Source organism: Micromonospora sp. WMMD735 (genome assembly GCF_049178995.1).
GTDB lineage: Bacteria > Actinomycetota > Actinomycetes > Mycobacteriales > Micromonosporaceae > Micromonospora > Micromonospora wenchangensis.
In genome coordinates this window covers 2425266-2886638 of record NZ_JBMHMJ010000002.1, presented here as the reverse complement: position 1 = coordinate 2886638, position 461373 = coordinate 2425266, and the positions used below count along the sequence as shown (strand labels likewise).

At 70.1% G+C, this 461373-nt stretch carries 332 protein-coding genes, 1 tRNA gene, 11 pseudogenes, 4 CRISPR repeat arrays and 2 riboswitches (2 of these 350 running past the window's edge); of the genes and pseudogenes, 164 read left to right on the top strand and 180 right to left on the bottom strand.

The window, feature by feature from the left end; all coding sequences use genetic code 11:
• Positions 1-588, top strand: the 3' portion of a protein-coding gene (locus ACN268_RS12040; RefSeq protein WP_421483286.1) for a ferrochelatase. The gene continues 444 nt to the left of window position 1, outside the view; only the last 588 of its 1032 coding nucleotides appear in the window; its start codon lies beyond the left edge, outside the window; its stop codon occupies positions 586-588.
• Between the two features lie 42 nt (positions 589-630).
• A complete protein-coding gene (locus ACN268_RS12035) occupies positions 631-1410 on the top strand; it encodes an HAD-IIA family hydrolase (RefSeq protein WP_421483285.1) in 780 nt (259 codons plus the stop codon).
• Between the two features lie 40 nt (positions 1411-1450).
• Here the strand turns inward: ACN268_RS12035 and ACN268_RS12030 are convergent, their stop codons facing one another.
• Positions 1451-2245 (bottom strand): hypothetical protein, encoded by a 795-nt coding sequence (locus ACN268_RS12030; protein WP_421483283.1) that lies wholly within the window; start codon positions 2243-2245, stop codon positions 1451-1453.
• A 233-nt stretch (positions 2246-2478) separates the two neighbouring features.
• Between ACN268_RS12030 and ACN268_RS12025 the strand changes: the two genes are divergently transcribed.
• On the top strand, positions 2479-3291 hold the full coding sequence (locus tag ACN268_RS12025; RefSeq protein WP_421483282.1) for a DUF3097 domain-containing protein: 813 nt from the start codon (positions 2479-2481) through the stop codon (positions 3289-3291).
• A 23-nt stretch (positions 3292-3314) separates the two neighbouring features.
• Here ACN268_RS12025 and ACN268_RS12020 read toward each other — a convergent pair whose 3' ends face one another.
• Positions 3315-4628, bottom strand: coding sequence for a serine hydrolase domain-containing protein (locus tag ACN268_RS12020; protein WP_421483281.1), 1314 nt, complete (start codon positions 4626-4628; stop codon positions 3315-3317).
• Between the two features lie 94 nt (positions 4629-4722).
• Between ACN268_RS12020 and ACN268_RS12015 the strand changes: the two genes are divergently transcribed.
• The 4 genes from ACN268_RS12015 (at position 4723) to ACN268_RS12000 (ending at position 9672) form a co-directional block, all read left to right on the top strand.
• Positions 4723-5196 carry an NfeD family protein gene (locus ACN268_RS12015; RefSeq protein ID WP_421483280.1) on the top strand — a complete coding sequence of 158 codons (474 nt, stop codon included), beginning with the start codon at positions 4723-4725 and terminating at the stop codon, positions 5194-5196.
• A gap of 4 nt (positions 5197-5200) precedes the next feature.
• Entirely contained in the window at positions 5201-6307 is a 1107-nt protein-coding gene (locus ACN268_RS12010) for an SPFH domain-containing protein (RefSeq protein WP_421483279.1), read from the top strand.
• 206 nt (positions 6308-6513) lie between these two features.
• Entirely contained in the window at positions 6514-7275 is a 762-nt protein-coding gene (locus tag ACN268_RS12005) for a hypothetical protein (protein WP_421483278.1), read from the top strand.
• Between the two features lie 165 nt (positions 7276-7440).
• Positions 7441-9672 (top strand): transglycosylase domain-containing protein, encoded by a 2232-nt coding sequence (locus ACN268_RS12000; RefSeq protein ID WP_421483277.1) that lies wholly within the window; start codon positions 7441-7443, stop codon positions 9670-9672.
• 180 nt (positions 9673-9852) lie between these two features.
• Here ACN268_RS12000 and ACN268_RS11995 read toward each other — a convergent pair whose 3' ends face one another.
• Both ACN268_RS11995 and ACN268_RS11990 read right to left on the bottom strand, forming a co-directional pair.
• Entirely contained in the window at positions 9853-10458 is a 606-nt protein-coding gene (locus ACN268_RS11995; RefSeq protein WP_421483276.1) for a dTMP kinase, read from the bottom strand.
• Between the two features lie 243 nt (positions 10459-10701).
• The gene (locus ACN268_RS11990; protein ID WP_421483275.1) at positions 10702-12534 is read right to left on the bottom strand and encodes a thiamine pyrophosphate-requiring protein; all 1833 of its coding nucleotides are present in this window, start codon (positions 12532-12534) and stop codon (positions 10702-10704) included.
• A gap of 237 nt (positions 12535-12771) precedes the next feature.
• Here ACN268_RS11990 and ACN268_RS11985 point away from each other — a divergent pair, with 237 nt between their 5' ends.
• From ACN268_RS11985 to ACN268_RS11975, 3 genes are all read left to right on the top strand, one after another.
• Positions 12772-13587, top strand: a complete 816-nt coding sequence (locus ACN268_RS11985) for a TrmH family RNA methyltransferase (RefSeq protein ID WP_421483274.1) — start codon at positions 12772-12774, stop codon at positions 13585-13587.
• Positions 13588-13643: 56 nt separating this feature from the next.
• Positions 13644-15095, top strand: coding sequence for an argininosuccinate synthase (gene argG, locus ACN268_RS11980; RefSeq protein ID WP_421483273.1), 1452 nt, complete (start codon positions 13644-13646; stop codon positions 15093-15095).
• Positions 15096-15175: 80 nt separating this feature from the next.
• Positions 15176-16900 (top strand): PucR family transcriptional regulator, encoded by a 1725-nt coding sequence (locus tag ACN268_RS11975; protein WP_421483272.1) that lies wholly within the window; start codon positions 15176-15178, stop codon positions 16898-16900.
• A gap of 422 nt (positions 16901-17322) precedes the next feature.
• Here the strand turns inward: ACN268_RS11975 and ACN268_RS11970 are convergent, their stop codons facing one another.
• Positions 17323-18672 carry a hypothetical protein gene (locus tag ACN268_RS11970; RefSeq protein WP_421483271.1) on the bottom strand — a complete coding sequence of 450 codons (1350 nt, stop codon included), beginning with the start codon at positions 18670-18672 and terminating at the stop codon, positions 17323-17325.
• Between the two features lie 87 nt (positions 18673-18759).
• On the opposite strand from ACN268_RS11970, the gene murD reads away from it, so the two are divergent.
• The 3 genes from murD (at position 18760) to ACN268_RS11955 (ending at position 23232) form a co-directional block, all read left to right on the top strand.
• The gene (gene murD / locus ACN268_RS11965; protein ID WP_421483270.1) at positions 18760-20109 is read left to right on the top strand and encodes a UDP-N-acetylmuramoyl-L-alanine--D-glutamate ligase; all 1350 of its coding nucleotides are present in this window, start codon (positions 18760-18762) and stop codon (positions 20107-20109) included.
• Between the two features lie 271 nt (positions 20110-20380).
• Positions 20381-21688, top strand: coding sequence for an aspartate aminotransferase family protein (locus tag ACN268_RS11960; protein WP_421483269.1), 1308 nt, complete (start codon positions 20381-20383; stop codon positions 21686-21688).
• A 62-nt stretch (positions 21689-21750) separates the two neighbouring features.
• Positions 21751-23232 (top strand): CoA-acylating methylmalonate-semialdehyde dehydrogenase, encoded by a 1482-nt coding sequence (locus ACN268_RS11955; RefSeq protein ID WP_421486866.1) that lies wholly within the window; start codon positions 21751-21753, stop codon positions 23230-23232.
• Positions 23233-23272: 40 nt separating this feature from the next.
• Here ACN268_RS11955 and ACN268_RS11950 read toward each other — a convergent pair whose 3' ends face one another.
• A complete protein-coding gene (locus ACN268_RS11950; RefSeq protein ID WP_421483267.1) occupies positions 23273-24262 on the bottom strand; it encodes an N-acetylglucosamine kinase in 990 nt (329 codons plus the stop codon).
• Between the two features lie 201 nt (positions 24263-24463).
• Between ACN268_RS11950 and ACN268_RS11945 the strand changes: the two genes are divergently transcribed.
• From ACN268_RS11945 to ACN268_RS11915, 7 genes are all read left to right on the top strand, one after another.
• Positions 24464-25411 carry a MurR/RpiR family transcriptional regulator gene (locus tag ACN268_RS11945; RefSeq protein ID WP_145920787.1) on the top strand — a complete coding sequence of 316 codons (948 nt, stop codon included), beginning with the start codon at positions 24464-24466 and terminating at the stop codon, positions 25409-25411.
• Positions 25408-26157, top strand: coding sequence for a sugar isomerase domain-containing protein (locus ACN268_RS11940; protein WP_088645680.1), 750 nt, complete (start codon positions 25408-25410; stop codon positions 26155-26157). The genes ACN268_RS11945 and ACN268_RS11940 overlap by 4 nt, the downstream gene beginning before the upstream one ends.
• A gap of 25 nt (positions 26158-26182) precedes the next feature.
• Positions 26183-27619 (top strand): N-acetylglucosamine/diacetylchitobiose ABC transporter substrate-binding protein, encoded by a 1437-nt coding sequence (ngcE, locus tag ACN268_RS11935; RefSeq protein WP_088645681.1) that lies wholly within the window; start codon positions 26183-26185, stop codon positions 27617-27619.
• Positions 27620-27639: 20 nt separating this feature from the next.
• Complete coding sequence (locus ACN268_RS11930) at positions 27640-28548, top strand: carbohydrate ABC transporter permease (protein WP_204926174.1); 909 nt, start codon at positions 27640-27642, stop codon at positions 28546-28548.
• Between the two features lies 1 nt (position 28549).
• Complete coding sequence (locus tag ACN268_RS11925; protein WP_204959072.1) at positions 28550-29470, top strand: carbohydrate ABC transporter permease; 921 nt, start codon at positions 28550-28552, stop codon at positions 29468-29470.
• Positions 29471-29578: 108 nt separating this feature from the next.
• The gene (locus ACN268_RS11920; protein WP_421483266.1) at positions 29579-31258 is read left to right on the top strand and encodes a bifunctional 3'-5' exonuclease/DNA polymerase; all 1680 of its coding nucleotides are present in this window, start codon (positions 29579-29581) and stop codon (positions 31256-31258) included.
• Between the two features lie 253 nt (positions 31259-31511).
• Positions 31512-32105, top strand: a complete 594-nt coding sequence (locus ACN268_RS11915; RefSeq protein WP_421486865.1) for a nucleotidyltransferase family protein — start codon at positions 31512-31514, stop codon at positions 32103-32105.
• 6 nt (positions 32106-32111) lie between these two features.
• Here the strand turns inward: ACN268_RS11915 and ACN268_RS11910 are convergent, their stop codons facing one another.
• From ACN268_RS11910 to ACN268_RS11885, 6 genes are all read right to left on the bottom strand, one after another.
• On the bottom strand, positions 32112-32762 hold the full coding sequence (locus tag ACN268_RS11910; protein ID WP_421483265.1) for a hypothetical protein: 651 nt from the start codon (positions 32760-32762) through the stop codon (positions 32112-32114).
• A 75-nt stretch (positions 32763-32837) separates the two neighbouring features.
• The gene (locus tag ACN268_RS11905) at positions 32838-33647 is read right to left on the bottom strand and encodes a metal-dependent hydrolase (RefSeq protein ID WP_421483264.1); all 810 of its coding nucleotides are present in this window, start codon (positions 33645-33647) and stop codon (positions 32838-32840) included.
• A 102-nt stretch (positions 33648-33749) separates the two neighbouring features.
• Complete coding sequence (locus ACN268_RS11900; protein ID WP_421483263.1) at positions 33750-35354, bottom strand: protein kinase domain-containing protein; 1605 nt, start codon at positions 35352-35354, stop codon at positions 33750-33752.
• 137 nt (positions 35355-35491) lie between these two features.
• Positions 35492-37573, bottom strand: a complete 2082-nt coding sequence (locus tag ACN268_RS11895; protein WP_421486864.1) for a protein kinase domain-containing protein — start codon at positions 37571-37573, stop codon at positions 35492-35494.
• A gap of 121 nt (positions 37574-37694) precedes the next feature.
• A complete protein-coding gene (locus ACN268_RS11890) occupies positions 37695-39026 on the bottom strand; it encodes a glycosyltransferase family 4 protein (protein WP_421483262.1) in 1332 nt (443 codons plus the stop codon).
• Positions 39027-39168: 142 nt separating this feature from the next.
• Positions 39169-41109 (bottom strand): amylo-alpha-1,6-glucosidase, encoded by a 1941-nt coding sequence (locus ACN268_RS11885; RefSeq protein ID WP_421483261.1) that lies wholly within the window; start codon positions 41107-41109, stop codon positions 39169-39171.
• 45 nt (positions 41110-41154) lie between these two features.
• Here ACN268_RS11885 and ACN268_RS11880 point away from each other — a divergent pair, with 45 nt between their 5' ends.
• The 3 genes from ACN268_RS11880 (at position 41155) to ACN268_RS11870 (ending at position 45796) form a co-directional block, all read left to right on the top strand.
• On the top strand, positions 41155-43893 hold the full coding sequence (locus ACN268_RS11880; protein WP_421483260.1) for an MGH1-like glycoside hydrolase domain-containing protein: 2739 nt from the start codon (positions 41155-41157) through the stop codon (positions 43891-43893).
• A gap of 54 nt (positions 43894-43947) precedes the next feature.
• Positions 43948-44667, top strand: a complete 720-nt coding sequence (locus tag ACN268_RS11875) for an HAD family hydrolase (protein WP_421483258.1) — start codon at positions 43948-43950, stop codon at positions 44665-44667.
• A 424-nt stretch (positions 44668-45091) separates the two neighbouring features.
• A complete protein-coding gene (locus ACN268_RS11870; protein ID WP_421483257.1) occupies positions 45092-45796 on the top strand; it encodes a L,D-transpeptidase family protein in 705 nt (234 codons plus the stop codon).
• A 79-nt stretch (positions 45797-45875) separates the two neighbouring features.
• Here ACN268_RS11870 and ACN268_RS11865 read toward each other — a convergent pair whose 3' ends face one another.
• The 4 genes from ACN268_RS11865 to ACN268_RS11850 form a co-directional block, all read right to left on the bottom strand.
• On the bottom strand, positions 45876-46151 hold the full coding sequence (locus ACN268_RS11865; RefSeq protein WP_421483256.1) for a hypothetical protein: 276 nt from the start codon (positions 46149-46151) through the stop codon (positions 45876-45878).
• Positions 46152-46198: 47 nt separating this feature from the next.
• Entirely contained in the window at positions 46199-46630 is a 432-nt protein-coding gene (locus ACN268_RS11860; protein ID WP_421486863.1) for a hypothetical protein, read from the bottom strand.
• 385 nt (positions 46631-47015) lie between these two features.
• Positions 47016-47198 (bottom strand): DUF397 domain-containing protein, encoded by a 183-nt coding sequence (locus ACN268_RS11855; protein WP_208569833.1) that lies wholly within the window; start codon positions 47196-47198, stop codon positions 47016-47018.
• A complete protein-coding gene (locus ACN268_RS11850) occupies positions 47195-47992 on the bottom strand; it encodes a helix-turn-helix domain-containing protein (RefSeq protein ID WP_421483254.1) in 798 nt (265 codons plus the stop codon). The genes ACN268_RS11855 and ACN268_RS11850 overlap by 4 nt, the downstream gene beginning before the upstream one ends.
• Before the next feature lie 293 nt (positions 47993-48285).
• Between ACN268_RS11850 and ACN268_RS11845 the strand changes: the two genes are divergently transcribed.
• From ACN268_RS11845 to ACN268_RS11825, 5 genes are all read left to right on the top strand, one after another.
• Positions 48286-48540 (top strand): flavin reductase, encoded by a 255-nt coding sequence (locus ACN268_RS11845; protein ID WP_421483253.1) that lies wholly within the window; start codon positions 48286-48288, stop codon positions 48538-48540.
• Positions 48541-48757: 217 nt separating this feature from the next.
• The gene (locus tag ACN268_RS11840; protein ID WP_421483252.1) at positions 48758-50047 is read left to right on the top strand and encodes an ABC transporter substrate-binding protein; all 1290 of its coding nucleotides are present in this window, start codon (positions 48758-48760) and stop codon (positions 50045-50047) included.
• Positions 50044-50943: a carbohydrate ABC transporter permease gene (locus ACN268_RS11835; protein WP_088647563.1), complete on the top strand. Its 900-nt coding sequence runs from the start codon at positions 50044-50046 to the stop codon at positions 50941-50943. Before ACN268_RS11840 ends, ACN268_RS11835 begins: the two co-directional genes overlap by 4 nt.
• Position 50944: 1 nt before the next feature.
• Entirely contained in the window at positions 50945-51778 is an 834-nt protein-coding gene (locus tag ACN268_RS11830) for a carbohydrate ABC transporter permease (RefSeq protein WP_421483251.1), read from the top strand.
• A 9-nt stretch (positions 51779-51787) separates the two neighbouring features.
• Positions 51788-52993, top strand: coding sequence for an ABC transporter ATP-binding protein (locus tag ACN268_RS11825; protein WP_421483249.1), 1206 nt, complete (start codon positions 51788-51790; stop codon positions 52991-52993).
• 162 nt (positions 52994-53155) lie between these two features.
• Here ACN268_RS11825 and ACN268_RS11820 read toward each other — a convergent pair whose 3' ends face one another.
• The 3 genes from ACN268_RS11820 to ACN268_RS11810 all read right to left on the bottom strand — a co-directional run bounded on the left by ACN268_RS11820 (position 53156) and on the right by ACN268_RS11810 (position 56665).
• A complete protein-coding gene (locus tag ACN268_RS11820) occupies positions 53156-54520 on the bottom strand; it encodes a ricin-type beta-trefoil lectin domain protein (RefSeq protein WP_421483247.1) in 1365 nt (454 codons plus the stop codon).
• Between the two features lie 263 nt (positions 54521-54783).
• Positions 54784-55902, bottom strand: coding sequence for a winged helix DNA-binding domain-containing protein (locus ACN268_RS11815; protein ID WP_421483246.1), 1119 nt, complete (start codon positions 55900-55902; stop codon positions 54784-54786).
• Positions 55903-56173: 271 nt separating this feature from the next.
• Positions 56174-56665 carry a GNAT family N-acetyltransferase gene (locus ACN268_RS11810; protein WP_421483245.1) on the bottom strand — a complete coding sequence of 164 codons (492 nt, stop codon included), beginning with the start codon at positions 56663-56665 and terminating at the stop codon, positions 56174-56176.
• 86 nt (positions 56666-56751) lie between these two features.
• On the opposite strand from ACN268_RS11810, the gene wrbA reads away from it, so the two are divergent.
• Positions 56752-57369: an NAD(P)H:quinone oxidoreductase gene (gene wrbA / locus ACN268_RS11805; RefSeq protein WP_421483244.1), complete on the top strand. Its 618-nt coding sequence runs from the start codon at positions 56752-56754 to the stop codon at positions 57367-57369.
• A 45-nt stretch (positions 57370-57414) separates the two neighbouring features.
• On the opposite strand, the gene ACN268_RS11800 is transcribed toward wrbA, so the two are convergent.
• Positions 57415-59334: an anthranilate synthase family protein gene (locus ACN268_RS11800; protein WP_421483243.1), complete on the bottom strand. Its 1920-nt coding sequence runs from the start codon at positions 59332-59334 to the stop codon at positions 57415-57417.
• A gap of 230 nt (positions 59335-59564) precedes the next feature.
• Between ACN268_RS11800 and ACN268_RS11795 the strand changes: the two genes are divergently transcribed.
• The 3 genes from ACN268_RS11795 to ACN268_RS11785 all read left to right on the top strand — a co-directional run bounded on the left by ACN268_RS11795 (position 59565) and on the right by ACN268_RS11785 (position 64060).
• Positions 59565-60992: an FGGY family carbohydrate kinase gene (locus ACN268_RS11795; protein WP_421483242.1), complete on the top strand. Its 1428-nt coding sequence runs from the start codon at positions 59565-59567 to the stop codon at positions 60990-60992.
• 69 nt (positions 60993-61061) lie between these two features.
• Positions 61062-63641 (top strand): nitrate- and nitrite sensing domain-containing protein, encoded by a 2580-nt coding sequence (locus tag ACN268_RS11790; protein WP_421483241.1) that lies wholly within the window; start codon positions 61062-61064, stop codon positions 63639-63641.
• 5 nt (positions 63642-63646) lie between these two features.
• Positions 63647-64060, top strand: coding sequence for a roadblock/LC7 domain-containing protein (locus tag ACN268_RS11785; protein WP_204926246.1), 414 nt, complete (start codon positions 63647-63649; stop codon positions 64058-64060).
• Positions 64061-64158: 98 nt separating this feature from the next.
• Here ACN268_RS11785 and ACN268_RS11780 read toward each other — a convergent pair whose 3' ends face one another.
• Positions 64159-65652 (bottom strand): GH1 family beta-glucosidase, encoded by a 1494-nt coding sequence (locus ACN268_RS11780; RefSeq protein ID WP_421483240.1) that lies wholly within the window; start codon positions 65650-65652, stop codon positions 64159-64161.
• An 887-nt stretch (positions 65653-66539) separates the two neighbouring features.
• Between ACN268_RS11780 and ACN268_RS11775 the strand changes: the two genes are divergently transcribed.
• Positions 66540-69446, top strand: coding sequence for a glycoside hydrolase family 48 protein (locus ACN268_RS11775; protein ID WP_421483239.1), 2907 nt, complete (start codon positions 66540-66542; stop codon positions 69444-69446).
• Between the two features lie 338 nt (positions 69447-69784).
• Here ACN268_RS11775 and ACN268_RS11770 read toward each other — a convergent pair whose 3' ends face one another.
• Entirely contained in the window at positions 69785-70408 is a 624-nt protein-coding gene (locus tag ACN268_RS11770; RefSeq protein ID WP_421486862.1) for a DUF3159 domain-containing protein, read from the bottom strand.
• 209 nt (positions 70409-70617) lie between these two features.
• Here ACN268_RS11770 and ACN268_RS11765 point away from each other — a divergent pair, with 209 nt between their 5' ends.
• Entirely contained in the window at positions 70618-71505 is an 888-nt protein-coding gene (locus ACN268_RS11765) for a phosphatase PAP2 family protein (RefSeq protein WP_421483238.1), read from the top strand.
• Positions 71506-71533: 28 nt separating this feature from the next.
• Positions 71534-72256, top strand: a complete 723-nt coding sequence (locus ACN268_RS11760) for a maleylpyruvate isomerase N-terminal domain-containing protein (RefSeq protein ID WP_421483237.1) — start codon at positions 71534-71536, stop codon at positions 72254-72256.
• A gap of 154 nt (positions 72257-72410) precedes the next feature.
• On the opposite strand, the gene ACN268_RS11755 is transcribed toward ACN268_RS11760, so the two are convergent.
• On the bottom strand, positions 72411-72602 hold the full coding sequence (locus ACN268_RS11755; RefSeq protein WP_421483236.1) for a hypothetical protein: 192 nt from the start codon (positions 72600-72602) through the stop codon (positions 72411-72413).
• Between the two features lie 51 nt (positions 72603-72653).
• On the opposite strand from ACN268_RS11755, the gene ACN268_RS11750 reads away from it, so the two are divergent.
• Entirely contained in the window at positions 72654-73673 is a 1020-nt protein-coding gene (locus tag ACN268_RS11750) for an LLM class F420-dependent oxidoreductase (RefSeq protein WP_421483235.1), read from the top strand.
• Between the two features lies 1 nt (position 73674).
• Positions 73675-74484: an SDR family oxidoreductase gene (locus tag ACN268_RS11745; protein WP_421483234.1), complete on the top strand. Its 810-nt coding sequence runs from the start codon at positions 73675-73677 to the stop codon at positions 74482-74484.
• A gap of 185 nt (positions 74485-74669) precedes the next feature.
• Here ACN268_RS11745 and ACN268_RS11740 read toward each other — a convergent pair whose 3' ends face one another.
• From ACN268_RS11740 to ACN268_RS11715, 6 genes and pseudogenes are all read right to left on the bottom strand, one after another.
• Entirely contained in the window at positions 74670-77000 is a 2331-nt protein-coding gene (locus ACN268_RS11740; RefSeq protein WP_421483233.1) for a DUF3488 and transglutaminase-like domain-containing protein, read from the bottom strand.
• A complete protein-coding gene (locus ACN268_RS11735) occupies positions 76976-78163 on the bottom strand; it encodes a DUF58 domain-containing protein (RefSeq protein WP_421483232.1) in 1188 nt (395 codons plus the stop codon). Before ACN268_RS11735 ends, ACN268_RS11740 begins: the two co-directional genes overlap by 25 nt.
• Before the next feature lie 10 nt (positions 78164-78173).
• Positions 78174-79172, bottom strand: a complete 999-nt coding sequence (locus ACN268_RS11730) for an AAA family ATPase (RefSeq protein ID WP_204926201.1) — start codon at positions 79170-79172, stop codon at positions 78174-78176.
• A 35-nt stretch (positions 79173-79207) separates the two neighbouring features.
• A complete protein-coding gene (locus tag ACN268_RS11725) occupies positions 79208-81838 on the bottom strand; it encodes a fibronectin type III domain-containing protein (RefSeq protein ID WP_421483231.1) in 2631 nt (876 codons plus the stop codon).
• Between the two features lie 222 nt (positions 81839-82060).
• Positions 82061-82549: a fibronectin type III domain-containing protein gene (locus ACN268_RS11720; RefSeq protein WP_421487064.1), complete on the bottom strand. Its 489-nt coding sequence runs from the start codon at positions 82547-82549 to the stop codon at positions 82061-82063.
• 2319 nt (positions 82550-84868) lie between these two features.
• Positions 84869-85042, bottom strand: a pseudogene (locus ACN268_RS11715) (hypothetical protein); the annotation flags it as partial.
• Between the two features lie 209 nt (positions 85043-85251).
• Here ACN268_RS11715 and ACN268_RS11710 point away from each other — a divergent pair.
• The 5 genes from ACN268_RS11710 to ACN268_RS11690 all read left to right on the top strand — a co-directional run bounded on the left by ACN268_RS11710 (position 85252) and on the right by ACN268_RS11690 (position 89168).
• Positions 85252-85335, top strand: a tRNA-Leu gene (locus ACN268_RS11710).
• 407 nt (positions 85336-85742) lie between these two features.
• Positions 85743-85928, top strand: coding sequence for a hypothetical protein (locus tag ACN268_RS11705; protein WP_421483230.1), 186 nt, complete (start codon positions 85743-85745; stop codon positions 85926-85928).
• On the top strand, positions 85925-86944 hold the full coding sequence (locus ACN268_RS11700) for a tyrosine-type recombinase/integrase (RefSeq protein ID WP_421483229.1): 1020 nt from the start codon (positions 85925-85927) through the stop codon (positions 86942-86944). Before ACN268_RS11705 ends, ACN268_RS11700 begins: the two co-directional genes overlap by 4 nt.
• A 509-nt stretch (positions 86945-87453) precedes the next feature.
• Positions 87454-88755, top strand: a complete 1302-nt coding sequence (locus ACN268_RS11695) for an RHS repeat-associated core domain-containing protein (RefSeq protein WP_421483228.1) — start codon at positions 87454-87456, stop codon at positions 88753-88755.
• A 20-nt stretch (positions 88756-88775) separates the two neighbouring features.
• The gene (locus tag ACN268_RS11690) at positions 88776-89168 is read left to right on the top strand and encodes a hypothetical protein (protein ID WP_421483226.1); all 393 of its coding nucleotides are present in this window, start codon (positions 88776-88778) and stop codon (positions 89166-89168) included.
• Positions 89169-89235: 67 nt separating this feature from the next.
• On the opposite strand, the gene ACN268_RS11685 is transcribed toward ACN268_RS11690, so the two are convergent.
• The 3 genes from ACN268_RS11685 to ACN268_RS11675 all read right to left on the bottom strand — a co-directional run bounded on the left by ACN268_RS11685 (position 89236) and on the right by ACN268_RS11675 (position 91529).
• Complete coding sequence (locus tag ACN268_RS11685; RefSeq protein WP_421483200.1) at positions 89236-90426, bottom strand: ISAs1 family transposase; 1191 nt, start codon at positions 90424-90426, stop codon at positions 89236-89238.
• 166 nt (positions 90427-90592) lie between these two features.
• Positions 90593-91171: an endonuclease/exonuclease/phosphatase family protein gene (locus ACN268_RS11680; RefSeq protein ID WP_421483224.1), complete on the bottom strand. Its 579-nt coding sequence runs from the start codon at positions 91169-91171 to the stop codon at positions 90593-90595.
• A 46-nt stretch (positions 91172-91217) separates the two neighbouring features.
• Positions 91218-91529 (bottom strand): endonuclease/exonuclease/phosphatase family protein, encoded by a 312-nt coding sequence (locus ACN268_RS11675; protein WP_421483222.1) that lies wholly within the window; start codon positions 91527-91529, stop codon positions 91218-91220.
• A 274-nt stretch (positions 91530-91803) separates the two neighbouring features.
• Here ACN268_RS11675 and ACN268_RS11670 point away from each other — a divergent pair, with 274 nt between their 5' ends.
• Complete coding sequence (locus tag ACN268_RS11670; RefSeq protein ID WP_421483221.1) at positions 91804-92466, top strand: HNH endonuclease family protein; 663 nt, start codon at positions 91804-91806, stop codon at positions 92464-92466.
• A 210-nt stretch (positions 92467-92676) separates the two neighbouring features.
• Here ACN268_RS11670 and ACN268_RS11665 read toward each other — a convergent pair.
• A pseudogene (locus tag ACN268_RS11665) lies at positions 92677-92850 on the bottom strand (DUF6745 domain-containing protein); the annotation flags it as partial.
• 252 nt (positions 92851-93102) lie between these two features.
• Here ACN268_RS11665 and ACN268_RS11660 point away from each other — a divergent pair.
• A complete protein-coding gene (locus ACN268_RS11660) occupies positions 93103-94221 on the top strand; it encodes an IS701 family transposase (protein WP_421486861.1) in 1119 nt (372 codons plus the stop codon).
• Positions 94222-94522: 301 nt separating this feature from the next.
• Here the strand turns inward: ACN268_RS11660 and istB are convergent, their stop codons facing one another.
• The 6 genes from istB to ACN268_RS11630 all read right to left on the bottom strand — a co-directional run bounded on the left by istB (position 94523) and on the right by ACN268_RS11630 (position 100679).
• Positions 94523-95311, bottom strand: coding sequence for an IS21-like element helper ATPase IstB (istB, locus tag ACN268_RS11655; RefSeq protein WP_178062895.1), 789 nt, complete (start codon positions 95309-95311; stop codon positions 94523-94525).
• Positions 95311-96540, bottom strand: a complete 1230-nt coding sequence (istA, locus tag ACN268_RS11650) for an IS21 family transposase (RefSeq protein ID WP_421483219.1) — start codon at positions 96538-96540, stop codon at positions 95311-95313. The genes istB and istA overlap by 1 nt, the downstream gene beginning before the upstream one ends.
• Before the next feature lie 229 nt (positions 96541-96769).
• Complete coding sequence (locus ACN268_RS11645; RefSeq protein WP_421483218.1) at positions 96770-97810, bottom strand: methyltransferase; 1041 nt, start codon at positions 97808-97810, stop codon at positions 96770-96772.
• A 28-nt stretch (positions 97811-97838) separates the two neighbouring features.
• Entirely contained in the window at positions 97839-99104 is a 1266-nt protein-coding gene (gene kynU / locus ACN268_RS11640; RefSeq protein WP_421483217.1) for a kynureninase, read from the bottom strand.
• Between the two features lie 31 nt (positions 99105-99135).
• Entirely contained in the window at positions 99136-99996 is an 861-nt protein-coding gene (locus ACN268_RS11635; RefSeq protein WP_421483216.1) for a tryptophan 2,3-dioxygenase, read from the bottom strand.
• Positions 99993-100679 (bottom strand): DUF6875 domain-containing protein, encoded by a 687-nt coding sequence (locus ACN268_RS11630; protein WP_421483215.1) that lies wholly within the window; start codon positions 100677-100679, stop codon positions 99993-99995. Before ACN268_RS11630 ends, ACN268_RS11635 begins: the two co-directional genes overlap by 4 nt.
• Positions 100680-101057: 378 nt before the next feature.
• On the opposite strand from ACN268_RS11630, the gene ACN268_RS11625 reads away from it, so the two are divergent.
• Positions 101058-101945: a thioesterase II family protein gene (locus ACN268_RS11625; protein WP_421483214.1), complete on the top strand. Its 888-nt coding sequence runs from the start codon at positions 101058-101060 to the stop codon at positions 101943-101945.
• 307 nt (positions 101946-102252) lie between these two features.
• On the opposite strand, the gene ACN268_RS11620 is transcribed toward ACN268_RS11625, so the two are convergent.
• The 6 genes from ACN268_RS11620 to ACN268_RS11595 form a co-directional block, all read right to left on the bottom strand.
• Entirely contained in the window at positions 102253-103371 is a 1119-nt protein-coding gene (locus ACN268_RS11620) for an IS701 family transposase (RefSeq protein WP_421486861.1), read from the bottom strand.
• Positions 103372-103632: 261 nt separating this feature from the next.
• Positions 103633-104310 (bottom strand): LmbU family transcriptional regulator, encoded by a 678-nt coding sequence (locus ACN268_RS11615; RefSeq protein WP_421483213.1) that lies wholly within the window; start codon positions 104308-104310, stop codon positions 103633-103635.
• Positions 104311-104875: 565 nt separating this feature from the next.
• Positions 104876-105424 (bottom strand): IS630 family transposase, encoded by a 549-nt coding sequence (locus ACN268_RS11610; RefSeq protein ID WP_421483212.1) that lies wholly within the window; start codon positions 105422-105424, stop codon positions 104876-104878.
• Positions 105425-105473: 49 nt separating this feature from the next.
• Positions 105474-106598, bottom strand: a complete 1125-nt coding sequence (locus tag ACN268_RS11605; RefSeq protein WP_421483211.1) for an IS630 family transposase — start codon at positions 106596-106598, stop codon at positions 105474-105476.
• A 552-nt stretch (positions 106599-107150) separates the two neighbouring features.
• Positions 107151-107300, bottom strand: a complete 150-nt coding sequence (locus ACN268_RS11600) for a hypothetical protein (RefSeq protein ID WP_421483210.1) — start codon at positions 107298-107300, stop codon at positions 107151-107153.
• A 35-nt stretch (positions 107301-107335) separates the two neighbouring features.
• Positions 107336-107479, bottom strand: a complete 144-nt coding sequence (locus ACN268_RS11595; RefSeq protein WP_421483209.1) for a hypothetical protein — start codon at positions 107477-107479, stop codon at positions 107336-107338.
• A 347-nt stretch (positions 107480-107826) separates the two neighbouring features.
• On the opposite strand from ACN268_RS11595, the gene ACN268_RS11590 reads away from it, so the two are divergent.
• Complete coding sequence (locus tag ACN268_RS11590; RefSeq protein ID WP_421483200.1) at positions 107827-109017, top strand: ISAs1 family transposase; 1191 nt, start codon at positions 107827-107829, stop codon at positions 109015-109017.
• 60 nt (positions 109018-109077) lie between these two features.
• Here the strand turns inward: ACN268_RS11590 and ACN268_RS11585 are convergent, their stop codons facing one another.
• The 6 genes from ACN268_RS11585 to ACN268_RS11560 form a co-directional block, all read right to left on the bottom strand.
• Positions 109078-109920 (bottom strand): ABC transporter permease, encoded by an 843-nt coding sequence (locus ACN268_RS11585; protein WP_421486860.1) that lies wholly within the window; start codon positions 109918-109920, stop codon positions 109078-109080.
• A complete protein-coding gene (locus ACN268_RS11580) occupies positions 109920-110813 on the bottom strand; it encodes an ABC transporter ATP-binding protein (RefSeq protein WP_421486859.1) in 894 nt (297 codons plus the stop codon). Before ACN268_RS11580 ends, ACN268_RS11585 begins: the two co-directional genes overlap by 1 nt.
• Before the next feature lie 146 nt (positions 110814-110959).
• Complete coding sequence (locus ACN268_RS11575; RefSeq protein WP_421483208.1) at positions 110960-111841, bottom strand: siderophore-interacting protein; 882 nt, start codon at positions 111839-111841, stop codon at positions 110960-110962.
• A 180-nt stretch (positions 111842-112021) separates the two neighbouring features.
• The gene (locus ACN268_RS11570) at positions 112022-112888 is read right to left on the bottom strand and encodes an alpha/beta hydrolase (RefSeq protein WP_421483207.1); all 867 of its coding nucleotides are present in this window, start codon (positions 112886-112888) and stop codon (positions 112022-112024) included.
• A 10-nt stretch (positions 112889-112898) separates the two neighbouring features.
• The gene (locus tag ACN268_RS11565; RefSeq protein WP_421483206.1) at positions 112899-125654 is read right to left on the bottom strand and encodes an amino acid adenylation domain-containing protein; all 12756 of its coding nucleotides are present in this window, start codon (positions 125652-125654) and stop codon (positions 112899-112901) included.
• Positions 125636-133468, bottom strand: a complete 7833-nt coding sequence (locus ACN268_RS11560; RefSeq protein WP_421483204.1) for an amino acid adenylation domain-containing protein — start codon at positions 133466-133468, stop codon at positions 125636-125638. The genes ACN268_RS11565 and ACN268_RS11560 overlap by 19 nt, the downstream gene beginning before the upstream one ends.
• A gap of 304 nt (positions 133469-133772) precedes the next feature.
• Between ACN268_RS11560 and ACN268_RS11555 the strand changes: the two genes are divergently transcribed.
• From ACN268_RS11555 to ACN268_RS11545, 3 genes are all read left to right on the top strand, one after another.
• Positions 133773-135170 (top strand): class I adenylate-forming enzyme family protein, encoded by a 1398-nt coding sequence (locus tag ACN268_RS11555; protein WP_421483203.1) that lies wholly within the window; start codon positions 133773-133775, stop codon positions 135168-135170.
• Entirely contained in the window at positions 135163-135408 is a 246-nt protein-coding gene (locus ACN268_RS11550; protein ID WP_421483202.1) for an acyl carrier protein, read from the top strand. Before ACN268_RS11555 ends, ACN268_RS11550 begins: the two co-directional genes overlap by 8 nt.
• 240 nt (positions 135409-135648) lie before the next feature.
• Positions 135649-136839, top strand: coding sequence for an ISAs1 family transposase (locus ACN268_RS11545; RefSeq protein WP_421483200.1), 1191 nt, complete (start codon positions 135649-135651; stop codon positions 136837-136839).
• Between the two features lie 127 nt (positions 136840-136966).
• Here ACN268_RS11545 and ACN268_RS11540 read toward each other — a convergent pair whose 3' ends face one another.
• The 4 genes from ACN268_RS11540 to ACN268_RS11525 all read right to left on the bottom strand — a co-directional run bounded on the left by ACN268_RS11540 (position 136967) and on the right by ACN268_RS11525 (position 141444).
• Positions 136967-138082, bottom strand: a complete 1116-nt coding sequence (locus ACN268_RS11540; RefSeq protein WP_421483198.1) for an SIS domain-containing protein — start codon at positions 138080-138082, stop codon at positions 136967-136969.
• A gap of 36 nt (positions 138083-138118) precedes the next feature.
• Positions 138119-138862 (bottom strand): SDR family NAD(P)-dependent oxidoreductase, encoded by a 744-nt coding sequence (locus ACN268_RS11535; protein WP_421483197.1) that lies wholly within the window; start codon positions 138860-138862, stop codon positions 138119-138121.
• 85 nt (positions 138863-138947) lie between these two features.
• Positions 138948-140192, bottom strand: coding sequence for a cytochrome P450 family protein (locus tag ACN268_RS11530; RefSeq protein ID WP_421483196.1), 1245 nt, complete (start codon positions 140190-140192; stop codon positions 138948-138950).
• Between the two features lie 298 nt (positions 140193-140490).
• A complete protein-coding gene (locus ACN268_RS11525; protein ID WP_421483194.1) occupies positions 140491-141444 on the bottom strand; it encodes a chlorinating enzyme in 954 nt (317 codons plus the stop codon).
• 363 nt (positions 141445-141807) lie between these two features.
• Here ACN268_RS11525 and ACN268_RS11520 point away from each other — a divergent pair, with 363 nt between their 5' ends.
• From ACN268_RS11520 to ACN268_RS11495, 6 genes are all read left to right on the top strand, one after another.
• Positions 141808-149628, top strand: a complete 7821-nt coding sequence (locus ACN268_RS11520; RefSeq protein ID WP_421483193.1) for an amino acid adenylation domain-containing protein — start codon at positions 141808-141810, stop codon at positions 149626-149628.
• Positions 149629-149632: 4 nt separating this feature from the next.
• Complete coding sequence (locus tag ACN268_RS11515) at positions 149633-162433, top strand: amino acid adenylation domain-containing protein (RefSeq protein WP_421483192.1); 12801 nt, start codon at positions 149633-149635, stop codon at positions 162431-162433.
• Between the two features lie 460 nt (positions 162434-162893).
• Positions 162894-163169 (top strand): MbtH family protein, encoded by a 276-nt coding sequence (locus ACN268_RS11510; RefSeq protein ID WP_421483190.1) that lies wholly within the window; start codon positions 162894-162896, stop codon positions 163167-163169.
• Complete coding sequence (locus ACN268_RS11505) at positions 163166-163717, top strand: hypothetical protein (protein ID WP_421483189.1); 552 nt, start codon at positions 163166-163168, stop codon at positions 163715-163717. Before ACN268_RS11510 ends, ACN268_RS11505 begins: the two co-directional genes overlap by 4 nt.
• A gap of 965 nt (positions 163718-164682) precedes the next feature.
• Positions 164683-166038: a cation:proton antiporter gene (locus ACN268_RS11500; protein ID WP_421483188.1), complete on the top strand. Its 1356-nt coding sequence runs from the start codon at positions 164683-164685 to the stop codon at positions 166036-166038.
• 74 nt (positions 166039-166112) lie between these two features.
• Positions 166113-166547: a type II 3-dehydroquinate dehydratase gene (locus tag ACN268_RS11495; RefSeq protein ID WP_421486858.1), complete on the top strand. Its 435-nt coding sequence runs from the start codon at positions 166113-166115 to the stop codon at positions 166545-166547.
• A 16-nt stretch (positions 166548-166563) separates the two neighbouring features.
• On the opposite strand, the gene ACN268_RS11490 is transcribed toward ACN268_RS11495, so the two are convergent.
• The gene (locus ACN268_RS11490; RefSeq protein WP_421483187.1) at positions 166564-167625 is read right to left on the bottom strand and encodes an IS110 family transposase; all 1062 of its coding nucleotides are present in this window, start codon (positions 167623-167625) and stop codon (positions 166564-166566) included.
• 289 nt (positions 167626-167914) lie between these two features.
• Positions 167915-168697 (bottom strand): transposase family protein, encoded by a 783-nt coding sequence (locus ACN268_RS11485; protein ID WP_421483186.1) that lies wholly within the window; start codon positions 168695-168697, stop codon positions 167915-167917.
• A 355-nt stretch (positions 168698-169052) separates the two neighbouring features.
• On the opposite strand from ACN268_RS11485, the pseudogene ACN268_RS11480 reads away from it, so the two are divergent.
• A pseudogene (locus tag ACN268_RS11480) lies at positions 169053-169257 on the top strand (aminotransferase); the annotation flags it as partial.
• A gap of 186 nt (positions 169258-169443) precedes the next feature.
• Here the strand turns inward: ACN268_RS11480 and ACN268_RS11475 are convergent.
• On the bottom strand, positions 169444-170274 hold the full coding sequence (locus ACN268_RS11475; RefSeq protein ID WP_421483185.1) for a TetR/AcrR family transcriptional regulator: 831 nt from the start codon (positions 170272-170274) through the stop codon (positions 169444-169446).
• A 237-nt stretch (positions 170275-170511) separates the two neighbouring features.
• Here ACN268_RS11475 and ACN268_RS11470 point away from each other — a divergent pair, with 237 nt between their 5' ends.
• Together ACN268_RS11470 and ACN268_RS11465 are read left to right on the top strand one after the other, a co-directional pair.
• Entirely contained in the window at positions 170512-170856 is a 345-nt protein-coding gene (locus ACN268_RS11470; protein WP_421483184.1) for a transposase family protein, read from the top strand.
• Positions 170857-170898: 42 nt separating this feature from the next.
• On the top strand, positions 170899-171681 hold the full coding sequence (locus tag ACN268_RS11465) for an ISAs1 family transposase (protein WP_421483183.1): 783 nt from the start codon (positions 170899-170901) through the stop codon (positions 171679-171681).
• On the opposite strand, the gene ACN268_RS11460 is transcribed toward ACN268_RS11465, so the two are convergent.
• The gene (locus ACN268_RS11460) at positions 171664-172320 is read right to left on the bottom strand and encodes a DUF6875 domain-containing protein (protein ID WP_421483182.1); all 657 of its coding nucleotides are present in this window, start codon (positions 172318-172320) and stop codon (positions 171664-171666) included. The genes ACN268_RS11465 and ACN268_RS11460 overlap by 18 nt on opposite strands.
• 146 nt (positions 172321-172466) lie before the next feature.
• Between ACN268_RS11460 and ACN268_RS11455 the strand changes: the two genes are divergently transcribed.
• Both ACN268_RS11455 and ACN268_RS11450 read left to right on the top strand, forming a co-directional pair.
• Complete coding sequence (locus ACN268_RS11455) at positions 172467-172661, top strand: ferredoxin (protein WP_421483181.1); 195 nt, start codon at positions 172467-172469, stop codon at positions 172659-172661.
• Positions 172662-172754: 93 nt separating this feature from the next.
• Positions 172755-173966, top strand: a complete 1212-nt coding sequence (locus ACN268_RS11450; RefSeq protein ID WP_421483180.1) for a cytochrome P450 family protein — start codon at positions 172755-172757, stop codon at positions 173964-173966.
• A gap of 509 nt (positions 173967-174475) precedes the next feature.
• On the opposite strand, the gene ACN268_RS11445 is transcribed toward ACN268_RS11450, so the two are convergent.
• The 10 genes from ACN268_RS11445 to ACN268_RS11400 form a co-directional block, all read right to left on the bottom strand.
• Entirely contained in the window at positions 174476-174769 is a 294-nt protein-coding gene (locus ACN268_RS11445) for a hypothetical protein (protein ID WP_421483179.1), read from the bottom strand.
• 99 nt (positions 174770-174868) lie between these two features.
• Positions 174869-175000 (bottom strand): hypothetical protein, encoded by a 132-nt coding sequence (locus ACN268_RS11440; RefSeq protein ID WP_421483177.1) that lies wholly within the window; start codon positions 174998-175000, stop codon positions 174869-174871.
• Positions 175000-175422, bottom strand: coding sequence for a hypothetical protein (locus ACN268_RS11435; RefSeq protein ID WP_421483175.1), 423 nt, complete (start codon positions 175420-175422; stop codon positions 175000-175002). Before ACN268_RS11435 ends, ACN268_RS11440 begins: the two co-directional genes overlap by 1 nt.
• Positions 175423-175548: 126 nt before the next feature.
• On the bottom strand, positions 175549-176214 hold the full coding sequence (gene cas6e, locus ACN268_RS11430; RefSeq protein ID WP_421483173.1) for a type I-E CRISPR-associated protein Cas6/Cse3/CasE: 666 nt from the start codon (positions 176212-176214) through the stop codon (positions 175549-175551).
• A 2-nt stretch (positions 176215-176216) separates the two neighbouring features.
• Positions 176217-176918 carry a type I-E CRISPR-associated protein Cas5/CasD gene (gene cas5e, locus ACN268_RS11425; RefSeq protein WP_421483171.1) on the bottom strand — a complete coding sequence of 234 codons (702 nt, stop codon included), beginning with the start codon at positions 176916-176918 and terminating at the stop codon, positions 176217-176219.
• Positions 176915-178039: a type I-E CRISPR-associated protein Cas7/Cse4/CasC gene (cas7e, locus tag ACN268_RS11420; RefSeq protein WP_421483170.1), complete on the bottom strand. Its 1125-nt coding sequence runs from the start codon at positions 178037-178039 to the stop codon at positions 176915-176917. The genes cas5e and cas7e overlap by 4 nt, the downstream gene beginning before the upstream one ends.
• Positions 178036-178713 carry a type I-E CRISPR-associated protein Cse2/CasB gene (gene casB / locus ACN268_RS11415; RefSeq protein WP_421483168.1) on the bottom strand — a complete coding sequence of 226 codons (678 nt, stop codon included), beginning with the start codon at positions 178711-178713 and terminating at the stop codon, positions 178036-178038. Before casB ends, cas7e begins: the two co-directional genes overlap by 4 nt.
• A complete protein-coding gene (casA, locus tag ACN268_RS11410) occupies positions 178710-180371 on the bottom strand; it encodes a type I-E CRISPR-associated protein Cse1/CasA (RefSeq protein WP_421483167.1) in 1662 nt (553 codons plus the stop codon). Before casA ends, casB begins: the two co-directional genes overlap by 4 nt.
• Positions 180372-180402: 31 nt before the next feature.
• Positions 180403-183234: a CRISPR-associated helicase Cas3' gene (cas3, locus tag ACN268_RS11405; RefSeq protein WP_421483166.1), complete on the bottom strand. Its 2832-nt coding sequence runs from the start codon at positions 183232-183234 to the stop codon at positions 180403-180405.
• Positions 183231-185339 carry a UvrD-helicase domain-containing protein gene (locus ACN268_RS11400; protein WP_421483165.1) on the bottom strand — a complete coding sequence of 703 codons (2109 nt, stop codon included), beginning with the start codon at positions 185337-185339 and terminating at the stop codon, positions 183231-183233. Before ACN268_RS11400 ends, cas3 begins: the two co-directional genes overlap by 4 nt.
• 278 nt (positions 185340-185617) lie before the next feature.
• Here ACN268_RS11400 and ACN268_RS11395 point away from each other — a divergent pair, with 278 nt between their 5' ends.
• Positions 185618-186877, top strand: coding sequence for a protein kinase domain-containing protein (locus tag ACN268_RS11395; RefSeq protein WP_421483164.1), 1260 nt, complete (start codon positions 185618-185620; stop codon positions 186875-186877).
• A 683-nt stretch (positions 186878-187560) separates the two neighbouring features.
• On the opposite strand, the gene ACN268_RS11390 is transcribed toward ACN268_RS11395, so the two are convergent.
• A complete protein-coding gene (locus ACN268_RS11390) occupies positions 187561-187731 on the bottom strand; it encodes a hypothetical protein (protein ID WP_421483163.1) in 171 nt (56 codons plus the stop codon).
• A 95-nt stretch (positions 187732-187826) separates the two neighbouring features.
• On the opposite strand from ACN268_RS11390, the gene ACN268_RS11385 reads away from it, so the two are divergent.
• Positions 187827-189926 (top strand): N-6 DNA methylase, encoded by a 2100-nt coding sequence (locus ACN268_RS11385; RefSeq protein WP_421483162.1) that lies wholly within the window; start codon positions 187827-187829, stop codon positions 189924-189926.
• A 201-nt stretch (positions 189927-190127) separates the two neighbouring features.
• Positions 190128-190568: a hypothetical protein gene (locus ACN268_RS11380; protein WP_421483160.1), complete on the top strand. Its 441-nt coding sequence runs from the start codon at positions 190128-190130 to the stop codon at positions 190566-190568.
• Between the two features lie 129 nt (positions 190569-190697).
• On the opposite strand, the gene ACN268_RS11375 is transcribed toward ACN268_RS11380, so the two are convergent.
• The gene (locus ACN268_RS11375; protein ID WP_421483159.1) at positions 190698-195065 is read right to left on the bottom strand and encodes a LamG-like jellyroll fold domain-containing protein; all 4368 of its coding nucleotides are present in this window, start codon (positions 195063-195065) and stop codon (positions 190698-190700) included.
• A 119-nt stretch (positions 195066-195184) separates the two neighbouring features.
• Here ACN268_RS11375 and ACN268_RS11370 point away from each other — a divergent pair, with 119 nt between their 5' ends.
• A complete protein-coding gene (locus tag ACN268_RS11370; protein WP_421483158.1) occupies positions 195185-202363 on the top strand; it encodes an RHS repeat-associated core domain-containing protein in 7179 nt (2392 codons plus the stop codon).
• Between the two features lie 864 nt (positions 202364-203227).
• Here the strand turns inward: ACN268_RS11370 and ACN268_RS11365 are convergent.
• A complete protein-coding gene (locus tag ACN268_RS11365; RefSeq protein WP_421483157.1) occupies positions 203228-203653 on the bottom strand; it encodes a hypothetical protein in 426 nt (141 codons plus the stop codon).
• A 481-nt stretch (positions 203654-204134) separates the two neighbouring features.
• Here ACN268_RS11365 and ACN268_RS11360 point away from each other — a divergent pair, with 481 nt between their 5' ends.
• The 15 genes from ACN268_RS11360 to ACN268_RS11290 all read left to right on the top strand — a co-directional run bounded on the left by ACN268_RS11360 (position 204135) and on the right by ACN268_RS11290 (position 219020).
• Complete coding sequence (locus ACN268_RS11360; protein ID WP_421483155.1) at positions 204135-204989, top strand: MinD/ParA family ATP-binding protein; 855 nt, start codon at positions 204135-204137, stop codon at positions 204987-204989.
• 29 nt (positions 204990-205018) lie between these two features.
• The gene (locus ACN268_RS11355; RefSeq protein ID WP_421483154.1) at positions 205019-205390 is read left to right on the top strand and encodes a hypothetical protein; all 372 of its coding nucleotides are present in this window, start codon (positions 205019-205021) and stop codon (positions 205388-205390) included.
• 10 nt (positions 205391-205400) lie between these two features.
• Positions 205401-207434: a hypothetical protein gene (locus tag ACN268_RS11350; RefSeq protein ID WP_421483153.1), complete on the top strand. Its 2034-nt coding sequence runs from the start codon at positions 205401-205403 to the stop codon at positions 207432-207434.
• A gap of 16 nt (positions 207435-207450) precedes the next feature.
• The gene (locus tag ACN268_RS11345) at positions 207451-208920 is read left to right on the top strand and encodes an SCO6880 family protein (RefSeq protein ID WP_421483152.1); all 1470 of its coding nucleotides are present in this window, start codon (positions 207451-207453) and stop codon (positions 208918-208920) included.
• A 185-nt stretch (positions 208921-209105) separates the two neighbouring features.
• Positions 209106-210455: a hypothetical protein gene (locus ACN268_RS11340; protein ID WP_421483151.1), complete on the top strand. Its 1350-nt coding sequence runs from the start codon at positions 209106-209108 to the stop codon at positions 210453-210455.
• Positions 210455-212305, top strand: a complete 1851-nt coding sequence (locus tag ACN268_RS11335; protein ID WP_421483150.1) for a type IV secretory system conjugative DNA transfer family protein — start codon at positions 210455-210457, stop codon at positions 212303-212305. Before ACN268_RS11340 ends, ACN268_RS11335 begins: the two co-directional genes overlap by 1 nt.
• The gene (locus ACN268_RS11330; protein ID WP_421483149.1) at positions 212305-212901 is read left to right on the top strand and encodes a hypothetical protein; all 597 of its coding nucleotides are present in this window, start codon (positions 212305-212307) and stop codon (positions 212899-212901) included. Before ACN268_RS11335 ends, ACN268_RS11330 begins: the two co-directional genes overlap by 1 nt.
• Positions 212898-213158 (top strand): hypothetical protein, encoded by a 261-nt coding sequence (locus ACN268_RS11325; RefSeq protein WP_421483148.1) that lies wholly within the window; start codon positions 212898-212900, stop codon positions 213156-213158. The genes ACN268_RS11330 and ACN268_RS11325 overlap by 4 nt, the downstream gene beginning before the upstream one ends.
• Positions 213155-213379, top strand: coding sequence for a hypothetical protein (locus tag ACN268_RS11320; RefSeq protein ID WP_421483147.1), 225 nt, complete (start codon positions 213155-213157; stop codon positions 213377-213379). Before ACN268_RS11325 ends, ACN268_RS11320 begins: the two co-directional genes overlap by 4 nt.
• Positions 213376-213858, top strand: coding sequence for a hypothetical protein (locus ACN268_RS11315; protein WP_421483145.1), 483 nt, complete (start codon positions 213376-213378; stop codon positions 213856-213858). The genes ACN268_RS11320 and ACN268_RS11315 overlap by 4 nt, the downstream gene beginning before the upstream one ends.
• The gene (locus tag ACN268_RS11310) at positions 213855-214940 is read left to right on the top strand and encodes a M23 family metallopeptidase (protein WP_421483144.1); all 1086 of its coding nucleotides are present in this window, start codon (positions 213855-213857) and stop codon (positions 214938-214940) included. Before ACN268_RS11315 ends, ACN268_RS11310 begins: the two co-directional genes overlap by 4 nt.
• A gap of 148 nt (positions 214941-215088) precedes the next feature.
• Positions 215089-215619, top strand: a complete 531-nt coding sequence (locus ACN268_RS11305; RefSeq protein WP_421483143.1) for a MarR family winged helix-turn-helix transcriptional regulator — start codon at positions 215089-215091, stop codon at positions 215617-215619.
• A 200-nt stretch (positions 215620-215819) separates the two neighbouring features.
• Entirely contained in the window at positions 215820-217145 is a 1326-nt protein-coding gene (locus ACN268_RS11300) for an MFS transporter (RefSeq protein WP_421483142.1), read from the top strand.
• Between the two features lie 585 nt (positions 217146-217730).
• Positions 217731-218318: a hypothetical protein gene (locus ACN268_RS11295; RefSeq protein ID WP_421483141.1), complete on the top strand. Its 588-nt coding sequence runs from the start codon at positions 217731-217733 to the stop codon at positions 218316-218318.
• A 66-nt stretch (positions 218319-218384) separates the two neighbouring features.
• Positions 218385-219020: a hypothetical protein gene (locus ACN268_RS11290; RefSeq protein ID WP_421483140.1), complete on the top strand. Its 636-nt coding sequence runs from the start codon at positions 218385-218387 to the stop codon at positions 219018-219020.
• 313 nt (positions 219021-219333) lie between these two features.
• On the opposite strand, the gene mobF is transcribed toward ACN268_RS11290, so the two are convergent.
• The gene (mobF, locus tag ACN268_RS11285) at positions 219334-223617 is read right to left on the bottom strand and encodes a MobF family relaxase (RefSeq protein WP_421483139.1); all 4284 of its coding nucleotides are present in this window, start codon (positions 223615-223617) and stop codon (positions 219334-219336) included.
• A 207-nt stretch (positions 223618-223824) separates the two neighbouring features.
• Here mobF and ACN268_RS11280 point away from each other — a divergent pair, with 207 nt between their 5' ends.
• Positions 223825-224253: a hypothetical protein gene (locus ACN268_RS11280; protein WP_421483138.1), complete on the top strand. Its 429-nt coding sequence runs from the start codon at positions 223825-223827 to the stop codon at positions 224251-224253.
• 11 nt (positions 224254-224264) lie between these two features.
• Here ACN268_RS11280 and ACN268_RS11275 read toward each other — a convergent pair whose 3' ends face one another.
• The 21 genes from ACN268_RS11275 to ACN268_RS11175 all read right to left on the bottom strand — a co-directional run bounded on the left by ACN268_RS11275 (position 224265) and on the right by ACN268_RS11175 (position 248601).
• The gene (locus tag ACN268_RS11275) at positions 224265-224942 is read right to left on the bottom strand and encodes a hypothetical protein (protein ID WP_421483137.1); all 678 of its coding nucleotides are present in this window, start codon (positions 224940-224942) and stop codon (positions 224265-224267) included.
• Positions 224943-225052: 110 nt separating this feature from the next.
• Positions 225053-225694 (bottom strand): GGDEF domain-containing protein, encoded by a 642-nt coding sequence (locus ACN268_RS11270; protein WP_421483135.1) that lies wholly within the window; start codon positions 225692-225694, stop codon positions 225053-225055.
• Between the two features lie 278 nt (positions 225695-225972).
• On the bottom strand, positions 225973-226875 hold the full coding sequence (locus ACN268_RS11265; RefSeq protein ID WP_421483134.1) for a hypothetical protein: 903 nt from the start codon (positions 226873-226875) through the stop codon (positions 225973-225975).
• A gap of 483 nt (positions 226876-227358) precedes the next feature.
• A complete protein-coding gene (locus ACN268_RS11260; protein WP_421483133.1) occupies positions 227359-228033 on the bottom strand; it encodes a hypothetical protein in 675 nt (224 codons plus the stop codon).
• 942 nt (positions 228034-228975) lie between these two features.
• Positions 228976-229437 carry an IS1096 element passenger TnpR family protein gene (locus ACN268_RS11255; RefSeq protein ID WP_421483132.1) on the bottom strand — a complete coding sequence of 154 codons (462 nt, stop codon included), beginning with the start codon at positions 229435-229437 and terminating at the stop codon, positions 228976-228978.
• Positions 229438-229702: 265 nt separating this feature from the next.
• Positions 229703-230580 (bottom strand): IS5 family transposase gene (locus ACN268_RS11250; RefSeq protein ID WP_421486857.1). Its coding sequence is split into 2 segments (ribosomal slippage): positions 229703-230188 and positions 230191-230580, totalling 876 coding nucleotides; the frame shifts between segments, so codons are not numbered across the junction.
• 297 nt (positions 230581-230877) lie between these two features.
• Positions 230878-231760: a CRISPR direct-repeat array (repeat unit 29 nt; unit sequence GGGATCACCCCCGCATGCGCGGGGAGCAG).
• 504 nt (positions 231761-232264) lie between these two features.
• Entirely contained in the window at positions 232265-233899 is a 1635-nt protein-coding gene (locus ACN268_RS11245) for a ParB/RepB/Spo0J family partition protein (protein WP_421483131.1), read from the bottom strand.
• 152 nt (positions 233900-234051) lie between these two features.
• Positions 234052-234588 (bottom strand): hypothetical protein, encoded by a 537-nt coding sequence (locus ACN268_RS11240; protein ID WP_421483130.1) that lies wholly within the window; start codon positions 234586-234588, stop codon positions 234052-234054.
• A gap of 126 nt (positions 234589-234714) precedes the next feature.
• A complete protein-coding gene (locus ACN268_RS11235; RefSeq protein WP_421483129.1) occupies positions 234715-235854 on the bottom strand; it encodes a DUF932 domain-containing protein in 1140 nt (379 codons plus the stop codon).
• 469 nt (positions 235855-236323) lie between these two features.
• A complete protein-coding gene (locus ACN268_RS11230) occupies positions 236324-236962 on the bottom strand; it encodes a hypothetical protein (RefSeq protein WP_421483128.1) in 639 nt (212 codons plus the stop codon).
• 261 nt (positions 236963-237223) lie between these two features.
• Positions 237224-238336: a hypothetical protein gene (locus ACN268_RS11225; protein ID WP_421483127.1), complete on the bottom strand. Its 1113-nt coding sequence runs from the start codon at positions 238334-238336 to the stop codon at positions 237224-237226.
• Positions 238337-238540: 204 nt separating this feature from the next.
• A complete protein-coding gene (locus tag ACN268_RS11220) occupies positions 238541-239335 on the bottom strand; it encodes a hypothetical protein (RefSeq protein ID WP_421483126.1) in 795 nt (264 codons plus the stop codon).
• A 429-nt stretch (positions 239336-239764) separates the two neighbouring features.
• On the bottom strand, positions 239765-240568 hold the full coding sequence (locus ACN268_RS11215; RefSeq protein ID WP_421483125.1) for a class I SAM-dependent methyltransferase: 804 nt from the start codon (positions 240566-240568) through the stop codon (positions 239765-239767).
• Positions 240569-240722: 154 nt separating this feature from the next.
• Positions 240723-241424, bottom strand: coding sequence for an ABC transporter ATP-binding protein (locus tag ACN268_RS11210; RefSeq protein ID WP_421483124.1), 702 nt, complete (start codon positions 241422-241424; stop codon positions 240723-240725).
• Entirely contained in the window at positions 241408-242208 is an 801-nt protein-coding gene (locus ACN268_RS11205) for an ABC transporter ATP-binding protein (RefSeq protein ID WP_421483123.1), read from the bottom strand. The genes ACN268_RS11210 and ACN268_RS11205 overlap by 17 nt, the downstream gene beginning before the upstream one ends.
• Complete coding sequence (locus tag ACN268_RS11200; protein WP_421483122.1) at positions 242205-243233, bottom strand: branched-chain amino acid ABC transporter permease; 1029 nt, start codon at positions 243231-243233, stop codon at positions 242205-242207. Before ACN268_RS11200 ends, ACN268_RS11205 begins: the two co-directional genes overlap by 4 nt.
• Positions 243230-244090 (bottom strand): branched-chain amino acid ABC transporter permease, encoded by an 861-nt coding sequence (locus ACN268_RS11195; protein ID WP_421483121.1) that lies wholly within the window; start codon positions 244088-244090, stop codon positions 243230-243232. Before ACN268_RS11195 ends, ACN268_RS11200 begins: the two co-directional genes overlap by 4 nt.
• Positions 244091-244104: 14 nt before the next feature.
• Positions 244105-245319 (bottom strand): ABC transporter substrate-binding protein, encoded by a 1215-nt coding sequence (locus tag ACN268_RS11190; protein WP_421483120.1) that lies wholly within the window; start codon positions 245317-245319, stop codon positions 244105-244107.
• Positions 245316-245924: a GTP-binding protein gene (locus tag ACN268_RS11185; RefSeq protein ID WP_421483119.1), complete on the bottom strand. Its 609-nt coding sequence runs from the start codon at positions 245922-245924 to the stop codon at positions 245316-245318. The genes ACN268_RS11190 and ACN268_RS11185 overlap by 4 nt, the downstream gene beginning before the upstream one ends.
• A complete protein-coding gene (locus ACN268_RS11180) occupies positions 245921-246322 on the bottom strand; it encodes a roadblock/LC7 domain-containing protein (RefSeq protein WP_421483118.1) in 402 nt (133 codons plus the stop codon). The genes ACN268_RS11185 and ACN268_RS11180 overlap by 4 nt, the downstream gene beginning before the upstream one ends.
• Positions 246322-248601: a nitrate- and nitrite sensing domain-containing protein gene (locus tag ACN268_RS11175; RefSeq protein WP_421483117.1), complete on the bottom strand. Its 2280-nt coding sequence runs from the start codon at positions 248599-248601 to the stop codon at positions 246322-246324. The genes ACN268_RS11180 and ACN268_RS11175 overlap by 1 nt, the downstream gene beginning before the upstream one ends.
• Before the next feature lie 795 nt (positions 248602-249396).
• Here ACN268_RS11175 and ACN268_RS11170 point away from each other — a divergent pair.
• From ACN268_RS11170 to ACN268_RS11160, 3 genes and pseudogenes are all read left to right on the top strand, one after another.
• Positions 249397-250257: a hypothetical protein gene (locus ACN268_RS11170; protein WP_421483116.1), complete on the top strand. Its 861-nt coding sequence runs from the start codon at positions 249397-249399 to the stop codon at positions 250255-250257.
• 33 nt (positions 250258-250290) lie between these two features.
• Positions 250291-251169 (top strand): DMT family transporter, encoded by an 879-nt coding sequence (locus tag ACN268_RS11165; protein ID WP_421483115.1) that lies wholly within the window; start codon positions 250291-250293, stop codon positions 251167-251169.
• A gap of 77 nt (positions 251170-251246) precedes the next feature.
• A pseudogene (locus tag ACN268_RS11160) lies at positions 251247-251590 on the top strand (transposase family protein); the annotation flags it as partial.
• 29 nt (positions 251591-251619) lie between these two features.
• Here ACN268_RS11160 and ACN268_RS11155 read toward each other — a convergent pair.
• The gene (locus ACN268_RS11155; protein WP_421483114.1) at positions 251620-253737 is read right to left on the bottom strand and encodes a hypothetical protein; all 2118 of its coding nucleotides are present in this window, start codon (positions 253735-253737) and stop codon (positions 251620-251622) included.
• Between the two features lie 67 nt (positions 253738-253804).
• A pseudogene (locus ACN268_RS11150) lies at positions 253805-253909 on the bottom strand (IS5/IS1182 family transposase); the annotation flags it as partial.
• Positions 253910-254258: 349 nt separating this feature from the next.
• Positions 254259-254592: direct repeats of the CRISPR family, unit length 28 nt; unit sequence GGATCACCCCCGCGTGCGCGGGGAGCAG.
• A gap of 377 nt (positions 254593-254969) precedes the next feature.
• Here ACN268_RS11150 and ACN268_RS11145 point away from each other — a divergent pair.
• Positions 254970-255362, top strand: a complete 393-nt coding sequence (locus ACN268_RS11145) for an Imm1 family immunity protein (RefSeq protein WP_421486856.1) — start codon at positions 254970-254972, stop codon at positions 255360-255362.
• Between the two features lie 1109 nt (positions 255363-256471).
• On the opposite strand, the gene ACN268_RS11140 is transcribed toward ACN268_RS11145, so the two are convergent.
• The 5 genes and pseudogenes from ACN268_RS11140 to ACN268_RS11120 form a co-directional block, all read right to left on the bottom strand.
• Entirely contained in the window at positions 256472-256882 is a 411-nt protein-coding gene (locus ACN268_RS11140) for an Imm1 family immunity protein (protein ID WP_421483113.1), read from the bottom strand.
• Complete coding sequence (locus tag ACN268_RS11135) at positions 256879-257259, bottom strand: DddA-like double-stranded DNA deaminase toxin (RefSeq protein WP_421486855.1); 381 nt, start codon at positions 257257-257259, stop codon at positions 256879-256881. The genes ACN268_RS11140 and ACN268_RS11135 overlap by 4 nt, the downstream gene beginning before the upstream one ends.
• Positions 257260-257408: 149 nt before the next feature.
• A pseudogene (locus ACN268_RS11130) lies at positions 257409-257714 on the bottom strand (DUF6244 family protein); the annotation flags it as partial.
• 649 nt (positions 257715-258363) lie between these two features.
• A CRISPR array of direct repeats spans positions 258364-259430; the repeat unit is 29 nt; unit sequence GGGATCACCCCCGCATGCGCGGGGAGCAG.
• 171 nt (positions 259431-259601) lie between these two features.
• Positions 259602-260558 carry a hypothetical protein gene (locus ACN268_RS11125; RefSeq protein WP_421483112.1) on the bottom strand — a complete coding sequence of 319 codons (957 nt, stop codon included), beginning with the start codon at positions 260556-260558 and terminating at the stop codon, positions 259602-259604.
• Entirely contained in the window at positions 260555-261151 is a 597-nt protein-coding gene (locus tag ACN268_RS11120; RefSeq protein WP_421483111.1) for a metal-dependent phosphohydrolase, read from the bottom strand. Before ACN268_RS11120 ends, ACN268_RS11125 begins: the two co-directional genes overlap by 4 nt.
• 33 nt (positions 261152-261184) lie before the next feature.
• Between ACN268_RS11120 and ACN268_RS11115 the strand changes: the two genes are divergently transcribed.
• Complete coding sequence (locus ACN268_RS11115; protein WP_421483110.1) at positions 261185-261634, top strand: hypothetical protein; 450 nt, start codon at positions 261185-261187, stop codon at positions 261632-261634.
• Between the two features lie 7 nt (positions 261635-261641).
• On the opposite strand, the gene ACN268_RS11110 is transcribed toward ACN268_RS11115, so the two are convergent.
• A complete protein-coding gene (locus ACN268_RS11110; protein ID WP_421483109.1) occupies positions 261642-262244 on the bottom strand; it encodes a hypothetical protein in 603 nt (200 codons plus the stop codon).
• A gap of 209 nt (positions 262245-262453) precedes the next feature.
• Between ACN268_RS11110 and ACN268_RS11105 the strand changes: the two genes are divergently transcribed.
• From ACN268_RS11105 to ACN268_RS11095, 3 genes are all read left to right on the top strand, one after another.
• Positions 262454-263785, top strand: coding sequence for a hypothetical protein (locus tag ACN268_RS11105; RefSeq protein ID WP_421483108.1), 1332 nt, complete (start codon positions 262454-262456; stop codon positions 263783-263785).
• Positions 263785-264324 carry an NUDIX hydrolase gene (locus ACN268_RS11100; RefSeq protein ID WP_421483106.1) on the top strand — a complete coding sequence of 180 codons (540 nt, stop codon included), beginning with the start codon at positions 263785-263787 and terminating at the stop codon, positions 264322-264324. The genes ACN268_RS11105 and ACN268_RS11100 overlap by 1 nt, the downstream gene beginning before the upstream one ends.
• 166 nt (positions 264325-264490) lie before the next feature.
• A CRISPR array of direct repeats spans positions 264491-265251; the repeat unit is 29 nt; unit sequence GGGATCACCCCCGCATGCGCGGGGAGCAG.
• Between the two features lie 298 nt (positions 265252-265549).
• Positions 265550-266224 carry an HNH endonuclease family protein gene (locus ACN268_RS11095; protein WP_421483105.1) on the top strand — a complete coding sequence of 225 codons (675 nt, stop codon included), beginning with the start codon at positions 265550-265552 and terminating at the stop codon, positions 266222-266224.
• A 124-nt stretch (positions 266225-266348) separates the two neighbouring features.
• Here ACN268_RS11095 and ACN268_RS11090 read toward each other — a convergent pair whose 3' ends face one another.
• The 3 genes from ACN268_RS11090 to ACN268_RS11080 form a co-directional block, all read right to left on the bottom strand.
• Positions 266349-267326 (bottom strand): hypothetical protein, encoded by a 978-nt coding sequence (locus ACN268_RS11090; RefSeq protein ID WP_421483103.1) that lies wholly within the window; start codon positions 267324-267326, stop codon positions 266349-266351.
• Positions 267323-267850 (bottom strand): RNA polymerase sigma factor, encoded by a 528-nt coding sequence (locus ACN268_RS11085; protein WP_421483102.1) that lies wholly within the window; start codon positions 267848-267850, stop codon positions 267323-267325. The genes ACN268_RS11090 and ACN268_RS11085 overlap by 4 nt, the downstream gene beginning before the upstream one ends.
• 328 nt (positions 267851-268178) lie before the next feature.
• Positions 268179-268712: a hypothetical protein gene (locus ACN268_RS11080; RefSeq protein WP_421483101.1), complete on the bottom strand. Its 534-nt coding sequence runs from the start codon at positions 268710-268712 to the stop codon at positions 268179-268181.
• A 14-nt stretch (positions 268713-268726) separates the two neighbouring features.
• Here ACN268_RS11080 and ACN268_RS11075 point away from each other — a divergent pair, with 14 nt between their 5' ends.
• The gene (locus ACN268_RS11075) at positions 268727-269257 is read left to right on the top strand and encodes a hypothetical protein (protein WP_421483100.1); all 531 of its coding nucleotides are present in this window, start codon (positions 268727-268729) and stop codon (positions 269255-269257) included.
• A gap of 13 nt (positions 269258-269270) precedes the next feature.
• Here ACN268_RS11075 and ACN268_RS11070 read toward each other — a convergent pair whose 3' ends face one another.
• On the bottom strand, positions 269271-270935 hold the full coding sequence (locus ACN268_RS11070) for an AIPR family protein (protein WP_421483098.1): 1665 nt from the start codon (positions 270933-270935) through the stop codon (positions 269271-269273).
• A gap of 123 nt (positions 270936-271058) precedes the next feature.
• The gene (locus tag ACN268_RS11065; RefSeq protein ID WP_421483096.1) at positions 271059-271640 is read right to left on the bottom strand and encodes a TnsA-like heteromeric transposase endonuclease subunit; all 582 of its coding nucleotides are present in this window, start codon (positions 271638-271640) and stop codon (positions 271059-271061) included.
• A gap of 120 nt (positions 271641-271760) precedes the next feature.
• Between ACN268_RS11065 and ACN268_RS11060 the strand changes: the two genes are divergently transcribed.
• Both ACN268_RS11060 and ACN268_RS11055 read left to right on the top strand, forming a co-directional pair.
• Positions 271761-272339, top strand: coding sequence for a class I SAM-dependent methyltransferase (locus tag ACN268_RS11060; protein WP_421486854.1), 579 nt, complete (start codon positions 271761-271763; stop codon positions 272337-272339).
• Positions 272340-272694: 355 nt separating this feature from the next.
• Positions 272695-272892, top strand: a complete 198-nt coding sequence (locus ACN268_RS11055; protein ID WP_421483095.1) for a hypothetical protein — start codon at positions 272695-272697, stop codon at positions 272890-272892.
• Positions 272893-273279: 387 nt separating this feature from the next.
• Here ACN268_RS11055 and ACN268_RS11050 read toward each other — a convergent pair whose 3' ends face one another.
• Together ACN268_RS11050 and ACN268_RS11045 are read right to left on the bottom strand one after the other, a co-directional pair.
• The gene (locus tag ACN268_RS11050) at positions 273280-274206 is read right to left on the bottom strand and encodes an IS3 family transposase (RefSeq protein WP_421483094.1); all 927 of its coding nucleotides are present in this window, start codon (positions 274204-274206) and stop codon (positions 273280-273282) included.
• Positions 274203-274514, bottom strand: coding sequence for a transposase (locus tag ACN268_RS11045; protein WP_204924187.1), 312 nt, complete (start codon positions 274512-274514; stop codon positions 274203-274205). Before ACN268_RS11045 ends, ACN268_RS11050 begins: the two co-directional genes overlap by 4 nt.
• Positions 274515-274894: 380 nt before the next feature.
• Here ACN268_RS11045 and ACN268_RS11040 point away from each other — a divergent pair, with 380 nt between their 5' ends.
• Entirely contained in the window at positions 274895-275602 is a 708-nt protein-coding gene (locus ACN268_RS11040) for an SDR family oxidoreductase (protein WP_421483093.1), read from the top strand.
• A 290-nt stretch (positions 275603-275892) separates the two neighbouring features.
• Here the strand turns inward: ACN268_RS11040 and ACN268_RS11035 are convergent, their stop codons facing one another.
• Positions 275893-279018, bottom strand: a complete 3126-nt coding sequence (locus ACN268_RS11035) for a type ISP restriction/modification enzyme (protein ID WP_421486853.1) — start codon at positions 279016-279018, stop codon at positions 275893-275895.
• Positions 279019-279693: 675 nt separating this feature from the next.
• Here ACN268_RS11035 and ACN268_RS11030 point away from each other — a divergent pair.
• On the top strand, positions 279694-280470 hold the full coding sequence (locus ACN268_RS11030) for a hypothetical protein (protein ID WP_421483092.1): 777 nt from the start codon (positions 279694-279696) through the stop codon (positions 280468-280470).
• A gap of 83 nt (positions 280471-280553) precedes the next feature.
• Here the strand turns inward: ACN268_RS11030 and ACN268_RS11025 are convergent, their stop codons facing one another.
• The 4 genes from ACN268_RS11025 to ACN268_RS11010 form a co-directional block, all read right to left on the bottom strand.
• A complete protein-coding gene (locus ACN268_RS11025) occupies positions 280554-281534 on the bottom strand; it encodes a hypothetical protein (protein ID WP_421483091.1) in 981 nt (326 codons plus the stop codon).
• Positions 281531-282181, bottom strand: a complete 651-nt coding sequence (locus ACN268_RS11020) for a hypothetical protein (RefSeq protein ID WP_421483090.1) — start codon at positions 282179-282181, stop codon at positions 281531-281533. The genes ACN268_RS11025 and ACN268_RS11020 overlap by 4 nt, the downstream gene beginning before the upstream one ends.
• Entirely contained in the window at positions 282178-282768 is a 591-nt protein-coding gene (locus tag ACN268_RS11015; protein ID WP_421483089.1) for a hypothetical protein, read from the bottom strand. The genes ACN268_RS11020 and ACN268_RS11015 overlap by 4 nt, the downstream gene beginning before the upstream one ends.
• A gap of 566 nt (positions 282769-283334) precedes the next feature.
• Positions 283335-283988: a hypothetical protein gene (locus tag ACN268_RS11010; protein ID WP_421483088.1), complete on the bottom strand. Its 654-nt coding sequence runs from the start codon at positions 283986-283988 to the stop codon at positions 283335-283337.
• Positions 283989-284086: 98 nt separating this feature from the next.
• On the opposite strand from ACN268_RS11010, the gene ACN268_RS11005 reads away from it, so the two are divergent.
• Together ACN268_RS11005 and ACN268_RS11000 are read left to right on the top strand one after the other, a co-directional pair.
• Positions 284087-284287 carry a hypothetical protein gene (locus tag ACN268_RS11005; protein WP_421483086.1) on the top strand — a complete coding sequence of 67 codons (201 nt, stop codon included), beginning with the start codon at positions 284087-284089 and terminating at the stop codon, positions 284285-284287.
• Positions 284281-284694, top strand: a complete 414-nt coding sequence (locus ACN268_RS11000; RefSeq protein ID WP_421483085.1) for a DUF3761 domain-containing protein — start codon at positions 284281-284283, stop codon at positions 284692-284694. The genes ACN268_RS11005 and ACN268_RS11000 overlap by 7 nt, the downstream gene beginning before the upstream one ends.
• Positions 284695-285356: 662 nt before the next feature.
• Here ACN268_RS11000 and ACN268_RS10995 read toward each other — a convergent pair.
• The 3 genes and pseudogenes from ACN268_RS10995 to ACN268_RS10985 all read right to left on the bottom strand — a co-directional run.
• On the bottom strand, positions 285357-286220 hold the full coding sequence (locus tag ACN268_RS10995; protein ID WP_421483084.1) for a hypothetical protein: 864 nt from the start codon (positions 286218-286220) through the stop codon (positions 285357-285359).
• A 382-nt stretch (positions 286221-286602) separates the two neighbouring features.
• Positions 286603-286701 (bottom strand): annotated as a pseudogene (locus ACN268_RS10990) (IS5/IS1182 family transposase); the annotation flags it as partial.
• 104 nt (positions 286702-286805) lie between these two features.
• Positions 286806-286918 (bottom strand): annotated as a pseudogene (locus tag ACN268_RS10985) (transposase); the annotation flags it as partial.
• 5 nt (positions 286919-286923) lie between these two features.
• Here ACN268_RS10985 and ACN268_RS10980 point away from each other — a divergent pair.
• A pseudogene (locus ACN268_RS10980) lies at positions 286924-287178 on the top strand (transposase); the annotation flags it as partial.
• Positions 287179-287272: 94 nt separating this feature from the next.
• On the opposite strand, the gene ACN268_RS10975 reads toward ACN268_RS10980, so the two are convergent.
• The 9 genes from ACN268_RS10975 to ACN268_RS10935 all read right to left on the bottom strand — a co-directional run bounded on the left by ACN268_RS10975 (position 287273) and on the right by ACN268_RS10935 (position 298576).
• The gene (locus ACN268_RS10975) at positions 287273-287518 is read right to left on the bottom strand and encodes a hypothetical protein (RefSeq protein WP_421483082.1); all 246 of its coding nucleotides are present in this window, start codon (positions 287516-287518) and stop codon (positions 287273-287275) included.
• A 1078-nt stretch (positions 287519-288596) separates the two neighbouring features.
• Positions 288597-289796 (bottom strand): McrC family protein, encoded by a 1200-nt coding sequence (locus tag ACN268_RS10970; protein WP_421483081.1) that lies wholly within the window; start codon positions 289794-289796, stop codon positions 288597-288599.
• On the bottom strand, positions 289793-292048 hold the full coding sequence (locus tag ACN268_RS10965; protein ID WP_421483080.1) for an McrB family protein: 2256 nt from the start codon (positions 292046-292048) through the stop codon (positions 289793-289795). Before ACN268_RS10965 ends, ACN268_RS10970 begins: the two co-directional genes overlap by 4 nt.
• Positions 292049-292250: 202 nt before the next feature.
• Positions 292251-295001: a caspase, EACC1-associated type gene (locus ACN268_RS10960; RefSeq protein ID WP_421483078.1), complete on the bottom strand. Its 2751-nt coding sequence runs from the start codon at positions 294999-295001 to the stop codon at positions 292251-292253.
• A gap of 11 nt (positions 295002-295012) precedes the next feature.
• A complete protein-coding gene (locus ACN268_RS10955) occupies positions 295013-295399 on the bottom strand; it encodes an effector-associated constant component EACC1 (RefSeq protein ID WP_421483076.1) in 387 nt (128 codons plus the stop codon).
• A gap of 414 nt (positions 295400-295813) precedes the next feature.
• The gene (locus ACN268_RS10950) at positions 295814-296179 is read right to left on the bottom strand and encodes a hypothetical protein (protein WP_421483075.1); all 366 of its coding nucleotides are present in this window, start codon (positions 296177-296179) and stop codon (positions 295814-295816) included.
• A 73-nt stretch (positions 296180-296252) separates the two neighbouring features.
• On the bottom strand, positions 296253-297722 hold the full coding sequence (locus tag ACN268_RS10945; protein WP_421483073.1) for a hypothetical protein: 1470 nt from the start codon (positions 297720-297722) through the stop codon (positions 296253-296255).
• Between the two features lie 164 nt (positions 297723-297886).
• Positions 297887-298315: a hypothetical protein gene (locus ACN268_RS10940; protein WP_421483071.1), complete on the bottom strand. Its 429-nt coding sequence runs from the start codon at positions 298313-298315 to the stop codon at positions 297887-297889.
• A gap of 30 nt (positions 298316-298345) precedes the next feature.
• The gene (locus ACN268_RS10935; protein ID WP_421483070.1) at positions 298346-298576 is read right to left on the bottom strand and encodes a hypothetical protein; all 231 of its coding nucleotides are present in this window, start codon (positions 298574-298576) and stop codon (positions 298346-298348) included.
• Between the two features lie 418 nt (positions 298577-298994).
• Here ACN268_RS10935 and ACN268_RS10930 point away from each other — a divergent pair, with 418 nt between their 5' ends.
• Positions 298995-299822, top strand: a complete 828-nt coding sequence (locus ACN268_RS10930) for a phosphotransferase family protein (RefSeq protein WP_421483068.1) — start codon at positions 298995-298997, stop codon at positions 299820-299822.
• A 73-nt stretch (positions 299823-299895) separates the two neighbouring features.
• Here ACN268_RS10930 and ACN268_RS10925 read toward each other — a convergent pair whose 3' ends face one another.
• Positions 299896-300765 (bottom strand): HNH endonuclease, encoded by an 870-nt coding sequence (locus ACN268_RS10925; RefSeq protein ID WP_421483066.1) that lies wholly within the window; start codon positions 300763-300765, stop codon positions 299896-299898.
• Positions 300766-301076: 311 nt separating this feature from the next.
• On the opposite strand from ACN268_RS10925, the gene ACN268_RS10920 reads away from it, so the two are divergent.
• From ACN268_RS10920 to ACN268_RS10905, 4 genes are all read left to right on the top strand, one after another.
• Positions 301077-301796 (top strand): VOC family protein, encoded by a 720-nt coding sequence (locus ACN268_RS10920; protein ID WP_421483064.1) that lies wholly within the window; start codon positions 301077-301079, stop codon positions 301794-301796.
• Between the two features lie 143 nt (positions 301797-301939).
• Complete coding sequence (locus ACN268_RS10915; protein WP_421483062.1) at positions 301940-302458, top strand: hypothetical protein; 519 nt, start codon at positions 301940-301942, stop codon at positions 302456-302458.
• A 170-nt stretch (positions 302459-302628) separates the two neighbouring features.
• Complete coding sequence (locus ACN268_RS10910; RefSeq protein ID WP_421483060.1) at positions 302629-303000, top strand: hypothetical protein; 372 nt, start codon at positions 302629-302631, stop codon at positions 302998-303000.
• The gene (locus tag ACN268_RS10905; protein WP_421483058.1) at positions 302997-303287 is read left to right on the top strand and encodes a hypothetical protein; all 291 of its coding nucleotides are present in this window, start codon (positions 302997-302999) and stop codon (positions 303285-303287) included. Before ACN268_RS10910 ends, ACN268_RS10905 begins: the two co-directional genes overlap by 4 nt.
• 199 nt (positions 303288-303486) lie before the next feature.
• Here ACN268_RS10905 and ACN268_RS10900 read toward each other — a convergent pair whose 3' ends face one another.
• The 3 genes from ACN268_RS10900 to ACN268_RS10890 are packed head-to-tail and all read right to left on the bottom strand — an operon-like array spanning position 303487 to position 306686.
• Positions 303487-304560: an alcohol dehydrogenase catalytic domain-containing protein gene (locus ACN268_RS10900; RefSeq protein WP_421483057.1), complete on the bottom strand. Its 1074-nt coding sequence runs from the start codon at positions 304558-304560 to the stop codon at positions 303487-303489.
• A complete protein-coding gene (locus tag ACN268_RS10895; RefSeq protein ID WP_421483056.1) occupies positions 304557-305975 on the bottom strand; it encodes an aldehyde dehydrogenase family protein in 1419 nt (472 codons plus the stop codon). Before ACN268_RS10895 ends, ACN268_RS10900 begins: the two co-directional genes overlap by 4 nt.
• A gap of 45 nt (positions 305976-306020) precedes the next feature.
• On the bottom strand, positions 306021-306686 hold the full coding sequence (locus tag ACN268_RS10890; protein ID WP_421483055.1) for a TetR/AcrR family transcriptional regulator: 666 nt from the start codon (positions 306684-306686) through the stop codon (positions 306021-306023).
• Positions 306687-306777: 91 nt separating this feature from the next.
• On the opposite strand from ACN268_RS10890, the gene ACN268_RS10885 reads away from it, so the two are divergent.
• The 4 genes from ACN268_RS10885 (at position 306778) to ACN268_RS10870 (ending at position 309596) form a co-directional block, all read left to right on the top strand.
• The gene (locus ACN268_RS10885) at positions 306778-307926 is read left to right on the top strand and encodes an acyl-CoA dehydrogenase family protein (protein WP_421483054.1); all 1149 of its coding nucleotides are present in this window, start codon (positions 306778-306780) and stop codon (positions 307924-307926) included.
• Positions 307927-308005: 79 nt separating this feature from the next.
• The gene (locus ACN268_RS10880; protein ID WP_421483053.1) at positions 308006-308140 is read left to right on the top strand and encodes an SDR family oxidoreductase; all 135 of its coding nucleotides are present in this window, start codon (positions 308006-308008) and stop codon (positions 308138-308140) included.
• Between the two features lie 32 nt (positions 308141-308172).
• Positions 308173-309345 carry an acyl-CoA dehydrogenase family protein gene (locus ACN268_RS10875; RefSeq protein WP_363656060.1) on the top strand — a complete coding sequence of 391 codons (1173 nt, stop codon included), beginning with the start codon at positions 308173-308175 and terminating at the stop codon, positions 309343-309345.
• Positions 309342-309596: a hypothetical protein gene (locus ACN268_RS10870; protein WP_421483052.1), complete on the top strand. Its 255-nt coding sequence runs from the start codon at positions 309342-309344 to the stop codon at positions 309594-309596. The genes ACN268_RS10875 and ACN268_RS10870 overlap by 4 nt, the downstream gene beginning before the upstream one ends.
• Positions 309597-309840: 244 nt before the next feature.
• On the opposite strand, the gene ACN268_RS10865 is transcribed toward ACN268_RS10870, so the two are convergent.
• The gene (locus ACN268_RS10865) at positions 309841-311196 is read right to left on the bottom strand and encodes a glycoside hydrolase family 6 protein (protein WP_421483051.1); all 1356 of its coding nucleotides are present in this window, start codon (positions 311194-311196) and stop codon (positions 309841-309843) included.
• Between the two features lie 328 nt (positions 311197-311524).
• Between ACN268_RS10865 and ACN268_RS10860 the strand changes: the two genes are divergently transcribed.
• The 6 genes from ACN268_RS10860 to ACN268_RS10835 all read left to right on the top strand — a co-directional run bounded on the left by ACN268_RS10860 (position 311525) and on the right by ACN268_RS10835 (position 324629).
• Positions 311525-311680, top strand: coding sequence for a hypothetical protein (locus ACN268_RS10860; protein WP_421483050.1), 156 nt, complete (start codon positions 311525-311527; stop codon positions 311678-311680).
• A gap of 157 nt (positions 311681-311837) precedes the next feature.
• On the top strand, positions 311838-313511 hold the full coding sequence (locus ACN268_RS10855; protein ID WP_421483049.1) for a hypothetical protein: 1674 nt from the start codon (positions 311838-311840) through the stop codon (positions 313509-313511).
• 43 nt (positions 313512-313554) lie between these two features.
• The gene (locus ACN268_RS10850; RefSeq protein ID WP_421483047.1) at positions 313555-318162 is read left to right on the top strand and encodes a DUF6603 domain-containing protein; all 4608 of its coding nucleotides are present in this window, start codon (positions 313555-313557) and stop codon (positions 318160-318162) included.
• Positions 318163-318202: 40 nt separating this feature from the next.
• Positions 318203-320050 carry a hypothetical protein gene (locus ACN268_RS10845; RefSeq protein WP_421483046.1) on the top strand — a complete coding sequence of 616 codons (1848 nt, stop codon included), beginning with the start codon at positions 318203-318205 and terminating at the stop codon, positions 320048-320050.
• A gap of 14 nt (positions 320051-320064) precedes the next feature.
• Positions 320065-320952, top strand: a complete 888-nt coding sequence (locus ACN268_RS10840) for a hypothetical protein (RefSeq protein ID WP_421483045.1) — start codon at positions 320065-320067, stop codon at positions 320950-320952.
• A 5-nt stretch (positions 320953-320957) separates the two neighbouring features.
• Positions 320958-324629: a hypothetical protein gene (locus ACN268_RS10835; RefSeq protein WP_421483044.1), complete on the top strand. Its 3672-nt coding sequence runs from the start codon at positions 320958-320960 to the stop codon at positions 324627-324629.
• Between the two features lie 594 nt (positions 324630-325223).
• On the opposite strand, the gene ACN268_RS10830 is transcribed toward ACN268_RS10835, so the two are convergent.
• Positions 325224-325892: a TetR/AcrR family transcriptional regulator gene (locus tag ACN268_RS10830; RefSeq protein WP_363656068.1), complete on the bottom strand. Its 669-nt coding sequence runs from the start codon at positions 325890-325892 to the stop codon at positions 325224-325226.
• A 102-nt stretch (positions 325893-325994) separates the two neighbouring features.
• Here ACN268_RS10830 and ACN268_RS10825 point away from each other — a divergent pair, with 102 nt between their 5' ends.
• The 19 genes from ACN268_RS10825 to ACN268_RS10735 all read left to right on the top strand — a co-directional run bounded on the left by ACN268_RS10825 (position 325995) and on the right by ACN268_RS10735 (position 368358).
• The gene (locus ACN268_RS10825; RefSeq protein WP_421483043.1) at positions 325995-327527 is read left to right on the top strand and encodes an MFS transporter; all 1533 of its coding nucleotides are present in this window, start codon (positions 325995-325997) and stop codon (positions 327525-327527) included.
• Between the two features lie 8 nt (positions 327528-327535).
• Positions 327536-329314 carry an ABC transporter ATP-binding protein gene (locus ACN268_RS10820; protein ID WP_363656072.1) on the top strand — a complete coding sequence of 593 codons (1779 nt, stop codon included), beginning with the start codon at positions 327536-327538 and terminating at the stop codon, positions 329312-329314.
• Entirely contained in the window at positions 329311-331017 is a 1707-nt protein-coding gene (locus ACN268_RS10815) for an ABC transporter ATP-binding protein (protein WP_363656074.1), read from the top strand. Before ACN268_RS10820 ends, ACN268_RS10815 begins: the two co-directional genes overlap by 4 nt.
• Positions 331018-331115: 98 nt before the next feature.
• Positions 331116-335558 (top strand): amino acid adenylation domain-containing protein, encoded by a 4443-nt coding sequence (locus ACN268_RS10810; protein WP_421483042.1) that lies wholly within the window; start codon positions 331116-331118, stop codon positions 335556-335558.
• Between the two features lie 38 nt (positions 335559-335596).
• Positions 335597-336412 carry a thioesterase II family protein gene (locus tag ACN268_RS10805; RefSeq protein WP_363656078.1) on the top strand — a complete coding sequence of 272 codons (816 nt, stop codon included), beginning with the start codon at positions 335597-335599 and terminating at the stop codon, positions 336410-336412.
• Positions 336413-336471: 59 nt separating this feature from the next.
• Positions 336472-338094, top strand: a complete 1623-nt coding sequence (locus tag ACN268_RS10800) for a (2,3-dihydroxybenzoyl)adenylate synthase (protein WP_421483040.1) — start codon at positions 336472-336474, stop codon at positions 338092-338094.
• Positions 338091-339401, top strand: a complete 1311-nt coding sequence (locus ACN268_RS10795; RefSeq protein WP_421483038.1) for a salicylate synthase — start codon at positions 338091-338093, stop codon at positions 339399-339401. The genes ACN268_RS10800 and ACN268_RS10795 overlap by 4 nt, the downstream gene beginning before the upstream one ends.
• A 42-nt stretch (positions 339402-339443) precedes the next feature.
• Positions 339444-341300 carry an AfsR/SARP family transcriptional regulator gene (locus tag ACN268_RS10790; protein ID WP_363656084.1) on the top strand — a complete coding sequence of 619 codons (1857 nt, stop codon included), beginning with the start codon at positions 339444-339446 and terminating at the stop codon, positions 341298-341300.
• 99 nt (positions 341301-341399) lie between these two features.
• Entirely contained in the window at positions 341400-343004 is a 1605-nt protein-coding gene (locus ACN268_RS10785; protein WP_421483037.1) for a radical SAM protein, read from the top strand.
• Between the two features lie 206 nt (positions 343005-343210).
• The gene (locus ACN268_RS10780; protein WP_363656088.1) at positions 343211-344455 is read left to right on the top strand and encodes an NAD(P)/FAD-dependent oxidoreductase; all 1245 of its coding nucleotides are present in this window, start codon (positions 343211-343213) and stop codon (positions 344453-344455) included.
• Positions 344452-345735, top strand: a complete 1284-nt coding sequence (locus ACN268_RS10775; protein ID WP_421483036.1) for a cation:proton antiporter — start codon at positions 344452-344454, stop codon at positions 345733-345735. The genes ACN268_RS10780 and ACN268_RS10775 overlap by 4 nt, the downstream gene beginning before the upstream one ends.
• A gap of 33 nt (positions 345736-345768) precedes the next feature.
• Positions 345769-347427, top strand: coding sequence for an NAD(P)/FAD-dependent oxidoreductase (locus ACN268_RS10770; protein ID WP_421483035.1), 1659 nt, complete (start codon positions 345769-345771; stop codon positions 347425-347427).
• Between the two features lie 42 nt (positions 347428-347469).
• Positions 347470-353688 carry a type I polyketide synthase gene (locus tag ACN268_RS10765; protein WP_421483034.1) on the top strand — a complete coding sequence of 2073 codons (6219 nt, stop codon included), beginning with the start codon at positions 347470-347472 and terminating at the stop codon, positions 353686-353688.
• Positions 353689-353721: 33 nt separating this feature from the next.
• Positions 353722-362427 carry an SDR family NAD(P)-dependent oxidoreductase gene (locus ACN268_RS10760; RefSeq protein WP_421483033.1) on the top strand — a complete coding sequence of 2902 codons (8706 nt, stop codon included), beginning with the start codon at positions 353722-353724 and terminating at the stop codon, positions 362425-362427.
• A gap of 4 nt (positions 362428-362431) precedes the next feature.
• The gene (locus tag ACN268_RS10755) at positions 362432-364705 is read left to right on the top strand and encodes a beta-ketoacyl synthase N-terminal-like domain-containing protein (RefSeq protein WP_421483032.1); all 2274 of its coding nucleotides are present in this window, start codon (positions 362432-362434) and stop codon (positions 364703-364705) included.
• Positions 364702-365463, top strand: a complete 762-nt coding sequence (locus ACN268_RS10750) for a thioesterase II family protein (RefSeq protein ID WP_421483031.1) — start codon at positions 364702-364704, stop codon at positions 365461-365463. Before ACN268_RS10755 ends, ACN268_RS10750 begins: the two co-directional genes overlap by 4 nt.
• Positions 365460-366020, top strand: a complete 561-nt coding sequence (locus ACN268_RS10745) for a flavin reductase family protein (protein WP_363656102.1) — start codon at positions 365460-365462, stop codon at positions 366018-366020. The genes ACN268_RS10750 and ACN268_RS10745 overlap by 4 nt, the downstream gene beginning before the upstream one ends.
• Before the next feature lie 23 nt (positions 366021-366043).
• Positions 366044-367399 (top strand): NAD(P)/FAD-dependent oxidoreductase, encoded by a 1356-nt coding sequence (locus tag ACN268_RS10740; RefSeq protein WP_421483030.1) that lies wholly within the window; start codon positions 366044-366046, stop codon positions 367397-367399.
• Positions 367396-368358 carry an alpha/beta fold hydrolase gene (locus ACN268_RS10735; RefSeq protein ID WP_421483029.1) on the top strand — a complete coding sequence of 321 codons (963 nt, stop codon included), beginning with the start codon at positions 367396-367398 and terminating at the stop codon, positions 368356-368358. The genes ACN268_RS10740 and ACN268_RS10735 overlap by 4 nt, the downstream gene beginning before the upstream one ends.
• 54 nt (positions 368359-368412) lie before the next feature.
• Here the strand turns inward: ACN268_RS10735 and ACN268_RS10730 are convergent, their stop codons facing one another.
• The 4 genes from ACN268_RS10730 to ACN268_RS10715 all read right to left on the bottom strand — a co-directional run bounded on the left by ACN268_RS10730 (position 368413) and on the right by ACN268_RS10715 (position 376978).
• Positions 368413-369612 (bottom strand): cytochrome P450 family protein, encoded by a 1200-nt coding sequence (locus ACN268_RS10730; protein WP_363656108.1) that lies wholly within the window; start codon positions 369610-369612, stop codon positions 368413-368415.
• A gap of 117 nt (positions 369613-369729) precedes the next feature.
• Positions 369730-370371, bottom strand: coding sequence for a TetR/AcrR family transcriptional regulator (locus tag ACN268_RS10725; protein ID WP_363656110.1), 642 nt, complete (start codon positions 370369-370371; stop codon positions 369730-369732).
• Positions 370372-370422: 51 nt separating this feature from the next.
• Positions 370423-371508, bottom strand: a complete 1086-nt coding sequence (locus ACN268_RS10720; protein ID WP_421483028.1) for a saccharopine dehydrogenase — start codon at positions 371506-371508, stop codon at positions 370423-370425.
• Positions 371501-376978, bottom strand: a complete 5478-nt coding sequence (locus tag ACN268_RS10715) for an amino acid adenylation domain-containing protein (RefSeq protein ID WP_421483027.1) — start codon at positions 376976-376978, stop codon at positions 371501-371503. Before ACN268_RS10715 ends, ACN268_RS10720 begins: the two co-directional genes overlap by 8 nt.
• 621 nt (positions 376979-377599) lie before the next feature.
• On the opposite strand from ACN268_RS10715, the gene ACN268_RS10710 reads away from it, so the two are divergent.
• From ACN268_RS10710 to ACN268_RS10685, 6 genes and pseudogenes are all read left to right on the top strand, one after another.
• Complete coding sequence (locus tag ACN268_RS10710) at positions 377600-378061, top strand: hypothetical protein (protein WP_363656116.1); 462 nt, start codon at positions 377600-377602, stop codon at positions 378059-378061.
• Between the two features lie 212 nt (positions 378062-378273).
• Positions 378274-382188, top strand: coding sequence for a helix-turn-helix domain-containing protein (locus ACN268_RS10705; RefSeq protein WP_421483026.1), 3915 nt, complete (start codon positions 378274-378276; stop codon positions 382186-382188).
• A 259-nt stretch (positions 382189-382447) separates the two neighbouring features.
• Positions 382448-382930, top strand: a pseudogene (locus tag ACN268_RS10700) (transposase); the annotation flags it as partial.
• Positions 382931-382999: 69 nt separating this feature from the next.
• Positions 383000-383476, top strand: coding sequence for a Mur ligase family protein (locus ACN268_RS10695; protein ID WP_363656120.1), 477 nt, complete (start codon positions 383000-383002; stop codon positions 383474-383476).
• A gap of 325 nt (positions 383477-383801) precedes the next feature.
• Positions 383802-383954, top strand: coding sequence for a hypothetical protein (locus tag ACN268_RS10690; RefSeq protein WP_421483024.1), 153 nt, complete (start codon positions 383802-383804; stop codon positions 383952-383954).
• A 416-nt stretch (positions 383955-384370) separates the two neighbouring features.
• Complete coding sequence (locus ACN268_RS10685) at positions 384371-385549, top strand: PKD domain-containing protein (RefSeq protein ID WP_421483023.1); 1179 nt, start codon at positions 384371-384373, stop codon at positions 385547-385549.
• Positions 385550-385750: 201 nt separating this feature from the next.
• Here ACN268_RS10685 and ACN268_RS10680 read toward each other — a convergent pair whose 3' ends face one another.
• Together ACN268_RS10680 and metE are read right to left on the bottom strand one after the other, a co-directional pair.
• On the bottom strand, positions 385751-386644 hold the full coding sequence (locus ACN268_RS10680; protein ID WP_421483022.1) for an IS5 family transposase: 894 nt from the start codon (positions 386642-386644) through the stop codon (positions 385751-385753).
• 314 nt (positions 386645-386958) lie between these two features.
• A complete protein-coding gene (gene metE, locus ACN268_RS10675; protein WP_421483021.1) occupies positions 386959-389196 on the bottom strand; it encodes a 5-methyltetrahydropteroyltriglutamate--homocysteine S-methyltransferase in 2238 nt (745 codons plus the stop codon).
• 114 nt (positions 389197-389310) lie between these two features.
• A riboswitch (cobalamin riboswitch) is annotated at positions 389311-389523 on the bottom strand.
• 222 nt (positions 389524-389745) lie between these two features.
• Positions 389746-389964: riboswitch (cobalamin riboswitch) on the top strand.
• Between the two features lie 267 nt (positions 389965-390231).
• On the opposite strand from metE, the gene ACN268_RS10670 reads away from it, so the two are divergent.
• Positions 390232-390837: a hypothetical protein gene (locus ACN268_RS10670; RefSeq protein WP_088643328.1), complete on the top strand. Its 606-nt coding sequence runs from the start codon at positions 390232-390234 to the stop codon at positions 390835-390837.
• Here ACN268_RS10670 and meaB read toward each other — a convergent pair.
• From meaB to ACN268_RS10630, 8 genes and pseudogenes are all read right to left on the bottom strand, one after another.
• Positions 390764-391834, bottom strand: coding sequence for a methylmalonyl Co-A mutase-associated GTPase MeaB (meaB, locus tag ACN268_RS10665; RefSeq protein ID WP_245854364.1), 1071 nt, complete (start codon positions 391832-391834; stop codon positions 390764-390766). The genes ACN268_RS10670 and meaB overlap by 74 nt on opposite strands.
• Positions 391831-394056, bottom strand: coding sequence for a methylmalonyl-CoA mutase (gene scpA / locus ACN268_RS10660; protein WP_421483020.1), 2226 nt, complete (start codon positions 394054-394056; stop codon positions 391831-391833). The genes meaB and scpA overlap by 4 nt, the downstream gene beginning before the upstream one ends.
• Complete coding sequence (locus ACN268_RS10655; RefSeq protein WP_421483019.1) at positions 394056-395909, bottom strand: methylmalonyl-CoA mutase family protein; 1854 nt, start codon at positions 395907-395909, stop codon at positions 394056-394058. Before ACN268_RS10655 ends, scpA begins: the two co-directional genes overlap by 1 nt.
• A 488-nt stretch (positions 395910-396397) precedes the next feature.
• Positions 396398-397075 (bottom strand): hypothetical protein, encoded by a 678-nt coding sequence (locus ACN268_RS10650; RefSeq protein ID WP_421483017.1) that lies wholly within the window; start codon positions 397073-397075, stop codon positions 396398-396400.
• A 60-nt stretch (positions 397076-397135) separates the two neighbouring features.
• Positions 397136-397390 carry a superoxide dismutase gene (locus tag ACN268_RS10645; RefSeq protein WP_421483016.1) on the bottom strand — a complete coding sequence of 85 codons (255 nt, stop codon included), beginning with the start codon at positions 397388-397390 and terminating at the stop codon, positions 397136-397138.
• Positions 397387-400031 (bottom strand): annotated as a pseudogene (gene alaS / locus ACN268_RS10640) (alanine--tRNA ligase). Before alaS ends, ACN268_RS10645 begins: the two are co-directional and overlap by 4 nt.
• Positions 400032-400244: 213 nt before the next feature.
• A complete protein-coding gene (locus ACN268_RS10635) occupies positions 400245-400505 on the bottom strand; it encodes a superoxide dismutase (RefSeq protein WP_402903985.1) in 261 nt (86 codons plus the stop codon).
• Between the two features lie 5 nt (positions 400506-400510).
• Positions 400511-401125, bottom strand: coding sequence for a superoxide dismutase (locus ACN268_RS10630; RefSeq protein WP_088643334.1), 615 nt, complete (start codon positions 401123-401125; stop codon positions 400511-400513).
• 84 nt (positions 401126-401209) lie between these two features.
• On the opposite strand from ACN268_RS10630, the gene ACN268_RS10625 reads away from it, so the two are divergent.
• From ACN268_RS10625 to ACN268_RS10605, 5 genes are all read left to right on the top strand, one after another.
• Positions 401210-401668 carry a Fur family transcriptional regulator gene (locus tag ACN268_RS10625; protein ID WP_421483014.1) on the top strand — a complete coding sequence of 153 codons (459 nt, stop codon included), beginning with the start codon at positions 401210-401212 and terminating at the stop codon, positions 401666-401668.
• Between the two features lie 77 nt (positions 401669-401745).
• Positions 401746-402288 (top strand): CGNR zinc finger domain-containing protein, encoded by a 543-nt coding sequence (locus ACN268_RS10620; protein WP_245854366.1) that lies wholly within the window; start codon positions 401746-401748, stop codon positions 402286-402288.
• A gap of 101 nt (positions 402289-402389) precedes the next feature.
• Complete coding sequence (gene def / locus ACN268_RS10615; RefSeq protein WP_421483012.1) at positions 402390-402938, top strand: peptide deformylase; 549 nt, start codon at positions 402390-402392, stop codon at positions 402936-402938.
• A gap of 3 nt (positions 402939-402941) precedes the next feature.
• The gene (gene tsaD, locus ACN268_RS10610) at positions 402942-403988 is read left to right on the top strand and encodes a tRNA (adenosine(37)-N6)-threonylcarbamoyltransferase complex transferase subunit TsaD (protein ID WP_421483011.1); all 1047 of its coding nucleotides are present in this window, start codon (positions 402942-402944) and stop codon (positions 403986-403988) included.
• A gap of 158 nt (positions 403989-404146) precedes the next feature.
• On the top strand, positions 404147-404584 hold the full coding sequence (locus ACN268_RS10605; RefSeq protein WP_402903973.1) for a hypothetical protein: 438 nt from the start codon (positions 404147-404149) through the stop codon (positions 404582-404584).
• 380 nt (positions 404585-404964) lie between these two features.
• Here the strand turns inward: ACN268_RS10605 and ACN268_RS10600 are convergent, their stop codons facing one another.
• Positions 404965-405297 carry a hypothetical protein gene (locus tag ACN268_RS10600; RefSeq protein ID WP_421483010.1) on the bottom strand — a complete coding sequence of 111 codons (333 nt, stop codon included), beginning with the start codon at positions 405295-405297 and terminating at the stop codon, positions 404965-404967.
• Between the two features lie 141 nt (positions 405298-405438).
• Positions 405439-407373, bottom strand: coding sequence for an Hsp70 family protein (locus ACN268_RS10595; RefSeq protein ID WP_421483009.1), 1935 nt, complete (start codon positions 407371-407373; stop codon positions 405439-405441).
• Between the two features lie 291 nt (positions 407374-407664).
• On the opposite strand from ACN268_RS10595, the gene ACN268_RS10590 reads away from it, so the two are divergent.
• Together ACN268_RS10590 and ACN268_RS10585 are read left to right on the top strand one after the other, a co-directional pair.
• The gene (locus ACN268_RS10590) at positions 407665-410301 is read left to right on the top strand and encodes a transcriptional regulator (RefSeq protein ID WP_421483008.1); all 2637 of its coding nucleotides are present in this window, start codon (positions 407665-407667) and stop codon (positions 410299-410301) included.
• 997 nt (positions 410302-411298) lie between these two features.
• The gene (locus tag ACN268_RS10585) at positions 411299-411964 is read left to right on the top strand and encodes a hypothetical protein (RefSeq protein ID WP_421483007.1); all 666 of its coding nucleotides are present in this window, start codon (positions 411299-411301) and stop codon (positions 411962-411964) included.
• On the opposite strand, the gene ACN268_RS10580 is transcribed toward ACN268_RS10585, so the two are convergent.
• On the bottom strand, positions 411961-412191 hold the full coding sequence (locus tag ACN268_RS10580; RefSeq protein ID WP_421483006.1) for a hypothetical protein: 231 nt from the start codon (positions 412189-412191) through the stop codon (positions 411961-411963). The genes ACN268_RS10585 and ACN268_RS10580 overlap by 4 nt on opposite strands.
• Before the next feature lie 644 nt (positions 412192-412835).
• On the opposite strand from ACN268_RS10580, the gene ACN268_RS10575 reads away from it, so the two are divergent.
• Positions 412836-414068, top strand: a complete 1233-nt coding sequence (locus ACN268_RS10575) for an IS701 family transposase (RefSeq protein WP_421486852.1) — start codon at positions 412836-412838, stop codon at positions 414066-414068.
• A 22-nt stretch (positions 414069-414090) separates the two neighbouring features.
• Here the strand turns inward: ACN268_RS10575 and ACN268_RS10570 are convergent, their stop codons facing one another.
• The 9 genes from ACN268_RS10570 to ACN268_RS10530 form a co-directional block, all read right to left on the bottom strand.
• Positions 414091-415578: an NF041680 family putative transposase gene (locus ACN268_RS10570; RefSeq protein WP_421483005.1), complete on the bottom strand. Its 1488-nt coding sequence runs from the start codon at positions 415576-415578 to the stop codon at positions 414091-414093.
• A 167-nt stretch (positions 415579-415745) separates the two neighbouring features.
• Positions 415746-416762 carry a CU044_5270 family protein gene (locus ACN268_RS10565; protein WP_421483004.1) on the bottom strand — a complete coding sequence of 339 codons (1017 nt, stop codon included), beginning with the start codon at positions 416760-416762 and terminating at the stop codon, positions 415746-415748.
• Entirely contained in the window at positions 416759-417304 is a 546-nt protein-coding gene (locus ACN268_RS10560) for an RNA polymerase sigma factor (RefSeq protein ID WP_421483003.1), read from the bottom strand. Before ACN268_RS10560 ends, ACN268_RS10565 begins: the two co-directional genes overlap by 4 nt.
• Before the next feature lie 588 nt (positions 417305-417892).
• Entirely contained in the window at positions 417893-418243 is a 351-nt protein-coding gene (locus tag ACN268_RS10555) for a hypothetical protein (RefSeq protein ID WP_421483002.1), read from the bottom strand.
• Positions 418244-418331: 88 nt separating this feature from the next.
• Positions 418332-418661 carry a hypothetical protein gene (locus ACN268_RS10550; RefSeq protein WP_364308975.1) on the bottom strand — a complete coding sequence of 110 codons (330 nt, stop codon included), beginning with the start codon at positions 418659-418661 and terminating at the stop codon, positions 418332-418334.
• Positions 418662-418789: 128 nt separating this feature from the next.
• Entirely contained in the window at positions 418790-419233 is a 444-nt protein-coding gene (locus tag ACN268_RS10545; protein WP_421483001.1) for a hypothetical protein, read from the bottom strand.
• A gap of 2 nt (positions 419234-419235) precedes the next feature.
• Positions 419236-420128 (bottom strand): IS5 family transposase gene (locus ACN268_RS10540; protein WP_377683343.1). Its coding sequence is split into 2 segments (ribosomal slippage): positions 419236-419781 and positions 419784-420128, totalling 891 coding nucleotides; the frame shifts between segments, so codons are not numbered across the junction.
• Positions 420129-420135: 7 nt separating this feature from the next.
• The gene (locus ACN268_RS10535) at positions 420136-420702 is read right to left on the bottom strand and encodes a hypothetical protein (RefSeq protein ID WP_421483000.1); all 567 of its coding nucleotides are present in this window, start codon (positions 420700-420702) and stop codon (positions 420136-420138) included.
• Positions 420703-420804: 102 nt separating this feature from the next.
• Positions 420805-421227, bottom strand: coding sequence for a C40 family peptidase (locus ACN268_RS10530; RefSeq protein ID WP_421482998.1), 423 nt, complete (start codon positions 421225-421227; stop codon positions 420805-420807).
• 213 nt (positions 421228-421440) lie between these two features.
• Between ACN268_RS10530 and ACN268_RS10525 the strand changes: the two genes are divergently transcribed.
• A complete protein-coding gene (locus tag ACN268_RS10525; RefSeq protein ID WP_204924187.1) occupies positions 421441-421752 on the top strand; it encodes a transposase in 312 nt (103 codons plus the stop codon).
• The gene (locus tag ACN268_RS10520) at positions 421749-422675 is read left to right on the top strand and encodes an IS3 family transposase (protein WP_421482997.1); all 927 of its coding nucleotides are present in this window, start codon (positions 421749-421751) and stop codon (positions 422673-422675) included. Before ACN268_RS10525 ends, ACN268_RS10520 begins: the two co-directional genes overlap by 4 nt.
• On the opposite strand, the gene ACN268_RS10515 is transcribed toward ACN268_RS10520, so the two are convergent.
• From ACN268_RS10515 to ACN268_RS10485, 7 genes are all read right to left on the bottom strand, one after another.
• Positions 422641-423150, bottom strand: coding sequence for a hypothetical protein (locus tag ACN268_RS10515; protein WP_421482995.1), 510 nt, complete (start codon positions 423148-423150; stop codon positions 422641-422643). The two genes, ACN268_RS10520 and ACN268_RS10515, sit on opposite strands and share 35 nt — an antisense overlap.
• Before the next feature lie 721 nt (positions 423151-423871).
• Complete coding sequence (locus ACN268_RS10510; protein WP_421482994.1) at positions 423872-424270, bottom strand: hypothetical protein; 399 nt, start codon at positions 424268-424270, stop codon at positions 423872-423874.
• Positions 424271-424389: 119 nt separating this feature from the next.
• Positions 424390-425379 (bottom strand): DUF932 domain-containing protein, encoded by a 990-nt coding sequence (locus ACN268_RS10505; RefSeq protein WP_421482992.1) that lies wholly within the window; start codon positions 425377-425379, stop codon positions 424390-424392.
• Between the two features lie 70 nt (positions 425380-425449).
• Positions 425450-426712 (bottom strand): helix-turn-helix domain-containing protein, encoded by a 1263-nt coding sequence (locus ACN268_RS10500; RefSeq protein WP_421482991.1) that lies wholly within the window; start codon positions 426710-426712, stop codon positions 425450-425452.
• A 144-nt stretch (positions 426713-426856) separates the two neighbouring features.
• Complete coding sequence (locus ACN268_RS10495) at positions 426857-427432, bottom strand: hypothetical protein (protein WP_421482990.1); 576 nt, start codon at positions 427430-427432, stop codon at positions 426857-426859.
• A 14-nt stretch (positions 427433-427446) separates the two neighbouring features.
• Complete coding sequence (locus tag ACN268_RS10490; RefSeq protein WP_421482989.1) at positions 427447-428172, bottom strand: hypothetical protein; 726 nt, start codon at positions 428170-428172, stop codon at positions 427447-427449.
• 81 nt (positions 428173-428253) lie between these two features.
• Entirely contained in the window at positions 428254-428943 is a 690-nt protein-coding gene (locus ACN268_RS10485) for a hypothetical protein (protein ID WP_421482988.1), read from the bottom strand.
• A gap of 389 nt (positions 428944-429332) precedes the next feature.
• On the opposite strand from ACN268_RS10485, the gene ACN268_RS10480 reads away from it, so the two are divergent.
• Positions 429333-429647, top strand: a complete 315-nt coding sequence (locus tag ACN268_RS10480) for a hypothetical protein (RefSeq protein ID WP_363790349.1) — start codon at positions 429333-429335, stop codon at positions 429645-429647.
• Entirely contained in the window at positions 429644-431902 is a 2259-nt protein-coding gene (locus tag ACN268_RS10475; RefSeq protein ID WP_421482986.1) for an NACHT domain-containing protein, read from the top strand. Before ACN268_RS10480 ends, ACN268_RS10475 begins: the two co-directional genes overlap by 4 nt.
• A gap of 91 nt (positions 431903-431993) precedes the next feature.
• Here ACN268_RS10475 and ACN268_RS10470 read toward each other — a convergent pair whose 3' ends face one another.
• The 10 genes from ACN268_RS10470 to ACN268_RS10425 all read right to left on the bottom strand — a co-directional run bounded on the left by ACN268_RS10470 (position 431994) and on the right by ACN268_RS10425 (position 443913).
• Positions 431994-433367, bottom strand: a complete 1374-nt coding sequence (locus tag ACN268_RS10470; protein ID WP_421482985.1) for an ArnT family glycosyltransferase — start codon at positions 433365-433367, stop codon at positions 431994-431996.
• A 120-nt stretch (positions 433368-433487) separates the two neighbouring features.
• Positions 433488-434342, bottom strand: coding sequence for a replication-relaxation family protein (locus tag ACN268_RS10465; RefSeq protein ID WP_421482984.1), 855 nt, complete (start codon positions 434340-434342; stop codon positions 433488-433490).
• A gap of 213 nt (positions 434343-434555) precedes the next feature.
• Positions 434556-437009 carry a type IV secretory system conjugative DNA transfer family protein gene (locus tag ACN268_RS10460; protein WP_421482982.1) on the bottom strand — a complete coding sequence of 818 codons (2454 nt, stop codon included), beginning with the start codon at positions 437007-437009 and terminating at the stop codon, positions 434556-434558.
• Positions 437006-438757, bottom strand: coding sequence for a VirB4 family type IV secretion system protein (locus ACN268_RS10455; RefSeq protein ID WP_421482980.1), 1752 nt, complete (start codon positions 438755-438757; stop codon positions 437006-437008). The genes ACN268_RS10460 and ACN268_RS10455 overlap by 4 nt, the downstream gene beginning before the upstream one ends.
• Positions 438754-439647, bottom strand: coding sequence for a PrgI family protein (locus ACN268_RS10450; protein WP_421482978.1), 894 nt, complete (start codon positions 439645-439647; stop codon positions 438754-438756). Before ACN268_RS10450 ends, ACN268_RS10455 begins: the two co-directional genes overlap by 4 nt.
• A gap of 47 nt (positions 439648-439694) precedes the next feature.
• Positions 439695-440603 (bottom strand): conjugal transfer protein TrbL family protein, encoded by a 909-nt coding sequence (locus tag ACN268_RS10445; RefSeq protein ID WP_357762222.1) that lies wholly within the window; start codon positions 440601-440603, stop codon positions 439695-439697.
• An 11-nt stretch (positions 440604-440614) separates the two neighbouring features.
• Entirely contained in the window at positions 440615-440902 is a 288-nt protein-coding gene (locus tag ACN268_RS10440; protein ID WP_357762219.1) for a pilin, read from the bottom strand.
• A 403-nt stretch (positions 440903-441305) separates the two neighbouring features.
• Complete coding sequence (locus tag ACN268_RS10435) at positions 441306-441758, bottom strand: SitI3 family protein (protein ID WP_421482976.1); 453 nt, start codon at positions 441756-441758, stop codon at positions 441306-441308.
• A 94-nt stretch (positions 441759-441852) separates the two neighbouring features.
• Positions 441853-442596: a hypothetical protein gene (locus ACN268_RS10430; protein WP_421482974.1), complete on the bottom strand. Its 744-nt coding sequence runs from the start codon at positions 442594-442596 to the stop codon at positions 441853-441855.
• A gap of 372 nt (positions 442597-442968) precedes the next feature.
• Positions 442969-443913, bottom strand: a complete 945-nt coding sequence (locus ACN268_RS10425) for an NAD-dependent epimerase/dehydratase family protein (protein ID WP_421482972.1) — start codon at positions 443911-443913, stop codon at positions 442969-442971.
• Positions 443914-443998: 85 nt separating this feature from the next.
• On the opposite strand from ACN268_RS10425, the gene ACN268_RS10420 reads away from it, so the two are divergent.
• From ACN268_RS10420 to ACN268_RS10355, 14 genes are all read left to right on the top strand, one after another.
• Entirely contained in the window at positions 443999-444436 is a 438-nt protein-coding gene (locus ACN268_RS10420; RefSeq protein WP_421482971.1) for a MarR family winged helix-turn-helix transcriptional regulator, read from the top strand.
• A 242-nt stretch (positions 444437-444678) separates the two neighbouring features.
• Complete coding sequence (locus ACN268_RS10415) at positions 444679-445185, top strand: hypothetical protein (protein WP_421482970.1); 507 nt, start codon at positions 444679-444681, stop codon at positions 445183-445185.
• Entirely contained in the window at positions 445178-446020 is an 843-nt protein-coding gene (locus tag ACN268_RS10410) for a TRM11 family SAM-dependent methyltransferase (protein WP_421482969.1), read from the top strand. The genes ACN268_RS10415 and ACN268_RS10410 overlap by 8 nt, the downstream gene beginning before the upstream one ends.
• Positions 446021-446458: 438 nt before the next feature.
• Complete coding sequence (locus ACN268_RS10405; RefSeq protein ID WP_363790310.1) at positions 446459-446920, top strand: hypothetical protein; 462 nt, start codon at positions 446459-446461, stop codon at positions 446918-446920.
• A 281-nt stretch (positions 446921-447201) separates the two neighbouring features.
• Positions 447202-447726, top strand: a complete 525-nt coding sequence (locus ACN268_RS10400) for a hypothetical protein (protein WP_421482968.1) — start codon at positions 447202-447204, stop codon at positions 447724-447726.
• 67 nt (positions 447727-447793) lie between these two features.
• Positions 447794-448213, top strand: a complete 420-nt coding sequence (locus ACN268_RS10395; RefSeq protein ID WP_421482966.1) for a hypothetical protein — start codon at positions 447794-447796, stop codon at positions 448211-448213.
• On the top strand, positions 448206-448589 hold the full coding sequence (locus ACN268_RS10390; RefSeq protein ID WP_421482965.1) for a hypothetical protein: 384 nt from the start codon (positions 448206-448208) through the stop codon (positions 448587-448589). Before ACN268_RS10395 ends, ACN268_RS10390 begins: the two co-directional genes overlap by 8 nt.
• A gap of 146 nt (positions 448590-448735) precedes the next feature.
• Positions 448736-449437, top strand: a complete 702-nt coding sequence (locus tag ACN268_RS10385; protein ID WP_421482963.1) for a diguanylate cyclase domain-containing protein — start codon at positions 448736-448738, stop codon at positions 449435-449437.
• Positions 449434-450723: a hypothetical protein gene (locus ACN268_RS10380; RefSeq protein WP_421482962.1), complete on the top strand. Its 1290-nt coding sequence runs from the start codon at positions 449434-449436 to the stop codon at positions 450721-450723. Before ACN268_RS10385 ends, ACN268_RS10380 begins: the two co-directional genes overlap by 4 nt.
• 262 nt (positions 450724-450985) lie before the next feature.
• Positions 450986-451963, top strand: a complete 978-nt coding sequence (locus tag ACN268_RS10375; protein WP_421482961.1) for a DUF4192 domain-containing protein — start codon at positions 450986-450988, stop codon at positions 451961-451963.
• Positions 451964-452005: 42 nt separating this feature from the next.
• Positions 452006-452458: a hypothetical protein gene (locus ACN268_RS10370; protein WP_421482960.1), complete on the top strand. Its 453-nt coding sequence runs from the start codon at positions 452006-452008 to the stop codon at positions 452456-452458.
• Between the two features lie 417 nt (positions 452459-452875).
• A complete protein-coding gene (locus ACN268_RS10365; protein ID WP_421482959.1) occupies positions 452876-454105 on the top strand; it encodes a hypothetical protein in 1230 nt (409 codons plus the stop codon).
• 215 nt (positions 454106-454320) lie between these two features.
• Entirely contained in the window at positions 454321-454551 is a 231-nt protein-coding gene (locus ACN268_RS10360) for a hypothetical protein (RefSeq protein WP_145920673.1), read from the top strand.
• Between the two features lie 69 nt (positions 454552-454620).
• Positions 454621-454791, top strand: a complete 171-nt coding sequence (locus tag ACN268_RS10355) for a hypothetical protein (RefSeq protein ID WP_421482958.1) — start codon at positions 454621-454623, stop codon at positions 454789-454791.
• Positions 454792-455004: 213 nt separating this feature from the next.
• Here ACN268_RS10355 and ACN268_RS10350 read toward each other — a convergent pair whose 3' ends face one another.
• The 4 genes from ACN268_RS10350 to ACN268_RS10335 all read right to left on the bottom strand — a co-directional run bounded on the left by ACN268_RS10350 (position 455005) and on the right by ACN268_RS10335 (position 460145).
• Positions 455005-455724: a PaeR7I family type II restriction endonuclease gene (locus ACN268_RS10350; protein ID WP_145920672.1), complete on the bottom strand. Its 720-nt coding sequence runs from the start codon at positions 455722-455724 to the stop codon at positions 455005-455007.
• A 3-nt stretch (positions 455725-455727) separates the two neighbouring features.
• Positions 455728-457404, bottom strand: a complete 1677-nt coding sequence (locus ACN268_RS10345) for an HsdM family class I SAM-dependent methyltransferase (protein WP_421482957.1) — start codon at positions 457402-457404, stop codon at positions 455728-455730.
• A gap of 208 nt (positions 457405-457612) precedes the next feature.
• On the bottom strand, positions 457613-458329 hold the full coding sequence (locus ACN268_RS10340; protein WP_421482956.1) for a hypothetical protein: 717 nt from the start codon (positions 458327-458329) through the stop codon (positions 457613-457615).
• Positions 458330-459602: 1273 nt separating this feature from the next.
• Positions 459603-460145 carry an excalibur calcium-binding domain-containing protein gene (locus ACN268_RS10335; RefSeq protein WP_421482954.1) on the bottom strand — a complete coding sequence of 181 codons (543 nt, stop codon included), beginning with the start codon at positions 460143-460145 and terminating at the stop codon, positions 459603-459605.
• A 349-nt stretch (positions 460146-460494) separates the two neighbouring features.
• On the opposite strand from ACN268_RS10335, the gene ACN268_RS10330 reads away from it, so the two are divergent.
• Positions 460495-461055, top strand: a complete 561-nt coding sequence (locus ACN268_RS10330; RefSeq protein ID WP_421482952.1) for a hypothetical protein — start codon at positions 460495-460497, stop codon at positions 461053-461055.
• Positions 461056-461110: 55 nt separating this feature from the next.
• Here the strand turns inward: ACN268_RS10330 and ACN268_RS10325 are convergent, their stop codons facing one another.
• Positions 461111-461373 carry the 3' portion of an Imm1 family immunity protein gene (locus ACN268_RS10325; protein ID WP_421482951.1) on the bottom strand. Its footprint extends 148 nt past the window's final position, so only the last 263 of its 411 coding nucleotides appear in the window; its start codon lies off the right edge, out of view; its stop codon occupies positions 461111-461113.

The following is a 461373-nucleotide window of genomic DNA, read 5'->3' as shown; positions in this document are numbered from 1 at the left end:
CCGGGCTTCGTCGAGCCGCACGCCGACGCGGTGCGCTCGGCGCTGGCCCAGCTCGACCCGGCCCGGCGCGACACCACCCGGCTGGTCTTCACCGCGCACTCCATCCCCACCTCGGCGGCGGCCACCGCCGGCCCGCACGGCGGCCGGTACACCGCGCAGCTTGCCGAGACCGCCCGCCTGGTGCACGCCGCCGCCGCCCCCGACCTGGCCTACGACCTGGTCTGGCAGAGCCGCTCCGGCCCGCCGCAGGTGCCGTGGCTGGAGCCGGACGTCAACGACCACCTGACCGCCCTCGCCGGGCAGGGGGTGACCGGGGTGGTGGTCAGCCCGATCGGGTTCGTCTCGGACCACCTGGAGGTGGTCTGGGACCTCGACACCGAGGCGTCCGAGACGGCCAAGCAGCTCGGCCTGGACTTCGTCCGGGCGGGCACCCCCGGCACCGACCCGAGGTTCGTGGCGATGGTGCGTGAACTGGTGGCCGAACGCACCACGCCCGACGGGCCGGCGTCCCGCCGCCGCCTCGGTGAGCTGCCGATGTGGGACACCTGCCCCACCCCGTGCTGCGTGCCCGCCGCGCGCCGCCCCTGATGCCGACGACCCGCCCTCCCCGACACCCCCTTGGGACGACAGATGCTTGACCGCAAGCCGGTGCAGAGCTGGCTCACCGACATGGACGGCGTGCTGGTGCACGAGGGCCAGCCGGTGCCCGGCGCGCCGGAGTTCGTCAACCGGCTCCGGTCCTCCGGCAAGCCCTTCCTGGTGCTCACCAACAACTCCATCTACACCCCGCGCGACCTGCGGGCCCGGCTGACCCGGATGGGGTTCGAGGTGCCCGAGGAGGCGATCTGGACGGCGGCGCTGGCCACCGCCCAGTTCCTCGCCGACCAGCGGCCGGGCGGCACCGCGTACGTGATCGGGGAGGCGGGGCTGACCACGGCGCTGCACGCCGTCGGTTACGTGTTGACCGACTTCGCCCCGGACTACGTGGTGCTGGGGGAGACCCGCACCTACAGCTTCGAGGCGATCACCAAGGCGGTCCGGCTGATCAACGACGGGGCGCGGTTCATCTGCACCAACCCGGACGTCACCGGCCCGTCGGTGGAGGGCGCGCTGCCCGCCGCCGGGTCGGTCGCCGCGATGATCTCGAAGGCGACCGGGGTGGAGCCGTACTTCGTCGGCAAGCCGAACCCGATGATGATGCGCTCGGCGCTGAACACCATCAACGCCCACTCGGAGAGCACCGCGATGATCGGCGACCGGATGGACACCGACATCCTGTGCGGCCTGGAGGCGGGGCTGGAGACGATCCTGGTGCTCACCGGGATCAGCACCCGGGCCGAGACGGAACGCTACCCGTACCGGCCGTCGCGCATCGTGGACTCGGTGCTGGACCTGATCGACGAGATCTGACCCCGTACCGGCCCGGCCAACCGGGTGCGGGTGGGCTCGGTCAGGGGCGCAGCGGGGCGTTGCAGGCGGCGACCAGCGCCTGCCGGCAGGCGGTGGTGAGCGGACGCAGCGCCGCGTCGCGCTGCTGCGCCTCGTGGTTGTTGATCGCCCCGCCGGGCGCGCTCTCCCCGGCCAGCGCGAGCACCCGGTCGAGCACGGCGGCGCGGGCGAACAGCCGCCGGGAACGCGGGTCGAACCCGGGCGGCAGGTCGGTCGCGCCGTCCGGGCGACGCAGCGCGGCGAGCGCCCCGGCCAGCTCGGGCCGCCACTGGGCCACGTCGAGCCGGGTCAGCGCGGCGGTGGACTCGGCCAGCGCGGTGGCGAGTTCCGCCTCCGCCTCGGCGGCCCCCGGCGCGGTCAGCGACGCCCTAGCCGCGTCGGCCGGCAGCGGGTAGACCCGCCACAGCACCGTCTCCCAGGTCATCCCGGAGCCGGAGGTGTGGGTGCGCACCTCGGGGATCAGGCCGAGCGCACCGGCCACCACGGCCTCCCCGGCCAGCAGCGCCGCCCCGGCGAAGTCACCCGGGCCGGGCAGCCCCCGGGGGTCGCCCGGCGCGGGCAGCACCAGGCGGATCTCGTCGGGGGAGAGCTTGGCCAGCGCCGGCAGGGCCTCGCGCAGCGGCACGTCCCGCCAGGTGCCCGGGGCGTCGGCGACCAGGTGCTCCTCGTCGCCGGCGACCGACTCGGCGACCTCGTCGAAGGGCACGAGGCCGGCCCGCCAGGCGCGGACCCAGGCCACGAAACGGCTCGACCGGCGCGCGGCCAGGGTGGCCGCGCCCGTTGCGGGGGAGGACATGCCGAAAAGGGTACGTGCTCCCCGCCGCCCCTGTCTCGACTGCCGGATCGTCGGCTGTCCGGTCCGCCCACCGCCGCAGGTGGCGGACCATGCGGTCACGTGGTCGCGCCCCGGTGCGACGCGGTCACCCGCCCGCCGCGCCGCCGCGCCGGCCGGAAGCGGGCGGCCGGCGTGTCGGGTCGGACGGGCGCGTCGGGAGGTGCCGGGGCGCGACGGAGGCTAGCGTGATCGACATGGCGGGGCGATACGGCGAGGACGTGCTGGCGGGCGACTGGCGGCGACGGAAGGTCACCCCCGAGGTCGACGCCGAACCGGATCTCGTGGTGGAGGACGCCGACTCCGGGTTCTGCGGCGCGGTGGTCGGGTTCGAGGCGTCGGCGGTGGTGCTGGAGGACCGGCACGGCCAGCGGCGGGTCTTTCCGCTGCTGCCCGCCGCGTTCCTGCTCGACGGGGAACCGGTGACCCTGCGCCGGCCGGCCCGCGCCCCGGTGCCCGCCGCCCGTCGCCGGACCGCCTCCGGGTCGATCGCCGTGGCCGACGTGCGGGCACAGGTGGCCAAGGCGAGCCGGATCTGGGTGGAGGGCGTGCACGACGCCGCCCTGGTGGAGCGGATCTGGGGCGACGACCTGCGGATCGAGGGCGTGGTGGTGGAGCCGCTGGACGGCATCGACGCCCTCGACGCCGAGGTACGCGGGTTCGCTCCCGGCCCCGGCCGCCGGCTCGGGGTGCTCGTCGACCATCTGGTGCCCGGCTCCAAGGAGAGCCGGATCGTGGCCCGGGTGGACTCCCCGTACGTGCTGGTCACCGGCCACCCTTACGTGGACGTGTGGCAGGCGGTCAAGCCGGCCGCGGTGGGCATCCGGGCCTGGCCGGTGGTGCCGCCGGGCCGACCGTGGAAGGAGGGCGTCTGCGCGGCCCTCGGGGTGGCCGAGCCGGCCGAGATGTGGCGGCGCATCCTGTCCCGGGTGGACAGCTTCGCCGACGTGGAGACCCCGCTGATCAACGCGATGGAACGCCTGATCGACTTCGTCACCGAACCCGACTGACACCCACCGCCGGCCCGGCCCGGTCAGGGCTCCTGGTCGGGGGTGCGGGTGAAGACGAAGGTGCCGATGTCCAGGCCCACCGCCCGCCCGTCCGGGTCGCGCAGCACGGCGAGGACCTCGCTGTCCTCCTCGCCGCAGCGCCCCCGCCAGCGGTCCGGTCCGGTCCGGGTGAACCGCAGCGTCGGCTCGCCGGGCCGGCCGGCCCACAGGTCGCCGGCCGGGTCGGCCCGGACCTCGTACTCGATGCCCATCCACCACCAGCGGCCGGTCAGCTCGGCCAGTTCCGCAGGGGGCGGGGCGGCGGCCGGCCGCCAGGGCACGACCGGGGTCGGCTCGGCGTCCAGGACCAGGGTGAGCAGTTGCCGGGACAGCCCGCCGATGTGCCCGGTGCGGAAACCGTACGAGTTGGCGAAGCCGACCACGGCGGTCCGGCTGGGCCGGTGCACGGTGAGGGCGGCCACGTAGCCGGGCATCGAGCCGCCGTGGCCCACGTACACCCGGTCGCCCTCGCGGTACAGCTCCAGCCCCAGCCCGTGCCCGCCGCGCCAGGAGTCCAGGTCGTTGATCATCAGCGGGGTGCACATCTCGGTGAGGGTGTCGGCGGCCAGCACCTCGTCGGTGGGGTCGGCGAGGAACGCCGCCCAGCGGGCGAGGTCGGTGACGGTCGACCAGAGCTGCCCGGCGGGGGCCATCGCCCCGGTGTCGGTACGCGGCTCCTCCCGCAGCGTGTCGTGCCACGGGTGCACCACGTAACCCCGGGCGTACGGCTCGGTGGCCCGGTAGGTGGTGCGGCGCAGCCCCAGCGGGTCGAGGACGCGCTCGGTGAGCAGCCGCGCCCAGGGCGTCCCGGTGACCCGTTCCAGCACCCCGCCGAGCAGCCCGTACGCCAGGTTGGAGTAGTGGTAGCCGCGCCAGGCGGGGTAGCCGACCTTGTCCGTGGTCACGCCGGCGACCAGGGTGGCCAGGTCGGTGCCCTCGGTGCGTTCCCACCACGGGCCGTCGGGCTCGCGCTGCAGGCCGCTGGCGTGGCTGAGGAGCTGGCGCAGGGTGAGCCCGCCGACGGCGGTGCCCGGCAGGTGCCGCTCCAGCGGGTCGTCCAGGGTGAGCCGGCCGGCGTCGCGTTCCCGCATGACCAGCGTGGCGGTCATGGTCTTGGTGATCGAGCCGAGCCGGTACTGGAGGTCGGCGTCGGGGCGCGGGTGGTCGCCGGCGGTGGACAGGTGGACCAGCGCGCCGTCCCGGACGATCCCGAGCGCCAGCGAGGGGGCGCGTCCGGCGGCCTGGGTCTGCGCCACGAGGGTGTCGATCCGGCGGGCGGTCTCGGCGAGCAGGGTCACCAGCAGCTCCTTCGCGGGGGTCGGTTCGGGCCTGAACCGAGCTTACTGATCATCAGAAGTGGGTGGATTCGCGTGGACGTGTCACGATCGAGGGGTGGACGCCGTGGTGTGGATCGTGCTGGGTGTGCTGTTGGCCGTCGCCGAGATCTTCACGACGACGCTGTTTCTGATCATGTTCGCGGTCGGTGCGTTCGCCGCCGCCGGGGCCGCCGCGCTGGGTGCGCCCGTCGCCGTGCAGGCGGTGGTCTTCGCCGTGGTGTCGGCGCTGACGGTGGCGCTCGCTCGGCCGACCATCCGCCGGCACATGCGGCCGTCGATGGACAGCGGGGAGCAGCCGTTCGGCGTGCAGGCGCTGGAGGGCGCCACCGCCCTGGTGATCGAGCAGGTCGATGCCGGGCAGGGCATGGTGAAGATCGACGGCGAGTTGTGGACGGCACGTCCGTACGACGCGACGCAGACCTTCGCACCCGGTGCGCGGGTGCAGGTGATAAAGGTCCAGGGCGCCACCGCCCTGGTGTGGCAGGACGACATTTCCTCCCCCGGCGAGCTGCCGGAAGCGAAAAGGTGACGGTATGGAATTCATCGCGGTCCTGTTGGTGGCCGTAGCGTTGATCATAGTGGTGACGCTGGCGAAGGCGGTGCGGATCGTGCCGCAGCAGCGTCAGGACGTGGTGGAGCGGCTCGGCAAGTACAAGAGCACCCTGAACCCGGGCCTGAACCTGCTGGTCCCGTTCGTCGACGCGGTGCGTACCAAGGTCGACATGCGGGAGCAGGTGGTCAGTTTCCCGCCGCAGCCGGTGATCACCTCCGACAACCTGGTGGTGTCGATCGACACCGTCCTCTACTACAAGGTGGTCGACTCGGTCCGGGCGACCTACGAGATCGCCAACTTCATCCAGGCGATCGAGCAGTTGACCGTCACGACGCTGCGTAACGTGATCGGTTCGCTCGACCTGGAGCGCGCGCTGACCAGCCGGGAGGAGATCAACCGGCACCTCTCCGGTGTGCTCGACGAGACCACCGGCCGGTGGGGCATCAAGGTCACCCGGGTGGAGATCAAGGCGATCGAGCCGCCGCCGAGCATCCGCGACTCGATGGAGAAGCAGATGCGCGCCGAGCGGGACCGCCGGGCGGCCATCCTCAACGCCGAGGGGCACAAGCAGTCGCAGATCCTCACCGCCGAGGGTGAGAAGCAGGCGGCGGTGCTGCGCGCCGACGGTGACCGGCAGGCCCGCATCCTGCAGGCCGAGGGTCAGGCGAAGGCGATCCGGACGGTCTTCGACGCGATCCACACCGCCAACCCGAGCCAGAAGGTGCTGGCCTACCAGTACCTCCAGGCGCTGCCGCAGATCGCCAACGGCACGGCCAACAAGGTCTGGATCGTCCCGGCCGAGCTGACCAAGGCGCTGGAGGGCATGGGCGGCGCGCTGGGCGGGCTGAGCAGGATGGTCGGCGACGAGCCGGCTCCCGAGGCGAAGCGCACCGCCAGCGAGGTCGAGCGGGAGGCCGCCGAGGCCGCCGAGGCGGCGGCGAGCGCCGCCCAGCAGATCCACGACGAGGTCCGCGTCGCCGAGGCGCAGGCCACCGGCGGCAACGTGCCGAAGGGGCTGCCGGCGCCCGAGCCGGTCTCCCCGGCCAGCCTGGTCAACGACCCGGCCGACCAGCGCGAACGGGCCTGACCCCGCCGCCGCCCACCCCGGGCGGCAAATGTGAGAAACGCTCATCAGGCGCCCCGGCGCCTGCCACGATCGGTCCTGAGGGACGGGTGGTGGTCAGGCCCGGGGCGTCGACGCGTTCCGGGTCACCCGTCGCCGCAGACGGGTCGGCCCGGTGGCCCGCCCGTGCAGGCAGCCGGCGTCGCCCGGCGGAGCGGACGAGGTGAGGCATGAAGGACCCGGCGCAGCGGCTGTTCTCCCGTACCCCCGTTCCGGGCGCACACGACCCCGCCGGCCCGCTGGGAACCCGGCGCACCGGTGGCGGCTTCGGGGTGCTGCCCTTCGTCGGCGACCCCGGACCGGCAGCACCCGCCACCGACGCCAGTTGGGCCTGGTCGCTGCGCCGGCTGGCCCGCGCCGCGGTCTGGCTGCTGCCCGCCTACGCGGTGCTCACCGGCACGGTGGCGATGGCCAGCGACGGCGGGGTCGGCAACGACCCCTATCCGGCCGACGGTCAGCCGCTCTACCTGCTCGGCTGGGTGGCGGCGATCTGGCTGGGCCTGCTCGCCCTGCTCGCGCTCACCGGCCTGCTCGCGGCCACCCGCAGCCGGCGGGGCGCGGTGGCCGGGCTGCTGACCAGCATCGGCGGTACGGTGCTGATGCTGCCCTTCGCCGGCCTGGCCGCGTCGACCCCCGTCTTCGGCACCACCGCCCGGACGCTGGTGCTGCTCGGCGCCACCTGCTACACCGCCGGCTGGCTGCTCATCGGCTGGGCGGTGGCCCGGTCCGGGGCGTTCGCGATCGGCGACGGGGCGATGCTGATGATCGCCGCCCCGCTGCTCGGCCTCGGCGGCGCGCTGTTCGGCCCGCTGCAGACCTTCGGGGCGATCTTCGTGCTGGTCGCCGGCATCGGCATCGGCTACCGCTCCGGCCGGCTCGTCCCGGCCACCGTCGCCCGCGACGCCGCCACCGCCAGCGTCACCACCCCCTGACCCTCCCCACCCTGCTTCCCACCCCGGTGATCAAGAGCTTCGAGTCGGAAATCCGGACGGGACGCACCCAAACCTCTTGATCACCGAGCCGTGGGGAGAGACGGGATGGACCGGACGGACGGGGACGACAGGGCACCCGATCGGGGAAGTCGCTGGCAGGTCACGGTGAGTTACCTGACAATCGGGTGCCGGAGTGGGCTGCTGGCCCGTGCGGTGGCAATGCTTACCCGCATGTCCTCACCCCGGACGCCGCTGACGCGGCTGCTCACCGTGCTGCTCGCCGGCCTGCTGGCCGGCCTGGTCCTCGCGGTCGCCGCGCTGCCGGGCAACCTGCTCGCGGGACTCGCCACCAGGGCGGTGCTCGGGGCGTTCGACGACCTGCCGGCGGCGCTGCGCACCCCCGCCACCCCGCAGCGCTCCTACCTCTACGCCAACGACGGTAAGACGCTGCTCACCACGTTCTACGACGTCAACCGCACCGACGTGCCGCTGGCCGAGATCGCCCCGACGCTGCGGCAGGCCATCGTCGCCGCCGAGGACCGCCGCTTCTACTCCCACGGCGGGGCCGACCTGCGCGGCATGGCGCGGGCCCTGGTCGCCAACGTCACCGGCGGCGGCACCGCCCAGGGCGGCTCCACGCTGACCATGCAGTACGTGCGCAACGTGCTCAAGAGCGACCCCAGCCGGACCGCCGAGGAGCGGGAGGCGGCCACCGAGCAGACCGTCGGGCGCAAGCTCCAGGAGATCCGGTACGCCACCGAGCTGGAGAAGACGCTCAGCAAGGACGAGATCCTCAACCGCTACCTCAACATCGCCTACTTCGGCTCCGGCGCGTACGGGGTCGCCGCCGCCAGCCAGCGCTACTTCGGCAAGGCGCCGGCCGACCTGACGCTCGCCGAGTCCGCGCTGCTCGCCGGCCTGGTCCAGTCGCCCGACGAGTACAGCCCGATCGACGGGGACCGGGACGCGGCCCTGCAGCGGCGCGGGTACGTGCTCGACTCGATGGTCGCCACCGGCGCGGTCACCGCCGCCGAGGCCGACGCGGCCCGCGCCGAGAAGCTGACCCTGCACCCCACCGCCCAGCCCAACGGCTGCACCGCCACGGTCACCGCCGACGCCGGTTTCTTCTGCGACTACCTGCGCCGCTGGTGGCTGGAGCAGCCCGCCTTCGGGGCGACCGCGCAGGAACGGGAGCAGGCGCTGCGCCGGGGCGGCTACCGGGTGGTCACCTCCCTCGACCCGGACGTCCAGGCCACCGCCGCCGCCGAGGCCCGCAAGGTCTACCCCGCCGACGACGCCCGCGCGCTGCCGATCGCCGCCGTCGAGCCCGGCACCGGCCGGGTGCTCGCCCTGGCCGTGAACCGGGAGTACGGGGTGGGCGACGGGCAGACCGTCAACCCGCTGGTCTCCGGCGGTGGCAGCATCACCGGCTACCAGGCCGGCTCGACGTTCAAGCTGTTCACCATGCTGGCCGCGCTGGAGAACGGCCGCACCCTGTCCACCGGCTTCGACTCGCCGAGCCGGCTGACCACCCGGTTCCCCGCCGAGGGGGAGGCCTCCTGCGGCGGCAGGTGGTGCCCGGCGAACGCCAACCCGGCGCGGATGGACGGCTACCGGATGATGTGGGACGGCTTCGGCCGCTCGGTGAACACCTACTTCGTCTGGCTGGAGGAGCAGGTCGGCCCGGCCAAGGTGGTGGAGATGGCGCAGCGTCTCGGGATCACCTTCCGGGCCCGGACCGACGCCGACCTCGCCGCGCACGACGCCGACAACTGGGGGGCGTTCACCCTCGGGGTGTCCGCCACCACCCCGCTCGACCTGGCCAACGCCTACGCGACGGTGGCCGCCGAGGGGACGTACTGCGCACCGACGCCTGTGGTGTCGGTGACCGGCCCGGACGGCGCGACCGTGCCGGTCGGCCAGCCGGCCTGCCGGCAGGTGCTGTCGGCGGACGTGGCGCGGGCGGCCACCGACGCGGCCCGCTGCCCGGTCGGCCAGCAGTCGGCGTACGGGCAGTGCAACGGCAGCACCGCCGGTGGGGTCGACGGGATCGTGGGCCGCCCGGTGGCCGGCAAGACCGGCAGCTCGGAGAAGAACGCCACCGAGACCTTCGTCGGGTTCACCCCGCAGGTCGCGGTCGCCGGCATCGCCGCCAACCCCGACGACCCGAGCGACGTGGTCGGCGCGGCCGTGCAGGGTGAGGTGATCACGGCGGTCGCCCGGACCATCCGTACCGCGGTCGACGGCCTGCCGGTGCGGGATTTCACCGCCCCCAGCCGGGAACTCGCCGGCAACCCGCAGCGCCCCACGCCCCGCCCGACCCCCCGGACCCCGCAGCGGGAGGACCAGAACCTCCCCCTGGACCTGCTCCGCTGGCTGCAGAACCGCCGGGGCTGACCCGCTGTCACCCGGCTCCGGCCCGACCCGGGCTGCATGATCGAGCCTGCGCCGCTCCCGCTCGGAGAGCCCACCTGCGATGTCGCCGGAACAGCGGTGTCCCTCCCGCCGGATACCGCTGTTCCGCGCCCACCGCCGGGCGGGCCTGGGCTGTTCCGCGCCACCGCCGGGCGGGCCTGTCTACCGCCGGGTGGTGACGGTGGCGACCGCCCGGTCCAGGGCGGCGGCCACCGTCGTCGGGTCGGTGTCGCCGTCGATCACGGTGAAGTCGGCGAACCCGGCCAGCTCCCGGTAGCCGGCGTCCAGCGCGGTCAGGTGCGCCAACTCCTCGGTGTCGATGCCCCGGGCCAGCACCCGCTGCCGGGCCAGCTCCGGGGTGACCGCCAGGAAGCAGATCAGGTCGGGCTTCGGGAAGACGACGTACGCGGCGCGGACCAGGCGGACGCCCCGGTCACCCCGGGCCCGCATGATCACGTACTGGCACCAGGTCCAGCGGTCCATCACCCCGACCCGCCCGGTCAGCCGGGTGACCGCCACCGCGCGGGCCAGCGCCAGCCAGCGCACCGTCGCCTCCAGCAGCGGATAGCAGCGCCTGCCGAACAGGTGCACGCCGTCGCGGCGGCCCACCGCCTGCGCCAGCCGGTTCCACAGCGGCCGGCCGCCGGCGTTCTCCAGGTAGACCGCCGGCACGCCCGCCGAGGTCAGCCGCCGGGCCAGCGCCCTGGCCTGGGTCGACTTCCCGGACCCGTCCACGCCCACCAGCGCCACCATCGTCGATCGTCGCACCCCGGGCACGTTAGCCCTCCCGGGCAACAGCTCAGGCCCACCGGCGGGGCGGGCGAGTCATGATCGACACCGCATCCCATGATCGCCGTACCCGCCGGGTGCGGCCCGATCGACAGGGCGGCGCGCCCCGTCCATGATCGACCCATCATCGCCACAACAGCGGGGTCGGTACCGCGCCGACCCCGCTGTTGTGGCGACATGGCGAGCGGCCCCGGCCCCGGTGGCGGGTCAGCGGCGGGTGGGTCAGCGGCGGCGGGGACGGTAGGTGGCCAGCGTGGCGGGGATGCCCCGGCGGACGATGCCGGCCCGGTCGGTGTCGCCGCGCAGCAGGGCCGCCGCCGTCTTGCGGGCCTGGTCGAGGGTGAAGTGCGGGGGCAGCATCAGCTCCGCCGGGTCGACCACCGCGTTCACCACCACCGGGCGGTCGGCGGTCAGCACCCGTCGCCACAGGCCGTCGACCTGGTCGGGGTGCTCGACCAGCACACCGTCGAGGCCCAGCACCTCGGCCCACCTGTCGTACGCGACGTCCGGCAGGTCCTGGCTGGCCGGATAACGCGGGGTGCCCTCGGTGGAGCGCTGTTCCCAGCTGACGAACGCCAGATCCCGGTTGTTGAGCACCAGCACCACGAAACGCGGGTCGGCCCAGTGCCGCCAGTTCTTCGCCACGGTGATCAACTCGTTGACCCCGTTCATCTGCATCGCCCCGTCACCGATCAACGCCACCACCGGACGGTCCGGGTGGGCGAACTTCGCCGCCAGGGCGTACGGCATGGCCCCGCCCATCGACAGCAGGGTGCCGGAGAGGCTGGCCAGCATGCCGGGGCGGACCTGGAGGTGGCGGGCGTACCAGGCGGTGGCGGTGCCGCAGTCCACCGCGATCATCGCGTCGTCGGGCAGCGCGTCGTTGAGGGTGTGGAACAGCAGTTGCGGGTTCACCGGGTGCGCGGGCTGCCCGGCCAGTTCCGCCTGGGCCTGCCGCCAGCCCGAGGTGGCGTCCGCGATGGTCGCCCGCCAGGCCGTCGGCGCGGGCCCGTCGCCCAGCTCCCGCAGCAGCGCCCGCAGGGTCGGTCCGGCGTCGCCGGTCAGGTTGACCTCCGTCGGGTACCGCAGCCCCATCCGGGTGCCGTCCAGGTCGATCTGCACCGCACGGGCCTGCCCCTGCGGCGGATAGAACTCCGAGTACGGCATGTTGCTACCGACGATCAGCAGCCTGTCGCACTCCTGCATGAGCTGCCAGCTCGGCCGGGTGCCGAGCAACCCGATCGCCCCGGTCACCCACGGCTCGCGGTGGTCGACGGCGGTGAAGCCGAGCAGGGCGGTGGCCACCCCGGCACCCAGCCGGTCGGCGATCAGGCGTACCTCCGCCTCGGCGCCGAGCGCGCCCTGCCCGACCAGCATCGCCACCTTCTCGCCGCCGCGCAGCACCTCCGCCGCGCGGCGCAGCTCTGCCTCCGGCGGCACGGTCGGCATGCTGCTGGGGGCCGCGCTGGTGTGGTAGTAGCCGTGCGCGTGCGGCGGGTCCGGCACCGCCGGCTCGTCCTGCACGTCCAGCGGGAGCACCAGCGCGGTCACCGTCCGGCGGGACAGCGCCGTCCGGCAGGCCCGGTCCACCAGGTGCCGCACCTGGGACGGATCGTCGAGCTGGGCCAGGAAGTCCCCGGCCACGTCCTTGTAGAGGGCGAGCAGGTCCACCTCCTGGTAGTAGCCGCCGCCCTCGGCGGTGAGCGCGGTGTTGCCGACCAGGGCCACCACCGGCTGGTGGTCGAGCTTGGCGTCGTAGAGGCCGTTGAGCAGGTGGATCGCGCCGGGGCCGCTGGTCGCCAGGGCGCAGCCGAGCGGGCCGCCGCCGTACTTGACGTGCGCGCCGGCGGCGAAGCCGGCGGTCTCCTCGTGGCGTACCTGGACGAACTCCACCCGGTCGCCGGCCCGTTGCAGGGCGGAGGTCATCCCGTTGATGCCGTCACCCGGGTAGCCGAAGTAGCGGTGCACCCCCCACTCGGCGAGCCGGGCCACGATGTGGTCGGCGACCGTGGCGTTCCTCGGCAACCGGCCGTCGGTGGTGCCCGCTGCGCTCATCGTGGTGGTCCCTCCGGTCGCGTCCGCTTCCCGCCCCCCTTCCCGCGCCACGCCCCGGGAAACCCGGTCACCCCGGGGAACGCGGTCACCCGGGGAACGCGGTCGCCCCGGGGAACCCGGTCGCCCCGGGCAACCCGACCGGCTCCGGGGAGCCCGACCGGCGGGCCGGTCCGGGCCGGCGGGCGGTGGGCGGGTACCGCCCCGCAGGCACACGCCGGGGGCCGGCAGAATCGGGCGGTGCCCGTACACGAGATCACCGACCCCGACGACGCCCGGATCGCCGACTACCGGGCGTTGACCGACGTCGAGCTGCGTACCCGTTGGGAGCCCCCGCACGGGTTGTTCATCGCGGAGGGGGAGCTGGTGCTGCGCCGGGCGTTGCGGGCCGGCTATCCGGCCCGGTCGTACCTGGTCGACGCCAAGCGGGTCGACCAGCTCGTCGACCTGGACACTGGGGACGCCCCGGTCTACGCGGCCACGCCCGACGTGCTGGAGAAGGCGACCGGCTTCCACGTCCACCGGGGTGTGCTCGCCTCGTTCCACCGCAAACCCCTGCCCACCGCCGCCGAGGTGCTGGCCGCCGCCCGTCGGGTGGTGATCCTGGAGGACATCAACAACCACACCAACCTCGGGGCGATCTTCCGGGGGGCCGCCGCGCTCGGCATCGACGCGGTGCTGCTCTCGCCGTCCTGCGCCGATCCGCTCTACCGGCGCAGCGTGCGGGTCAGCATGGGCGAGGTGTTCGCGGTGCCGTACGCGAAGCTGGACCGTTGGCCGGTCGGCCTGGACGAGGTACGCGCGGCGGGGTTCACGGTGCTCGCGATGACGCCGGCGGCGGACGCCGTACCGGTGCAGCGGTTGACCCCGGCGCAGCGGGCGCGGGCGGCGTTGCTGCTGGGGGCGGAGGGCCCCGGCCTGACCGGGGCGGCGCAGGCGGCCAGCGACGTGCGGGTGGTGATCCCGATGCGGCGCGGCGTGGACTCGTTGAACGTGGCCGCGGCGGCGGCGGTGGCGTTCTGGGAGTTGGGCCGGGACGACCCGGTCGACGGGTAGCCGCCACGACCCCCGGCTATTTGCATGAGAATGCGGGGGCGTGCATAATCTTCCTTGTGTCCAAGGTTCTCACCTCCCTGCCCATCGGCGAACGTGTCGGCATCGCCTTCTCCGGCGGCCTCGACACCTCGGTCGCGGTCGCGTGGATGCGCGACAAGGGCGCCGTCCCGTGCGCCTACACCGCCGACATCGGCCAGTACGACGAGCCCGACATCGAGTCGGTGCCCGGTCGTGCGCTCAGCTACGGCGCCGAGGTCGCCCGCCTGGTCGACTGCCGTGCCGCCCTGGTCGAGGAGGGGCTGGCCGCGCTGACCTGCGGCGCCTTCCACATCCGCTCCGGCGGCCGGGCCTACTTCAACACCACCCCGCTGGGCCGGGCGGTGACCGGGACCCTGCTGGTCCGGGCGATGATCTCCGACGACGTGCAGATCTGGGGCGACGGCTCGACCTTCAAGGGCAACGACATCGAGCGGTTCTACCGCTACGGCCTGCTGGCCAACCCGCAGCTGCGGATCTACAAGCCGTGGCTGGACACCGACTTCGTCACCGAGCTGGGTGGCCGCAAGGAGATGTCGGAGTGGCTGCTGGAACGCGGCCTACCCTACCGGGACAGCACCGAGAAGGCGTACTCCACCGACGCCAACATCTGGGGCGCCACCCACGAGGCCAAGACCCTGGAGCACCTCGACACCGGCATCGAGACGGTCAGCCCGATCATGGGGGTCCGGTTCTGGGACCCGTCCGTGGAGATCCCCACCGAGGACGTCACCATCGGCTTCGACCAGGGCCGCCCGGTGACGATCAACGGCAAGGAGTTCGGCAGCCCCGTCGACCTGGTGCTGGAGGCCAACGCCATCGGCGGCCGGCACGGCCTGGGCATGTCCGACCAGATCGAGAACCGGATCATCGAGGCCAAGAGCCGGGGCATCTACGAGGCCCCCGGCATGGCGCTGCTGCACGCCGCCTACGAGCGGCTGGTCAACGCCATCCACAACGAGGACACCCTGGCCAACTACCACCACGAGGGCCGCCGCCTCGGCCGGCTGATGTACGAGGGCCGCTGGCTCGACCCGCAGGCGCTGATGCTGCGCGAGTCGCTGCAGCGCTGGGTGGGCACCGCCGTCACCGGCGAGGTGACCCTGCGGCTGCGCCGGGGCGAGGACTACTCGATCCTGGACACCACCGGCCCCGCGTTCAGCTACCACCCGGACAAGCTGTCGATGGAGCGTACCGAGGACTCGGCCTTCGGCCCGTCCGACCGGATCGGCCAGCTCACCATGCGTAACCTCGACATTGCCGACTCGCGGGCCAAGCTGGAGCAGTACGCCACCCTCGGCCTGGTCGGCGGGGCGGCCCCGCAGCGTGCGGTCGGCGCCGCGCAGGCCGCCTCCACCGGGCTGATCGGGGCGATGCCGCAGGGCGGCGCGGAGGCCATCGCCTCGCGGGGCGTCGCCACCGCCGACGACGAGGCCCTCGACCGGGCCGCGATGGAGTTCGGCGTCGACTGACCGTCGCCCCACCGGCCGGGACGGGTCACCGTCCCGGCCGGTGGGGCCGCCCCCGTCGTCGGGGCGGCGACGCACGGTGGATGGCCGGGCTCGGGGTCACGGAGGGTAGCGTGTCGCCCGTGTTCCCTACCGTCCGTGAGGTGCTCGCGCTGGACCCGGTCCGCCGCGGCGCGCCCCGGCTGGTCGCCGGGGAGGCCGGCCTGGACCGGCCGGTGCGCTGGGTGCACGTGGCGGAGGTGCCCGACATCGCCACCCTTCTCGGCGGGGGTGAACTCGTGCTCACCACCGGCATCGGACTGCCCGCCGACGACACCGGACTGCGTGCCTTCATCGGCGACCTCGTCGCGGTGGGCGTCTCCGGGCTCGTGGTCGAGCTGGGCCGCCGCTACCCGACCGAGGTGCCCCGGGTGATGGCCGTGGCCGCCGCCCGGCGCGGGCTGCCCCTGGTCGAGCTGCGGAGGGCCACCCCGTTCGTGCGGATCACCGAGGCGGTGCACGCCCTGATCGTCGACGCCCAACTGCACGAGCTGCGGGCCGCCGAGGAGATCCACCAACGCTTCACCGAACTGTCCGTCGAGGGCGCCGGGGCCGCCGAGGTGGTCCGGCAGGCCGCCGCGCTGGCCGGCTGCCCGGTGGTGCTGGAGAACCTGTCCCGGCAGGTGCTCGCCTACGACCCGGCCGGGGAGAACGCCGAACTGCTGCTGGACGGCTGGGAGCAGCACTCCCGACGGCTGCGCCCCGCCGGCCGCACGGCGTACGACAGTGACAGCGGCTGGCTGGTCACGACCGTCGGCGCGCGCGGGCAGGACTGGGGTCGGCTGCTGCTGCGTTGGCCGGCACGGGCGGGCCTCGGCGACGGCCGTCCCGTCGGCACGCCGCCCACCCGGCTGACCATCCTGGTGGAGCGGGCCGCCTCGACCCTGGCGCTGGGCCGGCTGATCCGCCGCGACGCCGAGGGACTGGAACGGCAACTGCACCACACCCTGCTCACCGGCCTGCTCGACCACTCCCGGCCGGTGGACGAGATCGCGTTGCGGGCGCGGGCGCTGGGGGTGCCCCTGGAGCGTCGGCACCTGATCGGGGTCATGGTCCGGCTCCGCCGCGACACCCCGGCCGAACCCGCCGGACCGGGCGAGGGCGGCCCGGCCGACGCCGCCGAGGCGGGCCCGGCCCGGCTACGTGACCTCGCCGAGGCGGTCGGCCAGGCGCTACGGGAGGCGAAGCTGACCGGGCTGACCAGCCCCGTCGACGACCAGGCGGTGGGGGTCCTGCTCGCCCTGCCGGACGCCGCCGCCGAGGACCGCGCGCTGGCCGCGTTCGCCACCGCGCTGCGCCGCCGCCACCCCGACCAGCCGGCGCGCGTGCTCGTCGCCGCCGGATCCGGGGTGGCGAGCCTGCGCGAGGTACGCCGCTCGCTGGTCGAGGCCCGTCAGGTCGCCGAGGCCGCCCGCCGGGACAGCCGTGACCTGCCGGTCTTCCGGCTGCCGCACGTCGGGCTGGCCGGCCTGCTGCACCTGTTACGCGACGAGCCCCGGTTGCAGACCTTCGTCGAACGGGAACTCGGCGCGCTGCTGGCCCACGACGCCCAGCACCCCCGGGAGCAACTGCTCGGCACCCTGCGCGCCTATCTGGAGCAGGGCCGCAACAAGTCGGCCGGCGCGGTCGCCGCGCACCTGTCCCGACCGGCCTTCTACGAACGGCTGGCCCGGATCGGCCGGATCCTCGGCGTCGACCTCGACTCGGTCGAAGCCTGCCTCTCCCTGCACGTCGCCCTGCTGGCCCTCGACGCCATCCGCACCCCCTGACCCACCTCCCCGCCCCACCACCCTCCCGCCCCGTCCCCGGCCCGGCCCGCGCCTGCCCGGCCTGTACCCGCCCGGCCCGTGCCCGCCCGGCCCGTGCCCGGTGATCAAGAGAAATGCGTCAGATTTCCTAGCCCGGGTGACGCGAACCTCTTGATCGCCACTCGCGCGGCCCGCCCGTCGACCGTGATCAAGAGATTGGCGTCAGATTTCGCCGCCCCGGTGACGCATTCCTCTTGATCACCGCCCGTCCGGCCGGCTGGTTCACCGTGATCAAGAGGAATGCGTCAGATGTCGCCGTCGCGGTGACGCGAACCTCTTGATCACCGAGGCGATGAGGGCGGGGCGATGAGGCTGGGGCGATGAGGGCCGGGGTGACGAGGCTGGGGCGGTGGGGGTCGGGTGAGGTGGGCGGGGGAGCGGGATCAGGTCAGGGTGTCCAGGGTCTTGGCGTAGGCGGCGGGGACGTGGTGGGGCCCGGCGGGGGTGAAGACGTCGGAGGTGGCCGCCGTCGACCAGGCGGCGGCGGGGACCGCGTCGACCAGGGCGCGGACCACCGGGGCGTCACGCCACTGGTCCTGGGCGGCCAGCAGGCTCAACGCCACCACCGACTCCTCCACCTCGCCGACGCACTCGAACGGCTTGTGCCCGTCCACGCCGAGCAGTTCCCGGTAGCCGGGGATCTGCGTCTCGTCGGCCAGCAGGTCGCCGCCGAAGATGCCGACCACCCGATCCCGGGTCATGAACGGGGCCATGGCGAGGAAGACGAACCGGCACTTCGGGCAGTCGCGGCACCAGCGGGCGCTGGCGTCACGCAGCTTGAACGCGGCGTTGCAACTGGTCACCACCGCGTCGTACCGGTCGATGGTGGCGAACAGCCGGGCGATGTGCAGCTCCGACAGCGGGCGCAGCAGTGAGAAGTACGGCTCGGTCAGCCCCGCGTGCCCGGCCAGCGCCGCCCGCAGCAGCCCCTCGGCCTCGACCCCCTTGGACCACTGGTGGTTGATCTCGTGACCGTTCCAGATCAGGTTCGGGTCGGACGCGGACCGCTCGTTGGACATCACCACCGGCCCGAGCCCGTGCAGCACGGCGGTGGCGACCGCGATCAGCGAGTTGATCGCGGTGACCGGGATGTGCCCGTTGCGCGCCCCGGCGGCGTTCAGGTCGAACAGCACCGGGTCGAGCCGTCGCCGGGCGGCCAGCGCCGGCAATCCGGACGCCTCGTTCACCGCGACGATCACGTGGTTGGGGTTGACCGAGAACGGCACCGGGTCGAAGCCGCCCCGACGCAGCGCCTCCAGGCTGACGATGGAGTCCTTGCCGCCGCCGACGGCCGACAGCGGACGACGGTCGGAGTCGTCGTACACCCGGGGGGGCGGGACCTCGCCGGCCGGCACCTCGGGACGCAGCTCCAGCACGTGCGGGAGCTGGTTGCGGTAGGCGTACTCGGCGAGACCCTTGGTGTAGACGGCGGTGACCAGCGCGGCGGCGGCCCCACCCAGCGGCGTCGGCAGCACCAGGCGCGGCGGGGCGGCGGCCTTGTAGTAGCTGACCCCGGCCACCACGTGCAGCAGTTCCAGGACCCGGCCCAGGGTGGCCAGCGTCTGCGCCGACGGCGGCCCGGCCGGCACCGGCAGCGTGATCACCTCGGTGAACCGCTGCTCGCCGTCGGGGCCGGTCAGGAGGTAGTCGAACGACGCCACGCCGGTGGCGGGGTCGAACGAGTACGACGGGAAGGTGAAGGCGTCCATCCGCCGGAGCTGCTCGTTGGGCACACGCCATACTAGGCCCTGGTTCGTCCGGTCGGGTCCGCTGTGCCGGGAGCGGACCCGACCCCACCGTCGACACCTCAGGGAGAGTTCGTGCGCCTGTCCGATCTGCGCGGCCGTACCGTCGCCGTCTGGGGGGCCGGCCGGGAGGGCCGCGCCGCCGTGACCGCCATCGCCGCGCACGGCCCGGCCGACCTGGTCGCCGTCGACGACAGCGCGAACTTCCTCACCGTGGCCTGGGAGGGCCCGCTCGCCGAGGCCGCGCCGCTGGTCACCGGGGAGGAGGGGTTCGCCCGGCTGGCCGCCGCCGAGATCGTCGTCCGGTCGCCGGGGGTGCCCAACACCCACCCGTGGCTGGTCGAGCTGCGGGCGCGGGGGGCGACCGTCACCCAGGGCACCGCCCTGTGGATGGCCGACCACGCCGACCGGACGATCGGGGTCACCGGCAGCAAGGGCAAGTCGACCACCGCCAGCCTGATCAGCCACCTGCTCGCGGCGGTGGACCGGCCCAACGTGCTGGGCGGCAACATCGGCGTGCCCACCCTCGACCTGCCCGAGGCCGAGCTGTACGTGCTGGAGCTGTCCAGCTACCAGTGCAGCGACCTGGCCGACTCGCCCCGGGTGGCGGTGGTCACCGCGCTGTTCCCCGAACACCTGGACGCGCACGGCGGTGAGGCCGAGTACTACCGCGACAAGCTGAACCTGATCGCGTACGGTCCCCGCACGGTGGTGGTCAACGGCAACGACCCGCGCCTCGCCCTGGAACTGGGCGACCGGGCGGCGGTGCGCGCCGGGCTGCCCGACACCGTGCACGTCGCCACCGGCCCGGACGGCACCGACTGGTTCCACCTCGGCGACCAGCCGCTGTTCGCCAGGGCGGTGCTGCCGCTGGTCGGCCGGCACAACGCGGGCAACCTCTGCGTGGCGCTCTGCGTCCTCGACGCGGTCGGCGTGGACGTCGTCGCCCACAGGGACACCCTGGCGGTGGCGGTCGCCGGGTTCCACGGGCTGGCCCACCGGCTCACCGAGATCGTCGACCCGTCCGGGCTGACCTTCGTCGACGACACCCTCGCCACCAGCCCGTACGCGGCGATGCACGCGATCGACGCGTACGACGGGCGGCCGTTGACGGTGATCGTCGGGGGCACCGACCGGGGGTTGGACTACACCCCGCTGGCCACCCACCTGGCCGAGCGGGAGCTGACCGTGATCGGCATCCCGGACAGCGGTCCCCGGATCGTGGCGGCGCTGGCCGGGCTGCCGAAGGTGCGTACCGAGGTGGTGGACGACCTGGCGGACGCGGTCCGGTTGTCGCGGGCGGTGACCCCGTCCGACGGGGTGGTGCTGTTGTCCCCGGCGGCGCCCAGCTACGGCCGGTTCCGCAACTTCGAGCACCGTTCCGAGGTGTTCGCCGAGGCGATCCGGGCCACCGCCGCCGGCTGAGCCCGCACCCGGCCGTGCCGACCGGCCGTGCCGCGCCGACCGCCAGACCGTGCCGGGCCGACCGGCCACGCCGCGCCGCGCCGTGCCGACCGGCCGCGCCGCGCCGACCGCCAGACCGTGCCGCGCCGACCGCCAGACCGTGCCGTCCGTGCCGGTCGGGTGACGTCGTGTCAGGCGGGGCGGCGGTCGGGCGACACAGTGGCAGTTGTCGGCGGCCGGCCGGGGTGGCAGCGTGCGGGGCACGCGAACCCCGCCGCGGAAGGGTGTGCCGATGACCGCCGACGACCTGCTGGCCCGACACCGGGCCGTGCTCCCGTCCTGGATGCCGCTCTACTACGCCGAGCCGATCGAGCTGGTCGCCGGGTCCGGCCGCCGGGTCACCGACGCCCAGGGGCGCAGCTACCTGGACTTCTTCGGCGGCGTGCTGACCAACATGATCGGCTACGACATCCCGGAGATCCGCGAGGCGGTGCAGCGTCAACTGCGCACCGGCCTGGTGCACACCTCCACCCTCTACCTGATCCGGCAGCAGGTGGAGCTGGCCGAGAAGATCGTCCAGGTCGCCGGCATCCCGGACGCCCGGGTCTTCTTCACCAACTCCGGCACCGAGGCGAACGAGGCGGCGCTGCTGGCCGCCACCAGCTACCGCCGCTCGCACCAGATCCTCGCCGTCCGCAACAGCTACCACGGCCGGTCGTACGCGACGATGGGGATCACCGGCAACCGGGCCTGGACGGCCAGCGCGCACAACCCGCTCCAGGTGGCCTGGCTGCACTCCGGGGAACGGCTGCGCGGGCTGCTCGCCCGGCTGCCCGCCGACGACCGGATCGACGCCGCCGTGGAGGATCTGCGCGAGGTGCTCGCCACCCAGACCAGCGGCGACGTGGCCTGCCTGATCGCCGAGCCGGTCCAGGGGGTCGGCGGTTTCGTCACCCCGCCCGACGGGCTGTTCGCCGGCTGGCGCAAGGTGCTCGACGAGCACGGCATCCTGCTCATCTCCGACGAGGTGCAGACCGGCTGGGGGCGTACCGGCGCGCACTTCTGGGGCTACCAGGCGCACGGGGTCACCCCGGACCTGCTCACCTTCGCCAAGGGCATCGGCAACGGGTTCGCGCTGGCCGGTGTCGTCGGCCGGGCCGAGATCATGGAGTCGGTGCCGGCGATCAGCTTCTCCACCTTCGGCGGCAACCCGCTCTGCACCGCCGCCGGCAACGCCGTCCTGGACTACCTGCGTGACCACGACCTGCAGGCCAACGCCGCCCGGGTGGGCGCGATCCTCGTCGACGGCCTACGGGCCGCGGTCGCCGACCTCGACGGGGTGGCCGAGATCCGGGGCCGCGGGCTGATGCTCGCCGTGGAGTTCGTCCAGCCGGGTGGCACGGAACCCGATCCGGCGCTGACCGGCCGGGTCGTCGAGGCGTGCCGGGCCGGCGGCCTGCTGGTCGGCAAGGGCGGCCTGCACGGCAACGTGGTGCGGATGGGTCCACCGTTGACGCTCACCGAGGCCGAGGCCCGGGAGGGGCTGGCCATCCTGGTCGAGGCGATCCGGTCGACGGTGGCGGCGGAGGCGGCGCGGTGACCGGGGCGACCCGGTCGACGTCACCCGGCCCGCAGGCCGCGCCCACGGTGGACGCTGCCCGGATCGGGCACTTCGTCGACGGTGCGCGGATCGACGGGACCTCCGGCCGGCACGGGGACGTGTTCGACCCGGCGACCGGTCGGCGCACCGGCCTCGTGGCGCTGGCCGACGCGGCGGACGTCGCGGTGGCGGTCGGGGCCGCCGGGCGGGCCGCCCGGAGCTGGCGGGACGCCTCGCTGGCCCGGCGCACGGCGGTGCTGTTCGCCTTCCGGGAGTTGGTCCACGCCCGCCGGGACCGGCTCGCCGAGGTGATCACCGCCGAGCACGGCAAGGTGCTCGCCGACGCCGCCGGCGAGGTGCAGCGTGGCCTGGAGGTGATCGAGTACGCCTGCGGCATCGCCTCGGCGCTGCGCGGACGGTTCAGCGAGAACGTCTCCACCGGGGTCGACTCGTACAGCCTGCGGCAGCCGCTGGGGGTGGTGGCGGTGATCTCGCCGTTCAACTTCCCGGTGATGGTGCCGCTGTGGTTCGTGCCGGTGGCGGTGGCCTGCGGCAACGCGGTGGTGCTCAAGCCGAGCGAGAAGGACCCGGGTGCGGCGCTGCTGCTGGCCGAGTGGTTCGTCGAGGCGGGTCTGCCGGCCGGGGTGCTCAACGTGGTCAACGGCGACGCCGAGGCGGTCGACGCCCTGCTGGACCATCCCGACGTGCGGGCCGTGTCGTTCGTCGGTTCCACCCCGGTCGCCCGGCACGTGCACCGGCGCGCGACGCTCACCGGCAAGCGGGTGCAGGCCCTCGGCGGGGCGAAGAACCACCTGGTGGTGCTCCCGGACGCCGATCTGGACCTGGCCGCCGACGCGGCGGTCAACGCCGGGTTCGGCTCGGCGGGCGAGCGGTGCATGGCGATCTCCGCGCTGGTGGCCGTGGAGCCGGTCGCCGACGCCCTGGTGGCACGGATCGCGGCGCGGATGGCCGGGCTGCGTACCGGCGACGGGCGGCGGGGCTGCGACATGGGGCCGCTGGTGACCGCCGCGCACGCCGCCCGGGTACGCGGGTACGTCGAGGCCGGGGTGGCGGCGGGTGCGGTGCCGGTGGTGGACGGTCGGGACGTGGTGCCGGACGGGGACCCGGGCGGGTTCTGGCTGGGTCCGACGCTCTTCGACCGGGTCACCCCGGACATGTCGATCTACACCGACGAGATCTTCGGCCCGGTGCTCGGTGTCGTCCGGGTCGACTCGTACGACGCGGCGGTGGCCCTGGTCAACGCCAACCCGTACGGCAACGGCACGGCGGTCTTCACCAACGACGGCGGGGCGGCCCGGCGCTTCCAGCACGAGGTGGAGGTGGGCATGGTGGGGATCAACGTGCCGATCCCGGTGCCGATGGCGTACTACTCGTTCGGCGGGTGGAAGGCGTCCCTCTTCGGTGACCTGCACGCCCACGGCGAGGACGGGGTGCGGTTCTTCACCCGGGGCAAGGTGGTCACCAGCCGGTGGCCCGACCCGCGCCACGGCGGGGTGAACCTCGGTTTCCCCACCCAGACCTGACCCGGCCGGGGCACGCTGCCTGACCGACAACGATCAGGGGTCAGCCGGTCGACGGGACCAGCAACGCGTGCAGGGCCACCGGGTCGGTGACCCCGGGCAGGGTGCGGGCGGCCAGCCAGGCGGCGGCGGCCGCGCCGTCCCCGGCCGGGTGGACCGGGGCGTGCGGCCAGCGGCGGCCGGCCTCGGCGCGGACCGCCGCGCCGAGCGGGGTGTGGCCGGTGAGCAGCCCGCCGCCGAGCACCAGCGGGGTCGCCGCGTCGGTCGGACGGACCCGGGCGGCGCTGTCGACCAGGTGCGTGGCGGCCCGGCGGAGCAGCCCGGCCGCCACCGGGTCACCGGCGACGGCGGCGTCGACGACCAGCGGGGCGAACCGGGCGAGTTCCACGGGCGGTCGACGGGTGACCGCCTGGACCACCGCGTCGACGGTGTCCCGGGGGCGGGCGGCCACCCCGGTCGTGCCGGTCAGTTCGCCGAGCAGCCGCCGGCCGAACGGGCCGGGCGCGGTGCCGGTGTCCAGGTCGGCCAGGAGCGCCCGGACCGCCTCGCGGCCCAGCCAGAAGCCGGAGCCGGCGTCGCCGAGCAGCCAGCCGTGCCCGTCGGCGATCCGGTCCAGTCGCAGGTCGCACACCTGGGCGGCGATCGCCCCGGTGCCGGCGATCAGGATCGTGCCGTCGGGGGCGGCGGTGCCGGAGGCGTAGCCGACGAGGGCGTCGCTGTGCACCGCGTACGGGCAGCGCAGGCCGGCGTCCGACCAGGCCCGGTCGAAGGCGGCCCGGCCGGCCGGGTCGGCGCGCAACCGGCCGGCCCCGGCCAGTCCGACGGCCCCGGCGCGGACCCGGGTCGGGTCGACCGCGCGCAGCGCCTCGCGTAGTGCGGTCGACAGTTCGACGGCGGCCCGTTCCGCGCCGTGGCTGGTGGGGTTGCCGCCGCCGGCCCGGCCGGTGCCGAGGCGTTCGCCGGTGAGGGTCAGGGCGGTGGCCCGGGTGGACGTACCCCCGACGTCGAGGCCGACCACGACGGTGCCGGACATCCTCGCGGGCCTCCCGGGGGTGCGCTGGTTCGGGGGTGTCCATGCTGGTCGGTGCGGTGCTCCAGGGCAAGACCGGGGGTCGGGAGCGGGCCGCGCGCCAGGTAACAGTTTGAAAACTTCGCCCATGGTCTTGACAGGAAGGGGCCTTCAGTAAGAACTTTTACCACTAACAGTTAACACTCTTTTCCGAAAGGCGTGTCGATGGCCGAGCTCGAGACGGACACCACCGCGGCGACCGCGGTGGTCGATGCCGAGCCCGTCGACCGGCGCGGCGCGGACGGGGTGCTGGCCAGGGTCCGGGCCGGCGCGGGCGAGCTGACGGGAGCGTTGCGCCGGGTCGCCGAGCAGGTGCTCGCCGACCCGGAGGCAGCGGCCCGCGCCACCATCGTCGAGCTGGCCGAGCGCAGCGGCACCTCACCGGCGACCATCACCCGGTTCTGCCGGGCGATGGGCTTCGACGGCTACGCCGACCTGCGCCTGGGCATCGCCTCCGAGACCGGCCGGGCCCGCTCGGCCGGCTGGACCGTCGACATCGGGCGGGAGATCCAGCCCGGCGACCCGCTGGAACGGGTGCTCGACCAGATCATGGCCGCCGACACCCGGGCCATGCACGACACCGCCACCCTGCTCGACCTCGCCGAGGTCGAACGGGCCGCCGTCGCCATCGCCGGCGCCGCCCGGGTCAACATCTTCGGGGCCAGCGGCAGCGCGCTGGTCGGCGAGGAGATGCAGTTCAGCCTGCACCGCATCGGGGTCGCCGCGTGGGCCTGGAGCGACGTGCACGAGGGGCTGGCCAGCGCCGCGCTGCTCGGCCCCGGCGACGTGGCGCTGGGCATCTCGCACACCGGGCAGACCCGGGAGACCATCGAGATGCTCGCCGAGGCGGGCAGTCGGGGGGCCACCACCGTGGCGCTGACCGGTTTCCCGCGCTCGCCGCTCGCCGAACTGGCCGACATCGTCCTGCTCACCGCCAGCCAGGCCACCACCTTCCGGCCGGACGCGCTGTCCGCCCGGCACCCCCAACTCGTCGTGCTCGACCTGCTCTACATCGCCGTGGCGCAGCGCACCCACGACCGCGCCCACGCGGCCTTCCGGCGTACCGCCCAGGCCGTGCAGGGGCACAAGGCCGCGAAGGGGACCACCTCATGATCAGTGCCCAGGGGTACGCGCGGGCCGTCCGGCCCGTCCTCGACCGGCTGCTCGACACCCAGGCCGAGGCGATCGGCCGGGCCGCCGACCTGATCGCGGCCAGCCTGCGGGCCGGCGGGGTGCTCCAGGCGTTCGGGGCCGGCCACTCCGAGGCGTTCGCCGCCGAGCTGGTGGCCCGCGCCGGCGGCCTGGTCCCCACCAACCGGATCGGCCTGCACGACCTGGTGCTGCACGGCGACGCCCCGCGCGACGTGCTCACCGACCCCAAGCTGGAACGCGACCCGGCCGTGGCCCACCAGCTCTACCCGCTGGCCCGGCCGCAGCCGGCCGACGTCTTCCTGATCGCCTCGCAGTCCGGCATCAACGGCTCGGTGGTCGAGCTGGCGACGCTGGTCACCGGGCACGGCCATCCGCTCATCGCGGTCACCTCGGTCGCGCACACCGCACGGGTCGCACCCCGCCACCCGTCCGGGCGTCGACTCGCCGAACTCGCCGACGTCGTGCTGGACAACGGCGCGCCGTACGGCGACGCACTGCTGCCGCTGGAGGGCGGCGGCGCGGTCTGTGCGGTCTCCTCGGTCACCTCCGCGCTGCTGGCGCAACTGGTGACCGCGGAGGTCGTCCGACGGTTCCACCAGGCCGGAGAGGTACCCCCTATCTACCTCTCCGCCAACGTCCCCGGTGGGGACGCGCACAACCTCGCCCTCGAGTCGCGGTACGCCGGGCGTCTCCGGCGCACCGCCTGACCCGGACACCCAAGGAGAGACGACGATGTCGAATACCCCCGAGACCCCCGCCGCGCTGAGCCGGCGCACCCTGCTGGGCCGGACCGCCGCGGCGGGCCTGCTCGCCACGCCGGTGGTCAGCCTGCTGGGCGCCTGCGCCACCAGCGGCTCCGACGAGACCACCACCAAGGCCGAGGAGGGCACCAAGAGCGCCGCCAACCCGCTGGGTGTCGCCGAGGACGCCCCGCTGGAGGTGGTCATCTTCAACGGCGGCTACGGCGAGAAGTACGCCACCGACGTGCACGAGCCGCTGTACAAGAAGGCGTTCCCCAAGGCGGAGATCAAGCACCAGTCCACCCAGGCGGTCTCCACCGTGCTCCAGCCCCGGTTCGCCTCGGGCAACCCGCCGGAGTTCGTGAACAACTCGGGCGAGAAGCTGATCGACTTCGGCTCGCTGGTCGCCGACGGGCAGCTGATGGACCTCACCGAGCTGTGGGACGCCCCGTCGGTCGACGACCCGAACAAGAAGGTCCGCGACACCGTCGTGCCCGGCACGGTCGAGGCGGGTTCGTTCAACGGCAAGCCGTACGTGCTGTACTACGTCTCCACCGTCTTCGGCATCTGGTACTCGGGCAAGCTGTTCAAGGAGAACGGCTGGGCGCCCGCGAAGACCTGGTCGGAGTTCACCGCCCTGCTCGACGGCATCAAGTCCAAGGGCATCACCCCGTACGGCTACGCCGGGGCGAACGCGGCCTACTACCAGTGGAACGTGATCCTGACCCACGCCGCGAAGATCGGCGGCACCGACGTGCTCAAGAACATCGACAACCTGGAGGACGGCGCCTGGCAGCAGGACGCCGTCAAGCAGGCGGCGCAGGCGTGGGAGGAGATCGGCGCGAAGTACGTCGACAAGAGCTTCGAGGGGCTCAAGCACACCGACGTACAGCTGCGGCAGAACCAGTACAAGCTGGCCCTCTACCCCAGCGGCGACTGGCTGGAGGGCGAGCAGAAGAAGGACACCCCGGCCGGCTTCGAGTACCAGCTCATGCCGGTGCCGAGCCTCACCGGCTCGGACAAGCTGCCGGCGACCGCCGTGCGGGCCACCGCCGGTGAGGGCTACTTCGTCTCGGCCAAGAGCAAGAACCCGCGCGGTGGTCTGGAGTACATGCGCCAGATGCTCTCGGTCGCCGGTGCGAAGGGCTTCACCGAGGTGGTCAAGGCCCCGACCGTGGTCACCGCCGGCAGCGCCGGCTTCGCCTTCCCGCCCGGCGTGGCCAGCTCCCAGGCCGCCCTCGCCGCCGCCGGCAAGGACGTGTTCAACCTGTACTTCGACGGCTGGTACAAGGAGCTGGACACCGAGGCGCGCACCGCCACCAACGAGCTGATGTTCGGCCGGATCAAGGCCGACGCCTTCGTGGAGCGGATCCAGAAGCGGGCCGACGCCATCAAGAAGGACAGCTCCGTCGCCAAGTTCACGCGCTGACCGAGCGGAGAAGCGGGATCATGCGGCACGGCAAGTATCCGTTCGTGATCGGGTTCCTGTTCGCCCCGGTCACGCTGTACGTGGTCTTCGTCATCGCACCGTACGCGCAGGCGTTCCAGATCTCGATGACCAACTGGCGGGGGCTGTCCGCCCCGCAGTGGGTGGGCTTCGACAACTACCGGCGGCTGCTCGACGACGGGCGCTTCTGGCAGGCGGTCCAGCACCACGGCGTACTGCTGCTTGCCCTGCCGCTGATCACGATCGCCATCGCGTTGTTCTTCGCCTTCCTGCTCAACGTGGGCGGACGCAGCGTGGGCGGTCAGCGGCAGGGGGTCCGGGGGTCGAAGTTCTACCGGGTGGTGTTCTTCTTCCCCCAGGTCCTGGCGGTGGCCATCATCGCGGTGCTGTTCCAGATGGTCTACCGGCCCAACGAGTCCGGCCTGATCAACGGCGTGCTGATGAAGTTCGGGCTGGACCCGGTGCTGTTCCTGGTCCGGCCGAACCTGGCCCTGTGGTCGATCATCGCGGTGCTGGTCTGGCAGGCCGTCGGCTTCTACGTGGTGCTCTTCTCGGCCGGGATGGCCTCGATCCCGGGTGAGATCTACGAGGCGGCCGAGATGGACGGGGCGAGCAAGGTGATGCTGTTCTTCCGGGTCACCCTGCCGCTGCTCTGGGACACCCTCCAGGTGGCCTGGGTCTACCTCGGTATCGCCGCGTTCGACGCGTTCGCCATCGTCGCGGTGCTCTCGGTGGACAGCGGCGGCCCGGACGGCGCGACGACGGTGCTGGCGGTGGAGATCTACCGCAACGCCTTCGTCTACTCGAAGTACGGCTACGCCTCGGCGATGGGTGTGGCGCTGTTCTTCCTCACCCTCACGTTCGCGGCGCTGACGCTGCGGTTGACCAAGCGGGAAAGCGTGGAGTACTGAGATGGCCGCACAGACGACGCTGCCGCCGGCCGCGGCGGACACCCCGCCCGGCCGGCCCGCCGCCCGCACCCGCAGGGGCCGGGGCGAGCACCACGAGGTACGACTGTTCAGCGGGCTCGGTCAGCTGGCGCTCGCCGTCTGGGCGGTGATCGTCATCGTGCCGATCCTCTGGACGTTCCTGGCCGCGTTCAAGAACACCGGCGAGATCTTCAGCAGCCCGTGGACGCTGCCGGCGGAGCTGCGCTGGGAGAACTTCGGCCGGGCCTGGACCAAGGCGCACGTCGGCCGCTACTTCCTCAACAGCGTCTTCGTGGTGTCGTGCAGCACCTTCGGCACCATGCTGTTCGGTTCGATGGCCGCGTACGTGCTGGCCCGGTACAAGTTCCGGGGCAACCGGGCGATCTACTACCTGTTCGTCTCCGGGTTGGCCTTCCCGGTCTTCCTGGCGCTGGTGCCGCTGTTCTTCGTGGTCCGCAACCTGGGCCTGCTGGACACCCACACCGGCGTGATCCTGGTCTACATCGCCTACTCGCTGCCGTTCACCATCTTCTTCCTGGCCGCGTTCTTCCGGACGCTGCCGAACTCGGTGGCCGAGGCCGGCATGATCGACGGCTGCTCGCACACCCGGCTGTTCTTCCAGGTGATGCTGCCGATGGCGAAGCCGGGCCTGATCAGCGTGGCGATCTTCAACATCATCGGGCAGTGGGCGCAGTACCAGTTGCCCCTGGTGCTGCTCTCCAACGCCAAGGACAAGTGGGTGCTCACCCAGGGCATCGCCGACATCTCGGTCAACGCCGGTTACGAGGCCGACTGGTCGGGCCTGTTCGCCGCGCTGACCATCGCCATCCTTCCGATGATCATCGTGTACGCGATCTTCCAGCGGCAGATCCAGTCCGGTCTGACCTCCGGCGCGGTCAAGTGACCGGTCGGGGTGGCGGGGCCGCCTCACCCCGCCACCCCGCCGGTGACCCGCAGCGCCCCGACGGGTGATCCGGGTCGGGGTGTCACAGGGGCGGGGCACAATCGGGTCGTGGCGGTGCTGGCGGTGGCGGCGGGGGAGCGGGGCGGTGGCGTCCTCCAACCGCTGGACGCCGCCGGTCACCCGGCCGGGCCCGTCGAGCCGGTCGACGACCTGCCCGCCGCCGTGGCCGCCCGCGAGGCGGCCGAGCACCCCCGCTGGGTCTGGGCGTCCGGTGCGACGCTCTACCCGACCCTGCTGCGCGCCGGGGTGCGGGTCGAGCGCTGCCACGACATCGAGCTGACCGAGGGGCTGCTGCTGGGCCATGCCGGGCGCTGGGGTGAGCCCCGCTCGCTGGCCGCCGCGTACGCCCGGCTCACCGGGGCCGCCGTCCCACCCGACCCGCCGCCCCGGCCGGCCGCGCCGCCGGGGCACGGGCAGGCCGCGCTCTTCGAGGCCGTCGTCGGCCCGCCGGCCCCCGGCATCGACGCCCTGACCCGGGTGTACGCCGACCAGCGCGGCCGGGTCGCCGCCACCGCCCATCCCGGCCGGTTCCGGCTGCTGGTGGCCGCCGAGTCGGCCGGTGCCCTGATCGCGGTGGAGATGGCCGCCGTCGGGCTGCCCTGGCGTGCCGACGTGCACGACGAGATCCTCGCCGAGCTGCTGGGCGAGGCGTCGCCGGTGGGTGGGCCGCCCCGGCGGCTGGCCGAGCTGGCCGCCCGGGTCGCCGAGGCGTTCGGCGTCCGTCAGCTGCACATCGACTCCTCGGCGGAGCTGCTGCGCGCCTTCGCCCGGGTCGGTGTGCAGCTGCCCAACACCCGGGCCTGGGTGCTGCGCGGCGTCGACCATCCGGCCGTCCCGCTGGTGCTCGAATACAAGGAGCTGTACCGGATCTGGACGGCGCACGGCTGGGCCTGGCGGGACGCGTGGGTCTCCGACGGCCGGTTCCGCCCGGAGTACGTCCCGGCCGGGGTGGTCTCCGGCCGGTGGGCGACCCGGGGTGGCGGCGCGTTGCAGATCCCGAAGGTGATCCGGCGGGCGGTGGTGGCCGATCCGGGGTGGCGGCTGGTGGTGGCCGACGCCGGTCAGTTGGAGCCCCGGGTGCTCGCCGCGGTCTCCGGTGACGCCCGGCTGGCCACCGCCGGGGCGGCCGGCGACCTCTACGCGGCGCTGGCCCAGGACTCCTTCGGCGGTGACCGGGCCCGCGCCAAGCTCGCCCTGCTCGGCGCGATGTACGGGCAGACCGGGGGTGGGGCGCTGCCGGCCCTGGCGGTGCTCAAGCGCAGCTATCCGACCGCCTTCGGCTACCTGGAGGCGGCGGCGCGTACCGGGGAGGCGGGTGGCCTGGTCCGGTCCTGGCTGGGCCGGACCTGCCCGCCGGGGACGGTCGGGTCCGGCGACGCCGACGACGCCCCGGTGGACCCGGACGTCGGGGCGGACCCGCGTTCGCCCCGGGCGCGGGCGGCCCGCTCCCGGGGCCGGTTCACCCGTAACTTCGTCATCCAGGCCACCGCCGCCGAGTGGGCCTCGACGCTGCTCGCCTCGCTGCGGGCGGAGCTGGCCGTGGTGGGCGGGGAGTTGGTCTTCTTCCAGCACGACGAGGTGATCGTGCACTGCCCGGCCGAGCTGGCCGAGCCGGTGGCCGACGCGGTCCGCCGCGCCGGAGCGCGCGCCTCGGCGCTGCTGTTCGGCCCGACCCCCGTGCGTTTCCCCCTCGACCTCTCCACCGTCACCACCTACGCCCAAGCCTGACTCCCCGCACCCCCTCACCCCTCACCCGGCCCCGTTGCGGTGTCGGCGCCCGGTGATCAAGAGGTTCGCGTCAGATTCGCCGCTCGCGATGACGCAAACCTCTTGATCACCGGGGCGGGCGGGGGTGGGGCGGGGCGGGTGGGCGGAGTGGGTGGGGTGGGTGGTTGGGTTCAGGGTATACGCGTGAAATATCCGTTTCGTGCCGACACTCATCTCCCGGGGGCTCGTTGCACCCGGTGTGCGTATCGCAGGAATGATCATCGCGGCGGGTGGGGGGCGGCGGCTCGGCAGCCCCGAGGCGTTGCTGTGTCGGGGGGACCGGCTGCTGGTCAGCTGCATGATCGACACGATGGTCGCGGCCGGCTGTGAGCAACTGGTGGTGGTGCTGGGGGCGGCGGCCGACGAGGTCCGGGCGGCGGCCGACCTGAGCCCCGCCACGGTGGTGGTCAACCGTTCCTCGGGAGCCGGGGTCGGCTCGTCCATCCGGGCCGGCCTGGCCGCGTTGGCCGACGAACGGGTCGAGGCGGTGGTGGTGGTACCCGTCGACATGCCCGGTCTCACCCCGGAGGCGATCCGGCGGGTGGCCGCGCTGCCGTACCCGGACGTGCTGGCCTGCGCCACCTACGACGGGCTGCGCGGGTACCCGATGCTGTTCGGCCGTCGGCACTGGGCCGGCATCGCGACCCTGGCCGGCGCCGACATCGGCGCCCGACCGTATCTGCTGGCGCACAAGGACCAGATCGTCGACATCGCCTGCGACTCGGTGGCCGACGGCAACCGGGTGGACACCCCGGAGCTGATGGCGCTCTACGGCCTCACCGTGCCACCCCAGCGGGTCGGCGTCTGAGCGCGCTCAGCTGTCGGGCGGGCGGCAGATGTCGACGGTGTGCCGGGGGCGTAGCCGTCGGTCGAACGCGACGGTGACCGCCGGCCGGTCGACCAGCGAGACCCGGACCGTCCGCTCGCCGACGAACTCGGCGTCGATCCGCTCCCGGGGACGCGCGTGGCGGCAGGTGACCAGTTCCCGGTCGGCGTCGTGGCTGAGCAGCCCGGCGCGGGTGCGTACCCGCAGCTCGGTGTGCGGCAGGTCCTTCCAGTCGCGGGTGTCCAGCCGGACCACCGCGTACCGGCCGTCGGGGGAGACGGCCAGCGTGGAGTCCCGCTCGACGGTCGAGGCGAAACCGGTGCGGTACATGCCCCACGCACCGGTGCCCACGCCGAGCAGCACCGCACAGCCGAGCGCGGCCGACCGTAGCGCCGTCGTCGCGGGCGGTCGCCGGGCGGCCAGCCAGCCGGCGAGCACCAGCGCCAGCGCGGCCAGCGTGGCGAGCCCGAGCAGGGGCAGCGGCCGGTGCAGGAAGCGTGCCGCCGGATAGAGTCGGGCGTACCCGGCGTCCCAGAGCACGCCCGCGAAGAGGACCAACGACAGCAGTGTCAGCAGGCCGGCGAGGAGCCGCCCGCGACCGGAGCCGGCGAGGGGGCGGGTCCCGGGGCCGGCCGACATGCTACGCATCGTAGGCGTGCGGAGCGCTCCCGGGCCGTCCCACGTTCGGCTGGTTCGGCGTTTCGCGCGCCCCGGTCAGACCTCGATGTTGAACCGTTGCAGCACCGACGGGGCGACCAGGCCGACGGCCGCGAGCACGGAGAGCACCGTCAACGCGGTCCGCAGCACCACCACCTCGGCCTTGCTGCCGGTACGTAACGCGATGCTGTTCGGTAGCCCGATCATCGTCCACATCCGGCGTTTGATCGGGATCGGCCAGAGGATGGGCACCCCCGCCTTGGTGATCATGTCGCCGAGGATGTGCACGAAACAGCCCACCCCGACGGCCAGCCCGATCATCGGATAGCCCCGGTCACCGGGCAGGGTGGCGAAGGTGAACCAGGCGGCGGCGGCCGAGACGAGGGTGACGATCACCCAGCCGGCCCGCTCTGCCCACTCGTCGAACAGCCCGCGCAGCGCCAGCCCGATCATGAAGAACAGGATGCTCACCACCGCCCACTTGCCGTACGCGGTGCACAGCGCGGTGGTGCCCCAACCGACCAGCACGGTGAACGGGATGGTGTGGGTCAGGGTGCGGTGACCGTTGTTGCGGCGCGGGTCACGGCTGAGCTTGGTGGCGTAGTAGACGCCGAGCGAGATCTTCTCCATCACCTCGGCGACGAACAGCGAGAACACCCCGAAGGTGCGGGCCACCGTCGCGCCGCCCTGGTTGCGGGTGACCTTGCCGGAGAGGTCGAGGTCGGGAAAGAGCGCCCCACCTGCGCAGACGGCGGTGCCGACGGCCAGGGCGAGCGGCGACTGGTGGTAGTCGGCGAAGTGGTCCAGTGCCCACGACCCGGTCAGCCACACCGCAGCGCCCGACAGCGCGTGGGACGGTCCCATCATGTCGCCTCGCCCCTCCCCGTTTTCTTGATCGACAACGCTACGCCACTGTGTCAGAACCGCCGTCGCCAGGGCAACAACCCGGCCGGTCCACAGGGGAGGGTGTCAGGCGGCGGGACGGAAGCTCTGCCGGATCATCAGGAAGTATGTCGCGTTGACCTGCCAGTCGAACTGGTCTGTCAGCCATGAGACGGTGTAGGCCCGCTGCGGGGCGACCCGGACCAGCAGCCGGGCGGTGTGCAGCCGGGCTCCGGTCGGGCCGGTCCACTCGCACTCCCACAGCGCGCCGCCACGGAACATGTCCAGCGCGGAGATGTCCACCCGCCGGTAGCCGGTGAGCCGACCGTCGTCGGTGAGCCGGCGTTCCTCGGCCCGCCAGTGGGCGACCGGGTCGGCCGGGGCGACGCCGGGGGCGACGCTGAGCACCCGGGGGCCACCGGGCTCGCGCAGGCAGGTCACCGGGCCGTCGGTGTAGCGCAGCCACCCGGCCGGGGCGGCGATCCGGAAGCCGTCCGGGTCGGTGTACCAGGTCCAGCCCGCGACCAGTCCGAAGCGCTCACCCGGCGGCGGCGGAGCGGAGCGGACCGGGACGGCGTCGGTCGGCGCGGGCGCGGCGCACGGGAAGGCCCCCGGCCGGGCCGCCCCGGTGCCGGCCCCACCACCCGGCGTCGACGACGGACCGGGGCCGTCGCGCAGCGCGACCGACGCCCCGAACCCGGCCAGCAGCGCGCCCGCGACGGCCACCGCGACCAGGACGGTCCGCTGCCGCCGCCGACGCGGCGTTCCGGCCGGCAGCGGCGGGGTGTCCCCGCCGGCCGGCACCACCGTGGGGCGTGATGGGGGCGGGGTGGACGCCTGCGACACGGGCGGGGTGGACGCCTCCGGCGTGGCGGGCGTCGCCGCGAGCGCCGCGCTCAGCCGGGTCTGCGTCTCGTCGGCGGTGAGCCGTCGTTCCGGTTCGCGGCGCAGCAGACCCTCCAGCACCGGGCGCAGCGCCCCGGCGCGGCGCGTCGGGTCGGGCGGCTCGGTGGCCAGCGCGCTCAGCGTCGCCATCGCGCTGCCCCGGGCGTACGGCGCCCGTCCCTCCACCGCCGCGTAGAGGGTGGCCCCCAGCGACCACAGGTCGGTACGCGGGCTGGACACTCCGTCGCGGGCGCGTTCGGGGGCGACGAACTGCGGGGAGCCCAGCACCATCCCCGGCCCGGTCATCGCCCCGTCACCGCCGTCGAAGGTGGCCAGTCCGAAGTCGGTGAGCACCACCCGCCCGTCGTCGGCGACCAGGACGTTGTGCGGCTTGACGTCGCGGTGCAGCACTCCGGCGGTGTGGGCGGCGCGCAGGGCGGCCAGCACCGCCAACCCGATCCGGGCGACCCGGCGCGGGGGCAGCGGCCCCTCCTCGGTGAGCAGTTGTTGCAGCGAGCGGGACGGGACGTACTCCATCACGATCCAGGGGTTGTCACCGTCGTGCACCACGTCGTAGATCCGGACCACGTTGGGGTGGTTGAGCCGGGCCGCGGTGCGGGCCTCGCGCAACGTGCGCAGCCGTAGCTCCTCGCGTTCGTGCGCGGCGAGCCAGTGCGGCGGGACGACCTCCTTGACCGCGACGTCCCGGTGCAGCATCTCGTCGCGGGCCAACCAGACGCGGCCCATCCCGCCGGTGCCGACCAGAACGAGTAGCCGGTACCGCCCGGCGACCCGCTGCTCGTGCACGACGTTTCCCCCTCGCTGCCCCGCCACCAGGATATCCACGGTGACCGCGGTGTTCGCGGCGACGGATCCGCAGGGCGCAGCGCCCGCCGGCCGGCCCGCAAAAAGCCGGCCGGCGGCCGACGGCGGGCCGGGGCGGGTCAGGTGGGCGAGGTGACCTCCGTCGACCGGCCCCGGAAGCTCTGCCGGACCACCGTCAGCTCGTCGGTCGCGTCGTCCCAGTCCTCGTCCGCCGACGACCAGCTCAGCATGAATCCGGACAGGTCCCGGCCGGGGATCAGCCGGACCCCGTGCTCCCGGCCGCCGAACGGGGTGTCCCAGCGGCACTCCCACTGGGCGCCGTCGCCGTCGAACGCCGCCAGCTTGATCTTGTCGTACCCGGGCAGGGCGCCGAAGCCGAGCTGGGTGCGTTCCTCGGCCTGGAGTCGTTCCAGCGCCCCGCCGCCACCACCGGGCAGTGGTTCCACGCTCAGCGTCCGTCGGCTGCCCGGGTCCCGGAAGCAGGCCACCTGCCCTTCCTGGGTACGCAGCCAGCCGATCGGGACGGCGAGCCGGTAGCCTGCGCCGTCGTACCAGGTCCAGCCGGACGGGGGACGGAAACCGTCGTCCACGGTCGCCGGTCGGCCGGTGACCTGCGTGCCGACCGGGTCGGGACGCAGGCACGGCAGCGGTGGCGGGGCGAGGTCCTGGGCGCCGGGCGGGGGACCCGGCCGGCCCGGCCCACCGGCCGGCGGGGCGTACGGGCGGGTCGAGGGGGTGCTGCTGGCCGGCGCGTCGGTGTGCCCCGGTGCGGCCCGGTGCTCGTCGTCGTTGATCGCCATGGTGGTGCCGATGCCGGCCGTCGCCCCCACCGCGATGGTCACCCCGGCGAGGATCCAGCCCCGGGCACTGCGGGGCAGCCGGGCGAGCATCCCGACCGGCCCGCCCGTGCCGGTCGCCCGCCGTGACCCCGCGCCCGCGCCGGTGCGTCCCGGCCCGCGCCCGCCGGGCCCGCCCGGGGTGGTTGCGCCCGGTCCGGGGCCGGTCATTCGACCTGCGGCCGGCTTCGCGTCGGAGATGGTCGGGCCGGCCGGTGCGCCGCCGCGACCGTCGGTGTCGCCAGGGCCCGGCGGGTAGCCTGCCGGATCACCCGACCCGACCACGATCCGACCGGGCGGGGTCGCCTCGGCCGGCTCCCGGCCGGGCCCGGCGGCCGGGGGAGCGCCCGCCACCTGCGGGTGGCCGGTCGGCTCGGGGCCGGGGGAACCGGAGGCCGTGGGGGAGACGGGCCGTTCGGCCGCGTCGGCGGCGACCCGGCGGCCCGGTGGTCCCCAGTCCCGCTCGGCGTCGAGGTCCGCGCGGGTACGCGGGGGTGCCGGCGGGTCGTCTGTGCCGGGCGGCGGGGTCGGTCGGGCCACACCCATCGGACGGGGGACGGGCAGCACCACCGTGGGCGGCTCGGGCCGGGGCGTCACCCGGGTCACCTCCTCCAGGCGACGGGCGGCCTCGTCGTGGCGGATCCGGTGCCGGGGGTCGCGGACCAGCAGCCCGTCGAGCACCGGACGCAGCGGCCCGGCGTGCGGGGCCGGGTCCGGCGGGGAGGTGGCCAGAGCGGCCAGGGTGGCCATCGCGGTGCTGCGGGCGTACGGGGAGCGGCCCTCGACGGCGGCGTGCAGGGTGGCGCCGAGCGACCACAGGTCGGCCTCCACGCTGGACACCCCGTCGGCGGCGCGTTCGGGGGCGACGAACTGCGGGGAACCGAGCACCATCCCGGGGCGGGTCATCAGCCCGTCACCGCCGTCGAAGGTGGCCAGCCCGAAGTCGGTGAGCATCACCCGCCCGTCGTCGGCGACCAGGACGTTCTGCGGTTTCACGTCGCGGTGCAGCACCCCGGCGGAGTGTGCGGCGCGCAACGCGGACAGCAGCGCCAGCCCGATCTCGGCGGCGCGGACCGGGTCGACCGGGCCGGTGGTGTCCAGCACCGTCTGCAACGACCGGGACAGGACGTACTCCATCACGATCCACGGCCGTTCCTCGACCTGCACCACGTCGTAGACCCGGACCACGTTGGGGTGGTTGAGCCGGGCCGCGGTGCGGGCCTCGCGCAGCGTCCGTAGCCGCACCTCGTCGCGTTCGTCGTCGGCCAGCCAGGCGGGAGGGACGACCTCCTTGATCGCCACCTCGCGGTGCAACACCTCGTCGCGGGCCAACCAGACCCGGCCCATGCCACCCCGGCCCACCATCTTCAACAGGCGGTACCGGCCGGCGATCACTACCTGCTGCACCGTTCTCCTCACCATCGGCCGAGGTACACCGTAGCCAATGGATCGGGGCGGACCTATCGGTTGTCAGGTCTCGATCCGGTCAGCAGGCCGCGCCGTCCCATTGCAGCAGGTTGCCCTCGGGGATGGCGATCCGTTGCCGACCGCCGGCCAACAGGCCCGCCGCCCGCCGGGCCTGGAAACCGTCGTGGTCGCGGCGGGCGGTGGCGTAGCTGCCCGCGGTACGCGCGGCGATGGCGGCCCAGCCGTACCGCTCGCCGACCATGGTGCGGGCCCGCCGGGCCACCCGCCGGGCGAAGACCTCGTCGCCGACGAGCCGGTCGACCGCCCCGGCCAGCGCGCCCGGGTCGCTGTGCGGGAAGGTCACCCCGGTGACCCCGGGTTCGACGATCTCGGCCAGCCCGCCGGTGCTCGCCACGGCCAGCGGCGCGCCGGCCGCCGCCGCCTCCAGGGCGATCATGCCGAACGGCTCGTAGAGGCTCGGTACGACCGTCGCGTCGGTGGCGGCGAGCAACGCCGGGAGCTGCCCGGCGTCGAGGAAGCCGGTGAACCGGACGCTGTCGCCGACGTGCAGCCGGCGTACCTGGTCGACCAGCTCGTCCTTGTACGGGCCGTCCCCGGCGATCACCACCCGCAGCCCCGGGTGCCGGTCGCGCAGGTGGGGCACGGCGTCGACGAGGTGCTGCACGCCCTTCTCGTAGACCAGCCGACCGGCGTAGCCGACCAGCGGGCCGTCCCCGGCGAACCGGGCGCGGGCCGAGGCGACCGCCCGGGGCCGGGCCCGGAACGCCCGGTCGTCGACCCCGTTGGGCACCACGTCGACCCGCCCGGCCGGCACGTCGAACAACCGGCTGACCTGGGCTCGCATGTAGCCGGAGCAGGCGATCACCCGGGCCGAGGCGTTGCTGAGCCAGTGTTCGACGCCGTGGATGGTGCGGTTCAGCTCCCCGGGCAGCCAGCCCTGGTGCCGGCCGGCCTCGGTGGCGTGGATGGTGGTGACCAGCGGCAGGTCGAGGTGCTCGGCCAGGGTGACGGCGGTGTGCCCGACCAGCCAGTCGTGGGCGTGCACGACGTCGTAGCCGGCGCTGTCGGCGGCCCGCAGGGCGGTCCGGGTCAGGGTGTGGTTGAACGCCATCGTCCAGGCCAGCAGGGAGCCGGTGGCCAGCGGGAAGGTCACCGGGTCCTCGGGGGCGCGCAGGACGCGTACGCCGTCGGCGTACTCCTCAAGCGGCGCCCCCTCGGCGTGCCGGGTGACCACGGTGACCTCGTGCCCGGCGGCGGCCAGGGCGGTGGCCAGCGCGTGCACGTGCCGGCCGAGGCCGCCCACCAGCACCGGCGGGTACTCCCAGGACAGCATGAGCACCCGCTGGTGCCGGGCGGGGTGGATGTCGATCACGTTGGCGTCCGGTGACATGCGGCCCCCTTCGGGTGGTGTCCTGGGCGCGCGCCGGTAGGACACCATGAGGGTGTCCGTACGCGGCCCGGGGTCGGGGCCCATCCTGCCGACTGCTGGATAACCAGCGGAGACGCCACCGTTGCCGGTGTGTAACGGGTGCCTATCGGGCCCGTCGGACGCGCAGCAGCTCGGCCACCGACCACGCCTGGAACGGGCATCCGGTGGCGGCGTGCGGCGCGGTGGCGTCCGCCGTCTCGCTCACCGAGCCCAGGCCGAACTCCCCCAGATGTCCGACCAGACCGACCAGCAGGTCGTCGGTGGGCAGTCCGGCCTTCCGGTACGCCTCGACGAACGGCCCGACCAGCCACGGCCAGACCGTGCCCTGGTGGTAGGCGCCGTCCCGCTCCGCCGGGCCACCCCGGTGCCGGGGCGCGAACTCCGGCGCGTCGGGGGCGAGGCTGCGCGGCCCCAGCGGGGTGAACAGCCCGGCCGCCACCCGCCGCAGTGCCACCGGGTCCGGCTCCAACGGCGCGTACGGCAGCGACCAGGCGAGCAGCTGGTTGGGGCGCAGCAGGTCGTCGTCGTGGTGCGCCGCCCCACCCAGCGGGTACGCCGGGGCCGGCGCGTCCACGACGTCGTGCAGCCAGCCCGCCGGGGTGGGGAACCGCTTGCCGAACGCCTCCCGCGCCCGGTCGTGCAGCCGCCACAGCTCGTCCGGGTCCTGCCCGGCCAGCTCGGTCAGCTCCGCCAACCCGGCCAACCCGCTGACCCACAACGCGTTCACCTCGACCGGCTTGCCGACCCGGGGGGTCACCGGCACCCCGTACACCCGGGCGTCCATCCAGGTCAGCGCGGTGCCCGGGGTGCCGCCCTGGGTGATCAGCCCGTCGGCCGGGTCGACGGCGATGCCGTACCGGGTGCCGGCCAGGTGCGCCCGCACCACCCCGTGCAGCGCCGGCAGCAGCTCGTCGCCCAGGTCGGTGTCGCCGGTGACGGTGACGTGCCGGCCCACCGCGTGCAGGAACCACAGTGTCGCGTCGACCGTGTTGTATTCCACCCGACCGGTGTCGGCGGTGTTCGCCAGCATCCCCTCCGACAGCGTCGCCGCGTACGCCCGCAGCAGCTCCCGCCCCTCGTCGGCCCGCCCGGTGCACAGGAACAACCCCTCGTAGGAGGTCATGGTGTCCCGCGACCAGGCACCGAACCAGGGGTACCCGGCCACCACGTCCGGCCCGGCGGGGGTACGCACCACGAACGCGTCGGCGGCCAGCGCCAGGGTCGCGTCCACCGCGTCGGCCGGTTTCGCCGCCGCCACCACCGCCCGGTGCCGCCGCCGGGCCGCCGCCACCACCTGCGTCGCCGGGGGCGGCTCCTCGGCCAGGTCACCGGCCCAGGCCAGCACCGACACGGTGTCCCCGGGGTGCTCCAGCGCGCCGGAGAACCGCCCGGCGCACCACAGGTCCTCGTCGGGGTGCAGCCCCCGGGCGGCCTCCTCGCGGTGGTGCACGCCCAGCCACCACTGCCCCTCGGGCGTCCAGTCCGGGCCGGCGAGGCGGAACGCGCCCTCGACCACCGCACCGCCGTCGGCCGGCTCCACCCGGGGCGTGGGGCCGTCGGCCCGCCGTTCGCCGTGCGCGTCGCGCCAGGTGCAGGCGGCCGAGAGGTCCAGCCGGACCGGGCCGCCGGCCACCAGCCGGTGCACCACCGCCACGGCGGACCGGCCGTGGGTCATGGCCAGCTCCCGCTCGATCACCACGTCGCCGATCCGCCACCGCCAGCGCGGCAACCCGTCGACCAGGTCGAACCGTTCGAGGTATTCGTAGCCGCGCGGGTCGACCACCCCGGAGTTCCACTCGTGTGCGCCGAGCCGGACCCGGGCCCCGGACGGCAGGACCACCGCCGGGTCCAGGCTGACCAGACCCACCCGACGGGCCGCCGGGGTCTCCCCGGCGACCACCAGCAGAGCGTGGTAGCGGCGGGTCCGCAGCCCGCTCACGGTGCCCATGGCGTACCCGCCGAGACCGTCGGTGACCAGCCATTCCCGGGTCGCCCCGGCGGCCGGTTCACCGCAGACCCCCGGCCCGAAACCGAACTCGATCAACTTCTTTCCTCCTGTGGCGGCGAGGTGTAACACGCCACGACGACAATGGTCGCTGTGGTCAAGTACTCCGTCGGCGTCGAAAATGTGCAGGTGTTCACCGACAGATCGCCCTCCGACGCCCCGTCCCCCGACGCCGAGCGGCTCCGGCTCGCCCAGGCCGATGCCGGAGAGCAGGACTGGCGCGCATGGGGTCCCTATCTGTCCGAGCGGGCGTGGGGGACGGTACGGGAGGACTACAGCGAGCACGGCACGGCGTGGGACTACTTCCCCCACGACCACGCGCGGTCCAGAGCCTACCGGTGGAACGAGGACGGCATGGCGGGCGTCTGCGACGACCGGCAGACGTTCTGCTTCGCGCTGGCGCTGTGGAACGGGGTGGACCCGATCCTCAAGGAGCGGATGTTCGGCCTCGGCGGCGACGGCGGCAACCACGGCGAGGACGCGAAGGAATACTGGTGGTACCTCGACAGCACCCCCACCCACTCGTGGATGCGCTGGCGCTACCACTACCCGCAGGCCGCCTTCCCGTACGACGAGCTGGTCGCCGTCAACGCCCTGCGCGGCCGGGACGAGAACGAGTACGAGCTGGTCGACACCGGCATCTTCGACGACGACAGGTACTGGGCGGTCACCGTCGACTACGCCAAGGCGTCCCCGACCGACCTGTGCATCCTGGTCACCGTCGCCAACCGGGCCGACGAGGCGGCCAGCCTGCACGTGCTGCCCACGCTGTGGTTCCGCAACACCTGGGCCTGGGGCCCGCCCGGCGCCGACCGGGTGCCCCGGCTGACCGGTGACGGTGCCCGGCTGGTCGGCGAGCACTGGGTGCTGGGGCAGCTCCTGCTGGAGGGCGACGGCGAGCCGGTCCCGCTGCTCTGCGACAACGACACCAACGCCGAGCGGCTGTGGGGGCTGGCCGGCCGCTCGCCGTACCCGAAGGACGGGATCAACGACCACGTGGTGGCCGGCGCGGCCACCGTCAACCCGGACCGGGAGGGGACCAAGGGCGCCCTGCACTACGTGCTCGACGTGCCGGCCGGCGGGCAGCGGCAGATCCGGCTGCGGCTGACCCGCACCGCCCCGCCGCCCGGAACCGCCGCGCCGCCCCCGGCCGACCTGGGGGCCGGCTTCGACGCGGTGGTGTGGGCCCGGCGGGCCGAGGCGAACCGCTTCTTCGCCGGGGTGATCCCGGCGGCGGCCAGCGCCGACGAGGCGCTGGTGGCCCGGCAGGCGATCGCCGGGCTGATGTGGGGCAAGCAGTTCTACCACTTCGACGTCAAGCGGTGGCTGGAGGGCGACCCGGGCTCGACGCCGCCGGCCGGCCGCCGGCACGGGCGCAACAGCGCCTGGTGGCACATGACCAGCTTCGACGTGATCTCCATGCCGGACCCGTGGGAGTACCCCTGGTACGCCGCCTGGGACCTGGCCTTCCACTGCGTCACCATCGCCCGGGTCGACCCGGGCTTCGCCAAGGCGCAGGTGCTGCTCCTGCTCCGCGAGTGGTACCTGCATCCCAACGGCCAGATCCCGGCGTACGAGTGGGCGTTCGGTGACGTGAACCCGCCGGTGCACGCCTGGGCGGCGTTGAAGGTGTTCGAGATCGACGGCGGGCGCGACCACGAGTTCCTCGCCCGGGTGATGCACAAGCTGCTGCTGAACTTCACCTGGTGGGTCAACCGCAAGGACACCGGCGGCAACAACCTGTTCGAGGGCGGTTTCCTCGGGCTGGACAACGTCGGCCCGTTCGACCGTTCGGCGGCGCTGCCGGTGGCCGGGGTGCTGGAGCAGTCCGACGGCACCGGCTGGATGGCGATGTACGCCCTCAACCTGCTGGACATGGCGATCGTGCTGGCCGAGCACGACCGGGCGTACGTGGACACCGCGACGAAGTTCTTCGAGCACTTCGCCTACATCGCCGCCGCCGGCTACTCGCAGGGCCTGTGGGACGCCGAGGACGCGTTCTTCTACGACGTGCTGCGCCTCGCCGACGGCACCCAGGTGCCGTTGAAGGTCCGTTCGGTGGTGGGGCTGCTGCCGCTGGCGGCCACCACCCGGCTGTCCGCGCGGACCCTGCAACGCCTGCCCGAGCTGGGGGCCCGGTTACGCTGGTTCCTCAGCCAACGGCCCGAGTACGCCGACGTGATCGGGGCCCGCCGGCTCGGCCCGGACGGCCGCCAGCAGCGGCTGCTGTCCATGGTCGGCCCGGAGCAGGTGGTCCGGCTGCTGGCCCGGATGCTCGACCCCGACGAGTTCCTCTCCGACTACGGCCTGCGCACGCTGAGCCGGGCCCACCTGGACAAGCCGTTCGCGGTCGACCTGGGCGGGCAGGAGTTCTGCGTCGGCTACGAGCCGGCCGAGTCGACGAGCGGGTTGTTCGGCGGCAACTCCAACTGGCGCGGCCCGATCTGGATGCCGACGAACTTCCTGCTGATCAGCGCGTTGCGCGACTACGCCGCGTTCTTCGGCGACGACCTCCAGGTGGAGTACCCGACCCGGTCGGGACGCAAGTGCACCCTGGACGAGATCGCCGACGACCTGTCCGCCCGGTTGATCTCCCTGTTCACCCGGGACGGCTGGGGCCGCCGGCCGATCTACGGCGCGTGTCAGCTCTTCCAGACCCATCCCGACTGGCGGGACCTGATCGCGTTCCCCGAGTACTTCCACGGCGACAACGGCGCGGGCCTCGGGGCCTGGCACCAGACCGGGTGGACGGCGCTGGTGGCCGACCTGATCCTGACCCTGCGGCGGGACAACCCGGATGTGCCGGGCGGGCCGGAGCGCTAGCGTGTCCGTCGGCCGCCGCCGTCGGGCGGGGCGATCCTGTCGGGAGGGGACCGGATGAGTACGGGTGGGAACGGAACGGCCCCGGGGGCGGGCGCGACGACGTTGATCTTCGACGCCGACGACACGCTCTGGGAGAACAACGTCGTGTTCGAGCGGGTGATCGACGACTTCCTGGACTGGCTCGACCACCCGACGCTCGACCGGGCCCAGATCCGTACCGTGCTCGACGACATCGAGCGGGCCAACGCGGTGGCCCACGGCTACGGCAGCAAGGTGTTCCTGCGCAGCCTCGGCGAGTGCCTGGAGCGGCTGCGGGAGCGACCGGCCACCGACCGGGAACGCGCGGACATCGACCGGCTGGCCACCGCGTTGGTCAACCACGAGGTCGAGCTGATGCCCGGGGTCGCCGACACCCTCGACGCCCTGGCCAGCCGCTACGACCTGCTGCTGCTGACCAAGGGTGACCGGGCCGAGCAGCAGCGCAAGCTGGACGCCTGCGGCCTGCTGCACCACTTCGCCGCGGCGCACATCGTGCCCGAGAAGGACACCGGCACCTACCGGTGGCTGGCCCGGGAGCACGGCTTCGCCCCGGCCGACGCCTGGATGATCGGCAACTCCCCGAAGTCGGACATCCTGCCGGCGCGGGCGGCCGGGATGCGGGCGGTGTTCATCCCCAACGAGAACACCTGGGTGCTGGAGGACGACGACCTCGACCCGGCCGACACCGGGGTGATCCGGCTGGCCGCCTTCCCCGATCTGCTCGCCCACTTCTGAGAGCCAACAGCGTCCGGCCGGCTGACCGTGTCACGTCGGGATGCCGCAATTGCGCCCCGGCGGCAATCACCTCCGTGACCCCGTCGGCCTGCTTGCCCGGCCATCGGGCGGCTGCCTAACCTGGGCCGGCGTTCACGACCGATCGGGGTGGTCGGGAACGCGCCGAAGTCCGGCACCGGGGCACCGGGGAGCTGAGTGCTGGCGGGCCTGGTCCGCGTGCCGGGCCCGACGGTACCGGCCTGACCCGCCCGTCGCGCCCGCACCGGCGCGAACCGCCGCCGGGCCGGACGGCTGGCGGTCAGGGTCGGGGAGTTGCGGACCCGACCCTGACCCACCGATCCGCGTCACCCGCCCCAGCGGGCTGAACACCGGCCCCGGTGCGGCGGGGCACCGCCGCACCGGCGACGGTGCGATCATCGGCGGAATGCAGACCACACCCCGGACGGACGGGCGCGACACGGACCCGGCGACGGGCCGGGGCCGGCCGGTCCCGCCACCGAACCGGGCCTCCGGGTTGACCACCCTGCCCGCCGCGACCCGGCAGGTCGTCATCGTCACCGGCAGCGGCTATTCGACCACCCACGCCACCCTGGAGACGTTCCACCGGGCGGGCGGCCACTGGGTGCCCGTCTCCGCCCCGCTGCCCGCCCGGGTGGGCGCGAAGGGCTTCAGCGACCACCACACCGAGGGCGTGGCGACCACCCCGACCGGGGTGTATTCGTTCGGCCCCACCATGTACGGCATCGCCGCCGACCCGGGCGTCCGGTTCCCCTACCACCGGGTGGTCACGAACGACTGGTGGAACGAGAACCCCGACTCGCCGGCCTACAACACCTTCCAGCACAGCACCACGAACCCGGGCGGCTACAGCGAGGCGCTGTGGCGGGAGGTGCCGGCGTACACCCACTTCGCGGTGATCACCTACAACATGCCGCCGAACGTGTCGAAGCCGGTGCCGGACGCGGGCAGCGGCATCTTCCTGCACGAGTTCAGCACCCCTGCCGGCGGCCCGACCGCCGGCTGCGTCAGCCTGTCCCACACCGACCTGGTGTCGGTGCTGCGCTGGCTGGACCCGCGGCACGCGCCGCGCATCGTGATCTGCCCGGCGGCCAACCTCGGCCGCTACTGACCCGCCGGGGTTCAGCCTGCGGCCAGGGCGGATGTCTCCGGTGGCGGCGGGGCCGGCGGACGCCGACCCCGTCGGGGGTTCAGGAGATCTCGTTGCGGACGATCGCCACCGCGACCCGGCAGAACTCGTCCATGTCGGGGCGGAAGCCGGCGGCGATGTCCGGGTGCAGCCCGGAACGGGTCTCGTCGAGCAGTTGTTGGCAGACCTGCTCGACCGGTTCGCCCGCGTAGTTGGCCCGGACCCGGTCGGTGGCGGCCTGCAGCGCCGAGGTCAGCTGATCCTCCAGCGGGCCGCGCAGCTTCTGCTGCACCGGGTCGAGCCCGCGCGGGTCGAGCGTGACATGTGGCTCCGACATCGGTGCTCCCTTCGTCGGCGTCCGCGGTACCCCACCGCGGGCGTCGGTCAAACCACGGCTGGCGCGGCGGCCACCCGGACCTGGTACGAGAGGTTTTCCGCCGGCTCCTCCCGGAACGACAACCGGCGGATCTGCCGGTCGTCGGCGTAGAGCGCGACGTCGACCAGGACCCCGAGGTGGGCCAACCCGATGTTGGCCACCCGCTTCTTGTCCTGGAGCACCGCGCACACCCCGCCCAGCAGGGTGCTGGCGTCGGAGGTGCGGTGCCCGGGTGGGCACCGCAGGATCAGGTCGACCTCGACCGGCCCGGCCAACGGCGTCCAGCCGGTCTGCTGGGCCGCGGCGCAGGCCGCCTCGAGCAGGGCGCGTACCCTCGTCGCCTGCCGATGGCCGGCGGTGAAGAGGGACAGCGCCTCGGTTTTCACCGGTGGCAGGCCGCTCACCTCGAACGTCAGGGCGAGAGCGCGGGTGTCCTGCACCACGGGGCACCTCCTCGTTGAGGACGATCCTGCCCGGACCGGGGGCGCGCAGGGGGAGTTCGCGGGAGAACCCACCGAACGGGCAGGCTGATGTCGGCCGGAGGCGTATCGACTACGACGGCGACGCGCCGGCCTGGTGGAGTGAGTGCGTCAACGCTAGTGCACCCGGCATGCCCGGGGACAGCCCGTCACACCCGCCATCCGGACAGTCGTGGTCGGCCGAGGGGACGCGGGCGGGGCGCGGGTTGATCGACTCCACGGGGTCGATGTTGCGGTGTCCGCCGGACCGGGACACCGCTGCTGCGCCCCACGTGGGTCGATCCTGCGGGGCGACCGGGACCGACCAGGCTCCCGACGGTGCGTGGAGCCCGGTCGGTCGCCCGGATCAGTGCCGCTTGGCGTAGCCGACGAACGCCGTCCAGGCCGTACGGTCGAAGTGAAGGGTGCCGCCCTCGCGGTCCTTGGTGTCGCGCACCAGCACCCGGCCGGGCAGGTTGTCGGCGACCTCGACGCACGACCCGCCGTTGCCGCCGGACCTGGTCGACTTCCGCCACTGCGGGGTCATCATGTCCATGACTTCGCCACTTCCTCGATCAGCTCGACTGACTGCCGGCGGGGGAGCGCCTCGTTCCGCACGATCTCCCACGTTCTGGCCAGCGTAGCGACATCGGTCGGCGTATCGACGATCTGCGCGGTGAGCTGGTTGTCCGCGTGGGCCACCCGCTCGCCGTCGGGCATCTCGGCGATGATGAACTGCCCGGCCAACCCCAGGTACATGCCGGCGTCCGTCGGCACGATGTGCACCTGGATGTGCTCCTCGGCGGTCAGCCGGGCCAGGTGCTCGCACTGCTCGATCATCAGCCCCGGCTGGTCGAGCACCGGCCGGCGCAGCACCGTCTCGTCGATGACGCAGATGAGCTGCGGTGGGCGTTCCCGCCGCAGGATCGCCTGCCGTTCGAGCCGGGACGCCACGATCCGGTCGACGTCCTCCGGGGCGAACCGGCCGCCGGCCAGCGTCGCGCGGGCGTACCGCTCGGTCTGCAACAGGCCCGGCACGTACGCCAGCTCGAACCAGCGCAGCGTGGTCGCCCCCCGCTCGAACTCGATCCACTCCCGCAACCAGGCGGGCTCGGCGTCGAGCCGGCCCAACCGGTCCAGCATCCGCAGGAAACGCCCGCCGGTGTCGTGGTGGCCGTCGACGGCCTTCATGAACTCCTTCGTGGGCGCCCGGCCGCCGGTCTCCACCGAGCTGACGTGCGACCCCGAGTAGCCGATGCCCTTACCGAAATCCTCCTGGCTGAGCGCGAGCGACGCCCGGAACAGGCGTAACTCCTCCAACACGTAGTCGGTGGCCGTCCCCATCACACCCCCGGTTTCCGCCCACCGTGGACCGGCGGGTCGCTCGTGGTTGCTCACCCATCCCGCTGAGCTGCGCAGATGGCGTGAGCGTGTATCGACAGTAGTGGTCCGGTCAGCAGACTGTCACCCGTGGCGGGCCCGCTGGCAGCCGGGGAGGGCGGCAGCGGGCCCTGCCCGGGGCCGCTCCCGACCCCCCCCGTGCGGGAGCGGCCCCCTCCAGTCCCATGCCGACGCGCTCGGCCCCGGGCCGCGACGGCCGGTGCCGACCGCGCCCACGATTCGAGGAGGTGGCGGTGATGGTGGTCCGACCGCCGGTCCCGCACGTCGCGATGCGCCCGCTGTGGCGGTGCCGCAACTGTGGCCGGGAGTGGCCCTGCCAACCGGCCAAGCTCGCCCTGCTCACCGAGTACCGCAGGGACCGCACCGGGCTGCTGGTCTACCTCGGCACCCTGATGCACGAGGCGACCAACCAGCTCACCCAGCTGCACCCGGGACACCCCCCGGCCCGGATGACCGAACGTTTCCTGTCCTGGGCCAGACCCCGGCGCTGAAACCGCCCGGACGGGCACGACCCGGACGCCGGTGACGCCCCCGCAGCGGGCCTGCCCCGTCCGTCCCGACTTCGGTTACCGACAGGTTTCACGACTTCGCAGGTCGGGCAGTGTAGGCCCACGGAACACCCCGGGGCGGCGCGTTTCCGCACTTCACCAGCCTGATGACGGGGCACCGGTGACCTCCCCGGTTTTCGCCGAAGAGAGGGGAGGGGCGATGACGGACCCCGGAACGGCCCGACACCGGCGTCGGCCGGCGCTCCGGGCCGGGGCGGCCGCCGCCGCGCTGGCGCTGGTCGCGCCGCTGGCCGCGTGCGGCGCCGACGACGGTGGCGGTGGTACGCCCACGATCAACCTGTACTACCCACCCGAGCAGAACCTGCAGAAGGTCGTCGACGACTGCAACACCCGCGCCGAGGGGCGCTACCGGATCGCCTACCGGGTGCTGCCCCGGCAGGCCGACGACCAGCGGGTGCAGCTCGTGCGCCGGCTGGCCGCCGAGGACACCGGGATGGACGTGCTCGGCCTCGACGTCACCTGGACCCAGGAGTTCGCCAGCGCCAAGTGGATCCGCGAGTGGACCGGCCAGGACAAGGCCGAGGTCGAACAGGGCACCCTCGCCGGCCCACTGGACACCGCCCGCTACGAGGACAAGCTCTACGGGGCGCCGAAGAACACCAACGTGCAGCTGCTCTGGTACCGCAGCGACCTGGTCCCGGAGGCCCCGAAGAGCTGGGACGACATGATCAGCGTCGCCAAGGACCTCAAGGGGCAGGGCAAGCCGTACCAGGTGCTCACCATGGGCGCGCAGTACGAGGGCCTGGTGGTGCTCTACAACACCCTGGCCGAGAGCGCCGGGGGCAAGATCCTCAGTGACGACGGCAAGAAGGCCGTGATGGACGACGGCACCGTCAAGGCCCTCGACCAGCTCCAGCGGTTCGCCACGTCGGGCGTGACGTCGCCGTCGTTCAGCAACTCCACCGAGGATCCCGTCCGGCTCGACTTCCAGTCCGGCAAGGGCGCGTTCCAGGTCAACTGGCCGTTCGTCTACCCGGCGTTGCAGGAGGCCGACCCGGAACTGGCCAAGAAGGTCACGTGGGCCCGGGTGCCAGGCATCGATGCGAACACCCCCAGCAAGGTCACCATCGGCGGGGTCAACATGGCGGTCAGCGCCTACTCCAAGCACCCGACGGAGTCCTTCGAGGCGGCCAGGTGCATCAGGGACGCCAAGAACCAGAAGTTCTCCGCGGTCAACGACGGGGTGCCCCCGACCATCGAGTCGGTCTACGACGACCCGGAGATGGACGAGGCGTACCCGATGAAGGAGACCATCCTGGAGGAGCTGAAGGAGCCGGCGGTCCGCCCGCTGACCCCCGCGTACCAGAGCATCTCCACGGTGATGTCGGCGATCCTGTCGCCGCCGTCGGCGATCCGGCCGGAGCAGACCGCCAAGGAGCTGCGCGAGGCGATCTCCGACGCGCTCCAGTCCAAGGGGGTCCTGCCGTGAGCCGGCGAGCCCCGCTGAGCGAGAACAAGAAGGCCGAACGGAAACTGGGCTGGCTGCTGTGCGCCCCGGCCGCGCTGGTCATGGTGCTGGTCACCGCGTACCCGATCATCTATTCGGTCTGGCTGTCGTTGCAGCGCTTCGACCTGCGCTTCCCCGACCAGCGCGAGTTCATCGGGCTGGAGAACTACGTCACCGTGCTCACCAACGAGTTCTGGTGGACCGCGTTCGGGGTGACCATGCTGATCACGGTGGTCACCGTCGCGGTGGAACTGGTGCTCGGCATGGGGCTGGCCCTGGTCATGCACCGCACCCTGGTCGGCCGGGGCATCGTGCGGACCGCCGCGCTCATCCCCTACGGCATCGTCACGGTCGTCGCCGCGTTCTCCTGGCGGTACGCCTGGACGCCCGGCACCGGCTACCTGGCCAACCTGTTCGACGGCAGCGCCCCGCTGACCGAGCGGGCCAGCTCGCTGGCGATCATCATGCTGGCCGAGATCTGGAAGACCACCCCGTTCATGGCCCTGCTGCTGATGGCCGGGCTGGCGCTGGTGCCCGAAGACCTGCTCAAGGCGGCCTCCACCGACGGGGCGACGGCCTGGCAGCGGTTCACCAAGGTGATGCTGCCGGTGATGAAGCCGGCCATCCTCGTCGCGCTGCTGTTCCGCACCCTGGACGCGTTCCGGGTCTTCGACAACATCTTCGTGCTCACCAACGGCGGCAACGAGACCTCGTCGGTGTCGATGCTCGCCTACAACAACCTGATCCGGGGGCTCAACCTCGGCATCGGCTCCACGATGTCCGTGCTGATCTTCATCACGGTGGCGATCATCGCGTTCGTCTTCGTGAAGCTGTTCGGCACCGCTGCCCCGGGCAGCGACGACGGGGAGAGGCGCTGACATGGCCGACACCACCACCCGGGCGAAGCTGCGCTGGGGCCTGATCGACGTCATCGTCGTCGTCTTTGCCCTGGTCCCCGTGCTCTGGATCGCCTCCCTGTCGTTCAAGACCCCGGCCACCCTCACCGACGGCAGGTTCTGGCCCCGGGAGTGGACGCTGGACAACTACAAGAGCATCTTCGACACCGACCAGTTCGTCCGCGCCCTGGTCAACTCGATCGGCATCGCCCTGATCGCCACGCTCATCGCGGTGGTCCTCGGCGCGATGGCCGCGTACGCGATCAGCCGCCTGGACTTCCCCGGCAAGCGGCTGCTGGTCGGGGTGTCCCTGCTGATCGCGATGTTCCCGCAGGTGTCGCTGGTGTCGCCGCTGTTCGAGATCGAACGGCAGCTCGGCCTCTTCGACACCTGGCCGGGGCTGATCCTGCCGTACATCACCTTCGCCCTGCCGCTGGCGATCTACACGCTGTCGGCGTTCTTCAAGCAGATCCCGTGGGACCTGGAGAAGGCGGCGAAGATGGACGGCGCGACCCAGGGGCAGGCGTTCCGCCGGGTGATCGCCCCGCTGGCCGCCCCGGGGCTGTTCACCACGGCGATCCTGGTCTTCATCTTCTGCTGGAACGACTTCCTGTTCGCCATCACGCTCACCTCCACCGAGCGGGCCCGGACGGTGCCGGTGGCGCTGTCGTTCTTCACCGGCGAGTCGCAGTTCGAGGACCCCACCGGGGCGATCTGCGCCGCCGCCGTGGTGATCACCATTCCGATCATCCTGTTCGTGCTCTTCTTCCAGCGCCGCATCGTCTCCGGTCTGACCTCCGGCGCCGTCAAGGGATAGGTGACAACAATGGCTGACATCGTGCTGGACAAGGTGAGCAAGAGCTTCCCCGACGGCACCGTCGCGGTGCAGGACGTCGACCTGGAGATCGCCGACGGCGAGTTCGTCATCCTGGTCGGCCCGTCCGGCTGCGGGAAGTCCACCACCCTCAACATGATCGCCGGGCTGGAGGACATCAGCTCCGGGGAGCTGCGCATCGGCGGGGAACGGGTCAACGACAAGGCGCCCCGCGACCGGGACATCGCGATGGTGTTCCAGTCGTACGCGCTCTACCCGAACATGACCGTCCGGGAGAACATGGCCTTCCCGCTGCGGCTGGCCAAGCTCGACAAGGAGACCATCACCGCCAAGGTCGAGGAGGCGGCGAAGGTGCTGGAGCTGACCCCGCTGCTGGACCGCAAGCCGGCCAACCTCTCCGGCGGGCAGCGGCAGCGGGTGGCGATGGGCCGGGCCATCGTGCGGCAACCCAAGGCGTTCCTGATGGACGAGCCGTTGTCCAACCTGGACGCCAAGCTCCGGGTGCAGATGCGCACGGTGGTGTCCCGGCTGCAGAAGAAGCTCGGCACCACCACCGTCTACGTGACCCACGACCAGACCGAGGCGATGACCCTCGGCGACCGCGTGGTCATCATGCGGGGTGGCGCGATCCAGCAGGTCGGCCCGCCCCAGGAGCTGTACGACCACCCCCGCAACCTGTTTGTCGCCGGGTTCATCGGCTCCCCGTCGATGAACTTCCTGCACGCCGCCGTGGAGGAGGGGAAGCTGCGGACCGCCCTGGGTGACGTGCCGATCGGCGACCGGATCCGCCGCGAGCTGGAGGGGGCCGACGCGCCCCGGGAGCTGATCCTCGGCATCCGCCCCGAGCACTTCGAGGACGCCGAGCTGATCGACGACGAGGCGCGGGCCCGGGGGATGGAGTTCACCGCCCCCGCCGAGATCGTCGAGTCGATGGGCTCCGACAAGTACGTCTACTTCACCGTCGAGGGGCAGCGGGCCAGCGCCGCCGAGCTGGAGGAGTTGGCCGCCGACGCCGGGGCCGACTTCAGCGGCGGTGGCGGCAACCTGGTGACCCGGCTGTCGGCCGAGTCGCCGGTGCAGGAGGGCGAGGACCGGCGGGTCTGGTTCAACCTGGAGAAGATCCACCTGTTCGACCCGTCGACCGGACGGAACCTGACCCTGCACGAGGGTCGGTCGGCCGGCGCGCTCGGCGACTGATCCCACCGGGTGCGCGGTCGACCGCAGCGGTGACGACCCGGTCCGGGGTCGCGCGATCCGGTCCGGGGCCGTGCGACCCGTCCGACGCGCGGTGGCGGCCAAAGGAGGCGACCGCCACCGCGCGTCGGCGTCGTGCCACGGTGGTGCGGGGGTGTCGGACCGTCAGTTACGGAGGGCCCACTGCTGGTTTCCGCCTCCGTGGCACGTCCACAGGTTGAGTTGCGTCCCGTTGGCGGTGCCGTTGCCGACGGCGTCCAGGCAGAGTCCCGACTGGGCGGAGGTGATGGTCCCGTTGCTGTTCAGGTTCCACTGCTGGTTCGCGCCACCGTTGCAGTCCCAGATCTGGACGACGGTGCCGTTGCTGGTGCCTGACCCGTTGGCGTCCAGGCACTTGTTGCCGTAGACGGTCAGGGTGCGGTTGGCGGTACGGGTCCACCGCTGGTTGCTGTTGCCGTGGCAGTCCCACAGCTGCACCCGGGCGCCGTTGCTCGTGCTGGAGTTGGCGACGTCGACGCAACGGCTCGACGGGCCGCCCGCGATCAGCACGTTCGCCTGGCCGGCCGGCGGCGTGGTCGGCGCGGTGGTCGGCGGCGTACTGGTCGGGGGCGGGCTGGTCGGCGGCGGGGTCGAACCGAACTGGGTGAAGAACCGCCACACCTCGGGCTTGACCCAGCTTCGCGCGCCGCTTTCGCAGCCGGCGCATCCGTCCACCGGACCCTGCTGGTGGCCGCCGTCGAACGGGGCCCAGACCACCGGGTAGCCGGCCCGGCACGAGTAGGTGGTGATGATGTGGGTCAGGCTGCCCCGGGCGGGCTCGGGGGCGTTCTGGGCGGCGCAACCGTTGTTCCTGAGCCACCTGTCGCGCAGTGACCGGCCGCTCTGGATGTTGTCGCTGATTCCGTGGATTCCCAGGTACGCCACGGGCTGGGTGCCGCCGCTGCAACCACTGATCTCTCCCGGGGCGGCGATGGCGGCGACCGCACGGAACACCGTCGGCCGGGAACAGGCCAACGAGTAGCTCATCGCGCCGCCGTAGCTGAACCCGACCGAGAAGCGTTGCGTCGTGTCCACGCAGAGCGCGTTCTCGATCACGCGGATCATGTCGTCGGTGAAGGTGACGTCCTCACCGTTGGCGTTGGCCCAGCCGTTGTTGATGCCCTGCGGGGCGACGAAGATCGTGCTGTTGTTCGACTGCGACAGCATGCCGTAGTAGGCCCAGGCGGCGCCGTCGGTCCCGCCCGAGGCCACGGCGCTGGCGGTGCCACCCAGCCAGTGGAAACCGAAGGCCAGCCGGTGCGGGTAGGTGTTGTCGTAGCTGTCGGGGAGCCGAAGGATGAAGCTACGGGTCTTGCCGCCGCTGGAGATGGTGTGGGTGCCGCTGTTCAGCCCCGGGGCCTTGCCGCAGCCGGCGGTGGTGGCCGCCGCGGCCGGCGGCGCGTTCGTGACGACGTATGCGCCGACGGTGGCCAGGACGAGGGCGGCCAGGATCGTGCCCAGCCAGGGGACCGGGCGTTTGCGAGGTGGCACGGGGTCGTCTCCTTACCGGAAGGCCGCCGTCCGGTTCGGGGTGTCACACCGCAGCTCATCACCTGAGCCGTCCGACCGGACGTGAAGGCGCCACCGCAGCGTCGACGTTGGCACGGGACGGGCAGTCGAGGCGGCGGTCACGCACGTCGACCGGTTCGGTGTCATCTCGATGTGCCGGACGGGACACGGAATCAATTCATATCGATGCCAGTATTGGTATGACGTACGACGTCTGTCAAGGCTCTGCCGCTCCGGAAGGCGAGCTACCAGGAGAGATGCAGCGGCAGGCCGAGGAAGCGGGCGTAACCCTCCAGCGCCGCCCCGACCCGCTGCCGGGTCGGCCCGTCCAGCGGGACCAGCGGCTGCACCGTCACGGTGACCCTGGTCCGGGCGAGGCGGCGCTTCCAGGTGCCCACCACCCGGCCGCCGCGCACCACGGTGCACTGGAAGACGCCGTTGCCGCCGGGGATCACCGCCTTCAGGTGCGCCGGCTCGACCATCAGGGCGCGGTCCTTGAAGCCGAGCAGGTACTCGTCGAAGCCGGGCAGCACGTGCACGTCATCCACCGGCAGCCGGGGTGCGTCCAGCAGCGCCGGGTCGAGGTACGACTCCACCCCGTCGACCCGGACGGCGGTCAACGCCCCGGCGTCGGTGGCGACCGCGACGGCCCGTTTCGTGTCGGCGGCGGTCAGGCCCGTCCACCCGGTGAAGTCGCGCCGGGTCGTCGGCCCGTGGCTGCGGAAGTACCGCCGGGCCAGGATGCCCAGCGCCTCGTCCCGTTCGGGCCGGTGCGGGTCGGGGACCCACTCGTCGAGCAGCGCGAAGGTCTGCTCGGTGCCCACGTGCGGGGCGATGCAGGTGACGCCCCGCTGGCTGGCATACCAGAGCAGGTGGTAGCCGCGTTGACCGGAGACGTCGACGCCGGCGGCGGCGAGGGTGTCCAGGCACTGCGCGCGGGTCAGCCGGCCGCCGCCGGCCAGCGCCGCGCCGAGCACGTCGGCGGCCCGGTCGGCCTCGGCCTCCGTCAGCCCGAGCGTGGCCCGCCGGGCCGGCGCCCCGGCCAGCGCCCGTACGCCGGTGAGGTCGAGCATCCAGCGGGCGTCGCGGCCGGGCACCAGGTGCACGGTGCCGCGCATCGGCCAGGTGCGCAGCGCCTCGCGGCGTTCCAGGGCGGCCCGCACGTCGGCCTCGGTGTGGCCGGGCAGCCGAAGCCCCAGCGACCACAGGCCGCTCGCCGCGTCCTGGGCCTGCATCGCCCCGAACCACTCCACCACCTCGGCGACCCCCGACGGGCGGCCGGCCGGATGCTCCCGCAGGGCCAGCGCGGTCATCCGCAACGTCAACGCCTCGTCGCCGGTCAGCTCCACCACGCCGGTCAGCATAGGAGCAGGTACCGACACCGGGCGGACACCCCTGACCGCGCTACGCCGGTCGTCGAACCGGCGGAGCGCGATCCCCCGTGCAGGTCCCCCCGGGTCACCGGTGGTGACCCCTACCCCCCGGCATCCGTGCCCACCAGCATCCGCCTCCCGACCCCCGTGGGAGCCTTCCCGGCTGGAACTTGCGCAAATCTTGAGCCGCCCGGATCGCCAGCCGCCCGGATCGCCCGCCGGAGCGACCGGCCGGGGCGGCGACGCCCCGCACCGCCACGGATCAGTCGAGGCGGCGGTGCATCACCAGCAGGTCGACCGGGCCGAGACCGGGGTGGCGGAAACTCTCGGGCACCCGGCCGACCACCGCGAACCCCAACGATCGCCACAGCGCCACCGCCCGGGTGTTGCTGGCGACCACCGCGTTGAACTGCATCGCCCGGTAGCCGTCCCGCCGGGCCAGCTCCAGCACGTACGCCCCGAGCGCCCGACCGACGCCGCGACCCGCCGCGGCCGGCGCGACCATGAAACTCGCGTTCGCCACGTGGTCGCCCGGACCCTCCTGGTTGGCGACCAGCTTCGCCGTCCCCAGCACCGTCGCGTCGTCGTCCACCGCGACCACGGTGCGGCCGGGCGGGGCGACCATCCAGCGTCGGCGGGCGTCGTCCTCACCCACGTCGCGCGGCCAGGTGTACGTCTCGCCGGCCGCGACGATCTCGCGCAGGAACGGCCAGATCGCCGGCCAGTCCCCGGGGGTGGCGGCACGTAGCTGCATGTCCGGATCATGCCACGGGCGGACGTTTGATCCGGCAAGCACCGGGTAGTCGCCGGAGCTGATCCGAATCGAGGAGGACACAGACGATGGACGCCCAGGTCAAGGTTGCGGTCATCTACTACAGCGCGACCGGGATCACCTACCAGATGGCGCAGGCGGCCTGCGAGGCCGCCGGCGAGGCGGGGGCCGAGGTGCGCCTGCGCAAGGTCCGGGAGTTGGCGCCCGACGAGGCGATCCGTTCCAACGCGGGCTGGCAGGCGCACCGGCTGGAGACCCAGGACGTGATGGAGGCCGAGATCGACGACCTGGCCTGGGCCGACGTGGTCATCTTCGGTTCCCCCACCCGGTACGGCATGATCGCCGCCCAGCTCAAGCAGTTCATCGACACCACCGGCCCGCTGTGGGCCAACGGCGCGCTGGCCGACAAGGTCTACAGCGGTTTCACCTCCACCGCCACCTCGCACGGCGGCCAGGAGGCGACCCTGCTGTCGCTGTTCACGGTCTTCTACCACTGGGGTGGCGTGGTGGTGACCCCCGGCTACACCGACCCGAGCCAGTTCGTCGCCGGCAACCCGTACGGCGCCTCGCACACCAGCAACAACGGCGAGGTCGCCCCGGACCACGTGGCGCTCGCGGCCACCGCGCTGACCGCCAAGCGGGCGGTCCGCATCGGCACCGCAATCAAGCGCGGCCTCACCGGCTGAGTCGCCCGGCGGGCCGGGTGGGCCGGGAGCCCACCCGGCCCTCCGCTACCCGCCCACCGGCCCGCCACCCGCCGTCAGCGCCGGTCGGGCCAACACCTGCCCCAGCAGCTCGGCCAGCACCGCCAGGCCGTCCCGGCTGAGCACCGACTCCGGGTGGAACTGCACCCCGGCGAAGGTCGCCCCGCGCAGCGCGTGCACCGACCCGTCGGCCGGGTCCCGGGCCAGCTCCACCGGCCCGTACGGCGACCCGATCCGATCGGTGTCCGCCCGCGCCGTGAACGTCGAGTAGAAACCCACCCGGCGCGGCACCCCGAACAGCGACACCTCCCGTTGCAGGCCCTGGTAGGGCGCGGCGCGGCGGTGCAGCGGCAACCCCAGCAGCCCGCTGAGCAGCTGGTGCCCCAGGCACACCGCCAGGGTGGGCGCCCCGGCGTCGAGCCGCGCGGTCAGCAGCGTGCGCAGGGCGGCCATCTTCGGGTCGTCGACCGCGCCGGGGTCGCCCGGTCCGGGGCCGACCACCACCAGGTCGTACCCGGCGTCGGAGCCGGGGGCGTGCCAGGGCCGCACGTCCACCGTCAGGCCCAGGGCACGCAGTTGGTGGGCGAGCATCCCGGTGAAGGTGTCCTCGCCGTCGACCACCAGCGCCCGCCGGCCGGCCGCCCCGGGCAGCACCGTCGTGCCGGGGGCACGCTGGTCGAGCCAGAACCGGGCCAGCGGGGTGTTGCGGGCGGCGAGCACCGCCCGTACCTCGGGATCGTCGGCCCACCGCACCGGCGGGTACGGTCCCTCGGTCGACGCCTGCGGGCCGAGCCCCAGCGCGGCGAGCACCCCGGCGGCCTTGGCGTACGTCTCGGCGACCTCACCGGCGGCGGTGGAGTGCCGCACCAGGGTCGCCCCGACGGGCACCCGCAGCCGCCCGGTGGGGGAGATCTCGGCGGTCCGGATCAGGATGGGTGCGTCCAACGTCTGTCGGCCCTCGGCGTCGCGGCCCAGCAGCGCCAGTACCCCGGAGTAGTAGCGCCGGCCGGTCCGTTCGTGCCGGGCGATCACCCGGCAGGCGTTCTGCATCGGGCTGCCGGTCACCGTGGGGGCGAACATGGTCTCCCGCAGCACCTCCCGGACGTCGCGGGTGCCCCGGCCGGCCAGCAGGTACTCGGTGTGCGCCAGGTGCGCCATCTCCTTGAGGTACGGCCCGACGACCTGCCCGCCGTGCTCGGCGACGCCGGCCATCATCTTCAGCTCCTCGTCGAGGACCATGTACAGCTCCTCGACCTCCTTCGGGTCGTGCAGGAACCGCAGCAGCGCGTCCCGCCCGGCGGCGGCCCCGGTGTGCCGGAAGGTGCCGCTGATCGGGTTCATCATGACCAGCCCGTCGTCGACGCTAACGTGCCGTTCCGGGCTCGCGCCGACCAGCGTCCGGGTGCCGGTGTGCACCAGGAACGTCCAGTACGCGCCCCGCTCGTCGCGCAGCAACCGGCCCAGCGCCGCCAGCGCGGCACCCAACGGGCTGCCCTGCACGGTGGCGTGCAGGGTGCGGTGGATGACGAAGTTCGCCCCCGCCCCCCGACCGATCTCCTCGGCCAGCACCCGGTCGACGATCCGGGCGTACTCGTCGTCGTCGACGTCGAAGGCGGCGTCGGCGCAGACCACCGGCCCGGTCGGCAGGGCGGCGAGCAGCTCGGCCAGGGGCAGCGTGGCGTGCCCGGTGACGGTCAGGTACTCCATCGGGACGCCGTCGTCCACGCAGGCGAAGCCCCGTTCGGCGATCTGCCGGTAGGGCACCAGCGCCAGCGTGCGGGGCCCCGCAGCGCCGTCGGGCAGCGGCAGGTCGGCGAGCCGGTCGGCGACGTCGACCGGGCCGGTGAACAGGTCGACGTGGTCGACGCCGTCGCGGCGCAGCAGCGCGAACGGGCCCGGATCGACGCCGTCGGCGACGGCGGCGAGCAGGTCGTAGAGGTGGGTCATCGGGTTCTCCTCCGGGTCGGGCCGCCTCGTCGTCGGGCGGCCCCGGGGTGCCGGGGGAGGACCGGCGGCCGCCTCGTGGGGCGGCCGCGTGGATAGCTACGCGCGGGGGACGGCCGCCGGGTCGGCGGGCCACCAGCAGGTCAGGTGCGCGGGCATACCGACACCCTAGGCGGTACGCCCGCGCCGGGGAAGGGCGTTCCCACCCGCGCCGCCGGGTACCGTGACCCGCGATGAACATTCTCGCTCTCGACCTGGGCACCTCCTCGGTCCGTGGCCTGGTGCTCGATGCCGACGCCGACCCGCTGCCGGGAGCGTTGGCCCGCCGCCGGGTGCACCTGACCGTGGCCGGGGACGGCACCGGCACCCTGGACCCCGCCGGCTACCTCGCCGGCCTCACCGGGTGCCTCGACGAGCTGGCCGCCGCCGGTCACCTGCGCCACGTCGGGCTGGTCGCGGTCTGCGCGCAGTGGCACTCGGTGCTGCCCCTGGACCGCTCCGGTGACCCGCTCGGCCCGGTGCTGACCTGGTTGGACACCCGGGCCGCACCGCCGTCGGGGGCGTCCGGCCCGGCCGACCCGCAGGAGTTCCACGCGCGGACCGGGGCATGGTGGCACCGCTGCTACTGGTCGGTGCGGCTGCCCTGGCTGCGGGACCGCACGGCCGGGGTGACCCGGTTCGCCGGCCTGGTCGAGTACGTCCTCGGTCGACTGCTCGACGACGCGCCCATGTCGGTGTCCATGGCCTCCGGCACCGGCCTGCTCGACCTGAGCCGGCTGGCCTGGGACGACGAGGCCGTCGCGGTGGCCGGGGTCCGGCCGGGTGAGCTGCCGGAGCTGGCCCCGATGAACTGGCAGGGCCGGCTGCGGGCCGAGCACGCCCGCCGGTGGCCGCAGCTCGCCGGGGCGCGCTGGGCCGCCCCGGTCGGCGACGGTGCCGCCTCCAACGTCGGCTCGGGCTGCGTCGACCCCCGCCGGGCGGCGGTCACGGTCGGCACCTCGGCCGCCGTACGCCTGGTCCAGCGGGTTCCGGCCGGGTCGCCGCTGCCAGCCCTGCCGGCCTCCCTGTGGCGTTACCGGGTGGACCACGAGCACGTGGTGACCGGGGCGGCCTACTCCAGCGGCGGGAACCTGTTCGCCTGGGCCGACCGGGAGCTGCGGCTGCCGCAGGGGCCCGATCTCGACGCCGCGCTGGCCCGGATCGCACCGGACGGCGTGCTGCCGGCCAATCCCCGCCTCGGCGGGGACCGGCCCCCCGGCCTGGCCCCGGCCGGTTCGGGTGAGCTGCGCGGGCTCAGCTTCTCCAGCACCGGCGTGGACATCCTCGCCGGGCTGATGACCGGGCTGTGCCGGATGGTCGCCGACGACCTCGCCGTGCTGGAGTCCGGTGTCGACGCACCAGTCGAGGTGGTGCTCGGCGGGGGAGCGGTGACCGCTTCCGCGTGGTGGCGTACGGCGTTCGCCGCCGCGCTCGCGCCGCGTCCGGTCCGGCACCGCGCCGAGCGGGAGATCGGGGCCACCGGGGCCGCGCTGGTCGCGCTGGGTCGGGTGCCCGACGCGGACCGGCTCGCCGGAACCGGCCGTACGGAGGAGGACCCCTTACCGACCTCGGCCGCCGCAGCAGGCGCCTCCGCCCTGTCGGATGCGCCGTCGAGGCGTTGACATGGGCGTCTGGCCTGGTTGGATGGACCCGGCCCCCCGTCGTGGGGACGGGGACCGAGGAGGCGAGACGTGGACGCAGGTCCCGACCCGACACCGAGCGCGGAGTCGCCGGGTCGGAACCGGTTCGACGAGCGGGTCGTGCCGCACCGGCGACGTTCGCCGTTGCGGCTGCGGGACTGGCGGATGCGCACCAAGCTCGCCACCGTCCTGGTCATCCCGTCGGTGGCGTTCCTGGTGCTGGCCGGGGTGCAGACCGCGGGGCTGGTGGGACGCACCACGGCGCTCAACGACTTCGCCCGGCAGGTCGGCATCGGGCAGCAGATCACCACGGCGGTGGACCGGCTCCAGCAGGAACGCGACCGTACCGCCGGTGAGCTGGCCGCGCTGAGACGGGCGGGCAGCGCCGCCGACCGGGACGCGGCGCTGGTCGCGCTCCGGCCGCTGCACGCCGCCACCGACACGGCCTTCGGGGCGTTGCGCGAGGCGGCCGGGCCGCTGGCCGACTCCGACGCCGCCTGGCAGGTCGCCTACGCCGAGGCGGTGGAGGCGTACGACCAGGTGGTCTACATCCGCTCGGCGGTGCCGCCGGCGGTGCTGAGCAGCGACACCATCCTGGGCAACTACCACCGGGCGGTGGAGGCGCTGCTCGGCCTGCTCGCCGAGCCGAGCCCGGGGCCGGACCGTCCGGAGTTGACCGACGCGGTGCTGCGCTACGTGCAGCTGGCCCGGGTCAAGGAGCTGTCCTCACGGATCAGGGGCCAGTTGTACGCCGCCTCCCGGGCCGGCCGGTACGGCCTGGAGGACCAGGTCAACCTCGCCGACCTGCGGGCGCAGCAGCTCGCCGCGCTGGGCGCGTTCCGGGTGGCCGCGACGACCGCCCAGATCCAGGCGTACGACCGGACCTCGCGGACGGGGGCGTTCGTGGACGCCACCCGGCTGGAGGAGAGGAGTATCAGCACCGGCGGCACGGCCCTGCCCGCGGTGCTGCCCGCCAACCAGTGGTGGACGGCCAGCGAGCAGCGGCAGGAACAGCTGCGACAGCTGGAGGGCCGGGTGCTCGACGACGCGGTGGCCCGGGCCGACGAGGTCAGCGGCGCCCAGTTGCGCACCACCCTGCTGGTGCTGGGCGGCATCGTGGTGGTGCTGGCCCTGGCGGTGCTGCTGGCCGTCCTGGTCGGCCGGTCGATCGCGAACTCGATGCAGCGGCTACGGGACCAGGCGTTGCGGATCGCCCAGGTGGAGCTGCCGCACGCCCTGAAGCGGCTGCGCACGGTCGACGGCGGGGTGCCGGCGATCGACGTGCCGCCGGCCGTGGTCCGCTCGCTGGACGAGATCGGCGAGTTGGCCGAGGCGTTCGTGGCGGTGCACCGCAGCGCGGTCAGCGTCGCGGTGGAGCAGGCGGAGACCCGCCGGACGGTCAACGCGATGTTCGTCAACCTGGCCCGGCGCAGCCAGGTGCTGGTGGAGCGGCAACTGGAGCTGCTGGACGAGCTGGAACGGGAGGAGGCCGACCCGGACCAGTTGGAGAACCTGTTCAAGCTGGACCACCTGGCCGCCCGGATGCGCCGTAACGACGAGAGCCTGCTGGTGCTCGCCGGCACCGAGTCGACCCGCCGGTGGAACCGACCGGTGCGGCTGGGTGCGGTGCTGCTCGCGGCCAGTGCCGAGATCGAGCAGTACCAGCGGGTCCGCCACGAGTCGGTGGCCGACCTGTACGTGGTGGGGCACGCCGTCGGGGAGCTGGTGCACCTGGTGGCGGAGCTGCTGGAGAACGCGACGGCCTTCTCCCGGCCGGACACCCTGGTCCGGGTGACCGCGTGGGCCGAGGGCGGCGGGGCGGTGGTGGACATCGCCGACGCCGGCCTCGGCATGAGTCCGACGGCGTTGACGCAGGCCAACGCGGTGTTGGCGGAGCCACCGGTGGCCGACGTGGCGGCGGTCGAGCGGATGGGGCACTTCGTGGTCAGCCACCTGGCCGCCCGGCACGGCGTCGGGGTGCGGCTGATCGCGCAGGGGCAGGGGCTGGTGGCCCGGTTGACCCTGCCGGCGGCCCTGCTCGCCCCGGCGCCGGAGCTGGACGGGTCACCGCCGACCGCGTCCGCCGGGTCGAGGGCGTTGGCTGCGGTCGCCCCCGTCGGCCTGCCGGCCCGCCCGGCCGGGGGGGCGCCGTCCGGTCCGGTCGGGCCACCCTCGCGTCCGGCGCAGTGGCCCGGCCCCGGCGGGGTGGCCCCGGCGGAGCTGCCGGTGGCGGGCCGTCGCCCGGTTTCGTCGCCGCCGAACCAGCTCCCGGCCCGGGTCGCGGACGTGCGGACACCGGCTCCCCCGGCCGACGGCGGCTGGTGGTCCCGGCAGGGCCCGGCCCCGTCGTCGCCGGCGACCCTGGGCGGGGGCACCCCGGCGCCACCGCTGGTCCCGGTCACCGGTGGCACCAACGACCGGGGGCTGCCGGTGCGGGTGCCGATGGCCCAGCTGACCGCGGTGACCGAGCCGGCCCGGCCGCCGTCGTCCCGGGTCCGTGAGGACCTGGACCCGGAGGCGGTGGGCGGGATGCTGTCCCGGCTCTACAGCGGCGTGCGCCGTGCCGAGGCCGAGGAGACCACCGAGTTAATCTTGCCGCCGGGTGTGCGCAGCGAAGGGGGACGACAGTGATGACACTGAGCCAGGAGGCGCGTGACCTGAACTGGTTGGTCAACGCGTTCGCCGAGCGGGTGCCCGGGGTGGCGCACGCGGTGGTGGTCTCCTCGGACGGTCTGCTGGTGGCGATCTCGGCGCAGTTGCCCCGCGACCACGCGGACAAGCTGGCCGCCGTGACGTCGGGGCTGATGAGCATCACCGCGGGCGCGGCCCAGATGTTCGACGGGGACGTGGTCAAGCAGACCGTCGTCGAGATGGGCCGGGGCTACTTCCTGGTGATGCAGATCCGGGACGGGTCGATCCTGGCCACCCTGGCCGGCGCGGACGCGGACATCGGCGTGGTGGGCTACGAGATGGCCCGGCTGGCCAAGCAGGCCGGCGAGATGCTGACCCCGGCGTTGCGCGCGGAACTCCAGCAGGCGTTGCCCCGCTGACGGGCCCAGGCCGGCTGCCCGGCCCCTGGTCGGCTGCCGGGCCGGACCGCCCCCACGCGGTCCGGCCGTGCCGGTGCTGCTCCGGTCCCTGCGCCGACCTACAGGCCGTTGTCCCGGATGACCTGGCGGTACCAGTGGGCGCTGCGCTTGAGGACACGCCGCTGGGTCGGATAGTCCACGTAGACCAGTCCCCAGCGCTGGTTGTAGCCCTCGGCCCACTCGAAGTTGTCGAGCAGCGACCAGACGTGGTAACTCTCCAGCGGCACGCCGTCGGCGATGGCCCGGTGGGCGGCGGTGAAGTGGTCACGCAGGAAGGCGATCCGGCCGGCGTCGTCGACGGTGCCGTCCGGGCCGAGCGTGTCCGGGCAGGGCAGACCGTTCTCGGTGACGGTGATCGGGACCGGCCCGTAGTCGCGGGTGACCCGGGTCAGGATGTCGTACATGCCCTGCGGGTAGATCTGCTGCCAGTCCGCCTCGCTGGTGGGCCAGCGGGTGACGGTGTTGCCGTTGCCGGTCAGGTAGAGCGGGGTGTAGTACTGCACGGCGAGCAGGTCGATGGGGCTGGCGATGGTCGCCAGGTCGCCGTCGCGGATGCCCTTGGCCATCCGGCTGTCCGGGCCGAGGTCGGCCAGCACGTCGGCCGGGTAGGCGCCGGTCAGGATGGAGTCCAGGTAGAGCCGGTTCTCGTACCCGTCGTGCAGCTTCGCGGCCGCGGCGGCGGCCGGGCTGTCGTCGGCCGGGTAGCACGGGTGCAGGTTCAGCGCCGGGCCGATCCGGGTGTCGAAGCCGGTGGCCCGCAGCGCGCGGACGGCGAGGCCGTGGGCGAGCTGGAGGTGGTGGGCGACGAGGTAGGCGGCGTCGGCGTCCTGCCGGCCGGGGGCGTGGTGGCCCCAGAGGTAGCCGTTCTGCACCACGGTCTTCGGCTCGTTGATGGTCAACCACACCGGCACCTGGTCGCCGATGCCCCGGAAGACCGCGTCGGCGTAGTCGGCGAACCGGTGGGCGGTGTCCCGGTTCTCCCAGCCGCCGTCGTCCTGCAACGCCTGCGGCAGGTCCCAGTGGAACAGGGTGACCATCGGGGCGATGCCGCGTTCGTGCAGGCCGCCGATGATCCGCTTGTAGAAGTCGAGCCCGCGCTGGTTGGGCTTGCCGGTGCCGTCGGCCTGGATCCGGGGCCAGGAGATGGAGAACCGGTAGCTGCGCAGCCCGAGGTCGCGCATCAGGTCCAGGTCGTCGGCCCAGCGGTGGTAGTGGTCGGCGGCCACGTCCCCGGTGTCGCCGTTGCGGGTGCGGCCGGGGGTGTGGCTGAAGGTGTCCCAGACCGATGCGCCCCGGCCGTCCTCCTTGGCGGCGCCCTCGATCTGGTACGCCGAGGTGGCGGCACCCCAGCCGAAGTCGTGGGGGAAACGCACCCGTTCCGCGCCGGGGTCGGCGGTCGGGTCGCCACCCTTCGGCGCGTCGCAGCCGGCGGCCAGCACGCCGGTGGCCGCGGTCAGGCCGGCGCCCGCGGCGGCGGAGAGCCCGGCGCCGGCGGTGGCGGTGGCGGAGAGCGCGGCGCGGCGCAGCAGGCGTCGCCGGGTGAGTATCGACATGGATGTTTCTCCTCAGGGTGCGGGCCACCCCGACGGCCGGGAGCGCTCCCAGCGCGGGCGTGCGACGGCCCGGCCGCCTCGGGGCGGACCGCCAGCCTAGAGGGCCGCGCGTGGGCGGCCGGGATGGGGAATGGCGAGTGTGACGGGCGCCGTCGAGGGACGGTCGGCCGATCTGTCGAGGGGCAGATAGCGATCGAGGCCGGCCGGGCGGCGCGCACGCCTGACCCGTCGGCCTCTTTTCCCGTCGAGTACGGGGGTTTAGTGTGGGGACGGGGGAGGGCAACCCCCGTCCCCACCTGTGTTGCACACACGCACGCTCGAATTGGCGTCCGGCCGTGCGTGTCGCGCGGGAGCCGGGCCACGCGAGTGGCTCTGGTTCCACCTCCCTCCGTGATGGTGGGGTGTTGGCTGGCGACGGTGTCCGGGCTGGCCCGTCGTCAGCCGTTCGGGCTGAACCCCGTGGTCGGGCGACCACGGTGGTGACCTTCACTTGTTGCATCTCCGTCGATGGAAGCGCTCCCATCGGCGATGCTGCGACTGTAACGCCCGTCACGGCTTTGTGAAAGCCCCTAAACGAGATCGAAACATCGACCTGTGTTTCGACAGAGGTAGTTGTCGTGGGAGCGCTTCCATGGCACACTGTCGAATCAACGCAGCGGAGCCAGACACGCGCGAGTGATGGGTCGCCGAGGGCATCCGGGTCTCCCGGACGGCACCCGAAGGAACGGCACGACGGCCTGAGCCGTACCCCGTCCCTGCCCCGGCCCACCGGCCGGACCGACCACCATTCCGGCACCTCCGTCCCCCCGCGCACCCCTGTAACAGCGCGTGGAGGTGCCCCCGCCGGGGCCCGCAGCCCCGGCCCGGTCCGAGGAGACACCGCGCACATGAGACTCATGGCAAGACGTCGCCGCACGGCGATGCTCGCCGCCACCGCACTCGCCATCGGCGGGGTGGGCCTGCCGGCCAGCGCGGCCCAGGCCGCGCCGGCCTGCGACGTGGTCTACGCCACCAACGACTGGGGCAGCGGCTTCACCGCGAACGTCACCATCAAGAACCTGGGCGACGCGCTCAGCAGCTGGTCGCTCAAGTGGACCTTCCCGAACAGCAGCCAGCGGGTCACCCAGGGCTGGTCGGCGAAGTGGAGCCAGAGCGGCAGCGAGGTCACCGCGACCAACGAGTCCTACAACGGCAACATCGCGACCGGGGGCTCCACCACCATCGGGTTCAACGGCTCCTACTCGGGCAGCAACCCGAAGCCGACGTCGTTCACCCTCAACGGCACCCCGTGCAACGGCACCCCGGCCAACCAGCCGCCGACGGTCACCCTCGGCGTGCCCACCGGCCCGTTCACCGCCCCGGCCGACGTGCCGCTGACCGCCACCGCCAGCGACCCGGACGGGACGATCAGCAAGGTCGAGTTCTACCGCAACGGCCTGCTGGTCAACACCGACACCTCCGCGCCGTACGCGTACACGCTGACCTCGCTGCCGGCCGGCAGCTACACGGTCCAGGCCAAGGCGTACGACAACGCCAACGGCATCGGCGTGTCGGAGAAGTCGTTCACCGTCGGCGCCGCCACCGGCCCGGTGCTGGTCGCCACGCCGTCCACGGTGAGCGTCAACGAGGGTGGCAGCACCACCTTCAACCTCAAGCTCAGCGCCGCCCCCTCGGGCAACGTACCGGTCACCCTCACCCGCGCCGGTGACACCGACATCACGGTCTCGCCCGCCACCGTCACGCTGACCCCGAGCAACTGGAACACCGGGGTCGCGGTCACGGTCGCCGCGGCGGAGGACACCGACACCGCCGGTGGCGCCGCCACCATCACCGCGGCCGGTACCGGGGTCGCCTCGGTGGTGGTCACCGCCACCGAGATCGACAACGACACCCCCGGTGGGGACAACGCCTACGTCGCGAAGTTCCTCGACCAGTACGGCAAGATCAAGAACTCGGGCTACTTCAGCCCCGAGGGCGTGCCGTACCACTCGATCGAGACGCTGATCGTCGAGGCCCCCGACCACGGCCACGAGACCACCTCCGAGGCGTTCAGCTACTGGCTGTGGCTGGAGGCCTACTACGGCCGGGTGACCCAGAACTGGGCGCCGTTCAACAACGCCTGGACGGTGATGGAGAAGTACATCATCCCGTCGCACGCCGACCAGCCCACCGCGGGCGTCGCCGGCACCCCGCAGTACGCCGCCGAGTACAACCTGCCCAGCCAGTACCCGTCGGCGCTGAACGCCAGCGTCCCGGTCGGCCAGGACCCGCTGCGCTCGGAGCTGCAGTCCACCTACGGCACCGGCGACATCTACGGCATGCACTGGCTGATGGACGTCGACAACACCTACGGCTTCGGCCGCTGCGGTGACGGCACCACCAAGCCGGCGTACATCAACACCTTCCAGCGTGGCACGCAGGAGTCGGTGTGGGAGACCATCCCGCAGCCGTCCTGCGACACCTTCAAGCACGGCGGCCAGTACGGCTACCTCGACCTGTTCGTCAAGGACTCGGGTGCCCCGGCCAAGCAGTGGAAGTACACCAACGCCCCGGACGCCGACGCCCGCGCCATCCAGGCGGCGTACTGGGCGCTGACCTGGGCCAAGGCGCAGGGCAAGCAGGCCGACGTCGCCGCCACCGTGGCCAAGGCCGCCAAGATGGGCGACTACCTGCGGTACGCGATGTACGACAAGTACTTCAAGAAGATCGGCAACTGCGTCGGGGCCAGCACCTGCCCCGCCGGCACCGGCAAGGACTCGGCGCACTACCTGCTGTCCTGGTACTACGCCTGGGGTGGCGCGTACGACGCCAGCGCGGGCTGGTCCTGGCGGATCGGCTCCAGCCACAGCCACTTCGGTTACCAGAACCCGTTCGCGGCCTGGGCGATGACCAACGTGAACGAGCTGAAGCCGAAGTCCCCGACCGCGGTCGGCGACTGGCAGAAGAGCCTCGACCGGCAGCTGGAGTTCTACACCTGGCTCCAGTCCGCCGAGGGCGGCATCGCCGGTGGCGCCACCAACAGCTGGGACGGTAGCTACGCCCAGCCGCCGGCCGGCACCGCCACCTTCTACGGCATGTACTACGACGTCGACCCGGTCTACAACGACCCGCCGTCGAACCAGTGGTTCGGCATGCAGGTCTGGTCGATGCAGCGCATCGCCGAGCTGTACCTGGAGACCGGCAACACCAAGGCCAAGGCGCTGCTCGACAAGTGGGTGCCGTGGGCGATCGCCAACACCAAGCTGGGCACCAACTGGTCGGTCCCGTCGGAGCTCAAGTGGACGGGCCAGCCCGCCAACTGGAACCCGAGCAGCCCGGCGTCCAACACCGGCCTGCACGTCGAGGTCATGTCCACGGGCCAGGACGTCGGCGTCACCGGCTCCCTCGCCCGGACCCTGATCGCCTACGCGGCCAAGTCCGGCAACACCCAGGCGAAGACCACCGGCAAGGGCCTGCTGGACGCGCTCTCGGCGGCCAGCGACAGCAAGGGCGTGTCGACGACCGAGACCCGCGGCGACTACAAGCGGTTCGACGACGTCTACAACGCCGCCGACGGCCAGGGCCTCTACGTGCCGCCGGGCTGGACCGGGAAGATGCCCAACGGTGACACCATCGCCGCCGGCAAGAGCTTCCTGGACATCCGGTCGTTCTACAAGAACGACCCGGACTGGCCGAAGGTCGACGCGTACCTCAAGGGTGGCCCCGAGCCGACCTTCAACTACCACCGGTTCTGGGCCCAGTCCGACATCGCCATGGCGTACGCGGACTACGGGATGCTCTTCCCGAACGGGTGAGTTGACCCTGCCGGGTGGGTGGCGCGGCGCCACCCACCCGGAGGCCGACCGGGCCCGGGGGAGCGGACAGCCCGGTCGGCGGGCGGCCTGATTCCCACGGTCAGGCCGGGGGTGGGTCGACCGTCCGGCCGACGCAGCGGAGCGGCCGGCCCACCCCACCATCCGCTTTCCCGCCCCGGCGGGAAAGCGGTGAAAAAAGAGGCGCGCGCGGGATAACGCGACGCCCCATGACGGAGTACCGTGTTGATCGGAGAGGCCGCTCCCCCCGTGGCGGCCTCTCCTTCAACGTCTGTGCCCCCTCCACCCCGCGCCCCACGTCGGCAACGGGCGGTCCCGGCTCACCCGGGTTGCACCGGGTGCCGCAGCCCCGGATGACCGGCCGGCAGCGACCGGCGGATCACCACCCAGCTCACCGTCAGCGCCGCCGCCACCAGCGGCCAGGTCAACGCCACCCGGGCCACGGTCAACGCGAGCACCTGCCCGCCCAGCCACAGCGGCAGGAACACCGCCACCCGCAGCACGTAGGTGGCCGCCCACACCCAACTGCCCCGCCCGTACGCCCGCAACAGCGCCGGGTCGCGCCGCCACCGCCCCCGTTGCCGCAGCGCCGCCCCGACGACCACGCCGAGCAGCGGCCGGCGTACCACGATGCTCACCACCCAGACCAGCGCGCTGGCGAGGTTCGAGAAGACCTGCACCGCGAAGAAGTCGGCCGCCCGGCCGGTGCGCAGCGCCACCACGGCGGCCAGGCACACGGCCAGCAGGCCGATCAGCACCGCCCGGGGGCGGTCCCCGCGCCGCCACCGCCACAGCGCCACCGCCGTGCCGGCCAGCACCGCCACCGCCACCCCGCCGACGACCGACCGTCCGGTCGCCAGCCAGCCGACGGTGAACGCCACCGGCGGCAGCGTCGCGTCGATCGCGCCACCGCGCCCGCCGAGCAGACCGGCCAACGACTCCACCGGGTCCGGTGGCCTGGCGTCCGCGGGCGGTCCGGGTGCTGGCTGCGGGGCCGACCCCTGCGGTGTCGGCGGGTCCCCGGCCGGCGGTTGCCGGGTCGGTCGTCCCTGTTGTGGTGTGCCGGTCACCGTCACCTCCCGTGGTCCCGTGTCAAGGTATCCGGACCGTCCCGGTGGGCCCACGCGCGACGTGCCGCGCGTGCCGCTACGGTGTGCGGGTGCGTGCGACGGCAAGGGGTTGGACCGCGGTCTGGTTGGTCGTGCTGGCGTTGGCCCAGACGGCGGCCTTCCTGCTGGTGTGGCGGTTCGCCGTGCACACCGGGACCGGGCAGTGGCTCGACACCGTCGCGTTGACCGGCAACCGGATCGGCCAGGACCGCATCGACGGTCTGGTCAACCGGATCCTCAACGCCATGTCGGTGGTCTCCCTGCTGGCGGCCATGGTGGTGATCTTCTTCATCGCCCTGATCCGGGGCCGCAAGGCGCTCGCCATCTCGGCCACCCTGCTGATCGCCGGGGCGAACGTCACCACCCAGGTGCTCAAGTACGTCATCGACCGGCCCGCGCTCGGCATCGACCCGCAACGCGACGCCGTCGGCAACAGCCTGCCCAGCGGACACACCACCATCGCCGCCTCGGTGGCGCTGGCGCTGATCCTGGTGCTGCCGGCCAAGGTACGCGTGCTGGGGGCGTTCCTCGGCACCGCGTACGCCGCCATCGCCGGGGTGGCCACCCTCTCCGCCGGCTGGCACCGGCCCAGCGACGCGGTCGCCGCCTTCCTGGTGGTCGGGGTCTGGGCGGCGCTGGCCGGCCTGCTGCTGCTGGTGTTCCAGCACGAGCAGGCGCAGGTCGCTCCCGACGACGCCCACAAGGTGGCCGCCAGTGTGCTCGGCATCGGTGGCCTGCTCGCCGTCCTCGGCTGCGGCATCGCCCTGTCCGGCCTGCTCGACCAGCAGCAGACGCCGGTGGACGAGCTGACCCGCCGCACCCTGTTCATCGGGTACGCCGGCAGCGCCGCCGGGATCGCCGGCACCATGGGGGTGGTGGCGGCGCTGGTGCTGCTGTCCGTACACCGCCTGGTGCCCCGCTGGAAGGGCTGACGGCGCCCCGCGCTGCCAGGCTGCCACCATGGACACGGCCTACCCGGACGGCGAGACAGCGGCGGTACGCGCGGCCTTCCGCGCCGAGTGCGCCACGCTGGACACGCTCCTCGCCACCCTGACCGAGTCGGACCTGGCCCGACCCACCCCCTGCCCACCCTGGGTGGTGCGGGACCTGATCGCGCACGTCCGCACGGGTGCCGGACGCCTGGCCGACATGATCGACGGGGTCGCGCCGCCCCGCGCCGAGGTGGACGCCGCCGGATACTTCGGCCCGGCGAAGTTCACCCCGCAGGTCGACGCCGACCGGGTCGAGAGCGCCCGGCGGGCGGCCCGCGATCCCGCCGCCCCGGCCGGGTCCGCCGAAGCGGTGGCCGTTGCGGCGGCCTTCGCCGCCGCCTGGCGGGCGACCGACGCGGCGGTGCGGACGCAGCCGGCTGACCGGGTCGTCCGCACCCGCCACGGCGACCCGATGACGGTGCACGAGTTCCTGGTGACCCGCGTGGTGGAGGTCGGCGTGCACGGGCTGGACCTGGCGGTGGCGCTGCGCCGCGACCCGTGGCTCACCCCGGCCGCCGCGCGGGTGATCGCCGACCTGTTCACCGGGGGACGACCGGTTCCGGACGGGCTCGGCTGGGACCGCCCCACCCTGGTCCGCAAGATCACCGGCCGCGCCCCGCTCACTCCCGCCGAGCAGCGGATCATCACCGCGCACCCCTGGCCCCACCTGTCCCTCACCGCCCGGCGCTGACCCCCACCCCCACCCCCCACCGCGTGCGGTGATCAAGAGGTTCGCGCGCGGTGATCAAGAGGTTTGCGCGCGATGATCAAGAGGTTCGCGTCAGCTTGATGATCAGACTTGACGCGAACCTCTTGATCACCGGACTCAGGCGGGCGGCGGCTGATCACGAGATCCGGGTGAGCGCGAAGACGTACACCAGGTCGACGAAGAGCCCCAGGGAGGTCGCGCCCTGCGCCGACCCGGTACGCCGCAGCGGAGCGCGGCCTGTCCGCCGTCCGTCATGATCGTCGGCAGCTGCCGTCGGCCCGACCCACCAGGGGTCAGGAGCAGCCTGGCCGGTCCCGGGAACGGCCAACGCGGCAATCCACCCTTGTTCCGTCGGGGACGAGCGGGCAGCATCGACCGGATGACGAACCGATGGGGCTTCACCGTGCCGCTGACCGGTGTCCCGCTCGCCGAGCACGCGGCCGGCTACGCGGCCCTGGCGGAGGCGGGTTTCACCGACCTGTGGTCGTCGGAGGTCAACGGCACCGACGCGTTCACCCCGCTGGCGCTGGCCGCCGCCTGGCAACCCGGCTTGCGGCTGGGCACCGCGATCACCCCCGTCTTCACCCGGGGGCCGGGGCTGCTGGCGATGAGCGCGGCGGCGCTGGCCGAGGCCGCCCCGGGCCGGTTCGCCCTCGGCATCGGCGCGTCGTCCCCGGTGGTGGTGGGGGACTGGAACGGGGTGCCGTACACCGAGCCGTTCCGGCGCACCCGCGACCTGCTGCGGTTCCTGCGGCCGGCGCTGCGGGGCGAGACGGTCGACGGGGCGTTCGACACGTTCCGGGTGCGCCGGTTCACCCTGGAACGCCCGCCGGCCAGCCCACCGCCGGTGCTGCTGGCCGCCCTGCGCCCGGGGATGCTGCGGCTGGCCGCCGCCGAGGCCGACGGGGTGATCCTCAACTGGTTGGCCGCCGACGACGTCGCGCAGGCCCTCGCCGAGCTGACCGGGCGCGGTCCCGGCTTCGAGGTGGTCGCCCGGATCTTCGTCTGCCCCACCGAGGACGCCGGCTACGCCCGTACCCTCGGCCGGCGGCTGATCACCAGCTACCTCACCGTCCCCGCGTACGCCGAGTTCCACCGCTGGCTGGGGCGCGAGGACGTGCTCGGCCCGGTCTGGGCGGCCTGGGCGGCAGGTGACCGGCGGGCCGCCGCCGCGGCCGTGCCCGACGAGGTGGTCGACGCGCTGATCCTGCACGGCTCGCCCGAGCACTGCCGCGACCAGGTCCGCCGCTACGCCGACGCGGGCGTGGACGTGCCGGTGCTGGCCCTGCTGCCCACCCCGGAGGTGACCGCCGGTGGGGCCGCCGCCCTGGGTGAGCTGATCAGCCGGCTGGGCCTGCCGTCGGCGGTGGACGCCGGACAGCCGACGGAACGGGGCTGAGATGAACCTGACCGGCCGGGTGGTGGTGATCACCGGGGGAGCGGGTGGCATCGGCGCGGCGCTGGCCCGTCGCTTCGCCGCCGAGGGGGCCGCCGCCGTGGTCCTGGCCGATCTCGACGCCCGCGCGACCGCCGCCGTCGCCGACGCGGTCGGCCCGGTCGCCCGGGGGGTCGCCGTCGACGCCGCCGACGAGGGCCAGGTCCGTGACCTGGTCGCCGACACCGAGCGACGGTACGGCCGGATCGACCTGTTCTGCGCCAACGCGGGGGTGGCCACCGGCGCCGGCATCGACGCCCCCGACGCCGACTGGGACCGCGCCTGGCGGGTCAACGTGCTGGCCCACGTGTACGCCGCCCGCGCCGTGCTGCCCGGCATGCTGGCCCGGGGCGGCGGTCACCTGATGCACACCTGCTCGGCGGCCGGGGTGCTCACCGCGGTCGGCGACGCCCCGTACACCGCCACCAAGCACGCGGCGGTCGGGCTGGCCGAGTGGCTGGCGATCACCTACCGGGACCAGGGCATCCGGGTCAGCGCGCTGTGTCCGCAGGGGGTGGACACCCCGATGCTCGCCGACGGGCTGGCCACCGGCCACCTGGCCGCCCGGGTGATCGCCGCCTCCGGCCCGGTGCTCACCGGCGATCAGGTCGCCGACGCGGCGGTCGCCGGGCTCGCCGAGGAACGTTTCCTCATCCTGCCCCACCCCGAGGTCGCCGGGTACGCGCTGCGCCGCGCCGAGGACCCGGACGGCTGGCAGGCCGGCCTGCGCAAACTGGTCCGCCGGTTGCGTGCCGCCGGTCCGCCCCCGGCGTAGCCGCACCGGGCTGCCGCCGCTCCCGCCGGAGGGGCGCGGCCGGCAGCGGCCCCTCACCACCGGGCGAGGGTCCGGACCTCACCACCGGGCGAGGGTCCGGGCGGCGATCTGCCGGGTGGCGCGGGGGCGCTCCCGGCGAGCTGGCGGCCGGTCGACCGCGCGGGCGGGGTGCCGTGTCGGGGGCGTCAGCGGGGCCAGCGCAGCGGGCCGGGGTGTACCGACCAGAGCAGCCGCCGCCAGCCGGGGCGGGCCGCCCGCAGCGCGGTCGCGTAGGCGACGGCGATGTCCCCGGCCCGGTCGGCCTGGGCGTCGGTGAGCGTGCCGGGGGCGAAGGCCGCCTGGTTGAGCAGCCCGGCCAACTCGGTCAGCCCCGGGTCCCCGGCGCGGGCGGTGTCCGGTACGGGCGGGGAACCCCCGGCGCGGGCGGCGTCCTCGGCGAGGGCGCGGCGGGCCCGGTCGGCGACCTCGGTGGCGGACAGGTCCCCGCCGACCGGTCGCCCCGACAGCCGCAGCGCGTCGGTGGTGTGCCGCCACGCGCCGCCCACCCTGGCCCCCGGGTCACCCCGGCCCAACCGGGCGCGGGTCTGCGCCCGGCGGCACCAGGCCAGCACCCCGAGGGCCACCCCGGGCAGCAGCAACCCGCCAGCACCGGCACCCAGCAGCAACGGCGTCGACCCGCCGCGCCCACCGGTGGTCCGGCCCGGTGCGGCCACCGCCGGCGGGGTGGCCGACGGGGTGCCGGTCGGCTCGGGCACCTCCGACGGCGGCGGGCTCGGCGGGGCCGGCCGGAAGTCGTCCTCCACCGGCCGGGGCGCGGTGTCCGGGCGGGGCCGGGGGTCGAACGGCACCCACCCCACCCCGGCGAAGAGCACCTCCGGCCAGGCGTACGCGTCGGCGGCCCGCACCGGCCCGTCGCCCCGGGCGGTGAACCCGACCACCACCCGGGTGGGCAGGCCGGTCAACCGGCCCAGCACCGCGAAGGCGGCGGCGAACTGCTCCGAGGTGCCCCGTTGGCCGCCGCCACCGCGCGGCCCGAACAGGAAGAACTCCAGATTCGGGTACGCGTGCCCGCTCGGCGCGTCCGCCACCAGCCGGTAGTGCTCGGCGAGGAACTGCTCCACCGCCGCCGCCCGCGCGTACGGGGCGCCGTTCTCCTCGGCGAGGTGGGTGGCGAGCCGGCGCAGCCGTTCCGGTGTCCCGTCGGGCACCCGCAGCACCCGGGCCACCTGTGCCCCGGCCGGTACGTCGGCGGTGGCGAGCAGGTTCGCGTCCAGCCGTTCCCGCGCCGAGGTGACCGTGTACGTCAACCCCGGGGTCAGCCCCTCCGGCCGGATCAACGTGCCGCTCTGCGGGTCGTACGCCACCCGGGCCCCGTCGACGGTGCGGGGGGTGGCCACCGCGGGCAGCAGCCGGCCGGTCAACCCGGCCACGGTGATCTCCTGCCGGACGGTGTCCGACGCGATCGGGTCGCCGCCGGGCAGGACCCGACCGGCGGTGCGGTAGGTCGCCCCGACCCGCCAGGTCACCCCGTCGTAGTCGCTGAGCACGGCCAGCCGGATCGTGGTCGGCCCGTCGCCCGGGGCCCGGGTCGACACGTTCAGCAGCTTCTGCTGCGGCTCCAACGCCCAGCCGGAGATCCGGATCAGCGGGTTCTCGTCCAGCGACTCCACCCGGGGCGGCGGCACGTAGCGGCGCGGGTCGACCGGCCGGTCGTCGATCCGGCCGGCGAGGGCCGGCCCGAGCAGCGCCGCCGACCCGACCACCACCGCCACCCCGGCGGCGGAGACCACCGTCGCCCGGACCCGTACCGGGCCGCGGACGGCAGGCGGCAGTCCGGCGGCCGGGTCGCCGCCGGGCGTGCGGCCGGCGGCCAGGGCGAGCGCGACCAGCCCGGCGAAGGCCACCGACGACCCGACGGCCGGTGGGGCGTTCGGGCCGACGACGTAGACGGCACCGGCGTACGACGCGGTGGCCGGGAGGAAACCCAGCAGCACCCGGCCGGCCCGCAGCGCGACCTCGGCACCGGCCAGCCCGGCCAACCAGGCGGCGACCACCGGCACCAGCACCGTGTCCGGGGCCGGTTCGACCGGGATCATCGCGGTGAGCAGCCGGGGCACCGCGTTGGCGGCGGCGTCGGCGGTCACGTCGAGGAAACCACCTGGCAGGTCGGCGTGTGCGGCGGCGAGCCGCACCGACCAGGCCGTCGCGCCGAGCATGGCGGCCACCGACAGCGGCGCCACCTGCCAGGACGGCAACCGGCGGGCGGCCACGCTGACCAGCACCGCCCCCAGGGCCGCGCCGCACACCAGGCGGGTCAGCAGGTCACCTGCGTACACCCGGTCGAGTGCCACACCGGCCAGGGCGACGGCGGCGACGAGCGTCACCGGCACCACGGCCGCCCGCAGCACCCGGACGACGGCCCGGCCCGGCCCGCCGCCGGCCGGGCCACCCGCCCGCGCCCGTGCGGCGGCGTCGGGCCGGTCGGTCACCGTCACCATCGGCCGGTCGCGTCCCACGCGGCGGCGAACGCCGCGCCGTCGACCGCGTCGAGCACCACCGGCCCGGCCGCCGCCGGCGTCGGCCCGGCCGCCCCCAACACCCCCACCACCACCGACGGGTACGCCCCGCGCAGCGCGCCGACCCGGCCGACGTCGTCGCGGCCACCGGGACCGGTGAGGAAGACCAGCGTGTCACCCGGCCGGTCGGCGCGCAGCCGGTTCAGGGTCGCCTCCAGTGCCGCACCGTCGCGGTCACCGGCCGTCGTCGCGCCGTCGGGCTGCCGGCCCGGCGGGTCGGTCAGGGTCACCGCGGCGAGCCGGTCCAGCGGCGGGTCGGCCGTCCGGTCGTCGGCCGGGCAGACCAGCAGCAGCACCACCGGCAGGTCCTGCCGGAACGCGGCCACCACCAGCGACGCCGCCGCCTCGCAGGCCGCCTCGAACGACGCGGCCACCCCGGCGGACCGGTCCGGATGGGCGGCGGCCCGGTTGTCCAGCAGCACCACGATCCGGGGCAGGCTGGTGTCCACGTTCTCCCGCACCATCAGCTCACCCACCCGGGCGCTGGTCCGCCAGTGCACCCGGCGCAGCTCGTCGCCGACCACGTACTCCCGCAGCGCGTCGAAGGTGATCGACCCGTGCGGCACCCCGTCGACCCGCCCGTCCAGGCTGCGTCCCGCCCCGGTCGGCACCGCCGTCAACGGGTGCACCCGGGGATGCACCCGGACCACCGCCGTCGGCCCGTACGCGCGGGTCGCGGCGTACAGGCCCAGCGGGTCGCGGCGGGTCACCCGCAACGGTCCCACCGGCAGCACCCCGCGTCGACGGGTCGGCACGTCGTAGGAGAGGCCGGTGTCCCGGCCGGGACGCAGCCGCAGCATCGGCACCGGCACCGGCCGGCCCGCGCACCGGTCCTCGGCCAGCAGGTTACCCACCCGCAGCCGCCCGGCGTTGCGGACGGTCAGCGCCATCCGGGCCGGCTCGCCCACCGCCACCCGGTCCGGGTCGGCGGTGCGGGACACCACCAGCCGGGGCGTGCGGGCCGCCGCCAGCACCGCCTGACCGACCGCCACCGCGCCCGCCGCCCCCAGCACGGCCAGCTCCGGGTACGCGAACCGCAGCCCCGCGCCGAGCAACGCGGTCGCGGCGACGAGCAGCCCGGTACCCCGGGCGGTGAGCCCCACGCCGGCCCGGTCAGCCGTGCGTCGGGGTCGACTGGCCCGACGGCAGCGGCACCGGCACCGACGCCACCGCCTGCCGCAGCACGTCGGCGGCGGTCACCCCGCGCACCTGCGCGTCGGCGGTGAGCAGCAGCCGGTGGGCGAAGACCGGTTCGACGAGCGCCTTCAGGTCCTCCGGCATGATCCAGCCCCGACCGTCGATCAGCGCGTACGCGCACGCCGCCCGGGTCAACGCGATCACCCCGCGGGGGCTGACCCCCACCCGGACCTGCGGATGCGCCCGGGTGGCAGTGGCCAGCCGGACGGCGTACCCGTAGAGGGGTTCGGCGATGTGCACCCGGCGGGCCATCCGGACCATCTCCCCGACGGTGGCCGTGTCGGTGACCGGTTGCAGCGAGTCGGGGGAGCGGACCGTCGCCCCGCGCAGCACCTCCACCTCGACCGCCTCGTCCGGGTACCCCACCGACAGCTTCACCAGGAACCGGTCCAGCTGCGCCTCGGGCAGCCGGTAGGTGCCGTCCATCTCCACCGGGTTCTGCGTGGCGACCACCAGGAACGGCTGCGGCACCGGATGCCGGACCCCGTCCACGGTGACCGTCCGCTCCTCCATCACCTCCAGCAGCGCCGACTGGGTCTTCGGCGAGGCCCGGTTGATCTCGTCGGCGATGACGATGTTGGCGAACACCGGCCCCGGATGGAACTCGAAACCCCGGCTGGCCTGGTTGAAGATCGTCACCCCGGAGACATCCGAGGGGAGCAGGTCCGGGGTGAACTGGATCCGCCGCCACTGGCCCTGCACGGTCGCCGCCACCGCCCGCGCCAGGGTGGTCTTGCCCACCCCCGGCACGTCCTCCAGCAGCACGTGCCCCTGGGCGAACAGGGCGGTCAACGCCAACCGCACCACCTCCGGCTTGCCCAGCACGACCGCGTTGACGTTCCCGGCCAGCCGGGCGGCCAGGGCGGCGAAACCCTGGACCTCCGACTGGCTCAGCGGTGCGGGGGTGTCGTTCACGACGGCGGGATGCTCCTCGGCTGCGGCGGCGCTGGTCAGCAGGTGGGCAGCACGGCGATGTCGTCACCGCCGGCCAGGTTGAGCCAGGCCCAGGGGATGTAGTTGCGTCCCTGGTAGTCGACCCGGACCCACCAGGTGGACTGCTTCTGGTCGTTGTAGATCCACGAGTCGACGTTCTCGCCCTGCCGCCGACAGTACGCCCGCAGCCGGGTGCCCGGCTTCGCCCAACCGACCTGTTTGTCGTTGTCCTGCCGGGGCACCGAGAACACCTCGTTGCCGTTACGACCGTCCACATCGCGGTCGCAGTAGGTGCGCTGGTCGCCGTCCGGGCCGTTGACGCAGGTCGCCACCCCGTACAACGGGTCGGTGCCCTGCGCCCGGGTGGCGGTGCCCCGACCGGCGGCGTTGGCGGCCGTCACCGTCACCGTGTAGGCGGTGCCCGGGGTCAGGCCGGTCACCCGCAGGCTGGCACAGCTGCCCGTGGCGTTCTTCCCGCCGGTGGCGGCGGTGCAGGTCGACTCCCCGCCCCCGGCGTCCACGGTGAACGTCACCGTCACCGACGTCGCGTCCGCCGACGACCCGGTCACCGTCACCCGGGGCGCGGCCACCGTCCGGGCGGTGACGCTCGCCTGCGGCCCCGGCCCGGCCTCGTTGACCGCCCGCACCCGCACCAGCACGTTCTGCCCGTCCCCCAGCCCGCTGACGGTCGTGTCGGTGCCGGTCACCTCGCTGGTCCGCCCGCCCACGTCCACCTGGTAGCGGCTCACCGGGCGACCGTTCGCCACCGCCGCCGACCACTGCACCGCGACCGTGCCCGCCCGGTCGGCCACCGTCGCCGCCCGCAGGCCCGCCGGCTGCCCCGGCGCGGCGAACGGCACCACCGGGTCACTGAGCGGGGAAGCCACCGAGGCGGCACCCCGGTCGCTGACCGCGACCACCGTGAACGCGTACTGGGTGCCGTAGGTCAACTCACCGGCCGGCACCACCAGCTCGGTGCGGCGCGACTCGCCGACCGGGGCGTTCGCGCCGGCCGAGGTGGCGGTCACCGCGTACCGGGCGATCCGGTTGCCCTGACCGTCGGCCGCCGGCCAGCGCACCAGCACGGTGCCGTCGGGGCGGGCCTGCGCGCTGACCCCGGCCGGTGGGGCCGGCACCGCCGAGGTCGGGGTCACCGGGTTGCTGCGCCGCGCCGGGCCGTCGCCCCTGCCGTTCACCGCGTACACCGTGAACGTGTACGTCGACCCGTTGGTCAGCCCGGTGACCTCCAGCGACCGCTGGTTCGCCCCCACCTCGTGCCGACGCCCCGCGCCCTGCACCACGTACCGCAGCACGGCCGAACCGTTCGCGGCGGCGGGCCGCCAGGCGATCCGGGCCCGCGCGTCCCCGGCGGTGGCGGTGACCTGACCCGGCGCGCCGGGCTTACCCACCCGCGGCTTCGGCGGCGGAGGCGGCGGGGGCGGGTCCGGCGGCGGGTCCCCGCCCAACACGTCGTTGGCGTACTTGTCGACGGTGCGTACCCGGTGCGCGTCGTCGACCACCCGGGCGGTGGCCGAACCCGGGGCGTTGATGAACAGGTGGTTCTCCCGCACCTCCAGCTCCAGCTCCAGCGGGCCGGTCGTGCGGCCCGGCCGGATCGTCTCCACCAACTGCCCGGACCCGTCGAACGCGTAGATCGCGCCGGTGACCCCGTCGGCGCAGTAGAACCGGCCCGCCCAGGCCACGGCCGGCCCGACCCGGTCGCCGCTACCCGGCACGACGAACCGGGTGACCACCCGGCCGTCACCGACGGCGAGCACCCGCCGTTCCCCGCCGATCGTCACCGGCACCACCGGGCCGCTGGTCCGCGCCGGCACCGCCCCACCCGCAGCGGCCTCCAGCACCGTACGCCGGACCTGCCCGCCCCGGACCGTCACCAGCGTGCCCGTGGTGCGGTCCAGCACCGCCACCCCGTCGTCCAGAGTGGACAACGTCAACTCGTGACTCGGCTCGGCCACCGGATGCGTCTGCACCCGCCGGGGACCCCCGACGTCGGCCGCCCCCGACGCCGGCCCGGACGGCAGCACGGCGGCGGTCACCGCGGCGACGGTGCCCTCCGACGGCACCGCGATCCACAACCGGCCCCGACCGTCGAACGCGCCGGCCGTGATGCCCGGCGGGAACAGCACCGGGTCACCCACCGGCACCAGCGAACGGGGATCGAGCTGACGCACCACGCCACGCACCGCGTCCACCACGAACGCGGCATCCTCGTGCAGCACCACGTTGACCCCGAGACCGGGCGTGGTGGGGGTGGTCGCGGTGATCTGGAGGGTCGCCAGGTCCAGCGCGCTCACCTGGCCGGTCTCCAGATCGCGCAGGACGAGCAGCCGGTCGGTCTGGGTGACCTGCACCGGATGCTGCCGGGCACCGGGAACCTCCTTGCGGGTGTCCACCCTGGCGGTGATCCCGTTGACCCGGGCCAACTCACCCCGCGTGCTGCTCCACAGCCAACTGCTCGCGTCGAAGCTGGCCAACGCCTCCTCGGCGGCACCCCGACCCAGCAGGGTGAGGCCCAACGCCGCCACCAGCGCGGTCACCGTGCCGACCGTGACCAGCCCACCCCGCCAGCGGGACCGTCGGCGGGACGCGCCGTCCCCGGCGCTCGCGGCATCGTCGATGCTGGCCACAGCGGGTCGCCCTCCGTCCGGTGGCCTCAGACGGCGTGCCGGGTGCCGGACGCCCTCGCCTGAACCGTGGCACATCATAGGGGTCGATCCGGGACGAGGAAACCCGGACCGTTCCGTCGCGGACACCCAGCGTGCCGGTCCGGCGGGGCGTTCCACCGTCGCGGCGCAGGCCGGAGCCGTCGGCCGGCCGCCCCGCCCGGCCGCCCTGATCGGCCGTCGGGCTCAGCTGCTCGGCGACGGCCGGACCCGGTCGGTGCAGACCTGGCCGGAGGTGGCGAACGAGTCCGTCGAGTAGACCGCCAGCACGGTGAAGCAGTAGTCCACCTCGGCGTTCAGCCCGTTGACCGTGAAACTCGTCTGTCCCGGATCGACGGTCGCCATCACCCCGAGCGCCCGACCCGTGCGTCCACCCGCGACCATGAACGGCACCGAGCCTCCGCTCGGATCGGACCAGGTGACCGTGATGGTGGCCTCGTCGTCCCGCAACCTCAGGTCGGCCGGGGGCGGACCGGCCGTCTGCCGGGGGGCGGTGCCGGTCGACCGCTGCGGCCCGTCCGCATCCCGGCCCAGGGTCAGCGCCCCGACCGTGCCCCCGGCGACCAGCACCAGGATCACCCCCGCCACCACGGCCACCGTCCGGCCCCGGCGGCGCGCCCGCCCGTCCTGCGCCGGGTACGACGGCGCAAGCTCCGGATATCCCGTTCCCTCCACCGCCGGCGGTACGCCCCGGTCGGTGCCATGCTCCCCGCCTCCTGGGCCGGCTGCCCCGGGGGGCTCCACCGCTGCCGGTGGCGCGGACTCCGTGGTCGTCCACGGCGCGGGCTCGTGGGCGGCGGTGGGCGCCCTGAACTCGTGCGTACTGTCCGGTGCCGACGATCCGAAGCCCGGTCCCGGTGCCGGCGGGTGCCCCGCATCCGGTGGCGACCCGGGGGCCTGCCCCGAATCCGACGGCCATCCCGGGGTCTGTCCCGTGGTCGGTGGCCACCCGGAGGCCTGCGCCACCACCGGCGGTGAGCCGACGGTCCGTCCCGGGTACGGCGGCGGGCCGGTGGTCTGTTCGGTAGCTGCCGGCGGCTCGGTCATCGGTACCAGCGGCATGATGATCGACCGACCTGATGCGACGTCGTCCCACGTCGGGTCGTCGGCGGGAACCTCGTCGTCCCCGCCCGCGTCGCCGACCGTCCCGGTGGGGCCGGCGGTCCATGCCGGGACGGGCGTGCCCCCGGCGTCCCCGCCAGGTGGGGTGTCGAGCGGTGCGGCGGTCACCGCCGGATGCCCGGTCCGCTGGTCGACATCTCTGGTGGCTGCGGGTGCCGGTGGTGGGACGGCTGCCTGCCCTGCTGCCGCCGGGATCGTCGTAGCCACCGGCGGCGCGGCTGCCGACGGGACGTTCGGAGGCAGCGACGGCGGGACGGCGGACGACGGGGGCACCGCTGGTGCCGGCGCCGCCTGCGGTGGTGCCGGTGGTGCGGGGTGCGCCTGCGACGCTGCGGAGGCCGCCGGGAGATCGTCGGGTGCGGCCAGGGCAGACGGCGGAGCGGCTTCGACGGCGGACGCGGGACCAGCGGTGTCCCCGGACGCCGTGGCGGGAGCCGGGCCGGCCGTATCGCCAGGTGCTGCGGCGGGTGCCGGGTCGGCGGCGGTATCGCCAGACGTCGCCCCGGGTACCGCGTCGGCCGGGTCAGCGGATGACGCTGCGGGTGCCGTGCCGCCGGATGCGGTCGCCGGGGTTCGGGCGGGGTCGGGGTGCTGGTCCTCCAGCAGGGGGCCGATCTGCTGGACCCGTACCGTCGGCCGGTCCCAGCCCGGCGCGGGTGGGGTCGCAACCGGGCCCGGTGCGGGCGGGACGGCGGGAATCGCCGCCGAACCGGGCGCGGCCGGTGGTGCGGGAGTCGGCGCGTCGACGGGTTCAGTACCCGGTGTGGCCCGGTCCGCGGGCGGTGCGGCGGTGGGCAGGGGGTGGACCGGGCCGGGCTCACCCGTCGCGGGCGGAAGGGCGGTCGGCTGCCCGTGCCGGATGGGTGCGTCGTCCGCTGGCCCGCTCGGCTGGCCGGGGCCGGCGGTGGGCACGGTGGGGATCGGGACCGGACGCCCGTGCTGGGCCGGTGGACCGGACGGCCCCCCGGCCGGCGGTCCGGGGTGTGGTGCGGCCGGGGGAGCAGCCGACCGGTCGGCTGCTCCCGGCGGGACGGCACCGCCCGTCGGGACCGGCGACACAGCGGAGGGCTGTTGCAGGTGCGGCGGTGCCCAGGGTGAGGTGGGTGGTGCGCCGCCGGAGACCGGATCGGGTGACGCCGGGTACCCCTGCGCCGGGGTGGCATCCGGTGCCGGTGCAGCGGCGGGTGGTGGGCCCGGCGGTGACGCCGGCGGCCCGGACCGTGGTGCGGTGGAGGCCGGATGGGGCCGGGGTACGCCGGGCCGGTGGGTGGGCTGGACGCCGTACATCTGCCGGGGCAGTGGCACCCGGGGCTCGGCGTCCGGAGCCGGGCCAGCCGGAGCCGGGCCAGCCGGTGCGGGGCCCGGCCGAGGTGCCGGCGGACGTACCGGCTGGCCCGGAGGGGGCGCGTGGCTGGCCGGCACCGGTTGGGCGGGCGTGACGGGGGTGGGAGGTGCGGAGACAGGGTGGGACGACGGCGGTGCCGACCCGGGTCGGGGCGTCGGGAGGGGCCGGTATCCCTGGTGCGGGGCCGGCGGGGTGTGGCCGGAAGGGGCCGACGGGGGAGCCGGCGGCGGGGGCGCAGCCGCGGCACCGGGAGACGGGGAGGGGGGCTGGCCGTCGGGAATTCCGAGGTACTGACGGGCGGCGCGTACGGCGGGATGCTGCTCGCCGAGCGCGGCGGGCCCGGCAGTGGCCACCCGGGTGTAGTTGCGGCGGGCCTCGTGCCGGTTGCCCAGTTCCTCGGCGACCCCGGCCAGGTCGAAGGCCAGGGCCAGCATCAGCGGGTCGGCCGGGTTCCACCGCCGCTCGCCGGCCGCGTACGCCTCCTCCAGCACCCGCCGGGCGGCGGCCGGATCGTCGGCCTCCCGGTGCAGCCTCGCGAGCAGGTGCGCGGTGCCCATGATCTCCGGGTGGTCCTCACCGTACGCGGGACGGGCCGAGGCGATCGTGTCGGTGAGCAGCCGGCGGGCCGCCGACAGATCACCGGCGGAACGCAGGGCAAGGGCCCGGTGCTGGACTGCGGCGAGGGGTGAGGGTACGGACACGCAAGCAATGCTGCCGTCTGAGCGGGTCCGGACGCTACCCGCCCGCTCCAGCCGCGTCCTGACCTGCGAAGATCCGGCTCCCGCCGGTGGGTCGGGCGGCGATGTGCATGATCCATACGGGCCGTGTACAGTAATGCCCCGTGCGGCCCACCAGGGCGGCTGACCGGGGTGAGAGCCACCGGAGCCGACACGGTAGGCTGGACGGGCAGGTCCGGGTGGCGGAATGGCAGACGCGCTAGCTTGAGGTGCTAGTGCCCGTATAGGGCGTGGGGGTTCAAGTCCCCCCTCGGACACACTTTCACAGCATCCCTGCTGTCTACGACGTACTGGTGGTCAAGCACGCTTGACCACACCAATCTGATCTCCGTGTCGACGTCGGCTGGTCCCGCTTCGGGCGGGGGTGGTCGGCGTGGCTGACGTTGTGGTCGCTCCCGTCGTCCCGCCGGTTGTACTGGCTGGCCGGGGCAATTCGGGTGGTCGGTCTGACCGGGGTCTTCGTCGTCGGCCGTTCCCGCTTGCGGATCTTCCTTCCCCTCGTGTCGGCACCCTGGTCTATGGGGTGGCGGCGCTGGATGCCAGTGGTCGGATCGCCGACAGTGGGGTCGTTCGGGCGCTCGGTTGGGTGCCGGGCACCCGGCTACACATCCATGAGGGTGCCGGTCTGGTGGTGCTCCGCGCGGATCGGCAGGGTGTGTTCGCGGTGACCGCTCAGGGTCATCTGCGGCTGCCCGCGGCGGTGCGGCAGTGGTGCGGGTTGGCGGCGGGTGACCGGGTGCTGCTGGCCGCCTGTCCTCCGGAGGGGTTGTTGGTGGTGCATCCGCCGGCGGCCGTGGACGCGATGGTTGTCCCGGTGCACGCTGCTGTCCTCGGTGGTGGTCGGCCGTGAGCGATGGTGCGGTGGGGCGGGCGGAGTTGGACGCCGCCCGGTTGTTGTTGGCGCGGATGGGGATCTCACCCGCTGATCTGGTGGAGGCGGCGGCGGTGCGGCCGGTGGCGCCGACGTTCGCGGAGTACGTGCCGGTCGTGTCGGCGGCGGTGACCGCGGGTACGCGGCGGGCGTACGGGTCGTACTGGAAGCGGGTGGTGGAGCACTGGGGGTCGCGGCGGTTGGATGAGCCGAGCCCGTCGGAGATCGAGTGGTTGGCGGAGTACGTCAAGACGCATGTGGTGGCCCGTCGGAATGCGCGGGGTGGGCGGAGTGCGGCGGAGCATCTGATCGCGGCGTTGCGGTGTCTGTACAAGCGGGCGGTGGCGGACGGGTTCATCGCGGCGGCGGACAATCCGGCGGTGAAGGTGGCCAAGCCGCGCCGGTTGGCGAGCACCAGGCGGGCGGTGGCCGATGCCCGGTTGGCGGAGATCAACGCGGTCGCGGCGGGTACGGGTGATGATCCGGTGCTGGACAGTTTGTTGTTGCGGTTGCACACCGAGACGGCGTGCCGGCGGGGTGGGGCGCTGGCGTTGCGTCCGGTGGATCTGGATCCGGATCAGTGTCTGATCCTGTTGCGGGAGAAGGGCGACACGGTGCGGTGGCAGCCGGTGTCACCGACGCTGATGCGACATCTGCAGCGGCACGCGGAGGAGCGTCATGCTCCGGCGCGGGGCCAGTTGCTGCGGTACCGCAACGGGCAGCCGATCACCTACCGGCGGTACGACCATCTGTGGGTGCGTATCGGTGAGCATCTGCCGTGGGTGTGGGTGCAGCAGATCAGCACCCACTGGTTGCGGCACACGACGTTGACGTGGGTGGAGCGGAACTTCGGCTACGCGGTGGCCCGTGCCTACGCCGGTCATGCCGACAGTGGCGGTGATGCTGGTACGACCACCACGTATGTCCGGGCGAATGTGCAGGAGGTCGCCGCCGCGTTGGCGGCCCTGACGAACGAGCCGCATCCCCTGGCGTGAGTTTCAGGGCAGTGGGGCCTGTTCTGCGGTCTTGAATGCTGCGGGTGCACAAGGTGTTGCAGGGCGGGTATGGCGGGTGGGGGTGCGGGGTCACCGGAGGGCGCGGTGGTCCCGCATCCCCGCATGGGCGTAAAGCAGCCGCAACCGTGAAACTAGCGTGCTTGCCGCCGGACCCGTAGGCGGTCGCTCGCAGAGCGCTTGGGCGTAGCTTGGCTTCCCGTGCACTCGCCACCTGTAGACGATGCCGTCGACCGTGATGAGCCTTGAGCCCTTCTTGGTCAACGCCATGTCGATCCCTCGCGGTCGGCTGCCGGGTGGCAGCTAACCACGCCGCGCCAGGCCATGGGGCACAAGACGCTGTGAAACGTCGTCAAGCAGGGAGCAACCATGGCAGCCGAGACGCCTTGTGAGCAGGTGTCGGACAGCATCGCTGCTGGTAGCGCGGCAGCGGCCCGTAGTTCCGCTTCAACGTCGGAGGCTGCCCGGCTCGGCACCGTCACCTCCGCCTCATGGGCCACGCGGCCCATGCTGCTGCAGTCGCGCAGAGCATCAGGCAACTGAAGCCGCCGCAGAGCAGCAGGCCGAGTGCCCCCGCCATCCGCACCGGCACGAGCACCAACTACAGCTTCGCTCTCACCGACACCCAAGGCACCCCCACCCTCTATCTCAACAACACCGCCCAAACCCCCATCTGGCGCCAGTACACGCCCTACGGCGAGCCACGCGGCAGCGCCAGCGTCACCCCCGACAACCGAGGCTTCCTCAACAAACCCCTCAACGCCGCGACCGGGTTCACTCGACTCGGCGCCCGCGAATACGACCCCATCATCGGCCGGTTCATCAGCGTTGACCCGATCATGGATGGCACCGATCCGCAGCAGTGGAACGGGTACGCCTACAGCAGGATCAGCCCGGCCACCCTGTCGGACCCGTCAGGGCTGAAGCAATGCGGCGACGACAGATGCACCACCTACGAAACGGTCACGCCCGGTGGCACCCACACCGTCCACAGCGGAGGCTCCTCGGCCTCGACGCGCTACACGGGCCGAACCGATAACGGCCGTCCGTATCCCGACACCACCAAGGGCGAGCACTGGACGCCCGAGTACTACGCCGAGTTCTTCTACGGCACACACATCTCCAACGCCAAGAAGGACCACCCAGTCTACAGCGACATGTGCAAGAACGTCGGTGAAGGCTGCGCAGGACTGGACAACAAGAGACCCGGAGTCAACTGGGGCGTCGCAGGCGCCATGGTCCTCCTCCTCATCGCGGCCGCTCCCGAGTGCCTCGCTGTCGCGGTCATCTGCGCGAACGCGGTAGGCGATGGAATCGTCAGCTTCTACGGATACGGCGGCGGAGGCCCTCCGGCCAGAAGCGCAGGCGCTGGTGCTGCTGGGACGACGGCCAAGGGCACAACCACTGCGAATACCAGGGCGAGGTCGGCAGAGGAACTTCTTGCTTCGATTGGTAAGGAGGTAAAGACTGCCGGGGTCCTCGACCTAGGGAACGGCGAACTGATCCCGTTAGTGTCAGGGACATCATCCTTGCGCAACTACTCAGCCAGTGGGCACGTCGAAGGGCAGGCGGCTCTCATTATGCGGGAGCGTGGTGCCACGAGGGGTACCCTTCTAATCGACAACCCGAACGGTGTATGTGGATATTGCAACTCGCAGGTTCCGACGCTGCTACCCGAAGGTGCAGTGCTTGACGTCCGGACACCGCTCGGATCGGTGCCGCCGTCAGGACGCTGGTTCAACGGGAAGACGTTCACCGGCAACGGAGCCGATCCCAAGCCGCGGCCACGCTGATTTTAAAGTGGGGAAGCAGAATGACTATCTCGTGGACTGCCACATCACCGATATCCGGGAGGTTCGAGCCGATCGAGAGGGTGGGTGTCGATAGTCTCATTGCTCGCTTCGAGGAGTTGCGCGCCCGAGGTCGGGGGTATGCGGAGGTGCGTGGTGATCTCGAGTTCCCCGTACTAACACTTGGCTTCACGGGTTGTGTCGGCGTGATTCACCTCATGGCAAACGAAAACGAGACGTCGCTCCTCGTCGCGGACTCCCCCGGTCCTTCTGCTGCCGAGGTGCTGGTGATGGACGAGCTAATCGAGTTCGCGCCGGAGTTTGTACTGAGCCTTGAACTCGCCTGGCTGGTGGTCATGGAATTTGTTCAGACGGGCGACGCTGCGCGTGCGGGCGAGTGGTGCGAGCTGCAGTAAGCCGTCATCGAGCAGATCAATCACAGAATGTGTGCCAGAGCCAGGACGCCGACCCACGACAGCAGGGTCATTGCGTAGTCGAGTAGCTGCTGGTCACGGTGGTGATGAGGTCGTGTGGGCGGCGGTTGGCGCGTCGGGTGGCTCGGGCGATGTTGGTTTCGCCGTTGCCGCGGTGGAATCCGATGGCAGTGTTGCGGAGGACGGCTGCGACGGCGGGTCCGGTGCCGGTGCGGGCTCGGTGGGCGTCCTCGCCGAAGGTCACATCGCGGACCCAGTGCAGCCGGTTCTCGATATGCCATTCCAGCCGGGCCCATTGCTGCAGGTCGGCAGGCTGGGCGTGGGCGGCGGGCAGTGACGCCACCAGATAGACCGTCTCCCGGGTTCGCTTGCCGGCCACGGTGCGGGTGCGGGTGATCCGGACGGCCTGCTGAGCATGGGGAAAACCGATGCCGCCGGGAGTCTGCAGGGTCAGCGCCTTGACGGTGCGGGTCTCGCGTCGGCCGTGTCCGGTGTCGCGGTGCTGGTCCCCGATCGGCACCTGCGCCCACGGCAGCCGTTTGAGCTGGGCGTACAAGGTCGGCTGGTTGGCCTTGACCGACACGTACAGGTCCCCGCCGGCAGCGGCGACAGCTCGGGCGTGGGCGACCTGGGTATGCAGGGCGTCCGCGACGATCACCACCCCGGCCAGGCTGCCCAGCCGTGCCGTGACCTGTTCCAGCAGCGGGGCGAACGCGGGAATTTCGTTCGACTTCGCCGCGACCTGGACCTGCGCCAGGACCACACCGGTGCAGGTGTCGTAGGCCGACAGCAGATGGACCCGTCCCTCGGTCAGGACCGCGCCCCGCACCACCTTGCCGTCAACGGCGATGACCCGCCGCGCCGGCGGCGGCGCCGACACCCGCGAGCACAGCCAGTCGGCCAGGACCGCCGTCAACGTCTCGGCGTCGACGCGGACCAGCAGCCGCCACACCGTGCTCAGCACCGGCACCCGACCGGTGAACCCGAGCCGGCCCCACGCCGGCGCATCGAGATCGTCGACCCAGTCGACGATCGCGGCGAACGTGCAAGCCCCGGCCATCACCGCGCACACCGCGACCGCGAGCACGCTGGCCAGGGGGTACCGGACACCACGCGGGTCACGCGGATCGGGAACCCTCGCCAGGGCCTCCAACAGGCCAAACGCCTCACCGCCAGCAGTCGAGGAGCCGGGCGGGGCGGGGGCATGGTGACGGATCACGTCGATCAGCGATGATGACATGCGCGGGTGTGGTCCTTCTCGGTGTCATGTTGTCTCAGCAACTCCATGATCACCGACGGGGCCGCACCCGTCCTACGTCACCCTCCAATCAGGCCGACGAACCTGCGAAACCCCAGTTCAGAAGCACCCTCAGACGACTACGCAAAGCCCCTGCCCACGACAGAGGTCAAAAGCGGCTCACCAGGCCGCTGACCTTCAGGATTACCCTCTGTTCCTGTGGATAAAGCGCTTGTCGTCCCCGGCTGCGGGTGGAAGCGCCGATGGAGGTGATGTCGTCGACGAGGGAGTCGATGGTGATCAGCCGAAGTTGGAGGTCACGGGTCGCCAGTACGTGGTCGATGAGCTCCCCGTGGCCCTGATAGATCCGGGAGTAGGCGCGTGCCGGCGGGAGACGCCGATCGAGGTTGTACAGCCGGACGGCGTCGCCCTTGTCTGGGCGGTTGACGTCCCCGTCCGCTGTGCCTTCGAGCAGGACGGTGGTGATGGCGTCGGGTCCGTCATTGAGGTCGCCGCACAGAACCGTCGGCACTCCTGGCTGCCCGTTTACCGCGGCGGCGAGGACCTCGTTGAGGTGCACGCGTAGGGCGACGGCCTCAGCGGTGCGCCGCAGCAGGGCGTACCCGGCTCCGCGGGCACGTTCGTCTTCGTTGAGGGGGTAGCGTCGCCCGCCCGGGTAGGTGAGCAGTTTACTCTTGAGGTGCGCAGTCAGCAGCCGTAGTCCCGCTGCGCCGCAGTCGATGTGCACCTAAAGTGTCCCACGACCGAGGTGGGTGAGGGTGCCGCCGTCGACGTCAGGGACCGCTGGCAGGCCGCCCGCTGGCAGCGCGACGAGCTGCGCTTCCTCGGTGAGGGGACGCCGGGCGAGGACAGGTGCGCGGACGCCACGGTTGTCCGGGTGAGTGGACACCACTGCCTGCCAGTGCTCCCCGAGGGTGGCTCGAAGGGGTGCCGATCTCTTGCAGAGCGACGATGTCGGCGCCGGTGCCGGCGATCAGCCCGGCGAGGTAGGTGAGCTTCGCGGTGTAGGTGGCGTCGGCGTCGGTGTCGTCGGATCGGAACAGGTTCTCCACGTTCCACGTCATGACGATCAGGTCGTTGGTCACCGTCGCTCCCGCAAGTCCAAGTGTAGTGTCAACCGCTGAGAGTCGCACTCCCGGACGGTGCGTGGGCCGGATTGTCGCCATCTCGCCATCTCGGCACGTGTGAGCAAGCCGGCGCGGATGAGCGCGACTGCCGGCTCGGCGCCGCAGCGACCCGTTGGGGGCGGTCGGGGTCAGTGTTCTCGGCGGCCTGCGCCGCTCTTCACAGCGGAGTCCATCGATGGACATGATGGGGCGAGATGGTCGTCATCCACGACGGCTGCCTGAGGAGGCCCTCATGTCCCTGACCCGACGACTCACCACATCCGCACTGGCGCGCCGCGCTGCGGCCGTGGTCCTCGCCAGCACCGTCCTGGTCGCCATCGACGCCGGGGTCGCCGTGGCGACACCTCCCGGTATCCCTTCCAAAGCGACCGCCCAATCGCAGCTCAACGGCCTGACCGTCGCCAGCGAAGGCTCGACGAGCGGGTACTCCCGCGATCTGTTCCCGCACTGGGTCACTATCAGCGGCACCTGCAACACCCGCGAGACGGTCCTCAAGCGCGACGGCACGTCCGTGGTCACCGACAGCAGTTGCGCGGCGACCTCGGGCAGCTGGTACAGCCCGTACGACGGGGCGACCTGGGCCGCGGCCTCCGACCTCGACATCGACCACGTCGTGCCCCTAGCCGAGGCGTGGCGCTCGGGTGCCAGTGGGTGGACCACCAGCCAGCGGCAGAGCTTCGCCAACGACCTGACCCGCCCGCAGTTGATCGCGGTGACCGACAACGTCAACCAGTCCAAGGGCGACCAGGACCCGTCGACGTGGCAGCCGCCGCTGTCGTCGTACCGGTGCACCTATAGCAAGATGTGGATCACGGTGAAGTCCAGCTGGGGGTTGACCCTGCAGTCGTCGGAGAAGTCCGCCCTGCAGACCATGCTGAACACCTGCAGCTCCTAACATTTCACCCCCATCGGCGCGGTTCCTCACGAGCGCCGACGCGAGGGCGCCGCAAGCGGGTACTGCCCGTGGTGTCGGCGGACCCGGGAGTACTGCCGCTGGAGGGCGGGGCCGCTGCTTGCGCGGCCCCGCCCTCCAGCGCCTGGGACGTATGCCGTGCCCTCGCAACGACCCGACCTCGGGAATGATCATTTTGGTGGGGGACGACGCCGTCGCGGGCAGGTCACTACCGTCGGGCCAGGCGACCGTCGGCTCGCCGTCGGCGTGTAGCCGGCCTTCGTCGGTGACCCGCAGAACGGACGGGCGTTGCGTCATCACGGCCACCGTGTCCAGGGGCCACCACGGGCCGGCAGCCAGCGCGTCATCCCGGCACCCCTCGCACATCGGTGTCACCGCCGGCTTTTCAGGCGGAGCCGACACGACGCGGCTACCCCTGACAACTGCCGTTGCAGCGCTAGTACTCCAGCCGCACCTGCCTGATCTAGAGTTTTCGCAGTTCATCACCGTGATTGACGCCTTCCCGGCGCCGTGCGGGTAGTTGCGGATGTCGATGCTGATCGCGGAGTGGGCTGGCTGAGCGCACTTTCTGTCTGTTGTGGTCAGTCGTAGAGCGGGCAGGCTCCCGTGCTTGTGTTGATCGATGAGATCGTGGGTTGGCGGACAGGTCTGGATGATCTGCTGGCGCGGTTCTCGCACCGGTTCGGGCGGGCAGAGCCACGCCGGCAGGCGCTGGCCTACCTGGTCGGGTTGCTGTCGCCCCTGGCCAGCAAGAACGGCTGGACCCTCGCCGAGGCTGCCGGTGATACCACGCCGAATCGGATGCAACGGCTGCTCAACAAGTCCGCGTGGGACCCGGACTCTGTTCGTGACGACCTGTTCGCCTATGTGACCGAGCACCTCGGCCACGACGACGGAGTATTGATCGTCGACGAGACAGGTTTCCTGAAGAAGGGGATCAAATCGGCCGGGGTGCAGCGCCAGTACTCCGGCACGGCTGGGCGGACGGAGAATTGCCAGCTGGGAGTGTTCCTCGCCTACGCCAGCCCGGCCGGGCGCACGCTGATCGACCGAGAGTTGTATCTTCCCCGCGGCTGGTGCGACGACGCTGTCCGCCGCGTCGAGGCCGGCATCGCCGCGAACGTCGAGTTCGCGACGAAGCCTGCGCTGGGTCTGCGGATGATGCAACGCGCCATCGTCGCCGGCCTGCCGGCGAAGTGGGTCACCGCGGACGAGGCATACGGGCAGGACTCGAAGTTCCGGACGTGGCTGCAGCAGCAGCGCCTCGGCTACGTCCTGGCCGTGCCCCGCAACCAACGAATCCCCACCGTGGTGGGTAACTCCCGACCAGACGTCCTCGCCTCTGCCGCGCCGGCCCTGGCATGGAAGCGCCGCAGTTGCGGCGACGGCGCCAAAGGGCCGCGACTCTACGACTGGGCCGTGGCCTCCCTGCCCGGCGCTGACGACAGCTACGGCCACTTGCTGTTGATCCGCCGCAGCATCACCGACCCCACGAACCTGGCCTACTACCTGTGCTTCGGCCCAACCGAGACGCTCTACGAGGACCTGATCCGCATCGCCGGGACCCGGTGGGCGATCGAAGAGTGCTTCCAGACGGCCAAGAACGAGGTCGGACTGGATCACTACCGGGTGCGTCGGTACGACGCCTGGTACCGGCACATAACGCTCGTTCTGTGCGCCCACGCCTACCTCACCGTCACCGCCGCGCAGGCCAAAAGGGGGCACCGAATCCGATGACGGCCTCATCCCTCTTACCCTCGGCGAGGTCCGCCGTCTCCTGGCACACCTGATCACCACCATCCGATCCTTCCACCACATCCATCGATGGTCACGATGGCGACGCCGACACCAATACCGCGCCAGAACAGCCCACTACCAGCGAAGACTCCGACTTCATCAGATGCGGCTGGAGTACTAGCCGGCATGCCCACCGGCGCCGACCGCGGACAGCCTGTCGAGCCACGGCCGTGTCAACGCCGGCTGAACTTTGACCCCTGTGTTCCGGCCGAATGTTGACCCCCTTGCTGGTTGTTGATGTTCAGTCGTTGGTCTTGGTGGCCGCGGGGACGCGGCCGAGGTCGCGGTCTTTGAGCCGGTAACTGTCGCCCTTCATCGAGATGACCTCGGCGTGGTGGACGAGCCGGTCGATCATGGCTGCGGCGACTACGTCATCGCCGAACACTTCGCCCCACCGGCCGAAGGGCTTGTTGCTGGTGACGATCAGGCTGGCTCGTTCGTAGCGGTTGGAGACGAGCTGGAAGAACAGGTTCGCGGCTTCGGCTTCGAAGGGTATGTAGCCGACCTCGTCGACGATCAGCAGCGGGATCCGGCCGAGCTTCACGAGCTCGTCTTGCAGGCGGCCGGCGTGGTGGGCGTCAGCGAGGCGGGACACCCACTGGGCGGCGGTGGCGAACGCGACCCGGTGCCCGGCCTGACAGGCCCGGATCCCCAGGCCGATGGACAGGTGGGTCTTGCCGGTGCCGGGAGGGCCCAAGAAGACGACGTTCTCCTTCGACGCCACGAAGTCGAGGGTGCCCAGGTGGGCGATCGTCTCCCGCTTCAGGGACCGTTGGTGGTCGAAGTCGAACTCCTCCAGGCTCTTGCGGGCCGGGAACCTCGCGGCTCGGATGCGTCCCTCTCCGCCGTGGGCTTCGCGGGCGGCGACTTCGCGTTGCAGGCAGGCGGCGAGGAACTCCTCATGCGTCCACGACTCGGCCCGGGCCCGCTCCGCCAGGCGTTCGACGGAGGCGGCGAGGGACGGCGCCTTCAGTGCGCGGGTGAGGAACGCGATCTCCGAGGCGACGTTGCGACTGGTCTTGGCGGCCATCACGCAGCCACCTCAACGTCCAGGCCGAACAGGCGGTCGTAGTCACTCAGCGGCCGGCGTTCGACCTGGGCGTCGACCGCGGTCGTCGGCTTGTGTTGGGCGGCGACGCGCAGGTCCGCGGCGGCTTGCCGGTGGGCGGGGTCGGTGATGCTCTGATGCTTGGCCCAGCAGCGATCATGCCGGGCCACCGTCCGGCCGTCGCAGAACACCGCCACCTGGTCGCCGTCGGCGGTGACCTCGACCCGCCGCCCGACCACGGATGGGTGCACCGAGTAGTCGTTGCCGTCCACGCGAACGTAGTGATTGCGGGGCAGCCGAGTGGTCTGCCGCCAGCCGACCACCGGCGCGACCGGCGGCAGCGGCAGCATCACCTGCCGGTCGGCGTCCCACCGCTCAGCCGGCCGGCAGCCCAGCATCCGATGCTGGCGGTTGTTCGCCCGCACCAACCACTCGGACATCTGGACGTTGAAGTCCTGCGGTGAGGCGAAGCGGCGTCCGGGCAGGAACGAGGTCTCCAGATAGCCGTTGGCCCGCTCGACCAGACCCTTCGATTCCGGGTCCGCCGGCCGGCACTGGATCACCTTGATGCCCAGAGTGCCGCGGAAGGCGTTCATCGCCTCCGTCAGCTGCGGCCTGCCGCCCCGCCACTGCCCGACCGCAGCCTCGTTGTCCCACACCAACGCCTTCGGCACCCGGCCCCAGCCGGAGATCAGCGTCCAGTGCCCGACCAGCAGGTCCGCCGACTGCCGCGACGGGATCATCACCGCCGACAGCCACCGCGAATACCCGGACACCATCACCAGCACCGGCGGCCGCCCGACCTGCCCGAAACCCAACGGCACGTCCGCTGGCGGGAACCACAGATCGCATTGCACCAGCTCCCCCGGCAGATACTCCGTCCGCTGCGCCGGGTCGGGTCGGCGGAACAACGGCCGCAGCCGCTGCACCCGATCAGCGAACACCGTCTTGCCGCGAGTCCACCCGACCCGTTCCATGATCACCGTCGTCGGCATGTCCGGAAACTCCGCCAACAACGCCCTGATCTGCGGCTCGACCGCGTCCACGATCGAACCCTTCGCCGCCCGCTGATAGCGAGGCGGCTCATGACTGGCCAAGGCCTTGCGCACCGTGTTCCGCGAAACCCCCAGCCGACGACAGATGGCCTTGATCGCCATCCGCTCCGCCCGGTGCAACCGACGGATCTCCGCCCAGTCCTCCACGCTCAGCACCTCCCGATGCTTCCGGAAGGGGTCAAGATTCAGCCGGAACCACGGGGTCAGTTTTCAGGCGGAGCCGACAGGCCGGGCCACCGGCGCCCCCTGATGCACCGCCGTGGCGACTACGACCCTGTGATCTGCAGATATGCAGGCAGCGGCGGAGGTTGTCGCAATGCGGACGGGAGCAGGTCCGGATGCCCGGGCGGATCCCCGCCCCCTGCGGCGGTCGACACCGGCGGTTCTACTTCCACGCCCGCAGCACGCCGTGCGGCGTCCAGGTGTTGCCGGGAAGCCGCTCGGTGCGCTGGAATCCCACGTCCGCCAGCCACTCCTCGTATTCTCCCCAGTGGTAGATCGTGCTGTTTGGTGCCGGCAGCGTAGCGAAGTACACGTTGTCCAGGGCGGCATACAATGGTCCATCGCCCGTGTCGTGGGAGAACGCGTTGAAAATCAGCACCTGCCCACCGAGAGGCAGGCACTCATAGGCTTTCCCAAGCAGCGTCTGGTTCTCCTCCGGTGACCAGATGACCAGCTGGTTCGCGAAGAGGACGCAGTCGTGGCCACCCGGGTAGTCATCCGTGAAGATGTCACCGGGGTGCACGACGATGCGGTCCTCGAGGCCCTTCTCGGCGATGTTCTTGCGAGCGAAGTCAAGCGCACTGGGCAGGTCGACCACGGTGAACGACGGCCCGGGATTGGCGTGCGCGAGGGCGATCGAGTTGACGGCGTCACCGCCTCCGACATCGAGGATCCGGCGGACGCCGCGCAGGTCGGCACGGTCGACCAGAACCGGGTTCGCGAGGCGGGACCACGAGCTCATGCATCGGTAGAACAGGCCCTTGAGCACCGGCTGCGACGCTATGCGGTGGTAGAGGTCATCGCCCTCGCCATCGATGCGCCGCAGGCCGACGTTCGTGTTCTGTTGCAGGGCCGGGGTGAGGTCCACGGATGCCGGCACCGTGATCCGTGACTCGAACTCGATGATGTCTCCGATGATCTCCCAGCTGCCGTCGGCGATCATGTCGCCGATGAGCGGGGCGTTGTAATAACGACCGTCTACCCGCACGGTCAGCCCGAGCGCCGTGGTTCCCAACAACAGGGTCCGCGCCGCTCGTGGCTGCAGCTCCAGGAGCTCGGCCACCCGCTCGCCGGTCAGCCCGCTCTCCGTTGCGAGCAGGGAGAACAGACCGAGCTCGTGGCCGGTGTGCAACAGCTGAAAGGCAGATGATCCGAACAGGATCCTGATCAGCGCGTCGTGGTCGACCTGTCGTACCTGGGGCATTTGTACTCTCCTGGGCTAGCTTTTCTGGTCAGGTGACTCGGGATCGGCTGGCGGAGAAGCGCTCGTACCGCTGAGTGGTCATCACGTGGCACAGGCGGTCCACGGCGTCCCAGACGTCGATGAACCGGGTGTAGAGCGGTACGGGAGCGAGCCGGATGCGCCGGGGCTGCCGGAAGTCACAGATCACGCCGGCCGCGGTTAGCGCCTGACAGATGCGCCATGCCTCGGAATGCTCCAGAGCCACGTGAGTGCCGCGGCGCTGGGCGTCGGCGGGCGACGCGAGGCGGAACCCGTGCGGCTCCAGTCGCTGCCGGACCAGCGCCACCAGGAACTCGGTCAACCCGGTGCCTTTTCGGCGCAGCTCGTCGATACCGGCCTGCTCGATCAGCATCAGCGCCGGGCCGAGCGGCGCCATGGACAAGACGGGCGGGGTGCTGACAAGAAACCGGCCGACGGTGCCCACGGGGTCGTAGTCGGCACCCATGCCGAACTGATCACGCTGACCGAACCAACCCCAGATCGGCTGGCGGAGGGACGCCTGTACGTCATCGCGGACATAGAGAAACGCCGGTGCGCCTGGGCCAGCATTCAGGTACTTGTACGTGCAGCCGACGGCCAGCTCGGTGCCTGCGGAGCCCAGCTCGACGGGTACGGCGCCGACCGCATGGGAGAGGTCCCACACCACACGCGACCCGGCGGCTCGCGCGATGTCGTTGACACGCGCCATGTCCAGCAACGCGCCGCAGCGGTACGACACCAGGGACAGGACGACGAGCGCCACCTCATCGTTCACCGCAGCCTCGAGGTCGGCGAGGGAGATGCCCTCGTCGAGGTCGCTGCCGATTGCCCGGATCGTCATGCCGTGAGCTCGGGCGAGCCCCTGCATGATGTACCGGTTGGTCGGAAAGTCCTCAGCGTCCACGACGATCGTGCGTCGGGACGGGTCAGCGTCCCCCAGCGCCGCGGCGGCCAGCTTGTACAGGTTGACGGACGTCGAGTCGGACAGCACCACTTCGCCTGCACTGGCACCGAGCACAGCCGACGCCAACCGGTCACCGAGCGCGGCCGACCAGTCGATCCACTCATGCCACGACCCGATGAGCCCCTGCCCCCACCCTGCGCGAACTACCGCGTCCACGACCTCCGGGGTCTCGCGCGGAAGCCGCCCCAGCGAGTTACCGTCAAGGTAGATCGTGTCATCGTCGACGACGAACCGGGTCCGGAAGGCCGCGAGCTCATCGCGACCGTCCAACCGCTCGGCGTCGGCGCGGGAGATCTGCTCCACCTGTGTCATCGCGCTCCTCGTGCCCCACGGCCGTCGCCCATCAGAGCGAGGTCCGCATGGACCACAGTTCGGGAAAGAATCGGTGTTCACTGATACGGGTGAGCCAGGGCACCCCTTCGGTCCCACCCGTTCCGGACTTGCCACCGAGAATCCGCTGTACAACCGTTAGATGGGTGTAGCGCCACCGTGCGAAGGACTCGGCTACGTCCATGAGCGACTCGCCGAGCAAGTACAGATCATGGTGGCGGACCGGGTCCGCATAGACCTCACGCCAGGCCTGTTCAACGCTGCCGTGCGGCTCGTACGGTTCGTCTGCTGCGCGCGTGAAGACCTCGTCGACGATGGCCATCCCGCGTCGGCGCAGCACGCCGAGCACGGCGTCGTACAGACTCGGCTCCTGCAGCTGGCCCTGCACCGCAGCGGAGCTGTGCTTACCCCGGTGCGGCTTCACCATATGTGGGTTCTTGTTACCCAACAAGAATTCCAGGCGGCGATACGACGCCGATTGAAAACCGGAGGCTTCACCCAGGACGTCACGGAACTCCGCGAACTCCCCCGGGGTCATGGCGCTGAAGAAGTCCCACGACGACAGCGCGGCCTGTTGAACGCGGACAGCACGACGCAACGTCCATAAAGCCTCCGCCACACCGTCGCGCAACAATTGATCACGAGCCGCCGCAAACTCGATGTGAAGCAGTTTGAAGAGCAGCTCCATGACCTGGCTCATAATGATGAATCCCGGCTCGGCGGCCGCCCGCGTCTGGGGATGCTGCAGCGTGAGCAGGGCATCCATGTGGGCATACGCCGCGTACGCCGTGGAGGGAACGGTGTGGTCGTCGAGGTACGGGCACGACGGTGATGGGTCATCGTGCCGGCCATCTCGGTCCGCCGACAGGGTCATGCTGTGGGCTCCGACACCGCCGTCGGGTTTCCGGCCCTCGACGGATCAGGGTCATCGGATCGCTGATGCAGCGCGAGCGCCTTCCGGTAGTGGGCCGTCAGCACCGGGTCGATGTTCTTTGCCTGACGCCGGTGCCGGCCCCCGAAACGGCGGCGGTACTCGTCGAACCACTCGGCGCGTTCCGCCAGGAAGAAGATGTCGTGAATCGCCATGGCACGCACCGCCACCAGCGGAACGGGTGAGCGGCTGACGAGGAACGAGGGGTTGCGGGCAGCCGGTTCCGGGCACTCGGGGTGGAACTGGCCGATCATGAGACCACGCTCGACGCTTTCCGACTTGACCAGTGCGTGCGCCTCGTCGAATAGCGGGTAGGCCCCTCGCGGTAGGTCGGGCAGCACGACCAGCAACGAGCGGAGGGAAGGGTTGGTTGCCGACCAGTCGGCCTGCTCGAACTCGTCCAGGCTGCAGCGGATGACCTCCGCGAGCAGCGGGAGCCCCGCGGCGGGTCCCACGAGCCGCACCACTGTCTTGATCGCGTTGACCCGCCTCGCCGGCGCGACGAACGGACACACCGCGCCCGGTCTCCCGATCTGCTCGTGGGGCTGGGCGACGTAGGAGCTTAACCATTCGTCCACGATGTCGAGGGATTCCGTCAGGTCAAGAGTCAGTACATCGGTGGTCATGGTGTTTTCCTCCCTCCGAGTGTACCGCGACTGGCGATTATTCGTACGAGACAGGAATGTGCGGCATCGACCTATCGACCGTAACAGCGTATGGATGAGCCATCCCCGCGACAAGCCATCAGAAGTGGCCTAAGAAGCGGTTGGTGCGGTCGCCGACAATATCGGCTCGACCGGCACATCAGCACCACAATGTCGCCGCATTCGGGCGACTGTCCCGCCGGCGGGACAGTCGCCCGGAATAGCTAGGCGGCGGTGCAGCCTGCCGCCGCGTTGACATTCACGTCGCTCTCGACTCCGATCACGATAGCCGTCTGCCGAGCCTCCCTAGAATGCCGAGCGCAACACTCCGCGTGCGGTCGACGTCGTGGGCACCGGTCGATGATGCTCCTTAGGCTGCACCGGCTGCTCCGCAGGCCTGAGGGGAGCTCACCGCCCCTGCCTGGCGTTCCGTCTAGATCAGTGCGATGCACCCCTGGAGGGCATGTGCCGCAGCCCCGAAGTCCCTGGATCCGAACTCTCACACCGGCGTCGGCCACGCCCAATCAACTCATCTGCCTGCCCCACTCGGGAGGCACCGCTTCCTACTACACGCCGATGGCGCACCTGCTGGCCGACGACATCGAGACACTCGCGATCCAATATCCGGGACGCCAGGATCGATACGGTGAACGCGCCATGGACTCCGTCTACGAGCTCGCCGACCACGTCACCGAGGCGCTGCTCCCCCAGATGGGGCGTCCCACCTCATTGTTCGGGCACAGCATGGGCGCGGCAGTGGCCTTCGAGGTCGCTGTCCGTCTGGAGGCTCGTGGCCACCGTCTCGTGGCCTTGTTCGTCTCCGGACGCGCGGCACCCGACTCGCCACTCGACCGGAACTTTCACGCCGTCGATGACGACCAACTCGTGCAGGAGCTCGTGCGGCTGGGCGGGACAGACCCGGCCATCGTCGCGAACAGTGAGTTGATCGAGCTGATACTTCCGACGATCCGAGCCGACTACCGGGCCAGCGAGACGTATCGTCACCGGGGCGACGTCGTCCACTGTCCGCTGATCGCGCTGAGCGGCACGGCCGATCCCTACGTCCCGCCCGGCGCGGGCGCATCCTGGCACGGCTACACGGCCGGTCCTTTCCGGCTGTACGAGCTTCCGGGCGGTCACTTCTTCCTCGATGAGCATCGTGACCGCGTCCAGGAGATCATCCGCGAGCACGCTGGGCACCCGAGGCATCAGCATGGCGAGGCGGCTGCGCGAGCGCGCATTCCGTGACCCGGACAAAGCCGAGCCGCCCGGGACAGTGATGTCCCGGGCGGTTCTTTTGTGGGCCGATCCGGGGCCGCCGGGCAGCATCACCGAACGGCGGCACCCTGCCGGACCTCGGCATGGGCATGCCGGCTAGTACTCCAGCCGCATCTGATGAAGTCGGAGTCTTCGCTGGTAGTGGGCTGTTCTGGCGCGGTATTGGTGTCGGCGTCGCCATCGTGACCATCGATGGATGTGGTGGAAGGATCGGATGGTGGTGATCAGGTGTGCCAGGAGACGGCGGACCTCGCCGAGGGTAAGAGGGATGAGGCCGTCATCGGATTCGGTGCCCCCTTTTGGCCTGCGCGGCGGTGACGGTGAGGTAGGCGTGGGCGCACAGAACGAGCGTTATGTGCCGGTACCAGGCGTCGTACCGACGCACCCGGTAGTGATCCAGTCCGACCTCGTTCTTGGCCGTCTGGAAGCACTCTTCGATCGCCCACCGGGTCCCGGCGATGCGGATCAGGTCCTCGTAGAGCGTCTCGGTTGGGCCGAAGCACAGGTAGTAGGCCAGGTTCGTGGGGTCGGTGATGCTGCGGCGGATCAACAGCAAGTGGCCGTAGCTGTCGTCAGCGCCGGGCAGGGAGGCCACGGCCCAGTCGTAGAGTCGCGGCCCTTTGGCGCCGTCGCCGCAACTGCGGCGCTTCCATGCCAGGGCCGGCGCGGCAGAGGCGAGGACGTCTGGTCGGGAGTTACCCACCACGGTGGGGATTCGTTGGTTGCGGGGCACGGCCAGGACGTAGCCGAGGCGCTGCTGCTGCAGCCACGTCCGGAACTTCGAGTCCTGCCCGTATGCCTCGTCCGCGGTGACCCACTTCGCCGGCAGGCCGGCGACGATGGCGCGTTGCATCATCCGCAGACCCAGCGCAGGCTTCGTCGCGAACTCGACGTTCGCGGCGATGCCGGCCTCGACGCGGCGGACAGCGTCGTCGCACCAGCCGCGGGGAAGATACAACTCTCGGTCGATCAGCGTGCGCCCGGCCGGGCTGGCGTAGGCGAGGAACACTCCCAGCTGGCAATTCTCCGTCCGCCCAGCCGTGCCGGAGTACTGGCGCTGCACCCCGGCCGATTTGATCCCCTTCTTCAGGAAACCTGTCTCGTCGACGATCAATACTCCGTCGTCGTGGCCGAGGTGCTCGGTCACATAGGCGAACAGGTCGTCACGAACAGAGTCCGGGTCCCACGCGGACTTGTTGAGCAGCCGTTGCATCCGATTCGGCGTGGTATCACCGGCAGCCTCGGCGAGGGTCCAGCCGTTCTTGCTGGCCAGGGGCGACAGCAACCCGACCAGGTAGGCCAGCGCCTGCCGGCGTGGCTCTGCCCGCCCGAACCGGTGCGAGAACCGCGCCAGCAGATCATCCAGACCTGTCCGCCAACCCACGATCTCATCGATCAACACAAGCACGGGAGCCTGCCCGCTCTACGACTGACCACAACAGACAGAAAGTGCGCTCAGCCAGCCCACTCCGCGATCAGCATCGACATCCGCAACTACCCGCACGGCGCCGGGAAGGCGTCAATCACGGTGATGAACTGCGAAAACTCTAGATCAGGCAGGTGCGGCTGGAGTACTAACTGGCCGTGCAGCGCGGCGTGCCTCGCTTGCGGCCGGCATGCCGCGCTGTGCACGGACGACGTTGATGGGACTCAGATGTCAGACGCGGCCGTGCAGGTCTGCCGCTGCGGCGTCATCAAGCGCGCGGAGCATCCAGTGTTCGAAGTTGTCGGCGGAGAGCTCGGCAGCCTGGCGCCATCGCTGTACCCGCTCGGCGGTGACGGAGAGCTTCGGCAGCGGCTCCATGAGCGTGCCGCCTTTGGCGTCCTGCTGGCGGTGCGTGCGGATGTTGCGGCGAAGCTCGTTGCGCGACCAGCCGAACTCGTCGGCCAGGTCCAGCCACCTGTCCTGCTCCTCCGGTGGCAGCGAGCCGACTTCCGCGTGGTGCTGGAAGCTGAGCGTCTCTCGTCGGCGCTCGATCGGGAACTTGCGCGCGACCCACGCGTAATTACGCAATGTCTGGTAGTCGAGCCGAGACTCCTCGATGGCCCGTAGATATCGGTCGGAGTATTCTCGTTGGCCGTAGACGAGCCAGTCGCCAAGACACCAGGCCGACGAATCGACAATGCGGGAGATCTGTGAGCCGGCGTGTTGCCACCGCTCGAATGTCAGTGCAGCGGGAATGCGTAGCCCCACCCGCGTCGTCAGGATATCCTTGTCTGTAGTGTCCGGGCAGCGGTCGATTCCTTCGCTGCCGCGTGCAAGACCATTGCGCGGATGCCGGCGACGAGGGTGGTGTCCGGCGGTCCGCTGCGGTGTGGACCTGTTGGTCGTCAAGATGCGCTCCCCCGCTTATGGTGTCCTGTGAGAAGGCCGGGCACACGACACCCGAAATTTAGTCGCGAAACATCCGAATAGCAATTTTCTAGATCCCTCCCTTTGCATTGAACCGTAACCGATCTGAGATCTGACTGTCGAGTGTGATTAAGATCACAGCATCGTTATAGGAATTCCAATCTTTGGCTATTTCATAGCCGTGGGAATTGCTCGCCGGGTCCAGTGCCTCGCGATGCCGCGCGAGGCGGCGCGCGGTTCGCGGCGGTGGGACTCGGGCGGTGCGGGGGTCGGGAATGACGTCGCCGTGGACCACTCACCGGTACTGTAGCTCCAGTTCTTGAAACGGCCCTATCGATTGCTGGCCATAGAGGCAGGTGGGCGGGATTGAGCCGCCGCAGCGTTGGTGTGGCTCATGATGGGCGGATGGTGTGGAATATGGTGCCAGGCCTGTCGGATCAGGGCGGGCGGCCTTGTCCGTGACGATTCGGAAGAGCGCCGTCGCGGCGAGCACCCACATGAGCCGGTGGGTGGGGCAGTCGGGGTCGTAGTCTTTCCTAGTGCCTCGTCACGCAGCTTTGAACGGGTAATCCGTGTGGCGGATCTTGGAGTTGATCGCGAACCCGGATTTCGGTCGGGCGTGTTGGTTGCGCCAGCGGATGTAGGCGCCGATGGCGGCGTCCTGCTCGGGGTGGCTGCGGTGGTCGGTGCCGTTGAGGGCGAAGTAGCGGACGGCGGCGAACTCGGCCTCGATCCAGTTCAGCCAGGACGCATACGTCGGCAGGAACACCAGGTCGACCTGGTTGGCGGCGCACCAGGCGCGGACCTCGGGGTGCTTGTGCGGGGAGAAGTTGTCCAGGATCAGGTATAGGTGTTGGTCGGGCCAGCGGCGGCGCAGGGTCTTGAGGAAGCTGAGGAACTCGCGCCACCGTTTGCGGTCGCGGATGCGGTAGTGCAGCTTGCCGGTGGCCAGGTCGAGGGCGGCGATCATGTGCCGTACGCCCTGGTCACGCCGGTAGGTGGCGCGTAGTCGCACCCGGTGTCCGACGCCTCGCCATGCGCGGCCGGGGCGGGGTTGCAGGTTGAGTGGCCCGAACTCGTCGATGCAGAGCTTCACCGAGTTACGAGACGTCCTTTAGTGCTGTGACCGGAAACGTTGGCCGGTTTCAGGCCGCCGTTTTGGCGGGGGTCTGACCCCAGCGGCGTTGTCGTTCGGAGCGGATCCGGGCTCGTTCGCGGCGTTGGGCGGCGAGGACGTCGGGGTGACGGGCGTTGGCGTTGCGCCAGCGCAGGTAGTTGTGCAGGGTTTGGGTCGCGGCGGGATGGTTGGGATGGTTCGACCCGGCCACGACGAACATCCGCAGCGGTCCGAAGTGCGCCTCGATCGGGTTCGCCCACGACGAGTACGTCGGGGTGAAGCACAACTCGACCCGGTTCCGGGCCGCCCACTGCCGGATCTTGACGCCGCGATGCGCGGAGAGGTTGTCCAGGATGACGTAGACCGGCGCGCCGTCAGGGCGGGCGGCCCGGATGCTCTTGAGTGCTGCCAGGGTGTTCGCCGCGGACTTTCGCTGGCGCACGACACCCCAGAGGGTGTCGTCGCCGACGCTGTAGCAGGCGTGGAACTGCCGGACCCCGTGCAGCTTGTGGTAGTTGCCGGGGAGCCGGTCCGGATGTCCGGCCCGAGTCCAGGACGCGCCAGCGTGTGGCCGGATCGTCAGCGGCCCGAACTCGTCGAAGGCGAAGACCCGGTCCGGGAACGTCGTGGTCACCGCCTCGATCCGGGCGAGTTTCGCCTCAGCGTTCGGGTCGTTGGTCTCCTTCCACGTCTTCGTCCGCTGGAAGGTGATGTCGTGGCGGTGCAGGAACTCCCGCAGCCGTTCCCGGCCCACGAGCACCCGACGCGGGCCGTGGTTGTGAGCAAGGTAGTCCGCGAGTTTTCGCAGGCTCCACCGGGTGAACGGCTGGCCGAGCGCTTGCGGTCTGGTCTTGGCCGTCGCGACGATGAACGCTTCGTCGTCTTCACTGATTCGGCGGGGACGGCCACCCGCCCACCGAGGGTCCAGGCAGGCCAGGCCCATTTCGTTGAACCGGTGGATCACCTCACGGACCGCGTCCTCGTCCCCCTGGACCAGGCGGGCGATTGCCGCGACGGTGTTCCCACTGGCCGAAGCCATGATCACCATCGCCCGACGCAACCGGATCGGAGACCCGGTCCCACGCCGCACGATCTGCTGTAGTCGCCGGCCCTCGTCATCACTGAGCCGACGAGCCCGGACAGGTTCTGCCATCCCGACAGCCTGAACCCCCCCACCAGCCACCACCACGACCACTGACCGGCGTGTCACCCAACCCGGCCAACGTTTCCGGTCACAGCACTACTAGCTCCGCGCGGGTGGCGGCGAGGAAGGCGTGGGCGAGCATGCTGATCGTGGCGTAGTGGTGCCAGGGGATCTACGAGCGGACCTGGTAGTCGCCCAGGCCGACGCGGCCCTTTCCGATCTTGTCAGGGCCTGCCGGATGAGCAGAGTGTGGGTGAACCCGGCAGCGGGCGGACGGTCTGTGACGCTCACCTGCTGGGCGGCCGAGTCCGAGCAGCGTTCTTCGGTGCCGTGTCCGGCCGGGCGGCGCTGCCGTGCCTGGGTGGGGCGTCCGGCAGCAGCGTGTCGGGCCGGTGGGCCTGATCGCGCGCTTCGATCAAGGTCAGGTCGAGCAGCACCGCGAGGACGTAGCCGACCCTGGCGGTGCAGAATGTCCGCAGCCTCGGGTCGCGACCGCAGCTGGAATCGGCGACCAGCCACCAAAACCGCAGCTTCGAGTCGGCCAACGCCCGGCGCAGCAGATCAAACGGGCTTCGTCACCAGCGTCCGGTCGGCGGGCACGCCGGCGTCGGCCCGGCGGACCGGGTCATCGATCCCGCACGCCGGCAGGTACCAGGCCCGGTCGATGAACGCGTGCCCGTGCCGGCCGGCGTAGGCAACATGACCATCCATGGGCAGTTCTCGGTCTGCCCGCTCGCGCCGCAGTGCTACGGGGCGACCCCGACACTCTTTCGACCCTTCTTGATCACTCGGGTGTCGTCGAGGACCAGCGCCGCCTCGTCGTTGGCCAGCCCGTAGCCGCGCAGCCAGTCCCGCGACGCCTCGACATCCCAACTCGCCGCGTTCAGCAAAACACTGAAACCGTTTCGGCCGAGCCAACCCTGCACGCTCCGACATTCCCGGCAGTTCTTCTCGCCCACTCCCGCCAGCAACGCCCCTCATCGATATCCACCAACCGTCAGCACGTTACCCGCACCGAGGGCAACGACAGATCAAGACAACGGTTTCAAGATCTGGGGCTGTAGTGCCGGGTCAGTAAGGCAGGCAGGGGCTTTGCGTAGTCGTCTGAGGGTGCTTCTGAACTGGGGTTTCGCAGGTTCGTCGGCCTGATTGGAGGGTGACGTAGGACGGGTGCGGCCCCGTCGGTGATCATGGAGTTGCTGAGACAACATGACACCGAGAAGGACCACACCCGCGCATGTCATCATCGCTGATCGACGTGATCCGTCACCATGCCCCCGCCCCGCCCGGCTCCTCGACTGCTGGCGGTGAGGCGTTTGGCCTGTTGGAGGCCCTGGCGAGGGTTCCCGATCCGCGTGACCCGCGTGGTGTCCGGTACCCCCTGGCCAGCGTGCTCGCGGTCGCGGTGTGCGCGGTGATGGCCGGGGCTTGCACGTTCGCCGCGATCGTCGACTGGGTCGACGATCTCGATGCGCCGGCGTGGGGCCGGCTCGGGTTCACCGGTCGGGTGCCGGTGCTGAGCACGGTGTGGCGGCTGCTGGTCCGCGTCGACGCCGAGACGTTGACGGCGGTCCTGGCCGACTGGCTGTGCTCGCGGGTGTCGGCGCCGCCGCCGGCGCGGCGGGTCATCGCCGTTGACGGCAAGGTGGTGCGGGGCGCGGTCCTGACCGAGGGACGGGTCCATCTGCTGTCGGCCTACGACACCTGCACCGGTGTGGTCCTGGCGCAGGTCCAGGTCGCGGCGAAGTCGAACGAAATTCCCGCGTTCGCCCCGCTGCTGGAACAGGTCACGGCACGGCTGGGCAGCCTGGCCGGGGTGGTGATCGTCGCGGACGCCCTGCATACCCAGGTCGCCCACGCCCGAGCTGTCGCCGCTGCCGGCGGGGACCTGTACGTGTCGGTCAAGGCCAACCAGCCGACCTTGTACGCCCAGCTCAAACGGCTGCCGTGGGCGCAGGTGCCGATCGGGGACCAGCACCGCGACACCGGACACGGCCGACGCGAGACCCGCACCGTCAAGGCGCTGACCCTGCAGACTCCCGGCGGCATCGGTTTTCCCCATGCTCAGCAGGCCGTCCGGATCACCCGCACCCGCACCGTGGCCGGCAAGCGAACCCGGGAGACGGTCTATCTGGTGGCGTCACTGCCCGCCGCCCACGCCCAGCCTGCCGACCTGCAGCAATGGGCCCGGCTGGAATGGCATATCGAGAACCGGCTGCACTGGGTCCGCGATGTGACCTTCGGCGAGGACGCCCACCGAGCCCGCACCGGCACCGGACCCGCCGTCGCAGCCGTCCTCCGCAACACTGCCATCGGATTCCACCGCGGCAACGGCGAAACCAACATCGCCCGAGCCACCCGACGCGCCAACCGCCGCCCACACGACCTCATCACCACCGTGACCAGCAGCTACTCGACTACGCAATGACCCTGGTAAGGCAGGCCCGCTGGACTTGGTGCCGACGGTTGCTTCGGACGTGGCGGCCGGCTACTGCATTGCCTTGATCCGACGTTCCTCCATGACGGAGCCCGACTCACGCTGTGCCATGCGACGCAGCACGGCGGGCGCTAGGACCAAGCCGATGACCGCCCACAGGCCCAGAACGGCGGCGGTCTCCAGTGGGCGCCACGAGTCCGCGATTTCGACCGCGGCCATGGTGTCGGGGAGGAGAGCTCCGCGCATTCCCAATCCTATCCAATAGACTGGGAAGACCTGTGCCACCGCTTGCATCCACTGCGGGGCTGAAGTGAGCGGGAAGAAAATTCCCGATATCCCGACGATGGCGATCAGCGGAAACATCAGCACGCCGATATTCCGTGGATTGGACAGCAGCGAACCGGCGATCGCGCCGAACGGCATGGTGGCTAGGAGGCCGAGAGCCAGCACCCACAGCAACGTGACCCATGACGACGCCCGATCGAGCACGAGATCGTTGAATAGGAAAATTCCCGGAACCAATAGAATCACCACTGTCGACACGGCCGACGCAGACGACTGCATGATTTTTGCGATGAGGTAGGCCAGCATTCCGTTGGGCGCCGTCTTCGCCCGCAACAGGGTGCCGTCTTCTCGCTCCATCAGCAGGGTAAAGGCGACCCCCTGGATGCCGTTGAAGGCCAGCATGAGGCCGATTACTCCGGGCAGCGTCGTCGTGGCGAGCGAGAAGTTCGTGCCGTCGATCCTGGAGTCCCGAAGGAAGACGGTGACGACGAGGAACACGGTGGGGAGGAAAATTATCCCGATGATGTCCTGAGGGCTGCTGAACGCCTGTCGGACTTCGATCCACCCGGCGCCGAGCCCGCTACGCACGGCGGGGGACTTCGCAGAGATCATCTTTGCGCCTCCGCAGCGACCTGGGCGGGAGTTTCAGCATGGGGATTGCTGGCACGAAAATCGTCCGTGCGGACGATGGACAGGTAGGTGTCCTCGAGCGAGGGGCGATAGACGCTTATGATCTCGATATCGTCGCTCGAGTCGAACAAGCGGCGCAGGTACGGTATGGGCTCACTCGTCTCGTCGGTGAAGGTTTCTGAGCCCTTCCGCCAAGTAACGGTGGTCTTGGCGGTCACTGTACCGGCTAGCTCGGCCACGCTCCCGTCGGCTCGGACCCGCCCCTTCGCCAGAATGATGATGCGGTCGGACAACTTCTCCGCTTCGGCCAGGTCGTGGGTAGTGAGCAGAATGGTGGTGTTGCCAGACTTCGCCAGGTCCTGCACCAGGGAGTGGAATTCCCGGCGTGCTTCCGGGTCGAAGCCTGTTGTCGGCTCGTCGAGGAAGAGAACCTCGGGGTTGCCGATGATACCGATGGCCACATCAAGACGCCGGCGCTGCCCGCCGGACAACTGTCCCACCTTGCTGGCCGCCTTGTCGGTCAGGCCGACGGCCGCGAGAACTTCGTCGACGTCTCGAGGCCGCGGTATCGCGGCGCTAGCATACGGCCGGTACAGGGAGCCGTGGTTGACCAGCAGGTCCCGCACCTTCCATTTCGCGTGATCGCGCCAAGACTGCAAGACGACGCCGATGCGAGCGCGCCACGCCTCGTCTCCCTGAGCCGGGTCGACGCCGAGGACGGTGACGGTGCCGGCCGAGCGCCGGCGGAAACCCTCCAGAATCTCGATGGTCGTCGTCTTCCCCGCGCCGTTGGGACCAAGCAGGGCGAGAACCTCACCCCGGCGCACGGCGAAGGTCACGTCGTGGAGTACCTCGTTGGAACCGTATTGCATGCGGAGGTTGCGGACGTCGACGACGTGATCGCCGCGATCCCGCGTTGATGGCTCGTAAGGCAATGTCGCTCCCCTTGAGTTGATCGTGGCAACGCGAGACGGTACCGGCGCTCCGGCGGTGTACGCCCCTGGCGCGTCGGTGTCGGTCACGCCTTCGCAGACTGCATCTCCGCCAGGCGTTCCTGCGCCTCGGCCAGATCCTCCGGTGTCGGTGCGTCGTCCTGCGTCAGCTGCAGGCGCCAGTAGCCGGTGAAGTCCACGAGGCGCTTGGGCATGCCGCGGTCCCCGACTAGGTGCCGTCGAATGCCGCGCACCGCGTTGGCCTCGCCGCCGACCCAGGCGAAGCCCGTGCCGTCGGGAAGGTTCACCGCCCGGACCGCCTGCAAAAGCGCGTCGCTGTGCCCCGGCTCGATCGAGCCGCGATGCAGCCACGTCGTCTCGAGCCGCGCGCGAGTCGTCAGCGGCTGTTCGTCGGGCGCCCCGGCAACCTCGATGAACGCGTATGCGGGCTTGTCCGCGGGCAGGCGCTCGATGATGGTGCTCATCGCTGGAATGGCGGCGTCGTCACCGATCAACAGCACCCAGTCGGCATCGTTGAGCTGGGCCGACAGCGGGGTATGGCGGGCGAACATGGCCGACGGTCCGAACACGCCGAGAGTGTCGCCCGGCTTGGCGTTTACGGCCCACTGGGTCGCCGGCCCGGCGTGCTTGTGCACGACGAAATCAATGGCGATGGAGGACGTCGCGGCATCGTGCCAGCGGATGGTGTAGCTGCGCATCCAGGGGCGTTCGTCGTCCGGGATCGCGCTGTACGCCTGGTACCAGCTCATCACATCAGTGTCCGCGGTGGCGGCGGGCAGCGAGGGCCGGGCCTGTCCGGCGCGGGGAAAGTACAGCTTGACCTGTTGATCTGGTTCGGACAGGGACAGGCCTTGAAGATCGTCACCCGTGAGCACGACGCGGATCATGTGCGGAGTGATCTGGTGCGTCTCGCTGACGCGAAGGAACCAGATGGGCAACTTGCTCATAGAAACTCCTGTGGAAACGGAGGCGGCGACGTGCGGCCGAGGCAACTCAGTGTGGTCGAGAGGCGCGGCGCCACGCCATGGCACCATCGCCTGTCTCGCTATTCGCTCATAGTGCTCTGCCTTATGCTGTCACGATACTTTACGCCATAAGTAGTTGCAACTGAGCTGCGCCACGCCGCGTCAGCAAAGACCCATCTGCCGCAATACAGCGTCACCGAGCGCCGACCCCGGTACGGCCAGATCGTAGGGAAGATCGAAATGGTTGCGACCGACCGCAACCACCTCGGTCACTCGGGTGCGGCCGCGCAACGCCCGCACCATCTCCCCGTGCTGCCGCTGGTACTCCTCGGTCTCATTGTCCCCGCGGGCGATGACCACAGGCGGCAGCGCAGACGCGAGGTGCCTGACGGGGCTGAGCAGACGCGCCCGCGACATGTCGAGCCCGAGCGCCTCGTTCACGTAGCTCCGCTGCACCGGCTCCAAGTCGTACATGCCGCTGAGCAGGACGCAGCCGGCGACCGCCGGGCGAGCCGCCCATCCGGTGAGCACCGCCGCGGCGGTCAGGTGTGCCCCGGCCGACGAACCGGCGACGTGAATGCGCCGCGGCGAGAAACCCAGCTCGCCGGCGTGCTCCGCCAGCCAGGTGAGGCTGCGCCGCACCGAGGCGATCATCTCCGGCAGCCCCGTCTGCGGGGCGAGACCGTAGTCGATGGCGGCGAACGCGGCGCCGGCACGCTGAACCGCAGGCGCCGCGAACGCCGACTCCGTGCGGCTCAACGCCTGCCAATTGCCTCCATGGACGAAGACCACCAGCGCCGCGTCGGTGGGCGCATCCGCCGGGAAGAAGTCGAGCTTCTCATGCGCCCCGATTCCGAAGGGCAGACCCGCGCGCGCCCGTCCCATGGCGCGCGCCGCGGCGCTGCGGGCGACGTACTCATCGAGGTACGCCTGCAGCGACCGCACCCGAGAGCTGGGTGAGTACTGCAGGTCCAGGGTGTGGCGGTCATAGTCCCGCCACGACGTGCGGGCAGCGGCGGCGCTCGTCACCTCACACCGTCTACTGCGCGTCCAGCTTGCCGGCGAGCAGCCGGCCGATCTCGGCGAGCGAGGCGCCGCGGTTGAGGAGGGTGCCGTGCTCGCCGGGAAGGATGTGCATCTCGATCCGGCCGTCGACGTGCGGCCGCCACGCCTCGGCCGTCACCGCCGGATCCTGCTGGTCGGTCGCGGTCATCAGTAGCACGTCGTCGCGGAAACGCTCGGGAACATAGTCGATGAGCAGGTGGGTGTTGTTGGCCGAGATTTCCATGATCGAGTGCAGTTGTTCCCGGCTCAGGTTCGCCAACGCGCTGCCGTTGCGGCGCAGGATCTCCATGGCCGCGTCGAACGTCAGCCGGTCGCCGGGGTGCGGCACCGCCGACGGGTCGACGAGCCCCACGAGGTAGCGGAGGTGGTTGTGCATCTCCGCCTCGTCCAGCTCCGGCACGTCGTCGTGGGTCAGTCCCTTCCAGCCGGGGAAGACGTCGATGACGCAGAGCAGCCCGGTGTGCTCGCCACGCTTCTGCAGCTCGACCGCCGTCGCGTATGCGGCCAGCCCGCCGAACGACCAGCCTAGGAGATGGTAGGGCCCGCCGGGCTGGACACGCTGGATCTCGTCGGCGTAGTCAACGGCCATCTGCATCAAGCTCGTGGGCCGCAGTTCGGGCCTACCGAGTCCACGCGCCTGAATGCCGTAGACCGGTCGGTCCGCGCGCAGGAACGGGAGGAGACCGGCGTATGACCATCCGATGCCGCCGCCCGGATGCACACAGAACAGGGGTTCCCGCGCGCCGTGGGTCCGCAGCGGCAGCATCACCTCGAGGCTGTCGCGGTCGTCGTCGGCGCCGAGCTGCGTGGACATCCCGGCCGGTGTGGGCGTCTCGAACAAAGCCCGCAGGCCCAGCTCGACACCGAACGCCGCGCGGATGCGGGCCTTGAGACGCGCGGCCAGCAGAGAATGCCCCCCAAGCTGGAAGAAGTCATCGTCGACATGTACCCGCGGCATCCCCAGCACCTCGGCGAACAGGCCACACATGATCTCTTCCTGCGGTGTACGCGGTGCCCGGCGGTCGGTGGCGGATACGATTTCCGGGGCGGGGAGGGCGGCGCGGTCTAGCTTGCCGTTGCGGCTGAGCGGCAACCGGCTGAGCGGCACGATCGCACTGGGCACCATGAACTCCGGCAGCTGCCGGCGCAGATCCTCGACGAGGTCGGCAATCAGCGCGCTGGTCGACTGGACGGTCCACGGTGCGTTGACCAACCGGCCGAGCGGTGGTGCGCTGCCGACCTCGCCCGGCGAGCGGTAGAGGTCAACGACCGTGCCCTCGGCCGACGCCGCCACGAACACCAGCTCCAGCTCGTACGGGTCGCTCGCCCACGTCACGTGCAGCGTGCGCCCGAGCCGGCCGGCCAGGTCGTACAACGATTCCAGCCGCGGGGCGTTGGACGGCACGCCGCCGTGCTGCTCGTGGATGTCCGCGGTGACCGCGGCGTCGGCAACGATGCGGTGGTTCGGCACGCCGACGACGCGCACCGGCCCCTCCGCCTCGGACAGGACCGCCTCGAGACCCGGAAGGCCGCCGACGCCGTGCCACCGCACGACCGGGACGTCCCGCACCGAGCGCACGGGCGTCCTTCCCCGCTTGATTATCGTGACGTCGTAGCGGTAGCGCGTCAGCTCGTTGACGGCGGCGCCGCGCTTGACGGCCAGGTGGGTTCCCGCCACCTCGTCGGCCTGCTCGACGAGCACGGCGAAGTAGTCCGGCGCGACGAGCAGTTCCTTCTCGAAGACGAGGGCATGCTCGACCGCCCGCCGCAGCTCGGCGCGGTCACGCCGGTCCCGGGCGCGGTGCGCCACCACGGCCGAGGCGAGCGTCCGGTGCAGCCGGAGATTACGCACGTCGCCGACGAACAGCGCGCCGCCCGGCTCGAGCAGCCCCAGAGCCGCGGTAACGACCTGCCGCAGGTACTCGCCGCTGGGGAAGTACTGCACGATCGAGTTCAGCACGATCGTGTCGAAGTGCCCGGCCGGCAGGTCACCGATGTCGTGCGCCGGCAGCACCCTTAGGCGGACCTTGTCGCGCAGCAGCGGGTCCGTGCCGACATGCGCGCGCAGGGTCTCGATGACGGCGGCCGAGAAGTCGGTGGCCCAGTACTCCTGAGCGTCCGGGGCGAGCCGGGAGAGCAGCAGACCCGTGCCGACACCGATCTCTAGCACCCGACGCGGACGAAGCTGCCGAATCCTGGCAACGGTCTCGTCGCGCCACTCCCGCATGTCGGCCAAGGGGATGGGTGCGGCGTCGTAGCTGCTGTTCCACCCCGCGAAGTCGTCGCCGAACGCGGCCGTGGGAGCGGCGTAGAGGGTTTCGTACAGCCGCTGCCAGTCGTCGATCTGGGTGCGCTCGGCCCGGGGTTCACCACCGCCGACATCGGTGTCGGCGACCACGTAGGCGACCAGACGAGCGCCCGACTCGCCGTCGTCCCGGACGAGCGCCGCCGCCTGCCGCACGGCCGGATGCCGCCGCAGGACGCTCTCAACCTCGGCCGGTTCGATCCGGAAGCCACGCAGCTTGACCTGCTCGTCGACGCGGCCCACGTAGTCCAACGCACCGTCGCCGGTCCACCGCACGAGATCCCCGGTGCGGTACATGCGCTGGCCGGGCGGCCCGAACGGGTCGGCGACGAACCGGTGCGCGGTTTGCGCCGGGCGCCGAAGGTACCCGCGGGCCAACCCCGTGCCGGCGATGTACAGCTCGCCCACCACACCGGGCGGAACCCGGCGGAGGTCCCGGTCAAGCACGTGGACCCGGGTGTTGGTCATGGGTCGTCCGATCGGGACGGCGGCCGCGTCGGCGGGAAGCCGGCTCATCGGCCACGTCGTGGCGAAGGTCGTCGTCTCGGTGGGGCCGTAGCCGTTGACGACGACCAGACCCGGGCAAGTCTCCTGCACGGTGCGCACGGCGTGGGGCGACACCGCCTCACCACCCGCCCAGACCTGCCGCACGCCGGCCAGGCACGACGGCAGGGTCTCCGCCACCAGGGTGAACAGCGAGCTGGTCAGCCAGACAGCGGTCACACCGTGGTGGGCGATCGTATCGCCGAGCACATAAACGTCTAGCTCACCCTCCGGCGCGACGACTACCGTTCCACCGGTCAGCAGCGGTACCCACAGCTCGTAGGTGGAGGCGTCGAATGCGGGCGAGGAGTGCAGCAGCACACGCTGGTGTGCCCCGGTACGCCAGCACGGGTCGGCGGCCAGTTCGGCGACGTTGCCATGTGTGACGCAGATGCCCTTGGGTTGTCCGGTCGACCCGGAGGTGTACATGACGTACGCGAGGTCCTGCGGTCCGGTGGGCACGGCCGGTGGTCGCGCCAGCCGCGTCCGCCCGTCAGGGTCGTGGACGAAGGTTGAATCGTTAACCTCCGTGCCCGCGATGACGACCGTGGTGTGCTCGGGCACCAGCCCGGGTGCCGGCGGGCGGTCGGTGATGAGGACCCGTGCGTCGGTCTCGCTCATCACGAGCCGGGACCGGGCGGCCGGATACCTCGCGTCCAGTGGCACGTAGGCGGCTCCGGCCGTGAGGACGGCGAGGACGGCTGCCACGAAACCGGGGGAGTGCGGCATGAGGAGCGCGACCGTGCTGCCGCGGTGGACGCCGTGCCGCATCAGGACGCCTGCAAGCCGCTGGGCGGCCTCCCGCAGCTCGGCGTAGCTGACGGTCGTGGTGCCCTGCACCACCGCCGGGGCCTCGGGATGTTCGCCGACCCGGTGGGCGAACAGCTGCGGCAGGCCGTCGTCGACGGGTGGGGCGGACGTGTCGTTGTACCGCTGCAGAACACGAAGCTCCTCGTCGATCAGCGCCTCGGCCGCCGTAATGGACCGCGACGACTCGGCCACCAGAGCGTCCAGGAGCCGAACCCACCGGCCGAACAGCGCGGTCACCGTCGCGGCGTCGTACAGGTCGCTCGCGTACTCCACGACACCGGTGATGCCCTCGGGCTGGCCGGTGCCGTCCCGGCGCTCCACCAGGCTGAAGAAGAGGTCGAACTTCGCCGTTCCGGTACGTCCCGGCTCGATACCCACCTGCAGCCCGGGTAGGTGGAACGTGCCGGAGGAGGCATTCTGGAGTGCCAGCATCGTCTGGAACAGCGGGTGCCGTCCCAGCGACCGAGGCGGGTTCAGGGCCTCCACGAGGTACTCGAACGGCACGTCCTGGTGTGCGTAGGCGGACAGCGCGGTCTCCCGGACACGGGAGAGCAGCTCGCCGAAGCTGGGGCGCCCGGACGTGTCGGTGCGGAGGACCAGCGTGTTGACGAAGAATCCGACCAGGTCGTCGAGTGCCTGATCCGTGCGTCCCGCGATCGGGCTGCCGATCGGGATGTCGCGCGTGCCGGTCAGCTGCGACAGCAGCACAGCGAGTCCGGCCTCGAGGACCATGAACACCGTGGCGCCCGACTGCCGCGCGAGATCCGCGATCCGCTGGTGCAGCGCTTGGTCGATGCCGACGTTGACGTAGTCGCCGCGGTAGGAGGCGGCGGCCGGGCGGGGACGGTCGGTGGGCAGCGGCAGCTCCTCGGGAAGATCACGCAGCTGCGTCGACCAGTAGTCCAGCTGTCGGGCGAACAGGCTCCCGGAATCGCGCTGGTCGCCCAGCAGGGCGTTCTGCCAGAGCACGTAGTCGCTGTACTGCACCGGCAGCGGAAGCCAGGCCGGTGCCTCCGCCCGGCAGCGTGCCTCGTATGCCCGGGCCAGGTCGGCTGCCAGCGGATTGAGCGACCAGCCGTCTCCGGCGATGTGGTGCACGACGAGCAGCAGCACGTGTTCCTCGGCCGAGAGCCTGAACAGGTGCGTGTGCACCGGCGGCTCGTTCGCGAGGTCGAAGCCGCGCTGCGCGGCGGCGTTGAGCGACGTGGCCAGACCGTCGTGGTCACCGGGTACGACGTCCAGGACGGGCGTCGCCTCGTCCGGGTCCAGCACGTGCTGCGACGGCACACCGTCGGTCTCCGGGAAGACGGTGCGCAGGCTCTCGTGGCGTCGCACCACGTCGGCCACCGCGGCCTGCAGGGCGGGTCGGTTCAATGCACCGGTCAGGCGCAGTGCCAGCGGAATGTTGTATGTGGCGCTCGGACCTTCCATCTTGTGGATGAACCACAGCCGCTTCTGCGCGTACGACAGCGGCATCACGTCGGGCCGCGGTTGAGCGGTCAGCGCCAATCGGCTCGGTGCGGCCGTGTCGAGCAGGCCGGCGACGGCGGCCGCGGTGGCGTTCTCGAACAGCGACCGTAGGGCCAGTTCCACGCCGAAGGTGGCGCGTATCCGAGCGATCAGCCGGGTGGCCAGCAGAGAATGCCCGCCGAGGTCGAAGAAGTTGTCGTCGGCGCCGACGTGCGGAAGGCCCAGCACCTGGGCGAACAGGTCGCACAGGATCTGCTCCTGCGGCGTGCGCGGGTCACGCCCACCGCCGCCCAGGAACAGCCCGGGCGCCGGCAGAGCGGCCCGGTCCAGCTTGCCGTTGGCGGTCAACGGCAGGGCGCTCATCGGCACGAACGCGCTGGGCACCATGTAGCCGGGCAACCGCTGCTCGGCCAGCTCGCGGAGCTCCGCTATCAGGGTGCCGCTCGTGCGCGGTGCCATCGGGTCGGTGGTGAAGCTCGACAGCGGCGTCCGCGGGTTTGGCGGCGTGACCGGCAGGTAGGTTCCGGTGAGCGCCACCTCGCTGCGGGCCAGCACGAGGTCGACCTGCCGAGGATCGGCGGACCATGCCGCCGCCGTCTGGTAGCCGAAGTCCGCACCGAGCTCGTGCAGGGCCTCGAGATCAATACCAGAGGTCGGCGGAACCAGGTGCTCACCGGTGCGGATCGCGTCGGCGAGGGCCCAGTCGGCGGCGACGCGATCGTGCGGTACCCCGGTCAGCCGCAGGCTCTGCGGCGCATGCGTGCTCAGATAGGCTCGAACCGCCGCCACGTCGGGGACGTTCTCCCAGGCCAAAGTGGGTGCACTGGAGACATCGGTGGTGCGGGCGCCGGCCACGTGCAGAGTCACGTCGTAGCGGTAACGGCTGAGCTCGTTGTCGTAGCCGCCGCGCTTGAGCTGGATGCCAACGGCTGCGATGTCGGGAAGACGGGCGGCGAGCGCGGTGAAGAAGTCGGGATCGACGAGCAGTTCCTTCTCCAGCACGAGCTCGTGCTCCACCTGCCGGCGCAGCGCCGTCACATCGAGCGGTTCGCCCATCCCGTAGGCGCAGACGCCCGTCTTGAAGGCCCGCAGCATGCGTGCGTTCCGCACGTCGCCGACGAACAGCGTGCCGCCCGGTGCGACCGACCGCAGCGCTGTCGTGATGACCTCCGCCAGGTGCTCGGCGCTGGGCAGGTACTGCACCACCGAGTTGAGCACCACCGTGTCGAAGTGGGCGGCCGGCAACCCACGGCTGTCGTGTGCGGCCTGCACCCGTACGGTGACCCGCGGCGCCAGCTGCGGATCCGCTTCGACGTGCCGGGCCAGCTCGGTGATCACCTGGTCGGAAAAGTCCGTTGCCCAGTACTGCTCGCACTGCGGCGCGATCCGGGCCAGCAGCAGGCCGGTGCCGACACCGATCTCGAGCACCCGGCGCGGTCTCAACGCGAGTATCCGGGCGACCGTCTGCGCTCGCCACTCCCGCATCTCGGCGAGTGGGATCGGCTCGCCGGTGTAGCTGCTGTTCCAGCTGGCGAAGTTCTCGCCGAAGGGCGCCTGCCGCGCACCGGCGTAGACGGAGTCGTACAGGTGTCGCCAGTCCTCCAGCTGGTGGCGCTCGCCGCTATGGTCGCGGACGGTGTTCGCGGTGTCGGCCACGACGTACGCCACGAGCCGCTGGTCACCGGGCTGATCCTCGCGGACGACGACCGCCGCCTGCCGGACGTTGGCGTGCTCGCGCAGGAGGTTCTCGATCTCCCCGGGCTCGATCCGGAAGCCGCGCAGCTTGACCTGGTCGTCCGTGCGGCCGAGGTAGTCGAGCCGACCGGCACTCGTCCAGCGCACCAGGTCACCCGTGCGGTACATCCGCTCGCCGCGACGACCGAAGGGGCAGGCGATGAACCGGGCAGCGGTGAGGCCGCGCCGACCCATGTAGCCCTGCGCCAGGCCGGTACTGGCGAGATAGAGGTCGCCGACGACGCCGGGAGGCACCGGCCGCAGACGTCCGTCGAGGACGTACGCCCTCGTGTTAGCGATCGGCTTGCCGATCAATGGGTGCTCTCCGGCGGTGACCGGGTCCGCGGTGGACCAGACCGTGGTCTCGGTGGGCCCGTACAGGTTGATCGTTGGACCGAGACTCGCCAGCGTCGCCGCCAGGGTCTCCGGCAGCGCCTCGCCGCCGGTGAGTATGCGCAGGCCGCGCAGCGCGTCGCCGGGCTGGGACACCAATGCCTGCCACAGCGCGGGGGTCGCCTGCATGACGGTGATGCGGTGGGTGGAGATCATGCCGAGAACCGCCGAGGGTTGCGGGACGACGTCGCGCGGCGCGATGACGACGCGAGCGCCGTGCAACAGCGGCAGGTACATCTCCAGGGCGGCGATGTCGAAGGCGATCGTGGTGACGGCCAGCAGCCGGTCCGCGCCGATCATAGGGACGAGCCGTCGCATGGCGTAGAGGAAATTGGCGAGCGCGAGGTGAGGCACGACCACGCCCTTGGGCTTGCCGGTGGACCCGGAGGTGTAGATCACGTAGGCCGGTTGCTCCGGTGTCGGCGTCACCGCTGGCACGGTATCGGGCTGAGAGTCCAGCACGGCCGCCGTCTCGCCGTCGTCGATCGTAATGCGGTACAGCTCGTCGAACTCGCCGACCGCCTTGGTGGTGCCCTGCGTGGTGAGCAGCAGGGCGGGCTGGGCGTCGCGCAGCATGAACTCGATACGCGACGCGGGATACTCCACGTCCAGCGGCAGGTACGCCGCGCCGGTCTTCAGCACGGCCAGCAACGCGATCGGCAGCTCGACCGTGCGAGGCAGCGCGAGCGCCACGATGGTGCCCGGCCCGGCGCCATGGGCGAGCATCATCCTGGCCAGCTGGTTGGCGCGCGCGTCGAGCTGTCGGTAGGTGAGTGTGGCGTCCTGGGCCACGACCGCGACGGCGTCCGGAGTCTCGGCTACCTGCCGGCCCAGTAACTGTGGCAGCAGCGCGGGTTCGAGCTCGGCGGCGGTGTCGTTCCACGCCTGCAGGACCTCGGCGCGCTCGGCCCTGGTCAGCACCTCAACGTCGGTGACAGGGCGCTCGGGTGCGTCGGCGACCGCGGCCAGGAGCCGCACCCAGCGGTCGAACACTGTGCGCACGGTCGCCGGTTCGTAGAGATCGCCGGCATACTCGACCGCCCCGCGGATGCCGGCCGGAACCCCGTCCGGGCCCTTGTCCTCCAGGAGACTGAAGAACAGGTCGAACTTCGCGGTGCCGGTGCGCGCCTGTGACACCGTGACCTGCAGTCCGGGCAGGTCGAAGCTGCCTTCCGGCGCGTTCTGCAGGGCCAACATGACTTGGAACAGCGGATGGTGTGCCAACGACCGGGACGGGTTGAGCACCTCGACGAGGTACTCGAACGGGACATCCTGATGGGCGTAGGCCGACAGGGCCGCCTCGCGAACCCGGTGCAGCAGCTCGGTGAAGGTGGGATCGCCCGAGGTGTCGGTGCGAAGCACCAGGGTGTTGACGAAGAAACCGATCAGGTCGTCGAGGGCTTGGTCGGTGCGGCCGGCGATGGGACTGCCGATCGGGATGTCGGTGCCACACCCCATCCGGGTCAGCAAGGCGGCGAGTGCCGCCTGCAGCACCATGAAGAGCGTGGCGCCGTTCTGGCGGGCCAGCTCGGCGAGGCGGCGGTGCAGGTCGGCGTCGATCTCCACGGTCAGGTAGTCGCCGGAATAGGACGCGGTAGCCGGCCGCGGCCGGTCCCCAGGCACCGTGACCTGCTCAGGCAGCCCCGCGAGGGCCCTATGCCAGTACGACACCTGCTCACTGAGGAGGCTGGCGGCGTCGGCCTGCTCACCCAGCAGCTCGTTCTGCCAGAGGGTGTAGTCGGCGTACTGCACCGGCAGCGGCGTCCACGCCGGAGCCGCACCCCGGGCGCGGGCGCGGTACGCCCGGGTGAGATCGGTCGCCAGCGGGCTCAGCGACCAGCCGTCGCCCGCGATGTGGTGGATCACCAGCAGCAGCACGTGCTCATCCGGCCGCACCGCGAACAGCTGGGCCCGGACGGGGCAGTCGGTCGCCAACCGGAACGGGTCGCGGGCGGCGGCCGTCAGCAGGGCCGGCAGCTCCTCCTCGGTGCACGACACGACCGGCAGCGCCGGCTCCGCCGACTCCGCCGCGCGTACCTGCTGCGCCGGTACGCCCCCCACCTCGGGAAAGACCGTCCGTAGGCTCTCGTGCCTGCTGATCACGTCGGTCAGTGCCGCTCGCAGCGCCGACGGGTCGAGACGCCCCCGGAAGCGCAGCGCCAGGGGAATGTTGTAGGTGGCGCTTGGACCCTCCAACTGATGCAGGAACCACAGGCGGCGTTGCGCGAACGACAACGGGAGCGTCTCCGGTCGGTCGCGGCGGGTCAGCGCCAGCCGCGCCTGGCCGCTGTCCCGCAACCGGCCGGCGACTCCGGCCGGCGTGCGGTTCTCGAACAGCGCCCGCACCCCGACCTCGACGCCGAACGTCGAGCGGATACGCGCCGCGAGTCGGGTGGCGAGCAACGAGTGACCGCCCAGCTCGAAGAAGTCGTCGGTCACCCCCACTCGCGCCACTCCCAGCACCTGGGCGAACAGGTCGCACAGGATCTGCTCCTGCGGCGTGCGCGGGTCGCGGCCCGCGGCCGAGGCCGAGAAGTCCGGCGCGGGCAACGCGGCCCGGTCCAGCTTGCCGTTCGCAGTGAGCGGCAACGCGGGCAGCGGCATCACCACAGCCGGCACCATGTACTCCGGCAGGCGCTGCCGCACGAGCTCCCGCAGCGCGTCCGGCTGGACGGCGCCGTCCGACGTCGGTACCACGTACGCGACCAGCCGCTGGTCACCCGGCCGGTCCTGGCGTGCCGTCACCACCGCCTGCGCCACGCCGGCGTGCTCGCCCAGCACGGCCTGGATCTCACCGGGCTCGATGCGGAACCCGCGGACCTTCAGCTGCTGGTCGGCCCGGCCGAGGAACTCGAGCTGACCATCGGCGGTCCAGCGTGCCAGATCGCCGGTGCGGTACATCCGCGTGCCGGGCGGGCCGTACGGGTCGGCGACGAAACGCTGCGCTGTCAACGCCGGCTTTTCTAGGTAGCCGCGCGCCAGGCCGACGGTGTTGGTGTACAGCTCCCCGACGCCGCCGGGCGGCACCAAGCCGAGGCTTCCATCCAGTACGTACACGCGTACGTTGTCGATGGGACGCCCGATCGTAGCGGCCTCGGGCCACTCGTCGACGTCATCCGGCAGGGTGCCGGCCGTCAGTACCTGAGCCTCGGTGGGCCCGTAGTGGTTGTGCAGCAGCCGGCCGGGGACGCGACCGAAGAACCGGCGCACCTGCCGGCTGAGGGTGAGCGCCTCGCCGGCCTGGGCGACCTGGCGCAACGGTGCGATGTCGACATCGAGCTCGGCAGCCGCCTCGGCCACCGACTCCACCACGAGGTTCGGTGCGAACAGCTCACCGACCCGCTGCTCGGCGAGCCAGACCGCGAACTGCTGCGGGTCACGCCGCACGTCGTCGCCGGGCACCACCAGGGTCTTGCCCGACAGGAGCGCCGAGAGCACCTCCTGGACCGAGACGTCGAAGCTGAGCGCGGTGAACTGGGCGGTCCGGTCGCCGGGGCCGCCTCCGATGACGCGGGCGTGCCAGCGGAGGACATTGGCCACGCCGAGGCCGGTCATTTGCACAGCCTTGGGCCGCCCGGTCGAGCCGGAGGTGTAGATGACGTAGGCAGGGCTTGCCAGGGTCAGCACGCCAGTGCGCTGGGCGTCGGTGGGATCAGTGTCCGGGCCGGTCTCGACCGCCCCGGGGGCTGCCGGGTCGTCGACCACCAGAACGGGCGTGGCGACATCGTCCGGAATGGTACTCACGGTCTGCCGGTTCGCCAGCAGCACGGCCGGTTGCGCGTCACGCAACATGAAGGACAGCCGCGCGGGCGGATGAGCCGGGTCCAGGGGCAGGTGCGCCGCGCCGGCCTTGAGCACCGCGAGGATGGCGACCACCTGGTGCGGTGAGCGGTGCATGAGGAGCGCCACGACGCTCTCCGGTCCCACTCCGTGGGCGATGAGCGCGTGCGCGAGCCGGTTGGCGCGGCGGTTGAGCTCTGCGTAAGACAGGGTGATCTCGTCGAACTGGACCGCCGGGGCGTCCGGCGTGGCCGCCACCTGCGCCTCGAACTGTTCCGGCAGCCGTGCCGGCTCGCCGGCAACGGCGGCGCCGTTCCACCGCACCAGGAGCCGGTCGCGCTCGGCGGCGGTGAGCAGGTTCACCCGTCCCACGGGCACCTCGGGGTTCTCCGCCACGGCGGTGAGCAGGCGCAGCAGCCGGTCGAGCAGCGCCTGCGCCGCGTCCCGGTCGAACAGATCGGCCCGGTAGTCCAGCCGCAGGTACAGGCGGCGCCCGGGTGCCGCGACGAGGGTCAGCGGGTAGTGGGTGGCATCCCGCCCGCGTTCCAGGGCCGGCCGGACGCGAAGGCCGGTACCGGGCGTGACGGCGATGTCGTGTGTCGGGCCGTCACCGTCCCACGGGTAGTTCTCGAACACCATCATGGTGTCGAACAGCTCGCTCATGCCGGTCACCTGGTGGATGTCAGACAGCCCCAGGTGGTGATGCGGGGTGAGCGCGGACTGTCGCCTCTGTACGTCGGTGATGAGCGCGGACAGGGATTGCGTCCCGTCCACCCGGACGCGGACCGGCACGATGTTGATGAACAGCCCAACCATGTGCTCGACGTCGGCTAACTGGGGCGAGCGACCGGACACGATCGCCCCGAACGTCACGTCGTCGAGTCCCGTCATCCGGCTCAGGACGACGCCCCAGGCCGCCTGCAGCATCGCGTTCACCGTGACCCCGTGCCGCTGGGCCTGTCCGTACAGGGCGGCGGTCACCGCCTCCGGCGCCTCGATCACCACCCGCTGCGGTATCCGCGGGCTGCGTCCGGGGTCCACCAGAGCGAGCAGCGTGGCCTCATCGACACCGGCGAGTTCGGTGCGCCACGCCTGCCGGGCCGCTTCCCGGTCCTGATGGGCCAGCCAGGCGAGGTACTCGCGGTACGGGGCCACCCGGGGCAGTGCGGCGCTGTCACCCTGTTCGGCGTAGAGCGTGAACAACTCGCGCACGACGATCGGCGTCGACCAGCCGTCGAGCAGGATGTGGTGGTTGGTGACGATGAGACAGTGCCGCCGCGGTGCCAGCCGCACCAGGGTGAAGCGAAGCAGCGGGGGACGCGCGAGGTCGAACCGACGCTCGTACTCCTCGGCCGCGGCGCGCTCTAGCGCGGCCTGCGCCTCGGCGTCGTCGAGACCGCTGAGGTCCAGGTCGGTCCAGTCGACGGCAACCTCGGCGGGAATGGCCTGCACCGGCGTGCCGGACGACACCTGCGGGAAGCCCGCACGCAGGTTCGGATGCCGATCGAGCAGGGCCTGCGCCGCGGTGCGGAGCATCGGGGCGTCCAGCGGGCCCGACAGGTCGAGCAGTTGCTGCACGGTGTACACGTCCGGGCCGTTCGGATCGTACAGCGCGTGGAACAGCATCCCCTCCTGCATCGGGGACAGTGGGAGGACGTCCACGAGTCTCGACGGCATCACTTCGGTGTCCTCCACATGGCTTCCAGGTGTTCGATGTCGTGTTGGTCCAGCCCGACGAGCGGGAAGTCGGACGGGGTGTGGCCGCCGACGCCGGGGCGGGAGACGTGCCGCACGAGCCCTCGGACAGCGTCGAACCAGTACCGCGCCACGGACCGGACGGCCGGCTCCGTCCACATCCCTGAGGCCCAGCTCCAGGTGGCCGTCAGCCGGGGGCCGTCCGGGTGGTCCCGCACCGACGAGTTGATCTCAAGGCCGTGCGCGAGCGGCATCGCCGCGTCGCTGCCGCCGAGAAGACCGAGCTCGTCCGCGACCTGCCAGTCAGGATCTCCCGGTACGACTGGCCGGCCCGGCGCGGGAAACCGGCCCAGGTAGTTGAAGCCGACCTGGGGCGGGGGCGTGCCGGCCAGCTGCGCGGCGGTGTCCGGGTTGAGGTACCGCAGCAGGCCGAACTCGATGCCGTGGCCCGGCAGGGAGCGGAGCTGTTCCTTGACCCGTTTGATCGACTCACCTGCGTCGGGTCCGCCGGCGACCACATCGGCCCACCCGGGCGTCCCGGGGTCCAGCTGCACCGGGTATATGCAGGTGAACCAGCCGACCGTGCGGGAGAGGTCGACGTCGTCGTCGCGGCCATGGCCCTCCACGTCGACCAGGACGGCGCCGCCGGCCCCCCGGCCTTGCTCCCGGCGCCAATGCCCCAGCGCAAGGGCCAGCGCGGTCAGCAACACGTCCTGCACTCCGGCGTGGAAGGCGGCCGGGACGCTGGTGACGAGCGGCTCGGTGGTCTCCGGCGGCAGGGTGAGCGTCAGCTCGCCGGCTGTGCCGGTCACGTCGCGGTCGTGGTCCAGGGGCCGGTCGGTCATCAACGGGTCGTGTGCTCGCAGCATCGCCACCCACCGTGGCAGGCATCGCGTGGTCTCCGGCTGCCGTGCCCGCGCGTGCAATCGGCGTGACCAGGCGAGTAGGGACGTACCCACGGGTTCCAACGGGCGCCCGGACAGCGCTGCGACGAGGTCCGGCACCAGGATGCGCCAGGACACGCCATCGACGGCGAGGTGATGCAGCAGCAGCAGGAGCCGCCCTCGGTGGCCGCTGTCGGCGCGGAACCACACCGCCTGCACCAGGCGCCCCGCGGTGGGCGACAACCGGTCGGCCGCCCGCTGGGCCTCGCGGGCGACGGTGGTGCGCAGCGTCGCGGCGTCGGAACCGGCCACCTCCACCAGGTGGACGACGTCATCCGCGTCGACGGCTCCGGGTGGACGGATGTCGAAGTCCCACGCATGCTCGCCGCTGGCGGGCACCACCCGACCCCGCAGGGCGTCGTGGTGCTCGAGCAGCGCCTGCACCGCGTCGACGAGCCGTTCGCGGGTTAGGTCGCCGGGTGTCCGCAGCAGCATCGACTGGAAGAAGCGGTCGATGGGCCCGCCGCGCTCCTGCAGCCAGCGCACGATCGGCGTCGGTGGGACGACGCCCACCCCGCCCGCGGAGTCCTCAGCGACGTCGCGGGGCAGCAGGTCCTCGACGACGTCGGTCAGCCGTGCGACGGTCCGGTGTTCGAACACGTCGCGGACGCTGAGATCGATACCGGCGGCCCGGGCCGCCGACGCGAGCCGGATCGACATGATGCTGTCGCCGCCGCGAGCGAAGAAGTCGTCGTCGACGCCGACCCGGGCAACGCCGAGGACCTGCGCGAACAGTTCGCACAGCAGCTTCTCGCGGGGGGTGCGGGGCTCTCGCTGCGCGGCGACGTCGAGCCGCGGTGCGGGCAACGCGCCCCGGTCGAGCTTGCCGTTCGCGCTCAACGGCAGCTCGGGTAGGACGACGAACGCCGAGGGCACCATGTACTCGGGCAGGGCCCCTGTGAGGTAGGCCCGCAGCGCGGCCACCTCGGCCGTCGTCACCACGTAGGCCACGAGCTGCCGGGTGTCGTTCTGGTCCGTGCGGGCCAGCACCGCTGCCCGGATGACCTCGGGGTGACCAGCGAGAACCGACTCGATCTCACCCGGCTCGATGCGGAATCCACGAATCTTGATCTGGTCGTCGGCGCGGCCGACGAACTCCAGCACGCCGCCGGCCCACCGCGCCACGTCCCCGGTGCGGTACATGCGGTTGCCCGGCGTCCCGAACGGGTCGGCGACGAACCGGTGCGCCGTGAGCGCCGGCTGGTGCAGGTAGCCGCGGGCCAGCCCGGCGCCGCCGATGTACAGCTCGCCGCTCGTGCCAGGCGGCACCGGCTGCAGCCCGGCGTCGAGCACGTAGGTACGCATGTTAGCCATCGGGCGGCCGATGGGGACCGAGGCCGCGGCGCGGTATGGCGCGCGGGTGGGATGGCAAGTGGCAAACGTGGTTGTCTCGGTGGGGCCGTAGCCGTTGACCACGACAGTATCGGGACACGCGTCCAGCACCCGGGCGACGGCCACCGGTGACAGCGCCTCGCCGCCGGCCCAGACCTCTCGTAACGCGGCGAAGCAGCGCGGATCGTATTCGGCCACCACGTCGAACAGTGCGGCGGTGAGCCACAGCGCGGTGATCCCCGCCCCGACGATCACGGCGGCCAGGGCGCCGACGTCCAGCTCGCCGGGAGGCGGCACGACGAGTTGTCCGCCGCCCAGCAGCGGCACCCACAGCTCGTACGTGGACGCATCGAACGCCAACGGCGAGTGCAGCAGCACCCGGGCCTGCGCGGAGCCCGACCAGCACGGGTCAAGGGCCAGGCCGACCACGTTGGCATGGGTGACCGTGATGCCCTTCGGGCGTCCGGTGGACCCGGAGGTGTACATGACGTAGGCGGCATCGTCGGCGGTGCCCGGCACGGGCGGAGGGCCGGCCGGTTGGCGGGCGACCAGCGTGGCCGTGTCGGGGTCGTCGAGATTGAGCCGTGCAACGGCGTCCGGTGCGCTCATCTCGGCGGTGGCCAGCATCATCGCGGGGCGGGTATCGCGCAGCATCGCCTCGATGCGTGCCGGGGGATACCGGGTGTCCAGGGGCACGTATGCCGCGCCGGCCTTGAGCACGGCCAGGATGGCGACCACGGCGTCGATCGAGCGGTGCAGCATCAGCGCGACCATGTCGCCGCGTCCGACTCCGCGTGCGCACAGCACGTGCGCGAGCCGGTTGGCCCGGACCTCAAGGTCGGCACAGGTCAGCAGGGTGTCTCCGGCGAGCAGCGCCGGTGCGTCCGGTGTGGCTGCCGCCCGCGCCGCGAACAGTGCCGGCAGCGTCCGGCTCGGCACCGGGTGGACGGCGCCGACGCTCTGGCGCAGTACGCGCCGGTGCTCGACGCCGGTCAGCAGCGTCCACCGGTCGGCGCGTTGCCGCGGATCGGCGACCATTGCCTCGAGCAGGTGTAGCCAGCGCCGGCACATGTCCTCGACGGTCCGCGGATCGAACAGGTCGGTGGCGTACTCGACGAGCCCGCGGACGCCGGCCGGCGCCCCGCCGCTGTCGTGGTGCTCGGTCAGGTTGAGGAACAGGTCGAATTTGGCGGTCCCGGTTCGGCCGAGTTCCGAGCGCACTTGGAGGCCGGGAAGCTCGAAGCTCGGGTCGCCGGTGTTCTGCAGCGCCACCATGACCTGAAAGAGCGGGTGGTGCGCGAGCGACCGCGTCGGCTGCAGAACGTCGACGAGGTGCTCGAAGGGTACGTCTTGATGGGCGTGTGCGGAGAGGGACCGTTCGCGGACCCGGGCGACGAGTTCGACGAACGATGGGTTGCCGGACATGTCCACACGGAGGACCAGCGTGTTGACGAACAGCCCCACCAGCTCGTCCAGCGCCTGGTCGCTACGTCCGGCAACGGGCGTGCCGATGGCGATGTCGGTACCGGCTCCCAGTCGCGACAGCAGCGCCGCGAATCCCGCGACGAGCACCATGAACAGGGTGGCGTCGGCGTCTCGGCTCACGCGCAGCAGTCCGGCATGCAGCTCGGTGCTCAGCTCGAGGGACACGTAGGCACCGCGGTGCGAGGCCACGGCCGGGCGCGGGTGGTCGGTAGGCAGGGTGAGGCACTTCGGCGGGTCCGCCAGCGTCTCGGTCCAGTAGTCCAGCTGGGCGGAGAACAGGCTGCGGCGGTCGGTCGGGTCGCCGAGCAGGTCTCGTTGCCAGAGGGTGTAATCGGCGTACTGCACGGGAAGCGGGGCCAGCTCCGCCGGCCGGCCCTGGCTGCGGGCGCCGTAGGCCGCGGCCAGGTCCGTGGCGAACGGGCCGATCGACCAGCCGTCGGCCCCGATGTGGTGCAGAACGATGAGCAGCACGTGCTCGTCGGGCTCGACGTTCACCAGCTCGGCGCGGATGGGTGGTTGCGTGGCCAGGTCGAAGGGGTGCCGCGTCCCGTCGAGCAAGCGGGCCGGTAGGGCGGCCTCGTCGCTTGCGGTCTCGGTCAGAGGCACCTCGACGGTGCGCCGTACCTGTTGGTACGGCACACCGTCGAGGTCAGCGACGACGGTGCGCAGGGGCTCGTGGCGCTGCACCACGTCGTTCAGCGCGGCGCGCAGGGCGTCGCGGTCGAGTGGACCGGACAGGCGCAGGACGAACGGAATGTGGTAGGTGGCGGCGCTGGTGTCCAGCTGGTGCAGGAACCACAGCCGTCGTTGCGCGTAGGAGAGCGGCAGCCGTGCCGGGCGCTCGCGTCGACGCAGCGGCAGCCGAGCGGGCGCTGCGCCCTCGACACGCTGTGCCACGGCGGCCGGTGTGGGAGCGTCGAAGAGGGCACGCAGTCCCATCTCGATGCCGAACGCGGTGCGCAACCGGGCGGCCAGGCGAGTCGCCAGAAGGGAATGACCGCCGAGGTGGAAGAAGTTGTCGTCGACGGAGACGTGCGGTACGCCGAGCACCTCGGCGAAGAGACCGCAAAGGATCTCCTCGCGCGGGGTCCTTGGCCGCGCCGCCGTTCCCGCGGCGGGGTCGCGTGGTGGCTCGGGCAGCGCCGCGCGGTCTAGCTTGCCGTTGCGGGTCAGGGGCATGCGTTCCAGCGGGATGACGGCCGTCGGCACCATGTACTCGGGCAGTCGTTCGCGCGCGGCCTCGCGCAGCACGTCCGGCCGGCAGAGTGCGCCGGCGACCGGCACGACGTAGGCGACGAGCCGTTCGTCATCGACCCGGTCCCGCCGGGCGACGACGGCGGCCTGTGCGACGTCGGGTTGGTCGGCGAGGACGGCCTCGACCTCACCGAGCTCGATCCGGAAGCCCCGGATCTTCACCTGGTCGTCGCAGCGGCCCAGGTACTCCAGACGGCCGTCGGCATCCCATCGGGCCACGTCTCCCGTGCGGTACATCCGCGTGCCGGGCGGCCCGTACGGGTCGGCGACGAAGCGTTGCGCGCTCAGGCAGGGATGCCCCAGGTAGCCCCGCGCGAGACCGGCGCCGGACACGTACAGCTCGCCGGTCCCGCTGGGCGGCACCAGGCGCAGCCCGGGGTCGAGGACGTACGTCCGCAGGTGGGCGAGGCTGGTACCGATGACGCTGCCTACCCCCGCGTGAGCGTGTTCCCGTCGAAGATCGATGCGGGTGACGTGCACCGTCGTCTCGGTGATGCCGTACATGTTCACGAGCGTCGGGGTGGTCTCGGGATGCCGCTCGTACCAGCCGCGTAGGCGGTCCGGACGCAGGGCCTCGCCACCGAAGATCACCGTACGCAGGGCGAGCGGGCGGCCGTCCGGCTCCTGTTCGATGTCGGCCTCGATCAACGGGTAGAACGCCGAGGGGGTCTGGTTCAGGACGGTCACTCGCTCGTCGGATAGCAGCCGCCGGAACTGGGCTGGCGTTCGACTGGTGTCGTACGGCACGACGACCAGCCGGCCGCCGTGCAGCAGCGCGCCCCAGGTTTCCCAGACCGAGAAGTCGAAGGCGGTGGAGTGGAACAGCGTCCAGACGTCCCGGTGGGTGAACCCGAAGTCGTCCCGAGTCGCCTCGAACAGCCGCAGGACGTTGCGGTGGGTGACCACGACGCCCTTGGGGCGGCCGGTCGATCCCGAGGTGTAGATGACGTACGCCGGATGGTCGGCGCCCAGCCGGCTCGTCCGGTGCTTGTCCGTCGGGTCGGTGGCCGCCTGCTCGCGCAGGTGTGCGAGCGTCGCTGGGTCGTCGCACACCACGGTGGGTACGGCCGGTAGCGGCGGCACCGACGACGCCGCGATCCGGTTGGTGACGACGAGCGTCGGGTGAGCGTCCTCGAGCATGGACGCCAGGCGCGACGCCGGGGACGTCGGATCCAGCGGCAGGTAGGCCGCGCCCGTCTTGACGATCGCCAGGAGGGCGACGACGAGTTCCAGGGAGCGCGGCAGCGCGAAGGCGACCAGCGACTCCGGGCCGGCACCGCGCGCTATCAGCAGATGCGCGAGCTGGTTGGCCCGGGCGTTGAGCTCGGCGTAGGACAGGACGGCGGGACCGAACGATACTGCGGTGCATTGGGGACGCGCCGTCACCTGCGCCTCGAATAGCGCCGGGAGCGTGTCGCGGTGCGACACGGTAGTGGCGTTCTCCGTTGCCCCGAGGAGCCGCGACCGCGCCGCTCGATCGAGCGTCTCGAGGCGGCCGATCGGATCGTCCGGGCCGGCATCGGTGACCGCGTCCATGAGGGCGATGAGATTCTGTTGATGGGCGGCCAGCGCGGCCGCGGTGCACACTTCCGGATGCGCGTTGAGGTCGATCTGCAGGCCGCGCCCGTCACGCCGATCCCATACGGCGATCGTGAGGTCGCCAACCAGTCCGGAGGAGAGGTTGTGGACCGAGGCGCCGTGCGGACCGAAACGCAGGTTGTAGCCGAGTGACATCACGTTGACGACGGGGGCGTACCGGGACGCCAGCTGACCGGGCAGGTCGAGGTCGCGCTGCAGGTCCTCACCGCGGTAGCACTGGTGCGCTGCGGCGTCGGCGACCCGGGTACTGACCTGCCGCACCAGCTCCGCCGTGCTCATGGCCGGGTGGACCGACACCCGCAGAGGCAGGATGTTCGAGGCCATGCCGGGGGTCTGCCGAAGAATCACACTGGCTCGTGCGGCCAGGGGCAGGCCGATGACCACGTCGTGGGCGCCGGTCATGCGGTGGACATACGCGGCGGTCGCCGCGATCGCCACTTGGGACCATGGCACCCGAATTTGGCGCGCGACGGTGCGCATGCGCTCCAGTCGCGCCTGGGACATCAACGTCGTGCTGCGGCGGAACTCGACCGGCACCGTGGCGGACGCGGTGACCAGGCGGGTGGGTGCCGGGCGGTCCGCGAACTCGTGCGCCCAGTACGCACGGTCACGCTCGAACCGTTCGGACGACCGGTACGCCGCGTCGCACTCCAGGAGCTGTCGGAGCGACCCGAAGTACCGCTCGCCGCACGGCTGTTGCTCGGTGAGCGCGGTGTAGACCTCGGACACTCGCCGGGCGACGAGCTGGGCGCCGAACGCGTCCATGACGATGTGGTGATACCCGTGGTACCAGATGTAGCAGTCGGGACGCACCCTGAGCAACGCAAAGTTGAACAGCGGGCCGGTGCTGAGGTCCATCGGCTGGCCGACGTCATCCCACATCCATGTCTGGGCGGACGCCAGGGGGTCGGCCTCATGGCTGACGTCGATGATGGGCATCGGCCAGTCGGTGATGTGCCGAATGACCTGATGCGCCTGGTGACCCGCTTCGACGAGACGTACATGCAGCGCGTCGACGTCCTCGACGACCATACGAAGCGCGCGCTCGAACAAGGTGGCGTCGACCGCGCCGTCGATGCGAACGTACTCGCCGACCTTGTACACGTTGTTCGCCGAGCCGAGCCGCTGTTCCGCGAACCAGATCTCACGTTGTGCAGCCGCCAGAGGGAAAACTGCGCCGTCGGGATCACGATGAAACAATCTTTGTCCTCCGATTGCGCTCGGACCGGAGCGGCGCCGCGAAATGGTTGTGCCGGCCGCAGGGCTCGAATTATCTAATTCCGAAATGAGGCAGCTGCCGGGGGAGCCGACGACATCAAACTACTTTGGCGGGGGACAGTGTCAAGACGAATCGCGGACGTAGGTATGCCGGGCGTCCCGCCGGCGGGACAGTGAATCCAGCCGTTGCCGCATCGAGATATGCCATGTTAGCTTCTCGATTCTCCGCGCCCGCTGTTCGCCGGCGCTACGTCTTCTTGGGATTCAACGCGCAGAAGGGAGGGGCATGACACACGCATCATGGTGGGGTGATCCGCTGTTGGATACCGGTGCGGACCGGCTGCCCTGGCTCATTTCGCGAACCGCACAATCGCGAGCAGAGCTGCGGTCCGCAGTCACCGAACTGAATCGCGAGCTCGCCGGATACGGTATCGGCAACCGAAGCACCGTCATGGTCCGTATGGCGCCCAGTGTGACATATCTGCACCTGATGCTCGCGTTGTGGAGCCGAGGAGCTCAGGTGATACTCGTCGACTTCCGGTCGACGCCAACGGAGTACGAGCCGTTGACCCGGCTGCTCGACCCCCAGTTCCTCATCGTCTCGCCCGAGCCGACCGGTCCGGTGGCGGGCCTTCACGACGACGTCGCGTTCCAGGTACACCGGCGTGCCTCGGGAGTGCCGGCGTCCTCCGACGCCTGTCTGGTGCAGTTCAGCTCCGGATCGACGGGACGCCCCAAGGTCATCGGCCGCACGCCCGCCTCGCTGCTCGCCGAAATTGACCGCCACGTCGCCCTCGACCGGCTGCCCCGCGCGGGCGAGCGGCTGCTCGTGCTGAACTCCATCGTGCACACCATGGGCCTGGTCACCGGGGTGCTGTATGCCCTGCACGTCGGTGCCACCGTCGTGCTGGCGCCCAACACCCGGCCCGCCGAGGTGTTGCGCTTGGCCCGCGACACCGGTGTGGCCGCCGTCTACGGGGTGCCCGCGCACATCGAACTGCTGACGAGGGTGGGGGAGGTCCCCCCGCTGCCGGATCTCCGGCTGGTCCTCTCGGGGGGCGAGCGGCTGCCGCTCGATGTGTACGAGAGCTTCCACCGTCAGTTCGGCGTACCGGTCAGCCAGGTGTACGGCGTGACCGAGACGGGCCTTCTCGTCGCCGGCCTCGACGGGCCGCGGCCGCCGGTCGTCGGCATGGTCGTGCCGGGTGTTGAGGCCAAGCTGGTCGACCAGGAACTGTACGTGCGGTGTGACGCCAGTCCTTATGTGTTCGACGACCAGCCGGACCGCTACGTTGACGGCTGGCTGCGCACGTACGACCGGTTCGCCATGAGCGGCGAAACTGGCGAGTTGAGCATGCTCGGCCGCTCCGACTCGCTGGTCATCATTCGGGGTCTGAAGTTGGATTTGACCGAGGTCGAATCCGTGGTGCTGGCGCATCCTCGAGTATCGGAGGCGGTGGTCACCTATGGCGAGGTGATCGAAGCGTTCGTCGCCGGCGAGAATCCACCGGACCAGGCCGAACTCACTCGTTGGTGCTACGAAAGATTGAGTTTGTTCAAAGTTCCTAAGCGCTTTGTGATCACCGGCGCGTTGCCGCGCAATAAGACGGGAAAGGTCGTCCGTAACCGGACTATGATCATGGAGCAGCTCCAGATTCAAAATCAGGGGGCGGGCAGTGATTAGCAAGGACGAGCTCAAGTCGATCCTCGCCGAGAATCGATCAATGGTGAATGATGCCGATCTCGGGTTCGATGACGAATTCTTCCTCGACTCCTTTGGGATGGTGGATCTGCAAGCCATCCTGGAAGACCGCTACGGCATTCAGCTGGATCCACGGTATGCGGACCTGTTGGCGCTGAGTTCGGTCAACCGTATCCACGACTACCTGGTCAAGCACTTTCCCGGGCAGGTCGCGCCCTGACCCGCCGACGTGCCCTTCGGCGTCGCCGTATGTACCTCATCGCGCTCCGCGGTTCACCGCGGAGCGCGATTGTGGCTCTGTCGCCCTCAGGGGCTTTGCGTAGTCGTCTGAGGGTGCTTCTGAACTGGGGTTTCGCAGGTTCGTCGGCCTGATTGGAGGGTGACGTAGGACGGGTGCGGCCCCGTCGGTGATCATGGAGTTGCTGAGACAACATGACACCGAGAAGGACCACACCCGCGCATGTCATCATCGCTGATCGACGTGATCCGTCACCATGCCCCCGCCCCGCCCGGCTCCTCGACTGCTGGCGGTGAGGCGTTTGGCCTGTTGGAGGCCCTGGCGAGGGTTCCCGATCCGCGTGACCCGCGTGGTGTCCGGTACCCCCTGGCCAGCGTGCTCGCGGTCGCGGTGTGCGCGGTGATGGCCGGGGCTTGCACGTTCGCCGCGATCGTCGACTGGGTCGACGATCTCGATGCGCCGGCGTGGGGCCGGCTCGGGTTCACCGGTCGGGTGCCGGTGCTGAGCACGGTGTGGCGGCTGCTGGTCCGCGTCGACGCCGAGACGTTGACGGCGGTCCTGGCCGACTGGCTGTGCTCGCGGGTGTCGGCGCCGCCGCCGGCGCGGCGGGTCATCGCCGTTGACGGCAAGGTGGTGCGGGGCGCGGTCCTGACCGAGGGACGGGTCCATCTGCTGTCGGCCTACGACACCTGCACCGGTGTGGTCCTGGCGCAGGTCCAGGTCGCGGCGAAGTCGAACGAAATTCCCGCGTTCGCCCCGCTGCTGGAACAGGTCACGGCACGGCTGGGCAGCCTGGCCGGGGTGGTGATCGTCGCGGACGCCCTGCATACCCAGGTCGCCCACGCCCGAGCTGTCGCCGCTGCCGGCGGGGACCTGTACGTGTCGGTCAAGGCCAACCAGCCGACCTTGTACGCCCAGCTCAAACGGCTGCCGTGGGCGCAGGTGCCGATCGGGGACCAGCACCGCGACACCGGACACGGCCGACGCGAGACCCGCACCGTCAAGGCGCTGACCCTGCAGACTCCCGGCGGCATCGGTTTTCCCCATGCTCAGCAGGCCGTCCGGATCACCCGCACCCGCACCGTGGCCGGCAAGCGAACCCGGGAGACGGTCTATCTGGTGGCGTCACTGCCCGCCGCCCACGCCCAGCCTGCCGACCTGCAGCAATGGGCCCGGCTGGAATGGCATATCGAGAACCGGCTGCACTGGGTCCGCGATGTGACCTTCGGCGAGGACGCCCACCGAGCCCGCACCGGCACCGGACCCGCCGTCGCAGCCGTCCTCCGCAACACTGCCATCGGATTCCACCGCGGCAACGGCGAAACCAACATCGCCCGAGCCACCCGACGCGCCAACCGCCGCCCACACGACCTCATCACCACCGTGACCAGCAGCTACTCGACTACGCAATGACCCTGCTGTCGCCCTGCGCGGGACCTCGCGCGGTTCCGGCGTTCGCCGCCCCGACGGCCGCCGGGGCGGATGGCGAACGTCGCACGTCCGTCGACGCCCGTCGTTCGCCATCCGCCCCGGCGAGCCCTTACCCCGCCGCCGGGGCGGCAGCCAGATCGCTCAGGACGGCGGTGCGGTGGTACCACGGGTTGCCGGCGGCCTCGGAGATCAGGTCGCGCGACTCGGTGTCGTAGAACCGGCCGAGCGCCAGCGCCGCCGTCTGGATGAACTCCAGCGCGGTGAAGTACCGGCGCATGAAGGTCGGCTGCCCCAGCGGGACCTCCGTGACGGCCATGTTGCGGTTCTGCGGCATGTCGCGCGTCAGCAGAGCGACGAGGTTGTCCATCTTCTGCTGGGTGTACCTGTCGTCGTCGGCGTCGCGGAACAGCAGGACGCTGTGCAGGCGGTCTGGGTCGGAGAGGGTCGCCACCTCGCTGTGGCAGAACTCGTGGAAGTAGTTGCGAGTGGCCGGGGCCATGGCCATCTCGTTGAAGTGCATCTTGGCCAGCTTGAGCAGGCTCTCGTGCCACTTGGGTGACGCCAGCATGATGATGTTGGCGTTCCGGCTCCGCTGGGCGGCCACCTCGGCGAGTTCCGCCAGTGCCGGGGTGAAGTCGACGGCCAGGTGTGTGGGTAGCGCGGCCACCTCCGCCCGGTGGTCCGCCGCGATGAGCTCCAGCCGTAGGAACATGTCGAGGAGGATCGCAAAGTACTGTCCGACGTGGAACAGGGGGTACTCGCGGTCGGGCTCGCTCAGTGTCCACCGCGCGATCGACACGCCGGCCTCCCGGCCGAGCTCGGTCAGACGACCGCCGGAGGTGAGCAGCAGTGTGCGGTGGTAGCGGCCGGCCAACGACCGGAAGACCTGAATTGGTTCCTCGGAGTGCCCGCTGTAGGAGCTGATGATGAATAGCGTCCCCTCGTCGTCGACAACGGAACGCGGCACGAGGTAGGGAAAGTCGTAGTCGTTGAAGACGTGCACTTCCACCGCTGCGCCGGACGCATTGAGGTAGGTCCCGATCACATCGGAGACGATGGCCGAACAGCCCATCCCGGAAAAGACGATGCGGGTGAACTGGCCGCCGGCCATCCTCTTCCGGAGTTCCGGGTCGATCTCCTCAATCGAATACTCGTCGGCCTTGCGGAAATCGGCGCGATACCTGGACTTGAGGAAAGCCTCATACCGGTCAAGGCGTGATAGCATCGAAGGTGATTCCTCTCTAATCGATGTGGCGACTCCTCACCACATGAACTGGCCGCCGTCGACGATGAGCCTCTGTCCGGTCACGTACCGGGCGCCGTCACCGACGAGGAACTCCAGGGCGTCAGCCATTTCTTCCGGCGTGCCGATCCGTCCTTGCGGGATCTCGGCGAGCAGGTCGGCGAGGGCCTGCGGATCTGCGGTCCGGTACCGAGTGCGCATCTCCTCGGTGTCGATCATGCCGGGGATCAGGCAATTGACGCGTACTTTCGGGCTGAGCTCGAGCGCCAGACATTTCGTCAGGTGCAGCAGGCCCGCCTTGCTCGCGCAGTAGTTCACGCCGTTGCGGCGCGGCCGGATCGCCGTCGTGGCGCCGATGTTGACCACCGAGGGGCTGCCGTCGAGCTGCAGCATTCCGGCGGCGAACGCCCTCGTGAGGTAGAACGGCCCGGACAGGTTGGCGTTGATCACCTGACGCCAGTCGTCGTCCGACATGTCGAGGAAAGGACCGTCGATGTTGCGGCCGGCGTTGTTGACCAACACGGTCGGGGCCCCGTGTTCAGCGAGAACTTTAGCGGCGAAGGTCGCTACCTGTTCCGGCTCGGCGACATCCACCCGGTCTGTGACAATGCGCCCGGGAAACTCGCTCGCCAGGCGGTCGGCGCTCGCCTTGTCGGCGCGGTACAGTGCGATGACGCGATGGCCGAGCTGGGCCATGCGCCGGCTCAGCGCCAACCCGATTCCCTTGGTTCCTCCGCTGATGACGGCAACACGTTCAGCCATAGCCGCGACTCGCAGTACCAGCGATCGGCAACAATGTCACGAGCGTCCTCTCTCTACAGGGTCGAAGCGGTGCGGGAGGGGTTTCTCACCCCAAGGCCACGGGCAACTCGAGATACCGGGTCCACAGCGGCATGGGCTCGAGCACCAACTCCGTGCGGTCCACCGCCAACCGGAGGCCCGGGCTCCTCGCTAACAGCACCTGCAAGGCGACGCGAGCCTCCATGCGTGCCAGGTTCGCGCCCAGGCAGAAGTGCACGCCGTGGCCGAAGCCGAGGTGGTTGTTGGGCGTCCGGGAGATGTCGAAGCGCTCCGGCTCGTCGAACACGGCGGGGTCGCGGTTAGCCGCGGCCAGCAAGGGCAGGACGAGCGCGCCGGCGGGAATGGTCTGCCCGTGCCAGCTGATGTCCTCGAGCGCGGTGGCCGGCCGGGTGCCGGTGATCGGAGGTGCGTACCGCACAACCTCTTCGATCGCCGACCGCCACAGCGTGGCGTCATGCGATGCCATCCGCAACCGGGCGAGCTGGTCGGGATGCTCCAGGAGCATCGCCGCGGCGTTTGTGATGAGGTTGTAGGTCGTCTCGTATCCGGCGGTCACCAGACTGAAGACCATCGCGACCACCTCGTGGTCGGACAGGCGGTCGCCGGCCGCCTCGGCCTGGATCAGCCCGCTGACGATGTCGTCGCCGGGCTCACTGCGCTTGCGTGCCACCAGAGCGCGCGTGACGTCGACCAGGTCGCGTACCCGGCTCTCCCAGTCCTCCGCAGTGCCGCTGAACCCACTCATGAGGGCCGTGACCCCCTGCTGGAAGCTATCCCGTTCGGACTCGCCGACGCCGACCATGTCCGCGATCACGGTGAGCGTGATGGGCAGGGCGTAGTCCGCGCGGAGGTCGAAGGCTCCGCCGCCGATGCGGTCCCGCAACTCGTCGAGTCGCCGGTCGGCCAGTGTGCGCACCTGCTCGCCGAGCTTCTCGATCCGCTGCGGGGTGAAGGGCGCCACCACCAACGAGCGGAGCCTCCGGTGCTCGCCGCCGTCCTGCATGTCGAGGGTTGCGGTGGTGATGAGGCGGATGTGGTCCGGCACCTCGGCGCTGTCCGGTGCGCCCGCACCCGACCGTGACCGCACCAGCCGCGGATCGGTCAGCAGCGACTTGCAGTCCGCATACCGCGAGACGGCCCAGAAGTCCTGCGCGAACGCCCCGAAGTCCAGGCGAACCTGGCCCACCGGCGCATTCTCGCGCAGCCAGCGGTAATGCGCAGCCGGATCCGCACTGAACTCGGGGCTGCCGATCGTGATCGGCAGGGTCACGGTGCTGGGCGTGGCGGTCATCGGTTGTGCTCCTCGAGGGGTGCTCGTGTGCTCTCACCGTCATGGCGGGGCAGCGGGAGAAACTGTCTCCCGGTGGCGGCCCGCACCCGTCGCGCGCGACCGTGGGGCCGGAGAGTCATGCCCGGGTGACGTGGGGCGGCGCGGGTGGCCGCACCCGGTGGGGGAGGGCAACGGTGCGGTGCCCCCGCCGGGATGGTGCCGCTCGTCGGCGCGTCCCGGTTGCCGTGGGCGTACAGCGCGCCCTCCCCTTCAGTGTGTCGTGGTCTTGTTCCGGTTCCCGACTCCGGGGAAACCGCATTCAGCGCGTCAGTTCCGCGATCGGCGTGCCGCGGAGGGTGCGGTCGAGGATTTTGTTGTGACCGGTGTCGTCTTCGCCATGCACCAGCACGGCGCCCCATTTGTCCAGCGGGATGCTTCCGCCGTACTCCTCGACGCGGTCCGTGTCCGGGTAGATCTTGACCTGGGTCGGAACGTATCGCGTCGCGAAGCCCATCCGGTGGCTCTTCGTGCTCGTGTTCGGCAGTGACGCGTGCATGAGGGTGGACCAGAAGATCACACACTGGCCACGCTGCATCACGAGCGCAAAGGCGTCCTCCTCCGCGGGCTTCCAGTTGGGGTCGATCTGCAGCTGCCGGTAGTCGTAGCCGAAGAAGCCGCGCGGCACGCCGTCCTTCAGCTTCGAGTTGATCTGCGACTGGTCGTATGCCATCCGCTTGGTCTCGTCGTAATTCATCGTGTGCTGGGAGCCGGGGATGATCTGTAGACATCCGTTCTCACGCGTGGAGTCGGTGAATGCGGTCCACACCGTCAGTGTGCCGGCGCCGAAAGCATCCGCTGTCTCGCCCGGCCAGAGAATCTGCGGCTTACCGCTGGCATTGGCGAAGGTGTCGGCCTGGTGCCAGTCGGTGCCCTCGTCGCCGGGGTACTTGGGAAAGAACTCCGTCCGCCAGCACAGGACGTTGGGTCCCAGGATGGAGGCGACACGCTGCGTGATTTTACTGTTGCAGACGTGCTGGGTCAGCAGATCGATGTCGAGGTGGCGATCGTAGTTGGCGATGTTCGTGGCGCCGGACAGCGCCTCGTCGACCGGGTACGCCGCGTGCGAGCGGTCGAGTACGTCGCGCCTGACGCGGCGCCACATAGCATCCATCTCCGCCGGCGTGTAGATGGTGACGGGGCCGATATAGCCATTTTCGTTGAAGAACGCGAGCTCCTCGTCCGAAAGACGCCATTGTTCGGTGTCGGTCTGCATCCATTATCCTCTCTGATGAGTGTCCTCAATGGCGCCTCAGATGCCCTGCGGGGCGGCGGCTGACACGCCGGTAGGCATTCGGCAGAGGTTGCGAAGGACGGCGGCGACGTTACTCGCCGTCGGCAACTCCGGCAACGACGGAGTGGTTTGTCGTCCTGTCCCGCCGGCGGGACAGCAAATTGTGCTAAGGCTTAGTGCGCTTCGCGGACGAATATTCACACTTGTGCCGGGCGTGCCGGGCGGTTACGTTCCCCGCATTGGGCCGTCTATTCCTCGCGTGGTCTTCGCTGAATACGTCATGGCTCGACCCAATGTCGTGAGCTTCTGCGTTCCCGGCAGAACTTCGGGAGGTCGTCGATCTTGTTGAACGCCGGAACCATGCTGCCCCTGCTGGCCGCACAGCGTGAAATATGGTTCGCTGAACAAAGACTGGGTGACGGCACGTCCGCCTATCAGGTCGGCGAGTACCTCGATATTCAGGGCGATCTTGACGAAGAGGTTTTTGAAACGGCGTTGCGCAGCGTCATCGCCGGTGTCGATGCGGTCCGCATCCGGGTAGTGCACGGCAACGGCACGGTACAGCAGAGCGTCGATGACGACGTGCCGTGGACGCTGCACCGGGCCGATCTGACCGGTGCGGAGAACCCGGGCGCGGAGGCTGACCGGTGGATGGCCGCACAGCTCGCGAAGCCCTCGGGTCTCACTTCCGGCCCGCTGTTCAACTACGCATTGCTCCGCGTGGCGCCTCGGCGGTACCGGTGGTATCAGAACTACCACCACATAGCCCTGGACGCCTACGGGTCGCACCTGGTGTCGCAGCGGGTGGCCGCAGTGTACACCGCTCTGGTCGAGAGCCGCGAACCCGGCCCCGGTTCGTTCGGTTCCATGCGTGAGCTCATCGACGAGGAGAACGCCTACCGGAACTCATCGGACTTCGCGCGGGACCGCGAGTTCTGGCGTGCGCAGATGAATGACCGGCCCCCGCCGTCGCGACTGTTGGGCCGGACCGAAGGAGCACCGCGCGGGTTCTTCCGTGCGACGAAGTGGCTTCCCGAGGAACAGTTCGATGTCATCCGCGCCGCGGCGCGGGCGGCCAAGGTGCCGTGGTCGGCGCTCATCATGGCCGCCGCCGCGCTCTACGTGCAGCGCTCGACCGGCGAGCGGGACATCGTCATGGCCTTCCCCGTCTCTGCGCGGGCAAGTCGACTGACCCGGTCGACACCCACGACACTCGCCAACGTCCTGCCGCTAAGGCTCACCATCAGCCCCGACCTCACGGCAGCGGATCTGCTCGACCACGTCTCGGCCCAGATGACCGCCGCCCTGATCCACCAGCGTTACCGGGGCGTGGATCTGCAGCGCGACCTCGGCGTACCGGGAGCCCCCTCGCTGGGCCCGGTTGTCAACGTCATGTCCTACAGGTACGACCTTCGCTTCGGCGGCGCCCGGGCGACGATGCGCAACCTCGCGTCCGGTCTGTTCGGCAACTTGCTGTTCGCGGTCTGGGACCGGCAGGACGGCAACGGACTGCAGATCGACATCAACGGCCGCGACGACGTCGGCACCAGGAGCGATGTCGTCACCCACCTCGCTGAGTTCGTGTCGCTCCTGACGGCATTCGTCACGTCGCCGCCGGACACGGTGCTCCACACCATCCCGACGGCCCGGCTCTCGTCACCGTCTTCGACGCCGGGTGCGCCGGAAGCGGCGCCCGCCGAGGACACCGCGGCCACCCTGCCGCTGCTCTTCAGCAGGCAGGCGGCAGCGACGCCGCTGGCAGCCGCGGTCACGGCGGCCGGACGCACGTGCTCCTACCGTTGGCTCGACGAACGGTCCAACCAACTCGCTCGCGTGCTGCTCGAGCGCGGAATCGGTACAGAGGACGTCGTCGCCTTGGCCCTCCCGCGGTCGACGGACCTCATGGTGGCGATCCTCGGTGTACTCAAGGCCGGTGCTGCGTACCTTCCGCTCGACCCGGACCACCCGGAGGCCCGCACCACCCTCATGCTCGACGACGCCGACCCGCTCCTGGTCATCAGCTCCTCGGCGACCAGGGTCGCCACCGGCAACCGGCCCGAACTGCTGCTAGATGCCGAGGACGTCCTCGCCGATCTCGACCTTCGCGCCCTGGAGCCTCTCGGACCGGCGGAGCTCCGTGTCCCCCACACGCCCGACTGCGCCGCCTACATCATCTACACCTCGGGATCGACCGGGCGGCCCAAGGGCGTCGTCGTAACCCACCGCAACGTGACCCGCCTGTTCGACACGGCGCGCCCGGAGGTGGGCTTCGGAGCCGACGACGTGTGGACGCTGTTCCACTCGACCGCTTTCGACTTCTCCGTGTGGGAGATCTGGGGACCGCTCCTGCACGGCGGTCGCCTCGTCATGGTGCCCTACGACGTCAGCCGCTCGCCCCGGCAGTTCCTCCGGCTCCTCGCCGACGAGGGCGTGACAATGCTGAGCCAGACCCCGTCAGCCTTCTACCAGCTCGCGGTGGCGGACCGGGAGCTGCCCGACGTCAGCCGGCGGCTGCGCCTGCGCACCATCGTCTTCGGCGGTGAGGCGCTGGAGCCCCGTCGGCTCACCGAGTGGCGGCGACGCCACCCCGAGACGCCGGCCCTCGTGAACATGTACGGCATCACCGAGACCACTGTGCATGTCACGCACGCCGCCCTGCCCGCGGAGGAAATCTCGGCGAGCATCATCGGCGTGGCCCTCGCTGACCTCCGCGTGGCCGTGCTCGACGAGAGACTCCGTCCCGTCGCACCGGGCACGGTCGGCGAGATGTACGTGGCGGGTCCCGGCCTGGCCCGCGGCTACCTGCACCGGGCCCCGCTCACCGCACAGCGGTTCGTCGCCGATCCGCAGGGAGATCCCGGCGAGCGGATGTACCGCACCGGCGACCTTGCCCGCTACGACACCGCCGGTGCACTCGAGTATGTCGGCCGCGCCGACGACCAGATGAAGATCCGCGGTTTCCGCATCGAACCCGGCGAGATTGAGGCGGCGCTGACGGACTGCCCCGGCGTGGAGCTGGCCGCGGTTGCCCTCTTCGAGAGCCGACCGGACGACCAGCGTCTCGTCGCCTACGTGGTGCCCCGCCCCGGCGCCAACCCGGGAGCCGACGAGGTGAAGGCCGTGCTGCGGTCCCGCCTGCCCGGATACATGGTGCCCGGGCAGGTCGTCCGTCTCGACGCCCTACCGATGACCCGCAACGGCAAGGTGGACCGGGCGGCGCTGCCCCCTCCCGCGGACGCGTCGTCACCGCACCCCGTCGGTGACCGGTTGTCGCCGGTAGATGTCATGCGGGCGTTGTTCGCGGTGGTGCTGGACGAGCCGGACGTGGGCCCGGATGACGACTTCTTCGATCTGGGTGGTCATTCGGTGCTGGCGAATGCGTTGATCGCGCGGGTGCGGTCGACGTTCGGGGTGGATGTTGATCTGCGGACGTTGTTCGATGCGCCGACTCCGGCGGGGGTACTCGCCGCGATAGACGCCGCCGTCGCGACCCGGCCGCCGCTGAGCCGGCGCGACGAGCCGACGGAGCTGGAGGCGTCAAACGCGCAGCGCCGCATGTGGTTCGCCCACCAGATGGACGGCCCGACCGCCCTCTACAACATCCCGTGCGTACTGCACATCGACGGTCCCCTCGACGTCACGGCGCTCAACGCCGCCTGGGGTGACGTATTCGCCCGGCACGAAACGCTGCGTACCGTGTTCGCCTACCGGGACGGCCGCCTGCGGCAACGCGTTCTGCCGGCGCGCACGCCCATGCTGGCGCCGATCCGTGTGACAAAGAGCGAACTGGCGGAACGACTCGCCGCCGGGTCGCGCCGCGGCTTCGATCTCGAGGCTGAACCTCCCGTCCGGCTGGCGCTCTTCCGCACGGCCCCCGACTCCCACGTGCTGCTCCTCGTCTTGCACCATATCGGGGCCGACGGGCTGTCGATGCGTCCGCTGTCCCGCGACCTCGCACACGCCTACGCCGCCCGGGTCCGGGGAGAGGCACCTCTCTTCGCGGCGTTGCCCGTGCGGTATTCGGACTACACGTTGTGGCAGAAGGAGCTGCTCGTTGCCGGAAGCGGCCTGGTCGACACGCAGGTCGCGTACTGGCGCGGCCAGCTCGAGGGCCTGCCGGAGCAGCTCGAGCTGCCCACCGACCGCCCGCGCCCGGCGGTAGCCACATACGCCGGTGACTACGTCACCGTTGAGCTCGACGCCGCGCTGCACCGTGACCTCATCACCCTCGGCCGCAAGTATGGTGCCAGCCTATCCATGACCCTGCACACCGGGCTCGCGGCGCTCCTGTCCCGCCTGGGTGCGGGACACGACATCGCGGTCGGCAGCCCGGTGGCGGGCCGGCTCGACGAGTCGCTGGACGACGTGGTCGGCCTCTTCGTCAACACCCTGGTGCTGCGTACCGACGTGTCCGGCCGCCCGTCGTTCACCACACTGCTGCAGCGGGTCCGCGAGACCGCGCTGGCGGCGTATGCGCACCAGGATGTTCCGTTCGACTACCTGGTGGATGCGCTCGCGCCGGAACGCTCGCTGGCTCGCCACCCGCTGTTTCAGGTCGCGCTCGGCCTGCAGGACGACTCGCCGGCCGGCGCCTTCGAGCTGCCGGGCCTCACCGTGTCGACCGCACTGGGGCGCACCGGCACCGCGAAGTTCGACATGTACTTCGGCCTCGTGGAGCACCGCACCGAGGACGGGAAGCCGGCCGGCATCAGCGGTCTGGTCGAGTACGCCGCGGACCTGTTTGAAGCCGCCACCGTCCGGGAGTTGTTCGACCGACTCGTTCGGCTTCTCGCCGCAGCGGCGTCCGAGCCGTCCTGCCCGGTGGACACGCTCGACATCCTCGCGCCCGACGAGCGCACCCGCATCCTGCACCGGTGGAACGACACGTCGGCGCCGTTGCCGCAGGCCACCATCCCGGAGCTGTTCGAACGGCAGACCGCCGCCACACCGGGGGCGACCGCCCTGCGCACCGAGGACGGCGATCTCACGTACGCGGAGCTCGAGGCCCGCGCCAACCGGTGGGCGCACGGTCTGGTGAGTCGCGGTGTCCGTGCCGGTGACACCGTCGCGGTCGCCCTGCCCCGTTCGGTCGACCTGGTGGTCGCGCTGCTCGCCGTGCTCAAGGCCGGCGCCGGCTACGTACCGATCGACGACCGCTATCCGGCGGAGCAGGTGGCGGCGATGCTCTCGGAGACCCGGCCCCGGCTGCTGCTGACGTCGCGCGACGCGGACACCGACCGCCTGCCGCCCGGTGAACCGCTGCGGCTCGTCCTCGACGACCCGGAGACGGCGGCATCACTGGCCGGGTGCAGCTCCGCCGCGCCGACCGTCGCCGACCGCGGGCGCCTGTTCCCCCTCGACGCCGCCTACGTCATGTACACCTCCGGGTCCACCGGGCGGCCCAAGGGTATCGTCGCCACCCACCGCGACGTCGTGGCGCTCTGCACAGACCCGCAGTTCGGCGACGGCGTCTGCGCGGCTGTGCTGGTCCATTCGCCGGCCGCCTTCGACGCCTCGACGTTCGAGATCTGGGCGCCGCTGCTCAACGGCGGCCGCCTGGTCGTCGCGCCGCGGCGCGACCTCGACGTGGAGGCCTACGCCGACCTGATCCGCCGACACGAGCTGAGCGCGCTGTGGCTCACGGCAGCAGTGTTTGGTGTCATCGCCGACTACCGCCCGGAGTGTCTCGCCGGGCTGCGGCAGGTCTGGGCGGGTGGCGAGGAACTGTCGCCCGCCGCGGTGCGCCGGGTGCGGGACGCCTGTCCGGACACCGTCGTCGTCAACGGCTACGGCCCCACCGAGACGACCACCTTCGCGACCAGCCACCCGGTACGGGAACTGGAGCCGGACGCCCGCATCGTGCCTATCGGCCGCCCGCTGGCGAACATGCGCGCATACGTCCTCGACGCGGGGTTGCAGCCGGTGCCGCCTGGGGTGACCGGCGAGCTCTATCTCTCCGGTCCCGGGGTCGCCCGCGGCTACGTCGGACGTCCCGCATCGACCGCGGAGCGGTTCGTCGCCGACCCCTTCGGCGGCCCCGGGCGGCGCATGTACCGCAGCGGTGACCTGGCACGGTGGACAGCACGCGGTGTCCTCGAATTCCGCGGCCGGGCCGACCGCCAGGTCAAACTCCGTGGGTTCCGGATCGAGCTGGGCCAAGTGGAGGCGGTGCTGTCCGCCCACCCGGGCATCACGTGCGCGGTGGCCGACCTGAGCGTGGAGAGCGGGCAGGAGCCGAGGCTCGTGGTCTACGTGGTACCGGCCGGGGCCGGACATCCGGACCTCGACGACCTGCGGGACTTCGCGGCGGCACGGCTGCCGCGGTACATGGTGCCCCACCTGGTCGTGGTTGACACGATCCCGCTGACCGCGCACGGCAAGGTGGACCGGTCCGCGCTCCCGGCGCTCACCGCAGGCACGGGAGACCGCCCGTCGGCCGACCCCCGCGAGCAGCTGCTGCGGGAGCTGATGTCGGCCTGCCTGGGGGCCGGGCCGGTGGGGCCCGACGACGACTTCTTCGTCCGAGGCGGCGACAGCATCAGCTCCATCCGGCTGGTCAGCGCCGCCCGGGAGGCCGGTCTCCTGATCACCGTGCGCGACGTGTTCGACATGCGGACGGCCGCAGGCCTTAGCCGGGTCGCCCGGACCCTTGACGGCGGGAAGGAGGAACCCGCCGAGGCCGGGACGGGCATCGTGCCCGCTACGCCGATCCTGTGCTGGCTGCGTGCGCGCGACGCGCCGATCGACCGGTTCGCCCAGACGTTGCTGCTAACCTGCCCGCCCGGGCTGAGCCGGGAGGCGCTGCTCGCTGCCGTCCGCGCGCTGGTCGATGAGCACGACTCCCTGCGGGCTCGACTGGCCGACACCGACGACACCTGGACGCTCGAGATCGCCCCTCGAGGGACGGTGCCGGTGGACGAGATGGTCCACCGCGTCGACGCGCGGGGCGCAGACGCGTCCGCCCTAGCCGACGCCGTCGCTGCGGAGCTCGACGGCGCCGCGGCCCGGCTCGACCCACTCGGTGGCCGGGTGGCGCAGGTGGTCTGGTTCGACCGCGGCGACGACGACCCGGGACGCCTACTCATCATGGTGCACCATCTCGCCGTGGACGGCGTGTCGTGGCGTATTCTCGTACCCGACCTCCTTCAGGCGTACCGTGCCGCGGCCGCCGGCAACGAGCCGAAGCTGCCACCGGTGGGCACGTCGTTGCGGCAGTGGGCGATGCGCCTCGCTGGACAGGCCACGAGCCCGGAGCGGCTGGCCGAGCTGCCCATGTGGGTCGACCTGCTGTCGCAGCCCGACCCGCTGCTGACGCCCCACCCCGTCGACCCCGGTCTCGATCGCCTCGTCGAGGCAGAGACCGTAACCGGGACGCTCTCGACGCCGGTCGTGGGGCCGCTGCTCACCTCGGCTCCAGCCGCCTTCCACTGCGGTGTGGACCACCTGATGCTGACGGCTCTCGCGCTGGCTGTCGCGTCCTGGCGGCGCGACCGCCGCGGCGACACCACCGACGCGGTGCTCGTCGACGTCGAGGGGCACGGCCGAGAGGATGTGGTCAGCGACGTCGACCTGTCGCGCACTCTCGGCTGGTTCACCGCCATCCGCCCGGTCCGGCTCGACCCCGGCCGCATCGGGTGGGGCGAGGTGACGTCGGGCGGACCGCGCATGGGTGCGGCGGTCAAACGAGTCAAAGAGCAAGCGAGTGCCGCACCCCACAACGGCATCGGGTATGGCCTCCTTCGTTACCTGGTGCCGGGATGCCGAGAGGTTCTGGGCCGCCTCGCCGTCCCGCAGGTCGGCTTCAACTATCTGGGCCGCTTCCCCGCGCCGGGAACCAACGTCGGCACCGAACCGGGCTGGACCATGGCGGCCGAATCGCTCATGGCGACCACCGTCGACGAGCAGCTGCCCGTCGCACACGCCCTTGAGCTGCAGGTCGTGGTCCACGACCACGCCGACGGCCCCCGCCTGACGGCCACCTGGACCGGCGCCACACGGCTCTGGTCGCACGATGACCTCGTCGACCTCGACGCCCGCTGGTCGGCGGCACTCCGGGGCATCGTCGAGCACGCGGTCAGCCCGGACGCCGGTGGTCACAGCCCTTCCGATTTTCCGCTGGCTCACCTCAGCCAGGACGACATCGAGGACATCGAGACGGCGTGGTGACATCGTGAAGCACTCAAATCTGCAAGACGTCCTGCCGCTTACGCCCATGCAGGAAGGGATGCTCTTCCACTCGCTGTACGACCCGGACGGCCGGGACGTGTACCTCGTGCAGCACGCGATCGACATCGAGGGATCACTCGACGCCAGGGTACTGCGGTCCGCCGCCCAGGCGCTGACGGATCGGCACCCCGTCCTGCGGGCGTCCTTCCGGCGACTTCGCTCGGGCAACGTGATGCAGGCCATCTCCCGTACAGTCGCCGTCGACTGGACGGAGTCGGACCTGACCGGGTTGCCCGCCGAGCAGGCGGACGCGGAGGCGGACCGCCTCGCGGCCGGCGACTACGCGGAGAGGTTCGACCTGGCCACCGCCCCGTTGATGCGTTACCGGCTGGTGACCTTCGGCCCGGCACGCCACCGGCTGCTCGTGACGAGCCATCACATCCTCCTGGACGGCTGGTCGACGCCGGTGGTGGTGCGCGAATTGTTCGCCCTCTACGAGACCGGAGCCGACGCGAGCGCCCTGCCCCGGGTGACGCCGTTCCGGGACTTCCTGGCGTGGCTCGCCGCGCAGGACCAGGCGTCGGCGCGGCGGGCATGGGATCAGGAATTGGCCGGTCTCGACGAACCGACGCGGCTCGCACCAGTGGCCGTCGACCGTGGCGGCCGGGTGCCGCAGCGGGTGGTGCTTACGGCGCCCGAGGCGCTGACGCGGGCGCTGCGGTCCCGGGCCCAACGGCTCGGGGTCACCCTCAACACGGTGGTGCAGGCCGCCTGGGGTGTCGTGCTGAGCCGGATGACCGGACGCGACGACGTGGTGTTCGGCTCCATCGTGTCCGGCCGACCCGCACACCTACCCGGCGTCGAGTCGATGGTCGGGCTGTTCATCAACATCGTGCCGGTACGGATGCGAATCGCGGCGGACTCGCCGCTGTCGGCACTGATCCGAGCGGTTCAGCAGGCACAGTCGCGGCTGAGCGCTCACCAGCACCTGGGTCTGGCCGAGATCCAGCAGGTCACCGGGTTGAGCGAGTTGTTCGACACCATGATGGTGTTCGAGAACTACCCGTGGGAGGGCGGTCCGGAGGCGGAGATCGTCGCGGGGCCGCTGCGGGTACGGCCGGCGCTCGACCGAGGCCGTGACGCCACGCATTTCCCGCTGGCGTTGGTCGCCGCGCCGGGCCGGCGGCTGTACCTGCGCCTGGACTACCGCGACGACGTCATCGACGAGCGGCTGGCCCGCGGCCTGCTGGACCGGTTGGTTCGAGTGCTGGCGGCGGTGGCCGACGACCCCGAGGTCCCCGCGGGGCAACTCGAGCTGCTCAGCGCCCAGGAACGTCACCGCCTGGTGGTGACGTTCAACGACACGGCCCGCCCGGAGGCGTTACCGTGCCTGCCTGAGCTGTTCCGGGCACAGGTCGCCGCAGCGCCGCACGCGCCCGCGGTGCGGTTCGCGGACCGCACCTTGTCCTACGCCGAGCTCGACGCCCGGGCGAACCACCTCGCGCATGCGCTCATCGGCCGCAGCGTCGGGCCGGAACACGTGGTGGCGTTGGCGCTGCCACGGTCCCTCGAGCATGTGGTGGCGGTCCTGGCGGTGCTCAAGGCCGGGGCGGCGCACCTACCCCTCGACCCGGACCATCCGCCGGCGCGGATCGGGTACATGCTCGCCGACGCGGGTCCGACGGTCGTCCTGACGAACCGGCAGATCTCGGCGCTGCTGCCGGCGGATGTCGACGTTCCCAGGCTGGTGCTCGACGACCCCGAGACGGCCTCCTGGATCTCGCGGTGTCCGGGCACCGACCCCACCGACGAGGACCGGACCGCGGTGCTGACGCCGGCCAGCCCCGCCTACGTGATCTACACCTCCGGCTCAACCGGACAGCCGAAAGCCGTGCAGATGACCGGCGCCGGCGTGGCCAACATGCTGCGCTGGCACCACCGGGTGCTAGGCGGCGGCCCGGGCACGCGCACGGCCCAGTTCACCGCGTTGAGCTTCGACGTGTCGGTGCAGGAGATGCTGTCGGCCCTGCTGTTCGGCAAGACGCTCGCCGTTCCCGGCGACGACGTGCGTGCCGACCCGCCACGGTTCGCCCGCTGGCTGTCCGAGCACCGCATCGACGAGCTGTTTGCGCCCAACCTCGTCGTGGAGTCGCTGGCCGAGGCGGCCGTCGAGAACGGGATGGACATCCCGTCGCTGCGGCAGATCGCGCAGGCTGGTGAGGCGCTGACGCTCAGCCGGCACGTGCGGCAGTTCGCCCGGTCCGTAACGCACCGGCGTCTGCACAACCACTACGGACCCACCGAGGCGCAGGTGCTCACCGCCTGCGCGCTGCCCACCGACGTCGACCGCTGGCCGGCCGTGGCCACCATCGGTCGCCCCATCGACAACGTGCGGGTCTATCTGCTCGACAGCGGCCTCCAGCTGGTTCCGCCCGGCGCGCCGGGTGAGCTTTACACCAACACCGTCGGCCTGGCACGCGGGTACCTGCACCAGCCGGCACTCACCGCCCAACGGTTCGTCGCCGACCCGTACGGGCCACCCGGCTCGCGGATGTACCGCACCGGCGATGTCGCCCGCTGGACCAGTGACGGTGAGCTGGAGTTCCTGGGCCGCGCGGACCAGCAGTTGAAGGTGCGTGGCTTCCGCATCGAACCGGGCGAGATCGAGACGACGGTGACCGAGTTCCCCGGCGTGGCCCAAGCGGCGGTCGTGGTGCGGGAGGAAGGCCTCGGCGACCAACGGCTGGTCCTGTACGTCGTGCCGACCACCGGCACCGCCGTTGCGCCGGAGAACGTCCGCGCGTTCCTGCGGGACCGGCTGCCGGACTACATGGTGCCGTCCGCCGTGGTGCCGTTGGCGTCACTGCCGTTGACCTCCAACGGCAAGCTGGACCGTAGCGCCCTGCCCGCCCCCGACTACACCTCCGGACACCGAGGTCGGCAGGCGCGGACGCCCCAGGAGCAGATCCTGTGTGACCTGTTCAGCCAGGTGCTCGGTGTGCCGCGGGTCGGCGTCGGCGACGACTTCTTCGACCTCGGCGGGCATTCGCTGCTGGCCACCCGCCTGACCGCCCGTATCCGGGCCACGTTCGGCGTCGAGATCGGTCTGCGGACCCTGTTCGAGACCCGCACGCCCGCCGCGATCGCCGCCGGCCTGGGCCGGGGCGGGCCGACCCGGCTGGCGTTGACGCCCCGGGAACGCCCCGCCGTCCTTCCGCTCTCCTTCGCGCAGCGCCGGCTGTGGTTCCTGCACCAGCTCGAGGGCCCGAGCGCGACGTACAACATCCCGCTCGCGCTGCGCTTCTCAGGCGCGCTCGACCGGCCCGCGCTGCACGCCGCACTCGCCGACCTCGTCGTCCGGCACGAGAGCCTGCGCACCATCTTCCCGGAGAACGACGGAGTTCCCGCGCAGCGGATCCTCGACCCGCAGGCGGCCCATCCGGCGCTGCCGACGACGCAGACCAGCGTGGCCGATCTTCCCGAGCTGGTGACCGCCGCCGCCCGCCACGCCTTCGACCTTGCCACCGAGCCGCCCATCCGAGTGCACCTGTTCGCCCTCGAGCCCGGTGAGCACGTCCTGCTGCTCGTGGTGCACCACATCGCCGGGGACGGCTGGTCACTGAGCCCGCTGGCCGCGGATCTGACCAGCGCCTACGCCGCCCGCAGCCAGGGACGCGAGCCCACCTGGCACCGCCTTCCCGTGCAGTACGCCGACTACACGCTGTGGCAGAACGAGCTGCTCGGCGACCAGGCCGACGTCGAAAGCCTGCTGACCCAACAGGTCGCCTACTGGCGCGCCGCACTCGAGGCGCTCCCCGCAGAGGTCACCCTGCCCGGTGACCGGCCACGGCCGGCCGCCGCCTCCTACACCGGCGACTACCTCACCGTCGACCTCGACGCCGACCTGCACCGCAAGCTCCGGGAGCTGGCCCGCCATCACGGTGTCACCGTGTTCATGGTGCTGCAGGCCGCCCTTGCCGCGCTCATGACGCGCATGGGCTGCGGTACCGACATTCCGATCGGTAGCCCCATCGCGGGTCGCACCGACCAGGCCACCGACGACCTCATCGGGTTCTTCGTCAACACTCTCGTCCTGCGCAACGACACCACCGGCGACCCCACGTTCGCCGACCTGCTGGGTCGCGTACGGGACACGGCTCTGTCGGCCTATGCACACCAGGACGTGCCGTTCGAGTACCTCGTCGAGGTACTCAACCCGACCCGGACGCTGGCGCACCACCCGCTCTTTCAGGTCATGCTCGCGCTGCAGAACGCACCGCAGGCCCATTTCGACCTGCCCGACCTGCACGTCGACGTCACCCCGGCGCGAACCGGGACCGCCAAGTTCGACCTCTTCTTCAGCCTCGCTGAACACCTCGACGGCAGGGGCGCGCCCGCCGGCATCGAAGGCGCGATCGAGTACGCCGCCGACATGTACGACCCGTCGACCGTCGAGGCGCTTTTCCGGCGGTGGCGGCAGCTGCTCACCGAGGTTGCCGACGACCCGTCGTTGCGAATCAGCCAGATCGATGTGCTCGAGCCCGGCGAGCGGCGCCTGCTCCTGCTCGATCGCAACGCGACCGCTCGGGAGATACCGCGGCAGCCGTTCCTCGACCTGTTCGCCCGGCAGGCGGAGAGCACACCGGACGCGCCGGCCGTGCTCACCGAAGGTTCGGTGCTGAGCTACGGCGACCTGCGGTCCCGGTCGCACCAATTGGCGTGTCTGCTCGCGCGGCGCGGCGTCGGACCGGGTCACCTCGTCGCGGTGGCCGTGCCGCGCTCGCCCGATCTGGTCGTGACGCTGCTCTCCGTCCTGCAGACCGGTGCCGCGTACGTGCCGCTGGACGTACACCATCCATCGGCGCGCACCGAGCTGATCCTTCAACAGGCCCGACCGACGCTGATCGTCACCACGGCGGCGTCGCTGGCGTCGCTGCCCGAGGGTGCCGCGCCGCACGTCGCGCTCGACGACCCGCGGGTGCGCGACGAGATTGCCGCCGCACCGGGTGACCGCCTCGAGCTGAATGTGCACTCGCGGGACGCGGCGTACGTCATCTTCACCTCGGGGTCGACCGGCCGTCCGAAAGGTGTCGTGATCGAGCACGGGGCGCTCATGAACTTCCTCGTCGGCATGCGGGACCTCGTTCCGCTGAGCCCCGACGACACGCTGCTGGCGGTGACGACGGTGGCGTTCGACATCGCAGCGCTGGAGCTGTTTCTGCCGCTGCTGTGCGGGGCCCGGGTCGTGATCGCGGCGGAGGACACCGTGGCCCAGCCGGCGGCCTTGACCGATCTGATGCGGCGTACCGGGGTGTCGGTGCTGCAGGCCACGCCGTCGCTGTGGCAGATGCTCGTCGGGCACGACGGTGATGCCGTGCGCGGCCTCCGGATGCTCGTCGGCGGTGAGGCGCTTCCCGCCCGACTGGCCGCGCAGCTGCGGGAGGCGGGCTGCGAGCTCGTCAACGTGTACGGGCCCACGGAGACGACGATCTGGTCCACCGCGGCGGTGCTGACCGGCCGCGACCACGTCGTGATCGGGCGACCGATCAGCAACACCCGGGTGTACGTCCTGGATGCGTCGTTGCGGCTGGTGCCGCCCGGCTCGCCCGGTGAGCTGTACATCGCCGGGTCCGGCCTAGCGCGCGGCTACCTCGGGCAGCCGGCGGCAACGGCGCAGCGCTTCACGGCCGATCCGTACGGCCCCGCCGGAACCCGGATGTACCGCACCGGTGACCTGGCCCGCTGGAGCCCGGACGGCCACCTAAAGTTCATCGGGCGCGTTGACCACCAGGTCAAGCTGCGCGGTTTCCGCATCGAGCTCGGCGAGGTCGAGTGTGTGGTGGCGAGCCACCCGGACGTCGCTCAGGCGGCGGCGGTCATTCGCGAGGACCGGCCGGGCGACCGGCGACTGGTGGCCTACTTCGTCCCGGAGACCGAGGACGCCGCCGGCGGGGCGGACCATGCGGCCGACAGCGCCCAGGTCGACGCCTGGCGGGACCTCTACGACTCGCTCTACGCCTCGTCGCGGTCCGCGGCGTTCGGCGCTGACTTCACCAGTTGGACCAGCAGCTACGACGGGGAACCCATCCCGCCGAAGCACATGGGGGAGTGGCGCGACCGGACGGTGGAGCGCATCCGGGAGCTGCGGCCGGACCACCTCCTGGAGATCGGCGTCGGTACGGGCCTGTTGCTGTCCCGCCTCGCCCCGCACTGCGACTCCTACTGGGGAACCGATATATCGCCCGCGGTCATCGCTACGCTCTCGGGGCATGTCGCCACCGACCCGGGGCTGGCCGGGCGGGTCCACCTCGCGGTACAGCCGGCACACGACCTGAGCGGGCTGCCCGCGGGACACTTCGACGTCATCGTCCTCAACTCCGTCATCCAGTACTTCCCGAACGCCGGCTACCTGGAGCGCGTGCTGACCGCCGCGATGCGCCTTCTCGCGCCGGGCGGGGCGCTGTTCGTAGGCGACGTGCGCAACCTGCGGCTGCAGCGCACGTTCGCCGCAGGGGTTCAGGCAGCGAGGCATCCGCGCGGCACTGAGCCCGCCGTGTTGCGCCGTGCCATCGAACACGGCGTCATTCTCGAAAAGGAGCTTCTCGTCGACCCGGAGTTCTTCGCCCTCCTGCAGGGGCGGGTTCCGGACATCGCCGGGCACAGCATCCAGGTCAAACGCGGTCGGGAACACAACGAGATGACCCGTTACCGCTACGACGTCGTGCTGAGCAAGAGCGGCCGGGCCCCGCACCGGCTCGCCGAGGGCATCGATCTGCGGTGGTCCGCGGACATGCCCGCCCGGCTGCAGGGGCATCTCGGCGGCGCGGAGCGGCCGGCCGCCCTGCGGGTCAGCGGCATCCCGAACGGGCGTATAGCCCAGGAGGCCGCGATCGCGAAGGCCGTCGAGGACGGCGTTGCCGTGCCGGACGGGCCTGCGGCGGGCGACGTCGACGTCGAGGACCTCTACGAGCTGGGCGACCGGCACGGCTACCGGGTTTGGGTCACCTGGTCGGCATCGGACGCCACCGCCCTGGACGCGGTGTTCGCCGACTCCACGGCCGGGGCGGCCGACCCCGGCGGGCCGCCCGCCGAGCTGTACCGTCCCGCGATCTCACCGCTGTCCCGAGCTGCGCTGTCGTCGTTCACCAACAGCCCGCTGACCGGCCGCAGCACCGGGGCGCTCATTGGCCGGCTCCGGGAGCATCTGCGCGACCGGCTCCCGGACTACATGATGCCCGCGGCATTTGTGCCGCTGAACGCTCTGCCACTGACCCCGAACGGGAAGCTGAACCGCGACGCCCTGCCGGCCCCCGACATCCTCGGCAGAGGGTCGGGCCGGGCGGCGCGTACCCCGCAGGAGCAGATCGTCTGCGATCTCTTCGCGCAGGTGCTCGGCACGGCGCGGGTGGGAGTGCACGACGGCTTCTTCGACCTCGGCGGCCACTCGCTGCTGGCCACCCAGCTGATCGCGCGGCTGCGGGCGACGTTCGGCGTGGAGCTGCCGCTACGCACCCTGTTCGAGGCCGCCACCCCCGCCGGTATCGCCGCGCACCTCGACGACGCGGCGCAGGCCCGGACCGCGCCGGCGCGACGGCCGCGCCCGGACCGCCTTCCGCTGTCGTTCGCCCAGCGCCGGCTGTGGTTCATCCATCAGATGGAAGGCCCGAGTCCCACCTACAACATCCCGCTCGGACTCCGGCTGACCGGCGACCTCGACCGGCAGGCGTTGCAGGACGCGCTGGCCGACGTCGTGGCCCGGCACGAGAGCCTGCGGACAATTTTCTCAGACGATGCGGGAGTGCCGTACCAGTTCGTGCTCGACGCGGGCTCGGCGACCCCGGCGCTCGCCGAGCACCACGTCACCGACGACGAGCTGCCGGCGGTTCTGGAGAAGGCCGCACGGTACCCGTTCGACCTGGCATCGCAGCCGCCGCTGCGCGCCGACCTGTTCCGGCTCGCCACCAACGTGCACGTACTGCTGCTGGTGCTGCACCACATCGCGGGGGACGGCTGGTCGCTGGGTCCGCTCGCCGGTGACCTCGCCCGGGCGTACGCAGCGCGCACAGTGGGCGCCCAACCGGAGTGGGACGAACTGCCGGTGCAGTACGCGGACTACACGCTGTGGCAGAACGAGCTCCTCGGCGACCATAATGACCCGGACAGCCTGTTGGCGCGCCAGCTGCGGTACTGGACGCACCAGCTCTCTGACGCGCCGACCGACCTGGAGCTACCCACGGACCGGCCGCGTCCAGCCGTCGCCTCCTACCACGGCGACTACGTCGCCGTGCAGATACCCGCGGCCCTACACGTGCGACTCGCCGATCTGGCACGGCGGTCGGGTGCGACGCTCTTCATGGTCCTGCAGGCGGGCATGTCGGCCCTGCTCAACCGCCTCGGCGGTGGCGACGACATCCTGATCGGCAGCCCCATTGCCGGGCGTACCGACCAGAGCCTGGACGACCTGGTCGGCTTCTTCGTCAACACGTTGGTGCTCCGCACCGATCTCTCCGACGACCCGACATTCGTCGAGCTCGTGGCCCAGGTCCGGGATACCTCATTGGCGGCGTACGCCCACCAGGACGTGCCGTTCGAGTATCTGGTGGAAAGGCTCAACCCGCCCCGGTCGTTGGGCCGGCACCCGTTCTTCGGCGTGATGCTGGCGCTGCAGAACGCCACCGATGCCGTGTTCGAGTTCCCGGGCCTGCGCGTGGACGTCGCGCCCGGTCGCACCGGTACCGCCAAGTTCGACCTGTTCTTCAGCCTCGCCGAGAAGCGCGGCCCGGACGGCGGCCCGGACGGCGTGAGCGGCGTGGTCGAGTACGCGAGCGACCTCTACGACGCCGCGACGGTCCGCGACCTGTTCGGCCGATGGCTGCAGCTTCTCGAGTCCGCGGTCGCCGACCTGGACCGGCCGATCAGCCGGCTGGAGCTGCTGGCCGCCCACGACCGGCGGCAGGCCCTCGCCGCCGCCGTCGGCCTCGTCGCGCCGGTACGCCGGGCCAGCGTCGTCGACCTGTTCACCGAGCAGGTCGCGGCCACGCCCGACGCGGTGGCGGTGGCCGACGAGCGTGCGACCGTGACCTATGCGGAACTCGAGGACTGGTCGGCACGGCTGGCGGCCGAGCTGGTAGCAGGCGGCGTCGGTCGGGGCACGTCGGTGGCCGTGCTCATGCAACGGTCGCGAGCGCTGGTCGTCGCCGTCCTGGCCGTGCTGCGCGCCGGTGCGGCCTACGTGCCCCTGGATCCGCGCTATCCCGACTCCCGGCAGCGGCTTGTACTGGCGGAGACGAACGCGGTGCTCTTGCTGACCGACGCGGCGTCGCTGCCGGACAGCGAAGCAGACACCCCGGTGCGCGTGCTCGCTCCGGAACCGGAGGCGGTCACCGCGGCTCCGCTCCCGCGGGTCGATCTCGACGGTGACGACGCGGCGTACGTCATGTACACCTCCGGCTCGACGGGGCGCCCCAAGGGCGTGGTGGTGACCCACCGCAACATCGTCGACTTCGTGGCGGATCCGTGCTGGCGTTCTCCGGCCCAGCGTCGTGTGCTGCTCCACTCGCCCGTCGCCTTCGACCTCTCCACGTATGAGCTGTGGGTTCCGCTGCTGTCGGGCGGACGCATCGAGGTGGCCCCGGCCGGCGAGCTCGATGCGCACGCCCTAGCCGACGCGATCGCGGGCCGCGGTATCACCTCACTATGGCTGACCAGCTCGCTGTTCAACCTGGTAGCCGACCTCGAACCGGAATGCTTCGCGCAGGTGCAGCAGGTGTGGGCCGGCGGCGAGGCGGTACCGGTCGCGGCGGTGCGGCGGGTGCTCGACGCGCACCCCGGCCTCGTAGTGGTCGACGGCTACGGCCCTACCGAGGCGACGACGTTCGCCAGCTACCACCCGGTACCGGCGGCCGACGCGGCCGGGCTGGGACACTCGGTGCCTATCGGGCGGCCGATGGCCAACATGTCCACCTACGTGCTGGACGCCAACCTGCAGCCTGTCCCGCCCGGCGTGGTTGGCGAGCTGTACCTCGCCGGCACGGGCATCGCCCGCGGATACCTCCACCGACCAGGGTTGAGCGCCGAGCGGTTCGTCGCGTGTCCCTACGGTGTGCCGGGGCAGCGTATGTACCGCACGGGTGATCTCGCGCGGTGGACGACGGAATACGTGCTCGAGTACATGGGTCGGGTCGACCACCAGGTGAAGCTGCGCGGGTTCCGCATCGAGCCTGGTGAGGTCGAGGCAGTGCTCCTGCAGCACCCCGCGGTGACACAGGTCGCGGCCGTCGTGCGTGACGACGTGGCCGACGACCAGCGGCTGGTCGCCTATGTCGTGACGGGACCGGCCGAGCGCGATGTCGCGCTCGAGAAGGAGCAGGTCAGCGACTGGCAGCAGGTACACGACGCACTGTACGAGACGACCGGCGACGACGACCTCGGTGAGGACTTCACCGGCTGGAACAGCAGCTACGACGGGGCACCCATCGCCCGTGCGGCGATGGTGGAGTGGCGGGACCGGACCCTCGAGCGCATCCGCGAGCTGCGGCCCCAACGCGTCCTGGAGATCGGTGTCGGCACTGGCCTCCTGCTCGCGCACCTGGCGCCCGACGTCGTCGAGTACGTGGCGACGGACTTCGCCGGGCGGGTCATCGACACGCTGCGGCGGCGACTGGCGGGCCAGCCTGAGGTCGCCGAGCGGGTTCATCTGCATACCCGGGCAGCGCACGAGCTCGACGACCTTCCCCGCGGCCACTTCGACACCGTCGTGGTGAACTCGGTGGTCCAGTACTTTCCCCACGTGGACTACCTCGTCGACGTGCTGGAGGGTGCGCTGCGGCTGCTCGCTCCAGGCGGCGCCGTGTTCATCGGCGACGTCCGCAACCTGCGCCTGCTGGACGCTCTCACCGTGGGGGTGCAAGCGGCGCGGCTCGGCTCGACCGACCCCGCGGAACTGCGTGACGCGGTGGCCCAGGCCATCCGGCTCGAGAAGGAACTCCTCATTGACCCGGACTTCTTCACCGCCCTGCGCTCCCGGTTGCCGGAGCTCGGCGACGTGTCGGTGCGTCTCAAGCGCGGCCGGCACGACACCGAGCTGACAAAGTTCCGCTACGACGTGGTACTGCGCAAGTGGACCGGAGCCCCGAAGGCCACGGTTGGGCCGCCGACGCTGGACTGGGCGGCGGCCGGCGGAGTGGCCGCGGTCGTGGCCCGGCTCGAGCGCGACCGTCCGCCGCGTCTGCTCCTCGTGGGAGCACCGAACCCGCGCGTCGCCGCGGAGGTCGCGTTGGCCAATGCGCTCACCACCGGTGACATGGCGCCGGTGCCGCCCGCGGAGGCCACCGTGGAGGACTGGTACGAGTGGGGAGAACGACTGTCCTATCGGGTCTCTGTCCGGTGGTCCGACACCGCGCGTGACCGCATCGATGTGGAGTTTGTCGACCCCGCAATGGCTCCCGACGAGGCCTCGCCCGTCCCGGTGGCCGGTTGCGGCGCTCCGGCGGTGTCCGGCCGGCCATCGGATGAGCGCGCATCATTGAGGCGCTTCGTGAACGACCCGACGGCGACACACCATGACGCCGAGCTCGTCACCGCGCTGCGAGAGTTCGCTCGGGAGCATCTGCCCGCGTACATGGTGCCGTCGACGTTCGTACCCCTCGATGCCCTTCCGCTCACCCCGAACGGAAAGCTGAACCGGGCCGCCCTGCCGCAGCACGACCTGCGGTCCAGCCGCCTCTCGCGGGCACCGCGCACGCCGCAGGAACAGGTGCTGTGCGAGCTGTTCGCTGAGCTGCTCGGCGTGTCCGCGGTGGGGCTCGACGACGATTTCTTCGATCTTGGCGGACACTCGCTGCTGGCCACCCGGCTTATCGCCCGCATCAAGGCGACATTCGGCGTGAATCTGGGCTTGCGAGCGCTGTTCGAGGCACCGACACCGGCTGGAGTCGCCGGCCGACTGGACATCGAGGACTCTGGCAGCGGTTACGAGGTCATGCTCGCGTTGCGCGGCGGCGGAGACCAACCGCCACTGTTCTGCCTACACCCCGGCGGGGGAATCGGGTGGTCGTACGTGGGCCTGATCCGGCACCTCGGCGCCGATACGCCCGTCTATGCGGTGCAGGCACGGGGGCTGGACCAGCCGACCGAGGCGTTGCCCGCCTCGCTGACGGAGATGGCGGCTGACTATGCCGACCAGGTCGAGCGGATCTGGCCCAACGGGCCGTACCGTATTCTGGGATGGTCGTTCGGGGGGCTCGCGGCGCATGCCGTGGCGACGGAGCTGCAGCGCCGTGGCCGGACGGTGGCGCTGCTCGCGGTGCTCGACGTGCACCCCGGTTGGCAAGACCTCACTCACGAGGGCGTGCCGGGCCTGGGTGCGGACGAGATGCGATCGCATCTGGAGTACCTGCTCCGGCTCGTCGCGTTCGACCCGGAGTCGCTGGCGGACGAAGCCTTCACGTTCGACAACGTGATGGCAATCCTGCAGGACCGGGGCAGCGCCATGGGTTCACTCGACGAGCAGCGTCTCCGGTCCATCATGGCCATCTTCACGAACAACACGCACCTCATGATCGACTATCGCCCCGCGGTGTTCGACGGTGACATCCTGCTGTTGGCCACAACTGACCAGCAGGACCCGGAGGCGACGGCGGCAGCCTGGGTGCCCTACCTGACCGGCCGGGTCGAGACGCACCTGGTCACCGGCGACCACGGAACTATGCTGAGTCGTCCGGTGTCCCTGGCGCAGGTGGGCGCCGTTCTCGCCGCAGCACTCGAGCGGGTACGTCCGCGGCAACCGAGAGGCCACCAAGCGTGACTACCATTTGAATGGTCTTGTTACTCCTCGCGCTGGCGGTGATCTCGCTCCTGGCGTTCGGCGCGCGGGTCGTCGCCCGGCGTTCGCGGCAGCCGCCGGTCGTCGGGTAGGTCTTTGTGGGTGTCCTGCTGGGGCCGGACGGTGTTCGGCGGTGTCGTCGCGGACACGGAGTTCCCCGCCGACATCCGGCCGATGCTCCATGCACTCACGCGCATCAGTGTGGCCTGGTCATGTTCGGTCGTCGTCCCGCCGGCGGGACGACGACCGGTGCCGGCGCCGGGGTCGCGCCGGCCCCCTCCGCCCGAGCCCGGATCGTTTCTCCGGCATTGTCGAACGAGTCTTGGAAATGGCGCCCGACTGATGTTATGGTTCATTGAGAAAGTGGTGCGGAATAGCGGGTAAGAATGGCGTTCTGTGATTCCTGGGTTGACTCCGTCGGGGTGGCAGGAAATTCGTAGGTATGTCCATCGCCGTGCCGGCCACGCTGCCGAGCGTCGAATTCATTTCCGTTGGGAGCCTCATGTCGAACCCCTTCGAAGACCCGGATGGCACCTACCTCGTGCTCATCAACGAGGAGGGCCAGTACTCGCTGTGGCCGGCTTTCGCTGACGTCCCCGCAGGATGGGCGGTCGTGGTCACCGAAACGAACCGTCAGACGTGCCTCGACTACATCGAGGAGAAATGGACCGACATGCGGCCGCTGAGCCTGGTGCGGCAGATGGGAGAGGCGCGATGACGGCGACGGCCTTCGAGCATCTGTTGCTGACCGAGGAAGACCTTGACGACTCCTTTTTCGGGGAGGAGCCGAGCGCGGCCTATGACCCCGTTTTCCTCTCCGGTGACGAACAGGGCCGCACCCTGATCGACATTATCAACGCGCTGAGCCGCGGCTCGCACCCGGCGACCAAGAACCACGCCGCCGCATTGTTCACCAGCGGCGCCGGGCTCGTGGTCTTCCACAACGTCACGGAATTCGAGGACGGGACCGGTGCGCAGGTCTACGAGCAGTTCCGGACCGCCCTGCGCGACTGTTGGGAGTACCGCATGGAGCTGAATGACGGTGCTCAGTTCGACGTGCGGAAGCTCGAGCTCGAGGAAGAGGACGACGTCACCTTCGCGCGCTGGCTGACGACTGCAGACCCCTACCGGATCGAGGGCTGCTGGGCCATCTCACTCAAGGGCGACGTGCTGTCCTTTGTCAACGTGCGCAACCCGGACCGGTTGGAGATCCGTCGGCTCGCCAAGACGGCCCTCAACCGCATCGCCAGCGCCGCGAACCCGTAGATCATGCACCCCGCGCCCCGCGTTATGAGACGAGATCAGCGGGTGCTCTTCGATCCGCCCATGCGCCGGCGCGGCGATGCTCGCGGCCTTCTGCGCCGCGTCTACGCTCTCCGTGACGCGGCTCCCGGCGGCCGCCGTCGCGACCCCGCCGAACATTCCCGGCAAGTCGACGGCACAGAGCCAGCTCGACGCGCTGACCTTCACCAGTGAGGGAACGCCGTCCGGGTACTCCGTGACCTGTCCCCGCACTGGGCCACCATCAGGGGCGCCGGCGACACCCAGGAGACCGTACTCAAGCGCGACGGCACGACCGTCGTGACTGACTTTGCCTGCGCCGCGGTCTCGGGGACCTGGCATAGCCCCTACGACGACGCGACCTGGACGGCCGCGTCCGACGTCGACCACGTGGCTCCGCTGGCGGAGGCGTGGCGCTCCGGCACCAGATCCTGGACGACCAGCCACCGGCAGAGCTTCGCCAGCAACCTCACACGGGCCACAGCTGATTGCCGTCACCAAGACGTGAAGCAGGCCAAGGATGAATGTTTCCCTGCGTCCGGCCACCCGCCGACTGCGATCGATCACCGACCTGACGCCACTGCTCGGGATGCTGCTGTCCGGACTGCCGCCGTTGCCGACGGTGCCGAGGTGATACCAGAGTTGGCGATGATTGCTCGTGGCCCAGGCGTTACGTTGCCTCCAGGCAGTCGCCCGTCCACAGGGAATCGACGAGTATGCCCCCTCCGTACGATTCGGTCACCGCGACGGTCCAGCAGGTACGCCAGCGAGATGTGCGGGCACGTACCGGCCACGCACACCGACTGCCGCCGGCCGGTCGTTGCGACGACGTGGTCCGTTCGTTGCCCGAGATCGCCTCCGTTTCCCGCTGAGCAGCCGAGGGTGAGACCCACGTGACTACCCCCATGCCGTTGTACGCCGCACCCCTACCCACGATCGCCTCGCATTCGATGCTCTTGCTCCTGCTGCAGATCTGCGTGTTGCTCGGCCTCGCGCTCGGTCTGGGGCGGCTGGCCATGCGCTTCGGCATGCCCGCCATTGTCGGCGAGCTTGCGGCCGGCGTCATCGTCGGGCCGTCGCTGCTGCAAGCGGTGGCGCCCGGCTTCTCGGGATGGCTGCTGCCGTCGGATCCCGAGCAGATGCACCTGCTCGACGCGGTCGGGCAGATCGGCGTGGTCCTGCTCGTCGGCATCACCGGTATCGAGCTGAAATTCGGCCTGGTCCGCCGGCGTGGCGCCACCGCGGTGCGGGTGAGCCTCGGCGGCCTGCTGATACCCCTCGGCCTTGGCGTCGCCACCGGGTACCTGCTCCCGCGCTCGATGGTGCCCGACGGTGTGGACGCCGCTACGTTCTCACTGTTCCTCGGTGTGGCGATGTGCGTCAGCGCCATCCCGGTAATCGCCAAGACGTTGATCGACATGAACCTGCTGCACCGCGGCGTCGGCCAGCTCACCCTCGCGGCCGGCGTCGTGGACGACGTGGTCGGCTGGTTCCTGCTGTCGGTCGTCTCCGCGATGGCTGCATCAGGGCTCACTGCCGGCGGGGCCACGCAAGCGCTGCTTCATCCGGTCGCGGTGGTCCTAGTCGCGGTGTTCGTCGCTCGCCCCCTGGTCCGCTGGGCGCTGCGCCTGGCGAACCGGTCGGCGGAGGCGGCCACGACGGTTGCCACCGTCGCTCTGCTCATTCTACTGGCGGCAGCTGCGACGCAGGCACTGGAGCTTGAGCCGGTGTTCGGAGCGTTCGTCTGCGGTGTCCTCATCGGCTCGAGTGGCGAACTCGACGCGGCGAAGCTGGCGCCCCTGCGTACCACGGTGCTGGCCTTCCTCGCACCCGTCTTCTTCGCCACCGCGGGCCTGCGAATGGATCTCACGGCACTCGCCAAACCGGTGGTGTTGCTGACCGCGGCGGTGGTGCTGCTCGTGGCGATCGTGGGCAAGTTCGCCGGGGCCTATCTCGGTGCTCGGCTCAGCCGGATGAGCCGTTGGGAGGGGCTGGCACTGGGTGCGGGCATGAACTCCCGCGGAGTCATCGAGGTGATCGTGGCGATGACCGGGCTGCGGCTCGGTGTACTGACCCCGGACACGTACACCGTCATCGTGTTGGTTGCCATCGCGACCTCACTGATGGCGCCGCCGCTCCTACGCTTCGCGGTCGCCCGCATTGACCGTGAGGCCGACGCGTCGCTGGCGAAGAACGATCCCGAGATCACGACGCAGGACTCCGGTCCTGGGCAGGCGGCGCTCGATCCCGCGCGCGCGGACAACCGAGCCGGCGCGCGACCGGAAACGACGCCCCCCGCCGGCTGAATGCGGCGCGCAGGGTTACCGTATCTGGTGATACCGCGGCACGGGGCCACCGAACATCATGGACCTATGGGCTCCTGCTTGTGCTTAACGGTCGGAACCTCGGCATCCTGGGTGAGCGTGAACCCGAAATCTACGGCACGGACACCCTCGCGGACATCGAGAAGGCGGTGGGGGACGAGGTGCGCCAGCGCGGATGGGAGGTGCTCTCCATCCAGCGCGACGGCAAGGGCGAACTCGTCGGGGCCATCCACGAACACCGGCTCGACACGGTGGGTGCGATTGTGAACCCGGGCGCGCTGATGATTGCGGGCTGGAGCCTACGGGATGCCCTCGCCAGCTATGCGCCGCCGTGGGTCGAGGTTCACCTCAGTAACGTGTGGGCGCGGGATCAATTCCGCCACGAGTCGGTGATCGCCCCGCTGGCCAGTGGCGTGATCGTGGGAATGGGCTCTTTCGGTTACCGCCTCGCGGCGCGGGCTCTGCTGCATCTCACCGGGGCGAGACAGTGAGATGCTTCTATAGCTGTCAAGTGGTGCTGGTGGCTGAGTGGGCGCTGTTCAGGGTCCGGAAGAGTTGCCGGCTGATGTAGCGCTTGAGGCTGCGCATGATCTCGCGTTTGGTGCGTCCCTCGCGGGTGCGCCGGGTCACGTAGTCGCGGGTGCGAGGGTCGTGGCCCATGCGGACCAGCGCGACGGTGTAGAGCGCTCGGTTGAGGCGTCGGTCGCCGCCGCGGTTGAGCCGGTAGCGGGTGGTGTTGCCTGATGAGGCCGGTAGCGGTGACGCGCCGGCCAGGGCAGCGATCGCGGCTTCGGAGCGGACGCGGCCAGGGTGGGACCAGGCCAGCAGAACGGTGGCGGCGACGACGGCGCCGACACCTGGCAGGGCGAGCAGTTGTGGTGCTTGCGCGGTGACAGCTTCGTGCAGCGCGGTGTGGTTGGCGGCGAGTTCTGCGTCGAGAGCACGGATGCGACGCGCCAACCGGATCGCCTCGGCTCGGCAGACGGCCAGGGTGGGGTTGTCGCTGCGGGTGCGCCAGGCCGCGACGGCGGTGATCGTCGAGGTGGTCAGGGCGCGGCGGGCATCGATGCCGAGGTCGACGGTGCGCAGCAGCGCGGTCAGCGCGTTGACCGCGCGGGTGCGTTCGCCGCTCATCTGCTCGCGGGCCGCTGTCAGGACGCGCAGGGCTGTGCGATCGCCGCCGGCCCGTGGCCAGCACAGTTCGTTGATGTCAAGGCTACGAGCTGCTTGAGCCATCGCGACGGCGTCCACGACGTCGCTCTTGCCACGGCGACGCCGGGTAGTGGCCGCAACGTCGGGGGCCTCGGCGACGGTCAAGCCGGCTGCAGAAAGCTGCTCGGTGAAGGTGGCGCCGTAGGAACCGGCGCCGTCGATGACGATCAGCGTCGGCGCCTGGTGGGTGTGGCGTTGGATCCAGTCGACGGCACGGCGCAGCCCTGACGGGCTGGTCGGGAACTGAGCCTGCTGCCCGACTGCGCCGGTGCCAGCGGTGATCAGGGCGAGCGTGTGGGAGGCGGCGTGGGTGTCCACGCCGATGACGAAGTCGTACTGGTCTGCGACGATGGCCATTGCGGCGTACTGCCTTCCCGGGGAGACGTCGTGACGGCGTCGGCCCGGGAGATGTGTGCTCTCGAGGCAGGACTGTGATGAGCCACGATCCGCTGCAACGGACCGGGCAAGCTTCTGATCAAGCCACCGAGAGGGGCAGGGCCGGCGCCCGACCACGTACCGGATGGGCAGATCTCACTGAGAGCACCTCGTGGGGCCACCATTTTCATGAGCCACACCCAGCCGCGATCATGACGCTGACCCTGCCAGCCAGCCCCAGGCCAGCCAACACCTACCTTCACAGCCCTTTTCATCCTGCGTAGCGGTTGGCTTCGACGTGGTGCAGAACGAGGATGGCCTGCGCGATCGTGGTCGCTCGTCGTGGGCAGCAGCGCAGCTTGTTCAGGATCTTCAAGGTCTTGAGGGTGGCGATCGCGCGTTCGCCGCGGGCGCGGATTTTTGCGTGGGCGCGGTTCACGGCCTTCTGCCGGCGTGACAGCTTCGGCCGGAAGCGGTGCCGCTTGAAAGGCGTGCGCACGCTGCCGCGGGCTCCTTGGTAGCCCTTATCGGCGAAGGTCATCACGTCTGCCCTGCTCAGCGCGTCGATGATGCCGTGGGTTCGGGCTGCGGTCAGGTCGTGAACCGAACCGGGCAGCGCCGGCGAAGCCCAGACGAGCCGGCCAGCGGCATCGGCGATGACCTGCACGTTCACGCCGTGGCGCTTGTGTTTCCCGGAGTAGTACGGCCGCTGGTCGGCAATCCGGTCGATCGGTATCAGGGTGCCATCCAGGATCGCGTACGCCAGTCGGCGGATCCGTTCCATGGCGGTGGCCAGGTCGTTCGCGGCCGTCGCGAGCAGGGCTATCGCATCCTGCACGTACCGCCAGGCGGTGGCGATGCCGATCTGGAAGCCGGTCGCGAGTCGGGTGTAGGTGTCGCCGTTGCGCAGGTGAGCGAGAGCCAGCAGCGTCTGCCGGCCGGGGTCGAGGCGTCGCCACCGAGATCGGCGCTGTTTACGGTGCCCGCGGATGCGTTCGGCGAGGTGGTTCAGGGTGCGGCTGGACAACGGAATCGTGGCGGGGTAGGACAGCATGGCGAGGCTCCCGGTCGGGGCTTCGAGTCTTGGTCGAAAGCTGTCCTACCTGGAGTCTCGCACCTATCGATCACCGGGCCTGCCATACCCATCCTGGGCCGCAAGATCAGCCTGGAAAAGGCTCGATGATCAGGACCCGGCAACATGGCAGCAAGATGTGGATTGCGTCGAAGCACTACTGGAAACTCACCGTGCAGGCCACGGAAAAGAGCGCGCTGCAGTCGATGCTCATCGTCTGCTCATCCTGACGACGAGGTGACCGAGTAGGGCGTTGTACGACCGTCCGCCCCGCGGCCCCACGTCGGGTCCGCTCGTCACGAGAGTGCGCCAGTTCGGCACCATCGTCTTCGCGGAGATGTCCATACTGGCTGTCCGAACCGGTGTCATCAACGTGGGTCAAGGCTTTCCTGACACCGACGGTCCGGCCGAGCTATCTGCGGCCGCCGTCGCCGCGGTGCGGTGCGGGCAGAACCAGTACGCTCCCGGCCTCGGCGTCCCGGCCCTGCGCTCGGCCATCGCCGACCACCAACGCTGCTGGTGGGGGCTGGAGTACGGTTTCTCTGCCGGTCGCTGCCCTGCCGGTGCGGGATTGCTGCCGTGGCGGCTGGGCGCGTTCTGCGTCGCCGCGAAGGCCGGCAGGTCGCTGGTGTGGTTCGCCTTCTGCAAGCGTTCGGAGGCGCTGACCGAGGCTGCGCGCCGCCTGCGCGCACTCGGTAGGATCTCCGGTCCCCCGGCTGCCGGTCGGGTCACCCTTCTTCCGGCCCTTCCGCGACCGCCCTCGCCCGAGCCGCGTCGATTCCATCCAGCAGGACGGTGAGCCCCACCTGGAACGTCTCTCGGGCCTCCTGTTCCTGATGGGGGACACCGCCGCCGTGCCGCATCCCCGGCTCGTCCGCAGGCGCGTCCCGGGCTCCCTCGAGTCGCATCACCATGGGGAAGCGCTGGGCGAAGTCGGGAGCGAGTTCCTCGAGCATCATCGACCGGCTTGCCCACCACTCGTCGTCCGAGACGCCGGTGGCCGACGGCGCCTGCCGTGCCTCCGCGATGGTCTGTGCCGCGCCGCGGACGAAGTGGAACAGGACTCCGACGGCCCGGCGCAGCGTCGTCGAGGACAAACCGGTGCGGTACAGGATGCCCAGTACGGTATTCAACATTGCGTACTCGTGCGGGCCCAGGACCGGCCGGGCAGTCGACATCTGCAGGGCCCAAGGATGCCGCAGGTAGAACCCGCACAGGTCGTCGGCCCAGCAGATGAGCGCCGCACGCCAATGGTCCTGTGGGTACGCGGCGGGCAGCTCGGCCAGGGCGCGGTCGTACATCAGGTCAACGAGCTCGTTCTTGCTCTGCACATAGGTGTACAGCGCCATGCCCGAGCGCCCGAGCCGCTCGCCGACCGCGCGCATGGACACCGCGGCGATCCCATCGGCGTCGGCGAGGGAGATGGCCGCATCCACCACGGCATCCACGCTCAGCGCCGGCTTCGGGCCCGGAGTCGTGCGTACGGGCGTGGCCCCGGACCGGCGCCACAGCAGAGCCATGGACCGGCCTACGTTGCCCTGCCCGGCGAAGAGGGCCACGACCGTCTCCTCGTCAGGTTCCTTTGCCGGAACGTCTTTTTACGGCGTAATGATATCAAGGGGGTGGGCGGGCGATGCGGCGGAGGGTCGGTCGGCAGGGCCCCGGCAAAGTCGTGGGGTGTCTGGCTTGAGGTGGTTGGAGTAGACGCGCCCTTGCTGGTGGTAGCAGGGCGGGCATGACTGCTTCAGAAGATCATCGAGGTTCTCGAGGCCTTGTTGATCCGTCCGAAGTGAGCCATGCCCGCGCTGCCATCATCGCTGATCTCGTCGTTGTCGTGCGCACCGGCTGTCACGGTGCCTGAAACCGCTGCTGGACTGCCGGTGGCGTTGGCTGTGCTGCCGGATTCTCGGGCCCGGCGAGGAGTGCGGTATCGGCTGACGGTGGTGGTGACGGCGGCGGTGTGCGCCGTGGTGTCCGGCTACCGTTCGTACGCGGCGATCGCCGAGTGGGTCGCTGATGTTCCCGCCTCGACCGCGTTGGCGTTGGGTATCGACCCTGATCGGCGCACGTCCGAGGCGATGATTCGCCGGCTGTTGCAGGCCTTGGACGCAGACCGGCTCACCGCGGCGATCGGTGGCTAGCTCGCCGCTCGATCCACGGTCGAGACCCCAGCGGCGAGACGAGTGATCGCGGTCGACGGCAAGACGCTGCGTGGATCCCGCACCGCCTACGCCGCCGCCCGGCACGTCTTGGCCGCCTGCGACCAGGCCAGCGGTCTGGTCCTGGCCAGCACCGACGTCGACGGCAAGACCAACGAAATCACCCGCTTCCAGCCGTTGCTTGACCAGATCGGCGACCTGCGCGACACCGTGATCACCGTCGACGCGTTGCACTGCCAACGCGACCACGTCGCCTACCTCGCCGAACGCGGCGCCGACTGGATCCTCACCGTCAAGGCCAACCAGCCCGCCCTGCACGCCCAACTGACCGGCCTGCCCTGGCGGGCGGTCCCGCAAGCCGCCCGCGACACCGACCGCGGCCACGGCCGCCGCGAGATCCGCACACTCAAGATCCTCAGCGTCTTCACCGGAATCGAGTTCCCCCACGCCGCGCAGGCGCTGCAGATCCGCCGTCGCCGACGACGGCTCGACCAGCCCAAACGCTTCACCACCGAAACCGTCTACACGATCACCAGCCTGCGCCTGCACCAGGCCAAGCCCGCACAACTGGCCGCATGGATCCGCAGCCACTGGCACATCGAAAACAAGATCCACTGGGTCCGGGACGTCACCTACGACGAGGACCGTTCCCAGATCCGCACCGGCACTGGCCCTCAGGTCATGGCCGCCCTGCGCAACGCCGCGATCGGCGCCCTGCGCACCGCCGGCACCACCAACATCGCCGCCGCCAACCGCCACCACGCCCGCGACAGCACACGCCCCCTCGCACTACTCGGCATCACCTAACGACTTTGCCGGGGCCCTGTAGCGGCGCTCCGCGCGCCGGTAGTGCTCCACCCGAACCGGGTCGTCCATCTCCGTGAACTGCGGTGTGTAGAACTTGCCGAACTTCTCCCGGTACTTCTCAAACCAGTGTCGATGCTCTGACAGGAAGAAGATGTCGTGCAGAGCGATCGCGCGGATCGCCAGCAACGGCACCGGTGCCCTGCTCACCGCGAAATCGGGGTTCCGCGCCGCGGGCACCTCGCAGTTGTCGTGGAACTGGCCGATCATGAGTCCGTGCGCCACGAACTCGTCCTTGACGAGGCGTTGCGCCTCGTCGAGCAGTACGGTGTCCTCTGCGCGAAGATCCGGAAGGATCACCACGAGCGCACGCAGCATGGGGTTTCGGCCTTGCCACGAGACAAGCTCGTACTCGCGCATGCTGCTTCGGGCGATCTCCTCGAGCAGGTCCTGGGTGGGGGAGTCTCCGACGAGCCGGACGCGGAACTCCATGCTCTTGTTCTTGCGGGAGGGCGTGACGAAGGGGCAGATGGGCCCGAGGCGACCGATGTCAGGATGATGGGCAGCAATGTAGTCGGTCAACCACGCATCGATTGAAGTGAGTGTAGAGTCGATGTTTCTGACATTTTCGCCGGAACTCATGACATCCTTTCCGTTCGCGTTCGGTGTGTCCCGCCAGCGGGACACACCGAACATCCGGAGCTGGGAGTAGCTTGCCCGCCAGAATGCCGGCGAGCTAGCGTCTTCATCGCGAACCGCCGAGTAAGGCCGATTGGGAGGCGACCCGAATGCGCATCAGCATCGATCGTGACAGCTGCATCGGTAGCGGGCAGTGCATCTTGATCGCTCCCGGCGTGTTCGCCCAGGATGAAGTGGGAATCAGCTATCTATTGCCCGCCGGCGAGAATGGTGCGGAAAGCCCTTCGGCCAGTGAGGCGGAGACCGGATGCCCGGTCCGTGCCATCACAGTCCACCAGGACTGACGTAGCCAGTAGAAGGCGAAGCGAATGTCGACCTCTTCACTCGTCTCGCAGGCGGAGCTTCCCGGAGCGCCGCACGCGATGGACCCTGCCCTGATGACCGACCCCTTCGGCGGCTACGGGCGGTTGCGTGAGCTGGCGCCGGTCGTTGCCGGACGGTACCTCGACGGCACACCGGCATGGTTCATCACCCGCTATGACGATGTCCGCGTGATGCTGCATGATCGCCGACTCGTGAACACGCCGGCTTCGATACCGGGGGATCCTGCGGAAGACCCGAGAACGAAAATGATGGACATGCTCGCCATCCCCGAGGAGTTGCGCTCCTATCTTCTCGGTTCGATGCTTGACACCGACCCGCCCGAACACACCCGCCTGCGCAGAACGGTCGCGCGCGAGTTCACCGCCCGTCGGATCCTCGATCTCCGGCCACAGATCGAGAACATCTCCAAAGGACTCCTGGAACGCTTACCCAAGCTTGCCTCCGATGGCGTCGTGGATCTGCTCGCGAACTACGCCTATCCGCTGTCGATTCGCGTCATCTGCGATCTCGTCGGTGTCCCCGAGCGGGAACGGGACAACTGGCAGCAGTGGGGCGACGACCTCATCACCATGCGGCCAGAGCGCCTCGCCACCTCGTTCCCGGCGATGATCGAGCACACCCACCAGTTGATCTGGGCGCGCCGGTCGAAGCTGGGGGACGACCTGCTGAGTGGGCTCATCCGCGGCCAGAGCGACCAGGACGGCAGCATCAGCGATATCGAGATCGTCACGTTCGTGGTGACGCTCGTGCTAGCGGGCCACGAGACGACGGCCCATCTGATCAGCAACGGGACGGCTGCCCTGCTCCGCCACCCCGACCAGCTGCGCCTCCTACGGGACGAGCCCGGCTCCGTGTCGAGTGCGGTGCACGAGCTGATGCGCTGGTGCGGGCCGGTGCACACGAGCCGGCTTCGGTACGCCGCCGAGGATCTCGAGATCGCCGGCACCCGCATCGTGCGCGGCGACGCGGTGTTGCTCGTGTTCGTCTCGGCCAACCACGACCCGCGTCAGTACGCCGACCCGGAACGGCTCGATGTGCAGCGGCACCGGTCTGGTCAGGCCGAGACGCACGTCGGGTTCGGCCATGGCATTCACTATTGTCTCGGCGCCTCGCTGGCCCGGCTGGAGGCGGAAGTTGCCTTCGACGCTCTCCTTACCCGGATCCCGGACCTGTCGCTCGCCGTCGAGCCGGCGGAACTGGAGCGGACCGAGCGCATGCAGTTGCCCGGCCACTGGCGCCTGACGCGGCTTCCGGTCGTCATCTAGACCCTTCTGCAAGCGGGGTTGTGCGCCCGCAACCCGCATAGGCATGGTGCGGTAGATCAGCCGGCTGCGGTGGTCGGGCCAATGGCGCAGCCCGGCCACCGACAACCCGCACGGTGCCGTTCGCGGTCGCCTTGACGACCGGGGTCACGCCCTCGGTGCCAGGTCGTGGCCTCGGGCGCTCTCCGTGTTTGCCCGCGCCCGTCGGCGAAGCACCGCTACGACTCGCTCCGGGCGCCGACTTGCGCCCACCTGCAATGACGCGAGGTGTATCGACGCCCGTACCGGCCGTGCGATGGCTTACGGCTCGGTGAAGCAGCGCGGGCAGGGCCGTGGACGGTTTGACGCGAGACTCGCCCGTAGTGCCGACCGTGGCGTCCTCCGCGAAGCGGCACCTGCCAGTCGGTATTGCGGCGTTCATGGCCGGCATGGCACCGGCCACCAGGGCGAACGGCAACATCCATTGACGAACGCGGCGGTCACCACGCGTGCCCGGTAGGGTTCCCCTCGAGTCAGCCGAGACCGCGGTGCCCCGCCCACAGCGCGCTGGCCTGATTGGCCGCCTCGGCAACCAGTGCGGCCAGTTCGGGCTTGTTCGACATCGGGAAAGAAACATACGTGCCGCGGCCACCGCTGATCGGCCGGCCGTAGGCCTTTGCCGCGAGGTGTCCATCCTTCAGCATGCGAACGTTCAACGTGGTCAACTCGAATTCCTGACCGTGTCTGGTGTCGGTCCAACGGAGTTCTTCGGGAATGGTGACGTTGATCGCAAGAGCACTCACGTCGGGACTGGCGTCGCTGCTCATGAGGGACATCATCGCATGTGCCCCAGTGATTTCCGAGTGCGGACGGTCTGCCGCACGGCATGCCATGTTCTCGCAGCGACCCACACTGCCCGGAAGTGATCATTGCGGTGGGAGGACGACGCCGTCGTGGGCCCACAGGTCGCTGCCGTCGGGCCAGGCGACCGCTGGCTCGCCGTCGGCGTGCAGCCGACCGCCGCCGGTGACTCGCAGGACGGACGGGCACTGCGTCATCATGCCACCGTGTCCAGGGGCCACCACGGGCCGGCAGCCAGCGCGGCATTCCGGCACCCCTCCCCCATGGGGCCAGGCGCCGCGCCGAACATCTGCCGGTAGGTGTCGATAGCGGCCAGCAGAATCCAGTCGGGGTAGTAGTGCCAGGCCGGGTCGAAGAACCAGTCGCGGGGACCGAGGCAGGAGCGGACCACCGCATATTCCTCATCGTCGCAGTCGACGATCGTCTGGTCGTCGCGCCAGAACCAGGCCGGCCGCATACCGTCACTGCGGGTGTAGGTGGCCCGTAGTCGCACCGGGTGTGCGACGGGCCGCCAGGCTTGTCCGGCGCGGGGTTGCAGGTTCAGCGGCCCGAACTCGTCCACGCAGAGCACCCAGCCATCGGCGGGTGGGTGGTCGTAGAGGCCCAGTATCCGGCGCATCTTGGTGGTGAAGTCGGGGGCGGCGCCGGCCTTCCACGTCCTGGTGGCCTGCCAGGAGAGGGGCTTCCACTGAGTAGGGCACGCTCGGTCAGCTACGGGGATGATTCATCGGTCGAGTTGTGGTGGTCAGGTCACTGGAGCGAGGGTGAGTAGGCCGCAGCCGTACGCCTTGGCATGCCCGATTCCGCTGGTCATGGCGCGGCGGACGGCGTCGGCGTCAGTGACCTGGAGAATGCCGTCGTACGTCACCGTGGTGAGCGTGACCGTTCCCATGCCCCGTTTGAAGGTCTGGGCCTGGCGGCGGTGCAGCCGTAGGTTGGGTAGACCGTCGTGTTGCGGTGCGATGGCGAAGCCATGGCGATCGGCGCGGCTGGTCAGCCATCCGATCTGCTCCTCTTCCCGCAGGTAGCCGAAGCGTTGGGTCTCCTTCGCGTCGGCGGTCTTCCGGCCGCTGTGCGTCGGGTTGGCGGTGAGTCGGAATGCCCACTGCTGGCCGGGGCGGAGGGACTGGAGCAGTCCGTCGTAGTCACGGGTCACCCAGGCTTCAGTGGTGGGCCAGCCGGCCTGTTCGACGAGGTGGGTGAGGTCGGGTCGGCCGGGGCTGACGATGTAGAGGTGCACGGTTGCGGTGGCCGGGGTGTCGAGTCGCCAGAGGGTGCGGCTGCCGGCCTGCTCGTGGTCTTCGGGTGCGGCGAAGGCTGCGCGGACGGCGCCATGCATGGCGTGGGGTGAGGAGAGTAGCTTTCGCGCACCCCGGCGCGCGACGTTGATTCGGAACCGGGTGAGGTACATGGTCAGCCTCCCAGCAGGCTCATCGGGTCGTGGTCGGTGACGTGGGCCCGTTCCGCGAGGTCGTTGGTGACGTCCACGTGTCGGCGTAGCACCGAGCGCCAGGTGTGTTGCCGGTGGGCGGGGTCGAAGCTGACCGGTTCGTCGGGCACGGTTTCGGTGACCGGTTCGTCTGGCCGCGCATCCCGGATGATCTCCAACCGGATGGGGCTGGCCGCTATGCGCCGGTACCAGTCCGCGGCGAGCCAGGGCCATGTCGTCAGTGCGCCGTCGAGGGTCAGGTCGTGGACGCCGAGGTTGATTGGACCGGCGGGTGGGCAGGAGCGACGCCCGAGGTAGAGGGGGAACTGTGGGCGGCTCAGGGCTTCGGCCAGGCCGTGGAGCAGTTCCCGTTCGCCGCTGAGGACGGCGAGGAAGGCGGCGTCGGTCAGGTAGTAGCGGTAGGTCAGTGGTGCGCTGGTGCATCCGTCGAGGGAGTGGGCGGTCTGGAAGTCCCGCAGGAGCTGTCCGGGTTGGTCCAGGCGTACCCCGAACTCCAGGCCGAGCAGTTCGGTGAGCGGTTCGGTGCGGCGGATGCCTTTGGCGGCGGCGAGGAGGCCGATCACGCCGCTCTTGGTGGGTGCGATCTCGGTACCGCGGCGGGCGAAACGGCTGGACGAGCCCCACGACTGCAGCGGGCCGGCGAGCCTGAGCGCCAGCACGCTCATGCGGGCTGCCCGAGGGCCAGGGCGACGTGTTCCCCCACGCCGTTGACCAGTTCGTCGAGGCTGACCGCCTTGCCGAGGTCGGCCAGCACGGCGGTCTTCTCGCCGACCTGGGTGACCCAGCTGGCGGTCGGTCGCTCGCCGAAGGCGTTCTCGACCGCGACGGTGTGTTTCGCCAGGGCGGCGGCGGCCAGTTCGACCCGGCCGGCGGTGTGGGTTTCCCGGATGGGCGTCTCGAATGCGCCGACCAGGTTGATCGGCTGGGAGTCGCGCATCCGTACCAGCACCGCGTCGGGCAGGGTGCGGTGGGCGAAGGTGTTCTGTTTGCCGGTGGGCATGCTGCGGACGAAGGCCGTGAGGAACGCCTCGACGGCGGCTCGGGTGGCGTCTCCGTCGCCCAGGGTGCGGTGCAGGGCGTCTACGTCGAGGGTGGCGTAGCGGTACAGGGTGGACGAGTTGAACTCGACCGTGCCGATCATGCCTGCGCCGGTCTCGCTGGCGTCGGCCTTGCGGTCGTCGACGGCGGTGAAGTAGTCGAACTCGTTGTCGACGGCGTGCACGCTGATGGCGTGCGCGACCTGGCAGGCGGCGTCGACGTTGATGTCGGCCATGTCGGCGACCATCCGCCCGAACAGGGCGATGTCGATCGAGTGGTCGGTGTTGGCAAGCGCCTTGAACCGGCTCTTGTCTAGGGCCTCACCGGCGCGGTGGGCTTCCAGGGTGGCAGCGGCGATGTTGTCCAGTTGTCGGCGGCTGAGGAACAGCAGGTAACCGGATTCGACGTCCCTGACGTCGCCCTTCTTCTTCTCCGCCTTGGCGAGGCCGGAGGCGGCGAAGGCGTCGGCTGCCAGGACGGAGGCCGCCTCGTCGGACAGGCTCGGGTCGAGGGCCTTGAGTCGGGCCGCGAGGGATTCGCCCACCCGCTTGGTGCGCTCCCCGAGCTCGGAACGGTCGACCAGGGTGGGGAAGGCCAACCGGACAGCCCGCTTCCATGCCTGGCTGGACACCCGGGCACGGCGGACACCACCATAGATGGCGGTCTTCGGCGAGCCGGTGTCGTCCCGGTTGAGGTTGCTCGGCGGTACGGACTGCAGCACGTAGACGTCGATGATGGTGCGGCTCATGACGCGTTCTCCTCAGGGTCGGGGGTGACACCGTCGGTGTCGGTGGCATCGTTGGGGTTGCTGCGGAAGAACTCCCGGCCCCACACGGCCTGCACCTGGGGCCGGAGAGCCGGTTGGCGCAGGGTCTTCAGGTCGTCGGCGAGCAGGCCGTAGTCGAGTGGAATCTGCTGCTCCCGCAGCATCACGATCAGGCTGCGAAGGTGGTAGACGCTCTCGGGGTAGGAGCTGGCGGTGCCCAGTGCGGCGAAGCGACGCCGTACCCCCTCTGGTGACCTGGAGGCGCGGACGAGTGCGGCGAGGGCTTGGCCGAGGCCGTGTCCAGGGCTGTGCATGCGTTCCCGGCGCGACTGTTGGTGCAGCGCGTACAGGGTGACCGCGTCGTGGGCGGCGTACTCGGCGTCGGCCGCCTCGGCATCGTCGGCGGGCCGGTGGCCCAACAGGTGCGGGGGAACCTGGAGGTACCGCTCCAGGGTGTAGTCGAAGCCGGGCACCCGGCCGATGCCGCGGCGGAGGCGGGCCAGTGTGCTCACCGCCTCCGGGTCAGGCGCGTCGCGCAGCAATCGCGCCTGCAGCCCACCAACCGTCCGGGAGACGTGCTTGCCCAGTTCGCCGCAGGAGCGCACCCACGGCTTACGTCGTGGGGTGCCCGCCTGCTCCAGGTCGACCACAGTCATACCGTCTCCTCCTGCCGCTGCTGCGTGCGTTCCGCCGCCATGGGCAGCGCCCTGGCCAGGCCGGTGCGGAACCATGCCTCGGCCTGCGAACTTGAGTAGTGCACCGCCTTGCCGGCGCGGTCGACGCCGGGCCGGCCGACCCAGGCTGCCGGGCCGGCGGCGGCGACCAACTCGCGGCCGAGCCGGTCCACCGCCCGCCGCACCTGGCGCTGCCACCAGGCCCGCTCGGCTGCGGGATCACTGTCCGGGCCGAGCGTCGCCAGCCAGTCGCGGAAGGCGCGGTCGAGTACGGCATAGGCGCGCTCCGCCGCACGGTCGGCGTCGCCGCTGTCGGTGTCGCGCCCGCCGGCGGCGCGTACCAGATTGGTGGCGAGGCGGCGTAGCACTTGGACTGCGGCGTCGGCGTCGGCGCTGGCGTCGATGACCGTCGCGCGCAGCGCGGAGTGTTCGACCAGCAGCAGCACGTTCATGGTCAGTGCGTCGCTGAACACCTCGTCGATGACCGACTGCTTCGAGCCGTAGGCGACACTGACGGCGCGGGGCCGGACCTGCATGTGGTGACTGATGACGCCGGTGACGGTCAGCCGGGCCAGCCACTGTAGGACCATCGGTGACAGCCGCTCCGCTGCGTCGCCGCCGCGCGGTGGCGGGGGCGGCAGCAGGGTCTGGAGTCCTCGCCACAACGCCCGGGTGTGGTCGTGGGGGCGGGGGAGGTAGATCGGGGTTCGTTTCTGTTCGCGTTCGCGTGGGCCGCTGCGCCCCCAGACGCTCATCGGTTCCAGCAGGTGCCGGTCCTGCCATTCGAGGCGGTCACCGTTGGCGATCATGGCGCCGGTGATGCCGTCGGCGTCGCCGAACAGTCGGATTCGTCGGGACTGCCAGGTGTAGAGGCTGAGCAGGCCCCAGGGGCCGCGGGTCACCTCAGCTTCCTCGGCGGCCGTCTGCGGGTGGCGTTCCCACACCGGCAGGTCTCGCTGAGCGGCCCGCTGCCAGCCGGGGGCGATCGGCACCAGGTTGAGCAGCAGAGTCTCCAGCAGGGTGTCGCCCTCCACGTAGATGCCGCCGAGCCAGCCGAGCAGGCTGGCGCCGATCGGGTAGCCCTTGCCCTTCTTGGCCCGAGGGTCGCCGACCGCTCCGGTCTTGATGCCCGAGGTGTCGTACGCCTGGCAGTGCACCAGCCACCGGGCGGCCTCCGCCGGGGTGATCGACTCCAGGCCGGAGCCCGCCCGGGACGTCAGGAACGGCATGCCGTTGGGGACGTCCGCGATGAGGCGTTCCAGACCGTAGGTGTTGTCCTTCTCCGCCCGCAGCGTGGCGACCTGGTAGAAGGGGTGCTCCGGGTGCAGGAGGTCGAAGCGGCTACGGAAGGCGTCGAGGTAGTCGGCGATGTCCGACAGTGGTAGTTGTCGGTCCTGCCAGAGCGACTGCCAGGCGGCCTCGCCGGGTGGGCCGTCGGTGGCCCGGTGCAGGATCGCCAGCGCCAGCCGCAGGATCGCGAAGGTCTGCGAGGGCAACTCACAGGCGATCATGCGTACAGCACCGGCGTGCGCGAACAGGTCCGACAACGACAGTTCGCGGCGTTGGCTCGCGACATCCAGCACCGGGATCCATGCCTCGTCCACCAGGGAGTAGCCGGGCGGAGATGGTGAGCTGGTCATCGGCGTCACCTCCTTTGCCTTCGAAGTGAGCTCAGCGGGCTACCTGGAGCCCGTCGGTGGGGGAGTAGTGCAGGTCGAAGCCGGCCACCGTGGCCCGCCCGTCCGTGTCGAGGTCGAGGACGCGTTCTCCGGCGAGCCACTGGTTGCTCTGCCAGGCGGCGATGTCGACGCGTCGCTCAAGGTCGGCGATGACCTCGTCGATCACGTCGGCGTGGGTCATGGCGAGTGGCAGGGGCAGGGTGCAGCGGGCGATCTGCCGGGGCAGTGGCCAGTGGGGAACGCTTTCGGTTGGTACCGGTGTCCCACCGCCGTCGATCCATGGGGGGATCGATAGTCCGTCCGCTGTGCGTACCAGCAGTAGGACCTCGAGTGACTCGCTGTCGCTGTCGCGGACGTGACCCAGTGCCGTGTGGTCGTCGGCGTTGCCGACGCCGCCGGTGAGCCACCCGATGAGCGGCACCCCGTGTTCGGCGACCTCGGCCAGCCGGTAGCCGTCGGCCTGCAACTCCTTCGTGGCGACGTCGTCGCGCTGCTTCGCCTCTGCCTCGACCATCGTGGGCTGCCACGATTGCGGACCGACGGCCACGTCGCCGTAGGCGTCCTGGGTGAGGGTTGGAATGTCCGCCGGGAGCCGCAGTGGTGCGCCGTCGAGGTGTGGCAGGAGGACGGCGGCGCTGCGCAGCAGGGTCGCCGGTTGGTAGACGCGGCGCGAGCCGCTGACCGGTTGCGGCGGTTCGCAGGTCCAGTCGGCACCGGTGATCCAGCAGCGTGGCGTCGTGAGCGTGCCGGGGCGTGGGCGGGGGTGGCGGTGCAGCCGGCCGATGCGCTGTAGCACCAGGTCGACCGGGGCCAGGTCGGTGACGAGCAGGTCGAAGTCGATGTCGAGGGACTGTTCTGCGACCTGGCTGGCCACCACGATGTGCCGGTGGGGGCGGTTGCCTGCGCCTGGCGGTCCGAACGTGTCGCGCAACCAGCGGTCCTTCGCCGCGCGGTCGACGGCCATGAACCGGGAGTGCGCCACCGACACCGGGAAGTCCGGTCCGAGGGCCGCCCGCAGTGCCGCCGCCGTGTCGTGGACCCGCGCGACCGTGTTCCGGACGACGAGCGCGCAGCCGCCGGTCGTGAGTTGGTCGCGGAGCAGCCCGGCCAGGGTGGGTAGGTCGTCGTCCAGGGGTCTGACCTGCACCTCGATGCTGCGGCCGGAGTCGGCGCAGCTGAGGGTCGTACCGCCCCGCTCCGCTTCCGATGCGGTCACCAGCGGGTAGCGCAGGTCGCTGCGTACCGCCGCGTAGTGGTCGACGACCGGCTTGCCGCGATCGCGCCAGGTGGGTCGCGGTGGTGGTCCGAGTCGTCCCCGGTCGTAGGCCACCATCAGGTCGGCGCGCCGTTGGGCCGGCAGCGTCGCGGAAAGCACCACCACCGGCACCCCGTAGGCGGCGAGCCACTCCAGCGCGCGGTCGAGGAAGCGACTCATGTAGACGTCGTAGGCGTGTGCCTCGTCGATGACCACGACCTTGCCGGCGAGGCCGAGGTGGCGTAGCACCAGGTGTCTGCCGCGCAGCGCCGCGAACAGTAGTTGGTCGATCGTGCCGACGACGAAGCTGGACAGCAGGGTCCGCTTCGGGCCGGCCAGCCAGGCGTGTACGCCGATGTCGGCGCCTCCGGCGTCCTGGGCGATGCCGGTCGGTAGCGTCGTGGTGCGCAGCTGGTCGTACTCGGGGTTGAGGGCTGCCTTGCCGTGGGCGAGCCGTACGTCGCGTTCGCCCCGGCCGACCTGCGCGTCTGGCAGGCGCAGCAGCCAGGACAGCATGCGGCCGAACATGGCGTCGCTGGTGGCCCGGGTGGGTAGCGCCAGGTAGCAGCCGGCGGCTCCGGTGCGGCGGGCCAGGATCTCCACGGCCGCCAGCGCTGCCTCCGTCTTGCCTTCGCCCATCGCTGCTTCGACGATCAACATGCCGGGTGTGGGCATGGTGGTGGCCTGGTCGGCGACGGTCCGCTGCACCGGTCGCGCTACGGCACCGGCGGGTAGTTCGAACCGTGCGCCGAACAGGTCGTCCACGCTGGCGGGTGGTGCGACCGGCAGCCATGGCGTAGGGAGGCCCAGCGTCTCCCAGCCGACGGTCAGCCGGTCGGTCCCGACGTCGTCGAGGGTGTAGGGGAAGAAGTCTTCGTTGCTGGCGATCCAGTCGGCGACGATGACGAGGCCGGTGAGTGCGACCTGCACCGGTTGGGACAGTGGGGCGTCGCTCCAGGCGGTGAGTCGTTCGGTGGCCCCCGCCCGGTCGGTCATCCAGGTCAGCAGTTCCTGTTGCACCTGCCGCCAGGCACGGTCGCCGAGCAGGTGGGGACGGAACTGGACGTCGCGGAGGTTCTCGTCGGTCGGTGGTATCCCGTGGTGGCCGCCGACCACGATCGCGTACGGGTGCGGGTCGGTCCAGCCCTGCTCCTGCAGCCAGTCGGCCAGCACGATGTGCCCGGCGGTGGCGTGCGGGGCGTACCGGCGGTCGGCGCGGATCAGTTCCGGGTCGTAGCGGAGGCCCTGGTGGCGCATCTGCTCGGCCAGGTGGGGGGCCTGGCAGGCGAAGGCGGGTGTGGCCTTGCCGATGTCGTGTACTCCGGCCAGCCACACCGCGAGCGTGCGGGCGTCCGGGTCCCCGCCGGGTAGCTCGTCGGCGATGCGTCGACGTACGGCGGGGCTCAGCCAGTGGTCCCACAGCCTGCCGGCGACGTCGGCGGCGTCGGCCAGGTGTCGCCACAGCGGTAGCCAACCGACGAGGGAGGTGCCCTTACGGTCGGTCTTGCCCCAGACGGACCGTGCCGCCTCGCCGAGCTGCGGGGCACCGGTGGCGAGCTGCGTGCTCACTGCGCGACCGCCGGCAGCAGCGGGCTGGGCGTTCCGCTGTGCGACAGGTAGAGCATGTCGCGGGCCCGGGTCAGTGCCACGAACAGCAGGCAGCGTTCACGTTGCAGGTCCTGTTTGTGGGCGTGGGGGTCCTCCGCGGCCGAGGTGATCGCGTGGGGGGCGGGTAGCACCCCGGCGTCGAGGCCGACGATCGCGATGCACTGGAACTCCAGCCCTTTCATCCGGTGCATCGTGGCGACCCGTACGCCGTCGATGCCCCGCTTGTCGTCGGCGACGGGGATGTGGGCTTCACTCAGGGTCCTGCTGATGGTCTTGACCAGTTGTCCGGTGCGGGCGGCGACGCCGATCGCGTGGGGCTCGACGTCCTGGTCCAGCCAGGTTCCGACCCGTTCGATGAGCGCTTCGAACTCGTTGTCCCGGCTGCCGTGCGGTGCCAGGACGGGCGGCTGGCCACGGGTGATGGACCGGTAGCCGCGCAGGCTGTCGCCGTCATCGTCCAGGCCGGTGGCGGCTTCGCCGTTGAGGACCCGGACCGACAGATCCAGGATCTCGTGGGTGGTGCGGTAGTTGACGGTGAGCCGCCGGGTCCGCCCCCGCACCTCGATGCCGAGTTGGGCGAGTGACACCTGGCTGTCGTAGATGCGCTGGTAGGAGTCGGCGAGCAGGAACATGTCGTTCGGTCCGGGCGTGACGAGAGCTCGGAGCAGCCGCCACTGCGCCGGGTGGAGATCCTGCCCTTCGTCGACGACGACATGTCGGTATCGCGCGGGGGACTGACGCGCGATCACGGCCGCGTCGTCGGCGAGTTGGGTGTGCGTGCGTAGGCGGCGCTTCGCCAGGTCACGTTCGGCGGCGACGATCGTCGCCCATACCTGCTCGCGTTGAGCCGCCCGCAGGCCTTCGCCGCGTCCCTTGCGGGGGGCGTCGCGGTACGCCTGCAGCGTGGTCAGCCGCTGGGCCAGGACCACCTGCTCCCATTCCCGCCGGAGGAACGCGCTGCTGAAGGTCGTGACCCGACCAGCGCGGTTGACGTACGTCGGCCCGTTCTTCGCCGCCACGTCCCAGAGTTGGTCCAGCACCTCGGCCTCGGCGACCGCCACCTTCCGGCCGCTGCGAGTGACGATCTCGTACGCCAGCTTGTCGACGCTGACCACGTCGATGCGAGCCCGGACCATGGGGTCGTCGGTGAGTCGGTAGAGCTGTCTGTCGAGTGCTTCGGCGAGCGCACGGGTGAACGTGGTCAGGAGCACCTTGGACCCGTCCTGCGGCAGCCGCTGGGCGAGGAAGACCGCGCGGTGCAGTCCGGTGACGGTCTTGCCGGTGCCGGCGCTGCCGGTGACCAGCGCGGGGCCGTTGTAGGTCTCCCGGTAGGCGACATCGCGTTGCGTGGGGTGCAGGAAGGTGCGCCAGACGTCGAACGGGTGGGCGAGGATCGCGGCCAGTTCCACCGGACCGGAGACGAAGGCGATCCGTTCCGGGGTGCGGCGGGCTGCGGCCACGAGGTCGTCGGTGTCGACGCCCGACACGATACGGTCGGCCACCTCCGCCCAGACCTCCTCGACGGCCATGCCGCTGGCCAGCCCGTTGAGGACGTCCAGTTGCCCCTCGGGCAGGCGTCGGCCGAGGCTTTCCAGCTGCCGGTCCGTGCTGATGAGGCGCAGCAGGGGCAGCAGGTCGGCGTCCACGCCGAGGCGGAGGAGGTCGGCGTTGGAGATGCCGTCGAAGAGCCCACCGGCGGGTGGCCGGGACGGTGTCGTCGAGGCGAACTCTTCGATGCCGGCCTGGTCACGCATCTCCAGCACACCGAGTACCTGGTTGACGGTGAACCGCCGGCTCACCGCGAAGGCGATGGCGTCGTCGTGGGGGAGGACGTCGAGGAGCACGTACTTCTGCTCACCGAGCGCGAACACCACGCCCTGGTATGCCTGGTCGATGGGGATGAGGTGAATCTTGGGGTCCCGGGCTCCGGAGAGCTTCTCCAGGTGCAGGCGGGAATGGGTGTGTTCGGCGAACTTCCGGATGGCCGCGTCGACGGCACGTTGCACCCGGCGTTGCAGCCGGGCATAGGCGGGAAGAAACCCCCGATCGATGGCCAACTCGGCCATGCGTCCCTCCGTCGTTCATCGCCTGGGACACGCCAGGGCGCCAGTTCCCGGCGCGGTACAGGTAAGGCGGCTGCGGCCGGCCTTGACCCGCGCGAGACGCGGAAGAAGGCTCGTCGCGTGGGCCGCTGACGCCGACGCACAGTGAAGCAGCTTGTGAAGCGTGTTTGCAACGCTTATCTTAGTGCTGTCGGTTCACCGACACTCCCGTGGTCTCGAGGGCGGTCACCATGGCTAAGCTCAGCGCCGTGCTGACGGGGAAACGTCTCAGGAATCGGTATGTGTTGGGCCGCTATCCCCTGCCGGGCAGCGGGATGGGTGAGGTCTGGGTGGCGCGGGACACCCGACTTGAGCGCGACGTCATCGTGAAGTTCGTCCAACCCGCGCAGCTCGACGTGGAGCTGATTCGTCGGTTCCGGCGGGAGGCACTCCTGACCGCCCGACTCGACCACCCTGGCGTGCCTGCCGTCTACGACCTCGACGAGCACGACGGCCGGCCGTACGTCGTCCTGGAGAAGATCGACGGGATCACGCTGTCGACCCTGGTCGACGAGCAGCATCCGGTGCCGATCGGCTGGGTCGCCGCCATCGGTGCACAGATCAGCAGCGTCCTGATCGCCGCCCGACAGATCGGCCTGGTGCACCGGGACATCAAGCCGAGCAACATCATGCTGGACCCGAGAGGTGCCGTGAAGGTGCTGGACTTCGGCCTGGCCGTCATGCGCGACGACGACCGCTACTCGCGGATCACCGAGACGGGCCAGAGCCTCGGCACCGTCGGCTACATGGCCCCCGAGCAGATCCTCGGCGAGCCCGCCGACCACCGCACCGACCTGTACGGCCTGGGCGGCACCCTGTTCCACCTCCTCACCGCCCAGGTGCCCTTCGACGGCGACACGACCACCACCACACTGCGACACCAGCTCGACGACCCGCCGCCCCGCGCGGCTGAGCTGCGTCCCGAGATCCCGGCCGTCCTCGGCGACCTCGTCGACTCGCTGCTCGCCCATCGACGCGAGGACCGGCCGGCCGATGCCAGCGAGGTGTACGCCGCGCTGGCGCCGCTGGCCCTGGACCGGCCGGCGATGCCCGGGGTGGTCACCGACAGCGTCGGTGCCGTGCAGGGGTACGCCGCGGTCGTCGGCGGGACACCGCAGCCCGCCCACCGCGCCGTGAGTCCGGTCCCACCATCGGTACTCGACCCGGAGCAGGTGGCGCGGCAGGCGGAGCAACTGTTCGCCGCCGGCGAGTTCCGGGCTGCGGCACGCCTGTGGCGGAGCCTCGTCGAGCACCATGTGCAACGCCACGGCGACGACCACCCCGCGGTGTTCGGCTTCCGCCTGAACACCGCCCGTGCTCATGACTTACTCGGTGAGCACGGGCGGGCACTACGTCAGCTCAACGACCTACTGCGTGACCAGATCCGGTTGGTCGGTGCCGGGCACCCGAGTGTGCAGCAGCTACGTCAGGAGATCGAAGCCGTGGAGGAAAAGTCGGCGTCGTCTCCCCGCTCTCGATCCGTACCGAGCGTGGGTCGCTGAACTCCCGGGGCAGCAGCACCGCCTTCTGCTCCGGGAACCGGCCGCTGCCGTGGTGGAAGATCAACGCGCAGTTCTGCCCACGGGTCTCCGTGGTCAGCGCGCGCCGGGCGAGCGGTGAGTACATCAGGCTGTGTTTCCACCAGGCGGCTTCCTCGCCGTGGCGGTCGAAACCACGGCCGCTGGCGGCATGCCCGAACGCGTCGTGCACCGCGCGGAACATGTCGTTCTCGCCGTCGCTGAGATAGGGGTGCGCGTTGCCACTGGCCGCGCTGGCCCACACCTTCAGCCGGCGCTCCCGCATGTCGTCGACCATGGACTCGACGCTCTGGTACGGGTCCTCGTCAACGAATCGCACCGCCACGCCCAGGCCGCCGAACTCGACGCGGCCGATCAGGAAGTGGTACTGCCGCACGGTCTCCTGGCAGAACCTGGCGTACGAGGGGTAGGCCCGTTCGTCCCGGCTCGGCGCTGCCACGTACGCCGCCGCGATGGCGACGCCCAGGGCAGGGTCAAGGCGTACTGCGGCGTACGCATCCGCCGGTACGGCGCGGACGCTGGGCCGGTACCGCAACGCGCCGTCGTGCAGGTACCCGACCGGCGGGAACGTCGTGGTCGACGTGGGCGTGGCTGCGAGCAAGGGTGTTCATGGTCCTCCTTCGGTTGTGGTGGATGGTGCGGATCAGTCAGCGGGTGATCTCGGCCTGACGTACGTCGAGCATGTTCAGGTCCTGAATGGCCGTCGACCGCTGCTCCGCCCGGAGCAGTTCCCCGAACATGCGGATCTCGGAGACCCGACGGTCCCGGTGGAGCTTGGCGAACTTGCCGATGGTGGTGCTGTGTCCACGGCGCGGCATGGAGTCCTCCTCGGAGGTCGATGGAACGGAGACGCCGAAACAGTAGCGCCTGTGAACCGAGTACACAACATCCGATCTCATGCTAGTGTTCACGTGTGACAGCGGAGCGGAACACGGCACACGGAGCGGCGACCCTGACCGCCAGCGGCATCGCGCGACTGGCCAACGTCGGCAGAGCTGCGGTGAGCAACTGGCGTCGGCGTTACACCGACTTCCCCACGCCGGTGGGTGGCACCCCGACCAGCCCGTTCTTCGACGCACACGAGACCGAGCAGTGGCTGCGTCGCCACGGCAAGCTGCACCAGGCGGCCACCGAGCAGTGGGCCTGGCGGCACATCGAGAGCTACCAGCCGGCGGCGCAGATGACCGAAGCGCTCGGCACCGCCGGCGCCTACCTGCTCGCTGGTGTGGATCAGACTCCTGCCGCCAGCGAGGATCTGTTGACCCCGAAGCAGCTCGTTACCCGCCTGGGTGCCCTCGACGCCCGGCTGGCCGACATGGTCGGCCGTATGCTGCCGAAGCAGTGGACCCTGCAGCTCACTGCCGTGCTGCGTACCGTCGACGAACTCGGTCGCGAGCAGAACGCGGAGACCGCCTTCGAATACCTTCACCACCAGTACGTCACGTCGGCGCACTCGATGTCCGGCCTCGCCGGCACCCCAGATACCGTCGCCCAGGTGATGCTGGCGCTCGCCGGCTCCGGTGCCCGCACATTCGACTTCACCAGCGGCACCGGCTCGATCCTGCGGATGGCAGCCGACCAGGCACTGCAGCGGGGCACCGTGACGCGCTGCTACGCCCAGGAGATCAACCCCCAGTACGCACTGATCACCCTGCTGCGCCTGTGGTTCGTGCACCTGCGGGCCCGACGTGCCGGGCAGGAGGCGGTTCCGCCGGTCGTGCACGTGGGCGACAGCCTCCTCGCCGACGCCCTGCCCGACCTGCGGGCCGATGTCGTCGTGGCGAACTTCCCGTTCGGTATCCACGACTGGGGACACGACCGCCTCACCTACGACCCGCGCTGGACTTTCGGCCTACCCCCGCGTACCGAACCCGAACTCGCCTGGGTGCAGCACGCCCTGGCCCATCTCTCGCCCGGGGGTACCGCCGTCGTCCTCATGCCCCCGGCCACCGCCCTGCGTCCGGCCGGGCGGCGTATCCGTGCTGAACTCGTCCGCCGGGGCGCCCTGCGCGCGGTCATCGCCCTGCCCGTCGGCCTCATGCCACCGACCGGCATCGGCCTGCACGTCTGGGTTCTGCACCAGCCCGACCCGCGACAGGCACCCGCCACCCCGGGGCTGCTGGTCGTCGATGCCACTGCCATGCCGAAGGACTACACCCTCGCCGAAACCATCGGCACAGCGTGGCGCAGCCACCTGTCCGGCGACCTCTCCGAAGCGGCCGGAGTACACCGCGCCGTGGCCGCCATCGACGTGCTCAACGACCAAGTGGACCTGACGCCACAGCGCTACCTGCCGCAGACCGCCGAGATCGCCGTCGACCCGGCGCGCATCCTCGCTGCGATCGAGGACTTCGGCCGGCTCATCGACGAGGTCCGCGGCAACCTCCCGCCGGTGCGGGAGTCAGCAGCCGTGGCCCTCCACGCCGCGTCCCACGCCGAGGTTGCCGACCTGGTCCGGGCGGGCAGCGTCGCCGTGTACCGGGCGGTGACCCGTAGTCGTGCGAGCAGCGCGGGCACCGGCCGTCCCATTCTCACCTCGAGTGATGTCCTGGCTGGCCGGCCAGCGACCGGCACGGCCACCCACACCGCGACCGAGGACACCGGTCCGCGGGTTGAGGACGGCGACATCCTCATCCCGGTCATCGGTCGCGAGATCGTCGCTCAGGTGGCTGCCCCGGAGCAGGTCGGTGCCGAACTCGCGCCGGGTGTGCAACTGCTGCGCGTGGACAAGAATCTGTTCGACCCGTGGTTCGTGGCCGGGGTCCTCTCTCGCACCGACAACGTCAGGGTCGCCGGCCGGGTCTCCAGCAGCGGCAGCGGAGCACTGCGCATCGACATCCGACGACTCGCCATCCCCGTGGTGCCGCTGGAGCAGCAGCGAGCGTACGGAGAGGCCTTCCAGCGGCTTGCTGAGTTCCGTACCGGACTCGGTCGGGTCGCCGCGGCGGGGAACGCCCTGGCCCGTGACATCGGCGACGCACTCACATCGGGGGTTCTGACCATCACGCCTTGACCACAGGGGTGAAGTTCGCGCGGCGTCGCGTTTGTCAGTAGAGGCTGTAGCCGCAGGTGATCGAAGAGCAGCAGACGAGCTTCCTGGAGTCGTTGAGGTTGGTGCCGGCAGCGGTTGCGGCTTCGGCTTGGTCGAGGAGTTGGCCCAGGCAAGGTGGTAATTTACCGCCCTTGTCGTTGAGAGTGCAGAAAGGACGTTCGTGTGACTGACGACCACTCCGTGGCTGATTCCGTCGTCGAGGTGCCGGGGCGGCGAGGCCGGTGGGTCGGCGTGTTGGTGGTGTTCCTCGTTCTGCTTGTTCTGGGTGGTGGTGCAGTGACGTACTGGCAGATCGTCGACCGGAAGGACGAGGATCCCGGGGTGACCGCGTGTCGTTCGGCGGGATTCGTGGTGCGTGCCGCGCAGGGTGAGATCGTGCCCGATGATGAGGTGCGGCGGGTGGGGGAGTTGTTTCAGCGTTCCGCTCATGAGGATCTAAAGTCTGCGGGGGTCTTCGCGGTGGGCATGGTTCAGCGGGTGCAGCGGGCGCAGGATCCGCGCGATGCGCCGGAGACAACGAAGTTGCGGCAGTTCGAGCTGGCTGCTGCGGTCCCCAGATTGATCGCTGCCTGTGAAAATCACCAGGTCACCGTCAAGGGATAGCCGTGGAGTTGGGCGTCGCTGCGGCCAGATGCATGGTCGCAGCGACGCCCAACTGTTGAATGATCCACGGACGGAGTCGGGTTGCCGACTGGGGCAGGGCAGGTGGTGCCGCCCAGGTCATCCAGGTCGCTACCAGCCAGTGGCGATGGTGGTTCTTGCGCTCAGCAGTCCGTTGGCGGTGCCCGGGTAGAGGTACACGGTGCCGGTGGAGTTGTCGCGGGCGATGACATCAGGTTTGCCGTCACTGTTGAAGTCGGTGAGGCCGAATGAGGTGAAGTTGCCCCAGCCGGTGCCGACCTGGCTGACGTTGTTGGGTGGGAAGTCGTACAGGTTGAGGATGCCGGTGCTGGTCAGGCGGGCGTATACGTCGGGTGTGCTGTCGCCGACGACGTTGGCGATGCCGAAGGTGCTGTAGTTGGTGGACCAGCCGGTGCCGAGGAGTACCCGGGTGGTCTGGCCGCCCTTCAGGTCGCCGGGGTAGTTCCACATGTCGCCGGTGGAGCTTGCGGTGATGATGTCCTGGTAGCCGTCCCTGTTCCAGTCGGTCACGCCGAAGGGGCGGAAGCTGCACCAGCCGTTGCCGAGGAACGTGGGCTGGGGGTTGATATCGTTTGCGGTTCCGAGGAATACCTGAAGGTTGCAGGTGGTGTCGTCGCGGGCTATGAGGTCCTGGTAGCCGTCGTGGTTGAAGTCGGCGATCCCGAACGGGGTGAACTGGTCCCAGCCAGCGGACATGAGGCGAGGATCGGTCAGTTGAGTTCCCTGCTTGCGGTACTTCCAGAGGCTGCCGGCGGTATCGACGGCATAGGTTTCCGTCTCGACGGTGCCGGTTCCGGGCGGTGTCCAGGTCGTCGATCCGAACGGCGTGAGGGAACCGGTCTTGGTGGTGTTGCTCGCGCCCGCCTGAGTCGGGGTCAGTGCCCGCTTCCACACCTGTAGGTTGCTGATCTTGCCGGCGTAGTAGGCGGTCGGGGCGGCTTGGTACTTGTACCGGCCGACGACGAACTTGCCGGTGCTCGGCCAGGTCGGATTCGCTGTGACCGCGGTGCTGCCCTTGAGAACGCCGTTGACATAGAGCGAGATGGTGCGGGTTTCGGCGTTGTACGTGGCGACCAGGTGTGTCCAGACGCCGAGTGCGGTCCCGGCCGGAGTGACGACCTGGGTGTAGGACCAGCCGCTGTCGGCGTTGCCCAGGCCGAAGCGCCAGGTGTTGTCGCTCGTGTTGTTCCAGAGGATGAAGCGTGAGGCGTTTGCTCCGTCCTCGGAGACGATGACGCCGCCGGCGGTGGTGGGCTTCACCCAGACGGAAAGGCTGAACGACTTGGTGGTGTCGATCAGTGGTTCGTTGCGGAACAGTTCGCCCTGTAACGCGGTGTTCGGCGTGGCGGTCGCGGAGTCCATGTTGAGCATCAGGCTGGGACTGAACATGTCTCCGCTACGCCACAACGCTCCCGTGGTGGTGGCGGTGAGGGACTTGCCACCGGAAGAGTCGACGGCGCTGGGCACCGCACCGTCGGTGCCTTCGTCGAACAGCCAGGTGTGTTGTGAGGTGATCAGATTCTGGGTCGGCTGGGCCTCCACAGGTGTGGGGCTGGAGTTCGCGCGTACCAGCCAGGCGGTGACTGCGGCGCTTGCCCCCGTGGTCCATAGGTCTGGGTTGCCGTCGCCGTTGATGTCGGCGGCTCGCAGGACCAGTGCGGTGGCCTTGTTCCAGTCGGCGGTGGCCAGTGTGCGGCTGGTATAGGTCAGCTGGGCGGTGTCGAGGTCGAAGGTGAGGTCGGTCCACAGGTGCAGGGCACCGGTGGAGCGGTTCCACAGGAACATGGCGGTGCCGGTGTTGGTTTGGGCGGTGGCAATTGTCCAGTTGTTCCAGTCGGTACCGCCGGTGGGGGTCAGGGCTGTGGTGCGGGTGGCCTGCTGGTAACCGCCTGGTGCGCCGGTGGGGTAGTAGGTGAGGTAGTGGCCGCCTGTGGTGTCACCGCTAGTGCCGATGAGGTCGGGAACGAGTGATCCGGTCTGTCGACCGTCTCCGGCGTTGGCGACCTGGATCGGGGAGGTGCCGGCTTCGTCGACGAGTGCTTCTGGGGGAATGGTGATCTGCTGATCGCCGCCCCGCGAATCGATGGTCGATCCGTCACCGTTGGCGTGCAGGAGGATGGCGTCGCCGCTCGTGGGACGGTAGACCAGCACGTCCTGTAGGCCGGTGTCGAAGAAGTGGCCGGTGATCACCTGGCTGCCATCGAAGTCGGAGGATGTGCTGGTGGTGGCGACGCCGATTCCCTGGGTGCCAATGTTGACGATGTTGGGGTTGATGCTGAGGGAGCCGCTGTTTTCGGCAAGCCAGAGACCTGCTGGCAGGTTGTTGGCCGAGCCCACGGTGATCAGGTCTGCCTTGCCGTCTCCGGTCATGTCGGCGTCGTTGGCGGTTGCGGCGGGATCGGAGTTGAAGACCCTCACCGCCGTGTCGCCGATGTTGCCTCCGGCCGAGATGCTCGTCACGACGAGGGTGTTGGTGAACCGGGTGGGCTTGAGCGTGATCGAAGTCGTTCCGGTCGATGCGGGGATCACCACGGGTGGTGCGCTGTTGAGTTGGTAGCTGTAGCTGGATGGCGCGGTACCACCGCTTGGCGGGGTGATGCCGAAGGTCGCAGTCTGGCCGACGATGGTCGGCTCTGCTGAGGTCAGTTGCACCTCGGGTTTGCCCGCACGCGTGGGGTCAAAGATGAACTTACAGGTCACCGACCAGTCTCCGGCTGCGCCGAAGTCGGTGGCCTGAACCCGCCAAGAGAAGCTCGTCGCGGTTCCTGTGCCTGGCCCCGTGTAGCCCGAGTAGGTCCGGAGTGTGCTCTGCGGAATCACCAGCACAGCGGTGCTGCCTGACGGGTAGGTGAGTGTGCTCGGATTGGAACTGGCGACGTTGGCAGCGTCGCTGGTTCGGGTGACCTTGAAGGTGACGCCGAGCACTCCGCCGTTGCGATCGGAGACGGGCGCATACAGGGACACCGCGGAATCACCGACGACGGTGGGTGTGGCTGCGGTGCACGAGGTGGTCGGTGAGGTGCTGAGGCCTGTGGGCGTGTTCGGTTTGTGGTTGTAGAGGATCTCCAGCGTGGGGCTGGTGTCCAGGAATTCCTTCCAGCTCTGGGTGTCGCTGGCCTCGTTGTACGCCTTCAACCACAGGGTTCGCGTGCTCCTCTTGGCCGTTACGTCACTCGCGATCTGGCCGGTGATGTCGAATGAGACGCCGCTGGCGGCGCATCCGCTGTATCCGTAGGCGAAGCTTTTGTTGGCGGCCAATGGGCCGCTGCTCTGGGACTCCCAGAAGTCCCACTTCGCGTTGCCGGAGCTGAGGACAGTGGAGGGAGCAAAGACGTCCACGCGTTTCGCGGTGCAACTCCATGAGAGGGTGTTGGTGATCTTGAAAAGTGCTGAGTTGATCGTGGCACCCGTCAGCGTGCTGTAGGGGATTGAGAAGTTGATGAGCGTGTTGGAACGCTGCACTCCGGAGTTGCCCACCTGCATCCGCTTGTACGGGTCGGGCGTGTCCTTCCAGTAGTTGGTCGACTGGTGTTGAGCCGAGATGGTGGCCCAGCCCCCCTTGCTTGACCCGGTCGGAGTCCAGTTGAAGGTGGGGTCGATGTACACCGGGTAGACGGTCTTCGGGCTGGACAGCAGGGCGCGGTCCGGATTGAGGACGAGTTGCCCCGGCTTGATCTTCACCTTGATGGGGGCGGTGCGGGCATGGCGGCCTGGGGCTGCCGGTGAGGAGGCCGTGGTGCGGCGGTCAGCCGACGGGCCGGCTGCGTTCCCCTCGGTGGAATCCCACATGACCGGTGCGGCGGCGGTGATGACCGCGCTGCCGGAGCGATCTCGACCGGCGATGTTGCCGGCCGCGTCGGCGCTGAGAGTGAACCCGGTGCTTTCGGTGGTGAGCGTCAAGTTGGCAAGTCGAGAGTTGGTGGCGGCTTCCGGGGTGTTGACCACGAAGACATGTGAGAAGGACCCCTCGGTATTGACGGTGACGACCAGGTCCACGTCGGGGAGCACCTGCCGATATGTGGCCGTGGCACCGGAGAGTGTCGGAGGTGGCAGGGGTGCTGGTGCGCCGAGGGTGAGCGCCCGGTCGCCGGAGACCATCTCGGCCAGGGTCTGGTTTCCTCCGGGGGAGAGGCGGACCTCGTTCGTGGTGACCGCTGCCGTGATCCTGCCGTCGTCGTCTCGCACGAGGTTCGGGTTCAACGACTTCCACTGCCCGTCGATCCGGGTGCGCGTCGGCTTCACATGCTCGGTGAGCTGGATCTGCCCATCGGGACGGGCCGTCACCACCGTCGTCGACGTCCCGGCAGCGGTCGCCTCGACCGGGGATCCGGTGCGTCGTGCCTCGACGACCGCCTGAGCGACGCCGATGGGTGCGGCGACGGCCTGCTCAGGGGCTGCTTCCCTGGATGGTGAGCCAGCGGCCGGGCCGCACCAGGTCGCGGCAGATGCAATGACCATGCATACCGTCACTGTGGACGGGACCAGGCGTGGCCAGTGCGCGAGGCTGTTTCCGGGCGTCAAGACATTACTCCCCGTGTGTCAGGGGACACGCTGCCGCATGTCCGGTGGCGGGCACAGTGAACCAGCCCGACCGTCCCAGCGGAACGCTCATCCTTTCCGCGTTGCCCCTTTCGACCTTCTTCGGCAGGTCTGGATGCCCGGCCGCGATCTTTCGTTATGTTCCCGTGACCTCGCCCGCCGCGCGACGTGAAACATTGTCCATGCCGCTTGGTGGTCGACCCGACACCCTGCGTGTCTTCTTGTCGGTCGTCGGTCAAGGTGGGTTGGCAATGGTCGGACACGGGGGATCGCGGCTGCTCACACGCCGCAGCAGGCTCGCCGCGCTCTGCATGGGAACGGTGCTCATCGCCGGAACGCTGGTGGCGACGCCCCCAGGGGCGATGGCCGCCGGTGCCGCAACAGGTCGACCTCCTGTCCCATCGCCTGGTCGCTCCGTAACGGGAGTGAAGCCCCTGAAGTCGAAGTTCGTCGTTCCACGTGACGCCGCGAAGACCAACTCTCAACCGACGCGGACCACCTGGCCGAAGGCCGCAGCGGCTGAGGTCGACCTGGCCTCGGCCGGCGCCCGTGCTGATGCGTCGATAAAGGCGAGGGCGACGGGAACCCCGATCTGGGTGCAGACTGCCCCGCAGCGTCAGTACTCCCACGGCGGCCCTCAGCGTCTCGGCGTGCGGGTGCTCGATCGCGCTGCCACTGCGGCTGCCGGCGTGAACGGCGTGCTGCTCAGCGTGTCCTCGCCAACGGCGAGCAGCGCCGGTGCCGTGCGCGTCGGCGTGGACTACGCCGGCTTCGCCGAGGCGTACGGTGGCAACTACGGCTCCAGGCTCAGGCTGGTCAAGCTACCCACCTGCGTGCTGACCACCCCACAACAAGCGGCCTGCCGTTCCGTCGAGCCGCTGTCGTCACGCAACGACGTGGCGGCTAGGACGGTCTCGGCTGAGATCACGGTCGGTGGTGCCGACCGTGAGACAACTGTTGCCGGCCCCGCCACGACAGTGCTCGCTGCGGTCGCTGGCGCGGGAGAGGAAGGCGGGGAGGGGGGCACCTACGCGGCGACGGATCTGAAACCCTCCGGTTCGTGGAGCGCGGGCGGAAGCACCGGGTCGTTCAGCTACTCGTACCCGCTGACGGTACCGCCGACGCGGTCGAAGCTGGCACCGCAACTGGCACTGTCGTACGACTCCAGCGCGGTGGACGGACAGACCGTCGCCACCAGCGCGCAGGCGTCCTGGGTGGGCGACGGTTGGTCGACGCCGCGCAACTACGTGGAACAGACCTTCGTCTCCTGCCAGGACGACCCCGGCGGCACTCCCTCGCCGAAGAAGACGTACGACCGCTGCTACACCGGTCCGATTCTGACCCTGTCGCTCAACGGATCGTCCACGTCGATGATCTGGGACTCCGGGAAGGAGACGTGGAAACTCCAGAACGACAACGGCTCGGTCATCAAGCAGGTGACCGACTTCGAAACCGGCAGCGGTACCTACAACCACGACTACTGGCGGGTGACGGAACCGGACGGCACCGTCTACGAGTTCGGCCGTAACAGGCTGCCGGGTTGGTCCACCAACAAACCGGAGACCAAGTCGGTGGACCACACCCCGGTGTATTCGCCGCATGCCGGTGATCCCTGCTACAAGTCGACCGGGTTCTCCTCCTCGGTGTGCACCATGGCCTACCGCTGGAACCTCGACTACGTCAAGGACGTCCGCGGCAGCGCCATGGCCTACTACTACAACCAGGCAACCAACTACTATGGCCGCAACGAAGGCGCCACGGACGTCTCCTATATCCGGGATAGTTGGCTGGCGCGCATTGACTACGGCTTCACTGACGGCAACGCCTACGGCACCGTCCCGAACCGGGTCGCCTTCAACACCGGCGACCGGTGCCTTTCGGGGACGTGCAATCCGCTGAACGAGAGCACGAAGGCGAACTGGCAGGATGTCCCGTTCGACCTGATCTGCAAAGAGAACACCGATTGCAAGTCTTGGAGCCCTTCGTTCTTCTCCACCGTCCGACTCACCTCCGTGGAGACGCAGCAGTACGACACGGCAACCGCGACGTACCAGCCGGTGGATTCGTACGCCCTGACGCACACCATGCCGCCGACGCTCGACGGCACGGCTCCCACGCTGTGGCTGAGTTCCATCACCCGCACCGGCCACGACACCACCTCAGGCGGATCGACCACGCCGATCACGCTGCCGTCCGTGTCGTTCACAGGGGTGAAACTGCCGAACCGGGTCGACACCGCAGGCGGCCTACCCTCCTTCTACCGGCAACGCCTCGAAACGGTGACCACCGAGACTGGCTCCACCATCACAGTCAGCTACGAACTGCCAGAGCCGTGTACGGCACCGGTCAGCGTCGCTCCCGCGACGAACACCAAGTCCTGTTACCCGGTCTACTGGACTCCTGACGGCTACTCCGATCCCGCTCGTGACTGGTTCCACAAGTACGCCGTTACCAGAGTCACCGCCACCGACCCGACGGGCGGAGCACCGGCGACCGCGACCAGTTACACGTACGTCGGAGGTGCCGCCTGGCGCTACGACGACAACGAGGTCGTGAAGACGAAGTACCGCACCTACGGCCAGTTCCGCGGCTACGGCAAGGTCGAGACCCGTAATGGCGATGCCACCAACGACCCACGCACGCTCACGGCCGCCACCTACTACCGCGGAATGTCCAAGAACAACAACACCACCGTCGTCAACGTCACCGACTCCGCCGGCGGCGTCCACGAGGACATCGATCAGCTGGCCGGGCGGGAACTGGAGACCACGACATACCGCGGTGACGGGGGACCCGTCGAAACCTCGACGGTAACCTCGTACTGGATCTCGGCGGCCAGTGCGACTCGGAGCCGGACAGGCCTGCCCGACCTGACGGCGAACAAGATGGCACCGGTCCAGACCTGGACCCGGCAGGCCATGACCAGCACCGGCGCGACCACGTGGCGCTACAGCCAGACCGACAACACCTACGACACGTCGGTCAGCTCGCCCACCTTCGGTCTGCTCAAGCACTCCTACGACCACACGGTGCCGGTCAACGCCGCCTACGACCAGTGCACCACCACCACGTACGCGCCGGTCAACACCAGCCTGAACATCGTCGGGCTGATCAGCCAGGTCGAGACGGTCGCGGTGGCCTGCGGCGGCTTCACCCCAGGATCGCCGTCCTCGGTGCCTGGCAGCGTCAACACGCTCACCGCGCCGACCACCATCGACCGGCCCGCGCAGGTCGTCTCCCACGTGCGTACCTATTACGACGACCCGAGCTTCGCCACGACGTTCCCTCAGGCCAACGCGCCTACCAAGGGCAACGTGACGATGGTGCGTAAGGCATCCGACCACGTCGCCGGTGCCTACGTCTACCAGACCACCGACCGCGCAGAGTTCGACGCCTACGGCCGAACCACCGCGATGTACGACGGGAACGGCAACAAGTCCACTACTACGTACACGGACAACGCCGTCGGCCTCACCACCGGCGTGACCACCAAGAACGCCAAGGACCACGTCTCGTCGACGACGGTCACGCCGATGCGCAACCTGACCACGGTCTCCACCGACGCCAACCTCGTGTCGACCCGCCGGCAGTACGACGCCCTTGGCCGGGTCAAGGCCGTGTGGGTGGCCGGACGGGCCACCAGCAACCCGCCTCACCATCGCTACACCTACACGGTCCAGAAGACCGGCCCTACCGCCACCACGACCGAGACGCTGAACAACGCCGGTGGCTATGCCACCTCGACGACCATCTACGACGCGCAGATGAGGGTACGCCAGACCCAGAGCACCAGCCCCGCCGGCGGTCGGATGATCACCGACACCTTCTACGACACCAGGGGCTGGGTACGCGCCACGTACGACGGTTGGTGGGACGAGGCCAACAATCCGGCCACAACGCCCGTGTCGGCAACCGATCTCGGCAAGACGGTCTATCACCAGACCTTCAACACCTATGACGGCGCCGGCCGGGCGATTTTGGTCCAGAACGCGCGAGACAATCAGGTCGTCTCCGCCACCAGGACCGTCTACAACGGCGACCGAACCACCGTCATCCCACCTGCGGGCGGCACCACCGTCTCCACCGTGACTGACCCGACGGGCCGTACCGACAAGGTGCTCCAGTACACGACGACCCCGATCCTTGTCACGCCGTCGAACCCGATCACGGGCACGTACTACCTCACCGGCGGCACCACCACCGCCACGAGCTACGGATATGACGCACGCGGCAACCAGGCCAGCCTCACCAACTCCGCAGGCACCACCTGGAACAGCCGGTACGACCTGCTCGCCCGGGTAATCGAGAAAACCGACCCGGACGCCGGCACCAGCACCATGACGTACGACGGCGCCGGCAACCTCACCCAGACCACCAACTCCCGTAACAAGACCGTCTCGTTCACCTACGACTCGATCAATCGTAAGACCGGCACCTTCGCCGCTCCCCTGTCCGGTCAGTCGTCGTCGAACGAGCTCGCCTCGTGGGTGTATGACAATGACAACGCGGCGGTGCCCAACATGGACAACCCGAAGGGCCAACCGACCACCGTTACGGCCTATCGCAACAACGCCGCCTACATCACCCAGTACAAGGGCTTCAATGCCTTCGGCGCGTCCACCGGCGAGACCATCACCATCCCCGCGGTCGAAGGACTACTCGGCAACACGTATACCTTCGGCCATGCCTACCTTGGAGTGACGGGACAGCCATACAGCAACGCCTTCCCCGCCAAGGGCGGACTCCCCTCCGAGACTGTCACCTACGCCTACACCGGTGCCCTGGAACTGCCGAACACCGCAGGCAGTCTGCTCGGCACCTACGCCAACGCCACCTACTACGACGCCTGGGGCCGGGTGACCGGCGGCCGGATCAACGCGAGCAGCAGCCAAGCCACCATCATCAACGCCTACGACGACCACAACAGCCGGCTGAAGACCCAGAAGATCACCAAGACCACCACTACCACCAAGGACGTCGCCCAAAAGGAGTACGAGTACGACCTGTTCGGCAACATCACCAAACAGATCGACACCCGGTACGAGCCCGCCACCACAGCAGAAACCCAGTGCTACCGGTACGACGCACTGCGCCAACTCACCTCAGCCTGGACCGCCACCGACAACTGCGCCCTCGCACCGAGCGGCAGCAACCGTGGCATGGTCGGCAGCGGCATCGGCTCCACCAGCGCCTACTGGACCGAGTGGACGGTAGACCTTCTCGGTAACCGCCAAAGCCAGAAGCAGTATGCGCTCAGCGGCGGCACCGACATCACCACGACCTACACCTATGACGGCAACAGCGAGGGGCAGCCGAACACCCTGACAAGCACGGCAACCAGCGGTGGTCTGACCGGCAACACCTCGTACACATACGACAAGTCCGGCAACATGGCCACCCGCAGTGCAGGTCAGGGCAACCAGATCCTGAGTTGGGATGACACCGGCGAACTCACCGCCGTCACCGGCGGCACGGACGGCGACAGCTCCTTCCTGTACGACGCCGACGGCAACCTGCTCATCCAGAAAGACCCGGGAACCAGCACCCTCTACCTCCCCGGGCAACAGATCACCCTCAACACCAGCACCCAGACCCTGACCGGCGTGCGGTACCACCCCCTCCCCAACGGGGCGACCGCAATCCGCACCGGTACCGGCAGCAACTACGGCTACACCATCCCCGACCACCAGGGCACCCCGAGCCTCTACCTCAACAACACCGCCCAGGTCCCCACCTGGCGTCAGTACACCCCGTACGGAGACCCCCGCGGCGCCACCGTCACCACCCCCGACAACCGGGGCTTCCTCAACCAACCCCTCAACACCAACACCGGACTAACCCAGGTCGGCGCCCGCAACTACGACCCGACCAACGGACGCTTCATCTCCCTCGACCCCCTGCAGGACCTCACGGACCCCCAGCAGTGGAACGGCTACGCCTACGCCAACAACTCACCCGTCACCTCCAGCGACCCCAGCGGACTAATCCCCGAAGACTGTCTCGACCACGACTGCTACGGCTACAGCCCCACCAAGGGCTGTCCGGGCGGCTGCGGCACCCCGGCTAACGAACACTGGGGAAAACGCAACGGACACAAGGGCACCACCCCCATCCGACGACACGACCCCCGGATCCTTGGCCACGTCATCCGGGTCCCCGAAACGGTGTCACTAGAGGAGTTCGCCCGCCGCTGGAATGAACAGCGCGGTGAATGGTTCGGACGGGAGTTCTTCTCCAATGACGAGTTGGTAGCACAGGATGAGCGCGCCCTCGCCATGAACATCTGCCACGAGATGGGCCGGCCCGGCGGCTGCCAGCAATGGATCGAAGAACTCTACAACCCGTATATCGACTGGATGGCAGCCAACCTGCCATCTGATGATCTGATCCCAGGCGGCGCTGGCAGCCTCGGCGCTGCAGCGGCCACCGGACGCGGCACTGGCGCGGGAAGTCGGCCTTCCAGCGGCGGTGGCTGTGGCTGTGGCTGCATGAGTTTCAGCGGCGACACCAAAGTCCTGATGGCCGATGGCAGCGAAAAGCGCTTGGACGAGGTGCAGCCAGGCGACGAAGTGCTCGCTGCGGACCCAGAATCCGGCATCCAAGGCCCGCGGCGTGTAGAGCAGGTATGGATTCATCCAGACGAACTGATCGACCTGGAGGTCGGCGGCGCACTCCTCACCACTACCGAGGATCATCCCTTCTGGAACCATACCGACCGCCAGTGGCAGCGAGCCGACCAACTCGATCCCGGTGATCTGGTCCTCAGCCCCAACGGACTTCACCCCGCCGGTGGCCTCCTACCCTCCTCGACCCAAACAGACCTCGCCTACAACCTCACCGTAAACTCCATCCACACGTACTATGTGCTAGCCGGCAACACGCCGGTGTTGGTGCACAACACGAATGGACCCCGTGCATGCGATTTGACGCTTGGCGCGGGGCCACATGCACGCGAAGGGGTGGGGCTGGTTGACGGCAACATCAATGCGCCCGGCGTTCGCGGTATGATCAACGAATCCGGTAATCTGCATGGGTGTCACACATGCGGCGCGACTACGCCTGGAACACGTAGTGGTAACTGGATCCCGGATCACCAGCCACCGACCACCATGGTGCCGCGTGGCAGCCCTCAAACCGCTTACCCGCATTGTTTATCCTGTATGCGATCACAAGCTGGAACAGTAACTCAGATTAATCGAGGAAACCTTGCATTCTGACAGCGATAATCTGATTGGATGCTTTACGGCGTTCTTCGATCATGGCTTGCTTTTGATCGAAGATGCGGACACATCCGCTGCTCACGAGGGGTGGGACGCCGCAAGCCAACCCGTTCACTTCGACGTGGACTCGCTGTACCTCGCCGTGAGTCCGGCTGTCGATGGCCCCGTGACGGTATGCGCTTATAGGCAGGAGGCGCCAGAGGAAACCGTGGCAGATCTGAGGCTTTGTTTCGATGATGAGTTCGAATCGAAGTTCGGCGTAATTAGGCTACGCGATTCCGATGATGTAATATCCCTTACGGCGCACGAGCAGCGCGGGATGCGTCGCCTTCGGGTCTTCGTGGATGAACCTGGTTGGACTAGCCGCGCGGTGGTAGTAATTAGCTGAACAACGTCAACTGCAACGCTATTCGGCCTGAGTTCGAACGTTGCGTTCGTAAATGCAGCGCAGCGGAGTGGTGCCACTGCTATGAGTGTTGGCGCCACTCCGCTGTGCGCCGAGGGGCGTGCTTGTGCGCACGGGTTGCTGTCAGATAGTTCGCGCATATGCAAGCGCATGAATTTAATGCTTGTTCGATCGCGACGGTGCCGGGACTGTCCGGTGGCGCGGCGCGTAGCGGTGCGGCGTCGATCGCCGGATGGGTCGCGGTGGCTGCTCGGTGAGGCGATCGTCACGATCTGGCTGTCCCGATGGTCGTTCTCGCCGCGTTGCTGCATTCCGGGTGTCTTTTGGGATCGGTGGTCTGTTGCGTGGGCGCGTGCGCGCGGGGCCGGAACGGCTGTAGCGCGTGCGCGTGCGTCCTCTGAGTGTAGGTCCGAAGCTCGCCAGTCGACCGGCCATTGCTCCTGCTGCTGCCAGCATCAGTCCCGGGTGGCCTGTCTGCCTTTGCGGGCTGCTTCCTCCACGCGGAGCAGGTTGTCGATGATGGTGGCGATCCCCTCCTGTGCTGCGGGGGAGAGCTTGGTGATGGAACGGGCCATGACCCGTACCCGGCGGCTGTGCTCTTCGGGTTCTTCCTGGTCGCCGAGGAGGTAGCCGGCGGGCACGTTGAAGAACTGGGCCAGGGCGCGGAGCGTGGATGCCTTCGGGTTGATCCGTGGAGCGCGCAGCAGATTACGGATGCCTTCGGCGGTGATGCGGTGACCTGCCTGGGTGAGCGCCCGCGCGACCTCGGCCTCTGTGTAGGGGGCGCGGCCATCCTGGCTGCCCTCGAAGAGGCTGCGGAGTCTTGTCTGGATCAGTGCGGAGGCGTGGTCCTCTGCCTGGTCGGCTGGGTTGTCGGTCATGGCGTCCCTCCCACTTCCAACTACAGTTGGCTGAATCGCGGACTGTAGTTGACGCCCTACTAAGACGCGTGTTTAGATCGCGTTGTCGCTCCGGCAACTGCGGTTCGCTTCGAAGTGAAGTGCAGTTGGTTGGAGCGTAGCGGATCGGACTGACCCTATCCAGGCCAAGTCCGATCCACGGGAGGCGGCACCCGAGGGGGGTGTTGCTCCCAGGGCCGCTCGCCCGGACGGCGTCCACGTCGGGGCGGGCAACGGGGGCCGGTCGCGTCGAGCCAAGTCGACCGGCCGGTGCCACGCAGCACGCCTTGAGGGCGGGGTCGTGCTGCGTTCGCTGGGTGAGCGGCCCCATCCCGCCCCCACTGCCGCCCGGGTGCAAGTGGCAGAAGGGGATCGACCGCAGGCAACGAGCCTGCGGGGCGGTCTTCCATCCCGACGAGGCCGTGGCCATGACCAATCCGCTATGAGGTGAGGTGAGTCCATCGTGAGTGCTCGCGAAATCCCGCGTGAATTCGGTGCGGGCACTCGAGTAGAAGCGCTGTGGAGCAGGGCGGCTGCCCTGCAGGCTGGCTGCCCGCTGGTCAGCGTCTCATCGGCCGACGGCGGGGTGGGGCGCTCCACGCTTGTGGTGGCGCTCGGTGGGTTGCTGGCGCTTGCGGTGCCTGGGCCGGTGGTGGCTGTTGATGCGACCGTTCGCGCCTGGGGCGGCGTGGAGCATCGGGTGGTACGGCGCAGCCCCGCAACCGTGTGGGACGCCGTACTTGCCGGGACAGCGCTGGCCGACAGGGGGGTCGCGGAGCGCCTGATGCAGGGCGGTCCAACCGGACTGCGGGTGCTGGTGGGGGAGAGCAGGCTGACCACGCAGCGGCGGCCGCCGAACTGGCCGGAGCTGCTCGGCGTGATCGGTCATCTCCGCATGACGTCGAAGCTGATGCTGCTGGATCTGCCCACCGCGGATACCGCGCCGACCTGGCGAGTCCTGAGCTGGGCGACGGTGCCTGTCCTGGTGTCCCGCGCAACGGTGGACGCCGTGCAGCACACCCTGCGGCTGCTGGCCCATATGCGGGCGGCGGGTGTGGAACGGGTGGCCGATGGCGCGCTGGTGGTGGTCATGGCGACCTCGCCGAGCACCGCCCGGGAGGTGCGGGCGGTCGAACAGTTGGCGAAGCGGGCCGGAATCGACCTGGTGCGGGTGCCGTACGACCCGGTGCTCGCGCGTCCGGACGCACTCGATCCCCGCTCACTGAGCAAGGCCACCCGGTCGGCGTTGACCGAGGTGGCGGCGATGGCGATCGACCGGTGCCCGGTCACCGACTCGTCGGGCGCTTCCTTGACCTGATCTGTCGCATTCCACGGGGAGGACAAACGATGCTGGTGCATTGGCTGGCAGCCGCGATGACCGTCCGGGCGCCGGGGATGACGGCGCTACTTGCGCCGTCACCCACGCCCACGCCTACGCCGTCCGGTGAGGGCTTCGACTTCAGCCGGATCAGTCCGGACCCGGCGGCAGTGCCACGGGCGGACCTGTTCTACAAGTTGGCCAACGCCGCGCTCTTCCTCGGGGTGGTGTCTGCGGTGGCAGGGCTTGCCGCCGGCGCGATCGCATTCGGTATCGGGCCGATCTTCGGCGCGCACATCATCAGTGACCGCGGCAAGTCGATGATGTGGAAGGCCGGGCTCGTTGCGATCGTGGTCGGCTCCGCCACCTCCATCATCGCGTTCCTGCTTTCCGAAATCTAGGGCTGCGGGCATGGAGGGGAGGACGTTCGCGCTGACGAGCGGCACGGTGACGACCGGGCGTTTGCGGGTGGTGGCAGGCATTGGGGCGATGGCGATACTGCTCATCGGCCCGCTCCTCGTCCCGGGGCAGGCGGTGGCCGCCCCGACTCCGGTGCCGGCCTCACCGGTGGTGCCGTGTCCGGCACCCGAAGGCGGACAGCCCGGCGGTCCCAGGGAAGCCGAGACGCTGCCGCAGGTGGGTTGGTGCCTGCCGTGGGCGCGGTGGCAGGCCGGCGACGGCTGGGTGACCACCTGCAGTACGGCCACCACCGTCGTCGACCAGGAGCGCTGCGATGCGGTGTCGATGACGGTGCAGTCACCGCCCCCCGACGGAACTCCGTCCGTACTCGACGAGGTGATACCGGCGTCCGGCGAGCAGCCGGTGCGCTGTGAACGCTTCACCGCGCGCGCAACGGAGGACGAGGCGAACGCCGTGCGTTGGCTGGCGAAGCGGGATCGCTGCGAGTCGCTGAGGACGTCGCTGCTGCCGTACTCGTCGTTGCAGGCGACGCAGGGTTGCCAGGTGCTGGATGTGGCCTGTCAGGTGGGCACTCAGGTCAAGGGGGCCGCCCGGAGCGGCTTCGAGGGGCTGGCCGACGTCGCGGTCGCCGGCTTCGCCTGGGCGCTGGGCAAGCTCGCCGAGATCGTATTCGAGCAGTCCACGACCACTGTGGACGAGCCGTTCTACGGCGTCTACAACGACATCAGCGGCGTCCTGATCGTCATGGTGCTGCTGGTGTTCGTCATCTCGACCGCCATCAACGGACTCCGGATCGGTGGGCCGGGGCCGCTGTCCACGCTGGGTGGGCTGGTCCGGGCCATGTTCGGCATCGCCTTCGCCGGTGGCATCGCCTACCTGCTCATGGCGGCGTGGGACGAGGCGACGATCGCGTTGATCGACCGGAACCAGCAGCGGGACTGGCAGCCCGGGGTATGGGTGGACGCGCTCACCGCGCTCACCCTCGACACCGGCACCGTTCTGCTCGCCTTCCTGGTGGCCGTCATCGGGGTGATCGGCCTGGTGCTCGTGTTCGTGATGCTGCTGTTCCGGTCGCTCCTGGCCGCCGGAGCGGCGCTGTTCGGCGCGATGGCAATGACGGGGCAGGTGATGGCCGAGACGCGCTCGTGGGGACGGAAGTGGTTCTGGACCTGCAACGCCCTCGCCAGTTCGAAGTTCTTCATCGCCGCGTTGTGGATCTACGGCACCCGCACCGCGTATGAGAGCGACAACGTCCTCAACGTGCTGCGAGGGCTGTTCATCATCGTCCTGATGGTGCTCGCGCCGTGGATCCTGCTGCGGTTGACGAGTATGTGGGACGGCTACCTCGCCGACGTCGACGCCCGGGGTTTCCTGACGTCGACCGCCGCTGCGGTGGGAGTGGACGCCGCCGCGCGCCGCCTGTCCGATCCGCTGAGCGGCGGTAGCGGGGACGTGGATGCGGCGTCGCTGATGCAGGGCAACTCCGACGCCATCCCGACCAGCCCGGGTGACGGCTCCGGTCTGCTCGGAAAGAGTGCCGGCACGACCGTCGAGGCGGTGGCGGCGATGCATGGCTCTGGCGACAGCGATCAGTTCGGTGAACCCGCTACCGACGTGGCTGCCGACCGCAGCGGCGGTGAGAACGCCGAGGAAGCCGACGGAGTGGAACGGGACGCCCGTACCGCCCAGGGGGACATGGTGCAGGGTCAACTCACCCTGCCGGGGGACACCACGGGTCAACAGGGCGCGCTGCCGCTGACACCGCAGGCACCCCCATCCGGACCAGCGATGGCCACCGGGGCGGGCGGAGACGGCGCCCCGGCCGAGGGCGGGTCGCCGACGGGCAACCCGGTCGGTGCGCCGAGCCCGGCCGATCCCGCGCTGCCCCCGGAGACCGATCCCGATGCTGCCGGTGCCCCTGGATCGGCCGGCGGTGAACCTGCGGGTGGTGCAGGGGGATCGGGCGGAGCTGGCGGTGCCGCTGCGGCCGGTGGAGCCGCCGAGATCCCGATCGTGCCGGTGTAGACGAGGAGAGGACGACATGACGCAGTTCCACTTCCCGCCGCGTTCCACCCGCGGCTCGATCCTCGGCTTCAGCTGGGGGCAGATCGGCACCGCGGTGGCCGGCGTGATCTGTCTGGTCGTCGCCGCGAACCTGCTGGCGGTGGGGCGGCCGGGTGCGGCGGCCGGCCTGCTGTCGGCTGCGGTGCTGCTGCTGACGTGGGGTCTGCTGCGGGTCCGGGGCCGCCGACTCACCGAATGGACCCCCATCGTCATCGGGGCGCTGCTGCAACGGGCAACCCGGCAGGACCGGTACCGCGGCGGGGTGCTCACCGCTACCCCGGGCACGCAGCACCTGCAACTGCCCGGTCCGGCCGCCGGCTACCGGTGGCTGTCGGCGGTGGCGGCGGACGGAATGACCGAGGTGGGCCTGCTGCACCACCGGCGGGAAGGCACCGTGACCGCCGCGCTGGCCTGCGCGGGCGGCAACCTCGTCCTCGCCGACACCTCCGTGCAGCACCAACGGCTGACGTCGTGGGCCGACGTGTTGAACCTGCTGGGCACCGAGTACGCCGACAGCGGTCTGGCACGCTGGTCACTGACGGCCAGGGCGGTACCGGACGTCAGCAACCGGGCACAGCGATACCTGGCGCGGCAGGGCACGGGCACCGACACGTCGGCGTACCGGTCGCTGGCGGAGCTGACCGCAGCGGCGGCTCCGGGAGCGCAACGGCACGAGGTGTTCCTGACGGTCGTCTTCGACGTCAGGAAGCTGTCGGCCGAGGTTTCGGACGCGGGCGGGACGGATGCGGCGATCGCCACGGTCGTGCTGGACCGGCTGACCGGCATCCGCGCCGCAGTACGCGAAGCCGGGATCGAGACCAACGGCTGGCTGACGCCCCGGACGTATGCGGCGGTGCTGCGTGGCCAGTTCGATCCCGATGACACCGAGGCGGAGGTCGCACCGCACACGGCAGGGCCGATCGCCGCACAGGCGGTCGGGTGGTCGTCGTACCGCCACGACTCCGGATACTCGCAGACCCTGTGGGTGTACGAGATGCCCCGCCAGCCGGTCCCGATGACGTGGATGACGCCGCTGTTCACCCGCACCGTCGGCCGGCGGGCGGTGACCACCGTCGCGGAACCGGTGCCGGCGCAGCTCGCGCAGTTGGCGACCCGACGGGACAAGGTCGCCCGCGCCGGTGACGAGGTCACGAAACGCCGGATGCGGCTGGTGCGTACCGCTCGGGAGGACGAGGAGGCCCGCGCAGTCGAGCAGGTCGATCGGGAACAGGCCGCAGGTCACGTCCGCTACCGGTACGCGACCCTGGTGACCGTCACCGCGGACAGCGCGGAGCAGCTGCGCCATGACGTACGAGCCGTCCGCCGGGTGCTCGGTCGGTGCGGATGCCAGGCAGTCGTCCTCTACGGCGAACAGGACCAGGCGTTCGTCGCCGGCGCGTTGCCGCTGGCTCGTGGCCTGAAGCCGCTGCGGGGGTGGTTCGCGTGACACCCCGGGTGGAACGGGAAGGGTCGTGGTCGCAACGCCTCGCGCAGGCCGCTGGTCGGCGGGACCTCGCGACGGCCCAGGCGGTGCTAGACCGTGAGCAGCGCACGACACGGAGACTGTCGGAACGGCTGCTGGGGCCGCCACCGGTCGACGGGCGAGGCGCCTACGGTCGGGCCGCCGGGAGGGTGTTCTGGCGGCTGCGTCTCCCACCACTGGTCACCACGAGCGCGCAGCTGTGCAGCGTCTTCCCGTTCGTGGCCGACCCGGGGCTGGGAGTGGACGGGCCGCTGATCGGGCAGGAGGTCTACTCCCGGGCCGCGTTCGTCTTCTCCATCCACGAGCTGTACCGGGCGGGGCAGCTCAGCGCCCCGAACATGGTGGTCACCGGGGAGATCGGCAGCGCGAAGTCGTCGCTGCTCAAGACCATCGCGTTCCGCGGTATCCCGTTCGGGGTCCGGTTCTACATCGTCGACGTCAAGGGCGAGTACGACACCCTCGCCACGGCGGCGGGCATCCGGCCGGTCCGGGTCGGTCCTGGCTCGGGGGTGGTCATGAACCCGCTGGCGGGAATCCGCCGGTTGCCGCGGCAGGGTGAGGCGGAGTGGTTGCAGATTCAGCGGGCCCGCCGGCTACTGCTGCTGGAAGGACTGTTGGAGATCCAACTCGGTGGCCCGCTGACCGAGGCGGAACGGTCCCTGGTCGAGTACTCGCTCGACGCGGTGACGCGGAGCGATGTCGGCACCAGCCCGCACCGACAACTCACCCCGACCCTGTCCCGGGTGCTGGCGGCGATGGGCGACCCGCAGCGGTGGGCACACCGGCTTGCCGGAGTGCACTACGACCTCGACCAGTTCACCGCCGACAGCCGCCGGGTGCGGTTGGCCCTGGAGCGGCTGATCACCGGTGTGCTCGGTGGGATCTTCGACGCGCCCGACGCAGCGACGCTGTCGGTGGACTTCGACCAACCGGGCGCGATCCTGGACCTCCGGGCGGTCCGCGCCTCGGACCAGATGACGGCGATGGCGATGACCTGCGCCCAGTCCTGGCTGGAGGCGGAACTGACCCGCCCCGACGCACCCCCACGGGTGTGCCTGTACGACGAGTTCGCGTTGGTCAGTCGACATCTGGGTCTGATGCGGCGGATGCGGGAACAGGTGAAGCTGGCCCGGGCGCTCGGCACGGCGAACATCCTGGCGTTCCACCGGTTCTCCGACCTCGCGGTCAGCGGTGGTGCCGACTCCGAGCAGGTACGCATCGCCCGGGGGCTCATCGAGGACACCGGGGTGCGGGTCTCGTACCGGCAGGCGCAGGGCTCCCTCGACGTGGCCCGCGAGTTCCTGGGCACGACCGACGTGGAGACCGACCTGCTCCTGCACCTCCGTCGGGGCGTGGGGCTGTGGAAGGTGGGGCTGCGCTCGTACGTCGTCAAACACCAACTCTCTTCGGTCGAACGCGACCTGGTGGACACCGACAGCCGGATGCGGCAGGAACCCGGTCGCGGAGAGCTGGCCGCGCCGGTGGGGCAGGTGCGGTGATGAGCGGCTCGCTCATGTCTCCCGGCCACCGGATGCCCCGGCGGGGAGTGGCCCGCGCCGACATCGTGGCCCGGCTCGCGTTGCTGGGCATCACCGGCCTGCTCGTCCTGCTGGGCACCGCAACGCTGTGGCTGGCCGGGCAGGTCGGTGGGCTCCTCACCCACGCGACCTGGCCGGACAGCACCCCCGCCGACGCGCCGGGCATCGCCGTGCGGATCGTCGCCCACCCGGGCGACCCCGCGCAGGCGTGGCCGTTCGCGGCCCGGGAGGCACTGCCGCCCACACCAGTGCTGTACGGGCTGTGGATCGTCCTGTCCACCGCCGCCATGGTCGGCGTTGCCGCGCCCACACTGCGCCTGGCACGGCAACGGATACGCCGCCGGGGCTTCGCCCGCCGCAGAGACCTCGACCGGTTGGTGACCGCCGACGCGGTACTGCGCCGGGTGGACGTCCTGCGGCCGGGCCTGACCCTCCGCGACGACGACCAGCCCGAGACCGTACGGGCGAAGACCCTTCGCCGCGTGGACCCGTTGGAGGTGGCCCGATTCCTCGGCAACGATGCGCTCACCGGTGAGCCGCTGTACCTCGCCAACGAGTACACCGAACTGCTCGCCGGGGCGGCCCGGTTCGCGAACAAGACCTCCCGCTACATGATTCCCCGGGTGGCCGACGCCCGTGGCGCGGTCATCTCCACCTCCACCCGTCTCGACGTCGCCGCAGCCACCTACGAGCTGCGGGCCGAGATCGGCCCGACCTGGATCTTCGAGCCGCAGGGCCAGGTGCCCGGGGTGCCCCGGTTGCGATGGTCACCGATCGAGGGCGCCGAGGATCCGGACATCGCGGCGCTCCGCGCGAAGGGCTTCGCCGCCGGTGCCGGTCTCAAGGGCGACGTCGAGAACGGCCAGTACTTCCAGGACCAGGCCGCAGCCATCATCCGTGGCCTGCTGCACGCCGCCGCTCTGGACGAGCACACGACGATGACGGACGTGGCGAGCTGGGCTGCCAACCCCAACGATCCTCGTGCCGAGCGGATCCTGCGCCACCATCAGCAGACGGTGTGGGCCGACCGGCTCGCCTTCCACCGGGAGTCCACCGGCCGCAGCCGCGACGCCATCCAGTCGGTGGTGTTCGGTGCCCTCGACCCGTTCAGCAATCCGCGTATCCTGCACGCCTGCTCGCCGCCGCGCGGTCAGCAGTTCCGGGTCGAGCAGTGGCTGGACGAGTGCGGCACGCTCTACCTCGTCGGGACGCGCAGCGGGCAGGCACTGATCGCGCCGTTGTTCGCCGCTGTAGCCGAGGACATCATCTACCGCACCCTGCAGCGGTCGTTCGTGGCACCGGGCGGTCGGGTGGAGCCCTGCCTCTACCTCGTCGGCGATGAGATCACCAACATCGCGCCGCTGCCCTCGCTCCCTGCGCTGGCCTCCGAGGGTGGTGGCGCCGGCATCGCCCTGTCGATCTCGTGCCAGAACACCCACCAACTGGAGGAACGCTGGGGACGGGCCGGCGGCCAGGCCCTCCGCGACGGCGCGAACGCCCGCTTCGTCATGGGCGGCACCCAGGACGTGTCGGCACTCAAGGACGCACAGTCGCTGCTCGGGCAGGTGCAGGAGCTGTCATCGGCGGCCTCTTGGGGCGGCGGACGGGCATCGGTGCAGGAGAACACCCGGCGGGAGAACCTCGTCGACCTCGCCGAGCTGCGCAACCTACCCACCGGGCACGCCCTGGTGCTGCTGGGCAACATGCCGCCGGTCGAGGTGGTGCAACCGGCCTGGTGGGAACGGCCGGACGCAGACCGGTTCCACCTCGGCCAGGCCACCTTCACCGCCCGGCTGAGCGGAGCCCGCTGATGTCGGATCGCACCTTCCTGTTCGAACTGTCGGAGCAGGCGTCACCGCCGCAACGCGCGGTCGCCGAGCTGGCCGAACTGATCGACACCGTACGCGCCGCGGTGGACCGGCTCGCCGAGGCGCACGTATCACTGAGCGAACGCGTCGACGTCCTCGACGCCCCCACCGGGTGGACGCCGGCCCGCTACTGCTGGCGGGACCTGAGCCGCGACGACGCCCGGGACCTGTGGACATGGTTGACGGCATGGACGACCTGGCTGGTCGACCGCTACGGCGTCGCCCAAGACCTCGGCAACTGCTGGCCGGCGCACCCAGCGCTGGTGGAAGAGCTGACGGCGTTGTCGGTGTCCTGGCACCACGCCTACTCCCCGCGCGCCGACCCCGAGGGTCCGCTGCGCTGGCACGAAGCCCTGCACCGTGCCCGGCACCGCTGGCAGCAGTGGGACACCACCCGATGTCGCCACGGCCAGCACACCCCACCCAACCCCGACAGCGTGTGGGCGCAGCCCTGGCCCGAGGCAGCCGAACGCGCCGTCGATGACGACGTGAACGCACGGCACACGGAGGTCGACTCGCGACAGGAGGCCAGCCAATGACACACCCCGCCGAAGTCACCAGCGTGTGGGACTGGCAACGGTTCGAGACCGCGATGGCCGGACTGCGCGCCGGGGTCGACACCCTCGACGACTTCATCGCCGGCATCCACGAGGTACGCGACAACTGGCGTGCCGACCAGCAGGAGGAGAGGCAGCAATGGACGGACCTGGACGTACTGACGCGGCGGGAGACGGAACTGGACTGGGCCAGCGACGGGTACCTCGACGGCGACTACACCCGCGACGTCGACGAGTGACCACCGCGACCTCGTTCGACGGACCACTGGACTCGATCAGCGCCAACCTCACCCGACTCCGCGGTGACATCGGTGTCCTCGTCGAGACCGCGACCCGGCATCCGACCGCACAGCGGCACGCCGTGCTGGTCGACGTGCACCACCAGCTACGTCTGCTCGGGCAGCGGGTGAACGCCGCGCTCGGTGCCCCGGACGAGGACCGGCCGAAGGAGGCGACGTGACACGACATCCCACCCTCGGCAGCGTGATGGTGCTCGCCGTCTTCATGTCGGTCGGCTGCACCCGCGCCACGCCGACCCCGCCGACCCCCGCAGGCACGACGGCGCCCCAGATCGCCTCGCCGACCGACCCAGACGGAGTTGGGCCGACGGGCCCGGCCGACGCAGACCCGGATGCGGTGGCGGCCGCCGTCGGCTTCGTCGCCCGGTGGGCACGTCCGCAGCTGAACGCGTCCGACTGGCTGGCCGCCCTGCGCCCACGTGCCGTGCCCGCCTATGCGGCGCTACTCGCCACGGTCGACCCGGCCAACGTCCCCGCCACCAAGGTCACCGGTCGCGGTCAGGTCGTCGCGGCAACCCCGACCCACGCAGCGGTAGACGTCCCCACCGACAACGAGGTTCTGCGGGTGGTCTGCATACGTGACGGCCGACAGTGGCTGATCGCCACCGTCGGCGTACGCGAGGAGGCCACCGCACGGTGAACGGTCGACGGATCGGTGTCGGTGTCGTGGCGGTGCTGCTGGCGTTGACGTGTGGCCTGCCGCTGGCGGCGGTGCTCATCGAAGCCCCGGCCGCCGCGTGCCCCACGAGGCTGTCGCCGACGCCGGTCGGTGCCATGGGCACCCACGACGCTGTGGGTCGCTGGGCCGGGGAGCAGGTCGCCAACGCCGGTCGGATCGTGGCAGTCGGCCAGCAGCGGGGAGTGCCCGCTCGCGGTTGGGTCATCGCGGTCGCCACGGCGATGGTCGAGTCACGCCTACGGAACCTTCGCGGCGGAGACCGTGACTCGCTCGGGCTGTTCCAGCAGCGACCCAGCCAGGGATGGGGCACCCCCGCGCAGATCCTCGACCCGGCATACGCCGCGACCAGGTTCTACGACAAGCTGCTCCAGGTCGACGGATGGCAGCAACTCCCGTTGACCGTCGCCGCGCAGCGGGTCCAGGTGTCCGCCTTCCCCGACCGGTACGGCGAGTTCGAGCACGAGGCCGAACAGGTCGTCGCCGCAGTGGCCGGGGTCGCCTCGATCGGTGAACTGCCCGGAGCGAGCCTCGCGCGCTGCGATGGCCCGGTCTCCGTCGCGCCATCGGGCTGGACCCCGCCCCTGCGGGCCGAGGTCGGCAGCGGGTACGGGCCGCGTGGTGGACGCCTGCACGCCGGAGTCGACCTGTCGGTGCCGCGCAACACCGTCATCCTCGCCGCAGCGTCCGGCCGGGTCATCTGGGCCGGCTGCGACCCGAGCACCGGCAACTGCAACATCGACGGCAGTCCAAACACCCGCGGCTGTGGCTGGTACGTCGACCTGATCCACGCCGACGGCTACGGCACCCGCTACTGCCACCTGGTCCGACGCCCCGACGTCTCCGAGGGCGACACCGTGCAGGCCGGCCAGCCGATCGGCCTGGTCGGCACCAGCGGCCACTCGTCCGGCCCGCACCTGCACTTCCAAACCCATGAACACGCCTGCACCGCCGATGGCGGCTGCGACCTGGACAACAGCAACTCCGTCGACCCAGTCCCGTTCATGGCGACGCGCGGCGCCCCATTGGGGACCAAGACGACCTGACCTTTCGACGTCAACAACACGGGGGACACATGTGTGAGGAGACCGGGAAGCCACAGCGACCCGTACCGCAACCACCGCCGCGCGACCGGGGCGGACGCGTCGGCCGCCGCCGTCACCGCCTGCCGATCCGCCGGCCGAGGTGGCTGCGATGAGCGCCGACACCAACCGGCGGCCCCGCCGGGTCGCCGGCGTCTACCGACCACCGGCCAACAGGGCACCAGGACCACCACCACGACCGGGCCCGCTGGCCCAACTGGTACGCGCGGCCAACACCATCCGCGCGCAGCTCGAACGCACCGTGCTGCGCGCCGACGGCATGACCTGGACCGCCTATGACGTGCTCGTGCTCGTCTGCGCCCGTCGCGCGGTGGACACCCGCACCACTGCCGCCGAGGTCGGCATCGCCAAGGCCACGCTCACCAGCGTCCTGGTGACCCTGGTTGATCGCGGTCTGGTCCGCAGGGATCTACACGAGCACGACCGACGCCGGGTGATCCTGCGTCCCACCCAGGCCGGCATGGATCTGGCGCGTCAGATCCAGCATCGGGTCGACGCCGAACAGGCCCGACTGTTCGGCGGCCCCGGCCTGCCCCCGGGAGACAGCCTGGCACGGGTCCTACGCACGGTAGCGGTCCGTTCCCAACAACGTGCCGCCGCCGACACATCCCCGGCCAGCTGATCCGAACGCTCCTTGAGAAGTCGATCAGGTCACCACGCAGGGCACGAAGTGCCCTCTACCCGGTCGCCCAGCCGGAGGCGACCGACGCTCCCACCCATCGCTGGGGCACGCGGGCGGAGGGCCGTGACCGTCGCCGTTCGCCGGCGCCTTCGCGGCCCGCGCTCCGCACCCGCATGCCCATTCATCGACGAGGAGTCCGCATGTCCGCGACCGTACGATCCACCGCACCGCCACTTCCTGCCTCGCCGACAGCCGGCTGGCGGCTCGGTCTCCTGTACGGTCCGGCTGTCTACGGGGTCAGCGCCGCCGCCGTCGCGCTGCCCGCCGCCGCCCAGGGCCTCCAGGCCGACCCGGCAGCAGCCGTATGGATCCTGGCCATCCACGCCCTGGGGCTCGGGGTTGGCGCTGCGGTCGCCGGCCGCGCCACCGACATCTGGGGTACGCGCAGCGTGCTCGCGGTCGGCGCGGTGCTTCTCGTCATCGGCACGGCGGTCTGTGCCGTCGCGCCCGCGCTGCTCGTGGTGATCGGTGGGCGGGCACTGCTGGCCGCAGGTTCCGGGGCGATGACCGCGACCGCGCTCGCCCTTGCCGCCGGGGCACCAGATGCCATCCGGCCGAGGGTGCTCACCCACCTCGGGACGGTGATGACGCTGTTCTCCGCCACCGCGCCGCTCGCCGGGTCACTCGCCTTGGCCGCCGGATGGCGCGTCGCCTTGGTGCTACCAGCGCTGTCCGTGGTCGCGATTCCGATGTGCTGGATCCATACTCGGTCAGGGGACCGGCAGGAGTCGGGTGACGTGGACTGGACGGGCGCGCTGCTTCTGACGCTCGTCGCCTCCGGACTGCTGCTGGTGCTGGAGTCGGCGACCGCTCCGATGGCCCGTCCGGTCATCCCTATCCTGCTGGCGGCAACGTGCGCTGGCGGGTTGCTGCTGGTCGTACACACCAAGCGGCATCCCACAGGGTTCCTCCCGGCGGTGGTGATCCGTGACCGGCGTTTCTGGCGCTGCGGGTTCGTCGGCGCGGGTGTGTACGGCGGCCTGTTCGCGGCCGTCTACGCCGTCCCGCAACTACTGACCGGCCTTGGACACACCGTGGAGGCCGTGGGTGTGCTGCTCCTACCTGGGGCCGTCGCGGGAGTGGTCGTCGCTCGTGTGGCCGCTGCCGCCGGCCGTCGTCTGCCGCCGCAGCAGGTGCTGGCTTCGGTAGCAGCTCTGTTCAGCGTCGCAGTGCTGCTCGCAGCGACGGACCGGCGGCCGGTGACACTGGTTGGTGCCGCGAGCGCGGGATTCGCGGCGTTCGCGGTGGCCCAGATGACTCTGACCACCGCCATCTCTCAGTTAACCGACGTCAGTGTGCGTGGTGCTGCCCTGGGCTTGGCGAACCTGACCTTCTTCCTTGGTGGCGCACTCGGATCGGCGGCCTGCGCAGCGCTCTGGACCCCGTGGGGCCTGCCGGCCGCGTTCGCCGCGACCGCCGCCCTGCCGGCACTGGCTGCTGTCGCGATGTGGCGCCTGCGTCATTGAGTGGAGGTCTCCGATCCTCAAGCCGCTCTCATCAAGCTCTCCGCCTCCACGACGAAGTGACCGGCGCGGTTCGCCTTCGATGTCGACGCGTGCGCCGGGTTGCTGCGTCGCGTACGCCCGGAGGTCGTGGTTTGCCAACCAGGTCGAGGCCGCGTCGGGCGTGCGGGCGGCGATGTTGGAGGCCGGCAGAGAAGCGCTTCTGGCCGGCTACTCGAGGTGTACGGCGATGGCAACCGGCTCCACGCTGTATACGGTGCGCGAGCGAGGCCTGGAACGGGTGGCCCACGTTCTGTAGCGCCCCACAGGGATTTGATTGTGACCAGCATCACGCAATTGGTCGACAACCTTGTCGTTGTCACGCAGTGTGACTAGTCCGCTGCTCTAAGCGAGCAACCGCCTGGGTGATGTTGACTCTGAACTACGACCACCGTCGATGCCAGCCATGCCCACACTCGCTGAAGCAGTAGCCGGGCAGCGGAAATTGTCGATTCTCTGATACCAAGGTCACGCACGGGTGGCTGCGGTGATTGGGCACCGCAGCCACCGTATCCGCGCGAAGCCCGCCCCTTTCCACAAGGAGGACCTATGCGGTTCCGAGTAAGTCTACGTGCTGCTGTGGTGGTAGCCGGTATGGCGATAGCCGCCGGCATGTCGCCAGCCGCCGCCCATGCCGCCGCGCCCACCACACAGGCTGACCCGGCCTCCACCTACATCGTCACGCCGATGAAGCGCGTTGGCGTCGACCACAAGATCGCCAAGGCCAACGGCTACGAGGTACGCGTCGACGACAAAGGTGTCGAGTACGCCGTGAAGAAGGGCGAGATCACCACGCTTAACAAAGTTCCCGGTGAATGTGGAAGCTCGTTCGTGTACTTCAACGCCGTCGACACGAGCAAGCATTACACGTCCATCTACACCGGCTACTCCATCAACAGCGGCTGGCCCGGAGCGATCTACACGAACTGGGCTGTCGGCGTGATCGACGACTACGGGTCGAGCACCAAGACCTGGAACGACCCGTCCACGCCGACGCACTTCTGGGCGAAGACCAAGGGATTCACCTCCAGCGGGCCCGGTTACGCGTACGCCGACGTTCTCCTGGGTAGCATCGCCACTCTCTCCAACGGCACTATCTGCTATTCCCACGGCCCCTCCGCCAGCGCGTACCTGTAACCACGCGAGGCGCGGCAGCGGGTAGGCTGCGGCACGAGACCACGGACAGGTGAGGGAGCCTCCACCATGGCGCACGTCCCGGAACAGTCAGGTCAGCATGACCCTAGCGGAGGGCCGGTATCGCCCACGCCAGAGGAGATCTACGACTGGCTCGGGGTCCGGTTCGCCATGCTGGAGGCCCCCCACTGCGGTGCCCACACGGTCGGTTGGCACGGGGAGACCACCAATGCCGACGTGCACGGTGTGGCCCGCGACCTAGGCCGGCCACGACCCGTCGAGGTCCGCATCGGCCACGAGCTCGACCACGACACCACCGTCGACGTCACCACACTCCGCGACGACACAGGTGGCGCCTCAGTAACACACCACCTTTGGGCAACCCTGATCAACTACCAGCTCGCACTGGCGGGACGCCGAGGCACGCCCCCCTGGGGCAGCGGCCCGCCACCACCGCAGTACATCGACCGACTCGACACCAACAACCCACCCGAGCCCATCGGAATCCGCACACTCTCTGTGGACGGCAACGAGGGCATTAAGTGGGTTTACCTCGCCTGCTCGGACATGACCACTGGGACTCCACTGGCCGCCTGCGGAGGCCATGTTGGCACCTCGTTGGTCATGGTCACTGGACCGCAGCACGCCGTCATGAACGCGAAACTGCGCATGTTGCCCCAGCCCGGCCAGCTCGCCGACACCTGACGCGGCCCGCCGTTGCTGGCACCACGCCGCCAGCGGGAAACCCAAGGATTGCACCGCCGATACCGTGCTCAAAAGCAACGCTACATTGCGAAGAACGCTCCTGAGTAAAGCTAGGAGGTGTCTGTCATCTGACGGGGCGAACTCGTTATCCGTCCGGCGGCGTGCCTGGGAATCATGGCTCCGTCCCGATACGGCAGCGGGCAGTTGGTTAAGGGTAGCCACATCGGCGGTGGTGACAGGTTTGGGGGTGTTTAATTTCGCGGCCGAAACGTGAATCCCTCGTCTCTGGTTCGAGCACGAAATGAGCGTTCAGTCAGTCGACGTCTGTCTCGGCGCTTTGGGGATCGATAGTGATGCGCTGCAGTGCGTCATGCGCGTGCTGACGGAGGTATTCAGGCACGGGCCTGCTGTGAAGTGCTGGGCGGGTGTCGTGGACAGCCTGGACGCGGGCCATGGTGGCAGATACCGCACCGGCGAGATGACTGTTGCGACTGACAGCACGCCGGGCTTGCTCAGCAGCGGCAGCAAGCCCGGCGTACCGCGTCGGGAGGGCCCCGGCGTACCAGCGCTTCCATACGGCGTGGTCAGACTCAACGTTGGTTGCCCGTCGGCTGAGGTCCAGAATCTGACGATCGATAGCGGCGAGCTCCCCTTCCAGGCGGCCTACCTGGATTGCGACCGTCGTGGCGTAGGCGCTCAGACTTCGCTGGGCCGCAAGCCTTCGAGTGCGCGGCGTGCCGCGATGCCACCAGCGCGGCTGCAACCGTCGGATGTGGCTGCCAGCAGAGCCATGGTTCTGCTCAGCGGTGACGAGGTGCTGCGCGAGTTCGTAGCGGTGGCGTTGGGCATCGACGAGTGCGCGGTGACTGTCGCGTAGTTCATCTCCGACGTAGGCCGGCGCTGCACGGTCAGCGGCGCGCAGCGCCGTGACGAGACGGGTGAGTTCAGAGTCGGGTGCGGTGGTGAGTCGCCCGGCGAGGGTGGCGGCGCCGAGGACGAGCCGGGCGCGGTGCCAGGCGTTCCAGCGGGTGATGTCGTTGCTGGGTGGTTCGGGGCCGATGGGATGTGCGTTGCTGAGTCGGTAGGTGTCGCGGTAGGCGGCGACGACGCCCGCCCGGGTGAGCCATTGGCGTCGGCCGGCGTCGTCGGCGGGGATGTCGCCGAGAGCGAGACTCCAGGCGGGGCGAGTCTCGGCGGTGAGGTGGGCGAGAGCTTCAACGCGGCGATCGCAGATTACGGCTACCTGGCGTAGCGCATCGCCGATGTCGCCGCTTAGACCGTCGGGAAGACGTTCGGTGTGGGTACGCCACTGGTCGGCGTGCTCGGCGATGGTGGGGTCGGCGGTGGTGTGCCGCATGAGATGGTCGAGCCGCCAGCACAGGACGGCGGCGATGTCGTCGGCGGTGTCCAGTTCGCGCATACGCAGGACCCGGCGGAGCAGGTCGTGGGGCTCGTGGCCGGCCGTGGCATACGTGGTGAGCTTGCTGATGAGTGCCGGCAGCGCGAGGTCGCGGCTGAGTCGGTCGGCGAGCGCGGGGCCGTGAAGCTGCCGGACGGTGGCGAGGTACGCGGGTATCTGGGCCCGTGCGAGCAGGTCGTCGTAGACCGGGGTCCACCTGTGCAGCGCGTCGACGTCGGCCCAGAGCTGTTGTTCGGTTTCGGTGGCGGAGCGGTCCGGCAGCACCCGGCGCATGATGTCGGCGAGCACGGCGACGCGGGCGGTCGGCGGGGCGGGCGGTGTGCCCTCGCGCGGTTCATCGTCGGTGACGACGTACGCCTCGTTGAGCGCGCGGGCGCGGGTGAGCATGACGTAGACCCGGGCCAGTGAGGTGTTGTCGTCGATGAGCGCGCGGGCGGTGTCCACGGTCTGCCCTTGCGCCGAGTCGGCGGTCTGGGCGTAGGCAAGGTGGGTGTATCGGATGGTGTACGCGGCGGGTAGTGCGGCGGCGGTTCCGGTCAGGACGTTGGTGACGTGGAGTTGCCCGTCGCCGGTGATGGCGTCGATGCGCCACTGATCCCGGTTGGTGATGTAGCCGGGGCCGGCGGCGATCCGTCGGTCGTTGCGTCGGGTGACGATGATGTCCCCGACGCTGGCGGCGACTCCGTCGCGGAGGCGGACCGACGGGCCAGGTTGGACACGACCGGCGGCGATGAGCAGCGCCCGGGCGCGCTCCGCGACGGCGACGGCCTCGTCGTTGGTGTCCACGAGCATCATGCTGCTGTGGCCGGCGGTGACGTCGGCGAGCCAGCGGGGGAGCATCTGGTCGATGAGGTCACTGCGGTGTCCGCCGATCAGACGTCCGCGCTCGTCGTATTCGGCGAGGACGGTGGGGTCGCCGTGGCGTAGCCGCAGGGATGCCGGGCCTTCCCAGGGGTGGGTGAACCGGTGCACGTGGGTGAGGGAGCGGGTGACGCCAAGGGCGGCCAGGTAGCGCAGGAGCCCGCCGGGGCCGACGGCCGAGGTTTGCTGGGGGTCGCCGACGAGGATGAGCTTTCCGCGTACCTCATCGAGTTGGACCGTGAGGCGGGCCAGGTCGTGGCTGGAGACCTGCGACGCCTCGTCGATGATGACCCACTGTCCGGGGGCGAACCGCCAGTCGCGGGCCACCGATCCGGGTGGTGGCCGACGCTGGGCGTGGAACCACCGGGCGATGTTTTCCGTACGCAGGGTGGTGCCGTCGGGTTGGCGGGTGGCGTCGGCGAGGAGGTTCGCGGCGGACTGGCTGGTGGTGAGGCCGAGCACGGGTACGTCGGCGCCGGCTCCAGCGGCGACCACGGCCCGTTGCAGATGTGTCTTTCCGGTTCCGGCGGGGCCGATGACGCCGGTGACGCGGCGGTCGTCTCCGATGAGGAAGCGCAGAATCTCGGACTTCTCGTCGGTCAGTTCGGCCTGGTCGATGACGGCGTCGATGACCCTGGCCGGTACGGGGCGTGCACCTCGTTGCCGGGCGTAGGTGATGACCTGTTGCTCGGCGGCGAGGACGCTGCGGGTGGTGAGGTGAAGGTCCCGGTGTCGGGTGTATTCGCTGTGCCGGTCACTGCCGCGTTGCAGGGCCGGTCCCCACTGCACGAGTGCCGGCGGGGTGAGGACCCGCAGGCCGGTGCTCTGCTCGGTGATGGCGGCGACGACGAGGCGTTGGACCCGTCGCCAGTCGTCGGCGGGCGACTCGTCGGTCGTGATATCGAGAACCCTGCCGATGGCCAGTTCGAGGTGGTCGAGGGTGAAGACGGCACGCTCTCGGCTGAGGGTGTGCACGGCGCGGGCGACGGCCATTCGGTCGTCGGCGCGGACGGCGGCGGCGAGGACCCGCGCGCGGTGAGCGGGCGGTACGCCCAGCCGTACGGCGGCGTCGTGCAGCATCGCCTCATCGACTGCGTCCGGGGCATCCGCGGTACGTCGGGCCAGTTGGAGGACGCGGGTAGCGCTCACGGCGGTCGTGTCGCGGGCCCGGCCGGCAAGGAGTCGGCGGACCTGACCCGTGGTGTCCAGGCCATGTCTGCGGTCTTCGGCGCGCCACCGGCGTACGGCGTCGTCGGTCGACTCTGCGCCCTTGTGCGGTCGGCGGGTGCGCAGGGTGGCATCCTGCGCCCGGGTCCGCCAGCGGCGGGAGGACATCCGGTGTTGCGGGTTCGCCTGCCGGCGGATCGCCTGGGTGATGGCGGTGCGGCGCTTGGCGTAGTGGCGGATGGACTCGTCGCTGATGCCGACGATCTCCCGGATGCCGGAGTCGGGGCGGGCTGCGAACGTGATCCCGCGTCGTCGGTGTAGCTCGACCTCGATCGCGCGTTCGTAGGCGACACGGGCGCCGATCGCTGCCTGGTAGAAGGCACGACCGTCGAGCGCGAGCCATTGGGTCGTCCCGTCGTGGGAGTGGGCGAGAACCTTGGCACTGACCACGATGTGCGCGTGTAGTTGTGGGTCGCGTTCACGGCTGAGTCGGTGGTCGAAGACCATGGCGGCCAGGCCGGCGGTGTCGAGCTGGCGTACGCCACCAGCCCCGGCCCGGGCGTAGGCGCCGTGCCGTTCCAGGTGGTCGAGCACCATGCGGACGCCGGCGTGGTGCGCCGCCATGACGTCCCGTTTGACTTCGGCGTCGCCGAAGGCCCAGAGCAGCGACACGCTGTTGACCGGTGACACGGTGACGTCGAAGGCGGACACCGCCCGGCGTTCCGGCGCGGTCATGGCGTCGTGCCACACCTTGTCGCGTTGTTCGATTGTCGCGTCGTCCGGGAGAGCCAGGAGCGCGCGCTGGGCAGCGGCAGCCCGGGTCGCGTCGGTCTGCGGTGCGTAGGTGCGCCACCGCTGCCCCAGTTGGTAGCCGGATCGAGGGTGACGGCCCTGACCGACGAGGAACCGCATCTGCTTTTCAACAACTGGGCCGCTCATGCCCAGCACGGCGGCACCGTCACCGGCCCACCAGCCGGGGCTCTCGCCGCGGGCGGTCGGGTCCACGTAGTAGGGGGTCGGCCCGTTGTCGGTGGGGGTGCGCATGTCGTGCCGGCCGGCCGCGACCTGCTCCATCACGTACCGGTATCCGCTGCCGGGCGAGATTCTCGTGATGGACAACATGCTGAAACCGTAGAAGATCAACTTCATTGCTGCGGAGAAGAATGCAAGAGGGTGTATCGCCTTGAGAACTGCAAAATGCGGTTGTTCGGTTGTTGTCGCAGGTGGCAGGCGGTGCGGATTGTCCGAGTAGGAATCGAGGGTGGCTCCTGGGATTACGGCTACATTCGAACGAATTGGCAGATTCCTGTGGTGGAGGCTGTGTTGTTGGCGATGAGTGGTCGTTACGGTCGTCGTATGGCGAGTAGAACGGGGAATGACGCGGTTCGTGTTCTTCGGGCGCGGCAGGAGGTGGAGCGGCGCGCGGTGCGGGCGGTCGAGCAGGCAGGGGCGGCGTTGGCGGACGTGGTGGAGCGGCGTCGTGAGCTGTTGGCGAGGCTCGACGAGGAGGTGCGTGAGGCGAGGGCGGCGCATGAGCTGTCGGTGGTGGTGTTGGCGACGGTGCTCCGTGACGACGGGTTGGCTGCTGAGTTGGCGGGTGTGGACGTGAGCAGGGTGCGGGCGTTGCGGCGTGGCTTTGACGGGAAGATGGTGCGGGAGCGGATCGCGCAGACGGGGGCGGTGGTGTCGCGACGTCGGGGCCGCGCTCCGGCGGAGGACGCTGGTCCACCCGTGGGTCCGGTGTCAGGTGGGGAGTCCTCCGCCGGTGCGGCGGTTGGTGGTTGACCGGCGTTCGGTCAGGTCATGTCGAGTCCGCATCCGGTGCACACCAGGACGGTGTGGTGGGCGAGCCAGCGGCTGGCCGTTTCGTCGGCGGTGCACTGCTCGGGGATGGCGGCGGGCCAGGGTCCTTCGATGACCCGCCTTCCCGGGTAGACCCATAGCCGTTGGTGCGTCCCGTGGTAGGCGACGGGTGCGCCGGGGATGGGGCTCGCGACGTTAAGCGTGTGCCGGTACCGCAGATCGGTTTCATCGGTGTGGGTGGTGACGATCGGCGGGAACTTGCGGTGGACGGTGGCCCGGTACTTGTCGAAGTCGGTGAACCGGGGCGAGCACATTTCTGCGCGGTCGAGGAGTGCGAGGGCTTCGAAGGGGAGTTCCTGGCGGTGGTGGTGGCAGGCCGCGTCGAGGTGTGCGGCGGCGCGGGCGTCGCGTTCGGTTTGGCGCTGGTCGCGTTGTTGGGCGGTGGTGCGGGGTGTGGTCAGGGTGTCGGGGTGGTCCTGGAGGTGTGCCGCGACGGCCTGCCAGATGGCCTTCCGGCCGTGCCGTGCGGTGAGGTCTTCCAGGTGTCCGTCGCTGAGGTAGCGGACGGTGTCGTTGATGGTGAGCCTCAGTGGCCCGGAGTGGTACGTGGCTGCCCAGTCCTGGCAGACGTGGGCGATGATGATGCGTTCGGCGGGGCGGAGAGCGCTCACGGCGAGGTCCTTTGCGTGTGAGGGAGAGTGGGATCGGCGGTATCCGTCGCGGGGACGCTGATCCGCGTTGCCCGGCCACAGCGCGCGGCCGGGCAACGCGGATCAGCGGCTTATCGGAAGCGCCGCCGGTCGTTGTCGGTGCGCGTGCTGAGGTCGGTCAGGTCTGGGTGGTATTCGCGGACGCCTCCGCCTGCCTGCTTGGCCGCGTACATGGCGGCGTCTGCCTGTGCCAGGAGTTCGGTTGTGGCACGGCGGCCGGGGCCGGCGGTGGCGAGGCCGATGCTGGCGTGGCAGTGGAATGGCTCCCAGCGCAGTGTGATCGTTGCGTTGGCGAGCGCGTTCGTGGCGGCCTGGGCGCAGTCGCGGGCGGCGTCGGCGTCACCGTTGATGATGATGAGGAACTCGTCTCCGCTCATCCGGCCGACAACGGTCCGGGGTGGCGCGGTGCGGGTCAGGGTGACGGCGACGTGGCGGAGGACGAAGTCTCCGGCGGCGTGGCCGTGTTCGTCGTTGATGGTCTTGAAACGGTCGAGGTCGAGCAGGAGCGCGGTGACCTGCTGGGTGGGGTTGCCGAGCAGGTGGTCGAGGTGGGCGAGCATGGCGCGGCGGTTGGGAAGGCCGGTCAGTTCGTCGTGGCGGGCTTCGTGGCGGGCGGCGGCCAGGTGGCCGCGTAGCCGCAGGGTGTACGCGATGAGCAGGAGGCAACAGCAGCTCGTACTGAACAGGAGTGCGAGAGTGGCCGATCTCGGCATGGACTACTCCCTTGGCTGGGGTGTGTGGTGTTGGTGCGGGGTTCGCCGTCCCGCAAAAATGGCTGTTTCTATACAGCAACCTTGGTCGGTTGGTTGCTGGGCTGGTGGGTGTCGTCGACCAGGTGTCACCGCGCGGGTGCCCGCTGCCGGGCCGGTGTGGTCGTCCAGCCACTCTGGGCGACCTTCGTTGGCGACGCGGTGTCCTCGGGGTGGAGGTTGGTCACCTGCGGGGCCCGGCGGTCGCAGTTGGTTCACCGCCGGGCTCCGCAGGTGGTGGTTCAGGTGGTCGGCTCTGTTATGGGCCGGACGCGGAGGACGTCGCCGGGCGCGATCCGTGCGGCCGGCTGTTGCGTGCGTAGGTCGACGATTGGGCGGTACGTCTTCGCCCAGAGCAGGTGCCACGGGTGTGCCGGGTGCCCGGCGCGGGCGCTGTCCGGGTCGCCGGAGGCGGTGGGGTCGCCTGCCTGGTCATCGCGGTATCGGGGCATCCTGCCGGCGAGCATCGGGCAGGCGGTGGCGCTGTAGGTGGCGCACTCGGGGTGCATCGGCGGTTCGGGGGCGATGAGACGGGCGATGTCGACGTCGCGCATGGCGAACACGAACGGTGAGTGGGTCGGCTGGCCGCAGATCTGGCAGCGTTGGTTGTGCAGGCATGCCATGAGGCGGTGGGCGTCGATCGCGCCGAACCGGTAGCGGCCGTCCGGCATCTGGACGGTGATCCACGGTACGACGAGTCCGCCGATCGTGGGCCGGTGTAGCAGGGCGAGCGGTTGCCGGCTGTCGGTGCCCTCGTGTCGGCTCGGCTCTGGACGTTCGGGCAGGTTGCCGGTGTGTTGCTGCGTCGGGCAGTGTGACGGCGGGGCAGTTCTGGTGTCTTCCGGGGTGGTGAAGAAGACGTGGTGGTTCGAGTGTCCCAGGCCCTCCCGGTCGCGATCCGCCTGCAACGTGGCGTGCAGGTCGTCGGGGATGTGGGCGTACGGGCGGACGGCTTCGATGATCACGGCTGGGTCGGTGACCTGCTCGGCTGCTCCGAGGTGCAGGGGCGTTGCGCCTTCGGCGGTCTCGTCGTCGATGTCGGGGTCCGTGACGACGGCGAAGTACGTGCGCAGCGGCCGGTCCCAGCCGACGGTCGCTTCGTGGCGCGCGAACTGCGGTAGGGGTGTGAGGTCGTGCCTGCTCATGAGCCCTCTTTCCTCGGGGTTGTGTGGGCGTCCGGAGGGGGTTCGCCGTCCCCTCCTGAACAACTATTACTATACACCATTGCGGGTCTGCTTGCCTCTGCCGGTGGGCTTTTTCAGATGGTCTTGATGTGCGGGTCCGCCGGTTGCGCCTCGGACGGTGCGTGGGTCGGCAGCTGATGCGCCCCCCACTTCTTTCGGCGGTGGGGGCGAGCTTGCTCGACCGTGGCGCGCGCAGTGGAGGTCAAGTTCGGGCACGGGGTTTCGAGGAAAGATCATGCGGGGTGTGCATGATGTTTCCGAGCCGCGACCGGACTTGACCGGAGCGAGCACGCCGCTAGCCTGTCCCGGCCCCACCGTTGGAAGGAGGGGTTTCGAACAGTGCGGCCGCAGGCCGCTTCCGGTTATACGGCCCGCCAGGGCCGTGGCGGTGAGGCCGGATGGCTGCGGCGCGTACCGGCGGATGGGTTTGTGACGGCGGTGTGCTCAGGCGCCGCGTTCGTCGAGCATGGTCCACAGGGTTTTCCGCCGCCAGCGGAGCCGGCGGCGTCCACTCGGCCCGGTGCTCTGCTCGTCGGCGAGGTCCAAGGCCTGCGGTGGGAGGGCGTTGGGGTGGCTGTAGCCGAGCACCCGGGCGGCTTCGGCTCGTCCGACGAGTTCGTCCGGGTCACCGGACCGATCGGGGTGCCCGGCGGGGGTGCCGGCTGGACGGCCCGCAGTCGCTCTGGTGCCTCCTCTATCGATGCGGCTCTCGGCGATGGTCCAGACGGTGCTGCGCTTCCAGCGCCTGCGGCTGCGCCCGCCGGGGGTCAGCGAAACGTCGTCGGCGCATTCCTTCAGCCGTAGCCACACCGGGTTGTTGCCGTGCAGGGCGCTGCGTTCCCGGTAGCCGAGGATCTGGGCTGCCGTGGCGGCGTCCACCAGTTCGTCGGGGTCGCCGGAGCGGTCGATGCTGGCCTGGGCGCTTCGGGTGACCTGCTCCGCCGGGGGCCGGTACCGGGTGATGTCGCTGCGGTGCCACGAGTGGCCGTCCGCGCGGGACGGGAAGCCGGTGGTGGAGCGATCGTGGTACAGCCGGTCGAGGCGGCTGACGGAGATGCCGAGGATCGCTGCTGCTTCGGCCCGGTTGACGAGATCGGGGTCGGGGGAGCGGGTGGGCATGAGGTGATGATGCCGCACGCGCCGCGTGGTGGACCGGATGGCCGGGTGCCGGGTGGGTTGGCGGGTCACGTTGAGCAAGCGTGAGCAGGCGCTGTCGTACGATGGCGGGCACGTGTCCGGCGGTGATGGCTCTTGGGGCCTGTGTGGCGTCGGACGCCAGGCGGCCGGGGGGAGTTCGCCAAACTAACCCCCCGGTCGCCGCCTGGATCGTCGCTGTGTGACTTCACCTGCCCTACTCGCCGGACCTCGTGGGATGCTGCGCGTTCGGTAGGCACCGGCGAGCGGCGCGAGCCAGGACCCCGTACTGGGTGTCGCCGCTGGCGATCACCGTGCCGGCGGGCAGTCGGCGGGCGACGTACTCCTGGCGTTGGGTGTCCCAACCGCCTAGGCAGATCGGCGAGGGTTCGCCGACCAGTTCCCATCGTTCGCCGCTGGCGGTCGTGGTCCGGGTGTAGTGCTCCCGGGTGAGGCTCCATCGGTCTCCGTGGGCGTCGAGCCGGAGGCCGTGCGGGTTGTTGTCTCGGAAGAGCCGCCAGCGGCCGTCGCGATCGAGTATCCGCGCGAGGTCGTCATTCGAGTCGAGCGGACATGGGGTTGTCGGTGTGGGTCCGGTGTTCGGGCGGGTCGGCATGTGAACTCCTGTGTGGTTTGCTGCCGCCGGGGGTTCGCCATCCCCAATACTACAATTATTATACACCTTTATGCTGGGTGTGGGCGGAACGTGCATGGTCTGGTGGGCGCGGAGTTGGCAGGGCGGGCCGGCCGCGGGGAGTGCCGTGGCACCAGGCCGGCCGGCCCGGCCGGTGACCGCGGGAGCAGCGGTCCGGAGTGCGACGAACCGAGGACGGCAGTGTTCTCCGGGTTGAGTGCGGTGCCCGGAGCGCAAGTCCGTGCCGGCGTGCGGGTGGGCCACCAGGAGCAGGTCGGGTGGCTGTGGTGTCGCTACCGGCTGCGTTCTTGCGGCCCCCACCACGGTAGGAGTGGTGGTAGGTCCGTCAATGGTCGGGACGGCGGTTGCGGCGGTGACGATTCGCCGTCGTCGGCGTTCCAACGCCGCCCGTACTGATCGGGAAGGTCACCCCAGCCGAAGTACGGCATCGGTTCGGCGGGCAGGCCGCCGAACGTCTCCAGCGGGTCGATGCGGGACTCGGCGACCGTACACAGGTGCGCCCAGTCGTCACCAAAGTCGAAGACGTACGCGAACTGCTCGCCGTGACCCAGCCGACTCAGCTTGGTCCTGGTGCTGTCGATGCTGTGCTCCGGGGTCTCACCGTCCCATAGCTCAAGGGGAACGATGGAGGTCTTGTTAGTCAGAGTGAACATGTGCAGGTGGGCGAGGTCCCAGCGGGCGAACGCAAGGTCGATCGCCTCGGCGAACTGAGCGAAGGTGTGCGATCGGCTCACCGCGAAAACCCTGCCGGGTCGAGGCCACAGATCGACGCCACGCCCAGAGACCAACTCCACTCGTACGGACAGCCAGGTGCGCGCCACCGTTCCCCCTTCTATCGCCAGCCCCTCGTCTTCCTCCGAAGACTACGGAACGTCACCGATGCCTCTTGCGCGGTATGGACGAGCCGGGACGTGCCTGACTGGGCACCCTGGTCGATAGCCCTCCGTACGTGGTCTGACTCGAACTGGTCACCGCCGTTAGGCCGTGTGTCGAAGTCGATCACGGCCACTCGCCGATCGCGGCGATGTGGATCGTGGCTTCGTATCGCACGGCGAGCTTGTCGAAGCGGGTCGCTACGGCGCGGTTGCGTTTGAGTCGGTTGATACCGCACTCCACGGCGTGGCGTTGCTTGTACCGCTCGGGGTCGAAGGCCGGCGGCCGGCCGCCCTTCGACCCCTTCCGACGCCGGTTGGCATCCTGGTCGGCCTTCGACGGGATCGTCGCGGCAATCCCGCGTCGACGCAGGTAACGACGGTTGGCTCTCGACGTGTACGCCTTATCGGCCAGGACCCGGTCGGGTCGGGTCCTCGGCCGGCCGGTGGCCAGGCGGGGAACCCGGATCGCGGCCAGGACCGGGATGAACTGCGGACTGTCACCGCGCTGTCCGGCGGTCAGCACCATGGCCAGGGGCTTCTGCCCCTGCTCGCACGCCAGGTGCAGCTTCGTGGTCAATCCGCCACGAGAACGACCGAGGGCATGATCGGCAGGCTCGACGCTGACACCGCCGGGCGCTTCGGCCTGCAGATCCCCCTTTTCCGCGCCCCGGCAGCGTGCTGATGGGCGCGGGCACTCGTGGAGTCCACGGACACATCCCAGGTGATCTGCCCGGCCGCGTCGGCGAGGGCCTGCAACGCGGTGAGGATCCGCTGCCAGGTCCCGTCGCGTTGCCAACGCCGAAACAGGGCGTACACCGCCGACCAGGAGCCGTAGCGCGGCGGCACATCCCGCCACGGAGCACCCACCCGGACCCGCCACCGGATCCCGTCAATCAACTGCCGCCTACTCCACAACGACGGACGACCCGGCCGCTTCGGCGCCGGCAGCAACGGCTGCAGTACCGCCCACTGCGCGTCGGTCAGGTCGTGCCGCCTCGTCACCGCTAGGGTGTCCACGAGGTCTCCGGTATTCAGGTTCTGCTTGGTCGCTGAACCATCTACCGGAGACCTCGTCACATCTCGACCACCGACACACCAAGATCCTCAAGCCAGCAGCTCAAGCCCTGACACCGACTTCGATACAGGGCCTAGGCGCACGGATCACCATTCGTCAGCCGATCACCCCAGCATGCGCGGGGAACAGGTGGTGTTTGACCCGTCGGTTCCGCCGGGCGGGGGATCACCCCGCACGCGCGGGGATCAGACCGATGTGCGCGACCGACAGGCACAACGGCCGCCCGGATCACCCCCGCATGCGCGGGGAGCAGTGCCGGCTGTACTGCGCGGCCTGCGATAGCGTCGGATTACCCCCGCATGCGCGGGGAGCAGTACCCGAACGCGTTCGCGATCCGGTCGCGCCAGGGATCACCCCCGCATACGCGGGGAGCAGCGTGGACGTAACGCGCTGTGCAGCATCGCGACGGGATCACCCCCGCATGCGCGGGGAGCAGACGTGCGGCGATCGCCCGCGCTCGGGCCGCCGGGGATCACCCCCGCATGCGCGGGGAGCAGGGGGATGCGGTACGTAGCTACCAGGGCAGCGGCGGATCACCTCCGCATGCGCGGGGAGCAGATGTCGGCCGTCCATTCCGCTTCCCACCGCGAAGGATCACCCCCGCATGCGCGGGGAGCAGGCACACCGACCACCCGGAGTGATGGGGGCAGCAGGATCACCCCCGCATGCGCGGGGAGCAGGACACCTGCCGGCGGTCGGCGTTGATGCTGTCCGGATCACCCCCGCATGCGCGGGGAGCAGAAGGGCAAGGGCACTACCCGCGACGAGACGAAGGGATCACCCCCGCATGCGCGGGGAGCAGACGTGCACCGGGTGCGCCGGCCTTGGCTAGCAGGGATCACCCCCGCATGCGCGGGGAGCAGGATCGTTCGGCGTCGCGGGCTGAGCAGGATCGGGGATCACCCCCGCATGCGCGGGGAGCAGGCGCTGGTCAGGGACAGCCCGGTCTACGGCCCGGGATCACCCCCGCATGCGCGGGGAGCAGTCGGAGTGCGGACCGCCGGACAGCGCGGACCCGGGATCACCCCCGCATGCGCGGGGAGCAGTGCTGGAGGTCCAGGTCCGCCGTGTGGGCGGAGGGATCACCCCCGCATGCGCGGGGAGCAGGACCGGTCCGTATCGCACGAGACCGCCACCAGGGGATCACCCCCGCATGCGCGGGAGCAGTGCATGACGTACGCCTGCTCGGCGTCGCCCGAGGGATCACCCCCGCATGCGCGGGGAGCAGGGACGGAGCCGTTGGCCCGGTACCCGCCGATGGGGATCACCCCCGCATGCGCGGGGAGCAGGGGCTCGGCGTCGACGGGCATGTCCTTGCCGCGGGATCACCCCCGCATGCGCGGGGAGCAGCGAATGGCCTTCGGTGGCTCCCCGCCGCGCGTCGGATCACCCCCGCATGCGCGGGGAGCAGACGTCTTGACCTGGGGCGCTAAAGATCAACTTCGCTGTTTTTGTTCACTTTGGCTGAGGGCTCGTTCATGTGGTCGGTCCTGCCTCCGCTGGTTGAGGTCCCCGCTGACGTACAGCATGGTAGTCAATGTGAACCCGCTGATGGCGTCGGTGCGGCGGGGCCAGCCGGGCCGAAGCCTGGCTGACCCCTGACCGACAGGATCAGACGACGGGAGCCGAACCGACAGGCGCATCCGCATCGGCCCCAGGCGAGTCGTCGACCGTTGCGCTGCGTTCGACGGTGTCCGTCTTGGGCGTGCCCGGACGCGGCGCGGACTGCGATACGGCGGCCGTGACGTCAGCGTGCTGCTTTGCGCGCCCGTCGGCGGTGTCGAGGATGAGCTGTTCGACCTCGCTGAGTTGGAAGCCGTTGGTGACGCACCACCGCAGCCAGTTCGCGACTCCTGGATCGGCCACCCGCCATGAGCTTCTGCTGATGCCGCTCTCGTTCGCGGCGGCGATGGCGGCGAGGGAGATCACCGCGTACCGTCCGTCGTTGCCTCGAGCGGGAACCCGCTTCATGCCGGCCCGTTTGGCCTTACCCGGGTAGAGGAGTTCGTCGAGCATCCTCCGGCCGCCGTTGATCCACGTGGACAGGATGTATCCGGAGTCGGCGAGGGCTTCGGCGAGCAGCTTCGCGGTGCCCTTGGGTGGGGCCTTGGCCGTCAGGAACGTGGTCAGCCACTCGCGACGTACCGTGTTGGCGATGTCCATGGCCTTGTTGTTCTCGATCACGCGCCGTCGTTCTGCCTTCTCCTGTTCGCTCATGGGTCCGCTGCGGGCCGATGGCGCGAGGTAGGCGGGCAGGGTGTGGCCGTTGGCGTGCCAGTTGGTGCAGTAGGCGGTCTCGGTCAGCTCGTCGTGCTGGATCGACAGGAAGACGGCGTGGCCGGGACACGTGAGGTGCGCTTCGGCGTCGATGCGCTGCCCATCGGCATCGCGTAGATCGGTGACCTCCTTGACCGTGCTGTCGGTGTAGGCGGGGCGGGTGGCGAGGGTGGCGATCCCGGCTTCGGTGAGTGCGGCGTGGCGGCTGGTCTGAGCGTCGAGGGCGGCGCGGGTACGCCGGGTGCGTTCCACTGCGCGGGCGAAGGCGAAGGGGCCTTCTTCGGCTTGCTCCAGGAGGTGCGCGATCCAGTCGGGCCGGTCGGTGAACTGGGCGAGGGCTGCCACCTGGGTCAGGTCGAGGCCGAGGGCATGGGTGCGGTCGGTGGTGTTCTTGTCCAGGGTGGCGAGTTGCCGTCCGGCCCGTACCTGTTCGCGGTCGTAGCCGGTGCGGCGGGCGATGTCGTTGTCGTCCATGCCGGTGAGGGCGAGTTGTTGGATACCCCGGGCCTGCTGGGTGGCCGTGGGGTCCTTGCGGTGGACCTGCCGCAGCATGCTGATGAGCTGCTCGCGGTTCTCCGCCAGGTCGTCGCGGATGATGGCGGGTACGTATTCCTGGTTGGCTTCGATGGCGGACCAGTAGCGCTGTTCACCGTCGACGATCAGGTAGGGGCCTTCGGGATCCGCACCGATGGGTGTCACGGTGAGTGCGGAGACCAGGCCGCGTACGCCGTCTTCTCGAAGGTTCTCGACGATGCCGGGCAGCGCCTGTGCGTCGTCGCGGACGTTGTCCGGGTTGGGGCGGAGGTCCGTCACCTTGACGAGGCGGTACCGGCCTGGCAGAGCCGGTGCGCTCTCGCCAGCTTCGTCGACGGCGGTCGCGGCCGGCTGGTCGGTGGGGCGGACGTCCGCCTCGGCCGGGCCGTGATCCGGCGGGGTGGTCTGCGGCGCAGGTGTCGTTTCGGTCTGCACGGTTCGTGCCTTTCGTTGTGGGTGTTGGGTTCCGATCGCGGCTGGGTTGCCGTCCAGCCCGCGCCGGTAGTCGTGGGGTTCACCGTCAGGTGCCGGCTGTCACCGGCCTGGCGGCGGTACGGCGTGGGGTGCCGTGGGGTTGCCGGTGCTGGTCAGGCTGCGGTGACGACGGCCGCGAGGTGGGGTCGGCTCACCGGTGCCGGCATGGAGCAGTTGGTGCAGGCGTTGTCGCCCCAGCTGTGCGATGTTTCGCCGTCGCCGGCTGGGCACGGCCGGCGTTGCAGGTCGGCGAGGTCTGCGCTGTTGAGGCAGACCGGGCAGAGTCCCCACGTTGCGGTGGGTGGGCCGGTGACTGGCGAGTCGCATTCGGCGCAGCGGAGCCCGGCCTGTCGTAGGGCCTGGCCGATGGTGTCGGCTGCGGTGACCGCACGGCGGGCGGTGCTCGCGAGGTTTCGCCAGGCGGCGGTCTGCCGGATGCGTTGCCAGTCTGCGTCGGTGAGCGTCAGGGTTGACGGATTGTCGGGATGGTCCTGCTGATCGTGTAGGTATGCCGCTACTTCTGCCCGGCCGAAGAGGGGGCCGGTCCATTGGTAGGTGCGGGCGAGAACGGTGACGAGGTGCCGGGCGTCGGGTTCCGCGAGATTGCGGGGCAGCGATACGCCGTGGGGCAGCCCGATGAACATGGGCATGGTTACTCCAACGTGCGGGAGCGTGATGGTCTTGCTCGCGGAGCCGCGAGCTGGGACTGACGAGTGACCGGAGTCGGTGGCCTGCCGGGTGCCACCGTTGGTGGCTGGTGGCACCCGGCAGGTGGGTCACGCCGTGGCGGCGATCTCCAGTGCGCGTATCCCGACGCTTTCCATGTCGTACGCGGCGTCAGGGTCGGTGAGGGTCTGCGCGACGCTGGTCACCGCGTGCAGGATCCCTCCGGCGGTACGGTCCCCGCCGTCGATGAAGTGGTTCAGGATGAGTCGCTGCTCGTCCTCGGTGAAGCGCAGTCGCTGGCCGATGACCTTGATGGTGTGGTCCGGGTCGGGGATGCGTCGCCCGGCCTTCTCCTCGATCTCTTCGATCTTGCGTTGCACGTACCGGACGTCGAGGAAGCGGTGTACGGCGTCGCGGGCCTGCTTGCCGATGAGAGTCAGGTTGGCCTGCTGGGTGTCGTTGCTCCAGCGGATCGCGCCCTCGTCCATCTTGGCTCCCAGGTGCACGGCGCGAAGCGCGTCCCTGGTGATGGTGACGCCGTTGTTGCAGACCTGCACGACGATCCGGGGTACGACGCTGAACGCGCCGCCGCCCGTTTCGCTGTTGGTGAAGACGAGGCCGGCGAAGACGGTCGGGTTGTCGGCGCCGGTCGCTCCGGTGAAGGGGCTGCGGTAGTTGCCCAGGAGGGCAGGGGCCAGCGATTTGATGGCCTCCGAGTGCACGCGGACGACCATGCGGCGTTCGCTGAGGTCACACGAGAAGTGCACCTGTAGTCCGGAGTCCCGAATGCCCGACAGCACTGCCATGAGGACGTCGAGATTGTCGATGATTTTGTAGCCGTCGCTGAGGAAGGCGCGCAGGATGCCACTGCCGTTGCCATCGGAGAGGCACCGTGCCAGGTAGCGCTTGCCCTGGTGCAGGTCGAGCCAGCCGTTGACGTTGGTGTCCCAGAGGCTGTGTGCCTGGGTGCGGGTCTTGCGCAGGTAGCTGGCGGGGATTCCGAGCTTGTCGCCGATTCCCGCGTCACCGATCTCGGTGGGCAGGTAGAGGCCGTCTGCGGGGGTGACGCCGTACTCGCTGATCATGGGTTCTGCGCCGGTGATGCGCAGGTGGCATCCTTCGGCCTGGAGCATGGCGGTGCCGGCGACGATGTCCAGCTTGCACGCGTGTTGTTGTTGGAGAATGGCGTTCAGGTCGTGCAGATTGGCATTTCGGGTGGTGAGTGGGATCGAATTGAGAGCGGTGGTCACGTGTGATTCCCTTCGGTTGGGTGTTGGTTGTGAGATTGGGGGTTGCCGTCCCCTCTCCCTCATGTATTTAATGATACAGCATGGCTCTTGTGGTTGTCCGCCCATCGACGGGCTGTTTTGAACGACTTTACGTACTCGCTGAAATGCGAAGAGTGATGATGGCCGTCGTTTCATCTCGTGGCGGGAGACTTCCCGGCGGCCTGATCATCGATCGATCATGGGGTGGGCTGGTTGTCCAGCTTGGGGTGTGGCTGGACAACCAGCCCACCCCATGATTGCCCTTGCGGCAGGTTGCCGGGAAGGCGCACGTCTCCCTCCCCGGAGCCTGCCTCGCCGGCGAGGCGCCGCGGTGCAGCGGCGGGACGCTGCCCTGGCCGGAGGCCATCGGCCGAAGGTCGATGCAGCTCGGGAGGTGGTATGCGCCAAGCGTCGACACCTGGGCTGAGGGGGTCGGACGAGGCGGCAGTTGTTACGCGCTGTCGTCGGGGGAGTGGGTGGGTGATTCCGGCGCGGCTGGGCCAGCGACTTTTCCCGGCCGGGAGTTGATCCATTCCTGCACGCGGCGACGACGCCAGTAGCGAACAACGCCCTGCACGGGCGCTGGCTCCTGCTTGTCCGGCAGCGGGAGGTAGCCGTCTTCGCCGCGTTCCCAGGCGGGCTTGCTGAGCTCGACGTACTTTCCCCAACCCCAGTTCTGCTGGTCGATGATCCCCCGGAATTCGGTGGCGGAGACGAGCGCGTCTGGGTCGCCCTCGAGTGATACGTGGTGAACGCGGGCGCGGTGCAGCTCGGCGAGCCGGGGAATCACCACATCCCGGACGTGCTCCAGGTCGTCAACGGCAAACCATGCCTTCTTGCCCTGAAGGGTCGGCGCGGGCCAGCCGGATCCCTGGGCGCGAGCTTTGGGGGAGGTCTTGAGTCGTACGGTCTGCTGCGACCTGCCGGTCAGCTCTGCTGCCCCCGCGATGTCGGTGTGGGGGCGGCCGTCGATGTCGCGGATCTCCACGCCAACCCCCGCCTGCTGGTCACGGTTGACGGTTGAGGCGGCCGGGACATCGTCGGCAAGCCGGCGATGCGGCAACCCCGGCCGCCGTTCTTCAACCAACACCTCACTCGCGCTGTACACCCCGATATGGCTTCGGGCGCGACCGAAGTTTCGGCGATCCTACCAGCGCAAGAGCGATGGGTCGTTCTCCGCTCACGGGAAGTCGCTGTTGAGTTGATCTCGAACGGTCCTCAGGGGTCGTGGTGCAGAGTCATGGGCTCGACGGTGTGTTGAGCTTGTCGAAGTGAAGATCAGCGGTGAGGAGGCGGCGACGACCTCATCGCCCCTCCGATGGCACCCGGCCACCGACCCTCTCCGGGCCCGTCATGGCCGACATTCAGTGGCAGACCCGACCAAGGTCGGGGAGGAAGCAGTCTGCTGGTGCCGCAGACGGTCGAGGTGGTCGACCATGCGGGCGGTGGCGGGATGCCCGGGGTGAGCACGGCGGTGACGGTTGATGACGTCAGCGAGCAGCGTCCGGGCCGCCTCGTGGTGGCCGAGGTCGTGCAGGACGAGGGCGCTGGTGGCCCGTACGGCGAGAGTCTGGTGGGCATCGGCTCCGACGGTGTCGGCCAGGTGGTCGGCGAGCTGCCGGTAGAGGCCGTATGCCCGCTGGTGGTGGCCGGCTTGGCGGTGGGCGGTGGCGAGGGTGTGTGCAGCGGTCAGTGTGGGCGGGGCGGTAGGGCCGTGGAGGTGGGTGAGGCTGCGATGGGCGTAGTCCGCCCAACGGATCGCGGCAATGCTGTGCAGGAGCGTGGCGAGCAGGTGGGCGGCTTCGGCGTGGAGGGTGCTGATGGCGGTGGTGGCGGGATCGACGCCGGTGAGGATGCTCTGCAGGAGGCGGTGGGCGCGCGCCGGGTCGGTGGTGGCGAGTTGGCGGGCGAGGCGAAGCTCCTCGGTCAGGGCATGGCGGGGTCGGGCGGTGGCAGGCCAGGTGATACGCAGGTCGGCGGGATGCCCGCCGGCGGTGATGCGGGCGATGAGCCGGTGGGCGTGTATAGCGGCGATAACCTCGCGCTTGGGGTGAGTGAGGGCGGGCACGAGACGGGCGGCGTGTTGCAGCACCACTTGCCCGACGGCCTCGGCGACGGCCACTGCGTTCAGTGGGGGACGGCGGCATGGTGGCGGGCAGTCGTAGACGAGCCCGACGGTGGTGAAGATTGCGGTCATGGGCTGCTGGCAGAACAGGCAGTGGAGCATGCCGTCCGGTAGCACAACCAGGTCATTGTCGACATCGGCGCGCGGCGTGGTGGGCGGTACCGCGGTGGCTGCTTGGGCGCGGGCTTTGGTCACCCAGCTTTGGAGTAGTCGACGGTCGAGGTGGAGTTCCCGGGCGACGGTGCTGATCGGGCCGCGTCGTCCCGTCGCGCGGGCAGCCTCAACCTGGCGTACTGCGTCGGCGATGACGTCGGAGGTGTACTTGCGGGGCTTGGCCACAGGAGGTTGGTCCTCGACAGGCTGGGGATCGGGGGCGATGAGATGTTGGGCCCGCCAGAGCAATCGTCGGGGCGGTCGGAGGGGTTCCGGCGCCTCAGATGTCGATCTCGGCGGTGACGGGGTGATGGTCAGAGGCGTGCGGCGGCCCGTCGGGGATGCGAGGAGTCGCCAGCGGCTGAGGATCGGCGTGGCGCCTGTTACCTCTCACCGCGGCGAGGTGTTGCTCTGCGTCGACCGGAGGGTGGGCTGCTGGCAGCCAGCTGCCGGTGTGTGGGCGTTCGGGGTGCGGCGGCTGTCGACGTAGAGCCGGTAGTTGGCTGCCTCGGCGACGATCAGCGTCGGGAAGTCGGGTCCCAGGCGTGGATCCTGGGGCGGGATGGGGCCGGTGATAACGCTGCGGGCGGCGAGCAGGACGCCGCTGCGTGCGTCGATGGTGAGGATGTCGCGTCGCGGCACACCGGAGCGGTCGGTGTACGGGAGGATGAGGTCCGTGCCGGGCCGCTGGATGCGGTCGGTGACGCCGGCCTGGGCCAGGAGACCGGGCTGCTGCGCGAGGAGCCGCAGGACCGCGGCCCGGACCGGACGGGTGAGCGCGTGGCGTTCGTAGAGCATCGCGACCCCGCCGACGATGTCCTGCGGACGGTTTTCCCCAGGACCGCCCGCGATGAGCAGGTGGGTGCGCAGGGCGTCGGGTTGTCTCGGTGGGGGTTGGTCGAACCGGTCCCCGGTCCGGCCAGCCCAGCTGCCGCTTTCGCCGTCGTCGGGGATGCAGCGGTGGGTTTCGAGGTGCACGCTGACCAGCCGGCCCTTGGCGGCATCGTCGGTGCGCCACAGTTGGTCGACGCGGATCCGTTCGGGCCACCCGGTGGGGCCGGGTGGTCCGATGAGGTCCCGGTACCAGGTGCGGCGTTCGACGTACTGGTAACCACCACGGGTGGTGTCGGCGGGCGCGTCGGTGAGGGTGGCGGCCAAGCGGGTCAGGACCGGCCCGGCTGGCACCGGCGGTGCGCTACTCGGAGACGGTGTCGGCGGCGGAGGGCCGGGGTTCTCGTTGGCGGACGGTCCGGCGCAGGCCGCGAGGAGAAGCGATGCGGCGAGCAGCGTCGTGCCGGTGCGGGTTCGGATCATGGTCGTCCGCGTCGTGTCATTCGTGGACCCCGGGGAGTAGCGGACGGTGTGGGTGGATGAGCGTTGGTGTGGGGTTTCCTTGTTCAGGTTGGGCGGTGAGCCGGGGCAGTTGGTGTCGCGGGTGGGGAACCGGACCGTAGAGGCGGTGGGGATGAGGGGCATGGGTTGTCCAAGGGTCGTGGCACGTGTGGGCGGAAAGGAGGGATGAGGTGGTCGTGGAGCAGCGTCAGAGGGAGGCCTGACCTCGCTTGGTGTCCGTCGTGGCCGGCGGCAGCCGCTGGGCCGATCAGGTGAGGAGGTTCAGAGTGGTGGGGTGGGTTCGGGTTTCTGGGCGTGCACGGTGGCGAACTGGTAGCTGGAGACGACGACGTAGGGGTCGGCCATCAGCTCGGTGAACCGGGCGAGGTCTTCGACGGTGAGGCCGGTGTCGATGAGCTGGTCGTGGAGTTGGTGGGCGTTGTTGGCGTAGAGGGCGCAGCCCGGTCCGCCGCCGGTCCAGGTTTCGGTGAGGCCGCGGGCGTGAACGTGGTTCATGCCGGCGGCGAGCAGTAGCGCGGGGGTGTTCTCGCCCCAGTGCAGGTCGACGCCGCGATCGGCGAGGGTGTCGAGGACGCCGTGTATGGCCCTGGTGATCAGGCTTGCGTCGGGTTCGGTGGGGGCGCGGTGAACCACGATCCGGGAGTAGACGATCTCTCCCAGGACCAGCCATCCGCCGGGGCGCAGCAGGTCGATCATCTGCCGGAGCAGGTCGACCCGGTTCGGTAGGTGTTCGAGTAGGCAGCGGGCGTTGATGACGTCGTAGCCGTCGGGGGTGGTGGGGATGGGCTGGGTGCGTAGGTCGCGCTGGTAGACGTCGATGATGCTGGTGGGGTTCAGGAGTTGGGTGTCGAGGTCGACGGCGGTGACGTTGCCGTCGGGTCCGACGAGGCCGGCGAGGTGGCGGGTGATGGAGCCGGCGCCGGCGCCGAGGTCGAGGGCCCGCATACCGGGTTTCACCCCGACCCGGGCCAACCCTCGGATGGTGTGCGGGTCGAGCACATCCTGGAGGGGGTGGAGTTGGTGGGGGCTGTTGCGGAACTGGTAGCGCTGGCCGGTGGTGGTCATCGTGGGTTCGCTTCCGTGATTAGGCAGGGCGGCATGGTGGTGCCATCCGTGGGGTTGGGGGGCGTTGCTGGGCGAGCGGTCGCCGGCTTGGTGGTGTTCCCGCCGGGGATGGTCGGCGAGAGCACGACGGGCTGGCGAGGAATGCGCATGGTGGCTACTCCCGGTGGGCGGTGCTGGGGGTGAGGTGGTCGCCCACCAGTAGGTCGACCTGCCCGTCGGGCGGGTCACTGAGCTGTCCGGCGTTCAGCGCGTAGACGCGGTCGGCGACGGCGGTCGCGGTGTGGGCTTGTGGGAGTGCGACGAGCACGGTGATGCCCTGGTCGGGAAGGTCCCGGAGGACGGCGATGACCTGGCCGGCGATGCGGGGGGAGAGTCCTTCGGTGGGTTCGTCGGCCAGCAGTAGCCGCGGGTTGGTGCGGAGGGCGCGGGCGATCGTGAGCATCTGCTGCTCGCCACCGGAGAGTTGGTGGCCGTGGTGCCTCCGTCGGGCGGCCAGTGGTGGGAACAGGTCGAACAGGTCGTCGACGCTGAAGCCGCCGCCGGTGGCGGGGCGGGTGACGGTGAGGTGGTCGCGGACGGTCAGTGACGGCCACAGGCGGCGTCCCTGTGGGGCGAGTGCGACGCCGGCGCGGGCGAGGTGGTGGGGGAGTAGTCCGGTGAGGTCCCGCCCGTCGAGCACGATCTGCCCGATGGTGGCGCGTAGGTGGCCGGCGAGGGTGTGCAGCAGGGTGGTTTTCCCGGCGCCGTTGGGGCCGACGATCGCGTACACGCCGGGGGTGGGCAGGTGGAACGACACCGACCGGACGACCAGGGTGTCCGGGCGGTGGCCGGCGGTCAGGTCACGGACGTGCAGCATGACCGGCCTCCGTGGTGCCGAGGTGGAGGGTGCGCACGGTGGGGTCGGCGCGGACGTGGTCGGCGGGTCCGTCGAGGTGTCGGCGGCCGTGGTGCAGCACGGTGATCCAGTCGGCGAGGGCGGCGACGACGTCCATGTGGTGTTCGACGAGGATCACCGCCATCCATCCGGGCAGGGTGCCGAGGATGTCGAGGAGTCGGGTGAGGTCGGTGTCGGTGAGGCCGGCGGCGGGTTCGTCGAGGAGCAGCACCCGGGGTTGTCCGGCGAGGGCGACGGCGAGGTCGAGCATGCGGCGGTGTCCGTGCGACAGGGTGGTGGCCGGGTAGTCGGCGTGGCCGGTGAGGCCGACGAGTTCGAGGAGTTCCAGGGGGACCCGGTCGGGGTTGCGTCGGTGGTGCCAGCCGCCCATGCGTACGCAGTCCAGGACGGTCAGGTCGGGGTAGACGGTGGGGTGTTGGAAGGTGCGGCCGATGCCGGCGCGGGCCCGCCAGGCGCTGCCCCGGCGGGTGATGGTCTGCCCCTGGTAGGTGATGGTGCCGGTCTGTGCCCGGGTGCTGCCGGCGAGGAGGTTGAGCAGGGTGGATTTGCCGGCGCCGTTGGGGCCGATGATCGCGTGTCGGTCGCCTGGTGCGATGGCGAAGGAGTCGAGGTCGAGGACGGTTAGCCGTTGGTGGGCGTGGTGCAGGCCGGTGGCGACCAGACCGGTGTCGTGGGCGCGGCCGATGGCGGCGGGGTCGCGGCGGGAGGGGATGTGGTCGACGGCGTCGACGTGGCGGGTGGTCACGGGGTTCTCCGGGAGGCAGCGGGCAGCGGTTCGGGTCGCCGGGTCGCCCGGACCCGGCGGATCTCGGCGCGGAGGCGGGTGAGGGCGGGGGTCAGGCCACAGGGGAGCAGGTAGACCGCGGCGACGAACAGGGCACCGAGGAGGAGTGGGGCGTGGCCGGGCCAGTCGGCGGCGGCCACGTCTCGCACGCCGAGGACGAGCACCGCGGCGACGGCGGCTCCGGGCGGGGAGTGTGTGCCGCCGATGACGGCGGTGAGCAGGGCCAGGGCGGCGGTGTCGAAGCCGACGTCGGCGGGGGTGATCCACCGGTGGGTGTGGATGAGTAGTGCCCCGGCGGTTCCGGCGGTGGCTCCCGCGCCGGTGTGCACGAGCCACAGGTAGGTGGTGACGGGGTGGCCGCTGGCGGCGGCGCGGGTTTCGTTGCCGCGTACGGCGGTGAGGAGCAGGTGGTGTCGGTGCAGCAGCAGCATCGTGGCGGCGGTAGCGACGAGGGTGATGGCGGTGGCGTAGAGCAGCACGGGTCGGTCGGCGGTCAGGGGTGGGGTGCCGGGGAGCAGGTGTGGGGCGGGGATGCCGGCGAGGCCGTCGGTGCCGCCGCTGACTGTGCGCCACTGGGTGGCGGTGATCGTGGTCAGTTCCGCCACGGCGAGGCTGAGCATCAACACCACGGTGCCCCGGTGGCGGACCAGCAGCATGCCGAGCAGTCCGGCGGTGAACGCGCCGGCCAGCGCGGCGGCGACGAGGTGTACGGGGGCGAGGGTGTGGCCGGCCAGGGCGAGGCGGGCGGTGGTGTAGGCGCCGGCGGCGTAGGGGGCGACCTGCCCGAGGGTGGGTAGTCCGGCCGCGCCGGTGACGGTGGCGACGCTGACGGCGAGCAGTGCCAGGGGCAGCATCCGGGCGACGGTGGCGGGCCAGTAGCCGTCCGACGCCGCGGCGAGGGTGGTGGCGGCGCCGAGCGGGAGCAGCCAGGGCGCCCACCGCCGCAGGTCGTCCCAACGGTGGGGGAGCGGGAGGCGGGCGGTCATCCGGGCATCCCGGGCAGGGGCCGGCGGCGGGTGAGCAGGAGCAGGGCCATTGCGCCGAGCAGCAGGTACGGGGCGAGGGCGGGGATGGTGATCACGCCGATGGTCTGGACCATGCCGACGCCGATCGCGGCGATCACCGCGCCGGGGACTGATCCGAGGCCGCCGCAGACGACGATGACCAGGGACAGCAGCAGTGTCGTCCGCGCGGTTCCGGGTCCGACGCCGAGGATCGGGGTGCAGAGGGCACCGGCGAGGCCGGCGAGGGCACCGGAGACGACCAGGACGGTGGTGTCGACGGCGCGGGGGTTGACGCCGATGCCGGCGACCATGTGCCGGTCGTCGACGGTGGCGCGGATGAGCCGCCCGGCGCGGGTGCGGTGCAGCACCGCGTACCCGATGGTGGTGATGATGACGGCGGCGGTGAGGGCCGCGAGTCGGTCGGCGGGGTAGGGGTGGCCGGCGATGGTCAGGGTGGTGTCCAGGGCGGCGGGTAGTTGGGGGCGTCGGATGTCCGCGCCGAAGATGGTGGTGAGTAGGTCTGCGCCGATGAGGGCGATGCCGAAGGTGAGTAGGGCTTGGTCGAGGTGGCCTCGGCGGCGCAGCCGGGCGGTGGCGGCGGCGAGTACGCCGCCGCTGGCCGCGCCGAGGGCCGTGGCAGTGGTGATGGCGGCGGCGAGGCTGGGCCAGGTGCCGGTGCTGGTGGTGGCGGCGACGTAGCCGCCGGTGGCGATGAGGGTGCCGTGCGCGAGGTTGAGTACGCCGCCTGCGCCGAAGGCGAGGGTCAGTCCGGCGGCGGCGATGGCCAGGAGCAGTCCGTAGGCGATGCCGTCGAGGCCGGGGATCAGGTAGGTGCCCATGCGAACCACTTCCCTCAGGTGGCGGGAAGGGTGGTGAGGTCCTGTACGAGCACGTTGGACAGCACCGGGCCGTCGGCGCGGACCTCGCGCAGGTACCAGCGCTGCACCGGTCGGTGTTCGGTTGGTTCGAACTGCCAGTCCCCGCGTGGGCTGGTGACCCGGCCGACCTTCCCGATCGCCTCGTTGAGTTTCGGGCCGGTCACGTCTCCGGCGACTGCGGCGAGGGCGCGGTCGAGGACGGCGGCGGCGTCGTAGGAGGCCATCGCGAAGGTGGTCGGTGGGTTGGAGTTCCCGGCGGCGGACCAGGCGGCGATGAACGCCTGGTTGGCGGCGTTGGAGAGGGTGGGGCTGTAGTTGAGGACGTTGCGGATGCCGGTGGCGGCCGGGCCCTGGGCGGTGAGGACCGATCCTTCGGTGAGGAACCCGGCGGCGTAGAGCGGCACGTCCTTGAGGTCGGACTGGGCGTACTGCTTGACGAACGCCACCGCCGCCGCCCCGGCGTAGAAGGTGTAGACGGCTTCCGGGTTCGTCTCGGCGGCCTTGTTGAGGTAGGGCAGAAAGTTCTCCGTGGCCGGGAACGGCGTGAACAGCGTCTTCCCGTCGGGGTTGGCGAGTTTCCCACCGAGGCGGGTGAACGTGTCGGTGAAGCCGCGCAGCTCGTCCCAGCCGCCCTGGTAGTCGGGGCCGATCGCGTAGACGGCGCCGTCGCCGACCTGGGATTTGACGTGCTCGGCGATGGCGATGCCCGGCTCGTCGGAGTTGTAGGAGGTGTGCCAGGTGTAGGTCAGATCCCGGGGCTTGCCGCCCTCCGAGGTGAACGCCGGCCGGGCGTTCGCGCCGAGCAGGGGAATCTTCCGGGCGGTGGTGAGAACCTGCACCTTGTCGACGGTCGCTCCGCCGACGAGGCCGGTCAGGGCGACCACCCGGTCGCGTTCGAGGAGTTTCTGCGCGGCCGGGACGGCGGTGGCCGGGCCGTCACCCTCGTCGCCTACCACCAGGTCGACCTTCCGGCCGCCGAGCCGACCACCGTGGGAGTCGAGGTAGAGGCGGAAACCGGCCTGCATGTCCTGCCCGACGGTGGCATATGTGCCCGACAGGGACACCAGCAGGCCGATGCGCACGGCGTCCGGGTCGGCAGGGGTGCTGGCACAGGCGGTGACGGTCAGCAGAGCGGCGGTGGCGGTCGCCGAGGCAAGTCCGCGTCGCAACCGGCTACGGAGACGGGTCATCGTGATGCTCCTTCAAGGGGCTGGGCGGGCCGGGTGCGGGTGAGGACGTGTTCGATGAGGGTGATGAGCAGCCGGCGGACGCTGTCGCGGTCCCGGGCGTCGATGTCGACGATCGGCACGTCCGGACCGAGGGTCAGGGCGTCGCGGATGGCCGAGGGCGGGTAGGTGTCGGCGTCGGTGAAGTCGTTGACGGCCACCACGAACGGCAGCTGGGCGTGTTCGACGTAGTCGAGGTGCCGGAACGCCTCGGCCAGCCGGCGGGTGTCGACCAGGACCACCGACCCGGCGGCACCCCGGACGATGGCGTCCCACATGAACCAGAACCGTTCCTGGCCCGGGGTGCCGTAGACGTAGACGGTCACCCCGTTGACGTCGAGGCGGCCGAAGTCCATCGCCACTGTCGTGGTGGTCTTGGCCGGGGTGTGGGAGACGTCCTCGGCGGCGGCTGCCGACATGCGGACCTCGGTGGTGACCGGGGCGATGTCGGACACCGCGCCGACCAGCGTCGTCTTGCCCACCCCGAACGGGCCGGTCAGCACGATCTTCACCCCCTGCGGCGGTGCCACCGCAGGGGCAGGGCGGGGGAGGGCGGGTGCGGGTGTCATCGGTGTCCCGCCCCGACCAGGGTGGTGTGGAAGCCGGGGGTGAGCTGGTCGCCGACCTGGTCGGCGAACCGGTGCAGTTCCTCGGTCACGAACGCCAGGTCCGCCTCGCGGGTGACCAGGGTCAGCAGCGACGCTCCGCCGCTGAGCGCGGTCAACAGCAGGTAGCCGCTGGCCAGGTCGACGATGGTGCCCTGCACCCCGCCCGCGCCGAAGTCCCGGGCCGCCCCGTTGAGCAGGCTGCGCAGCCCGGCGGCCACCGCCGCGAGCCGTTCGGCGGCTGCCCGGTTGAGGCCCTCGGTGCGGGCCAGCAACAACCCGTCGACGGACACCGCCACGGCCTGGCTGACGCCGGGAACCCGGGTCAGGTTGTTCGACAGCAGATAACTCAGATCACTCATCACTGGCCTTCCTTCGGCTGGGGAAATCGGTGGCCCAGGCCCCGCTGGTAGGCCCGCGCGGTGCCCGCCAACCCGTCCGGGCGGCGGCTGGGCGGCCTGGCGGACCCGGTGGGCGGGGCAAAGGGGATGCGCATCGGCTGCCGCTTGGGCAGGCCGTTCACGGTCGTCGCGGCAGCGCCGTAGGGGGCCGGCCCGGCGGGCGGGAGATGGACGGTGGCACCCTCGACGAACCACGGTGAGACGGGCGACTGCCGGGTCGTCTCCTCGTAGACCGGGGTCGACTGCAGATCCTGCGGCGGGCGGGGGGCCGGGATCAGCGGCAGCGCCTGCGTCGGAGCGTCCACGGTGTGGCCGCGCGGGCGGCGGGCCGGCAACGCCGGCACCACCACTGGTGGTGGTGCGGTGATCAAAACCGCGCTGATGGGGATCTCCACCACCGCGACCGTCCCCTGCGGTTGACCCGCTACCAGCCGCACCCGCAGCCCGTGTACGGCGGCCAGCATCGCCACCGTCGCCACGCCCTGCCGACGGATGTGCTCCACGGCGATCATCGGTGCCGGCGCGGCCAGTTCCGCGTTCAACCGCACCATCAGATCGGGGGTGATGCCCGCACCGGTGTCGATGACCTGCACGACCACCTGGTCACCGAGCAGATGCCCACTGATGACCGTCTCGCCGGGGCTGTAGCGGGTGGCGTTGTCCAGCAGCGACGCCAGCAGGTGCACCAGGTCGTCGATCAACGCCGGGGGCACCGACACCCGCCCGTCGACCGACCCCACCACCACCCGCCGGTACTCCCGGATCCGGCTCAACGCCGCCTGCGCCACCGTCACCAACGCCACCGGCTCCGGGTGCACCGACCCGAGAGCCCGACCCGACAACACCAGCAGACTCTGCGTCGCGTGCAGCAACTGCGCGGCCAGGTTGTCCACCGCGAACAACGTCGCCAACGTCTTCTCGTCGGCCTCGTCGCGTTCCGCCCGGTCCAACTCCCGCATCAGCAGGTGCGCCATCCCCTGACACCGCCGACCCACCGCCTCCACCGCACCCGCCGCCACCAACCGCTGCCGCGCCAGATCGGCGGCCGTCTCGTACACGGTCATGGCCAGGGCGTCGAACGCGGCGGTGACCTCGTCGATCTCGTCCCGGCTACGGCCGGCCGGGGCGAGCGCGGGCGGGGCCGCCGGCATCGCCGCCGGATCACCCGGATCGGTGGCGGAGATCCGCCGCACCAGGTCGGGCAGGTCCCGCGACGCCACCCGGGTCACCGCGTCACGGACCCGCCGCAACCGCCGCGCCAACGCCCGCCCCTGCCACAGCGTCAACGCCCCCGCCACGACCACCAACGCCAGCGCCGCACCGGTCAACACCGCCGTCGTCGCCCACTGCGCGGCCCGCCGCCGGCCCACCTCGGCGGCGATGTCGGCGTCCACCCGGGTCTGCACACCGTGCAACCGGTCCCGGCGCTCCCCGGTCGCGCGCACCCAGTCGGCGGCGTCGACCCGCAACCGCGACCCCACCCGCGCCCGGGAAACCTCGTCATCGAACCGCTGGGCGGCGAGCACGCCCGGCCCGGTCAACGCCTGGTCCAGCGACGACCGCCACCGACCCGACGCCCCGTCGGCAACCGTCAGCAACGCTTCCTCGTAACCGGCACGGGCGGCGGCAAGCTCCCGCTGCGCCGCCTGCGTCACCACCACACCACCGGCGGCCAGGACCGCCGTCTGCTGGACACCCGCGTACTCCGAAGCCCGCGACAACGCCGCCGCCACCCGGAGCTGCTCGGCGATCTGCGCGTCCGCGCCACCGACCTGCCCCACGGCCTCCCGCACCGCCAACCCCTGCGACACCGCCACCCGGTAGCGCACCAACACCGTCGTCAACGACACCGACCGACCCCGCACCTGATCCCGCAACGCCGACAACTGCCCCAGCTGCCCATCGAAGGCCGCGAACAACCGCCCCGCCTCGACATCCCCGGCAGCGAACCGGCCACGCTGCTGCCGGTAGTCGGCGACCATCCGATCGGTACTGGCCACCTGCGCCAACAGCGGGTCGACGCTGGCGGACGAACCCGTCAGGAACTGCGCCGCGACCAGGCGCTCCCGGCTCAGCTCGTCTACCACCTCGCCTGACACGGCCGACACCGCCACCAGCGCCTGAAGCCGATCAGCGGCACGCGCCCGCTGCCCCGTCGACGCCACCCCCCACGCTGCAAACAGGACGGTCGCCGCCAGCGGCACCACCAGCAGCAACGCAAGCCGCCTGACAACAGGCACAGAAGATCTCCTTTCCACAAGCAACCAGTTGTGCCACCAACGGGCGGGGTGAATCTCTCTCAATGAGTTGGCTTCGCCAGCCTTCCGAGCAGCACTGCGGCGGTGACGCATCGGGGCAACACGTGGCGCGGTCTGCACGAGATCCGCACCGCTATTCAGCGTCGTATCCGGAGTCAGAAAGGTCGACCACCGGAGGTGGGGTGCGAATCCAGCCGACACTCCCCGTCGAACGTGGAGTACACGTTTAGGTAGCTTCCGTGACAGCGGCGGACATCGTTAGAGTGACGTCCACAGCCACATGGTGTCTACGGAGGTGGGATGGCAAGGAGTGCACGCAGCTACCAACGGGAGGCCGGCGAACTCCGCTCCAGCGGCTGGACCTATCGGCAGATCGCCTCGCACTGGCAGCAGCGATACGACTTCAACCCAAGAGTCGCGTTCCGTCTCGCTCACGGGTTGACACAGGCAGATGTAGCTCAGCGTTGGAACGAGCAATGGCCCGACACTGACGCCCCGAAGACCGCGAAGCAAATATCCTACTGGGAAATCTGGCCAGGATCGGCGGGCCGGGCACCCTCGCTAGAAACATTGAACAGGCTGGCGTTCCTTTACCACTGCTCTGCAGGCGATCTACTCGGTGGCGAGGACCACAGCCATCTGGATGCGACAGACGTAGGTATGCGCCGACCAGGCGTTGACATGACCGGCGTTCCTCTGGGGACGACAGCCCGTGCGCTTCCATCTGCGGAAGCGATCCCGAGCCGTGTTACGGAGCGGGTTGTTGAGGACTTCGAGGTGCTGACGGACACCTACCGCCTCATCGACTACCGAGAGGGCTCTGCCCGAGTGAGCGGGGACATCGCTGTACACCTACGCCGGATGCTGGAGGTCAGCAACAGGACAACCACCAGCGGGACCCATCGCCGTTTGCTCCAGGCTGCCGGGGATGCCGCCCAGTTGGCCGGCTGGCTGGCGATCGATGCCCAGAGGTACGACCGAGCCGAACGTTACTGCCGATTGACGGTATCGCTCGCGCAGAAAGCCAACGACCGCGCGCTACACGCATACGGCCTTGGCGTGATGAGCTACATCCACCTACATGCCGGTGACGGCAAGGCCGCACTTGATGTGCTCGACACCGCCCAAGGCGTGGGCGATCGCGGCAGCCCAGCGGCGGTCAGATCATGGCTCCACGAGGCCACCGGTGAGGCGTACGCGCTCCTCGGACAACCACGGCCCGGCCTAGTTGCGCTGGCACAGGCCGAGAAGTTCTTCGACGGCGCAAGCGCGAGTGCTTCCCCCGCTTGGTTGGGCTTCTACAACGCCGAGTGCCACGCGGCCCGACTGAAGGGCCGCTGCCTGACTCGCCTACGTCAGCCCCGCGACGCCACTCGGGCGTTGTACGAGGCACTGACCCTCCTACCACCCGCATTCGTTCGGGAACGGTCAGGGACCTTGATCGATCTTGCTAGCGCGTACGTGCAGATGGGGCAGGTCGAGCAAGCCTGCGACGTGGCGGGCCAGGCAGACATCCTTGCCCGGCGTACAGGCTCGGCGCGCAACCGCAAGCGCCTCCGCGAGCTGCTCATCGATCTCATGCCCTGGACCAACATCGACTGCGTGCAGAACCTCTACCGTCAGGTGCTGCTTAACTAGGGGCGTGCTGAAGGCATCCCACGTGAGTCGCCGGTGAACCGTCGCGCGTGGACCGAACTCGTCGTCCTCGCCGCCCTGTGGGGTGCGGTCTATCCGTTGATCGAGGTAGCGCTGCGCGACTTGTCACCCACAGTCGTTGTCTTCGGACGGGTTCTGCTCGCCTGCCTTCTCCTAGTGCCAATCGCCATCCGGAGCAGCGCCCTAGTGGATCTCTGGCGACGCCCGAGGGTCATCATCGAGACCGTCCTGGTGCAGTCGACCATTCCGCTCCTGCTGCTGACATACGGTCAGCGATACGTCTCCGCTGGTATCGCCGCCATCCTGGTCGGGGCGCAGCCACTGTTCGTCGCCATGCTCGCCTACCGGTACGCCCCTGACGAGCGCCCCCAGGGCTGGAAGGGCACCGTCGGCATCAGTGTCGGTCTGGTCGGGCTCATCCTGCTCTTCGGTGTTGACCTCCGCGGCGGCCGACTGGCCCTCCTCGGTGGTGCACTCGTGCTGATCGCCGCACTGTGCTACGCCGCCGGCGCCATCATGATCCATCGCCGCCACGCCACTGCCCCTCCGCTGGGCGTCGCCACATCGGCAATGCTCGTCACCAGCACAGTGATGATCACGCCAGCTACATTGACGCTGCCTGATCACACACCCAGCCCTGGTGTGCTGGCGGCCGTAGTGTTCCTCGGCATCGTCTGCACCGGCATGACCCTCGTGCTCTTCTATACCTTGATCGCGCGCACTGGTCCGGCCCGAGCCGCATTGGCGTTCTACCTATCGCCCGCCTTCGCCGTCACGTTCGGCGTTGCCTTTCTCCGCGAACAACTCACGGTCGCTTCGACCATCGGCTTGGGTGCGATCGTGGCCGGCTGTCTTCTCGCAGCTCAACGCACGAAGCCGCCACCCATGTCGTGATTCGATCGCGGTACGACGATGGCATTTTCCATGCGGGGAGGGGCAGGCGCGGTTGCACCACGCTTGACAATCATCAGATCTGGGCCTCACTCGCCCTCGCTGGCGCGGTGTACGACCTGACCACCGCCCGCACCCACGGCCTGATCGATGCCCTGACCAGCGTCAACATCGTGGCATTCGCCGAGAAGACGTATCAAGACGCTGGTGGCAGTGTCCCTATACCATTCAACGTCGCCGATACCTACCCCGGCTGTCCCACCGGCGGAAGAGCATCAACCGCCACCACGCGCCACGATCCGAGCCGTCGCCGAACGCGCCGTCGCAGCCCCTCAAGGGCTGGAAAGTTCTGGCCAAGCTCCGCTGCTGCCCCCGACGCGCCACCGCGATCATCCAGGCCATCCTCGTCCTACACCACATCTAGACCACCCAAACCCACGATGAAAAGGCTTGTCAGCGCCCTGAAAGGCTTTCCTCGATGGACCGGATCACCGGTGACCAGGCATCCTTTACGTTGGCGAACTGCCGTTGGCCTTTGAGTGCCTTACCGCTGTACCGATATGCCTCCCACTCTTCTCGTAGAAAGACGATTTCGTCGTTCATCCGCACAACTCCGGCCGCAATAAGTACTTGAAGCGCGATGTTGAACTCCGAAATCGCAAACGGCTGCCGACCCTGGAACTTTCTGACGAAAACCCCACGTTCGCCAGAGTGCCCGTGGTTGCGCGTGAGATTCATCAGTTTGTTGAGAAAGCGGATCACCTTTCGGTCGAGCGGCTCCTCGCTCGTCAGTTCCAGTCGATACTCAAACCAGGGATAGCCGATCTTGACGACGGAAGGAACTCGTAGCTCGAACTCGTTCGATGGCGGTAGTTGGGTCGAAGTGAGCGGAAGCTGCAGTGCCTCGGCGACCTCAATAACGACAGATGCCTCCTGGTCGCCGATGGTGTCCATGCCTGGGCGGCGAGCGAACTCTAGCGCCGGCCCTTCGAATCGGACTGCTTTCGCGTGGATGAACAAGTCCGGACCCAGCACCGTCCCCTGAGAATTGCCCGGAACGAGGACCGTGCTGTCACTGCGGATGGACAACTCAGCCAATGGTCCGAGGAGTTGCAGCTCATGCGGCGAATCGGTCGACAGTTCGAACTTGGTAATACGCACACTTTCGCGGCCTCGCTTTATCGCGAACTCGCCCTCATATGTGAGTGGGTCTATCTGGTTGATAGAAGTGCTCGTCATAGACTCTGTCCACTCGGAGGCAATGATGGAAGCGTGCAGCGCGGCGAACTGCGGTTCGCTGATGATGAGCTGCGACTTGGTGCCTACGAAATCGAGCAAGAGTCCCGAGGTGTCACCAATCTCGATGATGCGCGACGGAGAAAATATCGAGTCGTCGAACTCAAGCGACGCGACATAAGCCTCGAAGACGGGACTCGCCCACTTGTTCTCCGATCGGAAGGGGTGATCGTCAGCGAATGTAGTGATGCGCTTTACATACTCCTGCCGCACGGCAGCGTCGGGAATGTGCGCAAGTCTCGGCGGTTCAGCTTTCTCAAGGAAGTGGCAGAGCCAGCCGATCTGCTCGCTTGGGCTATAAACTACCTCGGGATCGAGTCCCAATTCCTTGGCAAGGTCAGCAACCTTGCCCTGGTCGCGTAGAAGAAGCCGCTCAAGAATTCCCTGCAGAAGATTAATGCGTCCCTCGGCACGCGGCCCTTGATCCTCGAACTGCTGGCGTATCGCCAAGAAGTTCGGCCGCTTGATAAGCATGGCCGCAACCGCATCGAGCACAGGAGGATAGCCCGCAAACGCCTCGGCGTAGCCACCCTCGCTGGCGCTGCGCAGTGAGGTGATCAGCGCATTCCGCGCGGCCACATACTCGACGGAGGAGGAATCCGTGCGGGGATCGCGCCTTGTGGCGACCCCGTCTACGTATTGAGTGCACTGGGCCGGGGCAAGGTGAGAGATTTCCCACCAAGATACGGAAAGTCCTAGGTCGCTGAGTGTCGCCCATAGGTCTTCTAGAGTTCGCTCGCGGCCGAACAATACATAGTGCAGCCCCTTGCGGGCGAGACGACCCAGCGACTCGATGAACTCTCGCCACGAGATCGCTGAAACGCGAGCCCTAGCCTCGTCGAGAGAGTCGATAGCGATGAGCGGACGGGTCTCACCCTCAATGAGAGCAGCCACGTCGTGGCTTTCGAGGTACCGCCCGAGCGCGTACTCCAGCGATGTGGCACCGACGGCACTATCAAGATCCAGCCGCCATAGCGGTGCGTTGAGTCGGCTGGCGAGTTCCCTCGCGGCGGTGCTCTTTCCAGCCGCACCACGCGCTGACACTAGCGTAACCACCGGATTGGCGTTGTCGTCCTTCTCAAGAAGGACGGGCGGCACGAAGAAGTCCCCGGGTTCCAAAGCGGGAATCTCGAAGCTCCTCGACGGCTTGCCGCGCAACGGAGACGTCTCGAAGCCGCGGCAGAAGTCGCCGAAAGTCCGTGTCGAGTCGAGATTCAAGGGGGTCTCCTCACCTCGCGACAGGCTTGCACTAAGGTACGACAGCAGGATGTCCACAGTAGCTTGTCATGTCCCACGACGTGTAGGTGGGCCGCCTCAGCTTCATCCTGTTGAGTGGGCCCTTTCATCCTGCGTAGCGGTTGGCTTCGACGTGGTGCAGAACGAGGATGGCTTGCACGGTCGAGGTCGCTCGCCGTGTCAGCAGCTTGTTCAGGATCTTCCAGACCTCCGATCGCCGTAAGGGTCAAGCGGGGGCTGGGTTTCGGGTGGGGAATGCCTTGGTCTCGTCGTAGAGCAGAACTATGTCGGAACCGTCGTCAGCACCTGCCGACATATCCGGTAGCTCTGGTGGAGGGCGGGGAACAGGACCACCTGCGGCCGACGCTGCTATCCGAGGCGGAATCACCCCTGGGTGCGTGGGGAGCAGTGTTCGCCGTCCCGCACGTACGCATCACCGGTGGGATCACCCCCGCGTGCGCGGGGAGCAGAACGCCTCCGGCCTTCATCAGGGGACAGAACCGGATCACCCCCGTGCGCGGGGAGCAGCCCCGGCTGTAGTCGGCGAGCTGCATCGCCATCGGATCACCCCCGCGTGCGCGGGGAGCAGCTCCTGCCCGCCGCCCTTGCCGGGCAGGTCGCGGGATCACCCCCGCGTGCGCGCGGAGCAGCGCGTGCTGGCGCTACCGGGAGTGGACGCCTGGGGACCACCCCCGGTAGCGCGGGGAGCAGGACCTGGGTGACGGGGCGGGGTGGCGTAACCGGGGATCACCCCCGCGTGCGCGGGGAGCAGAGGCTGACCGATCACCCGTCCTACCGGCGCTACGGATCACCCCCGCGTGCGCGGGGAGCAGTCGCCCAGGTGGTCAGCGCCAGCGGCCCTCCGGGGATCACCCCCGCGTGCGCGGGGAGCAGGCTTTTTGACCTGGGGCGTTAAAGATCAACCTTGCTGTTTTTGTTCACTTTGGTTGGCGGCCTGTTTTTAGGGTCGGTCTGGTTGTTGCTGGTTGTGGCCGGCGGTTGCCGTACAGGCGATGGTAGTCAATGCGGGTCCGGCGGCGTCGGCCTCATGCGGGTCGGTAGCACCGCCACTGTCCAAGCGGTCTGGCCGTCGACATCATGGTCTGTGGCAGCAATGATCGGGACTGGGCCTTCCTCTGGGCCTGTGGCGAGATGCTTCCCGCTGTCCTGCCGCAGGGTAGCCGGCTGAGGTGTGTGGTCACCCGCGACGGCGGAACCACATGGTGGCACGGTGTCTGTACCGGTACCGGAGAGAGGGTCACCTGTTGACGGTGCTGTTGCGCGACTACCACGGCCACGCCTTCGAGCTGGCCGACGCCGAGGACGCGGGACGTCGCTTCGATGAGCAGATCGGAACGATCATGCCGCACGGGGGCTGCGGACAGACCTTCACCGTCGGCACCCACGATCAACCCGCCCTCCGCATCGATATCGACATCGATGCGGACCGGGCGGCGGTGCGCTGGCTGCCTGATGGCAGCTATGCCGCCGAGCGGCAACCCGACACACCCATCACCGTGTACGAGTCGCCAGACGTCGGCCTGGTGGAAATCTCTGCCGGCATCGCGCGAGTGACCCCAGCCGCCGCCCGGACCGCAGTCGTCGAGTACGCCACCACCGGCCAATGCCCCACCAGCATGCGCTGGCAGCACGAGGAGCAGTAGCCGGCCCGACAAAGCCGTAGCGCAGGCCGTTGACCAATCCCGGGACGACAGAGCCGCCCGGGCATGCGCGGCGAACGGCGCAGGCTCGTGCCTCTGGGGTTGGTGGTCCCCGCGTGCGCGGGGAGCAGGGCCAGCCGGTACGGGTGGAGATCGGCGACTGGGGATCACCCCTGCCTGCGCGGGGAGCAGTGGGAGCCCGAGCGCTACCCCGGCGCGGTGTCGGGATCACCCCCGCGTGCGCGGGGAGCAGCAGAGAGCGGCGGGGAAGTTGACGGACTGGAAGGGATCACCCCCGCGTGCGCGGGGAACAGCCGGTGGCGGGCCGCAGGAACGACCCGATCATGGGATCACCCCCGCGTGCGCGGGGACCAGGAGACGGGCGCGCTTGACGCGCTGCGAGTCGTGGGATCACCCCCGCGTGCGCGGGGAGCAGGTCACGGGTCCGGGCCAGGGCAGTCCGGTCATCGGGTTCACCCCCGCGTGCGCGGGGAGCAGACCCCGAGCAACGTCAAGGTCGGGCCGTACGTCGGATCACCCCCGCGTGCGCGGGCAGCAGGCAGTCGGCGCGGGGAAGATGTTCCGGTGGGAGGGATCACCCCCGCGTGCGCGGGGAGCAGTCCGGCGGTGCGATTTCCTCCATGACGGAGGTCGGATCACCCCCGCGTGCGCGGGGAGCAGGGATTCCGGAGATCATCCGCAGGAACGGCGGCAGGATCACCCCCGCGTGCGCGGGGAGCAGACTTCTTGACCTGGGGCGCTAGAGATCAACCGCGTCGTTTTCCTTCACTTTGGCTGACAGTTCGTTCATGTGGTCGGTCCTGTTTCGCTGGTGGGGGTCCGTAGTTGTGTATGGAGGATGGTAGCCAACGCGGAGCCTGTCGATGGCGTCGTGAGCGGCTTCTTGGTTGTGATGGTTGCAGGCTCGTCTCGGTCTGCTCGTCGAAGTGCCGTCCTGTGTCCTCGGCGTCGGTCAGCTCAGCGGGTTGACCGTGGTTGTTGCGCAGGCGGCAGTGTCCACGGGTGATCCTCTCCCGATCACGTGGGGCTGTGACTCTGCCGTACGTGACGGGGTGTGTCATCGGCTGGCCGCCCTGCGATCTGCGCTCGCGCTACTTCTTACGCGAGGTCGCGTCGTCTGCCCATCGGATGAGCGATGGGCGTTGACCGGTCGCGATGTACTCAACGACTGCCCGGTGGGCGGTTTCCACCGACAGCACTGCCAACTCGGCGGGGATGGTGACCAGAGGGGAGTCAGACGACTCCAGAACCACGATCGGTTCGGCTGGAGGCTGTTCCACCGCGTGACCGCCGTCGGGCAGCCAGCGCAGCGCGGCCCTTTCGTTGTCGTAGTCGATGTCGAGGCGTAGGACGTCGTCAGCTCCGCTCGGTGCGAACCAGAATACGTGCGCCCGGGTGCCGTGCGGTCCGATCATCAGCGTCTGCTTGTCGAGAAACACCCGGGCGGCCTCCGCGTCAGGTAGCTCCTGCTCGCAGATGTCGAACACCACGCGGTACGTCATGACCTGATCCTCTCACCCGTGCCTGTGTAGGTCTTGGTCCACCAGGTTCGTCCGCCGTCCTGTGTCGCCCACACGGTAAGGCGGGCGCCGGCGGGCAGGACCGGGGGGAGGAGTTTGTCGCAGGTCAGCGGCCAGTCCCGATCGAAATCCCGAGTTCCGCATGTGGTGTTGTTCAGCACCAGCTCACCCTCGTCGAGTTCGTCGCGGCGCATCCGCGCCGCGACGTGGCTCTCGACGTGGCTGACCAGGACGCGTGGCCATCCGCCGCCCCGATACGGGTGCAGGTCCGCGACAGAGGCGTCATCGTCCCGGCTGACAATGGTTTCGCCGTTGAATACCCCAGTGGTCGGGTCCGTCCGCTTGTTGCGGACCGGCAGACTCCGGCCGGTTTCTTCGACGTGTGCGGGTGGCTGGGGTGACGGCGATCCCTGCCCGGGTACGTCGCCACCCGCGGTCGTTTTCCCGCGTCACCGGCTGCCCGCGCCTCGCCCAACGCGCCGTTGACGAGGTGCTTCGCGGCTTGGCCGCGATGTCCTACCTGTTCGAGGACCTGCTTGATCGTCGCCAGTTGGGACAGCATTGGACCCTGCTGCCCGCCCTGCAGCACGGCGGCGGTGAGATGCTGAACCTCGGCGAGCTTGGCGATGGCGGCCGCGACTGCGTTGGTGGCCGCGTCCAGTGTGGCCACTGCCCGGCCGAACACGGCAATCGTCTGCTGCGGCGACTCCTGGCTCGCGGCGGCACCAACCGCGCTGAGCGCCTGCGCGATGTGGCCGCCGACCGACGCCGCGCGGGCCCGGATCTCTTGAGTCCCGGTCTGAACCGCGCGCATACGCTGGGCGATCACGGTGAAGCCGGCGGCGGCTGAACGGGCGGCGACCTGCTCGGCCGCTGTCGCAGCCGCCGCTGCGGTCTCGACGGCTCGTGCGGTCCCCTCCGCCATCGACTGCAGCTCGCCGCTGATGCTGTCGGTGAGTGGCATATCCAGCCCTTCCCGCGACCGACGATCGGCACCTGCCGGTTCATCGAAGCGTATGGACGCCAGGTCAGCCGCACAACCGTCCTACGCTCTCGGCACCGCGCCGCCTTCGGCCGACACGCAACCCAGTCCGATACGACATCTCTCGCTTCCCCCGGCCTCGTTGAGGCCGCCCGCATGCCCATGCTGTGGGCGCTGTACGCCCCGGCGCGACGCGAGCTGCACGACCTGGTCCCGCAGCCGATCCAGCAGGACGAGTACCGCATCGAGGAGCCCCGTTGGGCCGCTCCCAGCCGGGGTGCTCCCGCATCGCGTCCGGGATCTGTGCCGCCCGTCGCCCGACTGCCTCCGGAGCCGGCATCCGCTTCGTCGTCACCGTCGTGGCCTACCCTTCCCGTACGTTGGGCGTGGGACACGGGGGCCGAGCACCGCTTTGCGTCGACCACTGCCCCCCCGCATGCGCGGGCAGCAGAGCGCCGCACCACCAGTGCAGGCAGGTCCGGGGATCGCCCCCGCATGCGCGGGGAGCAGTACGGGTCCAGCCCGGGGTGGGGTCGGAACTGGGGATCACCCCCGCATGCGCGGGGAGCAGTTCAGCGCGTCGGCGGGGGTGACGTCGGTTCGGAGGATCACCCCCGCATGCGCGGGGAGCAGGGCGGCGTGCACCTTGCGGCCATCGCCGTTGAAGGATCACCCCCGCATGCGCGGGGAGCAGCTCAGCGTCGTCTCGCAGAGGTATGTGGACGAGGGATCACCCCCGCATGCGCGGGGAGCAGGCGATGAAGGCGAATGGTCGTGGGCGGATGTTCGGATCACCCCCGCATGCGCGGGGAGCAGGCAGGCCGTGACAGCCCAACCCCGGGACGGCGTGGATCACCCCCGCATGCGCGGGGAGCAGGACTACACGAACACGTTGGAACTCACCTACGTGGGATCACCCCCGCATGCGCGGGGAGCAGGACTACACGAACACGTTGGAACTCACCTACGTGGGATCACCCCCGCATGCGCGGGGAGCAGATCATCGCCACGCCCAGCCGGACGCTAGCAATGGGATCACCCCCGCATGCGCGGGGAGCAGATCCAGGCGTTCTACGCCAAGATCCTCGCCGCAGGATCACCCCCGCATGCGCGGGGAGCAGACGTGGCGCAGCGTCGACCACGGCGTGACGTTCGGATCACCCCCGCATGCGCGGGGAGCAGGAGCTGGAAAAGTTCGCCACCACGCCGGACGAGGGATCACCCCCGCATGCGCGGGGAGCAGCTATTCCAGGGCCTCTGGGACCCGATTCAGTCGGGATCACCCCCGCATGCGCGGGGAGCAGAGCCGCTGCACCGACTCGATCCCCGCGCTGATGGGATCACCCCCGCATGCGCGGGGAGCAGGCGTCGATCGTGCCGGCCGCCGAGTTGACCGCGGGATCACCCCCGCATGCGCGGGGAGCAGGTGGCGTCCTGGACGGTGATACCCGCCGACCGGGGATCACCCCCGCATGCGCGGGGAGCAGACGATCCGCGTAACGGGCCGCTCGGGCACAAAGGGATCACCCCCGCATGCGCGGGGAGCAGACTTCTTGACCTGAGGCGCTATAGATCAACTACGTCGATTTTATTCACTTTGGCTGACGGATCGTTCATGTGGGTGAGTCCTGCTTCGGCTGATTCGAGCGCGCAGTTTGATGCACAGAGCATGGTAGCCAACCTGGACCCGGACGGTCGCGTTGTGAGTCACTCCCGCAGTCATGGCGTGGACCGATGGGTCGATCGGTGAAGAGATCGGCTGTGCTGTCTGGTGCTGAGGAGTTCGAGGGCGCTGGTGGTCTGGCGTTGGATCGCGTCGAGCGTCTCGGTGCTGGGGTTGTCGGTGGTGAGGGTGGTTTGGTGGAGCAGGGTTTCTGCTGCCCAGATTCGGTGCCAGGTGAGTGCCCAGGTTTCGGCGGGTAGGCCGGCGCGGCTGCGGAGGGCGTGTGGGTGGCCGCCGGCGTGGACGTAGTGGTTGAGGAGGCGGCGTAGTCGGGGTGGGTCGGGTGGGTTGCGGGTGCCGTGCCAGGTGGCGAGGTCGAGGATGCCGGGGCCGTTGAAGGCGTTGGCGACGTCGAGGAGGTGCCAGCCGTCGCGGGTGATGTGCAGCGACGTGGGATGTAGTTCGGAGTGGCAGACCCCGAACGGTGGGATTTCAGCGCCTGCTGTTCGCTGTGCGGTGGCGTGGTCGAGGGCCTGGAATAGCGGGGCGAGATCGTGCTCGCCGGTGAGTCGGCCGGTGTCGGTGAGGCGTTCTACGTACGCCAGGCTTCGTGTGGGTAGGGCGCGTAGGGCGGTTTCGTCGAGGGTCGCGAGCCGTGGTGCGGGTTCGAGGGTGTGCAGTCTGGCGGCGGCGATGGCGGCGTCGTTCTCGCTGGCGTCGCGGGTGGCCGGGCCGAGGTCCTTGATGAGCATGCCGAGGGTGTCGTCGATGGTGACGGAGTTGTGGACCTGCGGTACGGGGATGCCGTGAGCGGCCAGGTGTCGGAGTGTGTGGTCTTCGTTGGTGAACGGGCGGGTGGCGTACTTGAAGACGATGGTGGTGTCGTCGGTCAGGTGGAGGCGTTCGACGCCGCTGAGCTGCCAGATCCGTATCGGTTCGCGGCGGACGACCTCGATGCCGGCGGCCTGGGTCAGGGCGGCCAGGAGTGCGTTGGTGACCTGTTCGGTGATCACGGGCCGGGCTCCTGGAGCCGGGCCCGGGCGGTAGCCGTGCCTTGGTGGAGCAGGTCCAGGACGTGTCCGAGTTGGCCGCTCATGCTGGTAGGCACCCGTCCGGTTGCGGCCTGGTGAAAGTCCTGGAAGTGCGGCAGGAGTCGGAGGAGGGCGGGTCGGGCGGTGAAGAAGGCGTCCGGGTCGCCGCTGGAGTGGGCGCGTCGTCGTAGCGAGGCGAGGGCGACGATCTTGTCAGCGGTGGAGGCGAGCAGGACGGGCTGGTCGTCGATGGTGATCGGCGGGTCGGGCTGGTCGAGGGCGTGGTGTTCGACCTGTAACGCGCGGATGATTCGTGGCACTTCTGGCCCGTATCTGGCGGTGAGGATGGTGTGGAGGTCCACGTCGAGTGGGGCGAATTCCGGGGCGTCGTGCAGGAGCGCGGCGGCGGTCAGCTCGGGGGATACGTCCGGTAGGTGTCGGGTGAGGGTGACCGCGACCCGGACGGCGTGGACGAGGGCCGGTCGTTCGTCGATGGTCTGCCTGGCGCACCAGGTGCGGGCGTCGGTGAGGGCGTGGCGGACGAGTGGGTGCCGTGGCGCGGCGAGAGCGGTCACTGGCGGTGCCCTTCCTGGTCATAGCATGGGTGGGTGGATGGTCCGCTGCCCGAGTGGTGTGAGCGCACCTGTGTGGTGTGTCCGGCGCAGGAACTGGGTCCGGGCCGGTTCGACGTGGTCGACCGGCCAGGCCCTGATTTCGCGTACGACCCGGCAGTGGGTTGGCGGGTCGACCCGAACGGGCATCCGGTGTGCGTGCACCCGTACCGCGTCGGTATGCCGCCGGGCCGGTATGCCTCGGCCGGTGTGCCGTTGCCGACGCCGAGCGTGGCGGTCCCGACGCCGACCCCGGCGGCGTTGGAGTTGCCGACCGAGGTGGATGACCTGGAGGGGTGGTTGGTCGCCACGCTGCGGGTCGCGGCACCCGAGCAGCTGTTCACGGCGGTCGCGCGGGCGGAACGGCAGGCCGGTGAACGGTTCGCACCCGGCGTGGTCGTGCAGACCCTACGCCGGGTGCTCTCCATCGAACTCGCCAACCGGTAGCCGGGGGTCAGACCGCCGCGGGGGTGGGCTGGGTGTCGAAGGTGATGGTGTGGCTTCGCCCGCCTCGGCCGAACCCGGCGGGTCCGTAGTGGGCGTCGAGGATGCCCAGCCGGCGGCTGACCTCGGCCGCGTCGAGCCAGTACCGCAGCGGCTGCCCACCCCACCCGGCCGCCGCGTAGTAGTCGTCGGTCACGCATCCCCGGGTGTAGCCGAAGTCCTCCAGCTCGGTGGCGTGGGGGAACACCACCTGGAGGTCGGCCTGCATCCGGCTCATCAGGGTGAACTGCGCGAGCACGGCGTGGACCATCTCGTCCACCGGCGCCGGAACCAGCAGCTCCGCCTTCTCCTCGTCACCTCCGGTCAGCTCGTACACCGCCGCTTTCAGCGCGAGGACCCGCAGCGCCTCCACCAGCAGCGGCCCCGCGTCCCGCTCCAGCGACCACTCGCTCACCGTCGGGTAGCCGGTGAACGTGGCCCAGCAGGACGAGTACCGCATCGAGGAACCGTTGAGCCGCTTCCAGCCGGGGTGCTCCCGCATCGCGTCCAGGATCTGCGCCGCCCGTCGCCCGACCGCCTCCGGAGCCGGCATCCGCGTCGTCGTCACCGTCATGGCCTGTCCCTTCCCATACGTTGGAAGTGAAGGGCGCGGCAGCCGAGCACTGCTTTGCGTCGACCACCGCACCCGTTACCCACGACGGTATGGGCGCTGACGGGCGTCGATGGAGAGTGTGTTGTCGGGCGTAGACGCGCCGCGTTCACACCCCGTGTGAACGCGGCGAAACACTTCGATCGTCAACCGGTTGGCCATAGGCTGGCGGGGTGGCCGAGGCGAACATCCTGCTCGATGCCCTCCTCGAACGCGCCGGGCTGTCCCACGCCGGCCTGGCCAAGCAACTCAACACCCTCGACGACCGACTGCGCTACGACCACGCATCCGTCGCCCGATGGATCCGGGACCATGCGATCCCCCGGGACCCGGTGCCGGTGATGATCTGCCGCATCGTCGGCGGCCGGCTCGGCATCCCCCTGACCCTGGCCGACATCGGCATGACCCGGGGCGGCGACCATACCGATCCGCCCGGCCTGCCGCAGGTGGTGGACCAGGCTGCCGCGCTGTGGCGCAGCGACCAGAAGGGTCACACACGAAGGTCGACCGTCACCGGGTCGCAGGCGACAGCACCCGTGTGGGAGTGGGAGAACCCACCCGAGGACGACGACGTGTCGCACCTCGGGCACCGGCGGGTCGACCCCACCGACATCTCCGGACTACGAAACGCACGAGCCCGCTACCAGGAGATGTATCGACGGGTCGGCGGCGTACCGGTCAAGGCCCGCGTCGTGGCCACCCTCACCGCGCAGGCCGCACCCTTGCTGCGCGCGTCGTACGACAACGCCCGGGGGCGCGAGCTGTACCGGGCCGTGGGTGGACTCGCCGCCCTGGCCGGAGTGTGCGCCTACGACGCCGACCAACAACCCCTGGCACAACGGCACCTGCTGACCGCGCTGCGGCTGGCAAAAGCCTCCGGCGACCGAGCGTTCGGCGCCTACGTCGTCGCCCTGATGGCCAACCAGGCGCTCTACCTGGACGAATACCGGCTCGTCGTGCAGTACGCCCAAGCCGCCCTCCGAGCGGCCGGCACCACCATCTCCCCGGCCCTGACCGCGGACCTACACGCCCTCGCAGGCAAGGCGTACGCACGCATGGGCGACGCGACCGGCAGCCACCCACACCTCCGGCACGCCGAAACTCTCGCCGGCCGCATCCCCCACGCAGGAAGCCCAGCCGAGGTGTCGTACGTCCAACCTGGCCTGGTCGAAACCCAGATCGCCGAGGCCCTCCGCCGGCTCGGCGACCTCACCGCCGCGCAGACCTACGCCGAGGAATCCGTACGAACCGGCACCACCACCCATCTACGCGGACAGGCCCACCGGTACGCGGGACTGTCACTCATCCTGACCGCGCGAGGCGACCTCGACCGCAGCGCGCACGCCGCCGCCCACATGCTCGACCGGGTCACCGGCATGGAATCCGGACGCCTGCAGGACCGGGTAACCCAGGTCATCACCGCCCTACGCCCCCACGCCGCTCACCCCGCCGTAGCCGACCTTCTTGACCGTGCACACCCGCACCTACCACCGATAGGAACCTGATGCGCTGGACAGTTCACTCCGAACGCGACCTCTACCGCGACCAGTGGGTCCACGTCGCCAGCGCCGACGTCGAGCTACCCGACGGCCGGCACCTCGACCACCGGATCATCCGCACCGCAGCACCCGGAGCCGGCCTCGCCGTCGTCACCGACAACAAGGTGCTCCTCATCTGGCGACACAGGTTCATCACCGACACCTGGGGCTGGGAAATCCCCCACGGCAGCATCCGCCCCGGCGAAGACCCCGCCGACGCGGCTGCCCGGGAAGCCGAGGAGGAGACCGGCTGGCGACCCGAGCGACCGATCCGCCCACTCGTCTACAGCCAACCCTCACCCGGCCTCATGACCAGCGAACACCACATCTTCACCGCCAACGCCGCGACCCACGTTGGTCCACCCAAGGACAGCTTCGAGAGCGACAAGGTGGAATGGGTGCCACTTGTCGACATCCCAGAGCTCATCAACAAGAAGCAGATCGTCGCGGGAACCACCCTCGTCGCACTGCTCTACCTGCTCGCTGGCCACCTCACCACGAGTTGACGCTGGCACCTTCGTGCGCGCAGGCAAAGGAGAAGCGGCTCCAGCCGGGCCACCTCCGTGCATTCGCGGAAGCAGCCCGGCACTGGCACCGGCCGCCGCATGTCCACGGGATCACCCCCCATGCGCGGGAGCAGTGCCGGCGGCGGGCCTTGTCGGATGCCCAGTCCGGATCACCCCCGCATGCGCGGGGAGCAGGACAGCGAACAGACGGACCACGTCGGCGGCGGGGGATCACCCCCGCATGCGCGGGGAGCAGCGCGAGTTCCATTCCGGCGTGAGGCGGACGTCGGGATCACCCCCGCATGCGCGGGGAGCAGGCCAGCAGTTCCTTGATCGTCGCCGCGCTGACCGGATCACCCCCGCATGTGCGGGGAGCAGGGTGACACCCGTTCGGCCGATCTTGTCGGCGTGGGATCACCCCCGCATGCGCGGGGAGCAGCCCGACCGGGTCGCTGCGGTGCTGCGCGCGAAGGGATCACCCCCGCATGCGCGGGGAGCAGGAGCTGCCGGCGACCGCATCCACGATGGAGGCGGGATCACCCCCGCATGCGCGGGGAGCAGTACGCCGTGTTCAGGTACGCCGCCCACTCCTGGGGATCACCCCCGCATGCGCGGGGAGCAGCCCTTGCTGTCCCGCCACCTGACCGTCACCCGGGGATCACCCCCGCATGCGCGGGGAGCAGGCTAGGACGGTGCACTGCCGGCGGGCGACGTGGGGATCACCCCTGCATGCGCGGGGAGCAGTTCTCGGCGAGCCGGCGCGCGGTCTCCGGGTCGGGATCACCCCCGCATGCGCGGGGAGCAGCTCCTCGGCACCGTCGGGGGCGTGGCCCTGGCGGGATCACCCCCGCATGCGCGGGGAGCAGAAGGGCGTGCCGCTGGACGCGGACGGGACCGCGGGATCACCCCCGCATGCGCGGGGAGCAGACTTCTTGACCTGGGGCGCTGAAGATCAACTACGCTGTTTTTCTTCACTTTGACTGGCGGCCTGTTCATGTGGTCGGTCCTTGTTCCGCTGGTTGAGGCTCGCGGCTCATTTGCAGAGGATGGTAGCCAACGCGAAGTCGGCGGAGGCGGTGGCTGTCGTGGACATACCGGGCAGAGTCCGTAGGGGCGTACGAGTTGTGACTGAGCTTTGCGGCTTTTCACGGGCATGCCATCCCATCGTCACCTACATCGAAGATGAGGGTTGTATCTGCTGTCGATGGTGACCTGGAGGCATGGCATGTCAGGACTGACCACGAAGACGTCCGGGCGGGCCCGGCCCCGGGTGCGCGCCGTGACGCTGGCGCTCGCCACGTTCGTCGGCGCGGCCCTCTCGGTGGGCATCGCGGGGACGGCGGCGGCGACGCCGCCGGGGATCCCGTCGAAGGCGACCGCCCAGTCGCAGCTCAATGCCCTCACCGTCGCCGCCGAGGGTTCCACCAGCGGTTACTCCCGGGACCTGTTCCCGCACTGGATCACCGTCAGCGGCAGCTGCGACACCCGTGAGCAGGTCCTCAAACGTGACGGCACCTCGGTGGTCGTGAACTCCTCCTGTCAGGCCACGTCGGGGCGCTGGTACAGCCCGTATGACGGGGCGACCTGGACCGCCGCGTCGGATCTCGACATCGACCACGTGGTTCCCCTGGCCGAGGCGTGGCGTTCCGGGGCGAGTTCCTGGACGACCAGCCGGCGGCAGAGCTTCGCCAACGACCTGTCCGGGCCGCAGTTGATCGCGGTGACGGACAACGTCAACCAGTCCAAGGGTGACCAGGACCCGTCGACGTGGCAGCCGCCCCTGTCGTCGTACCGGTGCACCTACGGCAAGATGTGGATCACCGTGAAGTACACCTGGGGCCTACGGTTGCAGTTATCGGAGAAGTCGGCCCTGCAGAGCATGCTCAACACCTGCTCCTGAGTCTGCCGGCTGGATCGGCGGACCAACGCTCGACGGGCGTCGGCTGGCACCGGCCGCCCGCGGGACGTGGGCCGGTGGCCAGTGGACTCCGCAGATCTCCGGAAGTCGTCCGGCCCGGTGGGGCTCACCCTGCGCGGGCCCGCATAGATGCCTCTGGTCGCGCCCAGGTGGAGCGGCGCGTGGGGACTGCTTCCTTGGTTTCGACGTCGAGGTCGAGGATGTCCAGTTCTGCAGAGTCGCCGAGTTTGAGCAGGGTCAAGATCCGGGTGATCAGGAATCGGCGAACCGCTCGTCGTCGGGGCGTGCCGTCGTGTGCGCGGAGGTGCTCACGCATTCTTTGCCAGGCGTCCGACTCGCTGCCGGAAGTGGCGACGCGGGTCGTGGCGACGAACCGTCGCCAGCGCTGTCGGGGCTGGGTCTCGACGGCGGCGATCTCTGTGACGATGTGCTGCAACAGCCGCATCTGCCTCTCGACTTCGGCGCGCTGCCGCGCAAGATCGTCGACCTCGTGGCGGGCGGCGTCGATGATCACCTTGACGTCGGCACGGGCTTGGCGGAGCAGTGCGCTGGCCTGACGTCGGGCACTGCTGATGATCTCGTCGGTGGTTTCGACGCCGGCGGCGTGTTCGACTGCGGGGCAACAGTCGGCAGTCAGCGGTGACAGGGGAGCGGGGTCGCCGTCGTCGTGGGGGCGGTAGCCGGCCTTCGCGGCGACTTGGTACCACCGGCGGGCCCGGGCCAGGTCGTCGTCGGGTGTCGGCGCTGTGTCGATGCTGGTGTTGGCGGTGAGCACGGAGCGGTATTCGAGCAGCATCGCCAGGCGTACGGCGGCGTCGGCGACATCGCGGACCGCGGCGACGTGGAGCCAGTGCTCGGCGAGGTCTCGTTGTCCATGGATTTGGTAGTGCACACCGAGCAGGTAGGCGGAATAGCCGAGTTCAACGTCGGCGATGGTGTCGTCCATCTGTCGGCGCTGCTTCGGGTCGGCCGCCCGGCAAGCGTGCAGGTGCAGGACCCGCCGGGCCTCGACCGAGGTGTTGCGGGTCGACCGGGGACCCAGGCAGGTGTCTACGGCACTTTTTAGTTCGTCGGCAATGCTCACGTGAGGTTCCCTCCGTCGAGGTCGGCTCTCGCGCCGGCCATTCGTCCAGCCAGCCGCTCGTACAGGGTGCGCAGTCCTCGGGCTTTGTGGGTCTTGAGGGCCGACACGCTGATACCGAGGATTTCCGCGGCGGTGGACTGGTCGAGGTCACAGACTTCAGTCAGCACCACGGCTTCCCGTTGTCGGGTCGGCAGCCGACGCAATGCGGCGAGCAGGTCCAGTTTCTGATCCAGGTCACGGCCAGGACCAGCGGTGTGTTCCTCGGTGTCATGGTGTTGTTCCAGTGAGTCCATCTGCACCGGTACGGCACTGCGCCGGGCGAGCTGCTGGCGTGCCAGCCGGTACATCAGGATCTCGGGCCGCGAGTAGCGGCCCCAGTATCGTCGCACCTGGATCATGACCTCCTGTACGACATCCTCGGCAGCGTGCCGGTCGCCGGTCCACGCCGCCACGGCCTTGAACAGCTTTCCTCGCCACGCTGTGTAGAAGGAGATGAATTGCTCGTTCGCCTCATCGGTGGTCACCTCCCGCATCCCGCGCCCGCGTCGTAGGACACGGGGCAGGCGTAGCTCGGGCGCTGACGCCCGTGGTGTGACCTGCGCCAATCGTGGTCGGCGACGGGACGGGTGCACCATCTCGACCAGTGCATGCCACCGCACCACGGTGTACCTAGCACGGACATCCTCCTCGGGGGCGTGAACGACGTGAATCGTCGCTACTCAGAAGAGGCTCGCGGACAGTGATGAGGTCTACACGTTCCAACGAATCGTGACCTTGCTGTGACGGAATGCGATGATCACCGGTCGTGCGTGGCCGCAGGCGCTCGTCCAAGGGGAGTAAGCGCTGTGCCCACTATGGGGCCGAGCTGAGATACGCCTGGTCGTGATATGTGTAGGCGACCTGTCCGGTCTGGGCGGCGAGCCCCCGGTGGGAATAGTAGGACGATTCGTCAGCAGAGCCTGCCGCGGGTGAGACACGGGTGATCTTGCCGGTGGCGGCGCGGTACAGGAAGACGCTGTAGCCCTGTGGGCTTCCACCGGGCAGCAGCGTGGAGGTGGCGGCGAACGCCACCCTGGGCCCGTCGTCCGCCACCCCGCACACGTTCAGCGGGGGGACGACGATCGCGGGGACCTCCACCCGGTCGAGCAACAACCGGTAGACGATGTCGCTACCGGCCGGGGTGAGCCGGACGATGGCGGTGTGCGCGTCGGGGGCGCTGGGCACGACCTGTTCCACGCAGATGTTGCCGCCGTTCCACCAGCACTTTCCGGCAAGGAACGCGGTGGTGGTCCGGGTGGCCAGGGTGAAGCGGAAAGCACTGTTCTGGCTCTGGCCGCAGCAGTCCACAGTGAAGTAGACGGTCGCGCCGTCGCCCGCGAATCCCACGTCCCACGGGCTGCGTGGCAGATTCTGCCGAGGAATTTCTGCGCTACCTGATCGAGGAAGCTCGCGTGCCGACCGACGTCGACCCCGACCGGTTCCCCGCGGTTGCCGCCTTCATCACGCCCGACGGAGCTGACGGACCCGCCGTGGTGACTCGCGTGCGCAACCACCTCGTCCACCCCACGGAACCCGACGAACTCGCCCGCCATCCGGGCCTGGTGCAGGAGACGTTGCTGCTGCAACGCCGCTACCTCGTGATGCTCGTGTTGCACGACATCGGGTACCGCAGCCACGTAGTGGACCCAGCCAACCGAACCGCCTGGGACGGGGACGCCCGCCCGGCTCCCTGGCTTGCTGGCACAGCCCAACCCCCGATGCCGCCGGCACGAAGGGAGATCCAGGCCGCACGGCGTCGGGAACGAATCGAAAGTGGCCGGCGGCAGCAGCGACCGCGGCGGTGGTGCAGACGGCCGCTGCCTTCGACGCGGCGAACTCGGCGCTGGTTCAGTAGCGCCCCGCTCGATCAGTGCTTTGCCGATAGTCTCTGAACATGGTGTCCGATCATGGGAGCAACTGGGCCTCCCGAATGAGAGTCGCCACGCGTGACTGGTTCTTGAAGACGTTGCCCGGGTAGGCATTACCTGGAAACACGTCCACCAGGGCTGTCACATACGAGGCGACTTCCGCGTCGAGAGACGCTAGCCGAGCGTCAAGGTCGCTGTCGGGCTCAGCGAGAAACTTGTCGCCCAACTTGCGGAAAACTACATGCGCGATCGCGCGTCGCCCATGCGTCGCGATGCCCGATTCGATGCCCTCCGCCACACGCTCGACGCGATCCAGTGCCTGGTCGATCGCCGCCACGATGGTGACCGCACGGCTGAGCCTGAGTGGATCGGTGTTTGGGTTGAATAGGGCCTTATACACCGAGTTGTCGGAGAACAAGCGGGAGACTTCTCGCTTCGCTGTTACGGCATGCCCAAGTGCAGAAGAGGCGCAGGCCAAAGCAATGGCAGCTTGGCGAAGGCTGATGACCTTGCCCGGCTCCGTCGACTTCGGTACCTCCGCCGATCGAAGTAGGTACTCGAACCCGAGGACTTGCAACTCCTGCCGGAGTCGGTGCTGCTCCTGGTCGAGGAAGGCGAAATCCTGACCTGAGACCTCGTTCTGAGTGTTGGCAAAACGGGTGATGCGGCGACCCAGGTCCTCTTCCTCTTTGGGTACCTCGATGCACCTGACGAGCACGAAGGCGTTCCCCAGATTGCTCTCAAAGTCGCCGCCCTTCGCCGATCCGAGTGTGGAAACGGTCTGTGCGCCGTTGACGACGCTGGCACCGCTCAGCCGGAAGTAGCCGACGTCCCGATTTAGCGCACCGCCGGGACCGATGCCGATCGACTCAGCGAGAACGGTGATGCCGTTGTTGTAGTAGACGAACCGCTGCGGATCAGTCCTGATCGTCTCCAGGATACCCTCGTTGATGTCCGAGCGGGGAATGACCACACGGATGTTGTCTGCGAAGAGCTCAGCCCCGTGCTGCTCGTACCAGATGGCGATCTCGGCCGCACTTACCCTGCCGTAGTACATCTTCTGAGGTTCGGAAGCGCGGCCCCAGTCAAGCATCTGCAGATCGATGTCTACCGCCGGCTGCGCATGATCAGAGATCGACTTAAAGAGAGCGGCCTGAGCAAGGTGGACATGACTGGCGAGAGGTTCGGTATTCTCAAGATCGTTGAGCTGACTCAAGAGTTCCGCGATGGGGGCCTCCACCTCGGCGGCAAGCGGTTCACTCGCTGTTGTGACAGTCACCAGCCGGATGCGCGCGCCGGGCTTGGTGAGCATGCCGCTCACTGCAGCCCTCGTCTCCGGAGTCGCGTTCACGGGCTCGGCATCGTCCTTCATCCCGAGGATCGATCGCACGCCATGGAGGAATTTCAGCACGTCACCTAAGGCCATTGAGCCCTTGCCATCCTGACGCCACTTCGACTGGACAAGGACCACCACCTTTACTGATTGATCAATTCCGATCGCATCGATGCCGTGATCCTGCTCGCCGTCTGTGATCTCTACCAGGCGACTGTTGTCGCCCTCCGGCCCCAGCGCAAGGTGGACGGCATGCAAGGCGAGCAGACGCGAGAGATTCGCGACAGCGTCGAGATTGCCGTTCCATCGACTCTCCTGATGGAGCGAACGGACGTGGGTCTCGATCTGGCTAACATGAAACTTACTCAAGAGTCTTCCTCGATGGCCGTTGCTATAGCGGACGGTGACGTACTCTACGGACCCGAATCTGACCGTACACACCTTCGTGGACCTTGAGGAGTGGGTTCCCGGGCAGGTGGATGTCGACCACCCTCAGCGAGCAACTAGTGAGTTAGGTCGATGGATCCGCCGCGGCGAGGACCGCTGCGGCCGCCGCTGTCGCAACCCGGCACGGTGGAGTTCGTCAGGCGGGGGATACTCCCATCCGACCAGCTCACACGCCCGGCCAGTCACGGCGAACGCCGCGGCGTCACGCGGCTTGATCCGGTCGACTGGTCGGCAGTCCACCACCAGGCCCCGCCCGTCGGCCAGCCGGGCGAAGTAGTCCGGCGCGTGCGAACGGCGCCGGCCGGAAGCCTCGTCGTCCCAGAACAGCCAGAACGGCTGCGACGCGATCCCGGCCACCGCTGGGTCGAAGTCGAGCAGCATCAGGTGATCGCGCTTCAGCCACGACTCGTACCCGCCGTGAGCGCCGGTCGTCGACGACCACCACAAGCCCGGGAAGTTGCGCTGCCGCTTGTACGACGGGAAGCCGCGTACCGGCTTGACTAGCTCGAGCAGCACTCCCGCCGAGTCGATCAAGGAGGTGCGGACCTCCGATCCCTCGGCGCCGACGTAGCCGACCTCGAACTCAGCCGTCAGCGGCCCACCCAGGCCCGGCACCGCGCGCAGCACCCCGGCACCGTACCGGACGTGCCACCTCAATCCGGACGCGTATTGGGTTCGGGGCGGAACGCGGGCAGACTTTAGAGTGGTGCCGTGAGTAACCAGCCGGTCCGCGACGCCTACTCGCGCATGTCCGAGCAGTACATCGCCCTGTTCGATGGTGACTGGCAGGCCCACGTGGATGACACGGCCCTTGTCCGAGGCCACCTCGTCGGCTTGGACGGTGCCGTGCTCGATCTCGGTTGCGGCCCCGGGCATTGGAGCGCCTACCTGCATTCGCTCGGTGCCAACGTGACCGGCGTCGACTTGGTACCTGAGTTCATCGGCTACGCCCGGACCCACTTTCCCGGGCCGGCGTTCCAGCTCGGATCAATGACGGACCTGGACCTTCCCGACCACTCGGTGGCCGGCATCCTCTCCTGGTACTCGACCATCCACCTACCGCCATCGGAGCTGGATGCGGTACTCGCCGAGTTCCGCCGGATGCTGCCTCCTTCCGGGAACCTGGTGATCGGCTTCTTCGACAGCGACGACGATGTGGTTGCGTTCGGCCACAAGGTCCACACGGCATACCGCTGGCCCGTAGACACATTCTCTGCCCGCCTGGCAAAGGCTGGTTTCACCGAACTTCAGCGCCTGCAGCAGCAGTCCCCGGACCGCCCGGACCGCAAGTACGCGGCCATTGCCGCAACAGTCGCCGCGCCGTAGTGCCCGATCGGCACAGCTGGCTGCCGGTCGAGACCAAGTACACGCACACTCATCGGGAAGCCTGTCACCGTCAGAAGTTGGCTTTTCCCACCCAGGATACGTACCGCGTCGGCGTAGGACAGCGATCGACTCATGTTCTCAGCCTGCCCGCTCGGCGGCTGAGCCGGAATCGGCAACTCAGCGGAATAAGGGTGCGCTGCGGCTCATCCTCTTCGCGCCCTCGGGACGGTGTGAGGCAGCTTCAGGCGCAACGCACAACCGCTGGGAGCTGGTCCTCGACGCCGCGCTGAGGGTAACGGCGGGCGCGAAACGCAAGCCGGTGACGGGTGTGCGCCGGGTGCGTAGCGTCGGCGTCATGAGGGTGCTGCTGCGTGATGGGCCTGGTGACGGGCAGGTCGTGCCCGGCGGCGGAGAGACCGTGGTGTGGCGGGCCTGTCTGTACGAGCTGACGACTGAGTGGGCCCACCGCCAGGGGCGAGACCTGCGCGTGTACCGCCACCGTGGCGACTGCTGCGAGCCTCGTGCCCGAGGAGCCGAAGACCGCTGCGAATGAGCGGTTCTTGCGCCTGCGCCTGCGCAGCTATCGAACATGTGAGCGATTCCGTCGTAAACGAGGTGGTTCGGCGATGGTGGAACGGCGTGCGGGGGCGTCTCGCCCGCCGCGACGTCTGGCTGGTGCGCCAAGCCCGTTGGAGGGTGATCGCCCGGGTCGGCGACAGCGAGACCGGTCAGGTTTTCCGCTGGGGGTTCGACTCCCAGACCGAGGCTCGGGCGATGATCGACCGCCTCTGCCAACCGCTCTTGCCGGGGTCGTGGCGCGAGCACTCCTCTCGCGACTGACTTTGGCTGTTTTCCTACTGCGGTGCGTGCAGCGGGGATTCCGCCTGGTGAGCGGTGGGAAGGTCTGCTGTGAGGTTCCCCCGGTTTGCCGGAGGGTTAGTTACCTGGCGCCGGTGGGCTCAGGCTGAACGATAGCCGTCTGGTCGTGTCGGGCCTGGTGGGTGTGCCAGGCGGTTTCGTACTCGTCTGGGGATCGCCAGCCGAGGTCTTTCTGGATGCGGCGGGTGTTGTACCAGCCGTCGATGTAGGTGAAGATCGCGTTCTCGGCCTCGTCGCGGGTGCGCCACGAGTTGCGGTAGACCAGTTCGATCTTCAACGTCGACCAGAAGTTCTCCATCAGGGCGTTGTCGTAGCTGTCGCCGACCGACCCCATGGAGGGCAGGATGCCGTTGTCGGCCAGGCGTTGGGCGAAGCGGAACGACGTGTAGTTCGACCCGCGGTCTGAGTGGTGGATCAGTTGGCCGTCGCGGACGTCGCGGGACCAGATGCCGTATTCGAGGGCGCCGAGGATCAGGTCGGTGTCGCAGCGGTCAGAGCAGCGCCAGCCCACGATGCGGTTGGAGAACACGTCCCGCACTGCGGCCAGCCAGAACACGCCCTCACCGCAGGGGATGCGGGTGGCGTCGGCGACCCACAACCGGTTCGGCGCCGCAGCCGTGGACTGCCGGTTCACCAGATCGGGAGCCGGTGTCGCCTTCGGGTTCGACCGGGTCGACGGGATGCGCCACTTCTTGCGCAGGAACGCCCCTTGCAGGCCGGCGGTCCGCATCAACCGCTCCACCCGCTTGCGACCCACCTGGCGGCCCTGCCGGCGCAGCATGGCGTGCACCCTTGGACTGCCGTAGGTGCCACCCGATACGTCGTGGATCTCCGCGATCTCCACCGCCAGTTCCGCATCCTCCCGCCGCCGAACACACGGGTTGGCGGCCTGGGCGAGCCAGCCGTAGTAGGTCGACGGGGCGACGTTGAGGACCCGGAGGACGGGCTCGACCCCGAAGCGATCGCGTAGCTCGTTGACGAGCGTCACGACCGTCGCCGGGTCGGGTCGAGTTCCGAGGCGAAAAAAGCCGACGCGGCTTTCAGGATCTCGTTGGCCCGCTTCAGCTCGGCATTCTCCCGCCGTAGCCGGCGCAGCTCCTCAACCTCCGAGGTCGTCGGCCGGTCGTCACGCTGACCGCGGTCGGCCTCGTCCTGGCGGATCCAGTTGCGCAACGCTTCGTGATGCACACCAAGCTGGCGTGCCAGCTGCCGGATCACGGGCTTCGGGTCCGACTCCCGATACAAGCGCACCGCACGTTCACGCAGCTCATCGGGGTACTTCTTCGGTGCTGCCACGGATGACTCCCTTCAGCTCCATCAGAGCATGATCGAAAGCCTCCGAGCTACCGGGGGAACCTCAACTCAAGATCTTGGTTTGGCCAGTAACGGCGGTTGGGCGGCCGCCCACATCTGCCCGGCCGGATGGTGCGATGCCACGGTCGTAGGCCGCCGCCACGCCGCTGTCACGCATGTTCCTTCTCTAAGCCAAGTCGCTTGTGAGTGCGCGCCTCCAACACCTTGCGAACCTGCGCCATGGTGGCCGAGGCTGCCCCCGACGTCGCCGCCAGCCGCGCGGTGCGCAACCACCGCCGCCTACTAGACATCCACGGTCGCCTGACGGTCCATCGACACCCCGCCGGAACCGCGCTGGACGAGCGCGTACGTACTCTGCTCGCATGAGTGAGGCCAGGCGCGTCGCTGTGATCACCGGCTCCAACCGTGGGCTCGGGAAGGCCATCGCCCGGGGCATAGCCCGGACCGGCGCCCATGCGGTCGTCACGGCTCGTACCGAGGAAGCCGCCGTGCGGGCTGCTGACGAACTATCCGCGGAGGGACTCTCCGCATCCGGCCATCAGCTCGACATCGCCGACCCAGCCAGCGTCGCTCGCGTGATGGCCGACGTGGGCTACCAGTACGGCCGGTTGGACATCCTGGTGAACAACGCCGGCATCGCCATCGACCGTGGCCAGGCGGCGGCCAGCGCCGACATCGAGAAGGTGCGAGCAACCCTGGACACCAACATCATGGGAACCTGGCGCTGCTGCACTTCGGCCATCCCGGAGATGAGGAAGAACAGATACGGCAGGATCGTCAACGTCTCAAGCCACATGGGCACCTTTGGCGAGATGGGGCCGGGGAGTGTTTCCTATCGGGTGTCCAAGGTGGGAGTGAACGCTCTGACCTGCATTCTCGCGGCTGAGTTGAAGGACGACGGCATTCTGGTGAATGCCGCCTCACCAGGAAAGGTCGACACCCGTCTGGCCTACGGAAAGGCGAACTGTACGCCAGACGAGGCTGCGGATACCTTCGTGTGGCTTGCCACACTGCCCTCGGATGGCCCCACCGGGAGGCTCTTCTTCCAGCGACGGCCCTTAGCCTGGTAGCCCGCATACGGTACGGGCGTCCTCGGTTGCCATTTAGGCTAGTACAACACCCGCCGCTGCCACTCCACCCTGGACTACATGAGTCTGGCCGAATACGAGGAGAGCACCTATTCCGGTAGGCCAACCAGCAAGATGGCGTGAGATCAACTTATTGAGCGACCTAATCCGTCAAACCGGGTCAACCCCACCCGGTATCGGTGCTGATCCTCGCCGTTTCGAGCACACGGCAGCTTGTCCCGACGGTGCCGGAACAAGCCAACTTGGACCAAACGTCAAATGAGTTATGAGTCTCAGGAGAACAAGTCGGGTGCGTGGCGGTGGGCTCTGCGGGCGAGGTCGGGGACTGGAAAGACGCCGGCTGAGGTCAGATCGACGATAGTGATCTGTGGGCCGGCGACGATGCGGTCCAGTAGATCCTCCTGGTGTGGCTCCAGGTCGACGAGGCGGCGGAGCATGGTCAACAGGTCGTTGAGTTCCGCGGTCCACTCGTGTGGCCAGCGGTCGACATGGATCGCATCAAGCGGGCTGGACCGGCGCCCACCGGGGTTGGCCTTGCGGTAGGAGAACCATTTCTTGATCACCTGCATCCCGCCGACGTCGTACTCCCAGACGTCGGCGGTGACTGGAGCGAACGAACCGGTTCCGACGTGCAGAGTCTCGGTTATGGGATTATGGCTGATGGTGTCGGGCAGCGAGTCGACGGTGATCGCGGTGGTGTTCAGCGGGCGTCGGGGATCATCGGCTGGGTAGCGGATGTTTCCCTTTGGGCGCTCGGATGTCGGGTCGGAGAATGCCTCGCCGTAGGTGTGCAGCCAGATGACCTGATGGCCGACGGCCACGGCCTCGGCCCACAGTTGGGGATCCGCGGTGAAAGGCACTCGGATTCCGGGCGTGACCAGTTCCTCGGCGAACCGTGGGGTGAACGCGCGGTGTGCCGCAGTGCCGGCGATGTATGCGACCAGGTCTTCGACTGACACGGCGAACCCGAGTCGGCCGCTAAGCGAGGCAAGCAGCAGCGGCGGCACGTTGGGCACACCGCCCGCGTGCCGCATCGGAAGCACACGGCCGCCCTCGGAACCCTTGAAGTGGTGCATGTCCGGGACCAGCGCTGCGAAGGTGATAGCAGGGCCGCTGGTCAGCGGCGCCGAATGAAGCTCACTGATGAATATCTGGCCGGCGTCGACTGCTCGCCAGAGATCTGGACGCGAGAAGTCGATGAGCCGGCTGTCCGGAATGATCCACTGCCGGTCGAAGCTTCGGAACGCGATTCGCACTGGCGGTCGACATTCGCTCTGATCCTCGGCAAGGGTCTTTTGGTGAGCCTCAAAGCCGGGGAGGGGCTCGACTCTTGTATCGATCGTGCGGTCGCGCGTCTCCTTCATCAGCTCCTTGCGCTCATCACGGTTGCTGGCACTCTTAAGCCCAGACCACCGGTCTTGGAGCACGCTCGGATGCGGCGCATAGACCCAGGTGCGATTGGGCTTGACTCCGGGCGCGGCCCATGGCAGCAGATCGCCCAGGGCCGGGTAGTCGTCCCAGGCAGACTCGGCTGCTGGGGTAAGTGGGGCGGTCCAGTCTGTGCGTGCCGGCCGCCAACCGTCGCCGTCGAGAGTTAGGTTCTGAAGCTGGTTGTACTTGGCCTGCCGGCGGCCATGGAGGGCGGTGTACCAGATCCGGGCGGGTTGCTCGCGGTCGGTGTCGGGGCGACGGACGAAGATGCCGATGGCCAGTGGCTGTTGGACGCCGGGGAAGACACGGGTGGGGACGTCGGGGCGCATGCCTTCCGGGGAAACGTCGATGATCCAGCCCTCGTCGCAGGTTTCGCGGAGGTACTTGCGCATGCCCTTGAAGCCGGGACCGCGTAGATAGCCGGCGGTGGTGATGAACGCGACGACGCCTTGCCCCTGGTCTTGGTGCGCGTCGAAGGCTTTCCAGGTGGCCCAGCGCCAGAAGTAGACGTAGAGGTTCTTGAGCACGTACTCGGTGCGGCCGTTGCCGGCCAGCCGGAAGGCGTTCAGCGGGGCAGGCGTGTGTGGTGAGCCGTTCTCGACCCATCCGCCGAGTCCTTCTGCTCGTTCCCGGTAGGGCGGGTTACCGATGACCACGGTGACCGGCTGGTCTGCCTTGATCTTGTTCGCCCGCCGTCGGGACCGTGACAGAGGTGCGTAGGTGGACGCGATCAGTTGTTCCTCGGCGTACGGGTCGTCGAGGGTGTCGGTGACGTACAGGTGCTGGCCACCGGCCGGGAGCGAGGCCTGGTACTTGCGCAGCATGTCGGACTGGCGCAGCTCGGCAACGGCGTACGGCCCCATCTGCAACTCGAAGCCGATCAGCCGCGTGGCGAGCTGCTCGATGGCCTGCGGTACCGCACCCGGGCCTTCGGCGTCGGTGACCTGCTCGGCGACGCGTTTAATGATCGCGTGCAGGAACGTGCCGGTGCCCATAGCCGGGTCGACGGTGACAACCTGCGGGGACCAGAACCCGTCGGCACAGCCAAGCCGGGTGCGTAGGACGTCTTCGACCAGGCGGGCCATCTCGGTGACGACCTGAGTCGGCGTGTAGTAGGTGCCAGAGGCCTTGCGTAGATCGTCGTCGTAGACCTCAAGGAAGTCTTCGTACAGGTGCAAGTAGGCATCGGCGCGGCCAGCGCGGATGCGGTCCCACTGCACCGCGTCTACGACCCGGACGAGTAGGTCGAGGGAGACCCGGAACCGGTCGGAGACACTGTCAGTGAGCAGTTGTAAGGCCTTACCCATGACCGAGTGGGTGTCGCCGAGCTTGCGGCCTACCTCGTGCAGGTTGCCGTCGGTCAGCGGAATGTTCTCGGAGCGTGCTAGGAGCAGGGCGAAGGTGACCGCCTGGGCGTAGCCGTCGGCGAAGACTTTGTTGTCCGCCGTGGGGAACAGCAGGCGCCGCCAGTCCTTGGCCAGACCAGTGAAAGGCTGCTCTCCCTCGGCGTGCCCGGCGCGGATTGCTGTCGCCTCGCGGTCGAGCTGGTCGAGGACCTCTTGTCGGAGTAGACGGCACAGCGGGGCGATCGCTCGGACGAGCTGCTGCACGGACCGGATCGCCGCAGGTTTCCAGGTCAGGAAGTCGCGTAGCAGTTGCTCGAAGCGGCCGTCGCGTACGGTCAGCAGGCTGCCGGCGGTGGCGAAGGACCTGTCGAGGTGGACAGTGTCGCCGACCTGCTCGCCGTCACGGTAGAGCATCCACGAGCCGCCGTTGGTGTACAGCAGGTTCGGCAGATCCTTCAACCGTTCCCACTGGGTGCGGTTGTGCCCGCGGAACGTGGCCGGGTCGATGCTCGTGCTGGGCTTCTTGACCTCCAAGTAGCCGGTGATCCCCCCGTTGACCCGGATCGCGTAGTCGGGCCGGACCTTCAAGTCGTCGAGCGCGGTCTCCGGGTAGTAGGTCATGGCCACGCCGAGGTGGTCGCAGAACGCACGTAGCAGCCGCTCTATGGGCGGGCGGATAGCCGCCTCAGGTTCACCCGGGCCCGCCAATGCGATCTTGCATTCCTGGCCAAAATCTGAGACGGCTGAGCGCAGCCACTCCCCAAAAGCACCAGCCACAAGGCCCCCAGACCACCTCTGCGACAATCAGTGCCTGCGACACTAGAGGATCAATGGCCCGCAGCGCTCGCTCGCCCCCTCCTGCCGCTCCCAACGTCGATCTTCCCCGGTGGCCAAAGTCGACGACGTCGGCTGAGTGTGGGTAGGCCGCCGCGCGGCGAACGGACTGCTTCTCCCCGATGCCAGGTTCGGTCGAGGTGGACTGGCGTGGCCCAGAGGCAAGGGGCGCAGCGGGGCATCAGGATCAACAGGTTCCGAAGCAGGACATTCCTCTCCCACCCTGCTGTCCCGATCTAACTCCGTCGATTCCTGGCCGTACGGCGATATTGTGTTGCGCTGAAGGGGGGTTACGTGACTGGGACGGATCGCCGTCAGAGACGCCTACTGGACTTGCTCTACTGCCACGACCGCGACTACCCGGGCAAGGAATCGTGGATCATGGATCTACCGGGGGCGTGGCAGCGTCCGATGCTAGAGGACCTCTGGCGGAGAACCCTCTGGGAGTTGGACAGGCGAGGGTTGATCAAGCTCTTCGAAGCGACGAGCTTCGAGGACACCAGAGTCATGATCACGGACGCCGGTCGCGTGGACGTCGAATCGCGCGGTCTGCGTCGATTGGACCCGGTCCAGCGGAACAGTGCGGCACGTGACGCGGTAGTGCGATTCTTGCACGTAGCACCCGGCCATCAGGGGAGGGACTTGCGCTCGCTACTTGAGAGCCGATTTGGCCGCTTCGAGGGCGAGTTGTTTACCCCGGATGACATACGTCAGGCGACGGCTTATCTGGCGCAGAAGCGTATGGCCGACGTGGATGAGATAGATGAGGGGCATTGGTGGACTCCTCGATTGACTGATCTTGGCATCGACTGCGCAGAGCATTTTGGGGGGTCAGTGGCCGACTATTTGAGCCACAACGAAGGCAAGGCCGCAAACACGACGGTGAACTTCCATGGCCCGGTGACGGGCAGCAACGTGGTGTGGAGTAGCCGCGAGATCACGCAGGCTGTGAGGGTGAGTACAGGTCTTGCCGGCGATGAACTCGCGGCGCTGATTGGTGCGATCAAACAGTCGCTGCCAGTGCTGGGTCTGACCGAGGCCGAGTCGACGCGCCTGCGCGGCCAGTTGGAGGTCGCAGAGGGCGAGCTGGAGAGCGAAGAGCCCGACACGGGAGCGATCAAGTCGGTGCTGAAGCGCGTGGTAGCCAAGATTGACGATGTAGCGACTACCTCTCTTGGTTTCCTGCTCACCGCATACGCGAAGCACCTCATGGAAAAGGCCGGGGTTCCACTCGCCTGACTGAAGACCCAGCAGACCTGGTGTTCCCTGTCATCCTGGGATTGACCCAGGCTGCAGTGCTGGCCATCGTTGTTGGAAAAGGCTCAGTCCTCGGATGGCGAGGCGTCGTCGCCGAGCTGAAGGCCGATCTGCAGCGAGATCCTCGCCAGCGGCGACAGTGCGGGGAAATCGCGCTCCACCTGCCATGGGCGGATATCTCGTTGCCGCATTACTCGCGCGGATAGGGCTACTGCGCCGGCCAGATCTAGATCGATTAAGTCAGTTTGGGCGCGGCCTGTCGACCAGTGGTGGTCATCAACCGTGGCAAGCTCTAGTTGCCGGCTGTGCGCCTCGGCGAGGTCGGTGATGATCTGCGCCAGGTCACGTTTGATCCCTTCGGCATCGGACTCCAGATAGCAAAGCAGGCTACCGAGCCGCCACCAGGTCGAAAAGGGCTGGGATGTTACGCCGACCGCCGTCGTTCGTTGCGCCTGGGGCGCGTCAGCGAGCCGCGACCGGACGTCAGTGGCGTCGAGGGCCGCCGTGAGCAATAGGTAGCGCTGCTGCGCAGGTGTTGTAATTGCTGCCGAGCCGAGCAGTCTGGTGTCTGTGATCTGAGAATTGGACAGCAGGGCGTCGAGCTGTTCGGCGGCCGAGGCCGACCGTTCTCTGTCTCCCGCCGCAGCGACGCTTAGAAAGTCACCGAATGGCAACCCGAGCTCACTGTAGCCACTGCTGGCCTTCAGTAAAGTTATCCGGCCGGTTTGTGTGTCGAGAAGCAACTCAGCGATGGCGGCGTTTCGCAATGCGTCCGCAACCTCGGCCAGCCGCACCCAGGGCCTCCCGCCAAGGGATCGTTGGGTCCTCCGCAAGCGTTGACCGACCGCCCCTGCCTCCTTGCCTACGAGGTTGATGACGCGGTTGCCAAAGCCTCCGGAAGGGTAATCCCGCACTAAGTCAGCCAAGTCGCGTACGTCGAAAGTAGGCTCTTCCAACTCTGCGTATGCGCGATAGAAGCGGGCACGAGCCGCGACCGTGGCCGGATCGAGCCGCAACGCCCCCCACAACTGCTCCGGTAGCGTCATAGCATGCTCCGTTCCGCAAGCAGTGCCGCAGGATGACAGAAATCGAGATTCAGCAGGAGATCGGTGAGCCTGAGCCTGCCATCCGGTGCAGGCTCGTACCGCTCCGCGCACAGGATCTGTGCGGAGGGGACATGCAGCTTGGCCGCCACCTCGCCCTGCCAGTACCAGCCGGAGTATGCGCGGCCATGGTTCAGCTCCCGGATCTCTTCGGCAACCGTAGGGATCCGGACAGCAGGGTTGGCACCCACAACCACGTAGCAGTAGAGGACCCAGCCGGGGCACGCGGGCTTTGCTGGGTCCGAGTAGTCCGTGGTGGCGAACTCCAGAGCGGTGCGAAGCGCGCGATGGGTGATGTTGGTTCTGGCCGCCACGTCGCGGTCGACGCAACCGGCTGACAGTGATATGAAAGGAGTCACCTCGCAGAACTTCCGGCCCGTACTCGGTTCCACGCTGTTAAAGCTGTTCACGTGGCGGTCTAGGTTCTCCTCGGTGAGACGCCCCATGGCAACCCCCACTGGGAAAGGCATACCCCTTCTTGAGTGGGAATTCCAGTCACGGCAGAGCAGGCCCGTTGGATTGGTGAGAATCTGCTCGATGTCCTCCCTGTTGAGTTTCGACAGCCCCTTGCAGCACCATTGGATAATCATCTCGAAGCTGCCTTCGGTGCAGGCTGTGTGCCGATTTCGGATCCGAGCACCGCAGTCAGCGATTGGTACCGCCGCTTGATCGCATCAGGCGGGGTCCGTTCGGCTTCGTGTGTGAACATTGCATCCCAAGTTGCTTCCCAGTACTCGGTGAATGCCTTGACCCGGCTTCCATGCTGAGACGTAAGCCCTGTACGTAGCTGTGCGCTGGAACCGGGGGCCACGAAAGTCTTGAACAGAACTGAGATGAATGCGTCGTATGCAACTACTGCCGAGGTCGAAAAGAATGGGCTGTTGGCGTGGAAGAGCCGATCGAGTCGCCGCTTTCGTAGCAGGACCTCGGGTGGCGAAAGCTCCTTCCAGTTGCCCACCCATGTGAAATAGCAGAACAAGTCGTTGAGATCAGGCAAGGCGGCAGTGAGCAGCTCGATACGCTTCTCAACCAGCTTCTGGCTGAACCACTGCCGGTTCTCAGCACGCTTTAACGCGCGGCTGAACACAGCGGCTAACACGGCCACAGCGACCGGAACCATGCCGCCGATGACGAGCTTGACGACCTCCAGGCTGTTCCACACCGAAGCGGCGAGCACGTGCAGCTCCCTCCCATCATCGTCGACGATGGCATCGTTGCAGATCGCTTCTGTCGCGTCATCCTCCGCAAGTACGCACCCGTCGGTCCCGGAGTGCCGGCGTTCTGTACGGCAGGACCTGTTTCGGGTGGCCGGCCGCCCTCATGGTGCTCAGCACCATCGCCCGAACGCGTCCGAATGCACCGCGAGGCTCGGTACGGCGACACGGCCAAGGGGTGCGGCAGGCCCAAGTGATTGACCGCGAACACATGTCGACCTGTGGCTCGGAACATCAACGACTGAAAACCGGACTCGGCCTCTACCACTACGAAGGCCGCACCTGGCAAGGCTGGCACCACCGCGTCACCCTCGTATCCGCCGCCGACGCCTTCTGCATCCTGCAACGCCTCGACCCAAGAGCCCCGCGCCGGCCTGACCCTCTACGCCCTACTCCGCGAACTACAAGCCCTCCCGGCCAGGCTGATCGGCGCATGCCCCACCTGCAGAACCCGCTTCCCTACAAGAAGGAAAGCCCCGCGACCGTCTCCGATCATGGCAAGGCACTACTATGTGGTCACTCACTTGGCTCAAGCGAGGCTGAGTAGGTCTACCTCGAACGCCCTCATCGACCGCCAACCAAGCAGCTTGACGACTTCAAAGCTCATGTTGCGCTGGGTGTACTCAGTGAACACGGGGTCGACTTCGGCGGCAAGGGCGTCGAAGCAACCTACGACTCCGGCCTTGAAGCTCCGATCCTCCCAGTGAAGCGCTTGGTTCCGAGCCTGCCAAATCACGTTCCTGAGACACCCCGAGGTGCCGATCTGTCGACCCTGCGGTGCCGACGCAAGTCCGCCGTGGACGATGGATATCCCCTGCTTGCCTTGTTGTATCAGAGCACCCGCGAGCGCCTCAGCCGAGAACCGGTGGGTGTCGACTGCGGCTTGGAGCTCAGGTAGCAGGGTGCCCTGATCGTGATGTTGTTTGTCAGCCCCCCAGTACGCATCCCAGTGCATCCCGGCCGCTAGCGCGACATCCTCCGCATCCTCGGCGTTCAACGCGAGCCACGCCGCTCGTCCGTACTCGTCCTCCATCTGCCTGGTGAGCCCTTCAAGTCGGCTTTGAAGGTCTTGCAGCACGTTGTACTCATCCCAGATCACCGGGAGGAGGCTTGTAACGGCGTGTCGAACCTCGTCTACATAGTTGCTCATTGACATGGCCGGACTGCCCACAGTTACGATCACCTTTCATTGGGGTATTCCCATGCTACGGAGGCGGCCTTACCTGCATGCCTATGTCCGTCGGCACTGAGCGGCACTGAGCGGCACTGAGGTGCGCCCGCATGCCCGTGATCGACACCGACCAACACGTCACCGACCAGACCGACCCGACCTCGATCGCCGTACAACATCAGACCGGATCCCGCGATGGCCGTCTCTTACACCACCAGCGCGGACGCGACCGGTGCTTGCGCAATCTCGATACGCTACTGAGGTGGGTCGTCGCCATCTCGGCCGCGTCGGCTTGGTGGGAGGCATGGTGAGACGAACCCTAGTGATCGGTTCGGCTATCTTGGCCCTGCTCACTGGTTGTCAGCCGACCGGCTCACCTACCCGCGTTTCTGCCACGCCGACCGTCTCCCAGTCCTCGGGGACCCCAACCTCCGCGTGGTCGCCTACGCCCGAGCAGAGGTCGCCCTCTCCGCTGCGGGCTGAGACTACGGTAGGTTCAGAAGTCGCGGCTGAAGTTGAACCGGTCGAACCGGGCGGTGGAGAGTGCGGGGAAGACTACTACCGTAACGTCGACGGCGACTGCGTCCACCGACCGGTCTCGGGTGGCGCGGAACCACCGTCGGGCGCAACCGCCCGATGCGGAGATGGCACCTACAGCTTCAGCCAACACCGCAGAGGTACCTGTTCACACCATGGCGGGGCCGAGATCTGGTACTGACAGGGGTTGGGCAATTTGCGGTTACAGGTAGGAGGGCACTCGGTGTCGGCGTACAGGTTCGCGTGGCCTGCCGCGTACGACTGAACGTGCCCAGCCCGTCGTACGCGCTCCCGCTTCTCATGATCAGAAATACTTCGACGTAGATCAGTGGCGGGAGGGCATGCCACTGCGGCCTTGCGAGGGCCGGAGCGCCCGCTAACCCGACCCGCCGGACCTGGAGGCTGGTCTCTCGCGAGCACTGCGGCAGTGGGTCGAGACCAAGCCGACCCGCACCGCAGCCGCGCAGCGGCGAGGAGCGGAAGCGGCGCGGCAGTTGGGGTTACCCCGACCGCCGCACGGCAACGAAGTGCGCAGGCGGCTCCGGGGGCTTGGGCAGGAAGCTGGTCCCGTTCATCCGTACATACCTGGGCACGTTCGCCCGTACGCCGACACTCGGCTAAGGGTCAGAGAAAAGAGCGCATCACCACGACCATTCGACCACCTCCATCGAGGGTCACGAGGGCGCCACCGACACCAGTACCGCGCCCGAACAGCCCATTCCCCAGCGAAGACTCCGACTTCATCAGGTGCGGCGGAGTACCAGGGAGGGGCCAGCACAGCCGGCTGCGCCTGACGGCACATCGGCGAGCTAGGTGTTTGCTTCCAAGCGCGGGCCGACTGCCTCAGACTGTTGCGTCCGTGGCGGTCCCTGATGTCGGCGGCCGGCTGTTCAGCTGGAGCCCCATGATGCTCAGGAGATCTACGCAGCAGGAGTCGAACGTTGACTGGAGCGTGAGCGGCTCGTAGAAATTGGTGAGATGCGGAGGGGCCTGCATGGCGAGTTCTCGTTGACTTGCAGCGTAGTCGGCGGCGGCCATCAGGTGCGCTTGACGTGTCTCGGCGAACTGACCGTCTGTGACCTTTCCAGCCTTAAGCGCGGACACCGCAGCGAGTCTGGCATCAATGAGCCGGAGGACCGACTCGACCGTCAGCAGCGCGGCTGGGTGTCCCAACTCTCTCCGAACGCCATCGGGCTCGAACACCTCACGGACAACGGCTTCCAAGCGGGAAGGATCAGCCCGCCCGGTGTAGGCAACCTCAGCCATGGCGTCGACGAGCTCGCGCCTAGCAGGTGGGGCGGCGGCTGGATGGTCCAGTTGTCCCAGGAGCAGACGTGCCTGCGCTCGTGCCCGCTTCCGGTTAGACACCTCGTTGGCCTTCAGCCAAGTCATCAGTGCGCGTCTCGCCTGGCGGAGCGGTACGAACTCGTCGCCCCAGTACAGCCAGATGAACACCGGGATGGGCGCCAGGCTCGTTACTCGCGAGGCTTTGGCGCGTTTCGCGAGGAGCGTGAGGAAGAGCTTTCGCTGATGGGGAGCGTAGAGGGCCTTGCTGGATCCCAGGCCTCGCCCTCGTGGCTGGCGACGCGGCCGGTCCAGCAGACCGAGGCTTACCCAGTCGGTGATTAGCCGGGTTGTGGCCTGGTAGCCCTCGGCCCGAGCATCCGTGACCAGATCATCGATGGTGCCGGGTTGGGCGAGATCCATACTTTAGAAACTACACCACATCGGCGCTCGTGAGATCGGTGAAGTCTCTGGATCTCGCAGCTTCAAGCGTCCACACTCGTATGGGCATGACACGCCACTCCGGCCCTTTGGTCGGAATCAGCCAGCTCGACACGTAGGGGAGGTGAGAGGAATGAGGGATCTACGCCAGGTCATCAAGTGGGTGGCTGCCGTGGCCGTGGCCGTTCAGGCGGTTCGCACTGCGCACACCTTGACGCGTCAGACCTTCCGTCTCTGACGGTCGTGCGCGGACCGGTCGGGCTGGCAGCTGTCCTGGCATTTCGGGCACCTGCCAGCCCCGACGCGCCGGCTTCACCCTCCTGCGACACCGCATCCTGCTCGGCCAACCACCGCTCTCCGTCAACCGCTTGCGGCCGTTGACCTTCTTCCCGCTGTCGTAGCCGCGGGTGTCGGAGTGCACGGTGTCCGCGGCCCTGACCGACTGGGAGTCGATGATCCCCGCGGTCGGCTCAGCCGCCCGGTCCTGGGCCAGGCGGACCTGCTCCCGCAGCTCGGTGAGGATCCGATCGGTCACACCCCGCCGGTTCCAACGCTGGAAGTGGGAGTACACCGTCTGCCAGGGCGGGAAGTCCACCGACAGATACCGCCACGCGGCACCCGGTACGCACCACGTACAGGATGCCGTCGACGACCGCCCGACGAGGATGCTTCTCCGGCCTACAGCATCGACGTCGAGATCGTCACCAAAGACCCACAGATCAAAGGCTTCAGCGTGATCAAACGCCGATGGGTCGTCGAACGCACCATCGGCTGGCTCATGCACCACCGCCGACTCGTCCGCGACCACGAAACCCAACCCCACAACTCCGCCAGCATGATCACCCTCGCCATGATCGACAACCTTGCCAAACGCCTCACCGCCGAAACCACCCCAACATGGCGAGAACCCCTAAAACCACAACATGCACAAAATGCGTGAATCAGACGTCCTCTCACAGCCAATGGGCCACCAACCGGGGCTCAGCTGGGCATGAGCCGATGCGATGGCGATCCGACGATCAATAGGTGGCCACTCACCGCATGCCGCGCAGTACCTCAAGCATCCGCCGACGGACCAAACTCTCATTGCCCGACTCGATTACCCGAAGCAGCACCACGCCCGTCAGGTAGTCGGCTGCTAAACAATACCGGGACCCGGTCCACGCGACCCTCAGCCCGATCGCTGTGCGCAGGTTGACGTAGTCGTTGGTTTCGGTGTCGCTTTGGTCCTTGCGCACCGCAGCCCAGTAGCCGTTGATCAAGTCGTCGTTATCAGCCATGCCCGGACGTTAGGGGCGGTTGACGCTGACACGCCACAAGGTGTCATCCGCCCGACAGTCAGCTCCCAGCTGAGCTGCCCTTCATTGAGGCGCGACCTACCCGGAGTACGCGCCGGGCGGTCTGGAACGGCTGCAGCTCCCACCGAAACTGCCCTTCATGGCCACCCCCGTGGCGGGCGCAGGTCGCAATAGCGCCGGCCGGGGACCGGGCGGCGGGGCAGGGCGCTGTCGGCACCCCTCGTTTACCCCCCGAAAACCCACGTCGATGGTGACAAGCAGTGACAGGAAGCGATCATTGCGCGGACATGGTTGGGCAGCTCAGTGCCAATTCCTGGCAGACGGGGACAACATTGGGGTCGCTACTTTCGGTAACCGCGGGTTGTCGACTCTTATCATCGTTGCGCAGCGTCGAGCGCGAGGGACGCATGGATGGTCCTCGAGGACCGGGCCGAGCGTCGAGGCCGGTTGGACTGTGCCCGCAGCCCGGCTTCCCAGACGCCGCGCGACCGCAGTGGTACGCCCTGAGCCCTTCGACTCTTCCGGGCTGCGACCGGCCGGGCCCGGTTCGCCTCCGGTCGAGTTCGTCCCTGCGGTAGTACGTCGGGGAGTTTCGTCAGAGCATGCACGCGGGAACCAGCGGCTGCCCGGCACGCCTGGGCGGCCTTTCGCCGCAGCACCGGGGCCGGTTCTTCCCTCGGGGTGTCTCGCTCTAAGCGGCGACTGCTCCGGCTCGGCGTTCGCAGGCTCGTTCGTTCGCCGGTCGCGGCGAGGGGCGCTTCGGACCTCGGCCAGGTCCAATGTCCCGCCCCGCTCGGCGACGACCTCCGTGTGGGAGGTCGCGGGGATCCAGGTAACTCGGTCGCGGTGCCGGTACGGCAACCACGACCCGTGCAAAGTGCCTTGCAGCAGGTGGTCCAGGTGGGGACGCGCGCCGCACGGGAACGCTGCAGTGGTGGCGGCCTTCTCGCGGCTGTAGCTTGAAGGTCGGGTAGAGGTGCAGGCGCCCGCACAGCATCGGTGCCGGGCAAAACCTTCACCGAGTTGCGATGCGTCCTTTAGGGTTCTGAGCCGGGATCCGTCAACGGCGCTGCGTCTCCTCGTACTCGTGCACGGCCTTGCGTGCCAGGACGTCGATATCTGCCAGAATCCTTCCGGGTGGTGCGGTCAGGTCGAGCGGGTGGTGCACGACGTCAATCTCGGTATTGCGGATTCGACGCGGGCCGGGTTCAGATGTGCCCTGCGCGTAGATGAGCCACCCGAGGGGAAGGTTCAGCGCTGTGCAGTACGCAAGCATCTGGTACGCGTCGGAGTTCGGGTAACCCGAGTTGGCGCCTTCGAGCTTGTACTTCGCGTCGAAGACCGCGACGGGCTGGCCATTGATGACATGAACAACATCGGGTCGGATAGAGATAGTCCGGTCAACATCGAGGTGCGCCGGGTACTGACCGTCAGTGTGCCCGGGATACGGGGCCAACGCCTCGCGCAGGGCGGCTATGACGAAGTCCTCGAAGGCCTTGGCCATGTTCACGACGAACGCGGCCATGGAGACGCCACCAGGGCCAGGCTCTGCGGACTGGTAGTGGAGAACCAGCTGTGCCAACCTGAGGGCGGGGGTGTACCGAGCGTTCAGCCGACTCGTACGCCAGGTCGGTAGGAGCGCTCCGTGCGGTAGCACCCGTACGCCGTCGAGTCGACCGTCCAAGTGGGCGAGGCGAGCCTGCGCCCCAGCAGGCAGCCGGGGAACCGCCATCATGCGCCGCAAGGCCGTGCGTAGGATCTGGTTCTCGGCGATGTCCGTGGCGTACTCGTCGAAGCGCACCTCGATCGGCAGCGGTATGCCGGGACGGCGGGCGAACTGGTCAGCGAAACGGATCCGGCCGCGGACCAGCGGCAGCGACTCGTCGACCGACACATAGCCCTGTAGGACGCCTGGGGCGAGCGCGCGCTCGGCCTGCCGGATCAATGACTCGGCCAGTGCCGGCCACAGGTCCGGTTCGGGGGTAGCGGTGACGTCTTCCGGCCGGAACCCCGGGTGCATGGCGTAGCCAAGCAGGAAGAGCAGTCGGGCGATCCCCACCTTCGGTTGCACCTGGACGTCGAGTCCGTCGATGCGGACCGCGCCGACCTTGCCGGTGGGCAGCAGGCGCCACCAACCACCGCCTTCAGGACGCACCTCAACGAGCCCAGTGCTGCTCAGCGCGCTTGCGGCATCGTCATCGAGCTGCCGCAGCGCGCCGGCCTTGTCGAGCTCGGCGAGGTTGACTGGCAGCCCGCTCATTCCGATGGTGACGCTTCGTCGGTGTTCGTAGGTGAGTTGCCACCGTCCGCCGGAGTGGCGCGGGCGCGGATGGCCGCGAGTCCGAATCGGTTGCGAATTTGGGTCCGGGTGAGCCGTCCGTAGTAGTGCTCCTCCAGTAGCGGCATCAGGTCGTAGCGCCATACCCGGTCGAGCGCAGCCTCGCTGTCGAGGTTCGGTTTCATCAGGTACGACGGGCCGATCTTGAAGTCGTGGTCTTCCTCGCCGATTGACTCGTTGAGCGTCGCCAGCAACGCGGCGCGTTCGTCACCATCCTTGCCGTTCGCGGTCAACCAGTTGACGAGCACGTCACGTACGGGCGGATCGTCGGGGTGTAGCTCGATGAACGCGAACCGACGCCGGATTGCGGCGTCCACCAGGGCGATCGAGCGGTCGGCGGTATTCATCGTGCCGATGATGAACACGTTGGGCGGTAGGTTGAATGCCTCGGACGGGGAGTATTGCAGGCGAATGGTGGCCTCGCGGTACTCCAGCAAGAAGTACAGCTCGCCGAAGACCTTCGCCAGGTTCGCCCGGTTGATCTCGTCGACGATCAGCACGTACGGCTTCTCCGGGTTGTTCCTGGCCTCGGCGGCGATCTCCCGCAGCGGGCCAGGTGTCTTGGCGAAGCTCACCGTCCCGCCGTCAGCGCCTTCGATGGGACGGAACCCCTCGAAGAAATCCTCATAGGCGTACGACGGGTGGAACTGCACGAGGCGGACCGCGTCGCGCTCGGCGACGTGCGCTGCGAGCGCCCGCGCGAGGTAGGTCTTGCCGGTTCCCGGCGGCCCGTAGAGGACGATCTGTGAGCGTTCCTGCCACAGCTCCAGCAGGCCCTGCAACCACGGCCGGTTGATGTACAGCCGCGTCGCCAGGGCATCCGTGGCCGCCGGTAGCTTGGGGACAGCACGTTCCGTCGACTGCACCCGGTCCGGCGTGCTCGGCGTCTCTGGTGCCTCCGCATCCACCTCGACAAGGGCAGCTAACACGTCCAACGCGCCGGTCAGGTCGACCACCGTGCCCTGCTGATCGAGCTCGGCCGGCAACGGCGCCGGCAACGCGTCGACCGCGATCGGGGCCACCGTCAGCCACCCAGTGGACCGACGCAGGCGCGCACCGCCGTCAGTCGGGTTGTACTCCGGATCGCCGTCAAGGGCACCGACATGCAGCTGGTCGTCAACGAGTGTGGCGACGATGTCGTCGCTGTCCATCTGCGAGAGGAATGCGTGGTACTCGTTGGCCAGGCTCACCCGCTGGGCGTAGTCCAGATGCTGGTAGCCTGCCTCGATGGCGGCGCGGACCTCAGCCCTGGATGCGCCTGGGGAGACCTCGGCCAGGTGGGAAGCGGCGAGCGAGACGAACGACTCCGCTTTCCAGCGCCCCACCAGGTCGTGGCCGCCTTGCCGAGGTCGGACCAGCCAGGCCCGACGCTCGCCCGGTGGTCGCTCGGCCTGCTTACGCCACTGCGCGACGAACGGCTGCTGGTAGAAGTCCACCGGTTGCCCGAGCTGACCCTGAATCCTGACCGTGGTGGCGAAGAGATCCCGGTTGAGGTCACCGGTCGACTTCGTGAGTGGCTCAGCGAACGCGTCGCGGATCGATTTCTTATGAGCCATGTTGAGGATCGGCAGGAAGTGCGACGGGAATCCCAGGTACAGCAGCTCCTCGCGCAGCGACGGCATGAGCTTGTACTGATAGATGACGTCCTGCCACACCCACGGGTCGGTGAACGCCTGCTCGCGCTCATCCTGTGGCAGCGACCACCAACCGCAGACAAACTCGACCGCGTCTACCAGCCACTTCCACAGCATCGTGTGGGCGCCGATGCCTCCGTTCCAAGTGCCCTGCGCGAAGGCCGCAAGGACGTGGTCGGGAACGGCGACCGGCTGGCGCATCCAACTTAAGACCGTGGTGACACGCGTACGAAGCGTCGCGGCACCCAGGTTGGTCAACGGAAGCCCTTGAAGCGTCAACAGCTCAGCAGCGAGCTGGATGGCATCATCAGAAGCGGAGGCAAGCTGACGATGCAGCTTGACCATGAACTGATCCCCGCCAAGATCAGGTTGCTTGTTGTAGTGGCGGTGTAACTCGCTTGCCGTGTTGGGGCTCCACACCGACTGCTCAGGCGTAAACAGTGATCGGCCGTGTAGAAGGCCATGCTCGAGGAGCTCTCGACCGACCTGCCGGACCAACTCGTCGTTACGCGACGGCATGATCACCTGGCTGCCGCTCATGCAACCGCCTCATCTCGTACAAGGTGACGTGCGCTCTGACTGCACAGCGGAGGGACAAGTGTGCTGTGCGACTTTCGGGCGTTGATTGCAAGCTGCATCGCAGCGTTGACCTCCAGAATCATCCGCTAGGTGCGGTATCACCACTGGTTTCTCGACACGCTCAAGGACCACCTGGAAGGTGTCCGTGAAAGCTGACCCGGCCTCAGCTCATCAGACTGGTGACGGCTTCGGCGCGCGCCCGCAGCAGCGGTAGAAGGCCTGCGCCGGGTATGGAGGGGTCGCCGTGCACGATGATCTGGGTGAGGTGATCGCGGCTTTTCGGGTCCAAGACTCGCTCGACGATGGCAGTGCGTGCCTTGGAATCGATCTCTATGCTGAACCGATGGAGTCGCCGCCTAATGGTCTTCGGTCGCACGGCACGTCGGACTGTGGGTGGGATGGAACGTGTGAGGAACTGGTCCCCGAGGTACTTCCGGAACTCTGGAATTCCCGCCACGACCAAGCCGATAAGGCCGAGCCCACCGACTAGCCCGGCTGCCCCCACGGGGCCGCCGCCGATCGCGATCGCGGAGCCAGCCGCCGCAGGCAAATTAACTAAGGCGGCGACAAGAACTGCAAGGGAGGCCGCTCCGGTGAGCGTGGCGAGTGCCGGGCCGATCACCGGGCCACGGAACCGTGCATCCTGGCCCACGGCATGACCAACCAAATGATCATTGATGTAGACCAGTGGCAGGTCAAGGGCGTCGTCGTCGATGTGGTATCGCCGGCATACCGGTGTGGTGAGCGCGGAGACCGCCTTCATCAGGTCGTACTGCCACGGTTGAAGTGCGCCGCCTAGTGCAGCTGTGCCCTGTGGGCTAGCCAGCCATGCAGTGATCCGTTCGTCGATGCGGCTGGGTAACTGGTTCAGGGTGCCGGATGTGGCTTCTCTCCAGGCTAGAAACTCCGGGACGACGAACCGCTCTGTGAGGTTGTCGGCGACGCAGCCGGCCAGCGCCTTCGCGTAGGCGGGCAGTTGATCGTACACGGTGTCCCGTAGCTGACCGGCCAGGTTGTCCACCTCGCGGAGGAAGCCCTCTGCGCGGACCCGGGCGTCGCCGCTGAGCGCCAGTCCACGGGCGACCGCCAAGTGCGGCGGCCACGGGCGTATCGGCGCCAAGCCGGTTTCCTCAGTGATGATCTCAGCTAGGAATGGCATGCGGGAACCACCGCCGGTGAGACAGATGCGGTCTGGTGGCTGATGCAGAGAACGAAGAGCGCGGCGTACGTCGTCGAGGAACCGATGCCGCCAGGAGCGGCCAGACAGCTCCGCAAGGGATTCGCCCAGCGCCGCAGACACATCGGGCTCAGCGATTGACCAGCCGCGCAGCTCGATCGCATCATCGATGTGTTCGGGGGCGGAGACCCGGACGCGATGGGTGGAGGTGTTGCGATCGATGAGGATGTTAAACCACGTTTCCTTCGCCCGCCTGACCTCAAGGAGCAGGCGGTCGCGGTCTTGTGGCCGGGTGGCAAAATGTGCGGCAAAGTCGAGGTCCGAGGTGTCACGGTCGATGAGGTGCCGCAGCAGCGCGACGTCGATGATTGATGCACCAAGCGACGGTGTCTCAGGGCCCGAGATCTCGACGGCCTCAAGGTCTTCGACCAATGTGATATCGGTGCTGAACGATCCAACGTCAATGATCATGACGCGGCGTCGCAGGTCGTCATCGTTCAGGTCGCCGGAGTGTCTCAGCGACAGCAACACCGCCCTTGACTCGGGCACCAGTTGCAAGTCCATGGCACCCAGACCATCGGTCAGGGCGTTAGCGTAGACGGCCAACTCGCGCGAACCGGCCGCCCATCGCACCGGGTGCCCAGCGACGAACTGGGTCTGATCGCTGGCGATGGTCATGCGCCGGACGATACTGTCCCGAATGCCACGGGAAAAGCGCACGATGTCGTGGGCAGTCTCCTCGTCAGCCACGGTGAGGTTCGACTTCAGGCGTGTCCGCAGGAAATCCGAGTCCGCCATGACGGCCGAGGTGCCGATCACGGTGGTGGTCCCGGACTCACCCAGCACTGTGGGGATGCAGGTCTCACCGGAGTCGAGCTCGACCTCGGCCATAGCCTCGCTGCGCCCCACTGGCAGCCGCGTGACCACAGTGTCGCCGTCACCCAGATCGACACCGAGAACCGTCTCGATCGGGGCTCGGAACGTGCCCATGTAAGTAGCGTTTCGGACCAGTGGCAACGAGGCTATCGTGTCGGTGGCGAACTGCCGAGGCGCGTTTAGCCCTCGCGACCGCATGAGCTGCTTGGTCTGCATGAATATCTGCCCGAGACTCAAGGTCTCGCCAGCGTCCGGTAGACCTCGCTGGAGAGCGTCCAGCAGCGCACCGGTGAAGCCAGTGTTACGGGCCCCCGGGGCAGCGAACGCATACTCTCGATCGGTGGTGGCAGCCAGGAGGTAGGTGCCTTCCGTATTCACTGCGTCGTCGAGGTCCTCGGCAGCCATGGTTGCGGTGATCGCGGCCCCGGCAAAGCAGCAGTCGAGAATCACCACGCGGCGCCTGGCCGGGAATCGGCCCTGGTCGGTGAGGATCGCTCGCAGAGCGTTGTAGCCAACCGCAGTGAACGGCAAGTTCGCCGGGTCGCTATCGGTCAGCATGAGGTGGAGCTCTCCCGTGACCACCGCCTTTGCCCCGTGCCCGGCGAAGTAGAACAGCAGGGTGTCTTCCGCGTGTTCAGCCGCGAGGATCAGCGCATCGCTGACCACGCGCGGGCTCGCCGGATCCGGAAGCCGCAGGCAGTTCGACGGGGAGAGAAACCCGACATCCCGGTCAGTGAGCACCCGGTACAGATCGTCAAGGTTTCGGCGGACTCCAGGGAGTGGGCTGAGACTGTTGCCGACCCCGTATCTCGCCGCACCGACCAGGACAGCCCTGGATTTGGTTCGGCTGGGAAGGTCCATGTCCGCCGCCTCTACTCGGCGCTGCCGGGCGGGGCGTCATGCCCCAGAGCCTCTGCGACCAGGGCCTCGACATGCCGGACCCCGGATGCAGTGATCTCGATCGGTTCGCCGCTGCGCCCAGTCAGCCGTACAGTTACAGTGCCGGCTCGTTGTTGTTCACGCTCAATGAGGTAGCCCGAGACCGCCTTCGCGACGGCCCGAACGACACCGAGCAAGACCGTGCTTCCGGCCAGTGCCGGAACGACGACCTCAACGTATTGAAGAGCGGACATCGTGTCGTCCGGGCCATTCTCATACCTTTCACGAACACGGCCACGGAGTTCAGCCTGCGCGCCGAGCGCAGTGAGTAGGTCGCCGATCGCCCTGTCGTCGTCTGTGCGGAGCTGGAGAGTATCCACGGCCACTCCTCGAGTCGCTCCTCGCCAACGGCCCAACCACACCATCGTGCCCCTTGACTGTATCCCTTTAGGATCCACCGCCGGTCAAGGCGACAAATGCCACCGGCCACCTGTAGCTGCTCCTGATGATGGGCACGTCGCGGCACTGGTCTACGATGCCCCCGTTTACCCCCCGAAAACCCCTGCCAAGCGTCGACTATCAGTGACCGGAGTTGGCAAGTTAGTAGCATGTCTATGCAGGTCAACGGCACATATTGATGATCAGCGGCAGGTTCGATACCGTGACTTTCGGTAACCGCGGGTTCGGGGTTCGAGTCCGTGGCCGCACCAGCGAGCGAAGCCATACTCGTGAGGCCACCTCTTGGGTTGGCGGGGCGGTTAGCCGGAAGGCCGGGGCACCTGTTGTCAGCGTAGCTAGGGACAACAGTCGATCATCACGACATCGTCTGCGCCAGGCGATGGTGGGGCCACGGTATCGATCACCCCTCGGACACGAACCAGATCCCAACGGTGCGCGGCAAGGTCAACACTTGCCCGCACCGTTTGTTTTTCCGGGTTGTACGCCAGGTGCAGCCCGAGGCTGCGGTAGACCTCCAGTTTGCGTTCCGGCTCGGCGTTGCGTAGTGCGTGCACGAGGTCTCCGAATTCGTGGACGACGGCGGTGATCTGCTCCTCGGTGAACCGCTGCGGGCTGTCCGTTTCCTGAACGGCTGGGGCGTGCTGGAGTCGTTCGGCGCGTTGGCGTTCGGCCTGGGTCTCGGCGGCCCAGGTGGTGACCACGGCCGTTACACCGCAACAAACGCCACCGAACCTAACAATGCACTACTAGGTCCCACTCGCATTGGCGGGTGACTCATCGGTTGAGTACCCGGGTGATGCCTGCGACGACGGCAGTGGTCAATGTCCATCCCACGAGAATTAGCAAGGCTGCGACGTACTGGCTGACACCGTTGGGGCGCCACGTTCCGTCGTGTCCGAGGTTGACGATCGGTAGGAGGAGATCGAGGGCTTGCAGCGCGGGGTTGTGGTCCGGGGTTGCGCCAGAGCGGGGTGTTGATGGCTGAACCGTGAACGTCAGTGTGCCGATGGCCCAGAATGCGACCAGCCACATGCCAGCGAGCCAGGTGCGGTAGCCGTAGCCGACAACGCCGTCGAGGAGGTACCCAAGGATCCGGGCCGGAAAGTTCAGCGCCGCCCTGCGCTGGCGCTGTTTTTCTAGGAGGACACGTCTGGCTTCCTGGTCTTGGCCGTTGTGCCGGTACTGCGCGGCCAGCTGTTCGTAAGGCTGGGGGGCGTAGCCGTCGGGGCTTCGGCGCAGCCAGTCCAGGCGCTGTCGGACGGTGACCTGCCGCGGTGGCAACGGTGCCCCGCGAGGTGCTGGCGATCGCGCGAGCAGCAGTTGGTAGGTACATCCGATCAGGTCGAGTTCCGCAGGCCAGGTTGCAGGGTGGTCGAAGATCGAGTCGGCCTGCAGGCCACTGAGACGTACCCGACCCACCGGCGGCGCCGCGAACGTCAACCAGAGGCTCCCGATCTGAGCACCACCGACGTGTAGGGCCCAGATGTCTGTGGTGCTAATCCGCGCCTCGGTGAAGTTCAACTGGTTGCCGATCTGTGCGTGGACCAGGATGATGCCGCCTTCGGCGGCGAACCCGTACCGGGCGGAGAAGCTGCCGCCGACGGTCAGTCGGCTTGCATCGATGGCCGGGCCGGCCGGGTTTCGCACGGTGGCACCGCTGAACAGAACGTCGCCGCCAACAGTTGCCGCGGAGAGCCAGATCCGACCGAACGCGCTGAACCCCGCTCTGGCGCTGAGGTCGCCGGTCACGGCCATTCGCGCGGCGGCGAGCGCGGGGCCTTCGACGGCCGCGCGCAGCGCGGATCCATCGAGGGTCAGGGATCCGCCGATCCGCGCGTCGCACACGTTGACTTCACCGGTGATCGTGCACCTCGTCAGATCGAGATCACCACGCACCTGCAGTAGCCGGGCACGGAAGCCGGGCAGTGTGCATTCGGAGAGAACCAGGTTCGCGGCGCTGGCGTTGGTCAGATCCAAGACGTGGGTAAACGTCGACCCGGTGATGGACACTGGCATAGTGATGTCGGCTTGCCGAACGTCGAGCCGGCCGAGGACTGTGGCGTTGCGCAACCGCAGCGCGACCCCTGGATAGGCGGTCCGGTCGACCGCTCGCGTCAGTAGATCGGCGACGAACTCGGCACGGACCGCATGAGTTGTGCCGCCAAGGTCAAGGTCGTCCCCCCGCAGGAATGCGTTCCGGAGCCGTCGTTCTGCCGGATTCAACCGTTCGCGAAGTCCACGCACGACAGCGATGGTCTCAGGTCGTCACCACCCGGCCAAGCCTCCCGGCGTGGCACCAGCTGTGCGTCCTTCCCACGAGCGGGCGTCCGCGTAGTCGCGCATCAGCAGCCCCAACGGGTGAACCTCTCTTCTGGTGCCGCGTTCGATGCAGTTTGCCGCGATGCTCCTCAGGAGCGCGGGGAGGCCCGTATCCGGTCTGCGATTGCTGCTCGGTCGCTTCCAGCTTTGATCGGGGTTTCGTCGAGAGCGGAGAGGAGGGCCGATCGGTCAGCGGTGCTCAGCCTGTTCCAACCTGCTTCGGCCAGTAGGAGACCCTGGTACTGCTCGTTGCCGGAGCGGGACTCCGTGATTGCGGCACGGATCGTCTCCGCGTCGGCCAGCGACGGGTCGCCTCTCATCAGCCCGAGGGCGAGAACCCGGACGACCGGTGCCCCTTCCGTGAAGAGCCTCCTGACCTCGGACGGGTCGAACTTTCGGTACGTCGCCAGCGAGGCCGCACGTTCGACCAGCAGATCCTGTAGTACGACCCTGACTGCGCGATTCTCCTCGCCTCGGAACTCTTCACGCACGATCGCGTAGGAATCCGCGAGGCTCATCAGTTTGCTGTCGCCCAGAATTTGCGCCGCCTACGGGGCGATCTGCGCGAGATCCGACACCAGTCCCAGGCTCACACCGTCGAGGCCGATCGCCACCTCGCTCAACCGGTCGACGACGAGCGGGCTGGCGAACAACAGTGCGCCTGCCGCGATGATGGCGATGACCGCGCTGCCGTCGCGACCCTGCACGATCTCCCACGACCCGATACCGAGCAGCGCCAGCCCCACAAACCCGACGCCCCACCGCCAGAATCCCTTCACGGCCGAGATCCAACCACGGTTCCTTATGCGATGTTGTCCTGCGTCGCCGGTATAGGGCGGCTTCGTGTCAGGCAGCGAAGGTCCCGCATCATCGCTGACCTGGTCGAACCCGACTCGGAGGTTTCACCATTTCTGCCGACCCTTTTCACCCACCCACCGGCAAGTTCTGCCGGTTGCGGCGGAAACGGCGACGAGTGACGGGGAACTGAGACCACCGCCGCTCACGCAAGGAAGCAGGGAACGCGAGGTAGTCGGCCACGTCGGCACCAAGGGATCATCCTGCATGCGCGGGAGCAGAGGATGACCATCGACATGGTGCTGCCGGCGGTGGACCACCCCGCAGGCGCTGGAACCACGCGTCGCTTCAGGAGCACGAGCTGACGCTGCCACACCACGGACACTGAACTACGGTGCTGTGGTGCAGGAATGCGAGGTTCAGCGGGCGATGCAGGTAGCCGTGTCGAGTGCCTCATCGCTCGGCCTGACCGTCCACAATGCTGCCGTCCTGCACAACTCGAACACGCTCACCCTGAGGTTGGAGCCCTGCGCCGTGGTCGCCCGGGTCGCGGCGGTAGCGCACCAGTGCGCCCAGCTTGAAGTGGATGTTGCTCGGCGGTTGGCCGAGGTCGGGAGTCCGGTGGCCACGCTGGAGTCGCCCGAGGTCTTCGTCCGGGGCGACTACGTGGTCACCTTCTGGACCTACTACGAACCGGCGACTACTCGATCACTGTCGAACGCGGAGTATGGCGGCGCGCTCGAACGTCTGCATGCTGGGATGCGTAGGGTCGACCTGCCCGTCCCGCATTTCACGGACCGTGTTTCTGCGGCGCAGACGCTCGTGGCCGACCATGTCCGAACGCCGGAACTGGTCGACTCGGATCGGGTCTTCCTCGCCAGCACGTTGGACCGTATGCGACGCGCGGTCAGCGAGAGCGGCCGACCCGAGCAGCTTCTGCACGGTGAACCCCATCCAGGCAACCTGCTCTCGACCCGGGGCGGCCCGCTTTTCATCGACTTCGAGACCTGTTGCCGGGGGCCGATCGAGTTCGACCTGGCCCACGCACCCGACGAGGTCGGTGACCACTACCCGGGCGTCGACCGCCGGCTGCTCCGAGACTGCCGGACCCTCATGCTGGCGATGATCACCACGTGGCGCTGGGATCGCGACGACCAGTTCCCCCACGGCCATCGGCTCGGCGTCGAGTGGCTGAGCGAGCTCCGGCAGGCAACGGCTCAGCCTGGATAGGCAAGTCGACTCACGTCCTCGAAAGCGCAGCCCGGCCCCGCCCGCGCGGGGAGCAAGTCGGCCCGCGCTGCGGCTACGGCGTGACGGCGGTCACGATGCCCGATATCGGCTCTCCGATCCGCATCGTCGTGACGCGCCGGCCGGTTCCGTCCGGTGTAGCCAGCTGCAAGTCATTGCCCGGTGACCAAGAGACGAACAGTCGTCCGGCGAGGAGCACGCCCTCCAGCGGGCCGTCTGGTCCGTGGACGATGCCTGTGACCACTGGGTGCGGGGTGATCGGTTCCGGTCCGAAGCCGCGCAGGACGTGGAGGCGCCGGGCGATCTCGCTGGCCGGCACTTCCGACCGGCTGGGCGCGTCACGGGCCGCCAGCAGGTCGGCGCGGACCTGGTCGGCCCATCCGCCTTCGATGACGCCGAGCTTGATGCAAAGGGCGAGGTAGACGCACTTGAGTAGACCGATTGACCACCGCTTGTGCTCCGGGGTGTCGTACTCCATTTCGACATTGCCGGCGGCCAGGATCTCGGCATATATTTCGTCAGACTTGCCGGCCGGCAGGAGCACATATTCGCCGCTTTCGGTCCAGCGCCTCAGCAGCCGGCCGGTCTTACGCTTACCGCGCACGGTTTCCGACGCGAACCACGTCGTCAGCGCGCCCTCGTACCAGTCGAGCAGATCAACTTCGACCCTGCTGCCGAAATCGTTGTTGCACCGATTGCACGTCCAGGTCATCACCTTGCCTCCGAGACTGCCTGGCGGCACGTGCTCCTTTTCCGTTGCTGCCGGGTCGCCGCAGATCGGGCACGCGTCGAATCGCCGCGCGCGCAGCACCTCGACCAGCTCCAGTTCCCACCGCTCGGCCGGACCCGGCGTCTCGTTCGTCGCGTCGATGCTTCGGCCATCGGGAAGTTGGATGGAGATCGAGTCTGGTGCACGCCTCGCCATCCGACGAGGCTATCGGGTCGTGCCAGGTTTGGAACCAGCGTTCCATGGCGATTTTATCCGGGGTATCCAGAAGTCGCTGAGCACGACGGCGATCCCGGCGTCGGCCGGGATCGTGCACCCCGACGCGCCTTCCATGCGGCAGATCCGGGTGCCTGATCTTGGTGAGCCGTGTGGGCCGGATGGAAGGCACCCCCGATGGCTCGGGGGAGTGGCGACGTTGCGTTCTGGATCATCGGCTGAACGGATGGCTGGCGGCGATGATCGGCTATTTCCATGGGCGACGGACACCCTGCGACGTCTAGGAAGGAGGCATGGCCAACGAGCGGACCGTTCCCCTGCTGCCCTGCGCGTCCATTGATGACATCGAAGCCTTCTACGGAGTTCTCGGTTTCCGTACCACGTATAAGCAGCGCAAGCCCAACGCGTGCGTGGGGGTGCAGCGGGAAGACCTGCATCTGCAGTTCTTCGAGATCGCCGGATTTGACCCGGAGCAGTCCTACGGCTCATGTCTCGTACTCACCGCGGACATTGAGGGACTACACCGGGCGTTCGCCGCTGGCATGCGCGCCGCGTACGGCAAGGTTCTGGTGTCGGGAACGCCGCGGATGACCCGGCCCAGGGCGCGGAAGAACGCCGACGGGTGGGGTGGGTTCAGTGTCATCGACCCGGGCGGCAACTGGATCCGCGTCTTTCGGGACGCCGCCACCGCGCCGGTGCCGGCCGCCACGCCTGCCGGGCGGCTGGCCAAGGCTCTGGCGAATGCCGTCGTGCAGGCCGACTCCCGAGGAAGCGTAGGACAGGCCGTTCGGATCCTCGACAGCGCCCTCGCCCGCCCGCAAGCCGACGACGACCCGGTCGAGCAGGTAGAGGTCCTGGTCTACCGCGCCGAACTCGCGATGGTGCTGCACGATCCAAAGACTGCGGCCGAGATGCTGACCCGTACCCGCTCCGTCACGCTCACGGAAGACGAATCCGAAAGGGCAGCCGCCGCGTTCGACAACGCCGCCGACCTCGCCGCAGCATTGCGGTAACTCACCAGACGAACGCCTCCACCATCTCGGCCACGTCCGGACGCCGGGTGACCTCGAGAGCAGTCACCGCCCGTGGTACGCGGTCGGCGGCAGATCCGGATACCCGAGTGTGAGTCAGGCCGGTTCAGGATTACCGTCTCGTGATGACCTTCGACTTCGGTATTGCCGGCTACCAGCCGGCCTGGCTGAACGGAGCTGCTGAAGTCGCCGGTCGTCACGCGCGACGGTTGCGGGGTCTCGTGGGCCGGCGGCTGACGTCCAGTTGGGTGGTGTGGGATGACGATGACAACACCTGGTTTGCCGACTGCCCGGTGGTGTTCGACTTCGACGACGAGCGCCTTGAGGTCAATCATCAGAAGTTTGATGATCTGTCGATCACGTACAGGTCGATCGACGTGACGCGCAAGCCGGTGTGGCCGACCTCGGACGGCTTCCGGCTCCGCTGGCGCAACGATGCTCCCGCACTGTTGGCTGCCCGGCACGGGCAGCGGCTTGAGGCGGTGGAGCTTCTGGAGCGGGCCGGGGGTGACCTGGCGGACGGTGCCGTGGCGTTGGGCCTGCGATTTGCGAACGGCTGGTTGACGATCTACAACGCGATGGACGAGAACGGGGTTGAGGAGGGCGATCCCTCCCTGCGGTATCGCCGACACCGACTGGGGTAAGCCTGCAACTGCATGACTCGACCGAGTGCGATCAGCTCACCGAAGAGTTGCGGACGTCCGCGCAGCGGTCCCAGTTGTCGGCGCTGACTGTCGGCCTCAGTGGCCCGCACGGTGGGCGTAGGATCCGCCGACCGAGGCGTGGGTTACGGTGGGTGACTAACAATCCGACGATGAGGCTGCAGATGATCAATGTCCAGGAGTTCGCGCGACGGCTGAGTACCCTCGGAGCTGATGCGTTCACCAGCGACGACGTCGTGGACCTGGCGACCGCGGCCGATGTTCGCATCAGCGCAGACGTCGAGATCGACGCCACCGTGGCGCAGCGCCTGCTCGACCAGATCTCGCCCACCCTGCCGGTCACCGGGGCCCAGATCGCGGCGTCGCAATGGCCGCCACCGGAGTCTTCCCGTCCTGCAGCGCCTTTGGTGTCGTTCTCCAGCCCTGGTGCCGTCGACGGACCGGCTGATCAGCCGACCCGACCCCGCAGGTCTGGGTCTGCGGGTAGCGGTCGGCGACCCGGCTCCCGACGAACTGGCAGGTGAACGTGCGGAAGGCGATGCGGTTCGCCGTGGCCGCCGCCGTTCTCAGCCTGAGCGCCCCCCTGCCCGCCACGCCGGCCGCCGCCGTGGGCACCCAGACCATCTACATGAACGTGTCCGGATCGGACTCGGCCGCGGGTGCCATCCCGGCCGCCGCGGTGAGAACGCTCGGGCGTGTCGAACAGCTCGTCGCGGCCGGCCCCTCCAACCACGACGTCGAGGTGCGCCTCCACGCCGGCAGCTACCTGGCCCAGCAGACGATCTGGCAGACGTACCGGCCGGGGGTCTGATGTCCAACGCGAGTATCGGCCCTGGTGGTTACGCTCAGGGTTGACTGTGGTTCACTCCGAATAGTGATCATGTCGTCGTGGCCGCACTCGCCCCGTCGACCACCACCTGCGCAACATCGTCCATCGGCTCGGCATCCGGTCCCGTACCGGGCTTGCCCGCGCGCTGCACTGAACCCGGCGCGGCGGCGGGCGGCGACGGTCAGGGCAGTACGACGGTACGGGCGCCCTCGCCGCGGGCCATCCGGTCGAACGCCGCCGCGGCGCCGTCCAGGCCGGTCCGGTCGGTGATCAGGGTGGCCGGGTCCAGGGTGCCGTCGAGCACGGCGCGGGCCAGCTCGGGCAGGTCCCGGTCCGGGTCGGACCAGCCGTACACCGAGGAACGCAGGGTCCGCCCGGAGTGGAAGATCTCCAGCGCGCTCAGGCTGACCACGTCGTCCCGCGCGCCCATCCCCACGACGGTGACCTGCCCGCCGCGTCGGGCGGCCCGCCAGGCGGCGCGGATGGTCACGCCGCGGCCGACGCACTCCAGGGCGTGGTCGACGCCACGCCCGTGGGTGCGCTCCCGGATCGCCCGGCTCAGCGTGTCGTCGGCGACGAGGAAGTCGGTGGCCCCGGCGGCGGTGGCCAGTTCGGCCTTGGCGGGCGACACGTCGACGGCGAGCACCGGATCGGCGCCGGCGGCCCGGGCGGCGGAGACCACCGACAGGCCCACCCCGCCGAGACCGATCACCGCCACCGAGTCGCCGGGGGCCACCCGGGCGGTCCGGCGTACCGCGCCGACCCCGGTGAGCACGGCGCAGCCCAGCAGGGCCGCGGTGGCGAACGGTAGTTGCGCCGGAACGTCGATCACCGCCTCCTGTGGCACCACCACCTCCTCGGCCAGCGCGCCGAGGCCGAGGGCGACGTGCAGCGGTGAACCGTCCGAGGTTCGGCCCCGGGCGGTCGCGGGGGAGCCCGTCCGCTCGCAGAACCACGGTTCGCCGCGACCGCAGTACCAGCACCGCCGGCAGGGCGGCGCCCAGTTCAGCACGACGTGCGTGCCGGGTCGGACCCGGTCGACGCCGGGGCCGACCTCGATCACCTCGCCCGCCGCCTCGTGTCCGAGCACCAGCGGGTAGGGCGACGCGACCGTGCCGTTGACCATGGACAGGTCCGAGTGGCAGACCCCGGCGGCCCGTACCCGCACCCGTACCTCACCCGGCCCGGGGTCCGGCAGCTCCACCTCCTCCACCGTCAGCGGCTGGTCCACGCCGCGGGCGAGCAGCGCCCTCATCGCTGGATCGCCTTGGTCTGGAGGAACTCGTCGAGCCCGTAGCGACCCAGTTCCCGGCCGAGGCCGGACTGCTTGTAGCCGCCGAACGGGGCGAGCGGGTTGAACGGTGCGCCGTTGATGTCGACTGCTCCGGTGCGGATCCGCCGGGCGACCCGCACCGCCCGCTGCTCGTCGGCGGACCAGACAGCGCCGGCCAGGCCGTACCGGGAGTCGTTCGCGACGGCTACCGCTGCCTCGTCGTCGTCGACCGGGATGACGGCGAGCACCGGTCCGAAGACCTCCTCCTGGGCCAGCGCGCTGCCCGGGTCGACGTCGGCGATCACGGTCGGGGCGACGAACCAGCCCCGCTCGGGCAGCACCGCGTCCGGGCCGCCGGCGATCAGCCGGCCGCCGTCGGTGAGTGCCCGGGTCACGTGGCCGGTCACCCGGTCCCGCTGCGCCGCGGAGACCAGCGGGCCGAGCCGGGTGTCCGGGGTGAACGGGTCGCCGGTCCGGTAGCCGTCCGCGGCCTTGGCGACCAGGTTCAGCGCCTCGTCGTAGCGGTCGCGGTGCACCACCATCCGGGTCCAGGCGGTGCAGGTCTGGCCGGAGTTGAGGAAGGCGTTGCCCACGCCGACCTTCACCGCGGTGGGCAGGTCGGCGTCGTCGAGGATCACGTTCGCGGACTTGCCGCCGAGCTCCAGCGCCACCCGGGCGATCCGGTCGGCGGCCAGGTGCGAGATCCGCCGGCCGGTGGCGGTCGAGCCGGTGAAGGAGACCATGTCGACGTCCGGGTGGGCGGCGATGGCCTCGCCGACCTCGACGCCGGTGCCGGGCACCAGGTTGACCACCCCGGGCGGGAAGCCGGCCTCGTGGATCGCGTCGAAGAGCAGGTACGCGGTCAGCGGGGTCAGTTCGCTGGGCTTGAGCACCACCGTGCACCCGGCGGCCAGCGCGGGTGCCAGCTTGGCCATCACCTGGTGCAGCGGGTAGTTCCACGGGGTGATCGCCCCGACCACGCCGACGGGCTCGCGGACCACCAGCGAGTTGCCGACGGTCTCCTCGGCGGGCGGCCGGGCGGCCAGCTCGACGTAGCTGCGCAGCACGGTCAGCGGCAGGCCGACCTGTACCCGGGCGGCGACCTTCAGCGGGGTGCCCAGCTCCAGCGCGACCGTCTCGGCGGCGGTCGCGGCCCGGGCGGCCAGCGCGGTGTGCAGCCGGTCCAGGGCGGCGGACCGCTGCGCCGGGGTGGTGTCGGCCCAGCCCGGGAAGGCGGCACGGGCGGCCGTGACGGCGCGGTCGACGTCAGCCCCCGTGCCGGCCGGGACGCTCGCCAGCACCTCCTCGGTCGCCGGGTTGTGCACCGCGATGGTCTGCCCGCAGGAGGGGGCGACCCACGCCCCGTCGAGATAGATGTCGGTTCGTGTGAGATCCATCGCGCCCCTCACGGCGGTCGAAAACTAGCGCTGCAAGTTTCGACTCTAGTGCCCCGGATCGGCTGGCGGGAGGGGTGGTAGCGGCCCGATGTGCTCCTCGTAGGTGCGGGAGAGCCCATGGATGAGCGCGTCGAGGCCGAGCGCGAAGGCGCCCTCGTCCACCTGTTGCTGATGCTCGGCGAGCCGGTGCGCCTGGGTCAGGTGCGGATACCGCTCCCCGTACAACCCCGGGTCCTCGACGAAGCCACGGGCGAACGATCCGAGCGCGGAGCCCGCCACGAGGTAGCGCATCAGCGCGCCGATGTGCGTCGCACGCGCGGGTGGCCAGCCGGCAGCGACGAGCCCGCCGTAGACCGCGTCGGCCATCGTCAGCGCCGCCGGCCGCCGGCCCGGCCCGCGGGCCAGGTACGGCACGATGTTCGGGTGTGCGGCCAGTGCCGCCCGATACGAGTGCCCCCACCGGCGCAGCGCCTCGCGCCAGTCGAGGTGCCCGAAGAAGGAGACGTCCACCTGGGCGGTGACGCTGTCGGCCACCGCGTCGAGAATCTCGTCCTTGGTGGCGAAGTGGTTGTAGAGCGAGGGCCCGCGTACGCCGAGTTCGGCAGCGAGCCGGCGGGTGGAGAACGCCTCCAGCCCGTCCGCGTCGATCAGCGCGGCGGCGGCATCGACGATCCGCTGCCGGCTGAGCAGCGCCTGCCTCGGCCGGGGCATCCGCGCCTCCCTCGCTCCCTCGTCGGTCCGCGGCAACTCTGCCACAGCCGGGTCTGGACGTACTTAAACTTGCAGCGCTAGTTTATGCTGCATGGACCTTCAGCTCTCCGCGGACCAGGCGGCGGTTCGTCAGCTCGCCGCCGAGTTCGTCGACCGTGAGGTGGTCCCGCACGCCGCGGTCTGGGACCGGCGCGAGTCGGTCGACCCGGAGATCGTGGACAAGCTCGGCCGGCTGGGCTTCCTCGGGCTGACCATCTCCGAGGAAGACGGCGGGTCCGGCGGCGACCACCTCTCCTACTGCCTGGTGCTGGAGGAGCTCGGCCGGGGCGACTCCGCCGTCCGGGGCATCGTCTCGGTGTCGCTCGGGCTGGTCGCCAAGGCCATCGCCGCGCACGGGTCCGCCGCGCAACGGGCCGAGTGGCTGCCCCGGCTCTGCGCCGGCACCGCGCTCGGCTGCTTCGCCCTGACCGAACCGGACAGCGGCTCGGACGCGGCCGCGCTGACCACCCGGGCGACCCGCGACGGCGGCGACTGGCTGATCACCGGTGCGAAGACGTTCATCACCAACGGCACCGTGGCCGACGTGGTCCTGCTCTTCGCCCGCACCGGCGGACCCGGACACCGGGGCATCAGCGCGTTCCTGGTGCCCACCACCGTCGCCGGGCTCACCCGGAGGGAGATCCACGGCAAGCTCGGGCTGCGCGGGCAGGCAACCGGTGAGCTGCGCTTCGACGCCGTCCGGGTGCCCGACTCGGCACGCCTCGGCGCGGCCGGCGGCGGGTTCCGGCTGGCCCTGGCCACCCTGGCCAAGGGCCGGATGTCGGTGGCCGCCGGCTGCGTCGGTATCGCCCAGGGCTGCCTCGACGTGGCGGTCGGCTACGCCGGGCAGCGCACCCAGTTCGGCAAGCCGATCGCCGGGCACCAGCTGGTGCAGCAGTTGCTCGCCGCCATCGCCGTGGACACCGCCGCCGCCCGGCTGCTGGTGTGGCGGGTGGCCGACCTCGTGGACCGGGGCGAGGCGTTCGCCACCGAGGCCTCGATGGCCAAGCTCTTCGCCAGCGAGGCAGCGGTCCGGGCGGCCAACAACGCCGTCCAGGTCTTCGGCGGGTACGGCTACATCGACGAGTACCCGGTCGGCAAGTACCTGCGCGACGCCCGGGTCGCGACCCTCTACGAGGGCACCAGCCAGATCCAGCAGCTGCTCATCGGGCGCGCGCTCACCGGCGTCAACGCCTTCTAGCGGAAGGGGGAACCGTGACCGGATTCGCCGACCGGGTGGCCGTCGTCACCGGCGCCGGGCAGGGCATCGGCATCAGTGGATGGTCGCCGAGCACACCCCGCTGCGCCGGGTCGCCCAGCCGACGGAGATCGCTTCGGTGATCGCCTTCCCGGCCAGCGACGACGCGTCGTACGTCAGCGGACAGACCCTGTACGTCAACGGCGGCGCGCGCTGAGGCGCGCCGGCGGACCAGCACCCGGAGGGGACATGGACTTCGCGCTTTCCGACACCGAGCGGGCGATCCGCGACACCGCCCGCGACTTCATCACCAGAGAGGTCATGCCGCTGGAGCAGGAGCTGCTGCGGCGGGAACGGGCGCACCGGCCCGGACTGGAGCACAGCGAGCTGCGCGCGTTGCAGCTCAAGGCGCGCACGTTCGGGTTCTGGGGGCTGGCCACCCCGCAGGAGTACGGCGGCATGGACCTGCCGGCCGTCACCCAGTCCCTGATCTGGACCGAACTCGGCCGCTCGTTCGTGCCGTTCCGGTTCGGCGGCGAGGCGGACAACATCCTGTTCCACGCCAATGACGAGCAGAAGCGCGAGTATCTGGTCCCGACCATCGAGGGGGAGCGGCGCAGCTGTTTCGCGATCACCGAGCCCGGCGCCGGCTCCGACGCGGCCAACATCAAGCTCAGCGCCCGCCGCGACGGCGACGACTGGATCCTCAACGGCGAGAAGACCTTCATCACCGGCGGTCACGATGCCGACTTCGCCATCGTGATCGCGGTGACCGACCGGGAGAAGGGTGCCCGCCACGGCGGCGCCACCGCGTTCCTGGTGGACCGGTCGATGGGCTGGCGCTCGGAGTTCATCCAGACGATGGGCGAGGGTGGCCCCGCCTCGCTGGTCTTCGACGACGTCCGGGTGCCCGGGCGTAACATCCTCGGCGAGCCCGGGCAGGGCTTCAGCCTCGGCATGGAGTGGATCGGCAAGGGCCGCTACATCATCCCGTCGCACGCCGTCGGCATCGCCGAGCGGGCGTTGTCGATGGCCATCGACCACGCCAACACCCGGGAGACCTTCGGCGCGAAGATCGGCACCAACCAGGCCATCCAGTGGATGATCGCCGACTCGGAGACCGAGCTGGAGGCGGCCCGGTGGCTCATCCTGCGTGCCGCCTGGACCGTCGATGAGGGCATGGACCCGCGGCACGCCTCCTCGATGGCGAAGCTGTACGGCGCGGGCATGGTCAACCGGGTGGTCGACCGCGTCCTGCAGATCCACGGCGGCATGGGCTACACCCGCGAGCTGCCGATCGAGCGCTGGTACCGGCAGGTCCGGCTCTACCGGATCTTCGAGGGCACCGACGAGATGCAGCGACTGATCATCTCCCGCGACCTGCTGCGCGGCTACACGAAGCTGGGAGGGCACCTGGCATGAGGGTCTTCGCGTCCATCGAGGAGTTGGCCGAGGCGACCGGCGAGGCCCCGGGCCCCGGCCCCTGGTTCCGGATCGACCAGCAACGGGTCGACCGGTTCGCCGACGCCACCGACGACCGCCAGTGGATCGACCTCGACCCGCGACGGGCCGCGACCGGCCCGTTCGGCGGCACCATCGCGCCAGCCCACGATCTCATCGATCAACACAAGGCCGAGAGCCTGCCCGTCCAACGCAGGACCACTGAGTACTAGCCCGGGTGCGTGTGGGACGGGGAGCGTCCGCTCGGGCCGGTCGGCTCGCGCGTTCGACGGTGTTCAGGGACAACTGCAGACGGCGGGCACAACGGTAGGGTGCCGAACGTGGGGTGGCGGTGTTCTCCTTCGATCGCCACCCTATCGGGCCGCGTCCCACTGGCTGCCGGCGAGAACACCTGGTACCACGGTCGAGACGCGTGCCGCCCCAGCGGCGGTCAGAACCTGGTGGGGTCGCGAGTAGTTACAGCGGCGGCCAGGCGTTGACCAGCAGTTGGCGGAAGTGCGCCGGAAACCACTCCCCGAACGGGGGTGCCGCCGGCATCGCGCCGGTGGGCCACGTCGAACCGCGCGGCGGAAGGTAGTCCGGATCGCACAAGGGCTCGTACGGGCGGCCCGCACCCGGCCGGGCGCTGGCGCCGTCGGACTCGCCAGGCGGCTTGACCCAGACGTACGCGTCGATGCCCGACTCTGGCGCGGCGGTCGGCCGCTGGCCGAGACCGGTGCCCACCTGATTGCACCAGTTCCCGACCACCGTCCGCCGGTCGAGCCGGCTGCCGTCGACGTAACGGTTCACGTCCCACGAGGTCGCCGGGCCAGTGGGTCGGTTCGGGCCGCCCCAGCCGTTGCGGGAGGTGTCCACTACCACCCCCACCTGCGGGGAAAAGCCCGCTGCGATCAGTCGGTCGCGCATGTGCCGTGCATAGGGGATCTCGTCGACGAACGGGTTCCAGTCGACCCACTTCGACTGGTACACCGGCTGACCGGCGACCACGTCGTCCACCCGGAAGTGCTCCTCGCGCAGGACCGAGTAGTTGGCGGTGTTGGCGACGAAGCCGTGCACATCGGCCAGCGTGCTGCCGCCGTTCGTCGCGGCCTGCGCCAGCAGCGCCGTCAACGGGTCGGCGTTGTCCGCCCAGCCGGTCTCGCCATGGTGGCTGATGTCCAGGTACGAGTAGACGTTGGGTATGGTGCCGAGCCGGGCCAGGGCGTACCCGATCCCATCGAGATAGGTGCCGCGCGCCTTGACCTCGTCGCAGGCTGGGGTGGCGTTGTAGCGGGGGCTCACGTTGACCACGAGGTTGGGCAGCGAGTTCGGCTCGACGAAGGTGACGATCCGCAGATTGGCGTAGCGGGCGTCGGCGAGGATCTCGACGATCGGGTCGACGAACTCGGTCCGGTAGCGGGCGATGTCGCCGATCGACAGTTCGCCGGGCGGAGCCCATCGGCCGCAGTCGCGGGCCGGCAGGTCGTAGAGGGTCAGCTGGACGAGGTCGGCGCGCTGTGCCACGGCCGCGTCCAGGTGCTCGCGCAGACCCATCATCCCGTCCCTGCCCTCGATCCGGGCGATCCGGTCCAGCCAGACGGCGGTCGGTTGGCCGGCGACGGCGTCGCCACCGGGCTCGGCGGCGGCGCGCGCGGCCCACTCCGGGTCGACGTAGACCCGCGCTCCGACGTACGGGTTGTCCATCCTGGTAGGCGGATCGGCCGGGCTGGCCGGAGCGGCGCCGACGAGCGCCCCCAGGACGAGGATGGATCCGGCGGCAGCGAGAACCGCGCGGACCCGTGCGGGCACGCGTCCGGACGGTGACATGCTCATGCTGGCTGCTCCCTGAAGAACGCGGCCCGGCTCCGGATGGTGGCCTGGGGCGTGCGGCCCGGCTCCGTTGCTCCGGCCGCATCGTTGCATGGTCGGCGGCCGCCCAGTAAACATCTATATACTTCTATATTGAAGCACCATCCTGCCGGGGTGAGCAAGGCTCCCGTACCTGCTCCCCGGTCTCGGCTCGGAAGCCGGCCGCATCTGGTCGGCGATCGTGGCGTTCCGTCGTGAACACGTCCGGTCCGGCCGGCTGGCACCGCCGTCGAGGTTTCCCCTACCTTCGGCGAATCCTGCTCGACTCGCTGCCGGGCGGCACGGTTCGCTGGTGGCCGAGGCCGGCGCCGTGCGTGGTCTCGGCCACGGTCGCCACGAGGTCACCTTCGCCGACGGCTCGACCGTGGAGACGGAGATCCTGGTCGGCGCGGACGCCGCCTGGTCACGGATGCGGACCCTGGCGTGGGGCCGGCCACCAGCACGGTGACCGGCCTTCGTCATGCCCCGCGACCCGCCAACGGCAGGAATTCACTCGCGCGGGAGGCGCGGCAACCGGTGTGGCTGCCGATACACTACGGCGCCCCGAGCGAGACCGCGACGGCGTACACCGTCCGATATGGACGACCATCCGAGGGGGACGCCGCGTGCCGTGGGAGTTGGAGATCCACACGATCGACATCGGTGTGGGCGAGGCCAGCCTGATCATCGCCGAGGATCCGGCGGTACCCGGCTCGCGCAGGTCGATCCTGATCGACGGCGGGCTGTCGGCGGCCGCGGCTCTGACACACCAGTATGTCGTCGCCACCCTGCCGCCCGGGAGCGGTCCGGATGTCCTGCTGGTCACCCACTACGACAAGGACCATTCGCACGGGATCTCCAGCCTCCTGTTCGCCGACAACCTCTCCGTCCTGTGTGACGTCGTTGTAGGGGCGACGGTCGGGGCACTGGTCGGCGGTGGTGCGGCGCTCACGCAGCAGGAGGCCGCGGCCAAGGCGGCCTGCGCGACGGTCGGCATCCTGTACGGATCGTGGGGGGTCAACGTCAACTCGATCGACGCGACGGTGAACGCCCTCACCGCGGCGAACGTCAGCCTGTTGAACCCGGTTCAGGCCGCCGAGCGGGGAGTGGCCAGGGCGGAGGCGGTCGGGGGCGGCTGGGGCGGCCACGTCACGTTGATCACCAGCAAGGCTTGGCGCAGGGACGCCGGTCTGGCGGCCGGCGCGGCCGTGGCAGCCCTGCTCGCCATGGCGAATCCACCGACCGTCGCCCAGGTGCGTGCGGCGGTCGCGGCCGCCGTGTTCCCGGGACTGGTACGGACGGTCCCGGCCGACGGACGGTTCGACACGGGCGGAATCTACTGCAACACGCGGGTCGTCGACATCGGTGATGCGCGCACCGCGCCCGCCCCGTATGCGAAAGCGGTCGCGGGTGAGCTGATGAACGGCACGTCGGTGCACCTGCAGATACCCGGCGTGAACCGGCAGCGGACCGGCTTCGCTCCGACGCTGGGCGATGAGCTGTTCTGGAACGGCGTCGCACCCCCGGTGGCCCCCGCCCACGCCCCGTACGCAGTTCTCGTCTCGGGTCCGGTACCGCATTCCGGGGCGATCGCCAGCGTGTGGCAGGGGGTGGGTGTGGCGCCGCAGATCATCCACGCCGGGCAGCTCGACAACAGGATGAGCATCGGCCTGGTCGTGCAGTTCAACGACTTCCGCTATTTCACCGCCGGTGACCTGCCCTTCGAGAGCGAGGATCAGCTGGCGATGGCGCTGATGGTGGCGGGCCAGCCGCTGCCGGACGGTGCCGGCGGCGTGCTGCCGGCACTGGCGGCAGCGCCCTGGGTGACGGCCTTCAAGGCCAGCCACCACGGTGCGGACACGTCCACCAGCGACAACTTCCTGAACTTCCTGGGACCGAAGACCGCGATCATCTCCTGTGGCCGCGAGTACGGACACCCGTTCCAGGAGGTGATCGACCGGCTGGAAGATCCCAACGCCACGATCGAGTTCTACTTCCTGACGAACTGCCGCTATCCCAGGGTAGGCATCCGGGCATCGCCGGCAGCAGACAGAGGCCCGGCCCGGGTGCCGGGGCCTGCGTACGAACAGAACGTCCCACACAACTGGTCACGTATCTCGGGCGACAACAACGACAACAACGGTGCCCTCGGTCGGGACAGGGGCAATATCGTCCTGCGGATCAACCAGGCGGGCAGCACCGCGATGGTGGGGAACCGGACGTACACCACGACGTACTGGGAGCACTATCCGACGGCCATGGCCGTCGCGGGCCCGACCGTGGTGACGACCCAGTGGTGAGCACGCCGCGCCGGCTCGCGGACGCGCGGAGAAGGAGCGCGGCGTGAGCGACCTGGACGCGTTGTACCGGCACCTGGAGTCGATGGGGCGCACGGTCACCCTCGCCGCGGACGACTCCGCACTGCCCGTGCAGCTGGCCGAGTTCCTGCGCACGATGCCGAACGGCGTCCTGGAGCTGATCGCGGGCGACGACGGGATCAGCCTGTCCGGGCAGGTGCTCACCATCGCCGGCGGCACCTCGGCGTCCTGGCCGATCGAGGGTCTCGGCCCGGCGGGTGCCGGCCCGGTGCGCCTGACCCACGCCTCGGTCACCCTGACCGGCCCTGGCAGTACTGGCAGCACCGCCGGCCTTACGGTGAGCGGTGCGGCGTCCGGCGTCCTGGACCTCGACGGGCCGGTCGCGGTGACGCTGGTGTCGACCCGGGAGCGGTCCGCCGCCGGCACCGTAGCGGCCTGGCGGCTCGGCGTGCCCGCGACGACACGGCTACCGCTGCCCACGTTGCTGGCGCTCGGCGTCGGTGGGAGCGGCCGGGCCGCGGTCCTGCCGGTCCCGCCGCAGACGCTGGTCGGCACGGCCTCGGTCGAGCCCTCGCAGCTGCACCTGACCTTCTACCCGGACCGGGCACACCGGCCGCGACTGGTGTTCACCGCGAACCTGCCCGACGCCCGGTGGACGGTCATACCCTCGGTCCTGGCGTTCGACAACGTCACCGTTCGCGGTGACGTCGGCCCGGCCCAGTACCAGATCATGCTCAGCAGCCTCGTCACGATCGGGGACCTGCCGGTCGAGGTCGCCATCGGGGTGGCCCCGGGCAGGCGGTGGACCGCTTCGCTGCAGCCGTCCGGGACGAGGGCCTTCCCCGGCCTGGCCGCACTGGCCGGATGGCTCGGTGGTGCGCAGCGCGGCACGGCGGCGGCCGGTGAACTGGCCTCGCTGCGTGGCGACGGACCGGGGCTGGGCGTCGGCGGGCTGGACGCGGCGATCCGCAAGGTCACCATGACGTTCGACGCCGCGACCGGGCAGCTGCCGTCGGTGCAGGTCGTCAGCCTGCTGACCCTCGGTGCGCTGCGGTTGGACGTCGCGGCGAGCCTGCCGGGCCTGGAGATAAGGGGGCAGCTGTATGAGCAGACGCCGGTCGGGGTGGCCGACCTGCTCGATTCGCTCGGGCTGCCCTCGGCGGACCTGCCGCGGGCGTTGACCGTCAGCGAAGCCTTCTTCCTGGCCCGGCCCCGCGCCGGGCGGTACGCGGTCGACCTCACGCTGAGCGACGTGTGGCGGATCGGCCCCGTCGCGCTGCGCCGGGTCTCGGTCGGCGTCGCCTACCAGTCGCCGTCGGGCCTGTCCGGGTACGTCGAGGCGGTGCTGAGCTTCGGGCCGTCGATCAACGTGCTGCTGCAGGCCGCGTACGAGGGGGCGGTCGAAGGCTGGCGGTTCGCCGGGTCGACCGGCGCCGGGGACATCCTCCCGGTCGGCGACTTCCTCAGCTCCCTCGCCGCCGACTTCGGCATCACCGAGGTGCCCGACGTGCTGCGCCACCTCGCCCTCGTCGAGGTGGCGGCGAGTGTGACGACCGGCACCGGCGCCTTCACGTTCTCCTGCACCGGCGCCTTCACCGTGGCCGGCGCCCCGGCGCAGCTGCGCGTCGACGTCGCGCTCGACCCGGTGCCGGCGGACCAGCCGAGCGGCGCGGAACCGCCGGACCCGGCGACCACGGTCGGCACCGCGGGATTCACGGCCCGGTACAGCGCGACCCTGACGATCGGTCGGATGGCCTGCGCGGTGACGCTCAACCTGCGCGACGGCCGGAGCAGCACGAGCATCGACGCGCGCTGGACAGCCGACCCGCAGCAGCCCCCGTTGTCCCTCACCGACGTGGCTGCGGGCCTCGACCTGCCGGTGCCGGAACTTCCGCCCGGGCTCGACCTGACGCTGACCGCCGCGGACCTGACCTACGACCCGACCTCCCGGCAGCTGATGATCGGCGCCCGGTCGGCGGCCCACGGCGCAGCGGTCTTCGTGGCGCTGCCCGCCGCACCGGACGCCGACGGGTCGACGCGGTATCTGGCCGCGGTGTCCGTCGGGGACCCGATCGGGCTGTCCGACCTGCCGGTGATCGGCACCGCCCTCGGGGACGCCGAAAGCTGCGCGGTCGAGCAGCTCCAGGTGATCGTGTCCGACGCCCGGATTCTCCCGCAGACCGCGGTCGAGGCGAACGGGCTCATCCGGGAGGGCTGTCCGAGGTTCCCGGAGCAGGGCACAGCCGCGGCCCTCGCCTTCTCCGCCGTGCTGCGCTTCGGGGCGCAGCGCATCCCGATCGCCCTCGGCGCCGGCCAGGCCGCCGGACCCGGCACCCCCACGGATCCGGCGACCGCGCCGGTCGGTTCCACCGTCGGCCAGTCGTCCGGGCAGGGTGGCGTGGTCGCCGCCGCGCCGACCGACGCGGACGGCACCGTGTGGTTCACCGTGCAGAAGGCCTTCGGACCGGTCACCATCGCCCGGGTCGGCGCCCGGTACCGCGACGCGGCCCTCTGGTTCGTCCTGGACGGCTCGCTGGAGGCCGACGGCCTGTCCCTGGCCCTGCAGGGGGCCTCGATCGGGGTGCCGGTGGCCGGCTTCGTGCCGCGGTTCGACGTACGCGGCCTGGCACTGTCCTACGTGAACGCGCCGCTGGCGATCCTCGGCGGGTTCACCTCGGTCCCGCCGACGGACGGTGCCACGTTCCGGTACGACGGCGGCGCCGCCGTCTCGATGCCGTCCTGGGGCGCGCTGGCCTACGGCTCGTACACCGAGGTCGACGGCGAACCGTCGATGTTCCTGTTCCTGCGGGCCGCCGGAACGTTCGGGGGCCCGCCCGCGTTCTCGGTCACCGCGCTGGCGGCGGGCTTCGGCTACCACTCCACGATCCGGCTGCCCGCGGTCACCGAGGTGGCCGGCTTCCCGCTGGTCGCCGGGCTCGGCGCGCAGGATGCGGACGGCTCACCGGCGCAGGCGCTGGCCGCCCTCACCGGCGGGCCGCAGCCCTGGCTCAGCCCTGCGCCGGGGCAGACCTGGCTGGCCGTCGGGGTGCGCTTCCACACCTACCGGCAGTTCGACACGACCGCCCTGCTGGCCGTCGAGTTCGGCAACGCGCTGACGGTCCTGCTGCTCGGCGTGACCACGGCCCGCTTCCCGTCGACCGGCGCGGCCCGCCCGTACGCGCAGCTGCAACTCGAGCTCCGCAGTGTGCTGCGGCCCGGCGAGGGGATCGTCGCCCTGTCCGCGGCGCTGACCCGCAACTCGTACCTGCTCGACCCGGCCTGCGTCCTCACCGGCGGCTTCGCGTTCTACGCCTGGTTCGGTGAGCACCGCAACGCCGGCGACTTCGCGGTCACCGTCGGCGGCTACCACCCCGCGTTCGACGCGCCGAAGCACTACCCGGTCGTACCACGGGTCGGCTTCACCTGGTCGTTGGACGCGGCGGTACGCATCTCCGGCACCGCCTACTTCGCGCTGACCCCGTCGGCGATCATGGCCGGCGGGACGCTGGACGTGCGCTATCACGACGGCAGCCTGACCGCCTGGTTCACCGCCCAGGCCGATCTGCTGGTCGCGTGGACGCCGTTTCGGTTCCGGACCCGGATCGGGGTCAGCGTCGGGATCGAGTACACGGCGAACCTGCTGTTCACGGCGAAGACCCTGCACCTGGAGGCGGGCGCGGAGCTGGAGCTGTGGGGTCCGCCGACCGGCGGGACGGTCACCGTCCGGCTGTGGGTCGTCACCTTCACGGTGGCCTTCGGCGCGGCGGCTGACACCGCCGATCCGGCGGTGACCCGGCTGGACTGGGCCGGGTTCCAGGAACTGCTGCCGGCCGCCCCGGCGAGCACGACTTTCACTGTGGCGGCCGGACTGGCCGCGCCGCAGACCGGCTCGGCCGCCTCGACCGGCTCGGCCGCCTCGACCGGCTCGACCGGCTCGGCTGCTTCGACTGACCCAGCCGGGCCGGAGCCCTGGCCGGTGCGCGCCGACGGCTTCGCCGTGACGCTGCGCAACGCGGTGCCGGTCAGCCGGGTGCTGCTCGGCTCCACGACACAGACCGTGGCCGTGTCCGGGCCGCCGGTGGACGTCAGGCCCCTGGGCCGCACCGGCCTGACGGTGCGGCAGCGGGTGACGCTACGGCGCACGGCCGGCGGGCCGGCCGGCGAGATCGACCTGACCGCGAGCGGCTGGCACGCTGCCGGCGTCACCTCGGACGTTCCCACGGCGCTGTGGGGCGCCGGTGACGGTTCGACCCTCGACCCCGGCGACGCGCAGTTGGTCCCTGATCGGCTGACCGGCCTGACCCTCACCGCACCGCCTGCGGTCGCGGGGTGGACCGGCGGCTCGGTCGACGCGGCCGGGACCCTCGGCGTCGCACGGATCACGGCCGACAATGCGCTGCCGCTGACCGCCGCCGCCGAGCCGGTCGGCGCGGTGGCGACGCACTCGGGCGCGGTCGGCGCGATCGCGGCGCAGATCGCCGGCCCGGCCGCGAAGGCGGCGCGCGCCGCGCTGTTCGCCGCGCTCGGCATCCTCGACGCCGCGCCAGCGGCCGACGGCCCGGTCGACGCCTTCGCGGCGGACGCCGGGACGCTGTTCACCGACGAGCCGATGCTGACCGGGACCGCGCCCTGAACGGGCCGGCCCGGCGACCCAGTGTGAGAGAGGAACGTCGATGAGCGAGCCGCTGCCGCCGGGCTCCGTGCAGTTCTACGACGGGTACCGCCCGGGTCTGGACGCGGGGACCTACGAGCTGTCAGCCGTGCAGAGCGTCGACGGTGTGGACACCGCAGCGTACTTCGGGCCGCGCACCCAGACGTTCACCGTCGATGCCCCGCGCTTCGTGCTCGACGCCGGCGACGTCGGCGAGGTGTACCCACCGGCGAACAGCTCCGGCGACTTCGGCGCCACCCTGCCCTCGATCGTCCTCAACCGGCGCACCCTGCCCTGGGAACGGCACCTCGACGCCGACTCGGGCGACAGTGCCGAGCCCTGGCTGGCGCTGCTGGTGCTGCGCGCCGACGAGTTGCCGCCCGGCCCGGCGCTGCACACGGGGACCGTCGCGCAGTTCCTGGACGCCTCCGACCCCCACGAACGTCCACCGGCCATCGCCGCCGACACGCTGTCGGCGCAGGTCCTCGCGACGCAGATGACCAGCCTGAGCCTGCACCGGCGGCTGTTCACCGCCATCGCACCGGCCGCCGGTGAGGCGCGGCTGCTGGCACACGTACGGCGCACGGACACCGCGTCCCGCGCGGCTGGGCAGGCGGACCGGGACGGCTGGCACGCCGTCGTCGTCGCCAACCGCCGGCCCACCCCGCCGCCCGGCAGCGGCGGCACCGGTTCGGCCCACCTCGCCTGCCTGGTCTCGCTCGAAGGTCTCGCCGTCGACCTGCCGGGTGTGGGCGGCGCCCCGGCGGACGGTGGGGATGTCCGGCTGCGGCTGGCGGTGCTCGCGTCGTGGTCGTTCACGTCGAACCCGGCCGGCGGCGGTGACATCGGCCGGCTGCTGGCCGGTCTGGCCCCTGCCGCGTCCGCCGGGCCCGAGGCGCTCCTGCCGCGGATCCCGGTGCCGCCGTCCGCACCGCCGTCCGCGGCGCTGACCCGGCTTCGGCAGGGCTTCGCGGCGCTGGACTACCGGCTGCCCACCGGCGAGCAGACCTTCGCCTGGTACCGGGGGCCGTTCACCCCGTACCCGGCACAGCCGCTGCCCGGCCCGACCGACGGCACCCCGCACTACGCGACCGCCTCCGAGGTGACCATCTACTCGCAGTCCGACGGCGTCTTCGACGTCTCCTACGCGGTCGCGTTCGAGGCCGGCCGGCTCGCGGCGCTGGCCGACCGTGGCTTTGCCGTGGCGATGGTCAACGCCCGCCGTTCGGCGTTCCAGATCGTGACCAAGCTCCAGGCCCGGGCGGGCTCGCCGCTGTTCGCCAACCTCAGGCCGGTGTCGCCGGTGCCGCCTGCTCCCATGCCGCCACCCGGTCCGCAGGTGAGCGCCGCCGACCTGCTCGCCGTCCGCAGCCGCAACGCGTTCGGGGAACTGCTGGCCGGTGGCATGGGCGACCAGCTGACCTCGGCACTCACCGGTCCACCCGCACCACCGAGCCCACCCGCACCGCCGAGCCCACCGATGGCGGTGTCGCCGGGCACCGCCGCCGCAGCGGTCATCGCGGGCCTGCTGCCACCACCGTCGGCGCTGTACCTCGGCGGCGGTAACTTCGACGAGGGCGTCGATGTGGCATACCTGTCTCCGGCCGAGGCGGCCGAGCCGCCGGTCCCGCCGCGACCGTCCGACCCGGACCTGCCGACCGGCTTCGTCCCCGGCCGACCGGCTGGCCCGGCCGCCCCGGCTGGCCCGGCCGGGACGGGCTCGACCCGGTCGAGCAACTGCGATACCTGCTCTCCCGCACCGACGTCCGGGACCTGCTCGCCGACCACGCGCGCGGCCCGGCCGCCGACCCGGCCACCGGCTGGCTGGCCGAACTGGCACTGCTGCACCAGATCCCGTTCCGGCACCTGATCCCGGACGAGCGCATGCTGCCGGTCGAGTCGATGCGGTTCTTCTACCTCGACAGCGGCTGGATCGCGGCCCTGATCGACGGTGCGCTGAGCATCGGCGTCGAAGGCAGCCGCGACCTGGAGCTGCACCAGGCGATGAGCCGGCCGCTGGTCGAGGTCGTCGCGGCGAAGGTGGGTGCGGTACGCGCGGACCACCGCAACCGGCCGGACCTGGCGGTACCCACCGGCGGGGCCGAGGTCGCCGGGGCCGCTGCCGCCACGGCGGCCGGCCTGGCCACCCCGCCCACGCCCCCCACCCCGACCACACCGCAGGGGCCGCCCGGTTCCGGGGGCCTGCCGGACATTCCCGGCAGGCCGGACCGTCCCGACCCCGGCCCCGACGCCATCCCCCTGTCGCAGCAGCGCACGGGACTGCTGCTGCGCTCGGCCGTGGTCGCCGGCTGGCCCGGCCTGGCCGTCGAGGCCAGCGCCGGCGGCCGGCGGGTGCCGCTGCTGCGGCTGGACCGGCTCTCCGACACCGTGCTGCTGGCGCTGTTCGACAGCGTGCCGGACACGGTGACGCTGACCGAACCATGGCACGGCCTGCACTTCGGCTTCGACGGCGGCGATGGCAACGACGAAGGTGGCGGTGGCGGGCTGGTTCTGCGCCGGCCCGACGGCACCCAGCTCAACGCCCGGTTCCCGGCCGCCGGTCAGCCCGGCCTGCACGCCGCCTTCACCCGCCCGGGTGATCCGTCGGTCCTGCGGGTGCGGGACCTCGCTGACGCCCTGCAGGCCCGCCTGGGGGAACTGCTGCCCGGCACCGCGGTACCGATGGGTTCCGCTCTGTTCGCCACCGAACTCCTCGCGTCGGCGCATCAGCTCACCTTCCACCACACCGCCCCAGTGCCGAGAGAGACGTGAGCCCGGTGGACACCACCCTGCTGGTCCCGATCCAGCTTCAAGCCCTCCAGGTCAACCCGGGTGTGCGCGCTCAGGGCTTCCGGCGGTGGCGGATGGACTACACCCAGCTGCCCGGCTTCGGTTCGCCCGAACCCGACGCGTTCGCCGAGCCCCGGCTGGACTGGGCCGGTGACGCCGACAGCGACGGCGTGCACCTGCAGTGGGTCCTGCCCGCCGCGATGCGCACCGGGCACCACGACGCGGCGGGCGGCACGACGGCATATCCGCTGGTGCCGAACCGCTGGCTGGTCGTCCGCAGCGCGACGCGAACGGATCGGGCACCCGGCGACCGGGTCCGGAGCCGAGGGTGGGTCGTCGAGAGCGACCACCTCGGTTCGGACGGAGCCTCGCCGTACCTCGACCCGACGGCCCGGACGCCGACGCCGACCCGGATCGGCCGGGTGCTGCCCCTGGCGGGTTGGCGCGAGCCGGCCGAGCGTCCGGTGCCGTTCCTGACCGCGGTCGCACCCGGCAACATCACGTTCGCCGCCTATCAGCCGCACGCCGTCGGGGTGTTCTCGCTGCACGATCCGGCCGACGACGTCGAGGACGGGTCCACGCTGTCCTACGTGGTCGTCGGCTGGTACGCCGACCCCGCGTCGGACCTACTGGCCCCGGCACGCCAGCCCGCCGGCCTCGCCGCCCGGCTGGCCGAGCTGGGCTGGTCCGCCGGCCCGGACCCGGCCGGGCGCGTCGCCGGCACGACCGTCTGCCACGGCGCGATCCGCGCCCTGGCCTACTCGCGGACGTTCGCCGCGCCGCGCCCGGCCCCGACCGCGATGGCCGTCGGCAACACCTCCGTCGACGCCGTGTCCGCCCTCATCCGCGACCGGGCCGCCCGGCAGCCCGACGCCGGACTCGACCCGGACCTGCTCGAAGCCTTCCAGTACGACCTGCTGCACACCCTCGACGACCCGGACGGCCCGGCGCTGCTCGCCACCCGCATCCACGACGCCTGGTTCACGGCGCGCCCCGGCGGATCGGTGTGGCAGGTCGTCGCGGCGCAGCCCGACGGCGACGGGCCGTCGGCCGAGCCGGGCACCGCCGACCCGGACTGGCTCGCCGAGCTGAACCGGGCGCAGGCCCGCTACGATCTCGCCGCCCGCCGGCTGGCCGCGCTGCAACGCGAGCTGTACGAGCTGTGGTGGAAGCGCGGCCGGTACAACGCCCTGCACTACCGTCCCGAGGGCCTGACCGACGACCGGTTCGCCGCCGAGCTCGACCCTGGCCGGCCGGAGAGCCTGGCTGGCCGCGTCGCGGCGCTGCGCCGGGAGGTCCAACGGGCCCGGACGGACGTGCCGTGGGGCACCTCGCAGCAGGAGCTGGCGGCCGCGATGGACGCCTACACCGCGCGGCACCCACTGCCCCCGCGCACCGTGCTCAAGCGCGCCGACCTGCCGTCGTTCCGCAGCGCGGCCGACCCGGTGGTGGTGATCGCGGGCGTACGGGCGGGCACGTTCGACGAGAACCTCGGCACCGGCGCGGACGGGCTGCTGCCGTGCCGCTTCGCCGATCAGCTGGTCACGGCGCTGACCCTGCCGCTGGCCGGGCTGGTCGGACCGGACGGCCGGCTGCCGGACGGCTCGGTGCCCGGCCCGATCCCGCCGCCCGGAGTGCAGATCCCGGTGAACGCGAGCGACGTCGTGGGCGCGCCGGGGATCGTGCCCCTCACCGAGCAGCACGGCGGGGTCCCGGTGGCAGCGGCGTTCGTCGCCCTTCAGACGGAGGCGTACCTCCTCGACCCGGCCCACGCCGCCGAGGTCGCCGCCATCGCCGCCGAGCGGGTAGGGCTGCCCTGGGCGACGGCCGAGCTGACCACCGCCGCCGAGCAACTCATGGCGGCCGGCTCCGGCGTGACCGGGACACCGCCGGCGATCCTGCCGCAGCGCTGGTCGCAGCCCTGGGCACCGCTGTTCCTGGAATGGCAGACGACCTACTACCCACTGCCGCTGGACACCTTGTGGACCTTCGACGGGACCTCGTACGACGCGAGCTGGCGCACCACCTGGACGTACCCCGGACCCCAACCCGGGCAGACTCCCGGGCACCCGTTCAGCATCAGCGGCCGCAGTCTGCTGACACCGCAGCCTTCGGCCACCTTCAAGGCCCGCCTGGACACCTACCTGACCACGCTGCCGGAGCCCACGCGGACCGCGCTGTCGTCCTTCGCCGCCTCCGTCGACGCGTGGGACCTGCTGTCCCAGGCCCTGAGCGGCTTCAACGAGAAGTTGGCCCTGCGTGATCCGGCGAGCCTGCGCACCCCGGACGCCGCCGACGTGGACCCGGCGACCGGCCTGAGCATCGCCGAACTGATCGGCGGCGGCGGTGTCGCGATGCCGATGGTTGACGGGCCGGTGACCTACGGCCCGCCCGAGCCCGGCGGATTCCAGGCCCTACGCGCCGGCCAGTTCGCCTTCACGCAGGTCAGGGTGGTCGACCGGTTCGGGCAGAGCATCGACGTATACGACATCAATTCCGCCGGCACGCTCACCCCGACCATCGCGCAGGGGCTGGTGCCGCAGCAGCCGATCAACACCGGGGTGGCGACCTTCATCCAGCTGCCGCCGCGGCTGCTGGAGCCGGCGCGGCTCGACGTCGGCTTCGCACCGGGCGGACCCGGTCGACCGAGCCGACCGGGCGAGGACGCCCCGGACGCCGCCGACGTGGTGTGCGCCTGGATCGTGCCCAGCCCGCTCGACGAGGCCCTCGCGTGCTACGCCCCGGACGGCACCGCCCTGGGTGAGCTGACCGAGACGGCCGGCCTGACCGGGCCGCAGATCTCGTGGCTGCCCGCCCCCGGCTCGGCCTGCCCCACCCTCGACCTGCTCACCGGGAACTTCCCGGTGCTGGCCGGTTTCCTGCGCGGCCTGACCGTCGCCGGCCCGGCGGCCTTCGCCGACCTGCTGCGCACCGTCGACGCCACGCTGTGGACCATCGACCCGCCCGGCGGCGGCGACGAGACCTACCTGGCGGCCCTGGCCGGCCGCCCGCTCGCCCTGGTCTGTGCCACGCTGCACGGCAGGTCGGCCCGGCCGCCGCGCACCGACCCGCAGTGGCCACACACCTTCGACCCGGTCCCGTCGCCGGTGTCCGCCCACGCCTTCGGAGTGCGGGTCGGCGACGCGGCGCTGCGCGGCGACGGCCTGATCGGTTACCTTTCCGTCCCGGACGGCGGGCACTTCCAGGCGGCCTACCGGCCGGCCGGCCTGATCACCGACTACGTCCGGCCGATCGGCCCGGACTCGTTCCCGGCGGTCAGGTTCGATGACGCGTCACGCACCGACCTCATCGTGCTGATGGACCCCCGGCTGCCCGTCCACCTGGTCACCGACATCCTGCCGGTGACGACCCTGACCCTGCCGCAACGCATGGTCGCCGACGCGATGGTGGCAATGGCGCTGACCGTCCGCTTCGGCCCGCTCCTGACCGACCTGCAACCCTCGGCCGCGGGGCCCGCGATCGTGCTTCCCCGGCCGCCGCAGGTGGACGGCACCTGGTCCTGGTCCGAACGGGACGGTGTCGGCATCACCACCTTCGACATCGCCCCGGCCGACGGCGTCGCCCGCTTCCCCGGCACCCCACCGACGGTACGCAGCGGCTGGCTGCGGCTGCACGGCGGCGTGCGCCCGCCGCAGTAGCGACGGGCACAGCCGGCTCGGCTCCTGCTGGAACCGAGCGGGGAGGACTGAGCCTGCGGACGATCGGTGACGGCCGGCCTGAGGGCGTTGGACCTTGCTGCCCAGCGCCCTCACCTGCCGAGATTTCCCCCGACCGTCTCACGGAGGGTCGGGGACGGGCTGGCACAGGTCAGGAGCCACCTGGCCACTGACCTGCACATCCGTCACGGTGTGCCATCGTCGGGCAGGTACCGGTTGGGCGGCTGGATCTCTGGGGGTCCTCGGCCTGGCGACGCTCCCGGCCCACGTCACCGTCGACATCGGGACCGGGTCGGTCGCCGCCGCGGCTGCGATGGCTGCGGCCGGTGCCGTCGGCGTGACCATGGAGGACGCGATGGGTCCGGCCGCGGCGCACGCGGCACCGGTCCGGTCGGTGAAGCGGGAAGTGCCGGATCTGTTCGTCAACGCCCGCACCACCGCGCCGACCGTCCCCGCAGGTCGGCACGCGTCGGGCACCGGCGGCTGGGCCGACCGGGTGAGAGGCGTCGGTGCGGGGGCCGGCCGCTCGGTGCCGCCCCGCCGGTGTCGCGGCCGTGGACCTCGGCCGCCGGTACGTCAGACGGCGTTGGTGCGGCCGTGGAGCACGCCGTCGATGATGCCGGCGAGGCCTTGCCGCAGATATTCGCGGGACACCAGCCCGCTCCACTCCATGGCGAGCGAGGCCAGGTGGGGGTAATCGTCGGCGGGCAGGGTGGTGAGTAGCTGATGGCGGCGCGACGACTGGTCCTGCCGGCGAGCCCCCACGTTGACCATCAGTTCGCCAGCCACGAAGTTCCAGAGAAGCTGGTAGAGCTCGACCGCCTCCTGCCGGCCGAGACCGCACCGGCTGGCCGCCTCCAGCAGGTGCTCGACCATCGGCAGCGTGACGACGGCGACAAGGTCGTGCGATCCGAGGATCTCGTCGAGCCACGGGCAGCCGTCGAGCAGGTGGTGCAGGTGCAGTGCTGCGGCGAGGAGGTAGTCGCGGGGCTCGGCAGGGAAGTCGGGCAGTGGTGTGCTCTCGGTCTTGGTGGCCAGCAGCATCAGTAGCAGCGCGTCCCGGTCGCGGACGTAGTGGTACAGGGCCATGGGGGTGGTCTTGAGTTCACGCGACAAGCGGCGCATCGAGAGGTGTTGCACGCCCTCCTCGTCGACGATGGCCTGCGCCTTTTCCAAGATCATTTCCTGGGATATGCGGGCAGGTCGACCCATCTTGGCGCGACGGATGGGGGAGGTGGGCTGCAAGGCGGCTCCTTGGCGTCAGGGGGGTGGCGGTGGTTCCACCCCGCGGCGTATAGTTATCGTACGCGTATAACTTGTCTGTAAGAAAACACCGAGGGAGTGCGTATGGCTCAGACGGAGCCGAGAAGGGGTGGCGCGCTGGCTGCGGTTGCCCTGGCGCAGTTCATGGTCACCCTGGACATGACAATCGTTAATGTCGCGCTGCCTTCGCTCGATGCTGATCTCGGCTTCGGAGAGACTCAGCTGCCCTGGGTCGTCAACATCTACGCCCTGCTGTTCGGCGGCTTCCTCATGCTCGGCGGCCGCGCGGCCGACCTGTTCGGCCAGCGCCGCCTGCTGCTGAGCGGCACGGTGCTCTTCGCGTTCGCCTCGCTGATGGGTGGCCTGGCGCAGGCGCCGTGGCAGCTGATCATGGCCCGGGCCCTGCAGGGCGCGGGCGCCGCCATGATGGCGCCGGCCGCCCTCGCCGTGCTCACGCTGACCCAGCGTGAGGGCCGGGAACGCATCCGTGCCCTGGGCGTCTACGCTGCGGTCTCGGCTGTGGGCGGTGCGGCCGGGGTGCTCAGTGGCGGCCTGCTCACCGAGTACGCGGGTTGGCGGTGGGTGATGCTGGTCAACGTGCCGATGGCCGCCTGCGTCCTCCTGCTCGCCCTGGCGAGCGTGCCGGGTGGGTTGCTCAGCGCTCCGCTCGGTCGGAAGCTGGACATCGGTGGCGCGGTGCTGGTCACCGCTGGTGTGAGCACCCTGGTGCTCGGGCTCGTCCGCACCGAACAGCATGGCTGGGCTTCGACCACGACCCTGCTCACCCTCGGTGCGGCCGTGCTGCTGCTCGTGCTTTTCGTGCTGTGGGAGAACCGGGGTGTCAAGGGCGACCCGCTCGTGCGGCTCGGCCTGCTCGCCAAGCGCAATGTCGCCGGTGCCAACCTCTTCATCCTGCTGCTCTGCGCGGGTCAGTTCGCGGCCTTCTACTTCATCTCGCTCTATCTGCAGGAGGTGCTGCGCTTCGACGCGGCGCGCGCCGGTGCCGCCTTCCTACCGCTGACGCTCACCGTGGTGGTGGCGATCAACATCTCGACCCGGTTGCTTCCCCGGACCGGTCCCAGGGCGCTGCTGGTGGCTGGTGGCCTGCTCGCCGCGGTTGGCTTCGCCTGGTTCGGGGCGCTCGACGTCGACGGCAGCTTCGTGGCCGACCTGCTGGGCCCCTCGATCCTCACCGGCCTGGGCATGGGCATCTCGTTCGTGCCGCTGACCGGAGCCGCAGTCGGTGGTCTGCCCCGGCACGAGGCCGGCATGGCCTCGGCCGTACTCAACAGCTCCCGTCAGATCGGCGGTGCCCTCGGCCTGGCCGCCCTGGTCACCGCGCAGGCCACGTACACGGCCCACCGCCGTGCCGCCGGTGACCCGCCGCTGGACGCGCTGACCGATGGATTCGGCGTCGGCCTCACACTGTCGGGCGCGCTGCTGTTCGTCGCCGCCCTCGTGGCACTGTTCGTTCTCCCTGGAAAGCGGGCCGCCGGCCTTCCGGCCGGTGGGCCGACGGTCCGGCGCGGCGCCGCGTCGTCTTCCCCCGAGACGACGACTGCGCCCGCCGGGCCGCTCTCGGACCGTGCTGCCTCACCCCTCAGCGAATCGAGGTGACGACTCCGATGGCTGAGCAGACCCGGCTGTGGCAGCTACTGCGCCCCCACCGCTACCAGCTCGCCGGTGCATTGTTCCTGCAGGTCGTCAGCGCCGTCGGCGGCCTGGTGCCCTATCTGGCCGTGGTGGAGCTCGGCCGCGAGCTGCTCGCTGCGGGGCCGCCCGACCGGCGTCGGATCTGGCTCGTCGTGGCCGTCGCCGCAGCCGGCCTGCTGGTCCGGCTGGTCGCGGGAGCACTGGCCTCGGCGGTTGCCCACGCGGCCGACAGCAGCATGCAGCTCTCGTTGCGTCGAATGCTCGCCCGGCAGCTGACCGAGGTGCCGATGAGCTGGTTCTCCCGGCAGAGTTCCGGTGGCCTCAACCAGGTCGTCCAGAACGACGTCAACGATCTGCACACGTTGGTCGCCCACACCCCTGGCGAGCTGACCTCGGCTGTCGTGGTCCCGGTCCTGTCGTTGGTCTACCTCGCCACCATCGACTGGCGGATGACGCTGGTGGCCCTCGTGCCGGTTCTGGTCGGGCTCGTGCTGCGTCGCGCGCTGTCCACCGAGCGACGCAAACGCGACGAGCTCGAGGTGGACGCGGCGATGGGGCGGATCGCGGTCGCGGCGGTGGAGTTCGTCGAGGGCATCGCCGTGGTCAAGACATTCGGTGGCGGCGGACGCGCGCACGGGCGGTTCGTCGCCGCCGCCGACGACTTCGCCCAACTCTTCCTGCGCTGGGTGGGCCGTGCGGCGTGGCTCGCCTCACTGGCCACCCTGGTGCTCTCACCGATGTTCGTGCTGCTGGTCGTGCTGGTCGGCGGTACCGCGATGATCGGCTCGGGCACCCTCGCCCCGGCTGACCTGCTGCCGTTCCTCCTGCTGTCCCTGGCGCTCACGGCACCCGTCGCGGCCCTGGCCCACGGCCTGGACAACGTCAACGCCGCCCGCCGGGCAGCGGTCCGGATCGGAGCGGTCCTGGCGGTGCCGCCCGCCCCGCGCCCGGCGACGCCGCGGATCCCCGACGGTCACCTCATCGAGCTGCGCAACGTCAGTTTCAGCTACGACGGGGAGCGCACGGTGCTCAGCGACCTCGACGTGGTGATTCCGCCCGGCAGCAAGGTGGCCGTTGTCGGCGCGTCCGGTGCCGGCAAGTCCACCGTCGCGCAGTTGCTGCTCGGTTTCCTCACCCCGACCACCGGATCGGTGCTGCTCGGCGGCGTCGATGTCCGCGACATCGAACCCTCCGTGCTCTATCGACAGGTCGCGTTCGTCCCGCAGGACGTCCGGCTGCTCCGCACCACCGTCGCCGACAACATCGCGCTCGCGTCGTCGACGGCCAGCCCCGAGGAGGTGGTGCGGGCCGCACGCGAGGCGGGAATCGACGCGCACCTCGACAGCCTGCCCCGCGGCTACGAATCCGTGGTCGGCGAGGACGCCGGACTCTCCGGCGGCGAAGCCCAGCGGGTTTCGGTGGCGCGGGCCCTGCTGCTCGACGCTCCCGTGCTCGTGCTGGACGAGGCCACCGCGTTCGCCGACCCGGCGACCGAGGCGAAGACCCGCGCGGCGATAGACGGCGCGGACAACCGGCGTACCCGGGTGGTGATCGCCCACCGGCTCGAGACGATCCGTGATGCCGATCTTGTGCTGGTCATGGCGGACGGCCGGATCGCCGAGCGGGGCACCTTCGACGGGTTGCTCGCCGCCGACGGGTTGCTCGCCGCCATGTGGCGTGCCCAGCAGACACCCACAGGGGCAACCGTGGCGGCGGAAGCCGTCGCGCCACCGAGAGGAGCCACGTGGTGATCGCCCTGCTTTCCCGGATCCTCGGGCCTGACCACGTACGCCCGCTGAACCGTGCCCTCGTCCTGATCACTGTCGCATCCGTCGCCGAAGGGCTGGCCTATGCGTTGCTGATCCCGCTGCTGCGGGCGCTGCTGGCCGGTGATGCCTCGGGTGCCTGGCCGTGGCTCGCCGCGTTCGGTGGTGCGGTGGCGGTCGCCATGGTGCTGCGGTTCCGCAGCGATGTCGCCGGCTTCAGCACCGGGGCGGCCCTGTCCCGGGGCCTGCACCACCGGCTCGGCGACCACCTGGCCCGCCTGCCGCTCGGCTGGTTCACCCGCCGGCGGCTCGGTGAGGTCGGCATGCTCGCCAGTCGGGGCGTCCTGTCGACCATGGCGGTGCCGGCGCACCGGCTCCAGCCGATGATCGGTGCGGTGGCGACGCCGGCGACGGTGGCGCTCGTGCTCTTTCTGGTCGACTGGCGGCTCGCGCTGGCAGCGCTGGCCACGGCGCCACTGATCCTGCTGGCCCAGGTCTGGACGAATCGTACGACCGCGAACCTGGACCGCGAGCGGTCGGTCAGCGCCGACGACGCCGCGAGCAGGGTGGTGGAGTACGTGCAGGCCCAGCCCGTCCTGCGGATGGGGGGCACGACCGGGAGGGGCTACGGGCTGCTCGACTCGGCCCTTGCCGAGCAGCAACGCACCGGGCGACGTGCGGCGATCAAGGCGATCCCCGGCGTGCTGGCGCTCTCCCTCACGGTGCAGGCCGGGCTGACCGCCCTGCTCGTCCTCGGTGCCGGCCTGGCGCTCAGCGACGGGATCGGCGCGATCGACCTGCTGGTCGTGTTGATCCTCGCGACCCGGTGCGTCGACCCGCTCCTGTCGCTCTCGGATCTCGCCGGTCAACTGCGCAACTCCCGGGAGGAACTGGAGCGGATCGACGCGGTGCTCGCGACGCCCACCTTGCCGGAGCCTGCCGATCCGGCTCCGGTGCGCGGTGGCGACATCGAACTGGACACCGTCAGGTTCGTCCGCGACGGCCGAGAGGTGCTGCACGGCGTCTCGGCCGTCATCCCCGAGGGCGCACGGGTCGCATTCGTGGGACCGTCCGGTGCCGGCAAGAGCACCATTCTCCAACTCATCGCCCGTTTTCATGATCCAGATTCGGGTGCGATCAGGCTCGGCGGTGAGGACCTGAAAGGACTCGGGTCGGCACAGTTGTCGGGGCATGTGTCGATAGTTTTTCAAGATGTTTACCTTTTTGATGGGACGATCTCTGAGAACGTGCGGATGGGTCGTCCGGACGCGTCCGATGAGGAGCTTTTCGCGGCGGCGCGGGCGGCGAACCTTCAGGAGGTGATAAATCGTCTTCCCCTGGGGTGGGACACCAGGGTGGGTGAGGGCGGTGTCGCGCTGTCCGGCGGCGAGCGTCAACGGGTGTCGATCGCTCGGGCGCTACTCAAGGACGCGCCCGTGCTCCTGCTCGACGAGCCGACCGCCGCTCTCGACGTGGTCAGTGAAGCCGCAGTTCAGGGCGCTCTTGACGGTTTGATGATGGGCCGGACGGTGATCATGGTGGCGCACCGCCTGCGAACTGTGCGCAATGTTGACCAGGTCTACTTTGTTGATCAGGGAAGTATTGTCGAGTCTGGCAGTCACGACGAACTACTGGCGCGAGGGGGTCGGTATGCGAACTTCTGGGCCGTGGCGCACAGCAACTCTTAACGGGGGTTAATCCATTTACGAGCGTCAATGCTCATGCTAGGATGGAATCTTATTAGAGTCAAAGCTCCGTGAGGGCTGGGCGTCTAAGGAGGTTCCGGATGGCGGCGGCGGACGCGAATCCCGAGAGCGATGATCCCGGAGATCACAAATCCCATTTACCGGGGGTTGCCGACGAGCTGAGAGGATTTATCTCCCCGCTATTGGGGGTGTCGTTGACCTCCGCTGACGACGACTCCTCGTTGATCGAACTGGGCCTCCAGTCGCTGCATCTGATGCGGCTCACCAACCGGCTGCGTCGATCCGGCAGGAAAGCCAGCTTCGCCGAGCTGGTCGCCGATCCCACCATCTCGGCATGGGTACGCCTGCTGGGCGACGCACCCGCGCCCCGGTCCGCCCGTGCCCAGCCGGTTCAGCGTGAGCCTGCTGCCGAGGCCCCGTTCGCGCTCACCCCGGTGCAGCAGGCGTACTGGGTGGGCCGTGGGGACGACCAGCCCCTCGGTGGTGTCGGATGCCATGCCTACCTCGAGTTCGAGGCTACCGGCGTCGATGTCGAGCTGCTGGGAACGGCGTTCCGCGCGCTGCTCGCGCGGCACGCCATGCTGCGTGCGGTCTTCGGTGAGGACGGCACACAGACGATCGCCGCCGAGTCCGGCTGGGATGGTCCCGAGGTGCACGACCTGCGTGCGACCGAACCGGCCGAGGTGGAAGCGGAGTCCCGGCGGCTGCGCGAATCGTTGTCGCACCGACGCCTCGCGGTGGAGCGCGGGGAGGTGGTCGACCTCCAGGTCAGCCGGCTTCCCGGCGCCGACCGCCTCCACCTCAACATCGATCTGCTGGTCTGCGACGTGCACAGCATCCGACTGCTCCTCGCCGACCTGGCCGCCCTCTATGCGGGTGAACGGTTGCCCCCGTTGAGCCTGACCTTCTCCCACTACCTGCACCGCCGGGCTCCGGTCAGGGAGCAGGCGTGGGCGGCGGCCCGAGACTATTGGCAGGCCAGGCTGCCCGATCTGCCGGGCGCTCCGCATCTGCCCCTCGCGGTCGAGCCCAGCCTGCTCCGCACGACCCGTTTCGTCCGCCGCGTCCGGCAGCTCTGCCCGGACGAGTGGGCGGCGCTCGGACAGCGCGCCGCGGCGTATGGGGTCACCTCGGCCACCCTGCTCCTGACGGCGTACGCCGAGATCCTGTCACGGTGGAGCGGCGACCCACGGTTCCTGGTCAACATCCCGTTCTTCGACCGGGACCGGGAGATCCACCCCGACGTGTCGCATCTCATCGCCGACTTCACCAGCCTCACCCTGCTCGAGGTCGACCTCGGTGCCGCCGCCGACTTCGCCGGACGTGCCCGGGTGATCCAGCAGCGCCTGCACAGGGATCTCGACCACAGCGCCTACAACGGAGTCGAGGTGTTGCGCGAACTGCTGCGCGCCGACCCGGCCTCTCCCCGAACCGCGCCGGTCGTGTTCGCCTGCAACGTGGACACCCCGTTGGTACCGACAGCCTTCGCCGACCGCTTCGGCGACCAGACGTTCATGCTCTCCCAGACGCCCCAGGTGTGGCTCGACAACCAGGTCTACCTGACCCGCGACGGTGGTCTGATGATCGCCTGGGATGCGGTCGAGAACCTCTTCCCCGACGGGGTGCTCGACCAGATGCACACCGCCTATGTCGAGCTGCTGCGCACGCTGGTCACGGCCGACTGGTCCGTCGGGGCCGCCGTGGAGCTTCCCGAGGTGACCCGCTCGCGTCGTGCCGAGGTCAACGGCTCCTGCCGCAAGCACAGCGGACAACGGCTACATGACGGGTTCTTCACCCGGGCGGCACGCGACCCCGACCGCACGGCGCTGGTCTGGGGCCAGGACGGGCGGATGAGCTACGGCGAACTCGCCGACCGCGCCTGTCGGATCAGCGCCTGCCTGCGGGCGCGGGGGATCGGCCGCGGCGACACCGTGCTGGTGACCGCGCCCAAGGGGCCCGACCAGATTGCTGCGGTGCTCGGCATCCTCGCTGCCGGCGCGGCGTACGTGCCCGTCGGCGTCGACCAGCCGGTGGCCCGTCGTGCCCGGATCGCCGCCATCTGCGGCGCGGCGGCCCTGCTCGCCGCCGGTCCGGGCAGCGGCGGAGCTGATCCCACCGGGATTCCCGAGCTGCTGATCGCCGAGGCGTTACGACAACGACCCGCCCCGCCGGCGGCCGGCGAGCCCGACGACCCCGCTTATGTCATCTTCACCTCCGGCTCGACCGGCGAGCCCAAGGGGGTGCAGCTCAGCCACCGTGCGGCGGTCAACACCGTGGAGGATGTCAATGAACGCTTCGACATCGGCGATGACGACCGCGTCCTCGCCGTGTCGGCGCTCGACTTCGACCTGTCGGTCTGGGACATCTTCGGCCTGCTCGCCGTGGGTGGGGCCCTGGCACTCGTGGCGGAGGACGAGCGTCGGGACGCGACCCGCTGGCTGGAGCTCTGCGCCCGGCACCGGGTGACGGTGTGGAACTCGGTGCCGGCGCTGATGGAGATGCTACTGACCGCTGCCGATCCGGAGCCGTTGCCCCCGTCCCTGCGGCTGGCGCTGCTCTCCGGCGACTGGGTCCGGCTGAGCCTGCCCGAGCGCCTCGCCAAGCAGACCGGCGGCCGGTGCGGGCTGGTCGCGCTCGGTGGTGCCACCGAGGCGGCGATCTGGTCGAACGCCTTCGTGGTGGAATCCGTCCCGGCGCACTGGCGCTCGATACCCTACGGAACCCCACTGCGCAATCAGCGCTACCGCGTGGTCGATCTGGTGGGCCGGGACTGCCCGGACTGGGTACCCGGCGAGTTGTGGATCGGCGGGGACGGTGTCGCCGAGGGATACCGTGGCGACCCGGGCCTGACCGCGCAACGCTTCGTCGAGTGGGCGGGCATGCGCTGGTATCGCACCGGCGACCTCGGGCGCTACTGGCCGGACGGCACCCTGGAGTTCCTCGGACGGACCGATCATCAGGTCAAGGTCAACGGCTTTCGGGTCGAGCTCGGTGAGGTCGAGGCGGCGATCGCCGCGCATCCGTGTGTGGCGCGGGTCGTCGCGGTGGCCGACGGCGAGCACAACAACCGACTGGCCGCGCTGGTCGTCGAGGCGACCGCGGCGGTTGATCCGTTGCCGCCACCCGGCCCGGCCGCCGAACCCCGCGCCGATGCCGGGGCCGATGCCGAGGCCACGCTCATGGCGCTCCTCACCGATCTCGCGGCCGGCGCCGGTGCGGTGCAGGTCGACGCCCTAGCGGTGTCCGCGGGACATCGTGAGGCGCTGACCGCGTGGCTCGCCTTCCTGTCCGAGCGCGACGTGGTCCGGATCGAGGCGGGAAGGATCCGCGCTCTGCGCCAGCCGGAGGGGACGCCGGGCGGTGCCGGTACCGAGGCTGCGGCACTCGACCGGGCCCGCCCACTGCTGGCCACGGTACTGGCCGGTGAGGCCGATGAGGCGGCCCTGCTGGACGACCCGGCGCTCTCGCCCGAGGGGCTGGACCGCCCTGGCGTGTCCCTCGGTCTCCGGGCGGTGGGTTCCGCCGCCGACGCGGCCGTCGCAACGCCGGGCGCCTCCCGCGTCGTGGTGGAGTATGACGCGCACGGCGGCCGGACCGCCGAGTTGCTGATGGCGGTCAGCCCGGACGCGGTCGGTGCCGAGGGGACGACCTACGTGCTGGTCAGCCGATTTCCCGAGGCGCTGGCGGCGGCGAGTGCCCGGCTCGCCGGCCGGGCGGGCGGGGCGACCGTGCGCTGCGAGGACGGTGTGACGGTGCCCGACGACCTGCTGCACCGCGCCGACGTCGGGCTGATCAACGACGCGTTCGCGATGGCCTCGCCCGCCGTGGTGCTGGCCGGTATCCGGCCGATGCTGCGTCCCGGTGCCCGGGTGTTCGTCGTGGCCGGCGCCGACGACAGCCTCTCCGCAGTCGTACTCGGTCCTCTGCTGCGCGGCAACGGTCCCCGCCGGGTCGGTCCGCCGGTCGCATCGTGGCTGGCGGGGTTCGCCGCGGCCGGGTTCGTGGCCGGCGAGATCGTGCGGTACGGCGAAGGTGCGGTTCTGCTCACGGCGTGCCTCGACGAGGGGGCGCCGGCCGTGGACATCGGGCACGTCCTGGAGTGGGCCGCCGAGCGGTTGCCCGGTCACATGGTGCCGGGGCGGCTGGTCGTGACGTCCGCCCTGCCGCTGAGTGCCAACGGGAAGGTGGACCGGGGTGCCGCGCTGAGACTGGTCTCGGCCAACCGATCGGCGGCCGGTCCGGGGCATTCGGCGCCCCAGGGCCCGATCGAGGAGGCGGTGGCCGACCTGTGGCGGCGCTCGCTCGGACTGTCCTGCGTGGGTAGGCACGACAACTTCTTCCAGTCCGGTGGCGACAGCGTGCTCGCGACCCGGATGCTCTCCGAGATCCGATCGAGGTTCGGCGCGGCGCTGCCGATGGGCGACGTCCTGAGGGCGCCGACGGTGGCCGGGATGTGCCGCCTCATCACCGAGCGGGTGGGTGCCGGCAACGCGGTCGAGGAGCTCGAATCCGGCGTGCTCTAGTCGCCAAGCGACCCATCCGACAGCACATGGGGGATTCAATGGAAGCGACATCGACAACCGATGCCCGTACGTCGGCGACCGCCGGACCGCTGCGCCGGTTCGCCGTCCGCCGTCACGCCCGGGCCCGCCTGGTCTGCCTGCCGCACGCGGGCGGTTCGGCGAGCCAGTTCCGCCGGTGGGCGGTGGACGCACCGTGGGACGTGGAGATTCTGGTGGCCCAGTACCCGGGCCGGGAGGACCGCTACGGTGAGGCGGCCCACGTGACGATGTCCGGCCTCGTCGCCGAACTGCTGCCCGCCGTCATGACCGACCATGGCTCCCTTTCGGCATGTCCAACTGTCCTATTTGGACATAGCATGGGTGCCTCGGTCGCCTATGAGCTCGCGTGTCGCCTGACCGCCCTGGGCACCCCGCCGGCCGGGCTGGTGGTCTCGGGCCAGCCGGGTCCGGCCCGGCTGCGCCGGACAACCCTGCACAGCGAGGACGATGACGAGCTGATCGCGGACCTGAGCCGGCTCAGGGGCACCGGTGAGGCCGTACTACGTGACCGGACCCTGCTCGGCGCGCTGCTACCGGTGATCCGTAGCGACTACCGGCTGATCGAGACGTACCGCCCACCGGCACACCGCCCGCTCGCCATTCCGGTCACGGCGCTGCGTGGCAGCGACGATCCCGAGGCCGACGCGGCCGAGGTCGCGGCGTGGCACGAGGTCACCACCGGCCAGTTCGACGTGTGTGCGCTACCGGGCGACCACTTCGCGCTGCTGGACCCCAACGGTCCGGTGCTGGCCCGCACCATGACCGCTGTTCGCTCGGCGGTGACCGCCATCGTCGCGCTGCCGTCCGCGCCGTAGCGACATCGCCCCGAACACCACCGTCACCGGATCGAACCCGTACAGAGAGGGGAAGCCGCGTGCTCGAGAACTGTGTGCCCTGGCCCGACGAGACGGCCGACGCCTACCGGGAGGCGGGCTACTGGACGGACGAGGTTCTCGGCCGATGGCCTGCCGACGACCCCGGCCGCGCCGCCCGCTGCGCTCTGGTGACCGCCGAACGCACCCTGACCTACGCCGAACTCGACCGGGCGGCCGAGCGCCGTGCTGCCGGACTGCTCGACCGGGGCATCGGGCGGGACGACCGGGTGATCGTCCAACTGCCCAACGACATCGATCTGGTCGTCTGCACCCTCGCGCTGCTGCGGATCGGCGCGTTGCCCGTCTTCGCGCTCCCCGCACACCGAACGATGGAGATCGTCGACCTGGTCGAGGTCTCCGGTGCCCGGGCCTACGTCGGCGCCGACGTGGTGCTCGGCCACGACTTCCGGTTGATGGCCACGGAGGTGAGGTCCCGGTGCTCGACGCTCACCGAGGTCTTCATCGCCGGTGAACCCGGCGACTTCACCGCGCTCGCCGAGGTCGACGCCGAGCCCCGGACGACCCCGCCGCCCGAGCCCGGTGACGTGGCGATGTTCCTGCTGTCCGGCGGCACCACCGGCAAGCCCAAGCTCATCCCGCGGACCCACGCGGACTACGCGTACCAGCTGCGCGCGAGCGCCGAGGTGTGCGACGTGGGTCCGCACAGCCGGCTGCTGGCGGCGCTGCCCGTCGGGCACAACTTCCCGCTGGGCTGCCCGGGAGTACTCGGGGTGCTGCGGGCCGGCGGCGTAGCCGTGTTGTCGCCGTCGCCGTCGCCCGACGACTGCTTCTCCCTGATCGAGTCGGCCGGGGTGACCATCACCTCCCTGGTGCCGCCGATGGTGCCGCTCTGGCTGGAGGCGGCCGAGTGGATGCCGGAGGACCTCTCCTCGCTCCAGGTGCTGCAGGTCGGCGGCGCACGGCTCGACCCTGTGACGGCGGGGCGGGTCCGCGAGGGGCTCGACTGCCGTCTGCAACAGGTGTACGGCATGGCCGAGGGACTGCTCAACTTCACGCGACTCGACGACCCGCAGGACCTGGTGCTCACCACCCAGGGCCGCCCGCTCTCGCCGGGCGACGAGATCAGGATCGTCGGGCCGGACGGCGCCGAGGTCGGGACCGGGGAACCCGGCGAGTTGCTCACCCGGGGGCCGTACACGTTCCGTGGTTACTACCGGGCACCCGGGTTCAACCGCGTCCGTTTCACCGGCGACGGCTTCTTCCGCACCGGCGACGTCGTGCTGTCGCGGCCCACCGGCCATCTGGAGGTGGTGGGGCGGATCAATGATGTCGTCAACCGGGGCGGCGAGAAGGTCCCGGCGCAGGAGCTCGAGGAACTCCTGATGACGATGCCCGCAGTGGCTGGCGCGGCGGTCGTGGCCGTGCCCGACCCGGACATGGGTGAGCTGACCTGCGCCTGCATCGTGCCACGTGGCGCGGAACACCCCCCGGCGTTGCACGAGATCCGTAGCGCGCTGACCGAGCGTGGCGTCGCGGGCTTCAAGCTGCCCGACCGCCTCGTCGTGTTCGACCGCCTGCCTGTCACGGCGGTCGGCAAGATCGACAAGAAGACGCTCACCGCGCGGGCCGTTGCCCAGTTGATCGGAGGAGGAGCCCGATGACCAGGCACTACCGAACCGCAGTTGTCGAAACGACCGAGGAGCCCATCGTCTGCGCCGTCGCGGTGGCGGACATCTTCGACAACTACGTGGTCTATGAGTCACCAGAGGGCTGGCAGGTTGCCTGTGGCACCGCGGCCGAGGTCGTGGTCGGCCCGAGGACCGTGCGGTGCGTCTATGACGGACAGACCGTCGAGACACCCTGGGAGGGCGACCCGCTCGTCCCCGTCCGCCGGTTTCTCAACGAGCTGCCGCTTGCCGGGTGGCGGGCGTACGGATGGTGCGCCTTCGAACTGGGGGCGGCGCTCGCGGGACTGGAACCGGCCGACGAGGTGCTGGCCCACCTGCTGGTTCCCGCGGTCGAGGTCCGTCTGCAGGGCTCCCACGCGACCGTACGCAGCCTCACGGCGGAGGACCTGGACACGGTCGAGCGCCGGCTCGCCGACCCGACGTCGCAGCCGCGACGCCCGGCCGGGCGGGCGAGCGTCGACCTGGCGGCCGCCACTGACGAGTATCAGGAGGCCGTCGCCTCGGTGGTCCGCGACATCAACGCGGGGAAGCTGGAGAAGGCGGTGCTGTCCCGGGTCGTCGGCGTGCCGGAGAAGATCGACTTCCCGGCGAGCTTCATGGCAGGGCGCCGCCGTAACACACCTGCCCGGTCGTTCCTGCTCGCCATGTCCGGCCTGCAGGTCTTCGGCTTCAGCCCCGAGATCGTGCTGCGGGTCGATGCCGACGGCACACTGGTCAGCCAACCGTTGGCCGGCACCCGGGCGTTGTCCGGCGATGCCGAGACCGACGTGCGACTGCGTCGGCAACTCCTGACCGACGCCAAGGAGATCCACGAACACGCCATCTCGGTGCGGACGGCCGTGGAGGAACTGCACGGCTCGTGCCGCCCCGACACGGTCGCGGTGTCGGAGTTCATGACGGTCAAGGAACGCGGCTCGGTACAGCACCTGGGCTCCCAGGTGACCGGACGGCTCGCGGAGGGCCGGGACGCCTGGTCGGCGCTGGCGGCGGTCTTTCCCGCCGTCACCGCGTCGGGCGTGCCGAAGCGTGCCGCGTACGAGGCCATCGGCCGGCTCGAGTCGCAGCGGCGCGGACCCTACGCCGGCGCGGTGGTGACCGTCGACGCGGACGGGAGCATGGATGCCGCGCTGGTGCTGCGCAGCGCCTACTCGCGTGACGGGGTGACGTGGCTGCGCGCCGGGGCGGGCGTCGTCGGGCAGTCGCGACCGGAACGTGAGCTGGAGGAGACCTGCGAGAAGCTGGGCTGTATCGCCGGTTATCTGGTGATCAGTGAAGGGTGAGCCAGCCGTCGGCCGTACACCGTCGTCAAGAGGTGACCGCACATGTCCACGGGAATGAACATTCACTTCGAGCTGCTCGGCCCGGTGCGCGCCTGGCGGGACGGCCAGGCGGTCCCTCTCGGGCCACCCAAACAGCGCGCCGTGCTCGGTCTGCTGGCCAGCCGGGTCGGTGAGGTGGTCGGCGTCGAGCAGATCGCGGACGCGGTCTGGGGAACCGACATTCCGCAGACCGCGGCCAACGGCGTGCACACGTACGTGGCCGGCCTGCGCCGTGCCCTGGAACCCGGCCGCAGCCGTCGGCAGACCGGTGCGGTGCTGATCTCGGCGGTCGGCGGCTACTCGCTGCACACCGACGCGCGGGCGGTCGACGCCGCGCTCTTCGCCCAGATGGTCGCCCAGGCCCGGCAGTTGCGCAGCGGCGGCGACGTGGCCGGCGCGGTGGAGATGTTCGAGAGCGCGCTCAAGCTCTGGCGCGGCGAGGCGTTCGGCGGCGTTCCGGGCCCGTTCGCGGCGCTGGAACGCAGCCGGTTGCGGGACCTGCGCCTGACCGCGGCGGAGGACCACGCCGCCTGCCTGCTCGATGCCGGCCGCCACACCGAGGCGGTCGGCTGGTTGACCGAGGCGATCGGCGAGGATCCGCTACGTGAGCGGCTCCGCGGGTCACTGATGGTCAGCCTCTACCGGTCGGGCCGGCAGGCGCATGCGTTGCGGGTGTACCGGGAGACCTGCCAGCTCCTCAGCGAGGAACTCGGCATCGATCCGAGCCCCGAGTTGCGCGAGGTGTACCGCCGTATCCTGGTCAGCGATCCGACGTTGGGCGTTCCGGCTGTCCAGCGGAGCACGCCGGTCGCCGTGGTGCTGCCCGCCCCACCGGCGCAGCTGCCCGCCGTGCCGTCGGGGTTCGCCGGGCGCGACGAGGAGCTGGCTCTGCTGAGCCGGCAACTGCTGCGGCCGGACGGGGGATCGGGCGCGGTCCGGCTGGCGGTCGTCGACGGACCGCCGGGCGTGGGCAAGACCGCCTTCGCGCTCGAGTTCGCCAAGCGGATCGGCGGGGCCTTCCCGGACGGGCAGCTCTTCGTCGACCTGCGTGGGACCGACCCCGGAGTTGCTCCGGCCGGCCCGGGGGAGTGCCTGCTCTTCCTGCTACGCAGCCTGGGGGTGGAGGACGCCCGCATACCCGGCGACCTGGCCGGCCGGATCGCGCACTACCAGAGCCTCGTGCACGCGCGGCGTCTGTTGATCGTGCTCGACGACGCCCGCAGCGCGAACCAGGTACGCCCGCTGCTGCCGCGTAGCTCGTCGTGTGTGCTCGTGACGAGCCGGGTCCGGCTCGGCGGTCTGGTGGCACGCGACGGCGCGCACCGGGTGGCCCTGCGGCCGCTGGATCCGGAGGTTTCGGTCGAGCTGCTGGCGCGCCTGGCCGGGTGGGAGCGGATGCGGCCGGACAGCCCGGTGACCCGGCGACTGGCCAACCTCTGCGGGCACCTTCCGCTCGCGTTGCGGCTGGCGGCGGACGCGTTCGCGACCGATCCCGGCCATCCCCCGGCCGAACTGCTCGAACGGTACGTGGCCGAGCGCAGCAGACTGGACCGGCTGGCCGTGGCCGATGACGCCTCGACCAGCCTGCGGGCGGCCCTGGATGTCTCCTATCAGGCGTTACCGGACGATGCGGCCCGGCTGTTGCGGACGTTGGGTGCCGCCCGGCGCGAGACCATCACCGCCGCCTTCGCCACCGCGCTGACCGGCGCTCCCCGGCACCACGTGCAGCAGCAGCTGGCCGTCCTGGCGGACAACCGCCTGATCGAGGAAGCCGGCCCCGGGGAGTACCAGCTCAACAACCTGGTGGCCGTCTACGCCCGGGAATGCGCGGGGGACGCGGGACACGGGCGGGCGTCATGATCGGCCACGGCGATCCAGAGCGAAACCATAGGCCCTACAGACGCCGGTGTCAGCCTGATGAGGCCAACACGGGACCTGCACGGACGGGAGTGGCGGAACATGCGTGTCTTGCTCATGAGTGGGCTCGGCCCCGCCAATCTGAACTCGGGGTACCTGTCGGGGTCGCTGCTCGATCGCGTCCGCGGCCCGCAGGCGACCCGGGTGCTGGAGCTGGCCGGCAAGCCCGACCTGGACGTGAACCAGTTGGCTTTCGACAAGGGCGGCCGCAGGTACGCGCTGCTGCGTCCCCGTCCCGACTCGGTGCCCCACCTGACGTCGGTCACCCTCACCTCCATCCTCGCCTCCAGTGGCCACGAGTTCGAGCGGGTACCGCTGGAGGAGGTGTGGACCTCACAGGTGCGCCCGCCCTCGGGCGACATCGACGTGGTCCTGCTCTCCTCGACGTTCATCTGGAACGACGGGATCGTGGCGACGGCATTGGACTGGATCGCCAAGCACGTCCCGGACACCCCCGTGGTGATGGGCGGCCAGTACACCAACCTGAAGTTCATGCCGGTGATGCGCGACCATCCCGAGGTCTTCGCCGTGGTGCGCGGCGACGCCGAGGAGAGCCTGCCCCGGCTGCTCGATGCCATGCAGGCGGTAGCGCCCCTCGACGGCATCCCCAACCTGGTGTGGCGTGACGGACCGCGGATCAGGATCAATGCCGTCGAGTACGTGGATCTGGAGCGCTTCCCGTCCCCGACGGTCGCCGGCTCCGCGCCGATCGTGCCGTTCGAGTCGATGCGCGGCTGCCCGTTCGACTGCAAGTTCTGTTCGTTCCCGGCCGCCTCGCCGAAGTGGCGGTACAAGTCCGCCGAGAAGATCGTGCACGACTGGGCCGCGTACGGTCGACACAACGACGCCAAGATGATCTCGGCGATGGACTCGACCTTCACCGTTCCACCGACCCGTATGCGCCGGTTGCTGGAGCTGCTGCCGGACGCGGAGACACCGCCCTGGGAGGGCTTCAGCCGGGCCAACACGATCAACTCCCCGGAACTGGTGGAGAACCTGACCCGGTCGCGGTGCCGCCAGCTGCACATCGGCTTCGAGTCGATGAACGACGAGACGCTCAAGCGGATGAGCAAGCGGGTGAGCGTGAAACAGAACCGGCGCGCCGGTGAGCTGCTCAGCCAGAGCGACATCGGCTACTACGTCTTCTTCATCGTCGGCTACCCCGGCGAGACGCCCGAGGCGTTCGCCCACACCAGCGACTTCCTGGTCGACGAGTACGTGGGTCACTTCGCGCTCAGCAAGTTCTCGATCACCGACGAGACGATGCCACTCTGGCAGGACCGTGAGGAGTTGCAGATCGTCTCGCACGACCCTACCGATCCCACGGCCGCCTGGTCGCATATCGGAATGGACAGCGCCGAGGCCACCCGGCTGCAGAAGGAAACCCTCGACCGGGTGCGGCACGGCAGCGAGACGGCTGTCCTGCACCTGTGGCAGCACGCCTTCCAGCACTGGCTCATGCCGCACCGCGACCGGCTCACCAACATCCGCGCGGAGAAGTGCGTCGAACGGATGGTTATGGCGCCGGTGGACTACCCCGACGCCGGCCAGGCAGCCGCGGTCGTCAACGGTGAACTCGACAAACTGCACGCGCTCGGGATCGAGCGTGCAGACGATTCTCGGACCCTGTGCCGCGAGGCCATATAGAGTCACGAAAAGCAGTGGGCGCCGGCGACCGCCGGCGCCCACTGCTTTTCGTGGTCGCGGCAACCCCAGAAATCCTCCAGACGGTGTCCAGAGGGAAGGCAGCAACCGCACCGAGAATAGAGACGGACGTGGATCGAAGACGGAATCCGCGCCCGACCTGTTCGCCATCAGGAAGGTCGGTCTCGATGTCCTCCCAGCTATTCGGTGTGCCCGACGAATTCGACGTCATCGTCATCGGCGGCGGCCCGGCCGGTGCGACCACGGCGGGTCTGCTCGCCAAATCCGGCCGCAGCGTCCTGGTCCTCGACCGCGAGCGGTTCCCCCGCTACCACGTCGGCGAGTCCCTGATCCCCGCCTTCATGCGCCCGATGCAGGAGCTCGGGCTGACCGAGCGGATGGACGCGCGCGGCTTCGAGCGCAAGTACGGGGGCAGCCTCATCTGGGGCAACGAGCAGGTGCCGTGGCAGTTCTCGTTCATCGAGGGCGGGCACGAGTACGCCTACCACACGCGCCGGGCCGACCTCGACGCGCTCATCCTCGACCGGGCCCGTGAGCTCGGCGCCTTTGTCGTCGAGGACGCCACCGTGCGCGAGACCATCGACGTCGACGGTCGGGTCACCGGCGTCCGGTACGCGCTGCGCGGCACCGACGGGCTCTGTGAGGCCCGGGCGCAGCTGGTCGTCGACGCCTCCGGGCAGGCGCGGGTCATCGGCCGGCGTCGGACCGGGGTCAAGTGGCACGACGAACTGCGCAACGTCGCGGTCTGGACCTACTTCGACAACTGTGAGCGGCTGCCCGGCGACGAATACACCAACATCCTCATCGAGGGCCTCGACGAGGGCTGGTTCTGGGGCATCCCGATCGACAAAGGCACGATCAGCGTCGGGTACGTGACCCGCGCCTCGCTGGTGGGCGAGGGCGACCAGAAGCTTGAGCAGATATTCCGCGAGCAGTGCGAGCGCACCACGAAGCTGAAGAAGATGCTCGCCCCCGGCCGGCGCTCGGCGGGATTCCGGACGGCCCGCGACTGGTCGTACCACAGCGACCGTTTCTACGGCGACGGATGGGTGCTCGTCGGCGACGCCGCAGCCTTCGTCGACCCTCTCTTCTCGACCGGTGTCGCGCTCGCGACGCTTGCTGGCAGCACGCTCGCGAAGATCCTCCACCAGGTCATCGAGCATCCCGAGATCGAAGAGAAGGCACTCGACCGGTACGCGACCGCATATTCTGGTTTCTTCGACGAAATCAGATCGTTCGTGGAGCGTTTCTACGACCGCAGCAAGTACAAGGAGTTCTATCACAGCCTGGCCCAGGAAATGGTCGACCCCGAGCACAAGAACAAGCCTTCGGCTGACTTCGTCACGCTGATCTCGGGCATGAGCGGCAAGCATCCCCTGTTCCACATCGATCTCAGCGACCTGATCGCCGTCGCCAGCGAAACGGCACGATGACCAGCACCCAGGCGCAGCTTCTCTTCGTCGACCTCGCGCTGATCCTGCTGCTCGCCCAGGGGCTCGGCCGGCTGGCCGTCCTGGTACGCCAACCGCCGGTTGTGGGCGAGATCCTCGCGGGCATCCTGCTCGGCCCCACCCTGTTCGGGGGTCGGCTGTCGGCCGTGCTCTTTCCCGACGGCATCCGGTCGCTGTTGGCGGCGATGGCGGGCCTGGGTGTGCTGTTGTTCATGTTCGGCGTCGGGGTGGAGGTCGAGCACCACGTCCTGCGGGGCCGGGCCAGGGCCACGACGTTGTGCGCCCTGGGCTCGATGGTCGTGCCGTTCGTGCTCGGCATCGGCCTCGCCCTGTCCGTCCTGTCCAGCCACCGCACGGCCGATCGGCTCGGCTATGTGATCTTCGTCGGCCTGGCCGTCTCGGTCACGGCCTTTCCCGTGCTGGCCCGCATCCTCAGCGACCGGGGGCTGGCGGCGACGGCCCTCGGCGGGATGGCGCTCGCCGTGGCCGCGATCGTCGACGTGGCCGCCTGGACCGGGCTCGCGGGGGTGCAGGCGTTGGTCGGCGGCGCGGGCCAGCACTGGCGCGTCTCGCTGATCGTGCCGTTCGCCGCCTTCCTGGCGTTCGTCGTCCGCCCGCTGGCCCGCCGCTACCTGGTGGCGTCCGCGCCGGACGACGACACCGAGCGGGAGCTGTCGCCGGTGCGCTTCGGGGTGGTGGCGATCGGCGCGCTGCTGAGCGGAGCGGCCACCGAGGTGATGGGTCTGCACTACCTGTTCGGTGCGTTCATGTTCGGTCTGGTCATACCCCGGCAGGGGGGCCGGGGACTGCGTGACGGCCTGCTGCGCCACCTCGGGCGGATCACCGGGCTGCTGCTGCCGGTCTACTTCGTCGTGGCCGGCCTGGCGGTCGACCTGAGCGACTTCGGCACCACCCAGCTCGCCGAGCTGAGCGCGATCCTGATCGTCGCCGTGGCCGGCAAGTTCGCCGGCGCCTACCTCGGCGCACGCTCCCAACGCCTGGCCGTGCGCCCGTCCGCGGCACTGGCGGTGCTCATGAACACCCGCGGCCTGACCGAACTGATCATCCTTGGCGTCGGGCTCCAACTCGGTCTGCTCGACGACGGCCTCTACTCGCTGATGGTGGTGATGGCGCTGGTCACCACGGCGATGACCGGGCCGCTCCTGGCCCTGGTCTACCGCAGGCCCGTCGAACTCAGCGCCGGGATGCCGACCGCATCCGCACCCCCGCCGTTGTCCCGAGCGGCCGGCCACACCGGCTGACCGAAGTCCACCCCAGACCGGAGGAACGCACCGATGCAGAAGCACACCGCAGGCAGGCGAGACACCTACGACGTGGCCATCCTGGGTGCAGGCATGGCCGGAGGCATGCTCGGTGCGGTGCTTGCCCGCCACGGGGTACGGGTCCTGCTGATCGACGCGGGCGTCCATCCCCGGTTCGCCGTGGGAGAGTCGACGATCCCCTACACCTCCGGCATGACCCGGCTGATCGCGCAGCGGTACGACCTGCCCGAACTCAAGGCGCTGTCCAGCTTCAAGGGCATCCAGAACAAGGTCTCACGGTACTGCGGACAGAAGCAGAACTTCGGCTTCGTCTACCACCGGGAAGGGCAGCCGCAGGATCCCTCGGAAATCAACCAACTGGTCGTCCCGTCGGCGATCCGGACCGAGACGCACCTGTTCCGGCAGGATGTCGACTCGTACCTGTTCAACCTGGCGGTCGCCAAGGGCGCGACACCCCGCCTGGGCACCCGGATCGAGAGGATCGAGATCGACCCGGACAGCGGGGCCGTGCTGCACAGCACCACCGGCGACGAGTTCCGGGCGAGCTACATCGTCGACGGCAGCGGCTTCCGGTCACCGCTCGCCGACGCCTTCAACCTCCGCGAGACGCCGACGCGGGCCCGTACCCACAGCCGGACGATCTTCACGCACATGGTCGGCGTGACACCGTTCGACGATTCTCCGGCGGCACGGCAGCACAAGAACCCCAGCCCCTGGCACCACGGCACCCTGCACCACGTCTTCGACGGCGGGTGGCTCTGGGTGATCCCCTTCGACAACCACCCGAGCTCACTCAACCCGCTGTGCAGCGTCGGTCTGACACTGGACCCCCGGATGTATCCCAGGGACGGCCGGTCGGGGCAGGAGGAGTTCGACGACTTCCTGGCGCGCTTCCCGGAGATCGCCCACCAGTTCCGCGGCGCGGCCGCCGTACGACCCTGGGTGAGCACCGGACGGTTGCAGTACTCGGCCAAGCAGGTCGTCGGCGACCGGTTCTGCCTCACCTCGCACGCGGCCGGTTTCATCGACGCCCTGTACTCGCGCGGCCTGACCAACACCATGGAACTGGTCAACGCCCTGGCCTGGCGGTTGATCGCGGCCACCCGGGACGGCGACTGGTCGACCGAGCGCTTCGCCTACCTGGAGGCGCTCCAGCAGGGCCTGTTCGACTTCCACGACGACCTGGTCTACGCCTCCTTCGTCGGATTCCGCGACTACGAGTTGTGGAACGCCGTCAACCGCACCTGGATGCTCGGCACGATGCTCGGCAACGTCATGCTCGAGGACGCGTACTACCGCTATCTGCGTACCGGCGACGAAGGGGTCTTTCTCGACCTGGAGAACAGCGACAGCCCCGGCTCGCCGCTGCCGGTCAGCGCGGGCTTTAACCGGATGGGCGTCCTCGCCCGTGAGCTGTGCGAGGCCGTCGAGCGGGGCACCACCAAGCCGGGTGAGGCAGCCGCCGCGATCCTCGGCCACATCGGCGCCGCCGACTTCATCGCACCCTCCTTCGCCTTCGGCGAACGCGACACCCGCTGCTTCAACATGACACCCGTCAAGATGGCGCGCAACGCGGTGTGGTGCCGGCGGGAGGCACCGCCGGAGATCGGCCCCCGAATGATCAACGCCAGCAGGGGTCTCGTCCGGATGCGTCTGCGCGGTGGCGAGTAGCGCACCCCCGGCACGGCCGACCCGCAGCAATGGAGGCATCGTATGAACGCACCCCGGCCCTCGGGTGACGAGGCCCCGCTGGCCGTCGTAGGCATGGCCGGCCGGTTCCCCGGCGCATCCGACATCGACAGTCTGTGGACGCTGCTGATCGACGGCGCCGACGCCATCGGCCCGGTGCCGGCGCGGCGGTGGGACGCCAGTGCCGCCCTCGACCCCGAGCGCGCCGTTCAGACCGTCGGTGGCTTCATCGACGGTGTGGAGCAGTTCGACGCGGCCTTCTTCGGCGTCTCGCCGCGGGAGGCGGCCGCCATCGACCCGCAGCAGCGCCTGCTGTTGGAGATCGCCTGGCGGGTCCTCGAGGACGCCGGCACGCCGGCCGCGAGCCTCGCCGGATCGCGCACCGGGGTCTACGTCGGCGCATCCTGGCACGACTACGAACTGGTACGCCGCCGCAGTAGCGCGTCGCCGACCCCGCACAGCCTGGTCGGCAACGCGTTGGACGTGATCGCCGCCCGGGTGTCGTACTTCCTGAAGCTGCGTGGGCCGAGCATGACCGTCGAGACCGGCTGCTCCTCGTCGCTGGTGGCGCTGCACCTGGCCGGGCAGGCGCTGCGCGCGGGCGAGATCAGCTCGGCGCTGGTCGCCGGGGTCAACCTCATCCTCGATCCGTACGTCACCGTCGGACTCACCCACTTCGGCGCGCTGTCGCCCGACGGCCGCTGTGCCACGTTCTCGGACCGGGCCAACGGCTTCGTACGGGGAGAGGGGGTCGTCGCGCTGTACCTCAAGACCCTCGATCAGGCGCTTGCCGACGGTGACCGGATCCACGGGGTCGTCACGCGTACCGTGGTGAACAACGACGGCGGCGGCGAAAGCCTGGTCACGCCCAGCCCGCAGGGGCAGGAGGATCTCATCCGGCGGGCCTACGGCCTCAGCGACACATCCGCCCGGCTCGCGCCGTTCTACGTGGAGGCACACGGTACGGGCACCGACCGGGGAGATCCGATCGAGGTCGGCAACCTCGGCCGGCTGCTGGGCAGACCGGACGCCGAACCCCTGCACGTCGGCTCGATCAAGACGAACATCGGTCATCTTGAGGCGTGCGCCGGGCTCGCCGGGCTGATCAAGCTGTTGCTCGTACTACGGCACCGGGTCGTGCCCCCGAGTCTGCACTCCGAGCGCCTCAACCCGGCGATCCCCTTCACCGAGCTCGGTGTGCACGTGGTGCGCGAGCCGTTGCCCCTGCCCACCGGTCCGGTCCGGCTGGGCGTGAGTTCCTTCGGCTGGGGCGGCACCAACGCCCACGTGGTGGTGCAGGACCCACCCCCGGTCCGGCCGGGCGACACCCCCGCGCCGGACACCCGGGTGGCCGACGGGTTGCCCCTGGTGACGGTGCTGTCCGCGAAGGACTGGCCGTCGCTGACCCGCAGGGCCGCGGAACTCGCCGCAGCCCTGCCGGCGAGCACCGAGGAACTGCGGCGGACGGCCGGCACCCTGGCCTGGCGACGCGACCACTTCGACGTCCGGGCCGCACTGGTCGGCGACCGGCCGGAGACGCTGCGTGCCAACCTGGCTGCGCTCGCCACCCGAGCGGAGGACGCCCAGGACGACCCCGGCCTGGTCACCGGCCGCCCGGTCGAGCGGGGCAGGATCGCCTTCGTCTATCCCGGCCAGGGCGCGCAGTGGGACGGCATGGGCCGTGAGCTGTACCGGGACAGCCCGGTCTTCCGCGACACCGTCGACCGGTGCGCCGCGGCCCTGCACCCGCACACCGGCTGGGACCTGCGGGACGTGTTCGCTCCGGGCGGCGACGCGGCCTGGATGGAGCGGCTCGACATGCTCCAGCCGGTCCTGTGGGCGACCGCCCTCGGTCTCACCGAGCTGTGGCGCTCCTGCGGCGTGCAGCCGGACGTGGTGGTCGGCCACAGCCAGGGTGAGGTAGTGGCGGCCACGGTCACGGGCGCGTTGACCGTCGAGGACGGGGCACTGGTCGTGGCCCGTCGCAGCCGGATCGCGGCCCGCACCTGCGGCCGGGGTCGGATGCTCATGGTCGACCTCGACCTGCAGTCCGCGTACGCCGCGCTGGACGGCTTCGAGGGCAGCGTCTCGCTGGCCGCGCACAACGGCCCCACCTCGTGCGTGTTCTCCGGCGACACGGAGTCGGTGCTGGTGCTCAAGGAACTGCTGGAGGCGGAGGGCACGTACTGCCGCCTGGTCAACGTCGACTACGCCTCGCACAGCCCGCAGATGGATGAGCTCCGGGCGGACCTGCTGGACGCGCTGGACGGGGTCCGGCCGCGTCAGGGGCGCGCCGCGATGATGTCCACGGTGCGGTCGGCGCCGGTGTCCGGCCCCGAACTGGACGCGAGTTACTGGGTGGACAACCTGCGCCAGCCGGTGATGTTCGCGGACGCCGTTGGCGACCTGCTCGACGACGGTGTCACGCACATCGTCGAGATCAGCCCGCACCCGATCCTGACCACCCCGATCAAGCGGGTCGCCGCGCGGCGGGACCGGACCCCGGCCGTCCTGTCGACGCTGCGGCGCGGTCAGGGTGCCACCGATGACGTCGCGGCGGCCATGGCGGCCGCCTATGTCGCGGGCCTCGAGCCGTTCGGCGGTCTGTCCGGTGCGGATGTGCGACCCGTTCCCGGCTACCCGTTGCGGGCGGAACCGTACTGGCCTGTGGAGGTACCTGGTGGCCGCGCCGGTGCCCAGGGCTTCGCGGCACCACTGCGGCCTGCCCCGGACGATCCGCACAGCTGGAACGCCCTGTTCACGCTCTCCTCGACAGGCGTGCCGTGGCTCGCCGATCACCAGGTGCACGGCGTGGCGGTCCTGCCGGGTGCCGCCGTGCTGACGATCCTGCTGGCCTCCGCCTGGCAGCGGTGGGAGGCGGCGCCGGGCCGGATCAGAGGGGTGGAGTTCCGCGGCGCGGTGGCGCTCGGTGAGACGCCCGTCGAAGTCGCTGTCCGCTGGCGCGACTGCACGCGCGGAGCCTGGTTCCGGCTGACCGCGCTGCCGCCGGACGGCACGGCCTGGGAGGAGAAGGCCACCGCTCAGGTCGATCGGGGTCACAAGCCGTACCTCGCGCCGTCCTTCCCCGACGACCTCGCGGAGCCGGACCCGGACGTCGCCGCCGACTTCTACCGGCGCTGGCACGGGCGCGGCCTGCAGTACGGTCCGGCGCTGCGCGGCATCCGCCGGCTCGCGGCAGCTGACGGGCGGGCCCTGGGCGAGGTCGTGCTCGCCGAGCGGTTGCGTGGCATCCCGCTGCGGGGCGCGCCGCATCCGGCCCTGCTCGATGCCGCGCTGCAGGTGGCACTGGCGGCCTGCGAGCAGGACTGCGACACCGCGGTGGTGCCGGTCGCCGTCGACACGGTCGAGATCCTGAACGCACCGGCGGACGGGCCGGACAAGCTCTGGTCGTACGCTGAGAGGCGCGGTGTGACCCACGCCGACGTCACGATCTTCGACGGGTCGCGGCACCCGGTGATGGTCCTGCGCGGCGTGCACTTCACCCCGCTGCCGGAACCCGGCGGGAATGCGAACGACCTCCGTCGCTACCACGTCGCCTGGACCGAGCTGGATGACGTCGACGCGGAACCCCGTGCGGGACGCTGGGCGATCTGCGCCGGGTCGGCCCCGTCCACCACCGCCACCGCCCTCGCCGAGGCGATGGTGGCGCGCAGTGTCGAGGTGGTGCGGCACGACCTCGACGACCGGGTGCCGGACGACCTCGACGGCGTCGTCTTCCTCGCGCCGCCCGCCTGTTCGGGGCCGGGCGCGCAGGAGCGCGGCCTCACCGAACTGGCCCGCCTGGCCGCAGCCTGCACCGCATCGGGAGTGTCGCCGCGGCTCACGGTGGTGACGGTCGGCGCGCAGGCCGTGACCGCCGCTGACGTCCCGGACCCCGCCGCCGCGCTCTACTGGGGCTTCACCCGGGTGCTGCGCCGCGAACAGGGCGAACTCGAAGCCCGACTCGTCGACGTCGACCCGGCCGATCCGGCCCCCGCGATGCGGACCGCGACCGAGGTGCTCGCGCCGTCGGCCGAGGATCAGGTGGCGCTCCGGGGCGGACGGCGTCTCGGGATGAGGCTCACGCCCGGACCGCCGCCGACCGTGCCCGCGCTGCCCCCGGCCGGCACCCCACCGCAGCCCTTCCGGGGTGCCGTGGCCGCTGGCGGACGACAGCTGGTCTGGGTGCCGGACAACCGACGTCAGTGCGGGCCGGGCGAGGTGACGGTGGCGGTGACCGCCGCGGCGGTCGACGACCACGACGAGGCCCGCCTCAGAGGTGCCGTCACCGGCACGCCGGACACGGCGCTCGGCACCTCATGTGCGGGTGTCGTCACAGCCGTCGGACCGGACATCGTCGATGTCGCCGTGGGGGACCGGGTGGTCGCCTGCACACTGGGTGCGCTGGCCGCCGAGGTCACTGTCCGCGCCGACCACACCCGGCCGGTGCCCGCCGTGCTGAGCGACGCCGAGGCGGCCGTCCTGCCGCTGGTGCTCACGACGGCCTGGCACGCCCTGGTCCGTCTCGGGGGCGTGGAGGCCGGCGACACCGTGCTCATCCACGCGGGCACCGACGGCGCGACCATCGTCGGGGTGGCGCTGGCCTGCCTGCGCGGCGCCCAGGTGGTGGCCACCGTGGGCGACACCGCCGTCGGTGAGCTGGCGAAGGCGGCCGGTGCCGACCACGTCGTGGATACCCGCGACCCCGACTGGGTCCGGGCGGTGCTCACCGCCACCGCGGGGCGCGGCGTCGACATGGTGCTGCACCCGCAGTCCAACCCCGACGTGGAGGTAGAGGAGAGCCTCACACTGCTCGGTGCGGAGGGGCAGGTCGTGGTGCTGGGTACCGGCACCGTGCGGGTGCATCACCCTGACCTGTTGCGTCCCGGCGTGGGCCTGGGCGTCTGCGACGTCCGGCAGCTGCTGCACCGGCACCCCCACCGCTTCGCCCGCACCCTGGAACTGGTGTGGGACCTGCTCGCCGCCGGCCGGCTACCCACTCTGCCGGTGCGGACCATGACGTACGCGCAGGCCGCCCTGACCACGCCGGACCGCAGCCGTGGCGGCGGAGAGCAACTGGCCCTGACCGATCCCGGCACCGTCACCGACGTGACGCCGGTGCCCCTGCCCGACGGCCAGTTCCGGGCCGATGGGAAGTACCTGATCACCGGCGGCCTCGGTGAACTCGGCCTGTCGTTCGCCGAACACCTCGCCGAACGGGGGGCGGGTGCCCTGGTGCTGCTCGGCCGCTCGGCACCGGGCACCGAGGCGGTGCGGCGGATCGAGGGGCTCCGTGCCCAGAACGTGCAGGTCGAGATCATCTCGTGCGACGTCGCCGACGCACGGGCTCTCGACGCGGCACTGGCCGGCGTACGCGAGCGGTTTCTGCCGCTGCGCGGGGTCGTACACGCCGCCGGCGTTCTCGCCGATGCCACCGTGGCGACCCTGTCCGAGCGGCAGGTGCACGCCGCGGTCGCGGTCAAGCTCGACGGCGCGCGCCACCTCGACGCGCTCACCCGCGACGACCCGCTCGACTTCTTCGTCCTCTTTAGTTCCGTGGCCGGGCTGTTCGGCAACCCCGGTCAGGCGGCCTACAGCGCGGCGAACGCCGCCCTGGACGCCTTCGCCGAGGCCCGGCGGCGCTCCGGACGGCCGGCGACGAGCATCCAGTGGGGACCGTTCGCGGGCATCGGGCTCGCCGCCGCCGACCAGGGCCGTGGCGCCCGGCTGGCCAGCCGGGGCATGGCCGGCGTCGAACCCGGATCGGCGTGGGAGATGCTCACCACGCTGCTCGACGAGGACGTGCCGGCCGCCGCCTACGTGGACCTGGAACTGCGCCGGTGGTTCGACGCCTGTCCCGAGACGGCGGCCCTGCCCAGCTGGCGGACCCTGTACGAGCTGTCGCGGCGCGACGGTGCTCCGGCCGTCGCCGACGGCGACTTCCTCGCCCGCCTGCACGGGGCACCGGGCGACGGCCGGTTGCAGTTGGCGGAGGCGAAGGTGCGTGAACTGACCGGTCGGGTGTTGCGCCTGGACCCGGGCACCATCGAGTCGAACGCCGCCTTCAAGTCGTTGGGGCTGGACTCCCTGCTCAGCCTCGAACTGCGCAACCGGCTGGAGTCGGTCTTCGGTCTGCGCCTGTCGCCGACGACTCTCTGGGCGCACAGCTCGACGCACGCCCTGGCCGGCGCCCTCTGCCAGCAACTGACGGCACCGTCCGACCCGGTGCCGGAACCGGCCTGATCCGCGTACCGCTGACACCACACGGAGGACGACGTGACAGCCGAGACCGAATCCGCCGACCGAGGGCCGCTCCGCCGGGCCATGGCCACGATCCGTACTCTGCAGGCACGCCTCGCCGCCCGGGACGAGAACCAGCCCGTGGCGATCGTGGGTGCCGGCCTCCGGCTGCCCGGCGGAATCGTGGACCTCGCCGGCTACTGGGACGCGCTCGCGCAGGGACGCGACCTGGTGCGCCCGATGCCCCTGTCCCGCCGGAGCCGCTTCGCCGCCGACTGGGAGACACTGCCGCGGCGCGGCGCCTTCCTCGACGACGTGCTCGGGTTCGACGCGGGCTTCTTCGGTCTGAGCCCTCGGGAGGCCCGGCACCTCGACCCGCAGCACCGCCTGCTCATGGAGGTCGCGTGGGAGGCGATGGAGGACGCGGCACTGCCCGCCGACCGGCTCGGCACCCTGCGTGGCGGCCTCTACCTGGGCATCATGTGGCAGGACTACCGCGACTGGCAGGCCGGCGAGCCGGACTCGTTCTGGACCACGGGCAACGGACACAACTTCGCGGCCGGACGCATCGCCTACACGCTGGGGCTGACCGGGCCCACGCTGGCGGTCGACACGGCCTGCTCCTCGTCGCTGGTCGCCCTGCACCTGGCGATGCAGGGCCTGCGGCGCGGTGAGTGTGACGTAGCCCTGGCGGGCGGGGTGAACCTCATCCTGTCGCCGCAGTCGATGCGGCTGGTGCTCGAGACCCGGTCGCTGGCGCCGGACGGCCGCTGTAAGACCTTCGACGCCGCCGCGAACGGTTTCACCCGCGGCGAGGGCTGCGGCGTGGTGGTGCTCAAGCCGCTCGACGCGGCGCTGCGCGACGGTGACCGCGTCCACGCGGTCATCCACGGCTCGGCGGTCAACCAGGACGGCCGGTCGGGTGGCTTCACGGTGCCCAACGTGCTCTCACAGGTGCGACTCATCGAGGACGCGCTGGCCGACGCGCGGCTCACCCCGGCCGACATCGGCTACGTCGAGACGCACGGCACCGGCACCGCGCTCGGCGATCCGATCGAGATGGAGGCCCTCGCCGTCGCGCTCGGACGCCGTAACGCCGGGGCACCGTTGCCGGTCGGTGCCGGCAAGAGCAACCTCGGCCACCTCGAGTCGGCGGCTGGTGTCGCGGGGCTGCTCAAGGCGGTGCTCAGCCTGCGACACCGGATGATCCCGCCGGTCGTGCACTTCCGCACACTCAATCCGCGGATCGATCTGGCGGACACCGGGATCGTAGTGCCCACCCAACTCACCGGGTGGGTGCCCGAGGCGGGCCGTTACGCGGGCGTCAGCTCGTTCGGCATGAGCGGCACCAACGCGCACGTCGTCCTGGGCGCTCCCGCCCCGCCGGACGCCCCGCCGGACGACGCGCCCGCCCCGGCCGGGTTCGAGATCTCGGCGAAGACCGAATCCGCGCTGCGTGACCTCGCCGCCCGGTATGTCGCCCGGCTCGCCACACTGCCCGCTGCGGACTACCCGGCTCTGGTGTCGACCGCGTCGACCGGACGCACCCGGCTCGCGGAACGCGCATGGATCGCCGCGGCGGATCCCGCCGCGGCCGTGGCGGCCCTGCGTGAACTGGCGGCGGGCCGGCCGACCCCCGTGGTCGTGCGGCTCGCCCGCGACGAGCCGTGCCCGCAGGAACCGCCCGCCGTCCGCCGCATCGTCGACCTGCCGTCCTACCCCTGGCAGCGCCAGCGTTACGAACCCGCGACAGCCGCGGATCCCGCTGCGCTGTTCTCCCTCACCTGGCGGCCGGTGGCACCCACCGGGCCGCCCGAGCCGCCGGGCCCGCTCGTGGTGGCCGGCGACGACCCCGGGCTGCTCGGGCTGATCGTCGGCGAGGCGGCGGCCGTCGGTGTCGTCGGCACCGTGCTCGGCCCGCTGGCGCAGGCCGCGCCGCCCGGCTGGGAGACGGGCGATCTGCCCACCGCACGCGGCGGCTGGGACGACTTCTGGTCGGCGCGGCCCGGCGCCACGACAATCCTGGTGCCCGCGGCCGCGCCGATGGAGCAGGCCGCGTCCACCGGTGCCGCCCGGTGCGCCGCAGTGGTCGCGGCCGTCGGTGCGGTGACGGCACACCGACGGGGCCTGACCTGGGTCGTCACCCGCGCCGCCCGCGACACCGGGGACGGCGATCGCCCCGAGGCCACCGACCACGGCCTGCTGCAGGGCCTGGCACCGGCTCTGGGCCTGGAATACCCGGGCGGTTGGGGTGGCATCGTCGACCTGCCGGCCGAGCCGCAGGCAGCCGACGTACGCGCGATGCTCGCCCTGCTCACCGACGGTAGCCTGCCGGAGCAGGCCGCCGTGCGGGCCGGGACGGTGCTGACCGCGCGGCTGACCCGGGCGCCTGCCGCCGATCAGCACGGGGTGACGCAGTTGCGCCCGGACGCCACATACGTCGTCACCGGAGGGCTCGGCGCGGTGGGCAGGCAGTTGGTCGCCGAACTGGTGGCCCGCGGTGCCCGGCACCTGCTGATCATCGGCAGGCGTCCCCGCACCTCGCTGCCCGGGGCCGCCGTCGACGCTCTCGACGGCCTGGCCGCGCTGGGCGTCGATGCCCGGTACAGCGGCGACGGCTGCGACACCGCCGAGAACCTGGCGCTCGCCTGCGCGCCGCTCGACGCGATGCCGCCGGTACGCGGTGTGCTGCACCTCGCGGGGACGGTGACCGCCGCCGGACCCGCAGAGCTGGACGCCGGGGCGTTCGCTGCCGTCGCCGTCGCCAAGGCCGGTGGCGGCTGGCTCCTGCACCGGGCCGCCGATGCGTGGCCGCTCGACTTCTTCGTGCTCGCCTCGTCCGTGTCGGCGCTCTGGGGCGCGAAGGGCCACGCCGCCTACGCGGCCGCGAACGGCGCGCTCGACCTGCTCGCGGCCTACCGCCGGGGACGTGGTCTGCCGGCGACCAGTCTGGCGTACGGGCCGTGGGCACTCGACGGTGACGGCATGGCCGACGCCGCCACCCTGGAACGATCCGAACGTACCGGCATCGGTGCGATGGCACCGGCCGAGGCACGGGCCGTCCTGACCGCCGCCCTGTCCGACACCACCGGTTACCTGGCCGCCTGCCGGGTCGATGTGCATCGCCTCGCCCGCATTCTGCCCCGGCAGCGCACCGGCCTGCTCGCGGACCTGGTCGACGGCGACGTGGCACCCGTGCGCCCCGACCAGACCGGGGCGGAGCCCCGGACGCCGAAGGTCGGCGGGGTGGCGAAAGGAGTGCCCGACGGGGCGGCGTCGCCCCGGACACCCGAGGACGCCGAGGCGGTGCGGGGCACCGTCGCACGCCTGCTCGCCGTGCAGCTCGGATACGACGGTGCCGCCGACATCCGCCCGACCGTGGGCTTCGCCGACCTCGGCCTCGACTCGATCAACGCGGTGGACCTCGCCGAGCAGCTCACCGCGGTGCTGGGGCGCCCGGTCGACGTGACCCAGCTCTTCGACCATCCCAGCGTCGCGGAGCTGACGGCGTTCCTGACCGGCAGTGGCCGCCCGGCGACATCCGCGACCCCCGCCCGGCCGGCACCCGCCGCCCCGCCGGCGGCCGTCGACCCGGTGGTGGGAATGTCCACGGGCGTCGCCGAGCCGGTCGCGATCGTGGGCATGGCCTGCCGTTTCCCGCACGCGGACTCCGCCGAACAACTCTGGGAGCTCCTCAGCGCAGGCATCGACGCGGTCGGTGGCGTCCCCGACGACCGCTGGGGCAGCGCCGTGCTGCGCAGCGGGCGGGTCACCACCGACCAGGGCGGCTACCTCAGCGGCATCGACCTGTTCGACGCCGATTTCTTCGCCGTGCCGGCCCGTGAGGCGCGCAGCATGGACCCGCAGCAGCGACTGCTGATGGAGACGGCGTGGCACGCGTTGGAGGACGCCGGCATCGACCCTTCGACGCTGCGGGACACCGCGACCGGTGTCTTCGTCGGTGTCAGCTACGCCGACTACGCCCGGCTGCTCGCCCAGGGCGGCCCCGCCGAGGTGGACGCCTACTACGGCACCGGGACGGCGCTCAACGCGGCGGCCGGGCGGCTCGCGTACGCCCTCGGCCTGCACGGCCCGGCGCTCGCGGTGGACTCGGCCTGCTCGTCCTCGCTGGTGGCCACGCACCTGGCGGTGCGGGCACTGCGTAGCGGAGACGCCGACGCGGCACTGGTCGGCGGCGTCAACATCCTGCTCGACCCGACGTCGTCGGTGGCCGTGAGCCAGGCACACATGCTCTCGGTGGACGGCCGCTGCCGCACCTTCGACGCTGCGGCCGACGGGTTCGTCCGCGCGGAGGGGTGCGGAGTCCTCGTGCTCAAGCGCCTCGCGGACGCCCGCCGCGACGGCGACGACGTGCTCGCCGTGATCCGGGGAAGTGCGGTGAACTCCGACGGCGCCTCTTCGGGCCTCACCGTTCCCAACGGCAGCGCCCAGGAGCGGCTGCTCGCCGCTGCCCTGGCCGACGCCGGGACACCCGGCAACGCCGTGTCCTACCTGGAGGCGCACGGCACCGGGACGCGACTGGGCGACCCGATCGAGATCGCCGCCGCCTGGCGGGCGTTCGGCCCCGACCGCGCCGAGGACGAGCCGCTGCACGTCGGCTCGATCAAGAGCAACATCGGGCACTGCGAGTCCGCGGCGGGGATGGCGGGGATCGTGAAGGTGCTTCTCGCCCTGCGGCACGGGAGGATCCCGGCGAACCTGCACTTCCGGACGCCGAACCCGCACGTGGACTGGGCCGGTGCGAACATCCGGGTGGTGGCTGCCGAGACGCCGTGGCCGCGCGGGTCGGCCCCCCGGGTGGCCGGTGTCTCGGGTTTCGGGTTCACCGGGACCAACGCACACCTGGTGCTGGCCGACCCCGACGAGCCGCCGACGGTGGCACTCAGGCCGGGCGGGCCCTGTGTGGTGACCGTCTCGGCACCCGACCCTGACGGTCTGGCCCGTGCGACCGCGGTGTGGCGCGAACGGCTCGCCGGTGCCGCCGACGACGAGGTGGCCACGCTGGCAGCGACGAGTGGCCGGGGCCGCGCACACTTCCGGTACCGCCGGGCGGCGGTCGGACGCACCGGTGCAGACCTCGCCAGGGGGCTCTCGGACGCCGAGCCGGTCGGCGGCTCGGCCGAACCGCCACGTGTCGCGTTCCTCTTCACCGGCCAGGGCAGCCAGTACTTCGGGATGGGGCGCGAACTCTACGAGACCGAGCCTGTCTTCCGCGACGCGTTCGACCGCTGCGACACCCTGTTGCGCCCGCGACTGGGTGCGAGTCTCACCGAACTGACGTTCGCCGGGACGGACGCGGCGGTGATGCACCAGACGCGGGTGACCCAGCCCGCGCTGGTCGCCCTGGCCGTGTCGCTGGTGGAGATGTGGCGGCACTGGGGCGTGCGGCCGGTGGCCGTCCTCGGGCACAGCGTCGGGGAGATCGCGGCGGCGGTCTGCGCGGGGGTGCTCGACCTACCCGACGCCTGCGCGTTCGTGTCGCGGCGGGCGGCGCTGATGCAGGACACCGAGCCCGGTCGGATGATCTCGGTGGCCGCGTCGGAGAAGTGGGTCGAGGAGTGGATCCAGCACACCGACGCGGATCTGGCGGCGGTCAACGGCCCGGAGTCGACGGTGGTCGCGGGTACCACCGAGGCGATCGAGGCACTCGTCGTACGCCTGACCGCCGAGGGCGTCCGGCACCGGCCGCTGACCACCTCGCGCGCCTTCCACTCCCGGCTGATGGACCCGGTCCTCGACCGGCTCCGTGACGAACTCACCGGCCTGACCACGATGCCCGGGGAGCTGCCGCTGGTGGCCAACCTGACCGGGCGTACCGGCACCGTCATGGACGCGGAGTACTGGTGCGAACAGGTGCGCCGGCCGGTTCGCTTCCACGACGGTCTGGTACGCCTGAATGAGCTCGGCGTCGATGTCCTGCTCGAGATCGGCCCCGACCGTACGCTCACGAACCTCGCCGGTACCGCCGGGCTGGTCCCCGCTGGCGGTGCCCTGTCCTCCCTGCGCCGCGCGGTGCCGGCGCGGACCGCCATGCTGACCGCAGCGGCCGCACTCTACCGGGCCGGACAGCAGCTCGACTGGGACCGCATCCATCCGCGGACCCCGAAACGGTCCACCGCGCCACGCTATCCCTTCGCGCGGACGTCCTTCTGGGCGCAGCCCCGGCCCCGGCCCACCGCCGACGAGCCGGCGGGCAGCGTGACCGCACCTCCGTGGGGCGCCGAACTGCGCTCACCCGCCCTGCTTGGCCGGGTGTTCGCAAGCCACCGCAGCACAGGCTATCCCGCCCACCTGACCGACCACCGGCTCTTCGGGACGGTCTCGGTGCCGGGCGCCTCCCAACTGGCCACCGTGCTGTCCGCGCTCGCCACCGGCGGGGACACCGTACGGCTGCACGACGTGCACTTCCCCCGGGCGCTCGTCCTGCACGACGGCGAGCGGTACGAGCAGCAGGTGATCGAGTCGTCGGGGCCGGATGGCCGCCGGGTCAGCGTGCAGAGCCTGGTCGACGAGGAGGCCGGCCGGTGGCAGGAACACCTGGTCGCCCGGGTGTCCGCCGCGCCGCCGGCCGAGGGTGCCACCGGTGGACCACTGCCGGACGGGTTGCGGGAGAACCCCGGACGGGAGTTGACCGGCGGGCAGTTCTATCGTCACCTGCGCGTCCTCGGTTACCACCTCGGGCCGTCCTTCCGCTGGATCGACCACATCTGGATCACCGGCGACGAGGCTCTGGTGCGTTTCACCACGCCGGCCGACACGCGGGAGGACCCCGCCGACTACGCCGTACATCCCGGGTTGCTCGACTCCTGCCTGCAGAGCGCCGTCTGCTTCGCGGTGCGCGGCGAGCCGGACGGGGAGGAACCGGGCCTGGCGATCCCCTTTTCGGTGTCGCGTCTCGTGCTGCACGCACGGCCCCCGGCGGACGGGGACCTCTGGGCACACGTCAGAGCACGGTGGGACGACAACGGCACCGGGCTGTTGCAGGTGGGTTCGGCCGACATCCGTCTCACCGACGGCGACGGGCGCACGGTGGTGCTGATCGAGGACTTCCGGTTCCGGCGCGCGCCGCGGGCGCTGGTGGAGGCGTCGCTCAGCGTCCGGGCGGTGGTGAGACGTACCGCCTGGGTGCCGGTGACCGCTGCCGGCCCCCTGCCGGACAGCGTCACGGTGCTGGGTGCGCCGGGGGTCGAGACCGGGCTTCGGCAGGCCGGCCTGCGGGTGGCCGATCGGGCCGCCGAGGCGGCGATGCTGGTGGACGCACGGTTTACCGCTGACCGCTCGGCACCCGTCGACATCGCCGCCGAGGTGGCGCGCACTCTGCAGAGACTGTCACCGGGCTGCGGATACACCTTCCTCGGCCCGGCCATGCCGGCCGGTGCGCCCGTCGTGGAGTCGGTCGCCGGGCTGCTGGCCGGGTTGCGGGCCGAGCAACCGGACCGGCAGGTGCGCCTCGTCGTGCCGTCGGACGGTTGGCGCCCCGAACACCTGACCGCCGCGCTGGCCGCCCCGGTGGAGACGGTCGACGGACCGCTCACTGCCGGGCCGGACGGCGTACGGGCGCGGAACCTGACCGACGTGGAGCTGCCGTCCCCGCCGCCCGCCTGGGATCCGGTGGGCTCCGCACTGATCACCGGCGGCCTCGGTGCCCTGGGTCTCAGCGTCGCCTCGTTCCTCGCCGCGCGCGGCGTGCGACACATCGGTCTGATGGCCCGGTCCGGGCCCGACGCGGCCGCGCGGCGGGTCATCGACGACCTCACCGCGAACGGCACGACCGTCCGGGTGGTCGTCGGGGACGTGACCGACCCGGCGGACTGCCTGCGCGCGGTCGGCGAGGCCGGCCGGGACGTGCCGCTGCGCTTCGTCTTCCATCTCGCCGGCAGCACCGACGACCGGGCCTTCGCCTCGCTGACGCCCGACTCGTTCCGGTCGGTCTTCGCCGCCAAGGCCGAGGGCGCGACCCAGCTTGCCGCCGCCGTCGGCACCGGGCCGCTGACCGCCTTCGTGCTCTTCTCGTCGGCCTCGGCGGTGCTCGGGTCGGCGGGACAGGCCAACTACGCCGCCGCGAACGGCTACCTGGACGGCCTGGCGACGGTGTTGCGAACGGCCGGAATCCCGGCCACGAGCATCGGCTGGGGGCCGTGGAGCACCCGGTACCGCGAAGGGCTGGCCGACACATCTGCGGTGCGGCGCGCGATGCAGGCCCGTGGTCTGCGCGCCCTCACCGACGAACAGGCCTGGCCGGTCCTCGACGCCGTGCTGGCGGGCGGCCCGCAGCGGCTGGTCGTCGTCGGTGGATCCCGGGAGCGGGCACCGTCGCCGGAGCCACTGCCCGAGTCGCCCGGCACACCCGGTCGCGGCTGGCTGCGCGACCGGCTCACGGACGCCGGCGAGCTGCGCGCCGAGATCGGCCGGATGGTGGGCGAGGTGCTCGGTGAGCCGGGACCGATCGAGACCGGCCTGGGGTTCATGGACCTCGGTCTCGACTCGATCATGACAGTTGACCTCCAGCGGCGTCTCTCCCATGCACTCGGCCGGGAGCTTCCGGTCACGGTGGCGCTCGACCACCCGACGGTGGATCGACTCGCCGCGCACCTCGAGGCTCCGACGGCGGCGTCGGAACCGGCCGGCGACCTGGAGCCGGTCAACGGGGACGGCACCGACGAGCTGTCCCTCGACGACCTCGTCCGCGCGGTCCGCGCCGACATCGCGACGGAAGGGTGAGCACATGGACGAACAGGAGATCCGCCGGCTGTTGGCGACGCAGCTGGAGAAGTCGCGCCGGTTGCAGGCACGGATCGGTGAGCTCGAAGCGGCGGCGCGTATCCCGATCGCGGTGCTCGGCATGGGACTGCGCCTACCCGGCGGTGTGACCACGCCGGAGGACTACTGGGAACTGCTGCACCGACCCGGCGACGCGTCCCGCGAGATCCCGGCGGACCGGCCGGGGCTGCGCGCGGTTCACGACCCCGTTCCGGGTCGTCCCGGACGGTCCTACGTGGACCGGGCCGGCTTCCTCGACGACGTGGCGGGTTTTGACGCCGAGTTCTTCGGCATCTCGCAGCGGGAGGCGTCGCTGCTCGACCCCCAGCAGCGGATGCTGCTGGAGGCCGCGTGGGAAGCGCTGGAGCGCGCGGGCATCGCGGTGCGGCGCGCCGACCGGCTCGACGTCGGGGTGTACCTCGGCATCATGGCGTCGGAATACAACGAGCGGTTCGCCGAACGGGGCGACGCCACCCGGGTGGACCCCTACTACACCACCGGCGGTGGCCTCTGCTTCGGCGCCGGCCGGATCAGCTATGTGATGGGCTTCAAGGGGCCTGTGCTCAGTGTCGACACCGCCTGCTCATCCTCGCTGGCGGCGCTGCACCTCGCGGTTCGCGCGCTGCGCTCCGGCGAGTGCCGGTACGCCCTGGTCGGCGGCAGCAACCTGCTGCTGTCGGCCAACCTGATGGTCTCGCTCAGCCAGGCGCGGGCCCTGTCGCCCGGTGGCCGGTCACGGTCGTTTCTCGCCGGCGCCGACGGGTACGGACGCGGCGAGGGCGTCGGCGTGCTGGTCCTGCAACGCCTGGACGACGCCGAGCGGGAGCGGCGCCCGGTCCTGGCCGTGGTCCGTGGCACGGCGATGAACTCCGACGGCGCGTCCTCGGGACTCACCGCGCCGAGTGGCCCGGCGCAGCAGGAGGTCGTGCGGGCCGCACTGCGCGACGCGGGCACCGACCCGGCCGAGTTGGGCTGGGTCGAGGCGCACGGCACCGGCACCGCGCTCGGCGACCCGATCGAGGTGTACGCGCTCGCCGAGGTGTTGGGGGAGGGTATCCGCCGGCGCGGCGTGCCACTGGCGATCGGCAGTGTCAAGGCCCGACTCGGGCACCTCGAGGCCGCCTCGGGGATCGCGGCGGTGATGAAGACCGTGCTGATGTTGCGGCACGGTGAGATCCCGGCGGCCCTGGACCCGCAGGACGGTCCGCTCAACGAGCACGTCGACTGGGACGGCCTGCCGTTCACGGTGCCACGCGCCAACCAGCCGTGGCCGGTCGCCCTGCCGCAGCGCGTGGCCGCGGTCAACTCGTTCGGGATGAGCGGGACGAACGTGCACGCGGTGCTCGCCGCCGGCCCACCGGACCGGGACGCCGCGCCCGACCCCGTCGAGGAGCCGCAGCTGCTCACCCTCTCGGCTCGGACCGCACCGGCGCTGACCGCGCTGGCGCGGTCGGTCGGTGGCCACCTGAACAAGGCGGGACCTGCCGAGGTCCCGTCGATCTGCCACACGCTGCGGTGCGGGCGGGCGACCTTCGCGTACCGGATCGCCGTGGTGGCGTCGACCGGGCCCGAGCTGGCCGCCCGGATCGAGGAGGCGCTGTGGCGACCACTGGCCGCCGTGCCGGCGGCAGGACCGGCGGCGGTGCGGCTGCGCACCGATGACACCGACCCGTCGCGGGCCCTGCTGAGCGCGCTCGGCGTGCGGTTCACGGTCGAGCAGGCAACCGGTCCGGCGGAACTCGGGTGGGAGGGGCGGCGCTACCCGCTGGACAGCCGCGAGGCCACCCTGAACGCCCTGGCAGCCCTCTTCGAGGGCGGCGCCGAGCTGCGCTTCGACGCCCTACGTCGGCCCCACGACCGCTACGTGGGTGACCTGCCGACGTATCCGTTCCAGCGACGACGGTTCTGGGTGGACGAGCCGACGCCGGATATCGCGGCACCGGCGGTGCCGGAGCGGCCGGGGGACCTCGCTCCCGGTGTCGGGGACCGTGCAGCCGTGCACCGCTACCTGGCGGAACGGCTGCGGGAGGTGCTCGCGGCGGAGGAACTCGACGAATCCCGGTCCTTGCTGGACAGTGGCGGCGACTCGTTCGCCTCGGTGCTGTTCATCCAGCGGGTGGAGCAGGCCTACGAGGTGGGCGTCCGGCCCGAAGACCTGCCGCTCGACCTGCCGCTCGCCGAATTCCTGGAGCGGCTCGCCGCCGCGGTGTCCCTGCGGGCCACGGACGATTCGCGATGAGCCTCTTCGTGCGGCCCCGAAGGGTGGCCGACCCGGAACTCACCCTCGTGGTCTTCCACCACGCGGGCGGCTCGGCGGCCGGCTACCACCCGCTCACCCGGTGGCTGCCGCAGGCATGGGACCTGCTGATCCTCGACCTGCCGGGGCGCGGCAAACGGGTGGGGGAACGGCTGCCGGACACACCGGCCGACTTCTACGAACTTCTCCGTGGAGACGTTCTCGACCTGACGCACCGGGGGCCCTACGCGCTCTTCGGCCACAGCCTCGGTGCCATCGTCGCGGTGGAGGTGGCGTACGCGTTGAGTGGGCGTGACACGCCACCGTTGTGGGCGGGCGTCTCCGGCAGGGTGCCACCGGGCCGGTCCGTGTCGGTGCCCGGGATCGCCGCGGACACGCCGGACGACCGGCTGTTGGAAGCGTTGGCGGCGCTCGGCGGGCTGCCCGACGGGCTGGGCGGCGTCCCGGAGTTCCAGCGGCGTTTCCTCGGCCTCCTGCGCTACGACCTACGGGTACTGGCGGCACACCGCCCGGACCCGACGCGTGGGCCCCTGTCGGTCCCGCTGACCGTCTTCGCGGGCACGGACGACCCGCTCACCCCCCTGCCGGAACTCGGCGGTTGGACGGCCGTGACGACCGCGCCGGTCCGGCAGCGACTGTTCAGGGGCGGCCACTTCTACTTCCGGGGGGACGGTTTCCGGGAACTCGGGACGGCGATCACCGCCGAGATCCGCGCGCTTGCGCTGACCGAAGGGAGATGAGCGGTCCGATGAATACCGAGTCGACACCCGCTGGGCGCTACGGCACGCTGGACGAGCCGCCGCCCGTGACCACCGACCTGCGCCTGCTGATGGCAGCGTTCCCGACCGGGGTCAGCGTGGTGACCGCGTTGGGAACACCGGCGGTTCCCAGGGGCATGACCTGCACGTCGCTGTGCAGCGTGTCGCTGGATCCACCGGTGCTGCTGGTCTGCCTGCGCTCGGACAGCCCGACCCGGGAGGCGGTGGCGAGCAGTGGCCGGTTCGCGGTGAACCTGTTGCACGCGCGGGCGTTGCCGGTGGCTCGGTTGTTCGCCTCCGGCCTGGCCGACCGGTTCGACCGCGTCGAGTGGCACCACGGCGGCGGAACAGCCGGGCCGCACCTGCTGGCGGACGCCCACACGGTCGCCGACTGCTCCGTACTGGCGACCCACGTCGTCGGCACGCACACGGTGGTGATGGGCGGGGTCGACCAGGTCACCGCGCTCGGCACCCAGCAGCCGCTGATGTACGGCCTGCGCCGTTACGCCTCCTGGCCCGATGACAGCACGCCCGCCTGAACGTGGAACCAGAGAGGAACGAGATGGCCGAAGGACCTACCCGGCACGCCCTGGTGCTCGGTGCCGGACTGGCCGGTTCGCTTGCCGCTGCGGCGCTGAGCCGACGCTTCGACCAGGTGACCCTGGTGGACCGCGACGACCTCGCGGCCGATGTCGTCGTGCGCAGGGGCATCCCGCAGGCACGTCAGTCCCACCTGCTGATGGGCGCGGGTGCGCGGGCGATGGAGGACCTGGTGCCCGGCGTGCTCGCCGACCTGCGCGACGCCGGTGCGCACTTCCTGAAGGCACCCACCGAGGTCGCGTTCCTGACCAAGTACGGCTGGCTGCCCCACGCGCCGCACGAGGAGTACGTGGTCTGCTGCAGCCGTGACCTGCTCGACCGGGTGGTGCGCGACCGGGTGCTGCGCCGGCACCGCATCGACCTGGTCGCGGCGCACGACGTGGTCGGACTGCTCGGCAGCCCGACGGCGGTCACCGGTGCGGTCCTGCGCAGCCGTGGGGCGGGTGCGTCGCGTACCGTCACCGCCGACTTCGTGGTCGCCGCGACCGGACGTTCGAGCCGGGTGGCGTCGTGGCTGCACGACCTCGGCCTGCCCCAGGTCCCCGACGAGGTGATCGACGCGGGCACGGCGTACGTGACCAGGATCTTCGACGCCGGGCTGTCGTCCGGTGGCCGACCGCCGGCGATCGTCATGATCGCCAATGTCACCGGCGACGCGGTCGGTGGCGTGTTGCTGCCGATCGAGAACGGCCTGATGACCGCCACCATGATCGGCATGCGCGGCTCGGAGCCGCCCACGGGCGACGACGAGTTCCTCGCCTTCGCCAAGCAGCTACCGCACCCGGGGATCGCCGACGCGCTCGCCGAGGCCGAGCCGGTCGGTCCGGCCCGGGGTTTCCGCGGCCTGGCCAACCGCCGGTCCCGCTTCGAGGCGCTGCCGGTCTGGCCCGAACGGTTCGTCACGGTCGGCGACGCGGCGGCCGTGCTGAACCCGGCACACGCGCACGGGATGTCGGTGGCGGCGTTCGGGGTGGCCGAGCTGGCCGCCGCGATCGACCGGATGGGCAACGCACCCGGCCTGGCCCGTCGGGTCCAGCGTGCCGTCCGACGCCGCAGCCGCGACGCCTGGGACCTCTCGGTCAGCGACGACAGGCGTCACCCCCAGGTCCTCGGCCCGCGCCCGGGACCGGCCAGCCGCGTCCAGAACCGTTATGCCGACCGGATCACGCACGTCGCGACGACCCGGCCCGAGGTGGCCAGGGCGCTCGTGAACGTCATCGCCCTGGCGAAACCCGTCTCGGCGCTGCTGACGCCCCGGCTGCTCTGGGCGGCGGCCCGTGGACCGGATCAGAGACAACGACTGGAGGCCGACAAGTGACCGAACACCGCGACATCGAACTGGCCGGGGGCATCCGCCTGCACGTGGCCGAGCAGGGCAGCGGGCCCCTGGTGGTGCTGTTGCACGGGTTTCCCGAATTCTGGTACTCCTGGCGTCATCAGTTGGCGGGCCTGTCCGCCGCAGGCTACCGGGTGGTCGCGCCGGACCAGCGCGGGTACGGCAGCAGCGACCGCCCCGAGGGGGTGGACGCCTACACGCTCCCGCAGTTGGTCGGCGACGTCGTCGGCGTCATCCGGGCACTGGGCGAGCGGCAGGCTTTCGTGGTCGGCCACGACTGGGGCGCACTGGTCGCCTGGGCGGTCGCCACCGTGCGGCCCGATCTCGTGCGCGGCGTGGTGGGCGTGAGCGTGCCACCATTGCCGCCGCGCGGGCCGGTGCCGCCGCTGCGCGCGGCGCGGGAGCGCTTCGGCGGGCGGTTCTACTGGAACTACTTCGAGACGCCCGGTGTGGCCGAGGCCGAGTTCGGTAAGGACCTGGACGCGACGTTCCGTCGGATGCTCTTCGGCGCGTCGGGAAGCCGTCCGGCCGACGGTGGGCCGGCGCTGCCGCTTGTGCCGCCCGGCGGCGGGTTCCTCGATCTTGCGCCCGAGCCGCCCGAGGCGCTACCGGCGTGGCTGACCGAGGCGGACGTCGCGGCCTACGTGGCGGCGTTCACGGAGTCCGGCTTCACCGGCGGCCTCAACTGGTACCGCAATCTGGACCGCAACTGGGAGTTGACCGCCGCGTGGGACGGCGCGGTCGTGACCTCGCCGGCGCTGTTCGTCATCGGCGAGCGCGACAAGGCGTTCGCAGGGGTCGAGGTGATGGACGCCGCCGTCGCCACGCTCGCCCCCGGTCACCTGGGAACCGTCGTCATCCCGGACGCGGGCCACTGGGTCCAGCAGGAGGCGCCGGAGCAGCTCACCGAGGTGCTGCTGCGGTTCTTCGCCGAGGTCTGATCAACGAGGGCGTTGCGCCCGCTGCGCTGCCTGCGGCAGCGCAGCGGGTCCGCGTCACGCTCTGGTGAACCGGACGGGCAGGTGGTGCGGGCCGCGGACCAGGATGCCGTGCCGCCAGGCCAGCGCCGCCGGGTGCGCGTCGAGCTCCAGGTGTGGGAAGCGTCGGAGCAGGCTCGCGAACGCGATGCGGACCTCCATGCGGGCCAGCGCGTTGCCCAGGCAGTGATGGATGCCGTGGCCGAACGCGACGTGGCCTGCGGTGGCCCGTCGGATGTCGAACCGGTCGGGCTGCTCGAATCGGCCGGCGTCCCGGTTGGCCGAGTTCAGGGCGACCATGACGGCCTCGCCGGCTGCGATCTTGACATTGCCCACGGTGATGGTTTCGAGGGCGAAGCGGAACGTCGCGCTCTCCACCGGACCGTCGTAGCGCAGCATCTCCTCGATCGCTGCGTCGAGCAGCCCCGGATCGGCGCGCAGCGCCGCCAACTGGTCGGGGTTGGCCAGCAGGGCGTAGAGGCCGTTGCCGATCAGGTTGGTGGTGGTCTCGTGACCGGCCACGATCAGCAGGAAGACCGTGCCCCGCAACTCGTCGGCGCTGAGCCGGTCGCCGTCGGTGTCGGTGGTGCGGATCAGGGCGCTGAGCAGGTCGGGCCCTGGATCGGCGCGCTTCTTCTCGATCAGCGCGTCGATGAACCGGGCGGCGTCCCGGGCGGCGGCCTGCCGCTCGGCCGGCACACTCGAGGAGACTGCGGCGTCGGCCCAGCGGCGCACCTCCTCGCGGTCGAGGTTGGGCACCCCCAGCAGCTCACAGATGACCGCCATCGGCAACGGGAAGGCGAAGTCGTCGATGACGTCGAACCGGTCGACCGGCCTGGCCGACACGGCGTCCAGCAGTTCGTCGGTGAGCTGCTGGATCCGTTCGCGTAGCCCCTCCACCCGGCGCGGCGTGAACTCGCTGGCGACCAGGCGGCGCAGGCGGGTGTGCTGCGGCGGGTCCGAGTTCATCATGTGGCTGCCCGAAGGACTCTTGATCGGGAACGACTCACCTGCGGAGTGCCACTGCTTGGACAGCCGAGGGTCGCTGAGCATCGCGCGAGCCTCGTCATAGCCGACGACCAGCCACACCTCCGCGCCCTCCGGCATCCAGACGCGGTGGACGGGGCCCTGCTCGCGCAGCCGTGCGTAGGTGGGATACGGGTCGCGGGCGAAGTCCTCGCCGAGCGCGGCGAGATCCAGGGCAGCGGTGGTGGTCACGAATTCCTCCGGACATTTCCATGGGAATGGGAACTCAGGCGCCACCCATATGCTATGGAAGGCAATCATGAGAACGTCTGGAGGCAATCTGGACGACTGCGGGCCCCCGGGTCCGGGTCAGCCCACCGTCTGCCTCAGCAACCCGTCGATGACCGCGATCAGGCCCGACCGGTGCATGTTGCGGGAGGTGAGCGTCGGCCACAGGTCGGCGAGTGAGGACAGCCGAGGGAACTGCGCGGCGTCGAGGTTGGCGAACGCCTTCTCCCGGTGTGCTCCCGCGTCCGGCTGGGAGTAGTGCTTCCCGCGGGCCACCCGCAGCATCAGCTCGCCGGCGGTGTAGTACCAGATCACCCGATAGGCGTAGACGGCCTGCTCGGGAGTCATGCCGCAGCGGATGGCGCCGTCGATGATGCTCTCGACGATCCACAGGGCGGAGACCGCCATCAGATCGTCGGAGGCGAGGACCTCGACGATCCACGGGCACTCGGCGAGGATGTCGTGCAGCAGCTGGGCCGCCTTGATCAGATGCTCCCGGGGCTCCGGCGGCATGTCCGTGCGGGGGAACTGCACGGCGTGCGCCTCGAGCAGCAGGAGCAGCAGCTCGTCCTTGTCCTTCACGTGGTGGTAGAGCGCCATCGGAGTGCTCTGCAGATCCTTGGCGAGACGACGCATCGACAGACTCTTGACGCCCTCCTCACTGAGGATGCGTCCGGCCGCCGCGACGATGGCCTCCCTGGACAGGCGGGGAGGGCGCCCCATCCGACCGCCCTGCGACGAGGAAGACTGCATACGGCTCCGGACCCCCTATGGTTACAGGAAGCCCTCGACCTGCGGCGTTACCGCCTCGGAGCAGGGGACGTTCCCGGTGAACCGCACCACCGTATCCGGCAGACGGTGTTGAAGGCTCGCCAGGAGCCGTCGCGAGTCGACGACGTCCGAGGCGTACCGGACCCCGGGAGGGATCCGGCCGGTGGTCAGGGCGAGCACCGCCTCGGCCGCGACCACGCCCGACAGCGCCGAGCCGTCGCTTCCGCGGATCACCACCGAGCGGTGCACCGGCGTGCCGTCGGGGGCCCGACCGTCGAGTTCGCCGTGCAGCACCTGGTAGGGGCGACGCCCCGCGGCGTCGAGCCGACTGGCACGGACGAGTTCGGCGACCGCGTCCGCGTCCGCCAGCCTGGTGCCGCGTCGGCGGCTCGTCGTCGCGAGCACGTGCGGCCCGTCGAAGGCGTTGAACCACACGGCCTGCGCCAACGGCAGCACGAGTGCCTGCCGGCGCAGTTCGGCCGTCAGGTACGGGTATCCGGTCAGGGCCCGCTCGACGGTGGGTATCCGGTAGTCGTCGTCGACCCGCAGCGCCCGGGGCACCTCCCGTCCTCGCCACACGGCCAGGGGGGTTCCGTACCCGGCGTCCAGGCTCAGCAGGTAGTCGGCGGCGGCGCCGGCTGTCAGGCCACCGAGACCCGCGTACGCACCGGTGAAGCGCATCGGCCCGACAAGCCCCTCGGCCAGCAGCCGCGGCAGCATCCCCGACAGCCCCGGTGAGACGCCTGCGGCCAGGACGACCGTACGACCCTCGGGCGGCACCTGCGTGCAGCCGTCGTCCATCACCGACACGTAGTCCGCGCCCGCCTCGAGCACCGCCCGGCGTACCCGGTCCATCAGCGTGTACGCCGGTGCGGTGCAGTCCAGGACGACGTGGCAGCCGGCGGCGAAGCGCCGTACGGCGGCCGGATCGGCCGCGTCCACGACTGCCACCTCCTCACCCGCGGCGGGGCCGGGACGGCGATGGCCGGACCTGATCCGCACCCCACCCGCGTCGCGCAGGCACGCCCTGGCGACGGTGCCGACCGCGCCTGCGGCGCCGAGCACGCCCACCAGCGCACGCTCACGCATGTTCCCCCCGGGCGACGGCGAGGCGGACGGCCTGGGCCACGGCTGGCACGTTCGGCGACCGCATGCAGGTGAAGTGGTCGCCCGGCACATCCACGATGCGCAGCTCTCCGGTGCACACGTCACGCCAGTATCTGCTCATGTCCCGGTGCATGCCGGGAAAGACCTGGGCCTCGCCGCTCTGCCGGACGAAGGTGAGATCGCCGTCATAGGGGGTGGGCTGGTGCGAGGCGACCGCCACCAGGCTGTGCTTGACGATCCGGAGCTGGCGACGGAGCCGGTCCAGCGAGGTCAGGTCGGTGTCGGCGACCGGCATGGCCTTCCCGATGGCGGTGAGCCGCTCGTCCGGCGACATCGAGGCCAGGCGCTGGAACGCCGCCACGGTCCCCGGGCGGACACTGCCGGCGACGCACTGTTCGAGAATGCTGCCGGACGGCACCCGACCGGCGTACCGCTCGACCGCCCCCGCGACGACGCGCTGCGTCTCGGTCTCGTCGGCGGGGTAGCCCAGCCGGATCGGATCGGCGCGCATCACCTTGGCGAAGACGTACTCGGCCAGCAGGTCGTCCTCGACCAGGTACGGCACGCGGTAGCTGCTGACGATGGTGGTCGCGGCGACGTCCACCCCGGCTGCGGCGAGTCGGGTGGCCAGCTCGGTGACGAGCAGACCGCCCATGCAGTAGCCGATCAGGTGGACCCGCTCGTTGCCGGCCGCGGCCAGCGTGGCGGCGTGCCGCCGGGCCAGGGTGCCGATCAGCGTGTGCGGGTCGCTGTCGAGATACTCCTGCTCGTCGTCGAGCACGAGCCCGGCGAGCGCCACGTGGGGGGCGAGTTCCCGCGCGAGCGAGCGGTAGGGGATCAGGGTGCCGGTGCCGTCGTGTACCAGAACGTGCAGAGCGTGACCGCTGCCGTCCGCCGGGCTGCGGCGGTGGTCACCGATGGACACCAGCGACGACCGGGTGGGCGCCCGACCGGTCGTCGTGAGCGAACGCAGGTAGGCCGCGATGTCGGCGACCGTTGGCCGGTTGAGCACCTGGCGCAGCAGGTGGTCCCATTCGACCTCGCGGGACGCCGGCACCTGGTCGCGGATGCGGCCGACGAGTTGGGCGACGAGAAGCGAGTCGCCGCCGGCGGCGAAGAAGTCGATGTCCCGGCTGACCTCGGTGATCGGCAGGATCCCGCACCAGATGTCGGCTACCAGCCGTTCGGTGTCGTCGGCGAGGGCCGAGCCTGCCGAGGTTGCCGTACGACGCCCGTCGCGGGTTGTCCACCGGGTGAGCTGGTTGCGGTCCACCTTGGCGTTGCCGGTCAGCGGGAGCCGGTCGAGGACGTGCAGCTGAGCGGGAAGCATGTAGTCGGGCAGCCGCTCGGCGAGGTGACGCCGGAGCTCGTCGGCTTCCACCGCTGCCCGGTCGGCCTTGAACCGGGACACGAAGACGTGCTGACCGATCAGGCCAAGCGCGTCGCCCGGTGCCGGCAGGGTGGCCACGACCTCGGCGTCGGCCTCGCCGAGCAGGGACAACCAGCGGTCCCGGGGCACGAACGTCGTACCGGTCTCCTGCCGCTCGTCCTCGAACCCGGTGAGCCCGGCGTTGAACTCCATCGAGGTCATCACGTGGTAGGCGTCGCGGGTGGCCTCGATGAAGACCAACCAGCCGCCGGGCCGTACCAGCTCGCGCAGCGAGTGCAGCGCTCGTCCCGCGTGCACGGCGTTGTGCAGCACGTTGGCCAGCAGGATCACGTCGAACCCGTTGGCCGGTAGCTGCTGCTCGGCGTGGTCACGGTTGAGGTCGAACAGGCCGAAGCGCACCCAGGGGTAGGCGGCGAAACGTTCGGCCGCCGCGTTGAGGAAGAAGTGCGACACGTCGGTGAACAGGTACTCGACGTCGAGCCCGTCGAGAGCAGGGATCAACTCGGTGCTGGTGCCGCCCACACCGGCGCCGATCTCGAGGATCCGCATCGGTCCACCGGTGCGCTCGGCGGCGATCACGCGCAGCGCCGCGATGACGGCTGCGTTGTTGTGGCGGCTGATCAGGTTGTCCCGGTAGGCGGCCTCCGCGGTCTCGAGCCGCCCCTGCGGGAAGAGCAGCGTCTTGAGATCGATGTCGTTGCGCACCAGTGCCTGCAGGTGCTCCTCGGAGGTCCGGTGGTAACGCAGGAGTTCGGTGCCCCAGCGGACAGCCGGCTCCAGCACATCGACCCGTTCGCGCAGCGCCCGGACCTCGGACTCGTCGGGCCGGGTCAGGTGGTGGTAGAGGCCGGTGTCCCGATCGCGCCGCAGGAGGCCCTCGTGCTCCAGCGCGGTGAGCCAGCGGCGTACCAGGTAGTGGTTGGCCTCGGCCGCCTTGACCGTGTCGATGATCTCCTGGTCGCTGTGGCGGGCCGAGGGATTGGCGAAGAGCCCGCAGTCGAGCAGCAGCCGGCTGATCGACTGCAGGGCCGCGCGGTCCAGCAGCTCCACCATCTCGGCGACCTGCTCCTGGTCGACGTCGCCGATCCGTGCCTCGGCGGCCGCGATCATGGTCTCGGGCAGGCCCGCGGGCAGCGGGGGCGGGGTCGCCGCACCGGGCTCCACGAACGCGGCGAGACGCCGCCCACCCTCGTCGTCGTGGGGGATCACCGCGGCTGCCCGCACGGCGGGATGGGTGAGCAGGGCCGCCTCGATCTCGGCGACCTCGATGCGATGTCCACGGATCTTGACCTGGCCGTCCTCGCGTCCCAGGAACTCGATCCCACCGTCCGGGAGCCGCCGCCCGAGGTCCCCGGTGCGGTAGAGCCGCCGTCCGTCGCCGGGGTGGGTGAGGAACCGTTCGGCCGTGCGCGCCTCGTCGTTGAGGTAGCCGAGGGCCACGCCGACGCCGCCGATGTAGAGTTCGCCGACGACCAGCTCCGGGCACTCCCGCAGCGCGCCGTCGAGCACGTGGAAGGTCTGGTTGGCCAGCGGCCGACCGTACGGGATGCTCGGCTGCGTCGGATCGACCGTGCCGATGCGATGGTGGATGGACCAGATGGAGGCCTCCGTCGCCCCGCCCAGGCTGATGACCTCGGCGGTGGGAACGACGCGGCGTACGACGTCAGGCAGCGTGACCGGGATCCAGTCACCGGAGAGCATGACCAACCTCAGCCGGTGGAGATCGTGGTCGGTCGCCGCCGCGAGGTACTCGGTCATCAGCTGCATCTGGGCAGGCACCGAGTTCCACACGCTGACCCTCTCGGCGACCATCAGCTCGGCCCAGTGCGAGGGGTCACCGCGACGCCCGGCCTGCGGGAGTACCAGGGCGCCGCCTACCGAGAGGGGACCGAAGATGTCGTAGACGGACAGGTCGAAGCCGAGCTGCGCGAGCCCGATGACCCGGTCGTCGGCGTCGACGCCGAAGCGCCGGTTGATGTCGTCGACAGTGTTGCGGGCCGCCTCATGACTGATCATGACGCCCTTGGGGGCCCCCGTGGAACCCGAGGTGTAGATGACGTACGCGAGGTCGGTCGCGGCCGGCTGCGGTGTCCCTGCGGGCAGCTCGGTCGGCTGCCCGACCAGGTCCACCTCGACCGTGGCCACACCGGCGGACGCCAGGTGCACGGCGTGCGCCGAGGTGGTGGTCACGAGCCGAACGCCGGCGTCGCGCAGGATCGCGTCGCGGCGCAGGGCCGGCTGGCCCAGGTCGACCGGCAGGTAGGCGCCGGAGGCGAGCAGGATGCCCAGCACGGCGACCACCTGCTCCCAGCCCTTGGGTGCTACGACGCCGACCCGGTCACCTGGCTCGCAACCCGCCTCGCGCAACCGCCGGGCCACCGCCTCGGCGCGGGCGAGCAACTCGCCGTAGGTCAGCGTGCACCCCGGGGCGATCAGGGCGACCCGGCCCGGGTCGCGGCGTGCCCGGGCCAGGAACTCCGCGTGCAACGCCCCCCGTACCCGGGGCTCGGCAGTGTCGTTGACGACGGCGACCAGGTCCCGCTGCCGCGCAGGCAGGACGACCGGGTCCACCTCGTCGGCGGCTTCGCCGTCGGTGAGACGCTCCAACAACTCGGTGAAGGCGGCGAACATGTCGGCGACGACGCCGTCCGGCAGGACGCCGTCGCGGACGTCCCAGTGCAGCAGCAGGCAGCCGTCCTCCTCCATCATCTGGCAGTCGATCCAGACCTGGGGCGTCTGGCTGATCCCATAGGTCAGTCGCGCGCCGGGCATCAGGCCGGCACCGGGCGTCGGCGCACCGCTGACCGTGCTGGTGAACGCGACCGGCATGGCGGCGGCTGCCCGGCCGCGGCGACGCGCGATCTCACGCAGCACCTCGACGCCGCCGCACAGGCGGTGTTCGAGGTCCTCCCAGAGCCGCGCGTGCAGGGTGACGAGGCGTTCGCCGAAGCTGGCCCGCGGTGTCGTGTCGACCTCGAACAGGCTGACCGAGCTGAAGTCGCCGATGACCCGTGGCACGTCCGGGTGCAGTGGCAACCGGTTCTGCACGGTGAGGCTCAGGGTGAACCGGGGGTCGCGGCTCCAGCGGCCGATGGTCTCCGCGTAGGCGCCCAGCACCGCGGAGGAGGCGGTGACGCCGAGGCCGGTGACCCGCCGGTGCAGAGCCTGCCAGCGTTCCTCGGTGAGCCGGATGCCATGGCGCGTGAAGTGCGGAGGGGCCTGCAGCGCGTCCGGGCGGACCGGCAACTCGGGGGCCGGCGGCAGGGTGTCGACCCGGCCGAACCAGTACTCACGGTCACGTTGGTAGCGTCCGGTCTCCCGGATTCCCTGGGTGGCCAGGACGTAGTCGCGGAAGGTGACGGCGGGCGTGATGTCGTCGCGGTCGCCGGTCAGTTCCCTGCGCAACTCGTCGAGCAGCAGCCGGAAGCTGCTGTAGTCGCAGATCAACAGATCGATCGAGAAGTGCAGGAGCAGACCGTCGGGGGTGGTGGTCGCGCGCAGGTCGAACAGTGGCCACCGGTCGGTAGGGCGTACCTGGTGCGACATCTGCTGACGGATCCGGGTGAGCGCGGCGCGCACCGTGTCCGGACCGGCGCCGCTGAGGTCCTCGTGCCGCACCGGGTAGTGCGGAACCTCCGCCGAGATCTGTTGGAACCCCTCGGCGTCGATGGTCGCCCGGAGCATGCCGTGCGAGCCCACCAGCCTGTTCCAGGCGGCCTCGACCTCGGCGACCGGCCACTGTGGGACAGCCAGTTCGAGATAGCCGTGGCACGCCACGCCACCGTAGTCGAATGCGCCGCCACGGCCGAGCAGGTATGCCGCCTGCACCTCGGTCAGTGGGAACGGCTCACCGGCCTGCTCAGGGTCGCTGACCAGAGTGACGCCGTACTCGTCGCGGTCCTCGCGCAGCACCGCCAGGACCTCGGGCTTGTGGTCGCGTAGCCAGCGCAGCCGTTCCGGGGTGGCCACGCTCTTCGACGCCTGGTAGCGCAGGTTGTCGCCCTCGGCGTACAGCACCATGCCTGCCGCCCGCAGGGCCGCGACCGTTTCCGCAACGCCCATGGTCTCCCTTTCCGGATGCGCGCTGTTACGAACCTGCTACAGAATTCCAAACGTGACTGGTGAAACTCTGGACGAGCGCTGACGGCGGTCGATCCTTCGGGGACCTACCACGAACCCGCGACTGCTCAATGCCGCGCTGATAGCGGCTGTGAGAGGGAAACCGGACCGGGTGCGGGATCGGCGTGGAGCCCGTCCGTCCCCGGGGTTCGTGGTCAGGACTGCGATGTCCCATGATCCCGGGGTGGCGACCATTCCTGTGCTGCAAGCGGGCGTGACCAGACCGTGCCCGGACCGATCGGCGAGCGCGGCCTGGCTGGCCCTGGTGGACGCCTGCTCGTCGATTCGTCGGTGCGTCTCACAGCGGATTCCCCACCGATGAGCTGCCGGGACCGGCCTCGGCGGCGTCCGGCGTGCCGTCACGGTAGGACCGGGCATCGGCCTGCCCAGGTGGCTGTCGTCGATGGCAACGGAGACCGGTGTACGGACTCGTCCGGACAACCGGACGCATCGTCCGATCCTGTCCGGACAACCCGGCCAGCCCTGGTGGCCTGCCCGACCGCGGTCCACGGTCAGGTCATCGCCGGTCACCGCCGGCCAATGACCTTGACGGAGGTACGGAACGTGATCAGAAGGCTCGCACCGAAGCGCAACACCCTGTCTCCCGACGTCACGGCCCGGGCCCGTCGGCGGCTGCCTCGCCGCTCGCTTCTCGGGCTGTTCCTTGCGCTCGCCGTGCTGGGTGGTGCCGCTGTCGCGCCGTCCGCGGCGATGGCCAACGTCGACGTGACGATCGGGTCCTCCGATGTGAACGTGCGCGACTGCTACCACCCCACCAAGAAGGCGTGGCCGGGATCGTGGTGCACCCTGCAGGCCACCCTCGAAGCGCACCTGCGGGTGCGGCTGGTGTGTCAGTATCCAGGCGACGGCGTCGGCCCGCAGGGCGACTACTACTGGGACTACGTCCTGTATCCGGCCACGTCACGGCACGGATCCGGCGAGGGTTACGTCTCCGACTGGTACGTCAACACCGGCGTCTCCTCCTACCCGTACCGGGACTACCGCGTGCCGTTGTGCAACTACTGACCTGAACGAGCGTCCAATGCGCAGAGCAGGGCGGTGCAGGGCCAGGGTGCTGGCCCTGCACCGCCCGTTCGCCCGGGAACGCCACCGTCGGTGGTTGTGGAACCGGGCCGCCGCAACCCACACGTCGGAACTCCGACCGGAACTCGCCACCCTCACCAGTGATGAGTAGCGTTCGCATCACATTCCGTGTTGTTGGTCGACGAGGTGAGGCAGTGTCGGGTAGCCAGCCGACATCAGCGCCGGAATCCGACGGCCGGCCGGATCCCGACCGGATCGGTGGGCGGGTCGAGTTCGCGGCGGCGCTGACCGCAGTGCGGGAGCGGGCCGGACTGACCGTCCGTCAGGTGGCGGCGAAGGCCGGGGCGTACAGCGCGCACAGCACCATCGGAGACTGGTTCGCCGGGCGTGGGTTGCCGGCGCTGAGTTCACAGGACCTGCTGGTGCGGGTGCTGACGGTGTGCGGCGTGCGGCCCACCATGATGGATGGTTGGATCGCGGCCTGGCTGCGTGTGCGCCGCGGCCCCGGGCCGCGGCCACGGCACCTTGAGCCGTACAAGGGTCTGGCCACGTTCCAGCCGCAGGACGCCGGGTGGTTCTTCGGCCGGGAGCAGCTCACCGCTGAACTCGTCGAACAGGTCACCCGGCTGCACGCCGCCGGCGGTGGGCTGTTCCTTGTGGTCGGCGCCTCCGGTTCTGGGAAGTCCTCACTGCTACGGGCCGGGCTGATCGCGCGACTTCGCTCCGCGCCGCGCCGGGCGACCGCACCGGTCCCGACGGATGAACCGGCACCTGAAGATCCGTCCGGTCCGGACAACGGCTGGTCGGTCGAGCTCATGACTCCGGGCGCCGATCCAACAGCGGAGCTGGCCACACGGGCGCAGCGACTACGGGCCGCGCCCGGCCCGAGGCTGCTGGTGATCGACCAGGCCGAGGAGCTGTTCATCAGCGGGCCGGACCACGCGGATCCGGCGGCGTTCCTCGCCGACCTGAACATGCTGTGCGAGCGGACCACGGGACTGGTGGTGGTCTTCGGCCTGCGTGCCGACTTCTACGGTCACGCGTTGGGCCACCCGGCGCTGCTGCGGGCGGCCCAGGACAGGCAGGTCACGGTGGGGCCGATGACCCGCGACGAACTTCGGGCGGCGATCGTGGAACCCGCCCTTCGCGCGGGAGTGGAGTTGGAGGACGGGCTGGTCGAGCTGCTCCTGGCCGACTTGACGCCAACCGGCGTGGAGCCGGACCGTGCCGAGCCGGGCGTCCTGCCGCTGCTGTCGCACGCGCTGTTCGCCACCTGGCATCACGACCAGGGTCGACGGTTGACCTGTCAGGGCTACCGGCGGGTCGGCGGGGTGCGCGAGGCGATCGCGTCCAGCGCCAGCGAGGCGTACGACCGGTTGACCCCGGACCAGCGGCGGCTGGCCCGCCGGCTGCTGCTGCGTCTGGTCCACGTCGGGACCGATACCGGCGACACCCGGCGTATCGTGCCTCTCGGCGAGCTGTTGGCCGAGTTCGGTCCGGATGCGGTCGAGGTGGAGCGGGTCCTGGACCGGTTCATCACTCAGCGGCTGATCACCGCGCAGCGCGACACCGTACAGCTGAGCCATGACGCGTTGCTAGCCGCGTGGCCCGCGTTGCGCGGCTGGCTGAGCAGCGATCGGGCCGGGTTGGTGCTGCGTCAGCAACTCGCCACCGCCGCAGCGGCGTGGCGGGCCGAGGGCGGCGACCCTGCCGCGTTGTACCGGGGCACCCGCCTGGCCGCTGCCCAGGGCTGGACGGCCGAGCACCCGAACGAGCAGTCTGCGCTGGTGCGGGAGTTTCTGGCCGCCAGCGGGCGACACGCCCGCCGCCACACCCGCCAGCTCTATCAGCTGGTCGCCGCGCTGTCCGCACTGCTGCTCAGCAGCGGACTGCTCGCCGGGTACGCCTTCCAGCAGCGTGCTACCGCCAGCCAGCAACGCCAGACGGCCACCATGGAACGTAACGAGGCGGTGTCGCGGCTGGTCGCGGGCCAGGCCGACTGGCTGCGCGGGCGGGACGTCAGCTTGGCCCGACAGGTGGCGCTGGCGGCGTACCAGATCTCACCGACCGTCCAGGCCCGGTCCAGCCTGCTCGACGCCGCTGCGACCCCGACAGCCGCTCGGCTGGGTGGCACCGGCGGTGCCATCCAGGCGGTCGCATTCAGCCCGGACCGGCGGCTGCTGGCCGCCGGTGGTGCCGAGGGAAGGGTGCGCCTGTGGCGGGCTTCCGATCCGGTGCCCGCCCCGCTCGGGAGCGTACTGACCGGCCCGACCGGCACGGTGTTCGCCGTAGCGTTCAGCCCCCGTGACGCCCTGCTGGCCGCCGGCGGCGCGGACGGCAGGGTGTACCGGTGGCGGTTGGACGATCCGGCGCACCCGCAGGCGCTGCCGCCGCTGGCCGGGCCGACATCCACCGTGTACGCGCTCGCGTTCAGCCCGGACGGCGGCACGCTCGCCGCCGGCAGTGCCGACCACCGGGTGTGGCGGTGGGCGCTGAACAACGCGGTGCCGGCGACGACCGCCGGCACCGGATCGAACGCCAGCCAGCCGCTGCCGGCGCTGACCGGGCCGGACGACGCCGTGCAGGCGGTGACGTTCAGCCCCGACGGGCGGCTACTGGCCGTCGGCAGTGCCGACAGCACCGTACGGCTGTGGGACCTCGGGAACCGCACCCACCCGACCCGGCTGGCACCACTGGCCGGACACACCGGCAAGGTGCTCGCGCTGGCATTCAGCCCCAACGGAGACCTCCTGGCCAGCGGCAGTGGCGACCAGACCGTCCAGATGTGGTCGGTCGCCGACCCGCAACGGCCGGCGAAGCGGGGTACCGCCCTGCCCGCAGCGACCAGTTGGATCAACGCGCTCGCGTTCAGCCCCGACGGCGCCACCCTTGCCACCGGCACGTCCGACAAACGAATCCTGCTGTACGACGTGGCCACCCACCGCGAACTGCGATCGTTGCCCCAGCCGACCCCGGTGACGGCACTCGCCTTCGGCGCCGACCAGCACACCCTGGCCAGCGCCGGCACTGACGGCTATGTGCGGTACTGGGGGCTTCCCGGCCCGCTGCTCGTCGGCGCGGGCGGAGCCGTGTTCAGCGCCGGGTTCACGCCGGACGGCACCATACTGGCCGAAGCCGGTCGGGACCAGACGGTCCGGTTGTGGCAAGTGAATGACACGCGCCGGCCGGAGCCGCTCAGCGCGCCGCTGAGCCGGCCAGCCGATCAACAGGGGTACTCCGGCACTGCCGCACTCAGCCCCGACGGGGCACTACTGGCCGCCGGCGGACGCGACGGCGCGGTGGACCTCTGGGACATCCGTCGACCGGCGCGACCGAAGCGGATAGGACCGGCGCTCACCGGGGCGACCGCACTCATCCAAACGGTGGCCTTCAGCGCGGACGGATCACTCCTGGCCGTCGCCGGTGACGACAGCACCACCTATCTGTGGCGGGTGTCCGATCCGGAGCGGCCCACGTTGCTGGCCACGGTCGCCGGCACCGGGTCGATCGTGCTGTCCCTGGCGTTTCATCCGAGGTCACCGGTACTCGCCGTCGCCGACACCGACGGCGTCGTACGGCTGATCGACGTACATGACCCGACCCGGCCGGCCCCGGCCAGCCCGCCGCTTCGCGGGCTGGCCGGATACGCCTACAGCGTGGCCTTCAGCCCGGACGGCGGCCTGCTCGCCGTCGGCAGCGCCGACAAGACACTACGGCTGTGGCAGGTGTCCGACCCGGCCCACCCGATGGCGCTGCCCCGCCCGTTGCGCGGGCCGACCAGCTACGTGTACTGGGTGAGCTTTCACCCATCCGGCAGCCTGATCACCGCCGCCAGCACCGACGGCACCATCTGGATCTGGGACATCAGCCACCTGAACCGGCCCATCGTGGTGGCCACCCTCAGCCACGCCGACCAGGCCTACTACGTGGTCGCCTACCGACCCGACGGACACACCCTGGCCGCCGGCAGCGCCGACGGCACCGTCCGACTCTGGGAGACCGACCCGCAACGGGCCGCTGAATCGATCTGCTCCACCATGGGAGAACCCATCAGCCGAGCGGAATGGGAGCAGTACCTGTCCAGCATCCCGTACCACCCACCCTGCTGACCAGGCCCAGCTCTCCACCGCAGGATCATGCCCCGGGCCAGCCCGAGCAGGGTAGAAAGGCGGCTTATCGCCGCGGTGACCTCGATCAACCGCGTCGTCGTCCGGTCCCGACTCGGGGCTCGGATCGGGTGCCTGACGCCCGAGCGGCGACCCGCTACGGTGGCGTGGTGCCACCTACCGACATCCATGGGCTCCGATGAGCGGGGGCCTCGCCGTCGCCGTACGTGAGCTGCGGCACCTCCCGGCGGTCTGGCGGGCACCGCACCGGCTGCCCGCGAACTACCACAAGCTGCACGGCATCCGGCAGTTCCACGGCTGCTACAGCGTCGGCGACGACCAACTCTGGGACGTCGTGCGCCGCCGCAAGAGCGCCGCGAACACCCTGGCCGCGCTCACGTCGATCCGTGCCGCCCGGCCGGACGGCGCACCGATCTACGTGATCCTGGACAACCTGTCCGCGCACAAAGGCGCCAAGATCCGCAGGTGGGCGGCCCGGAACAAGGTCGAACTCTGCTTCACCCCGACCTACGCCTCCTGGGCCAACCCGATCGAGGCCCAGTCCGGGCCGCTACGCACCTTCGTCATCGCCGGCTCGGACCACCCCAACCACCCGACGCTGACCCGGAAACCGCAGGCCTATCTGCGGTGGGGCAACGCCAACGCCCGCCACCCCGACGTCCTGGCCGCCCAACGCCGCGAACGACAACGAGGCTGGGGCCAACCCACCACCCGCGCAGCCTGACCTCCACAGCGCCAACGTTCGTGGCCGCGGCACTAGGCGCCCCGGGCGGTCGAGGCCGGCGCGGTGGCGGTGCTGGCGTCCCGTCCGGTCGGGGTGCCGCCGGTGGTCGTCGACAACGTGGCGGTGGCGTACGGCCGGCTGGCCCGCGCGGTGGTGGACCGGTTGCCGGCCACCACGCTCATCGGGGTGACCGGGTCGGTGGGCAACACGTCGACCAGGGACGTCCTCGCCCAGGTGCTGCCCGGCTGGGGCGCGACGGTGGCCGCCCGGGCGTCGAACAACAACGAGCGGGGGTTGCCGTACACGGTCACCCGTGCCACCGTCGAGCCCCGTTACCTGGTGCTGGAGATGGGGGCGCGCGGCATCGGGCACATCGCGTACCTGACCGGGATCGCCCCGCCCACGGTCGGTGTCGTCACCCGGGTCGGGCACGCGCACCTCGGCGAGTTCGGGTCGGTGGAGAACATCGCCCAGGCCAAGGGGGCTGGTGGTGGCCTTGCCGCGCGCCGAGGACGGCGGTCTGGCGGTGCTCAACGGCGACGATGAGCTGGTCACCGCGAAGGCGGCCCGCACTGCCGCCCGGGTGCTCAGCTACGGCATGAGCCGGCCGGCGGACGTCCGCGCCGAGCAGGTGACCGTCGACGCGCTGGGCCGGGCCGGCTTCCGGCTCGCCACGACGGCCGCTCGAAGAGGTGCGGTTGCGCCGGTACGGGCTGCACCAGGCGTCCAACGCACTGGCCGCCGCCGTGGCCCTGGGGTTGGGGCATCCGGTCGAGGCGGTGGCCGAGATCGGAGACGGCTGGCTGGTGGCGATCGGCGGCCCGAACGCCTACCAGTACGCCGCCAGGGGGCCGCCGGCGACGGCGTGGTCGTGGACCGCGTGGCGGGCGTACCCGAGGCGTGGGAACTGCTGCGCGACGGGCTGCGGACGGGCGACGTCGTCCTGTTCACGGCGGCCAACAGCGCCGGGCTGCTGGCCCTGGCGAGCCGGCTGATCGAGGAACCCGGCTCCGGCACCGCGTGACGGTACGGCGGTCGGGGCGACAGGGTCGGCCGAGGTGCGCGGCGTGTCCCACGATCTGACGTACGCCGACTCCTGGACGCGGCCGACCTGATCGGTGCGATCCGCCCCTTCATCGATGCTGACGACGAACGCCACCCACCGTTCGTCCGCATCAGGACGCCCATCAGCTTCCCGCGAGTGCCGACCGTCGAACGAATGCAGACATTGGTGGGTTGAGATCTCACTCGATCTCGGCGGAATGGCGCACTATCACTGATACATAGGCAATGCCGCATCACGTCCACAATCGGTTGCGCACTGGAATGAATCATGAATGAGCCATACCCCGCGACATGAATCATCGCTCCGGGCAATGCGCCCTGATAACCTGACACGGCCTACGGAGCGAAACCGGACGCTTACCGCAAGGAGTCGTAATGATCAAACCGGTGGTACTGCGACTTTCCCTAGTTTTGGCTATTCTGACCGCGCTGGTCGGTGTCCGGCCGACAGCGGCCTTCGCCCAGCCCGCGAACGACGAATTCGCCAGCGCCACGACGGTCAGCAGCCTGCCCTTCCAGACAACGCAGGAAACCAGCAGCGCCACCACCGATCCGGCGGATCCCGGGGAATGCGGAGAGTACCAGTCCGTCTGGTTTACTTTCACCCCCACCAAGGACACGCTGATCCAGGCGAGCACCCTCGGAAGCGACTACAGCACGGTCCTGTCCGCCTGGAGTGGCCCCTCCGGATCGCTGGACCTCGTAGCCTGCAACGAAAGCTACGGCGACGCGGATTCCCGGATCACCTTCACGGCCACCGCGGGCACCACCTACCACTTCATGGTTACCTCGTACTTCGAGGCGGAGGCCGGTGAGCTGACGTTCTCCCTCAAGCGGGCCAACCGGCCGAAGAACGACAGCTTCGCCGCCGCCAAGGTGATCAACAAGTTGCCGTTCTCACGCGCGGTGGATCTGGACACCGCGAGCATGGAGGCCGGCGAACCGACCGCCTGCCTCGATGCGAAGCAGACGCGCTGGTACTCGTACACCCCCACGGTCACCCGCTCCATCACCGCTTCAGCGGGCTACTGGGGCTCGGTCGCCGGATACAGCGGGACGTCGTTGACGAATTTGACCCTGCTGGGATGCTCATACCGGTACAACGTCCCGTTCACCTTCCGGGCGGAAGCCGGCACGACCTACCTGTTCCAGGTCGACCTGCGGTGCTGCCCGACCGAACCGAGCACGGGGCCGGCCGAACTCGACGTCCACGTCACGCCGAACCCGAATGCGGATTTCTCCTACAGCCCCACCGATCCGAGCACCCAGGACACCGTCTCCTTCCATGACTACTCGTTCGACCCCGGCAGGGTGGAATTCGCCTCACGGCTGTGGAAATTCGGTGACGGAACGACGTTCGAAGGGCTCTCCCCCACTCATCGGTACGCGGCCGACGGTGACTACCAGGTAAGTCTGACCGTGACGACCCTTGATGGCCGAAAAGGGAAGACGACCAAGGTCGTTCCGGTACGGACCCACGACGGGGCAGTCACCCGCCCGGCCGTACCGGCCACGAGTCGGCAGGACAGTCGATCAAGGTCTAAGACACAGTGACGGCCCGAGACCAGACTGCGGGAAGCATCGCCTTCCGCGCCGACGCCACTTTGTTGACACGCCCGACGCACTCCCTGCCGACACCAGCTTGCTTTCGCGCACCATAAAGCGTTCTGAGCCTTACCAGCAGTAGACCGATCTGCCGTCGGAGTTCCGTCGACTGACGTCGACACACGGCCTAAGGCGTGTTTCATAAGCCGGTCAGAGCCACTCGGTGATGATCGTGATGGTCAGGACGGCTTGGAAGCGGACTGCGAGTTTGTCGTAGCGGGTGGCGACGCCGCGGTGGCGTTTGAGCCGGTTGATGCCGTTCTCGACGGCGTGGCGTAGCCGGTAGAGGTCCTTGTCGAACGCGGGTGGGCGCCCGCCCTTGGAGCCTTTGGCCTTGCGGTGGGCGTCCTGGTCGGTCTTGCTGGGGATGCACGCCCTGATCCCTCGCCTACGCAGGTGGCTGCGGTTACCGCGGCTGGTGTAGGCCTTGTCGGCCAGGACCAGGTCGGGGCAGGTGCGGGGCCGGCCCACGCCGAGGCGGGTCACGCGGATACGGCGCAGGACGGGGATGAACTGCGGGCTGTCACCACGGTGCCCAGCGGTCACGATCATCGAGAGGACCTTCTGTCCCTGCTCACAGGCCAGATGAGTCTTGGTGGTCAACCCGCCTCGTGAGCGGCCCAGCGCGTGATCGGCCGGCTCGTCGTGCACCCCGCCGGGTGGTTCCTTCTGCAGATGCCCGTCGGTGCGGGCACCGGCGCCGTGCTGGTGGGCGCGGCTGGTCATCGAGTCCACGCTCACCGTCCAACCGATCCGGCCCTGCGCATCGCCAGCGGCCTGCAGCGCGGACAGGATCTTGTCCCAGGTCCCGTCCCGCTGCCAACGGCGGAACAGGCCGTAGACGGTGGGCCAGGGCGCGTACTCAGCCGGGACGTCACGCCACGGTGCGCCGATCCGGATCCGCCACCGGATCCCGTCGATGAGCTGTCGTTTCTCCCACTTCGGCGGACGACCCGTGGCCGGCGCGGCAGGCAACAGCGGAGCCAGAACAGCCCACTGCCCGTCGGTCAGGTCATGCCGCCTCGTCACCGCTACGCTGGCCACGAGGTCTCCGGTATGAAGTTCTTGCTTGGTCGCAGAACCAGATACCGGAGACCTCTTCAGTTATCGATCACCGCCACGCCGTGACCTCGACGCCGCCAACCCGACTTACGAAACACGCCTTAGACGCCCAGCGGATCCCGCGACCGCCGGGCATACCCACACCGACGCCATGAACCACCGCGACACCCACCCGGACGCCGCGCGGCACGCGACGGCATCATCCTGGGCCGCCCGATCCTACCGGAGATGGGGTCGCGCGAACGACTCATCCGCTCCGGGCGGACCCCAGGGGGAGTCCGCCCGGACCGGCCCAGTCAGCTCGCGCGGACCTCGGCGGCAGCGGCGACGAGGCGTCGGAGGGACGCCTCGACCTCGGCATAGGTGCGGGTCTTCAGACCACAGTCCGGGTTGACCCACAGCCGTCGGGCGGGCACGGCCGCGACGGCCCGACGGAGCGCGTCGACCACCTCGTGGTGCGGTGGGATGCGGGGCGAGTGGATGTCCCACACCCCGGGGCCGACGCCCCGGCGGTAGCCGATCGCGGCAAGGTCGTCGAGGATCTCCATCTTCGAACGCGACGCCTCGATGCTGGTGACGTCCGCGTCGAGGGCGTCGATGGCGGTGATCACCTCACCGAACTCGCTGTAGCACAGGTGGGTGTGGATCTGGGTGTCGTCGGCGACGCCGCCGGTGGCCAGCCGGAACGCGCCGACCGCCCAGTCCAGATAGGCCTTCTGGTCGGCCCGACGCAGCGGCAGGGTCTCCCGCAGGGCAGGCTCGTCGACCTGGATGATCCGGATACCGGCGGCCTCCAGGTCGTGACATTCGTCGCGCAGCGCAAGCGCCACCTGGTCGGCGGTGTCGGCCAGGGGCTGGTCGGTCCGGACGAACGACCAGGCCAGGATGGTGACCGGCCCGGTGAGCATGCCCTTGACCGGACGGTCGGTCAGCGACTGGGCATAGGTGGACCACGCGACGGTCATCGGTGCCCGCCGGGCCACGTCCCCGTGAATGATCGGCGGGCGGACGCACCGGGACCCGTAGGACTGCACCCAGCCGTGGGCGGTGGCGGCGAAACCGTCGAGCTGCTCCCCGAAGTACTGCACCATGTCGTTGCGTTCCGGCTCACCGTGCACCAGCACGTCCAGACCCAACCGTTCCTGCAACCGGATGACCTGCTCCACCTCGGCGCGCATCCGCTGCGTGTAGCCGGCGTCGTCGAGGGTGCCGGCGCGGTGCGCGGCACGGGCCCGGCGCAGCTCGGCGGTCTGCGGGAACGAACCGATCGTGGTGGTCGGCAGGTCCGGCAGCCCCAGCCGTTCCTGCTGGCGGGCGGCCCGCTCGGCGTAGTCGCCACGGTGCCGGTCGGTCGGGCGCAGCGCCGCCAACCGGCCGCGCACGTCGTCGTGCCGCCACGACGGCGGGGCGGGCGGCAACGGGGCCGGCAGGCTGGTGGTGCCGTCGCGCAGCGCCCGCCCGAGCAGGACCACCTCGTCGACCTTCTGCCGGGCGAACGAGAGCCGCGCGGACAACTCCGGGTCGAGGGAGGTCTCGGCGGACAGGTCGACCGGCACGTGCAGCAGCGAACAGGACGTGGACACCGCCACGTGGTCGGCCAGTCCGGCGACCGTGGCACCGGCGGCGACGGCCGCGCGCAGATCCGTGCGCCAGATGTTGCGTCCGTCGACCAGTCCGGCGACGACGGTCTTGCCGCGCAGGGGACCGGCTGCGGCGAGCCGGCGCAGGTTGCCCGCACCGGCGACTAGGTCCAGGCCGATCGCCTCGACCGGGGTGTCCAGCAGCGCCGGCAGCGCGTCGCCGAGGTCACCGAAGTAGGTGGCGACGAAGATCCGGGGACGGTGGGGCAGCTCCCCGAGACGTTGGTAGGCGTGCCGCAGGCCGTCGATCTCGGCCGTGGTGCGGTCCACGACGTAGGCGGGTTCGTCCAGTTGGACCCAGGCCACGCCCGCGTCGGCCAGGGTGGTGAGGATCCGGGCGTACGTGTCGACCAGGTCGTCGAGCCGGGCGAACGGATCCTCGCCCTTGGCCAGCAGCAGGAAGGTGGCCGGCCCGACCAGCACCGGTCGGGTGGTGATGCCCAGGTCACGTGCCTGCGCGTACTCGCTCAGCGCCTTCGCCGGGTCGGCCACGAACACGGTGTCGGGGTCGATCTCCGGCACCAGGTAGTGGTAGTTGGTGTCGAACCACTTGGTGAGTTCCAACGCTGGTGCGGCATCGACGCCACGGGCCATGGCGAAGTAGGTGTCGAGTTGACCGAGGCCGAGCCGGGCGAAGCGGCGGGGGACCGCACCGACCGCGACGGCGGTGTCGAGCATGTGGTCGTAGTAGGAGAACGTGTTGGACGGGATCGCGTCGAGGCGGGCGTCGCGCAGCGTCCGCCACACCTCGGCCCGCAGCCCGGCCGCGACATCCTCCAGGCCGGTGGCTTCCAGCGTGCCGGCCCAGTACGCCTCGACGGCCTTCTTCCACTCGCGGTGGGCGCCGATACGGGGATAGCCGAGCACGGTGCTCTGCCCGAATGAGGTGGTCACAGGTGGTCCTTCCCTCGCGGTGTCCGACGACCACCCGAGAGGAAGACGGATACGCCACGGCGTAACCGGCATTCCGCCCTGGCCCTCCCGAGAGGCCGCCGACGGCGCGTACCGGCGGTACGCGCAGCGCTGGCAGGTCTTCGGACTCGTGGGCGTGACACAGGGTCGCCTACTGGCCGTCGCTTCCCAGACCTTGCGGTCCAGTGCTTCGTTGACGGCGGTCGTTCCCACTCACCGCTGCGGGGCAGTCCCGGTCTCACACCGGGTTCCCTCTTACGACGCCCCACCCGCGCACGGGAGAGGCGAACCAGCACCGCCCGCGATCCTACGCCCCACCGCCGCCCGCCGCGGTCGGCGTCCGAGGCGCGGGACACGATTCGCGCCTCTCGGCCATGGGCGGCAAGCCGCTCGACCGTCTGCACGGCCCGGGGCTCCCCGCTTCGCGGACCCGAGCCGGGCAGCAGGGCGATGGTCGCCGAGCCACCAGCGCTTTCACCACCGGCGCGTGCACTGCATCTGGCTACCATCGCTCTTCCCGGCCGGTGCCCTAGAATAGGTGTCGGTGCTGGTTCGCGCGGACCGTGACGGTCCGGGCGTCGTAAGAGGGAACCCGGTGGGAGACCGGGACTGCCCCGCAGCGGTGAGTGGGAACGACCGCCGTCACATGCACTGGATGCCCCTGGTGTCCGGGAAGCGACGGCCAGTAGGAGATCGGCCTGTCCGGTCGTGCCCACGAGTCCGAAGACCTGCCCGCGCCGCGTGCGTGACCACGCACGCCGCCGACGGCCTCGCGGGAGGGCCTGGGCGCGGCTGGCGACGGATCGCCCAGCCCTGCCGTCACCTTCCCCGATCCAGCGGCTGGCCACGCCGGACCTCAAGGGAAGGATCCCCAGGCAGATGACGTCCTCGCCCACCCCCGGTTACGGATTTGCCGCCGCCTGGCACGCCATGACAGGCAGCGAAGGGGACGAATCCCTTCTACTCGGCCCGGACGTGTCGCGGACGCTGACGTCCTACATTTGTCCGGGAGAGACCGTGCTCGACATCGCCGCGGATGAGTTCGCGATGGTGGCCGCCCAGGCCGGCGCGCACGTCACAGTGGTCGATGGATCGTCACAGCGCCTCGCTCAGGTGGCGTCCGACGCCCAGCGGCACGGCGTCACCGTCGACACCGTGCACGCGCTCTGGCCGCACGCGGCGGTCGCGCACCACGACGTGGTGGTCGGTGCCGGCGCGCTACGCCGGCACCGCGACTTGCCGGCGGCACTGCGCGCCATGGTGCTGCACGCCGACCGGCTACTGCTCTGCGTCGACGAGGCCGGCACGCCCGCACCGCACGAACAGGTCCTCGCGGCGTTGCTCGGAGCACCGGTGATCCGGCAGGCGCCCCGACATCTGCTCATCGCCGGGACGCTGGCCGAAATGGGTCTGGCCGCCGACGTGCGGATGGTGACCACCGTGCGGGCCGTCACCGTGGCCGACGAGACCGAACTGGTCCAGCGCCTGGCCGGGCGGTCGCTGCCCGGGCCGCTGGCCCGCCGGCTGCTGGACCTGCTCGCGTCGACGCTCAGCCGGACGCCGGCAGGGAACTGGCAGTATCGCTACCCGGCGGAGACCGGTCTGGTGGTGTGTCCGGTGTGACGGTCGGGTCGGCGAAACCGGCCAGCAGCCGCTCGGCGGCCACTGCCGGGGTGAGGGTGCCGGCGAGGACCTGCCGCTCGACCTGCGGAGCGAGGGTTCGCACGGTGGGATGCGTGTGGAGCCGGTCGAGCAGCTCGGCCCGCACCATCGCCCACACCCAGCCGATCTGCTGTCGTCGGCGCCGCTCGGCCAGTTCACCGGAGGCCGTCATGGTGTCCTGGTGGTGACGAATCTGCTGCCACACCTCGTCGAGGCCGGTCTCCTCCTGGGCGCTGCACGTGACAACCGGGGTATGCCACCCTGCGTCAGGTGGATGTATCAGGCGCAGCGCGCCGGCGAGCTCGCGGGCCGCTCGGCGGGCATCGGTCACGTGCGGCCCATCGGCCTTGTTGACGGCGATGACGTCGGCGAGTTCCAGCACGCCCTTTTTGATGCCCTGCAACTGGTCGCCAGTGCGGGCCAGGGTGAGCAGCAGAAACGAGTCGACCATGTCGGCGACCGTGGTCTCGGACTGGCCGACGCCGACGGTCTCGACCAGCACCACGTCGTAGCCGGCGGCTTCGAGCACCACGATCGCTTCCCGGGTGGCCTTGGCGACACCACCGAGCGTGCCGGCCGTGGGCGAGGGCCGGACGAATGCGGCCGGGTCGACGGCCAGGCGGGCCATGCGGGTCTTGTCACCGAGGATGCTCCCGCCGGTGCGGGTGGACGACGGGTCGACCGCGAGCACCGCCACCCGGTGTCCGGCGCCGGTCAGCCGGCAGCCGAGGGCGTCGATGAACGTGGACTTGCCGACGCCGGGTACCCCGGTGATACCGATGCGACGGGCGCCGCCGGCGTGCGGGGTGAGTGCCGCGAGCAGCTGCTGCGCCGCGCTGCGATGATCGGGTCGGGTGGACTCGACCAGGGTGATGGCCCGGGCGATCCACGCGCGCGAGTCAGCGCGCACCCCATCGACGTACGCCTCGACCGACGGGGTGCGCATCGTGCCGCTCACGCTTCCGGGTGACCGAGCCGCCGGGACAGCACGGTGAGCAGTTCCCGGGCGGCCTCGGCGATCACGGTGCCGGGCGGGAAGATGGCCGCGGCACCGGCCTCGCGCAGCGCGTCGAAGTCCTGCGGCGGGATCACACCCCCCACAATGATCATGATGTCGTCGCGGTCCAGGGCGGTCAGCTCCTCGCGCAGCGCCGGTACCAGCGTCAGATGGCCCGCGGCGAGGCTGGAGACACCGACGATGTGCACGTCAGCCTCAACCGCCTGCCGGGCCACCTCGCCGGGGGTCTGAAACAGCGGGCCCACGTCGACATCGAAACCGAGGTCGGCGAAGGCGGTAGCGATCACCTTCTGGCCGCGGTCGTGGCCGTCCTGGCCCATCTTGGCCACCAGGATGCGGGGCTGGCGGCCCTCGGCGACGGCGAACGCCGCAGTGGCGGCGCGGACGCCCTCCAGCGCGGAAACCGCTCCCGCCTCGTGCCGGTACACCCCGGAAATGGTACGGATCTGCGCGGCGTGACGCCCGTACACCTTCTCCAGCGCGTCGGAGATCTCCCCGACGGTGGCCTTCGCCCGGGCCGCGTCGACCGCCAGAGCGAGCAGGTTGCCGTCCAGGCCCGGCCCGCGGGTACCGTCGAGGGCGGCACCGGCCGCCCGGGTCAACGCGTCCAACGCCGAGGTGCAGGTCTGCTCGTCGCGTTCCGCGCGCAGTCGGCGTAGCTTGTCCATCTGCTGCGTACGCACCGACCGGTTGTCGACCTTGAGCACGTCGATCGGCTCGTCGGCGTCCAGGCGGTACTTGTTGACGCCGATCACCGGCTGCCGACCAGAGTCGATGCGTGCCTGGGTACGCGCGGCGGCCTCCTCGATCCGCAGCTTCGGGATGCCCTCGTCGATGGCCCGGGCCATTCCACCGGCCGCCTCCACCTCGCGGATGTTCTGCCAGGCGCGGGCGGCCAGGTCGTGGGTGAGACGTTCCACGTAGGCGCTGCCGCCCCAGGGGTCGATCACCCGTGTGGTACCCGATTCCTGCTGAAGCACGAGCTGGGTGTTGCGGGCGATCCGCGCGGAAAAGTCGGTCGGCAGCGCCAACGCCTCATCGAGGGCGTTGGTGTGCAGGGACTGCGTATGCCCCTGGGTAGCGGCCATCGCCTCGACGCAGGTACGCACGACGTTGTTGAACACGTCCTGCGCGGTCAGCGACCAGCCGGAAGTCTGGCAGTGCGCCCGCAGACTCAGCGACTTGGGGTTCTTCGGGTGGAAGTCGCGCACCAGGCGGGCCCACAGCAGCCGTGCGGCCCGCAGCTTCGCCACCTCCATGAAGAAGTTCATCCCGATCGCCCAGAAGAAAGACAGCCGGGGCGCGAACGCGTCGATGTCCAGCCCAGCATCACAGCCGGCGCGCAGGTACTCGACGCCGTCGGCGAGGGTGTAGGCGAGTTCCAGGTCAGCGGTCGCGCCGGCTTCCTGGATGTGATAGCCGGAAATGGAAATCGAGTTGAACCGGGGCATCCGCGCCGAGGTGTAGGCGAAGATGTCGGAGATGATCCGCATCGATGGCTGCGGTGGGTAGATGTAGGTGTTGCGGACCATGAACTCCTTGAGGATGTCGTTCTGGATGGTGCCGGAGAGCTGCTCCGGCGCCACCCCCTGCTCCTCCGCGGCGACGATGTACAGGGCCAGCACCGGAAGGACGGCACCGTTCATGGTCATCGACACGCTCATCCGGTCCAACGGGATCTTGTCGAACAGTTGCCGCATGTCGTAGATGGAGTCGATCGCCACCCCGGCCATGCCCACGTCACCGGCGACACGGGGGTGATCCGAGTCGTAGCCACGGTGGGTCGGCAGGTCGAAGGCGACCGACAGCCCCTTCTGACCGGCAGCCAGGTTACGTCGGTAGAACGCGTTCGACTCCTGCGCGGTGGAGAACCCCGCATACTGGCGGATCGTCCACGGCTGCGTGGTGTACATGGTCGGGTACGGACCGCGCAGGTACGGGGCGACTCCCGGATACGTGCCCAGGAAGTCCACTCCGTCCCGGTCGGCCACGGTGTGCAGCGGGGCGACGTCGATGCCCTCCGGCGTATGCCAGGTCAGCGCCTCCGGCGCGCCACCGGTCTCGGCGCGCACTGCTTCGCGCCACCGGTCCAGGTCGGTGTCGGCGGCAGTCGGCGGTGCGCCGAGCTCGACGCCGCGGAAGTCGGGAATTCCCGCGCCCATCACGCCACCCCCAGGTCGTCCAGCGTCGTTTCCAGCACCGCGACCGCGTTGCAGCCCGCGAACAGATAGTCGTCCACGCCGCCGTAGCCGGCCGGTTTTCCGGCCAACCACACCCGCGACGCACCCGCAGCGCTCAACGCCCGCGCCACCACCTCCGCTGACTGCCCATACACCCGGTCGGAGGAGCACAGGCAGGCGACGCCGGCGCCGCTGACGGCGAACTCGGCAGCCAGCCGGGCCGGGTCATCATCCCCGACCGACGGCCGTACGGTGGCGATCCCACCGGCGGCGAAGAGGTTCGCGGCGAAGCCGGCCCGCGCGTTGTGCACCGCCACCGGCCCGAGAGTAGCCAGGAAAACGGTGGGCCGCCGGTCCGTGTCCGCCGTATGGGCGTCGGCGCGGTTCCGCAGCGCCTCGTACGCGTGGGCGTACCGATGTCGGGGCAGCCCGCCACCCGGCGGCGCAGGAGCGGGGGGCCGTGCCGGCAGCTGCTCGTCCAGATGCGGGAACTCGCTGACCCCCGTCAGCGGGTTCCGACGGTGCGCCACGTTGTCGGCCCGCCGCTGCCATGTCGCGGCCAGCCGCTCAGCGACCATGCCGCCGTCCAGCGCCACGGCCATCCCACCGGCCTGCTCGATCTCGGTGAACCACGCCCACGCCGACCGGGCCAGTTCCTCGGTGTATCGCTCGACGTACCACGAGCCACCAGCAGGGTCGATCACCCGACCCACGTTCGCCTCTTCCAACAGCAGCGACTGGGTGTTGCGGGCGATCCGGCGGGCAAAGTCGTCCGGCAGCCCCAGGCAGTGGTCGAACGGCTGCACGGTCACCGCATCCGCGCCGCCGATACCGGCAGCGAAGCAGGCCAGCGTGGTGCGCAGCATGTTCACCCAAGGATCGCGGGCGGTCATCATCACCGTGGAGGTGACCGCGTGCTGGCGTTGCGCACCGTCCTGGGGCACCCCGCACACCTGCGCCACCCGAGCCCACAACCGGCGGGCCGCCCGCAGTTTCGCGATCGTGGCGAACTGGTCGGCGGTGGCTGCGTACCGGAACTCCAGCTGAGCGAACGCGGCCGCCACGCTCAGCCCGGCGGCAGTGAGGTCCCGTAGGTACGCCACGCCGGTGGCCACCGCACAGCCGAGCTCCTGCGCGTCCGATGCTCCCGCGTCGTGATAGGCCGTCGCGTCGACGGTCATCGACCGCAGTCCAGGAAAGCCGTCGGCGCAGCGACGGGCCCACTCACCCGTAGGGCCTTCCCACACCTGCCCGGTGCGCGCCAACCATCCGAGCGGATCCACACCGAGGCTGCCCCGTACCCCAGCCACTGGCACCCGCCGTTCGGCCAGCAGGGCGAACCACGTCGGCACAGCCTCGACCGCAGCGGCCCCGGCGTCCAGCACGACTCCGGCCAGGTCCAGATAGACGCCCTCCAGCACGGCCGGTAGCCCGGCCGGCGGCAGGCCGTGTTCGCCGAGCACCAGCCACAGGGAGGTGGCACCATGCTCCAGGTCGGCGCCGATCGCCTCGGCGGTGACCTTCAGGTCCGGGTCGGCGTGCCGCGGCCGGATGTCCCATCCTGCCGCTACCGCTCCCGTCGCCCGACCGCCGCGGGTGTAAGGGAACAGTCCCGGCGGCCCCGGCATCGGCGTCGGATCCTCGGCGGTGTACAACGGTGCCAGCGTTACCTCGTCGTCGTGGTAAGCCAGCAGGTCCTCGACCGCGCCGACCGGAGTGTCATCGCCGGCAAGGCCGGACTTGCGCAACACCCCCATGGCCAACCGCTGCCACTGCTCGCGTGTGATGGCCGGGAAGTCGGCAGCGAGGGGAAGCGTCTCTGGCGGCACCTTCATGCCGGGATAGTAAGGGCAGCCTGGCAAGACGAGATCGGGATGTGATGACATCAACTACGAACGCGATTGCATCATAACTACGACGAGGCCCAGCCCGGTCGTCTATGCCCCGGACCGAGCAGCCATGAGCAGCGCCCTCGACGAAACGCGGCCCGCCCATCCGGCACCCTAGGACGCGAAATGTTCACAAGTGCTGAATGTGGCGGCGTCTCGCGCCTCGGACACCTTCGGATCCGTACGGCGTCGTACGGTCGCGGCCGATGCTGGTTCGACTCTCCGGTTCTCGGGCGAGGCGTCTTTTAGGGCAACCCGGTGGAAGATCGGGATGGCCCCGCAGCAGTGAGTGGGAACGGCCACCGCGAATGAAGCACCGAACCGCACGGTTCAGGGAAGCGGCAGCTCCGTACGCGGAGGATCACATCAAGGAAGAACCTGGTGCGGCGATCGGCGCGACGGATGGCCCAGGTTGACGACAGGTCGTGATGCGACTACCGCGACCGGCGGGTTAGCGTGGCGAGCAGGTACCGCAGCTCCACGATCTGTGTGTCGATTGGTGCGCGGGTCGGGTTGCGGATCAGGTGAGTGTCGCCTGGATGGATGTAGCGCACTGCGGGCCGTTCATCCGTGCCGCCAGCCAGGTCGACGATGAGCAGGGGTACCGGTCCCGCGCGCACAGTGTGTTCGTCTTCGGGTCGGGTCCTGAGGCGCTGGATGCGTACGTCGTCGGTGTCCAGGACCGCGGTCAGGGCTGCGCCCTTGGGTGCGTTCTCGGGCCAACCGTCGCTCGTGTCGATGAGGGCTTCGAGTGCTTCTCCCGAGGTGTCCTCGCCGAGGTCGAGTAGTTCGATGAGGCGGTTGCGGTACAGGCTGTGGCCCTGGTTGGTGAGCATGTGTACCGGGGAGACGGGCCGGTAGAGGGCTCCGCCCACCTGTTCGTTAATGAACCGGGCTGGGCTGCCGTTGAGCCAGTCCATGCGGCAGGCCGAGGTGTCGAGGCAGAGCACGAGGTACGGGTTGTGGTGCAGGTGCCAGGGCTGGCACTCGCCGGGGGCGAGAGCCACCTCCCAGACCCGTACCCGGGAATTGGCGAGCAGGACCCGCTGACCAACCTCGCCGAGCACGACGTTGCTGCCATCGGGGGAACGAACGACAGTGCCGGCGCTCATGAGTTCCTTTCGGCAGGCGGGTGCCCGGCCGGTGGCGGCGGGACCTTCAAGTGGGGACGGTCAGTCAGTGGCGGCGAGGGCGGCGATGCGCAGGCAGATCTCCCGGACGATGACGGGCAACTCCCTACCGGTGTGGTCGCTGGTGATGGCCAGGGCGAGTTCGGTGAGCAGGAGGAAGGCGTGGGCGCGTTCGGCGTCGTCGGTGAACGCGTCGGTGAGCGCCTGGACGCCGGGGAGGTCGCCGCGGTGGCGGGCCGCGACGATCCCCACGGCACGTTGCATCCCGGTCAGCAGAGCAGCGGCGTCGGGCGTCATGCGGCGCGGGCGAGGTCCCGCAGCCGGTCGAGCAGCTCCGCCGGATCTGCGTCTGCTCTGCCCTGGGCGGATGCGGCGCTGCCACCGCCCTTTCCCGCCAGGAGACGCTTGATCAGGTCGTTGGCGGCCAGGCCGCGTTGCACGCCGGCGGGGGTGACGGCGACGACGATGCTCGCCCCGCCGACGACGCCGACGACGCCGGGGCGGCGGCCGAGGCGATCGCGGACCTTCTCGGCGAGACGGCGGGCGTCGCCGGTGGTCGTGATACCGGCGTAGGCAACGCCGTCGAGGTCGACGGCGTTGGCGGCGTACGTGTCGGCGTCCAGGTCGATGAGCCGGCCGCGCAGGCTGTCAGCCTCGCGTTCGGTCTGCTTGAGTCGCGCCAGCAGGGTGGTGATCCGGTCGGGAAGTTCCTCGGGGCGGGCCTTGAGCTGGGCGGCGAGTTGGGTGACGAGGTCGCGTTCGCGGGCCAGGTACCGAAACGCCTCGATTCCGGTGACCGCTTCGATGCGACGTTGGCCGGCACCGACCGATGATTCGCCGGTGAGCGCGAGGGAGCCGATCTGCGCGGAGTGCGCGACGTGGGTGCCGCCGCACAGCTCACGGGACCACTCGCCACCGATCTCGACGACCCGGACCGTGTCGTCGTAGGTTTCGCCGAACAGGGCCAGTGCGCCCTCGGCGCGGGCCTGTGCCAGCGGCAGGTGGCGGACCTCGACGGGCAGGTCACGGCGGATCGCCAGATTGGCGACCTCCTCGATCTCACTGCGGGTGGTGTCGCTCAGGCCACCACGCCAGGCGAAGTCCAGGCGCAGGTAGCCGGGCCGGTTGTACGAGCCCGACTGCAGCGCGTTCGGCCCGAGGACCTGGCGCAGTGCGGCATGCACGACATGCGTGCCCGAGTGGGCCTGCCGGGCGCCGATGCGCCACTCGGGGTCGACTGCGGCGTGTACCGGGTCACCGACGGTGAGGCTGCCTTCGAGGATCCGGACCGTGTGCGCGATCAGGCCCTTGACCGGTCGCTGCACGTCGATGATCTCGGCGCGCAGGTTCGGGCCGGTGAGCAGGCCGGCGTCGGAGTCCTGTCCGCCGCTCTCGGCGTAGAACGGGGTGCGGTCGAGTGCGATGGTGACGATGTCGCCGGCCCCGGCGGTGTCGACCGTCGCGCCGCCGGACCAGATCGCGACGACCCGGGATTCGGTGTCGAGCGTTTCGTAGGCCAACCAGTCCGTGGGTCCGTGTGCGTCCAGCACCGTCCGGTAGGCCGACAGGTCGGTGTGGCCGGTCTTGCGGGCCTTCGCGTCGGCCTTCGCGCGGGCGCGCTGCTCGGTCATCAGGGCCCGGAACCCGTCGGCGTCCACGGTCAGGCCCTGCTCGTTGGCGATCTCCAGGGTGAGGTCGATCGGGAAGCCGTACGTGTCGTGCAGTTGGAACGCCTTGTCGCCGGGCAGTGACGAACGTCCGGCTTTCTTGGTCTCGGCGATCGCGGTGTCGAGGATGGTGGTGCCGGCGCGCAGCGTGCCGAGGAAGGTGTCCTCCTCGGCGTAGGCGGCCGAGGAGATGCGGTCGAAGTCGGCGGCGAGTTCCGGGTATGACGGGGCCATGCAGTCGCGGGCGACGGGTAGCAGCTCGGGCAGGGCCTTGCCGTGCCAGCCGAGCAGGCGCATGGCGCGGATCGCACGGCGCATGATCCGCCGCAGCACGTAGCCGCGGCCTTCGTTGGACGGGGTGACCCCGTCGCCGATGAGCATGAGCGAGGTGCGGACGTGGTCGGCGATGACCCGCAGACGGACGTCGTCGGGGTGGGACTGGTTGGCCGCCTGCCCGGAGTGCACCCCGTACCGCTTGCCGGTCAGGTCGGCGGCCCTGGCCAGAATGGGACGCACTTCGTCGATCTCGTAGAGGTTGTCCACCCCCTGCAGGATCGAGGCGATCCGTTCCAGGCCCATCCCGGTGTCGATGTTCTTGTTCGGCAGTTCGCCGATGATCCGGAAGTCGGTCTTCGACGCCACGTCAGTGATCTCGTACTGCATGAACACGAGGTTCCAGAACTCCAGGTAGCGATCCTCGTCGACCTCCGGGCCGCCCTCGGCGCCGTAGGCCGGGCCGCGGTCGTAGTACAGCTCGGAACAGGGACCCGCCGGGCCGGGGATGCCCATCGACCAGAAGTTGTCCGCCTTGCCCCGCCGCACGATGCGCTCGACCGGCACGCCGGTCTTGAGCCACAGGTCGTACGCCTCGTCGTCATCCAGGTAGACCGTCGCCCAGATTCGTTCCGGGTCCAACCCGAAACCACCCTGCTGCACCGGGGTGGTCGACAGCTCCCAGGCGAGGGGGATCGCCCCGGCCTTGAAGTAGTCGCCGAACGAGAAGTTGCCGTTCATCTGGAAGAACGTGCCGTGCCGGCTGGTCTTGCCCACCTCGTCGATGTCCGGCGTGCGGATGCACTTCTGCACCGACGTGGCCGTCCGGTAGGGCGCGGCCTGCTGGCCGAGGAAGTAGGGGACGAACTGCACCATTCCGGCGTTGATGAACAGCAGGTTCGGATCCGAGATCGCGGGCAGCGGTGCCGAGGGCACCACCGTGTGTCCGTTGGCCTCAAGTGCGCCAGGAAGCGCCGCTTGATCTCCGCCGTCTGCACAACGCCCCCTTATTGCCGCATCTTTGCAACTGCAGCCTATTGGCAGGAGGGTGAGGCGGTTCGGGACGCCCCACGGTCGACCGCCCCGCTCGACTGTCCGTGGTGCGGTGCGGCCAGCGAGCCGACTGGGGAAGGCAGCAGGCACTGCGCGAGCGCGGGTTCCGGTCGGTGCCGCCGTCACGTCTGGCGGCACCGACCGGATGACCACCGCCGTCAGCTGTCGGGCGGGGTGGCGGTGGCGGCGACGAGCAGGGACAGTTCCCGCACGAGATCGTCCATGGACTGGCCGCTCTGCGCGCGGAGCAGCCCGAGGCTCAGATCGGCCAGCAGGTAGAAGCCGAGGCTCTTGGCCTGCTCGGAACCGAACGCGGCGAGCAGCTCCTCGGCGCCGCCGAGGTCACCGCGGTGCTTGGCCGCGATGACCCCGGCGGCGCGTTGGACCAGTTCGGCCGCTGCCGGGGTGGGGCTGGTCACGCCGATCAGATCTTTGGCGTGGTGGCGCGGGCGGCGTCGAAGCGGGCGATCACGTCCGACCAGTTGACCAGGTTCCACAGCCGGTCGACGTAGTCCGGCCGGACGTTGCGGTACTGCAGGTAGTAGGCGTGCTCCCAGGCGTCGAAGACCAGCAGCGGAACGGAGCCCTGGCCGACGTTGCCGTGGTGGTCGTAGACCTGCTCCACGATCAGCCGCTGCCCGAGTGGTTCCCAGGCCAGCACGCCCCATCCGGAGCCCTGCACGCCCTTGGTGGCGGCGGACAGCTGCCCGGCGAACGCGTCGAACGTACCGAAGTGCTCCTCGATCGCGGCGGCCAGCTCGCCGTCGGGACGGTCACCGCCGTCCGGGGAGAGGTTGCCCCAGAAGATCGAGTGCAGTACGTGCCCGGACAGGTTGAACGCGTACGTCTTCTCCAGGCCGACCAGGGTCGAGAAGTCTCCCTTCGCGCGGGCCTCGGCGAGCTGCTCCAGGCCGTCGTTGGCGCCCTTGACGTACGCGGCGTGGTGCTTGTCGTGATGCAGCTCCAGGATCTGCCCCGACATGGCCGGCTCCAGCGCGCCGTAGTCGTAGGGCAGATCGGGCAGGGTATAGACCGCCATCAGAACTCCTCGGGTTGCTGCCAAGTTGGTGCTCTTGCCACTATCTTGCAATAGATCCGGTGACTGCGCGGCGAGGAGTGGCGGTTGACCACGTCGGAGACCGAGCGCGTGAACGCTGCGGTGCAGCGACTACGCCGCGCTGGCCTGCGCAACACCGCAGCCCGCCGCGGAGTACTCGACCAACTCGCCCACGCCGTGGGCGGCCGCGGGCACCTCAGCGTGAGTGAGCTGCATCACGCGCTGCTCGCCCGTGGCGTGGTCGTGGAACTGTCGACGGTGCACCGGGTGCTGCGGCAACTGGTCGAGCTGGGCATCGCCCACACGGTGCCGGTCGGCAGGACGACGACCTTCGGGCTCGCCGACGACATCCATCACCACGCCGTCTGCGGCACCTGTGGCGACATGCGGCAGCTACCGGCCGAGGCGGTCGCGGCGAGCGTGGCCGCCGCCCGCGCTGTCGGGATCGACACAGACCAGTCGGGCCATCCCAGCGGTGTCGTCGTCTACGGGCGGTGTGTGCGGTGCCGGACGACGGACCGCTAAGGACCGCACCCGCCGGTGCACATTTCGCCCCGGCTTCGGTCACACTCGAACGTCCGTCGCGCGCTCACGGCACCGGGGTGGGCAACCGCAGCGGGCTGACCGGCACTTACTCACTGGCCCTCCGTGCGACGGCACTGGCCAACGCGCGGCTCGAAGACCCTGCGGACGTGTGGGTGCTGCTGGCGGACCAGCCGTGGCTGCGCGACATTGCCACGGAAGCCGACCTGCACACACTGCGGGTGGCCGGACATCGCCTGCGCGAGGTGTTCCAGACCGTGACGGCGGGACACGAGCGGGAGGCAGTCGACCGTCTCAACGGCCTGCTGACCCGGTATCGGGTTCGGCCGACGATTTCCGGCACCTACGCGGGCGACTGGCATATCCACGTCGCCGCACCCGGCACTCCTCCAGTTGAGTACCTCGCTGCTGCCGTGTGGGGACTCGCCGTATGGCTGTGCCAACGGGGGATCGATCGACTCGGCGTCTGCGCGGAACCCCGATGCCACAACGCGTTCCTCGATGACAGCAGCAACCGATGCCGCCGGTTCTGCTCCGACCGATGCGCCACCCGCAACCACGTCCGAGCCCACCGCGCCAGACGCCGCGCCACCCACCCCTGACCGCCGCCCGACCAGACCGACGCGCCCGTACCCAGTCCGCAGTATCAAGCGGCGGGAGACCCTTACTGCAAAGTTATGGCAACTGCCTATGATTGGCAATTGTGCAAACCTCGGCCGGCGCTCCGCGCCCGATCACCCGTTACGGCACCCCCGTGCTGCACCGCCGCTGCGCCGAGGTGACCGACTTCGATGACAGGCTCGTCCAGCTCGTCGCCGACATGTTCGCCAGCATGTACGCCGCCCACGGCGTCGGTCTGGCCGCCAACCAGATCGGCGTCGACGCACGGATCTTCGTCGTCGATTGTCCCGACGCCACCGGTACCCACACCGTCGCCACCGTCATCAACCCGGTTCTGCACCTACCCGAGCACCGCGAGTTGGTGACCGACTCCGAGGGCTGCCTGTCCGTCCCCGGCCAGCACGCCGACCTGGCCCGCTGCGCCACCGCCACCGTCACCGGGTTCGACATCGACGGCCAGGAGATCCGGCTCGACGGCACCGGCACCCTCGCCCGCTGCTTCCAACACGAGGTCGACCACCTCGACGGCCTCGCCTACGTCGACCGGCTCCCCACCAAACTCCGCAAACAGATCCTCGCCGCCAGCGCCGAACACCCCGGCGTCGGCGCCGGCACGGCGCAGGACGCCTGACCGATGCCGGTCGTCCTCGGCATCGAAACCTCCTGCGACGAGACCGGCGTCGGCATCGTCGCCGATGGCATCCTGCTCGGCGACGCCCTCGCCACCAGCATGGACGAGCACGCCCGCTTCGGTGGCGTCGTCCCCGAGATCGCCGCCCGCGCGCACCTGCACGCCGTCACCCCCATGGTCCGCCACGCCCTCGACCGCGCCGGGATCAGCTACGGCGACATCGACGCCGTAGCCGCCACCGCCGGACCCGGCCTCGCCACCGCCGTGCAGGTCGGCCTCGCCGCCGGCAAGGCATACGCCCTCGCCCTCGGCGTCCCCCTCTACGGCGTCCACCACCTCGCCGGCCACGCCGCCGTCGACACCCTCGAACACGGCCCCCTACCCGATCGCTGCGTCGCACTCATCGTCTCCGGCGGACACACCTCACTCCTCCTGCTCGGCGACCTCGCCCGCGACCCCGTCATCCACCTTGGTGACACCGTCGACGACGCCGCCGGCGAAGCCTTCGACAAAGTCGCCCGCCTCCTCGGCCTGCCCTACCCCGGCGGACCCGCCATCGACCGCATCGCCCAGAACGGCAACCCTGACGCCATCACCTTCCCGCGCCCCATGACCAGCCCTCACGACCCGCCCTACCAATTCTCCTTCTCCGGCCTCAAGACCGCCGTCGCCCGCTGGATCGAAAAGCACGGGGACCAGCCCGTACCCGTGGCCGACGTCGCCGCCTCCTTCCAGGAGGCCGTCGCGGACACCCTCACGCAGAAAGCCATCGCCGCCTGCCGCGACCACCACGCGGACACGCTGCTGCTTGTCGGTGGTGTCGCCGCCAACAGTCGGGTGCGACATCTCGCCGAACAACGTGCCGCCACCGCCGGAGTGCGGCTGCGCGTACCCTCACCACGACTCTGCACCGACAACGGTGCCATGATCGCCGCCGTCGGCGACCTACTCGTCCGCGCGAACGTCGCGCCGGACCGACTCGATCTCAGCGCAGACCCGTCCGCCGTCCTACGCGGCGCGCTCCTACACGGCCCACGCGGGACCGCGTAGATTTCCGGGCGCCCGCCCCGACGTCCGGCCACATCAACGGCTCAGGACTGAGACCGGTAGGACGCGCGGGTCGGAGGGGAATGGCCGGCGACGTACGATCGCGGTGGTGGCGAGGCGTAACGCCGAGATCCCGGCACTGGTGCGAGGGAGGGGTCAGGGTGTTTGGTCGGAAGAAGAAGCTCGGCGATATGGTGGCGCAACTCAGGCCTGACCTGAGCCGGGAGTCACTGGGCGTCGGGCCCGACTTCCCGGGCGTCGCCCCGAACCCGCTCCTGAGCAGTGACGCACGCAAGCGCAATGCGGAACTGCGTACGGGGGTGCTTGCGCTCGGTGTCCTCGTCGGCTGGCGGGAGGTGAACAGCAACCCTCGCGTGGTCCTGATGTTCGACGTGGAGACCGCCGAGGGCATCTCGTTCCGCGGTATCGCCGACGAAGACCTCACGATCACCGAGCTCGCCCGACTCGCCCCAGGACAGACGTTGCCCGTGCGCTACCGGCCGGCCGTCATGGACCACTACGTCGCCCTCGCCCGGGACGCGGACCCCGCCCGTGTGCGGCAACTCTCTGACCAGATCGCGAGCCGCAAGCGGACCTGACCGGGAACCCCCGGCACCGGGTGCGGGTTGTGCCGTGACCATGAACGCTCACGATGTTGGTTGACACGCCGCCCGTGGTGTCGGTCGGGGCGGCGTCGTGGCGATCAGGCTGTGGCAGATCTTGTCCGCGTGCGGCGGCTCAGTGATCAAGAAGGTCAGCAGCTGCTCAGAGCCACCCGTCGGGGAGCCGGTTCACCGATCCGACCGAGGCGGACGGTGGGGGCTGCCCCGGCCAGATCAGCCCAGATAACGAGGCATCCATCGTCGAGACGGCCAACACCCGCTCCGAGAAACTGGGGCGGCGTTCACCCGGTGGAGCATCCGCAAACTCGCCGACCACCTGCGCGTTCACACAACTCGCCGCGACGTGGCGACATCGTTCAACGCTCAGCGGGAGCGTGGGGCGTCGGAGCGTGGGTGGCCAGGAGCAGGTGCAGCGCGGCGGGATCTGCCACGTGCAGGTCGTTGTGTAGGCGTTGCCGTTCCCAGCTGACGTTGCCGTAGCCGTGGAGGCTGGCAGTGGTGACGAGTTCATCGGAGTCATCGTGGAGCGTGATGGTGGTGTCGCCGGGGCAGCGGCAGATGTTCTCGGTGAAGCGGCCGGTCGTGGTCAGCTTTCGCGCCGCTTCGATCGTGGAGGGGGAACGTAGTTCGGCCAGGGTCGCCCGGTCGGCCAGGGGGCCGGCGTCCTCGCCGCCGTCGAGGATCCGCACGACGTGCGTCCGTGACCACACATCCGAGAGCCAGCTGATCACGGTCAACCTCTCCACGCCGTGCCCGGCACCACCGCCGATCCGGCATGCGGGTTCGTCGGGCTGTCAGCGTACGGCGCTGGTCTGCGTTTCCTCGGATCGTCAGTTGCCGGGGCGATCGATGAGGCGGCGGAGGGCGTTTCCGGTGTGGGGGAAGGCGAGTCGCAGGGTGTCGGCGGTGAGGCGGATGCCCCACCAGGTGAGGGCGACGAGGTAGCCGATGATCAGGGCGCTGTGGGTGTTGTAGCTGATGACGAGGGCGTAGCCGATGGTGAGGCCGGGTGTGGTGATGAGGCGGATGGTGCGGGTGCGGCTGACGGTCAGGGCGGTGGCGGTGCCGAGGAGTGCGGCGCCGATGGTGCTGGCCAGGCCGGGCATGCCGGTGAGGTCGATGGGTGTGGACAGGGTGTAGGCGGCGCGGATGAGCCAGGTGCCGGCTGCGGCGGTGGCGGCGTGGGTGATGGCGGGGCGGGTGAGGGTGAGCCAGTGGGGGAGGGCGTGGGCGGGGATGCGGGGTGCGGTGGCCGCGATGAGGGTGGCGCAGGCGGCGAGGGGAAGTGCGCCGCCGAGGGTCCATTTGAGGTAGGAGGTGTAGTCGAAGGAGAAGGCGGTGCCGGTGGCGAGGCCGTAGAGGGTGGCGGTGATGGTGCCGCCGACGGCGGCGGCGAGGTAGCTGCGGCGGATGAGGCTGCCGGTGGTGGGTTCCTCGGTGGGGGTGGTGGGTGTGCCGGTGAGCCAGGTGGTGGGGGCGAGGTGGGCGATCGCGATGGCGGTGAGCATGGCGAGGGCACCGGCGGTACCGAGTTGCGGCAGCGAGGTGCGGGCGCCGACGACCCAGGTGTTGTGGATGGTGATGTCGGCGGTGAGGACGGCCTGCACGAGCAGCGCGAGGGAGCAGGCGCCGATGAGAAGGGTGCCGGTGAGGTCGCTGATGCGCAGCCGGACGCGGGGCAGCCGAGCGGCGGTGGCGCGGGGTGCGGGCTGGTGGTGGGTGGTGAGGGTCAGGGCGCCGTCGGTGAGGGCGTGGGGGTGGTCGACGAGGACGGGGGTGGTGCCGGTGGTGTGGGCGAGGTGCTCGGCGACGGCGGGCAGGGTGGGGTCTGGTCGCAGGATGACGGCGGTGAGGTGGCCGGTGTCGACGTCGGCGGCGTCGAGGAGGTCGGTGACGGCGCGCGGGATCTGGTCGAGGACGGGTTGCGCGGCGCGGGTGACGTCGGCGCGGGTGATGATCGCGGGTTGGCGGGGTGCGGGGAGGAGGACGGGGGCGCGTTCCTGGGTGACGAGGAGTTGCCGGGCGGTGCGGACGGCGTCGGTGAGGGCGCGGTGGTCGTGTGCGGTGGCGGAATGGTCGCCGGGGGTGCGGAGGGGGTCGTCGTCGCCGGTGGCGGTGTGGATGACGTGGTCGGTGATGAGGCGGTCGAGGTCGGGGGTGTTGTCGAGGCTTCGGGTGGCCAGTTCGGTGTAGCCGCCGTCGGTGGTGTGCAGGACGGTGAGGGTTGCCGGGTGCCGGTCGGCCTGGCAGACGAGGACGCAGGAGCCGGCGGGTGTGGGGTGGCCGAGGGTCGTGGCGTGGGCGGCGAGCGCGGCGGGTGCGGTGACCAGGGCAGGGGACGGTAGTCCGGCGCGCTGTGCGGCTTCGGTGACCTGCTGGCGGCGGCGTGGCCCCCAGCTCGGTGGGATGGTCACGGTGAGGGCGGTGATCGGCTGACCGATTTGGTGGGCGGCGTGCTGGCCGACATGCCGTAGCACTGCCGCGAGGAGGTCCACGGGGTCGGTAGGTGCGGCGTCAGTGGGGGTGGTGGGGGCGGGTTTGCCGAGCAGGGCGGTCGGGTCGTCGACGAAGCGGTGGTCCGCCGGGATGGACGTCGCTGCGTCAACGCCGACGTACAGGTGCCCGGTGGGGCCGATGACGACACCGGGGGGCATGACGAGACGGCCGTCGATGAGGATCGGGACGCGGACACCGTCGCGGCTGACGGTCGCGGCGATGGCGGCGGAACTCAGATCGACGGCTGCCGTGGTGTCCCCGTGTGGCATGGGGGGCAGTCTGGCCCGTGGGGGTGTGGCGACGTCAACCCTGATTGTCCGCGTGATCCTTTGTGCGCGGATGGTGAGAATCCTTCTCGACGCAATAGCCAGCGACGTGCATTCTCCTGTAAGCGGAGAGCTTCACCGATGAGTCGCAGGGAGGGACGGGTGCCGAAGGTGTCCTCGGACAGGGGCGACAGACTCGCCGAGTACGGCACACGGGCCACGGTCCACCCACCCCGCGACAACCATCACCGTCGAGTACCTCTCTCCCGCACCGTCGCCACCGGAGCCCGGGTCATGGCCGCCGCCGGCATCCTCCTGGTGGTCGTGCCGGCGCTGCTGTGGCTCGCCGGCGGGAACCCGCTGCGGCGGCTACCGCAGTGGTCGCAGATCCCCGCCTGGTTCGAACGCTCCAGCGGACGGTTCACCCCCGACGTCCTCATCGGCGCGGCGTTCTGGGTGATGTGGCTGCTGTGGGCGGTGTTCGCCCTGCTCCTCGTCGCCGAACTCGTCACCACGCTGACCCGGTGGCGCATCCCGGCGCTCACCCTGCCGGCACCCCTGCACCGCCTGGTGTTCGGCCTGGCCGGCACCGCCGCGCTCGCCGTCACCTCCGCAGGCTCCCTCGACGCGGCGGCAACACCTGACCGGCCGACGACCCCCGTCGCCACCGCCGAACACATCGATGTTCCCCGCCAGGCACCCGCCTCCGGCCCGGCGATCATCCAGGTCGCCGACCAGCGGTACCTCTACACCGTCGAACGCCACGACACCCTGTCCAAGGTCGCCAAGGAATGGCTCGGCGACGCGAACCGGTGGCCGCAGATCTGCCAGCTGAACAAACACCGCCACTTCCCCGGCAGCGGTGGCACCCTGCGCGACTGCGACCTCATCTACCCCGGCTGGGAACTGCGGCTACCCGCCGACGCCCGCCCACCACACGCCGCGACCCCAGCGACCCCGACCACCCCATCACCGCAGGCCCCGCCCCGTTCGGGGCCACCACCGGCCTCCGCCAGCGCCGACCCGCAACCTTCAGGACCCACCACCCGACCGTCCGACACCACCACCGAAACGCCGCCAGCCAGCCCGAGCAGCACGCCGGGAACCCCGACCATCAGCGGGACGCCGTCAGCGCCCTCACCCACCGAGCCGACCCCCACCCCGCAACAACCCACGGCCGTCGACCCGACCGAACCCACGACCACCGACGACCATGGGGTGCGGCTGTCGGCCACCGAGTGGCTGCCCTGGTCGCTGGCCGCCGCGATCAGCGCCGCCGCCACGATGGTCTGGCTGCACCGTCGCCGCCGCTACACCGGTGAACCCGACAGCGAACCCCTCACCGCGCTGCCGGCACCGGTCGTCCAGGTCCGCCGCGCCGTCACCGCCCACCCATCAGAGCCGGGCAGCGACGAGCAGCCACCGCGCCTGCACCCCGTACTCACGTCGCCGCCCGGTGGTGGAATCGGCATCGTCGGCGACGGCGCGCACGCCGCCGCCCGCGCCACCCTCGTCGCCGTCCTCGCCGCAGGCGACCCCCACCACCCCGACGCCCGCAGCGAAATCATCATCGACACCGCCACCCTGACCACCCTCCTCGGCCCCGACGCCACCACCCTCACCCCATGGCCACGGCTGCACCTCGTCGACACTTTCACCGACGCACTCACCACGATCGAAACCCACCTGCTGCACCGCAGCCGCATCCTCGACGACCACACCCTGACCGACCTCGACACCACCCCACACCCGGAAACCCCCGACGCGGGAGCCCTGCCACCGATCGTCCTGATCACCGAAGCACCACCCCCCACTGCCCGGATGCGGACCAAGACCGCCCTCACCCTGGGCGCGGACCTGCACGTGTCCGCGCTCCTGCTCGGTGAATGGACACCCGGCACCACCGTCGACGTCACCACCGACGGACACACCCACCCTGTGGCCGAGCAGCCCGCCGGACCGGTGCCGCCGCAACTGCCGGTGCTGGAAGCCGCCACGGCGATGCAGATCCTGCAAACCCTCCGCGAGGCGCACACCGGCACACCACCCGCCGCTGCACCCGCCGCGCCTGTGCCCCTGCACACCAGCCGAGCTGACACGCCGCCCGCCGACACGGCACCACCGCCGGGCACCGACCGGCCCTCCGATGATGTCCCCACGGGGCGCGCTCGGCTGCGGGTGCTGGGTCCACCGCGCATCGAAGGCATCACCGGGCCGGGACGTCCGCTGCGCGCCAAAGCCCTCGAACTGGCGGTGTACCTCGCCGTGCACCCCGACGGGGCCGCCACCCGCGAAATCGGCGAGTACCTCGAACCCGACGCCCGCCTCAGCCAAGCCGACCAACGCGTCCACACCAACGTGTCGAACCTGCGACACGTACTCGGTCGCGCCGGCACCGCAGACACCAAGAACGCCTACGTCATCAAAACCGCCGGCCGGTACCGACTCGACCCGACGACCGTCGACGTCGACGTGTGGACCCTGCGCGACCTGATGCGCGACGCGACCATCGCCACCGGACCCCGCCGCCGGGAACTCCTCACCACCGCCTGCGACCTCTGCGCCGCGCCACTGGCCGAAGGCCAGGACTACGAATGGCTACCCCCACACCGCGAGACCATCCGACGCTGGGGCACCGAAGCCCACCTTCTCCTCGCCGACGACCTACTCCACCATGATCCGCAGGCTGCATCCGACCTGCTCGACAAAGCCATCACCCTCGACCACTACAACGAAGCCCTCTACGTCAAAGCGATGCACGCCCGCCACACCCTCGGCGACGCCGACGGCATCCGCACCCTCCTCCGCGCCCTTACCAGAGCCCTCAACGACCTCGACACCCAACCCCACGACGACACCATCACCCTGGCCACCCAACTCCGCACCAACCTGAGCAAAAAGAACTCAGAGCTACTACGGAAGGGCTTATAACGTCCCTGGGCATGTAAATACCGAACATTTCAGGTTGAACCGCACACTGCACTGGGAGTAACCGGTCAGGGGCCTGATGTCGTCGCTCTGAGCGGAGGCCCGCGCGGCTGCTGGGGGTGTCGGAGCCCTGCGTCGACGACTAGGGTGAGGACGCGGTACGCGGCCTAATCTCGCCCGGCCGGGCAAGAGCGAACGCACGCATTCGGTGGGTCGGGGGAGCCCGGATCGCCGCGCTGACGCCGACTCGCTCAGCTCGACCCCGACGGCCACCAGCCGTTTGATAGTCCCACAATCGCGCCCACCCACGCGCCAGCGACAGCTGCAATGTGCCGGTCGCGTCTCCTCAGGGACCGTGGACGCGCGGCCCTCTGGTGTCCGGATCCTCCGGTTTAGGTTCGGTTCTGCTGGCTTTCGGGTCTCGCCATGCGCCCTGGTTGTACGGATAGACACCCCGCACTCCGCGGCCCGCCTGCCCGACAAGGGCGACAAGGTTCGCCGCAGTCCCGTCCCGGCGCCCGCCCGCGACCAACCCACCGCCTGGATCCGCCACCGCGGCACCGAGCTTGGACCGCTGCGGACCGGCCACTATGGCAGGCTCACCACCTTCGGCATCGCTCAGATCGTCCTCGCCGTCGACGCCGACACCGGCCTGCCCGGACTGCGCCCCCACCGACTACGCCACACACCTATGCCACCCGCCTCCGCAAGGCGGCGCCGACCCCGCCCAGATCCAAGGCCTGCTCACTCGACACAGCCGCCCGCTACTTCCAAAGCGGCGCCGCCGAACAAGCCGTCGTCGTCGGGTGGATTTCATTGAGTAGCCGCGCCTCCCTTTGGTATGACGGGAACACCGCTGCTCGCCGCTCCCGCAGGTCGCATTGACTGTGGCTGCCGCCGTCTAGACTCGACTACAGAGAGTTGCTTGTTGCGCACTCACGGCTGATCCCGATAGGTTGATGCATAGCCATGCACCGATGGCAATTGACGGGGAGGCTCTGTGCTGTCCAAGAAACCTGCTGTTACCGCCGCTCTGCTGGCTGGTCTTCTGTCGATGACCATGGCGGGTCAGGCATACGCTGCTCCCTCACCGGCCCCTCAGCCGGTCAGCGGTGAGCGCTATCTGACGGCGATGGTGAACGGCAAGGAGACTAAGTATCTCGCACCCGCCCGTAACGACGTCGAGCTGCAGGCGCAAATAAATGCTCACCTCAAGCGAGCTCCTGGTGGCGTGCAGATCAGCAAGAACCAGATCTCCTACATGGGCGGCAAGTTCATCATGACCTTTGCCCTGCCTGGTCAAGTCGAGGGCACTGATCCCACTCGCAGTGCCCCAGACGTCGCAGCTGATCCGACCAACTCGACTGCTCTCGCAGGGAGCAGCAAATGTAGCGCGTTGTGGTTCTGCTTCTTTGACGGTGTCAACTACACCTATCCTCGAGGACAGTTGAGCGACTGCGGCTTCCAGGATCTCAACAGCTTCGGCTGGGTTGACCGAGTTGAGTCGGTTGCCCAGAACCTGCTCGGCGGCTATGTCGATTACCGTAACCACACCTCCGGTGGCCACGGAAACGATGAGTTTCTCTTCTTTACCGACACGCTGTACACGCAGCATAGTACCGTGCCGTATCCGAACGTGGCGGATCACGTCTACAACAACTGCTAAGGCAGTCGTCGAAGCGGTTGGAGCCATTCGTTGATTGTGGCGATGTCCACCATGGCTTCGTAACGGACGGCGAGTTTGTCGAAGCCGGGTCGCTGCTGCCCGGTGGCCCCTGAGTCGGTGATGCCGCACTCTGTGGCATTACGCTGCTTGTATTGCTCGGGATCGAAGGCCGGTGGCCGGCTGCCCTTGGACCCCAGCTTGCGTCGGTTGGCGTCTTGGTCAGCCATTGAGGGCATCGTCGCGGCGATACCGCGTCGGCGCAGGTAGCGGCGGTTGGCCTTGGACGTGTAGGCCTGTCGGCCAAGGGCTCGGTCCGGGCGGGTCCGTGGTCGGCCGCCGCCGAGACATGGCACCCAGATCCCGTTGAGTACCGCCATGAACTGCCGGGCTGTCCCTACGCTGCTCGGCGGTCAAGACGATCGACAACGGCTTCTGCCCCTGCTCGCAGGCCAGGTGTAGCTTCGTGGTCAGTCCACCCCGCGACTGACCGAGCGCGTGATCGGTCGGCTCGACCGACCCCGCCAGACGACTCGGTCTGCAGATCCCCCTTTCGCGCGCCCTGACAACCATCCAGTCCACGTCCCACAACGCGCCCAGTCGCATCAGGCGGGGCCCGCAACGCGGTCACGATCTTCGCTTAGCTCCCATAATTTTGCCAACGGCCGGAAGCCCATAAACCGCAGCCTAGTACTCCAACGTCACTTGACTTCGGCGTTGGGCGTGGCGCGGGCATGAGGACGGCCACCGCGTTGATCATCGATGGTTTGTGAGGACAACCGAAGATCGTGCGGTGGCCGCGTGCCACAGCGTAGACCCCGCCGGGTGGCGGGTCATCCTGGACGAGGCGGTGACGCGTGTCGCCGGCCGTTTCATGCGGGCGGAACCACGTCGGACTGCCGGGCAACTCGTGGAAGGGCTGCTGTCGGGCGTGGAACGCAAGACCTGCTGGTCCCTGGCGGAACGGGCAGGTCACGCCGATCCGCAGGCGATGCAGCGGCTGTTACGCACAGCGGTGTGGGACGTCGACGCCGTACGCGATGACGTGCGTGACTGGCTGATCGCCAAGCTCGGCCATCCCGACGCCGTTCTGGTCACCGACGAGACCGGCTTCCTCAAGAAGGGCGTGTGCTCGGTCGGGGTCCAGCGGCAGTACACCGGCACCGCCGGCCGCATCGAGAACAGCCAGGTCGGGGTGTTCCTGGCCTACGTGTCACCCACGGGCCGGGCGTTGATCGACCGGCGGCTCTACTTACCCGAGTCAAGTTGGTGCGACAAGCCCGCACGACTCGCCGCCGCCGGCGTGCCGGACGACGTCGGGTTCGCCACGAAACCGGCCCTCGCCCGGCAGATGATCGCCGCCGCGTTGGACAACGGCGTGCCCGCCAGGTGGGTGACCGGCGGCGAGGTCTACGGCACCGACCCCCGGCTCCGCACCTACCTGGAACAGCGCGGGATCGGCTACGTCCTGGCCATCGGCTGTGCCCGTCGCGTGCGCGTCAACGACGGCCGCACCCTCGTACGGGCCGACGAGGTCGCCGAGCGGATCCCCACCACCCAGTGGCAGACGCACAGTTGCGGGCCGGGCGCGAAAGGACCCCACGACTACCTATGGGCCTGGGTCATCACCGCTACCCGGCCCAATGAACGCAGGTGGCTGCTCATCCGCCGCAATCGCACCACCGGCGAGCTGGCCTTCTACCTGTGCTGGTCCCCCGGACCGGTCCCGCTGCACACCCTCGTCCGAGTGGCCGGTTCCCGCTGGAGCATCGAGGAACTGTTCCAGACCGGCAAAGGCCAGGTCGGCCTCGACCACTACCAGGTCGGCGGCTGGACCGGCTGGCAACGCTTCGTCACCCTGGCCATGCTCGCCCTGGCCGTCCTGACCATCCTCGCCGCCACGCAGCAACCCAACACCGACCCGGACATCATCGCGCTGACCGTCGCCGAGATCCGCCGACTCCTCAACGCCTTCGTCCTCACCCCACCGCCTCCACCAGCGCACACCCTCGACTGGTCAACCTGGCGACGAGCATCCCAAGCCCGTGCCCGACGATCCCACTATCAACGCAGACTTCATCACCACACCACCCGGAAGATCAAGTGACGTTGGAGTACTAACTTGATCTTTAACCTGTGCGGCGCGGCCGGGGATTGGCCGACTTCTTCTTCGAAGGGGTTGTCTTCCCGGTCGTGCTGCTGGTGACGATGTGGACGTCGTAGCGGTGGGTGGGATGGTGGTTGGGTTGTCCGGGTGGGCGGCCGGGTCCTGGTCGGGTGGGTTTCGGTGCACCGGCGGGACAGGGGCTGTTGGCGCGTAGGTGCCGGAATCCGCGGCGGACCCGGGCGGGGGTGAGCCGTTCGGGTGGGGCGGGTCGTTCCCAGGGGCGACGCAGGTCGGCGGCGAGGGGGCGGGCCGGCCGTAGCTGGGTGTAGGCGGCGATGGTCAGCCAGGTCCAGTGGTCGGCGGCGTGCGGGTCGCGCAGTTTCGGCGCGCACCAGCCGAGGGTCTGCTTGAGTAGCCGGAAGGTGTGCTCGATGTCGAAACGGCGTAGGAACGCCTGCCACAGCAGGTCGATCATGGTCGGGTCGGGGTTGTCGCCGCCGCGCTGGTGGCCGAGGCCGGTGAACCACCACAGCCAGACCGGCTTCGCGGTCGCGCCGGAGGGCAGTCGTTGCACGTCCAGGCGGATGAGGGTGCCTTCCAGGATGGGCAGCTCGGGGCAGTCGGCCCAGGCGGCGCGGCGGGTCAGCCTGGGGTGCAGCCGGTGCCAGGCACGGGCGGTCGCGGTGCCGTAGAGACGGGTCTCGGTCACGGTGGTGACGTCCGGGGTGCCCCAGCTGGCCGGGTCGCCGAAGATGAACTCGCCACCATGCCGTGGTGGCCGACCGCACTTGGGGCCCGGTATCCATGGCCCCGGCGGGCGGCGCAGCACCCGGTCGGATCGCATCCGGGCCAGGACGCGTACCGGTAGGTCCCGTAGCAGCCAGGCCAGCCGGGCCGCGTCGTAGCCGGCATCCATCACCACCCAGACCGCTGGGTCACCGGGCTGCCAGTGCCCGGCGGCGATCAGCCGGTCCACCACCGCGCGCAGCTGCTCGGCGGTGACCGCGGCCAGCTCGGTGCCCGCGGCCAGCCGGACCGCGTCCAGCGGCGCGGTCCACGAACTGCGCCCGGACTCCAGGGCCACCACAAACGAGTACGGCCAGCCTGGCACCCCGATGTGCTGGTCTTTGCCACGGCCGTAGGTGTGGCACAGGATCCGCTCCGGCACGGTGTGCGCTTCCGGCCGCAGCCAGCAGGTGACATCCACGGCCAGGACGATCCGCCCGTCGGCGGCCCGTGGAATCGGCATCGACGCCACCACGGTCCGCAACCGCTGCACATCGATCCGACCGGCGCCAAGCGCGTCGTACAACGCGCCGTGACCTCGACGGTGCTCCGCCACTAGGGACAAGGCCGGCAGCGACCGTACCGGCCCGTCCGCGCACAACACCGCGTCGGCCAACTCGAACAGCGCATCAGCTCTGGCCCTCAGACAACGATGCAGTTCCGTACGGAACGTCGCAAGGTCCCCAACCGCGCTTCCACGCTCGGCGTCATGCACACTGATCATCCCGCAGCCCTTGGTCCCGATCTTCTTCCCTAGACAAGAGGAATGATCGATCAAGGGCTGCGGCCATGATCAGCCAGGGTCGATGCAACCGACCCCGGGTTAAAGATCAAGCTAGTGGTGAGAAAGTGGGGCACCCCTGACGGGGTGCCCCACTTTCTCGCTCGATATTAGGACATGTCCGGTCGCCTTTCCTGCTCGAGAAAAAGTACGTAGGAGAAGACGGCGGGAACCTTGACCGGCAACCTGGATGGCCGTTTGAGGAATATTGATTCGTATGCCAGGAGCCAACCCGAGTCCTGGTCGAACACCAGCAAGTCCCTCGTGCTGCCGTTGGACGAGTCCACGCTCACCGCCATACCCTGACGACCCAGCCGGTCGGTAACCTGACCGCGGAGGAGTACGCCGTCGGTGCTAGCAAGAAACTGAAGCACCGCGATCCTTACTTGCCGATCGACGGTCGTCGTGCGGTAGAGGTCCGCGACTGCCCTGACGGCCGACTGCGGACCATTCTCGCGAGGTTGGTGTGCGTATAGGGCTGCGGCTAGGGCGTTTACGTCGTGCGGCACTGGCTCGGTGACGACCGAAGCGAGCTGCCCGGCGCTGTATACATCGATCTCACCAGACTTATGCTCCGCCGCCGCCACCAATGTCCGTGCCGTGGGCTGCGCGCCGACTTCCGAAGGATCAAGAGAAACGGTGATCACCTTTCCCGAGCCGTCCGCTGCACGCCAAGTCGAGACGACCTGAGGCACTACCGCGACGCTGGTACCGTCCCTCCTCGAGGAGGACAGGTTCAGGGACCACTGGCCTACCTGCACAAAGCTGAATCGGCCGGCGCGCTGTTCGTCCGCCACGGCTCGACCGGAAACCACGGACGCTAAATCGAGTAAAGCCCCGTGCGCGCTGGGTGCCTTTTGGTCGTATTGCATATGCAGCGGTGCTGGGGTGGCGGCGAGGGCTGAATCAGTAGGCCCGACGAGCTGTGTCGCGACTACTCCAGCACCCAAGACGATGGCACCTGCAACCGTTGCGCTAAGCAGAGGACGGCGTGTCATCCCCCAGCGGGGAGACGGCCGAGACGAGCCGGTGGACTCCGCCGGCCAATCGATATGAGGCGCTGCTGGCCAGACGTCGATATCGCGAGCAGGGTCCAGGTCCGACAGTCTGACGTTCTCCAATTTCATCGAATGCCTCCACGTGCGGGTGTTAAAGCCTTCGGGGCTGTAGAAGGCGCTCCAACATTCATCAGTCGTGCCAACCGCTGCCGCGCTCGGAACAGGCGAACCGCAGCCGCCGTGCGGCTGCAGCCCAGAACCTGAGCCGCAGCCGACACGTCGAGTTCCTCCCAGGTCACCAATCGCAACACTTCACGATCAGGCTCGGAAAGGCGGGCGAATGCGCGCTGCAGGTCATGGGCGAGGCCGACAGCCTCGAACTCACCGCCCTCACTAGGAACATCTACGCCAGCCATGGGCACGGTGGCAGGCCGACTTCGGCGGGCGCGCCACTGGTCAGCCAGCACCCGTCGTGCGATCCCATAGAGCCAAGGAAGTGGCTGCGAGGGCTCCGCATGGCGACGCCGCCACGCCACTACGAACGTCTCTTGCGTGAGCTCCTGTGCGAGCTCCATGTCCCCGACTCGTCGGTAGCAGTAGCGCAGCACCAGGTGGTAGCTCGACGCGAAAGATCGCGTAAAAGTCTCGTGCTCGTGTTGATCAGCGCCCACTCGGCCCCCTCCAGCATCACTACCTCTTGTGGCCGCAGGTGGGCAGACATTACAGGGCAGGTTCGCTCGGCTCGGTCACTTCGATCCAGTGGTTGGTGGAGGAGCGTCGGATGCCCCACTCCTCGCAGCGAGTGCGGGCCTTGAGAGCCACCATCGTGAGCTGCGAGATTCCTTGCTATCGACACACACCCTAGCTAGGGGGCAGCGACGGCCGCGGTGATGAGTTTGGACAGGATCCGGTGCCGGGGCAGCTCCCGGACAGAGGTCCCGGCCCAACTCGTCGTCGGCGGCATCTAGGGCCTCGGCCACCACCGCAGGAGTATAGACGGCGTACCGGGTCATCTCGGCCGGGGTTCGACGTCCACCACGCGTGGGAGACGGGATCCGCCTCAAATTCCATGCTGGTTGTCTAGCGCCGGTGGAATCCCCTGAACGAATTCGTCAGCGCGTCATTCGGCGTCGGAAACGGTCGGGCGCGGGTCTCGCGCATCGTCGAGGGGCCGCTTGGTCGAGCTGTGGCCGCCCGGGCAGGCCTTCGTATCGCAGCCAAACAAGTACGAGTACGAGCGTCCCTACCCAGCGGTTTCCTCAACCCAGCGCACCAACGGCTCTGGTCTTCCAGTGCACTCCACGCGGTGGTTCCTCGTCGTCGTCGGGCCAGTCGATGATGGGGAGGGCGGGAAGACCGATCCGGGGTGCCACGACCTCGTTGGCTTCGGCCATCCAGGTGCTGGCCCAGGCCAGCTCACCTGGCAGGGCGAGGAGCCGTTGACCGTCGGCGGGATCGAGCCGGTCCAACAGAGGATTGCCGTGGCGGTCGGCACCGTCCGCCGCTGTGCCGCTCCAACGAGTACCGACCTGGTGCGGTCGGGCCCGTAGCGGGATCAGCACGCCGTCGATGTCGACAAAGATCAACGGTCGTCTGACGTTGGCGGGCACTGCGGAACCGTACCGCGATCGGCGGTCGGGGCCGCTGACGCCAGTGGCCGGTGACCTTCAGCGGCGCGAGAACGGCATGAGCGGATGTTCAGGCGAGGTCGTCGCCGCTGACCACCGGGCACCCGAAGAGATCGCTGAGAACTGTCCGCTGATGGTCGGTCAACGGGTTGACGAAGACGGCCATGGCGACTGCGGCTGACCGGCATGCGTCGGCGACTTCGTGGGCCTTGCCCGAGCTGAGCAGGGTTCGCCGGGAGAACGGCGAGGTCATCCTGCTCGCACCGCCGCGGGAGATACCCCGTCTCTGGACCTGCCGGCCAACCACTCGTCCACCATGTGCTTCCACTGAAGCCGCCAGAAGGTCAAGCTTCGCCTCAACCTGTTTGTCCTTGGCGGAGAACAAGCCAACCAGCATCACGCCGGCACCTGCCAGCCGGATGCTTGGGTGCCCAGCTCGTCTTCCTGTCACTACGCAAGGTTACAAAGCCCCACCACCTCTCGGGCGGTCGTGGTGCCCGATCAGGACGTCCAGGTCATGGGAGTTCATCACTGGGCAAGCTGGCGGCAGGCATCCCGGTCGTGTGGCAGCCCGGCCTCCTTGAATACCAGCCCGCAGTTTCCGTTCTTCGGATCCCAGAGTTGGTCGTTGATGACGAGAGCTCGAAGGAGCGCACGCTGGGAGTCGGTCAATGGCCGGCGCGGGCCGTGCGGCTCGGCGAAGGCAAAGCGCACCAGGGCGCCCCATCCGTCGTCGAATCCGGTCCAACCGTCCTGCCTGGCAACCTCGCAAGCGGCCGTTGCGATCGTGTCGAAGTCGGGCGCGACGCGGATCGCTGCGGGGACGAGTTCGAACTGGTGCAGACTTGGAGGCGGCGGCTCCGCCAGCGCGGCGAGGATCAGCTGTTGACTCCGTGGGTCGTCGTCGTGGACCAGCGCGGCCCGCAGGCGGACCGCGGGGTCTGGGTCGGAGAGTAGGTCGCGCAGATCCACGCCTAGGTTCTGTCTCGCGGATCTTGGTTGTCGGGGACGGCGCGTAGCCAGTCGAGGGTTTCGACCAGATCGAGGGTGGCCTGGAAGTTGGCGGCCAACTTGTCGTAGCGGGTGGCGAGTCCTCGCCAGTGCTTACGCCGGTTGAAACCACGTTCGACCTGGTTGCGGCGCCGGTAGGCGACCGGGTCGAACGTCGGTGGTCGGCCGCCGCGTCGCCCCCGCCGCTTCCGGTTGGCGATTTGGTCGTTGGGCTCGGGGATGACCGTGGTGATGCCCTTGCCCCGCAAGGCGGTCCGGTTCGCGCGAGAGGAGTACGCCTTGTCACCGGTCAACGAGTCAGGCCTCGTACGTGGCCGGCCCACCCCACCGGGACGGGGCACCCGGACCTGGCCCAGCAGCGGGATCAGTTGGCGGGTGTCGGCTGCCTGACCAGGGGTGATCCGGGTGGCCAGGGAACGGCCACGTCCATCGGCCAGGGTGTGGATCTTCGTGGTGAGACCACCCCGCGACCGGCCGATGGCCTGCGCTGCCCGCGACTCCTCCCGGCTCAGCCCCCTTTACGGGCACCGGCGGCGTGCTGGTGGGCACGCACGATGGTGGCATCGACCTGCACGTTCCAGACGATGCCGTCGTCGAGTTCGGCCAGGGCGATGACGTGGGCCTTCAACCGGGCCCACGTCCCATCGGCCGCCCACCGGGAGAACCGTCCGTGGGCGGTCTTCCATGACCCGTACCGTTCGGGAAGGTCCCGCCATGGCGACCCGGTGCGTTTCACCCAGCAGATCGCGTTGATGATCTGCCGATGGTCCCGCCACCGTCCACCCCGAACGGGCTGCGCCGGCAACAACGGTGCCAGCACAGCCCACTCGTGGTTCGTGAGATCACCTCGCGCCATACCAGGCTTAACGAGCGACACTCATGATCCGCAAGACAGAACCTAGCTGGCCGAGGCAACGGACCCAGAGGCCTCGCGGTCCGGAACCGTGTTGCAGCTGATCTCTGATGATGGCAGCGAAGTCCTCGCGCTGGTTAACCAGTGGCGCCATTCGGGCGATCGCCGTGAGGTGCTCCGCATAGAACAATGCGCGGCCGGGCACCGCCGTTTTCAACAGCGCCAGCACTACTGGGTATGCCGCTGCCACGGCATTGGCGACGTCGGGGAGTTCCTCGGCGAAGTGCGGGTTCCCCGCTAGGAAGGTTACGGACGAGGCTGCGTCACCCAGAAACTCTACGAGCGCATCGACCGTGTCCGGATGTGCCCGGCCTTCGGCGAGGAGGGCGGTCACGGCCTGGACGGCTGGCGCAGTCGCGGTCTCGGGGAAACCCTGATGCAGCACTGCGACCTGGAGATGATCCAGCGCCGTCTCACGGGCCTGGGCATCGCCGCACTCCAGGGCGCGCAGATGCTCCGGAGTGTCTGTCGCCCGGCCGTAGGCGTGCCGTAACTGCCACCAGTCAACCGTCATCATCGACTCTCCGCTTGAACGAGAAGACACCGATGATGGCAGGGACCGTTTCCACCCCACCAGCAGGTGTGGAGATCGGGTCGGAGCGCTATTGGGGCTTGGTCGTCACTGCGGGAGGATGCGGCGGATCGCTGTGATCTGGTTGGTCCAGCTGTTCAGCGTCGCGATCTTGACGACGTCTCCGGTGCTGGGGGCGTGGATGACGGCTCCGCTTCCGAGGTACATGCCGATGTGGCGGGGTGCGGTCGGGGTGCCGTGGCTGCCGGGGATGAGGATCAGGTCGCCGGGACGCAGGTGTGTCGGGTCGGTGACGGGCGTGCCGGTGTGGAGTTGGTCGTGGGTGGTGCGGGGGATGGTGATGCCGGCTGCACGGTATGCGGCCTGCATGAGGGAGGAGCAGTCGCACTGCTTGGTGGGGTCGCCGGAGTGCGGGTCGGTGCAGGAGCCGCCGAAGTGGTACGGGGTGCCGAGTTGGCGGATGGCCCAGGTGATAGCGGTCGCGACTGCCGGTGGGGTGTCGGCGGGCACGGTGAAGCCGGCTGGGAGTGCGGGGGGTCCGACGGCGGGGCAGTCGGTCAGTGTGCTGGTGAGGTGTTGTACGAGGTGGGAGGCGTCGTTGGCCCATTTGGTGTAGGCGTTGGGGAAGGCGGAGACCTGTACTGCTTGGGCTGCCTGGGTGAGGTTCCCCCGGCAGCTCGGAGGCTTTCGATCATGCTCTGATGGAGCTGAAGGGAGTCATCCGTGGCAGCACCGAAGAAGTACCCCGATGAGCTGCGTGAACGTGCGGTGCGCTTGTATCGGGAGTCGGACCCGAAGCCCGTGATCCGGCAGCTGGCACGCCAGCTTGGTGTGCATCACGAAGCGTTGCGCAACTGGATCCGCCAGGACGAGGCCGACCGCGGTCAGCGTGACGACCGGCCGACGACCTCGGAGGTTGAGGAGCTGCGCCGGCTACGGCGGGAGAATGCCGAGCTGAAGCGGGCCAACGAGATCCTGAAAGCCGCGTCGGCTTTTTTCGCCTCGGAACTCGACCCGACCCGGCGACGGTCGTGACGCTCGTCAACGAGCTACGCGATCGCTTCGGGGTCGAGCCCGTCCTCCGGGTCCTCAACGTCGCCCCGTCGACCTACTACGGCTGGCTCGCCCAGGCCGCCAACCCGTGTGTTCGGCGGCGGGAGGATGCGGAACTGGCGGTGGAGATCGCGGAGATCCACGACGTATCGGGTGGCACCTACGGCAGTCCAAGGGTGCACGCCATGCTGCGCCGGCAGGGCCGCCAGGTGGGTCGCAAGCGGGTGGAGCGGTTGATGCGGACCGCCGGCCTGCAAGGGGCGTTCCTGCGCAAGAAGTGGCGCATCCCGTCGACCCGGTCGAACCCGAAGGCGACACCGGCTCCCGATCTGGTGAACCGGCAGTTCACGGCTGCGGCGCCGAACCGGTTGTGGGTCGCCGACGCCACCCGCATCCCCTGCGGTGAGGGCGTGTTCTGGCTGGCCGCAGTGCGGGACGTGTTCTCCAACCGCATCGTGGGCTGGCGCTGCTCTGACCGCTGCGACACCGACCTGATCCTCGGCGCCCTCGAATACGGCATCTGGTCCCGCGACGTCCGCGACGGCCAACTGATCCACCACTCAGACCGCGGGTCGAACTACACGTCGTTCCGCTTCGCCCAACGCCTGGCCGACAACGGCATCCTGCCCTCCATGGGGTCGGTCGGCGACAGCTACGACAACGCCCTGATGGAGAACTTCTGGTCGACGTTGAAGATCGAACTGGTCTACCGCAACTCGTGGCGCACCCGCGACGAGGCCGAGAACGCGATCTTCACCTACATCGACGGCTGGTACAACACCCGCCGCATCCAGAAAGACCTCGGCTGGCGATCCCCAGACGAGTACGAAACCGCCTGGCACACCCACCAGGCCCGACACGACCAGACGGCTATCGTTCAGCCTGAGCCCACCGGCGCCAGGTAACTAACCCTCCGGCAAACCGGGGGAACCTCAGGGTGAGTGGCATCGTTTCCCAGCCGGGGATGGTGAGCAGTTTGTGGTAGAAGGCGTTGGCTTGGTATGCGGGGTCGGATAGTTGTGCTGGGCTGCCCCAGCCTTGGCTGGGGCGTTGTTGGAACACGCCGATGGAGTCGTGGTCGTTGCGGTGGCCGAGGTGGGGCAGGTTCCGTAGGCCGGATTCCTGCAGGGCGGTGGCGGTGGCGATGACCCAGCCTCGGCGGGGCACGCCGTTGGTGCGTCCGACGTCGATGATTGTTGCGGCGATGTCGAGCTGCTCGGTATCCCACGCTCCGATGTCGGGTGGCTGTCCCGAGGGCGTGGCAAGTGCGGCGACGGTGCCGCAGGTGTCGGGGCGGGTAGCGGCCGACATCAGGGCCATGGGTAGACCGAGGCAGGCGAGGACGCTGACGGTGACAACTCCGATGATGACCTTGGTCATCGTGATGGCACTTCCTTCGTGTCGTGTGCGAACGGTTGTTGGTTCGACGGTGGCGATCCGGGCCGGGTGGGCTGTCGTTGAGGGGGTGCAGCAGCGCCGGCGTCGTGCTCGTGGCCGCGTACGTCGCCCGGTGCCGGGTGGTGAAGCACGAAAAGGGCGGTGGGCCGCCCATGCGGGCGGCCCACGGTGGTGGTCAGGGTGTGATGGGAGGTGGTGTCAGTACGTGTGCGACGCGGCGTGGCAGGTCTTCGATGATGGCGGGGTGGCGGTCGGAATGGGTGTCGATGGTTGTGACGTAGGCCCAGTCCCAGTTGCCGTTGGTCATAGCGGGGACGTGCCAGAGCAGAGGTCGCCGTGTTGGTCGAGGAACAGGGCATGTACCGAGGGTTCGGCCAGGCAGGTGAGGGATTGGGTGGCGCAGGTGATGGTGCAGGTGCAGGTCGGGCTGGTGGTAGGTGGCGCGTGGTAGCTGGTGGTGGATGATGCAGCGGCAGTCGCAGAGCCGCTGCCATGGCGGGGTGTAGGTAACGGGGCGCTCCGGAGTGTGGAAAGGCGTAGGTCTTCGGTTCGCGCCATGGGAGGTCGTGGTCGTCCCCCGTCGGTCAGGTCCTCGGCGCGCAGCGATGTGCGGTCCGGTTCGAGGCGGATGTCGTTCTGGAGTTCACGGCTTCCTCGTATACGACTTGATCGGCAGGGAGCCGGGGTGGTGGGGGAGGGTTGGTCATGCGCGGTCGTTCTTGGTGAGGTGGGTGTAGATCGCGATGCACCGGAGGATCAGTTCGTGTGAGGGCAGGGTCAGCAGCTTCTGCCGTTTGGCGTCCCGGAGGCGGTCCCAGATCAGGATGGTGACGGAGGCCGACCACACGTCGACGATGACGCCGTCGATCTTGGCGTGCTGGTGGTCGGCGATGATGCGCCTCAACGTGTCGATCAGGGTGGCGTCGCCGGGCGGGTGGGTGGCGTCGTCGGGTCGTTGCGCTTCGGGCTGCAGTGTGTAGCAGTCTTCGCAGGTGTGGTCGATGCGGGATGGATCCTCGGTCTCCCACCGCAGCACGTCGCCGGCGGGTAGACCGCAGACGGACTGCCGTACGTCGTGGGGGTGGCGGATGTGGCTGCTCATCGGCTGGCTGCTTGCATAGTTTCGTCTCTGGTCGTCTGTCGTGCCATGGCATCCCTTCGGGTATGGGGCCGGGGCAGCGGCCTCGGTGGCCGCTGCCCCGGGTGGTGGGCGAGGGGTGGTCAGACCTTGAGCAGGTCGAAGGCGGTGATCTTGAGGTCGCCGACGTTGCCGGTGACGACCCGGTTGGCGCGGGCGGTGTCGTTCTTGGCGGGCTGGTAGTGGTCGAGGTACTCGGTGATGGCCTGGTATCCGGCCCATCGGCTGCCGCTGATGGCTTTCTGGGTGTCGGCTTCGCGGATCAGATACTTGAGGGTGCCGAGGCGCTGCTTGGCGTTGTTGCGGGTCTGCTCGGAGGCGTTGTCCTTGAGAGGCCACACCTGGCCGATGATCTGTTCGAACTCGCGCATGGTCAGGTCGGCTTGGAGCATCCGCTCGGCGGCCTTCTCGAAGGTCTCCATGTAGGTCCACATCAGGCCGATGGCCTCGCGGGCCTGGCTGATCTGTGAGGTGACGTTCGAGGTGTGCCGGAACGTGTAGTGACCGACGGTGTGTTGGAAGGCGGCGCGTTGGGTGTTGGCGCAGACCACCCGGATGGGGCTGGCGTCGACGCGCAGGGCGGCGGTGCCGTCGTGTGAGGTGGTGCCGATCAGGTAGAGGTCCAGGCGGTCGACGCCGGCGATGTGCATCGCGTCGGGGAGTTTCATGGTGACGAAGACGCTCTTGCCGCCGCGGAGGCTGCCGGCGGTTTCGAAGTGGGCGCCGCCGACCTGGTCGACGAGGCGGTCGAGCATCTCGGCGCACTGTTCGTTCTGGACCACGGTGTAGTCGGTGCCGACGATGCCCAGGTACTCGGTGGCTCCGGTGGCCGGGTTACGGCGGACGGTCATCCGTTTGTCGTCGGCGGGGACCTGCACCTCGACGCCGTCGACGAGGTCGATGCCGACGGTGCGGATGGTGCGTACGCCCCAGTCACCGAGGCGGGCGGCGGCCATGATCTCTTCGGCTTTCATGGTGTCCTGGGTGACGGTGCCCAGCTGATGCCAGGCGGATACGCGGGCGGAGGCGAAGGCGGTTGTCCCGTCGGCGAACGTTTCCAGTTCGTGTGGCACAGGGGTTCTCCTGTCGATACGGGTGCGGGGGCCGGGCGTGCGGTTCGGCCCCCGCGGTGGTTGGTGATGGTCAGGACTGGTCGGGGGTGCCGGTCTCGGCGGGTGCCGGGTGGAGGAAGGTGAGCGGGTTGTCGGCGACCAGGAGGATGCGGCCCGCAGCGGCGGCCTTCGTGAGGTTGTTGCGGACGGCCCCGTTGCTGACTGCCCGGTTGAGCTGCGCGGCGAGGGCGGTGGTGATGTCCTGCGGGGTCATCTGGCGGCCGGGGTGGGCGGCGAGGTAGTCGAGGGTCAGGCGTTCCAGTTCGCCGCGGCCGAACGGCTGGTTGCCGTCGGCGTTGACGGTGGTGTCACCGACCCGGGTCGTGGTGCTCGCCGCGCGGAGGGTGGGGCGGGTGGGTAGGACGACGATGTGGGTCTCGCCGTCGGGGGCGACGATGTGCAGGGTGCCGTCCGGGTGGATCAGCGGCTGTACTGCCGTCGTGGCGGTTGGTGCGGTGGCCAGTCCTCGGATGGCCTGGGAGCACAGCGGGCAGCGGGGCGGCTGCGGGTTCGGGTCGACCTCGCTGGCCTTGGTCGGTCCCGGGATCCACCGTGGCGGCAGGCCGGGTAGGCGTCGGGCGGCGTCGGCCTGCTCCATCGCGGTCAGCAGCCGGGTGGCCGTCGGGTGCCCGATGCCGCTTTCGGCGACGATCACCTCCAGGGTCACGCCGATGTCGCCGTGGTCGGCCAGGACTGCCTTGATGGTCATGACCTTGCGGTCACCTGGGCGGGCAGGCGGTGCGGCGGCTGCCGGCTGAGCCGTGGCCTGCACGTCGGAGTTCGGCTCGGTGTCGTCGCCGCTGATGTGGGCCCCCTCGTCGAGGACGGCCGGCCCGTTCGCGTCAGCGTCGTCGTCTCGGTCGGGCGGAGTGGTGCCTACCTCGGTGCCGTCGCGGTCGCTGCTGCCGTCGTCGGGGTTGCTCTCGATGTCGTTGGTCGACTTGCCGATGTCCTCAGCCGGCTGGTCGGTCTGCTCCCCGGTTTCGGTGTCTCCGTTCTGGTTGACGGTGGTGTCGGCCCCGGTGGTGTGCGCGTCGGCGGGTTCGGTGTCCGGCGGCGCGGTGTCACCGGCGGCGGTGGTGAGGGCCCACCGGGTGGGGAGGCCGTCGGCCTGGTCGGTGTCGGTGTCCACCGCGATGATCAGGCCGGCGTCGGTCAGGGTCTTGATTGCCTTGTCGGTGGTCGAGCGGGCCTTGCCGGCCTTCTCGGCCAACTCGTGGATGTCGCCCTGGCCGAGTTCGGTCAGGGCGTCGAGGACGGCCTGCGTGGCAGGTGTCAGGGACAGGTCGTTCATCAGGGTTTCCCCCTCCTGGGGTGAGAGCCGTCCGACCCGGTGTCGGACGGCGGTGTGTCGGGGTTGTGGGCAGCGGCGAGCACGCGCCCGCGCTGCCGTGCGGTGGTGCTCGACCCGACGGGTGGCGTTGGCTCGTCGGCGGCGTCAGTGGCCGGTGGTGGTGCGCAGGATGTAGAGGCGTCCGTTGGTGGGGTCGCGGTAGATGCCGGCGTCGGGGTGGGCGAGTCGCAGCGGCTGGACGCTGCCGGACGGTCGCAGCCGGGCGTCGCAGGTGCCGACGGTGATGTGGGTGGCGTGGCCGGCGAGGTGCAGCCGGCGGCAGGAGTCGGTGTGGGGCAGGGCGACCAGGACGGTGTCGCCGGGGTTGACGTAGCGCCGCTGCACCACCCGGCCCTCGCGGGTCTGCGCGTGGACGGTCCGTGTGGTGTCGGCGATGAGGGTGTCGACGCGGTCGCGGGCCTGCCGGTATTCGCGGCCCAGGTCGGTGATGGTCTGCACGACGCCGGTGACCGTGGCGGTGGGGTCGGTCAGGTCGTCGGTGTTGATGAGCCGGGTGCGGAGCTGGTCGGCGGCGAGGAGCAGTTCGGTGCGTAGGTGCCGCAGGGTGGCCGCGGCGTCGGGGAGGTGCGCGGCGGCGGGGATCGGGTCGGTGGCGTGCTGGTCGAGGGTGCGGCCGGTCGTGAGGGTGATCCACCGGTTGACCGGGTCGAGGTGCGGCATCTGGTGTCCCGGGGTCAGCTGGTGAGGTGGGCGAGTTCGGTGGGGGTGAGCTGTGCGGGGGTGCGGTTGCGCCACGCGTCGGAGTGGCGCAGCTGCCACCAGCGCAGCAGCGTCCGGCATGCGGTGGGGAGGTCGTCGCAGTCGGGCAGCGGGTACGCCATCGGGCCGTGGCGGTGTCGGGGGTCGGTGTATGCGGTCGGTGTCCACCCCTGGTCGGTGTCGGTGACCTCGCCGACGATGCGGTCGGTGTACGGGATGTCGAAGGCGGTGGCGGCTTCGGCGTCGGGCATCACCAGCCAGGTGCCGTCGGGGTGGCGGCGCAGCGTGGCCACGCCCCACGAGGGGTCGCCGGGGTGCAGCAGCAGGTGCCGTTCGTTGGTGCCGCTGATCGGCCGGTGGCTGCGCCAGGCGCGGTAGCAGGCGGTGAGCAGGGTGCCGAGGAGGCGGTGGCGTTCGTGGGCGGTGAGGACGTCGGTGAGGGTGTGCGGGTAGCCGGTCAGGGGTCCGTCGGTGTGGGAGGTGAGCCGGTGTCGGGTGGTGTCGGCGAGCGCACCGAGTCGGGTGAGGGTGTGGTCGAGGGTGGTGGTGCTGTCGGTGAAGTCGCGGGCGGTGCGGTGTAGGAGGCGGGCGAGGTCGCCGAGTGGGTCGAGGGTGGCGGTGTCGTGTCGCCACAGGTGTTCGGGTAGGACGTCGTTGGTGTCGGCGGCGATGCGTCGTAGCGCGGGGTCGGTCAGGAACACCGGGGTCTCCTTTACAAACGGGGATGGCGAAGGCCGGTCACCGCGCGGGCGCTGACCGGCCTTCAAAGGGCGTGCGGGGGTTCAGGCGGTGACGACGGCGCACAGCCGGGCGTCGGAGCGCAGGGCGCGCAGGTAGGCGCAGGCCTCGTTGAGGAAGCGGAACCGGTCGGCGACGGAGTCGGTGGCGGGGGTGAGGAGACGGCCGTCGGTGGTGATCAGGGCGTCGCCGATGAGTGCGATGCGCCAGTGCAGGCCGGCGTAGGTCGCTTCCCCTGCCTGGTAGAGGGACAGTTCGTAGGGGTCGAAGGTGTGGGCGAGCATCGCCAGGACGCGGGGTTGCAGCTCGAAGCGGCGGTGGGCCTCGTAGAGGGTGACGGTGCTCGGAGCGATGTGGTGTTGGGCGAGGAAGTCCTCGAAGGGGCGGGCCGGTTTGGTGGTGGCGCCGACGTGGGTGTTCCAGGCCCGCCAGCGCAGCGCGGCGTCGTGGGCGGCGCGGGCGGCGGTGCCGGTGAGGTCCAGGCGGCTTTTGCGGCCTCCGGCGGCGAGGGTGACCGCGCCGCACCGTCGGGCGGCGTCGAGCAGCCAGTAGTCGAAGAACCGGGTCAGCCAGCCGATCAGCGGGCGGTGGCGGACCCGGTAGCGGCGGATGGGGGTGCCGTTGATGTGGAGCAGGTCGTGGACCTTCTCCGAGGCGGCGAACCAGTCGGCGTCCACGCCGGGGGTGAAGCAGACGGTGATCACGTGGCCGGTGGGGGGAGTGGGGGTGGGCATGACGGAGTGCTCCCTTCGCGACAGGGCAGGGTGAGGTGGTGTGTGGGGTCGGGTCACCGGGGTGCGGCGTCTGCGGCGGAGCACTGCCCTGGGGTGCGGGTGGGGATCACGGGCCGACCGGGAGGGTGGGCTGGAGGTGATCCCGTGGCGCGGGGCAGGTCCGGAAGGGGACAGACGGGCGGCGGTGCGAGCAGAAAGAAGAAGCCGCACCGTAGCGTGGTGACCTGACAGCACCGGCGCTGTCAGGAATCGTGATCATGCGGCTGAGCTGTGCTGCCAGATGGTGTCGGGCCTCTGTCAGGTTTTGTACTCAGTGGCACCCCACGCGAGGGCCGTCTCGTCGCCTCGATGTCGGGCATGATGACGGTATGCGCCTGGGTCGGGCCTCTGTGGCGTTCTTCGTGGCCGGTGCGGCATCTGCGCTCTGGGCCGTGTTCCTGATCAGCGAGGGCTTGGACAAGGCCGACAAGTGGTCCAGTGTCGCGGCCTTCATCGGGACTGTCGTACTCGGCGTTCTCGGCTTGGTGACGGCACGACGATCAGCGAATCCGACGCCGAGCCCGACGTCGCCGCCGGCAGGCGACGGCGGACCACCGCCGTCGACCGGCGTCCAGACCATCAATGTCCACGGCGGCATCGCACCGATCGTGGGTCCTGGTGGGACTCAGACCAACACCTTCAACACCCCACCGCCGGGCACGTGACCACGCAGTCCCTCCCGCCGCCGGAGACGCACCACCAGACCATCAACGTCTATGGCGGCATCGCACCGATCGCCGCTCCCGGCGCCAAGCAGATCAATATCTTCCGCCACTACAGTCAGGTGGGCGCCTGGGGGCTCGGCGTGCTGTGCCTCGCCGGGTTCCTGACCGCCCCGCTCTATGCGCGGTCGACCCTGCTGTACAGCATCATGGTGGTCAGCGGAGGCATGGCTGCTCTCTTCCTGGTGACCGGGTTCCGCTCGGGACCATCGAAGGCGGCGTACATGGATGAGAGGTCAGGTGCCGCTGATCCCGCCCGACTGCGCGAGTGTGCCCGGCAGTTGGCGCTGGTCGTGCGTACCAAGGAACTCGATGGTCGTTCGGTGCTGCTGCACAAGGGGCCTTCCGAACTCCCGGCGGACCTGACCTTCACCCCGATCGAGGCCGGCAACGTACTGACTGGTCGACCCGCCTGTAGTGATCTTCCGTCCGGGTCGCTGCGTGAGGTGGCGAACTACTATCGGGCGCTCTCGGCGAAGCGTCTGGTCATTCTCGGTGAGCCGGGCGCGGGCAAGACGGTGCTGGCGACGGAGCTGATTATCCAGCTCCTCGATGCTGGGCTGTCCAACGACGAGTGGCCAGCCGAACCCAACTCAGTCCCTATCCGGTTCAATCTGGCGAACTGGTCGGATGGTGACCTCTCCGGGTTTCTCGCCCATCAACTCCAGGCGCAGTACCAGGTTCCCCGCGAGGACGCCGAGGAACTTGCTCTCTCCGGTCTGATCCTGCCGGTGCTGGACGGTCTCGACGAGATGGAGCCCGCGCCGGACAGCCCACGGGACCCGCAGTGGGCTGTCGACCGCATCAACGATTTCCGCAGATCGCATCAGGACACCGCCGGGGTGGTGTTGACGTGCCGGGACGCGGTCTACGAGTCCCTCGACCCTCCGGTCATGGAGGCCGTTGTCGTGCGGGTCGGTGCGTTGAGCGTTGATCAGATCACCGAGTTCGTCAGTGAGCGTCTCGACGGCGACCGCGTGGAGCAGCAGCGGTGGCTTCCGGTACTCACGTCGCTGAGGACCGGAGCAGACGGGGCGGCGTACCATCTGCTGCGCACGCCGTGGCGGCTCACCCTCGCGCTGACGGCCGCGGCAGACGCCGACGTGCTGGATCCCACCACGCTTCTCGGTGAGACGGCGGGACGGTTCGAGGCGATGCTGCTGGATGCCTTCCCGTCGGCGATGCTGAACCGCCGTCGGAAAGAGCAGAGGATCATCCGGCCGGGACAGCGCGGCGGCTCCGGATCGAGTTTCACGGTGCCGAACGAGCAGGTACTGCGGCGCTGGTTGCGGGTACTGGCCCGCTACTCGAACTCCACACTGGCCCTACACACGATGTGGGCCATCGCCGGACAGCACCTGGTGCGTCTCGTTCACCTGGTGATCCACCTGGCGTGCGCGCTGGGGTTCCTTATCCCGTGCCTGCTTGCGATCGTCGGCGGTGCAGGGCACGGCGGGTCGGCACTGCGTGCTCTCTGGAGCGGCTCGGTGCGGCTCTCCGAGCAGCAGACGGTCGCCCTGGTCTGGCTGGCTGGCGCCGGCATCGTGCTGATCGTCTGGGCCGGGTGGCTCGCCATCACCCCCACGCCCCGACGGTCGAAAACGAAAACTGCGCAGTACCGCAGCCGCGCGATGCGGCAGATGACCGTCCCCCAGCGCCTCGCCGCAGCCGCGGAGATCAGCCTGGCGATCGGCGCGGCGCTGGGCCTTCTGGCCTGGCTGGTCGGCGGCTGGATCGTCGGTGCCGTCGTGGGGGTCGTGGTTGCGATCCTCTTCGGCCTGGTCATGGACAAGGTCCGGCTGGACCGAGGGCTCTCCGGCGGCAGCGACCTGCGAACCGCCTGGCAGAACGACCTCATCCTCGCGCTGCTCTGCGCCGTGCTCTGCGGCACGGTCTTCCCGATCTTCCTCAGCTATCCGCTGTGGGCCGGTGCTGCCATGGGAGCGATCCTGGGCTTCGCCGGCGCCTTCGTCCTCAGCCTGCAGGCGTGGCTGCGCTACGTCATCGCCATGACGATCATGAAGCTTCGCGGTGACCTGCCGTGGCGGCTCGGCGCATTCCTCGACTGGGCATACCTGGCAGGGCTGATGCGGATCTCCGGGATCGGCTATCAGTTCCGCCACCGCCAGTTGCGTGAGTGGTTCGCCCACGACAGCCTCGACCAGGACGGGCAGGCGCACATCACCGCCGCCCGCTGAGCATGCGCCACGCTCTCGGCGCGTGGTACGGCACCAGCGGCACTGTCGAGAGCGGCGGATCCAGACCGACGGCACCGAAGTGAGGTGCCCGTCACTGGCGGCAGCCCAGGGGAGTGACGGTTGCCAAGAGGTAGCCGTCGGCCCTGTAGGTGGCGGGGTATTCCTGCCGTGCCCACTCGGCGATGGCGGGATCAACGAACTTGGCCCGGTCCGACGGGGCGAACAGGACACCCACGGCACCCTGCGCCCCCGTGATGATGTCGCTGGTGGTGAGGTAGCCACTGCTGATCCGTACCCGTGAGGTGTCGGCCAGCCACGGCGGTGTACGCAGGCCGGCACGGGCGGCGATCTCCTGATCGTCGGTGACCAGGACTGACCCGACGGGCAGGGTGCGCAGGCAGCGCAGCATGGCGCTGGCTTCCAGGCGCGGACTGACCGGCATCGTCAGCACCTGCACGACACAGGTCAGCACGAGTGCCGCTGTCGTCACCAGGTGCATCCTTGGGCGTAGCAGCGTGAAGAAGCCGGCGGCGATGATCGCCGCTCCCGGAGCGACGAACAGCAACAGGTGGTGCTCGAAGATCGGCCGGTGCAGACCCGCGAAGACCACTCCGCTGACACCCCACACCAGCAGCGCGAGCACCAGGGGACGCTGCGCCCGGGACAGGCGACGCAGGCAGAGGAACGCCCCGGCTGCGGACAGCAGACCGAACGGCACGATCCATACGGCGAGCATGGTGGTCGCCCCAGCGGGGACCGGCTGTGCTGGAGCGTCCGCCGCGCTGAGGTGCAGGGCGACAACCTGGTCCCACGCCACCGCTGGCGGCCTGGTCACGATCAGCGTCAGCACGCACACGGCCACCGCCGCGACTGACATCGGTGCGAGGGCGGCCAGCCGTCGTCGGCTCATCAGCGTCACGACGAGCAGGGCAGGCAGCACGACCACCGCGATGAGCTTCATGGCCAGGGCCACACCCAGTAGCGTCCCCGAGGCAAGCCACCAGCGCAGCCGTCCCCGGCCTGCGCACACCACCGACCAGGTGACCAGGGCAGCGGTGGGCAGATCAGCACCGAACTGGAAGCCGTATCGCTGCACCGGCGGCAGCAATGCCACCAGAAGCGCCGCAGCCATCCCGGCGTACCGGCCGGCGAGCCCACGGCCCAGGATGCCGGCTCCGGCGGCGAGTAGTACCGCCCAGCCGATCGTGAGGATCCGTGCCGCCAGTTCCCCGCCGTTGAGTGCGAACGGTAGGGCGGACAGCCATGCGTAGAGCGGTGGCTGTGCGAAGAACACCTCCGCGTAGGGCTGGTGTCCGTCGGCCACCGCCAGCGCCGTCTGCCAGTACACCCCGTCGTCGTAGTCGAGTTGCACCATCCGCAGGTGGCTTGCCCGCACCAAGAAGGTCGCCACGACAGCGACACCGGTGGCGGCCAGCGAGCTACGCGCCGCAGCGGAGACATTCACGGGCAGGACTCTAACGACAGCAGCCGCGTAACCGGTTGGAGATGCGCGGTCGATGGATGTCGCCGGCGGAGGGGCCCAACAGGCAGTCAGCGAGCGGTTGCGACGCCGCGAGCAGCGCTGTCAGCGGACGAAGGTTCCGTCGTCGTCGAAGTTCGGGTTGTCCGCCACGGGCTGGCCGTGGCTGCTGGGTAGCTCGGCGAGGGGGACCCGGACGGTGGTGCCGGCGGTCAGCCACACCGCTTCGGCGGGGTCGCCGGCGTGGGTGGCGGTGGCGACCGGAACGTCGTCGTGCCGGTCGCGCAGAGCCCGGTGCAGATGCTCCTCGCGGCGTTGGCTGCCGAGCCAGAACAGCACCGGGTAGCGGGGGCCGCCGCGGCGGGTCAGCTGCGCGTACCGGTCGAGTTTGGCGATGACCCGGGTGAGGGGTTCGGTGCCGGTGTCGGCTTCCAGGAAGAACCCGACGGTGGTGTCGCCGACGCGCCACAGGCCGTGCCCGTCGGCGGTGATGGTGCGGAACTGGCGGGTGGTCAGTGCCTCGGACCACCACCGGTCCAGGTGGGTCCCCGGATGGTGGTAAGTGTGGGTGGTGAGCCGGACGAAGAACTCGTTGACGGCGAGCAGGTGGGTCAGGTGCGGATTCGCCGACAGCCGGTGCACGGCCTGGCGGGTTGCCCGCAGGGTGGGCTCCGGGCGTCGGTGGGCGGCGGCCTGGAAGCGGTATCCCTGGTGGCCGAGAGTCCAGTGCCAGGGTTGGCTGCCGCCGCCGGCACGGGCGAACCGGAACCGGTCCAGCAGGCCGAGGTCGGCGAGTTCACCGAGGCGGATCTGGCAGGTGCGGCGGGCTCGGAAGAACAGGCGGTGGATCTGGTCGGTGGTGAGGACCTGATGGTCGTCGAGGAGGTGCATCAGGGTCCGATCGCGGGCGGTGATGTGCGGGTAGAGGGACAGCAGGCTGGGAGAACGTGGTGTGGGCATGAAGGGTCACCCCGTGGAGAGAGAATCCCGTAGGGAGTCTGGATGAGTTGATCGTCCTGTCGTGTCGGCCGACGCCACGGTGTGCGCAGGTCGGGCACCTGACAGGTCCGGTGGTGGGGGCTCGGTTGAGGGCTCGTGTCGTGGACACCCCCAAACGAGCCCCCGATGCCGTACCCGGTCGAGGCCCCGAACGCGCCGGACCCCTCAGACGAGTCAGCGGTCGCGGGAGGTCATCCGTCGCTTCATCGCGGTGCGGGCGAGCTGCTGCATCGGCGGCTCGCCGTCGGCGCGGGTGTGGGCGGTGGCGCAGGCTTGCCGGATCGCGGTCGCCGCACCGACCACCGGCGTCGGCGGGTGGGTGGTGAAGGTGAACGCGGGTAGCTCCCGGTTGCCGACGAGCAGCCGGGCGGCGGCGGTGTACACGTCGAGGTGGGCGAGGTCGTGCTCGTCGAGTTCGGGTTTCGTGTGGCGGGACAACTCCCGGGCGTCGGCCGGGTCGACGGTGAAGAACAGCTTCGACCGGGCGTTGGCCGACACCGCCGCCGCCACATCCCGGGGTAGCTGGGCGAGATCCTGGTGTGCCAGCACCAGGCCGAGGCGGAAACCACGTGCTTCGGCGAGCATGTCGCCGATGCTGCCGGGCAACGTCAGAAAGTTCTGGCATTCGTCGATGTAGAGGACGGCGTCGCGGCGGCGGTCCTCGGCGATGCTGGCGCGGGCGATGGCGGCCTGCCACACCCGGGCCACGATCAGCGATCCGAGGATACGGCTGGTTTCCTCACCGAGAACACCCTTGGGTAGGCGGCACAGCAGCACACCGCCGTTGAGGACCCGACCCATGTCGAACGAGGAGTGGGCGTTGCCGATGACGCTCTTGACGAAGTCCCGCAGCAGGAACGCCCGCAGCCGGGCGAGGACGGGGGCGATGACCTGACCGCGGAACTGGTCGTTGATGCCGTCGTACCACAGCCAGAACCCGCCGAGGCCGTCCGGGTCGTCCAGGCCGTGGGTGAACCGGCCCCGGAACTGGCGGTCCTGCAACAGCGACGGCACGAGACTCAGCGTGGGTTTCGCATGCCGCATCAGCGTCAGGCACGCCACCCGCATCGTGTCGTCCATGCGTGGCCCCCACTGCCCGGCGAAGATCTTCGCGAAGATCCCGACCAGGTTGTCCACCGCCAGATGCGGATCACCCTGGTCGTCGAGGGGGTTGAAGCAGCCCGGATTCTCCTGGTCCGGGTCGATGATGACGATCCGGTCGGCGTGGGAGGCGGGGAGCCGGTCGAGGACGTCGGTGACCAGGTCCCCACGCGGGTCGACCACGACCGTTCCCCGGCCGGCCCTGATGTCGGCGAGGATCATGTTCAGCAGCAGCGTGGACTTACCGACGCCGGTCTTACCGACCACGTGCACGTGCTGCCGGGCGTCGGCCACCGCCAACCCGACGCTGTGACCGCCGAGCTGGGAGCGGCCCAGCACCTTCACCCCCCGTCCACCGGAGGGCACCTGCACCGGCGCCGGCACCGCTCTGGCGCGTGCCCGGTCCAGGCCCGGCACCGCGAGGTCCTGCGGCAGCGCGGCGAGGACCGCGAGTTCCGGGACGGTCGCCAGGAACCCGCGGCGTAACCGGCGGCCGGCGAGTGTCGCGACCGGCTGCGGCATCTTCATCCGCCGTAGCCGGTTCGGGCCGGTGTACGCGGCAGCGGCCGTAGCGATCGTGTGCCCGAGGCCGATCAGACGCGCCCGCAGCTGCGCCACGCGGTCGCTGTCGGTGGGGCTGTCGTCGGCGGCGACAGCGAACCGTACGGCGATCTCGACGTGCGGCACCCGCACCGCCTTCTCCACGACTGTCCGGGCGTCGGCTGTGGCCACCGGGTCCCGCTCCGCCACCCGCATCCCCGACGCCGGGTTGCCCGGTCGGGACGGCCCGGGGGTGAACACGTCGAGGAACCACAGCAGCGGGGCGACAGCCATCCCGGCCACCTGCGACACCGCCCGGGCGGCCGGGTCCGGTCGACCGTGGGGGTGGGTGGCGGCGGTCGCCGCCGCGCGGCGGGCGGCGCGGACCCGGCGCGTCGACGCCGGGCGGGCGAGGATCTGCACGCAGGCGTGTTCCCGGTGTCGCACCTCGGCGCCGGCGGCGAGCAGCGCCCGCAGCGGATCCGTGTCGTGCACGGTCCGCAGCGGCACCCCGTCGCCACGCTGCGGCCAGTACGCCCCACCCACCTCCACGCCGATGTCAGTGGGAATCGGCGCGGCCGTATCGCTGACGGTCAGGGTGGCGGCGGGCCACGCCGCGCGGACGGCGGCCTCGACCGCCCCCAACGGCACCGTTGCCGGCACCCACACCCGGATGGTCAGAGACCGGCCGGTCCACGTGTACTCCCAGCCGACGTGCGGGTAGCCGAACACCCGTCGCCGCCACGCCGGTGGGGTCAGCGCACCGACCATCAGGGTCCAGAACACGGCAGCGGCCTGCGCGGTGACCTCCGGGGGTGCGGCGATGGTCAACCAGCGTGCCCCGGCGGTCAACCGGCGATGCCGCCAGGCGAGCACCTGGTCATAGCTGAGCACCGCAACGACGATTGCGGTGGCGGCGACGACACCGAGCCACGGCCGGGCAAGGACCCACTGTGCAAGGTCCGTCGGCCACGATCTGGTCGTCATGCGGCCTCCCCGATACCGGTGACGGCGAAGGTGTGCTCGGCGGCCGATGCGACGCTGCGGAACGGGATGCGGCTGCCGCCGGCAACGAGCAGGCCCTCACCCCGCGACGCGGACAGCAGCAGCCGCGACTGTCCGGCGGTCAGACCGAACGCCTCGCTGACCGCGTCGATCGACTGGGTGGACTGGCGCATCAGTACCTGGGTGGCGGCGTTGGACACCACGGCGAGTCCGAGGTCGGTGGACAGCACGTCGGCGGCGTCCTGGGTGATGACGGCGAGCCCGGCGGAGCGTTTGCGGGCGGCTTTGGCCATCCGGAACAGGAACCGGCTGCCCTCGCCGTCGCGCATCAGCAGCCATGCCTCGTCGACCACGACGAGGTGCCGCCGGCGGTGGGTGTCGGGTGTCGGGGTGTCGATGCCCGACCAGATCGCATCCAACGCCAGCAGGGTGCCCACGGTGCGCAGTTCGTCGGGCAGGTGCCGCAGCGACCACACGACGAGGTGCCCGCCCGGTGTGGTGGTGGTCGGCCCGTCGAACAGGCTGGCGAAGTTCCCCACCGTCCACGGGGCCAGCCGGGTGGCGAGCTGCCGGGCGGCCGGGTCGCTGTCGGCGGTCAGCGTGTCGGCCAGGTCGCGGAGCAGCGGCGCGGGTCGGGTCCAGGTGGCAGGGTCGCTGGTGATGCCGGCGCGGTGGTAGGTGGCGGTGATGGCCCGGTCGAGGGCGGCGCGTTCGGCCGGTGGTGGTGGCGTGCCGAGGAGGACGGCGATGACGGTGTGCAGGTAGAGGCCGCGGCGGGTCAGGGTGTCGGGGCGGGTGTCGTCGGGCAGGTCGAGGGGGTTGAGGCGGACGCCGGGCCGGCCCAGGGCGACGACGGTGCCGCCGACGTGGTCGGCCAGGGCCGTGTACTCGTCTTCGGGGTCGATGACGCTGACGGTTGTGCCCTGGTACAGGTTGCGCAGGACGTCGAGTTTGACGAAGTAGCTCTTGCCGGCTCCGGAGCGGGCCAGGACGACGGAGTTGTGGTTGTCCTGCGCCCACCGGTTCCAGATCAGCACCCCGTTGCTGGTGGTGTTCACCCCGTACAGCACCCCGTCGGGTGGGGTGATCACGCCGGGGGCCGGGGCGGCGAGGTCGGCTGAGGCGAGGGGGAACGCGGCGGCGAGGGCGGTGGTGTCCAGGATGCGGCGCATCCGCAGCGGGTCCACCCCGACGGGCAGGGTGGCGATCCAGCCCTGCTGATGGCGGAACGTGGCCGGTTGCAGATCCAGCAGCACCCCCGCGGCGGCGGACTTCACCCCGGCGGTGACGGTGGCGAGTTCGTCGAGGGTACGGGCGTGGACGGTGACGTAGATACCGACGTCGAACAGCTTCGCTGCGCCGCGGGCGACCCGGTCGGCGAGACCGGCCGCGTCGGCGGCTGCCGCCTCGACCATCGGGTCGTCGAGACGTCCCCGGTCGGCGTCGAGACGACGCGACGACTCCAGGCGGGCGCGTTGCCGCTTGAGCATCGGCGCGGCCAGCTGCGGCGCCACCGGGTCCAGGTGCACCGCGACGTCGACCCGCCCGGGGTACGACAGCAGCGGATCCAACCACGCCGGACCGACCTCGGCGGGGTAGCCGCAGAGCACGTAGGTGGCGGCGTAACCCTCGCCGATCTGCACGTATCCCGGGGTGACCGACACGGCGGCGGGGGAGGGCATCGGGTCCCCACCTGCGGTGTTCCTCGTCGTGATCGTGGGTCGTTTCATGGGGTGCTCCGTAGGGTGATCGGGATGCCGGGTACCGCGCGGGGGCCCGGTGGTGGGGCAGCGAACGGGTCCACCGCGCCGGCGAGCGCGGCAGTGACGGCGGGCCCGTCCAGGGCGGTGGCTTCGACACCGAGACCGGACAACGCGCGCACGGCCGTGTCGGCGGTGTGTGCGCCGGTGACGACGGCGAGGACCTGCCGGCGCAGCGGATCCCGGGTGTTGTCCAGGTCGACCAGGAAGTCGGCGTAGTCGGCGGCGGCCGCCTGCAACGACGGATGCGGTAGCCGGGACGCATGGTCGACGGTCGCCTGTGCGTAGCCGGTCAGGTCGTGGCGTTGTGCGGCGACCACGAGCTGCGCGGGCCCGGTCAGGCCGTTGAGGAACCGACCGAACCCGTCGAGCAGTGCGCTCTGCTCACTGCCGGTGCGTAGGTGGATGTTCGTGGTGCCGCAGGCGATCAGCACCTTGTCGCTGCCCTGGCAGGTGAGGACACCGCTCGGGCTGACCGCGGTGACCGGGGACCGCAGCGGTGCCGGCACCGGCGGTGTGCCGGCCACCACGGCGACCGCGCTGGCTCGTGCCGCCCCCGGGGTCAGGATGCGCGGGCTGCGGCGCAGCATGACGCCGTGGCGTAGCCACACGTCCAGGGGTAGGCCGTCGCGGCGGCCCAACGCCACCACGGTCGCGGCGGCGAACCCGACGATCCCGGCGACGATCCACACCACCGGCGGCAGCAGCGGACCGTAGGTGCGGTAGGCGGCGAATCCGGCCAGGCCGGTGCCGCCGATGATACCGAGCTGCCGGAACGTCAACCCGAACGCGATCCGGTCGGGTTCGCTGATGTTCGCCGGAACCACAGCCTGCGGGCTGCCCTCATCAGAGTTGTTCATGTGCCTCTCCCAGGCAAACGGCCCGACAGGGCGGGCGGGGCGGTGGGTCATCTCGGGCGGCGGACCGGGGCGAGGCGACCCAGGCCACGCGTCATCCCCTGGAGGGTGACGGTGCGCAGGACGAGCCCGGCGATGTTCGGGCTGCGACCGGGCCGGGTGACGAAACGCCCCATCAGGCTGGGGATCTTCACCGTGGTCCAGAGCACGACGATCACCAGCAGCAGGTTGAGGGCGTCGGAACCGGGCAGGCCGAGCAGCATCGGCAGGTTCGACTCCGGATCGGTCAACAGGTGGATGCCGGTGGAGAACGCGACCGCCTGCAGGGTGGGCGTGGCCAGACAACCCAGGAGACTGCGCCACCACAACTGCGCGGCACCCTGCGTCCAGGGGGTGGCGTAGCAGGCCAACGCCACCGGGGCGATCCCGACCAGGATGACCAGCACCCCGATCCGCACCAGCCAGCTGACCACGAGGGTGAACAGCAACCCGACGATCAGCAGCCCGATCACCACCGTCAGCAGGGCGGCACTCTGGTCGGTCATCGCCGACGTGAGCCGCGCCTGTACGAACGTCACCGCCTCGGTGGTCGGTGCGGACACCCCGACCATCGACACCGTCAGCGCATTCGCGACATCGATGAGGGCTCCCGTCGCCGGGACCGCGAACGCCGACAGAACGAACCCGACCACCAGCCGGGGCAGCAGCTGCTTCACCTGGTAGCGGGTCTCCACCGCGTCGCCGACCATCACGGTGACGCCCGCGGCGATGATCGCCAGGACGAAGCAGGCGTTGACGACCAGTGCGCTGCGGGCGGCGATCGACTGGACCTGCGGCAGGACGGTGACGTCCGGTGAGACGAACAACGACGACGTCAAAAACGTCAGCAGAGCGCCGAGAAGGTCGACGACCTTCCCGGCGAGCCAACCGACCATGTCGTCCATCAGCCACGTGGCCATGACCGGTGGCCTCAGCCGCCGAGGATGCCTTGCAGCACCTGCAGGATCACCGGCGACAACACCGCCAGGGCATAGCCGACCAGAGCGGACTTGAAGTTTCCTTTGGCCTGTTCGATCTGCGCCGGATCACCACCGGCGGACATGTAGCGCAGGCCACCGATGACCAGGAACATCGTCGCGACCATCGCGATGATGCCCATGATCCAACCGGTGATGTTCGCGATGACCTGGTTGATGCTGTTCACCGCCAACGGCGGCGACGCAGCGAGGTCGGACAGCACGGAGAACGTGAGGTGCATGGCGGCGCTCCAGAACGGGTCTGCGGGGGCCGCCAGGTGGGGACCGAGAGACGAGGCCGGTGGTCCGGTGGGGGCGCTCCTCCCTTACCAGCGGTGAAAGGGATAGCGGTGTCAGTACGCCGCGCCAGCCGTGCCGAACCGAGTGCCTCGTCCCAGAGGTGGTCCCCACCGGGCGGGCATGCCGTGGATGACATGCACCACCCAGATCTCGGCTGTCAGGCCGATCGAACCCACCGCAGGCCTGTCACGCCCTGACCGAACCGATCAACAGGGGTTCCCCGGGCCCGCGCACCGCACAGACCGGCGGGTCCTCGACGCCCCTGCGGTGATCTCCCGACTCACCGGCGGCCGCACGCGGATGAAGACCGGTGCGCAGGGGGCGGCAGTGGCCGGGAAGCCCGGTTCAGGCGGTGAGAAGGTGGCTGAGCTGGTAGTGGTCCCACCAGGTGCTGCGGTGCAGGCGGACGACTCCGTCGGTGCGGGTCAGCAGCAGGTAGTTGCCGTCCTGGATCAGAGCGGCGTCCTCGGCCCGAGCGGCCAGTACCCGGGCCACCGCCGTCAGCATGTTCGGGATTGCCTTGTCGGCCAGGTCGTCGGCGCGCATCGAGAAGGTGACGTTGACGTAGGTGGCGGGTTCCCATTCCCAGCGGGCCTCGTCGTCGGTCTCGGCTTCGTAGTAGCCGTGCGTGCCGGGGCGCACGGTGACGGCGTAGCCGCGTTGGTCGTACAGGCGGGCAGTGAACAGGCGCGGGTTCGACGTCGGCTTCGGCGTCTCGTCGCGGGTCGCGGCGGTGACGGCGGTGACCTCGCCGACGGCAGAATCACCGGCCAGGACCAGCCGGAACTCCACGCCCATCGCTGCCCTTCTCTCCGCCTCGCCAGATGATCTGATGATCACTCCAGCATTCCGGCCGCTGCCCCGCATATTGCCGGGGCACCGACCATGCGGGTCAGACCGCGACGACTGCACGGCGACCGGACATACAGACCCCGCTGGACAGATCGCCTCGGATGACGGCAGCGGCCACCACCCGTTCGGCTCGCCGCCTACGCATCCGCAGCGCCGCCGCTGTCACCCCCCGCTCCACCGCCAACTGCTCGATCAACGCGTCACCGAACCGGGTCACGCTGATCAACTCGGCTGCCTCCCCGGTGATCAGACCGGCAGCAGCTGCCCGACCGAGCAGCAGGTCCGGATGCCCGTACGGCATCCGCGGCAGCCGCGACCCGCAAGACGGATCCGCCGGCAACTCCTCACCCTCATCGGCCCTGACGACTGAGGCACCCGCCCGCCACGCCGCCCAGCACAGCCGTAGCCACAACCGGGGCGCGGCAAGGTCCGCCGTACGCAGCGCCTGCAGGAAACCGGCCAGGACCTCGGAGTCCACATCGTCGGAATGCCGGGTCCGACCACGACTGATCTTCGCCGCGAGATGCGTCAACGCGGGCAATGCGACACCGATCGCTCCCACCACCCACGCCGGACCCAATTCGCGGGCATGCTGCGCCAGTTGCCGCCACAACCCGTCGGTGGTGTCGCTGTCGAAACGCTCGCACCGTAGCAACACCCGCAACTCGGTCAGCGGCAGCAGCACATCCGGCAGGCCCGGCACCGGACGGGCATCGAACACCAACGGTGCGGGCTCACAGGTCAACAACGCGAACGCCGACTCGGCGGTGGTCAGCGCCGTCACGGCACCACGGGAACGGCTCGTCGCAGTCATGCAGATGCCCCTCGACAGATGGTCCCTCGCTGACTGCGGGAACCGAGACCACCGATTGGGTCAGCAGGACCTGACACCGGACCCGGTTTGTCAGACCGCGACAGGACCTGTCAGCCCATGACAGGTTCGCTGCTCGGCACGACACACGGCCAACCGGCGGACGAAGTCCCTGCGCGCCCCGGCCACCTGCTGCCGACTGTCGAGGCTCGCCCAATCGGCGAGAATGCACCCGAGATGCGGAGGCTCGAAGGGCGTCGAGGTCCCCGCCGGAGACGACGGGTGGTCGTCTCCGGCACGGCCATGATCGAAGAAGCCTGATGTTTGCTGAGAGGTGGGCTGGGCTCAGCGCTGGTTTCCCGCGCGCAGCCAGGCGATGTAGTCCGCAGCGGCGGCGGCGGTGTCGTACCGGGGATCGAACCCGGTGTCCTCACGCAGGCGTGCGATGTCGAGCCAGCTCACCGGTCGATCTCCGCCCGAGGGCAGTTCGCACCGGAACCCGGGCTCGACGGATCGGATCGCAGTGATGACGTCGGCATTGCTCGTGGCACGACCGGAGGCGATGTTGTACGTGGAGTGCTGCAGCTCCGGCGCGAGCTGCAGCAACGCGAGCGCGCGACCGGTGTCCTTGACGTAGAGCAGGTCGAGGGCGTCCTCGGCGTGCGGCGGCGCGATGAGTCCCGACAGGTCAGGTTCGTCGCGCCGGGCTGCGGCGTGGGCCAGGGACGGGGCAGGGAAGAACGGGTCGGGCAGGTGTCCGCCGGGACCCCAGGTCCCAGAGATTCGTGCGTTGACGATCGCCACCTCGGTCACGTCCGAGAGGTGGGCGGCGAGCAGCTCGGTGATCTTCTTGAACGTCGGGATGGCGTGGAAGTGCCTGAAGGGAATCGGCACATCCTCGGTCAATGCGCCGTGGGAGGTGAAGCCGTAGACGCCGATGGTGCTCGCGGTCACGACACGGGGGACTCCCCAGGCCTGCGCTGCGCGAACGATGTTGAGGAACGCATCCAGGGCTGCTCCCGTGGCCTCGATCGGGTCGCTGTCGGTCACCGGCCAGGGCAGGGCGACGGCGAGGTGCACGATCCCGGTGATCGGGTACTGCCGGCCAACGGCGAGCAGGGCTTCGAGATCGGCGACGTCGCCCTGGACGACGTGGATGGGCAGATCTGCGAGATGCGGGGGAACCTGCGGCGCGCGGCGCTGAAGCAGGACGCACTCCTCTCCGGCCTCGGCGAGGGCGCGGACGGTGTGGGTGCCGATGAAGCCGGCCCCTCCGGTGACGAGGATCATGATGACACCTTTCGCGAAAGCCTGATCGTCATTAACGCAGACGATCAGTGCTACTGACGATCAGGCTAGGCCTAAGATGGGGGCCATGTCCAGTGAGCCGAGCACCAGCGCTGACCCGCACGAGGTCCTGGGGTACCTCCTCAAGCACGCGGCCCTGAAGCTCGCGGCGTCGACGGACGCCGCGCTCGAGCCGTTGGGGATTGACAGCAAGGATTTCGGGGCGATTCGGGTCCTGGCTCACCGCGAACCGGCGTCGCAGTTGCAGGTGGCGCAGACTCTCGGCATCGACCGCACCACGATGGTGGCGTTGCTGGACGTGCTCGAACGCAAGGGCATCGTCACGCGACGACCCGACCCCGCGGATCGCCGCAGGAACGTCGTCCAACTCACCGAACGGGGATTGCAGACCTACGACGCCGCGCAGGCCGCGTACGGGAAGGCCGAGAGCACGTTTCTGGCCAGAATCGGCCCAGGGCGGTCAGATCAGCTCCGCCGGACGCTGCGGACACTCGTGGAGGACTGAGCCGCTCCCCGAGGGTGATTGCTGACCACACTCCGTCCACGTGTATCAGTCGACCCCACGGGGCCGCCCGGGGGCGGGTTGCCAGTTTCTGTCAGGCCAGGGGCGGGTTCGATCAGCCTGACAGTGGCGCACTGAGGGTTGTCAGTACGTCCGCCGGTCCGGGGGCCATCGTGCCTATGGCCGACAGAGATTCACACCGCGCGCCGATGCCCGTCGGGGACGTGGTGCCCGGTGATCCGCCGGTGCCGATCACCGTTTGGCCGGTTCCCGCGCCCCGGGCGGGCGAGACCATGTCCGACGCGATGGGGGTACGGCTGGTCCACAACCTCACTCACCCGTCGGGACTGGTCATCGATCTGACGGCCGGCCCGCAGTTGGCGCGTGCGGTCATCGCCGCCCGACGACGCAGCCACCTGCATGCGGGCCGGCACGTGGGGTGGGGTCGTGAGCCTGCCGCGTTGATCGTCACCGGATGGCCGGCCACCGCAGCGTCCCCGGTCGGCTTCTTCCAACGGTGCCGGGCCAACCTCGTGCCGGGTGGGTGTGTGGCGGTGCTGTTGCCGCACGGGGACGTGATCGTGCCGGTTGACGTGGTCGTCGCCGCCAGGCAGGCCGGGCTGGCGTACCTGCAGCATGTGGTGGCGGCCGACCAGCCGCCGCGACGCGGCCACCAGGGTCTGCTCGACATCCACACCGACGTGCTGATCCTCACCCGCAGCGCGACGTCGGCCGGGATGGTCGATGGTTGAGCCGATGCCGGTGACGTCGGTGTGGTTGACGTGTCAGCAGCCGGCGCGGGATCAGCGGCGGGGTCGGTACGTGTCGGCGACATCCAGCCACCCCGGGAAGATGCTGCCGCATCTGGCCGCGCACGCGATCGGTGCCTACACCGCGGCGGGGGATCTGGTGTTCGACCCGATGTGCGGGTCCGGGACCACGATGGTCGAGGCCATGCATCTGGGCCGGCAGGGGATCGGGATAGACGTCGAGCCCCGGTTCACCGCGTTGGCGGCCGCGAATGTGGCGCTCGCGGCGTCGCAGGGCGCGGCGGGTAGCGGGCAGGTCTTCACCGGTGACGCGACGGGTCTGCTGGATCTGGTGCCGGCATCGGTGGTCGGGCGGGTGGCCTTGGTGCTGACCTCCCCGCCGTACGGGCGGGGAACCCACGGGCTCGTGCGGTTCACCAGCAACGGGGTCCGCAAGCGCCACCACCTGTACGGGGATCGGGAGGCTGGCAACCTCGCCTACGGCGGTTGGTCGCGGCTGTTCGACGGGTTCGCCGCGATCCTGGCAGCCAGCTGCCAGGTGTTGCGTCCGGGTGGGTTCGTGGTGATCTCGTGTCGGCCGGTGCGACGTCAGCGGGACGATCTGATTGACCTGCCGGGGGAGTTGCTCGCGGTGGCCCGGTCGGTGGGTCTGCTGCCGGTGCAGCGGTGTGCGGCGATGCTCGCCGCCGTGCGGGACGGGCGGATCGTGCACCGGGCGAACATGTTCGGGCTGCTGGCCGTGCGGCGGGCCAGGGACGAGGGCATCCCGGTGCACCTGGTGGCGCATGAGGACGTGTTGGTCCTGCGCCGCAGTTGACGCGAGCGATTCCTGAGCCCGTGCCGGTGGGAGAACTGATCCGGGGCGGGTGGCGGTGTGAACCGCCGTCCGCCCCGCCAGGGCTGCTGGTGGTCGCGCTACGGCAGGCTGGGTGCCGCAGGGGTCTGCGGCGGACGGGTACTGCTGCTGCCTGCGGGCTGTCAGGCGCTGACAGACAACCGAACCTGACACGTCGCCTGGCTGCCGTCGATGGAACCTAACCTGGGGACTCTCCCTACTTTCCGTGCCACTGATCTGATGCCTTCCGCGACGGCATCGCGCCCACCCTGTTCGGTCGGCCGCCGTTGTTGGTTTCGGATCTGGCGCTCATATCACGCTGCACCTCTCGCGTTGTAGATCGCGAGCAGCGTTTTCCACCCATGGTCAGGCGTTCACCGCCCGGTGCTCGCCGTTTCGTGCTGCCCTACGGAGGACGACATGCTCCAGCACACCTGGTACCTGGACGACATCGACTGGTTCGCCGCCCTGCCCGACGCACCGCGTCTGACCGACGACAACAGCACCGTTATCGGTCAGCTCGCCGACCTGTTCGGCGGGGAAGCGCCTTTTGGGCCGGCCACGACCGTCACCGCCACGCACGTGATTCTCATGGCCCTCGAGCACCTCGGGGAGACCATGACGTACGCCGCCGCAACTCACGACACGACCGAGTTGGGGCGGCTGCTGTGTGGTCTCAACCTCATCCAGGCCCACCTCACCCAGATCATCCAGCACACCGCCCGGCAAGCCGACAACCGCAGCTTCCGCGGCCTCGCCCGGATGCCCGCCACCACCGTGCAGGCACTGACCGCACGTCTGAACACGGCGGGCGTGATCGGTGAGGCCCTCGCCGGCCACCTCAAGGACGCCCACACGGTGCTGCGGACCACGACTGCGTAACACCCCGGCGCAGCCCCGGGACCGGTCACGCCGTTCCCTGTTGTTCCACCGGCCGTGCCTGGCCGACCGCGCTAACCCGCGCACGTCCGGGCACGGCCGACCGTCGTGCCCGGACTCCCACCCCTGCGGAGGAATCCGATGCCACACCCCTGCGGCCCGCTACAGGCCACCTCGGCCAACCACTCATACCCAGACCCGGACACCGGCAGCTGCCGGCGACGGTCGATCCACCGGACGTGCCCTACGGCCGCCGATCCCGGGTCCCTCCCGACGGTGCCGGCATGATCACGCCCGACGTTCCGGCGCTCCTGGCGTCCCGCCCACTGGTGGGTGGCCTCGCGGTGCCGTGGATCACGGTACGCATGCCCGACGGCCGGTACCGCTTCGGTGCCGTCGACTACCACCGGCACCGCCGCGCATTGCGCGATCGACTCTGCCAGACCTGCGGCGGTCCACTCGACCCTGCACGGATCGTCTTCGCGATGCGCGACAGCGACCTGAAGCTGCTCGTCAGCCCCGAACCGGGTATGCACCCCGTCTGCGCCGACTACTCCGCCCGCAGCTGCCCGATGCTGGCCGGCCGGTTACCCCACCACCGCGCCAGCGACCCCGCCGCGCACCTGGCCGACCTCGGCGTCACCTCCCACGGTGACCCCACCGGCAGCCGGGCGGCAGCCCCCGCCGAGCGGTGGCACCTGCTCTGGGCCACCGACTACCAGCCGATCATCAACCCCATCACCGGTCAGCCCGCCGCGCTGGTGCTGCCCGAACAGATCCTGCGTGCCCGACCGGACCGCCCCCGCTGAGACCGGACGACACCGGCACCCCCGCCGGCCCGGCATCGCACCCCTGAACCCGCAACGGAGTCCTGCCATGACGCTGCACGTCATCGCCGTCTACCACAACACCGACAGTCGTTTCCTGCCCTACCAGCCGGGCCACACCCTCACCCAGGTCATCTCCCACTGGCGGCATCTGCCCGACACCGCCACCCCGCAGCACACCGCCGACCGGATCTACACACTGTTCAACGTCGACCTCGACACCCTGGAAGCCAACCGGGCGGCACCGCACGGTGAAGCCGACTTCCTCATCGCCTGCACCTACCGGCTGCTGCGGCTGCGATCGCTGTCCACCGGAGACGTCGTCGCGGTCACCGCCCGCGGTGACACCACCTGGCTGGCGTGCGAGTTCGTCGGCTGGAAAACCATCGACACCCCGACCCGGCTCACCGGTGCTCCGCTCACCGCGGCCGGCGTCGAGCAGCAGCTGCGGCGGGACCGTCGTGCGTGAGCAGCCGAACGGTGAGGTGACGCACCCGGTGCGGGTGTTCGACCTGCGGCTGAACTGCGGTCACCTCGTCGCCGTCGAACGTAGCGGCTGGTACCCGGTGTCGGTGCCGTGCTGCGACCGGCTCGGCGGCACCGTCCTGCACGGCGTCTACGTGCCCTACGCCTCCCACGTCGACCTGGTCACCCTGCGCTCCGAACGCCACGCCACCCGGCCGGCGGGCAGCCCCGCCAGACCCGACCGGCTCATCGGCCGGCGCGCACGCACCGACGACCCCTACCGGCCAGCGCATCCCGGCGACGGCGGCCACTGCGGTCGCTGGCCGGCCCACGTCGGCGCCACCTGGAGCCTCGACGGCTCCCTCCCCGAGCCCGACTGATCGTTCGACCTCACCACGCCGGCCCCACTGCGGCGGCCACCGAAAAATACGGCCCGCCAACAGGCGGGCCGTCGTCGTTCAGGACCCGGGACACTCCACCTGCCCACGGAGTACGTCCCGGGTCCTTCCCATGACGGGAGGAACCCGTGCCCACCACACTCCTCATGATCGCCATCCCCGTGGCCGTCACCCTCGGGACCGCTGCCGGCTACCTGGCCACCCGGCGGACCGTCGGCCGGCTACGCGCCGAACTGGCCGACGCGGCCTGGCAGCTGACCCACGACCCGCTCACCGGTCTGCTCAACCGCATCGGCCTGCGCACCGCCCACACCGCCGTCGCAGCCGGCCCACCGCGACCGCTCATCGTCATCCTCCTCGACCTCGACCGGTTCAAGGAGGTCAACGACGCCCACGGCCACGACGCCGGCGACGACCTGCTCATGAAGGTCGCCGACCGGCTCGGACACCTCGCCGACGCCGCCGACGGCACCGCCGCCCGCCTGTCCGGCGACGAGTTCGCCGCCATCCTGCCCCTGCGCCACCACCGCCTCGACGACCTCGCCGACCAGATCACCACGGCGATCGCCGCACCGGTCACGATCCAGGCCGACAACGGCCCGGTCACGGTGACCGTCACCGCCAGCGTCGGCATGACGATCACGGCCAGCACCGACCGGCTGGAGGACGGGCCGCTGCACCGGGCGGACACCGCCATGTACCAGGCCAAACACCACGGCGGCGACCGGCACCTGCTCTACACGCCCGGCATGGTCATGCCCGAGCAGGGACACCGCCGGGGACCACGCCCCCGTGACCTGCGCCGCGACCGGTCCGGGAGCGTCGAATGAACCTCACCTCCCGCACCGCCTGCGCCACCTGCCACCTGGTGCTGACCGAGTCCACACACGAGGGCCGCACCGTGTACCGGCATCCTGTCGCCGAGGGCCGGCACGCCGTCGTCCCCGTCGACGCCCGCCAACTGCCGGACGCGTTCGACCGCTGCCACACCTGCACCGGCGCGCCACCGGTATGGAACTACCACACCGGTCTCATCCAGATCGCCGCTGCGGGCGCGGTCGAGACCTACAACGACCAGTGGCACGTCTGCTACCGGTGCGCCCACCACATCGAATCCGACGACGTCGACGCCCTCACCGCGCACTGCGCCGCCCGCATGCAGTGGCCACCCCACAGCGACGAGTACCTCATCCTGCGCACCCTGCACCGGTGCCTCCTGCTCGGCAGGGAACACCGGACGCTGCTGACCGCCACCGACTGGCCGCCGGCCCGGATCACCGCCGACATGCTCCCCAAGATCCGCGACCGGCTCACCCGGCTCCTGCGCGGCCCCGACCACCTCCCCGCACCCCTGCACGAGCCCGGCCACCGCCGCACCCTCGCCGACCAACTCGACCTCGCCCCCCTCTACTGGATCAACCAGGACTTCACCGACCACATCACCGACGTCACCACCACACAGCCACCGGCGACCGTCACCGACGACCTCGTCGCCTCACCCGCCGGCCTCATCACCTGGCCCACCCCCATCGGCACCACCGGCCACCTCGCTGCCGCGTCCTGGACACCCCACCGCGACGGCTGGCAACTCACCGGCTACCGCAGCATCGGCACCGCCCTCGACGACGACCTGATGCCCGCACTACGCCACGAGATCGGCTGGCTGGCCCCCGTCCACACCGAACACCTCACCCGCCGCGCCACCCTCGACGGACACCACCCCCTCGGCCCGCTCATCACCACCTGGCTGCTGATCCACCAACAGCTGACCGACACCGTCGCGGCGAAACTCCCCAAGGGCACCACCAGGGCCTACCAACGCCAACGGCGACCGGCCCCCGACGTGCGGATCGTGCGGATCGCACCGCACCCCACCACCCCACCAGAGCCCTCCGCACCCGCCGGCCTGCGTACCCGGGCCAAACCCGACCACCGGTTCTGGGTCTCCGGCCACGAACGTCAACAGGCGTACGGCCCCGGCCGAAGCCTGCGCCGCCCGGTCGACATCCAACCCTTCCTCAAGGGCGACAAGGACCTCCCGATCAAGCTCAGCACCACCGTCCGCGTCCTCGGCGACCGCACCCCCGGCACCGAACCGTCCACCGACCAGGGCTGACAGCACCGCACGCGGCACCAGAGGGCCCAACCCGGGGGATAGCACCCCTGTCGGCTACCCACACCACGGGCCCCTCGACACGGCAGCCCACCCCCGGTGAGCCGCTGCCGGCCTCGCCTCATCCCGCGCCGTACGGCGGTGTCACCGCACCTGGTGACACCGCCGAACGCGTCCCGGCCCGACCTGCACCACCGCAGCGCCAGGGGCAACCCCGCTCTCCCCGGCTGCGGCTTCTCCCACCAACACAGACAAGGACAGCACCATGTCGTTCCCCGACAAGAAACTCACCGTCCGTTCCTCCAGCGATCTGGCCACCGCAGTGCCGTACCTGCTCGGCTTCCACCCCGACGACGGCAGCGCCGTCGTCATCGCCATGCGGGAACACCGCATCGTCTTCGCCGCCCGCGGGGACCTTCCCGCCACCGACGCCGCAGCACAGGAGTTCCTCGACCACGCCGCCCACCTGGCAGCGGTCATCCACCGGCAGCACCACATCACCGACACCGTGATCATCGGCTACGGACCCGTCGACCGCATCGACCCTGCACTACACCTCTACGACGAGGCGTTCACCGCCAGCGGGATCACCGTCCGCCACCTGCTGTGCGTCACCGGCACCCGAATCACCAGCCTCACCTGCGGCGACCCCACCTGCTGCCCACCCGAGGGAACCCTCTTCGACCCCACCACCAGCCTCGTCGCCGTGCAGGCAACCGCCGCCGGGCAGGTCGCCCTCCCGAACCGGGCAGCCCTGGCCGCCCGCATCACCCCCGTCACCGGCACCGCCCGCGACGCCATGCACCTCGCCACCGTCGAAGCAGCCCCCCGCCTCATCACCCTGCTCGCCGCCGGGAACAACGTCCTCGAGCAGGCCGGCACGGACGCCATCCGCTACGCCCTACGCCAGCACGACGACGGCGAACGACTCCCCGACACCGACATGGCGTGGCTCACCCTGCTCCTGACGCAAACCCCGGTACGGGACGCCGCCGTGGACCTCACCGAACCGGAGGAGCACCACATCACCTTCTGGGTCGACGCCGTCCGCCGCGCCGACGAACCCCTCGTCCCGGCACCCGCCACCGTCCTGGCCCTCACCGCCTGGCGCAACGGCAACGGCGCCCTGGCCCACATCGCCGTCGAACGCGCCCTCCAGATCAACCCCAACTACGAACTCGCCGACCTGCTCCTGCAAACCCTCCAGGCCGGACTGCCCCCCTCCACCTTCGACCAGGCATAACCCAACCCCTCCCGGCACAACCCACACGACAGGAGAACACCCGTGGACCCCACCCGCAGCATGCTGCTCGCCCTCGCCAAACGGGCCGAAGAGACCCGCCTGGACTGGCAGGCAGGCCTCGCCGCAGTACGTGCCCGCAGCGAAACGCCCCACCGCAACGAGGCCTTCGCCCACCACATCCAAGCCAACCTGTGCCTGCTCACCGCGATCACCGCCGCCGACCTCCCGGCCACCTTCCGCATCCACGACACCACCCTGTCCACCGACCCCATCACCGCAGCGCAGCAGCTGCGCGACCTCGCCCTGCCCTACGACCGGCACAGTCCCATCGAAGCCACCCACGAAGCAGCCCGACAGGCCTACCGGGAGGCGTTCGCCGAACCGATCACCGCGCAGGAACAGCAGTACGTCGACCTCCTCGCCGCCCTCACCCCAGCCCGCCGCGACAAAGTCATCGCCGCCGCCGAAGAACGCGCCTCCCACCCGAGGCCATAGCAGCCACCTGACAGGGCTCACGGCCGCCGCGTCACCCCATCCGCTTCAACAACGTGGTCATCGCGCCCCTCGTCGGTCACCCCCGGCTTGGGGCGCGATGCTGAGCCGGCAGCCCCATGCAGGTTTTCGTCCAGGCCGATTCCGAGGGCTCCGGGGGTCGGCTGGCTGCCGCGTAGGCAGATCACGTCGAGGCATCCCTCGGCCTGGACCGCCGGTGTCCGGCGTTCTACGGGCCTGGACCAGCTGCCCGAGACCCTGCAGGCGCAGCGTGAGGGCACCGCCGACAAGATGTTCGCCGCCCCGCACGCTGTCCTGGTCGCGCGGGGCAGCACGGGCCCGAGTCAGGCGGCCGGGTCGCCGCTGCCCTGTGCCAACCCGTCCGGCGGGATCGTCGGTGTGGTGCGCGAGGATGGGCGCGTGTTCGACGGGATCGACGACATCGACTGGGTACGGCTCGGTCACGCCTACGGCTCGGCCGGTGACGTGCCCGGCCTGCTCCGCGCCCTGCGCTCGCCCGACGAGGAAGAGCGCCACACTGCCTTCGGTGCGCTCTACGCCAGCATCTTCCACCAGGGCACCCGCTACGATGCGTCGGCTTACGCCGTGCCGTTCCTGCTGGAGCTGCTCGCCGACCCGGCCACCCCCGACCGGGAACTGGTGCTGTACCTGGTGACGGTGCTTGCGGTGGGCCACGACGCGAGGTGGCTACCGCAGGGCGTCCCGGTGGTGGAGCTGCGTCGGGCGGCCGACGGCGGGCGGGAACTACTCGCCGCCAAACCGCCCCCGTGGCACGGCGACGACGAGACCCGCAAGGAGTACGTCGAGTACACGTACGTCGAGTCGCTCGACGAGGCGGACCAGCAGCGGCTGTGGGCGTACGTCGAGCTGACCGTCTACGACGCGGTGCGGGCCGGCGTGCCCCTTTTCCGTGACCTGCTCACCGACGCCGACCCGGGGTTGCGCGTCGGCGCGGCGTACGCGCTTGCCTGGTTCCCGCAGGACGCGGCCGGCAGCATCCCCGCGCTCGTCGCGGCAGCCGAGGCCGCAAGGGAGGTGCACGAGGGTGAGGCGGCGACCGCCCTGGTGGCGGCCGGGTTGCTCGGCGCCGCGCCCGACGCCGCCCTGCTGGCCGATCCGCGGCCGGTGATCCGCTGGGCCGCCGCGATCGGCCGGGCCCGGGTGCTCGGCGTCGACGCCGACGAGGCGACGGTCGACGAACTGCTCGCCTGGACCGCCGCCGCCGAGCCGGACAACCGGCCGTCCACCGGCGGGGCCGAGGTGCCTTTCCTCGACGGCGACCTCAACGGGTACGCGGGGATGTCCCTGCGCCTGCTCGGCCCCCGGCACACCGATCAGGCACTCGACGCGCTGCTCGACCGGCTGTCCGTCGCCGCCGGTGAACAGGCGTTGCCGGTGGCGGCCGAGGCGCTGCGCCTGGCCTTCCCCAGCGGACGGCTGCCCGCCGGGGTGCCCCGGGCTGCGTTGGCATCCCGGCAACGGCGGCTCGTCGAGGTCCTGGCCCATTCGCCCGGGGCGTGGCTGATCGACGGCGTGTCATTCGGCAACTTCGCGTCGCTCGTCGGCGACTACGGCCTGCCGCGCAGCCAGGAGGCGATGCTTGCCTACCTCGACGCTCCTGTGGCCTGACCTCGACGGTCCGCCGGCATCCACCCCGGCTGCACCGTCAGCAGCAGGTCGTTGGCGGCGGCGTCCTGCGGATGACGGTGCTGCCGTCTATCCGAGCGAGGCGAGGATGAGTTGCCTGGTGGCGTGGACCATGGGGGAGTAGCAGACAACGGGGGTCTGTGATCTCCGTACTTCTGGCGGGGTAGCGCCGACGCGGATGCGCCAGAGTCGACGCTATGCAAGAGGTTCTCACGCTGTTTGTTGGTCCGTTCGTCGGCGGGGTACTCACGCTGGCCGGTATCCGGTGGAATCAGCGAGCCAGCCGACGGCAGCAAGGCAGGGCCGACCGGGCCGCCACGGACGAGAAGATCGAGACGGTGGCGGCCGAGCTGATCGCCGCTGTGATCGATCTCCGATTGGCGATGGCGACGCATCACCCGCAGTGGAACTCGTGGCAGCGCGGTTGACCGCGCTCGGGGGTGCCCTCCTCGAGTATCACGCCGGCCGGCACAGCTCGGGTCTCGCACGGCGCGGTGATGGCCTTCGAGTGGTGGAAGCGTTCCATCACCACCGCTGCGGCAGACCTCGGCGTCGTCGGGATGGTGGCGATGTCCGCGTACGCGGCGGACAACCTGTACCGGCAGCAGCCGCAGCCGACGGCCGGCAGGCCGCCGATACCGCGCTCGAAGGGGCAGTCGGCGCGCTGACCCAGGCGGTGCGGCACCGTCGCGACCAGGCGGCTATTCCAAGGCGAAGATGGTGGTCGCATCGCCGACTCGGCTGAAAGTCAGACCTTTACTCGGTGTAGCCGCCCGGCTCGCCTGCCTTCCCTGTCGCCGTTCTGGTTGGTAGCTTCCCGCTCGAACAACGGGTGTCGTCGGCAGCCCTGACCGGCACGGTGAGAGCCAACTCGCCGGTCTTTAAGCGTTACGCAGAGCCTGCTTGGCGAACCTGACGCGAGCCTCGATCTGCGTCCATAAGGTTTCTGCAGTGGCCGTCGGGATCGGTTCGTCGTATCCGACGGTCTGGTCGGCATTGACCCAGGTGACGACCATCCAGCCGGCGTCGTAGACCTTCTGCGAGATGAACCGCTCGATGGCGGTGGCGTACTGGGTCGCATAGGTCATGTGCTGGAACGCGGGGTCGATCGCCGGCACGCGTAGCTGCCTTGGTGGAACGGGCTTGATCGGCACGCCGGTCTCGCAGTCGCGGTTGAACGTGATGCACCAGGCGGACCAGACCCCGAGCGTACCGAAGGCCTTGGTCATCTCTTGGACGGTCTTGGCGTCGACGGCGCTGCCGATGGCCTCCTCGATGCGGTTGTTCGCGTTGTTGCCCGGGCTCGACGCCTGCGACTTCAGCTCGACGACGCCCACTAGGTGGCCTTTGTGCATCGCCACGACGTCCCAATTTTTCGACCGGCGGAAGTAGCCGGGGACGACGCTGTCGATAGTCACCTCGTGCTCGGGGAGCCCTGCGTCGATGAACATCTGTTGGACGAACGCTGCGATGCTCTGCATGTGCCTGGCGTTCCGGGCCTGGGCCCCGGTGTTCGACTTTCCGTCGGCGGCGAGCTTGGCGACGGCGGCGTTCTTCGCCTTCCACCAATTCTCTAGCAGCGGCTGCACATCACGGGCCATGGGTCAGAGTCCTTCGGTGAGCTCGTAGCTGGAGAGGTCGATGTCGTAGGCCCTGGCCGCGGCCTCCGTGGCCGCAAGGACGTCCCGCCTGCGGAACGCGTCACGGAGCGCGTCGGCGATATCACCGGGGATCGCGTCGGGTGCCGGCACGCGGATCTGCTTGAGGTACTGCGCCTGGAACCGGAGGGTTCCCCCGCGCATCCGCACGCAGTAGGCCTCGATGAACGCCTGCGCGACCCGGGAGAGCAGCAACCCTCCGAGCACCTCCATATCCCAGGCGTCGGAGACGACGTAGTAGAGGTTGTGGTGCGGGTAATAGCCACCTTTTTCCAGGACGGGATGGATGCTGGTCTTCATGTCCTGGATCAGCAGCTTCGGCCTGCCCGTGACCGCAGGGTTCACCTTGTCGATGGTCCGGTACCAGGAGCCCGGTGCCTTCTTGGCGACGAAACGGTCCTTCAGGCCCGGGTGCTTTCTGAGGTACGCGGCCATCCGAGGGTAGTCGGCGAGATCGACCAGCCGGCCGTCGGTGTCCCACGGGTTCACCAGGTAGTTGCCCTGCCACACGAACGAGCCGGTCCTCAGGTCCTGCCGCATCGAGAGCGGGAGCATCCGATCCCGCTCGACGGCATCGCGATCCTTGGTGACGTACGCCTTGTCCGCGCCGGTCGCGATCCCGATAGACACCCTGGTGCCGGTATCCGGGTCATGGAGCGGGCCGAACCGGTCGTTGAGTAGCTCGATCAGGGCGAGTCTGGCCGGGGATCCGGTCGGCCACAAGGAACCGCTGTCGAACCAGTGCGGCAGTCGGTGCGCCTTGACACCGACGTCGAGAAAGTCATGAAACCAACTGTCCGAGGCGGCCTTCGCGAGCGCGAACGCCTGCGCCGCTCCGAAGTCCGCGGTGGTGTCCGCGACGACCGCAGGGCCCTGCGGCCTGTTCGCGAGGACGGTGATCGCCGGGTAGGCGGACACCTGGGCCTCGAACGCATCGGCGTCGTGCATCGTCCAGATGTGCTCGACCGAGTAGCGCGCCGCGACGAGCTCACGCAACGCAGCACCGTACTGGTTGCGCATCCACCTGTCGGCGCAGATGAAGCCGAGGCGGCCCTCTGGCTTGAGCATGGCGAGGCAGCGTTCGATGAAGCCGACGTAGATGTCCCCACGGCCGCGCATCGTGGACCAGGTCCGGCGGTACGCGGCGGCGGTCACGTCGTCGAGGTCGTCGTAGCGGATGTAGGGCGGGTTGCCGATCGCGACATCAGCCTTGCGGTCCCCTACATCGTCGAGCAGGAAGTCAGCGCGCCGGACCCAGGTCGCGGCCAGCGACGTCGCGGTCGGCTGTGCTGCGCCTGCGGCAACGAGGAGATCCCGGCATAGAGCCCGCGACGCACGAACGTGCTCGGGCTGGAGGTCATAGGCACGGATCGCATCAGCCAGCGTCGCCAGGTCTCGCCCGTGGGAGCTCGCGGAGGCGATCAGACGCTCGACGGCGGACCCGAGAAATGCCCCCGAACCACAGGACGGTTCGATGAGGTAGAGGACGCCGAGGTCGCGATCAACCGTGTAGCCCGTCAGGTCGAGCAGCACATCGACGACCCATCGCCTGGTGAACACCTCGCCGTAACTCACTGGAAAGACCGCGTCGCGCTCCAGAAACACCTGCTCGACTGCGCTCACCGTCACCCTCTGTTTGCCCGATTCATCACTTTGGCTCGTAACGAGCGATGATCACAGGTTACCCAGAGGGGCTGACATCGACGCGGAGGCCATACGTGTCGTCCCCCGAGCTCGCCAAGCTCGACATGGTGACGGAGCGAAGTGAGGGAATGACCAGATCGTCCGGGTGGGACGTGACAACCAGCGAAACCCGGCACGTGATCGGTAGTCAGGGCACACCGGTGAGGTGGGTCGCCTGGGCATCGCACGACCGCACGATCGTATTCGCCACCGGCGACGGCAGTATCCACATCTGGGGACCTGGGCATTCACCGGGGCCGAGGAAGTGCGCGCCGGCGATCCGCGCCCAGCGGGCGTCGAGGCACAGCCCGTGCAGGTGTCGTCGTAACGCGTCGTCGCCGATCTGGTCCAGGGTCGGTTCCCAGCGGGTGTCGACCACACTCACCTCGGACGTGACGTACCCGTGCCGCACGAGGCTGGCACCGATGTCGCACAGGTCGTCGGGAGCGCTCATCGTCCACGTCGCCGCGCGCATCGCGTCCAGCAGCGAGCCGTCCGTCCGTGGCCGCAGGAGCAGATGGGGATACTGCCGGTAGCCGTCGGGGGTGAGCTCGTCGAGACTCAGCGAGCCGGCCTTCAGCGCCTGGCCGATGTCCCTGCCCCACACCACGGCCCGGTCGTCGTCGGTCGTGGCGGTGATCAGCGGCTGGAGCGCGGAGGGCCGCACCTGCGTGGCGACGAACGCCGACCTGGCCAGGTCCGGCACCCAGCGGTCGGGATGGAGCCGGTCACCGCCGAGGTCGCCTGACCTGCCGTTGACGTCGGCCACGAGTTCTCCGGGATCGAGGTCCTCGATCGCCTCGCCGGCGGTCTCGTCGTCGTAGTGGAACACCGCGTACGTGCCCGCCGCGTCGAACTCCGCCAATGGCCGATGTAACACGTGGCCAAGCACTTCATCCAGTGCGACCGCCGTCTCTGTAGGACAGATGGTCCGACTGCCCGGGACCACTGACCGGCGATATGCCAGCCCGCATCCGATCCGGCCTGGGCGATCAGCCCTCCGTGCGGCCCGGGCGAAACCAGTAGGCCAAGACGCACGCAATGTGCAATGTGCAATGTGCATCCAGAGCGTGGCATCGGCATTCATGCGGGAGACATGAACCGCGCGCCAGTAATAGCGCATGACCCCTGACCACCGAGCCGGGCGTGCTTTCCGCCACCCGGCGCAGTGCCCGTCCTGTCCGCACGACAGATCAGGAGTCGCTTCTGTGGGTGCCAGCAACGTCCTCACCGCGTACGCCCTGTACGCCGGCAAGGTACCTGCCACCTCGATGCAACTACTCGCCTACATGGCCGCCGTATCCAGAGACGACGACGCACGCCCCTGGTTCGGTCGGGGCCACCACGCCCTCGCCGAGTACGCCCTCGGCCGAGGCAGGAACGGACCGCTCACCCGCGCCGACATCAAAGCCGTCGAACGAGCCATCGGCCCCCTGGCCGCCGCAGGAGCGATCAGCACCGACCGGAAGGCGTCCCTGCGGCGCGACGGCACCCACACCGCCCGGTACCGCCTGCACCTCGACACCCCTCACGTCCCCCAGGAAACGGGGGACGACACCGGGGAGCCCGATCGGCCACGTCCCCCGGAAACCGGGCACGACGTCCCCCGAAATGCGTCCTCACGTCCCCCGGAAACCGTCCCCACGTCCCCCGGAAAACGGGTGACAGAGGAACCAGGAGGAACCACGAGGAGCGAGACAACCCAGGAAGAAGTCACCGTCGTCCGTACGGACCCCGCTGTAGCGCGCACACGCGACGCCGACCCCGATTCCACCCTCGACACCCCGAGCGGACCGACCCCCCTGCAGGCGATCGGGGACGACCCCACCCGGACGGTGGCGCACGGTGTCCGCAGCGTCCACCCGGCAGCCATGCCTCGGCTGCCCCACAATCCGCTGCGCCGACCCGACCGGGTCGCCCAGGCCATCGCGGAAGCCAGCGCCCGCCGACAGGCCGCCATCGCCGCCCACCGGGCTGCCCGAGAGGCAACCGGCGACTGACACCGGCCCCGGCATACAGCGGGCCCGAGCCCGGGATGCATCGCCGTGACAAGCCCACGCCCCCCATCCCCTGACGCGGCGGCCGGCCGGTCGGGGTCAGGTGACGGTGGTTCCCTCCCAGCCGGCACACCGACGGCGCTACTCACAGGCGATCCCATCGCCGTCCCGGTCCAGTTTCCGCGAGTACCCGGGTTCACCGCGCCGGATCGGGGCCGCGCCCGCCGCCCGTACCGCCGTGCAGTTGGCGTAGTACACGTCGCCGTTGGTGTCGTCGTAGCCGCCCAGGTCGCCGTTGCCGCCGCCCGGCTCGCATGCCTCCCCGTCGCCGTCGCGGTCCAACCCGGGCCGGTAGCCGGGCTCGCCCTCGAACAACGGGGCGTCACCGGCTGCCCTGACCGCGTCGCAGTTCTTGTAGTACAGGGCAGGTTTCGGCTTGCTGCTCTTCTTCGGGGTGGGGCTCGGAGTGGGGGTTGGCGTGTCGTCGGGGGCGGGGGTGACGGTGGCAAGTGCATCGCCGAGTTTCCGCGCCTGCACCGTTGCGGACGCCGTCGGTGCCGATGCGGGCTTCGTGTCATTGTTGTCGCCGAATGCGCCGGCAAGGCCGCTGCCGCAGCAGCACACGCCGAATAGTCCGGCGAGAGTGATGCCGATGGTTTGTTTGGCCGTGAGTGCTTTCGTCACCGGCCGAGTGTGCTGGCGGTGAGCCAGGCCGCGGGATGGTCCTTTCAGGCGGGCGTCTGTCGAGTAGGCGACTGCGGGTTCGGCGGCGGCAGCGGGATCTGCCGCACCACCTACGGGCCCCTACCCGAAAGCTTGGCAATCTTTGCGCTTGCGGCATCGAGCCACAGAAAACTGGCGGGATGGCGTGGCTTTTCGGTTTCGCCTCCGGGTGCGGGTTGGTGCATGCCGGGCCCGACCAGTGGAGCCGCATCCCTCAGCTGGCCACACTCTCTGTCACCAAGCCGACATCGCTCCCATCGGGCCGACCCGACCGGCCAGCATCAACCGTGTATCCGACCAAGGAGTCATCGTGACCATGCCGCAGTACCCCGGCAGCCCGCAGGACACCAGCCCGCAGCAGCAGTGGGTCAGCCCCGACGGGCAGCAGCACGACTACCCGGACGCCGGGACCACCACCGCCTGGGCCCCCGTGTCGGCGGGGAAGACGGGGAATCCGATCCTCCTTGCCGCGACCGTCGCCCTGGCCGTGTTCGTCGTCCTCGGCTTCGGCGGTTACGCCGTGTACGACCAGTTCATCCGCGAGGACTCAGGGGTGGCCGCGTGCAAGGCGATGGCCGCCGGGAAGAAGATGGACGGCAGCCCCAAGACCACCGGCGGTGACACCACCGTCGACAAGAAGATGACCGAAGCCGAATACCGGAAGGCACGGGCGATCTTCGAGGACTCACGGTACGAGAAGCTACGCGAGCACGGAACGGCGATCGTGGACGTGGCATGGCAGATGCAGGGGCTGGACGACGACAGCGGGATGGCGGGACTGGCATTCATGGGTCCGCTGGGAACGCACCTGTCGGGGTTGCAGTCGGCCTGCGCCGACCAGGGAGTCATCGTCGACTTGAACGTGAAGTGACGGTGTGCGGAAACGGCAGCTGCCGCTTCACGACCATCTCCCAACCTCAGCAGCCCTACTTCTCAGGCGATGCCGTGTGCTCTGCCCATCGGACGAGCGATGGGCGTTGACCGGTCGCGATGTACTCAATGACTGCCCGGTGGGCGGTTTCCACCGACAGCACCGCCAACTCGGCGGGGATGGTGACCAGAGGGGAGTCAGACGACTCCAGAACCACAATCGGTTCGGCCAGCGGCTGTTCCACCGCGTGACCGCCATCGGGCAGCCAGCGCAGCGCTGCCCTTGCGTTGTCAAAGTCGATGTCGAGGCGCAGGACGT

Excerpts from the sequence above, each read along its gene's own strand:
- ACN268_RS12035 (WP_421483285.1), top strand. The coding sequence starts at position 631 with ATGCTTGACCGCAAGCCGGTGCAGAGCTGGCTCACCGACATGGACGGC.
- ACN268_RS12030 (WP_421483283.1), bottom strand. The coding sequence starts at position 2,245 with ATGTCCTCCCCCGCAACGGGCGCGGCCACCCTGGCCGCGCGCCGGTCG.
- ACN268_RS12025 (WP_421483282.1), top strand. The coding sequence starts at position 2,479 with ATGGCGGGGCGATACGGCGAGGACGTGCTGGCGGGCGACTGGCGGCGA.
- ACN268_RS12010 (WP_421483279.1), top strand. The coding sequence starts at position 5,201 with ATGGAATTCATCGCGGTCCTGTTGGTGGCCGTAGCGTTGATCATAGTG.
- ACN268_RS12005 (WP_421483278.1), top strand. The coding sequence starts at position 6,514 with ATGAAGGACCCGGCGCAGCGGCTGTTCTCCCGTACCCCCGTTCCGGGC.
- ACN268_RS11990 (WP_421483275.1), bottom strand. The coding sequence starts at position 12,534 with ATGAGCGCAGCGGGCACCACCGACGGCCGGTTGCCGAGGAACGCCACG.
- ACN268_RS11975 (WP_421483272.1), top strand. The coding sequence starts at position 15,176 with ATGGCCGGGCTCGGGGTCACGGAGGGTAGCGTGTCGCCCGTGTTCCCT.
- ACN268_RS11960 (WP_421483269.1), top strand. The coding sequence starts at position 20,381 with ATGACCGCCGACGACCTGCTGGCCCGACACCGGGCCGTGCTCCCGTCC.
- ACN268_RS11950 (WP_421483267.1), bottom strand. The coding sequence starts at position 24,262 with ATGTCCGGCACCGTCGTGGTCGGCCTCGACGTCGGGGGTACGTCCACC.
- ACN268_RS11945 (WP_145920787.1), top strand. The coding sequence starts at position 24,464 with ATGGCCGAGCTCGAGACGGACACCACCGCGGCGACCGCGGTGGTCGAT.
- ACN268_RS11940 (WP_088645680.1), top strand. The coding sequence starts at position 25,408 with ATGATCAGTGCCCAGGGGTACGCGCGGGCCGTCCGGCCCGTCCTCGAC.
- ngcE (WP_088645681.1), top strand. The coding sequence starts at position 26,183 with ATGTCGAATACCCCCGAGACCCCCGCCGCGCTGAGCCGGCGCACCCTG.
- ACN268_RS11930 (WP_204926174.1), top strand. The coding sequence starts at position 27,640 with ATGCGGCACGGCAAGTATCCGTTCGTGATCGGGTTCCTGTTCGCCCCG.
- ACN268_RS11925 (WP_204959072.1), top strand. The coding sequence starts at position 28,550 with ATGGCCGCACAGACGACGCTGCCGCCGGCCGCGGCGGACACCCCGCCC.
- ACN268_RS11915 (WP_421486865.1), top strand. The coding sequence starts at position 31,512 with ATGATCATCGCGGCGGGTGGGGGGCGGCGGCTCGGCAGCCCCGAGGCG.
- ACN268_RS11910 (WP_421483265.1), bottom strand. The coding sequence starts at position 32,762 with ATGTCGGCCGGCCCCGGGACCCGCCCCCTCGCCGGCTCCGGTCGCGGG.
- ACN268_RS11905 (WP_421483264.1), bottom strand. The coding sequence starts at position 33,647 with ATGATGGGACCGTCCCACGCGCTGTCGGGCGCTGCGGTGTGGCTGACC.
- ACN268_RS11895 (WP_421486864.1), bottom strand. The coding sequence starts at position 37,573 with ATGGTGGGCCGGGGTGGCATGGGCCGGGTCTGGTTGGCCCGCGACGAG.
- ACN268_RS11890 (WP_421483262.1), bottom strand. The coding sequence starts at position 39,026 with ATGTCACCGGACGCCAACGTGATCGACATCCACCCCGCCCGGCACCAG.
- ACN268_RS11880 (WP_421483260.1), top strand. The coding sequence starts at position 41,155 with ATGGTCGCTGTGGTCAAGTACTCCGTCGGCGTCGAAAATGTGCAGGTG.
- ACN268_RS11875 (WP_421483258.1), top strand. The coding sequence starts at position 43,948 with ATGAGTACGGGTGGGAACGGAACGGCCCCGGGGGCGGGCGCGACGACG.
- ACN268_RS11870 (WP_421483257.1), top strand. The coding sequence starts at position 45,092 with ATGCAGACCACACCCCGGACGGACGGGCGCGACACGGACCCGGCGACG.
- ACN268_RS11865 (WP_421483256.1), bottom strand. The coding sequence starts at position 46,151 with ATGTCGGAGCCACATGTCACGCTCGACCCGCGCGGGCTCGACCCGGTG.
- ACN268_RS11855 (WP_208569833.1), bottom strand. The coding sequence starts at position 47,198 with ATGATGACCCCGCAGTGGCGGAAGTCGACCAGGTCCGGCGGCAACGGC.
- ACN268_RS11850 (WP_421483254.1), bottom strand. The coding sequence starts at position 47,992 with ATGGGGACGGCCACCGACTACGTGTTGGAGGAGTTACGCCTGTTCCGG.
- ACN268_RS11845 (WP_421483253.1), top strand. The coding sequence starts at position 48,286 with ATGGTGGTCCGACCGCCGGTCCCGCACGTCGCGATGCGCCCGCTGTGG.
- ACN268_RS11840 (WP_421483252.1), top strand. The coding sequence starts at position 48,758 with ATGACGGACCCCGGAACGGCCCGACACCGGCGTCGGCCGGCGCTCCGG.
- ACN268_RS11830 (WP_421483251.1), top strand. The coding sequence starts at position 50,945 with ATGGCCGACACCACCACCCGGGCGAAGCTGCGCTGGGGCCTGATCGAC.
- ACN268_RS11825 (WP_421483249.1), top strand. The coding sequence starts at position 51,788 with ATGGCTGACATCGTGCTGGACAAGGTGAGCAAGAGCTTCCCCGACGGC.
- ACN268_RS11815 (WP_421483246.1), bottom strand. The coding sequence starts at position 55,902 with ATGCTGACCGGCGTGGTGGAGCTGACCGGCGACGAGGCGTTGACGTTG.
- ACN268_RS11810 (WP_421483245.1), bottom strand. The coding sequence starts at position 56,665 with ATGCAGCTACGTGCCGCCACCCCCGGGGACTGGCCGGCGATCTGGCCG.
- wrbA (WP_421483244.1), top strand. The coding sequence starts at position 56,752 with ATGGACGCCCAGGTCAAGGTTGCGGTCATCTACTACAGCGCGACCGGG.
- ACN268_RS11800 (WP_421483243.1), bottom strand. The coding sequence starts at position 59,334 with ATGACCCACCTCTACGACCTGCTCGCCGCCGTCGCCGACGGCGTCGAT.
- ACN268_RS11795 (WP_421483242.1), top strand. The coding sequence starts at position 59,565 with ATGAACATTCTCGCTCTCGACCTGGGCACCTCCTCGGTCCGTGGCCTG.
- ACN268_RS11780 (WP_421483240.1), bottom strand. The coding sequence starts at position 65,652 with ATGTCGATACTCACCCGGCGACGCCTGCTGCGCCGCGCCGCGCTCTCC.
- ACN268_RS11775 (WP_421483239.1), top strand. The coding sequence starts at position 66,540 with ATGAGACTCATGGCAAGACGTCGCCGCACGGCGATGCTCGCCGCCACC.
- ACN268_RS11760 (WP_421483237.1), top strand. The coding sequence starts at position 71,534 with ATGGACACGGCCTACCCGGACGGCGAGACAGCGGCGGTACGCGCGGCC.
- ACN268_RS11750 (WP_421483235.1), top strand. The coding sequence starts at position 72,654 with ATGACGAACCGATGGGGCTTCACCGTGCCGCTGACCGGTGTCCCGCTC.
- ACN268_RS11745 (WP_421483234.1), top strand. The coding sequence starts at position 73,675 with ATGAACCTGACCGGCCGGGTGGTGGTGATCACCGGGGGAGCGGGTGGC.
- ACN268_RS11695 (WP_421483228.1), top strand. The coding sequence starts at position 87,454 with ATGGGCCACGCGGCCCATGCTGCTGCAGTCGCGCAGAGCATCAGGCAA.
- ACN268_RS11690 (WP_421483226.1), top strand. The coding sequence starts at position 88,776 with ATGACTATCTCGTGGACTGCCACATCACCGATATCCGGGAGGTTCGAG.
- ACN268_RS11685 (WP_421483200.1), bottom strand. The coding sequence starts at position 90,426 with ATGTCATCATCGCTGATCGACGTGATCCGTCACCATGCCCCCGCCCCG.
- ACN268_RS11670 (WP_421483221.1), top strand. The coding sequence starts at position 91,804 with ATGTCCCTGACCCGACGACTCACCACATCCGCACTGGCGCGCCGCGCT.
- istB (WP_178062895.1), bottom strand. The coding sequence starts at position 95,311 with ATGGCCGCCAAGACCAGTCGCAACGTCGCCTCGGAGATCGCGTTCCTC.
- ACN268_RS11645 (WP_421483218.1), bottom strand. The coding sequence starts at position 97,810 with ATGCCCCAGGTACGACAGGTCGACCACGACGCGCTGATCAGGATCCTG.
- kynU (WP_421483217.1), bottom strand. The coding sequence starts at position 99,104 with ATGACACAGGTGGAGCAGATCTCCCGCGCCGACGCCGAGCGGTTGGAC.
- ACN268_RS11635 (WP_421483216.1), bottom strand. The coding sequence starts at position 99,996 with ATGACCCTGTCGGCGGACCGAGATGGCCGGCACGATGACCCATCACCG.
- ACN268_RS11630 (WP_421483215.1), bottom strand. The coding sequence starts at position 100,679 with ATGACCACCGATGTACTGACTCTTGACCTGACGGAATCCCTCGACATC.
- ACN268_RS11625 (WP_421483214.1), top strand. The coding sequence starts at position 101,058 with ATGATGCTCCTTAGGCTGCACCGGCTGCTCCGCAGGCCTGAGGGGAGC.
- ACN268_RS11605 (WP_421483211.1), bottom strand. The coding sequence starts at position 106,598 with ATGGCAGAACCTGTCCGGGCTCGTCGGCTCAGTGATGACGAGGGCCGG.
- ACN268_RS11600 (WP_421483210.1), bottom strand. The coding sequence starts at position 107,300 with ATGGATGGTCATGTTGCCTACGCCGGCCGGCACGGGCACGCGTTCATC.
- ACN268_RS11590 (WP_421483200.1), top strand. The coding sequence starts at position 107,827 with ATGTCATCATCGCTGATCGACGTGATCCGTCACCATGCCCCCGCCCCG.
- ACN268_RS11580 (WP_421486859.1), bottom strand. The coding sequence starts at position 110,813 with ATGCAATACGGTTCCAACGAGGTACTCCACGACGTGACCTTCGCCGTG.
- ACN268_RS11575 (WP_421483208.1), bottom strand. The coding sequence starts at position 111,841 with ATGAGCAAGTTGCCCATCTGGTTCCTTCGCGTCAGCGAGACGCACCAG.
- ACN268_RS11555 (WP_421483203.1), top strand. The coding sequence starts at position 133,773 with ATGACACACGCATCATGGTGGGGTGATCCGCTGTTGGATACCGGTGCG.
- ACN268_RS11545 (WP_421483200.1), top strand. The coding sequence starts at position 135,649 with ATGTCATCATCGCTGATCGACGTGATCCGTCACCATGCCCCCGCCCCG.
- ACN268_RS11540 (WP_421483198.1), bottom strand. The coding sequence starts at position 138,082 with ATGCTATCACGCCTTGACCGGTATGAGGCTTTCCTCAAGTCCAGGTAT.
- ACN268_RS11535 (WP_421483197.1), bottom strand. The coding sequence starts at position 138,862 with ATGGCTGAACGTGTTGCCGTCATCAGCGGAGGAACCAAGGGAATCGGG.
- ACN268_RS11530 (WP_421483196.1), bottom strand. The coding sequence starts at position 140,192 with ATGACCGCCACGCCCAGCACCGTGACCCTGCCGATCACGATCGGCAGC.
- ACN268_RS11525 (WP_421483194.1), bottom strand. The coding sequence starts at position 141,444 with ATGCAGACCGACACCGAACAATGGCGTCTTTCGGACGAGGAGCTCGCG.
- ACN268_RS11510 (WP_421483190.1), top strand. The coding sequence starts at position 162,894 with ATGTCCATCGCCGTGCCGGCCACGCTGCCGAGCGTCGAATTCATTTCC.
- ACN268_RS11505 (WP_421483189.1), top strand. The coding sequence starts at position 163,166 with ATGACGGCGACGGCCTTCGAGCATCTGTTGCTGACCGAGGAAGACCTT.
- ACN268_RS11500 (WP_421483188.1), top strand. The coding sequence starts at position 164,683 with ATGCTCTTGCTCCTGCTGCAGATCTGCGTGTTGCTCGGCCTCGCGCTC.
- ACN268_RS11490 (WP_421483187.1), bottom strand. The coding sequence starts at position 167,625 with ATGGCCATCGTCGCAGACCAGTACGACTTCGTCATCGGCGTGGACACC.
- ACN268_RS11485 (WP_421483186.1), bottom strand. The coding sequence starts at position 168,697 with ATGCTGTCCTACCCCGCCACGATTCCGTTGTCCAGCCGCACCCTGAAC.
- ACN268_RS11470 (WP_421483184.1), top strand. The coding sequence starts at position 170,512 with ATGCCCGCGCTGCCATCATCGCTGATCTCGTCGTTGTCGTGCGCACCG.
- ACN268_RS11460 (WP_421483182.1), bottom strand. The coding sequence starts at position 172,320 with ATGAGTTCCGGCGAAAATGTCAGAAACATCGACTCTACACTCACTTCA.
- ACN268_RS11455 (WP_421483181.1), top strand. The coding sequence starts at position 172,467 with ATGCGCATCAGCATCGATCGTGACAGCTGCATCGGTAGCGGGCAGTGC.
- ACN268_RS11450 (WP_421483180.1), top strand. The coding sequence starts at position 172,755 with ATGACCGACCCCTTCGGCGGCTACGGGCGGTTGCGTGAGCTGGCGCCG.
- ACN268_RS11445 (WP_421483179.1), bottom strand. The coding sequence starts at position 174,769 with ATGAGCAGCGACGCCAGTCCCGACGTGAGTGCTCTTGCGATCAACGTC.
- ACN268_RS11440 (WP_421483177.1), bottom strand. The coding sequence starts at position 175,000 with ATGACGCAGTGCCCGTCCGTCCTGCGAGTCACCGGCGGCGGTCGGCTG.
- ACN268_RS11435 (WP_421483175.1), bottom strand. The coding sequence starts at position 175,422 with ATGCGCCGGATACTGGGCCTCTACGACCACCCACCCGCCGATGGCTGG.
- cas6e (WP_421483173.1), bottom strand. The coding sequence starts at position 176,214 with ATGTACCTCACCCGGTTCCGAATCAACGTCGCGCGCCGGGGTGCGCGA.
- cas5e (WP_421483171.1), bottom strand. The coding sequence starts at position 176,918 with ATGAGCGTGCTGGCGCTCAGGCTCGCCGGCCCGCTGCAGTCGTGGGGC.
- cas7e (WP_421483170.1), bottom strand. The coding sequence starts at position 178,039 with ATGAGCCGCACCATCATCGACGTCTACGTGCTGCAGTCCGTACCGCCG.
- casB (WP_421483168.1), bottom strand. The coding sequence starts at position 178,713 with ATGACTGTGGTCGACCTGGAGCAGGCGGGCACCCCACGACGTAAGCCG.
- casA (WP_421483167.1), bottom strand. The coding sequence starts at position 180,371 with ATGACCAGCTCACCATCTCCGCCCGGCTACTCCCTGGTGGACGAGGCA.
- ACN268_RS11400 (WP_421483165.1), bottom strand. The coding sequence starts at position 185,339 with ATGGCCGAGTTGGCCATCGATCGGGGGTTTCTTCCCGCCTATGCCCGG.
- ACN268_RS11390 (WP_421483163.1), bottom strand. The coding sequence starts at position 187,731 with ATGCCGCGCCGTGGACACAGCACCACCATCGGCAAGTTCGCCAAGCTC.
- ACN268_RS11375 (WP_421483159.1), bottom strand. The coding sequence starts at position 195,065 with ATGGTCATTGCATCTGCCGCGACCTGGTGCGGCCCGGCCGCTGGCTCA.
- ACN268_RS11365 (WP_421483157.1), bottom strand. The coding sequence starts at position 203,653 with ATGACCGACAACCCAGCCGACCAGGCAGAGGACCACGCCTCCGCACTG.
- ACN268_RS11355 (WP_421483154.1), top strand. The coding sequence starts at position 205,019 with ATGCTGGTGCATTGGCTGGCAGCCGCGATGACCGTCCGGGCGCCGGGG.
- ACN268_RS11350 (WP_421483153.1), top strand. The coding sequence starts at position 205,401 with ATGGAGGGGAGGACGTTCGCGCTGACGAGCGGCACGGTGACGACCGGG.
- ACN268_RS11345 (WP_421483152.1), top strand. The coding sequence starts at position 207,451 with ATGACGCAGTTCCACTTCCCGCCGCGTTCCACCCGCGGCTCGATCCTC.
- ACN268_RS11335 (WP_421483150.1), top strand. The coding sequence starts at position 210,455 with ATGAGCGGCTCGCTCATGTCTCCCGGCCACCGGATGCCCCGGCGGGGA.
- ACN268_RS11330 (WP_421483149.1), top strand. The coding sequence starts at position 212,305 with ATGTCGGATCGCACCTTCCTGTTCGAACTGTCGGAGCAGGCGTCACCG.
- ACN268_RS11325 (WP_421483148.1), top strand. The coding sequence starts at position 212,898 with ATGACACACCCCGCCGAAGTCACCAGCGTGTGGGACTGGCAACGGTTC.
- ACN268_RS11305 (WP_421483143.1), top strand. The coding sequence starts at position 215,089 with ATGAGCGCCGACACCAACCGGCGGCCCCGCCGGGTCGCCGGCGTCTAC.
- ACN268_RS11300 (WP_421483142.1), top strand. The coding sequence starts at position 215,820 with ATGTCCGCGACCGTACGATCCACCGCACCGCCACTTCCTGCCTCGCCG.
- ACN268_RS11295 (WP_421483141.1), top strand. The coding sequence starts at position 217,731 with ATGCGGTTCCGAGTAAGTCTACGTGCTGCTGTGGTGGTAGCCGGTATG.
- ACN268_RS11290 (WP_421483140.1), top strand. The coding sequence starts at position 218,385 with ATGGCGCACGTCCCGGAACAGTCAGGTCAGCATGACCCTAGCGGAGGG.
- mobF (WP_421483139.1), bottom strand. The coding sequence starts at position 223,617 with ATGAAGTTGATCTTCTACGGTTTCAGCATGTTGTCCATCACGAGAATC.
- ACN268_RS11280 (WP_421483138.1), top strand. The coding sequence starts at position 223,825 with ATGGCGAGTAGAACGGGGAATGACGCGGTTCGTGTTCTTCGGGCGCGG.
- ACN268_RS11270 (WP_421483135.1), bottom strand. The coding sequence starts at position 225,694 with ATGCCGAGATCGGCCACTCTCGCACTCCTGTTCAGTACGAGCTGCTGT.
- ACN268_RS11265 (WP_421483134.1), bottom strand. The coding sequence starts at position 226,875 with ATGAGCAGGCACGACCTCACACCCCTACCGCAGTTCGCGCGCCACGAA.
- ACN268_RS11260 (WP_421483133.1), bottom strand. The coding sequence starts at position 228,033 with ATGCCCACCCGCTCCCCCGACCCCGATCTCGTCAACCGGGCCGAAGCA.
- ACN268_RS11240 (WP_421483130.1), bottom strand. The coding sequence starts at position 234,588 with ATGCCCATGTTCATCGGGCTGCCCCACGGCGTATCGCTGCCCCGCAAT.
- ACN268_RS11215 (WP_421483125.1), bottom strand. The coding sequence starts at position 240,568 with ATGACCACCACCGGCCAGCGCTACCAGTTCCGCAACAGCCCCCACCAA.
- ACN268_RS11210 (WP_421483124.1), bottom strand. The coding sequence starts at position 241,424 with ATGCTGCACGTCCGTGACCTGACCGCCGGCCACCGCCCGGACACCCTG.
- ACN268_RS11200 (WP_421483122.1), bottom strand. The coding sequence starts at position 243,233 with ATGACCGCCCGCCTCCCGCTCCCCCACCGTTGGGACGACCTGCGGCGG.
- ACN268_RS11195 (WP_421483121.1), bottom strand. The coding sequence starts at position 244,090 with ATGGGCACCTACCTGATCCCCGGCCTCGACGGCATCGCCTACGGACTG.
- ACN268_RS11190 (WP_421483120.1), bottom strand. The coding sequence starts at position 245,319 with ATGACCCGTCTCCGTAGCCGGTTGCGACGCGGACTTGCCTCGGCGACC.
- ACN268_RS11185 (WP_421483119.1), bottom strand. The coding sequence starts at position 245,924 with ATGACACCCGCACCCGCCCTCCCCCGCCCTGCCCCTGCGGTGGCACCG.
- ACN268_RS11180 (WP_421483118.1), bottom strand. The coding sequence starts at position 246,322 with ATGAGTGATCTGAGTTATCTGCTGTCGAACAACCTGACCCGGGTTCCC.
- ACN268_RS11140 (WP_421483113.1), bottom strand. The coding sequence starts at position 256,882 with ATGACGTACCGCGTGGTGTTCGACATCTGCGAGCAGGAGCTACCTGAC.
- ACN268_RS11110 (WP_421483109.1), bottom strand. The coding sequence starts at position 262,244 with ATGACGGTGACGACGACGCGGATGCCGGCTCCGGAGGCGGTCGGGCGA.
- ACN268_RS11100 (WP_421483106.1), top strand. The coding sequence starts at position 263,785 with ATGCGCTGGACAGTTCACTCCGAACGCGACCTCTACCGCGACCAGTGG.
- ACN268_RS11095 (WP_421483105.1), top strand. The coding sequence starts at position 265,550 with ATGTCAGGACTGACCACGAAGACGTCCGGGCGGGCCCGGCCCCGGGTG.
- ACN268_RS11060 (WP_421486854.1), top strand. The coding sequence starts at position 271,761 with ATGTCCGAGCAGTACATCGCCCTGTTCGATGGTGACTGGCAGGCCCAC.
- ACN268_RS11055 (WP_421483095.1), top strand. The coding sequence starts at position 272,695 with ATGAGGGTGCTGCTGCGTGATGGGCCTGGTGACGGGCAGGTCGTGCCC.
- ACN268_RS11040 (WP_421483093.1), top strand. The coding sequence starts at position 274,895 with ATGAGTGAGGCCAGGCGCGTCGCTGTGATCACCGGCTCCAACCGTGGG.
- ACN268_RS11035 (WP_421486853.1), bottom strand. The coding sequence starts at position 279,018 with ATGACCTACTACCCGGAGACCGCGCTCGACGACTTGAAGGTCCGGCCC.
- ACN268_RS11025 (WP_421483091.1), bottom strand. The coding sequence starts at position 281,534 with ATGACGCTACCGGAGCAGTTGTGGGGGGCGTTGCGGCTCGATCCGGCC.
- ACN268_RS11020 (WP_421483090.1), bottom strand. The coding sequence starts at position 282,181 with ATGATTATCCAATGGTGCTGCAAGGGGCTGTCGAAACTCAACAGGGAG.
- ACN268_RS11005 (WP_421483086.1), top strand. The coding sequence starts at position 284,087 with ATGCCCGTGATCGACACCGACCAACACGTCACCGACCAGACCGACCCG.
- ACN268_RS11000 (WP_421483085.1), top strand. The coding sequence starts at position 284,281 with ATGGTGAGACGAACCCTAGTGATCGGTTCGGCTATCTTGGCCCTGCTC.
- ACN268_RS10995 (WP_421483084.1), bottom strand. The coding sequence starts at position 286,220 with ATGGATCTCGCCCAACCCGGCACCATCGATGATCTGGTCACGGATGCT.
- ACN268_RS10975 (WP_421483082.1), bottom strand. The coding sequence starts at position 287,518 with ATGGCTGATAACGACGACTTGATCAACGGCTACTGGGCTGCGGTGCGC.
- ACN268_RS10970 (WP_421483081.1), bottom strand. The coding sequence starts at position 289,796 with ATGAGCGGGCTGCCAGTCAACCTCGCCGAGCTCGACAAGGCCGGCGCG.
- ACN268_RS10965 (WP_421483080.1), bottom strand. The coding sequence starts at position 292,048 with ATGAGCGGCAGCCAGGTGATCATGCCGTCGCGTAACGACGAGTTGGTC.
- ACN268_RS10960 (WP_421483078.1), bottom strand. The coding sequence starts at position 295,001 with ATGGACCTTCCCAGCCGAACCAAATCCAGGGCTGTCCTGGTCGGTGCG.
- ACN268_RS10940 (WP_421483071.1), bottom strand. The coding sequence starts at position 298,315 with ATGAGCCTCGCGGATTCCTACGCGATCGTGCGTGAAGAGTTCCGAGGC.
- ACN268_RS10925 (WP_421483066.1), bottom strand. The coding sequence starts at position 300,765 with ATGGCGAGGCGTGCACCAGACTCGATCTCCATCCAACTTCCCGATGGC.
- ACN268_RS10920 (WP_421483064.1), top strand. The coding sequence starts at position 301,077 with ATGGCCAACGAGCGGACCGTTCCCCTGCTGCCCTGCGCGTCCATTGAT.
- ACN268_RS10915 (WP_421483062.1), top strand. The coding sequence starts at position 301,940 with ATGACCTTCGACTTCGGTATTGCCGGCTACCAGCCGGCCTGGCTGAAC.
- ACN268_RS10910 (WP_421483060.1), top strand. The coding sequence starts at position 302,629 with ATGAGGCTGCAGATGATCAATGTCCAGGAGTTCGCGCGACGGCTGAGT.
- ACN268_RS10900 (WP_421483057.1), bottom strand. The coding sequence starts at position 304,560 with ATGAGGGCGCTGCTCGCCCGCGGCGTGGACCAGCCGCTGACGGTGGAG.
- ACN268_RS10895 (WP_421483056.1), bottom strand. The coding sequence starts at position 305,975 with ATGGATCTCACACGAACCGACATCTATCTCGACGGGGCGTGGGTCGCC.
- ACN268_RS10890 (WP_421483055.1), bottom strand. The coding sequence starts at position 306,686 with ATGCCCCGGCCGAGGCAGGCGCTGCTCAGCCGGCAGCGGATCGTCGAT.
- ACN268_RS10885 (WP_421483054.1), top strand. The coding sequence starts at position 306,778 with ATGGACCTTCAGCTCTCCGCGGACCAGGCGGCGGTTCGTCAGCTCGCC.
- ACN268_RS10880 (WP_421483053.1), top strand. The coding sequence starts at position 308,006 with ATGGTCGCCGAGCACACCCCGCTGCGCCGGGTCGCCCAGCCGACGGAG.
- ACN268_RS10875 (WP_363656060.1), top strand. The coding sequence starts at position 308,173 with ATGGACTTCGCGCTTTCCGACACCGAGCGGGCGATCCGCGACACCGCC.
- ACN268_RS10870 (WP_421483052.1), top strand. The coding sequence starts at position 309,342 with ATGAGGGTCTTCGCGTCCATCGAGGAGTTGGCCGAGGCGACCGGCGAG.
- ACN268_RS10865 (WP_421483051.1), bottom strand. The coding sequence starts at position 311,196 with ATGAGCATGTCACCGTCCGGACGCGTGCCCGCACGGGTCCGCGCGGTT.
- ACN268_RS10845 (WP_421483046.1), top strand. The coding sequence starts at position 318,203 with ATGAGCGAGCCGCTGCCGCCGGGCTCCGTGCAGTTCTACGACGGGTAC.
- ACN268_RS10840 (WP_421483045.1), top strand. The coding sequence starts at position 320,065 with ATGCTGCCGGTCGAGTCGATGCGGTTCTTCTACCTCGACAGCGGCTGG.
- ACN268_RS10825 (WP_421483043.1), top strand. The coding sequence starts at position 325,995 with ATGGCTCAGACGGAGCCGAGAAGGGGTGGCGCGCTGGCTGCGGTTGCC.
- ACN268_RS10820 (WP_363656072.1), top strand. The coding sequence starts at position 327,536 with ATGGCTGAGCAGACCCGGCTGTGGCAGCTACTGCGCCCCCACCGCTAC.
- ACN268_RS10810 (WP_421483042.1), top strand. The coding sequence starts at position 331,116 with ATGGCGGCGGCGGACGCGAATCCCGAGAGCGATGATCCCGGAGATCAC.
- ACN268_RS10805 (WP_363656078.1), top strand. The coding sequence starts at position 335,597 with ATGGAAGCGACATCGACAACCGATGCCCGTACGTCGGCGACCGCCGGA.
- ACN268_RS10795 (WP_421483038.1), top strand. The coding sequence starts at position 338,091 with ATGACCAGGCACTACCGAACCGCAGTTGTCGAAACGACCGAGGAGCCC.
- ACN268_RS10790 (WP_363656084.1), top strand. The coding sequence starts at position 339,444 with ATGTCCACGGGAATGAACATTCACTTCGAGCTGCTCGGCCCGGTGCGC.
- ACN268_RS10785 (WP_421483037.1), top strand. The coding sequence starts at position 341,400 with ATGCGTGTCTTGCTCATGAGTGGGCTCGGCCCCGCCAATCTGAACTCG.
- ACN268_RS10775 (WP_421483036.1), top strand. The coding sequence starts at position 344,452 with ATGACCAGCACCCAGGCGCAGCTTCTCTTCGTCGACCTCGCGCTGATC.
- ACN268_RS10770 (WP_421483035.1), top strand. The coding sequence starts at position 345,769 with ATGCAGAAGCACACCGCAGGCAGGCGAGACACCTACGACGTGGCCATC.
- ACN268_RS10765 (WP_421483034.1), top strand. The coding sequence starts at position 347,470 with ATGAACGCACCCCGGCCCTCGGGTGACGAGGCCCCGCTGGCCGTCGTA.
- ACN268_RS10755 (WP_421483032.1), top strand. The coding sequence starts at position 362,432 with ATGGACGAACAGGAGATCCGCCGGCTGTTGGCGACGCAGCTGGAGAAG.
- ACN268_RS10750 (WP_421483031.1), top strand. The coding sequence starts at position 364,702 with ATGAGCCTCTTCGTGCGGCCCCGAAGGGTGGCCGACCCGGAACTCACC.
- ACN268_RS10745 (WP_363656102.1), top strand. The coding sequence starts at position 365,460 with ATGAGCGGTCCGATGAATACCGAGTCGACACCCGCTGGGCGCTACGGC.
- ACN268_RS10740 (WP_421483030.1), top strand. The coding sequence starts at position 366,044 with ATGGCCGAAGGACCTACCCGGCACGCCCTGGTGCTCGGTGCCGGACTG.
- ACN268_RS10725 (WP_363656110.1), bottom strand. The coding sequence starts at position 370,371 with ATGGGGCGCCCTCCCCGCCTGTCCAGGGAGGCCATCGTCGCGGCGGCC.
- ACN268_RS10720 (WP_421483028.1), bottom strand. The coding sequence starts at position 371,508 with ATGCGTGAGCGTGCGCTGGTGGGCGTGCTCGGCGCCGCAGGCGCGGTC.
- ACN268_RS10715 (WP_421483027.1), bottom strand. The coding sequence starts at position 376,978 with ATGGGCGTTGCGGAAACGGTCGCGGCCCTGCGGGCGGCAGGCATGGTG.
- ACN268_RS10685 (WP_421483023.1), top strand. The coding sequence starts at position 384,371 with ATGATCAAACCGGTGGTACTGCGACTTTCCCTAGTTTTGGCTATTCTG.
- scpA (WP_421483020.1), bottom strand. The coding sequence starts at position 394,056 with ATGGGCGCGGGAATTCCCGACTTCCGCGGCGTCGAGCTCGGCGCACCG.
- ACN268_RS10655 (WP_421483019.1), bottom strand. The coding sequence starts at position 395,909 with ATGAAGGTGCCGCCAGAGACGCTTCCCCTCGCTGCCGACTTCCCGGCC.
- ACN268_RS10650 (WP_421483017.1), bottom strand. The coding sequence starts at position 397,075 with ATGAGCGCCGGCACTGTCGTTCGTTCCCCCGATGGCAGCAACGTCGTG.
- ACN268_RS10645 (WP_421483016.1), bottom strand. The coding sequence starts at position 397,390 with ATGACGCCCGACGCCGCTGCTCTGCTGACCGGGATGCAACGTGCCGTG.
- ACN268_RS10630 (WP_088643334.1), bottom strand. The coding sequence starts at position 401,125 with ATGGCGGTCTATACCCTGCCCGATCTGCCCTACGACTACGGCGCGCTG.
- tsaD (WP_421483011.1), top strand. The coding sequence starts at position 402,942 with ATGCCGGTCGTCCTCGGCATCGAAACCTCCTGCGACGAGACCGGCGTC.
- ACN268_RS10595 (WP_421483009.1), bottom strand. The coding sequence starts at position 407,373 with ATGCCACACGGGGACACCACGGCAGCCGTCGATCTGAGTTCCGCCGCC.
- ACN268_RS10590 (WP_421483008.1), top strand. The coding sequence starts at position 407,665 with ATGGCCGCCGCCGGCATCCTCCTGGTGGTCGTGCCGGCGCTGCTGTGG.
- ACN268_RS10580 (WP_421483006.1), bottom strand. The coding sequence starts at position 412,191 with ATGGCTGACCAAGACGCCAACCGACGCAAGCTGGGGTCCAAGGGCAGC.
- ACN268_RS10575 (WP_421486852.1), top strand. The coding sequence starts at position 412,836 with ATGCGGGCGGAACCACGTCGGACTGCCGGGCAACTCGTGGAAGGGCTG.
- ACN268_RS10570 (WP_421483005.1), bottom strand. The coding sequence starts at position 415,578 with ATGATCAGTGTGCATGACGCCGAGCGTGGAAGCGCGGTTGGGGACCTT.
- ACN268_RS10565 (WP_421483004.1), bottom strand. The coding sequence starts at position 416,762 with ATGAAATTGGAGAACGTCAGACTGTCGGACCTGGACCCTGCTCGCGAT.
- ACN268_RS10535 (WP_421483000.1), bottom strand. The coding sequence starts at position 420,702 with ATGATGACGGTTGACTGGTGGCAGTTACGGCACGCCTACGGCCGGGCG.
- ACN268_RS10515 (WP_421482995.1), bottom strand. The coding sequence starts at position 423,150 with ATGACCAAGGTCATCATCGGAGTTGTCACCGTCAGCGTCCTCGCCTGC.
- ACN268_RS10510 (WP_421482994.1), bottom strand. The coding sequence starts at position 424,270 with ATGAGCAGCCACATCCGCCACCCCCACGACGTACGGCAGTCCGTCTGC.
- ACN268_RS10500 (WP_421482991.1), bottom strand. The coding sequence starts at position 426,712 with ATGAACGACCTGTCCCTGACACCTGCCACGCAGGCCGTCCTCGACGCC.
- ACN268_RS10495 (WP_421482990.1), bottom strand. The coding sequence starts at position 427,432 with ATGCCGCACCTCGACCCGGTCAACCGGTGGATCACCCTCACGACCGGC.
- ACN268_RS10485 (WP_421482988.1), bottom strand. The coding sequence starts at position 428,943 with ATGCCCACCCCCACTCCCCCCACCGGCCACGTGATCACCGTCTGCTTC.
- ACN268_RS10465 (WP_421482984.1), bottom strand. The coding sequence starts at position 434,342 with ATGCCCACACCACGTTCTCCCAGCCTGCTGTCCCTCTACCCGCACATC.
- ACN268_RS10460 (WP_421482982.1), bottom strand. The coding sequence starts at position 437,009 with ATGACGACCAGATCGTGGCCGACGGACCTTGCACAGTGGGTCCTTGCC.
- ACN268_RS10455 (WP_421482980.1), bottom strand. The coding sequence starts at position 438,757 with ATGAAACGACCCACGATCACGACGAGGAACACCGCAGGTGGGGACCCG.
- ACN268_RS10450 (WP_421482978.1), bottom strand. The coding sequence starts at position 439,647 with ATGAACAACTCTGATGAGGGCAGCCCGCAGGCTGTGGTTCCGGCGAAC.
- ACN268_RS10445 (WP_357762222.1), bottom strand. The coding sequence starts at position 440,603 with ATGGCCACGTGGCTGATGGACGACATGGTCGGTTGGCTCGCCGGGAAG.
- ACN268_RS10440 (WP_357762219.1), bottom strand. The coding sequence starts at position 440,902 with ATGCACCTCACGTTCTCCGTGCTGTCCGACCTCGCTGCGTCGCCGCCG.
- ACN268_RS10435 (WP_421482976.1), bottom strand. The coding sequence starts at position 441,758 with ATGGGCGTGGAGTTCCGGCTGGTCCTGGCCGGTGATTCTGCCGTCGGC.
- ACN268_RS10425 (WP_421482972.1), bottom strand. The coding sequence starts at position 443,913 with ATGATCCTCGTCACCGGAGGGGCCGGCTTCATCGGCACCCACACCGTC.
- ACN268_RS10420 (WP_421482971.1), top strand. The coding sequence starts at position 443,999 with ATGTCCAGTGAGCCGAGCACCAGCGCTGACCCGCACGAGGTCCTGGGG.
- ACN268_RS10410 (WP_421482969.1), top strand. The coding sequence starts at position 445,178 with ATGGTTGAGCCGATGCCGGTGACGTCGGTGTGGTTGACGTGTCAGCAG.
- ACN268_RS10405 (WP_363790310.1), top strand. The coding sequence starts at position 446,459 with ATGCTCCAGCACACCTGGTACCTGGACGACATCGACTGGTTCGCCGCC.
- ACN268_RS10400 (WP_421482968.1), top strand. The coding sequence starts at position 447,202 with ATGATCACGCCCGACGTTCCGGCGCTCCTGGCGTCCCGCCCACTGGTG.
- ACN268_RS10395 (WP_421482966.1), top strand. The coding sequence starts at position 447,794 with ATGACGCTGCACGTCATCGCCGTCTACCACAACACCGACAGTCGTTTC.
- ACN268_RS10380 (WP_421482962.1), top strand. The coding sequence starts at position 449,434 with ATGAACCTCACCTCCCGCACCGCCTGCGCCACCTGCCACCTGGTGCTG.
- ACN268_RS10375 (WP_421482961.1), top strand. The coding sequence starts at position 450,986 with ATGTCGTTCCCCGACAAGAAACTCACCGTCCGTTCCTCCAGCGATCTG.
- ACN268_RS10360 (WP_145920673.1), top strand. The coding sequence starts at position 454,321 with ATGCAAGAGGTTCTCACGCTGTTTGTTGGTCCGTTCGTCGGCGGGGTA.
- ACN268_RS10355 (WP_421482958.1), top strand. The coding sequence starts at position 454,621 with ATGGCCTTCGAGTGGTGGAAGCGTTCCATCACCACCGCTGCGGCAGAC.
- ACN268_RS10350 (WP_145920672.1), bottom strand. The coding sequence starts at position 455,724 with ATGGCCCGTGATGTGCAGCCGCTGCTAGAGAATTGGTGGAAGGCGAAG.